The sequence below is a fragment of the Pseudomonas sp. Pseusp49 genome (assembly GCF_059491875.1).
The window spans coordinates 3,163,414-3,624,786 of sequence record NZ_CP168514.1 but is presented as its reverse complement, the minus strand read 5'-3'; the positions used below and the strand labels follow the sequence as shown (position 1 = coordinate 3,624,786).

388 protein-coding genes, 1 tRNA gene and 7 pseudogenes (2 of these 396 cut by a window edge) are annotated in these 461,373 nt (G+C 60.2%); 207 read left to right on the top strand and 189 right to left on the bottom strand.

Going from position 1 to position 461,373, the window contains the following annotated elements; all coding sequences use genetic code 11:
- The 8 genes in view from ACEN83_RS16245 to arnB are tightly spaced (each overlapping or abutting the next) and all read right to left on the bottom strand, a layout consistent with a single transcriptional unit that may run on beyond the window.
- Positions 1-933, bottom strand: the 5' portion of a protein-coding gene (locus ACEN83_RS16245) for a UDP-glucose dehydrogenase family protein (RefSeq protein ID WP_495577714.1). The gene continues 447 nt to the left of window position 1, outside the view; the window shows 933 of its 1,380 coding nt (coding positions 1-933); it begins with the start codon at positions 931-933; its stop codon lies off the left edge, out of view.
- Positions 930-1,331 carry a 4-amino-4-deoxy-L-arabinose-phosphoundecaprenol flippase subunit ArnF gene (arnF, locus tag ACEN83_RS16240; protein WP_495577713.1) on the bottom strand — a complete coding sequence of 134 codons (402 nt, stop codon included), beginning with the start codon at positions 1,329-1,331 and terminating at the stop codon, positions 930-932. Before arnF ends, ACEN83_RS16245 begins: the two co-directional genes overlap by 4 nt.
- Positions 1,328-1,672, bottom strand: a complete 345-nt coding sequence (gene arnE / locus ACEN83_RS16235; RefSeq protein WP_116579336.1) for a 4-amino-4-deoxy-L-arabinose-phosphoundecaprenol flippase subunit ArnE — start codon at positions 1,670-1,672, stop codon at positions 1,328-1,330. The genes arnF and arnE overlap by 4 nt, the downstream gene beginning before the upstream one ends.
- On the bottom strand, positions 1,669-3,318 hold the full coding sequence (gene arnT, locus ACEN83_RS16230) for a lipid IV(A) 4-amino-4-deoxy-L-arabinosyltransferase (RefSeq protein WP_495577712.1): 1,650 nt from the start codon (positions 3,316-3,318) through the stop codon (positions 1,669-1,671). Before arnT (ACEN83_RS16230) ends, arnE begins: the two co-directional genes overlap by 4 nt.
- Positions 3,315-4,199, bottom strand: a complete 885-nt coding sequence (gene arnD, locus ACEN83_RS16225) for a 4-deoxy-4-formamido-L-arabinose-phosphoundecaprenol deformylase (RefSeq protein ID WP_116579338.1) — start codon at positions 4,197-4,199, stop codon at positions 3,315-3,317. Before arnD ends, arnT (ACEN83_RS16230) begins: the two co-directional genes overlap by 4 nt.
- Positions 4,199-6,190, bottom strand: coding sequence for a bifunctional UDP-4-amino-4-deoxy-L-arabinose formyltransferase/UDP-glucuronic acid oxidase ArnA (gene arnA, locus ACEN83_RS16220; protein WP_495577711.1), 1,992 nt, complete (start codon positions 6,188-6,190; stop codon positions 4,199-4,201). Before arnA ends, arnD begins: the two co-directional genes overlap by 1 nt.
- Positions 6,187-7,206, bottom strand: a complete 1,020-nt coding sequence (arnC, locus tag ACEN83_RS16215) for an undecaprenyl-phosphate 4-deoxy-4-formamido-L-arabinose transferase (protein ID WP_007974303.1) — start codon at positions 7,204-7,206, stop codon at positions 6,187-6,189. The genes arnA and arnC overlap by 4 nt, the downstream gene beginning before the upstream one ends.
- Entirely contained in the window at positions 7,203-8,351 is a 1,149-nt protein-coding gene (arnB, locus tag ACEN83_RS16210) for a UDP-4-amino-4-deoxy-L-arabinose aminotransferase (RefSeq protein WP_495577710.1), read from the bottom strand. Before arnB ends, arnC begins: the two co-directional genes overlap by 4 nt.
- Before the next feature lie 392 nt (positions 8,352-8,743).
- On the opposite strand from arnB, the gene ACEN83_RS16205 reads away from it, so the two are divergent.
- Positions 8,744-9,682, top strand: a complete 939-nt coding sequence (locus tag ACEN83_RS16205; RefSeq protein WP_258681035.1) for a site-specific integrase — start codon at positions 8,744-8,746, stop codon at positions 9,680-9,682.
- A 4-nt stretch (positions 9,683-9,686) separates the two neighbouring features.
- Here the strand turns inward: ACEN83_RS16205 and ACEN83_RS16200 are convergent, their stop codons facing one another.
- From ACEN83_RS16200 to ACEN83_RS16145, 12 genes are all read right to left on the bottom strand, one after another.
- Positions 9,687-10,757 carry an ABC transporter ATP-binding protein gene (locus ACEN83_RS16200; RefSeq protein ID WP_495577709.1) on the bottom strand — a complete coding sequence of 357 codons (1,071 nt, stop codon included), beginning with the start codon at positions 10,755-10,757 and terminating at the stop codon, positions 9,687-9,689.
- Positions 10,754-12,352, bottom strand: a complete 1,599-nt coding sequence (locus tag ACEN83_RS16195) for an ABC transporter permease (protein WP_495577708.1) — start codon at positions 12,350-12,352, stop codon at positions 10,754-10,756. Before ACEN83_RS16195 ends, ACEN83_RS16200 begins: the two co-directional genes overlap by 4 nt.
- A 3-nt stretch (positions 12,353-12,355) precedes the next feature.
- Positions 12,356-13,369 (bottom strand): iron ABC transporter substrate-binding protein, encoded by a 1,014-nt coding sequence (locus ACEN83_RS16190; protein WP_116579343.1) that lies wholly within the window; start codon positions 13,367-13,369, stop codon positions 12,356-12,358.
- A gap of 428 nt (positions 13,370-13,797) precedes the next feature.
- Positions 13,798-15,519 carry a lipid IV(A) 4-amino-4-deoxy-L-arabinosyltransferase gene (arnT, locus tag ACEN83_RS16185; protein WP_495577707.1) on the bottom strand — a complete coding sequence of 574 codons (1,722 nt, stop codon included), beginning with the start codon at positions 15,517-15,519 and terminating at the stop codon, positions 13,798-13,800.
- A gap of 174 nt (positions 15,520-15,693) precedes the next feature.
- Positions 15,694-16,350, bottom strand: a complete 657-nt coding sequence (pmrG, locus tag ACEN83_RS16180; RefSeq protein ID WP_495577706.1) for a lipopolysaccharide core heptose(II)-phosphate phosphatase PmrG — start codon at positions 16,348-16,350, stop codon at positions 15,694-15,696.
- A 651-nt stretch (positions 16,351-17,001) separates the two neighbouring features.
- Positions 17,002-17,559, bottom strand: a complete 558-nt coding sequence (locus ACEN83_RS16175; protein WP_495577705.1) for a PqiC family protein — start codon at positions 17,557-17,559, stop codon at positions 17,002-17,004.
- A 17-nt stretch (positions 17,560-17,576) separates the two neighbouring features.
- Complete coding sequence (locus tag ACEN83_RS16170) at positions 17,577-19,253, bottom strand: PqiB family protein (protein WP_495577704.1); 1,677 nt, start codon at positions 19,251-19,253, stop codon at positions 17,577-17,579.
- Positions 19,234-19,890: a paraquat-inducible protein A gene (locus ACEN83_RS16165; RefSeq protein WP_495577703.1), complete on the bottom strand. Its 657-nt coding sequence runs from the start codon at positions 19,888-19,890 to the stop codon at positions 19,234-19,236. Before ACEN83_RS16165 ends, ACEN83_RS16170 begins: the two co-directional genes overlap by 20 nt.
- The gene (locus tag ACEN83_RS16160) at positions 19,887-20,483 is read right to left on the bottom strand and encodes a paraquat-inducible protein A (protein ID WP_218485056.1); all 597 of its coding nucleotides are present in this window, start codon (positions 20,481-20,483) and stop codon (positions 19,887-19,889) included. Before ACEN83_RS16160 ends, ACEN83_RS16165 begins: the two co-directional genes overlap by 4 nt.
- A gap of 283 nt (positions 20,484-20,766) precedes the next feature.
- Positions 20,767-22,068, bottom strand: a complete 1,302-nt coding sequence (locus ACEN83_RS16155) for an NAD(P)/FAD-dependent oxidoreductase (RefSeq protein ID WP_495577702.1) — start codon at positions 22,066-22,068, stop codon at positions 20,767-20,769.
- Positions 22,065-23,153 (bottom strand): polyamine ABC transporter substrate-binding protein, encoded by a 1,089-nt coding sequence (locus ACEN83_RS16150; protein ID WP_495577701.1) that lies wholly within the window; start codon positions 23,151-23,153, stop codon positions 22,065-22,067. The genes ACEN83_RS16155 and ACEN83_RS16150 overlap by 4 nt, the downstream gene beginning before the upstream one ends.
- A 184-nt stretch (positions 23,154-23,337) precedes the next feature.
- Entirely contained in the window at positions 23,338-24,696 is a 1,359-nt protein-coding gene (locus ACEN83_RS16145; RefSeq protein ID WP_495577700.1) for a glutamine synthetase family protein, read from the bottom strand.
- A gap of 161 nt (positions 24,697-24,857) precedes the next feature.
- Between ACEN83_RS16145 and ACEN83_RS16140 the strand changes: the two genes are divergently transcribed.
- Positions 24,858-25,790 carry a helix-turn-helix domain-containing protein gene (locus ACEN83_RS16140; protein WP_495577699.1) on the top strand — a complete coding sequence of 311 codons (933 nt, stop codon included), beginning with the start codon at positions 24,858-24,860 and terminating at the stop codon, positions 25,788-25,790.
- On the opposite strand, the gene ACEN83_RS16135 is transcribed toward ACEN83_RS16140, so the two are convergent.
- Both ACEN83_RS16135 and ACEN83_RS16130 read right to left on the bottom strand, forming a co-directional pair.
- Positions 25,787-26,383, bottom strand: a complete 597-nt coding sequence (locus ACEN83_RS16135) for a cupin domain-containing protein (RefSeq protein WP_116579351.1) — start codon at positions 26,381-26,383, stop codon at positions 25,787-25,789. The genes ACEN83_RS16140 and ACEN83_RS16135 overlap by 4 nt on opposite strands.
- Before the next feature lie 164 nt (positions 26,384-26,547).
- On the bottom strand, positions 26,548-28,509 hold the full coding sequence (locus ACEN83_RS16130) for an oxidoreductase (protein WP_495577698.1): 1,962 nt from the start codon (positions 28,507-28,509) through the stop codon (positions 26,548-26,550).
- 316 nt (positions 28,510-28,825) lie between these two features.
- Here ACEN83_RS16130 and ACEN83_RS16125 point away from each other — a divergent pair, with 316 nt between their 5' ends.
- The 20 genes from ACEN83_RS16125 (at position 28,826) to ACEN83_RS16030 (ending at position 54,747) form a co-directional block, all read left to right on the top strand.
- Positions 28,826-29,875 carry an ABC transporter substrate-binding protein gene (locus ACEN83_RS16125; RefSeq protein ID WP_495577697.1) on the top strand — a complete coding sequence of 350 codons (1,050 nt, stop codon included), beginning with the start codon at positions 28,826-28,828 and terminating at the stop codon, positions 29,873-29,875.
- Positions 29,876-30,035: 160 nt separating this feature from the next.
- On the top strand, positions 30,036-30,824 hold the full coding sequence (locus tag ACEN83_RS16120) for a class II aldolase/adducin family protein (protein ID WP_495577696.1): 789 nt from the start codon (positions 30,036-30,038) through the stop codon (positions 30,822-30,824).
- Positions 30,825-31,041: 217 nt separating this feature from the next.
- Entirely contained in the window at positions 31,042-31,689 is a 648-nt protein-coding gene (locus tag ACEN83_RS16115; RefSeq protein WP_007974341.1) for a TetR family transcriptional regulator C-terminal domain-containing protein, read from the top strand.
- A gap of 92 nt (positions 31,690-31,781) precedes the next feature.
- Positions 31,782-32,498: a response regulator gene (locus ACEN83_RS16110; RefSeq protein ID WP_116579354.1), complete on the top strand. Its 717-nt coding sequence runs from the start codon at positions 31,782-31,784 to the stop codon at positions 32,496-32,498.
- Between the two features lie 5 nt (positions 32,499-32,503).
- The gene (locus tag ACEN83_RS16105; protein WP_495577695.1) at positions 32,504-33,277 is read left to right on the top strand and encodes a substrate-binding periplasmic protein; all 774 of its coding nucleotides are present in this window, start codon (positions 32,504-32,506) and stop codon (positions 33,275-33,277) included.
- The gene (locus ACEN83_RS16100; RefSeq protein ID WP_495577694.1) at positions 33,274-35,529 is read left to right on the top strand and encodes an ATP-binding protein; all 2,256 of its coding nucleotides are present in this window, start codon (positions 33,274-33,276) and stop codon (positions 35,527-35,529) included. Before ACEN83_RS16105 ends, ACEN83_RS16100 begins: the two co-directional genes overlap by 4 nt.
- A 208-nt stretch (positions 35,530-35,737) precedes the next feature.
- Positions 35,738-37,162 carry an amino acid permease gene (locus ACEN83_RS16095; protein WP_495577693.1) on the top strand — a complete coding sequence of 475 codons (1,425 nt, stop codon included), beginning with the start codon at positions 35,738-35,740 and terminating at the stop codon, positions 37,160-37,162.
- A 433-nt stretch (positions 37,163-37,595) separates the two neighbouring features.
- Complete coding sequence (locus tag ACEN83_RS16090; protein WP_495577692.1) at positions 37,596-38,387, top strand: enoyl-CoA hydratase/isomerase family protein; 792 nt, start codon at positions 37,596-37,598, stop codon at positions 38,385-38,387.
- Between the two features lie 40 nt (positions 38,388-38,427).
- The gene (locus tag ACEN83_RS16085) at positions 38,428-39,588 is read left to right on the top strand and encodes an acyl-CoA dehydrogenase family protein (RefSeq protein WP_007974349.1); all 1,161 of its coding nucleotides are present in this window, start codon (positions 38,428-38,430) and stop codon (positions 39,586-39,588) included.
- Positions 39,589-39,606: 18 nt separating this feature from the next.
- The gene (locus ACEN83_RS16080; RefSeq protein WP_495577691.1) at positions 39,607-41,706 is read left to right on the top strand and encodes an acetate--CoA ligase family protein; all 2,100 of its coding nucleotides are present in this window, start codon (positions 39,607-39,609) and stop codon (positions 41,704-41,706) included.
- 10 nt (positions 41,707-41,716) lie between these two features.
- Positions 41,717-43,324 carry a 5-guanidino-2-oxopentanoate decarboxylase gene (locus ACEN83_RS16075; protein ID WP_495580883.1) on the top strand — a complete coding sequence of 536 codons (1,608 nt, stop codon included), beginning with the start codon at positions 41,717-41,719 and terminating at the stop codon, positions 43,322-43,324.
- A gap of 24 nt (positions 43,325-43,348) precedes the next feature.
- Positions 43,349-44,539, top strand: coding sequence for a pyridoxal phosphate-dependent aminotransferase (locus ACEN83_RS16070; protein WP_495577690.1), 1,191 nt, complete (start codon positions 43,349-43,351; stop codon positions 44,537-44,539).
- On the top strand, positions 44,532-45,947 hold the full coding sequence (locus ACEN83_RS16065) for an aldehyde dehydrogenase family protein (RefSeq protein ID WP_495577689.1): 1,416 nt from the start codon (positions 44,532-44,534) through the stop codon (positions 45,945-45,947). The genes ACEN83_RS16070 and ACEN83_RS16065 overlap by 8 nt, the downstream gene beginning before the upstream one ends.
- 99 nt (positions 45,948-46,046) lie before the next feature.
- A complete protein-coding gene (locus ACEN83_RS16060; RefSeq protein WP_495577688.1) occupies positions 46,047-47,648 on the top strand; it encodes an ABC transporter substrate-binding protein in 1,602 nt (533 codons plus the stop codon).
- 170 nt (positions 47,649-47,818) lie between these two features.
- Positions 47,819-48,778: an ABC transporter permease gene (locus ACEN83_RS16055; RefSeq protein WP_104448243.1), complete on the top strand. Its 960-nt coding sequence runs from the start codon at positions 47,819-47,821 to the stop codon at positions 48,776-48,778.
- 3 nt (positions 48,779-48,781) lie between these two features.
- The gene (locus tag ACEN83_RS16050) at positions 48,782-49,609 is read left to right on the top strand and encodes an ABC transporter permease (protein ID WP_495577687.1); all 828 of its coding nucleotides are present in this window, start codon (positions 48,782-48,784) and stop codon (positions 49,607-49,609) included.
- Positions 49,610-49,611: 2 nt separating this feature from the next.
- Complete coding sequence (locus tag ACEN83_RS16045) at positions 49,612-51,258, top strand: ABC transporter ATP-binding protein (RefSeq protein ID WP_495577686.1); 1,647 nt, start codon at positions 49,612-49,614, stop codon at positions 51,256-51,258.
- Positions 51,259-51,267: 9 nt separating this feature from the next.
- Complete coding sequence (locus tag ACEN83_RS16040; protein ID WP_217835282.1) at positions 51,268-51,978, top strand: NAD(P)H-dependent oxidoreductase; 711 nt, start codon at positions 51,268-51,270, stop codon at positions 51,976-51,978.
- A gap of 359 nt (positions 51,979-52,337) precedes the next feature.
- The gene (locus ACEN83_RS16035; RefSeq protein ID WP_495577685.1) at positions 52,338-52,793 is read left to right on the top strand and encodes a hypothetical protein; all 456 of its coding nucleotides are present in this window, start codon (positions 52,338-52,340) and stop codon (positions 52,791-52,793) included.
- Between the two features lie 343 nt (positions 52,794-53,136).
- The gene (locus tag ACEN83_RS16030) at positions 53,137-54,747 is read left to right on the top strand and encodes a mechanosensitive ion channel family protein (protein WP_495577684.1); all 1,611 of its coding nucleotides are present in this window, start codon (positions 53,137-53,139) and stop codon (positions 54,745-54,747) included.
- Between the two features lie 28 nt (positions 54,748-54,775).
- Here ACEN83_RS16030 and ACEN83_RS16025 read toward each other — a convergent pair whose 3' ends face one another.
- The 23 genes from ACEN83_RS16025 to ACEN83_RS15915 all read right to left on the bottom strand — a co-directional run bounded on the left by ACEN83_RS16025 (position 54,776) and on the right by ACEN83_RS15915 (position 80,679).
- Positions 54,776-56,251 carry a family 16 glycosylhydrolase gene (locus ACEN83_RS16025; RefSeq protein WP_495577683.1) on the bottom strand — a complete coding sequence of 492 codons (1,476 nt, stop codon included), beginning with the start codon at positions 56,249-56,251 and terminating at the stop codon, positions 54,776-54,778.
- Between the two features lie 38 nt (positions 56,252-56,289).
- A complete protein-coding gene (galE, locus tag ACEN83_RS16020) occupies positions 56,290-57,342 on the bottom strand; it encodes a UDP-glucose 4-epimerase GalE (RefSeq protein ID WP_116579383.1) in 1,053 nt (350 codons plus the stop codon).
- 30 nt (positions 57,343-57,372) lie between these two features.
- Positions 57,373-58,791: an oligosaccharide flippase family protein gene (locus ACEN83_RS16015; RefSeq protein ID WP_116579384.1), complete on the bottom strand. Its 1,419-nt coding sequence runs from the start codon at positions 58,789-58,791 to the stop codon at positions 57,373-57,375.
- Between the two features lie 13 nt (positions 58,792-58,804).
- On the bottom strand, positions 58,805-59,758 hold the full coding sequence (locus ACEN83_RS16010) for a glycosyltransferase family 2 protein (protein WP_495577682.1): 954 nt from the start codon (positions 59,756-59,758) through the stop codon (positions 58,805-58,807).
- Positions 59,752-61,071 carry an O-antigen ligase family protein gene (locus ACEN83_RS16005; RefSeq protein ID WP_495577681.1) on the bottom strand — a complete coding sequence of 440 codons (1,320 nt, stop codon included), beginning with the start codon at positions 61,069-61,071 and terminating at the stop codon, positions 59,752-59,754. Before ACEN83_RS16005 ends, ACEN83_RS16010 begins: the two co-directional genes overlap by 7 nt.
- Entirely contained in the window at positions 61,068-62,180 is a 1,113-nt protein-coding gene (locus tag ACEN83_RS16000; protein ID WP_495577680.1) for a glycosyltransferase, read from the bottom strand. Before ACEN83_RS16000 ends, ACEN83_RS16005 begins: the two co-directional genes overlap by 4 nt.
- On the bottom strand, positions 62,177-63,247 hold the full coding sequence (locus ACEN83_RS15995) for a glycosyltransferase (RefSeq protein ID WP_495577679.1): 1,071 nt from the start codon (positions 63,245-63,247) through the stop codon (positions 62,177-62,179). The genes ACEN83_RS16000 and ACEN83_RS15995 overlap by 4 nt, the downstream gene beginning before the upstream one ends.
- Before the next feature lie 16 nt (positions 63,248-63,263).
- On the bottom strand, positions 63,264-63,971 hold the full coding sequence (locus ACEN83_RS15990) for a WecB/TagA/CpsF family glycosyltransferase (protein WP_495577678.1): 708 nt from the start codon (positions 63,969-63,971) through the stop codon (positions 63,264-63,266).
- A complete protein-coding gene (locus ACEN83_RS15985; RefSeq protein ID WP_495577677.1) occupies positions 63,968-65,329 on the bottom strand; it encodes a UDP-glucose dehydrogenase family protein in 1,362 nt (453 codons plus the stop codon). Before ACEN83_RS15985 ends, ACEN83_RS15990 begins: the two co-directional genes overlap by 4 nt.
- Positions 65,330-65,376: 47 nt before the next feature.
- Positions 65,377-66,768 (bottom strand): undecaprenyl-phosphate glucose phosphotransferase, encoded by a 1,392-nt coding sequence (locus ACEN83_RS15980; RefSeq protein WP_116579391.1) that lies wholly within the window; start codon positions 66,766-66,768, stop codon positions 65,377-65,379.
- Positions 66,769-66,887: 119 nt separating this feature from the next.
- The gene (locus ACEN83_RS15975; protein WP_116579392.1) at positions 66,888-69,203 is read right to left on the bottom strand and encodes a GumC family protein; all 2,316 of its coding nucleotides are present in this window, start codon (positions 69,201-69,203) and stop codon (positions 66,888-66,890) included.
- A gap of 2 nt (positions 69,204-69,205) precedes the next feature.
- The gene (locus ACEN83_RS15970) at positions 69,206-69,739 is read right to left on the bottom strand and encodes a polysaccharide biosynthesis/export family protein (protein ID WP_116579393.1); all 534 of its coding nucleotides are present in this window, start codon (positions 69,737-69,739) and stop codon (positions 69,206-69,208) included.
- Between the two features lie 12 nt (positions 69,740-69,751).
- Complete coding sequence (locus ACEN83_RS15965; protein WP_495577676.1) at positions 69,752-70,912, bottom strand: outer membrane beta-barrel protein; 1,161 nt, start codon at positions 70,910-70,912, stop codon at positions 69,752-69,754.
- A gap of 52 nt (positions 70,913-70,964) precedes the next feature.
- Positions 70,965-71,483 (bottom strand): transcription/translation regulatory transformer protein RfaH, encoded by a 519-nt coding sequence (gene rfaH / locus ACEN83_RS15960; RefSeq protein ID WP_116579395.1) that lies wholly within the window; start codon positions 71,481-71,483, stop codon positions 70,965-70,967.
- An 868-nt stretch (positions 71,484-72,351) separates the two neighbouring features.
- Positions 72,352-72,852, bottom strand: a complete 501-nt coding sequence (locus tag ACEN83_RS15955) for an outer membrane beta-barrel protein (protein WP_116579396.1) — start codon at positions 72,850-72,852, stop codon at positions 72,352-72,354.
- A 70-nt stretch (positions 72,853-72,922) separates the two neighbouring features.
- Complete coding sequence (locus ACEN83_RS15950; protein WP_495577675.1) at positions 72,923-74,518, bottom strand: EAL domain-containing protein; 1,596 nt, start codon at positions 74,516-74,518, stop codon at positions 72,923-72,925.
- A gap of 240 nt (positions 74,519-74,758) precedes the next feature.
- A complete protein-coding gene (locus ACEN83_RS15945; protein ID WP_495577674.1) occupies positions 74,759-75,775 on the bottom strand; it encodes a helix-turn-helix domain-containing protein in 1,017 nt (338 codons plus the stop codon).
- Positions 75,776-75,880: 105 nt separating this feature from the next.
- Positions 75,881-76,213 (bottom strand): hypothetical protein, encoded by a 333-nt coding sequence (locus ACEN83_RS15940; RefSeq protein ID WP_007977871.1) that lies wholly within the window; start codon positions 76,211-76,213, stop codon positions 75,881-75,883.
- A 649-nt stretch (positions 76,214-76,862) separates the two neighbouring features.
- Positions 76,863-77,345, bottom strand: a complete 483-nt coding sequence (locus ACEN83_RS15935) for a hypothetical protein (RefSeq protein ID WP_007977874.1) — start codon at positions 77,343-77,345, stop codon at positions 76,863-76,865.
- Positions 77,342-78,163, bottom strand: coding sequence for a winged helix-turn-helix domain-containing protein (locus tag ACEN83_RS15930; protein ID WP_495577673.1), 822 nt, complete (start codon positions 78,161-78,163; stop codon positions 77,342-77,344). Before ACEN83_RS15930 ends, ACEN83_RS15935 begins: the two co-directional genes overlap by 4 nt.
- A gap of 856 nt (positions 78,164-79,019) precedes the next feature.
- Positions 79,020-79,361: a hypothetical protein gene (locus ACEN83_RS15925; protein ID WP_495577672.1), complete on the bottom strand. Its 342-nt coding sequence runs from the start codon at positions 79,359-79,361 to the stop codon at positions 79,020-79,022.
- A 72-nt stretch (positions 79,362-79,433) separates the two neighbouring features.
- Positions 79,434-79,895 carry a hypothetical protein gene (locus tag ACEN83_RS15920; RefSeq protein WP_116579402.1) on the bottom strand — a complete coding sequence of 154 codons (462 nt, stop codon included), beginning with the start codon at positions 79,893-79,895 and terminating at the stop codon, positions 79,434-79,436.
- A 103-nt stretch (positions 79,896-79,998) separates the two neighbouring features.
- Positions 79,999-80,679: a DUF3313 domain-containing protein gene (locus ACEN83_RS15915; RefSeq protein ID WP_116579403.1), complete on the bottom strand. Its 681-nt coding sequence runs from the start codon at positions 80,677-80,679 to the stop codon at positions 79,999-80,001.
- Between the two features lie 246 nt (positions 80,680-80,925).
- Here ACEN83_RS15915 and ACEN83_RS15910 point away from each other — a divergent pair, with 246 nt between their 5' ends.
- Together ACEN83_RS15910 and ACEN83_RS15905 are read left to right on the top strand one after the other, a co-directional pair.
- Complete coding sequence (locus tag ACEN83_RS15910) at positions 80,926-81,726, top strand: transporter (RefSeq protein WP_495580882.1); 801 nt, start codon at positions 80,926-80,928, stop codon at positions 81,724-81,726.
- Positions 81,727-81,759: 33 nt separating this feature from the next.
- Complete coding sequence (locus ACEN83_RS15905) at positions 81,760-82,152, top strand: GFA family protein (protein WP_495577671.1); 393 nt, start codon at positions 81,760-81,762, stop codon at positions 82,150-82,152.
- A 113-nt stretch (positions 82,153-82,265) separates the two neighbouring features.
- Here ACEN83_RS15905 and ACEN83_RS15900 read toward each other — a convergent pair whose 3' ends face one another.
- Positions 82,266-82,604 (bottom strand): hypothetical protein, encoded by a 339-nt coding sequence (locus ACEN83_RS15900; protein WP_495577670.1) that lies wholly within the window; start codon positions 82,602-82,604, stop codon positions 82,266-82,268.
- A 316-nt stretch (positions 82,605-82,920) separates the two neighbouring features.
- On the opposite strand from ACEN83_RS15900, the gene ACEN83_RS15895 reads away from it, so the two are divergent.
- Genes ACEN83_RS15895 through ACEN83_RS15875 form a run of 5 tightly spaced genes read left to right on the top strand, consistent with a single transcriptional unit; the run spans position 82,921 to position 87,964 of the window.
- Entirely contained in the window at positions 82,921-84,393 is a 1,473-nt protein-coding gene (locus ACEN83_RS15895) for a c-type cytochrome (RefSeq protein WP_495577669.1), read from the top strand.
- Positions 84,394-84,442: 49 nt separating this feature from the next.
- Entirely contained in the window at positions 84,443-86,218 is a 1,776-nt protein-coding gene (gene ctaD / locus ACEN83_RS15890; RefSeq protein WP_495577668.1) for a cytochrome c oxidase subunit I, read from the top strand.
- Positions 86,215-86,907 (top strand): cytochrome c oxidase subunit 3, encoded by a 693-nt coding sequence (locus tag ACEN83_RS15885; RefSeq protein ID WP_495577667.1) that lies wholly within the window; start codon positions 86,215-86,217, stop codon positions 86,905-86,907. The genes ctaD and ACEN83_RS15885 overlap by 4 nt, the downstream gene beginning before the upstream one ends.
- A gap of 6 nt (positions 86,908-86,913) precedes the next feature.
- Positions 86,914-87,633 (top strand): heme-copper oxidase subunit III family protein, encoded by a 720-nt coding sequence (locus ACEN83_RS15880; RefSeq protein ID WP_495577666.1) that lies wholly within the window; start codon positions 86,914-86,916, stop codon positions 87,631-87,633.
- A 13-nt stretch (positions 87,634-87,646) separates the two neighbouring features.
- Positions 87,647-87,964: a cytochrome C oxidase subunit IV family protein gene (locus ACEN83_RS15875; RefSeq protein WP_007977898.1), complete on the top strand. Its 318-nt coding sequence runs from the start codon at positions 87,647-87,649 to the stop codon at positions 87,962-87,964.
- A gap of 32 nt (positions 87,965-87,996) precedes the next feature.
- Here the strand turns inward: ACEN83_RS15875 and ACEN83_RS15870 are convergent, their stop codons facing one another.
- Together ACEN83_RS15870 and ACEN83_RS15865 are read right to left on the bottom strand one after the other, a co-directional pair.
- Positions 87,997-88,557, bottom strand: a complete 561-nt coding sequence (locus tag ACEN83_RS15870; protein ID WP_007977901.1) for a hypothetical protein — start codon at positions 88,555-88,557, stop codon at positions 87,997-87,999.
- A gap of 151 nt (positions 88,558-88,708) precedes the next feature.
- Complete coding sequence (locus tag ACEN83_RS15865) at positions 88,709-88,999, bottom strand: hypothetical protein (protein WP_495577665.1); 291 nt, start codon at positions 88,997-88,999, stop codon at positions 88,709-88,711.
- A gap of 279 nt (positions 89,000-89,278) precedes the next feature.
- Here ACEN83_RS15865 and ACEN83_RS15860 point away from each other — a divergent pair, with 279 nt between their 5' ends.
- A complete protein-coding gene (locus tag ACEN83_RS15860; RefSeq protein ID WP_495577664.1) occupies positions 89,279-89,827 on the top strand; it encodes a cytochrome b in 549 nt (182 codons plus the stop codon).
- A gap of 14 nt (positions 89,828-89,841) precedes the next feature.
- Here ACEN83_RS15860 and ACEN83_RS15855 read toward each other — a convergent pair whose 3' ends face one another.
- The gene (locus tag ACEN83_RS15855; RefSeq protein WP_495580881.1) at positions 89,842-90,651 is read right to left on the bottom strand and encodes a helix-turn-helix transcriptional regulator; all 810 of its coding nucleotides are present in this window, start codon (positions 90,649-90,651) and stop codon (positions 89,842-89,844) included.
- A 96-nt stretch (positions 90,652-90,747) separates the two neighbouring features.
- Between ACEN83_RS15855 and ACEN83_RS15850 the strand changes: the two genes are divergently transcribed.
- From ACEN83_RS15850 to ACEN83_RS15820, 7 genes are all read left to right on the top strand, one after another.
- Positions 90,748-91,704 (top strand): threonine dehydratase, encoded by a 957-nt coding sequence (locus tag ACEN83_RS15850; protein WP_495577663.1) that lies wholly within the window; start codon positions 90,748-90,750, stop codon positions 91,702-91,704.
- Between the two features lie 112 nt (positions 91,705-91,816).
- Positions 91,817-92,512 (top strand): tRNA (adenine(22)-N(1))-methyltransferase, encoded by a 696-nt coding sequence (locus tag ACEN83_RS15845; RefSeq protein ID WP_495577662.1) that lies wholly within the window; start codon positions 91,817-91,819, stop codon positions 92,510-92,512.
- Between the two features lie 546 nt (positions 92,513-93,058).
- Complete coding sequence (locus tag ACEN83_RS15840; RefSeq protein ID WP_116579417.1) at positions 93,059-93,706, top strand: hypothetical protein; 648 nt, start codon at positions 93,059-93,061, stop codon at positions 93,704-93,706.
- Positions 93,707-94,383: 677 nt separating this feature from the next.
- The gene (locus ACEN83_RS15835; protein ID WP_095966036.1) at positions 94,384-94,824 is read left to right on the top strand and encodes an Ohr family peroxiredoxin; all 441 of its coding nucleotides are present in this window, start codon (positions 94,384-94,386) and stop codon (positions 94,822-94,824) included.
- Positions 94,825-94,902: 78 nt separating this feature from the next.
- Positions 94,903-95,355, top strand: coding sequence for an Ohr family peroxiredoxin (locus ACEN83_RS15830; RefSeq protein WP_495577661.1), 453 nt, complete (start codon positions 94,903-94,905; stop codon positions 95,353-95,355).
- Between the two features lie 127 nt (positions 95,356-95,482).
- A complete protein-coding gene (locus ACEN83_RS15825) occupies positions 95,483-95,941 on the top strand; it encodes a MarR family winged helix-turn-helix transcriptional regulator (protein ID WP_495577660.1) in 459 nt (152 codons plus the stop codon).
- Positions 95,942-96,289: 348 nt separating this feature from the next.
- A complete protein-coding gene (locus ACEN83_RS15820; protein ID WP_495577659.1) occupies positions 96,290-97,936 on the top strand; it encodes a multiheme c-type cytochrome in 1,647 nt (548 codons plus the stop codon).
- Positions 97,937-98,535: 599 nt separating this feature from the next.
- On the opposite strand, the gene ACEN83_RS15815 is transcribed toward ACEN83_RS15820, so the two are convergent.
- Positions 98,536-102,483, bottom strand: a complete 3,948-nt coding sequence (locus tag ACEN83_RS15815; RefSeq protein WP_495577658.1) for a M10 family metallopeptidase C-terminal domain-containing protein — start codon at positions 102,481-102,483, stop codon at positions 98,536-98,538.
- Between the two features lie 488 nt (positions 102,484-102,971).
- On the opposite strand from ACEN83_RS15815, the gene ACEN83_RS15810 reads away from it, so the two are divergent.
- The 8 genes from ACEN83_RS15810 to ACEN83_RS15775 all read left to right on the top strand — a co-directional run bounded on the left by ACEN83_RS15810 (position 102,972) and on the right by ACEN83_RS15775 (position 110,291).
- Entirely contained in the window at positions 102,972-103,649 is a 678-nt protein-coding gene (locus tag ACEN83_RS15810; RefSeq protein WP_495577657.1) for a thermostable hemolysin, read from the top strand.
- Positions 103,639-105,120, top strand: a complete 1,482-nt coding sequence (locus ACEN83_RS15805; RefSeq protein WP_495577656.1) for an AMP-binding protein — start codon at positions 103,639-103,641, stop codon at positions 105,118-105,120. The genes ACEN83_RS15810 and ACEN83_RS15805 overlap by 11 nt, the downstream gene beginning before the upstream one ends.
- Positions 105,117-105,791 carry an iron-containing redox enzyme family protein gene (locus tag ACEN83_RS15800; RefSeq protein ID WP_007979163.1) on the top strand — a complete coding sequence of 225 codons (675 nt, stop codon included), beginning with the start codon at positions 105,117-105,119 and terminating at the stop codon, positions 105,789-105,791. The genes ACEN83_RS15805 and ACEN83_RS15800 overlap by 4 nt, the downstream gene beginning before the upstream one ends.
- Positions 105,778-106,587, top strand: coding sequence for an SDR family oxidoreductase (locus ACEN83_RS15795; RefSeq protein ID WP_495577655.1), 810 nt, complete (start codon positions 105,778-105,780; stop codon positions 106,585-106,587). The genes ACEN83_RS15800 and ACEN83_RS15795 overlap by 14 nt, the downstream gene beginning before the upstream one ends.
- Positions 106,584-107,228 (top strand): tetratricopeptide repeat protein, encoded by a 645-nt coding sequence (locus ACEN83_RS15790; RefSeq protein ID WP_495577654.1) that lies wholly within the window; start codon positions 106,584-106,586, stop codon positions 107,226-107,228. The genes ACEN83_RS15795 and ACEN83_RS15790 overlap by 4 nt, the downstream gene beginning before the upstream one ends.
- A gap of 11 nt (positions 107,229-107,239) precedes the next feature.
- Positions 107,240-107,902 carry a response regulator gene (locus ACEN83_RS15785; RefSeq protein ID WP_104448176.1) on the top strand — a complete coding sequence of 221 codons (663 nt, stop codon included), beginning with the start codon at positions 107,240-107,242 and terminating at the stop codon, positions 107,900-107,902.
- Positions 107,899-109,266 (top strand): sensor histidine kinase, encoded by a 1,368-nt coding sequence (locus ACEN83_RS15780; RefSeq protein ID WP_495577653.1) that lies wholly within the window; start codon positions 107,899-107,901, stop codon positions 109,264-109,266. The genes ACEN83_RS15785 and ACEN83_RS15780 overlap by 4 nt, the downstream gene beginning before the upstream one ends.
- Before the next feature lie 323 nt (positions 109,267-109,589).
- The gene (locus ACEN83_RS15775; protein WP_495577652.1) at positions 109,590-110,291 is read left to right on the top strand and encodes a response regulator; all 702 of its coding nucleotides are present in this window, start codon (positions 109,590-109,592) and stop codon (positions 110,289-110,291) included.
- Here the strand turns inward: ACEN83_RS15775 and ACEN83_RS15770 are convergent.
- From ACEN83_RS15770 to pdxR, 4 genes are all read right to left on the bottom strand, one after another.
- Positions 110,288-111,775, bottom strand: a complete 1,488-nt coding sequence (locus tag ACEN83_RS15770; RefSeq protein ID WP_495577651.1) for a sensor histidine kinase — start codon at positions 111,773-111,775, stop codon at positions 110,288-110,290. The two genes, ACEN83_RS15775 and ACEN83_RS15770, sit on opposite strands and share 4 nt — an antisense overlap.
- A gap of 357 nt (positions 111,776-112,132) precedes the next feature.
- Entirely contained in the window at positions 112,133-113,398 is a 1,266-nt protein-coding gene (locus ACEN83_RS15765; RefSeq protein ID WP_495577650.1) for an MFS transporter, read from the bottom strand.
- 52 nt (positions 113,399-113,450) lie between these two features.
- A complete protein-coding gene (locus ACEN83_RS15760; RefSeq protein ID WP_495577649.1) occupies positions 113,451-114,521 on the bottom strand; it encodes a sugar phosphate isomerase/epimerase family protein in 1,071 nt (356 codons plus the stop codon).
- A gap of 112 nt (positions 114,522-114,633) precedes the next feature.
- The gene (pdxR, locus tag ACEN83_RS15755; protein ID WP_495577648.1) at positions 114,634-116,139 is read right to left on the bottom strand and encodes a MocR-like pyridoxine biosynthesis transcription factor PdxR; all 1,506 of its coding nucleotides are present in this window, start codon (positions 116,137-116,139) and stop codon (positions 114,634-114,636) included.
- A 329-nt stretch (positions 116,140-116,468) separates the two neighbouring features.
- Between pdxR and ACEN83_RS15750 the strand changes: the two genes are divergently transcribed.
- The 3 genes from ACEN83_RS15750 (at position 116,469) to ACEN83_RS15740 (ending at position 120,020) form a co-directional block, all read left to right on the top strand.
- Positions 116,469-117,341, top strand: coding sequence for a DNA/RNA non-specific endonuclease (locus tag ACEN83_RS15750; protein ID WP_116579431.1), 873 nt, complete (start codon positions 116,469-116,471; stop codon positions 117,339-117,341).
- A gap of 384 nt (positions 117,342-117,725) precedes the next feature.
- On the top strand, positions 117,726-119,072 hold the full coding sequence (potE, locus tag ACEN83_RS15745) for a putrescine-ornithine antiporter (protein ID WP_495577647.1): 1,347 nt from the start codon (positions 117,726-117,728) through the stop codon (positions 119,070-119,072).
- A 42-nt stretch (positions 119,073-119,114) separates the two neighbouring features.
- Positions 119,115-120,020 carry an amino acid ABC transporter substrate-binding protein gene (locus tag ACEN83_RS15740; protein WP_495577646.1) on the top strand — a complete coding sequence of 302 codons (906 nt, stop codon included), beginning with the start codon at positions 119,115-119,117 and terminating at the stop codon, positions 120,018-120,020.
- A gap of 195 nt (positions 120,021-120,215) precedes the next feature.
- Here ACEN83_RS15740 and ACEN83_RS15735 read toward each other — a convergent pair whose 3' ends face one another.
- The 4 genes and pseudogenes from ACEN83_RS15735 to ACEN83_RS15720 all read right to left on the bottom strand — a co-directional run bounded on the left by ACEN83_RS15735 (position 120,216) and on the right by ACEN83_RS15720 (position 124,635).
- Positions 120,216-121,247 (bottom strand): methyl-accepting chemotaxis protein, encoded by a 1,032-nt coding sequence (locus ACEN83_RS15735; RefSeq protein WP_495580880.1) that lies wholly within the window; start codon positions 121,245-121,247, stop codon positions 120,216-120,218.
- Positions 121,248-121,502: 255 nt separating this feature from the next.
- Positions 121,503-121,781: pseudogene (locus ACEN83_RS15730) on the bottom strand (PAS domain-containing protein); the annotation flags it as partial.
- 259 nt (positions 121,782-122,040) lie between these two features.
- Positions 122,041-122,577, bottom strand: a complete 537-nt coding sequence (locus ACEN83_RS15725; protein ID WP_495577645.1) for a P-loop NTPase family protein — start codon at positions 122,575-122,577, stop codon at positions 122,041-122,043.
- A 717-nt stretch (positions 122,578-123,294) separates the two neighbouring features.
- Complete coding sequence (locus ACEN83_RS15720; RefSeq protein ID WP_495577644.1) at positions 123,295-124,635, bottom strand: MFS transporter; 1,341 nt, start codon at positions 124,633-124,635, stop codon at positions 123,295-123,297.
- Between the two features lie 203 nt (positions 124,636-124,838).
- On the opposite strand from ACEN83_RS15720, the gene ACEN83_RS15715 reads away from it, so the two are divergent.
- Positions 124,839-125,405, top strand: a complete 567-nt coding sequence (locus ACEN83_RS15715; RefSeq protein ID WP_495577643.1) for a nucleotidyltransferase family protein — start codon at positions 124,839-124,841, stop codon at positions 125,403-125,405.
- A gap of 73 nt (positions 125,406-125,478) precedes the next feature.
- Here ACEN83_RS15715 and ACEN83_RS15710 read toward each other — a convergent pair whose 3' ends face one another.
- The gene (locus ACEN83_RS15710) at positions 125,479-128,862 is read right to left on the bottom strand and encodes an Ig-like domain-containing protein (protein ID WP_495577642.1); all 3,384 of its coding nucleotides are present in this window, start codon (positions 128,860-128,862) and stop codon (positions 125,479-125,481) included.
- Positions 128,863-129,152: 290 nt separating this feature from the next.
- Here ACEN83_RS15710 and ACEN83_RS15705 point away from each other — a divergent pair, with 290 nt between their 5' ends.
- Positions 129,153-129,314, top strand: coding sequence for a DUF2986 domain-containing protein (locus ACEN83_RS15705; protein WP_007974875.1), 162 nt, complete (start codon positions 129,153-129,155; stop codon positions 129,312-129,314).
- Between the two features lie 53 nt (positions 129,315-129,367).
- Here ACEN83_RS15705 and ACEN83_RS15700 read toward each other — a convergent pair whose 3' ends face one another.
- Positions 129,368-130,690, bottom strand: a complete 1,323-nt coding sequence (locus tag ACEN83_RS15700; protein WP_495577641.1) for a DUF1329 domain-containing protein — start codon at positions 130,688-130,690, stop codon at positions 129,368-129,370.
- A 340-nt stretch (positions 130,691-131,030) separates the two neighbouring features.
- Between ACEN83_RS15700 and ACEN83_RS15695 the strand changes: the two genes are divergently transcribed.
- Positions 131,031-131,261 carry a hypothetical protein gene (locus tag ACEN83_RS15695; RefSeq protein WP_258680916.1) on the top strand — a complete coding sequence of 77 codons (231 nt, stop codon included), beginning with the start codon at positions 131,031-131,033 and terminating at the stop codon, positions 131,259-131,261.
- A gap of 24 nt (positions 131,262-131,285) precedes the next feature.
- Here the strand turns inward: ACEN83_RS15695 and ACEN83_RS15690 are convergent, their stop codons facing one another.
- Positions 131,286-132,185: a LysR family transcriptional regulator gene (locus ACEN83_RS15690; protein ID WP_495577640.1), complete on the bottom strand. Its 900-nt coding sequence runs from the start codon at positions 132,183-132,185 to the stop codon at positions 131,286-131,288.
- Positions 132,186-132,533: 348 nt separating this feature from the next.
- On the opposite strand from ACEN83_RS15690, the gene ACEN83_RS15685 reads away from it, so the two are divergent.
- The 5 genes from ACEN83_RS15685 to ACEN83_RS15665 all read left to right on the top strand — a co-directional run bounded on the left by ACEN83_RS15685 (position 132,534) and on the right by ACEN83_RS15665 (position 138,942).
- On the top strand, positions 132,534-133,661 hold the full coding sequence (locus ACEN83_RS15685) for a 3-ketosteroid-9-alpha-monooxygenase, oxygenase component (protein ID WP_495577639.1): 1,128 nt from the start codon (positions 132,534-132,536) through the stop codon (positions 133,659-133,661).
- Positions 133,662-133,701: 40 nt separating this feature from the next.
- A complete protein-coding gene (locus tag ACEN83_RS15680; protein ID WP_495577638.1) occupies positions 133,702-134,667 on the top strand; it encodes a 3-ketosteroid-9-alpha-monooxygenase, oxygenase component in 966 nt (321 codons plus the stop codon).
- 265 nt (positions 134,668-134,932) lie between these two features.
- Positions 134,933-137,833 carry a sensor domain-containing phosphodiesterase gene (locus ACEN83_RS15675; protein ID WP_495577637.1) on the top strand — a complete coding sequence of 967 codons (2,901 nt, stop codon included), beginning with the start codon at positions 134,933-134,935 and terminating at the stop codon, positions 137,831-137,833.
- Positions 137,834-137,890: 57 nt separating this feature from the next.
- Positions 137,891-138,322: a GFA family protein gene (locus tag ACEN83_RS15670; RefSeq protein WP_495577636.1), complete on the top strand. Its 432-nt coding sequence runs from the start codon at positions 137,891-137,893 to the stop codon at positions 138,320-138,322.
- 41 nt (positions 138,323-138,363) lie between these two features.
- Positions 138,364-138,942: an eCIS core domain-containing protein gene (locus ACEN83_RS15665; RefSeq protein ID WP_495577635.1), complete on the top strand. Its 579-nt coding sequence runs from the start codon at positions 138,364-138,366 to the stop codon at positions 138,940-138,942.
- Between the two features lie 12 nt (positions 138,943-138,954).
- Here the strand turns inward: ACEN83_RS15665 and ACEN83_RS15660 are convergent, their stop codons facing one another.
- From ACEN83_RS15660 to ACEN83_RS15650, 3 genes are read right to left on the bottom strand one after another with little or no spacing between them, the layout of a single operon-like run.
- Positions 138,955-139,305: a RidA family protein gene (locus ACEN83_RS15660; RefSeq protein WP_102699557.1), complete on the bottom strand. Its 351-nt coding sequence runs from the start codon at positions 139,303-139,305 to the stop codon at positions 138,955-138,957.
- A gap of 27 nt (positions 139,306-139,332) precedes the next feature.
- Positions 139,333-140,577 (bottom strand): NAD(P)/FAD-dependent oxidoreductase, encoded by a 1,245-nt coding sequence (locus tag ACEN83_RS15655; RefSeq protein WP_495577634.1) that lies wholly within the window; start codon positions 140,575-140,577, stop codon positions 139,333-139,335.
- Positions 140,578-140,581: 4 nt separating this feature from the next.
- The gene (locus ACEN83_RS15650; protein ID WP_495577633.1) at positions 140,582-142,000 is read right to left on the bottom strand and encodes an aminotransferase-like domain-containing protein; all 1,419 of its coding nucleotides are present in this window, start codon (positions 141,998-142,000) and stop codon (positions 140,582-140,584) included.
- Positions 142,001-142,350: 350 nt separating this feature from the next.
- On the opposite strand from ACEN83_RS15650, the gene ACEN83_RS15645 reads away from it, so the two are divergent.
- The 5 genes from ACEN83_RS15645 to ACEN83_RS15625 all read left to right on the top strand — a co-directional run bounded on the left by ACEN83_RS15645 (position 142,351) and on the right by ACEN83_RS15625 (position 146,960).
- Positions 142,351-143,784 (top strand): amino acid permease, encoded by a 1,434-nt coding sequence (locus tag ACEN83_RS15645; protein WP_429396083.1) that lies wholly within the window; start codon positions 142,351-142,353, stop codon positions 143,782-143,784.
- 84 nt (positions 143,785-143,868) lie between these two features.
- Positions 143,869-144,834, top strand: coding sequence for an ABC transporter substrate-binding protein (locus ACEN83_RS15640; RefSeq protein ID WP_495577632.1), 966 nt, complete (start codon positions 143,869-143,871; stop codon positions 144,832-144,834).
- Between the two features lie 16 nt (positions 144,835-144,850).
- Complete coding sequence (locus ACEN83_RS15635) at positions 144,851-145,627, top strand: amino acid ABC transporter ATP-binding protein (RefSeq protein WP_116579449.1); 777 nt, start codon at positions 144,851-144,853, stop codon at positions 145,625-145,627.
- Between the two features lie 3 nt (positions 145,628-145,630).
- Positions 145,631-146,311: an amino acid ABC transporter permease gene (locus tag ACEN83_RS15630; RefSeq protein ID WP_102699563.1), complete on the top strand. Its 681-nt coding sequence runs from the start codon at positions 145,631-145,633 to the stop codon at positions 146,309-146,311.
- A 1-nt stretch (position 146,312) separates the two neighbouring features.
- Positions 146,313-146,960, top strand: a complete 648-nt coding sequence (locus tag ACEN83_RS15625) for an amino acid ABC transporter permease (RefSeq protein ID WP_102699564.1) — start codon at positions 146,313-146,315, stop codon at positions 146,958-146,960.
- A 2-nt stretch (positions 146,961-146,962) separates the two neighbouring features.
- Here the strand turns inward: ACEN83_RS15625 and ACEN83_RS15620 are convergent, their stop codons facing one another.
- On the bottom strand, positions 146,963-148,240 hold the full coding sequence (locus tag ACEN83_RS15620) for an MFS transporter (protein WP_495577631.1): 1,278 nt from the start codon (positions 148,238-148,240) through the stop codon (positions 146,963-146,965).
- A gap of 136 nt (positions 148,241-148,376) precedes the next feature.
- On the opposite strand from ACEN83_RS15620, the gene ACEN83_RS15615 reads away from it, so the two are divergent.
- Positions 148,377-148,835 (top strand): winged helix-turn-helix transcriptional regulator, encoded by a 459-nt coding sequence (locus tag ACEN83_RS15615; protein WP_495577630.1) that lies wholly within the window; start codon positions 148,377-148,379, stop codon positions 148,833-148,835.
- 86 nt (positions 148,836-148,921) lie between these two features.
- On the opposite strand, the gene ACEN83_RS15610 is transcribed toward ACEN83_RS15615, so the two are convergent.
- Positions 148,922-149,347, bottom strand: a complete 426-nt coding sequence (locus ACEN83_RS15610; protein ID WP_495577629.1) for a hypothetical protein — start codon at positions 149,345-149,347, stop codon at positions 148,922-148,924.
- Positions 149,348-149,514: 167 nt separating this feature from the next.
- Between ACEN83_RS15610 and ACEN83_RS15605 the strand changes: the two genes are divergently transcribed.
- From ACEN83_RS15605 to ACEN83_RS15570, 8 genes are all read left to right on the top strand, one after another.
- On the top strand, positions 149,515-150,198 hold the full coding sequence (locus tag ACEN83_RS15605; protein ID WP_495577628.1) for a TetR/AcrR family transcriptional regulator: 684 nt from the start codon (positions 149,515-149,517) through the stop codon (positions 150,196-150,198).
- Positions 150,199-150,402: 204 nt separating this feature from the next.
- Entirely contained in the window at positions 150,403-151,617 is a 1,215-nt protein-coding gene (locus tag ACEN83_RS15600; protein ID WP_495577627.1) for an SfnB family sulfur acquisition oxidoreductase, read from the top strand.
- Between the two features lie 10 nt (positions 151,618-151,627).
- Entirely contained in the window at positions 151,628-153,001 is a 1,374-nt protein-coding gene (locus ACEN83_RS15595) for an LLM class flavin-dependent oxidoreductase (RefSeq protein WP_495577626.1), read from the top strand.
- The gene (locus tag ACEN83_RS15590) at positions 152,998-153,663 is read left to right on the top strand and encodes a methionine ABC transporter permease (RefSeq protein ID WP_007974852.1); all 666 of its coding nucleotides are present in this window, start codon (positions 152,998-153,000) and stop codon (positions 153,661-153,663) included. Before ACEN83_RS15595 ends, ACEN83_RS15590 begins: the two co-directional genes overlap by 4 nt.
- Before the next feature lie 98 nt (positions 153,664-153,761).
- On the top strand, positions 153,762-154,532 hold the full coding sequence (locus tag ACEN83_RS15585) for a MetQ/NlpA family ABC transporter substrate-binding protein (protein ID WP_007974850.1): 771 nt from the start codon (positions 153,762-153,764) through the stop codon (positions 154,530-154,532).
- Between the two features lie 173 nt (positions 154,533-154,705).
- A complete protein-coding gene (locus ACEN83_RS15580) occupies positions 154,706-155,749 on the top strand; it encodes a methionine ABC transporter ATP-binding protein (RefSeq protein ID WP_495577625.1) in 1,044 nt (347 codons plus the stop codon).
- 102 nt (positions 155,750-155,851) lie between these two features.
- Positions 155,852-156,124 (top strand): CopG family ribbon-helix-helix protein, encoded by a 273-nt coding sequence (locus ACEN83_RS15575; RefSeq protein ID WP_495577624.1) that lies wholly within the window; start codon positions 155,852-155,854, stop codon positions 156,122-156,124.
- Complete coding sequence (locus tag ACEN83_RS15570) at positions 156,124-156,399, top strand: type II toxin-antitoxin system RelE/ParE family toxin (RefSeq protein WP_495577623.1); 276 nt, start codon at positions 156,124-156,126, stop codon at positions 156,397-156,399. Before ACEN83_RS15575 ends, ACEN83_RS15570 begins: the two co-directional genes overlap by 1 nt.
- 82 nt (positions 156,400-156,481) lie before the next feature.
- On the opposite strand, the gene ACEN83_RS15565 is transcribed toward ACEN83_RS15570, so the two are convergent.
- From ACEN83_RS15565 to ACEN83_RS15535, 7 genes are all read right to left on the bottom strand, one after another.
- Positions 156,482-157,585 (bottom strand): sigma-54 interaction domain-containing protein, encoded by a 1,104-nt coding sequence (locus ACEN83_RS15565; RefSeq protein ID WP_495577622.1) that lies wholly within the window; start codon positions 157,583-157,585, stop codon positions 156,482-156,484.
- A 13-nt stretch (positions 157,586-157,598) separates the two neighbouring features.
- The gene (locus tag ACEN83_RS15560; RefSeq protein ID WP_495577621.1) at positions 157,599-158,786 is read right to left on the bottom strand and encodes an acyl-CoA dehydrogenase family protein; all 1,188 of its coding nucleotides are present in this window, start codon (positions 158,784-158,786) and stop codon (positions 157,599-157,601) included.
- Positions 158,787-158,841: 55 nt separating this feature from the next.
- Positions 158,842-159,987 carry an FMNH2-dependent alkanesulfonate monooxygenase gene (ssuD, locus tag ACEN83_RS15555; protein ID WP_495577620.1) on the bottom strand — a complete coding sequence of 382 codons (1,146 nt, stop codon included), beginning with the start codon at positions 159,985-159,987 and terminating at the stop codon, positions 158,842-158,844.
- 11 nt (positions 159,988-159,998) lie between these two features.
- On the bottom strand, positions 159,999-160,559 hold the full coding sequence (gene msuE, locus ACEN83_RS15550; RefSeq protein WP_495577619.1) for an FMN reductase: 561 nt from the start codon (positions 160,557-160,559) through the stop codon (positions 159,999-160,001).
- A gap of 290 nt (positions 160,560-160,849) precedes the next feature.
- Positions 160,850-161,308, bottom strand: coding sequence for a metallophosphoesterase family protein (locus ACEN83_RS15545; RefSeq protein ID WP_495580879.1), 459 nt, complete (start codon positions 161,306-161,308; stop codon positions 160,850-160,852).
- A gap of 72 nt (positions 161,309-161,380) precedes the next feature.
- Positions 161,381-161,836 carry a glycine zipper 2TM domain-containing protein gene (locus ACEN83_RS15540; RefSeq protein ID WP_495577618.1) on the bottom strand — a complete coding sequence of 152 codons (456 nt, stop codon included), beginning with the start codon at positions 161,834-161,836 and terminating at the stop codon, positions 161,381-161,383.
- An 83-nt stretch (positions 161,837-161,919) separates the two neighbouring features.
- The gene (locus ACEN83_RS15535; RefSeq protein WP_495577617.1) at positions 161,920-162,618 is read right to left on the bottom strand and encodes a potassium channel family protein; all 699 of its coding nucleotides are present in this window, start codon (positions 162,616-162,618) and stop codon (positions 161,920-161,922) included.
- 237 nt (positions 162,619-162,855) lie between these two features.
- On the opposite strand from ACEN83_RS15535, the gene ACEN83_RS15530 reads away from it, so the two are divergent.
- Complete coding sequence (locus tag ACEN83_RS15530; RefSeq protein WP_495577616.1) at positions 162,856-163,629, top strand: ParA family protein; 774 nt, start codon at positions 162,856-162,858, stop codon at positions 163,627-163,629.
- Between the two features lie 243 nt (positions 163,630-163,872).
- On the opposite strand, the gene ACEN83_RS15525 is transcribed toward ACEN83_RS15530, so the two are convergent.
- A complete protein-coding gene (locus ACEN83_RS15525; RefSeq protein ID WP_495577615.1) occupies positions 163,873-164,685 on the bottom strand; it encodes a substrate-binding periplasmic protein in 813 nt (270 codons plus the stop codon).
- Between the two features lie 148 nt (positions 164,686-164,833).
- Between ACEN83_RS15525 and ACEN83_RS15520 the strand changes: the two genes are divergently transcribed.
- A complete protein-coding gene (locus tag ACEN83_RS15520; RefSeq protein ID WP_495577614.1) occupies positions 164,834-165,712 on the top strand; it encodes an MliC family protein in 879 nt (292 codons plus the stop codon).
- A 56-nt stretch (positions 165,713-165,768) separates the two neighbouring features.
- Here the strand turns inward: ACEN83_RS15520 and ACEN83_RS15515 are convergent, their stop codons facing one another.
- The 5 genes from ACEN83_RS15515 to ACEN83_RS15495 all read right to left on the bottom strand — a co-directional run bounded on the left by ACEN83_RS15515 (position 165,769) and on the right by ACEN83_RS15495 (position 170,587).
- Positions 165,769-166,470, bottom strand: a complete 702-nt coding sequence (locus tag ACEN83_RS15515; RefSeq protein ID WP_495577613.1) for a VIT1/CCC1 transporter family protein — start codon at positions 166,468-166,470, stop codon at positions 165,769-165,771.
- A gap of 69 nt (positions 166,471-166,539) precedes the next feature.
- Positions 166,540-167,511, bottom strand: a complete 972-nt coding sequence (locus ACEN83_RS15510) for an FAD:protein FMN transferase (RefSeq protein WP_495577612.1) — start codon at positions 167,509-167,511, stop codon at positions 166,540-166,542.
- Positions 167,495-169,675, bottom strand: coding sequence for a PepSY domain-containing protein (locus ACEN83_RS15505; protein ID WP_495577611.1), 2,181 nt, complete (start codon positions 169,673-169,675; stop codon positions 167,495-167,497). The genes ACEN83_RS15510 and ACEN83_RS15505 overlap by 17 nt, the downstream gene beginning before the upstream one ends.
- Positions 169,676-169,700: 25 nt before the next feature.
- A complete protein-coding gene (locus tag ACEN83_RS15500) occupies positions 169,701-170,171 on the bottom strand; it encodes a DUF2271 domain-containing protein (RefSeq protein ID WP_495577610.1) in 471 nt (156 codons plus the stop codon).
- 92 nt (positions 170,172-170,263) lie between these two features.
- Positions 170,264-170,587 carry a PepSY domain-containing protein gene (locus ACEN83_RS15495; protein ID WP_495577609.1) on the bottom strand — a complete coding sequence of 108 codons (324 nt, stop codon included), beginning with the start codon at positions 170,585-170,587 and terminating at the stop codon, positions 170,264-170,266.
- A 132-nt stretch (positions 170,588-170,719) separates the two neighbouring features.
- Here ACEN83_RS15495 and ACEN83_RS15490 point away from each other — a divergent pair, with 132 nt between their 5' ends.
- Positions 170,720-171,379, top strand: a complete 660-nt coding sequence (locus ACEN83_RS15490) for a response regulator transcription factor (protein ID WP_495577608.1) — start codon at positions 170,720-170,722, stop codon at positions 171,377-171,379.
- Positions 171,376-172,719 (top strand): sensor histidine kinase, encoded by a 1,344-nt coding sequence (locus ACEN83_RS15485; protein WP_495577607.1) that lies wholly within the window; start codon positions 171,376-171,378, stop codon positions 172,717-172,719. The genes ACEN83_RS15490 and ACEN83_RS15485 overlap by 4 nt, the downstream gene beginning before the upstream one ends.
- An 8-nt stretch (positions 172,720-172,727) precedes the next feature.
- On the opposite strand, the gene ACEN83_RS15480 is transcribed toward ACEN83_RS15485, so the two are convergent.
- The 5 genes from ACEN83_RS15480 to ACEN83_RS15460 all read right to left on the bottom strand — a co-directional run bounded on the left by ACEN83_RS15480 (position 172,728) and on the right by ACEN83_RS15460 (position 176,074).
- Complete coding sequence (locus tag ACEN83_RS15480; protein WP_007974813.1) at positions 172,728-172,910, bottom strand: DUF1289 domain-containing protein; 183 nt, start codon at positions 172,908-172,910, stop codon at positions 172,728-172,730.
- 2 nt (positions 172,911-172,912) lie between these two features.
- Positions 172,913-173,284 carry a hypothetical protein gene (locus tag ACEN83_RS15475; protein WP_495577606.1) on the bottom strand — a complete coding sequence of 124 codons (372 nt, stop codon included), beginning with the start codon at positions 173,282-173,284 and terminating at the stop codon, positions 172,913-172,915.
- A 39-nt stretch (positions 173,285-173,323) separates the two neighbouring features.
- On the bottom strand, positions 173,324-174,259 hold the full coding sequence (dmeF, locus tag ACEN83_RS15470) for a CDF family Co(II)/Ni(II) efflux transporter DmeF (RefSeq protein WP_495577605.1): 936 nt from the start codon (positions 174,257-174,259) through the stop codon (positions 173,324-173,326).
- Between the two features lie 19 nt (positions 174,260-174,278).
- Positions 174,279-174,554, bottom strand: coding sequence for a metal/formaldehyde-sensitive transcriptional repressor (locus tag ACEN83_RS15465; protein ID WP_007974809.1), 276 nt, complete (start codon positions 174,552-174,554; stop codon positions 174,279-174,281).
- Between the two features lie 248 nt (positions 174,555-174,802).
- Entirely contained in the window at positions 174,803-176,074 is a 1,272-nt protein-coding gene (locus ACEN83_RS15460) for an MFS transporter (protein ID WP_116579580.1), read from the bottom strand.
- A gap of 301 nt (positions 176,075-176,375) precedes the next feature.
- On the opposite strand from ACEN83_RS15460, the gene ACEN83_RS15455 reads away from it, so the two are divergent.
- Both ACEN83_RS15455 and ACEN83_RS15450 read left to right on the top strand, forming a co-directional pair.
- The gene (locus ACEN83_RS15455) at positions 176,376-177,503 is read left to right on the top strand and encodes an MFS transporter (protein WP_116579473.1); all 1,128 of its coding nucleotides are present in this window, start codon (positions 176,376-176,378) and stop codon (positions 177,501-177,503) included.
- Between the two features lie 61 nt (positions 177,504-177,564).
- Positions 177,565-178,659: a LacI family DNA-binding transcriptional regulator gene (locus ACEN83_RS15450; protein ID WP_007974806.1), complete on the top strand. Its 1,095-nt coding sequence runs from the start codon at positions 177,565-177,567 to the stop codon at positions 178,657-178,659.
- Between the two features lie 67 nt (positions 178,660-178,726).
- Here ACEN83_RS15450 and ACEN83_RS15445 read toward each other — a convergent pair whose 3' ends face one another.
- Genes ACEN83_RS15445 through ACEN83_RS15435 form a run of 3 tightly spaced genes read right to left on the bottom strand, consistent with a single transcriptional unit; the run spans position 178,727 to position 182,864 of the window.
- Complete coding sequence (locus ACEN83_RS15445; RefSeq protein ID WP_495577604.1) at positions 178,727-180,337, bottom strand: FAD-dependent oxidoreductase; 1,611 nt, start codon at positions 180,335-180,337, stop codon at positions 178,727-178,729.
- 17 nt (positions 180,338-180,354) lie between these two features.
- The gene (locus tag ACEN83_RS15440) at positions 180,355-182,142 is read right to left on the bottom strand and encodes a thiamine pyrophosphate-binding protein (protein ID WP_495577603.1); all 1,788 of its coding nucleotides are present in this window, start codon (positions 182,140-182,142) and stop codon (positions 180,355-180,357) included.
- Positions 182,139-182,864: a ThuA domain-containing protein gene (locus ACEN83_RS15435; RefSeq protein WP_495577602.1), complete on the bottom strand. Its 726-nt coding sequence runs from the start codon at positions 182,862-182,864 to the stop codon at positions 182,139-182,141. The genes ACEN83_RS15440 and ACEN83_RS15435 overlap by 4 nt, the downstream gene beginning before the upstream one ends.
- 396 nt (positions 182,865-183,260) lie before the next feature.
- Here ACEN83_RS15435 and hisD point away from each other — a divergent pair, with 396 nt between their 5' ends.
- From hisD to ACEN83_RS15420, 3 genes and pseudogenes are all read left to right on the top strand, one after another.
- Complete coding sequence (gene hisD / locus ACEN83_RS15430) at positions 183,261-184,544, top strand: histidinol dehydrogenase (RefSeq protein WP_102699585.1); 1,284 nt, start codon at positions 183,261-183,263, stop codon at positions 184,542-184,544.
- 259 nt (positions 184,545-184,803) lie between these two features.
- Positions 184,804-186,060: pseudogene (locus ACEN83_RS15425) on the top strand (methyl-accepting chemotaxis protein); the annotation flags it as partial.
- Positions 186,061-186,102: 42 nt separating this feature from the next.
- Positions 186,103-186,918, top strand: a complete 816-nt coding sequence (locus ACEN83_RS15420) for a methyl-accepting chemotaxis protein (RefSeq protein WP_495580878.1) — start codon at positions 186,103-186,105, stop codon at positions 186,916-186,918.
- Positions 186,919-186,977: 59 nt separating this feature from the next.
- On the opposite strand, the gene ACEN83_RS15415 is transcribed toward ACEN83_RS15420, so the two are convergent.
- The 5 genes from ACEN83_RS15415 to ACEN83_RS15395 all read right to left on the bottom strand — a co-directional run bounded on the left by ACEN83_RS15415 (position 186,978) and on the right by ACEN83_RS15395 (position 192,819).
- Positions 186,978-188,573, bottom strand: coding sequence for a GMC family oxidoreductase (locus tag ACEN83_RS15415; RefSeq protein ID WP_495577601.1), 1,596 nt, complete (start codon positions 188,571-188,573; stop codon positions 186,978-186,980).
- Positions 188,574-188,700: 127 nt separating this feature from the next.
- On the bottom strand, positions 188,701-189,780 hold the full coding sequence (locus tag ACEN83_RS15410) for an ABC transporter ATP-binding protein (RefSeq protein WP_116579478.1): 1,080 nt from the start codon (positions 189,778-189,780) through the stop codon (positions 188,701-188,703).
- Positions 189,781-189,785: 5 nt separating this feature from the next.
- Positions 189,786-190,577 carry an ABC transporter permease gene (locus ACEN83_RS15405; protein ID WP_116579479.1) on the bottom strand — a complete coding sequence of 264 codons (792 nt, stop codon included), beginning with the start codon at positions 190,575-190,577 and terminating at the stop codon, positions 189,786-189,788.
- A 28-nt stretch (positions 190,578-190,605) separates the two neighbouring features.
- Positions 190,606-191,541, bottom strand: coding sequence for an ABC transporter permease (locus ACEN83_RS15400; RefSeq protein ID WP_218473861.1), 936 nt, complete (start codon positions 191,539-191,541; stop codon positions 190,606-190,608).
- Between the two features lie 117 nt (positions 191,542-191,658).
- Positions 191,659-192,819: an ABC transporter substrate-binding protein gene (locus tag ACEN83_RS15395; RefSeq protein ID WP_495577600.1), complete on the bottom strand. Its 1,161-nt coding sequence runs from the start codon at positions 192,817-192,819 to the stop codon at positions 191,659-191,661.
- Positions 192,820-193,348: 529 nt separating this feature from the next.
- Here ACEN83_RS15395 and ACEN83_RS15390 point away from each other — a divergent pair.
- A complete protein-coding gene (locus ACEN83_RS15390) occupies positions 193,349-194,521 on the top strand; it encodes a thiamine pyrophosphate-dependent enzyme (protein WP_495580830.1) in 1,173 nt (390 codons plus the stop codon).
- Positions 194,522-194,617: 96 nt separating this feature from the next.
- Here the strand turns inward: ACEN83_RS15390 and ACEN83_RS15385 are convergent, their stop codons facing one another.
- The gene (locus ACEN83_RS15385) at positions 194,618-195,484 is read right to left on the bottom strand and encodes a helix-turn-helix transcriptional regulator (protein WP_007974782.1); all 867 of its coding nucleotides are present in this window, start codon (positions 195,482-195,484) and stop codon (positions 194,618-194,620) included.
- Positions 195,485-196,027: 543 nt separating this feature from the next.
- Here ACEN83_RS15385 and ACEN83_RS15380 point away from each other — a divergent pair.
- The 6 genes from ACEN83_RS15380 to ACEN83_RS15355 all read left to right on the top strand — a co-directional run bounded on the left by ACEN83_RS15380 (position 196,028) and on the right by ACEN83_RS15355 (position 203,390).
- Complete coding sequence (locus tag ACEN83_RS15380; protein ID WP_495580829.1) at positions 196,028-197,197, top strand: Gfo/Idh/MocA family protein; 1,170 nt, start codon at positions 196,028-196,030, stop codon at positions 197,195-197,197.
- 60 nt (positions 197,198-197,257) lie between these two features.
- Positions 197,258-198,298 carry a glycoside hydrolase family 3 N-terminal domain-containing protein gene (locus ACEN83_RS15375; RefSeq protein WP_007974778.1) on the top strand — a complete coding sequence of 347 codons (1,041 nt, stop codon included), beginning with the start codon at positions 197,258-197,260 and terminating at the stop codon, positions 198,296-198,298.
- Complete coding sequence (locus tag ACEN83_RS15370; RefSeq protein WP_495580828.1) at positions 198,295-199,311, top strand: glycoside hydrolase family 3 N-terminal domain-containing protein; 1,017 nt, start codon at positions 198,295-198,297, stop codon at positions 199,309-199,311. Before ACEN83_RS15375 ends, ACEN83_RS15370 begins: the two co-directional genes overlap by 4 nt.
- A 121-nt stretch (positions 199,312-199,432) precedes the next feature.
- A complete protein-coding gene (locus ACEN83_RS15365) occupies positions 199,433-200,317 on the top strand; it encodes a sugar phosphate isomerase/epimerase family protein (RefSeq protein WP_007974774.1) in 885 nt (294 codons plus the stop codon).
- 153 nt (positions 200,318-200,470) lie between these two features.
- Complete coding sequence (locus ACEN83_RS15360) at positions 200,471-202,057, top strand: GMC family oxidoreductase (RefSeq protein WP_007974772.1); 1,587 nt, start codon at positions 200,471-200,473, stop codon at positions 202,055-202,057.
- Between the two features lie 424 nt (positions 202,058-202,481).
- Positions 202,482-203,390, top strand: a complete 909-nt coding sequence (locus ACEN83_RS15355; RefSeq protein WP_116579487.1) for a LysR substrate-binding domain-containing protein — start codon at positions 202,482-202,484, stop codon at positions 203,388-203,390.
- Between the two features lie 433 nt (positions 203,391-203,823).
- Here ACEN83_RS15355 and ACEN83_RS15350 read toward each other — a convergent pair whose 3' ends face one another.
- On the bottom strand, positions 203,824-205,524 hold the full coding sequence (locus ACEN83_RS15350) for a BCCT family transporter (RefSeq protein WP_495580827.1): 1,701 nt from the start codon (positions 205,522-205,524) through the stop codon (positions 203,824-203,826).
- A gap of 405 nt (positions 205,525-205,929) precedes the next feature.
- Between ACEN83_RS15350 and ACEN83_RS15345 the strand changes: the two genes are divergently transcribed.
- The 7 genes and pseudogenes from ACEN83_RS15345 (at position 205,930) to ACEN83_RS15315 (ending at position 212,854) form a co-directional block, all read left to right on the top strand.
- Positions 205,930-207,120, top strand: coding sequence for an aromatic ring-hydroxylating oxygenase subunit alpha (locus tag ACEN83_RS15345; RefSeq protein WP_495580826.1), 1,191 nt, complete (start codon positions 205,930-205,932; stop codon positions 207,118-207,120).
- Between the two features lie 10 nt (positions 207,121-207,130).
- Positions 207,131-208,576 (top strand): aldehyde dehydrogenase family protein, encoded by a 1,446-nt coding sequence (locus ACEN83_RS15340; protein WP_495580825.1) that lies wholly within the window; start codon positions 207,131-207,133, stop codon positions 208,574-208,576.
- A 12-nt stretch (positions 208,577-208,588) separates the two neighbouring features.
- Positions 208,589-208,750: pseudogene (locus ACEN83_RS15335) on the top strand (rubredoxin); the annotation flags it as partial.
- Positions 208,739-209,974, top strand: coding sequence for an FAD-dependent oxidoreductase (locus tag ACEN83_RS15330; protein WP_495580877.1), 1,236 nt, complete (start codon positions 208,739-208,741; stop codon positions 209,972-209,974). The pseudogene ACEN83_RS15335 and the gene ACEN83_RS15330, both read left to right, overlap by 12 nt.
- 10 nt (positions 209,975-209,984) lie before the next feature.
- Complete coding sequence (locus ACEN83_RS15325) at positions 209,985-211,313, top strand: NAD(P)/FAD-dependent oxidoreductase (RefSeq protein WP_495580824.1); 1,329 nt, start codon at positions 209,985-209,987, stop codon at positions 211,311-211,313.
- A complete protein-coding gene (locus ACEN83_RS15320; protein ID WP_495580823.1) occupies positions 211,310-211,681 on the top strand; it encodes an ethanolamine utilization protein EutQ in 372 nt (123 codons plus the stop codon). Before ACEN83_RS15325 ends, ACEN83_RS15320 begins: the two co-directional genes overlap by 4 nt.
- A 15-nt stretch (positions 211,682-211,696) precedes the next feature.
- Positions 211,697-212,854 (top strand): MFS transporter, encoded by a 1,158-nt coding sequence (locus ACEN83_RS15315; protein WP_495580822.1) that lies wholly within the window; start codon positions 211,697-211,699, stop codon positions 212,852-212,854.
- Positions 212,855-213,049: 195 nt separating this feature from the next.
- On the opposite strand, the gene ACEN83_RS15310 is transcribed toward ACEN83_RS15315, so the two are convergent.
- Positions 213,050-213,526 carry a PA2171 family ribosome-binding persister protein gene (locus ACEN83_RS15310; RefSeq protein ID WP_495580821.1) on the bottom strand — a complete coding sequence of 159 codons (477 nt, stop codon included), beginning with the start codon at positions 213,524-213,526 and terminating at the stop codon, positions 213,050-213,052.
- 529 nt (positions 213,527-214,055) lie between these two features.
- Between ACEN83_RS15310 and ACEN83_RS15305 the strand changes: the two genes are divergently transcribed.
- The 4 genes from ACEN83_RS15305 to ACEN83_RS15290 are packed head-to-tail and all read left to right on the top strand — an operon-like array spanning position 214,056 to position 218,116.
- Positions 214,056-215,399 carry an MFS transporter gene (locus ACEN83_RS15305; RefSeq protein WP_495580820.1) on the top strand — a complete coding sequence of 448 codons (1,344 nt, stop codon included), beginning with the start codon at positions 214,056-214,058 and terminating at the stop codon, positions 215,397-215,399.
- A gap of 19 nt (positions 215,400-215,418) precedes the next feature.
- Positions 215,419-216,630, top strand: coding sequence for a benzoate/H(+) symporter BenE family transporter (locus ACEN83_RS15300; RefSeq protein ID WP_495580819.1), 1,212 nt, complete (start codon positions 215,419-215,421; stop codon positions 216,628-216,630).
- A gap of 50 nt (positions 216,631-216,680) precedes the next feature.
- Entirely contained in the window at positions 216,681-217,949 is a 1,269-nt protein-coding gene (locus ACEN83_RS15295) for an OprD family porin (RefSeq protein ID WP_495580818.1), read from the top strand.
- 11 nt (positions 217,950-217,960) lie between these two features.
- The gene (locus tag ACEN83_RS15290) at positions 217,961-218,116 is read left to right on the top strand and encodes a hypothetical protein (protein WP_495580817.1); all 156 of its coding nucleotides are present in this window, start codon (positions 217,961-217,963) and stop codon (positions 218,114-218,116) included.
- Here the strand turns inward: ACEN83_RS15290 and ACEN83_RS15285 are convergent.
- On the bottom strand, positions 218,083-218,310 hold the full coding sequence (locus ACEN83_RS15285; RefSeq protein ID WP_495580816.1) for a DUF2790 domain-containing protein: 228 nt from the start codon (positions 218,308-218,310) through the stop codon (positions 218,083-218,085). The genes ACEN83_RS15290 and ACEN83_RS15285 overlap by 34 nt on opposite strands.
- A gap of 117 nt (positions 218,311-218,427) precedes the next feature.
- Here ACEN83_RS15285 and ACEN83_RS15280 point away from each other — a divergent pair, with 117 nt between their 5' ends.
- Positions 218,428-219,366 (top strand): LysR family transcriptional regulator, encoded by a 939-nt coding sequence (locus tag ACEN83_RS15280; protein WP_495580815.1) that lies wholly within the window; start codon positions 218,428-218,430, stop codon positions 219,364-219,366.
- A gap of 321 nt (positions 219,367-219,687) precedes the next feature.
- On the opposite strand, the gene ocd is transcribed toward ACEN83_RS15280, so the two are convergent.
- Positions 219,688-220,734: an ornithine cyclodeaminase gene (gene ocd / locus ACEN83_RS15275; protein ID WP_495580814.1), complete on the bottom strand. Its 1,047-nt coding sequence runs from the start codon at positions 220,732-220,734 to the stop codon at positions 219,688-219,690.
- A gap of 576 nt (positions 220,735-221,310) precedes the next feature.
- On the opposite strand from ocd, the gene ACEN83_RS15270 reads away from it, so the two are divergent.
- From ACEN83_RS15270 to ctlX, 6 genes are all read left to right on the top strand, one after another.
- Positions 221,311-222,090, top strand: coding sequence for a transporter substrate-binding domain-containing protein (locus ACEN83_RS15270; protein WP_495580813.1), 780 nt, complete (start codon positions 221,311-221,313; stop codon positions 222,088-222,090).
- Positions 222,091-222,149: 59 nt separating this feature from the next.
- On the top strand, positions 222,150-222,875 hold the full coding sequence (locus ACEN83_RS15265) for an ABC transporter permease (RefSeq protein WP_495580812.1): 726 nt from the start codon (positions 222,150-222,152) through the stop codon (positions 222,873-222,875).
- A complete protein-coding gene (locus ACEN83_RS15260) occupies positions 222,872-223,582 on the top strand; it encodes an ABC transporter permease (RefSeq protein WP_102700408.1) in 711 nt (236 codons plus the stop codon). Before ACEN83_RS15265 ends, ACEN83_RS15260 begins: the two co-directional genes overlap by 4 nt.
- Positions 223,583-223,638: 56 nt before the next feature.
- Positions 223,639-224,400, top strand: coding sequence for an ABC transporter ATP-binding protein (locus tag ACEN83_RS15255; protein ID WP_007986657.1), 762 nt, complete (start codon positions 223,639-223,641; stop codon positions 224,398-224,400).
- Positions 224,401-224,412: 12 nt separating this feature from the next.
- On the top strand, positions 224,413-224,892 hold the full coding sequence (locus ACEN83_RS15250) for an Lrp/AsnC family transcriptional regulator (protein ID WP_007974731.1): 480 nt from the start codon (positions 224,413-224,415) through the stop codon (positions 224,890-224,892).
- Positions 224,893-225,118: 226 nt separating this feature from the next.
- Positions 225,119-226,057, top strand: a complete 939-nt coding sequence (gene ctlX / locus ACEN83_RS15245; RefSeq protein WP_495580811.1) for a citrulline utilization hydrolase CtlX — start codon at positions 225,119-225,121, stop codon at positions 226,055-226,057.
- Between the two features lie 166 nt (positions 226,058-226,223).
- On the opposite strand, the gene ACEN83_RS15240 is transcribed toward ctlX, so the two are convergent.
- The gene (locus ACEN83_RS15240) at positions 226,224-227,882 is read right to left on the bottom strand and encodes an arylsulfatase (RefSeq protein ID WP_495580810.1); all 1,659 of its coding nucleotides are present in this window, start codon (positions 227,880-227,882) and stop codon (positions 226,224-226,226) included.
- Between the two features lie 195 nt (positions 227,883-228,077).
- Positions 228,078-229,157 (bottom strand): HAD family hydrolase, encoded by a 1,080-nt coding sequence (locus ACEN83_RS15235; protein WP_495580809.1) that lies wholly within the window; start codon positions 229,155-229,157, stop codon positions 228,078-228,080.
- A 264-nt stretch (positions 229,158-229,421) separates the two neighbouring features.
- Between ACEN83_RS15235 and ACEN83_RS15230 the strand changes: the two genes are divergently transcribed.
- Positions 229,422-229,868 (top strand): hypothetical protein, encoded by a 447-nt coding sequence (locus ACEN83_RS15230; protein WP_495580808.1) that lies wholly within the window; start codon positions 229,422-229,424, stop codon positions 229,866-229,868.
- An 88-nt stretch (positions 229,869-229,956) separates the two neighbouring features.
- Here ACEN83_RS15230 and menE read toward each other — a convergent pair whose 3' ends face one another.
- Entirely contained in the window at positions 229,957-231,459 is a 1,503-nt protein-coding gene (menE, locus tag ACEN83_RS15225; RefSeq protein WP_495580807.1) for an o-succinylbenzoate--CoA ligase, read from the bottom strand.
- A gap of 31 nt (positions 231,460-231,490) precedes the next feature.
- Complete coding sequence (locus ACEN83_RS15220; protein ID WP_495580806.1) at positions 231,491-233,155, bottom strand: isovaleryl-CoA dehydrogenase; 1,665 nt, start codon at positions 233,153-233,155, stop codon at positions 231,491-231,493.
- A gap of 128 nt (positions 233,156-233,283) precedes the next feature.
- On the opposite strand from ACEN83_RS15220, the gene ACEN83_RS15215 reads away from it, so the two are divergent.
- The 3 genes and pseudogenes from ACEN83_RS15215 to ACEN83_RS15205 form a co-directional block, all read left to right on the top strand.
- Positions 233,284-234,099, top strand: coding sequence for a PaaX family transcriptional regulator C-terminal domain-containing protein (locus ACEN83_RS15215; protein ID WP_495580805.1), 816 nt, complete (start codon positions 233,284-233,286; stop codon positions 234,097-234,099).
- A 241-nt stretch (positions 234,100-234,340) separates the two neighbouring features.
- Complete coding sequence (locus ACEN83_RS15210) at positions 234,341-235,558, top strand: DUF3422 domain-containing protein (RefSeq protein ID WP_495580804.1); 1,218 nt, start codon at positions 234,341-234,343, stop codon at positions 235,556-235,558.
- Positions 235,559-236,145: 587 nt separating this feature from the next.
- Positions 236,146-236,280: pseudogene (locus ACEN83_RS15205) on the top strand (transcriptional regulator); the annotation flags it as partial.
- A 182-nt stretch (positions 236,281-236,462) separates the two neighbouring features.
- Here the strand turns inward: ACEN83_RS15205 and dapF are convergent.
- From dapF to ACEN83_RS15155, 10 genes are all read right to left on the bottom strand, one after another.
- Positions 236,463-237,281 (bottom strand): diaminopimelate epimerase, encoded by an 819-nt coding sequence (dapF, locus tag ACEN83_RS15200; RefSeq protein WP_218473751.1) that lies wholly within the window; start codon positions 237,279-237,281, stop codon positions 236,463-236,465.
- A gap of 470 nt (positions 237,282-237,751) precedes the next feature.
- A complete protein-coding gene (locus ACEN83_RS15195; RefSeq protein WP_218473749.1) occupies positions 237,752-238,897 on the bottom strand; it encodes an XdhC family protein in 1,146 nt (381 codons plus the stop codon).
- Positions 238,898-238,979: 82 nt separating this feature from the next.
- Complete coding sequence (locus ACEN83_RS15190) at positions 238,980-240,368, bottom strand: amidohydrolase family protein (protein WP_495580803.1); 1,389 nt, start codon at positions 240,366-240,368, stop codon at positions 238,980-238,982.
- 12 nt (positions 240,369-240,380) lie between these two features.
- A complete protein-coding gene (locus ACEN83_RS15185) occupies positions 240,381-241,742 on the bottom strand; it encodes a nucleobase:cation symporter-2 family protein (RefSeq protein WP_495580802.1) in 1,362 nt (453 codons plus the stop codon).
- Between the two features lie 162 nt (positions 241,743-241,904).
- Complete coding sequence (locus ACEN83_RS15180; RefSeq protein WP_495580801.1) at positions 241,905-242,951, bottom strand: CobW family GTP-binding protein; 1,047 nt, start codon at positions 242,949-242,951, stop codon at positions 241,905-241,907.
- A 74-nt stretch (positions 242,952-243,025) separates the two neighbouring features.
- Positions 243,026-243,673, bottom strand: coding sequence for a UbiX family flavin prenyltransferase (locus ACEN83_RS15175; RefSeq protein WP_495580800.1), 648 nt, complete (start codon positions 243,671-243,673; stop codon positions 243,026-243,028).
- Complete coding sequence (locus tag ACEN83_RS15170) at positions 243,670-245,055, bottom strand: UbiD family decarboxylase (RefSeq protein WP_495580799.1); 1,386 nt, start codon at positions 245,053-245,055, stop codon at positions 243,670-243,672. The genes ACEN83_RS15175 and ACEN83_RS15170 overlap by 4 nt, the downstream gene beginning before the upstream one ends.
- A gap of 141 nt (positions 245,056-245,196) precedes the next feature.
- Entirely contained in the window at positions 245,197-246,102 is a 906-nt protein-coding gene (locus ACEN83_RS15165; RefSeq protein ID WP_053158646.1) for an amidohydrolase family protein, read from the bottom strand.
- A gap of 4 nt (positions 246,103-246,106) precedes the next feature.
- Positions 246,107-247,036 (bottom strand): amidohydrolase family protein, encoded by a 930-nt coding sequence (locus tag ACEN83_RS15160; RefSeq protein WP_090183042.1) that lies wholly within the window; start codon positions 247,034-247,036, stop codon positions 246,107-246,109.
- A gap of 329 nt (positions 247,037-247,365) precedes the next feature.
- The gene (locus tag ACEN83_RS15155) at positions 247,366-248,256 is read right to left on the bottom strand and encodes a LysR substrate-binding domain-containing protein (RefSeq protein ID WP_495580798.1); all 891 of its coding nucleotides are present in this window, start codon (positions 248,254-248,256) and stop codon (positions 247,366-247,368) included.
- 118 nt (positions 248,257-248,374) lie between these two features.
- On the opposite strand from ACEN83_RS15155, the gene ACEN83_RS15150 reads away from it, so the two are divergent.
- The 4 genes from ACEN83_RS15150 (at position 248,375) to ACEN83_RS15135 (ending at position 253,277) form a co-directional block, all read left to right on the top strand.
- Positions 248,375-248,839: a (2Fe-2S)-binding protein gene (locus ACEN83_RS15150; protein ID WP_495580797.1), complete on the top strand. Its 465-nt coding sequence runs from the start codon at positions 248,375-248,377 to the stop codon at positions 248,837-248,839.
- Complete coding sequence (locus tag ACEN83_RS15145; RefSeq protein WP_495580796.1) at positions 248,839-251,043, top strand: xanthine dehydrogenase family protein molybdopterin-binding subunit; 2,205 nt, start codon at positions 248,839-248,841, stop codon at positions 251,041-251,043. The genes ACEN83_RS15150 and ACEN83_RS15145 overlap by 1 nt, the downstream gene beginning before the upstream one ends.
- Before the next feature lie 5 nt (positions 251,044-251,048).
- Positions 251,049-251,939, top strand: coding sequence for a LysR substrate-binding domain-containing protein (locus tag ACEN83_RS15140; RefSeq protein WP_495580795.1), 891 nt, complete (start codon positions 251,049-251,051; stop codon positions 251,937-251,939).
- Positions 251,940-252,797: 858 nt separating this feature from the next.
- Complete coding sequence (locus tag ACEN83_RS15135) at positions 252,798-253,277, top strand: inositol monophosphatase family protein (RefSeq protein ID WP_495580794.1); 480 nt, start codon at positions 252,798-252,800, stop codon at positions 253,275-253,277.
- A gap of 239 nt (positions 253,278-253,516) precedes the next feature.
- Here the strand turns inward: ACEN83_RS15135 and ACEN83_RS15130 are convergent, their stop codons facing one another.
- The 3 genes from ACEN83_RS15130 to ACEN83_RS15120 all read right to left on the bottom strand — a co-directional run bounded on the left by ACEN83_RS15130 (position 253,517) and on the right by ACEN83_RS15120 (position 257,114).
- Positions 253,517-253,639, bottom strand: coding sequence for a hypothetical protein (locus tag ACEN83_RS15130; RefSeq protein WP_256589849.1), 123 nt, complete (start codon positions 253,637-253,639; stop codon positions 253,517-253,519).
- A gap of 106 nt (positions 253,640-253,745) precedes the next feature.
- Positions 253,746-254,156 carry a phosphate-starvation-inducible PsiE family protein gene (locus ACEN83_RS15125; protein ID WP_165824744.1) on the bottom strand — a complete coding sequence of 137 codons (411 nt, stop codon included), beginning with the start codon at positions 254,154-254,156 and terminating at the stop codon, positions 253,746-253,748.
- Between the two features lie 192 nt (positions 254,157-254,348).
- Positions 254,349-257,114: an ATP-dependent Clp protease ATP-binding subunit gene (locus ACEN83_RS15120; protein WP_409077326.1), complete on the bottom strand. Its 2,766-nt coding sequence runs from the start codon at positions 257,112-257,114 to the stop codon at positions 254,349-254,351.
- Between the two features lie 729 nt (positions 257,115-257,843).
- Here ACEN83_RS15120 and ACEN83_RS15115 point away from each other — a divergent pair.
- The 3 genes from ACEN83_RS15115 (at position 257,844) to ACEN83_RS15105 (ending at position 260,449) form a co-directional block, all read left to right on the top strand.
- Positions 257,844-258,386: a redoxin domain-containing protein gene (locus ACEN83_RS15115; protein WP_095966124.1), complete on the top strand. Its 543-nt coding sequence runs from the start codon at positions 257,844-257,846 to the stop codon at positions 258,384-258,386.
- Between the two features lie 11 nt (positions 258,387-258,397).
- Positions 258,398-258,925: a DsbA family protein gene (locus ACEN83_RS15110; protein ID WP_495580793.1), complete on the top strand. Its 528-nt coding sequence runs from the start codon at positions 258,398-258,400 to the stop codon at positions 258,923-258,925.
- Positions 258,926-259,348: 423 nt separating this feature from the next.
- On the top strand, positions 259,349-260,449 hold the full coding sequence (locus tag ACEN83_RS15105) for a low temperature requirement protein A (protein WP_495580792.1): 1,101 nt from the start codon (positions 259,349-259,351) through the stop codon (positions 260,447-260,449).
- Between the two features lie 141 nt (positions 260,450-260,590).
- On the opposite strand, the gene ACEN83_RS15100 is transcribed toward ACEN83_RS15105, so the two are convergent.
- Both ACEN83_RS15100 and ACEN83_RS15095 read right to left on the bottom strand, forming a co-directional pair.
- Complete coding sequence (locus tag ACEN83_RS15100) at positions 260,591-261,406, bottom strand: CmcJ/NvfI family oxidoreductase (RefSeq protein WP_495580791.1); 816 nt, start codon at positions 261,404-261,406, stop codon at positions 260,591-260,593.
- Positions 261,407-261,670: 264 nt separating this feature from the next.
- Positions 261,671-262,978, bottom strand: coding sequence for an OprD family porin (locus ACEN83_RS15095; RefSeq protein ID WP_495580790.1), 1,308 nt, complete (start codon positions 262,976-262,978; stop codon positions 261,671-261,673).
- Between the two features lie 736 nt (positions 262,979-263,714).
- Between ACEN83_RS15095 and ACEN83_RS15090 the strand changes: the two genes are divergently transcribed.
- Entirely contained in the window at positions 263,715-264,698 is a 984-nt protein-coding gene (locus ACEN83_RS15090) for an LLM class oxidoreductase (protein ID WP_116579513.1), read from the top strand.
- Between the two features lie 54 nt (positions 264,699-264,752).
- Here the strand turns inward: ACEN83_RS15090 and ACEN83_RS15085 are convergent, their stop codons facing one another.
- On the bottom strand, positions 264,753-265,061 hold the full coding sequence (locus ACEN83_RS15085) for a putative quinol monooxygenase (RefSeq protein WP_008155402.1): 309 nt from the start codon (positions 265,059-265,061) through the stop codon (positions 264,753-264,755).
- An 82-nt stretch (positions 265,062-265,143) separates the two neighbouring features.
- Complete coding sequence (locus ACEN83_RS15080; RefSeq protein WP_116579514.1) at positions 265,144-266,151, bottom strand: zinc-binding alcohol dehydrogenase family protein; 1,008 nt, start codon at positions 266,149-266,151, stop codon at positions 265,144-265,146.
- Positions 266,152-266,260: 109 nt separating this feature from the next.
- Between ACEN83_RS15080 and ACEN83_RS15075 the strand changes: the two genes are divergently transcribed.
- The 3 genes from ACEN83_RS15075 to ACEN83_RS15065 all read left to right on the top strand — a co-directional run bounded on the left by ACEN83_RS15075 (position 266,261) and on the right by ACEN83_RS15065 (position 268,810).
- Positions 266,261-267,151 carry a LysR family transcriptional regulator gene (locus tag ACEN83_RS15075; protein WP_495580789.1) on the top strand — a complete coding sequence of 297 codons (891 nt, stop codon included), beginning with the start codon at positions 266,261-266,263 and terminating at the stop codon, positions 267,149-267,151.
- 554 nt (positions 267,152-267,705) lie between these two features.
- A complete protein-coding gene (locus ACEN83_RS15070; RefSeq protein WP_495580788.1) occupies positions 267,706-268,449 on the top strand; it encodes an SPOR domain-containing protein in 744 nt (247 codons plus the stop codon).
- 70 nt (positions 268,450-268,519) lie between these two features.
- The gene (locus ACEN83_RS15065; RefSeq protein WP_493726382.1) at positions 268,520-268,810 is read left to right on the top strand and encodes a DUF6388 family protein; all 291 of its coding nucleotides are present in this window, start codon (positions 268,520-268,522) and stop codon (positions 268,808-268,810) included.
- A 104-nt stretch (positions 268,811-268,914) separates the two neighbouring features.
- On the opposite strand, the gene ACEN83_RS15060 is transcribed toward ACEN83_RS15065, so the two are convergent.
- Together ACEN83_RS15060 and ACEN83_RS15055 are read right to left on the bottom strand one after the other, a co-directional pair.
- Positions 268,915-269,769, bottom strand: a complete 855-nt coding sequence (locus tag ACEN83_RS15060; protein ID WP_008060989.1) for a helix-turn-helix transcriptional regulator — start codon at positions 269,767-269,769, stop codon at positions 268,915-268,917.
- A gap of 178 nt (positions 269,770-269,947) precedes the next feature.
- Positions 269,948-270,919, bottom strand: a complete 972-nt coding sequence (locus ACEN83_RS15055) for an XdhC family protein (RefSeq protein WP_116579518.1) — start codon at positions 270,917-270,919, stop codon at positions 269,948-269,950.
- Between the two features lie 90 nt (positions 270,920-271,009).
- On the opposite strand from ACEN83_RS15055, the gene ACEN83_RS15050 reads away from it, so the two are divergent.
- Entirely contained in the window at positions 271,010-271,795 is a 786-nt protein-coding gene (locus ACEN83_RS15050) for an alpha/beta fold hydrolase (protein WP_116579519.1), read from the top strand.
- Here ACEN83_RS15050 and ACEN83_RS15045 read toward each other — a convergent pair.
- The 11 genes and pseudogenes from ACEN83_RS15045 to ACEN83_RS14995 form a co-directional block, all read right to left on the bottom strand.
- Positions 271,788-273,140: an MFS transporter gene (locus ACEN83_RS15045; RefSeq protein WP_116579520.1), complete on the bottom strand. Its 1,353-nt coding sequence runs from the start codon at positions 273,138-273,140 to the stop codon at positions 271,788-271,790. The two genes, ACEN83_RS15050 and ACEN83_RS15045, sit on opposite strands and share 8 nt — an antisense overlap.
- A gap of 101 nt (positions 273,141-273,241) precedes the next feature.
- A complete protein-coding gene (locus ACEN83_RS15040; RefSeq protein ID WP_116579521.1) occupies positions 273,242-274,045 on the bottom strand; it encodes an enoyl-CoA hydratase/isomerase family protein in 804 nt (267 codons plus the stop codon).
- A gap of 19 nt (positions 274,046-274,064) precedes the next feature.
- On the bottom strand, positions 274,065-275,603 hold the full coding sequence (locus tag ACEN83_RS15035; protein ID WP_495580787.1) for an AMP-binding protein: 1,539 nt from the start codon (positions 275,601-275,603) through the stop codon (positions 274,065-274,067).
- Between the two features lie 5 nt (positions 275,604-275,608).
- A complete protein-coding gene (locus ACEN83_RS15030; protein WP_008060977.1) occupies positions 275,609-276,109 on the bottom strand; it encodes a (2Fe-2S)-binding protein in 501 nt (166 codons plus the stop codon).
- 2 nt (positions 276,110-276,111) lie between these two features.
- Entirely contained in the window at positions 276,112-276,918 is an 807-nt protein-coding gene (locus tag ACEN83_RS15025) for an FAD binding domain-containing protein (protein WP_495580786.1), read from the bottom strand.
- Positions 276,915-279,914, bottom strand: a complete 3,000-nt coding sequence (locus ACEN83_RS15020; protein WP_495580785.1) for a xanthine dehydrogenase family protein molybdopterin-binding subunit — start codon at positions 279,912-279,914, stop codon at positions 276,915-276,917. Before ACEN83_RS15020 ends, ACEN83_RS15025 begins: the two co-directional genes overlap by 4 nt.
- Positions 279,915-280,046: 132 nt before the next feature.
- Positions 280,047-282,287: a putative bifunctional diguanylate cyclase/phosphodiesterase gene (locus ACEN83_RS15015; RefSeq protein WP_495580784.1), complete on the bottom strand. Its 2,241-nt coding sequence runs from the start codon at positions 282,285-282,287 to the stop codon at positions 280,047-280,049.
- A gap of 589 nt (positions 282,288-282,876) precedes the next feature.
- Positions 282,877-285,540, bottom strand: coding sequence for an excinuclease ABC subunit UvrA (locus tag ACEN83_RS15010; RefSeq protein ID WP_102674092.1), 2,664 nt, complete (start codon positions 285,538-285,540; stop codon positions 282,877-282,879).
- A gap of 390 nt (positions 285,541-285,930) precedes the next feature.
- Positions 285,931-286,291: pseudogene (locus tag ACEN83_RS15005) on the bottom strand (avidin-fold protein).
- A 459-nt stretch (positions 286,292-286,750) separates the two neighbouring features.
- Positions 286,751-287,053, bottom strand: coding sequence for a putative quinol monooxygenase (locus ACEN83_RS15000; RefSeq protein WP_095966138.1), 303 nt, complete (start codon positions 287,051-287,053; stop codon positions 286,751-286,753).
- Between the two features lie 232 nt (positions 287,054-287,285).
- Positions 287,286-287,426 (bottom strand): annotated as a pseudogene (locus ACEN83_RS14995) (FAD-binding oxidoreductase); the annotation flags it as partial.
- Positions 287,427-287,537: 111 nt separating this feature from the next.
- Here ACEN83_RS14995 and ACEN83_RS14990 point away from each other — a divergent pair.
- The 4 genes from ACEN83_RS14990 to ACEN83_RS14975 all read left to right on the top strand — a co-directional run bounded on the left by ACEN83_RS14990 (position 287,538) and on the right by ACEN83_RS14975 (position 292,468).
- The gene (locus tag ACEN83_RS14990) at positions 287,538-288,026 is read left to right on the top strand and encodes a class I SAM-dependent DNA methyltransferase (protein ID WP_495580783.1); all 489 of its coding nucleotides are present in this window, start codon (positions 287,538-287,540) and stop codon (positions 288,024-288,026) included.
- 279 nt (positions 288,027-288,305) lie between these two features.
- Positions 288,306-289,214 carry a peptidyl-prolyl cis-trans isomerase gene (locus ACEN83_RS14985; protein WP_495580782.1) on the top strand — a complete coding sequence of 303 codons (909 nt, stop codon included), beginning with the start codon at positions 288,306-288,308 and terminating at the stop codon, positions 289,212-289,214.
- A complete protein-coding gene (locus tag ACEN83_RS14980; protein ID WP_495580781.1) occupies positions 289,214-290,212 on the top strand; it encodes a HupE/UreJ family protein in 999 nt (332 codons plus the stop codon). Before ACEN83_RS14985 ends, ACEN83_RS14980 begins: the two co-directional genes overlap by 1 nt.
- A gap of 39 nt (positions 290,213-290,251) precedes the next feature.
- Positions 290,252-292,468 carry a DUF3604 domain-containing protein gene (locus ACEN83_RS14975; RefSeq protein ID WP_495580780.1) on the top strand — a complete coding sequence of 739 codons (2,217 nt, stop codon included), beginning with the start codon at positions 290,252-290,254 and terminating at the stop codon, positions 292,466-292,468.
- Between the two features lie 53 nt (positions 292,469-292,521).
- On the opposite strand, the gene ACEN83_RS14970 is transcribed toward ACEN83_RS14975, so the two are convergent.
- Positions 292,522-293,397, bottom strand: a complete 876-nt coding sequence (locus ACEN83_RS14970) for a LysR substrate-binding domain-containing protein (RefSeq protein WP_495580779.1) — start codon at positions 293,395-293,397, stop codon at positions 292,522-292,524.
- A 122-nt stretch (positions 293,398-293,519) separates the two neighbouring features.
- Between ACEN83_RS14970 and ACEN83_RS14965 the strand changes: the two genes are divergently transcribed.
- The 9 genes and pseudogenes from ACEN83_RS14965 to acs all read left to right on the top strand — a co-directional run bounded on the left by ACEN83_RS14965 (position 293,520) and on the right by acs (position 304,870).
- Complete coding sequence (locus ACEN83_RS14965) at positions 293,520-293,870, top strand: RidA family protein (RefSeq protein WP_495580778.1); 351 nt, start codon at positions 293,520-293,522, stop codon at positions 293,868-293,870.
- 46 nt (positions 293,871-293,916) lie between these two features.
- Positions 293,917-295,308 (top strand): FAD-dependent oxidoreductase, encoded by a 1,392-nt coding sequence (locus ACEN83_RS14960; RefSeq protein WP_007970215.1) that lies wholly within the window; start codon positions 293,917-293,919, stop codon positions 295,306-295,308.
- Positions 295,309-295,561: 253 nt separating this feature from the next.
- On the top strand, positions 295,562-296,728 hold the full coding sequence (locus ACEN83_RS14955; protein WP_007970214.1) for a 2-aminoethylphosphonate--pyruvate transaminase: 1,167 nt from the start codon (positions 295,562-295,564) through the stop codon (positions 296,726-296,728).
- Between the two features lie 272 nt (positions 296,729-297,000).
- On the top strand, positions 297,001-298,341 hold the full coding sequence (locus tag ACEN83_RS14950; RefSeq protein WP_007970213.1) for an MFS transporter: 1,341 nt from the start codon (positions 297,001-297,003) through the stop codon (positions 298,339-298,341).
- A 40-nt stretch (positions 298,342-298,381) separates the two neighbouring features.
- A complete protein-coding gene (gene phnX, locus ACEN83_RS14945; protein WP_007970212.1) occupies positions 298,382-299,209 on the top strand; it encodes a phosphonoacetaldehyde hydrolase in 828 nt (275 codons plus the stop codon).
- A 75-nt stretch (positions 299,210-299,284) separates the two neighbouring features.
- Positions 299,285-300,805, top strand: coding sequence for an acetaldehyde dehydrogenase ExaC (gene exaC, locus ACEN83_RS14940; protein ID WP_495580777.1), 1,521 nt, complete (start codon positions 299,285-299,287; stop codon positions 300,803-300,805).
- Between the two features lie 150 nt (positions 300,806-300,955).
- Positions 300,956-301,981, top strand: a pseudogene (locus ACEN83_RS14935) (HAMP domain-containing protein); the annotation flags it as partial.
- A gap of 144 nt (positions 301,982-302,125) precedes the next feature.
- Positions 302,126-302,839, top strand: a complete 714-nt coding sequence (locus ACEN83_RS14930) for a methyl-accepting chemotaxis protein (RefSeq protein WP_495580876.1) — start codon at positions 302,126-302,128, stop codon at positions 302,837-302,839.
- A 75-nt stretch (positions 302,840-302,914) separates the two neighbouring features.
- Complete coding sequence (gene acs / locus ACEN83_RS14925; protein WP_015096507.1) at positions 302,915-304,870, top strand: acetate--CoA ligase; 1,956 nt, start codon at positions 302,915-302,917, stop codon at positions 304,868-304,870.
- Between the two features lie 109 nt (positions 304,871-304,979).
- Here acs and ACEN83_RS14920 read toward each other — a convergent pair whose 3' ends face one another.
- The 4 genes from ACEN83_RS14920 to ACEN83_RS14905 all read right to left on the bottom strand — a co-directional run bounded on the left by ACEN83_RS14920 (position 304,980) and on the right by ACEN83_RS14905 (position 311,881).
- Positions 304,980-307,424 carry an efflux RND transporter permease subunit gene (locus tag ACEN83_RS14920; protein ID WP_495580875.1) on the bottom strand — a complete coding sequence of 815 codons (2,445 nt, stop codon included), beginning with the start codon at positions 307,422-307,424 and terminating at the stop codon, positions 304,980-304,982.
- Positions 307,425-307,451: 27 nt separating this feature from the next.
- Positions 307,452-308,528 carry a WD40/YVTN/BNR-like repeat-containing protein gene (locus ACEN83_RS14915; RefSeq protein WP_495580776.1) on the bottom strand — a complete coding sequence of 359 codons (1,077 nt, stop codon included), beginning with the start codon at positions 308,526-308,528 and terminating at the stop codon, positions 307,452-307,454.
- Positions 308,529-308,655: 127 nt separating this feature from the next.
- Positions 308,656-310,020 carry a DUF1329 domain-containing protein gene (locus ACEN83_RS14910; protein WP_495580775.1) on the bottom strand — a complete coding sequence of 455 codons (1,365 nt, stop codon included), beginning with the start codon at positions 310,018-310,020 and terminating at the stop codon, positions 308,656-308,658.
- Positions 310,021-310,051: 31 nt separating this feature from the next.
- Positions 310,052-311,881 carry a DUF1302 domain-containing protein gene (locus tag ACEN83_RS14905; RefSeq protein WP_495580774.1) on the bottom strand — a complete coding sequence of 610 codons (1,830 nt, stop codon included), beginning with the start codon at positions 311,879-311,881 and terminating at the stop codon, positions 310,052-310,054.
- A 389-nt stretch (positions 311,882-312,270) separates the two neighbouring features.
- Here ACEN83_RS14905 and ACEN83_RS14900 point away from each other — a divergent pair, with 389 nt between their 5' ends.
- On the top strand, positions 312,271-312,714 hold the full coding sequence (locus tag ACEN83_RS14900; RefSeq protein WP_495580773.1) for an REP-associated tyrosine transposase: 444 nt from the start codon (positions 312,271-312,273) through the stop codon (positions 312,712-312,714).
- Between the two features lie 70 nt (positions 312,715-312,784).
- On the opposite strand, the gene ACEN83_RS14895 is transcribed toward ACEN83_RS14900, so the two are convergent.
- Positions 312,785-313,834 (bottom strand): AraC family transcriptional regulator, encoded by a 1,050-nt coding sequence (locus tag ACEN83_RS14895; protein WP_116583364.1) that lies wholly within the window; start codon positions 313,832-313,834, stop codon positions 312,785-312,787.
- 211 nt (positions 313,835-314,045) lie between these two features.
- Here ACEN83_RS14895 and ACEN83_RS14890 point away from each other — a divergent pair, with 211 nt between their 5' ends.
- The 3 genes from ACEN83_RS14890 to ACEN83_RS14880 all read left to right on the top strand — a co-directional run bounded on the left by ACEN83_RS14890 (position 314,046) and on the right by ACEN83_RS14880 (position 317,317).
- Complete coding sequence (locus ACEN83_RS14890) at positions 314,046-315,707, top strand: GMC family oxidoreductase (protein WP_495580772.1); 1,662 nt, start codon at positions 314,046-314,048, stop codon at positions 315,705-315,707.
- Positions 315,676-316,035: a hypothetical protein gene (locus tag ACEN83_RS14885; RefSeq protein ID WP_495580771.1), complete on the top strand. Its 360-nt coding sequence runs from the start codon at positions 315,676-315,678 to the stop codon at positions 316,033-316,035. Before ACEN83_RS14890 ends, ACEN83_RS14885 begins: the two co-directional genes overlap by 32 nt.
- 154 nt (positions 316,036-316,189) lie before the next feature.
- On the top strand, positions 316,190-317,317 hold the full coding sequence (locus tag ACEN83_RS14880) for a CaiB/BaiF CoA transferase family protein (RefSeq protein ID WP_495580770.1): 1,128 nt from the start codon (positions 316,190-316,192) through the stop codon (positions 317,315-317,317).
- A 418-nt stretch (positions 317,318-317,735) separates the two neighbouring features.
- On the opposite strand, the gene ACEN83_RS14875 is transcribed toward ACEN83_RS14880, so the two are convergent.
- From ACEN83_RS14875 to ACEN83_RS14860, 4 genes are all read right to left on the bottom strand, one after another.
- Positions 317,736-318,287: a DUF2889 domain-containing protein gene (locus tag ACEN83_RS14875; protein ID WP_495580769.1), complete on the bottom strand. Its 552-nt coding sequence runs from the start codon at positions 318,285-318,287 to the stop codon at positions 317,736-317,738.
- A 3-nt stretch (positions 318,288-318,290) separates the two neighbouring features.
- Positions 318,291-320,063: an arylsulfatase gene (locus tag ACEN83_RS14870; RefSeq protein WP_495580768.1), complete on the bottom strand. Its 1,773-nt coding sequence runs from the start codon at positions 320,061-320,063 to the stop codon at positions 318,291-318,293.
- Between the two features lie 109 nt (positions 320,064-320,172).
- Positions 320,173-321,636, bottom strand: coding sequence for a coniferyl aldehyde dehydrogenase (locus ACEN83_RS14865; RefSeq protein ID WP_495580767.1), 1,464 nt, complete (start codon positions 321,634-321,636; stop codon positions 320,173-320,175).
- Between the two features lie 10 nt (positions 321,637-321,646).
- The gene (locus tag ACEN83_RS14860) at positions 321,647-323,698 is read right to left on the bottom strand and encodes an alkyl/aryl-sulfatase (protein ID WP_495580766.1); all 2,052 of its coding nucleotides are present in this window, start codon (positions 323,696-323,698) and stop codon (positions 321,647-321,649) included.
- Positions 323,699-324,012: 314 nt separating this feature from the next.
- Here ACEN83_RS14860 and ACEN83_RS14855 point away from each other — a divergent pair, with 314 nt between their 5' ends.
- The 5 genes from ACEN83_RS14855 to ACEN83_RS14835 all read left to right on the top strand — a co-directional run bounded on the left by ACEN83_RS14855 (position 324,013) and on the right by ACEN83_RS14835 (position 329,718).
- Positions 324,013-324,798 carry an enoyl-CoA hydratase/isomerase family protein gene (locus ACEN83_RS14855; protein ID WP_495580765.1) on the top strand — a complete coding sequence of 262 codons (786 nt, stop codon included), beginning with the start codon at positions 324,013-324,015 and terminating at the stop codon, positions 324,796-324,798.
- A 30-nt stretch (positions 324,799-324,828) separates the two neighbouring features.
- On the top strand, positions 324,829-326,076 hold the full coding sequence (locus tag ACEN83_RS14850) for a thiolase family protein (RefSeq protein ID WP_495580764.1): 1,248 nt from the start codon (positions 324,829-324,831) through the stop codon (positions 326,074-326,076).
- 11 nt (positions 326,077-326,087) lie between these two features.
- A complete protein-coding gene (locus ACEN83_RS14845; protein WP_116583354.1) occupies positions 326,088-327,245 on the top strand; it encodes an acyl-CoA dehydrogenase family protein in 1,158 nt (385 codons plus the stop codon).
- Positions 327,246-327,317: 72 nt separating this feature from the next.
- On the top strand, positions 327,318-328,094 hold the full coding sequence (locus ACEN83_RS14840) for an SDR family NAD(P)-dependent oxidoreductase (protein ID WP_495580763.1): 777 nt from the start codon (positions 327,318-327,320) through the stop codon (positions 328,092-328,094).
- Between the two features lie 37 nt (positions 328,095-328,131).
- Positions 328,132-329,718, top strand: coding sequence for a class I adenylate-forming enzyme family protein (locus tag ACEN83_RS14835; RefSeq protein ID WP_495580762.1), 1,587 nt, complete (start codon positions 328,132-328,134; stop codon positions 329,716-329,718).
- A gap of 369 nt (positions 329,719-330,087) precedes the next feature.
- On the opposite strand, the gene ACEN83_RS14830 is transcribed toward ACEN83_RS14835, so the two are convergent.
- The 6 genes from ACEN83_RS14830 to ACEN83_RS14805 form a co-directional block, all read right to left on the bottom strand.
- Entirely contained in the window at positions 330,088-330,861 is a 774-nt protein-coding gene (locus tag ACEN83_RS14830) for a hypothetical protein (protein WP_495580761.1), read from the bottom strand.
- 16 nt (positions 330,862-330,877) lie between these two features.
- Positions 330,878-331,696, bottom strand: coding sequence for a DUF2092 domain-containing protein (locus ACEN83_RS14825; RefSeq protein ID WP_495580760.1), 819 nt, complete (start codon positions 331,694-331,696; stop codon positions 330,878-330,880).
- 191 nt (positions 331,697-331,887) lie between these two features.
- Complete coding sequence (locus ACEN83_RS14820; RefSeq protein ID WP_495580759.1) at positions 331,888-332,862, bottom strand: acetyltransferase; 975 nt, start codon at positions 332,860-332,862, stop codon at positions 331,888-331,890.
- Positions 332,863-332,874: 12 nt separating this feature from the next.
- The gene (locus ACEN83_RS14815) at positions 332,875-333,663 is read right to left on the bottom strand and encodes an SDR family oxidoreductase (RefSeq protein WP_428609486.1); all 789 of its coding nucleotides are present in this window, start codon (positions 333,661-333,663) and stop codon (positions 332,875-332,877) included.
- A gap of 37 nt (positions 333,664-333,700) precedes the next feature.
- Positions 333,701-334,870, bottom strand: coding sequence for a sulfotransferase family protein (locus ACEN83_RS14810; protein ID WP_495580758.1), 1,170 nt, complete (start codon positions 334,868-334,870; stop codon positions 333,701-333,703).
- Positions 334,867-335,994, bottom strand: a complete 1,128-nt coding sequence (locus tag ACEN83_RS14805; RefSeq protein ID WP_495580757.1) for a DUF1214 domain-containing protein — start codon at positions 335,992-335,994, stop codon at positions 334,867-334,869. The genes ACEN83_RS14810 and ACEN83_RS14805 overlap by 4 nt, the downstream gene beginning before the upstream one ends.
- Positions 335,995-336,202: 208 nt before the next feature.
- On the opposite strand from ACEN83_RS14805, the gene ACEN83_RS14800 reads away from it, so the two are divergent.
- The 7 genes from ACEN83_RS14800 (at position 336,203) to ACEN83_RS14770 (ending at position 343,594) form a co-directional block, all read left to right on the top strand.
- Positions 336,203-336,673 (top strand): SRPBCC domain-containing protein, encoded by a 471-nt coding sequence (locus ACEN83_RS14800; protein ID WP_495580756.1) that lies wholly within the window; start codon positions 336,203-336,205, stop codon positions 336,671-336,673.
- A gap of 65 nt (positions 336,674-336,738) precedes the next feature.
- Positions 336,739-337,683, top strand: coding sequence for a sulfate adenylyltransferase subunit CysD (gene cysD, locus ACEN83_RS14795; RefSeq protein ID WP_173900840.1), 945 nt, complete (start codon positions 336,739-336,741; stop codon positions 337,681-337,683).
- Complete coding sequence (gene cysN / locus ACEN83_RS14790) at positions 337,683-339,575, top strand: sulfate adenylyltransferase subunit CysN (protein WP_495580755.1); 1,893 nt, start codon at positions 337,683-337,685, stop codon at positions 339,573-339,575. The genes cysD and cysN overlap by 1 nt, the downstream gene beginning before the upstream one ends.
- Before the next feature lie 152 nt (positions 339,576-339,727).
- A complete protein-coding gene (locus tag ACEN83_RS14785; RefSeq protein WP_495580754.1) occupies positions 339,728-340,900 on the top strand; it encodes a helix-turn-helix transcriptional regulator in 1,173 nt (390 codons plus the stop codon).
- A gap of 227 nt (positions 340,901-341,127) precedes the next feature.
- Positions 341,128-342,195: an alpha/beta fold hydrolase gene (locus tag ACEN83_RS14780; protein ID WP_495580753.1), complete on the top strand. Its 1,068-nt coding sequence runs from the start codon at positions 341,128-341,130 to the stop codon at positions 342,193-342,195.
- Between the two features lie 870 nt (positions 342,196-343,065).
- Positions 343,066-343,311: a type II toxin-antitoxin system ParD family antitoxin gene (locus tag ACEN83_RS14775; RefSeq protein ID WP_495580752.1), complete on the top strand. Its 246-nt coding sequence runs from the start codon at positions 343,066-343,068 to the stop codon at positions 343,309-343,311.
- Positions 343,304-343,594 carry a type II toxin-antitoxin system RelE/ParE family toxin gene (locus ACEN83_RS14770; RefSeq protein ID WP_007980938.1) on the top strand — a complete coding sequence of 97 codons (291 nt, stop codon included), beginning with the start codon at positions 343,304-343,306 and terminating at the stop codon, positions 343,592-343,594. Before ACEN83_RS14775 ends, ACEN83_RS14770 begins: the two co-directional genes overlap by 8 nt.
- Positions 343,595-343,699: 105 nt before the next feature.
- Here the strand turns inward: ACEN83_RS14770 and ACEN83_RS14765 are convergent.
- The 7 genes from ACEN83_RS14765 to fdnG all read right to left on the bottom strand — a co-directional run bounded on the left by ACEN83_RS14765 (position 343,700) and on the right by fdnG (position 352,794).
- A tRNA-Sec gene (locus ACEN83_RS14765) sits at positions 343,700-343,795 on the bottom strand.
- A 19-nt stretch (positions 343,796-343,814) separates the two neighbouring features.
- Positions 343,815-345,722 (bottom strand): selenocysteine-specific translation elongation factor, encoded by a 1,908-nt coding sequence (selB, locus tag ACEN83_RS14760; RefSeq protein WP_495580751.1) that lies wholly within the window; start codon positions 345,720-345,722, stop codon positions 343,815-343,817.
- Positions 345,719-347,149 (bottom strand): L-seryl-tRNA(Sec) selenium transferase, encoded by a 1,431-nt coding sequence (selA, locus tag ACEN83_RS14755; protein WP_495580750.1) that lies wholly within the window; start codon positions 347,147-347,149, stop codon positions 345,719-345,721. The genes selB and selA overlap by 4 nt, the downstream gene beginning before the upstream one ends.
- A gap of 51 nt (positions 347,150-347,200) precedes the next feature.
- Complete coding sequence (gene fdhE, locus ACEN83_RS14750; protein WP_495580749.1) at positions 347,201-348,127, bottom strand: formate dehydrogenase accessory protein FdhE; 927 nt, start codon at positions 348,125-348,127, stop codon at positions 347,201-347,203.
- A gap of 3 nt (positions 348,128-348,130) precedes the next feature.
- The gene (locus ACEN83_RS14745) at positions 348,131-348,796 is read right to left on the bottom strand and encodes a formate dehydrogenase subunit gamma (protein ID WP_258687012.1); all 666 of its coding nucleotides are present in this window, start codon (positions 348,794-348,796) and stop codon (positions 348,131-348,133) included.
- Entirely contained in the window at positions 348,793-349,728 is a 936-nt protein-coding gene (gene fdxH / locus ACEN83_RS14740; protein WP_495580748.1) for a formate dehydrogenase subunit beta, read from the bottom strand. Before fdxH ends, ACEN83_RS14745 begins: the two co-directional genes overlap by 4 nt.
- A complete protein-coding gene (fdnG, locus tag ACEN83_RS14735) occupies positions 349,729-352,794 on the bottom strand; it encodes a formate dehydrogenase-N subunit alpha (RefSeq protein WP_495580747.1) in 3,066 nt (1,021 codons plus the stop codon). It abuts the gene before it with no gap.
- A 332-nt stretch (positions 352,795-353,126) separates the two neighbouring features.
- Between fdnG and ACEN83_RS14730 the strand changes: the two genes are divergently transcribed.
- Both ACEN83_RS14730 and ACEN83_RS14725 read left to right on the top strand, forming a co-directional pair.
- Entirely contained in the window at positions 353,127-354,281 is a 1,155-nt protein-coding gene (locus tag ACEN83_RS14730) for a MalY/PatB family protein (protein ID WP_495580746.1), read from the top strand.
- A 683-nt stretch (positions 354,282-354,964) separates the two neighbouring features.
- A complete protein-coding gene (locus ACEN83_RS14725; protein WP_495580745.1) occupies positions 354,965-356,326 on the top strand; it encodes a cation:proton antiporter in 1,362 nt (453 codons plus the stop codon).
- On the opposite strand, the gene ACEN83_RS14720 is transcribed toward ACEN83_RS14725, so the two are convergent.
- Genes ACEN83_RS14720 through ACEN83_RS14710 form a run of 3 tightly spaced genes read right to left on the bottom strand, consistent with a single transcriptional unit; the run spans position 356,304 to position 362,126 of the window.
- Positions 356,304-358,223, bottom strand: coding sequence for a hybrid sensor histidine kinase/response regulator (locus ACEN83_RS14720; RefSeq protein ID WP_495580744.1), 1,920 nt, complete (start codon positions 358,221-358,223; stop codon positions 356,304-356,306). The genes ACEN83_RS14725 and ACEN83_RS14720 overlap by 23 nt on opposite strands.
- A gap of 16 nt (positions 358,224-358,239) precedes the next feature.
- Positions 358,240-360,525: an ATP-dependent DNA helicase gene (locus ACEN83_RS14715; protein ID WP_495580743.1), complete on the bottom strand. Its 2,286-nt coding sequence runs from the start codon at positions 360,523-360,525 to the stop codon at positions 358,240-358,242.
- On the bottom strand, positions 360,522-362,126 hold the full coding sequence (locus tag ACEN83_RS14710; RefSeq protein WP_495580874.1) for a VRR-NUC domain-containing protein: 1,605 nt from the start codon (positions 362,124-362,126) through the stop codon (positions 360,522-360,524). The genes ACEN83_RS14715 and ACEN83_RS14710 overlap by 4 nt, the downstream gene beginning before the upstream one ends.
- Positions 362,127-362,385: 259 nt before the next feature.
- On the opposite strand from ACEN83_RS14710, the gene ACEN83_RS14705 reads away from it, so the two are divergent.
- Together ACEN83_RS14705 and ACEN83_RS14700 are read left to right on the top strand one after the other, a co-directional pair.
- A complete protein-coding gene (locus tag ACEN83_RS14705; protein ID WP_116583197.1) occupies positions 362,386-362,610 on the top strand; it encodes a YgdI/YgdR family lipoprotein in 225 nt (74 codons plus the stop codon).
- A 137-nt stretch (positions 362,611-362,747) separates the two neighbouring features.
- Positions 362,748-363,425, top strand: coding sequence for an MliC family protein (locus tag ACEN83_RS14700; RefSeq protein WP_116583176.1), 678 nt, complete (start codon positions 362,748-362,750; stop codon positions 363,423-363,425).
- Positions 363,426-363,472: 47 nt separating this feature from the next.
- Here ACEN83_RS14700 and ACEN83_RS14695 read toward each other — a convergent pair whose 3' ends face one another.
- Genes ACEN83_RS14695 through ACEN83_RS14680 form a run of 4 tightly spaced genes read right to left on the bottom strand, consistent with a single transcriptional unit; the run spans position 363,473 to position 367,262 of the window.
- Positions 363,473-364,558, bottom strand: a complete 1,086-nt coding sequence (locus ACEN83_RS14695; RefSeq protein WP_007970611.1) for a polyamine ABC transporter substrate-binding protein — start codon at positions 364,556-364,558, stop codon at positions 363,473-363,475.
- A gap of 44 nt (positions 364,559-364,602) precedes the next feature.
- Positions 364,603-364,944, bottom strand: a complete 342-nt coding sequence (locus ACEN83_RS14690; RefSeq protein ID WP_007970609.1) for a cupin domain-containing protein — start codon at positions 364,942-364,944, stop codon at positions 364,603-364,605.
- 43 nt (positions 364,945-364,987) lie between these two features.
- Positions 364,988-366,394: an NAD(P)/FAD-dependent oxidoreductase gene (locus ACEN83_RS14685; protein WP_495580742.1), complete on the bottom strand. Its 1,407-nt coding sequence runs from the start codon at positions 366,392-366,394 to the stop codon at positions 364,988-364,990.
- A 52-nt stretch (positions 366,395-366,446) separates the two neighbouring features.
- Positions 366,447-367,262, bottom strand: coding sequence for a helix-turn-helix transcriptional regulator (locus ACEN83_RS14680; protein ID WP_495580741.1), 816 nt, complete (start codon positions 367,260-367,262; stop codon positions 366,447-366,449).
- Positions 367,263-367,526: 264 nt separating this feature from the next.
- On the opposite strand from ACEN83_RS14680, the gene ACEN83_RS14675 reads away from it, so the two are divergent.
- Positions 367,527-367,799 (top strand): DUF1652 domain-containing protein, encoded by a 273-nt coding sequence (locus ACEN83_RS14675; protein ID WP_007970606.1) that lies wholly within the window; start codon positions 367,527-367,529, stop codon positions 367,797-367,799.
- Between the two features lie 85 nt (positions 367,800-367,884).
- On the opposite strand, the gene ACEN83_RS14670 is transcribed toward ACEN83_RS14675, so the two are convergent.
- A complete protein-coding gene (locus ACEN83_RS14670; RefSeq protein WP_495580740.1) occupies positions 367,885-370,359 on the bottom strand; it encodes a UvrD-helicase domain-containing protein in 2,475 nt (824 codons plus the stop codon).
- A gap of 279 nt (positions 370,360-370,638) precedes the next feature.
- Between ACEN83_RS14670 and ACEN83_RS14665 the strand changes: the two genes are divergently transcribed.
- Positions 370,639-371,334 (top strand): pirin family protein, encoded by a 696-nt coding sequence (locus ACEN83_RS14665; RefSeq protein WP_495580739.1) that lies wholly within the window; start codon positions 370,639-370,641, stop codon positions 371,332-371,334.
- 198 nt (positions 371,335-371,532) lie between these two features.
- On the opposite strand, the gene pgm is transcribed toward ACEN83_RS14665, so the two are convergent.
- The 4 genes from pgm to ACEN83_RS14645 all read right to left on the bottom strand — a co-directional run bounded on the left by pgm (position 371,533) and on the right by ACEN83_RS14645 (position 378,188).
- Positions 371,533-373,179: a phosphoglucomutase (alpha-D-glucose-1,6-bisphosphate-dependent) gene (pgm, locus tag ACEN83_RS14660; protein WP_495580738.1), complete on the bottom strand. Its 1,647-nt coding sequence runs from the start codon at positions 373,177-373,179 to the stop codon at positions 371,533-371,535.
- Positions 373,180-373,290: 111 nt separating this feature from the next.
- On the bottom strand, positions 373,291-374,691 hold the full coding sequence (locus tag ACEN83_RS14655; RefSeq protein WP_495580737.1) for an aminotransferase-like domain-containing protein: 1,401 nt from the start codon (positions 374,689-374,691) through the stop codon (positions 373,291-373,293).
- Positions 374,692-374,731: 40 nt separating this feature from the next.
- Positions 374,732-376,222 carry a hypothetical protein gene (locus ACEN83_RS14650; RefSeq protein ID WP_495580736.1) on the bottom strand — a complete coding sequence of 497 codons (1,491 nt, stop codon included), beginning with the start codon at positions 376,220-376,222 and terminating at the stop codon, positions 374,732-374,734.
- Between the two features lie 943 nt (positions 376,223-377,165).
- Complete coding sequence (locus ACEN83_RS14645) at positions 377,166-378,188, bottom strand: zinc-dependent alcohol dehydrogenase family protein (RefSeq protein WP_007970597.1); 1,023 nt, start codon at positions 378,186-378,188, stop codon at positions 377,166-377,168.
- A gap of 269 nt (positions 378,189-378,457) precedes the next feature.
- On the opposite strand from ACEN83_RS14645, the gene ACEN83_RS14640 reads away from it, so the two are divergent.
- Positions 378,458-379,372, top strand: coding sequence for a LysR family transcriptional regulator (locus ACEN83_RS14640; RefSeq protein WP_495580735.1), 915 nt, complete (start codon positions 378,458-378,460; stop codon positions 379,370-379,372).
- Positions 379,373-379,421: 49 nt separating this feature from the next.
- Here ACEN83_RS14640 and ACEN83_RS14635 read toward each other — a convergent pair whose 3' ends face one another.
- Both ACEN83_RS14635 and ACEN83_RS14630 read right to left on the bottom strand, forming a co-directional pair.
- Positions 379,422-380,681 carry a type II toxin-antitoxin system HipA family toxin gene (locus ACEN83_RS14635; RefSeq protein ID WP_495580734.1) on the bottom strand — a complete coding sequence of 420 codons (1,260 nt, stop codon included), beginning with the start codon at positions 380,679-380,681 and terminating at the stop codon, positions 379,422-379,424.
- Positions 380,674-380,991 carry a helix-turn-helix domain-containing protein gene (locus tag ACEN83_RS14630; RefSeq protein ID WP_116583186.1) on the bottom strand — a complete coding sequence of 106 codons (318 nt, stop codon included), beginning with the start codon at positions 380,989-380,991 and terminating at the stop codon, positions 380,674-380,676. Before ACEN83_RS14630 ends, ACEN83_RS14635 begins: the two co-directional genes overlap by 8 nt.
- Before the next feature lie 247 nt (positions 380,992-381,238).
- On the opposite strand from ACEN83_RS14630, the gene ACEN83_RS14625 reads away from it, so the two are divergent.
- The 15 genes from ACEN83_RS14625 to ACEN83_RS14555 all read left to right on the top strand — a co-directional run bounded on the left by ACEN83_RS14625 (position 381,239) and on the right by ACEN83_RS14555 (position 396,789).
- Positions 381,239-381,910, top strand: a complete 672-nt coding sequence (locus ACEN83_RS14625) for a GntR family transcriptional regulator (RefSeq protein WP_225923675.1) — start codon at positions 381,239-381,241, stop codon at positions 381,908-381,910.
- A gap of 114 nt (positions 381,911-382,024) precedes the next feature.
- Entirely contained in the window at positions 382,025-382,957 is a 933-nt protein-coding gene (locus tag ACEN83_RS14620) for a 4-hydroxyproline epimerase (protein WP_495580733.1), read from the top strand.
- Positions 382,954-384,069 carry an NAD(P)/FAD-dependent oxidoreductase gene (locus ACEN83_RS14615; protein WP_495580732.1) on the top strand — a complete coding sequence of 372 codons (1,116 nt, stop codon included), beginning with the start codon at positions 382,954-382,956 and terminating at the stop codon, positions 384,067-384,069. Before ACEN83_RS14620 ends, ACEN83_RS14615 begins: the two co-directional genes overlap by 4 nt.
- Positions 384,062-384,298 carry a (2Fe-2S)-binding protein gene (locus ACEN83_RS14610; RefSeq protein WP_495580731.1) on the top strand — a complete coding sequence of 79 codons (237 nt, stop codon included), beginning with the start codon at positions 384,062-384,064 and terminating at the stop codon, positions 384,296-384,298. The genes ACEN83_RS14615 and ACEN83_RS14610 overlap by 8 nt, the downstream gene beginning before the upstream one ends.
- A complete protein-coding gene (locus ACEN83_RS14605; protein ID WP_495580730.1) occupies positions 384,295-385,551 on the top strand; it encodes an FAD-dependent oxidoreductase in 1,257 nt (418 codons plus the stop codon). The genes ACEN83_RS14610 and ACEN83_RS14605 overlap by 4 nt, the downstream gene beginning before the upstream one ends.
- Before the next feature lie 74 nt (positions 385,552-385,625).
- On the top strand, positions 385,626-386,375 hold the full coding sequence (locus ACEN83_RS14600) for an AraC family transcriptional regulator (RefSeq protein WP_495580729.1): 750 nt from the start codon (positions 385,626-385,628) through the stop codon (positions 386,373-386,375).
- A 406-nt stretch (positions 386,376-386,781) separates the two neighbouring features.
- On the top strand, positions 386,782-387,600 hold the full coding sequence (locus tag ACEN83_RS14595) for an ABC transporter substrate-binding protein (protein ID WP_116583191.1): 819 nt from the start codon (positions 386,782-386,784) through the stop codon (positions 387,598-387,600).
- 10 nt (positions 387,601-387,610) lie between these two features.
- Positions 387,611-389,389, top strand: a complete 1,779-nt coding sequence (gene lhpI, locus ACEN83_RS14590; protein ID WP_495580728.1) for a cis-3-hydroxy-L-proline dehydratase — start codon at positions 387,611-387,613, stop codon at positions 389,387-389,389.
- Positions 389,382-390,047 (top strand): amino acid ABC transporter permease, encoded by a 666-nt coding sequence (locus tag ACEN83_RS14585; RefSeq protein ID WP_007997725.1) that lies wholly within the window; start codon positions 389,382-389,384, stop codon positions 390,045-390,047. The genes lhpI and ACEN83_RS14585 overlap by 8 nt, the downstream gene beginning before the upstream one ends.
- A gap of 10 nt (positions 390,048-390,057) precedes the next feature.
- Positions 390,058-390,708 (top strand): amino acid ABC transporter permease, encoded by a 651-nt coding sequence (locus ACEN83_RS14580; protein ID WP_007997727.1) that lies wholly within the window; start codon positions 390,058-390,060, stop codon positions 390,706-390,708.
- A complete protein-coding gene (locus tag ACEN83_RS14575; RefSeq protein WP_495580727.1) occupies positions 390,701-391,423 on the top strand; it encodes an amino acid ABC transporter ATP-binding protein in 723 nt (240 codons plus the stop codon). Before ACEN83_RS14580 ends, ACEN83_RS14575 begins: the two co-directional genes overlap by 8 nt.
- Positions 391,424-391,540: 117 nt before the next feature.
- Complete coding sequence (locus ACEN83_RS14570) at positions 391,541-392,569, top strand: trans-3-hydroxy-L-proline dehydratase (RefSeq protein ID WP_495580726.1); 1,029 nt, start codon at positions 391,541-391,543, stop codon at positions 392,567-392,569.
- 125 nt (positions 392,570-392,694) lie between these two features.
- Positions 392,695-393,612, top strand: coding sequence for a dihydrodipicolinate synthase family protein (locus ACEN83_RS14565; protein ID WP_102701650.1), 918 nt, complete (start codon positions 392,695-392,697; stop codon positions 393,610-393,612).
- Between the two features lie 73 nt (positions 393,613-393,685).
- Positions 393,686-395,083 carry a fosfomycin efflux MFS transporter AbaF gene (gene abaF / locus ACEN83_RS14560; RefSeq protein WP_495580725.1) on the top strand — a complete coding sequence of 466 codons (1,398 nt, stop codon included), beginning with the start codon at positions 393,686-393,688 and terminating at the stop codon, positions 395,081-395,083.
- 125 nt (positions 395,084-395,208) lie between these two features.
- Positions 395,209-396,789 carry an aldehyde dehydrogenase (NADP(+)) gene (locus ACEN83_RS14555; protein ID WP_495580724.1) on the top strand — a complete coding sequence of 527 codons (1,581 nt, stop codon included), beginning with the start codon at positions 395,209-395,211 and terminating at the stop codon, positions 396,787-396,789.
- A 139-nt stretch (positions 396,790-396,928) separates the two neighbouring features.
- On the opposite strand, the gene ACEN83_RS14550 is transcribed toward ACEN83_RS14555, so the two are convergent.
- Positions 396,929-397,936: an Ldh family oxidoreductase gene (locus tag ACEN83_RS14550; RefSeq protein WP_495580723.1), complete on the bottom strand. Its 1,008-nt coding sequence runs from the start codon at positions 397,934-397,936 to the stop codon at positions 396,929-396,931.
- A 464-nt stretch (positions 397,937-398,400) separates the two neighbouring features.
- Here ACEN83_RS14550 and mexE point away from each other — a divergent pair, with 464 nt between their 5' ends.
- The 3 genes from mexE to ACEN83_RS14535 are packed head-to-tail and all read left to right on the top strand — an operon-like array spanning position 398,401 to position 404,267.
- The gene (gene mexE, locus ACEN83_RS14545) at positions 398,401-399,654 is read left to right on the top strand and encodes a multidrug efflux RND transporter periplasmic adaptor subunit MexE (protein ID WP_007970593.1); all 1,254 of its coding nucleotides are present in this window, start codon (positions 398,401-398,403) and stop codon (positions 399,652-399,654) included.
- 12 nt (positions 399,655-399,666) lie between these two features.
- Positions 399,667-402,846, top strand: coding sequence for an efflux RND transporter permease subunit (locus tag ACEN83_RS14540; RefSeq protein WP_495580722.1), 3,180 nt, complete (start codon positions 399,667-399,669; stop codon positions 402,844-402,846).
- Entirely contained in the window at positions 402,846-404,267 is a 1,422-nt protein-coding gene (locus ACEN83_RS14535) for an efflux transporter outer membrane subunit (protein ID WP_007970590.1), read from the top strand. The genes ACEN83_RS14540 and ACEN83_RS14535 overlap by 1 nt, the downstream gene beginning before the upstream one ends.
- 524 nt (positions 404,268-404,791) lie before the next feature.
- Here ACEN83_RS14535 and ACEN83_RS14530 read toward each other — a convergent pair.
- From ACEN83_RS14530 to ACEN83_RS14520, 3 genes are read right to left on the bottom strand one after another with little or no spacing between them, the layout of a single operon-like run.
- Complete coding sequence (locus tag ACEN83_RS14530) at positions 404,792-405,742, bottom strand: HlyD family secretion protein (RefSeq protein WP_495580721.1); 951 nt, start codon at positions 405,740-405,742, stop codon at positions 404,792-404,794.
- A gap of 4 nt (positions 405,743-405,746) precedes the next feature.
- Positions 405,747-405,947 carry a DUF1656 domain-containing protein gene (locus ACEN83_RS14525; RefSeq protein ID WP_495580720.1) on the bottom strand — a complete coding sequence of 67 codons (201 nt, stop codon included), beginning with the start codon at positions 405,945-405,947 and terminating at the stop codon, positions 405,747-405,749.
- A complete protein-coding gene (locus tag ACEN83_RS14520) occupies positions 405,937-408,072 on the bottom strand; it encodes an FUSC family protein (protein WP_495580719.1) in 2,136 nt (711 codons plus the stop codon). Before ACEN83_RS14520 ends, ACEN83_RS14525 begins: the two co-directional genes overlap by 11 nt.
- A gap of 215 nt (positions 408,073-408,287) precedes the next feature.
- Between ACEN83_RS14520 and ACEN83_RS14515 the strand changes: the two genes are divergently transcribed.
- The 3 genes from ACEN83_RS14515 (at position 408,288) to ACEN83_RS14505 (ending at position 412,679) form a co-directional block, all read left to right on the top strand.
- Positions 408,288-409,343, top strand: a complete 1,056-nt coding sequence (locus ACEN83_RS14515) for a tetratricopeptide repeat protein (protein WP_495580718.1) — start codon at positions 408,288-408,290, stop codon at positions 409,341-409,343.
- Between the two features lie 166 nt (positions 409,344-409,509).
- Entirely contained in the window at positions 409,510-411,012 is a 1,503-nt protein-coding gene (locus tag ACEN83_RS14510; RefSeq protein WP_495580717.1) for an ATPase domain-containing protein, read from the top strand.
- Positions 411,009-412,679, top strand: coding sequence for a response regulator (locus ACEN83_RS14505; protein WP_495580716.1), 1,671 nt, complete (start codon positions 411,009-411,011; stop codon positions 412,677-412,679). The genes ACEN83_RS14510 and ACEN83_RS14505 overlap by 4 nt, the downstream gene beginning before the upstream one ends.
- 35 nt (positions 412,680-412,714) lie before the next feature.
- Here the strand turns inward: ACEN83_RS14505 and ACEN83_RS14500 are convergent, their stop codons facing one another.
- The 6 genes from ACEN83_RS14500 to ACEN83_RS14475 form a co-directional block, all read right to left on the bottom strand.
- A complete protein-coding gene (locus tag ACEN83_RS14500; RefSeq protein ID WP_495580715.1) occupies positions 412,715-415,591 on the bottom strand; it encodes an RHS repeat-associated core domain-containing protein in 2,877 nt (958 codons plus the stop codon).
- A gap of 117 nt (positions 415,592-415,708) precedes the next feature.
- Positions 415,709-416,086, bottom strand: a complete 378-nt coding sequence (locus ACEN83_RS14495; RefSeq protein ID WP_218478429.1) for a response regulator — start codon at positions 416,084-416,086, stop codon at positions 415,709-415,711.
- Between the two features lie 77 nt (positions 416,087-416,163).
- On the bottom strand, positions 416,164-417,345 hold the full coding sequence (locus ACEN83_RS14490) for a hybrid sensor histidine kinase/response regulator (RefSeq protein ID WP_116580392.1): 1,182 nt from the start codon (positions 417,343-417,345) through the stop codon (positions 416,164-416,166).
- Positions 417,339-417,932, bottom strand: a complete 594-nt coding sequence (locus tag ACEN83_RS14485; protein ID WP_104447197.1) for a chemotaxis protein CheB — start codon at positions 417,930-417,932, stop codon at positions 417,339-417,341. The genes ACEN83_RS14490 and ACEN83_RS14485 overlap by 7 nt, the downstream gene beginning before the upstream one ends.
- Positions 417,929-418,762, bottom strand: a complete 834-nt coding sequence (locus tag ACEN83_RS14480; RefSeq protein WP_495580714.1) for a CheR family methyltransferase — start codon at positions 418,760-418,762, stop codon at positions 417,929-417,931. The genes ACEN83_RS14485 and ACEN83_RS14480 overlap by 4 nt, the downstream gene beginning before the upstream one ends.
- A complete protein-coding gene (locus ACEN83_RS14475) occupies positions 418,762-422,253 on the bottom strand; it encodes a response regulator (RefSeq protein WP_495580713.1) in 3,492 nt (1,163 codons plus the stop codon). The genes ACEN83_RS14480 and ACEN83_RS14475 overlap by 1 nt, the downstream gene beginning before the upstream one ends.
- A 254-nt stretch (positions 422,254-422,507) precedes the next feature.
- Between ACEN83_RS14475 and ACEN83_RS14470 the strand changes: the two genes are divergently transcribed.
- The 13 genes from ACEN83_RS14470 (at position 422,508) to ACEN83_RS14410 (ending at position 436,138) form a co-directional block, all read left to right on the top strand.
- On the top strand, positions 422,508-422,870 hold the full coding sequence (locus ACEN83_RS14470) for a response regulator (protein WP_495580712.1): 363 nt from the start codon (positions 422,508-422,510) through the stop codon (positions 422,868-422,870).
- 74 nt (positions 422,871-422,944) lie between these two features.
- The gene (locus tag ACEN83_RS14465; protein ID WP_495580711.1) at positions 422,945-424,237 is read left to right on the top strand and encodes a glycosyltransferase; all 1,293 of its coding nucleotides are present in this window, start codon (positions 422,945-422,947) and stop codon (positions 424,235-424,237) included.
- 118 nt (positions 424,238-424,355) lie between these two features.
- Positions 424,356-425,222: a phosphatidylinositol-specific phospholipase C domain-containing protein gene (locus tag ACEN83_RS14460; RefSeq protein WP_495580710.1), complete on the top strand. Its 867-nt coding sequence runs from the start codon at positions 424,356-424,358 to the stop codon at positions 425,220-425,222.
- A 73-nt stretch (positions 425,223-425,295) separates the two neighbouring features.
- A complete protein-coding gene (locus ACEN83_RS14455) occupies positions 425,296-426,201 on the top strand; it encodes an AraC family transcriptional regulator (protein ID WP_033047396.1) in 906 nt (301 codons plus the stop codon).
- 340 nt (positions 426,202-426,541) lie between these two features.
- Positions 426,542-427,852 carry an ABC transporter substrate-binding protein gene (locus ACEN83_RS14450; protein ID WP_495580709.1) on the top strand — a complete coding sequence of 437 codons (1,311 nt, stop codon included), beginning with the start codon at positions 426,542-426,544 and terminating at the stop codon, positions 427,850-427,852.
- 178 nt (positions 427,853-428,030) lie between these two features.
- Entirely contained in the window at positions 428,031-428,957 is a 927-nt protein-coding gene (locus tag ACEN83_RS14445) for a carbohydrate ABC transporter permease (protein WP_495580708.1), read from the top strand.
- 8 nt (positions 428,958-428,965) lie between these two features.
- The gene (locus ACEN83_RS14440; protein ID WP_495580707.1) at positions 428,966-429,796 is read left to right on the top strand and encodes a carbohydrate ABC transporter permease; all 831 of its coding nucleotides are present in this window, start codon (positions 428,966-428,968) and stop codon (positions 429,794-429,796) included.
- A gap of 122 nt (positions 429,797-429,918) precedes the next feature.
- Positions 429,919-431,022 (top strand): ABC transporter ATP-binding protein, encoded by a 1,104-nt coding sequence (locus ACEN83_RS14435; RefSeq protein WP_007970566.1) that lies wholly within the window; start codon positions 429,919-429,921, stop codon positions 431,020-431,022.
- A 16-nt stretch (positions 431,023-431,038) separates the two neighbouring features.
- On the top strand, positions 431,039-432,511 hold the full coding sequence (locus ACEN83_RS14430; protein ID WP_495580706.1) for a mannitol dehydrogenase family protein: 1,473 nt from the start codon (positions 431,039-431,041) through the stop codon (positions 432,509-432,511).
- A 137-nt stretch (positions 432,512-432,648) separates the two neighbouring features.
- Entirely contained in the window at positions 432,649-434,145 is a 1,497-nt protein-coding gene (gene xylB / locus ACEN83_RS14425) for a xylulokinase (protein WP_495580705.1), read from the top strand.
- A 13-nt stretch (positions 434,146-434,158) separates the two neighbouring features.
- Complete coding sequence (locus ACEN83_RS14420; RefSeq protein WP_495580704.1) at positions 434,159-435,103, top strand: carbohydrate kinase family protein; 945 nt, start codon at positions 434,159-434,161, stop codon at positions 435,101-435,103.
- A gap of 281 nt (positions 435,104-435,384) precedes the next feature.
- Entirely contained in the window at positions 435,385-435,651 is a 267-nt protein-coding gene (locus ACEN83_RS14415) for a DUF2790 domain-containing protein (protein ID WP_495580703.1), read from the top strand.
- A gap of 91 nt (positions 435,652-435,742) precedes the next feature.
- Positions 435,743-436,138: a hypothetical protein gene (locus ACEN83_RS14410; RefSeq protein WP_495580702.1), complete on the top strand. Its 396-nt coding sequence runs from the start codon at positions 435,743-435,745 to the stop codon at positions 436,136-436,138.
- On the opposite strand, the gene ACEN83_RS14405 is transcribed toward ACEN83_RS14410, so the two are convergent.
- Positions 436,135-436,401 carry a DUF1652 domain-containing protein gene (locus ACEN83_RS14405; protein WP_116580406.1) on the bottom strand — a complete coding sequence of 89 codons (267 nt, stop codon included), beginning with the start codon at positions 436,399-436,401 and terminating at the stop codon, positions 436,135-436,137. The genes ACEN83_RS14410 and ACEN83_RS14405 overlap by 4 nt on opposite strands.
- 282 nt (positions 436,402-436,683) lie before the next feature.
- Between ACEN83_RS14405 and eco the strand changes: the two genes are divergently transcribed.
- Positions 436,684-437,166 carry a serine protease inhibitor ecotin gene (gene eco, locus ACEN83_RS14400; protein ID WP_495580701.1) on the top strand — a complete coding sequence of 161 codons (483 nt, stop codon included), beginning with the start codon at positions 436,684-436,686 and terminating at the stop codon, positions 437,164-437,166.
- A 21-nt stretch (positions 437,167-437,187) separates the two neighbouring features.
- Here the strand turns inward: eco and ilvA are convergent, their stop codons facing one another.
- Positions 437,188-438,201: a threonine ammonia-lyase, biosynthetic gene (gene ilvA, locus ACEN83_RS14395; protein WP_495580700.1), complete on the bottom strand. Its 1,014-nt coding sequence runs from the start codon at positions 438,199-438,201 to the stop codon at positions 437,188-437,190.
- 247 nt (positions 438,202-438,448) lie between these two features.
- On the opposite strand from ilvA, the gene ACEN83_RS14390 reads away from it, so the two are divergent.
- A complete protein-coding gene (locus ACEN83_RS14390) occupies positions 438,449-438,784 on the top strand; it encodes a DUF2834 domain-containing protein (protein ID WP_495580699.1) in 336 nt (111 codons plus the stop codon).
- 133 nt (positions 438,785-438,917) lie between these two features.
- On the opposite strand, the gene ACEN83_RS14385 is transcribed toward ACEN83_RS14390, so the two are convergent.
- Together ACEN83_RS14385 and ACEN83_RS14380 are read right to left on the bottom strand one after the other, a co-directional pair.
- The gene (locus ACEN83_RS14385; protein WP_104447215.1) at positions 438,918-439,841 is read right to left on the bottom strand and encodes a magnesium transporter CorA family protein; all 924 of its coding nucleotides are present in this window, start codon (positions 439,839-439,841) and stop codon (positions 438,918-438,920) included.
- A gap of 7 nt (positions 439,842-439,848) precedes the next feature.
- A complete protein-coding gene (locus tag ACEN83_RS14380) occupies positions 439,849-441,435 on the bottom strand; it encodes a RimK family ATP-grasp domain-containing protein (RefSeq protein WP_495580698.1) in 1,587 nt (528 codons plus the stop codon).
- 93 nt (positions 441,436-441,528) lie between these two features.
- Here ACEN83_RS14380 and ACEN83_RS14375 point away from each other — a divergent pair, with 93 nt between their 5' ends.
- On the top strand, positions 441,529-442,626 hold the full coding sequence (locus ACEN83_RS14375; protein WP_495580697.1) for a GNAT family N-acetyltransferase/peptidase C39 family protein: 1,098 nt from the start codon (positions 441,529-441,531) through the stop codon (positions 442,624-442,626).
- Between the two features lie 90 nt (positions 442,627-442,716).
- Here the strand turns inward: ACEN83_RS14375 and ACEN83_RS14370 are convergent, their stop codons facing one another.
- Positions 442,717-443,868 carry a PQQ-dependent sugar dehydrogenase gene (locus ACEN83_RS14370; RefSeq protein ID WP_495580696.1) on the bottom strand — a complete coding sequence of 384 codons (1,152 nt, stop codon included), beginning with the start codon at positions 443,866-443,868 and terminating at the stop codon, positions 442,717-442,719.
- A 64-nt stretch (positions 443,869-443,932) separates the two neighbouring features.
- Entirely contained in the window at positions 443,933-444,280 is a 348-nt protein-coding gene (locus ACEN83_RS14365; protein WP_007970033.1) for a hypothetical protein, read from the bottom strand.
- Between the two features lie 193 nt (positions 444,281-444,473).
- Between ACEN83_RS14365 and ku the strand changes: the two genes are divergently transcribed.
- Complete coding sequence (ku, locus tag ACEN83_RS14360; RefSeq protein WP_116580412.1) at positions 444,474-445,325, top strand: non-homologous end joining protein Ku; 852 nt, start codon at positions 444,474-444,476, stop codon at positions 445,323-445,325.
- Positions 445,326-445,453: 128 nt separating this feature from the next.
- Here ku and lpxO read toward each other — a convergent pair whose 3' ends face one another.
- Positions 445,454-446,353: a lipid A hydroxylase LpxO gene (gene lpxO / locus ACEN83_RS14355; RefSeq protein WP_495580695.1), complete on the bottom strand. Its 900-nt coding sequence runs from the start codon at positions 446,351-446,353 to the stop codon at positions 445,454-445,456.
- Between the two features lie 488 nt (positions 446,354-446,841).
- Between lpxO and ACEN83_RS14350 the strand changes: the two genes are divergently transcribed.
- The 3 genes from ACEN83_RS14350 (at position 446,842) to ACEN83_RS14340 (ending at position 450,444) form a co-directional block, all read left to right on the top strand.
- Positions 446,842-448,428 (top strand): ABC-F family ATPase, encoded by a 1,587-nt coding sequence (locus tag ACEN83_RS14350; protein ID WP_033044478.1) that lies wholly within the window; start codon positions 446,842-446,844, stop codon positions 448,426-448,428.
- Positions 448,429-448,655: 227 nt separating this feature from the next.
- The gene (locus ACEN83_RS14345) at positions 448,656-449,852 is read left to right on the top strand and encodes an MFS transporter (RefSeq protein ID WP_495580694.1); all 1,197 of its coding nucleotides are present in this window, start codon (positions 448,656-448,658) and stop codon (positions 449,850-449,852) included.
- A 160-nt stretch (positions 449,853-450,012) separates the two neighbouring features.
- Positions 450,013-450,444 carry a tail fiber domain-containing protein gene (locus tag ACEN83_RS14340; protein ID WP_495580693.1) on the top strand — a complete coding sequence of 144 codons (432 nt, stop codon included), beginning with the start codon at positions 450,013-450,015 and terminating at the stop codon, positions 450,442-450,444.
- 28 nt (positions 450,445-450,472) lie between these two features.
- Here the strand turns inward: ACEN83_RS14340 and ACEN83_RS14335 are convergent, their stop codons facing one another.
- The gene (locus ACEN83_RS14335; RefSeq protein WP_218499987.1) at positions 450,473-451,510 is read right to left on the bottom strand and encodes an alpha/beta hydrolase family protein; all 1,038 of its coding nucleotides are present in this window, start codon (positions 451,508-451,510) and stop codon (positions 450,473-450,475) included.
- A gap of 168 nt (positions 451,511-451,678) precedes the next feature.
- Positions 451,679-452,290: an FMN-dependent NADH-azoreductase gene (locus tag ACEN83_RS14330; protein WP_495580692.1), complete on the bottom strand. Its 612-nt coding sequence runs from the start codon at positions 452,288-452,290 to the stop codon at positions 451,679-451,681.
- A gap of 131 nt (positions 452,291-452,421) precedes the next feature.
- Between ACEN83_RS14330 and ACEN83_RS14325 the strand changes: the two genes are divergently transcribed.
- Positions 452,422-453,330 (top strand): LysR substrate-binding domain-containing protein, encoded by a 909-nt coding sequence (locus ACEN83_RS14325; protein WP_495580691.1) that lies wholly within the window; start codon positions 452,422-452,424, stop codon positions 453,328-453,330.
- Entirely contained in the window at positions 453,327-453,686 is a 360-nt protein-coding gene (locus ACEN83_RS14320) for an MmcQ/YjbR family DNA-binding protein (protein WP_495580690.1), read from the top strand. Before ACEN83_RS14325 ends, ACEN83_RS14320 begins: the two co-directional genes overlap by 4 nt.
- An 11-nt stretch (positions 453,687-453,697) precedes the next feature.
- On the opposite strand, the gene ACEN83_RS14315 is transcribed toward ACEN83_RS14320, so the two are convergent.
- Positions 453,698-454,126 carry a DUF1294 domain-containing protein gene (locus ACEN83_RS14315; RefSeq protein WP_495580689.1) on the bottom strand — a complete coding sequence of 143 codons (429 nt, stop codon included), beginning with the start codon at positions 454,124-454,126 and terminating at the stop codon, positions 453,698-453,700.
- Complete coding sequence (locus ACEN83_RS14310; RefSeq protein ID WP_495580688.1) at positions 454,123-454,953, bottom strand: undecaprenyl-diphosphate phosphatase; 831 nt, start codon at positions 454,951-454,953, stop codon at positions 454,123-454,125. The genes ACEN83_RS14315 and ACEN83_RS14310 overlap by 4 nt, the downstream gene beginning before the upstream one ends.
- A 236-nt stretch (positions 454,954-455,189) precedes the next feature.
- Between ACEN83_RS14310 and pnuC the strand changes: the two genes are divergently transcribed.
- From pnuC to fapF, 8 genes are all read left to right on the top strand, one after another.
- Positions 455,190-455,753 (top strand): nicotinamide riboside transporter PnuC, encoded by a 564-nt coding sequence (gene pnuC, locus ACEN83_RS14305; RefSeq protein WP_495580687.1) that lies wholly within the window; start codon positions 455,190-455,192, stop codon positions 455,751-455,753.
- A complete protein-coding gene (locus ACEN83_RS14300) occupies positions 455,750-456,274 on the top strand; it encodes an AAA family ATPase (RefSeq protein ID WP_495580686.1) in 525 nt (174 codons plus the stop codon). The genes pnuC and ACEN83_RS14300 overlap by 4 nt, the downstream gene beginning before the upstream one ends.
- Before the next feature lie 382 nt (positions 456,275-456,656).
- Positions 456,657-457,067 (top strand): functional amyloid chaperone FapA, encoded by a 411-nt coding sequence (fapA, locus tag ACEN83_RS14295; protein WP_495580873.1) that lies wholly within the window; start codon positions 456,657-456,659, stop codon positions 457,065-457,067.
- Between the two features lies 1 nt (position 457,068).
- Positions 457,069-457,683 (top strand): fibril amyloid subunit FapB, encoded by a 615-nt coding sequence (fapB, locus tag ACEN83_RS14290; RefSeq protein WP_495580685.1) that lies wholly within the window; start codon positions 457,069-457,071, stop codon positions 457,681-457,683.
- Positions 457,684-457,747: 64 nt separating this feature from the next.
- On the top strand, positions 457,748-458,575 hold the full coding sequence (gene fapC, locus ACEN83_RS14285) for an amyloid-like fimbrin subunit FapC (RefSeq protein WP_007970056.1): 828 nt from the start codon (positions 457,748-457,750) through the stop codon (positions 458,573-458,575).
- A gap of 61 nt (positions 458,576-458,636) precedes the next feature.
- Positions 458,637-459,317 (top strand): fibril amyloid maturation endopeptidase FapD, encoded by a 681-nt coding sequence (gene fapD / locus ACEN83_RS14280; RefSeq protein ID WP_495580684.1) that lies wholly within the window; start codon positions 458,637-458,639, stop codon positions 459,315-459,317.
- A 26-nt stretch (positions 459,318-459,343) separates the two neighbouring features.
- Positions 459,344-460,153, top strand: a complete 810-nt coding sequence (gene fapE / locus ACEN83_RS14275) for a fibril amyloid subunit FapE (protein ID WP_495580683.1) — start codon at positions 459,344-459,346, stop codon at positions 460,151-460,153.
- Positions 460,154-460,198: 45 nt separating this feature from the next.
- Positions 460,199-461,373: the 5' portion of a fibril amyloid transporter FapF gene (gene fapF / locus ACEN83_RS14270; protein ID WP_116580680.1), read on the top strand. It continues 133 nt past the right edge of the window; 1,175 of the gene's 1,308 nt are visible here — the first part of the coding sequence; its start codon is at positions 460,199-460,201; the stop codon falls past the right edge of the window.

Here is a 461,373-nt window from a genome sequence, read left to right as displayed (position 1 = left end):
CTTGTAGAACGCGTTGATGCGCTCGAACAGCTTGTGCTTTTGCCGCTCGTTGATGGCTTCCACCGCTTGCAGCAGGTCGCTGGAGCAATGGGCCTCTTCGGCGCTGTGGATCAGGGCGCGCATGTCCTTGGGGAAGCACGAGCCACCGTAGCCGCAACCGGGGTAGATGAAGTGGTAGCCGATACGCGAGTCGGCGCCGATGCCCAGGCGTACCGATTCGATGTCTGCACCCAGGTGTTCGGCCAGTTCGGCGATCTGGTTGATGAAGCTGATCTTGGTCGCCAGCATGCAGTTGGCGGCGTATTTGGTCAGCTCGGCGCTGCGCAGGTCCATGAACATGATGCGTTCGTGGTTGCGGTTGAACGGCGAGTACAGGTCACGCATCACCTCACGCACTTCATCGCGTTCGCAGCCGATGACGATACGGTCCGGGCGCCGGCAGTCGGCCACGGCAGAACCTTCTTTCAGGAACTCCGGGTTGGAGACGATATCGAACTGCAATACACGCCCGACGCTGAGCAGGCATTTGTCGATGTGTGCACGCAAGGCGTCGCCGGTGCCGACCGGGACGGTGGATTTCTCCACCAGGATCGCCGGCTGCTCGCGATGACGCGCCACGGCTTCGCCCACCGACATCACGTAGCGCAAGTCCGCCGAGCCGTCGTCCCGGGAGGGAGTACCGACGGCGATGAACAGGACCTGGCCGTGCTGGACGGCGAATTTTTCGTCGCAGGTGAACTGCAACCGCTTGGCGTCAAGGCCTTCGCGTACCAGGCTGGCCAGGCCGGGTTCGAAAATGCTCACGTGGCCCTGTTGGAGCAGTTCGACTTTCTTCTCGTCAACGTCCATGCAGACCACGTCGTGGCCGACTTCCGCCAATACCGCTGCCTGCACCAGGCCAACATAACCGCTACCAAACACACTGATTTTCATGGGGCACTCCTTAATTCGGGCGCACGAGCAGGTCGAGAATTGATGGTAATGACGCCGAGGATGACCAATGCCACGCCTAGGCTTTTTGTAAGGCTGAACGCTTCGCTGAACAGCGGCAGGCTGGCGGCCAGCAGGTACACCAGCGCGTAGCTGATGCTCAGCAACGAGTAGGCACGCCCCAGGGGCAGGTCCCGCAGGGTGGCGAGCCAGCACAGCATCGACAAGGCGTAGGCGAGGATGGCCACGAGCACAACGGCAATGGCTGTGAGGTCGATGTGTGCGCTGAGCCACTGTTCCGGCGATGGCAGGTGACTCATGCTCCAGCGCATGCCCAGTTGGGCGGCACTGACCAGCAACACGCTGCCCAGGGCGAAGGTGATGCCGCGCCTGCGGTTCATGCGTGTTGCCCCAACAGAGCCACGCCACCGATCACCAATGCCACACCGACCCAGTGTCGGCGGTCGATGGTTTCGTGGAACACGAAACGCGCAACAAGGGTGATCAGCACGAAGTTCAGGCTCAGCATCGGATAGGCAACCCCGACTTCCAGGCGTTGCAGCACCAGCAGCCATACCAGCAGGCCCAGGCCCAACGCAGCCAGAGCCAGCCACAGCCAGGGCGAGCGCAGTTTGTCCATCCACCCGGAAGGTTTGCCGCGCCAGCTTTCCACCGCATATTTCTGGGCGATCTGGCCCAGGCAGGTCAGCAGGCAGGCCACCAGTAGTAATAGCAGGCTCATGGTGCCGCCTGCGGGATAATCAAAATCACCAGGTTGCCTTGTTCATAGCGCTTGCCCTCTTTGGGCAACTGTTCGAGTTCACGCAGCTCTTCCTCACCCTTGACCCGCATGACCACACCGACCGAGCCTTGCTGGCGGGCATCCTGCATCCACTGTTGCACCTGGTCCGGGTCGACGCGCTGCTTAAGCGAGTCAGGATAGGCAAGGCCATATTTCAATTCGCCTATCGTGTTGAAAAAAGCCACTTGCGGCCGTTTCATCCGCCAGGACAGCGCCGAAGCGGCGCCCAGGTCGTTGCTCAGCAATTTGACGCTCTGGCCCAGTTCCTGGGCGTGATCGAGGATGAACTGGTCAGGTGTTTTATTGGCGACCACGGAATTGGGCAGACCGGCAGGCAACAGACCGGCGAACAGCAGGCTGCCAAAGGCCGGGGCGGCCCAGCACTGCAATGGGCGGAAGGCTTGCAGCAGGTTGGCCATGATCCAGCCGATCAAGCCGATGAACACCAACACCAGGTTGTGCAGTTCATGATCGTAGATCGGCTTTTTCAGTTGCACGTAAACCAGGGCCAGCAGGGTCACCACGCCCACCACCAGGTTCAGCAGGCCGTTGATGCCCAGCACGCGGCCTTGTTCGAGCTTCAACCGGTCAGCCAGCGCATGGCCGAGCAACAAGGCCAGGGGTAACAGGCACGGCAGGATGTAGGCCGGCAGTTTGCCTTTGCTGAGGCTGAAGAAGATCAACGGCATCCATAACCACAGCAGCAGGAACCCGATGCTGGACTGGCGCCGGGTCTGCCAGGCTTGCTTGAGCGCGGGCGGCAGCAAGGCAACCCACGGCATGCTGAACGCCACCAGCAACGGCAGGTAGTACCACCAGGGCGCGTTATGCTGGGCGTCGTCCCCGGCAAAGCGGCGGATGTGTTCGTGCCAGAAGAAAAACCGCCAGTAATCGGGCTCCTGGGCGTGCACGGCCAGTGCCCATGGCAGGCTGACGGCGATGGCGACCACGACCGCCACCGGGCCATAGACCAGCAGTTCACGCCAGCGCTTTTGCCAGATTACCCAGGGCAGGGCGATCAACACGGGCAGCAACCAGGCCAGGAAACCCTTGGTGAGGAAACCCATGCCACAGGCCAGGCCCAGCACCGCCCACGCCACCAGCCGTTGACGGCGGCCGACGCTGTCCAGCGCAAACCACAAGGCGACCAGGCTGAGGTTGACCCAGAAGGTGAATTGCGGATCGAGGTTGGCGTACCCGGCCTGCCCGGCGATGACCGTAAAGCTCATGTAGAGCAAGGCGCAGGCGAAACTCTTGCGCGGTTCGTTCCACAGGCGGCGGGCGATCAGGTAGCACAGCAGCACGCTCAAGCCGGTGCTCAGGGCAGAAGCGAAGCGCACCCCGAAAAGGTTCTGGCCGAACAACGCCTGCCCGAGGGCAATCATCCAGTAGCCGGCCGCCGGTTTTTCAAAATAGCGTACGTCCATGAAGTGCGGCGATACCCAGTTGCCGCTCAGGAGCATGCCCTGACTGATCTGCGCATAGCGGGTTTCGTCGGGAATCCACAAGCCATGACTGCCCAGTGGCAGCAGGTACGCCAGCGCCACCATGGCCAACAACAACGGCAAAGCCCAGCGTTTGCTCATGCGCCTTGCACTCCCAGCCAGCCTTCGCGACCTTCGAGCGCACCGCGTACCACGCGGCCGACCGGCAGACTGTCAGGGGCCTGGGGCAACAAGTCGCCCAGGGGTTGAAAACGGATGTCCCGCTGACGCGCATCGCTCAGCAGTTGACGGAAATCGTTGGCCATCAGAATCCCTTCTACCTCGGCATGGATCGTGTAGACATTGAGTTTTTCCGGAGTGAACCGGTCCAGGATGAACCTGTTGAAGTCCTTGGCGGCGACGCTCGGTCCGACCACCTCGTCGAAGGTCGGCAGGTCCACCGGAATTTGCGGTGCGCCCAGGCAACCATTGGCCAATCGCGGCTGGAACAGGCTCTGGCCACGGCAATCGCTGTTGTAGCGAAAGCCGAACCCTTGCTTGGCCTCGATCACACGCTCGTCGGCACGCCAGCCGGCGGAGGCCGAGCAGGTGATCTTTGCCCCGAGAATGTCGCTGAGGGTGTCCACGCCACGGCGTATCTGTTCGACCAGTTGTGCATCGCTCCAACGCCCGGCATTGGCTTGCCAGCCGTGGTGGTCCCAGGCGTGCAGGCCGACTTCATGCCCGGCGTCCCGGGCCTGACGCATCAAGTGCCCCAGGTCGCGGCCGATCGGTTTTCCGGGCCATGCGGTGCCCGCCAGCAGAATGTCCCAGCCATACAGGCCGGCTGCATTGGAGCGAAGCATTTTCCAGAGAAACTGTGGACGGATGAGGCGCCACAAATGGCGCCCCATGTTGTCCGGCCCGACACTGAAGAAGAACGTCGCCTTGACCTGTGCTTCATCAAGGATTTCCAGCAACCGGGGCACCCCTTCACGGGTGCCTCGGTAGGTGTCGACATCAATCCGCAGTCCCGCCTGCATCAACGCTTGTCCGCGATTTCGAGCATGGCCTCACGCAGGAAGAAGTCCAGCGTGTTGCCGATGGTTTCGCTCATCTCCACAGTCGGCGTCCAGTCCAGCAGGCGCTTGGCGTTGGCGATGCTCGGTTTGCGATGGGACACGTCCTGGTAACCGGTGCCGTAGAACGCCTTGCTCTCGATATCGCGGAAGCCGGCGAACGGAGGGAAGTTGGCGCGCAGCGGGTGAGCTTCGAACTGGCGCAGCAGCTCTTCGCCCAGCTGACGGATGCTGGCTTCGTTGTCCGGGTTACCGATGTTGATGATCTGGCCGTTGCAGACATCGTTGTCGTTGTCGATGATCCGTGCCAGGGCTTCCACACCGTCGGCGATGTCGGTGAAGCAGCGTTTTTGCTCGCCACCGTCGAACAGGCGAATCGGCGTGCCTTCCACCAGGTTCAGGATCAGCTGGGTAATGGCGCGGGAGCTGCCAATACGGGCCGAATCCAGGCGGTCCAGACGTGGGCCCATCCAGTTGAATGGACGGAACAGGGTGAAGTTCAGGCCCTTCTGGCCGTAGGCCCAGATGACGCGGTCGAGCAATTGCTTGGAGACCGAGTAGATCCAGCGCTGCTTGTTGATCGGTCCGACCACCAGGTTGGAGCTGTCTTCGTCGAAGTTCGGGTCCTGGCACATGCCATAGACTTCCGAGGTCGACGGAAAGATCACGCGTTTGTTGTACTTGACGCAGTAGCGAACCAGTTTCAGGTTCTCTTCGAAGTCCAGTTCGAACACACGAAGCGGGTTGCGGGTGTATTCGATTGGCGTGGCGATGGCCACGAGCGGCAGCACCACGTCGCACTTCTTGATGTGGTATTCGATCCACTCGGAGTGGATGCTGATGTCGCCTTCGACGAAGTGGAAGTTCGGGTGGCTGCGCAGGCGATCGATGGCGTCCGAACCGATGTCCAGGCCGTAGACTTCGTAGCGGTCGTCGCGCAGCAGGCGCTCGGACAAGTGGTTGCCGATGAAGCCGTTGACGCCGAGGATCAGCACGCGGGTGCGACGCGGGGCACGACCGGATTCGGCACCGCGCAGCACGGAACCGTCCACCAGGCCCAGTTCATTGGCCAGTTGCGGACCGCTCAGGTACAGGCCGTTGTCGTTGCGCTGGCCGGCGTTGATGATCAGCGAGTCTTGACCGCAGGCGATGCGCAGCGGATCGACGCTGATCACACGGCCCGGCGCCTGGCCTTCGTTGCCCTTGGCGACTTCGGCGCTCCAGACAATCAGCTTGTGCTCGCCTACCGCGCAGAAGGCGCCCGGGTACGGCTGGGTCACGGCGCGCACCAGGTTGAACAGTTCTTCGGCCGGCTTGGCCCAGACCAGTTTACCGTCAGCCGGCGTGCGACGGCCGAACACCGTAGCCTTGGATTCGTCCTGTGGTGTTTCGCTGACTTTGCCTTGCAGCAGCGCCGGCAACGTATCGCGCAACAGATCGGCAGCCGCCGTGCGCAGTTTTCCGTGCAGGCTCAGCGCCGTGTCGCTGCGCTCGATCGCGACTTTTTGCTGGGCAACGATAGCGCCGGCATCGGCACGCTTGACCATGCGGTGCAGGGTCACGCCGGTTTCGGTTTCGCCGTTGACCAGCACCCAGTTGGCCGGTGCGCGACCACGGTAGCGCGGCAGCAGCGAACCGTGCAGGTTGAACGCGCCTTTGCGCGCCGTGGCCAGCAGCGGCTCGCTCAGCAGGTTGCGGTAGTAGAACGAGAAAATGTAGTCGGGATCGAGCTTGGCGATACGTTCGATCCACAACGGATGGTTGGCGTCCTCCGGTGCATGCACGGCAATGCCGTGGCGGGCGCACAGCTGCGCGACGGAGCCGTAGAAGGCGTTCTCCTTCGGATCGTCGGCGTGGGTGAACACCGCAGCGATCTCGAAACCCGAGGAGAGCAGGGATTCGATGCCGGCACAGCCAATATCGTGATAGGCGAAGACAACAGCTTTTGCACTCATGAAGGAACCTGATCTGAAGAAGTGGAAGTAAGGCCGTCGACGGTGACAACGGAAGCAGGGGAGGCGGGCTGGCTGCGCAGCACCTTTTCAATGAAGAAGCGCGGGCGTGCGCGCACATCGCTGTACATGCGGCCCAGGTATTCACCCAACAGACCCATGCCGATGAATTGCCCACCGGTGAAGACGAACAGTACGGCGAACAGTACGAAGGTACCGCCACCGGCCCAGCCGGCGCCGAACACCAGGCGCAGCAGGACCAGGGCGATGGCGAACAGCATGCCCAGGGCCGCCATGCCGACGCCGACGATGCTCAGCAGTCGCAGGGGCGTGGTGGTCATGCAGGTGACCAGATCGAACATCAGGTTGATCAGGCGCATCGGGCTGTACTTGGAATCGCCGTGTTCACGCTCGGCGTGGGTCACGAGGATTTCCGTGGTGTGGCGGGCAAAGCTGTTGGCCAGGATCGGAATGAAGGTGCTGCGTTCACGGCAGGCGAGCATGGCATCGACGATGGTGCGTCGGTAGGCGCGCAGCATGCAGCCGTAGTCGCTCATGGCCACGCCGGTGGAGCGTTGCACGGCGAGGTTGATCAACTTTGATGGCCAGCGGCGCAACGCCGAGTCCTGGCGGTTGTTGCGCACCGTCGCGACGACGTCATAACCCAGCTCGGCCTGTTCGATCAGCCGCGGGATTTCTTCGGGCGGGTTTTGCAGGTCGGCATCGAGGGTGATGACGACATCGCCCTTGCACTGTTCGAAACCGGCCATGATCGCCGCGTGCTGGCCGTAGTTGCGGTTGAGGATGACGGCCACCACCGGGCTGCCTTCGCGGGACGCGGCGTCTTCCAGGATCTGTGCGGAGTCGTCGCGGCTGCCGTCGTCGACCAGTACGATTTCGTAGGCATGGTGCAACTGTTGGCAGGCTGCTTCGGTGCGACGAAGCAACTCCGGCAGGCTGTCCTGTTCGTTGTAGACCGGAATGACGATCGACACGAAGTTGATTGGGTAAGGTCTCAAAGGCTTCTATCCATGCAGTTTTCAATGGCGCCGACGACGCGCTGGACATCATCGGTGGTCATGTCGGGGAACAACGGGATCGAACACAGCCGTGCCGAATTCCATTCGGTGTTGGGCAGGTACAGGTTGGGGTAGCGCTGGCGGTAGTAGGTGTGCAGGTGAGTGGCAATGAAGTGAATGCCGGTGCCGATATTCTGCTCCTGGAGGGCTTTCATGAACGCTTCGCGATCCAGCCCGCACTGGTCGGCATCAATACGCAGGATGAACAGGTGCCAGGCGTGTTGTTGCGAATAAGCGGGGACGGCCAGCGGTTGCACCGGCAGACCTTCCAGGCGCTGCAAGTAGGCCTGGGCCAGTTGAGTGCGCTTGGCGTTGATCTCGTCCAGGCGTTCGAGTTGCACCAGGGCGATGGCCGCGTTGATGTCGGCCAGGTTGTACTTGAATCCGGGCTCGACCACTTGGGCCTGGGGCTTGCGGCCGTGGGTCAGGCGGTCGTAGGCATCGACCCCCAGCCCGTGAAACTTGAGCATGCGTACCCGCGAGGCCAGGGCTTCATCGTCGCTGACGAACATGGCGCCTTCGGCGCAGGTCATGTTCTTGATTGCGTGGAACGAGAAGATGGCCGTGCCTTTGGCGCCGACGTGACGACCTTTGTAGAGCGTGCCTGCGGCGTGGGCGGCGTCTTCGATCACGGCAATGCCGTGTTTGTCGGCCAGGGCGTAAAGCGGATCGAGATCGAATGCCGCACCGGCGTAATGCACCGGGATGATGGCTTTGGTGCGCGGCGTGATCGCAGCTTCAATCATGGCCACGTCGGTCATCAGCGTGTCGCGGTCGACGTCGACGAATACCGGTGTGGCACCCAGCAGGGTGATCATGTTGGCGGTGGAGACCCAGGTCTGCGACGGTGTAATCACTTCATCGCCGGGCCCGATGCCCAATGCCAGGAGGGTGATATGCATGCCGCCAGTGGCCGAGGACAGTGCCACGGCATGTCGGCAACCAACGTAGTTGGCAAAGTGTTCTTCCAGTGCCTGGTTCTTCGGCCCGGTAGTGATCCACCCGGAACGCAATACTTGCTCGACGGCGGCGATTTCTTCGTCACCGATACTGGGACGGGAAAAAGGGAGAAACGCCTGACTCATGGGCACCTCTGGGGCTGAAAACGTAAATAGCCTTTGAGGCTAAAAGGGATCCAAAAATCAGCTTAGACGCTAAAACAGAATTTGCATCAAATCAACTAGTTACCGGTTGGCGGTAAAAAACTGCATCGGTTGACTTTTTTCGCCGTGGGCGGCAGGTTGGACGTCCATTCGGGTTGCGCCGACTTTATAGAAGGTTATGCCCGATTTTGTGAAAGGAACATGAAAAAACGGTTGGGGAATCATTTTATCTGAAGGCCATTAAGCCGCTGTTCAGACTTCTTCCGTTTATCGTGAATTTTAGGAAAGGTCCTACAGTTGTAGCGTCTTTTACATCATCGTTATTTCTCTTCTTAGTTGCTTCATTGAACTGTTTACATTCAAGGCCGTTTCGTTTGATTGACTTACCTGTAACTGATTCTCGCACGCCCCTGACCAATCCGCTGACCCTGTATCTGGCGCGACTGGCACCCTCCAGCCAGCTGACCATGCGCTATGTGCTGCAGGACGCCGCCGACCGCCTGGGCTTCGAAGACTGCGATATCGAAGAGATACCCTGGCACAACCTGCAGCCCGAAGACGTGATCGCACTGGTGGCTACATTGCGTTCAGATGGCTATGCGCCGAACACGTCTTCACTGTATGTCAACGCGGTGCGCGGGGTGATGAACGAAGCGTGGCGCATGAGCCTGATCTCTCAGGAGCACCTGTTGAAGATGCGCTCGGTGAAGGGCATCGCCGGTACACGGCTGTCCCAGGGACGCAACCTCAGGCGTACGCTGATCCAGGAACTGATGGCGGTCTGCGCCGCCGATCCACGGCCACAAGGCTTGCGGGATGCCGCGATCATCGGGATTTTGTACGGCTCGGGAATGCGCAAGTCCGAATCGGTGAACCTGGAGTTGAATCAGGTCGACTTCACCCAGCGCAGCCTGCAGGTGACCGCCAAGGGCAACAAGCAGTTGATCAAGTACGCGCCGGCCTGGGCCTTCGCCAAACTGCAAGCCTGGCTTGAATTGCGCCGCTCCCTGCTCAAGGAAGGCGAGCCGGACGATCCGTTTCTGTTCAATCGCATCCGCCGTGGCAGCCACATCACCCGTGAGCGCATCACCAAACATGCGATCTACTACATCGCCCGGCAACGGGGCGCGCAGGTCGGGGTGAAAATCATGCCCCACGACTTCCGGCGTTCATTCATTACCCGGGTGATCGAAGAGCATGACTTGTCGATTGCGCAGAAACTGGCGCACCACAGCAACATCCAGACCACGGCCAACTACGACGTGCGCGACGACAACGAGCGGCGTCGGGCAGTGGATCGATTCGACCTGTGAACCCTTACAGCTCGCTCAACACGTGGGCGTGGCCAATGGTCGAGACCTGAACTGCGCTGCCGGCGGGTGGTGCGTACATGCCGGAACTGCGCACCAGCAGTGAGCGCCCCGGTTGCTCGTCGCTGGTCAATGACTGGAGTTCGACCGTCAGCGTGCAAGTGTTGCCGCTGAAATCCCGATCGGTGACCACGGCCCGGCAGCCACCGGCTTCCGGGTCGCCGGGGTGGATGCTGGCCAATTGCAGCTGTTCGGGGCGCAGCATGATCTGCGCCGAGTTGTTGTTGCGGTGGTTGTTGACCGGGATCCGTCCCAGGTCGCAATGAGCCCAACCGGCCTCGATGCGTGCCGGCATCACCACCGCATCCCCCAGGAACAGGGCGGTCTGTTCGTCTTCGGGATAGCGGTAAAGGTCCAGCGGATGCCCTGACTGTACCAGTCGGCCCTGGCGCATCACTGCCAGCTGGTCGGCGAACGACAGGGCTTCACTCTGGTCATGGGTGACCAGAATGGTGGTGACGCCCGCGTCTTCCAGCAGCCGCGCGACCATCTTGCGCATCGCCGCGCGCAATCCGGTATCGAGCGCCGAGAACGGTTCGTCCAGCAGCATCAGCCGTGGCTGTTGTGCCAATGCCCGGGCCAGTGCCACGCGCTGTTGCTGGCCACCGGACAATTCGTGAGGCCAGCGCTCGGCCATCTTCGCGTCCAGCGCCACGCTGTCCATCAGTTCGGCGACGCGCTGTTGTTTTTCAGAACCCTTGGTCGACAAGCCGAAGCCGATGTTCGCCGCCACGGTCATGTGCGGAAACAGCGCGCCGTCCTGCGGCACGTAGCCGATCAGGCGTTGATGGGCCGGCACTTCGTGGGTACCGTCGACCAGGGTCTGGCCATTGAGCGAAAGACGTCCGGAATCGGGGAATTCGAAGCCGGCAATCATTCGCAGCAAGGTGGTCTTGCCGGAGCCGGACGGGCCGACGATGACCGTGCGGCTGCCGCTTGGCACCGACAGGCTGACGTTGTCCAGCGCGCAATGGGCGCCATAGGACTTGTAGAGGGCATTGAGTTCAAGAGTGTTCATCGGCCAGCCGTTTTTTTCGATTGGTGATAAAGAAGTCCGGTCAGCGGCAGCGACAGCACAACCATCAATAAGGCGTAGGGCGCCGCGGCAGCGTAATCGATTTCGCTGGTCATGGCCCAGAATCCGGTGGCCAGGGTGCGCGTGCCGTTCGGGGCCAGCAGCAGGGTAGCGGTCAATTCGTTGGTGATCGCCAGGAACACCAGCGCCGCACCGGCGGCGGCTCCGGGAGCGGCCAGGCGCAAGGTGATCAGCCACAGTGCCCGTGCCGGCGAACGACCGAGGCTGCGGGCAATGTTCTCCAATTCCACCGGGGCCTGGGCAATGCCGGCGCGCAGGCTGACCAGGGCGCGGGGCAAGAACATCAGCAGGTACGCCAGCAACACGGTGAAGGTGGTCTGGTAAATCGGCCGGGCAAAATGGATCGTGACGGTGACCAGGGCCAACGCCACGATAATTCCGGGCAAGGAGCTGGTGATGTAGTTGCAGCTTTCCAGCACGCGTTGCATTCGGCCGGGGTAGCGGATCGACAGCCAGGCAATCGGGATCGCCGCTAACGTTGTCAGCGCTGCACCGGCGACGCCGAGCAGCAGGGTTTGCTCCAAAGCAGGCAACAACTCGCTCGTGTCCCAGACCTCCACGCCGCCGGCGATCAGCCATTTGCCCAAGGTGATCAAGGGCACGCCCAGGGCCAGGGCACAGGTCACGATTTGCAGCGTCAACGAGAGCAGGGTGGATGCCGGTTTCAGGCACACGACCCGTTGCTCCCGGGCGCTCCCCGAGCCGACGCGAGCGTAACGTGCCGAACCCCGGGCGGCGGACTCGGCCGTCAACATGGCCAGGCAACACAACGCCAGCACACTGGCCAGCATGTGCGCCGCTGCGCCGTTGAAGGTCGATTTGAACTGATCGAAGATCGCGGTGGTAAAGGTGTCGAAGCGGATCATGGCGTACAGGCCATATTCTGCCAGCAGGTGCAGGCCGACCAGCAACGCGCCGCCGCAGATCGCCAGGCGCAATTGCGGCAATACCACACGGAAAAACACTTTCCAGGGTTTGAGCCCCATGGACTCGGCGACGTCTTCGATGGCCGGGTCGAGCCGACGCAACGTGGCCGCCACCGGCAAATACAGGAACGGGAAGTAGGCGATGACCGAGACCAGGACGCCGGCAAACAAGCCGTGAATCGGTGGCACCAGGCTGACCCAGGCGTAGCTGTGAACGAACGCAGGCACTGCCAGCGGTGCGGTGGCCAGCAACGACCACCAGCGCCGCCCCGGCAGATTCGTGCGTTCGGTCAGCCATGCCAGCGTCACGCCCAGCGCCACGCACAAGGGAATCGTCAGCAGTACCAGCAATACGGTGTTGACCAGCAGTTCACCGACCCGAGGGCGGAACACCAGGGCTACGGCGGTTGACCAGCCTGTTTGCAGGGACACGCCGATAACATAAGCGATCGGTAGCAGTGCCAGTAACGAAACCAGCACCGACAAACCGATCACCCATACACCGCCACGCCCGGCAAACAGTCCGCGGGATCGTCGACGCAATTGTGCGGGAGTCGCCTCGGCGACTTCCGCAGGCAGGGTTTCAGGCATCAATTAGAGCAGTCCGGCCTGTGTCATCAGCTCTACGGCTTTTTTGCTGTCGAGTTTTGAAGCATCGACAGTTGGCGCATCGAGTTGATTCAGAGGCACAAGTTTAGGGTTGGATTCAGCGCCTTTGCCGACGGCGTATTCAAACGACTTGCCGTTCTTCAGTACAGCCTGGCCGTCCTTGCCGGTAATGTATTTGAGGAACGCCTGGGCTTGTTCCTTGTGTTTGCTGGAAGCGAGGACGCCGCCGCCGGAGATGCTGACAAAAGCGCCCGGGTCCTTGTGCTTGAAGTAGTGCAGGGCGGTGTTCTTGCTGTTTTCCCCGGTCTTGGACTGATCCACCAGGCTGTAGTAGTGGTAGATCACGCCGCTTTCGATCTGCCCGGCATTCACTGCCTTGAGTACCGCGCTGTTGCCACGGTAGCTGGTGTAGTTGGTTTTCATCCCCTTGAGCCATTCCAGCGTGGCGGCTTCGCCCTTTTGTTGCAGGATGGCGGCGACGATGGCCTGGAAGTCAGCACCGCCTGGCGACGCGGCCCAACGGCCTTTCCAGCTTGGGTCGGCCAGGTCCATGATCGATTTCGGCAGGTTGGTTTCCGAGAGTTTGCTCGGGTTGTACACAAACACCGTGGAGCGTGCGGCGATCCCGACCCATTTGCCGTGGGCCGGACGGTAGGCCGGGTCAACCTGCTCCAGCGTGGCTTTATCGACAGGCGCGAACAGCCCGGCGTTGTCGACCAGCACCATGGCCGGGGAGTTTTCGGTCAGGAATACATCGGCCGGAGAGGCCGCGCCTTCCTGCACGATCTGATTGCCCATTTCGGTGTCATCGCCATTGCGCAAGGTGACCGGGATACCGGTTTCCTGGGTAAAGCCCTCGACCCAGGCCTTGGTCAGGCCTTCGTGTTGCGCGTTGTACACCACGAGGCCGACGGAGTCAGCGGCATAGGCCTGGCCAGCGCTCAGCAAAGCGGTGGCCAGCAGGGCTTTTTTCAAGAACGAAGGGATTTTGGGAATCATTCTGCGGGCTGCTCCTGGTGCATTTTTTGAAAGTCATGTGCATTGAAACGCCAGTTAACCAATGCGAATCATTTGCATGTCTGGAATTGCAGGGAATGTAGAGATCCAAATGAGAAAATAACGTCAAAAAAACCGTTAATACATGTAATTTTCATTCAGATTAGCAGCAGTGTGCCCACTGTGGCTCGACTCGTCGATCAAACGATGTCGTCGATCAGAATGTGACGCTGCCCCGACGGCCTTTTTTCACTCCCCTGAAGCCAGTTGCTGCTGGCCCCGCGTGGCGTTTATCGGGGTTGCGAAAGGATAGCTCGGTGATTGCCGGTGTGCCGGGGAACGGGGCCACCCGCTTCAACTCTTCGTCAACGGCCCAACCGGGGGGGGGGGCGTAGGGCGCAGGCCTTGTGGTGCTTTTTCTGGCCTGCCTGTCAGGGCTGGATTGGCGGGAAGATCAGGACCTGCAGGTTGCCACGCTGATAACGCGTGCCGTCGGCAGGTAGCGCCTCGACCTCCTGAACCTCATCGACGCTGTTGACCCGCATCACCACCCCGACCGAGCCTTTCTTGCGCGCCTCGGTCATCCATTGCCCGACATCTTGCAGGGTCACCTTGCGCGAGGCGGCAGCAGGATCCTGCAGGCCGTATTTCATTTCACCGATGACGTTGTAAAGCGCTATCTCCGGTCGGCCGGTCAGCCACGACAGGGCCGAGGCTGCCCCCAGGTCGTTGCTCAGCAGCGTGGTGGTCTGGTTCAGGCTGTCCAGGTGTTCGGAGATAAACTGGTCGGGCATCTTGCTGTCGACGATCTGGCCCGGCATGGCGGCGGGTAGCAGTGCCACCAGCAGCCAGATGCCGAGGGCCGGCATCGCCCATAACGTCAATGGCCGCAGGATTTGCAGGGCATTGGCGATGATCCAGCCCAGCAGCACGATGAACGCCAGGGACAGGCTGAACATCTCGGTGTTTTCGAATATTTCTTTGCTCAGTTGCAGGTACAGCAAGGCCGTCAGGGCCGTCGTGGCAATGACGACGTTGAGCCATCCGTTGAGGCGAATCGTCCGTGCCCATGCCTGTTGCAGCAGGCGGGTCAGGGCATCTCCCATCAGCAGCGCCAGCGGCAACAGGCACGGCATGATGTAAGTCGGCAATTTACCGCTGCTCATGCTGAAAATCGCCAATGGCAACAACAACCAGAGCAGGAGAAAACCGCTGACGGGCTGACGCTTGTTGTTCCAGGCCTGGATGAAGGTTGCTGGTAACAACGCAGCCCAGGGCAGGGTGGAAACGACCAGCATCGGCAGGTAGAACCACCACGGACGGGCGTGTTGCGCGTTGTCGGCGGCGAAGCGGCGTACGTGCTCGTTCCAGAAGAAGAAATTCCAGAAATCCGGTTCTTGATGATGAATGGCCAGTGCCCAGGGCAGGCAGACAGCCGCGGCGACCACAACAGCCAGTGGCCCGTAACGCAACAGCTCGCCAATACGACGCTGCCAGAGCATGTAGGGCAGGGCGATCACCGCCGGCAGCAGCCAGGCCAGGAAGCCCTTGGTCATGAACCCCATGCCGCAGGCGATGCCCAGGACCGTCCAGGCACCCATCCGGGCACGGGTGGTGCGACTGTCGATGGCAAACCACAGGGAGACCAGGCTCAGGTTGACCCACAGGGTGAACTGCGGATCGAGGTTGGCGTACCCGGCCTGGCCGGCAATCAGCCCGAAGCTCATGTAAAGCAGCGCGCAAGCAAAGCTTTTGCGCGGATCGCCCCAGAACCGGCGGGCAATCAGCCAGGTCAGCCACACGCTCGACCCGGTGCTCAGCGCTGACGCTATGCGCACCCCGAACAAGTTGTCGCCAAACACCGCCTGACCGATGGCAATCATCCAGTACCCGGCAATCGGCTTCTCGAAATAACGAAGGCCCATGAAGTGCGGCGAGATCCAGTTTCCGCTCTGCAGCATTTCCTGGCTGATCTGCGCATAACGGGTTTCGTCGGGAATCCACAGGCCGTGGCTCATCAGCGGCAGCAAGTAGAACGCTATGAACGCCAGAACCAGGGCGAACAGCATCCAGCGCCCGTTGGCAGGTGTCGTTGGGACGAGCAGGCGGGAAGATTGGCCGATAAAATCCGGCAGTGGCTGATTTGACGTCATGTCTCGACCTTGGCGCTGAAAAGGCTGATTGAAGATAGAGATGAAAGTTGCAAGAGGGAAAAGCGGGATGATATTGAACAGCGAGAAGTCAAGTCATGTTTCTCGCCGTTTGTTCAGCTGTTATTCAGTCAACTTTGAAGTAACTTGTTTCCAGAGTTTTCGCCGAGTGATGATTCAGTTTTTTTCTTGTTGCAGAGTATTCCAGTCTTCGGCATTCACAATGCCGAGTACTTGCAATTGCCCATTGCCATCGATGTGGACAAACAATGAGCTGCCGTACTCGGCGTCCTTCGCCGCATGCTTGAGGCCGGTCTGCTGTTCAAAATCCGCGATGCAACCGCTGTGGGTCACCAGCACCAGGTTGCGATGGGCCACCTTGTGCGCCACGACATCGTTACGCAGGGTCGTGCCGCAGGTGGCCAGCCATTCCTGGGTCCGAGGGTCGCTGTTGAACATGTAATGCGCAGTCTGCACGGTGCGTGTAACCGGGCTGGTCAGGATGTCGGTCTGCGACAGACCCAGGTGTGCCAGACCTTGCCCGACAACGGCGGCCGCTTCACTGCCGACACGGGTAATGCCGTCAGCCGGGCCCAGGCAAGGATTGCTGGAACGGTCGCACCGCTCGGCATGGCGAACCAGCACCGCGATCTCGCCGGCATTCCATTGTTGCAGCAACCGGGCCCGGACCTGTGCACCTTCCTCGGCCAGATTGGTCGGGGATTTCGGCCACAGGACAAAGCCGGTGACCAGCACGGCGATGGTCAGTGCGCTAATGGCCACGACCGATTTGGACAGGCGCGAAGACGGTTTACGCAAGACGGAGTCGACCAAGTTTGTCCACCATTGAAGCGCCAGGGAAAGTGCTGTTGAACAAAACCTTAAACAGCACAAAAAAATTCCGCCGAAACCAAGTTCAGCGAATTAACGGGAGCCCAAGTTAAATCTGCGCAGGTGTCGGAACGGTGAACGGAATGTGAAAAAATTGCAGAGGAGGTTGCGGCGGGTAATTAGTTAACTACTGGGAATTGTTATCTTTTGCTTTTGCGTGGGATGGCAGCGCTGAAAAGGTTCTTCACGGATTCCCGGGGGAACACAGATAACGAAATATCTGTAGGAGCTGCCGCAGGCTGCGATCTTTTGATTTTGATTTTGATTTTGCTTTTGCGATCTGGAGATTGCTGAAGATCAAGATCAAAAGATCGCAGCCTCCGGCAGCTCCTACAGGGGAACACGTGCACCACCAAGCAACGAGGCCGATCGCGGCGGGCTCTGTAGGTGCTCCCCGGAATTGCGTGAGCAACCATAAAAAAAGGTTCTTCACGCAATCCCAGGAAACACTAACAACGCAATACCTGTAGGAGCCAGCCTGCTGGCGATGGACTCCAATGCGCCGCGTTCATCCAGCTCCCCCGCGTAATCGTTGACGACCATCGCTGGCAAGCCAGCTCCTACGTGAGCCAGCTTGCTGGCGATGGATGGCCTTCAGGACGAAGGACAACTCGCCTGGGGTCGTGTGGCCGCCTGGCTGATCAGCGCGGCCAGGCGTTTGATGTTGTTTTGCTGGGCAAGTACCAGCTCATCGACAGTTGCGCCTGACGGCGTTTGCAAGGTGCTGCGGCAAATCACCTGGGCCTTGTTGCCGGGCTCGGCACTGCGCAGACGCCATATCACGTCCATCAGCGCATATTGACCGGGGACAGAGTCAAAACGCTGCACATCGACCCGTACCGAATACTTGCCCTTTACGGGACTGTTGCTCAGTTGATCGGCCAGCGCACTGCGCAATTCCTCCACCAGGGTTGCACCCCACCAATGGGTTTCGAGGATCGCCAGGGTACTGTTGCCCTCGCGAATGACGATCTGCGCCCGATCGACCTGGGGCGGCAAGCTTATCGTCTCGATCTGAATCACCCCGACGGTGGTCGTGGAATGATTGCCCACCTGGGTCGGCGTCAGGGTATGGAACTGAATCGGGTCACTGCGGCAAGCGGCGAGCAGCAACAACGCGGTGAACACTGTGAATTTCAGCGGAAAAGCCATGGGTGTTGCTCCTGTGCTCAATTGCGCGGTGGCCCTTGCAGATCCATGGGCGGGGCATTGTTCGGGCGGCCGCGAAGCAACGATTCCGGATGCCGTCCCAGGTAATCCGATAGATCACGCAAGGATCTCGACGTGCGTCCCAGTTCATCCAGGGTCTGATTCAGTTTTTCCCGTTGCGGCGAGTCGTCGGCCAAGGTCGAACCGGCGGATTGCAAGGTCGTATTGGCGGTATCCATCGTTTTGCTGAAGTCCGACAGAGTGCTTTGCACGCCAGGCAGGATCTTGCCGTTGAATTGCGCCATGCCCTTGCGCAGTTCGACGAGATTGCCATCGAGATTGCCGGCGATTCGCTCGATCGGCAGTTTGTTGATCTTGTCGACCATGGCTTCGAGTTTTTCCTGCAATTGCTCGAGGCTGCCAGGAATGGTTGGAATCATGACCGGACGCGCCGTGGCATCGAAGGCGACTTTTTCTGCCTTGGGGTAGAAGTCCAGGGCAATGTACAGCTGGCCGGTCAGGAAATTGCCCGTGCGTGCCTGGGCACGCAGGCCATTTTCGATAAAGGTGCCGATCAGGCGTACGCCACCCGCTTCGTCATTGGGGTCATGATTGAGCGCCTTGAGCATCTTGTCGTGGGCCCTGCCCAGGCGTTGCGGGTAAATCACGATGCCGACGTTGACCGGAAAGGAGCGAAGCTTCTCGTCGTAATCCAGATTGACCGACACCACCTTGCCGATTTCCACACCGAGGAATTCCACCGGCGCATCGACCTTGAGCCCGCGCATTGCCTGGTCGAAACGCATGGCCAGGTACTGCGGCTTGCCGTTTGGCGGGGCGAGGGCGGTTTGCTGGTCGTCGAACAGTTCGTAGGCGTACTCCGCAGCGGCCGGTTTATCGCCAGGGCTGTAGTCGGGTGCGCGGAAGGCAATGCCGCCCACCAGCAGGGAGGACAACGACTCGGTCTTGACCGCAAAGCCGTTGGCGCCGACGTTCACGTCAATGCCGCTGGCGTTCCAGAAACGCGTGTTTTCGGTAACGTACTTGTCGTTGGGGGCGTGGATGAACAGCTCGATGTTCACGCCTTTGCCATCCGGGTCCAGCGCGTAGGCGACCACCTGGCCAACCGGGATCTTGCGATAGTAGACCGGGGAGCCGATATCCAGCGAGCCCAGGTCCTGGGTGAACAGGGTGAAGCGCTTGCCCGGCTCGCCATAGGTGATGGGCGGCGGGTTTTCCAGCCCCGTGAAGTGTTTTGCCCGGCCGTTGGCCTGGCCGATATCGGCACCGATGTAATCGCCCGACAGCAGGGTATCGATACCGGACACGCCACCCGCGCCAATGCGCGGGCGCACGACCCAGAACTGCGAATCCTCGCGGGTAAAGCTTTCGGCCTGCTTGGCCAGCTTGATGGTGGCGTTGACACTCTTCTGGTCATCGCTCAGTTCTACATCCGAGACTTGGCCAATCACCACATTACGGTACTTGACCTCGGTTTTATTCGCGGTCAGGCCGCTCCCTGTCTTGAACGTGACAACGATGGTCGGGCCTTGCTGCAGAATGCTGTGAACCACCAGCGAAATACCCACCAGCACCGCGACGATCGGTACGATCCAGACCAGCGAAACGCTGAAACGGCGGGTCTTGATCGGTGCCTGCCCAGGGGCTTGCGGCCCGTCAGTGGCTTGCGACTTCATCCGTGACCTCCTCATTGTGTGGGTTTTCCCGCTCTTTATCCCAGATCAAGCGTGGATCGAAACTCATTGCCGAAAGCATGGTGAACACCACAACCAGACCGAAAAACAGAATGCCCAGGCGCGGCTCGATGTCGGCCAGGGCCTGGAATTTCACCAGCGAGGCCACCAGGGCCACGACTATCACATCGAGCATCGACCAGTAGCCGATGACCTCGACGAAGCGGTACAGCGTCGAACGCTCTTTGCGTGCCCATTCGCTGTCGCGTTGCACGGTGACCAGCAGCAAGGTGATGGCGACGAACTTGATGCCCGGTACCGCGATACTGGCAATGAAAATGATCAGGGCGATGTCCCAGGCCCCGGCCTCCCAAAACTCCAGCACGCCGCTCATGATCGTGCTGTCGGCACCATGGCCGACCATCTCGGTATTCATCACCGGCAACAGGTTGGCCGGGATGTAAAACACCAGGGCCGCGATCATGTAGGCCCAGGTGCGGGTCAGGGAATTGGTTTTGCGCCGGTGCAGCGGCGCACCGCAACGCTCGCATTCGTGAGGTTCACCCGTCATGTCACAAGCCAGTCCGCAGGTGTGACACAGGCACAGGTTGAGCTCGTCGGCGTACGGAGGCGTGCTCATACAATGTCCCATAGTTCGCGGATGTCGCGCCCGGCGATGCGGATCATCATCAGGCTCAACACGGCCAGGGCAAACAACCCGATACCGGGCAGCACATCAAGCAGCCCGGCGAGTTTGATCACGGCGACCATGGCGCCCAGCAGGCAGACTTCGAGCATGCTCCAGGGCCTCAGGCTTTCCAGCCAGCGCATGCAGAGCTTGAAGCCCGGTGAGCGTTGTCCGGCCAGTGCGAAGCCCAGCACCCAGATCAGCAGCAACAACTGGAAGATCGGCGCGATGATCATGGCGATCGCCGCCACCATGGCGATGAAGGTGATAGGCCCCAGGCTCAGGGCTAGCACCGAGTCCCAGAGGGTGGCGCTGTGCTTCGAGCCTTTGAGGCTGATGCTCATCACGGGATAGAAATTGGCGAAAATCCACAGCATCAACGCGGTGAAGGTCAACGCAAGACGCTGCTCCACCGTGAGGCCGTTATAGCGCTGCAGCACGCCGCCGCAGCGCGTACACAAGGTTTTCTGATGTTTGGCGAGCGTGACTTTTTGGTAAACGCTGTCGCAGTGCTCGCAGATGATCAGCTGATCGGTAGTTGCCATGGGTCAAGCTCAACAAGAGGCAGGAAATTCAGAGCACCCCCTCAATATAGAAGTGCCTCGCGATTGAGCAAATCGAAAGTCGAAACAAGGGGATATAAAAGAAGTGGTTGCACTTGCAGGCAGGCATTTTGTGGCGAGGGGGCTTGCCCCCGTTGGGTTGCGAAGCGACCCCTTGCAGTTTTTCAGGAACCTGCAATTGACGAGACGGCGGGTGCTGCGCACCCTAACGGGGCGATGCGGCGATCCGACAAGCCCCCTCGCCACAGGGTTTTGTGTACCCGAACTAACCCAGCATTTCCCGCATCCGATACCAGAACATGCCAAGTGCCAGCAGTGGCGAGCGCAGGGCGCGTCCGCCGGGGAAGGTCATATGCGGCACGGCGCTGAACACGTCGAAGCCTTTGCTGTGCCCGGCATGGATCGCTTCGCCCAACAACTTCGCGCACCAGTGGGTGACGTTCAGGCCATGGCCGGAGTAGCCCTGGGCGTAGAACACGTTCGGGTGCTGGCTCAGGCGCCCGACCTGCGGGAAGCGGTTGGCCGAGATGCCGATCATGCCGCCCCACTGATAGTCGATGCGCGTTTTGGCCAGTTGCGGGAACACCTTGAGCATCTGCGGGCGCATGTAGGCCGCGATGTCCGCCGGGTCGCGCCCGGAGTAATGACAGGCACCGCCGAACAACAGACGCCGGTCGGCGGAGAGCCGGTAGTAATCCAGTCCGACTTTCTGGTCGCACAGCGCGACGTTGTGCGGGATCAGTTGCCTGGCGGCGTCTTCTGACAAGGGTTCGGTGGCGATGATGTAGCTGCCCGCCGGGAGCACCTTGCCGCTGAGCTTCGGTTCCAGCTCTTCCAGGTGGGCATTGCAAGCGAGCACCAGCGTGGCCGCACGCACGGTGCCACCGGCACAGCGCACCTGCACCGTGCTGCCGTGGATCAACTCCAGCACCGGGCTTTGCTCGAAGATCTGCACGGCAAGGGACTCGGCGACTTGCGCTTCGCCCAGTGCCAGGTTCAGCGGATGCAGGTGGCCCGAGCCCATGTCGACCAGGCCACCGGCGTAAACGCCGGAGTCCACCACATGTTCGCGGATCTGGCCAGGTTCGATCAGGCGCGTTTCATGGGCGTAACCGGACTCGAGCAATTGGGCGTGTTCGGCCTTCAGCCCGGCAAAATGCGCCGGGGTGTTGGCCAGTTCACAGAAGCCCCAGCGCAGGTCGCAATCAATGCCGTGTTCGCGGATGCGTTGGGCCACGACTTGCACCGATTCGACCCCGGCCTGTTCCAGGTACTGCACGCCTTCGGCGCCCACATGTCTGGCAAAGCCGCTGACGTCATGGCCGATGCCGCGTATCAACTGGCCGCCGTTGCGCCCGCTGGCGCCCCAGCCAATCCGCCGGGCCTCCAGCAGGACCACCGAGAGTCCGCGCTGGGCCAGCTCGATGGCGGTGTTGATGCCGGTGAAACCCGCGCCGACCACACAGACATCGGCCACCAGGTCCGAGGCCAGCGCGGGACGCTGCCTCATGCCCCGGGCGGACGCCGCGTAATAGGAGTGGGTATGTTCCTGGGTGTACTGATTCATTTGTTGGACTTCACTTTGCTCCACGAACGGGTCATCAGGCGCATGATCGACTGTGGCGGCGTGGTGGAGATGTAGAGTTTGTCGAGGACTTCCTGGGGCGGATACACCTCGGGGTTGCTGACCAGCTCGGGGTCCATGTACTGCTTGGCGGCCGGGTTCGGGTTGGCGTAGCCGACCGACGCGCTGACCTTGGCAATCACTTGCGGGTCCAGCAGGTAGTTGATGAAGGCGTGGGCTTCTTTCGGATTGCTGGCGTCGGCGGGGATGGCCAGCAGGTCGAACCACAGGTTGGCGCCTTCCTTGGGAATGGCGTAGGCGATGTTCACGCCGTTGTTGGCTTCCTTGGCGCGGTTGGCGGCCTGGAACACGTCGCCCGAGTAACCGAACGCCACGCAGATGTCACCGTTGGCCAGGTCCGACACGTACTTGGAAGAGTGGAAGTAGGTGATGTACGGACGGATCTGCAGCAGCTTGGCTTCGGCCTTCTTGAAGTCCTCAGGGTTTTCGCTGCGCGGGTCCATGCCCATGTAGTTGAGGATTGCCGGGAACACCTCATCCGCCGAGTCCATCATCGACACGCCGCAGGCGCTGAGCTTCTTGATGTTTTCCGGTTCGAACAGCACGGCCCAGGAGTCGATCTTGTCGATGCCCAGCACCGCCTTGACCTTGTCGACGTTGTAGCCGATGCCGTTGGTGCCCCACAGGTAGGGCACCGAGTGGGCGTTGCCCGGATCGTTTTTCTCCAGCAGCGCCAGCAGTTTCGGGTCGAGGTTCTTGAAGTTCGGCAACTGCTCGCGATCGAGCTTGAGGAACGCACCGGCCTTTACCTGGCGGGCGAGGAAGTGGTTCGACGGCACGACCACGTCATACCCGGTGCGACCGGCAAGCAGCTTGCCTTCCAGGGTTTCGTTGGAATCGAAAACGTCGTAGATCACCTTGATCCCGGTCTTGGCCTGGAAGTCGGCGAGGGTGGTTTCGCCGATGTAGTCGGTCCAGTTGTAGACACTGACCTGGGGTTGAGCCTGGGCAATGGTGCTGAACATCGCTGCCAGTGCGACCGGGACCATGGATTTCAATAGACGCATATCGATACCTTCTTGGAATTATTGGATTCTTCAGGCGATTTTTTGGTGTTCTGTGTCCTCCTGTGGGAGCGGGCTCGCTCGCGAAGGGGGGGTGTCAGTCACCACCAATGTTTACTGACACGACGCCTTCGCGAGCAAGCCCGCTCCCACAGGGGATGTGTGATCCCATGCGGGAGTGGGGGCCTCAGACGCTCAGCATCAGGAACTCACGCTCCCACGAACTGATCACGCGCTTGAAGTTCTCGTGCTCGGCGCGTTTGACCGCGACGTAGCCCCGTACGAACTTGCTGCCCAGGTAGCGGCTGATGGTGTCGCACTCTTCCATCTGGGTCAGGGCGTCCTCGATGGTGATCGGCAGGCGCAGGTTGCGACGTTCATAGGCGCGGCCCTGTACCGCGGCGCTTGGCTCGATGCGCTCGACCATGCCCAGGTATCCGCACAGCAGGCTGGCGGCGATGGCCAGGTACGGGTTGGCGTCGGCGCCCGGCAGGCGGTTTTCCACGCGCATGGCGTCCGGGCTGGACGTCGGTACGCGCAGGCCGACGGTGCGGTTTTCTTCGCCCCATTCGACGTTCACCGGTGCCGAGGTGTCCGGCAGGAAGCGGCGGAACGAGTTGACGTTCGGCGCGAACATCGGCAGCACTTTCGGGATGTACTTCTGCAAGCCACCGATGTGATGCAGGAACAGCTCGCTCATGTTGCCATCGGCATTGGCGAAGATCGGCTGGCCGGTGGCAATGTCCACCACGCTCTGGTGAATGTGCATGGCGCTGCCAGGCTCGTCGCCGACCGGCTTGGCCATGAAGGTTGCCGCCACGTTGTGCTTGAGCGCCGCTTCACGCATGGTGCGCTTGAACACGGTGATCTGGTCGGCCAGGTCCAGTGCGTTGCCATGACGGAAGTTGATTTCCATCTGCGCCGGGCCGTCTTCGTGGATCAGCGTGTCGAGGTCCAGGCCCTGCAGTTCGCACCAGTCGTAGACGTCTTCGAACAGCGGATCGAATTCGTTGGCCGCGTCGATGGAGAACGACTGGCGACCGCTTTCGGCACGGCCCGAACGGCCCATCGGCGCCTTGAGCGGCAAGTCCGGGTCTTCGCAACGCTGGGTCAGGTAGAACTCCATTTCCGGCGCGACAATCGGCCGCCAGCCTTTGTCGGTGTAAAGCTGCAGGACTTTCTTCAGCACGTTGCGCGGCGACAGTTCGATCGGGTTGCCGAACTTGTCGAAGGTGTCGTGGATCACGATGGCGGTCGGCTCGATGGCCCACGGCACCACGTAGACGGCGTCGGCGTCCGGCTTGCAGACCATGTCGATGTCGGCCGGGTCGAGCAGGTCGTAGTAGATGTCGTCGTCGACAAAGTCCCCGGTTACCGTTTGCAGAAGGACACTTTCCGGCAGGCGCATGCCTCGCTCATGCAGGAACTTGTTGGTCGGTGCAATTTTGCCGCGTGCAATGCCGGTCAGGTCGCTGACAACGCACTCGACTTCGGTAATCTTGTGATCTTTCAGCCAAGTGAACAGCTGATCGAAAGGGACATTCATAAAGACCTCGTTATTGGTTTTATTAACGCCAGGAGAGGCCGGTTTCATCCGCCGGACACTTCCCCTGTAGCGCGTTGAGGTCTATCTTGGGCGAGCCTTGCGGTTCCATCTATCCACTTTAAGCAGCACAAAGCGCACCAAAAGAGTGCGTAAGGTCACCCATGACAGGTTCCAATTCCCTCCAGGTCCAAGCCTTCAACACCGCCGATGTCGCCGAGCAAATCCGCGCCACACCGGGTTGGATTCAGCATTACCAGCAGATGTCGCCGGGGCATTTCGCGGGGTTGGTGCGCTATCTGGATCTGCAGGGCGTGGAGATTTACGAAGAGTCGATGAACACCCGGGTCGAGCAGAATTTCAGTGCGCCCCAGGGCTCGTTGTCGTTCTGTTTCGATCGTGGCGACAACGCGCTGTACGTATTGAATGGCGAAAGTCGCAACATCTGGATCACCCCGGAGAACTACCAGGAAATTGCCGTGGTGTTCGGGCCGGAGTTTGTAAAACGCCACAGCCTCGACATCGCCCGGCTCGAAGGGCTGTTCATGGCGCCGCTCAACTCGCAGCAGAACGCGCTGTTCTGCCGCTGGCTCAGCGGGACCCTGACGCGCCTGTCGCAGACCTTCGATCCACCGAGCCGCGAAGCGCTGACCCAGCAATTGCTGGACGACTGTCTGTTCATTCTCGACAACGCCTGTGTCGGCCTCGACCAGGGCGCCTTGCAGCGTCGTGCCGGAGAGCGGGCGATCATGAAGCGGGTAGGGGAATGGGCGGCGGATACCCCGGAAGAACACCTCAACCTGCTGGAATTGTCCCAGGTGGCCGGGGTTTCACTGCGCCAGTTGCAGCATGCGTTCAAGACCTACACCGGCATGGCGCCGACCCAATGGCTGCGCCTGCGCCGCCTCAACAGCGCCCGCCGCGAACTGCTGAGCCGCACGCCGACGCAAACCACCGTGGCCGAAGTAGCGATGCACTGGTCGTTCTGGCACCTGGGGCGGTTTTCCAGCAGCTATCGCGCGCTGTTCAAGGAGCTGCCGAGCGACACCCTCAAGCGTGCGAGTGTCGCGCAGCCCATCGGGCGCGGCCGGCGTTAAAACGTCGGCGGCGTAATCACCCAGATCACCACTGCGTCCACATCGCCGGGGTTGCCGTAGCGGTGCGGCTCCTGGCTGGAAAAGCTGAAGCTATCGCCTTCATTGAGCTGGAAATGGCGCTCGCCAACCCACAGCTCGAAACTGCCGGACAGCAGAAAGCCGGCTTCTTCGCCGTCGTGGCTGTAGCTTTGCTGGCTGTAGGTGCCGGGCGGGAAGCGTGAGTGGAGCATTTCCAGTTGGCGGTTGGCTTGCGGGGTCAGCAACTGGTCGACGATGCCGTCTTCGTAATGCACGTTCAGGCGGCTGTTCTTGCGCACCACGACGCCATCGTCTTCGGGGGCGGTGACCGCTTCACTGGCGAAGAACCACTGGATGGTGACACCGAGGCTGCGGGCAATGTTGAACAGCGCCGGGATCGACGGGTAGGCGAGGTTGCGCTCCAGCTGGCTGATGTAGCCGGCGGTGAGTTCGCTCTGTTGCGCCAGTTCCGCCAGGGTCATGCCCCGGCGTTTGCGCAGGCCGCGAATGCGCGTGCCGAGGAAATGCGGTTCGGCGCTGCCGGTTTCGGACGGTTTCCTGCTGTTATTGCTCATGCTCAGTTCCAAACCCGGGTCTACGCTACACCCCTTGTAGGAGCTGCCGCAGGCTGCGATCTTTTGATCTTGTTTTTCAAAAACAAGATCAAAAGATCGCAGCCTGCGGCAGCTCCTACACGGAGCGCGTCATGTGTATGTAAAGCCCCGGAGTATAAACAGCCTTAAAGCTCCCACGCGACTTTCAGCCCTTCATAAATCGCTTCTTCCGCGGTGCGCGGCGCCAGGCAGTCGCCGATGCGGCGAAACTCCACCAGCCCTTGCAGCTCGGCACCCAGGGTATCCACCGGTTGGTGACCCTGGCACAGCACCAGCGTATCGATGTTCTCCATCAGCATCGGCTCGCCGCTGGCGGTGTGTTGCAGGTAGACCGTGTTGTCATCGCAACCATACAGCCGCGCGTACGGCGTGATCGGCACGCCCAGTTTATGCAGCTCGCCGGCCAGTTGATCGCGCACGTACAGCGGCAGGTTTTCCCCGCAATGGGTGCCATTGACCGCCAGTTGCACCTGATGCCCGGCACGCACCAGGCGCTCGGCAATGCCGGGGCCGATCCAGTCGCAGCGCCAGTCGACCACCACCACCGAACGGCCGATCTGTACCTCGTCACGCAACACCTGCCAGGCATCCACCACCTGCAATTCACCGCCACGCTCGAAGGTTGGCCAGTAGGGCTCGGCACCGGTGGCGATGATCACCATGTCCGGTTTTTCCTGCTCCACCAGCGCCCGGTCGACCCGTGTGTTGCGCACCACGCGCACGCCGGCCAGCTGCATTTCCCGCTGCAGGTTGGTGCTGGCACCGCCAAACTCGCTGCGCCGTGGCAGCAACTGCGCGAGCAACACCTGGCCGCCCAGTTGCGAGTTGGCTTCGTACAACGTCACCTCATGGCCGCGCTGGGCGGCGACAGCGGCGGCTTTCATCCCGGCCGGGCCGCCGCCGGCGATCATGATGCGTTTGCGATTTATCGCCTGTCGGCGTTCGGCAAAAATCAGCTCGCGACCGGTTTCCGGGTGCTGGATGCAGGAAATCGGCAAGCCCTTGTGGAAGTGCCCGATGCACGCCTGATTACAGGCAATGCACGCGCGCACGTCTTCGACGCGGCCGGTGTCGGTCTTGTTCGGCATCTGCGGATCGCAGATCAGCGCCCGGGTCATGCCGCAGACGTCGGCCTGGCCGCGAGCCAGAATCAGCTCGGCTTCCTGGGGCTGGTTGATGCGCCCGGTGACGAACAGCGGAATGTTCAAACCGGCCTTGAACGTCCCGGCTTCCTTGGCCAGGTACGCCGCTTCGATCGCCATGGGTGGCACGATATGCACCGCACCGCCCAGAGAGGCCGAAGTCCCGGCGACGATGTGCACGTAATCGAGCTGCGCTTGCAGTGACTGTACGGCAGCCAGGGATTCGTCTTCGGTCAGGCCTTCGGGGTCGCGCTCGTCGGCGGAAATGCGCAGGCCGATGATGAACTGCTCGTCGGTCGCCGCCCGCACGGCTTGGATGACTTCGCGCAGGAAACGCAAGCGCTGTTCCAAATCTCCGTTGTAACCATCGGTACGCCGGTTGACCCGCGGATTGATGAATTGCGCCGGCAGGTAACCATGGCTGGCAACCACTTCGACGCCATCGATCCCGGCCTGATGCAGGCGGCGGGCGGCAGCGGCATAACCGGCGACGATCTCGTCGATCATGGCCTGATCGAGGGCGCGGGGCATCACCCGGAAACGTTCGTTGGGCACTGACGAGGCCGAATAGGCCACCGCCAGCAGGCCATCGCTGGACTCCATGATCTCCCGACCCGGATGGAACACCTGGGACAACACCACAGTGCCGTGGGCGTGGCAGGTTTGCGCCAGTTTGCGATAGCCCTCGATGCACGCATCGTCGGTGGCCATCAGCACATGGGAGGTGTAGCGCGCACTGTCGTGCACACCGGCCACTTGCAGCACGATGAGCCCGGCACCGCCTTCGGCACGGGCCCGGTGGTAGGCGATCAATTGCTCATTGACCAGATTGTCGGTGGGCATCGAGGTGTCGTGACCGCTGGACATGATGCGGTTTTTCAGGCGCTTGCCACGGATTTCCAGGGGTTCGAACAGGTGCGCGAAGGCAGGTGTCGAGGTCGGCATGGTGCGGGTACTCCAGGCAGGCTGACCTTTGTAGGAGCGAGCCTGCTCGCGATGGACGCTAACGATAACGCTGGGTACCTGACACCCCGCGGCGTTCTCAGGTCCATCGCGAGCAGGCTCGCTCCTACAGAGGCATCAGGTTTTGAGTGTTGTTATTATTGGTGTATAGAAATTTACCTTCAGTAAAAAATCAACTTGTTTTTTTACTGTGGCGTGGAGTAATTTCATTTCGAGCCCGCTCCCGGGCCGTACCTCACAACAATAAAAAGGGCTGCACCGGCCTCTGTCCGGGCGGCACCTGCAAGAGGAACCCTTGATGAAATCGCACACGCTCAAGCACGGTTTTTATCCCTTTGTGTTGTCCGTGGCCATGGGCCTGGGCAGCGCTCAGGCAGCATCGGACATGGTGGTGGTCGGATACGGCGGAGCCGGACAAAAAGCCCAGGACGTGGCGTTCTTTCAACCCTTCGCCGCCGTGGATCAAAGCAAGGTGATCCAGAGCGAATACAACGGCGAGATGGCCAAGATCAAAGTGATGGTCGACACCGGCAACGTCGACTGGGACGTGGTGCAGATCGAAGGCCCGGACTTGATGCGCGGCTGCGAGGAGGGCATGTACGAGCGCCTGGACTGGACGCGCCTTGGCCACGCCGACCAGTTGATCCCCGAGGCGGCACAGGAATGCGGTTCCGCCGCACTGGTGTGGAGCGTGGCGATTGCCTACGACACCGACAAACTGGCCCAGGCCCCGACCTCCTGGGCAGACTTCTGGGACGTGAAGAAAACCCCCGGCAAGCGCGGGCTGCGCAAACGTGCGGTGTACAACCTGGAATTCGCCTTGCTCGCGGACGGCGTAAAAACCGAAGACGTCTACACAGTACTCGGCACCCCGCAAGGCGTGGACCGGGCATTCGCCAAGCTCACGGAACTCAAGCCGTACATCCAGTGGTGGGAGGCGGGTGCGCAGCCGCCGCAGTGGCTGACCGCCGGCGACGTGGTGATGACCTCGACCTACAGCGGACGCATCGCCGACGCCGCGCAGAAAGGCAGTCACCTCGGCCTGGTCTGGCCCGGCAGCCTGTACGGCATGGACTACTGGGCGATCATCAAAGGCTCCAGGCACGTGGACCAGGCCAAGCGCTTCATCGCCTTCGCCAATCAGCCGGACGCGCAGGTCAACTACGTGCAGCAGATCCCCTATGGGCCGACCAACATCCAGGCCGCTGCACGGCTGGACGACAAGCTGGCGCAATGGGTGCCCACCGCACCGCAGAACCTCAAGGGCGCGTTGTCGATGAACGTCGGCTTCTGGGTCGATCATGGTGAAGAACTGGAAGAGCGCTTCAACGCCTGGGCCAGCAAATAACCTGGCGCGGACTTTGTAGGAGCTGGCTTGCCAGCGATGACGACCTCATGGTCCGCGCAAGTCTCAAAGCCGCCTTCGCTGGCAAGCCAGCTCCTACAGAAAAGCGTTAGTGGGCGGCTGTACACTAGCGCCCAGCCAATCAGCCTGGAGAACCACGACAATGAACAACATAGCCAGCCACCTGGCCCCTGAACGCAGCGCCACCGAGCAGCGCCTGCGTGAGGAACTGGCGGCCTGCTACCGCCTGATTGCGCACTTTCGCATGACCGATTTGATCTTCACCCACATCTCGGTGCGCATTCCGGGGCCGGAGCATCACTTTCTGATCAACCCCTACGGGCTGATGTTCGACGAAATCACCGCGTCCAACCTGGTGAAGATCGACCTCGATGGCCACGCGGTGGAGTCTTCGCCGTACCCGGTGAATCCGGCTGGCTTCGTGATCCACAGCGCCATCCACGGTGCTCGGGAAGATGCGCAATGCGTGCTGCACACCCACACCAAATCCGGGTGCGCGGTGGCGGCGTTGAAGTGCGGGTTGTTGCCGGTCAATCAGATTTCCATGGAGTTCTATGGCCGTGTCGCTTATCACGATTACGAAGGCGTGGCGCTGGACCTGAGCGAGCAGCAACGGCTGGTGGCGGATCTGGGCGACATGTCGGTCCTGATGCTGCGCAACCATGGTCTGCTGACCGTGGGCGAGACGGTGAGCCAGGCGTTCCTGCGCATGTACTACCTGGAAAAAGCCTGTGAAATCCAGTTGGCCGCGCAAGCGGCCGGTGAAATTGTTCTGCCGTCGCACGAGGTCTGCGCACACACCGAGCGGCAGTTCAATGATCCAGGGCGGCCGTTGGAGGAGGGCGAGTTGAACGATCCGGATGCGATGCAACTGGCCTGGGCGGCGTTGTTGCGGATGCTGGATCGGGTGGCTCCGGGTTACCGCGACTGATCCGGATTCTTGGTTGTTTGGGCTGGCCTCTTCGCGAGCAAGCCCGCTCCCACAGGGGATTTGCACCGTACGCAAAACCCTGTGGGAGCGGGCTTGTTCGCGAAGCAGGCGCCGCGGTCCATCTGACTGGAGACAAGTCCCACTCTTGCTGTACAGTCGTTCAGCCCGCAGCCAACCCGCGCGGGCCCAAACGATTGAACCAAGGAGCGTGTCGCCCATGAACCAGGAAGCCCGTTTTTCCCGCATGGAACCGGAGCTGCGCAAAGCCAACCTGATCGAGGCGACGCTGGTGTGCCTCAAGCGTCACGGCTTCCAGGGCGCGTCGATCCGCAAGATTTCCGCCGAGGCCGGGGTCTCGGTGGGGCTGATCAGCCATCACTATTCCGGCAAGGATGAACTGGTGGCCGAGGCCTACATGGCAATCACCGGGCGGGTCATGACCCTGTTGCGCGACGCCATGGAGCAAGCCGCACCGAATGCCCGGGAGCGGTTGTCGGCGTTTTTCCGCGGTTCGTTTTCCGCCGAACTGCTCGATCCGCAACTGATCGATGCCTGGCTGGCGTTCTGGGGCGCGGTGAAAACCGCCGAGGCGATCAACAAGGCCCACGATCATTCCTATGGCGAGTATCGCGCCATCCTGCGCAAGGTGCTGGCGGAGTTGGCCCAGGAGGAGGGTTGGGAGAACTTCGACGCCGACCTCGCCGCCATCAGCCTCAGCGCCTTGCTCGACGGCCTGTGGCTGGAGTCCGGGCTGAACCCCGGCACCTTTACCCCGGAACAGGGCATCCAGATTTGCGAGGCCTGGGTCGATGGTTTGCAGGCCGGTGGACGCCAGCGCTTTTGCGTGCAGACGAGCGACTGTTGATCAGTTGTTCAACACTGGATACTCTCTGGCGCCGATGCGGGAAAACACTCTAATAAGAAACTGGCCTTCGGGCCTGAGCCGGACACCAAGCGATGACTCCTCGGGTACTGATCGTCGATGACGATCCGCTGATTCGCGATCTGCTGCACGCCTACCTGTCCCAGGAAGGCTACGACGTCCATTGCGCCGCCACGGCGGAACTGGCGGAAACCTTCCTGGCCAGCCAGACCGTCGACCTGGTGATGCTCGACATCCGCCTGCCGGGCAAGGACGGCCTGACCCTGACCCGCGAGTTGCGGGTGCGTTCGGAGGTCGGGATCATCCTGATCACCGGGCGCAACGACGAAATCGACCGCATTGTCGGCCTCGAATGCGGCGCCGATGACTATGTGATCAAACCCCTCAACCCAAGGGAACTGGTGTCCCGGGCGAAAAACCTGATTCGCCGGGTACGTCATGCGCAAACGCCACAGCCGGCCGTTGCGCTGGCCAAACCGGTCAAGCAGTTCGCCGATTGGGCGCTGGACACCGACCGCCGTCGCCTGATCGATCCATCGGGCAACGAAACCCTGCTGACCCACGGCGAATACCAGTTGCTCAGCGTGTTCCTGCGCAACAGCGGCCACACCCTCAGCCGCGATCAATTGATGGACCAGATCCGCAACCGCGAATGGGTGCCCAACGACCGCTCCATCGACGTGCTGGTCGGGCGCCTGCGTCGCAAGTTGCACGACGATCCGGCCGAACCGCAGTTGATCATCACCATTCACGGCGCCGGTTACCTGTTCACCGCCGGCGTAGCGGCCTGAACCGGATGGCGCGATGGCTTTGCCTGCTGGCGCTGCTGGTGGCCGGCCATGTCGTCGCGGCGGACAAGGTTCGCTATTGCGATTACCCGGTGTACCCGCCGATCTCCTGGAGCGATGGCAAGCAGGTACGCGGCCTTGCGCCGAGCGTGGTGAAAAACCTGTTCGGTCAGTTGGGGTACGAAGTCGAGATGGTCGTGCTGGGCAACTGGAAACGCTGCCTGCTGGACGCCGCCGAAGGTCGGGTCGATGTGGTGCTGGCCTATAGCACCGCGCAACGGGAGCAGAGCATGCTGTTCTCGACGGTGCCGGTACTGCGTGAAGAAGTGGCGCTGTTCATCAACCGTCAACACCCGGTGAAATTCGAACAGCTGGACGACCTGGCCCATTACCGTGGCGGCCTGTTGTTCGGTGAGAGCTACGGTGTGGAGTTCGATCGCATGGTCGCGCGCAACAACAACATCGAATGGGTGTCCGACAGCCACCAGAACTTCGGCAAGCTGATTCGCGGGCGCATCGACTTCATCACCCAGGAGCGGCGCACCGGCCAGTTGTACGTGGAAAACCTGCCCGGCGGCCAGGACATCGTCGCCTTGCCCAAGGCCTTGAGCGTGGACTATCTGCGGGTTGCCGTGTCACGGCGCTCGCCCTTGGCCAATCGCATGCCCGAGATCAACGCGCAATTGCAGCGCATGGTCGACGCCGGCGACATCGAGCGCTGGCTCAACGAAAGCGAAGTGACCTACCGCGACATGATCAACCTGCCGGCGGATGCGCAATGATTCGTGCGCGTCCCGGTGGACTGTTGCGACGCCTGTTGCTGTTCATTCTGTTGTTCAGCCTGTGCTTCACCGTGCTGGCCAGCAGCGTGCAACTGTACATCGAGTATCGACGGGAAATGCGCGACATCGATTCGCGCATGGAACTGATCCGCGCCGGGTATCTGGCCAGCCTGGAACGCAGCCTCTGGGACTTGAACCAGGAGCAGTTGAACGTGCAGTTGCGCGGGCTGGTGGACTTCTCCGACGTTGCGCGGGTGCATTTGACCAGTGCTGATTTCGACCTGATACAGGGCAACCCCGAGCCGGTCGGGCCGCTGCGTATCGAGCGCTTTGCCCTGGACTATCAGCCGCCGTCCGGCCCGTTGCGCCACCTGGGTGAACTGGAAGTCAGCACCGATCTGGGGGCGGTGTACCAGCGTCTCTACGCCACCGGTTTGACCAGCCTGTTGTGGATGGCGGTGTTTCTCTGCGGGCTGGCCGTGGCGTTGTCGGGCTTGTTCTATCGCCTGGTGACCCGACACCTGAAAGTCATGGCCGAGTTCGCCCGGCGCATCGCTGCCGGTGAATGGCAGGAACCTCTGCAACTGGACAAGCGCCGCGGCAGCGACGAAATCGATACCGTGGCCCACGCACTGGACGATATGCGCCGGGCGATCCTGCACGACATCGAGCGCCGGGAAAGCGATCGCCTGGCCTTGCAGGACAACCGCGACGAGCTGCTGAAAATGGTCGAGCGCCGTACCGCCAGCCTGATGCGCGCCAAGGATGAAGCGGAAGCGGCCAACCTTGCCAAGTCGCGGTTCCTGGCGACCATGAGCCACGAACTGCGCACGCCCCTCAACGGCATCCTCGGCATGGCTGAACTGTTGCGCGGCGCGCGTCTGGATGCCCGGGACGGTAAACGCCTGGATGCCTTGCACAAGGCCGGCGAAGGCTTGCTGACGATCCTCAACGAAGTGCTGTATTTCGCCAAGCTGGAGGAGGGCGTCAGCCATCCCGAGCCGGTGGATTTCTCGCTGCGCCAGTTGCTCGACGAAGTGCTGACGCTGCTGGAACCGCGAGCCTTGAACAACGACACCATCCTCAGTTGCCGGGTCGACCCGCGGATTGCCGAGCATCATCATGGCGCCGAGCAGTTCCTGCGCCAGGTGCTGAGCAACCTGCTGGCCAACGCGATCAAGTTCACCGAGGGCGGCGAAGTCAGCGTCCAGGTGGCGCTTCTCGGCGACACCGGCGAACAGGCGGGGCAGCGGCTGCGGGTCAGTGTCACTGACGACGGCATTGGCATAGCCCCGGCGATGCAGGCGAAGATTTTCGAGCGCTTCACCCAGGCCAGCGAAGAAGTCGCGCAACGTTTTGGTGGCACCGGGTTGGGCTTGGCGATCTGTAAACACCTGGTGGAGCAGATGGGCGGCTGCATCGGCGTGGACAGCGAGGAGGGGTGCGGCAGTTGTTTCTGGTTCGAGCTGTGCTTGCAGTCGGCCAGCGGCGTGGCTGAGACCCCGCCGGTTCGGGCGGCGGGGCCGGCACTGGATATCCTGGTGGTCGAGGACGTGGCGCTCAACCGCGAAGTGGCCAAGGGTTTGCTGCAGCGCGACGGCCACCGGGTGTGGCTCGCCGAAGACGCGGAGGTGGCGCTGCAACACTGCACAACGCAGGTTTTCGATTTGCTGTTGCTGGACGTGCATCTGCCGGGCATCAGCGGTGTCGAATTATGCCGGCAGATCCGCCACAGCGACGGGCCGAACCGCCATACGCGCATTTTCGCCCTGACTGCCAGCGTGCAACCGGCACTGGTGCGCGGTTATCTGGAAGCCGGCATGGACGGCGTCCTGGCCAAGCCCTTGAAGCTGGAAAACCTGCGCCAGGTGCTGGAAGGGCGTACTCACATCGCCGGGGCGCTGATGAGCGATGAAGCGATGGACTGGCCGCTGTTGCAGACCCATCGCACCTTGCTCGGTGAGCAAAAGGTCCAAGGCCTGCTGGCGGTGCTGCGCGATTCGATCCTGCAGCACCGTGATGCGCTGCATGAAGCCATGGCCGCCGCTGACTGCACAGAGGTCGCGCAACTGGCGCACCGTCTGGCCGGCAGCTGCGATTCCCTGGGTTTCAGGGCCTTGGCCAGCACCTTGAGGACGCTGGAAACCCTGGCGTTGGCCAACGATGAATCGGACATCCAGCGCATGAGCACCGCGCTGGATGAGCAATTGCAGCACTCGATCGATACCCTCAAAGGCCTGTTGCAGAGCTGACGTACAAGTTTGTTACGACTTTGTACAACTTCGATCTTTACGGTCAACGCGAACTTACATGGCTTTCCAATAATCGACGCAACCGCCGCAGCGCGGTCTTCGAAGCTTATTGGAGATAATAATAATGAATTGCCGTAAAGCTGATCCCTCCCTGCGTCGTGACGTCCCGTCATGCGCTGCGCTCCTCACTGACTGCTGAGGTGCCGACATGAACGAAAACTCTGATCGCAGCACCCAACAAAAAGGCATACAGCTGACCCGCGCCCTGAAGAGCCGGCACATCTTCATGCTGTCCCTGGGCGGCGTCATCGGCACCGGGCTGTTCATGGGTTCCGGCGTGACCATCAACCAGGGCGGCCCGGTGGGGGCGATCCTGGCTTACCTGGTCGCGGGTTTCCTGATGTACCTGGTGATGGTCTGCCTGGGCGAACTGTCGGTGCAGATGCCGGTGTCCGGTTCGTTCCAGACCCACGCCACCAAATACATCGGCCCGGCCACCGGGTTCATGATCGGCTGGGTGTACTGGATGAGCTGGGCCACCACCGTCGGCCTGGAGTTCACCGCCGCCGGCATGTTGATGACGCGCTGGTTCCCGGCGGTGCCGATCTGGTATTGGTCGGCGCTATTCGTGGTGGTGCTGTTCGGCATCAACGCCATGGCCACCCGCGCTTTCGGTGAAGCGGAATACTGGTTCTCGGGGATCAAGGTCGCGGCCATTCTCGGTTTCATCGTGGTCGGGGTGCTGGTGATCTTCGGCGTGATGCCCCTGAGCAGCGGCGCACCGGCACCTATGGCGACCAACCTGATCGGCGATTCGCTGTTCCCCAACGGTCTGTCCGCCGTGTTCGCGGTGATGATGACCGTGGTCTACGCGTTCCAGGGGTGCGAGATCATGGGCGTGGCCGCCGGTGAAACCGACCAGCCGGAAAAGAGCATTCCCCGCGCCGTGCGCAACGTGGTGTTCCGCGTGCTGATTTTCTACGTGCTGGCGATTGTCGTGCTGTCGGCCATCGTGCCCTGGCAGCAGGCGGGGCTGATGGAAAGCCCGTTCGTGCAGGTGTTCGACATGGTTGGCATTCCCTACGCCGCCGACCTGATGAACTTCGTGATCCTCACCGCGATCCTGTCGGTGGGCAACTCCGGCCTGTATGCCTCGACGCGCATCCTGTGGGCGATGTCGAAAACCGGCATGGCGCCGAAAAGCCTGTCGCCCTTGAGCAAGCGTGGCGTGCCGTTGCGGGCACTGAGCATCACCTTGTGCTTCGCGCTGGTATCGCTGATGACCAGCTTCGTCGCCGCCGACACCTTGTTCATGGTGCTGATGGCGGTCAGCGGAATGTCCGGCACCGTGACCTGGATCGTCATCGCCCTGGCGCAGTACAAGTTCCGCAAGGCGTACCTGCGCGACGGCGGCAAACTCAGCGACCTGAAGTACCGCGCACCCTGGTTCCCGGTATTGCCGCTGATGTGCATCACGCTGTGCTGCTCGCTGTTCGTGTTCCTGGCCCTGGATGAAACCCAGCGTCCGTCGCTGTATTGGGGCTTTGGCTTCATTGCGCTGTGCTATGGCGCGTACTTCCTGATTCATCGCAAGCGTCAGGGTGTGCTGGCACCGAGCTTGCCGACTGCCTGATACCTCGAACTAAACACTTCCCCCCTGTGGGAGCGGGCTTGCTCGCGAAGAGGCCCTGTCAGTCACCATCAATGTTGACTGACAGGGCCTCTTCGCGAGCAAGCCCGCTCCCACAGTTGTTTTGTGTTCCCGACAAAATCAAAAGATCGCAGCCTTCGGCAGCTCCTACAGGGATACAGGTGTACCCGAGCAATGCAGGAGCTGCCGAAGGCTGCGATCCTGGCGTCATCGTGTCCACAGTTGTTCAAAGTTGTAACAAAGCAACCACGCCATCTTCCAGCAAAAGAGTTAAACCCAATAAAAACAATGGGATGTCTCATTTCTAAAGCTGTTACAGCCCATTTCCCCACCGATTGCCGCCTTACTGAACACTCGTTTAGTATGGCCTCAAGTCGCATCACCTCAGACCAATCACAATAATTCGAGGATTCCCATGACCACTCAATCGTCGCTGCTCAGCCAGGTCGAAGCAGGCGTTGCCTGGATCACCCTCAATCGCACTGCCCAGCGCAATGCGCTGGACGTTCCGACGCTGAAAAACCTGCATGCCTTGCTCGACCGGTTCAACGCCGATCCAGCGGTGCGTGTGGTGGTATTGACGGGGAGTGGCCGCAGTTTCTGTGCGGGTGCCGACCTCGATGAATGGGCGGATGCCGAAGCCCGGGGCGCACTGGAGACCTACGGCTGGACCGAGACCGCCCACGCCTTGATGACTTGCCTGCACAGTCTGGAAAAACCGACCATCGCCGCCATCAACGGTACCGCCGTCGGCGCCGGGATGGACCTGACCCTGTGCTGCGACCTGCGCATTGCCGGCCAGTCGGCACGCTTCAAGGCCGGCTACACCAGCATGGCGTACTCGCCGGATGCCGGCGCCAGTTGGCACCTGCCACGCCTGATCGGCAGCGAACAGGCCAAGCGCCTGCTGTTCCTCGATGAACTGTGGGGTGCTGACCGTGCCCTCGACGCCGGCCTGGTCGGCGATGTCTGTGCCGACGATCAGTTGCTGACGGTCACCAGCGAACTGGCCGCACGCCTGGCCGCCGGGCCGACGTTTGCCTTCGCCCAGACCAAAAAACTCATGCGCGAAGGCGCCGACCGCAGCCTGGCGGAACAACTGCAAGCCGAACTCGCCGCGGGCCTGTTGTGCGGGCGCAGTGAAGACGGCAACGAAGCCCTGCGCGCCGCCATGGAAAAACGTCCGGCACGTTTCGTCGGCCGTTGATTCCCACACTTCTTTCAGCACACGAACAACAGGTAGCACCATGAATTTCCAACTGACCCAAGAACAAGAAATGTTGGTGGACTCGGTACGCAGCTTCGTCGAGAAGGAACTGCTGCCCTATGAAGAGCAAGTCGACCGCGCCGACGAGGTGTCCCCGGAGCTGGCGGCGCAGATTCGCGGCAAGGCGATCGCCGCCGGGTTCTACGCCTTCAACATGCCTGAAGAAGTGGGCGGCGGTGGCCTGGACTACCTGTCCCAGGCGCTGATCGAGCGTGAACTGTCCAAGGTGTCCTGGGCGCTGCACGTGTTCGTCGCGCGGCCGTCGAAAATCCTCATGGCCTGCACTGGCGAGCAGATCAACGACTACCTGTTGCCGTGCATCCAGGGCGAGAAAATCGACTGCTTCGCCCTGACCGAGCCGGGCGCCGGTTCCGATGCCAATGCGATCAAGACCCGCGCCGTGCGTGAAGGCGACGACTTCATTCTCAATGGCAGCAAGCATTTCATCAGTCACGCCGGCCATGCCGACTTTGCCATCGTCTTCGCCGTGACCGATACCTACGAGCACAACGGCAAAAAGCGTAACGCCGTGACCTCGTTCCTGGTCGACCGCAACACCCCGGGCATGACCATTCGCCGTGGACCCAAGTGCGTGAGCAACCGGGGTTACCACACCTTCGAAATGTTCTTCGACGACTGCCGCGTACCGGCCAGCAAAGTGCTGGGCGAAGTCGGCAAGGGTTGGGACGTGGCCAACGCCTGGCTGACCGCCGGGCGCGTGATGGTCGCGGCCAACTGCGTCGGTCAGGCCCAGCGTGCACTCGACGTGTCGCTGCAATGGGCGGCGGACCGCAAGCAATTCGGCCAGCCTATCGGCACTTACCAGGGCGTGTCGTTCAAATTGGCCGACATGGCCACGCAGATCCGCGCCGCCGAACTGCTGACCCTGCACACCGCGTGGAAAATGGACCAGGGCACCATGACCGATGGCGAGGCCGGCATGGCCAAGCTGTTCGCCAGTGAAGTGCTCGGTCGTACCGCCGACGAAGCGGTGCAGATTTTCGGCGGCATGGGCCTGATGGACGAAGGTCCGGTGGAGCGCATCTGGCGCAACGCACGGATCGAACGGATCTGGGAAGGCACCTCGGAAATCCAGCGCCACATCATTTCCCGCGAGCTGCTGCGGCCGCTGCTGCGCTGACCGGCCCGGAGAACTCCCATGTCCCAAACCATTCGTGACAACCTCAAACGCATGCTCGCGCCGCAACACGTGGCGTTCGTCGGCGGCCGCAGCATGGCGCGCGCCCTCAAGCGCTGTGCCGAGGGCGGCTACCCAGGGCAGATGTGGCTGGTCAATCCACAACACGACAATCTTGAAGGTGTGCCGTGTGTGCGCAGCGTCGCCGAGCTGCCTTGCGGCCCGGACGCCGTGTTCATCGCCACCAACCGTGAGTTGACCCTGACCTGCGTGGCCGAGCTGGCCGCCATTGGCGCGGGCGGCGCGATCTGCTACGCCTCCGGCTTTGCCGAAACCGGCGCCGAAGGCCAGGCCCTGCAACAGCAATTGCTCGAGGCGGCTGGCGACATGGCCTTGCTCGGTCCTAACTGCTACGGCCTGCTCGACTACCTGCACAGCTCGGCGCTGTGGCCGGTGGCCCATGGCGGCAAAGCGGTGGAGAAGGGTGTGGCGGTGCTGACCCAGAGCGGCAACTTCGCCTACAACCTGTCCATGAGCGACCGCTCGCTGCCGGTGGCCTACATGGCCTCGGTGGGCAACCAGGCGCAACTGGGCGTGGCTGAGTTGATGGACGTGTTGCTCGACGAACCGCGGGTCACCGCCATCGGCCTGCACCTTGAAGGCCTGAAAAACGTCCCGGGTTTCGCCCGCGCCGCACACAAGGCGCTGGAGAAGGGCATTCCGATCATCGCCCTGAAAACCGGCGTGTCGCAGATCGGCGCCGAACTGGCCTTGAGTCATACAAGCTCGCTGTCTGGCTCCGATGCGCTGTACGACGCGTTGTTCGACCGTCTCGGGGTGATCCGCGTCAGCGGCCCGGTGAGTTTTGTCGAAACCCTCAAGGCCGCGGCCTGCGGCAACCTGCCAGCGGGCAACAGCCTGATCGCGCTGGCCTGTTCCGGCGGTGACGCCGGCCTGATTGCCGACTACGCCGAACGCAACGACCTGGGGCTGCCGAAACTCGATCAAGGACAGGTCGGCGAACTCGCGCAGGTGCTGCCAACCTACGCCAACCTGGTCAATCCGCTGGATTTCACCACGGCGATCTGGGGCGACGGCAAAGCCTTGAACCGCATGCTCGACAGCGCCCTGCGCACCGAAGCCGACGCGGCGATGCTGGTGCTCGACTACCCGTCGGAGTTCACCGGCGAGCGCAAGGAGTGCGACCTGCTGCTGGAGCTGTACTGCGCGGCACTGCAGCGCCACGGCAAGACCGGTTTCGTCACCTCGGCCTTCCCCGAATTGCTGCCGGCCCATGCCCGTGAGCGTCTGCACGCACAAGGCGTCGCGGCCTTGCAGGGCGTTGAAGACGGGCTGGCCGCGTGGGGCCGCATCGCCGGTTATCAGCGCAATCGCCAGGCCTTGCTGGCGTTGGGTGAATCGGCGTTGGTGCCGCTGTGCCCGCACGCGCTGGAAGGCGAGGGGCGCTTGCTCAATGAATGGGATTCCAAACAGGCGTTGAAAGCCTTTGGCCTGCCGACGCCAAACGGCGTATTGAGCACCCCGGAACAGGCCCTGAAGGATGCCGAGTCACTGGGCTATCCGCTGGTCTTGAAAGCCGTCAGCGCACAGCTGCCCCACAAGACCGAGGCCGGTGCCGTGGCGCTGAACCTCAAGGATGGCGCGGCGTTGAGTGCGGCACTGGAGCAGATGCGCGCCAGCATTGCCGCTTATGCCCCGGGCGTAGCCTTCGATCAACTGTTGCTGGAGCCGATGGCCAAACCGCCACTGGCTGAGCTGATTGTCGGCATCAAGCGCGAAAACGATTTCGGCCTCGCGTTGGTGATCGGTGCCGGCGGCATTCTGGTGGAGTTGCTCAAGGACAGTCGCAGCCTGTTGCTGCCGACCACCGACGGTGCGATCCGCAATGCCTTGCTCAGCCTGCGCAGCGCCCCGTTGCTGCAAGGCTTCCGTGGCCGCGAGTCTGCTGACCTCGACGCCCTGGTGACGGCGATCCGCGCCGTGGCCGACTACGCCTGCGAAAACGCCGCGCAATTGCTGGAACTCGATGTGAACCCATTGTTGGTCGGTGCCCAGGGCACGACTGCGGTCGATGCGTTGATTCGCCTCGGTCACGAGTGAGGACATGAACATGCAAAGCAAAACCTTGACCGGCGGCCAGGCCCTGGTGCGCCTGTTGGCCAACTACGGCGTCGATACCGTGTTCGGCATCCCCGGCGTACACACCCTGGAGTTGTATCGCGGCTTGCCCGGTAGCGGCATTCGTCACGTGCTGACCCGTCATGAGCAGGGCGCCAGCTTCATGGCCGACGGTTATGCCCGGGTCAGCGGCAAACCCGGCGTGTGCTTCGTCATCACCGGCCCCGGCGTGACCAACGCCGCCACCGGTATCGGCCAGGCCTATGCCGATTCGATTCCGATGCTGGTGATTTCCAGCGTCAACCACAGCGCCAGCCTCGGCAAGGGCTGGGGCAGCCTGCACGAGTGTCAGGATCAACGGGCGATGACCGCGCCGATCACGGCGTTCTCGGCTGTGGCGTTGACCGCCGAAGATTTGCCGGAACTGGTCGCCCGTGCCTACGCGGTGTTCGACAGCGAGCGGCCGCGCCCGGTGCACATCTCGGTGCCGCTGGACGTGTTGACGGCGCCGATCGCCCGTGACTGGAGCAACGAGGTGGTGCGTCGACCGGGCCGTGGTCCGGCATCCGCCACTGCGCTTGACCAGGCCGTGGCCAAGCTCAAAGACGCGAAACGGCCGATGATCATCGCCGGTGGCGGTGCACTCAATGCCGTGCAGGAACTCAGTGAACTCAGCACGCGTCTCGCTGCGCCACTGTTCACCAGCGTCGCCGGCAAGGGCCTGCTGCCACCGGATGCACCGCTCAACGCCGGTTCCTCCCTGTGTGTGGAGCCGGGCTGGAACCTGATCGCGGAGGCCGACGTGGTGCTGGCGGTTGGCACCGAAATGGCCGACACCGACTTCTGGCGCGAACGCCTGTCGCTCAACGCTGAACTGCTGCGTGTCGATATCGACCCGCGCAAATTCAACGATTTCTACCCCTGCGCAGTGGCCTTGCAGGGCGATGCACAACAAACCCTCAGCGGTTTGCTTGAGCGCCTGCCATCCGACGTGCGGGATGCCGCCACGGCGATCGCCTCGGTTGCCGCGTTGCGCGAAGCGGTCAAGGCCAGCCATGGCCCGTTGCAGTCGATCCATCAGGCGATTCTCGACCGCATTGCTGTAGAGCTGCCGGAAAACGCCTTCATCAGCACCGACATGACCCAGCTTGCGTATACGGGTAACTACGCCTTTGACAGCCTGGCCATCCGCAGCTGGCTGCACCCGACAGGCTACGGCACCTTGGGTTATGGCCTGCCGGCGGGGATCGGCGCCAAGTTCGGCGCACCGCAACGGCCCGGTCTGGTGCTGGTCGGCGACGGCGGTTTCCTCTACACCGCGCAGGAACTGGCGACGGCAGTCGAAGAGTTGGACAGCCCGCTGGTGGTGCTGCTGTGGAACAACGACGCCCTGGGGCAGATCCGCGACGACATGCTCGGCCTGGACATCGAACCCATCGGCGTACTGCCGCGCAATCCGGATTTCGCTGCCCTCGCGCGTGCGTTCGGTTGCACGGTGAACCAGCCGCAAAGCCTGGCCGAGTTGCAGACCGACTTGCGCCACGGCTTCAAGCGCAACGGCGTGACCTTGATCGAACTCAAGCATGCCTGCGCGCACTGATCTGTATTTGAAGGGGACGAAGCCATGCGCTTTTCCGATCTGACTCAACGTATCGCCGGTGATGGCGCTGCCGCGTGGGATATTCACTACCGCGCCCTGGCACTGCGCGAGCAGGGCCAGGACATTTTGCTGCTGTCCGTGGGCGACCCGGATTTCGATACACCGCAGCCCATCGTGCAGGGTGCCATCGACAGCCTGCTCAATGGCAACACTCACTATGCCGAGGTGCGCGGCAAGCGTGCCCTGCGTGAGGCCATTGCCAGGCGCCATCAACAACGCAGCGGCCAAAGCGTTTCGGCCGAACAGGTTACCGTGCTGGCCGGGGCGCAATGTGCGCTGTTCAGCGTGGCCCAATGCGTGCTCAATCCCGGTGACGAGGTGATAGTCGCCGAGCCAATGTACGTCACCTACGAAGCGGTGTTCGGTGCCTGCGGCGCCGTGGTGGTGCCGGTGCCGGTGCGCTCGGAAAACGGCTTCCGGGTGTTGCCTGAAGATGTCGCGGCGCGTATCACACCGCGCACCCGGGCCCTGGCGCTGAACAGTCCGCACAACCCGTCCGGCGCCAGTCTGCCGCGCAGCACCTGGGCCGCTCTGGCCGAGTTGTGCATCGCCCACGACCTGTGGCTGATTTCCGACGAGGTCTACAGCGAACTGCTGTTCGAAGGCGAGCACGTCAGCCCGGCGAGCCTGCCAGGCATGGCCGAGCGCACCGCGACCCTCAACAGCCTGTCGAAATCCCACGCCATGACCGGCTGGCGCGTTGGCTGGGTGGTGGCGCCACCGTCCCTTGCAGCGCACCTGGAAAACCTTGCGCTGTGCATGCTCTACGGCTCGCCGGATTTCATTCAGGACGCTGCCGTGGTGGCCCTGGAAAGCAACCTGCCGGAACTGGAGGCCATGCGCGAAGCCTATCGCCAGCGTCGCGACCTGGTGTGCGACAGCCTGGCCGATTGCCCCGGCGTGCGGGCGTTGAAACCTGACGGCGGCATGTTCGTGATGCTCGACATCCGCCAGACCGGGCTCAGTGCCCAGGCGTTTGCCGACCGTCTGCTCGATCGCCACGGTGTGTCGGTATTGGCGGGCGAGGCCTTTGGTCCGAGCGCGGCGGGGCACATTCGACTCGGTCTGGTGGTCGGTGCCGAACCCTTGCGCGATGCCTGCCAGCGCATTGCCCGTTGTGCCCAGGAATTGATGGAGACCCAGGTTCATGCTTAACCACAACGCATTGTTTATTGATGGGCGCTGGCAAAAACCGTCGGGGCAGGGCATCGCCGAGGTGATCAACCCGGCCACCGAGGAAGTGTGCGGCAGTGTGCCGCTCGGTGATGAACTCGATGTCGAAAACGCTGTGGCCGCTGCACGCCGGGCCTTCGATTCATGGTCACGCACACCCTCCAGCGTGCGCGCCGGTTACATTCGCGCCCTGGCCGGGCAATTGCGTGCCCGCGCTGATGAGATGGCCGCGGTCATCACCACTGAGTTGGGCATGCCGGTGCAATGGTGCCGCTCGGTGCAAGTCGACGGGCCGATCGCTGGCCTTGAGCAGTACGTCGAACTGGCTCATCTCATGGACGAGGTGCGCGAAGTCGGCAATTCGCTGGTGATCCGCGAGGCCGTGGGCGTCTGCGCGTTCATCAACCCGTGGAATTACCCGCTGCACCAGTTGATCGGCAAACTGGCCCCGGCCCTGGCCGCCGGTTGTACCGTGGTGGTCAAGCCGAGCCAGGAAACCCCGCTGCATGCCTTCCTGCTGGCGCAGATGATCGAGGACATCGGCTTGCCGGCCGGGGTGTTCAACCTGGTCAGCGGGCCGGGTTCGAAAGTCGGCGAAGCGCTGGCCAAACACCCTGACGTGGACATGGTGTCGTTTACCGGCTCCACCGGCGCCGGCGTTCGCGTTGCGCAAGCGGCGGCGCCTTCGGTGAAGCGGGTGTGCCTGGAACTGGGCGGCAAGTCGCCGCTGCTGATCGCTGAGGATGCGGATCTGGACGCGGCCGTGCGCTACGGCGTGCAGGACGTGATGATTAACTCCGGCCAGACCTGCACCGCGCTGACCCGCATGCTGCTGCCGGCCAGCCGCTATGCCGAAGCCGTGGAAATCGCGCTTCAGGAGACTCTGAGCCTGCGCATGGGCGATCCCCTCGACCCACAAAGCTTCCTCGGACCTATGTGTTCCGCAGGGCAAAAACGCACCGTGCTCGATTACATCAAGGTCGGTCAACAGGAAGGCGCACGGCTGCTGTGCGGCGGTGACGCGCCGTCGGCATTCGAGCGCGGCTTCTATGTCAGCCCGACGCTGTTCGCCGATGTCGACAACCGCATGCGCATCGCCCAGGAAGAAATCTTCGGCCCGGTGCTGTGCCTGATTCCCTACACCGACGAGGCGCAAGCGGTGCAGATCGCCAACGACTCGCCGTTCGGCCTGTCCAGTGGCGTCTGGGCCGGCAGTGCCGAGCGTGCCTTGCACCTGGGCCGGCAGATGCGTGCCGGCCAGTGTTTCCTCAATGGCGCGGCGTTCAATTACCAGGCGCCGTTCGGTGGCTACAAACAATCGGGCAATGGCCGGGAGTGGGGTGAGGAGGGACTCAACGAGTTCGTCGAAGTGAAGGCGATCCAGGTGTGACGGTAGGCGATTCAGATGTTGTATGCACCGGGCCCTGGCCCGGTGTCTTGCGTGGTTTTGAACCGGTAATTCATTAGCTTTTTGATCAGGGGCAATGCAATGAGCGATAACAAAAACAAGATTACTCAAGCGAACCATGAATTCAGCTTCCCGCGCAGGGACTTCCTGAAGTACAGCGCGGCAGCCGCGGCGGTGGCCGGGGCGTTCTCCATGGGGCTGCCGTTTGGCGCCCTTGCCCGGGAGGCCACGCCAAAACCGGGTGGCGTGTTGCGTCTGGGCCTGGCGGGTGGCAGCACCACGGACTCGAAAGATCCGGGTTCCTGGTCCGACACCTTCACCTTCGTCGGCTTCTCTGCGGTCTATAACACCCTGACCGAAATTGCCGTCGACGGCACGGCCATCCCCGAACTGGCCGAAAGCTGGACCTCGACCCCGGACGCGCGTGTCTGGACGTTCAAGATTCGTCAGGGCGTGACCTTCCACAACGGAAAGACCCTGACCGCCGATGACGTGGTGGCGTCGATCCAGCATCACCTCGGCGAAAAATCCACCTCGGCAGCCAAGACCGTGCTGGGCGACGTGGCCAAAGTCAGCGCCAACGGCAGCGACAGCGTGGTGTTCGAACTGCACTCGGGCAACGCTGATTTCTCTTACGTGGTTGCCGATTACCACTTGGCGATCATGCCGAGCAAGGACGGCGCGGCAGACTGGCAGGCCGGCGCTGGCACCGGTGGCTATCGCCTCAAGGACTTCGAGCCGGGCGTGCGCATGACCCTGGAACGCAGCCCCGATTACTGGAAACCGGGCCGCGCGCACTTCGCCAGCGCCGAGTTGATCGCGATTTCCGACGGCGCGGCACGGGTCAATGCGCTGGTCACCGGGCAGGTGGATGTGATCAACAAGGTCGACCTGAAAACCGTCGCGCTGCTCAAGCGCAACCCGAACCTGGTCATCGAAGAAACCAAGGGCGCCCAGCACTACACCTTCCCGATGCTCACCGACAGCCAGGTCTTCCTGAACAACGACGTGCGCCTGGCGATGAAGCACGCGATCAACCGCGAAACCCTGCTGGCTTCGGTGCTGCACGGCTATGGCCTGGTGGGCAACGACCACCCGATCCAGCCCGGCAGCCGTTTCATCAACACCGCGCTGGAGCAACGCACCTACGATCCGGACAAATCGCGCTTCTACCTGAAGAAGGCCGGTCTGGATTCGCTCAAGGTGCGTCTGCAAGCCTCCGACGCAGCCTACACCGGCGCGGTGGACGCCTCGGTGCTGTTCAAGGAGCAGGCGCGAGCCGCCGGGATCGACATCGACGTGGTGCGGGAGCCGGCCGATGGCTTCTTCTCCAACGTGTGGATGAAGCAACCCTTCACCACCTCGTTCTGGTACAGCAGCCTGACCGCCGACCGCATGTTCAGCATCGGCTACGCCAAGGGCGCGGCCTGGAACGAAACCCACTGGGACAACCCGCGCTTCAATCAACTGCTCAACGCCGCTCGCGGCGAGATGAACGACCCGCTGCGCCGCGAGATGTACAACGAAATGCAGGCGCTGTGCCGGGACGAGGGCGGGGCGATCGTGCCGCTGTTCGCCAGTTCCGTGGCGGCGCGTTCCAACCGGGTGGTTCACGGCGGGCAGACGGCGCCCTACGGTGAACTGGATGGCCTGCGGGTGATCGAGCGCTGGTGGCAGGCATGAAACCGGGATCTATCGAACGGTGAAGATCAACTGTGGGAGCGGGCTTGCTCGCGAATAGGCCCTGTCAGCTGACACATTTGCCATCTGACACACCGCTTTCGCGAGCAAGCCCGCTCCCACAGGGGATATGTGCAATCTGCACCAGCGTGCCCAATTCAAGGAACTGCACGATGAGAAGTATTTTCAAGCTGTTGGGACAGCGCCTCGCATTAGGCCTGCTGTCCCTGTTCGCCGTTTCAGTGATCATCTTCCTGGCCGTCGGCATGCTCCCGGGCGACATCGCCCAGGCCATGCTCGGCCAGTCGGCCACCCCGGAAACCGTGGCGGCCTACCGGGCGCAACTGGGGCTGGATTTGCCGCCGCTGACCCGTTTCGGCCACTGGATCTGGCAGCTGTTGCACGGTGATCTCGGTGTATCGCTGGCCAACCAGCGGCCCATCGCCGAACTGGTCGGCTCGCGCCTGGGCAACACCTTCAGCCTCGCCTTGCTGGCGGCCCTGGTGTCGGTGCCGCTGGCATTGTGTCTGGGGATGCTCGCCGCGCTGTACCGCAACAGCTGGTTCGACCGCTTGCTCAACACCTCGGCCCTGAGCGCGGTGTCGTTCCCCGAGTTCTTCGTTGCCTACATCCTGATCCTGGTGTTCGCGGTGAAGCTCAACTGGTTCCCGAGCATTTCCAACCTGGCGCCCGACGCTTCGTTGGGCACGGTACTGGAACGCTCGGTGTTGCCGGTGGCGACCCTGAGCCTGGTGGTGATCGCGCAGATGATGCGCATGACCCGCGCCTCGTTGATCAACCTGCTGGCCAGTCCCTACATCGAAATGGCCCGGCTCAAGGGCATCAGCCAGTCGCGGATCATCTTGCGCCACGCCTTGCCCAATGCCCTGGCGCCCATCGTCAACGTGGTGGCGTTGAACCTGGCGTACCTGGTGGTCGGCGTGGTGGTGGTCGAGGTGGTGTTTGTCTATCCGGGGCTCGGCCAGTTGCTGGTGGACTCGGTGGCCAAGCGCGACATTCCGGTGGTGCAGGCCTGCAGCCTGATCTTCGCCGCGACCTACATCCTGCTCAATACCAGCGCCGATGTGCTGTCGATTGCCAGCAACCCACGCCTGATGCATCCGAAGGGGTAGACCATGAGCCTGTTGAAACACCTGTGGCGGGCGCCCCTGAGCGCCCAGTTCGGTTTGTTGATGATCCTGCTTTACGTGCTGGTGGCGGTGTTCGCGCCGATGTTGGCGCCGTTCGGCGAAACCCAGGTGGTGGGCGGGGGCTTTGAGCCGTGGGGCGGGCAGTTTCTGTTGGGCACCGATAATCTGGGGCGCGACATGTTCAGCCGCCTGGTCTATGGCGCGCGCAACACCCTGGGCATTGCCTTCCTCACCACGGTGTTGGCGTTTTTGCTCGGTGGGTCCTGCGGCTTGATCGCGGCGATCAAGGGCGGCTGGGTCGATCAGGGATTGTCGCGGGTGGTGGACATCCTCATGGCCATTCCGCAACTGATCTTCGCCTTGCTGATCCTCAGCGTGGTCGGTACCACGGCGACGTCGCTGGTGCTGGTGATTGCGCTGCTGGATGCGACCCGGGTGTTTCGCCTGTCGCGCGCGGTGGCCATGAACGTGGTGGTGCAGGACTTCGTCGAAGCTGCGCGCCTGCGTGGTGAGGGCCTGTGCTGGCTGGTCACCCGCGAAGTGTTGCCCAACGCCGCCGCGCCGCTGATTGCCGAGTTCGGCCTGCGCTTCTGCTTTGTATTCCTGTTCATCAGTGCGCTGTCGTTCCTCGGCCTGGGCATTCAACCGCCCACTGCCGACTGGGGCAGCATGGTGCGCGACAACGCCGTGCTCATCACCTTCGGCGACATCAGTCCGTTGCTGCCCGCCCTGGCCGTGGCCTTGATCACGGTGAGCGTCAACTTCGTCGTCGACTGGATGCTGCACAAATCCAGCGGCCTCAAGGAGTGCTGAACATGACGACCGCAAAACCTTTGCTGGAAATCCGCGACCTGCACATCGAAGGCCATTACGAAGACGCCTGGCATCCGCTGATCAAGGGCATCGACCTGACCCTGCAACGGGGCGAAGTGCTGGGGCTGATCGGCGAGTCCGGCGCGGGCAAGTCGACCCTCGGCCTGTCGGCCATGGGCTACACCCGCGACGGCTGCCGGATCACCGGCGGTTCGGTGCACTTCGACGGCATCGACCTGCTCAAGGCCAAGCCTGAAGCCCTGCGCAAACTGCGGGGGCTGCGCATTGCCTATGTGGCACAGAGCGCGGCGGCCTCGTTCAACCCAGCCCATCGACTGATCGACCAGCACGTCGAGACCGCTGTGAAAAACGGCGGCATGAGCCGCGACCAGGCCATGCGTGACGCAGTGGAACTGTATCGGGTGCTGCGCCTGCCCAACCCCGAAACCATCGGCCAGCGCTATCCGCATCAGGTCTCCGGCGGCCAGTTGCAGCGGGTCATGACCGCGATGGCCATGGCTTGTCACCCGGACCTGATCATCTTCGACGAACCGACCACGGCGCTGGACGTCACCACCCAGATCGAAGTCCTCGCCGCCATTCGCGATGCCGTGGCGACCTATGGCAGCGCGGCGATCTACATCAGCCACGACCTGGCGGTGGTCGCGCAAATGGCCGACCGCATCATGGTGCTGCGCCACGGCAAACTGGTGGAAGAGGCCGAGACCCGCAAGATGCTCGGCGACCCGCAAGAGGACTACACCAAGTCGCTGTGGGCGGTGCGCAGTTTCCGCACCGAGCCCAAGGCCAGCCCGCAGCAGGAACAACCGCTGCTGGAACTGCGCAACAGCTGCGCCAGTTATGGCCGGCAACCGGTGCTGCACGACCTATCGTTGAAGCTGTATCGCGGCCAGACCCTGGCGGTGATCGGCGAATCCGGCAGCGGCAAGAGTTCCACGGCGCGGCTGATCACCGGCTTGCTGCCGCCGACTTACGGCCAGGTGCTGTACGACGGTGAACCCTTGCCGGCGGACTTTCGCCAGCGCAGCAAGGAACAACTGCGGCGCATCCAGATGATCTACCAGATCCCCGACACCGCGCTGAACCCGCGCCAGCGCATCGTCGACATCATCGGTCGGCCATTGACGTTTTATCTGGGCCTCAAGGGCAAGGCCATGCGTGCCCGGGTCGCCGAACTGCTGGAGATGATCGAACTCGACCCGGCGACCTTCATGGATCGCCAACCCCGGGAACTGTCAGGCGGGCAGAAACAACGCATCTGCATCGCCAGGGCCCTGGCGGCCGATCCGCAACTGATCATCTGCGACGAAGTGACCTCGGCCCTCGACCAACTGGTCGCCGAAGGCGTACTGAAATTGCTCAACCGCATCCAGCAGCAACTGGGTGTCGCCTATCTGTTCATCACCCATGACGTCGCCACTGTTCGGGCGATTGCCGATGAGGTATTGGTGATGCAAAAGGGCAGGGTGGTGGACCACGGCTCGCGCAGCCAGATCTTCACCCCGCCGCACCAGGACTACACCGGGCTGCTGTTTTCTTCCGAACCGCAAATGGACCCCGACTGGCTCGACCGCTTGCTGGCCACGCGCGCTTGCACACCTTCAACCGATACGCTGGAACAAGTCTAAGGAACCACCATGAAAGTACTGATCGTCCACGCTCACCCGGAGCCGCAATCCTTCACCGCCGCCCTGCGTGACCAGGCCGTCGCCACCCTCCAGGCCCAGGGCCACGAAGTGCAGGTCAGCGACCTGTACAAAATGAACTGGAACCCGGTGGCCAGCGACGCCGACTTCTCGAATCGGGAAAACCCCGAGTACCTGGTCTATGCCCTGGAACAACGCCTGGGCGTGAAGAGCCAGTCGCTGGCGCCGGACATCCAGGCCGAGCTGGACAAACTGCTGTGGGCCGACCTGCTGATCCTCAACTTCCCGATCTTCTGGTTCTCCGCCCCGGCCATGCTCAAGGGCTGGATCGACCGGGTGCTGGTGTCGGGCATCTGCTATGGCGGCAAGCGCTTCTACGATCAGGGTGGATTGGCCGGCAAGAAAGCGCTGGTGACCGTGACCCTGGGGGGCCGCGAGCACATGTTTGGCGAAGGCGCGATCCACGGCCCGCTGGAGGACATGCTGCGGCCGATCCTGCGTGGAACCCTGGCTTATGTCGGCTTCGATGTGCTGGAGCCGTTTGTGGCCTGGCATGTGCCGTACATCAGCGAAGAGGCGCGCCAGCAATTTCTGGTTGATTACGGTCAGCGTTTGCAGCACTTGAGCGACGACCAACCGCTGGTGTTTCCGAAGCTGTCGCAGTTCGATGACAAACTCTATCCGCTGACCACCAAAGCCTGATCAACACTGCAAAACCTGTGGGAGCGGGCTTGCTCGCGAAGGGGCCTTCAAATTCAACATCACTGGTGGCTGATACACCGCCTTCGTCGGATCGCCGCCCGGAGCAAGCCCGCTCCCACAGTTTGATCTTCAGTGCGTTCGAATCACCGCGCCATTGTTCTGAATACACGTCATACCTTGCTTTCGGCCTCATGCCCCTTCGGGGGATTGGCGCCTGATAAAAATGATGATGCCGGCGCGTTGGGTCGACGACCGGCTGGTCATGGAGATCGAGCCCACCGCCGGTCAGTAACCGGGTGGCTGATGGGGGCTGATCTAAACTCCTGTTGGGGGTGAACCAGGTTCATCCGGAGGTCATCATGAAAAAATTCTCACCCATCAGTCTGTGTCTCGCCTTGTCGGTTTTGAGCGCCCCGGGATGGGCGCAAACGGTAGTGCCGATGAAAGGGCAAAGTTCGCAACAAACCCAGGCCGACATCAACGAATGCAACAGCATCGCCGCCAGCCAAAGCGCCTCAACGGCTTCCACGCCTTCCGGCGGACGGGTCAAGGGCGCTGCTGCCGGGGCCGCCGCTGGCGCGGTTGGGGCCCAGGTGCGCGGCAATCAGCATGACGAGGTTTATGATCGTGTCGACGATGACAGGAAACAGGACTATCGCCAGAACCGCGCCAAGGAGACAGCGGCGGCCGGCGCCGTAGTCGGTGCGTCACGTCAGCGCCAGGAACGCCGGGAGCAATCGAAAACCACCCAGGCGAACACCGCGTCGGCTTACACCAGCTGTTTGCAGGGCAAGGGGTATCAGGTGAACCCTTGATCAGATACTGAACACACCGTAACTGTAGGAGCGAGCCCGCTCGCGATGGTCGTCAACGATAACGCGGGCTGGCAGGTGCCCCGTGGTGCTCTCCGGTTTATCGCGAGCAAGCTCGCTCCTACAGAGGGCATTGGCCGCGGGCGAAAACACAAACCCTGTAGGAGCGAGCCCGCTCGCGATGGTCGTCAACGATAACGCGGGCTGGCAGGTGCCCCGCGGTGTTCTGCGGTTTATCGCGAGCAGGCTCGCTCCTACAGAAGCACCCATCTGACAACCGCTCATCGGTGAACTACGCTGCGGTACGTACACTCGACCAGATATTTGTGAAGTAGGGATCTGACAGATGCGGAGCAGGTTGCTCGTTGTATTGTTCACTGTTCTCGGGTTGTTCTGGTCGTTGCAGCTGTGGGCCGAGGATTCACCACAGGTGGCCGATGCGCCTGCCGAACTGAAAGTGGCCAACCGCAGCGTCATGGTGTTTCGCGCGACCTTCCTCGGCGAGGCCCCGGCCTCGCGGGTCAAACGGGCGAAAGCGGTGATCGGTGAGGCGCTGGACGAGGACGACGACCTGAAGGTCACCCTCGATCCGATCATGAAAAGCTACATGGTGCTGCTCGGGACGCGCCGCGCGTTTATCGTATCGCCCCAGGATGTCGACGAAACCGAATTCGACTCGGTGCGGCAAGCCGCCGAAGCCGCCGCTGAACGCCTGCGTCAGGTGGTGGCCGAAACCCAGGAAGCTCGAAGCCTGCACTTGATACTCCGGTCGCTGGGCGCCGCGCTGCTCGCCACCGGTATCTATCTGGGCCTGCTCCTGGCCATGGCTTTGCTACGGCGCAAACTGCTGAAAAAACTGCCCGACCTGATGCATCGGCACACCCAGGCCCTGAAGGTCGGGCGGGTGCCGCTGGTCGATGCCAACTTCCTCTATCCCTTGGTCAGCCGCGTGCTGGAAGTGCTGCGCTGGGTCATCGTGCTGCTGCTCACCTACGAGTGGCTGGGGTTTGTCCTGTCGCGGTTTCCCTACACTCGGCCCTGGGGTGAAAGTCTTAACAACTATCTGCTGGAAGTCGCCGACTATTTGCTGCAAGGGATTCTCGGGGCCATCCCCGGACTCGGTGTGGCGCTGGCGATCTTCTTCATTGCGCGAGGCGTGACCGCCTTCTCTCGCCGGATACTGCGGCGCATGGCCACGCCCGGCACCTTCAACTGGCTGAACCACGAAACCCTGAAGCCGACTCAACGCCTGACGTCACTGGCGATCTGGCTGTTTGCCCTGGCCATGGCTTATCCCTACTTGCCGGGTGCCGGTACCGATGCGTTCAAAGGCTTGTCGGTGCTGGTCGGCCTGATGATCTCGCTGGGTGCTTCCAGCGTCGTCGGGCAGGCGGCGGCCGGGTTGATCCTGACGTACACCCGGACCCTGCGCCCCGGTGAATTCGTACGTATTGGCGAGCACGAAGGGACTGTCACCGAACTGGGCATGTTCACCACCAGCATTCGTACCGGACTGGGCGAAGTGCTGACCCTGCCCAACTCGATGATCACAGGCACCGTCACCAAGAACTATTCACGGGTGGTACAAGGCCCCGGTTATGTGGTCGACACCGTGGTCACCATTGGCTATGACACCCCTTGGCGGCAGGTCGAAGGGATGTTGCTGGAAGCCGCCAGACGCACGCCCGGCGTCCTCGAAACCCCACCGCCGCAGGTATTCCAGACGGCGTTGTCGGACTTCTACCCCGAGTACCGGCTGGTGGCCCAGGCCATCCCCAGCCAACCACGGCCACGGGCGGTGCTGCTGAGCATGCTGCACGCCAACATCCAGGATGTGTTCAACGAATACGGCGTACAGATCATGTCGCCGCACTATCTGGGTGATCCGCAACAGGAGAAATGGGTGCCCAGGGACAAGTGGTATATGGCGCCGGCGCAGGACTCGAAGGAGCCTTGATTTACGCCGGACAGCTAGTCCGCCCCGGTTATTTGCCCCGCTGCCACACCTTCAAGTAGTCCACGCTGAAGGTGGACGGCAGGTCGGCGTCGTCCACGACGCCGAACCAGTTCCAGAAGGCCTCGCTGTCAAACACGATTTGCATCGGGAAGTGCCAGTGGGTGTTTTTCGATTCCCTGACCAGCACGCCGTCGACGTACCAGCGCAGGGTGTCGGGTTGCCAGTCGAAGCCGTAGACATGAAAGGCGCTGGCCAGACGCCAGGGGGCGGTCCAGGTGCTGCCATTGGCCAAATGCTCGGTGCTTTGTGGCGTGGCCCATACATGCGCGTTCATGTTGTATAGCCGGTCGAAAGCACCGTTTGCGGTTTTGCCGCCGATTTCGAAAATGTCGATTTCAGTGGCGTTTTCGGGCAGTCCCGTCCATGCCAGCCAGAACGCGCTGGAGCCGGCCGAATTCATCGGTTTGGCGCGGGTTTCGTAGTAGCCGTACAAGCGTCGGTCATGGGTGTGCACCATCGCCGAGGTGTAATCCTTGAAGCCCAACTTGATGTATTTCTGCGGCAAGGTCTGCTTGCGGAAAACGATGTTGAGGTTGCCGTCTGCGACGCTGGCATTTTCCGGCATGAACAGGGCCGGTCGACGTCCCAGCGAGTCGGTGCCCGTGCCGTTGTTGACGTACCAGCGCTCACGGTCGAGGGCATCGCCGTTGAAGTCGTCGCACAGTGGCGTGTCGAGCACCCAATGCCCGGCATTGGCCTGATCCGACAGTGGCAGGCTGGCATGGGTCGATGCAGGCACGGCGCCCAGCGGACCCACCCGGGTCCAGACATTCGCCTGCTTGGGAATGGCGACCGACCATTTGTTCGCCAGGTACTCGAACACGGCCTGGCGCTCCTGTTGTGTGATCAGCGGCCGGTCATAAACCAGCACTTCAGCAACGTCGCCACGCAAGACTTCGGTGCTGCCGACCACGTTGCGCGCCACGGCGTAGGGGCCGATGGGCACATCATTGAGTTCCAGAAAGTCCAGGGTCGGCTCGAACGCCGTGGTCTTTTCCACGCTGAGCGCGAAGTTGGGCGCCCTGTTGTCGTTATCGGCCAACTGCGGACGCGAGCTGAACTGGCGCTGCCAGGTATCGCCGCCGGCCTGTTCGGGCAGCCGGTGTGACACCAGAAACACCGTGACCGGCCCCTTCGCCTCGCGGATTTGCTTGCCGATGAATGCCGAAACCCCACTGAAACGCACCACGGCGTTGCCATTGATCCCATGGTCGATGCGCTCTGGCAGCGACGAAGCGTTCGGGTTGTCAACGTTCGCATGGTTGGACTTGCCCGACTTGTCGAGCCAGCGCAGGACCCGGTTTTGCCGGTCCAGGGACATCGCTGACCGATCGGCGCCATCGAGCCACAGGACCAGGCCCTCCGTCGCCGGACGCGAAGGCGCAGCCTGGGCACAACAGGCCATCGCGGCCAGTAGCAGGACCAGCCAAAATCCCCTGAGCATGTGAGTTCCCTGAAAGGCATGGAGGAGTGACGCTGCAGTCACCTGGCCAGGGCGGCCGACAACTCGACAGCGTGGCGGTAGCCGAATGGATTGCTCGATTGCCAGCGCCAGCTGTCCTCGATCATCTGTGCCAGGTTGCGCCGGGCGCACCAGCCCAGGTCACGCCGGGCCTTGCTGGCATCGGCCCAGCACTGGGCAATATCGCCCGCCCGGCGCGGGGCGATCTGGAACGGAATGCCGACGCCGGTGACGTCTTCGAAACTGCGGATCATCTGCAGCACGCTGTAGCCGATCCCGGTGCCGAGGTTCCAGATGTGCACGCCGCCGTCACCGTGCAACACCTGCAAGGCCTTGACATGTCCTTCGGCCAGGTCGACCACGTGGATGTAGTCCCGCACGCAGGTGCCGTCGACGGTGGGGTAGTCGTTGCCAAACACCGTCAGTTCGGGGATTCGGCCAATCGCCACTTGGGTCAGGCAGGGCAACAGGTTGTTCGGCCGACCGTTGGGGTCTTCTCCGAGCAGCCCGCTTTCGTGTGCGCCAATCGGGTTGAAGTAGCGCAACAGGGCGATGCTCCAGCGCGGTTCGGAGAGGGCCAGGTCAGTCAGCAACTGTTCGACCATCAGCTTTGAACGCCCATAGGGACTGGCCGGAAAGCCAGTGCCCGAATCCTCGAGGATGGGCGTGTGCGCTGGCTCGCCGTAGACCGTCGCCGAAGAACTGAACACCAGTTTGAACACATTGAAGCGCGCCATGACCGCACACAGGTTGAGGGTGCCCACGACGTTGTTGGCGTAATAGTCCAGCGGATGACTCACGCTGTTGGCCACTGACTTGAGGCCGGCAAAATGCACCACCGCGTCAATGTCGTATTGACTGAAGAGGCTCTCGAGCAAGGCCGTATCGCGGATATCGCCTTCAATGAAGTCGACCCGGGCATGGGCCAGGTGCTCCAGGCGATCGATGGGCTCGTGGCAACTGTTGCTCAGGTTATCCAGCACCAGCACGTGTTGGCCGGCGTCGATGAGGGTCAGCGCGGTGTGGGAACCGATGTAGCCGGCCCCGCCCGTAATCAGCGTGGTTTTATGCATGTTGGGCGCTCCTGTTTGAAGAAATCAGGGTCAGCGGGCAGTGAAAACCAACTTGAATTCCTGCGGCCAGCGCGGGTGCAGGACGCTGTAGGCCAGCGCATAGGTCAGGGCACCGATGGCGATGCTGCAGGCCAGGTGCAAGAAGCCTTGCAAGGCCAGGTGCGGGGAAAGCGAGAACACCGTGACCGCCATGACCAGCGAGGCGATCACGCTACGGTAGCCGGACTCGAAGAACGCGCCCCAGCCGTATCCGATGGCAGTGTTCAGCCCGCGGATCTGCAGCGGCGTGATGAGCAGCATGCGCACCAGCAAGGCCAGGGCTGCGCCCATGCCGCCATAGGTCGGGCCCAACAGATAAACCAGCCCGAGGGCGAGCAGGGTGGTGGTCACCTCGGCCTTGAGGGTGACGCGGGTGTGGTTGACCGCCACCAGTGCCGTGGTGGCGTACATGGCAAGGTTGCCCAGGGCGGCGGTGATCGCCAGCACTTGCAGCATGGGAATGGCGTCGGCCCACTTGGCGCCGAAGATCAACAGGACGATATCCTCGGCCGTCAGCGCAATCCCCAGGAAAAACGGCGTGAGCAGAAAACCGCTGATCGCCGTCGAGTCGCTGATGATCCCGATCAGTCGCGGCGGGTCGCTGCTGCGCCGGGCGAACACCGGCAGGGCATAGCTCATCAGTCCGTTGTAGATCGCCGAACGGGGCAGGTCTATGATGCGCATGGCCAGATTGAACATGCCCACCACATGGGCCCCGGCGGTCATGCCCAGTACCACGGTGACGCCACGTTGCAGGGTTTGTGTGGTCAGCGCGTTGATGGCCACCGGGGTTCCGGTCTTGAGCAGTTCCCGCAGGAAAGGCCCGTCAATGCAAAAAGCGATGCGCCGCCTGTCCCCGTTCATCAGCACCACGATGCAGACAAATTCCATGATCAGCGCCTGCGCGATCACTGCCCACGCACCGAACCCCCAGAGCGCCACGACAATCCCGCCGGCGCCGCCGACGATTTTCCCCAGCAGCGTGCGCGAGGCCAGTCGCTTGAAATTGCTGGTGCGGCGCATTTGCGCGACATACACCCGCGCCATCATGGTGAAGAGGATTTTCACCGAGGCCACCGCCGTCATCCATTGCAGTGCCGGCGAGGGTGTGTACAGCATCGCGGCCAGCGAGATGACGACGATGGAGGCGAGGCTGATCAGCACGGCAAACCAGAACGCAGTGCTGATGTGCCTGTCCTCCAGGCGTTCGGCCCGGACCAGTGGATCTTCCAGCACCGATGAGTAAAGCAGCCCGACCATTTCCACAATCGCGATGATCACCGTGCCCACGCCCAATTCCGTGGGCGTGAGCAACCTCGCGTAGACGACAAAGGTGATCATCGACAGGAAAATCAGGCCGAATTTCTCGGTGAAGATCCAGAGCAGGGTAACCAGGCGATGGTTGGCCATGATAGGCACCGGTTCAATGAGCGGTGGTTGACTCGGCGGTCCGGCCCAGGGCTCTGGCGCAAGCATAGAGGTAGCGCAAGGTCGGTTTGCCCCGGTTGAAAATCAGCGCCTGCCAGGAATGCGCCAGCATGCGCCGGTACACGCTGATCACCTCGGCATGCTCGCCGCAGCGGGAGAAGGCACCGAGGAAATCCGCATGGTTGCCCAGCACGAAATCGATCCGCTGTTGCCGGCTCAATTGCGCGCCGTAGCGGGCGAGGAACAGCTCGATGAACCTGAGCTTGTGCGGGTAGTATTTTTTCGGCTGGGCGGTGACGTTGCCGTCGTTGACCGTCCGCCGCACGAGGACTTGCGGCACCGTGTGGATTTCCCGGTGTTCGGCGATCCTGGCCCACATCATCCGGTCTTCGGAATAACGCAGGCTGGTTTCGAAGCCACCGAGTTGTGTGAGCAGATCGCGGCGGATCAGCACGGCGGAAACGCCATTGACGATGTTGCAATGGATGAAGTCGTAAAAATGCATGCCGTTCTTGTAGCGATCTTCCACAAGCCGGGTGCCGTCGCTGTAATCAATCATCACGTTGCAATCGATCAGCCCCACCGGCCGTCCCTGGCGGAGCAGGTCGTCATACAGCGCCAGTTGCTTTTCGAGCTTGTGCGGATGCCATTGGTCATCGGCATCGAGAAACGCCACCAGGGTTTCTTCCGTGTGTTGCAGGCCATGATTGCGTGCACTGGCCGGGCCTTCATTGGCTTGATGCAGCAGTGTCAGGCGAAACGGCGCCGCAAAATCCCTGACCCGTTGCGGCCCGTCATCGCTGGAACCGTCGTCGATGACGATGACGTGGTCGGGCAACCGGGTCTGGCCGGTCAATGAGGTCAGCGTCTGCTCGATGCTGTCGGCACCGTTGAACATCGGGATCACGACGCACACTGAATGCTCTGAAGCAGGGTTTTGCTCTAGCACGAGGTTTTCTCCTTGGAATACGCCTTCGCCGGCCCGGGCGTGCGGGCCCGGCCTGTTGCCGGTGAGTGTTGCGGGCGAGTGGCGTGAGGGGGCCGAAACGACAGGGCCAGGGTGCAGAACACCAGGAACTCGGCGCTGCGATAGTTGGGAATCACATACGCCACGTAGTTGGTCATGACGAACAGCCCGATGATCACCAGGGCACAGGTGCGCACCTGGGCCGACTGTTCGGATGTGATTGACCGGTATTGCTTGATCAGCGCGTGGGCAAACAGCAGGATCAGCGCCGTCAGTTGAATCACTCCGCCGTTGAGCAGGGTTTCCAGGTAGCCGCTATGGGCGTTGCCGATGTAGCCCCAGCGCTTGATGAAAATCTCGGCATCGTCACTGCCCCAGAATGCTCCGTATCCGTAGCCCTTGAGGAATTTTGCATCGATGAATGGCGAGAGCAGTTCCCAGATCAGCGTGCGGTCGGTGAGTGACGAGTCCCGCCCGAGCAGGTTCAGCAACAAGGTGTAGTTGCCGTACAAAAACACGCAAATCAAGGCATAAACCAGTGTGGCGCCAAAGAACGCCATCATCGAACGGTTGACGCGTAACCGCACCAGGGTCAGGAAGTACCAGTAGCTCGCAGCGCCGGCCACGATCAAGGCGATCGCGGTGGCGGACTGGGCCAGGCCGATGGCTATCAGCGAGAACAGTGCATACAGGATGGCCAGCGGTTTGCGTTGCCTGATCGTCGGCAGCAGCAACAGGATGCCGATGGCATTGATCCGCGCGCCGGCGTTTTTCTCGGCAAAGATCCCTTTGAAGGCCCCGTCACGAATACCGCCGGCGACGAATGCGATATCGGGCCTGATCACGGCGAAAATCAGCCCCATCAAGGCTATGGCACCGATCAGGCAACCGAGCATGAAGGCGATTCTTTCGATGCGGTAGTTGTAGACAATGAACCCGGCGAAGGACACCACACTGAGCATCGCGATATAGCGCTTGAAGCTCAGCATCGGATCGTCGGACCAGAAGATCGACGCCGCCACGCAGATCAGGAACGCCAGCAAAAAGAAGTTGCCGCGGTAAAAGCTTTTGCTCAGGAACACCTTGTGGCGCACGAACAGGAACAACGGCACCAGCAAGGTGATCAGACCGCACACCTGGTTGAGCACGTTGCCTTCGAGGTCTTTTGCGACATCGTCGATGTCGGCCGCATTGCCCAGGCCGAGAAAAAACGACGTCACCTGGAAGTAAAACAGCAGACCAAACAGTGTGAAGGCATCGCGTAGCGTAGAAAACCTGACTTCCAGCTTGTTCATGACAACTGCCTCCCTAGCAGTGCGGTGAGGTAGGTCTGCACGGCGCGGCTGCTCATGAACCGTGCGGCGGCATCAATGCGTGCCTGGCGGTGCCGATCCCGCGGCTGGGCCAGTTCGATGCCGATGGCCTGGGCCAGTGCCTGCGGGTCATCGACGCTCACCAGCGGCGCCACTGCGCCGTCTTCGAGAATGTCCTGCGGGCCATAGGGGCAACGGGTCGAGACCACCGGCGTGCCGGTGGACAGGGCTTCGACCAGGGCGTTGGGGCTGCCCTCGAAACGTGACGACAGGACAAAACAATCGGCGGCGGCCACTTGGGCCATGGGGTCGTCGGCATAACCCGGCAAATCGAAACGGTGCGCCACGCCGAGGCGCGCGGCTTGTGCCAGCAGGTCGTCCCTGAGCGCTCCCTCGCCGAAAATGATCAGCCGGGCGTTGCGCACCGGTAGGCGGGCAAACGCCTCGATCAGGATGTCAAAACCCTTCTGCGGTGCCAGGCGTCCCACGGCGACAATCACCGGGGAGGTCTTTTCCTGAAGCCAGCGATGCGTCGGGCAGCCCGGTGGTTTGTTGCGAAAGTCATTGTCCAGTACCGGATTGTCGGCAATGGTGACGTCCTGCGCGCGGGCAACCGTGGTCTCGACCAGATCCCGGGCCACGCCGCGCGAGACGCAAATCACCGGGTTGGGGATCAGCCGATACAGCAGCGGTGCCAACCAATAGGCCAGGCGTACGGGCAATGCAGGATTGACGTGCTTATCCCGGGAAAACGCATTGCGCTCGCTGACGTGCAAGCGTGCCAGCGTCCCCGACAGTGCAGCGGCGACAATGGCCACTACGTTGACGTGGGTGAGGGCGGCCAGTTGTGCGTCGAAGTGGTTCTGGCGCAGAAAACTGGCCAGCGCGGGTACCGCGCTGGCGCTGCGGGCGCTGCGCAATTCCACCTGTTTGACCCGAGGGTCGACCAGCGCCACGTTGACTCCGCCACCGGTGAGCATCAGCAACGTCACGTCATTGCCGGCGTCGACCAGCGCACCGGCCAGGCGCGCCATCATTTTTTCGGCCCCGCCTGCGCTGAGGTCGTGCAGGATGATCAGCAGGCGTTTCATTGAGCCCACACCGCGTAGTAAGCGTGCGCGGCGTGCGCGCTGGTGTACGGACGCACGGTGCGGGTCATCGATCTTGCGCTGTGCGCCCTGAGATGCACGCTTTGCTGTAGCGCTTGCGCCAGGTCTGGCACATCGTTGACTTTCACCAGTTGGCCAAGTCGCCCGTTATCCAGCAGCTCCCGGGGGCCGGTGGGGCAGTCGCTGGCGAGCACGGGTGTACCGAGTGCCATTGCCTCGATCAACACGGTGGGCTGACCTTCGGAAAGAGAGCTGAGGATCAACAGGCGTGCATGGCGGATCTGCGGGTAGGGGTTTTGCAGGTGGCCGGTAAAGTGCACCCGGTCGGCGATGCCCAGTTGCCGCGCCTGAGCGGTCAGCGCCTCGCGCTGCGGGCCGTCACCGACAATCACCAGGTCGGGAACGTCCGGATTGTGGATCACCAGGGCATAGGCCTGGAGCAACAGATGAAAACCCTTGAGCTCGACCAGGCGGCCCACGGCGATCCAGTAGTCATGGGGCATGTCCTTGGGCAATGGCGCCCGAGAGGCGATGTGCAGTTGCTCGTTGACCACCGCATTGGGGCAGTAGCGGATGCGTTCGCGTCCCCAGGGCATCAGACGGGCAATGGTTTGATGCAGGCCACGGGAGACCGTCACCACTTTTCCGCTGCCACACAGGTACAAGGCGTAGAGCAGGCGCAGGCTGTACACACCGGTTTTCTGTTCCGCGCAATCGAGCGCCGTGTGCCGGGTGTAGATGACCTGGCAACGGCTGCCGAGGGTGGCAACCCAGGTACAGAGGTTGGCTTGCTCCTTGGCGCTGATCAGGTGAGTCACGCCTTCATGACGAATGATCCCGCGCAGCAGCACAATCGACTTGATCAGGCCCAGGAGCCCGGTACCGCCGCCGCCGATGATTTGCGCGCCCTCTACATCCGGTGTTTCGCCGTTCATGACGAAAAAACTCACGCGCTGCCCATCCTTGAGAAACTGCCCGGCCAGGAGTTGCTGGACGCGCTCGACACCGCCACCGAGCTTGAAATCCTTGAGAGTGAACATAATGTGCATGGCCATTCTCCGGCGCTCAGGGCGCAGTGATGTTGATCGCGACTTTGTGGCGCAGAATCATCGCCGCCAGTTGCAAAAAATTTTTCGGGTAGTCGATCGTGTAGCGCCTGATCGTGTGCGGCTCGCGGTACATGCGATAGAAGGCCCGCAAGTGCAGGCGATTGATTGCTTCGGGGTAATAGACACCGTTGGCCATGGCTTCCTGGCGAATGAAAGCGCCACAGGTAAACGCCACACCGGTGAAGCCGGCATTCAGTGCGCTCAGCGCGAAGCGCTCCTGCAAGCCGGCGCCCAGGCCCACGATCAGGACGTTGGCCCGACCCAGGCAAATGTCCGCCTTGATTGCCGACAACTGTTGGGCATCGAAGTAACCGTTGTGGTAACCGGCAATCGGCAGCCGTGGGTAGCGAGCGTGCAATTTGCAGATGAACAGTTCCAGTTCGTTTTGCGTGGCGCCGACGATGTACACCCGCTTGCCCTGTTTTTCGGCATCGCTGAATACGGGACCGGCAATCGACGTGAAGTCGAAACTGACCCGGTCGATGGTTCGTCCGGTGACTTTCGACATGAAACTCGACATCAGCATGCCGTCGCAAAAGTAGGCAATGGCGTCAGGCGGGTGCTGGAAAAAACTGCCGATCGACGCGAAGTTGATAAAGGAAAACACCTTGTTGGTCTCGAGCATGGCCGGCGAATACTGGCCGATCAAATCCAGCCGGATCATGACCTGTCTCCCGGTGGTATCAGCAGTGAAGGAGGCGGGCGGCCCACCGACACATAGGTGAAACCGCGTTTGCTCAAGCGCTGCGGGTCGTACAGGTTGCGCCCGTCGAAGATCAGCGGTTGCTTGAGTTGTGTGGCCAGCAGTTCGAAGTCCGGTGCACGGAAGGCTTGCCATTCGGTTACGATGACCAGGGCATCGGCATTTTTCAGCGCCGCTTCCTTGGTGCCGGCCAGGGTCAGGTCATCGCGGGCGCCGTACAGGCGCTGGGTTTCCTCCATGGCTTTGGGGTCGAACGCCTGAACGCTGGCTCCGGCTCGCCACAAGGCCTCCATCAGCACACGGCTGGGCGCCTCGCGCATGTCGTCGGTGTTGGGCTTGAAGCTCAGGCCCCACAGGGCGAAGGTCTTGCCATGCAGCGCGCCGTTGAAATGCGCATGGATCTTGTGGAACAGCGTGGCTTTTTGTTCGTTGTTGCGTGATTCCACGGCCTTGAGCACGCGTGCATCAAAATCGAGGCTGTTGGCGGTATGGATCAGCGCCTTCACATCCTTGGGGAAGCACGAGCCGCCGTAGCCGACACCGGGGTATATGAATTGGTACCCTATGCGCGGGTCCGAGCCGATGCCGTGGCGGACCATCTCGATGTCGGCGCCCAGTCGCTCGGCGAGATTGGCCATTTCGTTCATGAAGCTGATCTTGGTCGCCAGCATGCAGTTGGCGGCGTACTTGGTCAGCTCGGCGCTGCGGATGTCCATCACGATGATCTTTTCGCGATTGCGATTGAACGGCTCGTACAACTCGCGCATGACCTCTTCAGCGCAGGGGCTGTCGGTGCCGATGATGATGCGGTCCGGGCGCATGCAGTCTTCTACCGCGCAACCTTCCTTGAGAAACTCCGGATTGGAGACCACGTCGAACGTCAGGTCGCTGCGATTGTTGTCGGCCAGCACCTGGGCGATGCACGCCCGCACCAAATCGCCTGTGCCCACCGGTACGGTGGATTTGTCGACGATGGTTTGATGGCGTTGCATGTGTAAACCGATGGTCCGGGCCACGCTCAGGACGTATTGCAAATCGGCCGAGCCGTCTTCGTCGGGTGGCGTACCGACGGCGATCAACTGCACATCACCATGCTGCACGGCACCGGCGAGGTCGGTGCTGAACTGCAGGCGACCGCTTTTATGATTGTCCCGAACCAGGGCTTCCAGTCCCGGCTCATAAATGGGCAGCGTGCCTTCATTCAGCGCCTTGACCTTGTCGGCGTCGACGTCCACGCACATCACGGTGTGACCGACCTCGGCCAGCGCCGCACCTTGCACAAGTCCGACATAGCCAATGCCAAATACACTCACATTCATGGCAAACCCTCAGGTTTCGCGGGACCGATCCAGGACCGGGCACGAGGTCAGTAGATGTTTTTCGAGAACAAAGTGAAGGGCGTCTTGAGCAGAATCTTGATGTCCAGCCACAGCGACCAGTGATTGATGTAGTTGAGGTCCTGGGCTACCCGCAGCTGCATTTTTTCCAGGGTTTCGGTTTCGCCCCGGTGGCCGGTGATTTGCGCCAGCCCCGTGATGCCGGGCTTGAGGCGATGACGGGCCATGTAGGCGCGGACTTTGCCGGTGTAGTAGATGTTGTGCGTCACCGCATGGGGGCGCGGGCCGACCAGGGCCATTTGCCCGAACAGTACGTTGAACAGTTGCGGCAGCTCGTCGATGGAACTGCGACGCAGAAAGCGCCCCAGTGGTGTGACACGGTCGTCGTCGCGGGTGGCCTGGCGGACTTCGGCGTCGTCGTGAACGCGCATCGACCGGAACTTCCACACCATGATCACCTGGCCGTCGCAGCCGTGGCGGTTCTGCTTGAACAACACCGGCCCCGGTGATGTCAGCTTGACCGCGAGCGCCACACACAACAGCAACGGGCCGAGCAATATCAGGGCGATAGCGGCCAGGCTGCGTTCGAGCAGGTCTTTGCAAAACAGGCTGCCGGGGTGGGACGTGATCAGGCTTTCGTTGAGGTAGATGGCGGGCATTCGCTCGATCTCCGAGATCGAGTGGTTGAGCAATACCATGCCGCCGAAATCGGGAATCCAGACCACGTCGACGTTCATGTCCAGCAAGTCGATGTACAGCGCCTCGATGGTCGCGGCTTGCGCCATCGGCAACACGATATAGACCCGGCGCACTTCCAGGCGCGTGATCAGTTCCCGCAACTCATCGACGTGACCCAGCAGCGGCAGAGTGCTGGGGGCAGGGCCATGGTGTTCTTTGGTGGCAATGAACCCCAGCAGCAATGCGCGATTGGGGCTCGACAGCTTTTTGGCCAGCTCATGGGCGGTCGGACAGGTGCCAATGATTACCGAGCGGCGTTCATAGAAAACCATCCGCGCATATAGCCGGGCAAAGTAGTGCAAGGGCAGGAAACTGGCTGCCTGGACCAGGAACCCGACGAAGGCCCAGACAATGATGACCTGTCGCGAGAACAGGGCGCTGGTCTGGGTGACGAAGGCAATGCTGATCAACACCGCCAGCAGGACCAGCCAGCCGGCCAGCAAGCGACTGAGCCCGACCAACAGGCCATGTCGCTTGTGGTAGACCTGCATGAGGCTGTAGATCGGCACCGAACCTAGGACGGTCAGAATGATCAGGACGCGGTACTCGGGGGTCAGGCTGCCGACGCGCATCTGCACCAGCAGAATCAGCAACAGGTTGACCAGCGTGATCGCACTCAACCACTGGCCCCAGAAGGTCACGCCCCGGCGGTGCGCCATTTGAGCGGTATATATCGGAGTCATCGGCTCAATCTCCGGACATGGGGCGTCATTGGAAGCCGTATCGGATGGCCCGGCTTCGATGCGCACATGGGGGATGAGGTTGCGCAGCTACGGCTGCTGCCCGTTGTTATCGGGGGGGCTTACCGGGGGGCGAAGTCATAGTCGTAGAAGGATTTGGAGTGGCTGTGGTCGTACTTGCGCGCCTTGCGCAGGTCGACCTGGTTGAGCACCACGCCAAACACCGGCGCATGGCTCTGTTGCAGCATCGCCAGGCTTTTTTGCACCTGGTCGATCGGCGTGCTCTGGGCTTTCACCACATAGATCACTGCATCGGAATGCTTGGCCAGCAATAGCGCATCACTGACCATCTCGGCGGGTGGAGAATCGATGATGATGTGCCGGTAGCGCGACTTGAGCACGTCGAGCATGCGTGCCACCCGCGGCGAACTGAGCAGATCCTGTGCGGGTGGCTGGCGCAGCGTATCGAGCGGATCGTTCGGCGAAGGCAGGCGAGGGGTGTCGAACAGGTCCAGAGAGGGCGATGAGACACTCCCGGCCGGCAGCATGTCCAGATTGCCCACGGTGCGAATGCAGTCTTCGAGGCGGGCGGTCCCGGCGATCACGTTGGCGAATCCCGGGCTGTCCGGCGGAAAGTCGAAGTTCAGCGACAAGGTTGGCTGGCGCAGATCCGCATCGATCAACAGCACCCGTTCCAGTGGCGTCAGCGAGGAGGCGAGGTTATTGGCGATGGTGCTTTTGCCCTCTCCCGGCACGGTCGAGGTGATCAGCACCACCTGCGAAGGAGCCTCGGTGCTTTGCAGCATCAGCCAGGTTCGCAGATTGCGAATGGTTTCAGAGAACCGCGGGTTGTCGTTGTCTTCGAACAGCCGCGCCAGTTGCCGGCGACTTTTTTTCATGACCAGCGGCACCACGCTGAGCAACGGCACGTTGAGAGTGCTTTCGATGCTGTCGTCGGTCCTGAAGGTATTGCTCAGGGTATCGAACAGGAAGGCCAGCGCGACACCGATGATCGACGCAACCACCGCGACAATGGACACAATCAGGGTTTTATGCGGCTTGCTGGGTTCTACCGGGGTGATCGCCGGGTCGACGACGCGGGCCTTGGCAGAGTCCATGTCGGAGGTGGCGGCGGTTTCCTTCAGGCGAGTCACAAACGTTTCGTACAATGCACGGGTGCTGTCGACTTCCCGTTGATACTCGCGCAGCTGGAACTCTTTACGTGAAATGTTCTGGATCTGCGCCTTGTTGGAGTTGAAGGATTTCTGCAGGGCACCTTCGCTGGCCACCGCCAGTTGATACTGTCGCTCGATGCCGGCCACCACTTGCTGCACTTGCAGGCGCAAGCTGGTTTGCGCCGTCCGCAATTCCGATTGAGCGGAGATCAACGCCGGGTGTTTGGAACCATAGCGTCCGGATAGCTCCTCGACCTTGGCTTGGGCCTTGGCCACCTCCGCCTGAAACTGCTGGATCAACGGGTTGCTCAATACCGCCGGCACACTGGACAACCGGCTCATGTCGCCGTTGCTCAACGACTGGGCCTGGCGGAACTGGCTTTCGGCTTCCGCGCGATTGCGCCGAGCATCGATCATGCGGTTTCCGGTCATTTGCAGTTCGTTGGCGCTGATCGTTGCCACGCCGTCGACGTCCACCAGGCCTTGCTCTTCCCGATAAGCTTGCAGTTTGTCCTCGGCGGCGCGCAAGTTGCTGCGTAACTCGACCAGGCGGGTGTTCATCCAGTTGGTGGTGGTTTGCGAGGACTTCAGGCTGGTATCGAGCTGGCTGTCGATGTAACCCTGGGCCAGCGCGTTGGCGGCCGCCGCCGCGAGATCAGGGTCGGGTAACTCGACGGCAATTTCGATCAGTTGGCTCTTGCCGACAAACTTGACCGTGGTGTGCAGCATCAGGTTCTGGGTGACGTCATTGAATATGTCCTGTTCCGTGGGCGCGGGTTTCTCAGGGGGCAAATAGGCCAGCCAGGGCAGCCATTGACCGGCGTTGAGATCGCTCAACCATTGACGAGGCTTGAACCAGGTTTGCGTTTGCTGGCGCGGATCGGTAACCGGGTGGGTGGTGAGACTGAGTTTCTTTACCACCCGTTCCGCCAGATCCCGCGATTGCAGGAGCGCTTGCTGGGTTTGCAGATAGTCTGCGGTCGTCGATGCGCCGGAGTCGGAGACTTGCTGGAAGGTCAGTACCGGTGGGGTCTTTTCCTTGATCAGCAGTGTGGTGATGCCCAGGTACTGGGGCGTGATGAAGGACAATACCGCCACCGCAAGGGCGCAACAAAGCACCACAAACCAGGCGATGTTCCATTTGGCGTGCCAGATGACTCTCCACAGTTTGAGCAGATCAATGGTGTCCGACTCTTCGCTGTGCTGCGGACGCAGATGCGCCTGGAGCGGACGTTCGACGTAGGTGCTAGGGCTGTTGTCCATGATTAGAAAAAGCCTTGTGCAATGGAAATGGTGTCACCGGGGGATATGGCGGTGGTCTTGGAAATGTTGTCTTCAAGCGGTGGGCCGCCGTCGCCGCGCAGGATGGTCACGCGTTTCATCGAGGCGCGTTCGGTCAGGCCGCCGCCCAGGGCAATGGCTTTTTCCAGGGTCAGGCCGGGCACGAAGGGGTAGCTGCCGGGCTTCTGCACTTCGCCATTGATGTAGAAGGGGCGGTATTCGATCTGGCTGATGCTGACTTTCGGGTCGATCAGGTAGCCTTGTTTGAGCCCGTCGACGATCTTTCTCTCAACCTGGTTCGGGGTCAGGCCCTTGGCGACGATTTCACCCAGGAACGGGTAGGAAAACGTCCCGGCATCATTGAGTCGAACTTTCTTGATGCTCAATTCGGGTTCCCCGAACACGGTGATGCGCAACACATCACCGGCGGCCAGTTTGTAATCGGTGAGGGGGTCTGCTGCATAGGTGCCGGGAGCGAGCAACAGCCATAACAACAAACCAGACAGGCGCGGGTTCATATGCATGTCCTCCTACAGGCTGACGTTGAAACTGAGCTGAAACACATTGCGCAAGAAGCTTTCGTTGTCGGCATCGGAGTTGTTATCGCGCAATCGATAACCCATCTCGATGTCCAGCCAGCGACGCATCTGGTAGATCACCGCAAGGTTGTACTCTTGAAGCTTGTCGGTGCGGTTTTCACCCTCGTAGACTTTGTGCCCGTAACCGGCCTGCGCGACCGTGGTGATCCGTTCGGTCCAGCCGTGGCGCCAGCCGATCTGGGTGAAGGTTGCCTTGACGGCGTCTGAACCATCGTCACCTTCGGCCAGGGCCTGGCGGGCGAGGAAAGTGAAGGTCGAGTAGGTGCGGGGTTTCCACTGCAGATCGATTTGCCAGGTCGGGTTGTCCAGGTCCTTGGACGTGCTTTCATCGAAGTTCTTGCGCTCATAACCGATGCGGACCTTGCCGGTCGTGCGCGCTGTGATGTCCCACTCTGCACCGGTCAGCACTGCGTCGGATTTACTGCTGCGCGGGCTGTTGGACTGTAAGTAGTCGAAGCGGGTGTGGTCGTATTCCAGCAAGCCACGGGTCTTGCTGCCGATGCGGTGATACCAGGTGGTGGTCAAACCGGTGGTGTTGCGTTCTTTGTCGTCGTTGACGCCGTCGGCATTGTCGTAGCGCAGTTGCGCGTAGTTGGCGCCGAAGTCTATCTGGTTGGCGGCGCTTTTGGCGCCGTAGGTATAGACGCCCCCCACGCGTTTGTTATTGATCTTGTCGTTGACGCCTTCGACGGCGGTATCGGTCGTGCGCTCGAACTTGCGGTACTCGGCTTCGAGCTTCAGGCGGTGGCGGTCGGTGAATTCCATGATGCTGTCGGCCCGCAGGCGCTGCGAGGTGCTCGATGCATCGGACTCCGAATGATAAATGTAGCGAGTCGGTTGCCAGATGATGCGGGTGGCGCTGTTGCGGTCTTCAGCCTTGAGTTCGAAGGAGGGCGCAATCCTGGTCACCATCGAGGACTGGGCGTTGTGCTCGACCTCCCGAATGTTGTCGTCGTAACCTTCCGTCAAGCCGAAGGTGGGGATGAACTGGAATCCGTAAATATCGATGGATTGCGGGACAATACTCCAGGCGATGCCGGGATACAGGGAGGCCAGGATCAGAGCAAAAGGTCCATGCGACTTGAGGGGCATGTCGTTATTCCCGAAAAGTGAACAAGCCAGGTTGTTGTTGGTTTTGTCGTTGCTAACGTTGGCGCTCGAGATAACTGAGCGGGACGCAGACGTGCTGCTGCCGGTTCAAGAACTGTAGCAGGAGCATGACCCGTTCCGCGCCGAGCATAGACAGGAACACACCTTCGAGCGGCGCCAGCGGGCCGTGGACGATTTGCAGTCTTTCCCCAGGCTCGATTGTCTTGCAGGTTCGCAATTGATCCAGCGATTGAATGCTGCGCACGCGCAAGTGCTCGATGACCTCGTCGGGCACCTCTGCGGGGACATGGTTGAATTCAACGATACGGCTGACGCCGCGGGTAGAGCGTATGGGCGCCCAGTGGTCACGCGGACTCAGCTGGATGAAGAGGTACCCCGGAAACAGGGACTCCAGCATCCGGTGGCGTTTGCCGCGAACCAGGCGTTCACTCACGTGTAGAGGGCGAAACGTGACGTAGTCTTGTTGCAACAGATTGAGCTGGGCTCTTTCGTCCTGACGGGGTTTGCACTGCAGTAGATACCAATGAGCGCCGTTGGGGCTATTAGTCAGCATTCTGGAGAGCTCCGTACATAGCTTGGTGTTGAGCACGGCAAGGAGGAGACTCTGTCGTGCAGGCTAGTAGGTAGTAGGCCTATCGGGCCTTATAAAAAATCATTCCAAAAGCATCATGTTTTTATGGGTGGATTTATATGTGTTTCAGAAGTGAGCGTATATGTGTTTCAAGTATGAGGCAGTTCCGCGGAGTGCAAGTAGGGCCGTGTGCGGAATAAGAGCCCTGCAACTTTCTCTGGCTCAAAGCTACCGCACGGCGCGCACTTGGCGTCCTGTATACAAAGGTGCTTCACGTGTTGCCCGGACTCTTCGGATATATAGTGCTGCTGCACTCACGAAGTATCCATGTGGGGCGGTATATAGTTATCGACCTCTCTAAGCGGTCTGTCAAAACATAAGAAGTCAAAAAGCATACCTTTTATCTGTTTGTGAGTGTGCTACTCCTAATGTATTGTTTTTATAAGAGAATTGTATTCTGTCGGAAAAATTAAACTTTCGCGGGCGTCCAGGGTCACCGGGAGGTTAGTGCATTGCTTAGTTGGGATGGGTGGTGTATTTGTTAATGGATGCCTGTTGCGAATGATAGCGATTCACACTTTTGGCGCGCTATTGGTGCATGGCTTGTAGGTGGGTTATATAAGAGCCCCATAATGTTTCATTTGTTCAGGGGTGGTTGCTGTTTGATGGCTCTTTGAAATGCGTCAGGACTTGGGTGTGTTGCTATTTCTTTACACACTGGAGTGACAAGTGTCTCGATACTTTATCAGCGGCAAAGTGTGCGAAGTAATAGCAGGGTTAGGCTGGGCGGGGGACGAGCGTTGCGCAGAGTGCGTTGAGCGACCGGCAAGGTCGCTCGGTTGCAGCGGTGTTAAAAAAGCATATAGGCGGATGCAGTCGTCTGATTCAGGTCGATCTCTCCGACCTCCAGGACTTCGTATTCAGCGCGCAGGCCGATGTTGCGAAAGACATCGAATTCCACGCCGAGGCCGTAGGTCAGGTCAACCCCGGTATCGTCGTCGGTGGCATTGCCGTCGGCGTCCCAGGCGTGGGCACCGACACTGCCGAACAACCGCAACCGATCACCCAGCGGAAAGCCGACATGGGCGGCAGCCTGAGCCGACTTGCCGTCGAAATCGATGTTCTTGTCCTTGAATTGACCGAGATCGACATAGGCGCCTTCGAAGGCCAGGTAGCTGTTGACGCGATAGCCTGCATAAACTTTGTAGCTGGTGTCCTCGTCGTCCAGTCGGGATTCGTCGGTCTGGATGTTGCTTACGCCAGCTCCTATATACAAACCTTTGTCATCAGCGAGCGCCTGGAAAGACAGCAGCGATAGCAGTGAAGCGAAGCCAAGGTTTCGAAGTAGCATGTGTAGTGGAGTCCTTGTACAGGTTCGTCAGGTGTTAGGGTTCGGCGAGCATTTGAGGGGCCATGGGGGGTTAATAGAAGTCATTGATTGATATTTTTGGGGCGTGAGGCGGGTTGTTTGCCGGGCATTGAAAGTAGCGCCTTGCCAACGCCTGGACAGGTAGCGCTTTGCAGAACAACCAGCCTTGTGCCAACAGGACGCCCTCCGAGACCAGATGCGGCAGTTGCTCCGCAGTCTCGACACCTTCGGCCACGACCTTGAGTCTTAGCGACCTGGCCAACTGGGCAATGTGTCGCCACAGGGCATCCTCGGCCGTGATCCTGTCACCGGTGATGAACGAGCGATCTATTTTCAGAATGTCGAAAGGCACTGAATCGAGGAGCGAGAGGTTGGAATAACCGATTCCGAAGTCGTCCACGGCAATGCGATGGCCGCACGCACGCAGCCGGCGCAATTGCATGGCGGCAGGCTTCTGGTCGAGCATGGTTCTTTCGGTGATTTCAAAGGCCATGGCTGACACAGGCATGTTGTAGGTTGCCAGCACGCTGGCCACATAGTCTGGAAAGTCCGGATCCTGAATATCCTGGGCGGACAGATTGACCGTAATGTAGAAATCCTTGCACGCCCAAAGGTAAGTGCTGTAATCCTCCGCTACTTGTCGAATTACCGAACGCGTCAGTTTGCGGATCAGGTCAGACTTCTCCGCCTCGGCAATGAACACGTCCGCAGGCACAGGGGTGCCGTTGTCGCTCCAGTGAGACAGTGCTTCGGCGCCAACCAGATAGCCCGTCGTCAAATTGACGATGGGCTGATAGTGAACGCCCAGCGTGTTGGCTTTCAGGGCTTTGCGAAGTCGTACGGCAGTAGAGGTGTAATGCCGCCGGGCATACCTTGCGAGCAACAGCAGCGTTGCGAACACGCACGCAAGGCCAATGAATAATTTGAATTTGAGAGCTGTCAGGTAGCTCGACGGAAGCGAAATGACCGAAATGAGCTCATTTCGGTTGCCGGCAAAGGCGATGAGGGCTTTATCTGCCGAGGTGACCAGTTCTTCAAGGTGGAACGGCTTCAGCATCTGCAGGGGCTTGAGGCCGGTGGAGGCAATGGGGACTGCGCCGCCGGGGCCTATGAGGTCCAGTTGCAAGTCCTCGGGAAACTTCAAGTTGTCGAGCAGGATCTTCTTGTTTGCCCAGACGTAGGTCGACTGTTCCGACACGATGATAAAGTCGGTGTCCGCAGAAACGGCGTGGCCGGAATCGACCCAATAGGTTCGCTTTCCAACGGAGAACTTGCGCTTCTCATTACCGGCCAGTATCGACGGGAGTTCTTGTCCATAGGAGGAGCAGATCTTGCCGTTGGGCAACTGGATTGCCGCTTGATCAACAAAACGCAGGTCTTTGACCAGGTCGGCCAGTTGTGAATACTGCTCGACGGAGCATTCCTGACCTGAGCGATCAAGATCGCCGAGGGCTTCCAGTACCTTGTCGATCTGCGCATTGGGCTCCACTTGAGCCGCACGCAGATCGGCATAAACGTTATTCAACTTCCGTGCAATGACTGACTCCGCCAAACCTGCGGCACAGAACCATGCGGCCCAACCCGCTGCAGCAATCAGACATACAGTGATTGCGTGCCTTCCCAATAACGCTTTATATACGGAAATCATCGAAAACCCCGAGGTATCATTGTTTCACTGTGCACCTTGCAGTCGCGAGTTAAACCTCTTCAGTACCAGTCAATGACCCAGGCCAACAAGATGCCGCTGACATAGGCGGTCATGCACAGCATGATTTTTTGCTTGAGTGGCAGCGTATTTATTCGATGAAGCATGCTTATCTCCTTGAGTGGGAAAACAAGCAATTGTCAGCATCCAGGGTTAATCAACGGAAATTATTAATCCTCATTTTCAGGGAGTTGATGGAAACGTGCCAACGACCTGATTGTATAGGGATGAGGTGATGTTCCTGGGCCTGTCTGAGTTGCGCCTGGCCGTTTCTGATGGCGTCTCTCCGTAGGCAGTCTGATAAGCCTTGGAGAATCGGCCCAGATGATGAAAGTTCCAGAACATCGCGGTTTCCGTCACGGTGGGCCATGTCTTGTTGATCAGGTCGCGGCGGGCACTGGCGAGTCTCAAGTTTCTGATATAGGCGATTGGCGACATCCCGAATGTCTCGATAAAGCCAAAATGCAGGGTGCGGGTGGTCGTCTCGAGTTGCCTTACGAGTGACTTGATAGTGAGCGTTTTCTTGATATTGTCATGAATGTACTCGATGGCTTCTATCGCCACCTTGCGTCTGGTCGGGACTTTACGGCTGAAGCCGCCAGCGGGGGTCAATGATTGCAATACAGACGCAAGTACCGCAGTTTCAATCGTTGAACGCTCTGCTTCAGCGTACTGTGGCGAGGCAGCGTCATTGATGTCGACACAGCAAGCACTGATGGCTTGAATGGCAGACTGTATGAATTGAAAGTTATCAACCTGGTAGCTGTGTTTTGTTCTGTTCGCCAGTATGTCTTTGACAGGGTGAAGTTGGCGGCACCGGGCATAGTGCTCCAGTGTTGTGGTGATGGTGAACAGTGTCTCATTCGGTTCGCAGGTGTAATGCACTGATTCGTCGCTGTGCAGTACGATGATTTCGTCAGGCCGCAGTTTTTGATTGTTCACGACGGGACGGCCAATCGGGGCCTGCGAAATGGCGAATGTGACGAATCCGGCGGGGACAGAACTGACCAGGGTGACGGATGAGTCGAACTCGAGGCGACTGCACTGCAGTTCAGGGCTGTGAAAGAGCCTGTGTTGCCGGATGCGCGCCTCGTGCTCGGTCGGGATAAGGCTCATTTCCCAGTTGCCTATGGTTCTGTTCAGTTGGCTTGGCAGGGCAGAAGACAAATGAAAGATTTCATCGGGAGGTGCGATACTCATGAAATTGAAAGCTCACCTGTTAAATGATTAGGATCAGGCAATGACTGTCCGTGCGGCGATGACGGTCACATGCCGGATGAAGGTATAGGCGCGTCGGGAGGATTGTCAGAGCCCCCGGATTATTTCCAGTTCCGCTGAAAACGCGTAATTGCTGTGCGATGCCGAGTCGTCCAGCTGTTGTACGTTGCGCGAGTCAACCATCGGACTGAAGATTTTCGATTGGGGTTTCATCGGGTCAATGGCTGCCGCTGTAAAGGAATAAAAGTCGTCAACACGGTAACCCGTTTTTACCTGATAGCCAGTTTTCACAGAATCCGCAGCCTTCTTGTTGGTTTCGACACTCGTCAATTTTGTACTGTAGATGCCCTTGTCGTCGGCCATGGCCTTGAGGGAAAGCAATAAACCAAACGACACGGTGACGAAGTTTTTCAGTAGCATCGAGGCGATTTCCTTATTTACAGTTTAATCAGGCAGAACCTAGTGTCAGCTGTATCTCTGCCACGACGTGGTCTGCAAATAATCTCACTCCGACTGCGCCTTCCAAAGTCAATAACTCATATTTTCCAGGTTGCCAGAAGAGGCAATCGCCGCTTGCGACGGAGAATGTCGCGCTGTTCAAAGTAATATGAGCGAGGTGGCGTAACTCATTCCGGTATCGCTTTGTGGCGGAGTAGGGAGGGCGGAATCAGTGTCCTGTTCGTCCGTATGATACTCATTCTCACTATGGATTTTCAGATGCGATAGTGTCTGAGTGTCATCCGGGCTTGTTTGAATTTCATAATATTCAATGGTCGTGCTTTCGACGGCATGCTCGTCGTTCGCTGACGAACAAAAGGGCAGGGCAGACAGAAACATAACCGCCAGGCATCCGAAGATCGTCGATTTATTGCTTCGCAGGAAATGCATTGTTTTCACTTGATTCCCCCTGTGTAGGGCATTGTCCCGGACGAGAATCAAGCAGGCTCGATTCCAGAGATTATTGGCGGGGAATTTTTTTCCGGGACGCCATCTGATTCAAGTCAAAAACTGTTATTTTTATTTGAAGTGATCTTTGATAGGAGCCTGTGCCAGGCGGGTGCTGAGTCAATTAATGGTTCATGCAGCGCAAACGGCCAAGATCATGTATGTAAAAGCACACGGCGTTTTTATTCTGTGTGGGGATCAATTCGTAGTTCAGGATGGCGCCTTCCTGCAAGACGTATTGGCGTCTGAAGAACAGGTCAGGGGTCTTTTCAATGGCAAAGAGTTCATTGTCCTGGCTGAGTTTGACGTTACTGATTTTGATCTGAACCTGCGATTTGCTTTCTCTGATTATATTGGCCGATATGGTTGCATTGCGGATTTTCCCATTCAAGCTTTCCAGCGTGGTCCCGGTAAGTCGACCATGCCCGATAGTGAGGTACTCTTCGGTGTTGAGTTGATTGAGATCTTCCAGCCATTGCCGGGCCTTGGTTTGATAGCTGGTATTTTCCATGTAGTGCGAAGGCGAATAAAAAAAGGAGAAAATGCACAGTGCATTGATCAAGGCGATAACCGGCCAGTGAACCGCTTGCGGAATTTCAAACTTCATAAGGTAACTTCCAAGCATTGACGAATCATCATGGCGAGGTCTCTTTCGCTGCTGTTTAATTGTAGATTTGCAGTGCTTAGATCCGGGCGAATGCACGAAACGGAATAGTTGGTTTTGTACAGGTTGATCCAGACTTGCCCTTTCAGATTGGGTGGAAGCTGTTCTGATTGCTTGGCCGACAGCTCCAGCAACGCTTGTGCCTCGGCAAGATCATTGCCTACGGCATGGATGATCAGTCCATTCTTGTCGACGCTGGAAATTTCAATTTTTGGTGCCTCGAAGTCGAACTGAAAGACAGTCAAGGCCACGACTGCCAGGGTAACGATATAAGCGATCAGTTGGGCCTTGGTAATGCGGGTGGATTTTTCGGTTTTACTCGAGGACGCCAGCGACTCATCGCCATCCGGTGGCGGTCGTTGTCCAGGCGTGGCTGCCGGTGGCTGCACAGCTTCTTCCGAGGGTGCCGGTACGTCGGCTGTTGCATCGACGACAAAGTGCCGGTTGAAGCAATATCCCCGGCGAGGAACAGTCATCAGGATCTCGTGATCGCGACTGTCATTCAAAATGTTTCGTAGTGAGAAAACGGTTTGATTCAAACTGCCGGAAGCAACCACGCGGTCATTCCAGGTGTAGTCGATGATTTCATCTCGGCTTTTAGTGACACCTGGCTCCATCAGCAGCAGGTCCAATAGACGCGATTCGGCTCTGCCTAGCGTGGAATTCTGTACATCTCCATGGGGTGTTGTAAGGGTGAGCATGGCGCTATCCGGGTCGAATATCGCCACGGCGCCATTTTTCAACTTGAAGGTGTAGCTCATAGAAATCTTCCGATCAGGCGTGCTGGCCTGAGTATAGGGGCCGGATTTGGCTCGGTACATTCGGGACTGGGAGATGAAATGGATAAGGACCAGGCGCAAGGCGCGTTGTGGAGCCTTTACGATGCGGGACCGGCTCGGTTCAGGAGCGCGCGGCGCGGTAACCAGCCCTGCCTGTCAGCGGTATCAGTTGAATCAAACGAAGGAAAAGCATTGCTGGATGACCCACGGGTTTTGATTTTGACAGTACGAATGATGCTTTGAATGGATGTTTTGCGCTATCCGAAAACTGCAAGCTCGGGCGGGTGAGTTTGCGCGTAGCCAGGCACGGGGCGGATTGCCTGCGCTGTCCGGACAAGGCATTGGTTGCTCCTGGACGGGCCGAGAGGTTCACAATACAAGTCAATGATTGTTGTTTGTGCACCTGGTCAACGGCAGATTATTTTTGATTCCAATTAGCTTTGAACCAGGCTCGTTAGCGCTTTTAATGGATCTCGAGGAGCGTTGACACGCATCGCGTTCAGGCTTTGCCTGACGCGGCGCAAACGATCCTCACCTCTCGTTCGACGGCTTTTGCCCCGCGCCCTTCATGGAGGACGCGGGGTTTTTTTTGGGTTCGGGAAATTGCAGGAGCTGGCTTTCCAGCGATGATCGTCAACGATAACGCGGGTGAACCGGATGAACGCGGTCCTCTGTAATTGGAGCTGGCCTGCCAGCGATGGTCGCTAACGATGACGCGTGTGACCCGGATGAGCGCGGTCCCCTGTAGGAGCTGGCTTGCCAGCGATGGTCGTTAACGATAACGCGGGTGACCTGGATGAACGCGGCGCATTCGAATCCATTGCCAGCAGGCTGGCACCTACAAGCATTCCTGCGCGGCACGCTCGATGCTCGATGGCCTGAAGGTCGAGGCCAGCAATTGGCGCTCGTACAAATACACCTTGCCTCCATCCTGTGCCCTGTGGGTTTCCAACACGGTGTCTACGGCAATTTTGCTTGAAACGACAACCCGGTAACTGCGCTCGCTCCCGGATACGACCGGGCTCATCGCGTTGTCCTTCAACTTCGGTACAAGGCAGTCGACATACTGCTCGGGCGATTTGTCCGTTTGCAACGATGAGGTCGGGTTGTTAGGGGAGGCCGCGCAACCGGCCAGGAGCCAGGAAGCGAGGATCGCGACAGGAACACCTGCAAGGCGCATCGGTGAAGCCCTCAAATTCGATTCGGTTCGTTGAGAAGGTCGGTCAATGTTTCAGGTCAGTGTCGCCGCCGCTCAAGGCAAGACATCGTAGCCACGCTGCTGCAGGCAACTGCTATAGACGGAGTTATTGGCAGTGACGCTTTGCTCGCTCGCCGCATCATTCTGCCGGCGCGCCTGGCGTTGTCTGGAAGCCCCCACCACGGCGCCGGCCGCCGCGGCACTGCGCGCCTGGTTCTGGCGATAGTCTTGCCGGGTGTCGTCGTCGATCTGGTCATAGACGTTTTCATGCTGGCGGCCGCGGACCTCAGCTGCGGTCGCCCCGGCTACGGCGGCGGTTGCGGCGCCCTTTGCCCGACCACCGGATGGCACGGTGCTTTGTACCGGATGTTGGGCGTTGGCCTGGGATTGGCAGGCACTGGTGTCCTGCGCGATGGTCTGGGAAGCCTGACCTTTGAGGGGGATCACCGTCACTGCCAGGGCGCGGGTGCTCAGCAACAGCATCAGCACCGCCAGGGTATGGGTCAGTATTTTCATGATGGGGTCTCACGTCAGGCGTCGGCACGGCTGACGGTTTGTCAGGGAACAAGCGCGGTTGAAACCCCATGCCAGTCTGCGTGCGATGGGGCTTATCCGGGCATCAGTGCTTGAGGAGCAGGGCCTGCATATCGTCTGTCATGCTCTTGAGCGCGACCTTGAAGTCACTGGCAAGTACCGGCTGCTGGGCATTGTCGAGTGTCGCGCCAAACACCTTGCGAACCATTTTCGCGACCGGCAAACCGGTCTTGGCATCGATCAGGTTGGCTTCGATGTACATCTCGGCAGTCTGATCGCGATGCCCGGTGGCTGCTTGTGTTGCCCCGACAATGGCGCCGATCGGAACGGCCTCATACCAGTGCATGCCTTCGTTGTTGGCGCTGACATGAGTGATCGCCGCTTGCAGGATCAGCGATCGCGAATCGGTCGGTGCCAGTTGCGGATAAGGGACTATCGCATAGCGGCGGGAAAAGGCTTGCTTGACGCTGTTGCTGGCCATCAATTGCAGGTCTTGCAGGGTCTTCAGGCTGACGCGCGCGGTCGGCTTCGGCGACGGATACAGCTCCATCTGCCTGAACACTACAGTGGAGTAGGCGCGAGGATCGAACCCCGGCGATACCCAGCGCAGGACCTTCTGTTCACTCGGTGTCGTTTGCTCCTCAAGGCCCTGGTAATTGCCCAGGAAGCCCGAGTATTGCTCCTGTTGCGCCACTTGCGAGACACAGCCGACCTGAAATACACAGCTCAAAGCAATACCCGCAATCCATTTATTCGACATGCCCATGTGTTCGGTTCTCACGTGATGAAAGTTGTCATTCGGGTACAGGTGTTTGCACGCCGGTCAATGCGGGCCGAATGCTGCCTGCAGCAGTGGGATAATCCGAATCAAAAACTCTCAAAAACCGTTAAACACACGGCCAGCGAGGGGCCGGGCCGGGTTGCACATCGATCAGAGTTGCCTACGCTAACCCTTTGCAACGCCGGTTTTTGACAACGACAGGTGAGTGATATGGATTTGAAAGAAGGGTGGATGGGTAGCGTGTCGACACTCGTCGTTGCATTGGGCTGCATCCCGATGGCTCAGGCTGAGGATGCGGCAGAGTTGGCGAAAAAAGCCCTCAACCCGGTCGCCGCGATGTACAGCCTGCCGGTGCAGTACAACTGGGACCAGAAAATGGGGCCGACCGGGGAGGGCATGCACAGCGTGACCAATATCCAGCCGGTGCTGCCGTTTGCCCTGAACGAGGACTGGAATCTCATTTCTCGCACCATTTTGCCGATCATCGACCAGCACGGCCTGGCCCCCAATGGCGCGGCGGATAAATCCGGCACCGGCGATATCACCCAGAGTTTTTTCTTCTCGCCGACCAAGCCGACGGCAAGTGGCTGGATACTCGGTGCCGGCCCGGCGTTGCTGATACCGACCGGCAGTGACGAGTTGCTCGGCAGCGAGCAATGGGGCCTGGGCCCGACAGGGGTGGCGTTGAAACAGTCCAATGGCTGGACCCGCGGCATTCTGGCCAACCATATCTGGGGCCTGGACGACAGCCCACCGGACAACAAGGAAAAGGTCAACCAGACTTTCCTGCAACCCTTCCTCTCGTACACCACCCATACGCTCACGACCTACGGGGTCAACACCGAGTCAACCTACAACTGGCAATCGCGGGAATGGTCGGTCCCGGTCAACCTCACGGTCACCCAATTGTTGAAGATCGGCGGTCAACCGCTGACGGTGCAGGCCGGCCCGCGCTACTGGCTCGACAGCCCGGAAGACGGCCCGCAAGGCTGGGGCTTTCGCGCCGCCGTGACGTTCCTGTTTCCACGCTGATTCGCCGTTTCGGACGGCTGGAGGAGACACCCCATGGACCGATTCACCGGCGGCTGTTTGTGCGGCAAGGTGCGCCTTGTCGCATCGGGGCGTCCGTTTCGGGTTGGCGTTTGTCACTGTCTCGACTGCCGCAAGCATCATGGGGCGCTGTTTCACGCGTCCGCGATATTTCATCAGGATGCAGTGACGATAGAAGGCGAAACCCGTGACTATGCCGGGCGGCATTTCTGTCCGCACTGCGGTTCCTCCGTGTTCGCGCGCAGTGCAGACGAAATCGAAGTGAACCTCGGATCCCTGGATGCCCCGGACCAGCTGACGCCGACCTACGAGAGCTGGGTCGTGCGGCGTGAGGCCTGGCTGCCGACGTTTGCGCTCACACGACGCTACGAGCGCGATCGGGATTCCACGGGACGCTTTGAGGACTAGCGGGCACGCATTGCGGTACGCCAGGTCTTGAGGCTCCGGGTGTCCGGTTCAACGATCAGTGAGATTTCGGCACCGCACCGCGCAGAACGATCGATGCAGCGAATCTCTTGACGCTACTCAAGCAACTGATCGATCAGCACCGCGTTGGTATAAACCAGGCTGCCATCGCTCGCACGATGCCCGACCAGATGAAACTGACCGCGTTCGTGGTGCAGATAGACACGCATCTGACAGTCGGACAAGGGCGCGAATCCCTCGGGCATTTTCAAATCCATCGAGTCCATATCGACATCGACCATGGCTTCACGCTCGTGGGTCTTCTGCAGGCGCTCTTCGGCCTCTTCCAGACGGAGATGGAGAGGTCCGTCGACGTAGAAATGGACTTCCCCCATCGGGGTGGACTTTTGGTCGCCGCTGGTTTTGCACCAGCCTTCGATCGTCAGGGCACTCATGACGAAACCTCCCATGTGGATTGCTGGACTGTGTGGCTACCGTCCCTGCTCAATGTCACCACATTCGTTTGACGACGCTGCAAGGGCAGGGTTCGAACTTTGCAACCGCTTGCGGTCGAGCGCTGCCATCCGTCATCAGCACTCAAGTATAGCTGGCAACCGGAACTCTCTTGCCGGCCTCACGGTACAAGCCGATCGCTCTATACTTCTTACTGACTTTAGCGCCCGGACGGGTGGTATTTGTCGGCCCTGCTTGGACGTCAGTGGCGATGCTTATTGCATAACCAATGAACAACAGGAATAGGATGAAGAGCAAATGGCAATAGCAATTGTCCTGATACTCATCGTTATTGCCTCCGTGCTATTCCACATACTGGCGCCCTGGCATGCGACAACGGCCGCTTCCAACTGGGGATCCATAGACACCACCCTGTTCATCACCCTCATCATCAGCGGAATATTTTTCATTGCCATCACGGGGTTCATGGCAGTAGCGGTGATTCGTTATCGTCACAAGGTGGGTGCCAGGGCGGCCTACCAACCGGAAAACAAAAAACTGGAAACATGGCTGATCATCGTTACTTCGGCAGGCATCGCCGGGATGTTGGCGCCAGGCCTGGTTGTCTACAACGATTTCATCCGTGTGCCGAAAGATGCCTACGAACTTGAAGTGGTCGGCCAGCAGTGGCAGTGGGCCTATCGTTTTGCCGGGCAAGACGCAAAGCTGGGCAAGTCGGATATCAGGTTTGTCGACGCCACCAATCCCCTCGGCCTTGATCCCAAGGATCCTGCAGGACAGGACGATGTACTTGTCATGAATAATGAAGTTCGCCTTCCGCTCGATCGGCCGGTGAAAGTTTTATTGCGCTCCAAAGATGTCCTGCACGATTTCTATGTACCGCAAATTCGCAGCAAGATGGATATGGTGCCAGGGATGGTGTCGTACTTCTGGTTTACGCCGACTAAAACCGGAAAATACGAAGTCCTTTGCGCTGAATTTTGTGGCGTAGGTCATTACAACATGCGCGGGCATATGGTCGTGGAAGAGCAGGCCGTCTTCGATCAATGGCTAAAAGGCCAACCGACTTTTGCCCAGACATTGACCACAGCTGCCAAACCCGGTCGAGACAGCGTGCTGGAAAAAGGTCGCCAGTTGGTCGAACAGCTAGGCTGCAAGGCCTGCCATAGCCAGGATGGCAGTGCCAGTCTCGGCCCGGGATGGAAGGGGCTGTACGGCCGCACGGAACAGCTTGCCGACGGCACTGGTGTACTGGTCGACGAGGCCTACCTGAAAGAGTCGATTCTCGATCCGAAGGCCCGCCTGGTACAGGGCTACCCGCCGGTCATGGTGGCCTATACTCTCAAGGACGACGAACTGGGTGCTGTCATCGCCCTGATCAAATCACTGGGTGCTGCCGGGCAAGACGATCAACCTTCGAGCGGCGAAGCGTCGAGCCCGGGTGACGACCTGGTGGCGCAAGGGCAGCGACTGGCGGGGTCGCTTGGCTGTCTGGCCTGCCACAGTGTCGATGGCAACAAGGGCGTCGGCCCCAGCTGGCAGGGCCTGTTTGGCAAGACCGAAACCCTTGCCGACGATACGAGCGTAAAGGTCGATGAGGGCTATTTGAAAGAGTCGGTTCTTCATCCCAATGCCAAAATCGTCAAGGGCTATCCAGCCGTAATGCCGACGCTTGCTCCGAGTGACAAGGAACTGAATGCACTGATCGCTTTTATCAAATCCAAAGCGAATGCTGACGCTGATGCGACCAAGGCGGAGCCAGGGAAATAGCCGTAAAGCAGCCAGAAACACACTGAAACTTCGGAACGAGGATGACGTGATGGCCTATGCGGAGCAAGCCGAAACAGAAGCACTGCACGAGCCCAAAAGCTTCCTGACCAAATATGTCTGGAGTCAGGACCACAAGGTCATAGCCATTCAATACTCCTTGACGGCTCTGTTCGTGGGGCTTATCGCCCTCGTGCTGTCCGGCTTGATGCGCATGCAGATAGGCTTCCCCGGCAGTTTGGCGTTCATGGATGCCAATACTTACTATCAGGCCATGACCATGCACGGCATGATCATGGTCATCTACTTGCTGACGGCCTTGTTCCTGGGGGGCTTCGGCAACTATCTGATCCCGCTGATGGTGGGCGCCCGCGACATGGTCTTCCCCTATGTCAACATGCTCAGTTACTGGTTTTACCTGCTGGCGGTAGTGGTGTTGCTCAGCAGTTTTTTCGTCCCGGGCGGCCCCACGGGTGCCGGCTGGACGCTCTATCCGCCCCAGTCCATTGCCCAGGGGACACCGGGCGTGGAGTGGGGCATTGTCCTGATGCTCGTCTCGCTGGCGATCTTTATCGTCGCCGCCACCATGGGCGGGTTGAACTACGTCACCACGGTGTTGCAGGCGCGCACGCACGGCATGACATTGTTCCGCATGCCGCTTTCAGTGTGGGGCATCTTCATGGCCTCGATCATGGCCTTGCTGGCCTTTCCGGCATTGTTCGTCAGCGCGGTCATGATGCTGTTTGACAAGCTGTTGGGCACCAGCTTCTTCATGCCGGCGATGGTCTCGCTGGGGCAGCAGCTCGATCACCAGGGTGGCAGCCCGATATTGTTCCAGCACTTGTTCTGGTTTTTCGGCCACCCGGAAGTCTACATCGTCGCTCTCCCTGCATTTGGCCTGGTCTCCGACCTGATCAGTACCCATGCGCGTAAAAACATCTTCGGCTACCGAATGATGGTGTGGGCCATTGTCGCGATCGGGGTGCTGAGTTTTGTGGTCTGGGCGCACCATATGTATGTCAGCGGAATGAACCCGTACTTTGGCTTTTTTTTCGCCGTCAGCACCTTGATCATCGCGGTGCCGACCGCACTGAAAGTCTATAACTGGGTACTGACCCTGTGGCGCGGCGACATCCATCTGACCGTGCCGATGCTGTTTGCCCTGGCCTTTATTGTCACCTTCCTGGTCGGCGGTCTGACCGGGTTGTTTCTCGGCAATGTGATCGTGGATATACCGCTCTCGGACACCTATTTCGTCGTCGCCCATTTTCATATGGTCATGGGGGTCGCACCGGTACTGGTGGTGTTTGGCGGTATCTATCACTGGTTTCCGAAAGTCACCGGGCGTATGTGGAACGACACCCTGGGCAAACTGCATTTCTGGATTACCTTCCTGGGCACCTACGCCATCTTCTTCCCCATGCACTACCTGGGTTTCCAGGGTATGCCTCGCCGCTACTACGCCTATGAAAACTACGCGTTCATCCCGCAGTCGGCGCAAGAGCTGAATGCCTTCATTACCGTGGTCGCATTGACTGTCGGGGTTTCCCAGTTGCTGTTCCTGTTCAACATGGCCTGGAGTGCATTCAAGGGCAAGCCCGCCGGCAGTAATCCCTGGGGCGGGGCCAGCCTGGAATGGCAAACGCCGAACACCCCGCCGATACACGGTAATTGGGGAGAGAAGTTGCCGGTCGTGCATCGCTGGGCCTATGACTACAGCGTGCCGGGGATAGAACAGGATTTCGTGCCGCAAACAGTCTCCGCCGAGGAACTGGAGCACATGCGCCAACTCAATGCCGGAACCAAAATAGCGGACGTCAAGACATGAACAGACTGCTATTGAGAAACGCCGACGGCGCCGACCCCGGCGGCAGCTGGAATCGCGGCCCTGAGGGTGTTCAGGACTCTGAGGGTGCCAATAGAAGTCAAATCGCAAGAGTGGGCCTGCGCTTGTTTCTGGTGGTGGTCAGTTCGTTGTTCTTCCTCTTCCTGATCGCCTTTGTTGCCCGTTCACAAATGGCCGACTGGCTACCCCTGACAGAGCCTTTGGCGCCGTTAGGCAATTTGCGGCCGCTATGGCTGAACTCGGCTTTTCTGCTATTGAGCTGCATCGCACTGCAATGGTCGCGCATGGCCGCCCGACAGGCCCGACTGGGCGCAACCGTGGTTGGTTTTGCACTGGCGGGCGTCTTTGCAATTGCCTTTCTGGCGGGGCAACTCTGGGTCTGGCAGCAGTTTGTTGCCTGGGGCTACTTTGTCGCGAGCAATCCGGCCAACAGTTTTTTCTACCTGTTGACCGGGCTGCATGGGCTGCACCTGCTGGGCGGACTGATCGCCTGGTGCTGGATCGTCGCCAAATTTCTGCGTCATGTGCCGGTGGCGCAACTGAGCGCCAGCGTAGAGCTCTGTGCCATCTATTGGCATTACTTGCTGGGTCTCTGGTTCGTGCTGTTTGCTCTGCTGGCCAGCACGCCGCAAACCTATGAAGCCATCGCCAGATTCTGCGGCCTGAGGTGAAAAGCCATGGCATCGCATCCGCAAGCCCAAATCCAAGCCCAGACCGATTCATCCGATCCACCAGGCTTGCCACCCGCCCCGGGATGGCAAGGCATCGCCAGCGACTGGTCCACGGACAAAGAGGCCTTCAAGCAGGTGCCCTGGGGCAAGGCGATGATGTGGATCTTCCTGCTCAGCGATACGTTCATATTCACCTGTTTCTTGACCGGCTACATGTCGGTACGCATGACCATCACGACGGCCTGGCCGAACCCGAGTGAAGTGTTTGCCTTGACGATCGGAGGAAGGGAAATCCCGCTTATTCTGATCGCCATCATGACCTTTGTGCTGATCAGTAGCAGCGGCACCATGGCCATGGCCGTCAATTTCGCCTATCGCCGTGATCGTACGAAAACGACGGCCCTGATGCTGGCGACCGCGGCCCTGGGGGTGACTTTCGTCGGCATGCAGGCATTTGAATGGAGCAAGCTCATTGCAGAAGGTGTGCGTCCGTGGGGGAACCCCATGGGCGCGGCGCAATTTGGTGCCAGCTTCTTCATGATTACCGGTTTTCACGGACTGCATGTGTCAATCGGCGCCATCTACCTCAGCATTGTGGCGCTGAAAGTGTTGCGCGGAGATTATGAACGCTCCGGAAACTACCAGAACGTCGAAATAGCCGGGCTTTACTGGCACTTCGTGGATTTGGTGTGGGTGTTTATTTTTGCATTCTTCTATTTATGGTAGAGGAGGGCGGGTGATGGCACATGCTCAGGGTCAGCAACATCCAATCAGTTTGTACCTTAAAATCTGGGGGCTATTATTCGTCCTCAGCACGCTGTCGTACCTCGTCGACTATTTCCACTTCCATGGCTACCTTCGGTGGTCCCTGATTATCACGTTCATGTTGTTGAAGGCAGGTTTAATTGTCTCCATCTTCATGCATATGGCCTGGGAGCGGTTGGCTATGGTCTACGCCATATTGGTGCCACCTCTGTGTTTGCTGGTGCTCGTCGGACTGATGGCCACCGAGGCTGACTATATATTTCTCAGCCGGGTCATTTTCTTTGGCCAGTAAGCCGTTTGCGGATGGCCGTGAGTCTCCAGGCGCTAACCCGATATCACTCGCTTGAACTGATGCCATTTGTGCTGCCAGGCGACTGTCCAATGGGGGGCTGCCGCTCCAGTGCCGGCGATCTCCAGCTGTGGATGTTGTCTGATTACCTGATCCAGTACCGATTCCTGGTTCGGCTCAACATCGACGAAGAAGATATGTTTGCCCTCGTTTACCACCTGTTTGAAGTTGCGGAAGTGAGTGTTGGGCATCTGGAACCCGAAAAAACCGCCTTCCCAGATGCAAAAGCCCAGGATGACAATGGAAAGGAAGATAAACGGCATCCAGCCTGCAGCAGATTCGGTCCAGCCCATCCAATAGGCGCCACCCAGAACCAGTGCCGCCAGTGGCAAACCGATCACCGCGCCAATCTCACCCGAGTGAACAGCATCCTGTTCCAATAACGAGTTAACCTCGTGGAGGTGATGTTGTTCGACATCGGCAACTTTTTCACTGAGCACATGTATCTGTTCAGAATTGATGCCGCTGGCTTCCAGTTCATATTCAACGGTTTCAAGATCGTTGAGATTGTCACTGATGTAATAGTGCCGATTCATGCCACACCTCCCGACTCGAGTTTGCTGTAGACCTCCTTTGTCCGGCAGCGATTAACCTGGATTTGCAGTCGGTGCCTGAACCGTGGGGAACGTTGCACACTTCATGCAATCTGAAAAAAAGTATAGCACTCGCCATCCTGCGGACCGGTCGCTAGTTGATCTGCACAATGACCGGACCTTCCGTCACGATCGGTGGGTTCGCACGGATATGCGAAGTGTTCTTCTGAATCCACTCACGGGCAACTTTCAGGCTCGCATCACTGCCGGCCTTGTCCTTGCACACAGTGATCGAAGTACCACCGTCACCCGTATTCAACAGTGTGTAGCTGACGAGGCCAGGTACTGTGCGCAAGGTCGCTTCGATGTCGACGTTGCGCTCTTCCATAAGCTCGAATAGCTGCTTGGCTCCAGCACCCAGGTAGGTTCTTATCACCGCATACATGGTCGTCTCCTTTGAGCGTACCGTTGTAATGCCAATACAGATCCGTTGCTGCTCCCCCGGGTTTCAGGTCGCCCTGATTCAATAAGCTTAGTCAAACGCCGGGGACAATCGACATGCAACGACCACCGGCCACATGGGGTCGATTCATGTCTGTCAGGTCGAAGGCGAAAACACGAGCTACATCAAACATTTCGATGTGTTTAAGCAACATTTCACGGTTTTTCCGATAACACCCTGTCGCGATAATCCGCCTTCAAATGTGACGGGCAGGACAGTGAGATGGCGAAGGAAGGAAGTTACACCGGTACAGCCAAGTGGCTGCATTGGGGCATGGCCCTGATCTGGTTGGGGGCCTGGGTTATCGGAATTGTGGCAACGCATTGGCGCGACGAGTTCAATGCCCACCATGAACTCACCTACGTGCACAAGGCGATGGCCAGCACGCTGCTGTTTCTCATTGTCGTGCGTATCGCCTGGCGATTGAGTCACCCGGCACCGGCGCTACCCGATTCGATGAGCTCGACGATGAAGCGTGGAGCGCTGGTCGGTCATGTGCTGCTGTACGCCGTGGCCTTGATCGGGCTGCCGTTGTCCGGCTGGTACTGGAGCTCGGTCGCCGACAAACCCGTCATGGTGGCGGCGCTGTTCATGCTCCCGCCAATCGTTGACCCCGATCAGAACCTGTACGATCTGGCAAAGTCGGTTCATACCTACATGTCGTGGTTGTGTGGTGCTCTGGTAGGGGGGCATCTGCTGGTTGCGCTCAAGCATCACTTCGTTGAAAAGGATGATGTGCTCAAGGGCATGCTGCCCGCCCGCGACCGCTGATTTTCCTGGCCGTTTCATTGTCGACGCAATTGCACCGGACTCACACCGAGGCGTTGCCTGAAGGTCGTCGCCATGTGCGCCTGGGAATTGAAACCGCAGGCGTAGGCGATTTCAGCCAGCGTGGCGGTCGAGTCGCGCATCAGGGCGCGGGCCCTGGCCAGGCGTCGGTCGATCAGGTAAGCATGGGGGCTTTTGCCGGTGGCGTTTTTGAAGGCCCGCATGAAGTAGCCTTCGGACAAGCCAAGCAGGCTCGCCATCGCCGGTACGCTCAACGGGCCATCGAGGCCTGCGTCAATGAACTCATCGAGCAAGCGCATCCGGCTGCCGGTTATCGAGCCTTGGGGCTGTGTCGACAAGGCTTCGCTGGCCGTCGCGCGCTCGGACAATGCCAGTGCCCAGGCCTCCCAGTCGTCCTCCACGCCCGCGTGCAACAGCGCGGCGCGCATCCGCCATGCGAGGGCCGTGGCCTGCCGGTCGATGCGATTGTTGAAGGCGCGATCCCCCTCCAGCGCCACACCGTCAGTGCGTATCACCCGCAGATATTCACCCCCCTTGGGCGATTCGGATAACACGTCACACCCGACCGGAACGAACGCCAGGCCGTTGGGCAGGGCATCGAAGGGTTGTACCCGATCGCTGCCGATCGCGTGCAGGCCTCGCTGGCTGTCGAAGGCAAAGCCGATTCCCGCCTGGGTCGCTACGTATCGGGTTGCGTAGGCGCAGCCGGGGAGCAATTCGATCGCCCAGGGGCCGGCCTCGATGCGGCGGACCGGTTCGGACAGCAGGGGGGGATGCAGGCGGTTTCGATGGCTCATGAACACCATAGTAGTGAAGAGGGCACACAAAAGTCAGGTCGGTTTTTTGAAAGCCTGCGTACTGCGCCCCTGTTCAGACTGGGCAAAATCCTGGGGAGACCACTCATGCACACACTGACTCGCGAAGACATCGAACAGGCCGCACGTAACGTGTACCAGGTCATGCCCGCCACCGCCCAGTACCCTTGGCCGTTGCTGGCCGGCCGTTTGGGTTGCACGGTGTGGGTCAAGCACGAAAATCACACGCCTACCGGTGCTTTCAAAGTGCGTGGCGGCATCACGTTCATGCACTGGCTCAAACGCGAGCATCCGGGCGTGAAGGGCATTGTCAGCGCGACCCGCGGCAACCATGGCCAGAGCCTTGCGCTGGCGGCTGGCGCTCTGGGCTTGCGGGCGCTGATCGTCGTACCGCAAGGCAACTCGGTCGAAAAGAACAACGCCATGCGCGGCTTTGGCGCAGAAGTGGTCGAGTATGGCCGCGATTTTGATGAGGCCCGGGAAGAGGCGGCACGGCTCGCACAGGAGCACGACCTGTTCCTGGTGCCGCCGTTTCACACCGAGCTGGTCAAGGGCGTCGCCACCTATGCGCTGGAGTTGTTCAACGCCGCGCCGGATCTGGATACCGTCTATGTACCGATTGGCTGTGGATCGGGGATCTGTGGCGTGATCGCCGCCCGCGATGCACTGGGCCTGGACACCCGGGTGGTGGGCGTGGTTTCCACCGAAGCGGCGGCTGCGCAGTTATCGTTCAACACCGGAGCCCTGTGCGAAACAGCCTCGGCGACCACCTTTGCCGATGGTCTGGCCGTACGCAAGCCAATACCTGAAGCCTTTGCCGTCTATGCCGCAGGTGCGGCGCGGATCGTTGCGGTCAGTGACGCGCAGATAGCCGAGGCCATGCGCGTGTATTACACCGATACCCACAACCTGGCGGAAGGGGCCGGTGCGGCGGCGCTGGCGGCGCTCATGGCCGAGCGTGAAGCCATGTCGGGAAAAAGGGTGGGGGTGATTCTGTCCGGTGGAAACGTCGACAGATCGGTGTATGCGGGCGTGATCGCGTGAAGGGGGGGTTGTAACCTGGTCGCATAAATTTGAAATGCTCGGCATTGCCCGACACAATCGCGCCCCGTTCCGGCCAAAGGCGCCGGACGTTCGTGGTGAGAAGGGGCCGCAGTTGAACGAACAGACATTGTCCATGCGCCTGGAACGCGTGGCGGCGCATGTGCCGGCCGGTGCGCGCCTGGCCGATATCGGCTCGGATCACGGCTACCTGCCGGTGGCATTGATGCGCCGTGGCGCCATCACCGCGGCGGTGGCCGGGGAGGTCGCGTTGACGCCGTTCCGCGCGGCCGAACGCACCGTGCGCGAGAACGATGTGGAACAACGGATCAGCGTGCGCCTGGCCAACGGCCTGGCGGCAATCCTGCCGGGAGACGGGATCACGGCGATCAGCCTCTGCGGCATGGGCGGCGAAACGATCCGCGACATTCTCGACAGCGGCAAGGCGTACCTGAGCGGGCAGGAGCGACTGATCCTGCAACCCAACGGCGGCGAGCAGCCATTGCGCCTGTGGCTGATGGAAAACGGCTATCGCATCCTCTGCGAGGAAGTGCTGCGGGAAAATCGTTTCGACTACGAAATCATCGTCGCCGAGCGCGCCGGGCCGGTGATCTACACCGCAGAAGAGTTGTACTTCGGCCCGCTGCAGTTGCAGGCCCGCAGCCCGGCGTTCCTGGTCAAGTGGCAGCGCAAGCTGCGCCAGAAGCAGAAGACCCTGGGCCAATTTGCCGGGGCGCAGCGAACCGTGCCTGAGGAAAAGGTGCAGGACATCGCGCGCCAGGTCCGGTGGATCAGCCAGTTGCTGGCTTGATCCTGTTCCGCAAGCATCGAATGGCGTGCTTTCGTACGAGGCAAAACTCGCTATTCGCTGGGTCAAAAGGTGTGAGTTCCGCGCGAAAACCGCTTTTTTTTCGGCACGAAACAAGAAACGATTCAGCCGCTTGGCAACGGTGGTTTCAGCCAATGAAACCGGCCTCCCGAGGCATTATGGACAGTACCGTTTGTCGAGGTTTTTGTTCGAAAAATGAACGATCGGGATATGCTGGGCTCTGATCTTCCAGCAGGCGGATCCCTTGAGCTTCGCACTGCAATCCCTAGTAAATTGGACGTATACCTCATCTGCATTGAATGGAATGCACATGGGGATTTTTTTTACCTGAGACCTGGAGTGATAGTATGCCGTCATCACTGACTCGCGGGGCGAGTCGCTCTCTCTTGTAATACCCAAACTAATTTAGTCGCTTCAATCAATGTGAACTTTGATTGTGCAGGCGTGGATAACTCATTCGCGTGCCTGGGGCATGGTCACTTCACACTGCCGCAATAAGTGGAGATGTAAAACGTGGATATTAATACAATGATCGGCCTTCTCGGCCAGAAAGAATCCATGGAGTTCATGCGTTTAGGAGTTGTATACGTACACCTGTTGGCTTGCTGCGTAGCCATTGGCCTGGTGTTTGCCAGCGATGTCGCCATGGTCAAGGATTTACTGAAGGGCCGTGTGTCTTCCGGGCACGATAATGATCATATGGCCAGTCTGCAGAAGTCTGTTTCCAATGCATTGCTGTTCTTGTGGATCAGCGGTGCGGCAATTATAGGCATTGATTACCTTGATAAAGGGATGACCTATTTTGCCAACCCGAAACTTCAAGCCAAAGTTATTATCGTCTTGTTGCTGACATTCAACGGCATGTTGTTGCACCGCTATGTACTGCCCGCCATGCTCAAGGCCGGTTCCTTGCTTGACCTGCCTATCAATGTGCGAATGTTTGCCCTGTTCTCTGGTGCACTGTCGGGCGTTTCCTGGCTGTATGCCGCGATGCTCGGTGTCGGCCGACCGCTGGCCTGGAAATACTCGCTGACCGAGTTGCTGATGGCCTATCCGGTATTGATCGTGCTCGGCTTTGCGACGATGGTGGCGTTGACCCAGTGGGCGCGCAATCGCAGCGCGGCAACACCGGCTGAAGAGACTACCTGGCTGTTCGCTGGAATCCCTGCGCGATGAGCTGACGAAAGTCCAGGTGAAGACGGGCGAAACCGTTAGAACCCTGCAAACACCAGACCCCCTCCCTGTGAGGGGGTTTTTTTTTGTTCACGCAGTTCCGGGGAATACCAATAACCGGTTTGCTGCGCGATGGCGACCAACGATGATGCGGGGAGCCTGACACCCTGCTGTTTGGTGGTGCACGTGTTCCCCTGTAGGAGCTGCCGAAGGCTGCGATCTTTTGATCTTGATCTTCAGCAATCTCCAGATCGCAAAAGCAAGATCAAAAGATCGCAGCCTTCGGCAGCTCCTACAGATATTTCTCTATCTGTGTTCCCCCCCGCTCATCCCTTGGTTCGGCGAGGGGGAGGGCAGCACGGTCGGCCGCGAACCTGCCGCTCGTCTCCAAGACATAAAATAAACTTTGACATCATTGGGGCTTTGGTTGAGTATTAATCCATCGCATGCGATCAAGTCGAATGCGACGACAAATACAGACAACCCTTGCCGTTTGGAGATTCAGCCATGAACACCGGAAGCCGCCGCAACCTGTTGATCGCTACCGCCCAAGCTTCCCATGGCCACAACGGCAACAACTGGATCGTTGCACAGGCCAATTGACGAACGTTGTCTTTTTGAATGCTACATAAATCGTATGCGATAAGATCGTACAAACTTTAAACCCTGAGGAAATCCCCATGAGCAAAATCGAAAAAGTACTGGCTACCGGCAAAACCCACACCACCCGCAGCAATGTCGGCGGTCACAACGGCAACCTCGATATCGTCCTGTCGTCACCGGGTTCGACCCAGCCAGCCCACGTCTTTGCCGCCACACAGCCGCATCCGAAAGCCGAGCAACTGTTCGCCGGGGCCTGGTCGGCCTGCTACACCGCAGCAGTGGGGCTGGTGGCACAGGAACGCAATATCGTTTTGCCGGCGGACATGGCCGTCGACATTGAAGTGGACCTGGGCCAGACTGGTCCGGCCTACTTCCTTCAGGCCCGACTGACCCTGCGCGTGCCAGGGCTGGCACAGGATGTCGCGACCGAACTGGCGCACATCGCCGACTCCATCTGCCCTTACTCCAAAGCGACACGCGGCAATATCGATGTTGCCCTGAACGTGATCACGGCGTGACATGCGGACGCATTAAAAATATCGCGTGCGATGCAAGCGCATGCGAATCTAACTGATTGTAATCCTGAGGGAATCATCATGAGCAAGATCGAAAAAGTTCTGGCCAGCGGCAAAACCCACACCACCCATAACAGCGCGGGCACTACGTCGCGCGGTCATAACGGCAACCTCGACATCGTGCTGTCGTCCCCCGGCAGCGACACACCGGCACACGTGCTGACCGCCGTCCAGCCGCACCCGAAAGCCGAACAACTGTTCGCCGGAGCGTGGTCGGCCTGCTACATCGCAGCGGTGGGGCTGGCCGCCCAACAAATGAAGGTGACACTGCCTGCCGACACGGCTGTCGACATTGAAGTCGATCTGGGCCAGACCGGCGCGGCCTACTTCCTCCAGGCCCGACTGACCTTGCGCGTGCCTGGGCTGGAGCATGGGGTGGCGACCGAACTGGCCCACAACGCCGATGCCATCTGCCCGTACTCCAAGGCCACACGCGGCAACATTGATGTCGACATCAATGTCTTGACGGCCTGACCCGCAGCACGGCCGGCTCAACGGGGATGTTCCCGGTGAGCCGGCCGTCGGTATTTATGCGCACTTCCGATATCATCGCGTACGACGTATAGTTCGGTCTCGCAAGACTGACCCCCTGAGAACGTCCATGAAAAACACCGACAAGACATCCGCCCTGGATCTCAAACTTTCCGACTTCCTGTGTTTTGCCGTCTATTCCACCAACCTGGCCTTCGGCAAGGCCTACAAGCCGATGCTCGAACGGCTCGGCCTGACCTACACGCAATACATCACCCTGGTCGCGCTGTGGGAGGAAGACAATCAGACCGTCGGCAGCCTTGGCGAAAAGCTGTTTCTCGAATCCAACACCCTCACGCCGATCCTGAAAAAGCTCGAGGCAATGGGTTATTTGCTGCGCCAGCGCGATCCGGAAGACGAACGCCAGGTGCGGATCAATCTGACAAAAGAGGGCCGAACACTGCGTGAAGGCCTGCGCGAAGACGGCTTCCCGCAAACCGGCCTCGATCCCGACGACTTCGTGCAAATGCAGAAGGCCATCGTGAAGTTACGGAGCAATCTCATCCGGACGACGAAAGACAGGGATTAATGGTGATCGACTCAAGACGATAAGTGGCCCCCGATTTCGGTGTGAGCGTCCCCACAAACGGGGTGCTATTCCCCAGCGGCATTCACGCCAGCATCAGCACGGCATTTCAACTTTCGACGAATGTTTGCAGGGACCTTCCGCTCTTTGCACATATTTTGTTACAGCGATGGCAGGGTAATTGCTGAGTGGGCTTGTCCCGTTCATGAAAGGTCCGCGTCGGCAAGCTGTGGAGCTGTAAGTACCCCATTGAGTGATTGCATGTAACCATCGGTTTGCATCACGAAATACCCCTGGCGACTCAATAGAAGTACTGCAGTCATCCTCTGCGAACCGTCCAGAGGAAATGCTATGAGCCACTCCAGATCAACGTGTGCACAGTTAGCGCTGCATGGGCTATCGGCCTTGATTGTTCTATGGACGATCAGCGCCGGGTCTTACATGGCAATGTTCAACGTACCGCCAGGCGTCAAGCTGGCTATTGTCGACTTGAACATTTCCCTGGCGACATTGTTCATACCGTTGTTCCTGGCGCTCAAGCCTCTGGCTCGCCGTTTTTTGTTCTTTCTGGCCTGCTTGCTGACGGTGACGCTGGTGGCGGCCGACGAACCCCAGAGCAGTAACAATCCGGGCAATGACAATCAGAGCAATGAGAAGTGGCTGGAGCCGGCACGTTCCAGGCTCATGCATGTGAACGGCGGGATGCCGTTCTTCCCGCACCGGGCCAATACCACCGGTAACCTGGTCTTGAATGTGAAGGACTTCGACAATGCCCAGGTCTGTGGCGCTTGTCATACGGAGATCTACAAGCAGTGGCGCTCGTCGATGATGTCCCAGGCCTGGGATGAACCCATCTATCGGGCCTTGCTCAAGCGTGCGAGTTCGGCCACCGAGGGCAAGGTCGATAACTTCTGCACCGGTTGCCATACACCGATCGGTCTCACGACAGGGCAGATCACTTCGCAAGTCAACCGCTCCTCGGTTGAGGACAGCGCGAAGAACACTCCGATGCCCGGGGTCGATTGCGAAACCTGCCACAACATCAGTGCCCGCACGGGCCTGGACAACGGCGCCTATGTTCTGAGCCCCCGGGCGCACGGCAAGCCGACCAAGTTCGGCCCGCGCAAAGATGCCGTCTCGCCTTATCACGACACGGTGTACTCGGCTTTGCACACCCGCTCGGACTTTTGCGGCACCTGCCACAACGTCACGCACCCGTTCAGCAGCGTGGCGGTGGAGCGCACCTATGACGAATGGCAGGAGAGCACCTACAGCCTTAACGATGTCACCTGCCAGAGCTGCCACATGCCGGGTTTCAAGGGCAAGGCCGCGATCATGGGGCCGGATCGCGAGGAGGTCGCCTCGCATTGGTTCAGCGGGGCCAACGCGATGATGCTCAACCATCTCGGTCAGGATGAGGGCGCACAACGGGCTCGCAACATGCTCGAGCGCGCGGGGGAAATTACCTTCGAGCAATTGCCGGCGGCGATCGTTGCCGGGCAATACACCTCGGTCGCCGTCAAGGTTTCCAATGTCGGCGCAGGGCACAAGCTGCCGACCGGCTTTCCGGAGGGCCGGGAGATGTGGATCGATTTCCGCGTGCAGGATGCCACGGGGCGCGAGATCTACCGGCTGGGCTCGATCAAGGACGGCAAGACCGAAGTCAACACGCGAAACTTCAAGGTGCACATTGGCGACAAGGACGGCAACCCGCTGGACGTCGAGGTCTGGAATGCCACGCAAATTCTCTCGGACAACCGCATTCTGCCCAAGGGCTACGACATCGGGGAGTTCTCCTTCCTGGTGCCGGCCGATGCCGTCGGGCCGCTGACCCTGACGGCCGACCTGAACTACTGGCCGTTTTCGCAGAAGCTGGCCGACTACCTGCTCGGCAAGGACAAGGTGCAGGTGGAAATCACCCGGATGGGCAACGTCACGCAGAGCGTACCCCTGTCGAACAGCCTGCCGGTTGCCGGGGCGGATACGGCGCACTTTTAACCGCTCAGCGTCGGCGGCCCGGGAAACCGTAGGAGCAGCCGGTCGACGCTCGATTGCTGGCGATGGACTCAAGTGCGCTGCGTTCATCCAGGTCACACGCGTTATCGTTAACGACCATCGCAACCTGCGGCAGCTCCTACAAGGTATCGGGTGCGTCTGTAGGAGCTGCCGAAGGCTGCGATCTTTTGATCTCAAGCAATTCCGATTTCGCCAAAAGATCGCAGGCCGCGCCAGCGCCCACAAGGTATCGAATGCACCTGTAGGAGCTGCCGAAGGCTGCGATCCTTTGATCTCAAGCGATTCCGAAACCGCCAAAAGATCGCAGGCTGCGCCAGCGCCCACAAGGTATCGAATGCATCTGTAGGAGCTGCCGCAGGCTGCGATCCTTTGATCTCAAGCGATTCCGAAACCGCCAAAAGATCGCAGGCTGCGCCAGCTCCTACAAGGTATCGGGTGTATCTGTAGATAAAGCCAGCGCCTACGGGAGACTGCGTCCGAGTCCAAACCAGTGCCCCCCCCAAAAAAAAGAAAACCCCGACAAGCACAGGGCTTGTCGGGGTTGCCGGTAACGCAAGACAGATGCAGCCTTCAGCGGTAGATCAGAGAATGATGTCTGTCGCTGCGAGGGTCGTGACGCCTACGAGCTTGATGGCGAACTCGGCCTCGCTGTCCGCATCGGTGTTGCCGTACAACACACTCTCCTGCAACCTCAGTTGCCCGGTTCCGGTGAAGGCAACAGCATTGCCGATGAACGAGAAGGCCTCGTTGCTGAAGCTTGTGCTCGTGATGGCATCCAGTGTCCCGAGGTCGATTTTGTCCTGCCCGCGAACGAAGTCGTTGATGACGTCGGTAATCGCACCGGTCGTCCCCATGTCCGATAGCGACGTGAAGATGAAGGTGTCGTTGCCGGCACCCCCGATCAGCGTATCGTTGCCCGCACCGCCGACAAGAATGTCGTTGCCGGCACCGCCATTGAGCACGTTGGCAACGCTGTTGCCGGTCAGTGTGTTGCCCAGGGCATTGCCGGTGCCGTTGATGGCCGCCGTGCCGGTCAGGATCAGATTCTCGACATTGTCGCTCAGCGCAAAACCGACCGAGCTCTGGATAACATCGGTGCCGGCGCCGGAGTACTCGATCACCTGATCGCCAGCGTTATCGACGATGTAGGTGTCGTTGCCGCGGCCGCCGAGCATCCTGTCGGCACCGGCGCCGCCGGAAATGACGTTGGCGCCGCTGTTGCCGACGAGCTGGTTGTTCAGGGCGTTGCCCGTGGCGTCGATGTTCGCGGTACCGGACAGCGTCAGGTTTTCCACGTTGGCCGACAGCGCGTAGCTCCCTGAGCTGACGACCAGATCGGTGCCGCCCAGGTTCGCTTCAACCACCACGTCGCCACTGTCCTGGACATAATAGGTATCGTTGCCCGCCAGGCCTTCCAGGCGATTGTCCAGTCCGTTACCGATCAGGGTGTCGTTGTAAACGCTGCCAATGGCGTTCTCGATCCGTGCCTCGGTAATCTGGGTCATGCCATCTGTCAGGGCATCCACCAGGTTGGAGCTATCCGCCGCCAGCGTCACGACGGTGCCGAAGCCAAGCTGATCGACAAGGTTGTTGTAATAGCCTTCGTTGCCGGCGGTGACGGCAAAGACCGGCACGATGGCGCTGGCCAGCAGCTTGGCCTTGAGCAGTGCGACCGTCGGGTAGTCTTCGAGCTCCAGCACCGCATCCCCGTCGTTGGCGACATAAGACGTGTCGCCGGCCTTGTGATAGTCGGCATCGGTCATCACCACCGCCACCCGGAAGGAATCGGGGCGGAATCCGAGTTCGGTCTGGCGCACGGCGGCCTGCATCAACGCTTCGATTTGCGACTCCGGCGAGTCGCCGCCACTGCCAATGGTCAGCGTATTGAGTGCATTGACCAGGCTGGTCTGATTGGAGGTCATCGCCAGGTCGGTGCGATAGACGTACTCGCCCTTGTCAATGAAGGAGGCCAGGCCGAAACGGTTGTCAGCCTGAACCGAGGACAGGGTGGACAACACCTGGGGCACCAGCGTCTTCACTTTTGCCACGTCGTCGCCAAACGAGCCGGAGGCGTCCTGGAGGAAGAGCACGTCGAGTGGTACGTCTACCGTGCCGCCGGAAGAGAGCGTCACCATCCGTCCATTGATGTTGCTGGTGCCGCCAGGCGTGAGATCGATGGTCACACCGCCAGTCGTTGCCGAAGCGTCCAGCGTATCGATACCGTTTGAGTCTTCGATCAGGATGGTTCCAGTGGTGCCGGCAACAACGTAGGTATCGTTGCCTGCGCCACCGCTCAGCGTGTCATCGCCGATCGAATCGACCAGACGATCATTGCCCGCATCGCCGTAGAGCTGGTCACTGCCTGCGCCGCCAACGAGGGTGTCATTGCCATCACCGCCGCGCAGGATATTGGCATTGCCGTCACCGGTGAGGGTGTCATCGAATTTGCTGCCTGACAGGTTTTCGATGTTGACCAGCGTGTCGGTACCCGAGCCGCCAGTCACCTGGGCGGCGCCATTGACCGACACCTTCACGCCCGCCGTGGCGCTGGCATAACTGACGGTATCGTTGCCGCTCCCACCATTGATCGTACTGTTGCCCGCGTTGGCGGAGATCAGGTTGTCCAGGGCATTGCCGGTGGCGCTCAAGGCGCCGGTGCCGATCAATGACAGGTTCTCGAGGGTCGTACGGGTGTCGAGGGAAAAGCTGACCGTGCTTTCAACCGTATCCACACCTGAAGTGTCGGTGATGACATCGGTGTTGGTGTCGACGATGTAGAGGTCGTTGCCATCGCCGCCGTTGAGTGTGTCAATCCCGGCGCCGCCATTGAGGGTGTCGTTGCCAGCCAGTCCGTTGAGGATATTGTTGCCGGCAGTGCCCAGCAGCGTATTGTTGCCGGCGTTACCCGTGCCGATCAGCGCGGGCCCGGCCAGTGTCAGGTTTTCCAGCGTGGCGCCGAGGGTGTAATTCAGGTAACTGACCACGGCGTCGGTACCACCGGAACTGGTTTCGGTGATGACATCCGTACTGTCGCGCACCACGTAGGTGTCGTTGCCGGCCCCGCCGATCATCAGGTCTGCACTGGCCCCCCCATCGAGGATATTGGCTGCGGCATTGCCCACGAGGGTGTTGGCGAGGCTGTTACCGGTGCCATTGATGGCGGCGGTCCCGGTCAGCGTCAGGTTCTCGATGGCGGCATAAGTGCCCAGGCTGAAAGTGACCGAAGACTCGATCGAGTCCGTACCGGCCGAATCAACAATGATATCGGTCGTGGTATCGACGACATAGATATCGTTACCGCCGCCGCCATTGAGCGTATCGACGCCGCCTTCACCCCTGAGGGTGTCGTTGCCGTCACCACCGATCAGCACATTGTTGGAAGCATTGCCGATCAACAGGTTGGCGTTGGCATTACCGGTAGCGTTCAGGGCCGTACCGGTCAGCGTGATGTTTTCGACATTCAGCAACGCGGCAATGCTGAAGTTGATACTGCTCTTGACGGTATCGATGCCGCCATTGGCAATCTCGGTGATCTGGTCGCCGGCCGAATCCACGACATAGAGGTCATTGCCGACACCGCCATTGAGCAGGTCGTTACCCGTGCCACCATCGAGGGTGTCATTGCCATTGCCGCCGATCAGGGTGTCGTTGCCGGCCCCGCCCAGGAGGGTGTCATTACCGTCATTGCCAGTGAGGGTGTTCGCCGCACTGTTGCCGGTGATGATGTTGTCGCGCCCGTTGCCCGTGCCATTGATGGCCGATGTTCCGGTCAGGGTGAGGTTGGTCTGATGCGCAGCAAGCGTTGCTGTCACGCTGCTGGAAAGATCCTGGGTGAAATTGACAAGACTGCTCAGTTCGGTCGCACTCATGCCCGTCAGGTAGCCGCTGTTGGTCAGCCCCGCGAGCGAATTGCCGATCACCTGAGCGCCGGCCGTGTTGCTCGCTAGCGCATGGAAATGCATGACCACTTTGGTTTCGCCGGCGGCGAGCGTCAGGTTGTAGCTGCTCTGTGGTTGATCGACAGCGCCGGAGTACTGACTGGTGGCATTGGGTGAACCGGCACCTCCCGACACCACGTGGACGAGATTGGCGTCGGAAAGGTTAGTGCTGCCGACGGCAAACCAGTCATCAGCGGTAGTGCGCAGGGTGTCACCGCTGCTGGTGGCGGTCACCACAGTCCTTGAGTCGTAATAGACGTTGTCCGTCAGTTGAAGATTGACTGACTGCGGGGCACTGCCGGTGTTTTTTACGATTTCCAGCGTGCGGACAAAACCGTCGCCGATATAGGTGGTGCGGGTGAGGGTGATGCCGGTGATGGAATCTGTCGCCGTAACCGTCTGGGTATTGGCAGTGACACTGGCCGATGCCCATGACAGGTATGCCGGCGAACTCGATCCGCCGATGTATAGATTCAGGGAACTGCTGTCCAGGGTATTGGAGTAGAGCGCTGACGTTTTAGCCTGATTCACATTGCCGCGGCTATCGACGGCCCAAGTGTTTCCAGATGCATCCGTGTAGTTCAATGCCATTGCCAATGCTCCTTGCTGTTGAGTCATTCGAGAAGACGGGAATAGGGGACGGATTTATTTTTTTGCCAAGTACTGTGCGCGGTAAAAATCAGTCCGCCGTCCTGATGCATTGCAAGGGGGCTTTGGCGTAGAAGGCTCGAGGCAATGGGCTTGCCGTGAAATCCGGGTTCCTTGGGTTCATCAGGACTTCCATGTTCAAAACGGGGGGGGGGCGGGTTTTCGTCGCCGGGTAAAAGTGGCTGCGAAGAGCGCAGAATATCCCGCCAGATGGCCTTCTGCCATACCCTGACTGGATAACGGTACCTGAATTCGCAAAACGCGGCAGAGGAGAGGGGTTTATGGTTCGGCACTGTGGCGGGTGCGGTCATTGGCGCTTTTTTGCTTTGCTCGCGTAACAGCCCCTGAAGAGAACCGTTTTGTCACCTTCAGACTTCGTTAAGAATTGTCTTTGATACTGCTCCCCAATTGCTCCGGGGAGATGTTTTTCAATGGCCGATTTCAACTGGAACGTTCAGTTGCCCTTGCGCTTTGGCTTGTCCGAAGTACAGCAGATGCATCTTGTCAGGGCCTTGCCGGACGCCCCGCAAAGGTGTGTCTTCGAAGCCTTTATCCAGCAACGGTTTCGCAGGGCCCATGGCGCCGATGTTCGCCACTTCATGCCGGAGCTGTTTGGCATGAGCGATGCGTCCGGCACGCTTTGCGCTGTGGTTGGCGTGCGTCTGGCGAGCAGTGGACCGCTGTTTCTTGAAGGTTATCTGGACGAGGCGATCGATCCACTGATCAGTGTCGCGGCCGACCACACCGTAAGCCGCTCAGCCATCGTCGAGGTCGGCAACCTGGCTGCCAGCGACACCGGCAGCGCGCGGATGAGCATCATCGCCATGACCTACCTGCTGGCCATGGGGGGACTGGAATGGGTCGCCTTCACCGGAAACCTGGGGCTGGTCAATAGCTTTCATCGCCTTGGCTTGAAGCCCGTGACCCTATGTGCTGCCGATCCGGCGCGCCTGGGCGACGACCGCCACGCCTGGGGCAGCTACTACGAAAGCAAACCCTGGGTTCATTTCGGCAATATCCGCTCCGGGTTCATTCATTTGCGCAACATCGGCCTGTTCAGTCGCCTGGGCTTGCCGACCTCCATTGAAGGGGCCTGCCATGTCGCCTGAAATGGAGCATTTCAAACAGACCCTGGGTAATCATGCTGAGCAAAAAGCCAACGCCCTTGCCTTGTGGGACGACCATCGCAAGCTCGACTACGCCACGCTCTATACCGAGGTCATTTATCGTCAGCAGCGCCTGCGCGATGAACGGGTCAGGGTGCTCGCCCTGGCCCTGGACAATGGTAGCGAAGCCCTGCTGTGGGACCTGGCCGCACTGTTCGAGGGTTTGACCTGCGTGGCCTTGCCGCCTTTTTTCAGTCCGGCGCAACGCAAGCATTGCCTGGAGCAAAGCCAGGCCGAGCACGTCATTGCCGAACCGTCATTGCAGGAAGAGCTGCAAGCTGCTGGATATCAGAAGTGCGGCGAGTTCTGGCACCGCACGTTCAGTGGCCCGAACCGGATGCCTGACGGCACCGCGAAGTTGACCTTCACCTCGGGCACCACAGGCACACCCAAGGGCGTGTGCTTGAGTGCCGACAGCATTCTGCGGGTCGCTCGCGAGCTGGACCTGGCCAGCGAACCCACCGACCCGCAACACCACCTGGCGCTGCTGCCGCTGGCCATTTTGCTGGAGAACATCGGTTGTTACGCCGCGCTGTATGCCGGGGCCACCTTGAGCCTGCCCAGCCAGAAAACCCTGGGGATTGCAGGCGCCAGCGGTGTGGAAGTGCCGAAACTGTTGGGGTGCCTGGCCAGCCGGTCCCCCCAGAGCCTGGTCCTGGTGCCGCAGTTGTTGCTGATGCTGGTCGGTGCTGCCGAGCAGAAGGCTTTCGATCCACGGCACTTGCGTTTTGCCGCCGTGGGCGGTGCCCGGGTCAGTGAAGATCTACTGCATCGCGCTGAACGCGTGCGCATACCCGTCTATGAAGGTTACGGGCTGTCCGAGTGCGCATCGGTGGTGTGCCTCAATCGCCCGCAAGCTCGGCGACCCGGCAGTGTCGGACGGCCATTGCCCCATGTGGAGATTCGCCTGGCGGAGGACGGAGAAGTGCTGATCAAGGGGTCAACCTTGCTGGGCTATCTGGGAGAGGCGCCGCACACCGACCAGTGGTGGCCCAGCGGCGATCTCGGCGAGTTCGACGCCGAAGGTTTTCTCTACCTCAAGGGACGCAAGAAGCATCAGTTCGTGACCAGTTTCGGGCGCAACGTGAACCCCGAGTGGGTGGAGGCCGAATTGACCCAGCGCGGGCCTGTCGCCCAGGCCTTCGTCTATGGCGAGGCGATGCCCCACAACCATGCGCTGCTGTGGCCGCATCGCCCGGATTGTACCGACGAACAACTGGCCGCCGCCGTGTCCCAGGCCAACGAGGCCTTGCCCGAGTACGCCCAGGTCCGCCACTGGAGTCGGCTCGACCAACCCTTCACTGCCACCAACGGTTTGCTTACCGCCAATGGCCGGCCCCGCCGTGAAGCCATCATCGAGCGCTACCGGCGGCAATTGACCGAATTTGCATTTTCCGAGGAATCCGCACAATGAGCTTTTTTGACACGTTGCAGCAAGCCACTGAGCAAGAACGCAATGAGCTGTTCAACCTGCCGATCATCCGTGATGCGCTGCAGGGCGACGTCAGCCTGGAAAGTTACCGGGCCTTTCTGGCACAGGCCTATTACCACGTGCGCCATACCGTGCCGTTGATGATGGCCTGCGGTGCGCGCCTGCCTTCGCGCCTGGAATGGCTGCGCAAGGCGGTCTGTGAATACATCGAGGACGAATACGGCCACGAACAATGGGTACTCAATGACATTCAAGCCTGCGGCGGTGACAGGGACGCTGTACGGGACGGGCGCCCGTCATTGCCGATCGAATTGATGGTCAGCTTCCTCTACGACCTGATTGCCCGGGACAACCCGGTGGGACTGTTCGGCATGGTCAACGTGCTTGAAGGCACGAGCATAGCCTTGGCGACCCACGCCGCCGGCAGTATTCGCCAGCGCCTGGACTTGCCCGAAAGCGCGTTCAGCTACCTCAGTTCCCACGGTTCGCTGGATATCGAACACATGCAGACCTACCGTCGATTGATGGACACTCTGGATGACCCGCACGACCAGGCCGCCGTCATTCATGCCTCCAAAGTGGTGTACCGGCTCTACGCCGATATGTTTCGTGGCTTGCCGCGTAACGGGGAGAACCTGCATGCGCCTGTCTGAAGCCCGCGTCGTGTTGACCGGTGCCAGTGGCGGCATCGGCCTGGCCATCGCCACTGCACTGTGCGCCAGTGGTGCCCAGGTGCTGGCCGTGGCTCGTCATCGGGAACCCCTGGTGCCGCTGCTTGAGCGATATCCCGATAATCTGTGTTGGATCCGTGCAGACCTGACATTGCTCTGCGACCGCCGCGAGGTGCTGGCGCGGGCCCAGGGCATCGGCGGCATCAACCTGCTGATCAATGCCGCCGGGGTCAATCATTTCGCCATGCTCGAACAGCTCGACGACAGTGAGATCAATTCGATGCTCGCGGTGAACATCAGTGCGCCGATGTGCCTGACAAAACTGATGCTGCCACTGCTCAAGCAAGCCGACAGTGCCATGGTCGTGAACGTCGGTTCGACCTATGGCTCCATTGGCTACCCCGGCTACGCCAGTTACTGCGCTACCAAGTTTGCCCTGCGCGGGTTCTCCGAAGCCCTGCGCCGAGAGCTGGCGGACACCCGGGTCAGTGTGCTGTACGTCGCCCCGCGAGCGACCCGTACCAGCATGAACAGTCCGGCAGCCCAAGCGCTCAATGATGCGCTCAAGGCCAATGTCGACGATCCGCAAACCGTGGCGGCGGCGGTGACTCACGCCATTGCCGGTGACCGTCGCGACTTGTACCTGGGCTGGCCCGAGCGTTTTTTTGTACGCCTGAACAGCTTCCTGCCCCATCTGGTGGACCGTGGTTTGCGCAAGCAATTGCCACTGATTCGTCGCCTGAGCCAGAAACCCGACCAGGAGAATCTCGAACCATGAAAAAGATCATCGCTTGCCTGCTGCTCGGCGCATTGAGCCAGAGTGCCTGGGCGCTGGATGCTGCCGACCAGCAGCGTCTCAACGGTATCCAGCAAAGCTGGGCGCACATTCAGTACGAGTTGCCGGAGGGACAACGCACTGCGGCTTTTGAAAAGCTGGCCGCCCAGGCTTCGAGCTTCAAGCAGGAACGCCAAACGGTGGCGGAGGCGTGGATCTGGTCTGGCATCGTCACCAGTAGCTGGGCGGGCGCCCAGGGCGGGCTGGGTGCGCTGAGCAAGGTCAAGGATGCCAAGGCCGATCTGGAAAAAGCCCTGGCCCTGGACCCCAAGGCCCTGCAAGGCTCGGCCTATACCAGTCTGGGGGCCCTGTATGACCGCGTACCGGGCTGGCCCATCGGTTTCGGTGATTCGGACAAGGCCGAGCAGTTGCTCAAGCTGGCATTGCAAATAAACCCCAACGGCATCGACAGCCTGTACTTCTGGGGCGATCACCTCTACCGTCAGAAGCGGTATGTCGAAGCCAGGGCAGCGTTGCAAAAAGCCTTGCAGGCTGCGCCCCGACCCGGCCGCGAGAGCGCTGATGCCGGGCGCCGCAAGGAGATCGAAACGCTGTTGGTGGACGTGAACAAGAAACTCGGCTGACAGGAGACCCTGTGCGTTTATTACTCGTAGAGGATGACGTGGCACTCGGCGAGGGCATTCATCAGGCCCTGCGCCGTGAAGGTTACACCGTCGACTGGTTGCAGGACGGCAACAGTGCCTTGCACTCGCTGCTCAGTGAAATCTTTGATCTGGCGGTGCTCGACCTTGGCCTGCCACGCATGGACGGTCTCGAAGTGCTCAGGCGCTTGCGTGACAGCGGCTCCAACCTGCCGGTGTTGATCCTGACGGCGCGCGATGCCACCGAAGACCGCATCGCCGGCCTGGATGCCGGCGCCGATGACTATCTGATCAAGCCTTTCGACCTGGCAGAATTGAAGGCGCGCCTGCGTGCGTTGCTTCGGCGCAGCGCCGGGCGTGGGCAATCGCTGATCGAGCACGCGGGTATCAGCCTGAACCCCGGCACCCAGCAAGTCAGCTACAAAGGCGAACCGGTGGCCCTGACCCCCAAGGAATACCAGTTGCTCCACGAACTGCTCTCGCCACCGGGCCGGGTAATGACTCGCGATCATCTGATGCAGTTGCTGTACGGCTGGAGCGAGGAGGCCGAAAGCAACACGCTGGAAGTGCACATCCATCACCTGCGCAAGAAGCTCTCCACCGACCTGATTCGCACCGTCCGCGGTATCGGTTATCTGGTGGAGGAGCGTCGATGACCTCGATCCGGCGTCGTACCCTGACCCTGATCATCGGCTTGATGCTCGCAGGTCTGGCGGTGATCAGTGTGCTGAACCTGCACGACAGCAACCATGAAATTGCCGAAGTCTATGATGCCCAACTGGCCCAGAATGCTCGCCTGCTGCAAGGCGTCATGCGTATGCCCATGGTGAGCAAGGATCACGCAGACCTGTACAAGGCTTTCAACCAGGCCCTGAACGAGGCGACGCCCAGGGACGATGGGCATCCCTATGAAACGAAGATTGCGTTTCAGGTCTGGAATGCCAGGAATGAAGTGCTGGTGCACACCGCCAGTTCTCCCTCCTTCAGCCAACCCGCGGTCACACCAGGCTTCAGCGATGTAGTCGACCTGAACAACCGGCATTGGCGCGCCTTCCTGCTTGAAGACAAGCAGAACAACCTGCGTATCTGGGTGGGCGAACGGGACGATGTGCGAATGGACCTGGTGGACCGCATCGTACGCCACACCTTGTGGCCCAATATTCTGGGGAGCTTGATACTGGCCGCCATGCTCTGGCTGGCCATCGGTTGGGGATTGAAACCTCTGGTCAACATGGCTGCAACACTGCGGGCGAGGCATCCCGGTTCACTCGAACCCCTGCAATTGACACCGCTGCCTACGGAGCTTGAGCCGATGCAGGCGGCCCTTAACCGAATGCTTGCGCAGATTCAGGAAGTCATGGGACGTGAGCGACGTTTTATCGCCGATGCCGCCCACGAAATGCGCACCCCCCTGGCCGTGCTCAGGGTGCATGCGCAGAACCTGATGGAAGCGGGGAGCGAAGGGGAGCGTCGTGCGTCGCTCGAGCACTTGATTGCCGGAGTGGACCGTACCAGCCGGCTGGTCAATCAATTGCTCACGATGGCCCGTATCGAGCCTAAAGCAGGCGCGCAACCGCCTGTGCCCGTCGATCTGGCAGCCACGGTTCGCGACAGTCTGGTTCAGTTGACGCCCTGGTTGTTGAGCAAGGACCTTGAACTGGTTTTCGATGTCAGCGACAACATCGGCCTTGTGAGGGTCGACCCTGCGGCCATCGACATTGCCTTGAACAACCTGGTCACCAACGCGGCGAACTTCTCCCCCCGGCACGGAGTGATCACGGTAAAACTGGTCGAAAAGAGCAAGGGCTACGAACTGTCTGTCGAAGATGAGGGGCCGGGTATCGATGAGCAGGATCGCGATCGGCTTTTCGAGCGTTTCTATAGTCGCGCAAATGATCAGGGGGCAGGATTGGGGCTGACCATCGTCAAGGCCATTGCGGTTCGCCTGGGTGGACAGATCAAACTGGAGAACCGCATCACTGGCGGGTTACGCGCCACGTTGGAAATTTGTCGCGTTTGACGTCGGGCCTGGTTATGCCGGGTGCTCTGGTCGCCTGTACCAAAGTGTTGCAGGGCGACTGCTGGTCGGATTGAAGACGGATCCGGGTTTTATGAGGTTTTTTGTTTTTTTATCTTCAAAAACACATTTAAAACAATTAGTTAGAATAGAAATATAAAGTGTTTTGTAAGGGTTTCTGCTTGTTCAGGGACTGATTGCATCCGACCTAAGTCGGATATCCGGACGACTGGAGCCCGGTACATACGATTGATGACCGGCGGCTTCACGGGTTCCCTGCTATTAATCAATGTGTATCCGAATGCTTATTCTTGCGGGAGCGTCTCATGAGTCCATTCATTCGCATCGGCATTGCCGACGATCACCCGATGTTGCGTGAGGGCGTTGCCAATACGTTGAGAAAACGGGCGGATCTTCAGGTCGTGGAGCAAGGTTCCAATGCGCAGGAAGCCATGGATATTGCGCAGAAGGAGCGTCCGGACGTGATGTTGATGGACGTCAATATGCCGGGCGACGTGTTCGCCGCGGTGCGGTTCATTTCCACACAGTTGTCGGATGTGAGGGTGCTGATGCTGACGGTTTCGGAGTCCGAGGATGATGCCTTCCTGGCACTGGAGGCCGGCGCGCGCGGGTATGTGTTGAAAGGTGTCAGCGGGCCGGAACTGGTCCTGGCGATCAGGACGGTTGCCAAGGGTGAGTCGTATATCACCCCCGAGTTTGCCAACAAACTGCTGAGCAACATCAACAAGCACGAAGCGGAAACCCGCAAGTTCGATCTGACCCACCGCGAGGAGGAGGTCATTCGTGAAGTGTCCAAGGGGCTGACCAACAGGGAAGTGGCGCAAAAGCTGTTGATCAGCGAAAAAACCGTCAAGCACCACATGGGCTGCGTGATGCAGAAGCTGAACGCGCGAAATCGAGTCGAAGCGGTCACGGCTCTGCGCCACTACCGGGAGCGTGAAGCGATCGGGCACCTTCACATCGGCGCGGCGAAAACGCCAATGGATGCCGAAGCGGCGCCTGACTAGACTTTGAACTGCGCATTGACCGACGTACCCGCTTCGCAGGAGTCGATGCTGAACAACCCGCCCAACGATTCGACGCGATAACGCAAACCGGCGAGACCCAATCGGGTCCTGCCGGATTTCTCGAGCTGCATCGCGTCCGCCGCCATGCCTGGACCACTGTCCCTGACGCTGATGTTCAATACCCCATCGATGTACTTCGCCAGGATGACCTGACCCTCGCCGTTGGCGTGCCGATAAGCGTTGTTGAGAGCTTCTTGCACAAACCGGTACAAACAGAGTTTGAGCGGCAATGGCGCGGCCTTCGGTAGCTGCCCCAGGGTCAATGTGACCTTGGTGCCAGTGCGTTGCTCGTGCCGTTGCGCCACCAGTTGCAACTCTTCCACCAGGCTCACGTCGTTGATTTCCGGAAGTGCCAGGCCGCGTGATAAATCGCGGACCTCACGCAATGCGTCGGTGGCGGCGGCACGGATGGTTTCCAGCGATTCCTGATCGACCTCCGTGCAGTTTTCGGCCAGGTCGTCGAGCCGGATCAGAATCAAGGTCAATAGTTGCGCCGGCCCGTCGTGCAGGTCTGCGCCAATGCGCCTCAAGGTGAGTTCGTTGACTCGGGAAAACTCCTGGGTAGCCGTTGCCATCTTGTGCTGGAGTTCAGCATTGCTGATGTGCAAACGGGTTTGTTCGACCAGCCGCAAGTGCAGTGCCACCTGCTGTTGCTGGATAATCTTGTCGCCGCGTCGCACGATGAAGAAAAGCAGGGTCAGCATGGCCAGTGTCGCGGCGCCGACGACCCCCCATACCTCTTCCCGGACCCGATTGATCTCGCGCCTGAGGCTGTCGGCCTTTTCATAGAATTCGCCCACCGCGATGATTTTCCCGGAGCGCGAATCCCGCAGGGGCGCGTAGATTTCATAGAGCGGGACGTTGAGCTGGCGCTCGAACACGTTCTCATCCTGGGTCAGTTCCTGAAGATCGGTAACCACTTTGCCCTTGAGTGCCTCGGTGATCTCATCCAGCGGGAATTGAACGTTGGTGATGTCTTTGTTCGTGCTGTAGACCACCGTGCCATCCGCTCGCCAGATCTTGATCGAGACAATGTGCTGTTTCAGCGAACGACTTTCCGTGAGGCGGTCCAGGGCCTGGACACTTGCAGCCGATAGGGTGTTGTCCTGGCTCAACTCCTGCACAAAGGGCTCCAGGAACGTATCCATGTACTGAGCGCCTGCTTCTGCTGCGCTATGTACCGCGGCACTTTCAATGCGCACGCTCACCAGATTGCCGACGAAAAACATGGTCAGCCCCAGGATCACAGCAGCGGCAATGACAAACTGGGTCGAGTGACTCAGCTTGCGCGCCCGGCCCCTGATCCATGTACGCCAGAGGCCATTGCGATTCACATCGCCAACAGGCGCTGGTTCGTCCTGCGCCTCGGCTTGCTGCGCGGCGAACGTCTGGTTTTCGGATTCCGCTTTTGCATTTTTTGCCATAGGTCCGGTTCCCTGATCATCGAGACAGGTCGGTTGCAAACCCGGCAGTTCAACGCCCATCTGGAGATTGACGCCAAGCCCATGACTGACAGTAGATCACTGCATGACGATCCGACAGCTTCACGGGTGGATAACCCGGCATATCTGATGCTGGCGCCGGTGCGGCGGTTACCGCCGCACGGCGTTGCGTTGCTTGTGGGAGCTGGCAGGCTGCGATCTTTTGATCCTGCTTTTTAAAAGATCGCAGCCTCGTTGCACTCGACAGCTCCTACAGGGGGGGCGGTCTTCTCTGGAGCTGGCTTGCCAGCGATGGTCGTTAACGATAACGCGTATGAACTGGGTAAACCCGGCCTATGTTCAGGCTTGCGCGGCGCTGACCTCGCCAGTGACCGTGGCGTTCTTGCGCACCGCCTGATACAGCAGGCTCGATACCATGAACCCGACAATGGCCAGCAGGCTCATCAACGAGAAGACGTAGTTGTAGCCTTGTTGACCCGGGAAGTGGTCGAGTATCGCGCCATAGATGACGTAGGCGAACATGCCCGGCGCATAGCCGATCAGGCAACCAATGCCAAAGGCCGAGCCCGTGATGTGCTGGGGAATCCCGACTTCACCCATCGGTGCCCAGAACACACCGCGCATGGAAAACACGATCAGCGCGAAGGACAGGGTGGCCGCCATGCCTGCGTAGATGAAACCCGGGCTTTTCGGGATGAGCATGATGACGCCCATCAGCGGCAACAACGCCAGGAATGCCCACTTCAGATAACGGCTGGAACTCTTGAACTGCTTGTCGGCAATGAAGCCGCCAGCGGGGCCGCCGAGGATCTTGAGGAAGTACTGGTTGATGATCCCGTAAGCACCCACCAGGGCCACGGGCAGTTCGTACATGTCCTTGAGGTAGGGAATGAAATAGGTCAGGCCGCAGTACACGATGTAGACCATGAACACGTTGAGGCTGACCAGCCAGATGCCCGGCACCTTGATGGCCTCGAACAGGTTCGACAGTCCGTTCTTCGGCTTGACGGTCGACTGGGTCTTGCCGCTCTTGAGCAACAGCCAGGTCAGGGTGCCAGCAAGAATGTCGATGACCGAGTAGAACAGGATCGCCGACTTCAAACCGTTTTCACCGGAGCCCATGGCGACGAAGACGCCCAGCGCAGAAAACGCGACCAGGGTATCAATGACGCCACGCCCGCCTTCGAGCAGGCCGAACAGGCGTCCCTGTTCCTTATCGTCACCCAGGTTGCGGATCGCCTTGAGCAGCGATGGCCAGAAGAGGCAGTCGGCACACACGGCCAGCAGGCAGAACACAACCAGCAGGTTGCTGAAGGGCGGAAAGGTCGCCAGGTAAAGACCCAGGCTTCCGGTACCGATCAGGCCGAGGGGGATCAGCTTGCGTGTGTCGTACCGGTCGGCGAGCATGCCGCCGACCACGAACAGCGCGGTGGCGATGATGGCGTTGGCACTCAGCAGCACGCCGATTTCAGTGTGGGACAGCCCCATGAATTCTTGCATGGGGATGTAGAAGGCGTCCTTGAGGTTCGCCAGCTTGTAGACGGTGCCGCCACCGAGGATGAGAATCAGGAATCTGAGCCATTTGGCCTTGTCATGGGATGTCATTATTGTTCTCCAGGCGTATTGGGGGTAGGCAGTGCCGCTCGGCACCTCAGGTTCAGGCGTCAGCGCAATGGGCCAGGGTCAACTCGGCCAGGGTTCGGAACTCGGCCAGCAGACCGCGTACATAGGCGACCTGGTTGTTTGCCCAGCGGTGTTCATCGGCCAGCATTCGCTCCAGCGAGTAGCCTTGCGGCAGGGCTGTTTCACTCATTTCCCGGTACGCAATGAACGGGTCGGCGGCTTCGTCGAACTGGCGGAACGCCGGGGCCACGTAGTGGTTTTCCTGCTCGAGAATGAAGGCGATCACTTGCGGGGTCGATTCGCCGAGCATCAACAGTTCGAACAGCATGCGTGCGTTGGGCAGGTCGTCTTCGTCACTGCCTTGCAGCACACCGTAATGCCCGAAGCCGTTTTGCTCAGGCACGATGCGCACACCCTTGAGGTGGGTCTGGCGTATGTGCGGGGCCAGGGCGCGCAGGGCCGCAAGGGGCTGTTCGCAGGCATTGATCATGTTGCCGAAGTCGAACAGGGCGTGCAGGCGCGGGTGGTTCCGGCGGCTCAGCAGTTGCGCGATCTCGCCGCTCTTGAGTTCCTCGTGCTGCTCGAAGTCGAAGAACAGGTCGTGCTCGTCTGCCTGTTGCGCGAGGTAGTGCAGGTCCGACTCGATCACGTCCATGACCCGGGACAGCGCCCCTTCGTAGCGTGAGTAGACACGGATGTTGCGGGTGCCCAGCGCCTTGGCGATGGCGATCACTTGATCGACATCTTTTTTCAGGGTGCTGCTGATTTCCAGATGCACGTCCAGCCCGAGGGCATTGGCCTTGGTCGCGAACGCCTGGAGCTGCGCGGCCGTCATTTGACTCAGGCTGTTTTCCTCACCGTCGAGCAGGTGCAGGCTCAGGCCCTGGAGTTCGTGGCGATAGGCGAAGTCCAGCAGGTCGCCAGGGGTGACACGGCCGTGGGTCAGGTTGGTCAGCAAGGGGTAGGCATGGGCAAACAGGCGCAGTTGCCCAAGTCGGTCGAGCAACTGGCGGGCCAGTGCCTCGGTCAGTAGCGGGGGGGCCTCGGCCTCGACAGCCTTATGGCTGAGCAAGGCGTTGAATCGTTCCTGGATCTTATTGTTCATTCGAGTCGTTCCTGGTTCAGACACCGGGTCTACCGGCGCAGCCTTTATCGCGCCAGTCAGGAACTCTCGATAGATCCATTATCAGTTAAATCATAAGACCACTTGCCCGGCGTCAGGTGGCCGGCTGCAGGTAGCCCATTGTGTCCAGGGCCTGGGCCAGCGCTTCGACCCGCGCCTGGGCCTGGTCTTCGGGGGTGCTGGCAAAGCCGATCAGCAGCGCTGGCGGCAGGATATGTTGGACGCAGTAGTCGCTCAGGGGATAGGTGTGAATGCCATGCTGGTCGAGCGCCCTGGCCAGGGCATCGTCATCGAGATGCGCGGGTAACCAGGCGATCATGTGCATGCCGGCTTCCACCGGGGTGACCCTGAAGAAAGTCCCCAGTTGTTTCTGCAGCTGTTCGACCAGTGCCTGCTGGCGAGCCTGGTACAGGGCGCGCATGCGCCGGATATGGCCGAGGAAGTGGCCTTCGCGCATGAAGTCCGCCGTGACGGCCTGGAGCAGGGTGGGCGGGCTGCGGTCCATCACCGCACGCAGGGTGCAGAAGGGATCGACCAGGGCGTCGGGCAGTATCACGTACCCCAGTCGCAGCGAGGGGAAGAGCACCTTGCTGAAGGTCCCGGCGTAGATGACCCGGGCCCACTGGTCCATGGCATAGAGTGCCGGCAAGGGACGGCCGTTGTAGCGAAACTCACTGTCGCAATCGTCCTCGATGATCCAGCTTTGATTCTGCGCGGCCCAGTCGATGAGTTCCTGGCGTCGCCCATAACTCATGGTGACGCCCAGGGGATGCTGGCGAGAAGGCGTGGTAAACACCAGGCGGGCGTCAGGACACAACGCCAGGCCTTGGCGGACATCGATTCCCTGTTCGTCGATACGCAACGGCACGACCTGGCCACCCTGGGCCTGGAGCGCAATGCGCGCCGCGATATGCCCCGGATCTTCCATCCAGAAACTGTCCTGCGGATTGAGCAACAGCATGCCCAGCAGGTTGAAGGCTTGCTGGGCGCCAGACACGATGACCACCTGCTCGGCACTGCAATCAATGCCGCGGGCATCGAAGACGTACTCGGCAATCGCCTCGCGCAGGGCCAGCAACCCCTGCAGTTCGCCATAGCCGAGCATGGCCTTGGTCGGCTTGTGCAGGTGGCGGTTCAACAGGCGCTTCCAGACCGATTGCGGGAACGCATCGTAGGCACTGTGACTGGGCAGGAATGACGTCGGGCTGTCCGTAGCCCAGCCAGCATAGGACACGCCACGGAAATGATCGCTGCGCAACGACAGCATCGACTGGCTCAGGTCGGACAGGCGAGGCGGCTGGCGCGGCTGCTCGTCATCAATGCCGCGGCCTTCCCATTCATGGCCGACGTAAGTCCCGGCCCCGGTCCGCGACGTCAGGAAACCTTCGGCAATCAGCTGATCGAACGCATTGAGAATGCTGATTCGCGACAGCTCAAGCTCCTTGCTCAGGGTCCGCGTGGACGGCAGGCGCACGCCGCCCTGAAGCCTGCCACTGAGAATCTGTTTGCGAATCTGCAAGTAGAGTTGGCGGTACAAGGGGATGGAACTGGCACGGTCCAGCTCGATACCCGACAACAGCAAACCTGCGGAGGATTTCATTATTCGTTCGTCTGGATGGAAAGTGGTCTGGCCTGAATCGCGGTCAGGCACCCGGGTGCGAAAGGGTAGCGAGGGGGGCTGGATAAGTCATCCACCCCAGCGTCACAATAACAGGGCCGGCGAGTGCGGCATTGCACTAACCGGTCTGGTCATGGTCCATAACCCCCGCACGACCCTCAGCGGTCGAACCGACCGGCCCCGCATCGGTAATTGATCAAGGACAGTGAAAGCATGCTCGCCGCCACATAATCAGCAACCCCCTCTACCCGGTTCCGTGAATCGGGACTCGCCGTACGTTTACCCCTTAATTCCTTTCGAAGAATCAACCCATGTACCTACGCAAAATTGCAGTTGGGCTGTCGGCCCTTGTTTTGCTCTCGCCCGGGGCGCAAGCCCGCAGTCTGCTGGACCTCCTCAAGCCACCCGCCGCGCAACACGAACAAGCGTCCCGCTCAGGCTCGATCAGCCAGAGCGCGGCCCTGGACCTCTACTCAAGCAAACAGAAACAGGCCTCGTTCGATGGCTGTGCCGATCTGTTCCCGGCAGCGAAACCGATCAACACCGCCACTGTGCCTGCATCCATGAAACCCCTGGCCTTGTGTTCCGACAATTTCGCGGTGCTGTACTCGCAAACCAGCAAGACCCCGCTGGTGGTGGTCGAACGCCTGAATGCGGCCCAGTTGCGGGATGCCAAAGGGGAAGAGCGCACCAACCAGTTCTACCCGGACCCACGCATTCCCAAGGGTGGGCGTGCAGAGTTGAGCGACTACCGCAGCCAGCATCCGGCCGTGGACCGTGGTCATCAATCTCCGGCAGCCGATGCACCGAACCCCAAGGCAATGGCCCAATCCTTTGCGCTGTCGAACATGGTGCCGCAAGACCCGACCAACAACCGCAAGATCTGGAGCAAGGTCGAGTCGGATGTCAGGAAGTTTGCCACGCGAGCCGATGGCAACGTGTTCGTCTTTACCGGTCCGCTCTTCGATCCAGGCCACTCGACCGTCGGCGACAACCAGGTCTGGGTGCCGACGCGCCTGTTCAAGCTGGTGTACGACGCCTCGTCCCAACGGGCCTGGGCCTACGTACTGCCCAACGCTGAAACCCGTGTCCAGAAGCCGATGGACTACGACACTTTCGTGAAGAACACCGGGCTCAAATTGCTCGGGAACCTGCCCGTTACAGGTTCCGCCGGGCGCACCTGACGACTGGATGAGCAGCATCCCACTGGTTGGAGGCAACCTGTGGGGGGCTGCATTCCTGGAAAAGGAGGGCGCCTGATCGTCATGAGCATGCCCAGGCGGTCCAGGAATAAACTCGGCAAGAAGTAACAGATTGTAAAATTGAACTATACCCAATAAGGCAATCGCTCCTGGCCCAGGGACATGATGCCTCCACAGATATTCGTCCCAGTAACTTCAACGTCGGACAGACCGAGAAATTCTGGTGATGAACGCTTTGAAAATCCCTGCCAGCAATGCGGTGCGTTTACAGGCTCAAGGTCTGATTAAGCATTAGCCCCTGTCCGGCCGTGTGCTGCACGTCGCCAGGCCCAGGTTCAAGACTCTGAACAAGGCAAGGAGTTTGCGATGGCTGATTCAAGCAAGAAAATGAGCCTGATGGGGCTCACGACGCTGGTAACGGTCAACATGATGGGCTCGGGCATCATCATGTTGCCCACCAACATGGCTCAACTGGGTGCCGTCTCGCTGCTGTCATGGATCTTCACCGCGATAGGCTCGATGGCCATCGCTTACTGTTTTGCCCAGTGCGGGGTCTTCTGTTCGCGATCCGGCGGCTTGTCCGCCTACACAGAAGAGGCCCATGCGAAGTCGGGCTTTTTCCTCTGCTCGTACCTGTACTTTCTCTCCCTGGCCATCGCCAACGTGGCCGTGGCCATTTCGGCGGTGGGCTACATGACCGCCTTCGTGCCCTGGCTGGGCACGGGGGCCATTCCGCTGTGTGTCGGCACCATCGGGCTGATCTGGCTGACCACCTTCGCCAACTTCGGCGGCCCGGGCATCACCGGCAAGATCGGCGCGTTCACGGTGTGGGGCGTGATCATTCCAGTCGCTGGCCTGAGCATCATTGGCTGGTTCTGGTTCAAGCCCGATGTGCTGGCCGCCGCCTGGAACCCCAACAGCCTGCCAATTTCCGAGGCCATCAGCAAAGCCATCCCCCTGACCCTGTGGGCCTTCCTGGGCATGGAGTCGGCGGCCCAGGCCACCGATGCCGTGGAAAACCCCAAGCGCAATGTGCCGCTGGCCTGCCTGTTCGGTACCCTCGGTGCCGCCGTGGTCTATGTGCTGTCGACCACCGTCATCCAGGGCATCATTCCCAACGCCGAGCTGGCCAAGTCCTCGGCGCCCTTTGCGTTGGTCTACGCCACGATATTCAGCCCGATGGTGGGCAACATCGTCATGGCCCTGGCCGTCATGGCCTGCGTCGGCTCGCTGCTGGGCTGGCAATTCACCCTGGCGCAAACGGCCAAGATGACGGCTGACCAGGACTTGTTCCTCAAGCTGTTCAGCAAGGTCAACTCGATGAATGCGCCCGTCGTCGGCATGATCGTCTGCGGCGTGCTGCAAACCCTGATGGCCTTGTCGACCATCTCCCCCGACGCCGCCGCGCAGTTCAGCAAGCTGGTCAGCCTGGCGGCGGTCACCAACCTGATCCCCTATATCACTGCGCTGACCGGCCTGCTGGTGATCATGCACAAGGCCGGGGTCTCGTCAGCGATTCGCACGCGTAACGTGGTGGTCTTGCTGATTGCCGTCACGTACTCCCTGTACGCCCTGTATGCCTGCGGCAAGGACGCAGTGATGGGTGGCACCCTGGTGCTCGCTGTCGGCTACCTGCTCTACGGATTCCTCGCCAAGCGCTTCACCGAAGTGCCAGTGACCAATCAGGCCAGGGCCGCAAATCCTCAGGCGTAGCCATCAGGACTGCACAGACATCTGCATACGGGGAAACCGGACATGAACGTACCATTTGCCACAACCACCAGACTGCTGCTTGCCTTCGCACTCTTGACGCTGCCATTGGTAGCCGGTGCCAACACCCTTGAACGCGTGCGCAGCAGCCACACCTTTACCCTGGGCTACTTGCCAGACCTGGCGCCCTTCAGCAAACAGGAAGGCGACAAGGCCAGCGGTTATGCCATCGACCTGTGCCTGAAAGTCGCCGACAAGCTCAAGAGCGAGCTGGGCCTGTCCGACCTGCAAGTGCACTACCAGCCGATCACGGTTGCGGACCAGGTCAGTGCCGTCAGCCAGGGCAAGGTGGATATCCTCTGCACGCCGACAGCGCCTACCCTGGAACGGCGCAAGATGATCAGCTACTCCATCCCGATCTACACCGCCGGCCTCTCGGTCGTGGTACGCAAGGATGCGCCTGAACCCTTGCTCAATGTGCTCAATGGCAAGGTCGCCAATGCCGGCCCGACCTGGCGTGCCAGCATCAACAACGGCCTGGCCAACCAGACCTACGCGACCCTCGAGGGCGGGGTGACCGAAGACTGGATTCGCGAACGCATGCGCCTGCTCAACGTGATCGCCTCGCTGGTGACCGTGGCCAACAACGACGAGGGCGTCAAGCTGGTCGCCGAGGGCAAGGCCGATGCCTTCTTCTCCGAACGCATGCTGCTGCGAAATGAAGTCGCCAAGGGCGGTGCGGCGCAGAACCTGATGATCCTGGACCGCATCTTCGAGTACTCGCCGGTGGCGATGATGGTCGATCGCAACGACGAAGACTTCCGCCTGCTGGTCGATACGGCCCTGAGTGAAGCCTATTACTCGGGCTACATAGAAAAGGCCTACGACCAGTATCTGGGCGGGAGCAACCTTACCGTGAAAAGGCTGTTCAGGGTCTATGCATTGCCTTAGCGGCATCTTGCAAACCTGTGGCGAGGGAGCTTGCTCCCGCTGGACTGCGCAGCAGTCCCTCTTTTTGGGGGCGCTGCGCACCCCAGCGGGACGGTGCGGCGATCCGACAAGCTCCCTCGCCACAGGTGATGCCATTGGTTCGGATCAGCATCAATGGGCGAGGATCCTGGCGAAGCAGGAATCGCCCTGTCGCTACTATCGGTTAAAACGCTCGGCCAGGCTGTGCAGATAGTCGGCCATGACCTCAAGATCCTGGCTGATCGAGGCGCCTTGTTTGGCCTGCCCGGCGCTGTGATCACAGAGTTGGGCAATACGCGTGATCTGCTGATTGATGTCTTCAGCCACATGACTTTGCTCTTCAGACGCCGAGGCCATCTGCTGGCTCATCCCGGTAATCCGGGTGACGGCTTGACTGATGCCGACCAGCGCCGATTGCACCGCCTCGACACGCTGCATGCTTTCGCGGGAAATCTGCTCACCACGGCTGGCCGTGGACACTGCGCGATCGGCACCGTCGTACAGAGAGGCAATGATGCCGTGGATCTGTTCGGTGGAAGTGCGAGTGCGTTGTGCCAGGGAGCGCACTTCATCGGCAACCACGGCAAAACCGCGGCCTTGCTCGCCGGCCCGGGCCGCCTCGATCGCCGCATTGAGCGCCAGCAGGTTGGTCTGTTCGGCAATGGACGTAATGACATCCACGACACTGCCGATCGATTGCGTTTCACTGGCCAGTGCGTTGACTGCCTTGCCGATCTCGTTGACCGCCTCATGCATGGTTTCCATGGCGCTCAGGCTTTGCCGGGCCAGCTCACTGCCCTCACGCGTCAACTGGTCGGCCTGCGATGCGGCATGCGCGGTGCTGATGACGTTCTGGGTGACTTCCTGAATGGTGGCGGCCATCTGTGAGATGGCGGCGGCCGACTGATCGGTTTCACTGCGCTGACGATCAAGTGACTGCGCCTGCGAACCGGAAAGTTCGGATGACTGCGCGGCCTTGGCCTTGACATTGACCCCGGCATCGACGAGTCGGCTCAGGGCGGTCTGCAAACGCGCTTCCTCACTGACCATGGCCATGTCCAGGCGACCCTGGGGACCATGGTTGTCGCTGTAGGTGAGCGCGACCAATGGATCGGAAAAGGCTTTCGGATGCTCGGCCAGGGTGCGTTCGATGGCCCTGCGATGCCGGGACTCGATCAGGTACCAGGCCATACACAGGCTCGCCACCATCAGCCCCTGTGCCGCCGAATTGGGCAGCCACTGCTCGGCGAGCAATGAAACTGCGCCAGCGATCAGCAACGGCCAGCCGTGTTGCAGCGGCCGGGAAATCCGCGTTTTCAGGGAAACGATGGGCTTGCCGGCCCGCATCCGTGCATAGAGTGCTGCAGCCCGACGAACCTGGTCGCGGCTGGGCAGCGAACGAACCGACTCGTAGCCACTCAGGCGTCCGTTTTCATGGATGGGCGTGACGTAGGCACTGACCCAATAGAAATCACCATTTTTCGCGCGGTTTTTCACAATGCCCATCCAGGGTTTGCCTTGCTTGATGGTGTGCCACATGTGAATGAATACCCCGGGAGGCATGTCGGGGTGTCGAACCAGGTTATGGGGCTGGCCCACCAATTCGTCGTAGGTGAAACCGCTGATGGCAACAAAGGCCTCGTTGCAGTAGGTGATCCGGCTATCGAGATCGGTCGTGGAGATCAATCGTTGTTCGGCGGGAAATACTCTTTCATGCTCGGTTACGGGCAAATTCACGCGCATACGATGCGACCCCTCGGATTATTATTATGATGTTGAGCCAGTGAACCAGGCGGGGCCCGCCGTCAGATCACGGGATTCAACGCGTGCGGGCCAGAAGAGGAATTTATGGAGGGGGGAGGTCGACGGAGATTCATTCGACGACAATTTCTTTTCATTTCATGACAAGTCCACGATGTCGCTGTGGAATCATGCGTGACGTCCAATCGAGTCGGTTTCGGGGCGCGAGGCATCACCTCGGGTGACGGATATCGCCGCCCCTCTATTCGAGGCAGGTTTGAGGCGTGGCGGGCAAGCCATGGAGAAAGGCGGCAATCTGCCGGCTATTGCGCAAATGCACCACGGGAATACGCGGGCCCATGGCCAGGCGCACCGCTTCGATACCCGGGCGGTAGCCTCGATCGAAATTCCACACGAACCCAAGGAACGTCAGGAACGCCCGGTCGAGCTTCTCTGCGCAGCCGGCTGCAAGGTCAGGGCGAGGACGGTTCATGAGGCTGCGCAGGATCACCCGGGCGAAGCAGGTGAGTCGCGGCGTATCGAGCCAGATGATCAGGTCGGCCCGGGGCAGACGCAGGTCGAAGGTGCGCCGGGCATAGTTGCCTTCACAGATCCAGGTATCCGCTGCGATCGCTGCGCTGACCCGCGCGCGGAACTGCTCAGCGTCGGGTTCGATCCAGCCGGGCTCCCAGAACAAGGTATCGAGGTGCACCACGGGCAGCCCCAGATGCTTGCCGAGGGTGCGGGCGAGGGTGGATTTGCCGCTGCCGGCATTGCCCAGAATAACAATCCGTTGCATGAGTGACGTCCTGTCAAAAAAAGATTCTTTACACATTCCCGGGAAACTGTAGGAGCCAGCCTGCTGGCGATGCACTCAAGCGCGCCGCGTTCATCCAGATCACCCGCGTTATCGTTGACGACCATCGCTGGCAAGCCAGCTCCCACAGGGGACTATGCCCACGCTGAAACCACTGTAGGAGCCAGCTTGCTGGCGATGAACTCCAATGCGCCGCGTTCATCCAGATCACCCGCGTTATCGTTGACGACCATCGCTGGCAAGCCAGCTCCCACAGGGGACTATGCCCACGCTGAAACCACTGTAGGAGCCAGCTTGCTGGCGATGAACTCCAGTGCGCCGCGTTCATCCAGATCACCCGCGTTATCGTTAACGACCATCGCAGGCAAGCCAGCTCCAAGGTATCGGGTGTGTCTGTAGGAGCTGCCGCAGGCTGCGATCTTTTGATCTCAAGCCATTCCGAAACCGCCAAAAGATCGCAGCCTTCGGCAGCTCCTACAGGGGATCGCATTTCAATGTAGGAGCTGGCGATGGACTCCAGCGCGCCGCGTTTATCCAGATCACATGCGTTATCGTTGACGACCATCGCTGGCAAGCCAGAGGCCTCCAAACCAGTGAAAGCCCCAAAAACAGCCGGCGATTGTGCAGGGTTTTGCTGACCAGTCAAAGGCCGCAGTGGGAAACCTCGCTGACATGACGCCTGCCGGCTCGTTTCGTGTGTCAGGCGGCGGAGGCACCCACGCCTTCGGCTTTCTCCTGCGCCGCCACGTCATGCAGGGAAATCCTCGAGGTCTCCGGCAATGCCAGTCCCCCGACCAGCGCGAGCAATGCGATCGCGATCAGGTAGAACGCCGGCGACAGGTTGCTGCCGGTGGTGCTGATCAGCCACGTCGCCACCAGCGGCGCGGTGCCGCCGAACAGGGTGTACGCCATGTTGTAGGTGATGGCCGAGGCGGTGTATCGAGTGCGGGTCGGGAAGGTTTCCGAGAGCAGTGCCGCCGTCACCACGCCACACAACACCGCGCCAATCGCCAGGAGCATGACGCCGACGACGGACGCTGCGAACGAGCCGGAGCTGGCCATCAGGAACGATGGATACACGACAACGATCAACAGCGCGCAGGCCGTCATCACCGTCATGCGACGCCCGACCCGGTCCGAATACAGCCCGGCCAGCGGGCAGATCGCCGCGGCGAACAGCAATGCAATCAGTGACACCAGCAACGCGGTGGCGCGACTCAGGCCGCCGGCGACTTGCAGGTAAGTCGCGAAATAGGTGGTGAACATATAAAACGACAGTGCGGTCAGTGACACGAAGGCACCCAGGCAACAGATCGCCGCCCCATGGTTGCGCAAGGTGTCCTTGAGCGGCGAGTGGGCGACCGCATGTTCCTGGGTCACTGCCCGGAATGCGGGCGTCTCGTCGAGCTTCCAGCGCAAATAAAGCCCCACCAGGCCCAGCGGCGCAGCAATCAGGAACGGCAGGCGCCAACCCCAGCTGCCCATGGCTTCGGCCGACAAAGACGCCTCGAGCGCGTAAGCCACCACGGCTGCCGCGGCGAAGGCGGAAAATGTCGACACCGGGATGAAGCTGCCGTACCAGGCTCGTTTGTCGCGCGGTGCATGCTCCATCAGGTAGGCACAGGCACCTGCGTATTCGCCCCCGGCGGAAAAGCCCTGGGCGCAACGGATCAGCGACAGCAGAATCGGCGCCGTGACCCCGATCGCCGCATAAGTGGGCAGCAGACCGATCAGGGTCGTCGCGCCCGCCATCAGCAGAATGGTCATCGCCAGGGTTCGCTTGCGGCCGATCCGGTCGCCCAGCATGCCGAAGAAAATCCCGCCAAGGGGCCGAAACGCGAAGGCCACGGCGAACACCGCAAAGGTCTTGAGCAGCGCGGCGCTGGCGTCGCCGCTGGGGAAAAATTGCTGGGCGATGGTCGTGGCCAGAAAGCCATAGACGGCGAAGTCGAACCACTCGACGAAATTGCCGATGCCGGCGGCGACAATCACTCTTCTCAGTGTTCCCGGGCTGACTTGTTCCGTATTTGTGCTCGTCATGCTTGACCTCGACAGTTCGTCAGTAAGCTATCGATTATCGGGGCAGGCACGGCGGCGGCTCACTTCAAAAGTGTCATCCACGTAGTCAGTACCGACGAGATAACGCTGAATGACATGGGTAACGGGCCGTGTTTTTCGTGAACTTGTAAAGCGCCGGGGGTATTGTCGGTCGCCAGGATCAGATCGATAGGGAAGGGATGAAGATGACATTGACTGCCGAAAGCCTGGTCAGGATCGCAATGACCAATCCGGTCAACGCACAAATTTACACACGCTTGCCCGAGCTCGGTCTGAACCAATGCATGCTCACGGCCGGTTGCCTGTTCCAAGCCGTCTGGAATCATCAGTCGCAGCGACCGCCAGAATGGGGCGTGAAGGACTACGACGTCTTCTACTTCGATGATGATCTGTCCTGGGAGGCAGAGAATGAGGTCATCCAGTCAGCCCGGCAGCTGTTCAACGACCTCGACGTGAACATTGAGGTCAAGAATCAGGCCCGCGTTCACCTGTGGTACAGCCAGCGGTTCGGCGGGGATTATCCCAGGCTTCAGTCTGCCCGAGACGGGATCGATCGCTACCTGGTGGCCGGTACCTGCATAGGTTGGGATGTCGCCACCGGCGAGGTCTATGCCCCCAACGGCCTGGCCGACACAGAGCAAGGGTTGCTTCGAATCAATCCAGGCAATCCCAGGCCGGACTTGTTCGATCAGAAGGCCAGGAGTTATCAGGCTCGATGGCCGTGGCTCAGGATCATCGCGCCGCACAGTTGAAGGCAAGCAGCTGAACTGACCGATTCGGGCCTCAGATCCTTTGAGGCCCTCGTCGCTAAAGCCAGGTTGAAACTCAGTTCTTCACTATCGGCACCGTCACGGTCTTGCCGAAGGCCGACTTGATGGTCGCTGTCGGGGCCGCCGCCGGACCGCTGCCGACGGTCGTCACCGCTATATTCCAGCGTGCGCCTGTAGGCGTAGTGGTCAGGGTGGCGGTGCCAAGGTTCACCGTGCCGGTCGTGGTCGTGGCCGTCGCGGTGATGGTATTGCCCGTGCCACGCGAGGTGGTGCCGGACAGCACCCAATACCAGCGGCTGTTACTGCGGGCGGTGACGGTAGCGCCGGTGACGATCAGGTTCTCGACAACCCCTGCCGTGACCGCCACGGACACCGTCGCCAATGCCGATTCGGCACCCTTGGTATCGGCGGCCTGATAGGTAAAGGTCGCGGTGAATGGCGCGGCGACCGTGGCCGGTGGCGTGTAGATCACACGCAGGCCATCGGTGCTGACCGAGCCCATGCCGGAGTCCGGTTGTGCCAGACCCACCACTTTAAGTGGCACGTTACCGTCAGGGTCGCTGTCGTTGGCCAGCACGTTGATGGTCACCGGTTGGCCGGTGTTGCTGATGGCGCTGTCGGGGTTGGCGATTGGTTTTTTGTTATCGTCGTTGGTACGGGTGTCGCCAGTGCGGAAGGTTGGCAGCGCGGCAGAGTTGACGTAAGTCACGCCGTCCCAGCCAGGCAGGGGCGTTGGCATCAATTGGAACTGGCCCGGATTCTCGCTATCCCAGCGCATCAGCATTGAGGTGTCCTCGTGCTGGGTATTGTGGCAGTGCTCCATGTAGGTCCCGGCGAATTCACGGAAGCGGATGGCGATGTCCACGTCCACGGTACTGTCGATGCCCTGGCCGATCAGATAGACATCCTTGCGCGCCCATTTTTCCCATTCCGGCGGTGCCTTGCCGTCGCGGCTGAGGACGACGCCTTCTTCGAAATGCACATGCACCGGGTGGCTCCAGCCGTTGCCGCCGTTCTTGATTTTCCACACTTCCAGGGTGCCGTCGCCGGAGAACCCGGCCGGGGTCGGGCCGGTGGCCAATTGCGGCGCGGCGCTGATCCGGCGCAGGTCCGCGCGGTTGCCGAAACCACCGTCGGTCTTGATGGTCCAGGGTTCTCCATCGGTGCCATCGGAGCGGCCGAAGATGAACTCGCGATGCCGCACTGTCTTGAGCTTGGCCTGCATCGTTGGATCGTCACGGTTGACCGTCAGCGGGATCATGACCTTGCCGACCGGTTTACCCGGCTTGGCGGGTTCGTAGTCGGCGGGGTTCATGCTCACGTCCTGGCCGGCATAAGGCTGCACCACCATCTGCATGAACTTGCCCACCGCCGGGTCACCCAAGTCCCACTCCAGCCCCTTGCTGCCCAGTTTGAGCACCGCTTTGTACTTGCCGGACAGGACATCGGCCAGGCTCAGCGGAGTACTCTCCGGACCCTTGCCGTTCTGGTGCTCCATCAGGTTGACGAAGTACAGCTTGTCACCGGTCTTGATCCCGTATTTCGAGAAGTTGACGATGATGTCGAAGCGCTCGGCAATGCCCTGGGTGGGCAGTATCGCGTTGTGGTCCTGCACATCACCGTCACCGTCCAGGTCCATGCTGCCGTCGAACGGCACGGCGTGTTCCATGAGGTTGCCGTCGTTGGCGATCATGTGGAACGGCACACGGGTATAGGACAAGCCGGAACCTGCCGGGCCGGGGAATTCGCCGCCGGTGCCGACGACTTCACGCACCAGCGCGATCCTGAAGAAACGCGACACCGAGCCGTTGAGAATGCGGAAGCGATAACTGCGCGCACGCACGTTCAGGCGTGGCTGGTACTGCCAGTTGACCAGGATCTGATCGCCGAGGAAGCCATCGGTGTTGAACGGGTTGAACCACAGTTGACCGTTGGCATCCCAGGCCTTGTCGGCCACCATCAGGTTGACGTCGTAGTCACGGTTGCCCCAAGGCAACGCCGAGCCGCTGGGCAGACGCAGGTTGACGCCGTCCTCCATGGCTTCGTTACCGCGGTCCATGGCACTGTAATAGTTCATCATCACCGCGTTGCCCTTGTAGACGTTCTGCGCGGTGAAATCGAGCATGTGGTCGTGGAACCAATGGGTGCTCATGGTCTCGCGCCAGTCGCCACGAATCTTGATGCTGCCGTTGTTGCAGGTCTTGAGGCCTGGTGAGGCATCGTTGACGAACAGGGTTTCACCCGGAGCGCAAGGGAAGGCCGCGCGCGGATCCTGCGCAGTGGTGTTGATGCTGTCATAGCCGGCCAGCTGGATCGGCCAACGATAGTCGTAGTACTGGCCAGGAAAGAAAAACGCATTGGCATAGCCGTCGCTTTCGGCCGGGGAGTGGCCGTTGTGTTCGTGGGTGCTGAGGGTGTGCAAGCCAAACCCCATGTTCGCCGCCGGATCGATCGGCAGGGCGTTGTAGTGCCGCATCAGCACCGGTTGGCCGTAGCGCACCATCAACAGTTTTGGCGGAAAGGTGCCGTCGAAGGTCCAGAGTGCCTTGTGGTTCTGAATCGGCATGTTGGGGTGAAAACGCGTGTCGATGCCTTTGGTGGTGCCTGCGATGACCGGGGCGTCCGAAGTCTGGTTGTAGAGCCCGCCCGGCCCGAACTCACCGACGGCGTAGTTGTGCAACTGGCGGCGGTCGCGCATGCCGCCGTTGAGCTTGGCGCCCGCTTGGGCGGTCTTGAAGGCGACCTGTGGGTAGAACTCGTTCCAGCGCTGGTGCGACCAGCCTTTTCCTGGCGGACGACCTTCGGCCGGCGAGCCGACCGGATGGCGGTTGAGGAAGGCTTCTACCTGCGCTTTCCACGGGTTACGGTCCAGCACGTTGGAATACTGTGACGGAAACGGGTACAGCCCGGGCTGGCGCATGAAGGCTTCGAGCGCCGCGGCCGAAGGGCCGCTGCGGGCGATGCTGTTCGGGTCTTGCACGGGCGCCGGGCCGACGGTCGGAGGGGGGAACGTCAGGGGCGGTGCTGGCAGTGTCGGGTCGAGTTTTTCCGTGCCGAATTCTTCGAACAACAGCAGTTGCTGAGTGTACGGCTGCGCCCCGAACAGCGGACTGGGCTTGCCGTTGGTGGGGATCTTGAACGAGGTCTGCAGTGCTGGCGGCAGCACGTTCTCGGCCCGTGGCGTGTACCGGTCGCCATACACACCGTTGGGCAGGGCGATGGCGCCCTCGTTGGTAGGGGGCATGGTCAGAATGGCATCCAGCGCGGCCTGGGGGTCAGCCGGCGGGTTGGTATAGGCTGAGGGGTCGGTCGGCGGTGGCGGGCTGACATCGTCCAGCGGCGCAGCGTCTGCCGTGGCCAGGGAAAGAAGCATCGCGCAAGGCAGGCTTGATCTGCGCAGCCGGTCGAAGGAATTGCATTGTGGTGTCGTGCTTTTCATTTTATGACCCCTCGCCTGATGTCCCGTCGTCTCCATGTCCGGGACGACCGCTGTTGTGGGCACAAGTGGGGGAGTGCAACTACTGAGCCATCATCCTGGCAAAGAAAAAACTCAGATAATTGAACAAGTTGTTGACTGGGTAGCCGGCAGCAGAACCGGGGGATATTCCTCCCATTTGGTGGTAATTACCCGGAAGGGTGGGTGAAGGACCCCAGTTATGGGGGATATGGCAGCCCGGCCTGAATGTTTAAGCTGATATCATTCAAGAACTACCCGTTGAGCAGAACAGCATGAATCGTCGCAAGAAAATAAATCAGTTGTTAAAGGCTAACGCCAAAAAGGCGAGTGCCAAACTGGCACCGAAAAGCAAGGATAAGTACATCAGCAAGGCTGACCGATTGAAGCTGGCTGCCGAGGCGGCTCAAGACCCGGTTGTTGCCAGCGAGAGCTGATCCGCGCAGCTCGCGCCCCCTTTTTCCAATCAGGGGGCTCTGCCACCACGAACTCAGCGAATACCGGCGCCCGCCATGGACTCCGGCACCCACTGCGCCGTCGATAGCGGCTCGATGTAGCGGATACCGCCATGTGGGCCCACCACGCCATTGATGTTGTAGGTGCCTTTGGACAGGTCGTATGTCATGAAGGGCGTGGCATCCGGGACTTGCTGGTCATAGCTCTGGCTGAAGAACGCGAAGGAGCCACGATACAGCTGGCCACCGGTGTCGTACTGATCGGAGGCCACCGCGGCCCAGGTATCTTCATCCAGGTAAAAGCGGCGCTTCTGGTAGATGTGCTTTGCGCCGGGCTTGAGGTTGCCCTCCACGACGTAGACCCGGTGCTTTTCCCAGCGAACGAAATCCGGGGCAATGAAATTCGGCGTGGTCAGGGATTTGGCGTCGCGAGCGTAGGTGAGTTTGTAGGTGTTGTAGGGCACGATCATTTCCTGCTTGCCGACCAGCGTCCAGTCATACAGCTCGAGCGCACGGGCAGTACCGGGGTTGGGGGTGTCGTAGGCCAGGATCGAAATCTGCTTGACCCGGCGCTGGGCCGGCATGTACTGCCAGGCCCGGCCGGGAAACTCCGATGGGTTGGTGGCGTTCTTGAGCATGATCGACTCGCCGGCTCGGCGCGCAGGCCCGGTATAGGACAGTTTCAACTGATAATAAATGTCCGAGCTGTTGAACGGCTTGGACATGTTCTCGTAGATCGGGAAGGACACGAATGCCTCGCCGGTGACCGCCAGGCTCGGTACGCCAGCCGTGTCGACCGTCCAGGAGTCGTACTTGGAATGGATGTTGACGCCCTGGTAGCGCAGCAGGAAGTTCCACATCGCCTCGGCGCCCGATTGCGGGATCGGGAACGGCACGCCGGGCATCACATTGTCGATGGCGATCCCGCCGTTGAGGGACTTGGCATGGGTGGCATTACGGCGGCTGTTGTCCAGTACCGCCTGGGGCAGCGATGCCGTGCGGTGGGTCGGATACACGTCGATGCGAAAGCCGGGGTAGCGCCTGGCCAATGCCACGGTGGTGGCGGTGAGCATGCCTTTGTACGAATCGACGTTCTTGCCGTTGATCACCAGCAGCGGTTTTTCGCCGGCAAAAGGGTCCGGGCGCATGCTGTCGCCGGACTTGAAGCCGGGCGGGGCAGTGGTCAGGCCACCGTTGTAGGGCGGAATGGAGCCGTCGGCATTACCGGCCTTTTCCGCTCCCACCCACGTCAGGCTGCTGCCCAGTCGGGCGGCTTCCTGGCTCGATACATAGGCTTGGGCATCGATGGCCAGCGCCATGAGAGGTACGGCAGCCAGAAGAGTTTTCACGAATTTCATATTGTTGTTCTCCTGCCTGGTGTTCCAGGCAACTCGTGACTCAGGCGCAGCGTCGCTTACGTCGACTCGTCGCCAGAGACCTTTTCAGTACTGCCATTAGATAACCCCCGTGTCAGGGGCGCTTTTCATTCGACGACAGCTCCTTGGCTATTGATGACACACCCGGTAGGTCTCGGCGGGCATTCGATGGCGGGGTCGCTGGGAGTGACCCGTCACTTCTTTGTATTTACCAGCGGAATCATTGGGTTACGCAATGGTCATAAGCCTGTCTGAACACTGCCCGGATAAACGTTTCGAGCAGCCGTGACCCTTCCATAATCCCGACATTCAGGACGTTTTCATGAATCGCGCAGTCATCTTGATCTTGGCCATTTCCAGCGCCGTGTTGTTGGGAGGCTGCGGCCCGCATTGGGATGACGGAGAACGGTACGGGCGATATCACGATCATGATCATCGACGTGGTTACGACTGGAGAGGGGACGATGATCAGGGTTATGACCGTGACTATGATCGTCGTGGCGATGATCGTGACCACCGTCGCTACCGTGATCGCGATGACAATGACGACTGATACGTCACATTGAAATGCAGGGGGCTAGCGGGGAGCTGCTGTGAAACCCGGCCCGCCGCAGAGCTTGTGCCTGAGGCTGGAGAACAGAAAATCGAACATCTCTTTCTTGCAGGCATCCAGCGGAATCGCTTCGAGTGATAGAAGCCAGAGATCCGAGCCTTGCCCTGTCCCCGTCATGAACCCCGGAAGCTGGACAAGCCCGGGGTCGGGCTCGGCAAAGGCCTGCCACATCAGCGCGACATTTTGACCCGCTTGAGTGGCCGCCTTGAGCGCGGCCCAGGAGTCTACCCAGCTACCGGTCCGGGCGTCTTCCTTGAGATGACGGGTCATCCAGCTTGCCAGCATGCAGCCGTTCATGTCTTCAGACCACCCAACCCAGGTTGAGTGCTCCGGGTCCACGCGGGGGCGAGGAGGACTCGCGGCGCCATAAACCGCGAGTGACAATCTACCCAGGCAAAGCCCTGTCAGATACTCAGGCCTTGCCCTCAAAACGCCCAGGGCAATGTCAGCTTTGCGTTGAGTCAGAGCGATTGCCGGGTCGCGTACGCTAGAGACTTCAACGGTCACTTCGGCATGGGTCTGTTGAAAACGCATGATGTCGGGGAGCAGATCGCTGCCCAGTTCTGCTGCGACGGCAACGCGAACATGCCCTTCCAGTGCGCCTTGTTGCTTGACGAGTGTGGTTGACAACTTCGAGACATGTTTTTCGAGTTCCTTAGCACACTTCAAGACTTTGACGCCTACTTCAGTTGGATGATATCCGGACGCCGATTGTTTGAAGAGTGGACTGCCGATGCTTTTTTCCAGTGCTTCGACACGACGGCCTACAGTTGTTCGATTAACCCCCAACGCTTTTGCGCCGCCCAAATAGGAGCCCGCTTCAACGGCGGCAAGGAAATAACGTAGATCGTCCCAGTCCAGCATTCTCGATGCTCCTTTTTGTTGTAATAGTGTTGGATCGTGCAAGCCGATCTTTCCCCTCGGGCATGGCCTTTACTTGTGCTTTATCAGTATCTGCTTGAAGGGGGGGCGAGGCTGTGCATAAAAGCACGTATGGGTGCAGCGATCAACCATTCGGTAAATCCGGAGCTCAAAGTAGCTTCATGGCGCGTGCGGTGTGCACTGGCATTAAAGCAACTTGATTTCAGCGTGCGAGAATGCACTGTTGCGTGCAAATTTGAACCTTTACACAGCGTTCTTGCACTACTAGTTTTCTTCACATTCATCTGTATAGCAGTTGGCCCTGGAAGTTAACTTCATAGAGGAAGGAAGATGGTTGATTTTGCACGGATAATCTCGAAGTTGCCTGATCGCTATGCACGTGGCTGGCATTGCTTTGGACTTGAAAGAAATATCAAGCGGGGCGAAATAACTTCTCTCGAGGCCTTTGGCACAGAACTGGTGGCGTTCCGTGGGGAGGACGGACAGATTCGGGTTTTCGATGCTTACTGCCCGCATATGGGGGCCAACCTGGCAAACGGAACCGTCAAGGGCAATACCCTGGAATGCCCATTTCACTCATGGCAGTGGGGCGATGGTGGTTACTGCGAAAAGATTCCTTATTGCGAGAAAATCCCGCCCAAAGCGCGGATCCGGCAGTGGGAAAGCATGGTCGAAAACGAACTTCTGTTTATCTGGCACGATCACGAAGGTCAGGGGCCGATTGCTGAACAGAAAATACCGGCTCACAGATGTTGTATTGAAGATGGCTGGTCGGATTGGGCCGTTATCAGCAAACCGGCGAACACCAACTGCCGGGAACTGATCGATAACCTTGCCGACGTGTATCACTTTGAGCCGGTCCACGGCTCACCCGTCAGTAGTTACCTTAATGTTTCGCAAGGACATACATATTGCCAGATGCTGACGGGCGGAAATCAGTTGATTGGTACGGGCGATTCGCTACGCAGTATTGCCTATTATTATGGGCCATCCTATGTAATAGCGGACATGGAAGCCGAAATGTGGGGCTATAAACTTGAATGCATCATGATGATTGGCAACGTTCCGATTAATCAAGATCGGTTCATGATGCACTTCGGCATGAAAGTGCGGGCGCTGGAATGCTTGTCTTTTTCCGAGAATCAAAAGCTCATTGCTGAATACATTGCCAACGGGCAGGAAACTTTCTTTCAGGACCTGCGCATCTGGGATAACAAAAAACGCGTGGACAATCCAATTCTCTGTGGCGGGGATGGGCCTGTATATCAATTGCGCGAATGGTATGACCATTTTTATCTGGACCGTGAGCAAGTGCCCCTCAAGTCCATCGAGAAAAGAGTGTTTGTTTCTCGCGAAAGAGAGGATACGGCGCAATGGCTTCTGGATGTTCATGGTGTCGGGCTCGACGGCCAGCCAGTCAGCCAAAGGGAGGGGTTGCTGTCTGGTTCTGAGGTATAGGGTGGCGCGCAAAAAACAATAAAAGCCTGGAGATACAACCGTGAAAAAAGACTTTTTTTCTGAACGATTCCCCAAGGGATGGTTTGGTGTGCTCTTTTCAAGTGAGCTGGCCGCAGGGGAAATAAAATCGTTCAAGTACTTCAATCGGGATTACGTGGCTTTTCGGGGTGAAAACCAGGAAGTGGCGATACTCGATGCGCATTGCCCTCACCTTGGCGCCCACCTTGGCGGCGGCAATTGCGTAGGAAATACCATTCGCTGCCCCTTCCACGGATGGCAGTTCGATCAGGAGGGAAAGTGCACCGCCATACCGTACTCGGAGCGTATTCCACCCAAGGCGAAGGAAGGCGCCCTGAAATGGCACCACGTACGCGAACTCAACCAGATGATTCATCTCTGGTTCGATCCTGAGGGTGGCGAGCCCGAATGGGAGGTTCCGCGGTCAGCCGAAATGAGCGGGGAGGAGGGCTGGACGCGTTGGTATTTCAAGCGCTGGAGGATCAAGACCCAGGGTAAGGAAATCATCGAAAACCTGGTGGATACCCCGCACTTCGCCATCGTTCACCAGTCGCCCATCGACAAGATCACCGTTGAGTACGACAGGCACATCGCGCGGCAGATTTCCTTGATTGGCCAGCACCCCACACTGGGCAGTCAACTGGAGACGGTGGCCACCTACTTCGGACCTGGCGTCATGCATGTCGAAATGCAGGGTACCCACGAAAGCCGTCAGGTCAACTTCCATACGCCGGTCGATCACGAGAGTCTGGACCTTTGCTACGGATTGAAGCTGCGCCATGATCATGCGATTGCGGATATTGACGCCATTGCCGAGGAATACGCCGGGTTTGCCCATAAGGCGTTCTACGAGGATGTCGAAATCTGGGAGAACAAGGTTTATCGCGAGTCGCCGCTGTTGTGTCAGGCGGACGGTCAGCTGTTCGAATTGAGAAAGTGGTATCGACAGTTTTTTGTTGAGGCACCACCTCAAGCCAACATTGCCTGATCAATGGTCCCCTCCAGAGACAGCAATACAAGAACGCCACTCGCTAGAGTGGCGTTTCTTTGTCTGGGCCTGTTGATGGAACACATCACCGTAGTGACGCCGACCCGGGCAATACACAGCGAATAATTTGCAGCCCGTCTCATACCTGATACTAAAGTGAACAAATCCTTGAAAAAAACGCTATAAGCTATAAATAAGATGATAGATGGCATATTGCTAGCAATCAGTCAGTGAGTTTCGGCGGTTTTTGGCTTAGGGAGCCCTGATGAGTTTTCGTACATTGACCGACTCCCGGCGGCATTCGAGCCATAGCGAGGTGGCCGCACTCCAACCCATAGTGAATCCGGATACTGTCGGCATGGCTTACGCTGGCAACGAAGACTCGATCGAACAGGTGCTGGACTCGGCGCGCCACTGGGCCCACAGCACTGCCTGGGTGTTCTACCGCGCCGGCGAACAGATGCATTGGGTCGGGCAAGGCGATCCGCGGGCGCAATGGCCTTCGAGCATTGCCAATGAGGCGTTTGAAGCCTTTTGCCGGACGTCGAACTTGCACCGTTGGCCGACCGGCAGAGGCGAAAGTGAGCTGGGTTGGCTGCTCGCACCCGTCAATCAGGCTGCTGAACCTGCGCTCGCGGACTTTGCCCAGCGCCTGGGCATCGAGCTACAGACCAATACCCTGGCCCGTGCGCAGATCACCCAGCGTGTGCTCTATGAAATTACCTATCTGGCCAGTTCGACCCGTGACCGCTCTGTGTTCCTGGTGGGGGTTCACCGGCTGCTGGCCAGCCTGATCGACGCCGAGAACTTCTATCTCGCGCTGTATAACCCGCACACGGGCAAGATTGATTACCCGTATTACGTCGACATCATCGACGTCGATGCCCTGGAATCGGAAAACTATGAATACCTTGACCCTTCGCGCCTGTCGTTGACCGGGCAGGTGTTGACCAGTGGCCAGCCATTGTTGATCGACGCCGCCGGCATCCTCGCGGCCCAGGCACAAAACCGTTTCCACTGTGTGGGTGATCGTCCCGAGTTCTGGATGGGCGCACCGTTGAAAAACGCCTCGGATGACGTGTTTGGCATGCTGGCGATGCAGGTCTACGACGTTTCGCGAATCTACAGCGCTGAAGACCGTGCGTTGTTTCTGGTGGTCGCCCGTCACGTGGCCATGGCGCTGGACCGGATCCTGCACCGGGAGGACCTGGAAGAAACGGTGATACGCCGCACCCTGGAACTGTCCGCACTCAACGATGCATTGCGCCAGGAAGTGGCAGACCGCGAACGCGCCGAACATCTGCAGAGCGCGCTGTTCCAGATTGCCGAACTGTCCAGCCAGCCCGGTGACATGGCCGAGCTGTTCAAGACCCTGCATGGCATCGTCGGTGACCTGCTGTTCGCACAGAACTTCTATATTGCGCTGTTCGACGACGCCACCGGCGAGGTGACTTTTCCCTATTACGTAGATGAACGACAGACGACCTGCCCGCCGGCACGGCGAGGGCGCAGGGGCCTGACCGAGTATGTGATCCGTCAGCGCCGACCTTGCCTGATCGACGTTGCCGAGGCCGAACGCTTGTCCGCGCAAGGTGAAATCGAACTTGCCCATGAGTCTGTGCGCTCTTACTCCTGGCTGGGCATTCCCTTGTTCGAAGACGACGCGGTGCGTGGCGTGCTGGCGGTGCAAAGCTATACCTCGCAGGTGCGCTATACCCAGCGTGACCAGGAACTGCTGACGTTCGTGTCGCGGCACATCGACACGGCGCTGTCGCGACGCACGGCCGCCGAAGCGATCCATGCCGCCAACCTCAAGCTCGAAGCCCGGGTGCAGAGCCGCACCCGCGAACTCGATCACGCCAATGCCAAGTTGCAGCACGAAAACGCCCACGATGCGCTGACCGGGCTGCCTAACCGCACCTACCTGCAACAGCGCCTCAATCTGGCCTGGTCGCGGTTCGGCCGCGAAGGCGGGCACCTGGCGGTGATGTTCATCGATCTGGACCGATTCAAGATGGTCAACGACAGCCTCGGCCACCACTTTGGCGACCTGCTGTTGATGCAGGCGGCCCAGCGTTTGCGCGGTTGTCTGCGCGAGACTGACATGCTGGCACGCCTGGGAGGCGATGAGTTTTCGGTACTGGCGCCCGAGGCCCCGCTGGACGTATTGATCGAAATCGCCGAACGGATCCTGGTGGCGTTCGACCTGCCGTTTTTCATCAACGGCTATGAGGTTTTTTCGTCTTGCAGCATCGGCATCGTCAGCGCCGACAGTCAGTTTCATCACGAGCCCGCCGACTTGCTGCGCGATGCCGATGCGGCGATGTACCGGGTCAAGAGTGCCGGGCGCGACAGCTACGCGGTGTTCAACCAGGAAGTGCGCCGTGAAGTCTCGGACCAGGTCGAGCGGGAAGGGGCCTTGCGCAACGCGCTCAAGCGTACTGACGAACTGCTGCCGTATTTCCAGCCGATCGTCAGTGTCGAAACCGGCGAGCTGCTGGCCCTGGAAGCGCTGATCCGTTGGCATCAGCCGGGCGGCCGGGTGATCGCGCCGGGCGAGTTCCTGCCGGACGTCGAAGGCTTGCGCCTGATCGGTCGACTGGACCTGTACATGCTGACCAGTATTGCCGCGATCCTCGCGCAGCCCGAGCACGCCAATTGGCCTGCGGTGCACGTCAACTGTTCCAGCTACAGCATGACGCGCCCCGGCTTCGCCAGTGAGGTGCTGGAACTGTTGGCGCAGCACGGGGTATCGCCGTCGCGGATCTGCCTGGAACTGACCGAAGGGGCGCTGGTCGCCGAGCCGGCGATTGCCCGACAGACCATGCAGCAACTGGCCGACAACGGCATGTCGGTGGTGCTCGATGACTTCGGCGCAGGGTTTTCTTCCCTGAGCTATGTGCATCAGTACCGTTTCAGCGGTTTGAAAATCGACAAGTCGTTCATTCTCGAACTGACCACCAGTTCCCGCAGTCGCGCGATCGTCCGGGCCATCGTGCGGATGGCCGAGTCGCTGGACCTGAGTGTGGTGGCCGAAGGCGTCGAGGATGAAGCGACACTGGAGCTGTTGCGTGAAATGGGCGCAGGGCAGGCCCAGGGTTATCACTTTGCCAAGCCGATGGCGTTGAAAGCGCTGTTGGCGAGTGAACTGCTCGGTCACCAGTGATCAAGCGGACTTCATGGCGCAAGCCGATACGGATGAACATTTTTCAAGGAGAGACTCATGGCATCAGGGCAATGTCTTTGCGGGGCTGTACGCTTTTCCCTGGCGGTTGAGCCACGATTTTTCTATCGCTGCCATTGCACGTTGTGCCGCAAGCAAACCGGGGTCGGCCATAATCTCGCCACACTGGTCAATGCTCGCGACTTTCGATGGGAAGAAGGGCAAGAGGCGATCACCGGTTGGCGCAAACCCAGCGGGTACAGAAATGACTTTTGCTCGCGATGTGGCTCTACCGTGCCTAATGTACTTCGCGAAACACCTTATTTCTGGATTCCGCTCGGACTGCTCGACGCCGAGCTGAACATGGAATGCATTGGAGATTTCTGCACCGATGACGCGATGCCATGGGATGAACAACGCTCTGAAAGAAGTCATTGCGCAGCCCCGGAATCATTGGTTTTTCTTCTGCATGAACTCCAGGTCAATGCCTGACCCGGAAACGGTTCACCACTGTCCGCTGCCCGGAGCGCCGAATGCCGCCCATCATCAAGCCCCTGGTGGCGCTGTTTGTTCTTTGCCTGGCGCTTGAAGTGCCGGCCCAGACCAGCGACTGCCCGGCTGGCCAGAGACAGGTGTGCCTGGACGGCTGCATCTGCCTGCCGGACGTGGTGTCCGAGGACGTTTACCAGATCGCGACGCCGGCCCTGGCGCTTTGGCTGACCCAGGCCCGCGATGAAGCGGCCATCGCCGGTACCCAACCCATTCCTGCGCACATCCGTGAGCAACTGGTGCCCTGGTACGATCCCGGCGTCCTCGATGCCGCGCGCTACAAAATCAGCGACAACGGACAATTCAGCGCCGCCACTGCCATGCTGCAGAACCCCGATGTCGGTGCCGTGACGCTGATCGACATCATCCTCTTCCGCGACCCTCAATCCGCAGAAACGGACGTCGCGCTCTGGGCTCACGAGCTCAAGCATGTGCAGCAGTATCAGGAATGGGGTGTGCAGGGATTTGCCCAGCGCTATACCCATGACTTCAATGCCGTGGAGACACCGGCCTATGCCATACAGGCCGAGGTCAGGCGGGCGGTGCGCAAAGGGGCTGACTGAAACCCTCCCGACTCAGCCCCGGTTGGCGCAGACGATGATTTCTACCCGCAGCGCCGGGTCTGCCAGTTTCGCTTCGCCACAGGCACGGGCGGGAGCATGGCCCGCCGGTACCCACGCATCCCACACGGCATTCATGGCGGCGAAATCCGCCATGTCAGCGAGCCAGATAGTCACTTGCAACATCTGCTCCCGTGATGAACCGGCCTGTGCCAGCAAGTCATCCACCCGAGCAAGGGCATCGCGGGTCTGACCGGTGATGTCGTGACGCGCTTCCCCCACTTGCCCGGCCAGGTAAACCGTATTGCCGTGGATGACGATCTGGCTCATGCGCTGGTTGGTTTGCTTGCGTTCGATTGTTTGCATCAATTGCACTCCTTTGGAAGGCATTGCTCAAAAGCGTTGCACGGAAAAGCTGTCGAGCCATTGGGGCGCCTTGCCGGCGATACAGTCAGCCACCAACTGGCCCGTCGCCCCGGCCAGGGTCAGGCCCAGGTGCTGATGGCCGAAGGCGTAGATCAATCGCGGTTCGTTGGGTGAGGGACCAATGACCGGCAACGAGTCAGGCAGGGAGGGGCGGAACCCGAGCCACTTGCGCGCGACCGGCTGGGTCAGGCCCATGACCCGGCGTACGTGGCGCTCCAGGTAGTCGAAGCGCTGCGGATTGGCCGGGTCATTGATCGAGCCAAGTTCCACCGTGCCCGCGACCCTCAGGCGTCCCGCCATGGGCGTCATGTAGAACGCACTTTCCACCGGGCAGCAGGGGCGGTTGAGCAGGGTGTCCTGCAGATCGAACTCGATGTGGTAGCCGCGTTCGGTGTCCAGCGGAATGTGATCACCCACCTGACGCGCCAGTGCCGCGGACCAGGCGCCGCCACACAGCACGACGCGGTCTGCGCGCCAGCTTTTCCCTTCGGCGCTGCCCAGGTACAGGCCGTCACTCTTGCGCTGCACGGTGGTGATCTTCGCCTGATGCACTGCGCCTTCGGCGATCAGTGGCGCGGCCAGCGCTTCGATGAAGGCGCGCGGGTCATCCATGTGCGACGACTCGGGAAACAGAATGCCGCCGACCGCCTTGCCTGCCAGCGCAGGCTCCAGTTGTTCGACATCCGCCGCGTTCAGCACTTGCTGGGCAATGCCCAGGGCGCGGCGCAATTCGATCGCCGGGCGCGCACCGGCCAGACCTTGCTCGGTGCCGTAGGCATAGATGCAACCGTTGTGACGCAAATGCCGGTCGGCCAGCGGAGCGTCGGCCAGCAGTGGCGCATAACCGCTGTAGGTGTGCTGGAGAATGTTGCTCAGGGCCTGGGTGTTGGCCTCGCAGCGCGAAGCGCGACATTCATTGAGAAACCGCAGCAGCCAAGGCATCAACCTTGGCAGGCGTGCCCAGTTGATGACGAAGGGCGACTCCTTCGAAAACAGCAGTGACGGAATCGCCTTCAGCAGCGACGGCTGGGCAATCGGCATCACGCCGTAGGGTGCCAGGGTGCCGGCGTTGCCATAGGACGCGCCGCTGGCAATCGCGTCGCGCTCCAGCAACACGACCTGGTAACCCTGGCGACGCAGCCAGAGTGCGGTGGCAACGCCGACAACGCCGGCACCGATAACGGCAATTTCGCAATGAACGGGCTGTGTCATGTCCTCAGATCCGGTTGTGCATGTGGAGGTGACCCTGACGCGCCAACTGGCTGATGATGGTCAGGGCTTTGATCAACTGCTCCCGTGACAGGGCCGCGGAGATATTGATGCGTACGGCTTGCGGCGAGAGTTCCGGGCGCAAGGTGAAGGCACCGCCGGCCAGCAGCACCACACCGCGGTCCTGACACAGGCGGGCGAAACGCGAGCCGGTCCAGGGCTCCGGCAGTACCAGCCAGGCGTGGGTGCCGGTGGCGCTGTGCTGGAACTCCAGGCCTTCAAGGTGCGTGGCCAGCAGCGCCTGGCGAATGCGCAGTTCTTCGCGCTGTTCCGACACCAATTGCTCGGCATGACCGTCCTCGATCAACCGGGCGGCGATCAGCGCCGTCAGGGGTGACGTACTCCAGCAGTCGATGCGCTGCATGGCGGCGATGTCCTGCACCAGGGGTTGCGGCGCCATGACAAACCCCATGCGCAGCCCCGGCGCGATGCATTTGGACAGGGCCGAGATATAGATCGTGCGCTCCGGCAGCAGCGCGGCGAAAGGCGCCGGCGACTTGTCCAGCAAGGGACGATAGACGTCGTCTTCGATGACCAGCAGGCTGGTTTCCCGAATGACTGTCGCCAGTTCTTTGCGGCGCTCGGCATCGAGGGTGATGGCGGTCGGGTTGTGGATCGACGGCACCAGAAACAACAGGCGTGGCTGATGTTCGACGCAGGCCTGGCGCAGGGCTTGGGGGGACATGCCGCGCTCATCGGCGTCGACCCCGACCAGAATCAGCCCCAGCGAACGGCACAAGGCGTTGATGCCTTGATACGTCACGCTGTCGGCCAGCACGGTATCGCCGCTGTTGGTCAGGCTGCGCAAGGTGCTGGCGATCCCGTGTTGGGCGCCTTCGCAAATCAGCATCTGCGAGGCCTGGGCCTCGACGCCGGTGTGGCGCAACCATTGCGCCGCCGCTTCACGGGCCCACAGCGGGCCTTCGGACGGGTGATAGTCCTTCATGTCGGCAAAACGCGGATCGCTGGCCAGGCGCGGCAACAGCTGCGCCAGCACTCGATTGAAGCCATCGGTGGCGGGGCGATTGACGCTCAGGTCGACGGTGCCCGGGTCATTGCTGGGGGCCGACTGAAACTGCGCCGCCGGATGCCGCAGTTGTGCAACTTGCGTCCCGCGGCCTGGGCGGCTTTCCACCAGTCCCTTTTGTTGCAGCACGGCCATGGCTTTGGTCACCGTGGTGATGTTCACCCCCAGTGCACTGGCGAAATCGCGATGGGGTGGCAGGCGTTCGCCCGGCTTGAGCTTGCCGTTGCCGATCGCTTCGGCCAGCGATTCGGCCAGCTGGGCATAAAGGGTTTCTGCCTTGTCACGTTGCAGCGCCGCGCTGGCTTTGAGTTCGTCCAGCAGTTGTTCGAATTGACTCATGGTGCTTTATCCCTGCTTGTCATGCTCTGAGCCAGACAATAAGCGAATTTGTATTGCTTTTTATCCGATACAAAGCCCATTGACAAGCTAAAAAACCGTGATTAGTGTGTGAGTTGTAATGCTTGTCATGCAACACAATAAGAAAATGGCTGGCGATGACCAGCTCAAACGGGTAAGCACATGACTCATAGAACTTTCCAGCCGGGCTCAGCCCTGGCTACCCGACACCAAAGCTTCTTGTCCCCGAGAGTGGGCGGCACAGAGTATCCGGTGAGTTGTCCCCCTCGCGCAAAGTCTTCGATGAATTTATCCGGTCGATCGACCCTATCCACCGCAGCGGAGGTCCTCCGATGAGCAACGTCCAGCCAAGCAAGACAACATCCGGCCAGCAACGCCTCAGCGGGGCACTGCGTCAACGCCATATCACCATGATTTCCCTGGGCGGCATCATTGGTGCCGGCCTGTTTGTCGGCAGCAGCGCTACGATCCAGGCGATCGGGCCCGCCGCGTTTCTCAGTTATCTCGCTGCCGGCATCGTGGTGATGCTGGTGATGCGCATGCTCGGTGAAATGGCCGTGGCGCTGCCCGGCGTCGGCTCCTTTACCGAATACGCACGTATCGGCCTGGGTAATTGGGTCGGGTTCACCAGTGGCTGGTTGTACTGGTACTTTTGGGTGATCGTGGTGGCGGTGGAAGCGGTGGTCGGCGCCAATATCCTTGAACAGTGGATACCGCTGCCGGCCTGGATGATCGGGCTGAGCCTGCTGGCGATCATGACCGCCATCAACTGCCTGTCGGTGAAGTCCTATGGCGAGTTCGAGTACTGGTTCGCCTCATTGAAGGTTTTCGCGATCATCGTCTTCATCTTTGTGGTGGGCGCCTACCTGTTCGGGTTCGCGCCGAGCACCAGCGCGCTGCTGGGCAACCTGGTGAATGACCGCGGCTTCATGCCTTACGGGGTGAGTGCAATCCTGGCCGGCGTGCCTACGGTGATCTTCGCGGTCGGCGGCGCCGAGATCGCGACGATTGCCGCCGCCGAATCCGACGATCCGTCGAAGAACGTGGCGAACATGACCCGTTCGGTGATCTTCCGTGTCATCACCTTTTATGTCGGCTCGATCTTCCTGATTGTCTGCGTGGTGCCCTGGGGCCAGATCGTCGCCGGTCATTCGCCGTTCGTGGCAGCGCTGGAGGTCATGCGCATTCCAGGGGCGGCGATGATCATGCAGGCAGTGGTGCTGGTTGCTGTGCTGTCGGCGCTGAACTCCGGACTGTACGTGTCTTCGCGGATTCTGTTCGGCCTCAGCCAGCGCGGTGACGCCCCGGCAAAACTGTCGGTGCTGACCGGGCGCAAAGTGCCCAGGGCCGCCGTACTGCTCAGCAGTGTGATCGGCTACATCGCGATCATGGCGGCGATCATTTCTCCGCAGGGCGTGTTCCTGTTCCTGGTCAACGCTTCCGGTGCGGTGATGCTGTTCGTGTACCTGGCCGTGGCGCTGGCGCAGATCAAGGTTCGACGCCAGGTCGAAGCCACCGCACCGGCCCGGCTGACCCTCAGGATGTGGCTGTTCCCATGGCTGTCCTATGCTGTGGTGGCAGTGATCGCGGGTGTTTTGGTGGCGATGGCGTTCCAGGAATCCTTGCGTACACAGTTCCTCGCCAGCCTCGTCAGTCTCGCCGTGGTGTCTGTCGCTTACCTGGTCCTCAGGCGCCAACGGCAAACCGCCGCCACTCCCCACGTCAATGCCATCGACATCCTCGCGGGTCTGCCGACACGGTCATAAATCACGGGAAGCATCGCGCCACGGACGGCGGTTCAGTTGCAAGGCTTGTACCGGTCACAACAATAATTTGCCTATAGGTGATGTATGTCCGACTTCAAGTTCAATACCCAGGGTGTTTCCCGGCGCGCAGTGCTCAAGGCCGCAGGCTACGGTTCGTTGGCAGCAATGGCTGCCAGTGCCACGGGCCCGGTGTCGTTCGCGTTCGCTGCCGACAAACCGATCAAGACCGTACGTCCCGGCTACCTGACCGCAGCCTGTCTGGGCGACATGCCCCTGGGCGCGCTGCGTGAAGGCGTCCCGGTCGGTACCGATCTGGAGTTGCTCAAGCTGATTGCCGACCGCCTCGAGCTCAAGCTCGACGTACTGACCATGGGCTTCCCGGCGGTGGTCGAGGCCGTGCGGTCCGGGCGTGCCGACTGGTTCGGCGGCAACTTCGCCTGGAACCCCATGCGTTCGAAAATCCTGCTGTTGACCGACCCGGTGTTCTACACCGGTGCCTACGTGATCATGCGCGATAGCGAACCGTTCGATACCTCGATCACGGTCAACGATGTGAAGGGCCGTACCATCGGCGCCATCACCGGTTATTTCACCATCCCCGACATGAAGAAAATCGAGGGCGTGAAGGAGGTCAAACTCTACGACAACACCGATTCCTGCCTGCGCGACGTGCGCGCCGGGCGCCTGGATTTTGCTGTGCTGGATGCGCCGACCATCGACTACATGATCCTTCAGGACCCCAGCCTCAAGCTCAAGCAGATCCCCATGGCCTACGACGAGAAATTCCCCAGCCTGACCGCCAAGTTCGAGGCGATCTGGGGCGTTCATCCGCAGAACCAGGACCTGTTCGATGGGGTGAACCAGGGACTGCGCTGGTTGAAAGCCACGGATCAGATCAAACCGGTGCTGGCCAAGTACGGCATCAAGAACCCGGACTACCTCGTGCCGCCCGCCAAGGACCCGCGCATCGGTGTGGACCGCGACGAGAAGGGCAATGTCATCGGACCCTTCGAGCATCCAGCCCGTGATTTCAGTCAGGCCTTTGCCTGAATCGAGGACCTGACCCATGGCTGAATCCACTCCACTGGTGCGTATCGAAGGGCTGCACAAGTCCTTCGGTAGCCTGGACGTTCTCAAAGGCATCGACCTCAACGTGCAGCAGGGCCAGAAAATCTCGCTCATCGGCCCCAGCGGCTCGGGCAAGACCACCTTGCTGCGCTGCGTCAACTACCTGGAAGAGCCGACCAAAGGCGACATCTACATTGACAACGAACTGATCGGCCAGCGCCTGGTGGGCAGCCGAAAAGTGCCCATGAGCGATAAGGAACTGGCGCGGATGCGCGCCGAAATCGGCATGGTGTTCCAGCGCTTCAACCTGTTCCCGCACCTGTCGGTGCTGGAAAACATCATCCTCGGTCCGCTCAAGGTGCAGCAGCGCAATCGCGCCGAAGCGGTGGAGCTGGCCGAGGACCTGCTGAACAAGGTCGGCATGTTCGCCAAGCGCGATGCCTTTCCCGAGCAACTGTCGGGCGGGCAGCAGCAACGGATCGCCATTGCCCGGGCGCTGGCGATGAGACCCAAGTTGATGCTGTTCGACGAGGCGACCTCGGCGCTGGACCCGGAGTTGGTCGGGGAAGTGCTGGGCGTGATGCGCAGGCTGGCGGAGGAGGGCATGACGATGATCATCGTCACCCACGAAATGAGCTTCGCCGAAAGCGTTTCCGACCAGGTGATCTTCATGGCCGACGGCAATATCGTCGAACAGGGGCCGCCGCGGCAGATTTTCCGCGAGAGCCAGGTCGAACGCACCCGCTCCTTCATCCGCGCCGTGCAGGAGCATTGATCGATGTTCGACACCACTGCACTGAACAAAGCCATCGAGATGCTGCCGTACTTCCTGAACGTACTGGGCGTCGGCGCGCTGACCACCATCGGCCTGACGGCTGCTGCGTTTGTAGTGGCGGCGTTGCTGGGTTTTTGCCTGGCGTTGATGCGGCTTTCGCGCAGCCGCCTCCTGAGCCTGATCGCCAGCGTTTACCTGGAGATCTTCCGCAACATACCGATCCTGACCCAGTTGTTCATTCTGTACTTTGGCCTGACCTATATCGGCATTACCTTGCCGGCCATCGGTGCGGCGATCATCGGTTTCGGCCTGAACGGTGCGGCCATTCTGTCGGAGGTTTTCCGGTCGAGCATCCGCACCATTGACCGTGGACAAAGCGAAGCGGCGTTCTCCATCGGCATGACCCGGTCTCTGGCGATGCGCATTATCGTGCTGCCGCAGGCATTCAAGGTGGCGATTCCGGGGATGGCCAACTTCGCCATCGGCCTGCTCAAGGACACCTCCCTGGCGTCTGCGGCGGCAGTGCCGGAGTTGACGTTCAAGGCGAAAATGCTGGTCAGCGAAACCTACCAGACCAACCTGATCTACTTCCTGCTGGCGATGATCTACCTGATCCTGAGCCTGGTGCTTTCCCATTGGGCGGCGCGCACCGAACGCCGCCTCAAAGTCGTCAAGGAGAATTGAGATGGGCTATGGCGAGTTGTGGGACGCGACCCATGTCGAATTGCTGGCGGCCGCCTGGGCCACACTCCAGTTGGCGTTCGGTGCGTTGGTCATCGGCTTGATCGTCGGTTTGCTGGTGGCGCTGGCACGGCTTTCCGGCAACCGCGCATTGCGGCGCGCGGCGCTCTATTACATCGAGCTGTTCCGTGGCACTCCGGCGTTGGTGCAGTTGTTCATCGTCTATTTCAGCCTGACCGAAATCGGCGTTCACTTCAGCTCGTTCCAGGCCGCGATGATTGGCCTGGGACTGAACGCTGCGGCGTATCTGGCAGAGATTTACCGTGCGGGGCTGGAAGCCGTGCCCAAGGGCCAGGTGGAAGCGGCGAAAGCGATTGGCATGGCACGCCACAACGTGCTGCGCTGGGTCGTGTTGCCCCAGGCCATCCGCATCGTGCTGGCGCCCATAGGCAACGTCGCGATCTCGCTGTTGAAGGATACGTCCGTGGCTTCGCTGATCGCGGCACCGGACTTGATGCTGCGGGCACAGGATTTGAGTTCGGTGTATTTCATGCCGCTGGAAATCTACATTCTGGTCGGCGCGATCTACTTTGCCCTGTGTTATCCGCTTTCACTTGGCGTGCGCATGCTCGAGCGCAAAACCAGGCACTGAGGTTATCTGGCGTAGCGCTGCCTGTGCCAACGCCAGGTGATCAACCACAGCACCAGGGCCGTCGCACTGATCGAGGCACCCAGCAGGCTGACGGCTGTCCAGCCCCAGTGCGCATACACCTGGGTCGCGGCCGCGGCCCCCAGTGCGCTGCCCACCGAGTAAAAGCACATGTAGGCGCCCACCATGCGGCTTTGGGCGTCGGGGCGTGCGGCAAAAATGAGGCTCTGGTTGGTGACGTGTACGGCTTGCACCGCGAAGTCGAGCAGGACCACTGCGCACACCAGCGCGATCAGTGACGTCGGCGCAAACGCGATGGGCAACCAGGACAGCGTCAGGATCACCAGCGAAATGCCGGTCACGCGTTGCCCCAGCCCCCGGTCGGCCCAGCGACCGGCTCTTCTGGCAGCAAGGGCACCGGCGACGCCGGCCAGGCCGAACAGGCCGATGGCTGTGTGCGACAGCGACAGCGGAGGCGCGCTCAGTGGCAGCACCATGGATGTCCACAACACCGAAAACGCGGCAAAGATCAGCAAGGCCAGCAGGCCACGGATGCGCAAGACCGGTTCGGTCATGAACAGCCTGAACATCGAACGGATGAGTGCCGGGTAGGTGTTTCGGTTGCGTGGAGACTCGGTGGCAGGAAGCACTTTCCAGAACACCGCCGCGAGGACCAGCATCAATCCTGAAGAAACGAAATACACGGCGCGCCAACCCGCCAGGTCGGCGATCAGCCCAGAGGTAAACCGCGCCAGGAGAATGCCCAGGACAATGCCGCTGGTGACGGTGCCCACGGCCTGGCCGCGTTGTGACGGCGTTGCCAGCACGGCGGCATAGGCCACCAGCACTTGAACCATCACCGCGAGCAAACCGACGATGACCATGGCGCCCAACAGGGCCAGCCATTGCTGCGCTGCGCCGACCCCCGCCAGGGCAACCGCAGACAGCAGCACTTGCGTGAGGATCAACCCCTTGCGGTTGAGCAAGTCGCCCAGCGGGACGATGAACAGCAACCCCAGCGCGTAACCGACCTGGGTAGCCGTCACCACGACCCCGATCATCGATGAGGCAACCCCCAGGCTCTGAGCCATTGAATCGAGCAGGGGTTGAGCGAAATACACGTTGGCCACCGCCAGCGCGCAGGTGACGGAAAACAACAGCGTAAGTGAGGGAGAAAGCCCCGCAGAGCTGTCTGCGCGGGCGCTTTCTTCATTATCCGCATCGGGCAGGCCCGAAGCCTGCGGGTCGAAAGGACAGGTGGCTGAATCGGAATCGGCTGTCACAGGAGCCTCCGTGGCGCTAAACTGGTTTCAATTAAAAACTGGATTGAATTGTTATCGAATCAGGTTTTAAATTGCAACCACTTTGCTCGGGATTGCACGGCAGGCCCGGCAATCCTTAATCCAGAAGGTCAATACGATGGTCGAAGACACTTCATCCCACAGCAGCGAATGCCCGGTAGCCAGAACACTGGAGGCCATTGGGGATCGATGGTCGCTGATGATCATCCGCGACGCATTCGACGGCATTCGCCGATTCAGCGAATTTCAGAAAAGCCTGGGCGTGGCCAAGAACATTCTGGCATCGCGCTTGAAAACCCTGGTTGAGGTCGGTGTGTTCGACGTTCAACCCGCATCAGACGGTAGCGCCTACAAGGAGTACGCCCTTACGGACAAAGGGCGGGAGATCTTTCCGGTGGTGGTCAGCCTGCGGCAGTGGGGTGAACGTTTCATGTTCAAGCGCGAGGAGACGCGTTCCGTGCTGCTGGACAATGAGCGCGGCCAGACCCTGATGCCGATTGAAGTTCGCTCATCCAGCGGTCAGAAGCTTGGGCCGGCCGACTGCCACAGGGTCAGGGTGGTTGCCGACGAGTCGTGAATCGATGGCCCATGACGGTCAGTGGCAGACATCGGTGCGGGGGTTGATCTCGCGCCCCACACCGATAGGCCGCCCAATAGCCGCGACTATGACAGGCGCGATTCAAGTGCCGTATTGCTCAAACTCTTGGCCGTTGCCCCGATGCGCGAGTACACCAGCCACACGAACAACAGCACGCTGCAGCCGATGAGCAGGGAGGCAATGGCAATCAATGGCTCGACTGCCGCAAAGCCCTTGAGGCGCAGCAGCAGTGCACCCAGCATCACCGGCACACTCAGGTTGTACAGCCAGAACTGTGCGGCCGCCGCTCGCCCTCCGGTGATGGACGGGTGCAGCGTGCCGATGACACCGAACAGGGCCATCGACACCCACCCCAACAGATTGATATGGGCATGTACTGCGTAGAGCGAATGGTCGCCGGACGCGCCCATCGCGACACCCAGCGCCACGCCAATGGCAAAGTAGATGGCCGCCAGCCGAAACCAGGTCCGCGAACGGGGATTGTGATTCATCGCATTCACCTCATGCGCCCGGGGGCGCGCTCAGTTGCTGAAATCCTGATATGAAATCGTTGAGCCCGGCGCGCTGGTTGTTCGGCACACGGGGCAGTGGCATATCCCGTGCCACGCCTCTATTATGAGACGCGTGTCTCATGATAAGACGGAGTATCATTTATTCCATGCCGATTCCCAAGTCAAGCCCGTCTGTCCGCGACGGCGATTCCCAGGGCCGATCCAACCAGAAGCTCAGAACGCGGCAAGCGCTGATCGATGCCGCCATCGCCTTGCGCGACGAGGGCCACGACCCGACTGTCGCGCAAGTGGCTGAGCGCGCAATGGTGTCTCGCGCCACCGCCTATCGCTACTTTCCCTCACCTGAAGCGCTGATCAGCGAGACGGCCGCCGAGCGCGACATCAAGCCACTGGAGCAGATCTGGCGACCGGGGGACGATCCGGTGAAGGGCATTGGCCTGGCGGCACAGGCGTTGAACAAAGTCCTGATCGACGACGAGATCGGCCTGCACGTGATGGAGCGATCGTTCATGACGGTGTGGCTGGAAAACCCGTCTCCCCAGACGCCGCTGCGGCCGGGCCGGCGCATGAGCTACATCGAGCCGATCGTCGACTCGCTCAAGGACGTGCTCTCACCCCGCGCGCGCAAACGACTGAAACAGGCGCTGTCGATCGTCATGGGCACCGAGGCCTTGATCGCCGTGCGCGATATCAGTCGCGCGAGCGTCGAAGAATCACTCGACACCGCCAGCTGGGCAGCGCGGGCCCTCGTTCGTCAGGCATTGGCCGAAGAGGAACAGGCACGACACAAGCGCAACCGTTCGCGCTCTGCTCCCGGTGAATCGCAGTAATCGGCACTGTTGAATAATCAACAGTACTTCAACAACAACTGTCCGGCTGGCGATTTCACGCTTCGCTTTATTTTGTAAGGTACTGATATTTAACGTTTAAATATCATGGCATGGATCATGCTCCATCTGGGTAAGGCTCCGTACCGACAGTCATTTGCAGGACTGTGCGGCCGTTGGCGGAGCCATCGCTAGAGTGAGGAATCCATGTCAGTTGCAGCCGCCTACCCGATCAATCCACCTTCGGCCCATGTGATCCGTGATGACGCCGAAGCCATACGCATCGCCCATGAAATCGCCGCGCTGTTGCAGGTCGGCGCCTCCGAGCGCGATCAGACGCGCCAGGTGCCGGCCGAGGTGGTCGATGCTTTTTCCAACAGCGGGCTCTGGGGCATTACGGTGCCTCGGCAGTACGGTGGCGCCGAGGTGTCCTATGCGACCCTGGCCCAAGTCATCGCGATTGTCTCGGCGGCCGATCCATCCCTTGGCCAGATCCCGCAGAACCATTACTGCCTGCTGGAAGACATCCGCCTGCAGGGTAGCCACGACCAGAAGCAGTTCTTCTTCGAGCTGGCCCTGGCGGGCAATCGTTTCGCCAATGCGCTGTCGGAAACCGGCGGCAAGAACGTGCAGGACATCCGTACCCGCCTGGTTGCAGACGGCGAGGGCTATCGCATCGACGGGCGCAAGGGTTATTGCACCGGATCGCTTTATGCCCATTGGCTGGGCGTATTGGCCCTGGACAGCGAAGACCGTGCACAACTGGCCTTCGTGCCGCGCCACACCGAGGGTTTGAATGTGGTGGACGACTGGGACAGCATCGGCCAGCGCACCACGTCCAGCGGCACCGTGCTGGTCGAGGGGCTGTGGGTGCCGGCCTTCAACCTGTTCCCGACTTACCGCTCCTACGAACGCCCGACCCTGGCCGGCCCCTTTGCGCAGATCACCACGGCGGCCATCGATGCGGGCATTGCCCGTGCGGCGCTGTGTGACACCATCAGCTTTGTCCGCGAGCAGGCGCGGCCATGGATCGATGCCGGGGTGGAAAAGGCCAGCGAAGACCCGTTGACCATCATTCAGGTCGGCGCACTGGACATCCGTCTGGAAGCCGCCGAGGCGCTGCTCGAGCGTGCGGGCCTGGTGCTCGACCAGGCCCGCTCGGCACCCGATGAGCAGTCGGTTGCGCAGGCTTCGCTGGCCGTGGCCAGGGCCAAGGTGTTGACCACCGAAATCGCCATCGAGGCCAGCAACAAGCTGTTTGAACTGGGCGGCACCCGCTCGACGCTACGCAAGCACAACCTCGACCGCCATTGGCGTAACGCGCGGGTCCATACCCTGCACGACCCTGTGCGCTGGAAGTACCACGTCGTGGGTAACTGGTTGCTCAACGGCATCAAGCCGCCTCGCCATGACTGGTCCTGAGGACGCGCAGATGCCCAAGCAAATTCGTCTCAACGCCTTCAGCATGAATACCGTCGGGCACTTGTCGCCCGGCCAGTGGCGCCACCCCCGTGATCAGTCCACACGCTACACCGACATTCACTACTGGATCGAACTGGCGAAAACCCTGGAGCGCGGCAAGATCGACGGCCTGTTCATCGCCGATGTGCTCGGCGTCTATGACGTCTACCAGGGCAGTGCCGACGAGGCGCTGCGCAGCGCGGCGCAAGTGCCGGTCAACGATCCGTTGCAACTGGTGCCGGCAATGGCCGCGGCGACTCGTCACCTGGGTTTTGGCGTCACGGCGTCGGTGTCGTTCGAGCATCCGTTTCCGTTCGCCCGACGCATGTCGACCCTCGATCATCTGACATCGGGGCGGGCGGGCTGGAACATCGTCACCTCATACCTGAGCAGCGGCGCGCGAAACCTCGGCCAGGAGCGGCAGTTGTCCCACGATCAGCGTTATGCGCTGGCCGAGGAGTATCTGCAGGTTTGCTACAAGCTCTGGGAAGCCAGCTGGGAGGAGGGCGCGGTGCAGGCCGACCGCGCCAGCGGGGTTTACGCCGATCCGCGCAAGGTGCACGGCATCGCTCATCAGGGCGAATTTTTCAGCGTGCCCGGTTTCCACCTCAGCGAGCCTTCGCCACAGCGCACGCCGGTGATCTACCAGGCCGGCGCTTCCAGCCGTGGTCGGGTCTTCGCAGCAGCGAATGCCGAGTGCGTGTTTGTGGCTGCGCCGAGCAAGGTGGTGCTCAAACAACAGGTCGCGCAGCTGCGTGCGGCGGTTCAGGCGGCCGGTCGCGAGGCCGATCAGGTGCTGGTGTTCGAACAGCTCACGGTGATCGTCGCCGCGACGGACGCCGAAGCCCTGGAGCGCTTGCGCGAGTACCGCGAATACGCCAGTGCCAGCGGCGCCCTGACCTTGATGTCGGGCTGGACCGGCATCGATTTCGGTGAGTACAGGCCCGACCAGATTCTGCGTGAAGTGCCCAGCGATGCCATCCAGTCGGCCGTAGAGGCGTTTACCCGCGCCGACCCGAATCGGACCTGGACCACCGCAGAGATTGCCGATTATTGCGCCATCGGTGGCGATGGCCCGGTGCTGGTGGGTTCGGCGAAAACCGTGGCCGATCAACTTCAGGAGTGGGTCGAGCAAACCGATGTCGACGGCTTCAACCTGGCCAGCGTGGTCGCCCCGGAGACCTTTGAGGCGGTGGTCGATCTGCTCGTGCCGGAGTTGCAGGCACGGGGTCTGTTCAAGCGCGAGTACGAGGACGGCACCCTGCGCCACAAGCTCTTCGGCCAGGGCGATCGCCTGGCGACGCCCCACCCGGCGGCGGCCTTGCGCGTGGGAGAGCGGCGATGAACGAGTGGTTCGCTCACGTCAATTGGGGCGAAGTGGCCGAGGCTTGCCTGGACACCTCGAGCATGCTCGGTGCGGCACTGGCCTGCACGGTGTTGCTCGGGTTGCCGCTCGGCGTGCTGTTGTACCTGACGGGCCAGCGCCAGTTGCTCGAATCGCCGCGGCTGTACCGGCTGTTGTCGGTGGTGGCCAACGTGCTGCGCTCGATGCCGTTCATCATTCTGTTGATCGTGCTGATCCCGGTGACCACCCTGGTCACGGGCACCTCGCTGGGCGTGCGCGGCGCCATCCCACCCTTGGTGGTTGGCTGCACGCCGTTCTTCGCCCGGTTGGTGGAAAGTGCCTTGCGCGAAGTCGACCGCGGACTGGTTGAAGCCGTGCAGTCCATGGGCGCCAGTACCCGGCAAATCATCTTGCATACCTTGCTGCCCGAAGCCCGGACCGGGCTGATCGCTGCGGTCACGGTCACCGCCATTGTGCTGGTGGACTACACCGCCATGGCCGGCGTGGTGGGCGGCGGTGGCCTGGGGGACCTGGCGATCCGTTTCGGTTACCAGCGTTTCCAGACCGATGTGATGGTGGTCACCGTGCTGCTGCTGATCCTGCTGGTGCAGGCCTTGCAGATGAGCGGCGATCGCCTGGTCCGGCATTACACACGGCGCTAAGCGCCTGCCTTACCCGAACGCAGCAGCCGGGTATCGCTGCTGCAGGCCCTACGTCCACCTCACGACGGCCACTTTTTGATCATTCTGGAGTCATGAGCATGAAAAAGACCCTGGCCGCCCTCGCAGCCGTTTTATCCCTGAGCGCCCACGCCAACGAAAAACTGGTGGTGGGCGCCACCCCGGTGCCTCACGCGGAGATACTGGAATTCGTCAAACCGGTGCTGGCCAAGGAGGGGGTTGATCTGGACATCAAGGTCTTCAGCGACTTCATCCAGCCCAACCTGCAACTGTCCGAGAAAAACCTCGACGCCAACTACTACCAGTACCGGCCGTTCCTCGATGACTTCAACAAGACCCGGCACACCGATCTGGTACCGGTAGTGGGCGTGCACATCGAGCCGTTCGGCGCCTATTCGACCAGGATCAAGAAACTTGCCGATCTGCCCGAAGGTGCCAGTGTCGCCATTCCCAACGATCCGGTGAACACCGGACGCGCCCTGGTGTTGTTGCACGAAGCCGGTTTGATCAAGCTCAAGGACCCGAGCAATACCCTGGCGACGCAACACGACATCGTCGAGAACCCGCACAAACTGAAGATTCGTGAACTGGAAGGCGCCTTGCTGGCCCGTGCGGTCAGCCAGGTGGACCTGGCGTTCGTCTTTGCCAACTACGCACTGGAGGCCGGTATCGACACCAACAGCGCGCTGATCGTCGAGAAGGGCAAGGACCTGTACGTCGAGTTCCTGGTCGCCCGTCCGGACAACATCAATGATCCGGGTATCCAGAAGCTGGCCAAGGCCCTGAACTCGCCGCAAGTGCGCGATTTCATCCTGACCCGCTACAAGGGCCAGATCGCTCCCGGCTTCTGACCGGTAGCCAAGACGAACACTCTTACTGTGGCCAGGGAGCTTGTCGGATCGCCGCACCGTCCCGCTGGGCCGCGAAGCGGCCCCAAAAGATGGGACTGCTACGCAGTCCAGCGGGAGCAAGCTCCCTCGCCACAGGGCAGGGTGACTTTTTTGTTTGTGCGGGACTTTCGTTCATGGTCAGTTTCAATCCACAGACCCTGGCTGCCGCCGTGCATATACGGCTGGTGGGCCTGGGCAAGCATTACCGGGTCGGGCAGCAGAGCGTGCAAGCGCTGCACGACATCAACCTGGACATTCGCCGCGGTGAGGTGTTCGGCATCATCGGTCGCAGCGGCGCCGGCAAATCCTCGCTGCTGCGCTCGCTCAACCGCCTGGAACAACCGAGCAGCGGGCAAGTATTGATCGAGGGCGAGGACATCGTCGGCTTCGATCGTGCACGCCTGGCGGGCTTGCGGCAGCGCACCGGGATGATCTTCCAGCACTTCAACCTGATGGCGTCCCGTACCGTCGGCGACAACGTCGGCCTGCCGCTGCGGCTGGCGGGCATCGGACGTGCCGAGCGCGAGCGCCGAGTCGACGAGCTGTTGCAGCTTGTGGGGCTGCAGGACAAGCGTGACGCGTACCCGGCGCAGCTCTCCGGCGGGCAAAAGCAGCGGGTCGGCATTGCCCGGGCGCTGGTGTTGCAGCCGGATCTGTTGCTGTGTGACGAAGCGACCTCGGCACTTGATCCGCAGAGCAGCCAGGCGATTCTCGCATTGCTGCGCGACATCAATCGGCGCCTGGGGCTGACCATCATGCTGATCACCCACGAGATGGAGGTGATCCGCGACCTCTGTGACCGCGTGGTGGTCCTGGAGCAAGGCCGGGTGGTCGAGCAAGGCGACGTCTGGCAAGTGTTCGGTGACCCGCAACACGATGTCACCCGTGCCTTGCTCGGCACACTGCAGTCGGCCGGGCATGACGTGCCGTCAGCACAGGCGGCCGCGATACTGCTCGACCTGCACTACACCGGGGCCAGTGGCCACGAACCGGAGTTGTCGGCCATCGCCGCGCTGTTCGGTGGCCGCACGCACCTGGTGCAAGGGGGTATCGAGCGCATCCAGGGCCGTGCGCTGGGGCGACTGCGGGTGCGGGTGGAAGCCGCCAGTGGCGCAGTGGACGCATTGCTGCAACAGGCACGACAGATCGCCGATCGGGTCGAGCGGGTCGGCGCCTGAGTCGGTTTTGGGCGGCGGCAGTGCCGGGCAATCATATCGATGGTGTAGTATTATTTACTATGATTAACTTTGAATCGAGTAACGATCAGGAGCAACCCCATCATGGCAACCACCACGAAAACCCGATCTGTCACGGCTCACGTCCCTGAGCAATTGGCCCAAAAAGTCGATTTGATGGCAGAGCGTCTGGAGCGCTCCAAAAACTGGATCGTCAAACAGGCTCTATACGCCTGGATAGACCAGGAAGAAGAGCGTAGTCGCCTGACCCGCGAGGCCCTCGCCGATGTTGACGCTGGCCGCGTGATTGACCACCAGGCTGTTCAGGCCTGGGCGGATAGCCTCAGCACCGACACGCCGTTGCCGGTACCGCGCTGATGGAGTTGAAGTGGACAAGCAAGGCGCTTTCCGACATTACCCGACTGTACGAGTTTCTGGCGTCGGTGAATCAGCCTGCCGCAGCACGAACAGTGCAGCAAATCACGGCGATACCGATCACGCTGCAGAGCAATCCACGTATTGGTGAACGCCTGGAAGAGTTCGAGCCAAGGGATGTGCGCCGAATTCAGATCGGCCATTATGAGATGCGTTACGAAATAGTGGATTCCACTCTCTATTTGCTGCGTCTGTGGCACACCCGCGAGGATCGGTAGCCAGGTGAAATCACTCGCGATTGCCGATCGGGTCGAGCGGGTCGACGCCTGAGTCAGTATTGGCGGCGACAGTACCGGGCAATCATATCGATAGCTGGATCACCCGATGGTCTGGCGCGTCATCGACGGCACGACGCTTGTTGACCACCAGCTCGCCGATGGCGATCAGGCGTGCCCGGGTCACGTTGCGCGAGAGTCCGAGCAGGCTGGCGGTATGTACCTGGTTGTGATGACAGAACTGATAGGCGGCGCGCAACAAACTGTCCTCGACCTGCTCGTACAGCGCGCCCTGCTGTTCTTCGAATAACCGTTTGAACGCGCGCTGCAGGAGCGCCTGGGCCGACTCTTCAGAGGGACTGGTTTTTTCCGCCGGGCGCTCGATACGCAAATGCGACAGGCGCAGATCCTCCTGCCGCACGAGTCCGTCCCGGCAGATCAGCAAGGTGTGATGGATGACGTTTTCCAGTTCGCGAATGTTGCCGGGCCAGCCATAGTCGGCCAGCTTGCGTTCGGCGTCGGCACTGAGGGTGATCTGTCCGTATCCCAGGCGTTCGCTATAGGTGCGGATGAAGTGGCGGGCCAGCGGCAGAATGTCGCCGGGGCGGTCACGCAGCGGATGCAAGTGCAGGCTGACCACGTTGAGGCGGTAGTAGAGGTCCTCGCGGAAATGTCCGGCGTTGATCGCTTTTTCCAACTGCACATTGGTGGCGGCCAACACCCGGACGTTGATCGCAATGCTCTTGCGCGAGCCCAGTCGCACCACCTCACGCTCCTGCAGCACACGCAGCAGCTTGACCTGGATGGGCATCGGCAGATCGCCGATTTCGTCGAGGAACAAGGTGCCGCCATTGGCCTCTTCGAACCAGCCCGGCTTGGCGCTGATGGCGCCGGTGAAGGCGCCTTTCTCATGGCCGAACAGTTCGGCCTCGACCAGTGATTCGGAGAAGGCGCCGCAGTTGACCGCCACAAAGGGCCCCTGGCTGCGCCGGCTGAGGTTATGGATATGGCGTGCGACCAACTCCTTGCCGGTGCCGGTTTCACCGATGATCAGGACGCTGGCCTCGCTGGGTGCGACCTGTTGCAAATGGGCGAGCAGGGCCTGCGACTTGGGGTCTTCGAAAACCTGGGCGGTGGCTCGGATCGACGTGGCCAGCGACGGGGATGGGGGCAGAGTCAGCAGTTGCATGGGGCTCCCTCGCTTATGAGTAGAAAGTGGGAACAGGGCGGTTCTGGTTCAGCGCCCAGTCACCCAGCTCGTGAATTTTGTAGTCCACCGGGTCATGCAGCGTCTGGGTGCGCAGGTTGCGCCAGTAACGGTCGAACCGCAGCGAAGCGTGAGTCGCGCGCGCCCCGGTGACTTCAAACAAACGGGTGCACAGGTCCAGGCCGGTACGGGTCGCGGTCACTTTGGCGCAGGCGATCGACAGCGCCAGTTGCGCACGCTCCTCGCTGCCCAGGTTATGTCCCTTGCGCCAGGCTTCGTCGAGCTGTGCCGCGGCGCGTTCAACCAGCACACGTGTGCTTTCCAGGCCGACCCAGAACTCGCCGTAGTGGCGCAGGATGTAGGGGTCCTCGCTGACATGGCGGACCTTGGAGGTGAACCACGGGCGTCCCTCCTTGAGCGTGTAATGACGGGCTTCCTCGAAAGCCCCTTCGGCGATGCCAAGGAAAATATGGGCAAAGTGCAGTTGGGCGATCAGCGGGCGCAGGCAGGCAAAGGGAGTGCTCAAGGGACCTGGATCAAGCAGCAGCTCCGACTCTTCCACCCGCACCCGCTCGAAGGTTGCGCTGCCGCTGTCGGTCTGGCGCTGGCCCATGTTGTCCCAGTCGCCATGCAGGGTAATGCCGGTACGGCCACTGGGAATGGCGGCGATCAGCAGCTTGCCGCCGGCGCTTTCGTCGACCGCTGAAGCAATCAGCATTTCCGAGTCGCTGGCACCGGAGCAGAAACTTTTCTTGCCGGAAAACTCACGCCAGCCATCGAACTTTTTCACTACTGTGCGGGTGTCGAGCGGGTTGAGTGCATTGCCCCAGAACCAGTTGTTGCGGGCAGTCTGTTCAAACCAGGGCTGCCACTGCTCGGGCCGCGAGAACAGTCGCACGGTGGCCAGCATCAGGTGCTGGAAGCCGAAGACGTGGGCGATCGAGCTGTCGACCTTGGCAAACTCGCGGACCACACCGAGTGTCTCGCTCCAGTCGGCCCCCAGGCCTCCGAACTGGGTCGGAATGCTCAGGGCCAGCAAGCCGCTGTGCCGCAGGGAGTCGCGCTCGGCTTTTGGCGTGCCGCCGTGCTCGTCCCGTTCAGCGGCTGTTTCGGCAAAGGTGGCGGCCAGTTTGCGCGCGGTCTGCAAGGGGCTCAGGACGGCAGTCTGTAGTTGGGTGCTCACGCGCAATTCCTCGATTGTTGGGGGGTGCCTGCCAGGCAGGTCGCTAACGTCAGGCTCATGGGGTGTGTGTCCGTGGCAGGACATCGTTGGCGATCATTTCGCCAAAGGGGCCGGTGAGGTTGGTCACGCCCCGACCTGCCAGGCTGGCGTAGGGTTCGGGCAGCAACGGGAAGACCAGCTCGGCAAAGCGATAGGCTTCTTCGAGATGCGGATAACCGGAAAAGATGAAGCTTTCGATGCCCAGGTCGGCGTATTCCTTGATCCGTGCGGCCACCTGTTGTGGATCGCCGACCAGCGCCGTGCCTGCGCCGCCGCGCACCAGACCGACGCCGGCCCACAGGTTGGGGGAGATTTCCAGGTTGTCCCGGCGACCGTCATGCAGCGCGGCCATGCGCCGCTGGCCTTCGGAGTCGAAGCGTGCGAATGAGGTTTGCGCCGCGGCAATGGTCTCGTCGGATATGTGCTCGATCAGTCGGTCGGCGGCCTGCCAGGCTTGGGCTGCGGTCTCGCGCACGATCACATGCAGGCGGATCCCGAATTTCACGGTCCGCCCATGCCGGGCTGCCCGGGCGCGGACATCGGCGATCTTTTGCGCCACCGCCGCCGGTGGCTCGCCCCACGTCAGGTAAACGTCCAGTTGCTCGGCCGCCAGGTCATGGGCCGCATCCGAAGAACCGCCGAAATACAAGGGCGGGTAGGGCTTCTGAACCGGTGGATAGAGGGCCTTGGCGTTTTCCACCTGGAAGTGCTTGCCATGGAAATCCACGGACTCGCCTTGCAGCACTCGGCGCCAGATCTGCAGGAATTCATCGGTGACTTCATAACGCTGGGCATGGCTCAAGTGGATGCCATCGCCACGGTTTTCGTCCGGATCACCCCCGGTCACCACATTGATCAGCAAGCGTCCGCCGGATAATCGGTCGAGGGTAGCGGCCATGCGTGCCGATACCGTCGGCGAGATGATCCCCGGACGAATCGCCACCAGATAACGCAGGCGTTCGGTCAGCGGCGCCAGCGCCGATGCGATGACCCAGGAGTCCTCGCAGGAACGTCCGGTAGGAATCAACACCCCGTAGTAACCCAGGCCGTCCGCCGCCTGGGCGATCTGCTTGAGGTAGTTGAGGGTCACCGGGCGCGCGCCCTGGCTGGTGCCAAGGAAGTGGCCGTCACCGTGGGTCGGCAGGAACCAGAAAACATTCATCGATGGGCTCCTCAGGCGCTCTGGCGCAGGCGTTGGTGGGTGTTGAAAAAGGGCAGGGCGCGTTCTACGGCCAGGCCGATGCGCGCCTGCAGCAGGTCGCAGTCGATGCGGTAATCGCGGAAGTCGGATTCGCTGGCGTACACACCCAGCGGCAGGGTCAGCGACTGGAAGAAACTGAACAGTGGCCGTAGCTGGTGATCGATCACCAGCGCGTGACGAGGGCTGCCACCCGTAGCGGCGAGCAGCACCGGTGTGTCGATCAGGGCGTCCTGGCCGATCAGGTCAAACAGGTGCTTGAGCTGGCCCGGGTAGGAACCGCGATAGACCGGCGAAGCGACAATCAACAGGTCGGCGTTTTCGATGGCTTGCAGTTGCGCCTCGACCTCGGCGGGCAACTCTTTACGGCTGAGGGCACCGCCCACGTCGCGGGCGAGGTCGGCCAGCTCGATGATCCGGCCCACCATATTCAGACGGTTGGCGAACTCGTCGAGAATGGCCTGGCTGAGCACCTGGGTGCGAGAAGGGCGGTAGGCACCGCCGGATACAGCGATTACGTTCAAGGGGGCAGTCATGTTCAATTCCTGTGCTGTCGCTCTACAAACAGAGTCGGTGGCAGTGCTCAGCAAGAACCGAACCAGTTTTTATCTCTATGAAACTAAAGGGATTTATATGATTTTTTTGGTTGGTGTGTTGCTGTCAGGCAATTTTTGTTGAATCGCTGTTTGCCTGGAAACACTTGCGAGCTGTTCCATTTCGGACAGTTATAGGAGATTGCTTATATTCTTCAAAGGAATTAATAATTATTTTAATATTCCTTTAGGGTATTTATGGTGAGGAGGGAGAGCGATGCCTGGAAGATGAATCAGTCGAGCAGTGATACCAGTCGAGGTTCGATGGACTGTGCAGACAGGTCCAGCAGCGCCAGGGTGACCGGCAACTTGAAGCGTCGACGCCCGGCGCTGCCCGGATTCAGGAACAGGCGTTCGCCGCGCCATTCGATGCCGGGTTTATGGGAGTGACCGGTGATCACCAGGTCGATACGCTCATCTGGATGGATTGCAACTTCGGCGATGTCATGCACCAGCAGGACCTTCCAGCCGTTGAGATCCAGGCGCAGAGAGTCGGGCAGCTCGCGCGCCCAGGGCGCGTCCAGGTCGTTGTTGCCACGCACCCCGTGCACCGGTGCAATGGTCGCCAATTGGTCGAGGATGTGCGCGCTGCCGATGTCGCCGGCGTGAATGATGCAATCGCAGCCCAGCAGGGCGGCGATCGCTTCGGGGCGGAGCAGGCCGTGGGTGTCGGAGATGACACCGACTTTCATTGCTGGCGGTTCGAGCGGCATTCTGACGGGCCTGTCTGCTTCGCGATTGTTGCCGCCGCTAACTTTGCGGCACTAACTTTGCGGTACTACCCGCGCATCGTTACCGCTGCCCTCGACATAAACCTTCAAGCCTTTTGTCAGCGCCGGATTGATTGGCTGGGTCACCTGAACCAGTACGCCGCTTTGGGTCCGAACGATGATCTGCTGAGCTTCCACGGGCTGATCATACTTTTTCTTTTCGACGTAATTGCCGCCTACCCCGCCGGCGAGGGCACCGGCAACCATCGCGACATCCCGACCGGTCCCCTGGCCGACCAGGCTTCCCAAGGCTAAACCGCCAAGACCGCCCAATATGGCACCGACGCCGCTATCGTGATTGGTCTGCATCTGGGTGAGGGAAATCTGCTCGATTTTCCCCGAACGAATCTGCGTCTCGCCAGCGCCTCCGCTCCCGGCACCGACCGCGGAACAGCCGCCGAGCACCAGCCCAAGAAACGTAACCGACAGCCAGGAAGCGATAGTTTTCATCGTCGAACTCCATTTTCAGGGGAATAGATCATGCAAACGCATCAATTCACGTTAGACGAAAAAGCCTGGTGCATTCGGTTCTTTCACTTGTTCTGATTCGAGGGATAAAGACCGGCAAACCGCGCAATCACGACACCCACGTAAAAAACGCCTGAAAATTCTTCGACCATCACCAGTGAGCGGGCATGGTTGGTCAACGGGATAAAGTCACCATAACCGGTGGTTGTGAGCGTCGTGAAGCTGAAATAGATCAGTTTGAAGAACGTGCCAGGCTGTGTGAAGTCGAGGTGGCCAGGGCCAAATGAACCCGCGATGGATACTTCGACCAGGGCATAAACGAAGGACCAGACGAAGGCCAGCATGATGTAACCCGCAAGCGCGCCATGCAGCTTGTCGGCAGAAATTGGCCCGCGCTTGAGAATATAGCGAAGCACTCCGCTAAACGAGACGGCAAGAGACGCCGTAAAAGCTATCCCGGCAAGCCCAAGAATCGCGGTACTCCCAGCCAACAACGCCGCCCATTGAAGACCAACCCCAAGCAACGCCAGACCCAGCTTGAGGATGAACCCCCGCCGAGTCTGCCTGGTGGCGAAAGCACCCACGAGCAGCACGATTGAAAACAGAATGCCAAGCAACGTACGAGCAAACAGACCTTCCTCAAGAAAGGGAAACAGCAGGATCAATCCCAGCAAGAGCAGCAATAGATAGGTGCAGGGACCTTTCCCCACAAGCATCTGAGCTAAACCCTCGTCGGATTCGGGTTTGTCTTGCGGATTTGTCATATCGGTTTCCCAAAGGGCCAAGTAGTGCTTCGGACCTGACGTCGCACGGTTGAAATCAGAGTTGGCTTCAGAATAGTCGGCTGTACGATTTCAAGTCGTGAATGGGTGTGGAATGCTCTAGTCCGCGCCTTCAGGCAATCCCTGTCGTGAAACTGTAATATTGCAGTCATAGAATTGACATGACTGCTTACATTTACTACAGATGGCCTTTGGCCTTTTCATGGATGAGCAAGCCTTATGCGTCGTGTCGTATTCAATCAAAAAGGCGGCGTTGGAAAATCCAGCATCGCCTGCAATCTTGCCGCTGTGAGTGCTGCCGAAGGGTACCGAACGCTGCTGGTTGATCTCGATCCCCAGGCAAACTCGACTCACTACCTCACGGGGCTGAGCAACGAGCATATTCCTGCCGGCATAGCCGATTTCTTCAAGCAGACGTTGTCCGGCGGTTTCGAAGGCAGGCGCAATCGGGTGTCCATCACCGAGACCCATTACAACAACCTCCATCTGGTGACGGCGAGTCCGGACCTGGCAGACCTGCAGTCAAGACTCGAGAGCAAGTTCAAGATCAACAAGCTGCGCAAATTGCTGGTTGAACTGTCCGAGGACTATGAGCGCATTTATATCGATACGCCGCCTTCGCTGAACTTCTACACCTTCAGCGCTTTGGTGGCGGCGGACAGGTTGCTGATTCCATTCGATTGCGACAGCTTTTCTCGCCAGGCGATGTACCGGGTCATCGCTCAAGTCGAAGAACTGCGACTCGATCACAATGAGTCACTTGAAGTGGAAGGGGTGGTGGTCAACCAGTTCACCGGGCACACCGGGTTTCACCAGAATGTCGTCAATGAACTGCTGGCCGAAGGTTTGCCCGTGCTGCCGGTTTATCTCAGCAGTTCCGTCAAGATGCGCGAGTCTCACGAAGTGTCTGTCCCCATCGTGCATCTGGCCCCGCGCCACAGGCTCTCGCTGGAGTACGCGGGCTTGCTGGATGCCCTGGAGCGGGCGGCCTGACAGCGCGTCAGTGTCCGCCCGTGACTTGTAGGAGCTGGCTTGCCAGCGATGGTCGTCAGCGATAACGCGTGCGAACCGGATAAACACGGTCCCCTGTAGGAGCTGGCCTGCCAGCGATGGTCGTTAACGATTACGCGGGTGACCTGGATTAACGCGGCGCACTGGAGTCCATCGCCAGCAGGCTGGCTCCTACTGTTTCCCGGGGATGCATGAAGAACCTCATTCCATGAAATACGGGGCGATTCACTGCTCAGGAAACCAGCGCTGGTGAAGCTTCTTGAGCACACCATTGGCCTCGATGCGTCGATAACCCTCGTCATACATTTCCAGTGCTCGCAATCCGTCTGGATGGGACAGGCTAAAACCTATCGTCGAGTTCACCAGACCGCAATTGAAGGCAAAGCGCACGGTATCTTCTGTCCCTGACTGCTGAGCCTTTCGGTTTCTGACCTCGAGGTCGTTGCTCATGATTACGGCTGCCTGAAAGCGCCGAGCAGCGAGTTTCTGGAGGCTCGTCAAGTCTGAGAGGGAATTCTCGAACACGACCCCCGAGGTCTGGAGTGCCATGACCTGGGTTGAGTATTCGTAATCTCTGGTGATGCCGACGACGGTGCCGGGCGGCAAAATACATTGACCGTCCGGGGGCTTCGGCAAGGGGGTCTTGATGGATTCAAAAACATCGTTACTGACGTTGAATATCGGTCGCGCCGCCAGTTTGATCCTGCCCTGGAATTCGGGTTGCCAGCTCATGTTGAAGCACGCGGCGACCTGGCCGTTGAGCACCATGTACTTGCAGCGTGAATAGGGCACTACTTTTAACCTGGCCTCCACGGCCATCTCTTTGAAGGCGGCGAGGACCACGTCGTTGGCGTAACCTGTACCGTCGCTGTTTGACCAGGGGGCGGCGGCATCTTCTACCATGATCGTCAGCGTTTCATGCGTCTGCTGTGCGGCGCTGGCGCTCGCTGCCAGCAGTGGGAGGATGCACGTCAGAAGGGTCGGAGCAAGATATGGCGACATTCCGCGATAAGTCCTTTTTAACCATGGACGCTTCATTGAGTGCTTCATTCCAGCGCTGGCGGTCAGGTATTCAATTGTCGGGGTTCTGTTGGTTCTTGCTGATTATAACAAGCCCGTTGTGGTCGACCCGACGGATGATCTGCGAAACTCGCAAGGATCTGCTCGTTGACGGAGTAACCGGCCTATGCCGTTGTTTGACGACTGCCCGGATCAAAAAGGACTGCACATGACCCAGTATCTTGCCTTGCTTTTTTTCGGCGCCACAGGATTTTCCCAGGCGCAAACCCAATGCACTGACGCCTGGTACCAGGCGATCGACAAGAGACTGCAAACGGCCGATGCGCAAGGGCACGGGCCGGATGTTGGTTCCGACGAATGGAAATCGGTGATCGAATTCAAAGCAGGGGTTCGCGGTGGGGCAAACGTCCCTGAACGCAGCTCCGAAAAGTGGTGCATGTACATTGATCAGCAGACCAAGGCGATGCAGGCGACCGGGAGCGACACCGGAAAACCCCGGACGGTCAATGTGACGTCTGGCCCTTCTTACGAATGCGCCAAGGCGGAGCCCGGCGGTATCGAGGCGATGATCTGTGGGGACAAGGAATTGTCCGCACTCGATCGCAAGCTGTCGCAGGTATATGCCAGTGCAAGTATCAAGGCCGGTAACGAGCATCCTCCCACGCTGAAAGCAGAGCAACGTGGATGGATCAAGGGGCGCGATGACTGCTGGAAGAGCGATGACGCGGGTGCCTGCTTACGCCTGGAATACCAGCGCCGCATCGCCGAGTTGCAGGCACGGTACCGACTGGTAGCGGGCACAGGGCCTGTTTACTACGAGTGCGACGGCAACCCGGCTAACGAGGTTACGGCCATGTTCTTCAACACCGATCCGCCGACATTGATCGCCGAGCGTGGCGATAGCGTATCGCTGATGTACCAGCAGCCAGGCGGCAGTGGCATGAAATACCTTGGGCGCAATGAGACCCTTCGGGAGCATCAGGCCGAGACGACAATCACGTGGGGATACGGTGCGCCCGAGTCGCACTGCAAAAGAAAACCTTGAACCTGTGCGCTTGATCAAAGCGCGCAATCAAACTCTGAGGTCAACGCAGTCGCCCGCTAGACCACTGCGCCAAACACGTGTCCCACCAGTGCCGTAATCCCCATGGCCAGAGCCCCCCAGAATGTTACCCGCCAGGCGCCGGTCATGACGTTGGCCCCGCCAGCCTTGGCGGCAATGGCGCCCAATGTCCCGAGAAACACTAATGACATGGCCGATATCCAGGGCCCGACGCTGTGCGCCGGGGCGAAAAAAGTCACGGCCAGGGGCAACGCGGCGCCCACCACGAAACTGGCGGCGGAGGCCAGGGCGGCCTGCAAGGGTTTGGCGGTGAGGGTGGTGCTGATGCCCAACTCGTCCCGGGCATGAGAGCCCAGTGCGTCATGGGCCATCAATTGATCGGCTACCTGATGCGCCAGTTCAGGTGATACGCCGCGATGCATGTAGATGTTGGCGAGCTCGATGTGCTCGGCTTTCGGGTCGCTCGCCAGTTCTGCCCGTTCCCGGGACAGATCGGCCCGCTCGGTATCGGCCTGGGAGTGCACGGAAATGTATTCGCCAGCGGCCATGGACATGGCACCGGCCATCAGCCCTGCCATACCGGTAACCAGCAACGTGGCGTGGCTGGCGTTGGCGGCCGCGACGCCGATCAGCAGGCTGGCGGTAGAGACAATCCCGTCGTTGGCCCCAAGGACGGCAGCGCGCAGCCAGCCGATACGATCGCTTCGGTGTGCCTCGGTGTGCCTGTGCATGAATTTCATTGATTAACGGGACTCACTGTCATTAGGCGGTTCACAACGGACGGGTTCGGAGCGGGCCGGCACTCGGCGTCAGCGGGTTTCAATCTGCGCCTGCAACCGGCCGCCGACAATGGATATTTCCTTGAACCGTGTACCCTCGCGCAGCACGAACAGCGCGTCCATCCCGCGTTCTTGAGCCAGACGTGGGCCCTCGGTTTCGCCCAGCACCATCAACGCCGTGGCCCAGGCATCGGCGAGCATGCACGAGGCTGCCACTACGGTGACGGCGGCGAGCGGGTTGCACAGCGGCGTGCCGGTGGCCGGGTTCATGGTATGAGCATAGGACTGACCGGCCACATCGATCCAGTGTCGATAGTCCCCGGAGGTGGCGATTGCGGCATCGCCAAGCTCCATCACGCCCATGACTTCTCGCACGCCCCGATTGGGCTTTTCCAGGGCCACGGCCCAGCACTGGCCGTCAGGTTTGACGCCCCGGGCGCGCATCTCGCCATCGATGCCGACCAGATAGCGCTCGATGCCCAAACCGTCCAGGCAGCGGGCCAGTTCATCCACGCCAAAACCTTTGGCGATGCCACTCAAATCAAGGTTCATCGGCGCGCGCTTGCGCGCCTGATTACGTTGGGGCTCAACCACCAACGCGGCGCTGGCTGACAGTCGGGGGCGCGGCGCAATCGAGCCGATCGCTTGCTCCGTGACCCTTTGCTCCCCGGGGCCGAACCCCCAGGCATTAACCAGGTCGCCGACAGCAATGTCGAAAGCGCCGCCGGATTGCTGACTGACGCGCAGTGCTGCCGACAGTACCGTGGCCAGTTCCTTGGGCACGGGCACCCATTCCTGCACGGGGGCGGCGTTGAGGCGGTTGAGGTCCGAGTCGGGTTTCCAGGTGGACATTTGCTGGTCCACCCGGGTTACGGCACGCGCCAGGCGATGGCCAATTTCGTCGTTATCGATCCCGGCTTCGGCATAAAACAGGGCGGTGTAGCGGGTGCCCATGGTTTCGCCGTTCAGGCTGTAGCGTTGCAACTCAGTAGACGTCTTCACGGTAGCGTCCTTGTGCCTTGAGGGTCAGCACACTCAGGTTCAGAGGCGCCAACACTTCATCGAGGGCCTGCATCACGCCCTTGGCCATTTCGCGACTGCCACAAACCAGCACCTGGGCACCTTTTTCAATCAACCGGCGCAAGGCCAGGGCATCGCCGATCAGTCGGTCTTGCACGTAGCAACGGTCCTGAACCTGAGAGAAGGCGGCGCGCAGTGCCGTCAGGCGTTGGTCCGACAAGTATTGGTTGAGCTCCGGTTCATAGAGAAAGTCCGAGGCCGGGTTGCGCCCGCCCCAATACAGGTGCATTGGGTGTCGGGCCTTGTTGTTGCGAATAAACCCGGCCAGAGGACCGATGCCGGTGCCGGCGCCGATCAGGATTACCGGGTGCGTGCCCGATGCCGGCCGAAATTGCGGGTTGGGCTGGATGAAAGCTTCGATGTGCGCGCCGATGGTCAGGCCATGAAGGAATTCCGAGCACATGCCACCGTTGTGTTTACGCACACAGATCTCCAGCACGCCGTCCTGGGAACCGCTGGCCAGCGAGTAGAAACGCGGGACCGGGCTGCCCGGAGGCAGAATCCCGACCAGATCACCGACCAGATAGCCCGGCAGATCGCCGCTGGCTTTGAAGCGCAGTACGTGGGTCGGCGCATTCACCTGTTCGCCATAGGCAATCCGCTCTGTCAGCTGCAATTGATGTTTGCGCGGCGGCTGCGGGGTGTGAACCAGCACCAGATCCTGACCCAACACTTCGCCCAGCGCGTGGCCCCAGCGCGCAAACTCCTGAGGTGACTGGCGGTTGACGGTTTCCAGCCCCAGCAAGGGCGAGCCACCGGCCTGCAACATCGCGTCCTGCACCTGATGGGCATACTGGCAGAACTGCGCGAACTGGCGGTCGCCCATGCCCAGCACTGCATAGGGCAGGCCAGGCTTGAGGCCGCTTTTGGCCAGCCGCGCCAGGAAACGCGAAGCCGAGGCCGGTGCATCGCCGTCACCGTGGGTCGCGGTGAGGATGAATACCCGTTGGGCATTGCGGTAATCGCCGCTCCATTCATTCATAGCCGCGCTGTGCACCTGGTGGCCACTCTGGTGCAAGGCGTCGTGCAGGGTTTTGGCAAAACCCCAGGTGCTGTTGTTTTCGCTGCCCACCAGAATCACGCTGTCGGCGCAGTGGGCCGGGCTGTTATGGCGGATGTTCGGGCCAGCCTTGCGACGTCGCCACCACAATAGAATGCCGGTCACGCTCATCAAGGGTACGCAGAGGGCGCAGAGCCCGAGCGGCAGGCCCAGCCACCAGAGACCTTCGCCGGTGTGCAGTTGATAGATCAATTGGTAGAGGTTGTGCATCGAGTCGTGGGTTTGATAGGACAGCAAGGCGCCGCTGGCCTGATCCACGTAGCCGTCGCCCTGGGCCGTGCGCAGGGAAAACACGTCCCTCGGGTTGCCGGGACTGGGGAAGACCAGTTCGCGCAAGTCATTCAGGTCGGTGGCCTGCAAGGCTTGCAGGGTCGCCACCGGCAAGGCCGGGCCGGCGCTGATATGGGCGGGGAAGGCCGGTTCACTTTGACTGCCGTCGGCGATAAAACCAAAAGTGGTGGCGGACATGTAGAGCCCGCTCAATGCCGACAGCAGCAGCCCGAGCAGTGCCAGTCGCCCGACTTCAGCATGCCAGCGCTGACTGAAGGTGCCCCGCAGTGGCTGCAGCAGGTTGCGCCAGCCGCCCAGGCGCCGGGCCAGCAATAGCGCACCGGACACCGACAGCATCAGCATGAACAGCGCACCGACACCTGACACGCCATGGCCCGGCGTGCCAAGGAACAGCGAGCGGTGCAGGTCTTTCACCCAACGTGAGAACGCGGATGGCTCGTAAGGTACAAGGCCTTCGCCGGTCAGTGGATCGACCTTTTCCGCCCCGGCCTGGCCGTTGTGGTTGTAGTAAACGATCACCGTGCCGGACGCCGTGCGCTGGATCTGCTCCACGCCCGGAAAGTGGTTGGCAATGCGCCCGGCCAGTTGGCCGACGTTGAGTTGTCCGGCAGGCGAGGGCGTGCTGTGCAGGCGTTCCAGGGCCGGGTCGACTGACAGGATCGCGCCGCTGATGGCCAACAGCATGACCAACAGGGCGGCGATCAGGCCAGGCAGGGAATGGAACTGACGAAGCATGTTCAGCCTCCAGTATTGGCGGGTGCTACAGATCGTAAGTAAAGGAGTCGACGTAGGTACTGCCGGTTGCCTGCTTGCCAGCGCCCTTGGACGTCAGAGGCACGTTGACATCGGCGCGGGCGTCACGTTTGTCCTCGACGGCACTGTCGATACGGATCTGATACCCGGCATCAATCAGGGTGTCTGCCAGTTCGACGCTGACTTTGAGCGTGCGCCCACTGCCGACACTGGCGCCGCTGACGCCGTCAAACTCGCTCGGGTTCATCCCACTGCCACGAACCCAATCGCCCAGGTGTTTGTAATATTTGGCCTTCTTGCCGGCCACCCAGAGGGTTTTCTGGTATTGGCCATTGGCGTCGGTGACGTAGATCGCCAGGTAGGCATCATTGCCGCCGTAGTCCTTGAGCTGTGTGGTCAAGGTCACCTCACGGGCCTGGGCCAGTCCCGGCAGGGCAATGGCCCCGACGAGGCAAGTTGCTGTGATGATCTTTTTCATGGCGGTGTCCTTTTGATCGTTAGGTCGAGAGCCTGGACCTGCTTGCTGACAGCAACCTGAAGCGCAGGAAATACTCATCGACAGGCGAGGTGTCATTCGGTGAGCGGGCTACCGAGGTAATCCCTGGCATCGCCGTCGTCGCGGAAATGGATCTCGAGTGTGTGCAGGCGCAGTGATGCCGGTGAATAGCTGGCTTCGATGGCATTGCCTTTGCGGTCCAACCCCTTGAGCTCGTAACAACCGTCGTCGACCTTGATGCGCTGCACGTTCCAGCCATACTGTCGCTCTACCTGCTGACGCAAGGTTTCGCGCGGTTGCCAGTCGCTCACCGGGTCGCTGCAGTCGTCATCGGCCAGGGCGTAACCGCTGAGCAGCAGGCTCAACAGCGTGGCATTGGCAATAAAAACTGATTTCATGATCTGTCTCCCGTCGAGGTCGGCGTCTGAGGCATACCCTAAGGTGCATTCCTGACAACCAGCTGAATCTTCAGATTCACGTCAGGTAAGGCGATTAAGGTGCTGCACGACAACCATCACAGGAGGGGCCAGATGCGGGTTTTATTGGTCGAGGACGCACCGGGATTGGGGGAGGCGGTGCGCGAGCAGATCGCCGATGACGGCCACGCGGTCGATTGGGTGCAGCGCCTGGATCATGCGCGCAACAGCGTACGCACCACGCCTTACGACCTGATCCTGCTGGATCTGATGCTCCCGGACGGTCGCGGGCTGGATTTTTTGCGTCAGCAACGCTCGGCAGGGGACGTGACCCCGGTGATTATCCTGACTGCCCAGGATCAGATTTCCGATCGTATCGCGGGCCTCAACGCCGGTGCCGACGACTACCTGGTCAAACCGTTCGACCTGTTTGAGCTCTCGGCCCGTGTGGCGGCGGTGGCCCGGCGTTACAGCGGCAACCCCAATCCACAGATCAAGCTCGGTGATCTGCAGGTCGACATGAGTGCACGCACAGTGCAGCGGTCTGGCGCGACGGTGGACCTCACGGCGCGCGAGTGGGCGCTGTTCGAGGCATTTGTGCAGCGCCCCAGCGCGCTGCTGTCCAAGTCGCAGCTGGAAGAGCGGCTATATGCCTTCGGCGCCGAAATCGAGAGCAATACCATCGAGGTCTATATCAGCCGTCTGCGTAAAAAGCTCGGGCGCGAGTTGATAGAAACCGTGCGTGGCATGGGCTACCGGTTGGTGTGCGCATGAAGCCGTCGTCAAGCCTGCAAAAACGTCTCGGCCTGGGATTGACCTTGGGCACGACCTTACTGTGGCTGGCGGCAACCGTCGGTGCCTGGCTGGTGGTACAACATGAATTGAACGAGGCGTTCGACAGTGCGCTGGAGGAGACCGCGCAGCGCATCCTGCCCCTGGCCGTGCTGGAAATCAGCAACCGGGAAAATCCCCGTGAGGCACAGCATGTCGCCACCCTGAAAATGCACAAGGAATACCTGACGTATCTGGTGCGCGATGCCAAGGGCCAAATCCTGATGCAGTCCCACGACGCCAACCCGAAGATCTTCAACCAACAACTGGCCGAAGGCTTTTCAACCACTAAAAAATACCGCCTGTACGCCGCCAGCGCGCTGCGACAAACGGTGTTTATCGAAATTGCCGAACCGCTCGAGCATCGCCGTGAAGCGGCACGCGAAGCATTGCTTGCCTTGTTGTTGCCGTTATTGGCGTTGATTCCCATCAGCCTGTTTGGCACCTGGATGTTTGTGCGCATCAGCCTGCGCAGTGTATTGGCCTATCGTCGTGCAGTGGAGGCTCGGGGCGTGGGGGATCTGTCGCCGATCCAGGTGGCCCGCCTGCCGGCCGAAATCAATCCGTTGGCCGAGGCGGTCAACCACCTGCTGGAGCGTTTGCGCAAGGCCTTGGAGACCGAGCGCAGCTTTACTGCCAACAGTGCCCATGAACTGCGCACACCACTGGCCGCGACCCTGGCGCAGATCCAGCGTTTGTGTCACGAAGCGCCCGAAGGCCCGTTGCGGTTACGCGCAGCTAAAATTGAAAACGCGTTGCGCGAACTGACGCGGCTCTCGGAAAAACTCATGCAACTGGCCAAGGCCGAGGGGGGTGGGCTGTTGTCCGAAGCGCCCCAGGACCTCATTCCGTTGTTGGCGCATGTGGTCGATGAATGGAACCACAGCGGCGGGCACCGAATCGAGTTGCACCTGCCAACCCGGACGAGCCTGTACTCGACGATTGATCCGGACGCTTTTGCAATCCTGTTGCGCAACCTGATCGAGAATGCGCTCAAGTATGGCACCGCGGATCAACCGGTCGAAGTCAGCCTCACCGACCAGGCGCTGCTGCGGGTAGTCAATGGTGGCCCGCCGGTGCCTGAGCCGGTATTGCAGAGGCTCACCGAGCGCTTTGTGCGGGGAAACAGTGAAATCAGCGGTTCAGGGCTGGGGTTGGCGATTGCCAAAACCATAGTGCAGGGGGTCAACGCGAGAATGAAATTGATCTCCCCTGCAACAGGTCGACGGGACGGATTCGAAGTGTGCGTCTGGTTGCCGCTTGCATCGACTGTTGAATGCTGAGGAAGTGATTAACCCTGTGCTTTCCTGAGCCCTTTCAAGCGCACATTCGCCCGTTGCACAGCGGCCATTTTTTCAGGCCGCTTCATGCGTTTCCACTTTCTGATGTCTTCCTTGCTTCGCCCGCAACTGACACACAGATCACCACTGAGCTGGCAAACGGCAATGCAGGGGTTTTCGATTTCCTTAGCCATTGTCAGTCACCTTTGGCCACCCGTGATTGAGCCAGGCGACTTTTCCAGTCACCAGCGTGAGTGCGTTGGCACTCCTCCTCAGAGTCGAAACGGACATTGCGGTCTGAAGGGGTCAGGTCGATGTTGGCCTCACGCAGCGCGATGGCCGTCAACTCAAGGATGCGCGCCTTCGCGTCAACCTGGGCGAGCTGCCTGTCCGCCAGGGTTTCGAACACCCAGATAACCTTCAGGGTTTCAGTCAACGCATTCAGGTCAGCGGTGTGGGTGAGCCAGGTAAAGCCTTTGATTTCACCTTTTGCTGTTTCGCACGCTTCGGTGAGCGTGGTGATCAACCGGCGTTCGATCCGCGCCAGTTCACGTTTGCCTGGTGGCATCAGGGGTTCCTTTGGAGGCAAGAGTGGGGAGGTGCGGGATCAGGCCGGTCGAAACTCGACCGTCAGGTGGCTGACCTCGTGCACCGGCTTGAGACGTTCACGAATGCTGTCGGCGCTCGCCGTGGCTTCGCCAAGAACGCTGACGATGGCCGCATGGGCTTGCGGTCCGACTCGCCAGACATGCAAGTCCGTGATGGTGGCATCCCCCGGTTTCTCGACCAGTTCACGGATTTCCCCGGCAACGTGCGCATCGGTCTGATCGAGCAGCACAGCTGCGGTGACCCCCATCAAGGTCCAGGCCCAACGCGCGATAACGATGGCGCCGACGATGCCCATGGCAGGGTCCAGCCAAACCCAGCCCAGATACCGGCCGGCGAGCAATGCAGCAATGGCCAGCACCGAAGTCAGCGCGTCTGCGATGACGTGCACGTAGGCTGATTTCAGGTTGTTGTCGTTGCCGTGATGGGCGTGGGCATGGCCGTGATCCTCATGATCGTGCCCATGATCGTGTCCGTGTCCGTGTCCGTGTCCCAGCAGCAGCGCACTGACGACGTTGACGATCAAGCCGGCAATCGCGATGAGCGTCGCGGTGCCGAACTGAACCTCTGTTGGCTGCAAGAGGCGCATGACAGACTCAACGCCAATGCCCAGGGCGACCATGCCGAGGATCAGCGCCGAGGCGAACCCGCCCAGGTCGCCAACCTTTCCGGTACCGAAACTGTAGCGCTGGCTGTAGGCATGGCGTTTTGCGTATCCGTAAGCGGCCGCCGCGATGCCCAATGCGCCGGCATGGGTTGCCATGTGAAAACCATCGGCCAGTAGCGCCATCGAGCCCGTGAGGTACCCGGCGGTGATCTCGCCAATCATCATCACAACGGTCAATGCCACAACCCAAAGCGTACGCCTGGCATTTTCGTCGTGCGCCGGGCCAAGGAACACGTGGTCGTGCCTGTAGTTGATGTGGGGGCTGCTCATGATGTCTACCTGGATACGTTCACTTGGAGTAACGGCGAATGGCTTCAAGCAACTCTTCGACGCCCTTGTTGCGCTCTGCTTCGCTCAGTGCAGGGTTCGCGACATGTTCACGCGCGTGGTCCTCGATGATTTCTTCCATCAAGCCGTTGATGGCGCCGCGAGTGGCGGCCACAAGGTGCAGTGTCCTGGCGCAATCGAGATCCGATTCCAATGCGCGTTCAACGGCCTGGATCTGTCCGGCGATGCGTTTTACACGCTTGAGAAGATCGTCTTTGTTTGCTGCGATATGGCCCATTGGATGGATACCCCCTCTACCTATGCTTTGCGCATGATAGCCATACCCCCTATACCTATGCACTACATTTTTTTGCGCGAGTTATTGGGCCATGTGCATTAACAGTACCTCCGGTACCCCAGCCACGCATCGACTCGCAAACGCTGACGAGATTGATCCATCAACGAACGGGTCGAGGGCGAATTCACCATCACCCTCGATGCCTATGTAGGCCTGGCACTGCGTATCGCGAGCAGTTCGCCGATGATCTAGGCGCTGGTGTTGTTGACGACGGACTGTTTTACGCGCTTGTCGATTTTTGGCGCTCTCATCAGCAGTGGGCCAAATGTGGCTAGCAGGCCCAGCATGATCAACGGGAAAAACATCAGCGAATCCAGACCGAAATGGCTGACGATCACGGTGATGGCGGCGGGTCCCACGAGCATGCCCGAGAAGCCGATGCAATTGACGATGCCGATGTTGCGGCCTGCATGTTGCGGGTCCCGGCGTCCGGCGGCGGAAATCATCAGTGGCGCGATGCAGGACAGGCCGAGGCCGAACAGTGCGAAGCCGAGGATGCCGGTAACAGCCGTGCCGCCGACGATGGTGAGGGTCATGCCGAGGACACAGACCGTCCCGCATGCGAAAACCACTTGAGCGTTACCAAAGGTCGCCGCCAGACGGTCGCCGAACAGGCGCCCGATGAAAGCCGCACCGACGAATATCGACACCGCCATGCCCGCGGTGGAAGTCGATGTTGAGAACTCGCGGCGAATGTACTCCTGGCCCCAGTCGGCAATCGCGTTTTCACCCATCATGCTGCCAAGTAGCAGAGCGCCGAGTGCAATCATCACCAGTAGCGTTCTGGTCGACGGACCCTTGCCGATTTCATCAGCGGACTGAGTGTCTGCTTGCCAGTCGCCGGACGATGCGTCTGGAACATCATGCTTACCCAGCAGCCACCGGCTGAAAATACAGCCGACAATCAGCATGGCGATGCCCAGCACGGTAAATGGCACTTTTACGCTGTCGGTGTAGAAACCCGTCAGCCAACTGCACGCCATCCCGAGCAGAAAGCCACCCAGCGAATAGAACGCATGGAAGCCGGACATGATCGAGCGCTGGTAAAACCGCTCAACTTGAACGCCATGGGCATTCAACGCGGTATCCAGGGCGCCGCGCAGCAAGCCCAGCACAACGCCAAAACACATCGCAAACCAGAAACCGCTGACGAAACCCAGCGGGATAATGGACAGGGGGTAGGCGAGGGCGCACACGGTGATTACCGGTTTAGCACCGAAGGTGTCCAGCAGGCGGCCTACCAGCAGCGCTCCCGCCGCTGAGCCGACGCCGACCCCGAGTGCGATCAGGCCGAAGTTCGCATCACCCAGTTCACCGGTAAAGCCCAGTTGCGTCCTGAAGACACTCACCCCGGTCGACCAGATGTACATCATGGCGCCGATCATCATGAATCCGAGGAACGTCGCGATACGCGCCTTGCGGATGCGAGTGGGGATCGGTGTTTTTTGAACGTTATTCATCACGCTGCATTGTCCCTGTTGTTTTTGTTGGGTGTTCATGCGAAAGCTGAGCAAGGCAAGAGTTATACGTATAACTCCATTCAAAAATAACATTGGTGGCAAGATCGATGTCAACTTTTTCGTGGCTATTCTCAATTCAGGCGACGTATAGCATGTAGTCATGTGTGACGAGACTGTTGGTTTTGAACGGATCCTGTGGCCGAACGGGTTATTATGAGTTATACGTATAACTCAAATTGATCCGAGCACAGGGGTTTCCGTGTCATCTCAGGAATTGCTACTGCCGTGCGCTACACCTCATATGCTGGCCTATCGATCGACGTTCCTGTTGTCGGGGTTATGCATGGGCGCCTGGGCTCCGTTGGTACCTTATGCCCGCACGAGAGCGGGGATCGACGACGCGGCCCTGGGGCTGTTGTTACTGTGCCTTGGCTTGGGTTCGCTGGTGATGATGCCGCTGGCGGGGATTCTCAATGCGCGCAGGGGTTGTCGTTTTACGATGCACGTGGGTATTGCGCTGGTGTTGCTGACGTTGCCCTTGTTGGCGACGACTCATTCCTTTGCCGGTTTGATGTTCGCCCTGACCGTTTTCGGGGCAGGGTGCGGGTCGGTCGACGTGACGATGAATGTTCAGGGCGTGATGGTGGAACGCGCGACGGGACGCTCACTGATGTCCGGCTTCCATGGGCTGTTCAGCCTCGGCGCAATTGTCAGTGCTGCCGGTATCACCGCCTTGTTGTGGCTGGGCGCCACGCCGTTGATGGCAAGCAGTGCGGTCATGGCGACCCTGGTTGCCTTCGTCCTGACGCATGGCCGACAGTTGCTGGGGCGCAGCGGTGACGAAGGCAGCCCGATATTTGTCAGGCCTACCCGAAAGGTTTTACTGCTGGGTATGCTTTGTCTGTTCGCCTTCCTTGCGGAGGGCGCGATTCTCGACTGGAGCGCGGTGTTCCTGGCTGACGAGCGAGGCGTCCAGCATTCCCTGGCCGGGCTGGGTTACGCAGTGTTTGCGGTGATGATGGCGCTGGGCCGATTGAACGGTGACCGGATACTGCTGAAACTGGGGCCACGGGTGGTGCTCATTGGCGGCGGGCTCGTGGTCATGTTGGGGTTCGCGATGGTGGTGTTGGCGAATGACTGGCTGTTGAACCTGGTGGGGTTTGCGGTGATTGGCACAGGTCTGGCCAACATCGCTCCGGTTTACCTGTCGCTGGCAGGTGCCCAAAAGACGATGCCTGGTGAGCTGGCCATTGCCGCTGCGACCAGTCTGGGCTACCTCGGCATTTTGATGGGGCCGGCAGCCATTGGCTTCGTCGCCCATGCAAGCAGCCTGCCCTTGGCGTTGCTCGCTGTTGCCGCGTTGATGATCGCGATCATTTTCAGTGCCACTCGACTGGTTCCGAAGGTTTCACCTCAACGGTTACACTGAGTGCATGGCGTTTTTTTTCACTGACCTCTCACGAGGTTTCAAAAAGGTTGGGAAGCAAGCGATGGCATCCGTTTCAATGAAAGATGTAGCACTGGCGGCGGGGGTGTCCCAGCCCGCGGTGTCTTACGCTTACAATCGCCCATCCAAACTGTCCGAGGCCCAGCGTGAGCATATCCTTGCCGTAGCGGCGTCACTGGGTTACCCGGGACCCAATGTGCTTGGGCGTAGCCTTCGATCAGGCAAGATCGGGGCGATCGGGTTGATGATGATGGACAAGTTGTCCCTGGCGTTCGCCGACCCTTGCACTGTTGCCCTGCTGCGCGGAATCAGCGAGGTAGGGGAACTGGAGAACGTCGCGCTGACGTTGTTCCCGCTCAACAACAACCGGTTTGTCGGCCGTACACCGGCAGCGAATCACGGCAGCCTTGCGCTGCGCGGGTTGGTCGATGGCTTGATTATCTCGACCCTGCCCGATGACCACCCGGCCGTGCTGGCCGTGGTGAAACAGAACATTCCGTTTGTGGTGATCGATTCGCCGTTGGTGGAAGGTTCTTTTTTTGTCGGGATTGATGACCGGGGTGCCGCACGTGCGCAGATGCGTCACTTGCTGGATCTGGGCCATCGCAAGATAGGGGTCATCATTGACCGTCTTAATCCGGACGGATACCGCGGCCCCATCGACCGGCACCGGTTCAAGAGTGCAAGTGAGCGTATCGTCAGGGAGCGGCTGACCGGCTACGTGGAAGAGGCAAGTGCAGCCGGCCTGGCATTCGAGGATCTGAGCATCATAGAGGCCGGCGGGCTTGACTCGACGTCCGGGCAAACCGCTGCCTTTACCTTGCTGACGTCCAGCGACGTCACGGCGGTGGTGGCTTGTTCGGACGTCATGGCGATCGCTTGCATGAAAACGGCCCACGCGCTCAATCGCGAGGTTCCACAAACCCTTTCGGTGATTGGCTTCGACGATATTCCCGAGGCGGTGCAACTGGGCCTGACCACCATTGGCCAACCCATCGTCGAGAAAGGTGTCTACGCGGCAAGGCTTTTGACCGAGCAGTTGAATGCACCAGCCGATACTCCGCTGGAACCTGAACAGAAGATATTCGCCACCAAATTGATCGTGCGCAGTTCGACGCTCAAGGTGCAGGACGTTTAACGCCAATCGATGAACAAGGCTGCGGTGACCCAGTGCGACCGCAGCCTTTGGCTTCATGTCATGCCATTCATTGCGCCAGTTGCTTGAAGTTCGCCGCGACCCGCAGGGCGTTGGCGGCGATGGTGAGTGCCGGATTGACCGCGGCCGATGACGGGAAGAAAGAACTGTCGACCACCCAGACATTGTCCAGGTCATGCATCTTGCAATTGAGGTCCAGCACGCTCGACACCGGGTCCTTGCCCATGACCGCCGTACCGCATTGATGCGAGTTGGTGGCAATGCCCATGCGTGCTTTCAGGATCAGCGGGTAGCCTGCCGCCCGCATGACCTGGCTGGTCCTGGTCACCAGGCCTTCATGGGCTTTCAGGTTATTGGGTTTCCAATGGACCTTGATCGCACCGCGTTGCGCGTCATACGTGACCCGGTTTTCCCGGGTTGGCAGGTCCTCCGATGTCAGGTACAGGTCGACGCTGTGATCGGTGATGTAGCGCGAGGCGAACTTCGGCAGCCACGGACGCATGGAGGTGATCATGGGTTCACGGATTTTTCCCAGCATCTGCACGTTACCCAAGGGAAACGAGTTGTTCGCACCGGCGCTGTACCAGTCGTTGATGGCCAGGGTCTTCTGGAAGACCACCTTGTTTTTGCGTCGAGGGTCGATCGCCAGCATGAACGTGCTGTTGTGCACCATGTAGTTGCGACCCACTTGCCCTGAACTGTTGCCCAGGCCTTCGGGGTGCTGTTCGTTTGCCGACTTGAGCAACAGCGCGGCGCTGTTTACCGCCCCGCAGGCCAGCACGAAGCGCTTGGCACGCAGCGTCACTGCGCGACCATCGATCAGGCCGTGGGCTTGAGTGACTGTTCGCCCGTCTGCTGCAGTTTTCAGTTGCTGGATCGTGGTGCGTGTCAACAGCCTGACGGTTGCACTGCGCAAGGCCGGCCTTAATGCGCAAACCTCGGCGTCAGCCTTGGCGTCCAGCAGGCAAGGGTAACCGTCGCACGTTGAGCACAGTACGCAGCCACCGCCATTGCCATAGTCCACGGCCGCAGGCATCACGAAAGGCTTGAGCCCGGACCGGCGCATGCTCTGCTCCAGGGAAGCCAGGGCAGGGTCATGTTTGAGCGCAGGTTGTGGGTAGGGGCCTGAGCGCCAGGGCTCGCTGGGATCGACGCCTGCCTGGCCATGTACCCGGTAGAGTTTTTCCGCCTCGGCGTACCAGGGTTCCAGATCCGCATAGCTGATCGGCCAGGCCGGAGAGACGCCTTCGGCGTGCTGGATTTCGGCAAAGTCTTCTTCGCGAAACCGCGGCAGCATCGCGCCATAGAATTTGGTGTTTCCGCCGACGTAATAAAATACGCCGGGCGAAAAGGGTTGGTTTGACTCGTCCAGCCATTGCTCGGCATTGCGATAACGGCCTTGCCCGAAGACCGATTCGGTGCTCCAGTTCTGTATTTCTCGTGGCAGAAAATCACCGCGCTCGACGATCACGACGTCCAGCCCGCTATCTCGCAGCGCATGGGCAAAGGTCGAACCACCCATGCCCGAGCCGATAATCACCACATCACAATTGATATTGCCATCAGCATCAGGTGTCACCACGTCGAGGGCGCGCGGTTCGCGCGACGCCCCCGATTGTGGATTCAGCTCTGCATGATGCGAAATCAATGCATCACTCATTTGAGCCGCTCCAGTTCTTATAGGTGTTGTTCGGAGTTCCGGATTTCCCAGTACTCGTCCTGACGTTCGTCAGTGATGTACTCGGGAATCGGGAAGTCCCACCAACCCGGTACCCAAGGGCCAGCAGCGTCGCGGTCAGTCGGGATTTCGATCAACACCGGCGCGTTCAAGTCCAGGGCTTCCTGCAGGATCGGCTCGAGGTCTTCCGGGCGCTCCACACGATAGGACTTCAGGCCAAAGGCTTCGCCCACCGCTTTGAAGTCCGGGCTATAGGCCGTGCCGTCCGGATGGTTGAACTCGGTGCCGATATGGCGGCTGGTTTGCTTGCGCTGGCCACCGCGAATCGACATGTACCCGGCGTTGTTCTGGATCATGAACACGACCGGAATATTGTTGGTCACGCAGATCGCAATTTCCTGCGACGTCATCAGGAAGTCACCGTCGCCCAGAATGCAGACCACCGGCTGGTTCGGCGCAGCCAGTTTGGCACCGATGGCGGCAGGCACGGCCCAACCCATGGAGGAGAACCCGCCGGAGGTCAGGTGAGTGCGAGGGGTGTAGACCGGGAAGGTCTGCTTGACCGCGCCCTGGGTGTTGCCGGAGCCGACCACCACGATGGTGTCCCGCGGGAAAATCTTGCGCAGCGCGCCCAATGGACGTTGCGAGGTGAACGGGAAGCGGTCGGAGTCACGACGACCGGCGAGCTTGGTTTCCCATTCGTCCTGATAGCCGCGCAGATCGCTGAGGTACGCTTCGCGATCGACTGTCTGGCCTTTCAGACCTTCAACGATATGGGCCAGCGCGTGCTTGGCGTCGGCACAGATTCCGACCGTAACGGGGTAGTTCTTGCCGATTTCGTGCGGGTCGATGTCGATGTGGATCAACTTCGACGGCGGAATGGCGAAGGTCACGCCCTTGGCATAGCTGGACGACGACCAGTCGGTGAAACGGCAACCGACGGCGATGATCACATCGGCCGTCGAGGCTACTTTGTTGCCGCACATCGTGCCGGTCTGGCCGACGCTGCCGGCGAACAAGGGGTGGTCTTCCGGGAAGCCGCTTTTGCCGTTCCAGGTGGTGACCACCGGAATTTGCCAGGCCTCGGCCAAGGCAAGCACTTCAGCGCTGGCTTCGCCCGTGATGACACCGCCACCGATGACCAGCACCGGGCGCTTGCAGGATTGCAATTCTTCAACGGCGCGAGCAGTGGCCGCCGGATCCGGGAAGCATTTGCCGATCGGCGTACGCTCTTCCAGGGCGTGGAGGGTCACTTCGGCGGCCTCGGCCTGGACGTCCATCGGGATTTCCAGATGGACCGGACCTGGGCGACCGGTGACCATCGAGCTCCAGGCCCGATGCATCATGAACGGCAACTCTTCAACGCGCGTCGCGACCCAGTGCCGCTTGGTCACGGCCTCGGCGATTTTAGGGAAGTCATTGTCGGTGTAGCGTTCCAGTTCCTGCAGCAGACCGTGGCCACGCATGTGTGTGGGTGGCCCGCCAGTGATCAGCATCAGGCTGGTGGAGTCGGTGAACGCGGTGGCCATGCCGATCACGGTGTTGGCGGCCCCGGCGCCGATGGAGGTTACCGCAGCCATCGGCTTTCCGGCCACGCGGTAGTAACCATCTGCCAGATGCACGGCGCTCTGTTCGTGGAAGACCTGGATGAACTTGAGTTTCGAGTCTTCTTCGAGGAAGGCGTCGGTAAGTGTCCAGATGCCGTGGCCGGGAATACCGGCGACATACTCGACGCCGTAGTTTTTCAGGGTTTGTGCCACGATCTGGCTGCCGGTCAATTTGCTCATGACAGGACTCCTTGGGTTGATGAAAGCGGGGTGGATGCAGTGTTTTTGCCTTGACTTTCAGCACGCCCGCGCGTTGCCCAGTTCAGGCCCTGCTTGGTCAGGCGGCGGATATTCGGGTCGGCGAGGTTGCTGGTGTCGTGTCCGATCGAGTGATAGAACACGCGTCCCTGACCCCACTGGCGAACCCAGGCGACCGGGCTGCGATGGCCCTTGATCCACGGGAACGGGTTGCCGTCGAAGGTGGTTTCGGCGAGCACGTGGATGTTCGGGTCGACCTGCATGTAGTACTGCTCGGAACGCACCTCGAAATCCTCGACGCCTTGAGTGACTTCGTGGGTGTGGTCGATGACGTTGACCTGGTACGGATGGGGAAAGCCTTCGCCCATCGGATGCTCGAGAAAGGAACCGCCCAATACCCAGTGGTACTTGAGGCTTGCGCGAAAGGCCGCGCCCGCACCGTGCCAACCCACCAGGCCGGTGCCGCTTTCGATCGCTTCGAGCAGGCGATTTTCCTGCGAGGTGGTCAGCGTTTCAGTGGTGACCGCGTTGTTCCAGCCGATCACGATCAGGTCATAACCGGTCAAATCCCTGTCCAATGTGAAGATGTCTGTCGACTCTTCGACGTCGAAATCCAGCTCCTGGAAAACGGTCCGGGCCCACCCGGCGATTTCATAGGGGAAATGGCCGGGCCAGCCACCGTATAGATACAAGACTCGACTCACGGTTGGTCACCTCTTAGGTTGGGTGTGATTATTAGGTTATACGTATAACCGCTTATTTAAGCTATCACTCAAAACCGTGCTGTCAATGCCTTGATCGGATTTTTAATGAAATGACCCAGTAGAATAGGAGTGGCGTCGAGATGGCGTGCATTGCTACAGGCTGCGGATCAGTTTTGTTCACGTCGTTTTTGAGAATAAAAGGTTATACGAATAAGTGTGATTGCCCGTGGCAGAGGGGCGGGGCTGTCAGGAGTGCTTCAACTTTGCGTCTGTGCTGCGTCAGATCGCGTCAGCAATAAGGCGGCTGCGAAATTGCCCGGAGCAGGGGGGTGAGAAAAGATGTTTGCCAATGCTGAGTGCATGTTGCGTGCATCAAGAACCACCTGGAGCATATTGATGATTCGTTATCTGAAAAAAAGTAAGCCCGTCGAAGCCCAAGCCGAAATCGCTTTGCAAGTGCGCGATACGGTCGAGCAGATCATTGCCAATGTCGCCAAGAACGGCGATGCAGCCGTTCGGGAGTATTCGAAGAAATTTGATAAGTGGGAGCCTGCGACCTTTCGCCTGACCGACGAAGAAATTGCCGCGTGCGTTGCCAGTCTTTCGGAACAGGAAATCGGCGACATCAAGTTTGCGCAGGCACAGGTCCGTCGGTTTGCCGAGGTACAGAAAGCCTCGATGCACGATGTCGAAGTCGAAACCCTCCCGGGTGTGATCCTTGGGCATCGCAACATTCCGGTGAACTCGGTGGGCTGCTACATTCCCGGAGGCAAATATCCGTTGCTGGCATCGGCACACATGAGTGTCCTGACGGCTAAAGTCGCTGGCGTGAAGCGTGTGGTTGCAGCCGCGCCGCCATTTGACGGCAAGCCTCATCCGGCCATCGTGACGGCCATGTACCTCGCCGGCGCCGATGAAATCTATTGTGTCGGCGGCGTTCAGGCCATTGCTGCCCTGGCGTTGGGGACCGATGACTTCAAGCCGGTTGATATGATCGTCGGGCCTGGCAACGCATTTGTCGCTGAAGCCAAGCGCCAGCTGTTCGGCAAAATCGGCATCGACTTGATTGCCGGCCCGACCGAAACACTGGTGATAGCCGATGACAGTTCCGACGTAGAAATCATTGCCGCAGACTTGCTGGGCCAGGCCGAACACGGCGTCAACTCGCCAGCGGTGTTTTTGACCAACAGCGCCGAACTGGCAGAAACCCTGCCGGCGGAAATCGAGCGCCAGCTGGCCATTCTGTCGACCGCACCCGTCGCCTCCGTCGCCTGGCGTGACTATGGCGAGATCATCCTGTGCGACACCGTGGATGAACTGGTCCAGGAAGCCGACCGCATTGCCTCCGAACACGTCCAGGTCATGACCCGAGACCCGTTGTACTTCCTGGAGCATATGACCAACTACGGCGCGCTGTTCCTCGGGCAGCGGACCAATGTCTCCTACGGCGACAAGGTGATCGGCACCAACCACACATTGCCGACCACCGGGACTGCGCGTTACACCGGCGGCCTGTGGGTTGGCAAGTTCATCAAGACCTGCACCTATCAGCGTGTCCTGACTGATGAAGCCTCTGTGCTGGTCGGCGAGTACTGCTCCCGCCTGTGCGGCATGGAAGGTTTTGCCGGGCACAAGGAACAGGCGGATATCCGCATTCGCCGTTACAAGCAGGCTGTCTGATTTCTCCCGTTTATAGAGCGCAACGTTTGTCGGCGTGACAGCGCTCTTTTTAGAACATCGAACCGGCGGATCTCACCAGGCCGCCTGGTTAGTTGCAGCACTTGGCAAGCGGGTAGCGGGAGAAAGGGTCGTTTCTCGGTACTGCTGGTCACTCTTACCGCTTTTCCAAGTGTTTTCAGGCTCCCCGATTGGGGGGCTTTTTTTTTAGTTGCCACAAAAAAACTTGTTGTTCCAGGCTGTATTTTAGTGAGGCGATGCGATGGGAACCTTGTCGATCAAAACAAAAATAACGCTGGCCGCCGGGAGTTGCCTGTTTGTCATGGTGCTCTGCCTGGTGGGCTTTTCAATTCAGCAGATGACCGACACGTCGACGGTGGTCAGGGAATCCGGCACGAACTCGTTGTCGCTGGCATCCATGCAGTACCTTGAGGCGACCGGGCACCTGCAGGCCAATGGGATTGAGCAGCGGTTCTTCAGCAGCATGATGTTTGCCCGCTCCCTGGCCACCCAGGTCGTCATGATGCGCCGGCAGGCCCGACAAAATGGATGGGCTGCCGGGCAACTGCGGGGTGATCTGTATCGACTGATTCGGGCACAGGTGGCAACCACACCGGAGATACTCGGCGTAGGCCTCTCATTTGAGCCCAATGCGCTCGATGGCGCCGACTCGATCAGCATCAAGGCAGCCGAGTTCACCGGCAATGCCAAGGGTCGTTTTGCGGTGTATGTCTCCTCCATGCAGAACTTCGTCCTTGAAGAAAAGGAAATGCAGGATGACGGTGATCCGGGAAAGGCCTGGTGGAACTGCCCGAAGAAAACCCGCAAGTCCTGTTTGATCGAGCCCTATTCCTTCCTGTTGAATGGCGCGCCGACACTGACCTCCAGCATTGCGATACCTCTGATGGACGGTGGAAAGTTCATCGGCGTGGTCAGTATCGACCTGGCGTTGAGTAGCCTGCAAAACATCGCGCAGAAAGCCAGTGCTTCACTGTTCGAGGGGCAAGGAAAACTCACCTTCGTCAGTGCCGCCGGCGTCATCATGGGGCGAAGTGGCGACCTCGCATCGTTGGGTAAGTCCATCAAGGACATCTATCCGAGTCAGGCCACCGAGATGCTCGAAGGGGCGAAAACTGGCGAAACCCTCGCCATAGACGAACCTGGCAACCCGAGCATCATGCTCGTTGTTCCGTTTTCCCCTATACCGAATTCCAACCACTGGATGACAGTTATTGAAGTGCCGCGTGCCACGTTGATGGCCTCCGTGGCGACGTTGCAGCAGGTTCTGGATCAATCAAATCAGCAGTCGGTAACCGTGCAGGTGATCGCAGGGATTGGCGTCACTCTGGTCGGTACGTTGCTGATGGGCTTACTGGCGGCGAGTATCACCCGACCTATTCGACGCGTATCCGAAATGCTGGAAAACATCGCCAATGGCGAGGGCGATCTGACCCGGCGACTCAGCGTTGAGCGACGGGATGAAATGGGCGTGCTGGCGGGTTGGTTCAATCGATTCCTCGATAAACTGCAGCCGATTATCGCGCAGGTCAGTCAGAGCGTAATGGACACCCGGTCCACGGCTGACCAGGCGTCTTCGATTGCAATGCGCACCAGCTGCGGCATGCAACAACAGCTGCGAGAGGTCGAGCAAGTGGCGAGCGCCGCTCACGAGATGAGTGCGACCTCGCAGGAAGTGGCCCGACATGCATCCATGGCGGCGACTGCCGCGTGCGATGGCGATGGCGCTGCCCGCTCCTGCAAAGGCACCATCGAGACTGCTGCACAGTCCATCCACTCGCTTGCGACACATATGAGCGGCGCAATGGTGGCGGTCCGCGAACTTGGCGACAGCAGTGAGAAAGTCGGTAGCGTCCTCGATGTAATCCGCACGATTGCCCAGCAAACCAATTTGCTGGCGTTGAATGCGGCGATTGAAGCAGCCAGAGCAGGGGAAACGGGAAGGGGGTTTGCGGTAGTCGCTGATGAGGTTCGTCATCTGGCCCAGCGTACCCAAGACTCCGTGAGTGAGATTCAGGGTGTCATCGAAAGTTTGCAGAGCGGCACACGCGACGTGGTCAACGCCATGCAGAGCCAGCACCGCCAGGCCGACACCAGTGCAGCGCAAGCGCTTGAGGCTGTACACGCACTGACCCATGTCAGTCGCTGCATCGAGACTATCAGCGATATGAGCCTGCAAATCGCCAGTGCTGCCGAAGAGCAAAGTGCGGTATCCGAAGAGGTGACCCGTAACATTTCGGCCATCAGGGATGTAACGGGCACCTTGGTGGAACACGCGGATCGATCGGCGCGTATCAGCCAGTCCCTGAACGATTTTGCCAACCAGCAGCAAGTGTTGATGAACAACTTCCGGGTCTGACCCACGGGCAAGAGGGTGGGCGCGATGGCGTCGAAGGTGCCGCCATCGCGCACAGGCTCCTACAGAGACTGATCAGCACGCTGAATGTGATCGGCCGCTTTTTCGCCGATCATGATTGCCAGTGCATTGGTGTTGCTGGAACACAAGCTCGGCGCGATGGAGTTGTCGGCGATCCGCAGACCATCGATCCCGTGTACACGCAGATCGTTGCTCACCACCGCCATGGCGTCCGTTCCCATCCTGCAGGTGCCTACCGGATGCAGTGCTGCGTGGGCGTGTCGGCGCACGAATCGCCGATAGTCATCACCTGTGCGTAACGGTTCTGCGGGCACATGCTCGCGCTGAATGTGGCCGGCCAATGCGGCCTGGGACATGATGTGCCGACCAAACTCGGTGGCCTGGGCCATGCACTCCACGTCGAGCGGGTCGGTCAGGTAGTTGGGCTCGATGCGGGGCAAGTCCATGGGATCTGCGCTGTGCAGTTGCAGGAATCCGCTTGAACGGGGGCGGGTCTGACACACATTCAAGGTGCAACCGTTGCCACCAGGGACGGAACCTACACCGTCCTCGACCCCGGCCCCGGCCATGAAACAGTACTGGACGTCCGCACGGTTTTCGGCCAGGGAAGTACGCCAGAACGCGCCACCTTCGACCACGTTGGAGGTTACCGGGCCTTGCCGAAACAATGCGTACTGCAAGCCGGCGGCGATCTTCCAGTGCGGTTTTTTGTACTTGTCGTAGCTCAATGGGCGACGCAATTCATTGATCAGCGACACTTCGATGTGGTCCTGCAGATTCTGCCCGACCCCTGGCAGGTCATGGACTACCTTTACGCCTTTGTCGTGCAGGTGACTGGCCGGCCCGATACCCGACAGCATCAACAACTTTGGCGTGTTGATTGCCCCGGCACTGACAATCACTTCACGATCGGCCCTCAAGACATGGCGACGGTTTTTCTCAAGGTACTCAACGCCCGTGGCGCGACCGTTCTCGACCAGGATTCGCAAGACCCGGCAGTGGGTTCTCACCGTCAGATTGGGGCGCCGTCGTGCCGGCTTCAAATAGGCGACCGAGGTGCTCGATCGCAAGCCGTTGCGGGCATTGATTTGATACAACCCGCAACCGTCCTGCACACCGGAGTTGAAATCGGCATTGTAGGCCAACCCTGCCTGCTGGCAGGCCTGTAGCCAGAATTTGGTCAAAGGATGGGTAAATCGTTGATCGCAGACACCGAGCGGGCCATCGGTGCCATGGGCGTCGTTGCTGAAGCGGTCGTTGCTTTCGCATTTCTTGAAAAACGGCAGTACGTCCTTGTAGGCCCAACCCCGGGCACCGCCATCGGCCCAACTGTCGTAGTCGGCAGGTTGTCCGCGCAAGTACACCATGGCGTTGACTGAACTCCCGCCGCCGAGTACCCGGGCCTGCACCATGGTCGGATTCGGCGCGCCGATATAACCGGCCGGGGGCTCCCAGGGGTAGCGTTCAACCAGGTTGCCCTGGCTGGTTTTATAGAATCCCACCGGGAGATGGATAAACGGGTGAGTGTCCCTCGGCCCTTCCTCCAGCAGCACGACTGACGCTTGGGGATCTTCGCTCAGGCGCGCAGCAATGACGCATCCGGCTGATCCACCTCCGACCACGATATATTGGACCATTGTTGTTCACCGTGCAGGTCAAAAAAAACGCCGGATCAAGCTCTTGGTGAAGAGCTGATCCAGCGTTGAGGCTACTGGCAGACCCCGCGCGAAATACCGCAGGGATCGTCGTTCAACCGAAATCAGTTCAGGCAGGTATCACCACGAAACTGTCCGGTTTGCAGGTCAGGGCGACATCCGCCCCGGGCGGCAGCGTGAGACTGCCGGGGGTGGGCAACTGCTGGCATTTGAGGTCAATGGTTCCGTCGGCTACAGCGACGCGGTAAATGACCCGGTTGCCGATGAACGACGTGTCTTTGACTTTCCCGGCAAAAGCCCCATTGGCCAGCGGGTTGCCCAGGGCAGGCTCAAGACCGATGGTTTCTGGACGGATCGAGACATTGACCGGCCCGGCACTCAGGCTGTTCTTGGCCGTGTGTGCGTAGCGTCCGAACGGTAGCTCGACATAACCACTGCTGGTATCACCCAGACCATAGGTGCCGTTGACGATATTGGTGTCGCCGAAAAATTTCGCGGCGAACAACGTGCGCGGCGACCAGTACATCTCTTGTGGTCCACCGATCTGCTCGATGCCACCCTTGTTCAGCAGCACCACCCGGTCGGAGAGGATCATCGCTTCGTCCTGGTCATGGGTGACGTAAACGAAAGTGGTCGAGGTCTCTTCGTGGATCCGTTTGATCTCGTTGAGCATGTGATGGCGAATCTTCAGGTCCAGTGCCGCCAGCGGTTCGTCGAGCAACAGCACGGCGGGGCGGTTGACCAGGGCTCGAGCCAGGGCGACGCGTTGTGCCTGGCCGCCACTGAGCTCGGAGATCCAGCGATTCTTGAAACTTTCCAGTTGCACCAGCTCCAGTGCCTTGGTCACTTCGCGCTTGATTTCGTCCCGCGGCTTCTTTTTCAGGCGCAACCCGAAAGCCACGTTGTCGAAAACATCGAGATGCGGGAACAGGGCGTACTTCTGAAACACCATGTTGACGGGGCGATGTTCCGGCGCCAGAGCCGTGGAGTCCTTGCCGTCGATCACGACTTTGCCGGTGGTCGGCTCTTCGAAGCCCGCGATGATGCGCATCAGTGTGGTTTTGCCACAGCCACTGGGGCCAAGCAAAGTCAGGATTTCGTTGCGCTTTACGGTCAGGTCGACTTTGCCCAGGGCAGTCAGATTGCCGTAGCTCTTGGATATTCCGGTCAGTTCGATACTGTTGGTCATGGCGATTACTCTGCAGTTTCTGCACGTTCAAGTTCGAGGCGACGACGGCGCAGGGTCATGACCAGGCCGGCAATGACAATGATGGCAATGGTCACGACCAGCATGAACACCGAGGCGGCATTGATGGTTGGGCTGACGGCGCGGCGCATCATCGAAAGAATCATGAGTGGCAACGTGGTGTCGCTGCCGGTGACGAACACGGTGATCAGGAATTCGTCCAGGGAGAGGGCGATCGCCAGGATCGCGGCACCTGCAATCGTTGGACCGATGATGGGCAGCGTCACCAGCCAGAACGCCTTGAGCGGCGACGCGCCCAAGTCACGTGCCGCTTCTTCGAACGAGAGATCGAAGTACTCAAGACGTGAACGTACGGACTCGACGAAGAACGGAAAGGTGAACAACGTATGGCCGATGATCACCGTCAACAGTGAGCGTGGCAGGCCAATCAACGAGAAGAAAATCACCAGTGCAATTCCCAGGAATAGCCCGGGCAAGGCGATGGGGGCGAAGTTCATGAAGGCAAAGACGGATTTGAACCGGCCCTTCATGCGCATCAGCGCCAGGGCCGAGAATGTTCCCAGCAAGGTGGTCAGAATGGCCGAGCCCGCGGCGACGATTGCGCTGTTGGTCAAAGCCGTCATGAAGTCTGGACTGCTGAACAGCGCCTCGTACCATTGGGTCGAGAAGCCCTCGAACGGGAATGACAGCGAGGCCGACGAATGAAAGCTGAACAGCGCGATGATCGCGATGGGCGCATAAAGAAACAGCATGTAGACGTAAGTGAAGAGCCTGATCATGGCGAGTTACCTTTTTTATGGGCGGTCATCAGTCGTGGTAACGCTTGCCGGGTGCCAGGTTTGCAGCCCGCAACACTCCCAGCAACAGCGCATAGACCAGCATGAAAACCAGCAGCAGCAAGTACGCCATCGCAGCCCCCAGTGGCCAGTTACCAACCGAGCGAAACTGATTGGCGATCACCAGGCCTGTGGTCATGGCGTCTCGGCCGCCCAAGAGCTGGGGCGTGACGTAGTCGCTGGCGGCAAGGACGAAGGTGAACATGAACGAGCTGACGATGCTCTTGTGGGCCATCGGCACGATCACCCGCCACAGGATGGTGGCGCCGCCGGCACCCAGATCCGCAGCGGCTTCCAGATAGTCCCTCTTGATATCGCGCAAGCCTGACACCAGTAGCAGCAGGGTGAAGGGCAGCATGATGTGCACCAGGGTCAACACCACTGCGAACTTGCTGAAGACCAGCCATTCCAGCGGCTGATCGATCAGCCCCATGTGCATCAGGGTGGAATTGATCACACCGTTGGTGCCCAGGATCGAGCGCCAGGCGTAGACCCGCACCAGGTAGCTGGAGAACCAGGAGACCAGGGCCAGGTACAGCACGGCATTGGAGCGCGTCCGGTAAACAATGTAGTAGGCGACCGGGGCGCTGATGACGGTCGACAGCACAGCGGTCCAGAAGCCATTCTGCAAGGCGATCCATAACGAGTCGTAGAACCCGGTGGCACTCAATGCCTTGGCGTAGTTGGCCAGGGTTGCCGCAGGTTCCATGCTGAAGGTCTTGGCGGTCCAGAAACTCGCAACCAGGAGCAGCAGCGACGGAATGAGGAAGAACACCACCAGGAAGAACAGCGGAGGCGATGCCAGCAAATACCCGCTGAGGGTTTTCTTGTCGATTTTCACGTGTTTGCCAGCCTTTGAATCCCTGTCATCGAGGAGGATGGGCTCGCTGTTGTTGACTACGTTCATGATTATTGTGCCTTTGCTTTTTGTTTCGATAACGAGCAGAGGAGTGAGTGCCCGCAAGCACCCGCTCTCTCGTACACACTCAAGCCGTTCTTTCACCTCACCGGATAGCCGAGGCGGTTAGAACGAGCCTTTGAAGTTCGCCCACTGATCGATCCACTCAGCATAGGTCACGTACTTGTCGGAGCTCAGGGGCGGCTGGCCGTAGAGCTTCGACTTCTCGAAAAAGCTGTCCAGGTTCGCGTAGTCGAAGGTGTTTCTCAGCTCTTCGGGGAGGAGCGGCACTGCCTTGCTGTTGACCACGCCAGAGAACATCGTGGTTGCCATTTTCGCCTGGGTATCGGCCTCGAGCGTCTTGTTGATGAACTCCAGCGCGAGCGGTACGTCCTTGGCGGTCTTGGGTATGAACAGGGCATCACACCAGAGGGCAGCACCTTCCTTGGGCACTGATAGTTCTGTGACTACGCCGCGCTTCTTGGTCTCGCTTGGGGTGTTGGCCGACGCCGAAAATACCGCGTCGACTTCGCCCGAGACCAACAACGAAACCGCATCGCCCGAGGAGGCAGCAAAGACTCGGCATTGATCACGATACGGTTTGAGTTTTTCGAAGGCGTCGTCGAATTCGGCGCGGGTCAGGTTAGGGAACTTGTCCCCGTAACCGGCAATGATCGCGATGAGTGACCAGTTGGAAGTGCCGTCATCGACAAAGGTCAGCCGGCCCTTCAATTTCGGGTCGAGCAGGTCTTTGTACTCGGTGGGTTTCTTCATGTTCTTAGGGTTGTAGACGATGGTGTTCATGCCCCACAACAGCGGGATGCCCCATTGTTTGCCATCCCAGTACCAGCGGCTGCCTTTATAGAAAAGCGGGACGGTATTTTCGGCGGAGTAGTTGGGGACCTTCGAGGTATCGATCGCCTTGAGCAGGCCCATTTCCTGATAGATGGTCTCGTAGCCCAGCGCGTACATGGTCAGGTCAAGCTGGACGGGGTCGGAGCCGGCCAGCCGCGCGGTGATGTCGTCCTGGTTGCTGGCATAGCTGGAACGTACGGTGATGCCACGCTGTTTGCGCCAGTCGGCGAGTTCCGCATCACCGGTTTCACCTTCCCACCCAAGAATCTCCAAATGGCCAGAGGATGCGGCAAATGCACTGGGTACGAACGAACTGATGTACAGCCCCGCGGCAGATGCAGCAGCCCCCAGCATGAAGGTGCGCCGGTTCAGGCTGATCGAATCCAGGTTGATGCCGGTTGATCCATAACCCGTCTCTCTTTCTTTTTTCATTTTGAGTTCCTGCCTAGGGTGGTTGTTTGCTAACAATTGGCGACCTGCATGGGCGTGGGCGCGGCGGGTTTAGCCGGACACATCCCTATGCATGCGGTCATGTAAATCGGCAGAGTTATGGCCAGCATTGTTTCCATGCAGCTGGGGAGGTTTTAGCGCTGTGCCGCCTGTTAAACAGAGCATTGCGCAGTTGGCCTCCACTGGTCCGATCGACTCTTCCTTGACTGGTTGCGCGCCACTTTCCTCGGATTTCAAGGTGAAGCCTTCACGTGGCGCGCCCAGCGCTTGATAGGCTCGGCTTGTTGTTTTCATGGATCGAGTATTGGCCTGGCGGGCAGGGCACTCAATTTCGCAGCCCCTTTAAAAGCGACGCACTCTGACGCATCAAAGTGACCTAATCGGCGCAGCAGGCTCCTGTTAACGATAGTCCCGCCATAGCGGGGGATGGGCGGCATTCACCTGCGTCAATGTGCGTCTCTTTTGCGGGGGGTGCGAAATTGAGCCGTGTTTGTTCCAGGCGAATACTCCGATGAAGGTCTTGAGACGACGCAAGGTGCATCCGCCCTTGCGCCAGCGTCTATTCGATGGGAGTTTTTCTGTGAAGCTCACGGGTGGTCAGATTGTTGCGAAAGCGCTGAAAGCGAACGGTGTCGACTATGTTGCCGGCATGCCAGGTGACGGTTCGTGGGCCCTGGTGGAAACACTGCTGAACACTGGCTCGGCCATCCCGTTCATTCATGTCATACAGGAGCAAAGTGCAGTCCATCTTGCCGACGGCTACTTTCGTGCCTGTGGTCGTCCGATGGCTGTTCTCCTGCCAGCTCCGTTGGGCCTTTCGAAAGCCCTGGGCGGGATCGCGGTCGCTTTGGCGGATTGCTCGGCCATCCTGGTGATCAGTGGGGGGAACCCCGATCGGGGCGATGACCGGCCTGAATTCGCCGCCACTGGCATCACGAAAGAGCATGTGCGGGTTTCGACGATTGAACAATTGCCTCAGACCCTGCGTCAGGCCTTCGACACGATGTTCAGTGGTCGCATCGGCCCTGTAAGCCTGGACATCCCGGCGGCTGTTCAGAGCGCCTCGGTTGACGCCAGTTTGTCACCTGCCACCTTGCGAGCGAACAGCGCCAGCGACATCCCGCCCCTAATGGTTCACCGACCTATGGCGGAGTTGAGATCGGGTCTGGAAGAGGATGCGATTCTGATGGTCGGGACGCAGAGTCTCCAGGACATAGTCGGTGAGATGTTCCCGGATTATCAGCACCGAGGTCATTTTTGCACCGCTGGCGTCGGTGCGGTGGGTTGGGCAGTTCCGGCAGCCATTGGCGCGAAGCTCGCCATGCCGGCACGTCAAGTGGTGTGTGCCGTAAGTGACGGGGATTTTTTGCAGTCAATGCAGGAGATGGCGGTGTGCGTGATGCACAGTCTTCCCGTGGTGTTCCTGGTGTTCAACAACAGCGGGCCTGAGTCGTTGAGCGATGTGCAGGTTTCGCTTGCGGGGCAACATCGGGCCGGGGAATTCAATTTGCCGGATGGCAAGCCTTACTCGCCTGACTTCGCGGGCATCGCCAGAAACTTTGGTCTTGAAGCGTGGAGAGTCGAGCATGCTTCGCAACTCAATCCAGCCTTCATCAAGGCACTGAACAGCAAGGGGCCTTCGTTGGTGGAAATTATTACTGCGCGCAGTTCGCGTGAAACCTGATTAAACCTTCATGGGTGTAGTCACGCCATCCTGCGCCGCTGTCGACGCCCCGCCGAACATCGACGGGCACATCGACGGGCCCGCCCTTCAACCGTCTTAATCCTGACCGCCCCAGACGATAGTGGCGTTATCGCCCGTCATGTATTCGCGCACCTCCAGCGGTAACGACTGATCGCTGGGAAGCACTGCAGTTGCATTGCGCAGGTGATGTTTACGGATCTTGCCTTTGTCCACCAGCCCCAAGGCCATTCGGGTAGAGAAGGGCTGGCGGAAAGAAGACGACGCCACCCCGGTGACCAATCCGTAGAGAAAGCGGATCGGCCGGCGATGCTGCGGCGTGAGAATCGAAAAGGTCATTTCGTTACGTTGCTTGCCCTCGAAGTCGACCATGAACAGGCGATCACCCAGCAGCAGGCAGAAACCGTGATAAGTGAACGAGTAGCCGATCTTTCCGCTGCCATCGAGCAAGGGGAAGCGTTCTACGGTGACGTACTGGACCATCGAGTCGGCCCGGTACAGGCAGGTGACCGAACGCAGGATGCGGCCTTTATAGATGGACGAGTTGTGGTACCGGTAATAGACGCCCAGATAGTCTTCAAGCAGATCCGCCGACTGCTTCGCCAGGGGCAGGAAATGATTGAATTGCGCCGAGGCGCGCAAGTCTGTCGGTAGTTCGTTTTCGTAGCCCTCATAAAATTTCTTGAACTCGGCGGGCGGGCGGAAAAGGTCTTCGGCCTCCATCATGAAATACCGGCCAATCTTCTGCAGGATTTTCTGTGAGGGTACGTGCTGGCCCACCAGGTACTTGTTGAACTGCTGGCGATTGACATCAACTTTGCGGCACATGTCTGCAACCGAACGGCAAGACTCGACCAGCGTACTCAGGTTCTTTTGCACGTTGGCTTGCAAGTCGCTGCGAACCTGTTGTCGCTCAGGGTGCGAGGTGGCAGAACTTAACGACATGGGGGGCGAATCTCCTCGGCTGGGCATTTTTTATCTCGATGTAGGCCTGGGGTTAAGAGCAGCAGGTTATATAGGTTATAAATCAGTTATTGAAATAATCGGCCGTATAACTTCGTGCCAGCTTAAATACTTGAATTATCAGCGATTTAATTAAGCATGTTCCATGCCCGCTCAGGGTATTTAAGTTCAACCCGTCAATATCAGTCAATGCGTCAGATTGTAAGCGCTTGGCGGCGTGTCCCTGTACTGGCCGGCCGGAAAAGCCGGACCTCTGGGTGCCAGGATGATGTCTCAGAACCACCATTGGGTACGCGCAAGCCCGATAAGTAACACTTCACCCGGCCCTCGGTAACAGATATTGGCCGTCGGCTTTGAAAGGGCACTCAAGATGACAAACAAAACCCCGGCTTGCCTGTGCAATGGCGAGTGCTTCAGTCCGCGTCATGTATCGATAGTGTGCGAAATGGTGCAAAGAAAGTTCGCCATCGATACTTCACTCCGCGCATTCGCAAAGTCAGTGTCAATTATTGGAGTCTTTAAGCGATGGCAAGGTTAACCGGCGACATTCCAGGGCAAAGGCGATTCAAGGTGGGCATGGTTGGCGGCGGGCAGGGCGCTTACTTCGCCAGCTATCACCGGGCGGCCATGCGTCTTTGCAATCGCTTCGAGATCGTTGCCGGTGCCTTCTCCTCGGATGCCGACAAATGCCGGGAGGCGGGCGAGGCACTTGGCCTCCAGCCGGAGCGGACGTACCTGTCATTCGAGGACATGGCCGCTGCCGAGTCACGTCGACCCGATCCCATAGAGGCGGTCGTCATCGTCACGCCCAACCACCTGCACTTTGAACCTTGCCGGTTGTTTTTGCGGGCGGGTATCCCGGTCATTTGCGACAAACCGTTGGTCAACAGCATCCAGCAAGCCATTGAATTGGCGAGTATTGCCGATCAGCACGATACGTTTTTCGCGCTGACCTATACCTATCAAGGCTATCCCATGGTCAGGGATGCCCGCAGCCGTATACAGGCCGGGGAGCTCGGCGACATTCGCTTCATGTATGTCGAGTATCTGCTGGAGTGGTTGGCGCCGGGTGTCTCGACGTTGAGCAAAAGCCTTGCCTGGCGCGGTGATCCAGAGAAGGCCGGCCCGACCGGTGTCGTCGGGGATATCGGTACACATGCCTTCAACATGCTTGAGTTTCTGTGCGGGCGTCGCTGCACAAGCCTGAATGCCAAGTTGACCACGGTCGTACCCGGCTGGGGACTGGACGATACCTGTGTGGTGCAGCTGGAGTATGAAGGCGGCGTGGACGGTTTGCTGTGGGCCAGTTTCGCGGCACCCGGCCACCGTAATGGTCTGCGCTTCAAGATCATCGGCAGCAAGGCGTCGATCGAATGGTGCCAGGAGACTCCGGAATCACTCCGGTTTGCGCCAATTGACGGCGCAGAGCGAATCCACCGCCGAGGCCAGAGCGACAATGCCGCCCAGACGCTGAACTTCAGCAGTTTGCCCGCCGGCAATACCGAGGGTTACCTGGAAGCACTTGCCGTTCTCTACGCCGACTTCGCCGAGGCACTCGATGCCGGCGCAGGTTGGCGCACCGCGACCAGCATCCCGCTACCCGACATCCATGAAGGCGTACGCGGCGTCGGCCTGTCACTGGCGTGCGTCGAGTCCAGCCGACGGCGCGCCTGGGTGCCTTTTCCACACAACTGACACCTGCACACTTTCTGAAAACAAGCGCTCCGCTCAACACCACGGAACCGAGGAAAATCGATGTCTGACGAACTCTATAGAGCTGCATATTCGGTACTGCTTCCCGCGTTCGGGGATTTGCACCTGGACGACAACGTCCGTCGTTACCTGAGCCGAGGTGGTGTTTCGCTTTTGTTGGGGGAGACACGGGAGGAGTACGTGGGCAGAGCCATGAGCGAGGTGCGAAAGAGTGCGGAAACCCCCGCAGACTTCGTCAACATCGCGCGGCAAGCGGCGTCATTGGCTGGCGCGCCGGTACTGATTGCGGTGGACCAGGAACTCGGCGGCATCGAACGCCTTCATCAATTGGTTCCTGCCATTGCGTCGAGAGAGCAGCTCAAGACGCTGAGCTCGCAGGATATCGAACAGCGATGCTTCGAGATGGCCCAGGCGGCACGAAGCCTGGGGGTCAACCTGTTTCTGGCACCGATTGTCGACGTGGTGACCGGCGCCAATCCATGGCTGCTCAATCGACACCTGGGCGCCGACCCGGTCGAGGTCAGCCGGGTTTCCTGTGCCTTTATCCGCGGGGTTCAACGGGCCGGCGTGATTGCGACGGCCAAACATTTTCCTGGCCATTACGTCACTGAAGAGGACCCGGCGATTGCCCAAGCCACGGTTCCCGGGCCACTGGAGTTGCTGCATGACAACCTTGAGGTCTTCAAGGAAGTCATTGCCACCGGTGTCAAAGCGGTGATGCCGGGCCCCGCGGTGTTTCCGGCGCTCGACCCGGAACATTCGGCCTCCACCTCGTCAACAGTCATCGGTATTTTGCGTGACACTCTTGGTTTCGATGGCTTGATCATTTCCGATGACCTCGATGCGGTGTCCATCCTCCGGGGACATTCGATTACCGACACAGCTGTTGCGTCACTGTCGGCAGGCGCGCATCTCTTGCTGGTGTCGAGTGAATCCGGCCTTGATGCCATCGCCGACGCGATCGTTGCGGCCGTCCATGAGGGTGTACTCGACCGCCGGGCGCTATTGGCAGCCGCGGTCAAGGTTCGGGCGTTGGCCAATGCAACCACCGACCAGAACGCTTCGAGCCAGGACAAGTCATGAGTGCAAATGAAAGCAAGGCATTGAGCGTGCTGTTTCCAGTGTTGCTTGATCTGGACATGAGTGACGACGTACGCAGGTTTCTTGACGGCGGCGGTCGCAGCCTGCTCTTTGGCGAGACGGCGCAGGAGTACGGCAGCGGGAAAATGAGTGCCAGCCGCCTGCAATCGGAAACCCTGGAACAATGGCAACGCTTCACCGCAGCCGCCAGGCAAATGGGCGGGCCATTGATTCTGGCGGCGGATGCCGACATCTCCGCCGTTCACCGTTTACAAGGCGTGGCGCCGGCACTTCCTGAACCGCATCTGGCCAGGAGCATGGTGCTCGCAGACCTAGAGCAAGCGTGTTTTCAGGTGGCAACGGCCGTGCGAGATGCCGGGGTGAACCTGCTGTTATCGCCGACTGCCGATGTCTTGGGCGGCACCAATGCCTGGTTGCAGGGGCGCACGCTGTCCGATGATGCAGACCAGGCTGCCAACATGGTCGAGGCGTATGTCCGGGGTGTGCGACGGGCCGGGGTAGGGAGTACCTTGAAGCACTTTCCGGGGCATCCGGTCTTGTTGCACCCTCCGGCGACGGAGGTGGCGGTCGTGACTGAGTCCTTGGATCAACTCCGTGCGTACTGGTCACCGTTCCAGGCCGGCGTGGATGCCGGCGCGGACGCGGTCATGATGGGGCCGGCGATTTTTGCTGCCTGCGAGCCTGCGATGGCCGCATCCATTTCCCCCCAACTGATCGGGTTGCTGCGACGTGAGCTGGGGTTCAAGGGACTGGTCATGACTATTGACCTGGACCACCGCTCCATCATCGGCTCGTTATCGCTCGGCGACGTGGCGGTTGCGGCGCTGAATGCAGGGGCCGATCTGCTGCTGATATCGGCAAAGGCGATGCCCGAGGTTGCGCAGATTGCTCGTGCGATTGTCGCAGCCGTCGCGTGTGGGGCCTTGCCTCAGGAGCGACTGGACACCGCTGCCTTGGCGGTATCGGCCTTGGCCAACCGGCTTTCAAACACTTGAGTGGTCGACAATCGGAACCTGACGCATTGACTGCGTCAGTTTGCGCCGCATTTAGCGTGGCTGCGAAATCTCTACCTGAATCCGATCGCTCTACAATGAATGACAACGGTAGGAGCGTCATATGCAAACCCAAAACAATATCCTGGCCCTGCATTCCACAGTTGCAAAGCACTCGACCCTGGCGATGGATATCGACATCGCAAAGACCGTGGGTTTCGATGCGCTGGAGATCAACAGCGCAAAACTGGAAGCCTGGCTGCAGGCCGGTTACACCGAAGCGGAACTGAAAAGCCTGCTCAAGGACGTGCCTGTCACAGGCATTGGTTACCTGAGGGATATCGAGCGCCAGGGAGCCGAACGCGATGACTTGCTGAAAGAGGCTGAGCGACTTTTCCAATTGGCCAACCTGGCAGGTGCAAAAGGTGTGCAGGTGCTCACCGGGCCAATCAATGTTCAGGCCGTGATCGATTTTCAGCATCATGGCAAGAGCACGTATTACTCCGGTTTGCTGGGTTTTGATGAAGCGACTCAGTATGACTTGACCGCCAGGAACCTCGCCTTGCTGGCTGACCTGGCAAAGCAGTATGACGTGCTTCTTTATCTTGAAGCGCTGTCCTGGACCCCCTTGAACAGCCTGGACCATCAACTTCAGCTGATTGATCGCACCGAGCGGGATAACGTCAAGATGGTCATCGACTACTGGCATTGCTTTACCTCCGGCGTGAAGCCGCAAGACATTGCCAGGATGAACAAAGACGTGATCTATGGCGTGCATGTTTGTGATTCGCTGCCGTTCGAAGGTGGCATTGCGAACGAAGCAATCCTCAGGGATGTGCCGACGGGAAGCGGAGTCTTGAACCTTGCCGAGTGGACGGCCGCAGTGAAGGCAACCGGGTACCAGGGCTGGTGGAGTTGCGAATTGTTTTGCAAGAAGCAGCAACAACAGAACAGCTACGAAGTCGCCAAAGAGTTGAAGTCACTATTGACCCGGCTTGTGGGTCGATAAACAACTTTTTCGACAAGATCCAAAAATACTTTTTCAAGTTTGATTTCGGTCTGCTCGTCATTGAGCAGGGGCAAGTCAACGCTTGCCAGTCTCTATTGGTTGCCACCGCTCCCGGCAGCCTTGTTCTCAATACTAAAAAGATCTGAGGTCGTAATGGTGGATTTTATCGTAATCGGAGGCGGATCGACAGGTTGCACCGTGGCTTCGAGGCTGAGCGAAGACGCAACAGCATCCGTCGTCCTTTTCGAAGAGGGGCCTCGCGATCGCAACCCCTATATCCATATTCCCGGCGCCTACTACAAGACGGCGCAAGGCCCGCTGCTCAAACGCTATGCATGGGAGCCTACCGAAGATCAACGCCGGACCGAGACGCCGACGATGGTCCAGGCCAGCGTGCTGGGCGGCGGAAGTTCGGTCAATGCGATGATCTACATCCGCGGTGTTCCGGCCGACTACGATGGTTGGGCGGAGCAGGGCGCCACCGGCTGGTCCTACAATGATGTACTCCCATACTTCAAAAAGGCCGAAGACAACGAGCGCTTCTGCAATGAGGCCCACGGCGTTGGCGGGCCGCTGGGCGTTTCCGATCCGATCAATGTCCATCCATTGACCAAAGTATGGCTTCGCGCTTGCCAGCAGCACGGATTGCCGTACAACGAAGATTTCAATTCGGGCAAGCCCGAGGGGTGCGGGCTGTATCAAATCACCGCCAAAAACGGCTTTCGCAGCAGTGCCGCAGTGGCGTACCTGGCACCCGCCAAATCGCGCAAGAACCTGACGGTGAAGACGGGGTGTCGCGTCATCCGTATCTTGACGCAAGGCAGCAAAGCCATTGGTGTTGAATACATCGAGAAGGGCGTGCGCCATGTGATGCACGCCGACAAGGAAATCATTTTATCGTCCGGCGCCATCAACTCGCCGCGACTGTTGATGTTGTCCGGCATTGGTCCGGCCGCGCAGCTGGATAAACATGGCATCAAAGTCATCAAGGACTTGCCCGGTGTCGGCCAGAATCTTCAGGACCATATTGAAGTGTCGCTGGTGTATGAACTGACGGGCCCGCATAGCTACGACAAGTACAAGAAGCCGCTTTGGAAAATGATGGCCGGTTTGCAATACGCGTTGTTCAGACAAGGTCCGGCGGCGTCAAACCTGATCGAAGGCGGGGCCTTCTGGTGGGGTGACAAGGCGGCAACCCATCCCGATATCCAGTACTTCATGGTCGTGGGTGCAGGCATCGAGGAGGGCGTTGACTCTGTTCCCGGTGGCAATGGATGCACGCTGAACCTGGGGCAGATACGTCCACGCTCCAGAGGCTATGTCGAGCTCTATTCAGCCGACCCGATGTCACCTCCGCGGATCGTGCCTAACTATTTCTCCGACCCTTACGATATTGAAAGCCTGGTGGATGGTTGCCTGGTGGGTGAACAAATCATGTCCCAGGCCGCCTTCAAACCATTCATTGCCAGGCGGCATGTGCCGGACGTGGCGGTCCGGTCCCGTGAAGAGATGAAAAAATTCTGTCACGAACAAGCGCACGCCGCGCTGCACCCATCCGGCACTTGCCGCATGGGAGTGGATGAGCTTTCGGTAGTGGGCCCGGATCTCCGGGTGCATGGTATGGAAGGGTTGCGCGTTGCCGACGCATCGGTCATGCCAACGCTGATCTCGGGGAACCCTAACTCGGTGTGCATCATGATCGGCGAAAAGGCCGCGGACATGATCAAAAACGGGCACTAAACTGGCACTCCGCAAAGCGTGGCAGTCATGGGGCAACCATTGCTTGCTGTGCTTTGCGGGGGCGGGTCTAGCTGCCGAGTAACCACAGCAAGAACGAAACGCCCATCGCGAAAAGCAGAATCCCGCCGCAAATGCCTGCCTGGCGTTCGAGGGGGGATGCCTGTGCAGCACGAGGGGGCTCCAGCCAATCAACAGGGCGTACGCGAACTCTGGTCAACTGGGCTGTTGCATAAAACAAGCTGTGCATGGCATGTGCCCCTTGGGTCGTTTTTGCTCAATCGAAGGTACAAATCCCCCCCGACCTCTATGAAGCAAAAAAACACAGCGTAAATATAGCGGGCTACGCATAAAACCTGCGCCTGACCGCGTGCGAATCACTAGAATGGCGATTCGGTAAAAACAAGAATATGTGGGTGTAAACGCCTTGAAAATTCAGCCTCTTCCGCCCCTCAACAGCTTGATTGCCTTTGAGGCTGCAGCCCGCCACTTGAGTTTTACGTTCGCTGCCAAAGAGCTGAATGTCACGCAGGGCGCGATCAGTCGGCAGGTTCGATTGCTGGAGGATTATCTCGGCAAGACATTGTTCGAGAGAACAACCCGTACCATCAACCTCACGCCGACCGGTGCCCAGTACCACGAGACGGTTCGCGACTGTCTGCAGAGTCTGGCCCGGTCCACGGGGGAAATCCGGCAATGGCGCGGGGATCAGCAGGTGACCGTTGCCACCAGCACGGCCATGGCATCGCTCTGGCTTTTACCCAAGGTTGCCGAGTTTCAACGCCAGCATGAAGAGATCGATCTGCGGATCATTGCGATCGATCATGTGAAGGACTACGCCAAGCTCGATTGCGATCTGGCGATGTATTACTGCAGTGCCTCACCGAAAGGCCTGGACGTTACGCCGCTGTTCTCGGAAGAGATTTTCATGGTGTGCAGTCCGTCGTACCTGGCCAAGCATCCCCAACTGTCTTCGATTGAAGGGCTGGCCTCCTGCACCTGGCTATGGCTTGAGGACTCCCAGCGGGACTGGATCGGCTGGCCGGAATGGTTCAAACGCCTGGAGCGTGCTCCCGTTGCCCCGAAACACCGGATCAACATCAATAGCTACAGCATGCTGATCCAGTCGGCCATCAGCGGGCAGGGTGTGGCTCTGGCCTGGAACAATCTGGTCGACGAGCCGCTGAGCACGGGCGCGCTGGTTCGACCAAACGATCTGGTGCTGCAGACAAACGCCCAGTTTTGTTTGCTGGAACCACTCAGTACCCGTGGCCCACGACACAGCGTGAAGCTGTTTCGCGACTGGCTGATGGGACTCCCTTCCGTCCAGGGATAAGGCACGGTCCTGAAAAAAAAGGTTCATCACGGAATCCCGGGAAACTGTAGGAGCTGCCGGTCGACCTTCGATTGCTGGCGATGACGGCCTCATGGCTGGAGTATTTTGTTGGAGGTGTACATATCCATTGCTGCGGCGGCCTCTCGAGGGGCGTGCACCGCAACAGCACCGCGAGGCGGGCTAACGCTCGACCTCGTTGTTTGGTGGTGCACGCGTTCCCTTGTAGGAGCTGCCGAAGGCTGCGATCTTTTGATCTTGCTTTTGCGATCTGAAGATTACTGAAGATCAAGATCAAAAGATCGCAGCCTTCGGCAGCTCCTACAGTTTCCCGGGATTGCGTGAAGAACCAAAAAAAACGCCGTCAGCGGTTGGCTGGCGGCGTTTTTCATTCAGTAGTCTCTGTGACCTGTCTCCACAGGCCACAGCGCTGGTTTCAGCCGGCTTTTCTGGCGGTCAGCAAGGATTCCCCGGGACCGTCCGGCAAAGGGCCGCCACGTTGCGGGAACGCTTCCCGGGCGTGCTCCGGAATGGGCAGGCGAGCGGGAGGCAAGTGGGGCAGGTCGCCGAAGGGTTCCGCCCGCAGGCTGCGAATCAGTGTGTAGCTCATGACCATCATCAGGATTGCAATGGGCAGGCCTGCGGCGATACTCGCCATCTGAATGGCCTTGAGCCCTCCCGCCAGCAGCAGTCCCGCCGCGACACCACCTTCCAGCACACACCAGAGCAACCTGATCCAGTTGGGTGGATTGGTGCTTCCCATCGCATTCAGCGTACAGAGGACCTGGGTTCCTGCATCGGCCGTGGTCACGAAGTGCACGGCGAGCAGCAGGCAAACGAAGATGGAGAGCGCGCCACCGATCACGGGGCCGTCCAGTTTTCCGAGCAGGGTAAACATGGCCGCCGTGGGTTCCTTCTTGGTCGCCAGCAGAATCGTGCCGCCTTCGAAGGTGGCCTGTTCCTGCACCTGCTCGGTGCTTGTCGCTGCTTTCTGGAACTGCTGGCGTTCGGTTTGCTCGCTCTTGAGCGCGGCGCCACCGAAGACGGACATCCACAGGATGGTGACCAGGGTAGGCACCACCAAAGCACCGACGATGAGCTCGCGAATGGTCCGCCCCTTGGAAATCCGCGCGATGAACAGCCCCACGAATGGCCCCCAGGTCATCCACCATGGCCAATAGAAGGCGGTCCACCAGTTTTGCCATTGGGTGTCTTTCTGCGTGTCCATCCAGAGGCTCAATCCGACCAGGTTCTGCACATAGTCCCCGGTGGATTCGAACATGAGGTTAAGGATGTAACGGGTCGGCCCGATCACCAGGACAATCAGCATCAACAGGATCGACATGTACATGTTGAGTGTCGAAATCCGTTTCATTCCCTTGGACAGGCCTGCCAGGAGTGAGATGGAGGCGATGATCGTGACCACCAGGATGATCGAAAGCTGCAGGCCGATACTGACCGGCACGCCAAACACCTGGTGCAGGCCGGTGTTGATTTGTGCAACGCCCAGGCCGAGGGATTGGGACACGCCGAAGGCGGTAATCGCCACGCCCATGATATCCACGACATGCCCGATCCAGCCGTAGATCCGGTCACCAATCAGTGGGTAGAGCAGGGACCGAAGCGCCAGGGGCAGACCCTTGCGATAGGCGAAGTACGCCAGGCTCAGGCCGATCAAGGTGAAGATCGCCCATGGATGCAGGCCCCAGTGGAACAGGGTGATACGCATGGCCATGCTCGCGGCCTCATCCGTCAGCCCCTTGGAGAACGGGTTGTCGGCGTAGTGCAGCATGGGTTCGGCGACCGACCAGAAAATCAGGCCGATGCCCATGCCCGCACTGAACAGCATGGCGATCCAGGAACCAAAACTGAACTCCGGCTGGTCGTCGTGGGCGCCCAGTTTCAGGGTGCCGAACCGGCTGACGGAAATGTACAGCAGCAGGCACAGCACAGCGCTCAGCAGTGCCAGGTAGTACCACTTGAAGTTGGTCAGGATGAAGGTCGACGCGGTTTCAAACGCTTTGGCTGCCTGCTCGTTCATGAACGCACAGAACAGCACAAACAGGACCACGGTGGTGATCGAAGCCAGGGTTACATTCGGGTTGAGACCTTTGAGAAGGCCCGATTCTGCACGCATTTTTTTCCCCTTTTATTATTGTTCAAGGGTTGAGGGTTTCGCCGGGTGAGGGGAAGGGCGGTCATTGGCGGATGCCAACGGCCGGTCATCGACTCCTCAGGGTGATCTCGAGGCAGGCTCGGGATGTGGCAACAAAATGGTGGAGACAGGGGCCGCCGACAACTCATTTATCCTCATCAATATATGACTTTTGATCATTAATTCCGAGGCGCGTAAAACACTAAAAACCCCATCTTTTACTGAACCGTATCAGCAAAGCATGCCGAGCATATTGATGATCAATAATCATTAATGCGTGCAACAAAAATCGTTTGTCGAGGCTTCCTCTTCTTGCCGAAACTCGCCGTCATGCAGCAGGCCGGACCTGCCGTGCATTTCCTTTCGTGCCAGCAAGAGAAAACAATAATGACTTCCACGACCGCGACCCGCCTCATCCCGACACACACCCTTGAGACTGTCCTGGCTCCGATCCACGAGGCCCATGGCCTGACCAATGAGTTTTATACCGAGCAACGTTATTTCGACCTGGAGCGCGATCACGTGCTCGGTCGCAACTGGGCGTGTGTCGGTTTCGCCAGCGACCTGCCGGGCAACAGCTACGTCAAGCCGGTGGATTTCATGGGGTTGCCCCTGTTGCTGATGCGTAACCGCGAAGGCCTGGTCCAGGTGTTCCACAACGTGTGCAGTCACCGTGGCGTGAAGCTGGTGCAGCAGGCGGGTGAAGTGCAGGGCGTGATTCGCTGCCCCTACCACTCCTGGACCTACGATCTGAACGGTGGCCTCAAAGGCACGCCCCATGTCGGCGGCATCAATCAGCACAAGGACGAGCGCTTCGCCTGCGAGAAGCATGGCCTGAAAGCCTTGCGCAGTGCGATCTGGATGGACATGGTGTTCATCAACCTGTCGGCTGACGCGCCGGACCTGCAAGAGCAGCTCGCGCCGCTCACCGAACGCTGGACCCAATTCCTCGGCACTGACGGCATGGACCTGATGCGCCGCGAGCCCAACAGTGGTGCGGTCAGCATCGAGGTCAACTGCAACTGGAAACTGGCGGTGGAAAACTACTGCGAGGCTTACCACTTGCCATGGGTACACCCGAGCCTGAACAGCTATTCGCGCCTGGAAGATCACTACAACATCATCTTCGATCAGTTCGCCGGCCAGGGCAGCCATGCCTATAACCTGTCCGACGTCGCCGGCACTCACTTGCCCATGTTCCCGTCCTGGCCGCGGGATCGCCTGCGCACCGCAGAATACGTAGCGTTCTTCCCCAACGTCTTGCTGGGCATTCAGGCCGACCATGCTTTCGCCATGATGCTGGAGCCGATTGCCCCCGGAAAAACCGTCGAACACCTGCGTCTTTTCTACGTCGGCGACGAGGCCCTCGATGACCGTTTCGAAGCGGCGCGTGACGCTGTCATGCAGTCCTGGCGCGTGGTGTTTGCCGAGGACATCGCCTCCGTCGAAGGCATGCAGAAGGGCCGTCACTCTCCCGGCTATGGCGGTGGTGCATTCTCCCCGGAAATGGATTTGCCGACGCATTTCTTCCACCAGTGGGCGGCGCGTCAGCTGCTCGACTGCGCCGAGAGCGCGTGAGGAGATGAGCATGTATTCGATCCAACCGCACTGGCTGAACTTCATCGACGGCACCTGGACCGACAGTGAGCAGCACATTACCGTCAACAACCCCGGTACGGCGGAACCTGTCGCCACCATCGCCCAGGCTGGAGTGGCCGACGCAGAGCGCGCGCTGCAAGCGGCGCGACGCTGTGCCGACAGTGGTGAGCTGACCCGCGCGCGCCCTGCGCAACGGGTGACCTGGCTGCTGGAAATCGCCGCGCAAATTCGCGCAGTGACTGAAGAGGGCGCGTGGGTCCTGTGTCAGGAAAATGGAAAGAGCCTGCGCGATGCCCGTGACGAATTCGTCGAGGCGGCCCGCTACTTCGAGTATTACGCCGGCATGGCCGACAAGATCGAAGGCACATCCATTCCCCTGGGTAACGGCTACATGGACTTCACGGTCTACGACCCGATGGGCGTGTCGCTGCAGATCGTGCCGTGGAATTTTCCGGTGTCCATCTGCGCCCGTTCGCTGGCGCCGGCCCTGGCGGCCGGTAACGCTGTGGTGATCAAGTCGCCGGAGATTTCGCCACTGGGGCTGTGTGTGCTGTTGCAGGCCATCGAACGTGCGGGCTTGCCACGGGGGGCGGTCAATCTGATCTGTGGCCGCGGTCGGGAAGTGGGGGCCTACATGGCCGGGCATCGTGAGGTCGACCAGATTGTCTTCACCGGCTCTGTCGCCACGGGGCAGAGCATCCTGCGGGCCGCCGCCGAGCACGCGACTCCCAGCGTCATGGAACTGGGTGGCAAGTCTGCTGCGCTGGTGTTCCCCGATGCCGATCGCGAGCAACTGCTGGCCAGCGTGCGCAACGGCATCTTCTTCAATGCCGGTCAGGTGTGCTCGGCGATGTCGCGCCTGCTGGTGCATCGTTCGCTGTATGACGAGGTGGTCGCTGATGTGGTGGCAATGGCCGAGAGCCTGAGCATCGGCCTAGGCCAGGACAACCCGGACCTGACGCCGGTGATTTGCGCCAGTCAGCTTCAGGGCATCCAGGCCATCTGCCGGCGTGCCGAGGAGGAGGGGGCCGTGGTCGCCACCGGCGGTGAGGCGATCAGCGGGCTGCGGGGGCATTTCATGGCGCCGACGGTGTTCCGCGACGTCACCGCGCACATGGATATTGCCCAGACCGAAGTCTTCGGCCCGGTCCTGGCGGTCATTGCCTTCGATACCGAGGAGGAGGCCATTCGCATTGCCAATGGCACCGAATTCGGCCTGGTCGCCGGCGTGTTCACTCAAGACCTCAATCGCGCCTTGCGTTGCGCGCGGCGACTGTGTGCGGGTCAGGTGTTCATCAACGAGTGGTACGCCGGCGGCATCGAAACGCCCTTTGGCGGCGTAGGTCTCTCCGGTTTCGGTCGGGAGAAAGGCCAGGAAGCGCTCTACAGCTACGTCAGGACCAAGAACCTGGCCGTGCGCATCTCGGGCGAGTGAGGAGGCATCAGCATGAAAAAGTGGCTCTGCATTATCTGTGGCCTGATTTATGACGAAGCCCTGGGTTGGCCCGACGACGGCATCGCTGCCGGGACCCGCTGGGAAGATGTGCCGCAAGACTGGCTGTGCCCCGAGTGCAAGGTCGGCAAGTCCGATTTCGAGATGATCGAAATCAGCGAGCCGGTCAAGGTCGCGACCGTTGCCCCGGTTGTTGTGAAGCAGGCCGTGGCTGACGTTTCACCGGCCCAGCCAGTGGTCATCATCGGCAGCGGATATGCCGGTTACGGCCTGGCTCAGGCGCTGCGCAAAGCCAACCCGCAACTCGATGTCCGGGTACTGACCCAGGACTGTGGGCATCTCTATTCCAAGCCGGCGCTGTCCATCGCGCTGGCCCAGGGTCGCAGTGCCGCGGCGCTGGCGACGGAAAGTCCGATGGCGCTGGAACAGCGATTGGGCATCCGGATTCATAGCCACTGCCGGGTCGAGCGAATCGACGTTGTGGCGCGACGACTTCATACCAATCTGGGCGAGATGCAGTACGGCCAGCTGGTATTGGCCAGCGGGGCTTCGCCGCTGCGCCTGCCCATCCAAGGTTGTGCCGATGCATTGCTGAGCGTCAACAACCTGCAGGATTACCGGGCGTTCCGTGAGCGCCTCGACGGTGTGCGCAGCGTTGCGGTGCTGGGGGACGGATTGATTGGCTGTGAGTTCGCCAACGACCTGGCGAGCAGCGGCTATCAGGTTCGGGTCATCGGCCTGGGCAAATGGCCGATGGAGCGTCTGTTGCCGGAACCGGCGGGCCTGCAACTGCAACACGCGTTGTCCGGTCTGGGCGTGCAATGGCATTTGCGCACGACCTTGCAACGTATCGAGCAGGGCGCGAACGGCTATCGACTGGAACTGGCCGATGGTCAGCACTTCGATGCGGACCTGGTGGTGTCGGCAGTCGGCCTGAGGCCTAACGTGGAGCTGGCGCAAGCCGCGGGCCTTGAGTGCGGGCGAGGGATCAAGGTGGATGCGCACCTGCAGACTTCGCAAAGCGGCATCTATGCCTTGGGCGATTGCATCGAGGTGAATGGGCAACTGCTGCCTTACCTTGCGCCGATCAATGAGGGCATACGCGCCCTGGCCAGGACCTTGTCCGGACAGCCGACGCGAGTGACCTATCCACTCGCGCCGGTGACGGTGAAGACGCCGGCGGCCCCTTTGTGTTTGCTCCCGCCACCTATCGATTGTGCCGGGCAATGGCACTGCGACGCGACCGGGGACGGACTGAGCGCAACCTTCCGAGACAACGATGGCGCCTTGCGCGGCTTCGTCCTGCTCGGGCGGCAGGCCCAACAAAAACGCAATGCCTGGCTGCAGAACTGCCAGGACATCCCACAGCATGTGGCTTGAGAATTGACCCATGAACAGTATCGTTAACCTGCCCCATGATGACCACAGTTGTGGCTGGTACGCCGCACTGCCCGAACCGCGTCCGGCCAAGCGCCTGACCGGTGAACAAAAGGCCGATTACGTGGTGATCGGTGCCGGCTTCGCCGGTCTCGCCGCTGCACGCCGGTTGGCCGAGCACATGCCACAGTCGCGCATTCTCCTGGTCGATGCCCAGCGTGTCGGTTATGGGGCATCGGGGCGTAACTCCGGTTTCGTCATCGATCTGCCGCACAAGTTTGCCCTGGAACATCCGGACCCACAGCACAAGCAACGCCTGCTGGGCCTTAACCGCGCGGCCATCGATCAACTGCAAACCCTGATCGGTCGCCACGCCATCGATTGTCAGTGGTCCCATGCCGGCAAGTACCAAGGGGCGGTGGGTGAGCGTGGTCTTGCCTACCTCGACCATTTCGAGAAACTGCTGGCCGACCTGGGTGAGCCTTATCGCCAGGTGGAACGCCAGGAACTGGCCGGTGTACTCGGGACCGACTACTACAGCCGCGCGATCTTCACCCCCGGTTGCTACCTCATGCAGCCGGCGGCACTGGTGCGCGGCCTGGGCTCGTCACTGCCGCAGAACGTTGAAGTCCTCGAGGAATCGCCCATCCAGCGCCTGGAGAAGGACGCCGGCGGAAACTGGATCCTGGTCGGTAAAGAGGGTTTGATCCGCACGCCGAAGGTGCTGCTGGGTACCAGCATCTTCACCCAGGAGTTTGGTTACTTGCGTAATCGGCTGCTGCCGGTAATGACGTTTGCCAGTTGGACGCGCCCGCTCACCGACGCCGAGATGGCCTCTGTTGGCGTTCAGGCCGACTGGGGGCTGACACCGGCCGACCACGCCGGCACCACGGTGAGGATGACCCAGGATCGTCGTCTCATCATCCGCAATACCTACAAGCACGTGCCACGCTACGGGCGCAGCATCAATGATTCGATCCGCCAGAAAGTCCGCGAGGATCATTGCGCGGCTTTTCACGCCCGTTATCCGCAACTTGCCCATGTTCCCTTCACACACACCTGGGGCGGGGTCTATGCGATTTCGCGCAATTTCACCAACTTCTTCGGCAAGCTCGACGACGGCGTTTTCGCGACGGCTTGTGACAACGGAGTAGGGGCTGCGTGGGGCACCATATCCGGGACATTGCTGGCGGATAAAGTAGTGGGCGCCGACTCTCAGCGTCTGGATGACATCCAGTCCGTGACGGGCATGCCTTCACGCAATCCGCCAGAACCCTTCCTGGGGCTGGGCGTGCGTTCACGTATCCGCTGGGCGGCGTGGAACAGCAGGCGCGAACTATGACCCAGGCGCCTGCTGACAGAAAGCCGGTGATGCTGGTCGACCACCGGGACCTGGACTTTGTGCATCGCGGCGGCCCCCCGGGGGGCGCCAGCGTTGCCCGTGCCCTGAGCAATGAAGTGTCGCCTCATCTGGGGATTGGCTTTGCGCGGTGGGAGGGCGCCGAGGTCGCCTGGACGCTGCTTTATGACGAGGTCATTTTCGTCATTGAAGGCTGTTTCGAACTGAGAGCGAACGGTGAACTGTACCGGGTGGCGCCAGGGCAATTGCTGTGGATACCCGAAGGTACCGAGCTCGTCTATGGCGGACACGCCCTGTTTGGCTATGTCGTGCATCCCGGTGACTGGAAACAACGTCACGGCCTCGTCTGATCCGGAAAACTGAACATGTTGGCGCTCACCAAGGTTTTTGCAACGATATACGCTGCAGCTCTGCTGATGCAGTTGGGGTCCAGCCTGCTGATGACGTATCTGGCCTTGCGCCTGGACGCCGCCGGTGTCGCAGAGTTCTGGGGCGGTGCGCTCATGGCGGCCAATGCGCTGGGAATGGTGCTCGGAGGGCGGATCGGGTACTGGCTGATTGGCCGGATCTCGCATGTGCGGGCCTTCGTGGTCAGTGCGGGGGTGATTGTCACGGCGGTACTGAGCCACCAATTGAGCGACTCGCTGACGCTATGGCTGGCGTTGAGGTTCGTGGTCGGTGTAGCGATGATGTGCCAACTGATGGTCATCGAAAGCTGGCTCAACGACTGTGCGCCGGGTGATCGTCGTGGCGGCGCCATGTCGCTGTACATGGTGGCCAGCTACGTGGGGATGATGCTGGGACAACTGCTGCTGGGCCTGGGCAATGGGCTCGACACCCTGGTGTTGTCCGGTGTGGCCATCGCCTTTGCCATCGGCCTGGTGCCGATGGCCATGCACCGGGGTATGCAGCCCAGCCCGATCAACCAGGATCGGGTCAGCTTCATGCGCTATGTCCGTCGTCTGCCGCAGTCGTTGGGTACTGTCCTGGCGTCGGGATTGCTCAATGGCTGTTTCTATGGATTGACCCCGATCTTCGCGGCGCAATCGGGTTTCACCCCTGCACAGGTTGGCCAGTTCATGGCCCTGAGCATTGCGGCCGGACTGTTTGCGCAATTGCCGCTGGGCAAGCTGTCGGACCGTTTTTCCCGCGTAGGCCTGATTCGCCTGACCGCCGTTCTGCTGTGCGTCGCTTACCTGCCGTTGGCCTTTTTGCAGGCCCCGGGACAGGGCTGGGTCATGCTGGCAGGCGCCGTGATAGGTTTCCTGCAGTTCTGCCTGTACCCATTGGGCGTTGTTCATGCCAATGACAATCTGGAGCCCCAACTGCGTGTATCGGTGGCGGGGGTGTTATTGGTGACGTTCGGTATCGGCGCAACCATCGGGCCATTGGTGGCAGGCGCATTGATGGAGCACTTGGGACGGCAAGTCCTTTATCTGTTTGCCATTGCCGTGGCGGCGCTGGTTGCTTGCCTGGTCAGTGACAGGCAACGCGTTTCAGTGGCTGTCGTGCAAGTTCCGTGAAGGGGGAAGTGAACGGCGATTGTTTATAGAGGATCTCCTCTGTATCTGTGGCGAGGGAGCTTGCTCCCGCTGGGGCGCGAAGCGGCCCTAAAAATGGGACAGCTGCGCAGTCCAGCGGGAGCAAGCTCCCTCGCCACAGGTTGCTTATTGTCCGCTCCATCTTTTTGTAGACCGGACTTTGCGATCGTGCAGGCCTCAGGCTGCCATATGGGTTGCGGCCCATTCCTTCTTGCAACTGGCTTTCATCGCTTCCATTTGCTCTCCGAGGTCGTCGAGCCTGGATTTCCCCAACAGTTTTTTCGCCTGAGGAAACATTTCGGTTTCCTCTTCTTCAATGTGGTGCTCCAGCAGCTCTTTGACGACCTTCACCCGCCCGGCAAATTCCGGTGTGCCCGGATCAGTCTGCTTCAGATCCGGCAATACCAGCGAGTCGACGGTGCGATGCTCTTCCTTCGCTTCGAAGTACATGACGTCCTGCTCCTTGGTCCCTGCCTCCTTGAAGGCTGGATAGAGGATTTCTTCTTCCAGTTTGGTATGGATGGAAATCTCCATCTCCAGCTTATCCAGAAGGTCAGTGCGTTTCTTGATCGCTTTATCAGTCGACTCGCTCAATTGAGCAAGAATGGTTTTCACGGTTTGATGATCGGCTTTCAGAAGGTCAATCGCGTTCATGTTGGCTGCCTCGGCTAGCGTGGAATTGAGCCTCAACGGGGTGTGGCATTGAGGCGTCCCGGTAGCTATCGCATTTCCTGTGCCAAGCGCATCCGCCAGCCAATACGCCGGTAAACAAGGACTTGCGATCCGTGTTCATCATCTGGGGCGTGCAGTCTGCAAGAAAGGGCGATTTGAGCATTGCAGTTTCACATACGGACAGGTTCTTGCGGTGCGACGAATGTTCAATCGCTTGCAAAGTGTCATGCCTGTCACTGCCGCAACATCCGGCCCCGAAGACTGGCGCCAGTACATTGATCAGCAGATCAATGCGATATCACCCCCTGCACAAAACGGATAGCGATCTGCGCAAAGCGGATATTGGCACCCTCGCGCTCTCAATACCCTTGATTTGCATCCTGCGTAACAGTGCATTGCATGGCAGGCAACAATTCGGCCGCCATCGGTGGACCGTTGCCCGCGCCGCTCACAGCCGCACGCTGAAACGCCCAAACGAACAATAAAAAAATAACAACAAGAGACCGATGTCATGCGAAAAATCGATGTACACGAGGTTATCGACAACGCACGTTTCAACCGCTTTCACTGGATGGTTTTGTTCTGGTGCGCCCTGATCATCATCTTCGACGGCTACGACCTGGTGATCTACGGGGTGGTCTTGCCGACGCTGATGAAAGAGTGGGGATTGAGCCCGTTGGAAGCTGGGGCGCTGGGCAGCTATGCGCTGTTTGGCATGATGTTCGGTGCGCTGTTTTTCGGCCCGCTGTCGGACAAGATCGGGCGCAAGAAAACCATCACCCTTTGCGTGATGCTCTTCAGCGGCTTCACCGTGCTCAATGGCTTTGCCACCAGTCCCACTACGTTTGGCATCTGCCGGTTCATTGCCGGCCTGGGCATCGGCGGCGTGATGCCCAACGTGGTGGCGCTGATGAACGAGTACGCGCCAAAGAAAATTCGCAGCACCCTGGTCGCCATCATGTTCAGCGGCTATTCGGTGGGCGGGATGCTCTCGGCGGGCCTGGGGATTGTGCTTATTCCCAGCTTCGGTTGGCAGGCTGTGTTCTACGTGGCAGGGCTGCCGTTATTGCTGCTGCCGTTGATCATGTATTTCCTGCCGGAATCGGTGGGTTTCATGCTGCGTCAGGGCCGCAACGAAGAGGCGCGCAACGTACTGCAGCGGGTCGACGCACGCTACATCGCACAGCCCGGCGACATCCTGCACATGACTGAGGTGAAGGGTATCGGCACTCCTGTGCTGCAGCTGTTTCGCGAAGGCCGCGCCTTGCGCACCCTGATGCTTTGGTTGGCGTTTTTCTGCTGCTTATTGATGGTCTACGCCTTGAGCTCCTGGCTGCCGAAACTCATGGCCAACGCCGGTTATAGCCTCGGCTCAAGCTTGTCCTTCCTGCTGGTGTTGAACTTCGGCGCGATTTTCGGTGCGGTGGGTGGGGGCGTTTTGGGCGATAAGCTCAACCTTCCAAGGGTACTGGCGGTGTTCTTTGCCATTGCCGCGGTGTCGATCACCTTGCTCGGGTTCAAAAGTCCGACCCCTGTGTTGTACCTGCTGATCGCCATCGCTGGCGCCACCACCATCGGTTCGCAAATCCTGCTGTATGCCTGTGCTGCGCAGTTCTATTCCATGGCCATTCGGTCCACGGGGCTCGGCTGGGCGTCGGGGATTGGCCGCAACGGAGCCATTGTTGGCCCTCTGTTAGGCGGTGCGTTGCTGGGAATCAGTTTGCCGCTGCAACTCAACTTCATGGCGTTCGCCCTGCCGGGTGCGGTGGCAGCCCTCGCCATGACTCTGTATGCCATCAGCAGCGAGCGAAACGCCTCCAGCGTTGGCGAACCGCTGTCGGCGGCCAAGGCCTGAGTCCACAAGGAGCTGTTTGATGAACGTCTTGATGCGTGACTTTTCACTGTCCGCTGCAGTTGCAGGCTTTATTGCCACGGTGATCTCGTATGCGGGGCCCCTGGTGATCATTTTCCAGGCGGCGGACACTGCGCATCTGTCTCGCGAACTGCTGTCGTCCTGGGTCTGGGCGATCTCCATTGGCAGTGCGCTGCTGGGGATCGGCCTGAGCCTGCGTTACCGCGTGCCGATCATCATTGCCTGGTCGGCACCCGGCTCGGCCCTGTTGGTGGCGTTGCTGCCGGGCATTTCGATGAACGAGGCCGTCGGCGCTTATCTGCTGAGCAGTCTGATTATCTTTCTGGTCGGCCTCTCGGGCGCCTTCGACCGCATTATCGGCAAGCTGCCCGGCGCCATCGCAGCGGCAATGCTGGCGGGGATTCTGTTGCGTTTTGGCACTGGCCTGTTCGTGTCATTGCAAGGCAAGCCCGGGTTGGTGCTGGCAATGTTCACCACCTACCTGGTGTGCAAACGGCTGCTGCCGCGATACGCGGTGATGGCGGTACTGGTGGTGGGCTGTGCCATCGCCATGCTCACCGGCCAATTGCACCGCGAAGCCCTGGTGATCGGCCTGGCGACGCCGGTGTGGATCACCCCCCAGTTCAGCCTGGGTGCAAGCTTGAACGTTGCCTTGCCACTGGTGATGGTGGCGCTGACCGGTCAGTTCGTGCCGGGCATGGCCGTGTTGCGCGCCTCGGGTTACACCACACCGGCCAGTCCGATCATCGCCTGCAGCGCGCTGGGCACGGCACTGTTGGCGCCGTTTGGCTGCCACGGCCTCAACCTGGCGGCGATCACTGCCGCCATCTGCACGGGCCGCGAGGCCCACGAAGACCCGGGCAAACGCTATGTCGCCGGGGTGGTCGGCGGCCTCTGTTACCTGGTCCTGGGCATTTTCGGTGCGACCCTGGTGTCGTTGTTCGCGGCCTTTCCCAAAGAACTGATCGCCGCTCTCGCGGGGCTGGCCCTGTTCGCTGCAATTGCCGGCGCCCTGGCCAATGCCATGGCCGTGCCGAATGACCGTGAAGCGGCGCTGGTGACGTTCCTCACCACCGCCTCAGGCATGTCGCTGTTCGGATTGTCCGCCGCGTTCTGGGGGCTGATTTTCGGCATGGTCGCGCACTTGCTGTCGAGTACGCGGCGGCCACCCCTTGCAACCGCAACCAGCCGCTCCCGGGAGATGACGCGCTGACCCGTTTTCGCCACGCCTTACCTATTCATAACAACAATAAGAGCACACCGATGAAGTCAACCATTCATGCAACTCGTACGCTATTGTCCACGGCTGTTGCCTTGGGTTGTTCCAGCCAATTGATGGCCGCCGAGGGCGGTTTTATCGAGGATGCCAGCGCCACCTTGCAGGCACGCAATTACTACTTCAGCCGTGACTATTCGGACATTGTCGGCGCTAACCGGCAGTCGAAGGCCGAGGAGTGGGCCCAGGGCTTTATCCTCAACGCCAAGTCCGGTTACACCCCAGGGCCGATCGGTGTCGGCGTCGATGTCATCGGTCTGCTCGGACTCAAGCTCGACAGCAGCCCGGACCGGGTCAACACCGGCCTGTTGCCGGTGCACAGCGATGGCCGCGCTGCCGATGACTACAGCCGCCTGGAAGGCACGCTGAAGCTGCGTTACTCGAAAACCGAACTGCGCGTTGGCGAGCTGCAGCCCAACTTGCCGGTGCTGGTTTTCAGTGACATCCGCCTGCTGCCGCCCAGTTACCAGGGCGCGAGCATCAGCTCCGCTGAGATCAATGGCTTGACGCTGCAAGGCGGCCATCTGAGCTCCACCCACCTGCGTAACGAGGCCGGCGACGAGAAGATGCAAGCGATGCTCAGCTACGTGCCCCAGCGCCAGGCCAGCAGTGACGCGTTCAACTATGGTGGCGGCGATTACGTCTTCAACGACAAACGCACCAGCGTCAGTGCCTGGTACGGGCAACTGGAAGACATCTACCAGCAAGGCTTCCTGGGCCTGAAACACAGCCAGCCCCTTGGCAGTTGGACCCTGGGCGCCAACCTCGGCTATTTCGACGCGAAGGAGGATGGCAAGAAGCTGCTGGGCAATATCGACAACCAGGCGTTCTTCTCCCTGCTGTCGGCCAAGCACGGTGGCCATACCTTCTACGTCGGCTACCAGGGTATCTACGGTGAAAGCGCGTTCCCTCGGGTATTTGCCAACATCTCGCCGCTGGGCAACGAAGTGCCGACCTATGAATTCGCCTCCACCGACGAGCGTTCCTGGCAGGCGCGCTACGACTACGACTTCGCCGCCCTCGGCGTGCCGGGACTGACCAGCACCGTGCGCTACATCACCGGCAACAACGTCGACACCGGCAAGGGCTTCGAAGGCAAGGACCGCGAACGCGACCTGGACCTCGGTTACGTCGTGCAGAGCGGGACCTTCGCAGGGCTGGGTGTCCGGGTGCGCAATGCCATGGCGCGCTCCAATTACCGCAGCGATATCGATGAGAACCGGCTGATCCTGAGCTACACCTGGACGTTGCTGTGAGTGAGGCGAGTATGAGCAATAAAGTCTGGGCGCAGCAGTCTTCGGCTGCCGTGCCTGGGGATCTTGATCAGTCGCTGCAGCGCCTGGATCAAGTGTTCGATGGACTGGGCAGCCAGTCGGTACGCATCGGTACTCAAACGCCCGAGCAAATGCCCATCACCTTGTAGGTCAACGTGTGCGTTTCACCCTGGTGGTCGATGTAGACCATGGTCGCCGGCACGACGTCGCATGCAGTCGAGGTATCGGTTACCGAGATGACCTTGGCGATATCCAGAGCTGGAGTTGGTGTGACCGGGGTGCTTTCGGCGGCCATCACGGCGGTTGTGGTCAGGGCCAACAGTACACTCGACAAGGTCTTCATGTTTTTCTCCGTGGTGTTTTGATGAGTGAATTTTATTCTTTTACAGGTAGGGATAAAGAGGGCTGTACTTGATGCTGCGTTACATCAGATGCAACAGTCATTGCCTTCGGAGGGTTCATGGATTTGCTTAACAGCCTGCGGGTATTTGTGCGTGTAGCCGATGCCGGCAGCTTTACCACCGCCGCACAGGCGCTGGACTTTTCCACGGCGCAAGTGTCTCGGCTGGTGGCTGATCTCGAGCAGCACGTGCAGGCACGTCTGCTGCAGCGCACCACCCGCCGGTTGAGCCTGACCGAAGCCGGCGAACGCTTCCTGTTGCGGGCGCGGCAAATACTCGACGACATGGCCGAGGCCACCGCAGAAGCGCGTGGCGCTCACCTGGAGCCCAATGGCCGGTTGCGTCTGCACTGTTTGACCGGGCTGGGCGTGCTGATGACGCCACTGATTGCCCGCTACTGCGAGCTCTATCCGGACGTAGTGGTTGAGTTGACCTTGTCGCAACGCAACCCCGACCCCCTTGAAGACGGGCACGACGTGGTCATCTCCATTGCCCAGGAACTGGCGGATTCACAATTCGTTGCCCAAGCGGTAGGGCGCATCTTCAGCATCCCTTGCGCATCGCCTGCGTACATCGCGCGTCGGGGCCTGCCCACCCACCCCGAACAACTGAATGAACACTGCTGCCTGCGCATGATCGACCCGTTGTACGGCGATGAGTGGGTTTTCCGTGACGGGCAGGGCGAGCATTCAGTGGTGCCCGGCAAGACCTTCCAGAGCAACGTTCCCGAGGCGATGGTCAATGCATCGGAGGCCGGGATGGGCATCAGCCTGCTGCCGTTCTACACCGCAACCCGGTCGCTGCGCGAGGGCACGTTGCTGCGCCTGCTGGGCGACCATCGGCTCAGGGAGCGAAACGTCTATGCACTCTATCCTTCCAAGCGCTTTCTGGATGCCAAGGTGAGGACCTGGGTGGACTTTCTCAAGGCAGAGTTGCCCGGGCTTTTTTCCGGACATGAGGTCACAGCGGATGATGTTCGACACTGGGGAGCGGGCTAGCGCCAACGATCAAGCAAGCAAAACGCCGCAGTGTTGCCAAATCTCGCGTCGGTGCCTGGAGTGCGATCAGAACCATTTGCCTGGTGCGCGATTCACATCATCATGAGCTGTGACGTCGGTGAGCAGACACGACTTGCCTGAAGCTCCCGCAGAGCAGGCCGTCAGTGTTACTTGACGGCCTGCATTTGCATTTCTCTGACTGCAGGTGCTCCACCAATGGCACCTGGGTCAAAAGCGTTTCATTGCCGCCAGGCATCTTGCTGGCCGATTGCGCATGCAGGTCGGGCCGGCTTTTGCGATAGGCAATTGTGTCGAGTGGTATCAAGCCCTAAGCCTTGCATCGGCAGGTGCCGAAGGCAGCAGCAACGAGAACAGGTCCTTGGGATCCTGCAACTCTGGTACCAGCTGAATATCGCTGCCAATGTTGAGCGTTTTTGCAACATCCAGCACATAACGCAAGGCGGAGTAATCCTCGATGGCGAAGCCGACCGAGTCGAACAAGGTGACTTCCTCGGCATGCTGGCGACCCGGGGTCTGACCAGTGACGACTTTCCAGAACTCGATAACCGGAGAGTCGGCGGGCATCTGCTGAATTTCTCCTTCAATGCGGCTTTGCGGTTCGTACTCAACCATGACTCGCGCACGTTCCACGATGTCCCGGTGCAGTTCAGTCTTGCCGGGGCAATCGCCGCCCACGGCGTTGAGGTGCATCCCGGGCTCGATCATCTCTGGTGTTAAAATGGTTGCGTAGGCCTTGTCGGCTGTGACCGTGGTCACGATGTCGGCACCACGCACCGCTTGCGCGACGGTTTTGGCAACGGTCACCTGTATGGCAGGGTAGGCCCGCAGGTTGGCGACCAGTTTCGCTGTCGCCGCTGGATCGATGTCGTAGAGACTGATTTCAGTAATGCCGAGCAAAGTATGGAATGCCAGGGCCTGGAATTCGCTCTGTGAGCCGTTGCCGATCAGTGCCATTCGGCGACTGTCCGGTCGGGCGAGGTAACGGGCCGCGAGCGCTGAGGTGGCAGCGGTGCGAATGGCGGTCGTCAGCGTCATTTCACTCAGTAACACAGGCTTGCCGGTATCGACGTCTCCCAGTGCCCCGAACGCCATGACCGTCAGCATGCCGTTGTGGGTGTTCTTCGGATGTCCATTGACATACTTGAAGGCATAGAGCGCCGCATCAGACACGGGCATCAGCTCGATGACGCCCTCGGGTGAATGGTTCGCCAGGCGCGCGCATTTTTCGAAATCCGGCCAGCGTACGTAGTCTTGACGGATGTATTCGGCCATTTCGATCAGGCATTTGGGTAAGCCTTTTTCCCGGACGAGGAGGCTCAGATCATTTACGTCAATGTAACGGGTCATATGGGGTTCCTTTGCGCGTCTTTTAGTGTGCCGGTCCGGACGACCTGTCGCGTTCGCGATGAGGTGGTCCGTTTGGTTGCAACGCACTTATTGTCGAGGCAATGGCGAGAAGATTTCGGCCAATACCGACCCTGGATACAGCCAGAGAAGTCGAAAAACAGAGCGTGCACAGCGGAATCGGCCAGGCACCCGCTACTGCTCATCCTTATGCGGATCAGTCAGCCTCAACGGCAATCGCATTGGTTGTAGCGCGCCCATCAAGCGGAGAAACAGCCACTTGCAGCAGACGACAGAATCGGCTGTGAAAACCCTTCGTTCAGCACAGGCACGCTGTTTGAACAGGGGGTTACGACACCAGCACCCTCCCGGCAATTGGCATTCTGGCGGTCCGTTTCAAGCACTTGTCGTTCGCCGCTTGAGATGGCGTGCAACTGCGACGACTGGCTGCTCCCAGTCGATAACAACAACAAAAACGGCTGCGGTGAAGACCGCAAAGACTCTCTGCCCCTGTCAAAAAGTGTGGTCCGACGCAGGCGCCGGATCGCGATAAATCCAAATAATCCGGGACTCAAGAACATGAACATCAAATGGCTGACTTTGCCGGCACTCGCGTTGCTGTGCTGCACCACGGGCGCCAGTGCCAAGGAATGGAAGGAGCTGCGATTTGGCGTCAACCCAAGTTACCCACCCTTTGAATCCACCACGGCCGATGGCGGCGTACAGGGATTCGGCGTGGATCTGGGCAATGCAATATGTACCGAGCTGAAGCTCACCTGCGTGTGGGTCAGCAATGATTTTGACGGGCTGATCCCGGGGCTCAAGGCCGGCAAGTTCGATGCCATCGAATCTTCGATGACCGTGACCGACGCGCGCAGAAAACAGATCGACTTTACCGATCGCCTGTACGCCGGACCGACCGCCATCGTTACCCGCAAGGATTCCGGTCTGCTGCCGACCGCCGAGTCGCTGCGCGGCAAAACCATCGGTTACATGCAGGGCACGATTCAGGAAACCTACGCCAAGACCAAACTGGCGCCGGGCGGGGTGAAACTGCGGGCCTATCAGAATCAGGATCAGGTCTATGCCGACCTGGTATTTGGCCGTCTCGATGCGTCGATCCAGGACAAGCTGCAAGCGCAGATGAGTTTCCTGACCTCGCCACAAGGGGCGGACTTCCAGAACAGTGAAGGCATCAGCGACCCGTTGGTGCCGTCGGAAATCGCCATTGGTGTGCGCAAGGACAACGAAGAGCTCAAGGGCATGCTCAATGCCGCCATCAAGGCCCTGCACGACAAGGGCATCTACGCGCAGATCCAGCAGAAACACTTCGGTGACCTGGACCTCTACAACAACTGATCCTCGCGTCCCGGTCGCGGTGTTGCAGCGACCGCGGCGCATCAAGACAGGTGACTGGCGTGAACTCCTTCCTGAATCTGATCGGGCTCGATCTTTCGGCCCTGCAAGGCTATGGCCCTCTGTTGCTGCACGGCACCTGGGTCACCCTCAAACTGTCGGCGCTCGCGCTTGTCGTGAGCATGGCGCTGGGGCTGCTCGGCGCGGCGGCCAAGCTGTCGCCGCTGAAGCTGTTGAATCTGCCGGCGACCTTTTACACGACACTGATCCGTGGCGTGCCCGACCTGGTGTTGATGCTGCTGATCTTCTACAGCCTGCAAGGCTGGCTCAGCGCCCTGACCGAGGCCATGGGCTGGCCCTACATGGAAATCGATCCATTCGTGGCCGGCATCATCACCCTGGGTTTTATCTATGGTGCGTATTTCACCGAGACCTTTCGCGGGGCGATTCTCAGTGTGCCGCGCGGCCAGCAGGAAGCCGCCGCGTGCTTTGGCCTGAGCCGTTGGCAGCGTTTTCGTTTCGTGGTGTTCCCGCAAATGATGCGTTTCGCCTTGCCGAGCCTTGGCAACAACTGGCTGGTGCTGCTCAAGGCCACGGCGCTGGTGTCGATCATCGGTTTGTCGGACCTGGTCAAAGTCGCGCAGGAGGCCGGCAAAAGCACCTTCAACATGCTTGATTTCCTGCTGTTGGCCGCCGCGCTTTACCTGCTGATCACCAGCGCTTCGAACTATGTCTTGCGCGTGCTGGAACGGCGCTACAACCAGGGTGTACGGGGGATGGCGCGATGATCGAGTTGATTGCCGAATACTGGAAACCCTTTCTGTTCAGCGACGGCGAAACCCTCACCGGGTTGGCCATGACCCTGTGGCTGCTGGTGGCGAGCATTGCCATGGGCTTTTTCCTGTCGTTGCCCCTGGCGATCTTGCGCGTCTCGCGCTGGGGCGTCTTGCGTTGGCCGGTTCAGCTGTTTACCTACATTTTTCGCGGCACGCCGTTGTATATCCAGTTGCTGATTTGCTACAGCGGCATCTACGGCATTGCCGTGGTCCGTTCACAGCCATTGCTGGAAGCGTTTTTTCGCGATGCGATGAATTGCACCTTGCTGGCGTTCACCCTCAACACCTGCGCCTACACCGTGGAAATTTTTGCCGGAGCGATCCGCAGCATTCCCTACGGTGAAATCGAAGCGGCCCATGCCTATGGCCTCAGTGGCTGGCGCCTGTATCTGCAACTGATCCTGCCTTCGGCGCTGCGCCGCGCGCTGCCGTACTACAGCAATGAAGTGATCCTGATGTTGCACGCGACTTCGGTGGCGTTCACCGCAACGATCCCGGACATCCTGAAAATCGCCCGGGACGCCAACGCCGCGACATTCATGACCTTTCAGGCTTTCGGTATCGCCGGCCTGCTGTACCTCGTGCTGTCGTTCGGGCTGGTCGGCGCGTTCCGCCTGGCGGAGAAGCGCTGGCTGAGCTTCCTCGGTCCGGCGCACTGACTTCCATTCTTTATCCAGAGCGGCGCCGTCAGGTGTGCCGCTGCAGGAGAATTCGCATGTACAAACTCACCGTTGAAAATCTGTATAAACGTTTTGGTGACAACGAAGTACTCAAGGGCGTCTCGTTGAACGCAAGGGCAGGGGACGTGGTGAGCATGATCGGCGCCAGCGGCTCGGGTAAAAGCACCATGCTGCGCTGCATCAACTTTCTGGAACGGGCGGACGAAGGCGCCATTGCCCTGGATGGCGAGCGAGTCCTCACCCGCCAGGGTGTCGGTGGCATGCGTGTCGCCAACCCCAAGCAGCTGCAGCGTTTGCGTACGCGACTGGCGATGGTGTTCCAGCATTTCAACCTGTGGAGTCACCTGACCGTGCTGGAGAACATCGTGCTGGCGCCGTGTCGCGTCCTGGGCATGAGTCGCAAGGCCGCGGAGGAGAGCGCTCGGGCGTATCTGGACAAAGTCGGCTTGCCACAACGGGTGGCCGATCAGTACCCGGCGTTTCTGTCGGGCGGGCAGCAACAACGGGTGGCGATCGCCCGGGCCCTGGCGGTGGAACCGGAAATCCTGTTGTTCGACGAGCCCACCTCGGCGCTCGACCCGGAACTGGTGGGTGAAGTGCTGAAGGTGATTCAGGCGCTGGCCGAAGAAGGCCGGACCATGTTGATGGTGACCCACGAAATGGGCTTTGCCCGGCAGGTCTCCAGCCAGGTGTTGTTCTTGCATCAGGGGCGGGTCGAGGAGCAGGGTGATGCTACGATACTCGACCGGCCGAACAGTGAACGTTTGCAGCAATTTCTATCGGGTCGTTTGAAGTGAGGCAAGGCGTACATGGCGGATATCCGCGATCTGTCGATCGTGCTTGATCGTATCGATCAGGCAATCATTGAAGTGTTGCGCCACGAAGGGCGCATCACCTATCAAAAGCTGTCCGAGCGCGTGCACCTGACCCCCAGGCCGTGTCTGGAACGAGTGCGCAAGCTGGAACAGCTTGGGGTCATTCGCGGCTATGGCGCGATTCTCGACGAGAAGAAACTGACGCCGGGCTTGTCATTGCTGGTGCTGGTGGCGTTGTCGAACCAGAGCGGACGCGCGGCGCAAAAGGCCTTCGAAGCCAAAGTCCGCGCCTGCCCGCAGGTGCTGGAATGTCGCCTGATCAGCGGCGCGTTCGACTACAGCCTGCGCATGCGCTGCCGTGACATGGAGCATTACCGGGTGTTGACCGAAGTCTGGTTCGACGACCCGGATTTGCACATCGACAAACTGGTCAGCCACCCGGAGCTGGCGATGGTCAAGACCACCATGGAATAAGATCAAAAGATCGCAGCCTGCGGCAGCTCCTACAGAACGGCGGTGAACACGGTCCCTGTAGGAGCTGCCGAAGGCTGCGATCTTTTGCTTTCTGGTCCTCACCAAATCGGCTGGGCAACCCGGAATCTTCAGCCGTTTCCATCAGCGCAACAGCCGTTATCAACCGGGTTTTTCCCGCTTTGAAACAGACAATGAGCCTCTCTCGTCCCTCATTGAGCCTGTGCCCATGCAAACCACCAATACGGTTTTAATGATTCGTCCGACACGTTTCTCCTTCAATCAGGACACGGCGGCGAACAACCGCTTCCAGCGTCCGGCAACCGTTACCGAAGACGTACAACTCAAGGCCCTTGCCGAGTTCGATGGCTATGTCGACGCGTTGCGTCGGCACGGCGTCGAAGTCCTGGTGCACAACGATCGCGAAGCGCCGCATACCCCGGACTCGATCTTCCCCAACAACTGGTGGAGCAGCCACCCGGACGGCACCCTGGTGCTGTACCCGATGCAGGGCCACAACCGGCGTCTGGAACGGGACAAGGGTGTACTGGACGGGTTGCTGGGCGAATACCGGGTCGAACAGGTGCTGGACCTGTCCAGCCTTGAAGAGCAGGAGGTTTTCCTGGAAGGCACCGGCAGCATGGTCCTGGATCGGCAACAGCGGATCTGCTACGCCGGGTATTCCACGCGCACCCACGCCCGGGCACTGGATCAGTTGGTCACCCAATTGGGCTACGAACTCTGCGCGTTCAACGCGGTGGACCGCCAAGGCGTGGCGATTTATCACACCAATGTGATGATGAGCGTGGGCACGCGCCTGGCCGTGGTGTGCCTGTCATCGGTTGCTGATCCCAACGAACGCCAGGCATTGCGTGCGCGCCTGGAAGACAGCGGCAAGCAGGTGATCGCCCTGGATTGGGCGCAACTGGAATCTTTCGCCGGCAACATGCTGGAGGTACACAACGCAGCGGGCGAGCCGCTGCTGGTGATGTCACGCACCGCCTGGCAATCCCTGGACGCCGATCAGCGTCGCTTGATCGAAACTCACACCACGCCGTTGCCGGTTTACATCGACACCATCGAGCGCATCGGTGGCGGCAGCGCGCGCTGCATGCTGGCCGAGGTGTTCCTGCCCAGGCAAATGTCCGCCCGGCAACAGGTGCGGTGAAGGTCCGCCCGGCAACGACCGCCGGGCGCGATGATATGGGGGAACCGGGGGGCAGTCGGACTCGGTGTAGGCGAGGCCGCCGTGGTCCACGAAAGCTGGAGCGTTGGCCACTGCGGCTCGAACCGTGGCGACCTCTGCCGAGGCCGCCATTTTTCAGGTGAATTGATCAGTTACCGTTTGGCAACGACAAGTTGATGCCTTCCTTCTTCAGGGCATCACGCACATATTGGAATTTCTGGTACTGCGACAACTCCATCGGTCCGTCATAGGTCATGCTTTGCATCTTGCGAGGCGGGTAATCGACGTAGGTCTTCATCAGTTTCATGATCGCTGCCGAGATCGGCACCATGGTCCAGGTGCGCTCGGTAAAGTTGTTCATGAAAAGGTCATAGCGCTCTTGCGGGTCTTGCCACAAGTCAAACACCTGCGGCACGGTGGCCACGTATTTTTGTGCGCCTTTCCAACCCAGGTTCGAGTCCACGGCGAGACCGCCTGTTTGGGCGCCATCGTCGCCGCGCAGGTTGAATACCGCTTTGTAGTTCCCGACACGGGCCGCACCCGGGGACAATTCATTCTCGGTAAAGTAGAACCACTCCTTGCGCGGTGAAGGGGCGCTACCGGTGAGTACTGGCGTCATGTCGTAGCTGTCGAAGATGATCGGCTGACCTTCACGGTCTTTCTCGGGCAGCTTGACGCCTGCCACAGAGGCGAACGTCGCCATCAAGTCCAGGCCACCGAGCATCTCGTGGTTTTTCGTGTTCGGCTTGATCTTGTCAGGCCAGACGGCAATGGCCGGTACTCGGTTACCGCCTTCACGCACGGTGCCCTTGGTGCCGCGGAACGGGGTATAGCCGGCGTCCGGATAAACGTCCTGCCAGGCCCCGTTGTCTGTGGTGTAAACCACCAGGGTGTTCTTATCCAGGCCCAGCGCCTTGAGCTTGTCCATGATGCGGCCGATGTGGGTATCGAGTTCGACGATGGAGTCGGCGTACTTGGACTTGGACATGGACTTATGAACGAACTCCGGAGCCGGCATGTTCGGCTGGTGGACTTTCATGAAGTTGACGTTGATGAAAAACGGCTTGTCCGATTTGGCCGCCGTGTCGAGAAACTCGAGGGCAGCTTTTTCGACATAGTTATCAAAGAACGGAATGCCGACCACGCCGGGTTTGCCATCCACGACGGGTGTGTCCACGTACTGGCCATTGATCTTGAACTCTTCAACCGGTTTTTCGCCGGCCTTGCCGGACAACGCGCCTTTGGTCACCTTCTGGAACATCTCGCGGGTTTCCGGATCCATGTCGGGGAACCACGTTGGGTCCGCGTAGGTATAGGCATTGAGGTGATACAGGCCGACGTACTTCATCACGTCATAACCCTGGGCATTGGGCAGCGCATAGTCGGCTTCGCCCAAATGCCATTTGCCGGTGAAGTAGGTGTCATAGCCGCCGGTCTTCAACACGGATGCCAGCGTCCATTCGGCGGCTGGCAAACCACCGCCCTGGCCTTGAAACGCCACGGTGGTCATGCCGCTGCGATTGGGGATGCGCCCGGTTTGCATGGCCGCCCGGCCAGGCGTACAGCTCGGCTGTGCATAGAAGGAGTAGAAAGTGACACCTTCTGCCGCCAACTCATCGATCTTGGGCGTAGGCATGCCACGCCCGATCCCACCTCCGTACGGCCCCAGATCGCCGTAGCCAGTGTCATCGGAAACGATGAACAGGATATTGGTTTTTTCCGTTTGAGCGGCGTGGGCAAGCCCGTTCAATGACAACAGTGCAGCAAACACGACAGACAACTTGAAACGATCCGATAGCTTTTCCATGCCAGCAACCTCGTTGTTTCATAATGTTGGCCGGTGATGAGTGCACAACTGCAATTAGCCCAAGTACTGCATACAGATCACGACTACTGTTGTTGCATGCCCTTGTAAGGAGTAAGGCGCACGAAGGAGTCTAGTGCGGCTTTTACGGCTCAGCGGGGTATTTGCTCATACGTTGAATTCACCTGCAGCGGTGTTTCACTCGAATGCAAATACCTTCTTCCAATCCTTTTTCATGCTGATGACCGTCCAGCCATCTCGCTTTGCCTGGTCATAGAGGGGTTGCGTAAAAGTGCCTACCTTGGTCTCCGGCAATGCTTGAGCCGGGCCATAGGCATATTCGCGCTCGGCGTCGTCGTGCAGCACCAGCATCACCAGTCGCGCGCCTTGGCCGGCCTTGGTGTATTCCAGCATCTGCTTGTCGCCGGTGGAGTTGCCGAAGGCTGCGTTTGGTTGGCGGCCCGTCATCAGGTAAATATTCTCTGGCTTGCCGGCATCGTTGTCGTTGAGCACTACTTTGGGTTGTTTGATCAACTGCGGTTTACCGTTCTTGTCGTAGACATACTCGGTTGCGCCAGCGCTACCGATGACTTGTTCCGCAGGCACGCCATAGATCTCCTCGGAATAGGTGCGAACGAAGTCCTGCCCACCCCCGGTGACAATGTAGGTCTTGTAGCCATTGTCACGCAGGTATTGCATGACTTCCTTCATCGGCTGATACGTCAGTTCGGTGAAAGGGCGCTTCCAGCGAGGGTCTCGGGCTTCGGCCAGCCAGGCACGAACTTGCTGCTTGAACTCATCCGTAGGCATGCCGCTGAGGGTCACCATGGCGATTTTCAGGTAGTCATCGAGGGTCAGTTTTGCCATGGCGGCGCGGTCGCCCGACAGTACCGTCTTGAAGGGTTCGGCGCTGGCCAACTCCGGCTTTGCCTTGACCACCGCAGGAACGCGACTCAGGCAATAAAACAGTTGGCTATACGCAGGATGCTCGACCCACAGCGTGCCGTCCTGGTCGAAGGTCGCGATGCGTTCGGCTGGCGAAACGAACTGGCTACCCCCTTCCTGGGTGGTCGCCTTGACGAACTCCACGATGGCTTGCTTGGCCGGCCCGTCATTCCAGGATGCCAAAGGGTCAGCCGCGAACACCGCCGTCGAAGCGATCAGGCTCAGCCCGAGTACGGCGAGAGGCGCGCCAAAGCGGCGTTCAATGTGCGAGCAAAGGCGCGTCGTAGTGACTGCGGAGTTCCAGGTACGCTGCACCAGGATCATGAAATTCATGAGGTTCACCTACGGTGGATGGGTTAATCATTGGCGGCTACATGGCTGCTCACTCTGGCAAGGACTACAGCAGTTAGTTGGAAAACCAGTGTAGTGGGTTTGGGAATAATTGCTGTTTCTGCACTCGGATCGAGACATTGCGCAATGCAGGAGCGGCACGGGATGGGGCATGTCCGAGAAGTACATTCCGGGGGAGTGCAACATGAGCTGATCAGCTATACACAATATTCCACCCGGCACTTCTTCAACCGATCGAGGTTGTCAATGAATTACACCCTCCCACTGACAGCGCTACTGGTCACAGTAAGTCTCTCGGGCTGTACCCGTTCATCCACCCAGTCGGTGACGCTTCCCCTGAAAGCCTCCGAGCAGAATGCCGGCCATATCGCCAATACGACGCTGACCGCCGTGGACAACGAAAGTAATTTCAACTTCTACATCTCTGGCGTCCCGACAGGAACCACTTTGCCGTTGCGCATTTACACGTTCGTCAACAGAGGCAACTGCCAGCAGCCAGGCCCGGTTGCTTACGAGATGAACGACAGGATTACCACTCAGCGTACTGCTCAGGCAGGTTGGACGTTTGAGCGTGTTGCCCCGGTCTCTGTGTCGGATCTGTTGTCCGGTCAATATTCCGTTGTCGTGCGCACGACACCTGAGGATGGCAGCGTCGATCTTTTTTGCGGGGATATCGCACAAGCGGCTCGGTGAGCGTTTTAGTTGATCGTTGAGCCAAGCGTCGCCAACGTGATTGCCGCGTACGCAAGTGCCGCTGTTGTTCAGCGGCACTTGCTCGGGCTTATGCAAGCAACTGTCGCTTCAGAACCTTGCCCACCGAACTGCGGGGCAGGGTGTCAATCATCTGCACCGACTTCACGCACTTGAAGCCAGCCAGACGCAGGCGGCAGGCCTCGATGATCGCGGCCTCACTGGTAGCGCCTGGCGACGTGGCAACGACGAAGGCAACCGGCACCTCGCCCCATCGCTCATCAGGCTGGCCGATGACGGCGACCTCGGCGACACCTGGCAACGAGGCAATCACCGCCTCCAATTCTGCCGGGTAGATGTTCTCGCCACCGCTGATGATCATGTCCTTGAGGCGATCCACCACATGGAGAAATCCATGCTCGTCGATACGACCGATGTCACCGGTTCTGTACCAACCTTTTTGAATAGCTACCTGGGTGGCTTGCGGATTACGCCAGTAGCCGGAAAACATCATCGGCCCACGACACCAGACTTCGCCGTCCAGGCCGGGGGCCAGTGGCTCCAGGCTGGACGGATCGACGATTCTGACCTCACCAAACATCAGCACCTTGCCGTGGGAGTGGGCATGGGCGAGACCCATTTCGTGGGTCCAGAAGGTCACCGCGCCACAAAATTCGGTAATGCCGTACACCTGCTGCACTTTCACGCCGATGGCCAGACAGTCTTCGATCAGCCTGAGGGGAACTGCCGAGGCGCCGCAGGTCACGGAAACCAGGCTGCTGCTATCGACTTCCTGTTTTTTCGCCAGGGTCAACAATGCCTGAAGCATCACCGGCACCGTCATCAAGCTGGTGATGCGCTCGCGAGCGATCACCTCCCAGACCTGTGTCGGGTCGAAGTCAGGCAGCAGCACCGTGGTGCAACCTTTGAACACGTTGGTCAGCATGGGTGAAAGTCCGCCGATATGGAACATCGGGGCGATCAGTAGAAAGCGGTGGTCCTGATTCCATTCCAGCGTGGCGCTGTTGCTTTGCGCGGTCCAGATCAATGCAGCGTGGGAGAGCAGAGCGCCCTTGGGTTTTCCGGTAGTGCCCGAGGTGTACATGATCACCGCAGGGGCATCGTCGCCGCGGCCCAGCAACAGCGGCGCGTCCAGGCCGGTATCGGCAGTGATGCGCTCGTAGGCGCCTGGCGCTTGTTCGGTACCTTTGTTGATCAGGATCAGACCTGGTCGGTCAGCTACAAATTGCTGGACGGTGGGTGCGAACGCGTCCTCGAACAGCAGTGCTGCCGGTTCGCTGTCGGCCAGGATGTAGCTCAGTTCGGGCGCCTGAAGACGCCAGTTGAGTACCACCAACGTGGCGCCGGCCTTCGCTACGGCAAACAGCGCGCAGGCGAGAAATTCGCTGTTCTTTGAATAGACCGCCACGCGATCGCCTTCGGCCACGCCCTGCGCAACCAGGTCATTGGCCAGGCGATTACAGCGTGCGTCGAACTGGGCGAAGGTCCATCTTCCCGTGGGTGATACCAGCGCTTCCCGGACCGGAGTCAAGTCGGCGCGCTGTGCCAGCAACCGTCCTAAATGTACGCTCATGGCGTTCTCCTTTTTTATTGTTATGGCTAGCTCAGAGACGGGGCATGGCGCGCTCGATCAAGGTGCTCAGCGGTGCATTGGAATCGAGGCTGCCAAAGGCGAATCCACACTCGCTGCCCAGGCGTGCCCGGCAGAAGATGTCGGCAATCTCGTTGTTGCCTGACTTGAGCAACAGCCCGGCCTGGATCGCCAGCGCGGTACGCTCCACCACCAGACGGCTGCGGGCCTCGAGGTTGCCAATGTCCTGGAATGCGTTGTGCAGCCACTGCAGGTGGCTGTCGTACAGCGGGTGCAGGCCTGCGGCGCTCTGCAGTTCGGCAAACAAGGCTTCACTTATCGCCGGGTCTTTGTGCAACGAGCGCAGCACATCCAGGCATTGCACGTTACCGCTGCCTTCCCAGATGGAATTCAAAGGTGCCTGGCGATACAGACGCGGCAGGATGTTTTCTTCGACAAAGCCAATCCCGCCGAGACATTCCTGGGCCTCGTTGACGAACGCCGGAGTACGCTTGCAAATCCAGTACTTGCCGATGGCCGTGGCGATACGAGCGAAGGCCGCTTCCTGCGGATCGTTCGGCGAAGCATCCACGGCGCGGGCGATGCGCATCGTGAAGGCCACGGCAGCTTCACTTTCCAGCGCCAGATCGGCCAGCACGTTACGCATCAGCGGTTGTTCGATCAGCACATGGCCGAAGGCATGTCGTTGGCTGACGTGGTTCAGCGCCTGCACCAGGGCTTGGCGCATCAGTGCCGAAGAGGCGATCACGCAGTCCAGACGGGTCAGCGCGACCATCTCCAGAATGGTCGCCACCCCGCGACCTTCAGCACCGACCAGATAGGCCGTAGCGCCCTGGAACTCCACTTCGGAGGACGCATTGCTCCAGTCGCCCAGCTTGTCTTTGATGCGCTGGATGCGCACGGCATTGAGCGAGCCATCGGGCAGGATTCGCGGCATCAGAAAACAGCTCACGCGCCCATCGAGCTGGGCAAGTACCAGGTGCGCATCGCACATGGGGGCAGAGAAGAAGAACTTGTGACCGATCAGTTTGAAGCTGCCATCGGCCTGAGGGTGAGCCTGGGTGGTATTGCTGCGTACATCCGAGCCACCCTGTTTTTCGGTCATGCCCATGCCCATGGTGCAGGCGCGTTTTTGCTCGACGGGCAGGGGACGTGGGTCGTAGTCCCGGGCGGTCAGTTTGGGTATCCAGATTTTTGCCAGCTCAGGGGTGTTCAACAGCGCCGGAATGGCGGCGTGGGTCATGGTCAGCGGGCAGCAGGTGCCTGCATCTGCCTGGCCATTGAGATACAACAAGGCCGCGCGCACCACATGGGCTCCGGGTTGCCCCAAGTGGTTCCACGAAAAACTGTGTACCTCGCCGCGCATCGCATTGAGCATCAGCTGGTGATAGGCGGGATGGAACTGCACTTCGTCAATGCGCCGGCCATAGCGATCGAAGGCGTGAAGCACGGGCTTGTTGCGATTGGCCAGCTCGCCCAGCTCCATTTGCTCGCCGCCACTCATGGCGCCATGGGCCGATAACTGTGCCTGTGCCCAGTCGCCGCCGTTCGCTCGCACCGCCTCGCGCAGTGGGACATCACTGTCCCAGGCGTTGTAAGCTGGCAACGGCTGCGGCTGATTGAAAACTTCGTGGGTTGAAAACGGGGTGGCGATCTTTGGCTGGGTTGCGGCAGACATGAGCGGGTTTCTCCGTGATAGGTTCGGAGGAAATTACACTCAATGTATTTTTTATGTCAATCACTGTAATTTACGATCATTCATCAGGTGCGTGCCGAATCGTGCCGGGAAGGGAGGACTGTTTCTTGTTGGAACCCGCTTCAGACGAGCTCGAAAACCCGACGCCAACGCCGCGTCAGTTGATCCTCAAATTGCTCCTGGTTGTCGAAGGTGGTGAGCTGGATGTCACCAGCGCCGTGCGCGCCTGCGCTTTGTTCGGTCTGTCTGCGAACAACACACGCGTTGCCCTTGCCCGGTTGCAGAGCGCCGAACTGATCGAAACTGTCGTGCGCGGCGCCTACCGTCTTGGCCAGGCCGGCAGAGCGCTGGGCGAAGAGATAGGCGCCTGGCGTCAGGCCGAAACGCGTCTGCGTGAGTGGGATGGCAGCTGGGTGGTGGCGCTTACGGCAGCCCTGGGCCGTAGCGATCGCAAAGCATTGCGTGCCCGAGAGCGCGCATTCGGATTGGTGGGCTTGCGCGAACTGGATGACGGATTGTTTATCCGCCCTGATAACCTGGTCGGCGGAGTGGCGCACACACGCGAACGTCTGCTGTCACTGGGCGTGGAAAACTCGACGGCGGTGTTCCAGGCGCAGCAGTTCGATCCGCAGCGAGACGCCCGGGCCCGTTTGCTGTGGGACGCCAGTGAGTTGCAGAAAACCTACAGCGACGGCCAACGCACGCTGCAGGCGTCGATGGCGCGCTTGGCCGGCATGCCGATTGAGGACGCTGCCCGTGAGGCGTATGTGCTGGGGGACCAGGCCATGCGCCAGATCGTGTTCGACCCGATGCTTCCTGAGCCTTTGGTGGACTCCGCGCACCGTCGTTCCTTCCGCGAGCTGGTCAAGCAGTATGACGATGTCGGCCACCAGATCTGGCGCGACTTTCTCGCCCAGGGTAAATGAAACCCAGACGAGAGTTTCGTTTGCCGGCTGCAGTGATGGCAGGTCGACAAACACGCTTTGGACGGTGTCTGTCCCTGGTTCGCTACTGTCGATCCAGGGTTTGTCACCTGGCCGTGACTCATGAGTTCGCCAAACTGTCCCACCATCAACAGCAATCGATAATGCCCCGAAAGCTTCGGCACCTGGCTCGGGTGGGCATTCATCGAAAGCGGCAAAAACAACTCCAACATGGCCATACAACATGCACCCGTTACGACAAAGCCTGCACAACGAACTGCACGCGCGCCCGTCACTGTATTTCGATGAGCCGGCCCATGTGTTTCATCTGGCCTTCCTCGACAGCGATCAGGCGTGCAATGCATTCCTCGAACAATGCTGCCCTGGCACCCTCGACCTGAATGCCGCCCAAGGCATTACCCAACTCGATGGCCATGCACTGAAATGGGAGCGCCATGCCGAGTTTTTCACCCTGACACTGGTGGTCACTTCATCCTCTGATGACTTGTCCTGGACCACGCTGCCCGAGGTGCTGGCGTCAAAGGTCGAAGTGCATTTGCCGGCCCTGATCAACTCGGTGCAGATTGTCGTGCGTGGTGAAACCGGCCTGGACCTGTCCCGGTACGGCTTCAAGGATCCGAGTGGTTCGTGCGTGGGCGGTGGCGATGCCATGGTCTGGAGTGATTTTCGCCTGAGCGAGGAGGGCAACAACCACATGTTGTTCGTCAACCGGCGCCTGAATGCCTACCGCCAGGGCCGGATGATACGCCGCCTGCTGGAAATCGAGACCTACAGGATGATGGCCTCGTTATCCTTGACCATGGCCAAAGACTTGAGCGCGCAGCTCGATGTTTTCGACAAGACCCTGGTCACCCTTTCCGAACGCAACGCCGACCCGCACGGCAGTAATGCGAAAGCCCTGCTGGCGGATATTTCCAACCTGTCTGCGCAAGTGGTGAGCAGCGCGGCGAAAACCCGGCACCGCTTCAGTGCCACGCAAGCCTATGCGCAATTGGTGTTCGAACGTCTGGGTGAGCTGCGGGAAAGTCACGTAGGTGATTGCCAACGCCTGGGCGTATTTATCGAGCGCCGCTTCAAACCTACCGTCAGGTACTGCACCGCCACCGAACAGCGCCTGGAGCACCTGGCCGAAAGCGTGGCCAACCTGGGCGATCTGTTACAGGCACGGGTTCAGGTGGAAATGGAGGAACAGAACTCGGAAATCCTGAAAAGCCTGAATGCCCGCGCCGATGCCCAGATCAAGATCCAGCGCGCAGTGGAGGGCTTGTCGATCATTGCCATTACCTACTACCTGCTCAGTTTGCTCAAGCTGGGTTACTCAGGGGTGCACCTGCTTGGATTTGGGGTGACCCCGCGAGAGGCCATGCTGGTCATGGCGCCGCTCGCGATTGGTATTCTTGCGTTGATCGTGCTGCGTATCAGGAAAGTCAAAGAGCATTGAGGTGATGGCCTGCGATGTCCATGAAGCGTTGGGCTTCTCGTTGCCAGAAAATCTGAGGCGATCGGTGCCTCTGTGCGGCCAATATCTTGAGGGCCTACATTGCCGCGCACTTAGCCAGGTCATTGCGAGGTCGCACAGGGTGAGGAGGGGGGATGAAATCATGAGCGTCTCACGCCCCCCCCAGATCACGACCCAATATTAAAGTGGACTATCCCAACCGCGTATTCCCATCAGTGCCATACATCTCCTTGCGTTCCTGATCGCTTGCGCAGGGGCGGATGGTAGGCATAGGCCGCTGGCCAGGGCTTGAGGATCTATCCCGAAGCGAGCAGAAAAACTGGTGTCGGGATTGACCGCTTCAGGATCGAGAGAAATCTTGGGAGCGGCTAAGGGATTCAAACGCGTTCGCACCGATGGCAGTGGATACGCACATGTGATTTAACAAGTGGGCGATGTCAGATGTTCATAAGTGGCTCGCGGGCCCGAGATTACAGACTCAATGTTCTCGGAATTAACTTGCCTGTTCATCGATCTATGTTCATAGCGCTAGTTTCCACGACATTCCTAGTCTCGCCTCCCCGAACTCTCACGGTTACAGCCTCCGCAATATCGTCGCCATCCTGGATCCTCAGTCCGTTACCCGCCGTATCCCTGCAGCCGCAGAGTCCAAAGGCACCCGGAAGGCTCGCTCCGTTAAGGTGTACAAAAACCCGCATTCCGGTGGTAGGTAGCTCGTTTATCGTGGTATCTCTGGCGAGCAGCTCCATAGAAGTAAGACTTCGCGAGACGTGTGGCAACCGCTTTAGGACGCTTACTGTTCGTCACGACATGCAGAAATCGGCCAAAACCTGCCCGTCACCAACACCTTCAATCGCCCATGAATTGAACTGCTCGATACCTGCAGCTACACAACCTGTAGCTGAGTGTCGGTGATGATTCCCGAGAAAACCGACTCTACCGGCCCAATAAGAACAACCGGCCCCACACCATCCCATTCAACCGTGACGGTTCCGCCATCACATTCCACTTCAACGGAGTGGTCCAGCAGGCCACGGCGTATTCCATTGACCACGGCACCACAGCAGCAGGAACCAGAACCCAGCGGAATACCACCCCAGCGCTCCCAAATACGCAGGCGAATGCGCGTTCGGTCGATGATCTGTACGAAATGCACGTTCGTCCGGAGGGGAAACAGGGGATCGGTTTCTATGGCCGGCCCGATTGTCGCCACATCGACCGCCGCCAGATCTTCCACAAAGTAGGTGCAGTGCGGATTTCCCATGTTGCAAGCGGCCGGGTCACCCGCCAGTGGCAGAGCAGCCGTAGCCAACTCGCGAGTCAGGGGGATGTCCAACCAACCGAAACGTGGTTCTCCCATGCTGACGGAAATGACACCAGTGGACATTCGTTCGCAAGTCAAAAGACCGCGGCTGGTTCGCAGCCCTATCGAAGTCGCGTTCGACTCGCGCATCAATCGGTCTGCGGCACCCCGGGTTGCGCTGCCACAGACATCCAGCGTAGAGCCGTCGGCATTCCAGAATTCCAGTCGCGCATCGGCATCGTCGCAATCAAGCACCACCGCCAGTTGATTAAACCCGATGCCCCGGTTGCGATCACCCATTCGACGAGCGAGCGCACTGGTCACCGGATTGGCCATCTTGCGAGCGTCAACAATGACGAAGTCATCGCCATTGGCGTGCATCTTGTGAAAAGGCAGGGGCATGAATAAGTCCTGGCGATGGGGAATGAGATGGATGATGTGTAATGGGATCGAGTTCTATTGGAAGCACTTTGTCAAGTTGGATGAGTCTAGCCTGATCAGCGCTTTTCCGAACTAGGTGCTCGATATCTTGAAGGGGCGCGAGCAACGATTGCCGGCCCACTGAGCGAGCGGCGGCTGTTGGCCGTTTACTGCCCGTTAACACAGGCAGCTTCTGGCCGATCGGTGCCTCTCGCGAGGGGCAGCAAACCCTTTACGGTCGTTCACTACTGGCAGTTACCAGCCATCGTCCATGACGACTGGCTCCCGTTGCGCGGACCACAGTGTGACCAGGGCGAGCAAGCTCAACAGCGGCCAGATATACGAATGCAATCGCACTGACTACAGCGTTGGAAAGGCGGGTGAGCCGGATCTTCATCATGCGCAAACCGGACAGGTTGGCGGGGCTGGAGGTGTTGTTCAACGTGCAATAGTCAAACGACTACCCGACCGTGCAGATTTTCACTGACCTGCAAATCCGCCTGATGAATCGGCTTGCGCCGATGCCTGAGCATCCCGCCCTGACGTTGATTCATCACCGCCGTCATCTCCGCCAGTATCGACAGCGCCACGTTCTCCGGAGCATCGCCCCCCAGGTCGAGGCCCATAGGGAAATGCAGGGCGCACGTGCCCTGACCGATCTCCGCAAGCAAGCGCTGCGTACGCTCCTTCGGACCGAGCTGGCCGAGGTAGGCGGGAGAGGTCTGCAACAGTTGCCCGAGCCAATGCCGGTCCTGGCGATAGCTGTGGGTCATCACGGTGACGGCGGCGCCATCGGTCAGGGGGCGCAGGTCGAACGGGTTGTCGAGGCTGGCAAAGATTACGGCATCGGCCTGGGGGAAGCGTTCGGGGCGGGCGAAGTGGCTGCGACTGTCGATGACACTGACATGCCAGTTCAGCAGTTTGGCCATGCGTACCAGCGGCTGCGCGTCGTGGCCGGCACCGAAGATTACCAGGCGCGGTGGCGGCGCGATGTATTCGAAGAACACTTCGACTTCGCCACGGGCGTCGGTGTAGAGGCGTATCGATGATTTTTTCTGCGCCAGTGTCTTGCGCAGATCGTGGCGAATCGCAATTTTCAGCGGTAGATTGCGCAGGGTTCCATCGGTGTCGGATAGCAGACGGTCTCCGACCCGCGCCGAGGCATTGCGAGACGTGCCAATCACCGTGGCCATGGCGGCCGGCTGTTGGCTGTCGCGCACTCGGCGCAACAGTTCGATAACGGGTGACGAGGATGTCGCGTGCAGGCGTTCGAGCAAGACGAACACCGTGCCGTTGCATCCCAAACCGAAGGTCAACGAGCTTTGCTCATCGTCTTCGTCCTCAGTGGCGCCCGTGCTGTAGCGGCGCACCACGGGTTCGCCGGAGTCGGTCAGCCACCAGGCTTTTTTCGCCAGGTCCTGCTCCAGGCAACCGCCGCTGACGGTGCCGATGGTGCGACCGTGCAGGGGAATGAGCATGCGCGCGCCGGATCGGCGATAGGCCGAGCCTTCGACCTTGACCACGGTGGCGAGGATGGTTTCTTCGCCGGCCTGGGCGGCGGAGTCGATGGCTTGTAGAAGATCATTGAGGCCAGACATGGCAGTAAATCCTGAGCATCATGGAGATCCCTGTGGAAGCGAGCTTGCTCACTCCCACAGGAGTAAAGGTGTGGCAGGACGGTCAGTCGTTCACACTCATCAACTGCCGGACCCCGTCCCACGCCTCGGCCCGCATCCGCTGCATATCCAGCCCCGGAATCACACCGTTATCGACCACCACCCGGCCACCGACCAGGCTGTACTTCACCCTGATCGGCTCGCCCGCTACCACGGGCGCCACGGCAATATCGTGGAAGCCGAAGTAGCGCGGATGGTCGAGGCCATAGATCACCAGGTCCGCCGCCTGACCGATCTCAAGTGTGCCGACCGCACCCAACCCCAACACCTGTGCGCCACCCGCCGTGCCCCAGTGAATGACATCTTCGGCGGTGGTGGCCGAGGCGCCTTGCTCCGCGCGGTGTATCAGCCACGCCGTGTTTACCTCGCCAACCATGCTCCCGGATTCGTTGGACGCCACACCGTCGACGCCGAGGGATATTGGCACCCCGGCCTCGAACATCTGCGGTACCGGCGCCACGCCGCTGCCGAGGCGCGCATTGCTCACCGGGCAGTGGGAAATACCGGTGCCGGTTTGTGCAAGCATGCGGATTTCACCCGGTTGCAGGTGCACCGCGTGGGCGAACCATACGTCCGGGCCGAGCCATTCGTGTTCGGCAACGAACTCCACCGGCAGGCAGTTGTATTTCTCGCGGCAGAAGTTGACGTAGTTCCGGGTTTCCGACAGGTGCGTGTGCAGGCGCAAGCCGAGGCCCCGGGCGGTGTGGGCCAGTTCCCGCAGCAGCGTCGGCGGCAGGGAAAAAGTCGGTGTGGTCGGCGCGACGACCACCCGGCGCAAGGCGTCCGGGGTGTCCTGGTGATAACGGGATTTCAGTCGTTCGATGTCACCGACCATCTGGTCCAGGGTTTCCGGTTGCAGCGCGGTTTTCGAGAACCCCGGATGCGCGCTGGCCGACTCCAGCGCTCCGCCCCGGCACAGCACGAAACGCAGGCCGAATTCCTCGGCCATGTCGAACAGCAGGTCACCGGTCTCGGTGGTGCCGTTGGCATGGTAGAGGTAATGGTGATCGGCGCAGGTGGTCACCCCCGACAATAGCAACTCGGCCATGCCCAGTTGTGCGGCGATCCGCGCCAGTTGCGGCGTGAAGCGGTTGAGGCGTGGGTAGGGTACGCTGGCCAGCCAGCCTTGCAGGTCCTGGTTCAAGCCTTCGGGGACGGCTTTAAGCAGGTTCTGGAACAGGTGATGATGGGTGTTGATCCAGCCCGGATACACCACCGAGTGGCGCGCATCGATCACCCGCTCGCCGGGTTGCGCTTCAAGGCCGGCGGCCATTTCGGCGATGCGCCCGTTGACGATGCGGATATCCACGGCGCCGGCCCGAGCCCGTGGGCCGCGCAGGCCGGTCATGACCGCCAGCGGGTTCTTGATCAGGATGTTTTGCAGTTGAGTCATGGTCGGCTCCAGTCAGAGGCTGTGGGTGGCGGATTTGCTGGCGGCGGCATCAGGCACGCTGACACCGTTGAGGGTGGCGTTGAGCAACACCGACACCAGGCAAGCGATGACCACGCTGCTGTGCAGGAAAGGCTGCGACCACTCGGGCAATTGCTTGAACAGGGCCGGGGCCAGCACCGGCACCAGGGCGGCGGCGATGGTGAAGCCGACGATCAGCACGTTGTAGCGATTGCGCTCGTAGTCGACCTTGGACAGGGTCTGGATCCCCGCCGCCGCGACCACGCCGAACATGGCGATCCCGGCACCGCCGAGGGCTGCGGTCGGCATCGAGGCGATGATCGCGCCGGCCTTGGGCACCAGCGCTACCGTGCACATCAGCAGGCCGCTGATGGCGACGACCCAGCGACTTCGCACGCCGGTGAGGATCACCAGCCCGACGTTCTCCATGAAGGCAATGAACGGAAATGCCGCAAACATCCCGGCGATGGTGCTGGCCAGGCCGTTGGCGCGCAGGCCGTTGATCACCTGTTTTTCTTCCACCGGTTTGTCGACGATGTCACCGATGGCCACGAACAGCCCCATGGACTCGACCATCTGCACGATCATCACCACCACCATGGTGGCGATAGGGATCAGGCTGAAGGTCGGCAGGCCGAAGTAGAACGGGTAGGGCACGGTGAGCCATGGCGACTCCTGCACGCTGTGAAAACTGCCCATACCCAGCCCGTAGGCCAGCGCCGCACCCACCAGCATGCCCACCAGTACCGCCATATTGCGCAGCATCGGGCTGCCGTAGCGGTTGACCAGCAGGATGCTGAGCAACACCACCGCCGCAACAGCCAGGTACGTCGGCGCGCCGAAGTCGCTGGCATGCCGTCCGCCGCCGACCCACTCATAGGCAATCGGAAACAGCTGCAAGCCGATCACGGTGACGATGCAGCCGGTGACCACCGGTGGAAAAAAGCGCCGCAGTCGCCCCACGAACGGCGCCATCAGCATGGTGAAAATCCCCGCGCCGATCACCGCGCCGCAGACCCCGGCGAAACCGACTTCCGGATTGCTGCCGATGGCGATCACCGGCCCCACGCTGCTAAACGCCACGCCCTGCAGGATCGGCAGGCGCACGCCGAATTTCCAGAAACCGACGGTTTGCAGCAGGGTGGCGATGCCGGAGCAGAACAGCGTGGTGCTGATCAGCACCACTGTGTCGGCCTGGGACATCTTCAAGGCGCTGGCGACAATCAACGGCACCGCGATGGCGCCGATGTACGAGACGGCCATGTGCTGCAGGCCGAGGGTAAGCATTTGCCGTACCGGCAGAATCCGGTCGACGGGGTGGATGGTGGGCGTTGCAGGGGTATTGGCTGACGACATGGGGAATCACCTCTTGCTGTTGTTATTCGGTAGAGAGGGGTATTCGTTCTGATGCCGACCGCAGGAGCACCATTGCTCCCACAGGTTTCCTGGTGTCCTGACTGTCTGGCACCCGTCATTCATGTGCCCGGAACCGCCATCCACCGGCTCCGATGCCTTTTTTCAGCTTGCCAGGCAGGCGGCAAAGCCCTGGTTCAGGGCTGCGCGGTCCAGGTCGCGGCCGATGAACACAATCTTGCTGCAGCGCGGTTCGTTGCCCCAGGACGTCGATGCACGGAATTCCACCAGGCTATGCACCCCTTGCAGGACATAGCGCTGGTCCTGATCGGCCACCGCGAGCACGCCTTTCATGCGGTACAGGTTGTTGGCCTGTTCTGTGCGCAGCTTTGTGATCCAGCGGTGGAAGTCGCCCAGGTTGACCGCGCCATCCACGGCGATGCCTACCGACGACACGCTTGGGTCGTGGTCATGATCCGGGCCGTCATGATCGTGATGATGTTCATCGGCGTGATGGTCGTGCCCGGCACCGATCTCCATGAGTTTTTGAGTGGACTCGAAGGCACCGATGCCGAGGATTTTCGACAAGTCGATCTCGGCGTAGCTGGAGGTCACCAGATCCGCCGTGGCGTTCAGGCCCCGGATCTTGGCGGTCAGGGACGCCACGTCGGCGGCGCTGACCAGATCGATCTTGTTGATGACGATGCGGTCGGCGCAGACGATCTGGTCCACCGCCTGGTTGTCTACACCATCGAGCTGCAGGTCTTCCAGATGCTGAGCGATGTGCTTGGCATCAACCATGGTGACGATGGCATCGAGTTCTACTTCATCGGCAATCGGATCGTTGATGAAAAAACTTTGTGCCACCGGATACGGGTCGGCCAGGCCGCTGGTTTCGATCAGGATATGGTCGAGCCGCACCGGGCGCGCCACCAGTTCGCGGACGATACGCACCAAGTCCTCGCGGACCTCGGCGGTGCAACACACGCAGCCGTTGACCATCTCATAGATTTCTTCGGTTTCGGAACTGAGCACCAGGTCGCCGTCGATGCCGACTTCGCCGAATTCGTTCTCGATCACGGCGATCTTGCGGCCGTGGTTTTCCCTGAGGATGTAGTTGAGCAGGGTGGTTTTACCGGCGCCGAGGAAGCCTGTGAGGATGGTCACCGGGATTTTGGTGTTTGGGGTCGGGGCGTTGAATGGAGTGTTCATGTGATGCTCCTTGATGACTGAATGGTCGGAGTGCTTTCAACTGTGGGAGCGAGCTTGCTCGCGATGGGGCCATATCAGCCGGCATTGATGCCGACTGACCCACCGCTACTGCGAGCAAGCTCGTTCCCAGATGTTTTGTACTTGGCTGGAGGCTTGTCGGGTTCTCCCCAGCGCAACGCGGTCCCGGCGTCGAGGCCGAACAGGTCGAGGATACGGCCGAGGCTGTGATCGACCATTTGCGCAAGGTCTTGCGGGCGGGCGTAAAAGGCCGGGACGGGCGGGGCGATGATCCCGCCCATCTCGGTGACGGCGGTCATGTTGCGCAGGTGGGCGAGGGTCAACGGGGTTTCCCGCGCCATCAGCACCAGGGTGCGACGCTCCTTGAGGGTGACGTCGGCTGCGCGACCGATCAGGCCCGATGAGGTGCCGGTGGCGATTTCCGCCAGGGTGCGCATGGAACAGGGCGCAACCACCATGCCCAGGCAGCGGAACGAACCGCTGGCGATCCCGGCGGCCACGTCATCGGTGCGGTGGTAATGGCTGGCCAGTGCGGTGACGTCGGCCAGTTTGTAGTCGGTTTCGTGGGCCATGGTCAGCAATGCGGCGCGGCTGATGACCAGGTGGCTTTCGATGTCCAGTTGGGCGAGCAATTGCAGCAGGCGCACGCCGTAGATGAAACCCGATGCACCGCTGATGCCGACCACCATGCGCTGGCGTTTCATGATTGCAGGCCTGCGAGCAGTTGGCGGGCACGCTCGACCACGTCCTGGTCCAACTGCGCCTTGATCCCGTCGAAGCCTGAACCGCGAGTGGCGTCCAGGCCCATGCGCGAGGTGGTGCCGTTGATGGAGGACGACGGGTCCAGCGGACTGCCGGGCAAGCCGTCGATGACGAAGATGTCCTGGTGCGGCTGGAAATGCGTGGCCAGCGCCCAGAGCACCTGGCTGTCGTCGCTGATGTCGATGTCGCTGTCCACCGCGATCACGGTTTTCAGGTACGGGTCCCAACCGAGCAGCGCGAGCATGATCTGCCGCGCTTCGCCGTCGCGGCTCTGGTCCAGGGCGACGTAGCAGTGAAAATGGGTGCCGGAATTGGGGTAGTGAACGGCGGTGACGGCCGGGAAGCGTGCCTTGAGTTTCTCGCTCATCTCCGCTTCCCGTGGCAGCCGCGCCAGGGTCAGGTGTTCGGCGTAGCGCCCGCCAACCACGTCCACCAGCCAGGCATCCTTGCGCCGCATCAGGGTGTCGACCCGCAGCACATTGTTGGTCGAGCGATCCGAGGAGTACCCGCTGAACTCACCGAACGGGCCTTCTTCGGCATAGGCTGTCGGATCAATGGCGCTTTCCAGGACAAACTCCGCAAAGGCCGGAACGCCGATGCCGTAGCGCGGGGTTTTCACCAGCTCCAGCGGCGCACCGAACAAACCGCCCGCCACCTCGCGCTCATCGCTGCCGAACGGCAAGCGTGCCGCCGCGGCGAGCATGAACAGCGGGTGTGCGCCGACCACCATGGCCACGCGTAATTCTTCGCCGCGCTCCCGGGCGGTTTGCAGCATGCGCCACAGGTGACCACGTGAGTGCAGGCTGGTGGCGAGGGTCTGTCGGGCATGGCGCATCGAGCGGTGATAGCTCATGTTGGCGATACCGGTGACCGGATCTTCGGCAATGATGATCGCGTTGGTGATATAGGGGCCGCGATCACTGTCGAAATGCTTGAGCATCGGCAGCAGTGCGAGGTCCACGGCTTCGCCCTCGAAGATTTCATCGAGCACCGGACCGGTTTCCACGTAGCGTGGGGCGATGGGGTTGTTGGCGCGTTTTTGGAACGTCTCGTGCAATTGCGCCGGGGCAACGCCGAACATCCGGGCGATGCGGGTGCGGGAGGCGAACAGGTTGGTGGCTACCGGCAAACCGAAGTTGCCGACTTTTTCGCAGATCAGCAGCGGATCGCGGCCCTGGGTGGCCAGGGTATCGACCAGGGCGGTGACGTCCTGGTCGGCTGAAAGGGACTGCCGGACGGTGAGCACATCGTCCGGGTATTGCCGGCGATAGGCGTCTAGAAAGTCGTGAAAATCCTGGGTATCGCCGAGCGTGGAGAGGGTCATGGTTTCACCTCATGAAAAGCAGTGCTGTGCGTACCTGTGGGAGCGGGCTTGCTCGCGAAAGCGGTGGATCAGTCACCATCGTTGTTGAATGACACTGCGCTTTCGCGAGCAAGCCCGCTCCCACAAGGGTTATGCGTGAACCTAGAGGTACGTCGTGGTCAGACGAATGTCCGCCTCGATCAGGTCCTTGGGCGGTGGCGTCGGTTCGATGCCGCACAACCGGGCGATGTTGTTGCCCAGGTAGTCCTCAAGGTGATCCTCATCGATGCCCAGGCCTTGCGGCGCCGGCGAGCACAACACTTCCAGTTCACGCAGCCACATACCCGGTTCGTTCGGTGGCGAATCGGTGCCGAATACGATCTTGTTGCGCGGCAGATCCTTGGCGAACTCGACGATCCGCGACTGGAAGCACCAGCCGGATTCGCAGTACACGTTCGGCGTGTCCATGGCCATCCAGAACGCTTCGAACGAGTAGTTGCCGCCAGTCTGGATACCGAAGTGACCGATGATGAAATTGACCATCGGGAACTCACGGATGATCGGGTAGAACATCGTCGGGATGGTATACGGACCGTCCCCGGTGTGGATCAGCACCACGATGTTGTACTTGGCGCAGACTTTCATCGCCGGACGCAGCCAGTCCAGCGCCCGGTCCGGACGATAGCCATGCATGTTGGCGTGCAGCTTGAGCATCTTGAAACCGTATTCCTTGATGTGGAATTCCAGCTCGGCCGCACCGTTTTCCGGGCCCCAGCGCGGATTGAAGTTGAAGTTGCCGATGAAGCGATCCGGGTACTTCACGCACAGTTCGGCGACATAGGACATGTAGTCGCGCACGCCCTCGCGCCCCCGGCGGTTGCCGTCGCGATAACCGGTGTTGCCCGGTGGCGGCTGGATGAAGCCCATGTCGATGCGGCGCGGCTTGCCGTTGATCATGTACGGGCCGTCCATCAGCTTGAGCATGCGCTCGCCGGTGAAGGGTTCGCCGGTGTGGCGCCAGGCCTCGTCGACCAGATTGGTGGGGTGCAGATGGGTATCGATAATCATCGGTTCAGCTCCTGGCCAGTTGAGTGGTGACGGGGCGCTTGAGCTGCGCCTCTGCTTCGGAAACGGAACGGGGCGGCGGGGTCGGTTCGAGGCCGATCATTCGTGCGGTGTTGTTGCCCAGGTACTCCTCCAGGGTGTCCTCGTCGAGGTTCAAACCCTGTGGCGGCTCGTGGCACAACACTTCGAGCAGACGCAGCCACATGCCCGGCTCATTCGGCGGGGTGTCGGTACCGAAGAGGATTTTGTGGGTCGGCAGGACCTTGGCGAACTCGACGATCCGCGATTGCAGGCACCAGCCCGATTCGCAGTAGACGTTGGGCAACTCCATCGCCCACTGCATCGGTTCGAACACGTAGACGCCACCAGTCTGTACGCCGAAGTGGGCCATGATGAAATCGACGTTGGGGAACTCCTTGATCATCGGCACCCATTCCGACGGGATGCTGTAGGGCCCGTCGCCGGTGTGCAGCTTGACCGGGATGCCCAGCTCGGCGCATTTCTCGAAGGCCGGGCGTACCCAGTCCAGGGCGCGGTCCGGACGGTAGGCGTGCATGTTGGCCTGCATCTGCACCATCTTGAAGCCGTGTTCCTTGACGTAGCGCTCGATCGCCTCGACGCCGTTTTCCACGCCGCAGCGCGGGTTGTAGACGAAGCAGCCGATGAAGCGGTCCGGGTAGGTCTGGACCATTTTCAGGGTGTAGGCCATGTAGGCGTCGATGGACTCGCGACCGGTCAGGTCGCCGTCGGTCCAGGTGTAGATGGTGTTGCCCTGGGGGGGCTGGATGAAGGCTTTGTCGATGCGGCGAGGTTTGCCGTTGACCATGTACGGGCCATCCATCATCTCCAGTAGACGCTCGCCGGTGAACGGGTCACCGTCATGCCTCCAGGCGAGGTCCACGAGATCCGTGGGATAGCAGCTGATATCGATGATCATTGAAGTCGATCTCCTGATAGCGGGGTAGGGAACCTTGCGGTTCACAGCAGCCACGTCCCGGGCAATCGGCCATTTCTATGCGCAAAGTCTCACGCATTCCCTCGCCTGGTCGCATCCGGCTCGGGACGCTGGCTGCTTGGGGGGAAGTATTGGAAGGGGGTGTCGGGTTCGTACAATATTAATTGGGCGAGGGGGTGATATGTGTTCGATATGAGGAGATGGGTGGTGGATGTACCGGCCTCTTCGCGAGCAAGCCCGCTCCCACATTCGATCGCGTTTCTCCACGTGGAATGCAGTCAAATGTGGGAGCGGGCTTGCTCGCGAAAACGTCAGAGCTGTGTACGCAAAGCCAACTGCTTGACCGCCTCAACCACCGGTGCCACCCGCTCGGCCTGCCCCGGTGGCCACACCGCGTACAGATTGTAATGCGCTGCAATCTGCGCATCGTTCAACGCCACCAGCCGACCGCTGCGCAACGCATCTGCCGCCAGCAAGCCACGCACCAGTCCCGCACCGACGCCGGCCTCGGCAGCGGCAATCAGGTTCGCCGCATTATCGAACATCACCCGCGCCGGAGGCTCGACGGGAGGCATGCCGGCCGCATCCAGCCACGGAATCCATGACCTTCGCGTATAGCCCAACAACGGCAACTCAAGGATCTGCGCGGGACTCAGCGGCAACTGCAAACCATGGCGCTCCAGCAGCTCAGGCGAAGCCACCGCCATCACCCGGTCCCCGCAAATCTGCGTCATCTCGCAGTCGTCCCAGTCGCCGTAACCGTAGCGCAGGGCCAGGTCCACCCGTTCGAATGCACTGCGATCCGAGCGCGGCATCGACAGCAGCACCACCTCATGATCGGGCAACAGATCCAGCAACTGCGGCAAGCGCGGGTTGAGCCAGCTCTGGGCCAACTCACTGTCGACATCCAGGGTCAGGCGTTGCGCTACGCTGCGGTTTTTCACCGAAGACAGCGCCCGATCGATCTGCGCCAAACCGTCGGACAACACACTGGCGAACAGTTGCCCGGCGTCGGTAAGGTTACTGCCACCGCCTTCGCGCACGAACAGCGGCTGGCCGATGAAGTCTTCAAGGGCGCGGATTTGCTGACTGATGGCGCTGTGGGTCAGGTCCAGTTTGCGTGCCGCGCTGGAGAAACTGCCGCTGCGCGCCGCCTGGATGAACGCACTCATGGACTGCACCGACGGGTATCGCTTGTACATGCTGTTAGTCCTACTTACACAGGATGGCAGAAATCGTCGCTGGCCCGATTTTCCCAAGGCTTCCAATAATCGGTCACCAGGCCTGCACAAAGACGGGCCGCTCTCTTGGAGCCTGACAATGATCGGATTCACGGTAAACGGCGAACGACGCGAGCTGGCAGAGACATCGCCCTCCATGCCCTTGTTATGGGTGTTGCGTGACCACTTGAAACTCACCGGCACCAAGTTCGGCTGCGGCATGGGCCTGTGCGGTGCCTGCACCGTACACCTGGACGGTGTCGCGGTGCGCTCCTGCCAGCTGCCGGTCGCCGCCGTGGCGGGGCACAGCATCACCACCATCGAAGGCTTGTCACCGACTGAGCAGCATCCGCTGCAACTGGCCTGGGTTGCCGAAGATGTGCCGCAATGCGGTTACTGTCAATCGGGGCAGATCATGTCCGCCGCCGCGTTGCTCAATACAGGTGCCGCGGTGACCGACGACTCGATCCGCAATGCCATGTCCGGCAACCTGTGCCGCTGCGGTACTTACGGGCGGATCACCAAAGCGATCAAGCGCGCGGCCAACGCGCCGAAGGAGGCGTGATGACGATCTCCCCGATGGATGTTTCGCGGCGTGTGTTTCTCAAGCAAAGCGCAACCGTAACCTGCAGTCTGGCCATTGCCTTTTACCTGCCTTCCAGCCTGGCCGCGACTGACCCGCAAGCCCCGGCAACCGCCGGTGAGTTCGAACCCAACGCTTGGGTGCGAATCCTGCCTGACGGCACGGTGAAACTGGTGGTGCACAAGCACGACTCCGGTACCGGGACGCACACGGCCTTGGCCGCCTGCGTGGCCGAGGAACTGGACGTCAACCCGATGACCGTACAGGTGATCTCGCCGGAAGACCCGTTCTTCGAAACCTACATTCATCCGGTCTGGAAAGTCTTCTCCACCGGCGGCAGCACCAGCGTCTCGCTGGAATACGACCGCCTGCGCATGGCCGGTGCCACGGCCCGGGCGTTGCTGATCGCGGCGGCTGCCAAACAGTGGAAAGTCAGCCCCGACAGCTGCAACACTGAAGAAGGCCGTGTGGTTCATGGGGCGAGCAAACGCAGCCTCGGCTACGGCGAACTGGTGGGCGTCGCCGCGCATCTGCCGGCCCCGGCCAAGGTTTCGCTCAAGGATCCGGCGCAGTTCAAGTACATCGGCAAGCTGCGGCACAAGCGCGATGCCCAGGCCAAGGTCTGCGGACGCTTCAAATACAGCATCGATGTAGTGCTGCCGGACATGCTGGTGGCGGTGATTCAGCGCGCTCCCGTACTGGGGGCGAGCGTTGTGTCGGTGGACAGCGCGGCTGCGTTGCAGGTGCCGGGCGTGCACAAGGTGATCAAGGTGCCGGGGCGTCCCGATGTGCTCGGCGGCAACGTCGAAGGCGTGGCGGTATTGGCGCGCAGCTACTGGGCCGCGCACCAGGGGCGCGAATTGCTCAAGGTTCAGTGGAGCGACTCGCCGCTGGCGGGTTTCGACAGTGATGAACTGGCCAAGGCCCAGGCTGCGGCGCTGGACGACAACGGCGCACAACGGGTGTCCGCGATGGCGGTGGGTGATGTGAACGCACAATGGCCGGGTGCCGCGAAGCTGCTCGAAGCCGATTACCGCATGCCCTACAAGGTGCAGAACCCTCTTGAGCCAATCTGCATCACCGCGCAGGTCAAGGACAACGCCATCACCTATTGGGGCGGGGTGCAGGTGCCGTCATCGGCGCTGGAAGCGGCGCAAGTCATATGCAAGTTCACCAAGGACAAAGTCACCATCAACGATCTGGTTTCCGGTGGCAGTTTCGGTGCGCGGGAGGCCAAATACTGGTTGTTCGAAGTGGCCTACCTGGCGCAGCAAGCCAGGGTGCCGGTGAAACTGATGAACAGCCGCGAAGACGAAATGCGCTCCTTGTTCATGCACCCGGCCACGCTGCACCGGGCCAAAGGTGCACTGGATGCGCAGGGCCGCTTGACCGCGATGCAGCTTGACGCGGTGTCGCCGGCCTCGCCGGAGCAGTGGGAGCCGGGCTATTTCGAGCGCCCCGACAAAATGGACTACAGCACCACGGAAGCCATCACCGCATGGGATTTCGCCTATCGTCCGGCCAACCTCGACCTGACCTGGGTCAGGCACGAAAGTCAGGTGCCCAGCGGCTGGTATCGCTCGGTGAGTTTCATTCCCAACGTGTTCGCCGTGGAAAGCTTCATGGATGAACTGGCCCATGCCGCCGGGCAAGACCCGCTGGCCTTCCGTCTGGCCAACATGCAGGACCGGCCACGGCATGTCGCTGTTTTGAAAAGCGCCGCCGAACGCGCCGGTTGGGGCCAGCCGCTGCCAGAGGGCACGGCGCTGGGAATCGCCACCCATCAGGGTTACACCAGCTTCATTGCGGTGGTCGCACGCCTGTCGAAGAAGGACGGCGCGATCAAGGTCGACAAACTTACCTGCGTGGTCGATTGCGGCCGGGCGGTGTCGCCCGGCGGCGTTGAAGAGCAGATCTACGGCGGCTTGATGTGGGGGCTCGGCCACGCGTTGTTCGACCGGATGGACATCAAACAGGGCAGGGTGGTGCAGAGCAACTTCCACGATTACCGGGTGACGCGCATGTCGGATATGCCGGCGGTGGACATCCTGCTGGTCGACGGCGATCCGGCCAAGCCCGGTGGCGTCGGCGAACTGGGCAGCCCGTCGGTGGCCCCGGCCATTGCCAATGCCTTGTTCAGCCTGACTGGGGTGCGCCAGCGCTCTACACCACTGAACCTGGGATAACGGGCATGGACTTGCGCTTGCTGAGGTACTTCATGGCCCTGGCCGAAGAGCTGCATTTCGGCCGGGCCGCCAACCGATTGCATATCTGCCAGCCACCCCTGAGCCAACAGATTCGTCTGTTGGAGGAGGAACTGGGCACGCCGTTGTTCGAACGCAGCCATCACCGGGTCGAATTGACCGCCGCCGGGCAGATGCTCAAGGAACAGGCGCCGCTGGTGTTCGAACAACTCAACCGCGCGCTGGACCTGACGCGCCAGACCGGCCGTGGCCAGTTGGGCGAACTGGAAATCGGCATGATCAGCTCGGTGATGGTCGGGGTGCTGCCACGGGCCTTGCACCTGTTTCGCGAGCGTTATCCGCAAGTGAACTGGCGTCTGCATGAGATGACCCCGGCAGCGCAGGTCAAGGCGCTCAAGGAAAAACGCATCGACGCCTGCGTGTTCCGGGTCGGCTATGACGACCCGCAGTTGCGCAATGAACTGCTGATCTACGAACCGATCCGGGTGGTCATGCCGGTCGATCATCCGTTGGCAAAGCGTGACACCCTGGCACCGTCGGATCTGGCTCAGGAGCCGTTCGTCGCCTTGGAATTGAAGCAATCGCGGTTCGCCGATTTTCTCTTCCAGTGCTGCATCCAGGCCGGGTTCACCCCGCAGATCCGCCAGCAGGTGATCGAGGTGCAAACCTTGCTCAGCCTGGTGCGGGCAGGTTTCGGCGTGGCGTTGCTGCCAGCCTCCATCGAGCAATTGGCGCCGGCGGGCCTGGTATTCCGGCGCCTGACCCCGGCGTTGCCGGAGGTGCCGCTGTACGTCACGTACCGTGCGGATGACGATTCGCCGGTGCTCAAGCTGTTTCTCGATACGTTGCGTGAGCTGGTGTTACAGGACGCTCGGTAACCGTTGTACCCGTAGGAGCTCGTTCACCCGCATTGTGCGGGCATCGACATCGGTAGCAAGAGACGGTTGCGCGCAGCCTGCATGGTAGCTGGCGGCAGGAACATCTTCATGCGCTTGAGCAAGAAGTGCGCTGCGCAACGCAGTAAATTTGCGAAATGGGTAAACACCATTTAGCGATTCGCAAGCACACGATGCTGGGCGCCTATACGGCCGAAAGTGAAGAGCCAACCCAAAAAGTTACAAAAGGGACAGGCTGTGTAGGGATTTCAGATATGTTATTTAACATAATATACATTATGCGTACTCAAAGGTATTCCACACAGAGCCTCTCCCAGGTACATTTCAACCTCTAGCCACATGTGAGGATCATCTAAAAAATATAAAAACGCATTTAAAAACTATAATCCTCAGCAAATCAACAAGATGGGCTACACCATATTCAGGGTTCGTTAATTTTCCCGGCGGTAGCTTAGCGCCCACTGATTCAGAGCTTCCATCGATTTCATTTGTTGTTTACCACTGGACGCGTCTAAATCAACTGTCTTCGATCCAACGGCAGACAATTGAGCGCCAACATTTAAAAATTAGACAGAGTCGCCAGTCGACATTTAAAAATTATAGTGGACTACAGGTCGCATAACGGCTCTAGCACGGCAGTTTCAGCGGTCACCCATCCACGCGGCGGCCTACGTAAATCCTGGACTTTCACCAAGGCTAGGAAGGCGCAGATTTTTACGTAGCACTAGACCTTAGTAGAAGAAAAATTTCAGCGGATAGCCGAGGTTTCACTTGCTGGTGAACTACTAATCGCCGAATGGCAAAGGCCTTCTGGAGTACGTGGTCAGGGCAATAAGGCAGATGTGGATATCGAGATTGAGGAGCGTCTGCGCGATCCCCTACTGCAATTGCTCAAATGTGATTTTTTTGGGGGGGGGGGAGGAAACGGGGCATGTATTAACCGGCCACCCGTGGTGCTGGGTAATCGATCCAAACGACGGCACAAGCGATTTTTTAAAAGGCGTCAAAGGCTCATCAATTTCTGTCGGCCTACTACGACATTCGATCCCAGTTCTAGGTGTGGTTTACGCGCCGATAACAGAAGACCGTGGTAAGGACTGCCTCGCTTGGGCTGAGGGTATGCCTTACCTATTGCGTAATGGCCAGCCGGTGGACGTAGATCTTAGCCAAAGAGATTTAAAGGTTGGAGCTTTGGTCATGGTCAGCGCAGCTGCAGTGACCATGACCAAAGCTAATTATTTTGGAGGGACACCAATCGCCTGTATGAAGTTACTTCATCGAAATTGGTCAGAGCTATCAAATTGTTGGCAAGAACTTTGAGTGTGGTTCTTGGGGGCGATGGTCAGCTAAATGCGGTCTGTTTGTAGAGTTTAGTTAAGATCATGACCATAACTCAACTAAACGTCTATTTAGTTGAGCTAAGTTTGGATAGATTTTAATCGCATTGAAGCATTGTGCAACAGCGAAAACCGCCCTCGCCCTTCTTATTCATTACTGAAATACCAAACGCCCGATGCGGTGCATCAGGCGTTTGGTTGTATCGGTGTAACTCTAAACAATTAGCGCAGTGGCAGGTCCTTGGTTTCTGGCATGCGCAAATAGACCACGGCACTGATGGCGCTGATCACCGTCAGGTAGATCCAGAACAAGTGCCCATAGCCCCATCCGGCCATCGCGGCCATAAGATACGGTGCGGTTCCGCCACACAGTGTCACTGATAATGCGTACGGCACGGCTATACCGGGGTGCTCTCGCTAAAAAATTGTCGGCATTGCGTAACCCTTGTAGCTATTCATCCTGATCACGCTCTCGTAAGAGCCAGCAGACGATGCCGAGCACCAGGGTGGCAAATCCTAGTGCGGCAATGGTGAGCGCAGGAGTAGCGGCAGAATCGAGAATAACGAACTTCCGGCTGAGCGCCAGCAAGGCGATCAACAGCACTGTGCGAACCTGAACGATGCTGTTGCGTCGTAGGGCCGGGCGTACAATCGAATGCTTAAACTCCAGGGCTATCAGCACGGTGAAGATTGAACCAAAGAGGGCCTGGAAAACATCGTGATCTAGAGGGTCAATCGCACCACCGATCACCAACGGCACAACCCTGCGACAGAGCTGCAGTAGCGCCATCAAAATCACAGACGCGATGATGAGACTGAGCGCAAGAACAACCAATTGTTCGAAACGTTCGTAAGCATTCATCAGCGCCCACTGAAGTCTGAAATTTTTCAGCGTCGAGTTGCGCTCACGCCCTTCAGAATCAGGTTTTGGCACGATAATCCTCCACACTTGCGTCTTCAGCCTGCCGGGCTCATCCAGGCATTTGAGGATCCAGTTCATCATTGCACGTCGTGATCAACAGGCCCGCTCCCAGGTTACGTGAGTGTGTTGAGGCTAAGTCCCAGTCTCCGCAACAGGTGCCAGATCATCTGGCTGGTCTGGAGGACTACCCTTTTCGGCGGTCTTTGGCGCATCCACCTCCACCTTATTGAAGACCACTTCGCTACGCTCCTTGTCGTAACCCAACTCAACGCTGTCGCCGGCTTGCAGCTTGTCAGCGAGCATTTCCTTCGCAAGCCGCGTTTCGACGGCCTGGCGAATCTGACGTTTCAACTCACGCGCGCCAAACTCAGGCTGATAACCAACATCCGCCAGGTGATCAATGAGTGAGTCATCAATTTTCACTGTGATGTTCTGTGCAGATGCGGTTCGAATGACCCGATCAAGCTGAATGCTCACAATCGATCGGATGTTGTCACGGGTAAGGGCATGGAACACGATGATGTCATCAATACGGTTCAGGAATTCGGGACGAAAATGCCCTTTCAAGACTCCCATTAATTCATCACGTAACGCTTTATCCGTAAGGCGTTCATCTTCAGGGCGCTCAAGATTCTCCATGATAATGGGAGAGCCCAGGTTGCTGGTGGCGATAATGATCGTATTGCTGAAGTCCACAACACGCCCCTTGCCGTCCGTGAGACGCCCATCGTCGAATACCTGCAGCAATACGTTGTTCACGTCGGGATGCGCCTTCTCGATCTCGTCGAGCAGAATCACACTGTAGGGCTTGCGGCGGACACGCTCTGTCAACTGCCCGCCTTCGTCGTATCCCACGTAACCGGGTGGCGCACCGATCAACCGGGCAACCGCATGACGCTCCATGTACTCCGACATATCAATACGAATGATCGATTGCTCGTCACCAAACACCGTTTCCGCCAACGCTTTGGCTAGTTCGGTTTTGCCGACGCCCGTAGGGCCAAGAAAGAGAAACGTGGCAATCGGTCTGTTGGCTTGGCCAAGGCCGGCTCGAGACAAACGAACGGCATCGCTGACCGCGCGAACAGCATCTTCCTGCCCGACCAGCCGATCACGCAATGTGTCTTCCATATTCAACAGCTTTTGACGCTCCTCCTGCGTAAGCTCGGTCACAGGAATCCCGGTGAGACGGGACAGTACCTCGGCAATCGACTCCAGGGTCACCTCAAGGGTTTCGGAGCCTGTCTTGCGCTCCCAGGCTTCTGTTTCCTCTCCCAGTTGCGCTTGTTTTTGACCAATGCGTTCTTCGAAGCCTTTGGATTCATCAAATCGTTTACGGGAGGATGCATAGTCCTGTTCACGTTTAAGTTGGGTGATTTCGGCTTCCAACTCCTGAATGCCAGCCGGCCTCGAGGAGGAACTGATTCGAACCCGGGCCGCTGCCTGATCGATCAGGTCAATGGCTTTATCCGGTAGATAGCGCGAGGTGATGTAACGATCCGACAGCTCTGCTGCCGCCACAAATGCTTCATCGGCGAATGTGACCTGATGGTGAGCCTCAAGCTTGTCGCGCAGCCCACGCAGGATAATGATGGTCTGTTCTACGGTGGGCTCGGATATCAACACAGGCTGAAAGCGTCGTTCAAGCGCTGCGTCTTTTTCGATGTGCTTTTGATATTCATTGAGTGTCGTCGCACCGATCAAACTAAGCTCCCCGCGCGCCAATGCGGGTTTCAATACGTTGGCAATATCCAGGCCGCCCTCCTCACCACCCTGCCCCGCGCCAACGATCGTGTGTAACTCATCGATGAACAGAATAAGCTCCGAGCTTTTTGCGGCGACTTCATCAAGCAGTTGCTTGGCTCGCTCCTCAAATTCACCACGATATTTGGAGCCCGCAACCATTGAGTTCAGATTGACTTCAACCAGCCGCCTGCCACGCAAGATCTCAGGGACATCGCCCTTTACTATTCGTTGTGCAAGCCCTTCAACGATGGCTGTTTTACCGACGCCAGGTTCGCCGATAAGAACCGGATTGTTCTTTCTGCGCCGCGCCAGCACCTCAATGGTATTTTCGATTTCCTGCGCGCGCCCCAGTACGGGATCGAGTTTGCCCTCACGAGCCAGTGAAGTCAGGTCGCGACCGAACTTGTCGAGTGTCGGTGTTCCCGTCGGGGTGTCGACTCGCCCATCCTCAGCCCCCTTACCCACTACCTTGACCACCTTCTGCCGCAGGGCTTCAGGCGTTACGCCGTATTTTTTGAGCAATGTCCCGGCAATACTGTCTGGTACAGAGGCAAGTCCGATCAACAGATGCTCCGGGCCAACGTACGAATGTCCTAAATCACGAGAGGCCTGGAACGCAGAATTGAACACTTTCTTCAACCGGGGCGAAATGCTCATCCGGTCCACCGGGGACTGGTCCTGCGCCGTGCCTTTCTGAGCATGTTGATCGATGTAGCCTTTGATCTCGTCCGCAGAAAGCTTCAGCTCCTTGAGCAACGCCGTACCCACATCGGTATCCGCCAGCACATACAACAAGTGCTCGGTATCGAGCTCGCTACGGTTGAGCTCATGGGCTTTTTCACCCGCGCGTTGCAGGATTTCCAGCGTCTGGGAACTGAATGCATCGGTTGCATCGACAGATTCTCGAGGCACTTGCGCAGAGAGCCTGAAGTCATCGCCCCCCTGATCCTTTGCTCCGCCCATGCTGTCGAAAAAGCGAGACACTCCCCCGCCCAGCAGAGAATCGAATGGATTCAACATGCTTTGATGGCGTAAGAGTTGACGGTAATCGTGGTCGCAAATGGACATTGTCCTGGCTTGGCCATTTTGCGATACGGTCACTCGCGCGACCGCTGGTCTCGCATTACATATTTCACAGAGAGTAGCCATGATGAGTTGTCTCCAAAGGTGGATAACACGAACTCATTCAGATGGATCTACTTCCCTGTAAACGATGCACAAGAAGCTGGGACATGAGATCCGCATTACGCTGAGCTTGATCAGGAAGACGATTATGTTGCCGGGAATGGCAGTCACGACAGACGATGCCATCCAATCAAGATAGTCGGATCTCATCAAAACACGCTATGGGCGACCCAGGATACCGACGAACGACGTCTGATAAATTCGTGCTCAAAAATACCGCCAGTCGTAAACCACCAACTCATCAGCAATTGAGGCTAGGGAATCACCAGTGATCGAGCAACGCTTTGATGTCGGGATTCGCGGGGGCGAATCGATCAGCAATGAGAGGATCGGGCGATTACGGTGAAGGCGGATGGGCAACAGAATTAGCGCGAGGCCTTGCTGTGGAAACCGAAAATGCGTTCAGCGACTACGGCAAGCGACAACAGCGACTATAGTCATTGGTGAGCCAGAGCGAATCCTGCCGTTGCGCTACCCACATGGCCCTCAATCCAAATACCGCGAAAGCACGGCGAACGTCGTCGTGCTTCTTGACGCGGATCGTGAACGTTTCGCTGCCGAAAACACTCAGGCTCAGGCTGAGATCGAGGCATCGTTGCCTTTATAAATCCCTTGATGGTGGATGGAGTTATCCCGCCGGGAAAGTCGTATCGCCCCTGAGTAGATCCCACCCACCTATCTATCAGGGCTCAAGCAATGAACACTTCAGAATTGGATGTTGCAAAAGAAACGAATGACGACCTGGTTCAGGGGCCGCTGTCAGCCGGCACTGTCGCGCCCGGCTTCTCGCTGTACGCGACCCCTGATCAGCAGTTGTCGCTACGCGAGCTAAAGGGAAATCCCGTGATACTGGCGTTTTATCCCGCAGACTGGACTTCTGTTTGTGGCGACCAACTGACCTTATACAACCAGTTGCTACCCACATTCAGAGAATACGGTGCGACGCTACTGGGTATCTCGGTTGACAGCGCTTGGTGTCATCAGGCCTTTTCCAAAGATCGGAATTTTCACTTCAGCCTGCTCGCCGATTTTGAGCCCAAAGGGGCTGTGGCTCGACAGTATGGAGCGTACGACTCCCACCTGGGAGTTTGTAAGCGGGCGCTGTTCGTGATTGACAAGGAGGGAGTGATCGCCTGGAGCTACATCTCACCGATGGCAATCAACCCTGGGGCGGACGGCATTCTGGATGCGCTGGATGCTCTGGCGAGTTCGCCCCAAAGCGCGCCAACCAAAAATTAGCAGGTGATCACATGGCCACTCTCAAAGTCCCGGTAAGTGCCAACGACCATCGCCAAGGAAGTGGGCATGCCAAAGTCACCTTGGTGGAATTTGGCGACTATGAATGTCCCTACTGCGGTTTAGCGTATTGGGTCGTCAAAAAGCTACAGCAGCATTTTCGCGATGATCTGCAGTTTGTGTTCCGTAACTTTCCACTGACCACCGCTCACCCGCATGCGATGGGTGCAGCCGTCACCGCTGAGTATGCCGGGAGTCGAGGATTCTTCTGGGAGGCTCACGACGAATTGTATGAAAATCAAGATCGATTGGGCCTGCCGCTGTTTGGGGCCATTGTTCTAAAACACGGCCTCTCCAGCGAAGAACTCTATGTTGCTATGCAAGACGGCACTTACCTACCCAGAATAAAATCCGATTTTAATGGCGGCGTACGGAGCGGCGTGAATGGCACCCCAGCGTTTTACATTGACGGGCTTCGCTATGACGGGGCTCCAGAGTTCACCGAGATGAGTCAGATGATTGAGCTTTCGTTAGTGAGTTGACGTAATCGCTAGATAGTGAAATCGCTTGGCATCACTCACACCGTAGCCGAGGGCGAACGTCCCCCATTGCGCAGCGCACCAGGTGTGCATTCGATAATATTTCAATACGGGAGATTGAAGAATCCAGGTGCTGCCAGCGATAAGCATCGCTCATAAAGCAGCGGCACGAAAATATCAGCCCAGCGAACCGAGGACATAAAAAATGGCGATGTTAATTTTTGACAGCTCGGAAGATTCCATAGTCGAGGCCCGTGTCCTGGTCGAGGCGCTGAATGAATGGTTGGCGGAACAGCAGCCCAGTTGCCCGCTAAGGTCCGCCCGTGCGCAATGTTGCTATCGGCCCGATGGCACGCTGGATTCTGTATTGACCGTACTAACAGACGTGGTGGTGGATTAAAGAGGTGCACACGGAGCCAGCAGCGAATGAAATCTTTGAAGTATTATGAAAAAAATCGACACGCCACATGGTTAGAGCTGTTTTTTGACCTGATTTTTGTTGTTGCAATTGGCAAGGTTACGCACACTCTCGGCCATCTTCATCACGGCCATTTTGAACAAGAACAATTATGGACATTTTTACTGCTTTTTGTTCCATTATGGTGGATCTGGTCCAGCCACACGATTTACTCAAATAGGTTTGATACAGACAGTAACCTTCACCGCTTGGCAACATTGTTTTTAATGTTGCTGCTCATTGTGCTGTCTGCCCGGATTGGGGAAGAATTGGAAGTAAACTATGCGCTTGTTATTGCCTGCTATTTTGGTATACGTGCCATCATCAGTATTATGTACATTTCGTCCATAAATAAATTCGATCACCGTAGCGAATTCTCCTCCAGGCTTGGCTTCGCCCTGTTAGTTAGCGCAGTTGTTAGTCTTTCATCCATACTTTTTGACCCACCTACGCGTTACCTTGTCGCTTACATTGGGATTTTTCTTGACATTCTGCTCCCTTTATTTTCTTGGGGTAAGCTAAAGCCATTGCCCGCACATACAGAACACTTGGTTGAACGACTAGGTTTACTCACACTCATCTTATTGGGCGAGTCGGTAATTAGCCTTTCTGGAGGGTTATCTGACATTCAATGGGATCGTTATAATGTGATGGCGGCAATCACCGGATTTATCATGATTTGCAGTATCTGGTGGATCTATTTTGATAGCTTTTACCTACTGAGCAAAAATGAAAGTAGTATGAGTGGACACTCCTTAATCTACTCGCACCTTTTTCTATTTATGGGGCTAGCACTTCTCGCAAATTTGATCAGGCATGCGATCCTGAATGACATTGCGATGCGCGATTTCCAGATTACGTCAATCATCGGCATGGCCTTGTTTTTCTTAGGCAAGCAATATGGCTACTTCATAGCGGTACCTAAAATAAGGAAATACATACTACAAAACACCTTGATCGTGTTTTCTCTAGGTGGTTTGGTTATATTCCTACCCCGCGTCGAGTACATATTGGTCGGCCTGACAGCAACCATGATCTGTTATGTTTTACTAAACTTCAGGTATCGTTGAATCTTTAAAGTTGGGCCATATCACGGGTGGATCAGCTATCCGCGCACATCAATACATCCCTACCAACCAAAGCGGGTGGTCGCCTGGAAAGCACGGGGGCAAACACAGCGCGGCGGGAGGCCCGCGCCAAGCGGCAAAAACCTAATCAAAGAAGGCCAGGGTGCGAACTTCGATACTCTCTCGCGGCGGGGCTCCCGGCGGCGTATTGGGATCTTTGAAGGCGGTATGGGGCGTGAAGCGGGCACGGCCGTCGTGACGTGAGTCATACCCCTTGATCAGCAAGACTTCGTCACGGCGCATGTCCGGAAAATAGTACCAGCGCTGTTGCGGATTGTAGGCCAGGTGGTAGATCTCACCGATACGATCCGGATAGACCAAATCGGTGGCCAGCAGGTCATTGCGGTCGAGCGTCGAGGCATCCAGCACCGCCAGCGGTGAGCGCTTGACGGGGCCGCTCATCGGGCGCCAGAGGTTAATCTGGGCCACCGACACCCGTGCGGCGGCCTGATCCTGGCCCAGCACGTCGCGAATACGCTCAGGTCCCGAGCGGTCTGTGTAGTCATTATGCACACGGCTGGCTGGCCCGCGAATATCCCGCCGCTCGGCGTCGCTGCGCCTGGTGTGGTCGAAGATGACGACCCGGCTCGCGCCCGTCAACTCCTTGATCAAGGCCTTGACCTCGTCATAGTAGACGCTTTCCACTGAGGTATCGTCGTAGAGATCGTCGACCACCGTATCCCGCCGATGGAGTTCAAACCCCTGCTTGTCCAGAGAAAGGCTGTCTGCCAACGGACGACCGTTGTGTATCGTGACCTCGCGCTCCTCCTGCTCAGCAAAGTAGTGCGGTTCACTGTTACCGGTCAGAGCCTCGGTATGCACATAGGGCTTCGCATCGTGCTTGACCAGGTAGGTGAGTTTTGTGATGACGCTAGCGGGCATATCAGTTGTGCACTTCAAGTAACACCTCCCGGTCTGCTGAGCGCATCCGGCGTAGTGTCACCGTGGCGGCGCTGTAACTTGCATGTAGACACCTTCAATCTCGATCGTATGCCTTCGAACGGACACTATCAAATGCAGCCCGAGGTGCACGGCACACGACCGATAGAAAAGGACCTCTCTAACCTCGGCATCGACGACCAGCTTGACCATGACTGGCGTGTCGCACTGCGGGTCTGCGCCGATCATGAACATCCGATACCCCTAAACTTCCCGCACCGCTATCTAGAGAAGCGGAATGCTATAGGTGACAAAAATACGATTCTGATCGACGTTACGAGATGCTTCGCTGTTGGACTTGCCGTTACGCCAGCCGAACCCGACGCCTTTTAGCGCTCCCGACTGAAGGACGTAGTCCAGGCTAATGTCTCTTTCCCATTCCTTTTGGTTGGCGCCTGACGTCGTTTTAATGTTATCGCCAGAGAGGTACATGACCGAGCCTTTTAGGCCAGGGACGCCCAGAGCGGCGAAGTCGTAAGCATACTGGCCGAAAGCTGTTCGCTCGCCTGCGCGGGTGAAAGTTTGGATAAAGCGGTCTGTATACAGATACAGGCTTGCTCCACCGGCGCCCTTGTCTGGCAGGCTACCCTGACTGAGTTGAGTGAAGTTGCTGCCATCCGACACACTTTGGTACCCCGCAGTAATCGCGTGGCCACCCAGTGTGTAAATCAACGCGGCACTCCAGGTACGGTTATCGATTTCTCCATCACCGTTTTTGGTGTAGCCACTCATTCTGTAGCCTGACGTACCGGAGCTATTTGCACCTGACGAGTCAGTTTTGAAGTAGCGCAGGTCGGTTTTGAGGGACTGATTGTCCGAGATGGCAAGGGTGTGAATCAATCCCAAAAAATGCTGCGTATAGTAGTTATCGAGGCCGGCGTAGTAGTACTGAGCTGTCAGATCCTTGGTGACTTTCCAATCGCCCCCGGCGAAGTCAAACTGATTGCTTTCACGCGTACCACCAGTAACGGCCAGCCCCGTCTGATCGCTCGAACCACGTCCTGTTGCATGTTCAATCCGACCTCCAGTCAAGGTCAGGCGATTGAGCTCGCTCGAGGTGATTTGAACGCCCTCGAAGGTTTGCGGAAGCACGCGCCCATCGTTGGCGACCAGAATGGGGAGTTTCGGAATCAAGGTGCCGTAGCGAAGTTCAGTTTTCGACATTTTGACTTTTCCGGTCAGCCCCAGCCTGCTCCACTCGTCGACGGCACGGTTGTCACTGTCAGAAGGCATCATGCTGCTGCCGACATGCCGTCCTTTGCCGCTGTCCAGGTTAACCCCCAGCAACCCCAGGCCATCGACACCAAAGCCAACCATGCCGTCGGTATAGCCCGATTTGAAGTCCAGAATGAAACCCTGCGCCCATTCTTCGGTTTTGGAAGGGGCGGCAACGCCATCGCGGTTGTCGTTATTGAAGTAGAAGTTTCTCATTCCCAAGGTGGCTTTGCTATCACTCAGGAAGTCAGCATGCGCCTGGACACTCAGGGTGATACTAAGAAACACCGAACTTGCAGTTATTGTTTTTCCACTCATTTATATAGCGCTCCATTTGTTATTTTGAAGTAATAGAAGCAACGCAAAATTTTCCAGGTGCGCGTTTTTATTATTCTTAATATCCTGCTAAAGACGAGAAATCGACGATGCCTAGCCCCCCTGCATCAAGTTAATATCGTTAATGCAAGTTCCAAAGTCGCTCATCGCACCTGTTTCTGTTATGCAGCTCGATAGCGTTAGAGCCGATTGTGTGAGAAAGGCGCAGGGAGTGCCTTGCCTGGGGAAATGGAGTTCTGCGTTGGGGTCTGAAAATTTATCTTATCGTCTGAATTTCAGGACTGGGGCCGGACACAATTGTCGGTCGAGTACCCAAAGGCTCAACGGGCTGACCTGACGACTGTCCTCTATAGCAACCCGCTGCGCGCCGATCACGACGCCCAAGGCCCAGACTGCGGTGTATCTGCGACAGGTACCGAGACGGACGACGAACATGGCGGTTCCCTGCAAAGCCGCCTACTCTTGGTGGATGGTCCCCATGCTTTTGCTCAGGCGATGTATCGGGCTGGAACGATCTGATTATTTTGACCGTCCGCTCATCGACAATCCGGACCTGCCCGCGCGTATTGCCAGCAACTGGCCCCTCACTCCGGTCGACCCGACCGCAACGGGCGAAGACTGCACCCACTACCCCACCTGTCGTTCCCAAGCGACCGATGCCGCAGCACCTCTGGAAACAGGGGCGCTGTTCACGTTCTCCCCCTTGAGGAAGATGAGTATGTATCGGCCGAGCACGATTCCTTATCAGGAGCATCGAGGGTTCAGCCGAACCTTCACTCCGGGTCATTTGAGCCTGGGATTGTTCTTTCCTTTGGAGGCCTTCGATGGGGACACTCCGAGCATGCTCAACCAGGTCGCATTGGCCAAACGAGCGGAGGCGCTGGGCTTCTGCGCGCTCTGGTTTCGCGATGTGCCTCTTCGAGACCCTAATTTCGGTGATGTCGGCCAAGTCTTCGACCCCTGGGTTTACCTGGGCTATATGGCCGCCCACACGTCAGAGATAGCGCTTGGCACCGCATCCATTGCCATCCCGTTACACCATCCTCTGCACACGGCCAAGGCATCAGCCAGCGTCGATCAGTTGAGCGCAGGTCGCTTGATTCTGGGTGTAGCTTCCGGCGATCGCCCTGTGGAGTTTTCGGCTTTTGGCGTTGATCCCGAAAGGCGCGCAGAAATCTTTCGGGAGCATTACGAGGTGATTCGCAGAGCCCACAGCACCAGCTTCGAGCCCATTCGCTGGAGCGATGGTGAGATGCAGGGCGCAGACCTCATTCCGAAACCCACGACCCAAGTTATTCCAATGCTCGTGACCGGGAATAGTCGCCAGTCACTGGATTGGATCGCGCGCGAAAGCACCGGATGGATCAACTATCCACGTGCGCCGAACATGCAGCGACTGATCGTGGAAGATTGGCGGCTGGAGGTCATGAAGCAATGTGGTTCAGTCTATAAGCCCTTCACTCAGTCGCTTTACATCGACCTCGATGAGAACCCGTCCACGCCGCCCACTCGCATTCATTTGGGGTTCAAACTTGGACACTACCATCTCCGGTTTTTGCTGGAGTCGCTTGAGGAAATCGGAGTGGACCACGTTATCCTGAATCTCAAATACGGAAAGCGCCCTGCTGCGCAAGTCATTGAGGAGCTGGGGACTCACATCGTTCCGCAATTCGGAGTACAGCCGCGTCCTGAAGCGAATTGATCCGCCGGCCGCCTCCACGCCGGCCGAGGTGGTGCGGTTCAACTGGTTGAATCATCAGGCCGATACCTGCTCAAGGAATATCAGTTGCAACGGCTCTTCGAGCAGGTCATCTGCCGTGGCGGCAAAGCGCTGAAAGTAAGGCATCGAAAAATGCGCATCCAGCGCCGTCTGATCCCTGAAAGCCTCGCGCATGTAGAACGTGTCCTGCTCGTCGCGCAGCTTGAACAACACATAATCGAGATTGCCCGGCTCTGCTCGGGTCGGCTCTACCAACGCCAGCAGTTCTTGTTTCAATGCCAGCTCTTTGCCTGCCTTGGCCTTTAGCACGGCAATCGATACCAACACGTTACTGGACGAATTCATCGTCAACGCTCCAACATTAAAAAATGGCAAGTGATGCCGCAGGCGGTTCAGCGGGCCCGCAAGCGACCCGCCTTAAGTGAAATCAGAAACCTTCGAGAACGATCTTGCCCCGGGCCTTGCCGCTCTCGACTAGCGCATGGGCACGACGCATGTTTGCCGCATTGATCGCACCGAAGTGCTCGCCCACAGTGGTTTGAAGAACACCTTGGTCAATCAGAGCGCTGACCCGATTGAGCAGGTGATGCTGGTTGATCATGTCCGGGGTTTCGTACAGCGAGCGGGTGAACATCAGCTCCCAATGCAACGACAGCGACTTGCGCTTGAGCGGCATCACGTCGAGGCTGTCGGGATCGTCAATCACACCCAGACGCCCTTGCGGCTTGAGAACGTCGATCAGTTGTGCAAAGTGCTGTTCGGTGTGAGTCAGGCTGGCGACATAGTCGATCTCCGGCACGCCGAGCGCTTGCAACTGTGCGAGCAGTGGCTGGCTATGATCAATCACGTGATGCGCGCCCAACTGCCGCACCCAATCAGCGGTTTCCTGGCGTGAGGCAGTTCCGATGACGGTAAGGCGGGTCAGCTGTCGTGCCAGTTGCACCAGCATCGAACCGACGCCCCCAGCCGCTCCGGTGATCAACAGGTACTTGCCCTCCCCCGAACCCTCGACGACACCGAGCCGGTCAAACAACAATTCCCAGGCAGTGATCGAGGTCAACGGCAACGCTGCCGCATCGGCGGCACTCAATGACCGAGGCTTGTGCCCGACGATCCGCTCATCGACCAGATGGAATTCGCTGTAGCTGCCGGTGCGGGCAATCGAGCCGGCATAGAACACTTCATCGCCCGGCTGAAACAACGTCACTTCAGAGCCGATCTCGCGGACAATGCCTGTGGCATCCCAGCCGAGGATTTTCGGTTCTTTTGTGAAAGTTCCGGCGCGCACCTTGGTATCGACCGGATTCACTGACACCGCGCGAACTTCGACCAGCAGATCCCGTGGACCAGGCGTGGGCACCGGGAGGCTGATGTCGATCAATGCGTGTGGATTGTCGATGGGCAAAGCGTGTTCGGTAAAGGTGATGGCTTTCATAAACACTCGCTGTCTGAAGGGTGATGCACTCGTTTGCAGCCATCTTCGACTTCCCAAGTACAAAGAAAAACAAGCAGAATGCGCCAACACTTTCACTGCAGGAGTGAAAATGATCCGCATCGATGATCTTGGTTTATTCATCCGCAGCGCCGCGCTGGGCAGTTTCACCGCAGCGGCGCTGGAGGCTGATCTATTGCCTGGTCAGGTCGCCGCCGCCATCAAACGTCTGGAGCGCGAGCTGGACGTACGCCTGTTCGCCCGCACCACTCGCAGCCTGCGATTGACTGCCGAAGGCGAGCAATATCTGCCCACCGCCCACTCAGTGCTTGAGACCCTGCAGCAAGGCAAGGAAAATTTGCGTGGTAAGAACGCCACGCTGCGGGGCGTGCTGCAGGTGACAGCACCCTCCGATCTGGGGCGCAACATACTGCTGCCGTGGCTGACGCTGTTCCGCCGTCAGCATCCAGAATTGACGTTGCGTTTTTTCCTGTCAGACCAGATGGCCAATCTGTTTCGCGACCCGGTGGACGTGGCGATTCGATATGGCCCGAATGAAGACGCCAACTACGTGGCACTGCCGCTTGCACCGTGGAACCAGCGGGTTCTGGTTGCCTCGCCGGAGTATGTGAAACGCTGCGGTTCTCCCCAAACGCCGGATGACTTGAGCAAGCATCACTGCCTGCTCTATCTGCAAAATGGCCGGGTCTACGACAAGTGGAACCTGGGCGGGCAAACCGTGCAGGTTTCAGGGCCACTGTTCAGCGATGACGCCGATGTCGTGCGACGCTGGTCGTTGGACGGTGACGGTATCGCCTACAAATCCTGGCTGGATGTCAGTGCCGATATCGCCACTGGGCGCCTGCTTGTGCTGCTGCTGGATTTTCCTGGCGAAGCTTCGCCGTTGAGTCTGGTGTGCCCGCATCGCAAGCAGATCAGCCCTGCGGTTTCCCAGCTTTATACGTGGTTAAGTGGTCAGTTTTCTGCGCTGAAGCGCAGTTGAACCGAATGACGACAATTGATGCTTGTTGAGCATCCCTCGCTTCGTGGTTCGGCGGATCAATGCGCTCACCAAGCACAATGTCCGGATCGTTCACCAAGAACGCTCCAAGGTAGGAATGACACCTGAAATGTAGCGCAGGACACCGCCATCGTTTGAAAGGGTGACAAAAAATTCAATAGCTTCTCCCTGTCCGTACCGTAAAGGGCCGGCTAACAGTCCTTTCCTTTATAGCAAGTGCATAGGTATGACCTAAATCTTTGGCCAGTTACTTCGGCCACAAAATTTACCTTAAATACAAGTGTTTTAATAGGCCAGCATAACAACCCATCTGATACTATTTTTTTTCGCTCACCTGAGCCTTTTTCGTCAACCAGCATTCTATAAAGTGCAAGCCCGATGTTCTTTAAAACAACAAAAAAGAAGCCAACTTATTTTGGCGCTTGGGCACACTGACGCGCTCAAGAATCCAGACCATCCCAGGATAAACAATAGAACCATGCTTTATCAGAAAGAAATGGGACAAATAACTATTCATTTGATTTGGAGATGGTGCCGTGCGAAAGCTTGGCTTGGGTTTCCTGGTAACGGGCGTTGTAGGGCAACTATCAGCATTATTATGGACGTACACATCCATAGGACCACTTTGTGAAAACAATGTCGACAATTCATACATCCAGAAAAACGTGACAAAGCTAAAACAGCTCATCGATGACACCGCTAATGAAGTTGTAACAAACCTCACTACGAAATATTCCGACGGGCTCACGCCCCTTGCGGAAAACGAATCCCCCATACCCGACTCAACGGAGGCTCACGCCGTACAGTTTTTGATCGAAAAGCCAGACGAATCGCCAGTATTTTCGCTGCCTTCACTGCCCACACAAGCACGCAATTGGACAATTATCCTTAGCGGCCTGATTACTTCTACCGGCCTGCTCCTGGTGCTCTTCGCCCGCAAAAAAACCTCTGATCCGCAATGGCACGTCTTTCGCTCCGTACCTGGGTCGCTAATCACGCTGGAAAGCCCGTGCTTAACGTGTGGTAGCTATATTTTCCACGCTAAAAAAGAAGCTTCAACCACGCCTTCATCAGGCTTGTGGGTGATCGAAATAGCGTTGAACACACCCAGCCGCCATCGCGCCACAAATGCCATTAAGCAACTGGAATTACCGGTAGCGCGTAAAGAAAACAACTTTGTCGTCATCGGCCCGTATAAACAAAAACAAGACGCGGCTCGAGTCGTGAAAGAGTTGAGTGAAAGTCATGGCGTTCGAGGATGGATGATGGCAGGAAATTGACATAGTCCGATTTAGCGCTGGGCCGACCTCGTACAACCCGCCACATTTTTCATGCCACAAGAGAATATTCATGATCGCAAAAGAATTCAGAGCCGAACTCGCCCTGAAGAAATTCCTGGACGCCAACTTATGGCTCCAGCTTGAACTCAGCGAGTTGAACTACAGCCTCGCTGAAAGTTGCGGGCTGTCGCCCAAAGAATATCGCCATAAATTCCTGCAAGAAGCATTTGAAACAGAAGCAGACGCTCATGACTGTGATTGTTGGGACTTCACTCTCCAATGGGTAGCCAACACTAATGAAGAGCTTGAGTTGATGCGTGAAGAACGCATGAAAGAGATTTATGAGTTTCTGGACGATTAGTCCACCCTATAACTTTCGTAGCCTATACACGCCTCCAATGCTGTAGATAAACGACTAACTTCACCGACGGGAGTATTGCCCAATACCCCCGCCCTTCTCTCGATTCAAACCGTCGGATAACAATCCACTACACGCCGATACTGGCTGGGTGAAGCTCCGATGTGCTGACGGAAAAACCGTGTGAAATGACCTTGCTCGGAGAACCCGAGGTTCTCCGACAACAGGCCCAATGTTCCACTGCGCTCACGCTCAAGCCAGGCAAAAGCCCGGCGCATGCGCGCGTCGTTAAGCAGCAGGGTCGGCGTCATGCCGGTATCTTTCTTGAACAGCGCAAAAAAGTGCGCCCGCGACAGACCACAAGCCCGTGCGGCGTTGTCGATCGGGTTCGGATCATCGAGGTGCTCAAGCAACCAGGCGGTGCCACGGCGCACGCGTGCGTCCCGGAACTCACCTGAGTTCGGCGCACCCAGTAGCGACAAATGCCGCCAGCTGGAAAAGTCCTCGATCAGCTCGATCAGGAAATCAAACAGCATGAATTCCATGCGCTCTTTCGGAACAATCCCGCAGCCATGCGCTTCGGCGACCAAGATGTCAGCCAAGGTGCGATTACGACTCGACAGCTCGATGCACGACTGGGCAAAAAAGTCCGGCCGACCGCTGAGCGCCAGCGACTGCTGGGCAGTGGCCAGCCAGGCGGGCTCGATGTAGAGCGCCAGGATCAGGGTGGCACCGGCATCCGGCTGCGGATCGTAGAAATGCGGCTCCCAGGCGTTGACCAGCACCGCCGTGCGATCGCTGAGCGGTACCCGCCGACCGTTAACGTTGAAGTAAGTGTCTTCGCCAGACACTTTGACCAGCACATGGCATTCGGAATGGGTGTGGGTGACCAGCGAACGATCCATATTCAGCAAGGCGACCCGTCCAAACCTGCCGTGGAAAACCCGTTGGGCAATGGACATCAGATTTCTCCGCTCGCATGAAGCGATATCGTTATCGACCTCAATGCATATCATCGGGGCGTCTATCTATTTCTCAACACCGGCGATCGCTCTATGGTTCAGCAAACCACTATCGCGCGCGAATGACCGAGCGTCTACCTCGACTTTCGCAGCCCCCACACTCGTCGGAAAAACCGTCTTACAAGGCATGACGCTCTTTCCCGTGATACACGCGCAGGATATCGGCCACCACCGCCAGGGCGATTTCCGCCGGGGCTTTGCTGCCCAGGTCGAGGCCGATGGGCATGTGCAAACGGGCAATCTGTTCATCCGTGAGACCACCGATGCGCTTGAGCCGCTCGGCGCGTTTGTCCGAGGTTGCCAGGGACCCCATGGCGCCGATGTAAAACGCCGGCGTGTGCACCGCTTCCATCAGTGCCAGATCGTCGATTCGCGGATCGTGAGTCAGCGCCACTACCGCGGTCGCCGCGTGGCAACCTCCGGCGGCAATGAACATTGAGGGCAGCACACGTTGCATCTCCACGCCTTCAAGATGTACATGCAGCATCTCTTCCCGGGGGTCGCAGGCGATAACTTCGCAGCCGATGGCTCGGGCGAAACTGGCGCAAACTTCAGCGACCGGCGAGAGCCCTGCCAGAATCAGGCGTAATGCCGGGCCAACGCTGATGCGCACCCTTTCGTAGTCGACTTGTACCCGTTCGCTGCCGTGGCCCGCGTCCGGATCCAGGCGCAAGGCACCGTTGCTCAGCTCGATATGGCGCTGCAGACGTCGCTGACCGAGTAACGCCGCTTGCAGACTCTCCAGGTGTGCGATCCATTCAAGGCTGGCAGCGCGGTGTTCGACCAGCACTATCAGCACGCCACCACAGGGCAACCTCAGGCGGTGGCGTTGCTCGACGCTGTCGCCATAACTGACGATCTGTGCCGGTTCGCGTAATTCACCGCGCGCCAGACTTTCGAGAAACTCCTCTTCGACGCAGCCACCCGACAGCGAGCCGACGTGTTCGCCCGAGCCGTTGGTCACCAGCATCGCACCCGGCGCACGCGGCGCCGAGCCATAGGTGGAGAGCACCGTGCACAACCACTGTGCCTGCCCGGCGCGAGCCCATTGCAGTGCCTGGTCGATCACCTGAACATCGAGATGACGCATGTTTTCTGTACCTCAAGCAAAGCGTGGTGCTGCATGCAGGGTTACGTTTACGGTAACCTGCGAGCAACCTTGTTCAATCGTTGATTCAACATGTCGCCACAACAATTTTTGCAACTTGGGTCGCTGCGCCTGGAATATCGCCAAATCCCTGCGGCTGACCCATCGCGACCGACGCTTGTGCTGCTGCACGAAGGCCTCGGAAGCGCCGATCAATGGAAAGACTTTCCCCAGCGCCTGGCCCAGGCCAGCGGTTACGGTGTAGTCACTTACAGCCGTCAGGGTTATGGGCAATCGAGCCCGGTAACCCTGCCGCGTCCGCTGAACTACCTGAGCAGCGACGGGCCTCGTGAACTGCGGCAACTGCTCGATGCCTTGCAACTGCCGCAAGTGGTCTTGCTCGGTCACAGTGACGGCGCATCCATCGTCCTGGCCTATGCCGCCGCCAACGATCCGCGCGTGTTGGGCAGCATTGCATTGGCGCCTCACGTGATTGTCGAGACCGAGAGCCTCGTTGGCATTCGCCATACCACTGAGGCTTGGCATCAGGGCGAACTGCGCGAACGCCTGGCGCGCCACCATGGGAGCAATGTCGACGGTGCTTTTCACGGCTGGAGCGACAGTTGGTTGCACGCGGACTTTTCCCTGGACGATCTCGAAACGCAGTTGGCTTATATCGAAAAACCGCTGCTGGTCATCCAGGGTCGCGAAGACCACTACGCGACGCCCGAGCAACTGGCAGTCATCCAGCGACAGGTGCCTGGACCGTGCCGCTGTGTGTTGCTGGATAACTGTCGGCACTTTCCCCAGACCGAAGCGCCCGAGCAGACCTTGCAGCTGATCTGCGAATTCCTGGAGCACCTCCCCGCGTTTATTTGAAATTGCCTTGGGTTTCTGGAATTACCACACTGCCAATCAGGTAGATCACAGACAGACCGACGGCAAAAAACGCCAGTACCATGGGGATCTGCGCGGGGCTGCTGCTGACCAGAGACACAAAGGTCGGCATGGTTCCGCCGAGGGCGAAACCGATGTTCCAGGATAATCCGGTGCCGCTGGCTCGCAGCTCGGTGGCAAAGCGTTCGTTGAGGAAGATCAGGATAGGCGCGATGATCGCTCCGCCCATGAAGCCTATGCCCATGCAATACAGCGCAGTGCGGGTCAGCGAACCCGGCTCGGCGACCCCATGGAACATCATGGGCAGGCCCACCAGGTTGATCACACCCAGCAGCATGAAGGTCTTCTTGCGACCGATCAGGTCACTCAGGTAACCGAAGGCCAGTGCGCCGACAATGGTTGCCACCGACCCATACATGAGCAGCTGCGAAGTCTGCGTATGAGGCACTTTGGCGACCACGTTGAGCAATGTCGGCAGATAACCGCAGGCCAGGTAATAGGTGGCACCGCCGCCGAAGGTAATCAGCAGATTGACCAGCATCACGGCGCGGTACTCACGACCGAACAGACGCTTGAGTGGCGACACGACCACGACCGTCGGCCCCTTGGTTTTGCGGGCCTGTTGCAGTTGCCGCCAGACCGGGCTTTCATCCAGGTAACGGAACATCACCAGACCGAAAAATGTGCTGAGCAGGCCGCAGAAGAACATGAAGCGCCAGCCCCAGACGTCGAATTCGCCCCCCGGAAAGATCTCCGACAACACCAGATAAGTGAATGACGCCAACAGCGCGCCCATGCCGGCACCGGCGCCACCGATCAACCCGGACATCAAGCCGCGATAGCGCGGCGAGATGGATTCGGTGCCGATGGTGTGAGTGGAAGCGACGATGCCGCCAACGAAAATGCCCTGAATCACCCGCAATACCAAAAACAGTATCGGGGCCAACACCCCGACCTGGTGAATGGTTGGCAACACGCCAAACAGTGCCGTGGAAATACCGACGCCGACCATCGATACCATCAGCGCACGCTTGCGACCGTGTTTGTCGGCATACGCGCCAAAGATCGCCGAGCCCAGCGGACGTACCAGCAAGGCCACGGCGAACGAGGCGTACACGGCGGCCAGCGACAGTGTCGGGGTGTCCGAGGGGAAGAACAGGCGGCCGATGATCGGCGCCACATAGAGCAGAATGAACAGGTCAAACAAATCCAGCGCCCAGCCGAATGTCGAGGCAAATGCCGCGAGCAAAGCCTTGCCCGGTGGAATCTGCGGCGTATCGATAGCGGCGCTGGTGGGTGATGCAGTTATTGTTGTTGTCGTAGTCATGGTTGCCTCACACAAGCGGTGAATCAAAAGGAGCGGCAGGCCCTGCTCCGTAAGGCGTACGCCGTTACCAACATACTCCCGGGCCTGTTCGCCGGTACGATCTACTCGCCGATAAATACGGCCTCACGCTTGCTGTGAAACGCTTCGACGCCTTCCTTGAAGTCCTTGGAACTGCGCAGACGGCTGTAGCAGTGACCTTCCATTTCGATCGCGACGGTCAGCGGCGCGTCTTCGTTGTCGTTGATCAGTTTTTTCGCCGTGCGCTGAGCCAGCGGCGAGAAGCGCCGCAGTTCATCGACCAACGCATCGACGGTGCTTTCCAGTTCGGTATCCGGCACGACCTCGGTCGCGATACCCCAGGCGTAGGCCTGGTCGCCGGTAATGCGTTTGGCGCGCATCACCATGTGCTTGGTGCGGGTGATGCCGATGATTTTCTGCAAGCGCGCGGAGCCACCCGAGCCCGGGATCTGACCCAGGTTCTGCTCAGGCAAGGCGTAGCGAGTGGTTTGCGAAGCAATACGGAAATCGCAGGCCAGGGACAGTTCGAAACCGACGCCGAAGGTGTAACCACGGTTGGCGACGATCACCGGTTTTTCGCAACGTGCCGGTGCCGCGACGTTCCAGGCCAGCTTCGAAACGTGCTCGGGCGAGGCTTCGAGGAAACCCTTGATGTCGCCGCCGCTGGAGAAGTGTTCACCCACCGAGCGCAGCACGATGACGCGCACGTCTTTGTGTGCATCGAGGGCTTCGAAGACCAGGCGCAATTGATCGCGCTGCCCCATGGAAATGACGTTCAATGGCGCCCGGTTGAGGATGATGTCGGCGCGCTCGCGGGACACATCGACTTCAACCTGGAAGCCATCGAACTGAGTGTCGAGAAATTGCTGGATCGCTTGTTGTTGCATGAGAGTGTCCTGTGGATGATTAGCTGATGGCCTTCAAGGCCTGTTCCTGAAATTGGGCCAGCAGCACGCGCCGCAGCACCTTGCCCACTGGAGATTTGGGAATCTGATCGATGAACTGGTAACGCCGTGGCCGCTTGAATTTGGCCAGGCCCGAAGCGATGCAATGGGCATCGAGGTCGCATTCCGAGACCTCGGCGCGCAGCTTGATAAACGCCGCAATGATCTTGCCCCACTGCTCGTCAGGCAGACCGACCACCACCACTTCTTCCACTGCAGGGTGCAGAGAGAGCATGTTTTCGATTTCCGCCGGGCTGACGTTTTCGCCGCCGGTGATGATCAAGTCATCGACACGACCCGTGACGAACAGATCGCCCTCCAGATCGAAGTAGCCGATGTCACCGGTGAAATACCATCCGTCACGTAATGCCTTGGCGGTCGCTTCGGGGCGGTTCAGGTAGCCTTCGAACGCCTCGTCACTCGCCAGGTCGGCGATGATCTGGCCCTCCTCCAATGGGTTGACCTGCACATCCGCCGTTTCAGCATCGATCGGCACCACGCGCACGCGCTGGTTCATTGCACTGCGCCCTGACGAACCGGGTTTGCGGTTGGCTTGCTGGTCGATGGTGAAGGTGTAGATCTCCGAGCTGCCGTAATGATTGACGAACAATTGCGGCTGGAACGCCTGCTCGACACGACGCATCAAGCCGTCGCTCATCGGCGCACCGGCAAAGCCGATTTTCTCCACACTGGCAACTCGCTCGCGAGCAAAGGCCGGGTGTTCGATGAGCATGTGGTAGAGCGTCGGCACCAGGTAAAGGTTGCTGACTTTTTCCCGCTCGATGGCCTGCAGCGTGGCTTCCACGTCGAACTTCGGCACACAGACGAAATGTCCGTCGATCAACGCCATGGACAGCAACGAACGCACGCCCATGGTGTGGTAAAGCGGCATGACACCCAGCGTGCACTCGCTCTGGCGGTAGAGGTTTTGCGCGACGTGGGCAACCGCCGCGGCGCGTTCGCTACGGTGCCGACGGGGCACGCCCTTGGGCTTGCTGGTGGTTCCGGAGGTGTACAACAGCAGTGAAAAATCTTCGGCGTCGGCCTGCAAAATGATGCCCGAGGGGGTCTGCGAACACAGCTCCTCGAAACTCAGGTCGGTGTCGGCGGCACGGAGACCGGCGGCGATCCGAGGCAGCCTTGTGGTGGCGCTGCAACCGGCCACGGCGGTCACGGTAGCGTCGTCGTAAGCCACTGCCCGGATTTGCGCATCTTCGATGCAGTAACCCAGTTCATCGGCCGTCGAACGCCAGTTCAGCGGGGTCATGACGATGCCCGTAAACTGACAGGCCCAATGCAAGGTTGCCATCTGCCAGCGGTTTTGCATTGCTACCAGCAGTCGATCACCGCGTTGCAGCCCAAGGCATTGCAAGCCCCAAGCGGCGCTCTGGATATCGACGAACCAGTCTTCATAGGTTTTCTTCAACGCACCGTCACTGACCGCCACGGCGTGCGGCCGGCGTTCAACAGCAGCGAGGAAACTGCGTCCGAGATCGAACATTATTGTTATACCCCTTTGTTCGTTTGGCGCTGGGCAGCGACTTCGAGCACGGCCTGGACGATGCCGGTGTAGCCGGTGCAGCGACATAGATGCCCCGAAAGCATGTCGCGTACCTGGGTCTCGTCCGGGTTGGGTACCCGTTCCAGGAAATCCACGCAGGACATGAGAATGCCCGCAGTGCAAAAGCCGCACTGCAAGGCGTGATGACGGCGAAAGGCTTGTTGCAGGTCGCTCAGAGTGTCGTCGTCGGCCAGGGACTCGACGGTCTCGATACGCCGCTCGTGCCCCTGTACCGCGAGCATCAGACAGGAACGCATGGCGACTCCGTCCACCAGCACCGTGCAGGCACCGCAGACACCGTGTTCGCATCCGACATGGACACCGGTGGCACCGAGGTCGTGGCGCAGGAAGTCGCAGAGTTGGGTGCGCGGTTCGGCTAGCGCTTCGCGGGAGCGGCCATTGAGTTCCAGGCGAATCGGAAAGGTTTGGTCGGCAGTTACACGCATGTTCAGACTCCTTCGATCAGCTGATGACCCAGCTCGCGAATCAGTTGGCGGCGATAGGCAGCGCTGGCCTGCACGTCGTCTTGAGCGTCGAGCGACCAGGCGGTTTGATTGAGCGCGTCCGGCAGCGCCGCACCACGTGGCAGGCTGCGACGTTGCGGACGGTCGGCGACCCCGCCGATGCCGAGTTCGACCTGGTCCGCGCCGATGGCCGCGGCCAGGGAGACAATTGCAAAGTCGCCGTGGCGCATGGCGATTTCACGGAAGCGATAGGTGATGCCTTCGCGCTTGAGCGGAAAACGCACCTCGACGACCAGTTCATCTGCACGCTTGTCGGTGGTGAGAATGCCTTGGAAGAAGTCGGCAGCCTTGACGATGCGCTTGCCTTTTTTTGACTCGAGAACGATCTCGCCGCCCAGCGTCACCAGGCACAGCGGCAACTCGGCGCTCGGGTCGGCATGAGCCACCGAACCGCAGACGGTGCCGCGATTACGCGTCTGGAAGTGACCGATCCAGGGCATCGCCAGTGCCAATAAAGGCACCTCGTCCATCAGGGTCGAACGCGCCAGCAGTTGCGCCTGTCGTACCCCGGCGCCTACCGCCAGACAATCCTTGCGCAGTTCGATATAGGCCAGCTCAGTCACATGATTGATGTCGATCAGCAACTTGGGTTGAGCCAGGCGCATGTTCAGCACCGCCATCAAAGATTGGCCACCGGCGATGATGCGAGCCTCCTGGCCGTACTCGGCGAGCAGTTCAACCACCTGACGACGGTTCTCAGCCCGAACGTAATCGAAAGCAGCCGGTTTCATTGCGCACCTCCCTTGCCAAACAGCGCGCCAAGCGAGGCACGCAGTCGCGCCCACCAGCCGGTGGAGATGGCTTGGCCGCTGACCCGTTGCGACAGGCGAGTAAAGATTTGTCCGATGATCACTTTCGAGGCCCCTTGCAACATTCGGCCGCCGACCGCGGCGACTTTGCCGCTGACCGCCACCTGGTATTGGTATTCCAGACGCGTGTGGCCATTTTCCAGCTCGACGAAACGCACCTTGGCCTGGCCCTGGGCCGAGCCCATCGAGCTGCTGCCGGAACCGGACAGACGCAATGAATGCGGAGGATCCAGATCACTCAGGGCGACCTTGGCCTCGAAGCGCGCGCGAATCATGCCGACGCCGACGGTGACGTCTGCGCGGTAACGGTTTTCGCCTTCCAGCACGAGGTCGTGACAACCGGGAATGATCGCCGCCAGCGTCTGCGGGTCGAGCAAGGTATCGAAGACCTGTTGCGGCGAGGCAGGAATCACCACCGAGTCGTTGGCCCGCAGTGCCGGTCCACCGGCAGCTGCCGCGTCCAGGCTTTCATCGGGCTCCATACCGGCGGGACGCGGCGGCTCGTCGATCCCGATGAGCGTGCGTACTTTCGATGGCGTCAGTGGCAGACGGATGTCCGAGCGACCGAGGGCGTCGGCCACCGCGTTGGCGATGCACACCGGCGTGCTCATGTTGTTGCCCTCACCCACACCTTTGGCGCCCAGTGGGGTGAATGGCGATGGCGTTTCCATGTGCAGGATCACCGGTTCGATCACTTCCGGTGCGGTCGGCACCAGATAATCGGCGAAGGTCCCGGAGAGGAAACTGCCGTCCTCGCCATAGGCGAATTCTTCCATCATCGCCGCGCCGAGGCCTTGGGTGAAGCCACCACGAATCTGGCCATCGACCAGCGCCGGGTTGAGCAGGCGGCCGGCGTCATGACAGGTGACATAGCGATCGATGTGGATCTCGCCGGTCATGCGGTCGATTTCCAGACCACAGATGTCGAAGACAAAGCCGTAGCACAGCGAGCTATTGACCTGATCCTGGTCGTCCGGTGCCACCAATTGCGGCGGGCTCCAGAAGGCGGTTTCGCGCAGACCGCCGCTTTCACCTTCCGGCAGCAGGCCCGGCGACCAGTGGGTCGCACCAGCAATCCGATGGAATGGCGCCACCGCCCCACCATTGACGACAAAAATTTTGCCGCCCGCGAAGCGAATATCTTCGGGACTGGCCTGCAGCTGCTCGGCGGCAATCGCGGCGAGGCGATCGCGGATCTTCAGCGCGGCCTTATAGACGGCACCGGCTACAGCACCGGCGAAGCGGCTCGAATAGTTGCCCGAGGCAATCGACCAGGCGTCCTTCTGGGTATCGAGCTCGACGTTGACCACGATGGATTCCAGCGCAACCCCAAGCACTTCGGCGACGACCTGGGCCACGGTGGTTTGGTGGCCCTGCCCTTGCGGGGCCGAGGACACGTGCACACTGACGTCCCCCAACGGGCCGACGTTAATGGTTGCCGTTGCGACAGCGCCGTTTTTTGGACCGGCCTTACGCCGCTCTTCGGGTGTCATCGCGGTGGTGATGTAACCCATGTTGGAAATCGAGGGTTCGATGACGGCGGCATACCCAATGCCATAGATTCGGCCTTCGGCACGCGCCCGATCACGACGTTTGAGCAACTCGTCGAGACCGCCATCAGCCACCGCCAAGGCAATGCCTGCCTGGTAATTGCCGGAATCGAGCAACGCACCCGCGGCCGCTTGGTAAGGAAAGGCATCGGCGGGCACCAGGTTGCGGCGGATCACGTCCAACGGATCAAGCTTCAACTGCACGGCGATGTGTTGCAGCAGCCGCTCCAGGGCGAAATACACTTGCGGGCCACCGAAACCACGGTTCAGGCCGGAGGGGGTCTTGTTGGTCAGCACCACCCGGTTGCGCACTTGTACATTGCGGATTGCGTAGGCACCCGTCAGATTCCCGTGCATGCGGTAGAAAGTTGCCGGCTCGGGCGCTCTCAGGTAGGCACCACAATCATCGATCTGGTCATAACGCAACGCGGTGATGCGACCATCGGCTTCTACCGCCGCTTCAATTTCGGTCACCCGATTGGTCGCCGAAGAAGCCCCCTGAAGATGTTCCAGACGGTCCTCGACCCACTTCACCGGTGCACCGACCTTGCGTGACGCCAGGCCCATCATCACCACGTAAGGGAACACGCCTTGCTTGATGCCAAAGCTGCCGCCGGAATCTTTCGGTGTGCGCAAACGCAATCGGTTGCCGGGCACATTCAGTGCACGGGCCATGACCGTGTGTAACGCATAGGGGCCCTGGAAATTGGCAAGCACGTCATAAATGCCAGTGGCGCGCTCGTACTGAGCCAGCACCACATAGCATTCGATGGGTGTGCAGGAACTGCGCGGAAACTTCACTTTGAGCGAGACCTTGTGCGGCGCCTGCTCGAACGCCTGCTCCGGTTTGCCATAACGAAAGTGCCGTTCGTTGACCACGTTGCTGCCGACTGCTTCGTGCAGGATCGGCGCCTGTTCGGCGGTGGCCAGTTCAGGATCGATGATCGGTGGCAGCGGCTCGTATTCAACGCGCACACCTTCGATGGCGTCTTCGGCCAGATAGCGGCTCTCAGCGATCACCACGGCCACCGGCTCTCCGACGTAACGCACCTTGTCGACGGCGACGCACCAGTGCTCCATCGGCTGCCGCACCCCCACCGGGAACGGTAGCGCCCAGCGTTTGACGTCTTCGCCGACCAGTACGCCGTGCACGCCTTTCATCAGCAGCGCTTTGGAAAAGTCCACCGAGGTGATCCGCGCATGAGCGTGGGGTGAACGGATGATCGCCGCGTGTAGCGTACCCGGCGGGATCGCAGCGTCATCGGCATAGCAGCCAAGGCCGCGCAACAATGCGGCGTCCTCGACACGGGTCTGACGGGCGCCGATGTGGCCGGTCTGGCTTTCGGTAGCAGGTTGGAAACTAGTCATTTTTCGCGGCTCTTGTTGTTTTGCAGCGCGATAGCGTTAGAGCCGAGTGTGTGAGAAAGGCGCAGGGAGCGCCTTGCCTGGGGAGAGGGAGTTCTGCGCTGGGGTCTGAAAATTTGCCTTAGCGTCTGATTTTCAGGTCTGGGACCCGACACAATTGCCGGTCAGAGAGGGGGAAGCGGGATGGCTCAGGAACGCTTCGATTTCTGCAAAGGGCATCGGTTTGGCAAAGTAATACCCCTGAAAAATATCGCAGCGACTGCCCTCCAGGAAATCCACCTGAGCAGCCGTTTCCACGCCCTCGGCGACCACCGTCAGGCTGAGGTGATGGGCCATGGAAATGATGCCTTGGGTGATCGCTGCATCGTGATGGTCAGTAGCGATTTCCTGGATGAACGAGCGGTCAATCTTGATCTTGTCGATGGGCAAACGCTTGAGATAGCTGAGGCTGGAAAAACCGGTGCCGAAATCATCGAGAGCAATGCGCACCCCCAACGCCTTGAGCCGGTGCAACGTGTCGATCGCCTGTTCAGCGTTATGCAGCAGAAGCGACTCGGTGATCTCCAGCTCCAGCTGCTCACCCAGCAGACCATGTTTGTCCAGGGTAGCCTGAATACACTGGACGAAATGGCCACGCTGAAAATGCATCGGCGAAATATTCACGGCCATTGAGATGCCGGTGATGCCCTGCTCGCCTAGCTGGCGCAACTGCGCGCAAGCCGTATCAAGAACCCAAAGGCTTAGCGGGATGATCTGACCACTGTCCTCTGCCACTGGCACAAACACCGCCGGAGAGATGAATCCTTTTTCCGGATGCTCCCAGCGCAGCAACGCTTCGATCCCGACCACCCGCCCCGTGCGCGCGTCTATCTGCGGTTGATAATGCAGCTGTAACGATTGAGTTTCGATAGCCTTTTGCAGGTCATTGCGCAGGCTCGCGTGCTCACAAACGCGCTGATTAAGATCGCTGGTGTACCACTGAAAGTTGTTGCGCCCTTGCTGCTTGGCTTTGTACATGGCCATGTCAGCCTGCTGGATCAGCTGCATCGGCTGCTCGATGTGACCATCGCTCAGGGTGATGCCGATACTGGCACTCACGTGCAAGTCAATGCCCTGGACACAGTAGGGTCTGGCAATGCTGGCCATCAAGCGCTCGGCCACCGGTACAACGTCCTCATCACGAAGCAGGTCAGGCAACAGCACGATAAATTCGTCACCGCCCATGCGCACGATGGTATCCCCGGGACGAACCTGCTGGGTCATACGCTGCGCCACCTCGATCAGCACCTGATCGCCGAAGTAGTGCCCGGTCGAATCGTTGATGGATTTGAATCCATCCAGATCTATGCACATCACCGCCAGACGACGCTTACGCCGACGACTGATGTGACAATCCAGAACAAGCCGGTCTTCAAGCGAGACACGGTTGAGCAAACCGGTCAGACGGTCATGGCTGGCGTTGAAGCTCAATTGGCGCTCGAAATGCTTTTGCTCGCTGATGTCCCGGGCAATGCCAAATACCCCGACGATCTCTCCGTTGACCATGATCGGCAGGTTAGAGATGTCCATGGTCAACAGCTTTTCACTCTCGTCGCGAACCCGCGCCTCGAAGCGCTGAGGCTCTCCGGCGCGGGCTGCGGAAAAATGCTGACTGACCCGTTGCAGGTCTTCTTCAAGCACCAGATGGGAAAAGTGATGACCAATGAAATCGGTTGCGGTGTGCGGTTTCAGCTTCAGGCCTGCTGGGTTCACACTCTGGATGTTGCCAGCCAGATCAAGGGCGAACACCGGGTTGGGGTTGTAGGTGAACAACGACCGAAAACGTTGCTCGCTTTCCTCCAGTCGTTGGCCGTCACGCTCATGGCGGATCGCGATGACTGCCAGTTGGGCTGCGCAGGCCAGTCGTTGAATCTGCGCCTCGTCCGGTGCATGGACGCGGTTCTGGTATAGGGCAAATGTACCCAACACGTTTCCTTGATGGGAGAGCAAAGGCACCGACCAGCAGGAACGCAGGTTATGCCCCAGCGCCAGGTCGCGAAAACGCTCCCAGTTGGGGTCCCGGGCGATGTCTTCGGTGACCACCAGTTCGCGCCGGAACGCTGCGGTGCCACAGGTTCCTTCCTCTGGTCCAATGGTCATACCATGAACCGCCTTGCTGTATTCGATCGGCAGGCCGGGCGCCGCGCCGCTCAGCAAGCGTTTACCCTCGGCATCGGTAAGCAGAATCGAGCAGAAGGTTTCGGGGGACTGTGCGTCGAGCATCTCGCAGATGGCGCAGAGTATTTCGCCCAGATGATGGTCGGTCGCGATCATGCCGAGGATGTCACGTTGCGACTCGGGCAATGCCTTGCTGTGGAAGCCAGGACGAGTATTCATGGTGGTTCCTGAAGACTCTCGAGGTCATCCGGTCATCAGAGAGCCCGAAATAGTGGGCGGCCGATCACTGTCCACTAGTGCGTCGGACGCGCACTCTATAGAGCACCGACCAACAAAAAAAAGGTTCAGATCCAACATAAAAAACCGTATCAGATTGCCGCCGTTTAGCTGACTTCGATTTCTCGACTCGCTCGACCTAGGAGCACCCTCTGGTCAAATCGATTATGTCTTTTCCAGCGTACGTCGCCACAGTCCCCCTACTGCCGTCCTCGGTCAGATTCTTCAATACTGAATCACTTAAAGTTTTGTAGCGCTCGCAGAGCGCTTGTTTCAGGTCAACTCCGGCTCGGATTGATCGGCAGCAATCGGCCCAGAGTGTGTAAAAACGCTTCGCCAAAACTGAAGTGCGTGCGTCTACATGAAATTTGAAATTTATCGGCACGTCAGCAGATGTGAGATTGAAATCTTTAACCGACTTTTTCAACAAAATCGGTCGGTAGCGGCCGACTGTGAAGTGCCATTTTCGACTCAGGCGGAGCACGCGTACCAACCTTGCGATCGTGACCAGAACAAGGTCGCCCTTGTGCGATCAGTCGACTGACTGTGGCGCGCGCCTGAGCGCCTCAGCCATGAAAGGAGCTGTCTGGCTTGTTGGCGCGACCGCTACCTGCCGGGGCGTGCCGACCGCTACTATCCGGCCGCCCGCCTCTCCCGCGCCAGGCCCGACGTCGATCACCCAGTCGGCCTGGGCCACCGCGCGCATGTCGTGCTCGATCATCACCACGGTATTGCCAGCATCGATCAGGCGCTGCAGTTGTACCAGCAAGCGGTCGACATCCGACGCGTGCAGGCCGGTAGTCGGCTCGTCGAGCACATACAGGCTGCGACCTCGCTGGCTTCGCTGAAGCTCCGTGGCGAGCTTGATGCGTTGCGCTTCGCCCCCCGACAACTCCGTGGCGGGCTGCCCAAGGCGCAGATAACCCAGCCCGATGTCCCGCAGTAGCTGCAACGGCCGCGCGATGGCGTCCTGGCTCGCAAAGAAGTCCTGGGCTTCTTCCACCGTCATGTTCAGCACATCGGCGATGTTGCTTCCATTCCAGCGCACGGCGAGCGTGGCCTCGTTATAGCGCGCGCCATGGCACGTGGGACAGGGTGCGTAGACGCTGGGCATGAACAGCAGCTCAACGCTGACGAAACCCTCACCTTCGCACGTCTCGCAGCGCCCCTTCGACACGTTGAAGGAAAATCGCCCGGCGTCGAAGCGACGACGGCGCGCGTCCGGCGTAGCGGCAAACAGTTTTCGCACGTGATCGAACAGACCGGTGTAGGTGGCCAGGTTGGAACGTGGCGTACGGCCAATCGGCTTCTGGTCGACCTGGACCAGGCGCTGGACCACCTCCACATCGCCTGCGAGGTGGCCACCGGTGACTTCGATCATCGCCGGCCCTTCGCTGCTGGCGTTTTCAGCCGCATCGTCCTCGGGCTCGTGCCCCAGGTGCAACAGCAACAGTTCCGGCAAGGCCTGAGCGGCCAGGCTGGACTTTCCCGAACCCGAGATGCCGGTCACCGCCGTCAGCACGCCGAGCGGGATGTTGGCATCCACGCCGTGCAGGTTGTGCCGCCGAATACCTCGCAACTCCAGCCAGCCGGCGGGTTCGCGCCCACGGCTAGCCGGCGCAGGGATTTCATCGAACAGATAACGTGCGGTGCGCGACTCGGCAATCTTACGCAGCCCTTGCGGCACACCGCTGTAAAGCACATGGCCGCCCCGCTCTCCCGCATCCGGCCCCACATCCACCAGCCATTGCGCGCGGCGCATCAAGTCGAGGTCGTGTTCCACCACGAACACCGAATTGCCGGCATCGCGCAGCTTGTCCAGCGCGTCGTACAGCGACTGGCTGTCTGAGGGGTGCAGGCCTGCTGAGGGTTCGTCGAGCACATACACCACGCCAAACAGCATGGAGCTCAGTTGCGTGGCCAAGCGCAAGCGTTGCAGCTCGCCAGCCGATAGCGTCGGGGTGGCCCGATCCAGGGTGAGGTAACCCAGGCCCAATCCGCGCAGCTGGCGCAGTCGCGCCATCACACCCCCGACCAGGCGCTGTGCGGCAAGGCGCTTCTCCTCCGAGAGCGCCGAGGTCCGGCGCACGTCAGGCGATGCGGCATGCACCGCACGACCGTGCGCGGCACGTTCGGATCGATCACGACGGGTCGCGGACAGGTCGGAGCCCTCCCCGGCGGCGTGCGCGCGAAAATCGCCCTGGGCTATGGGCTCAAGCAGTGCAGCCAGGTGGTCCAGCGGCATTTGCATGAACTCGCCAATGTCCAACCCGGCAAAGGTGACCGACAGCGCCTCGGCCTTGAGCCGCTTGCCGTGGCAGGTCGGACATGGCTTGCCTTCCATGTAGCGCGACACGCGCTTTCTCATCAATGCGCTCTGGGTATTGGCAAAGGTGTGCAGCACATAGCGTCGCGCGCCGGTGAAGGTCCCCATGTAGCTGGGATCAAGCTTGCGCTTGAGTGCGTCACGGGTTTGGCCAGGTGTGAAGCCCGCATAGACCGGTACCGTGGGCGTCTCCTCGGTGAACAGGATCCAGTCACGGTCTTTTCTGGACAGATCCTTCCAGGGGCGGTCGACGTCGTAGCCCATGGTGACCAGGATGTCGCGCAGATTCTGACCATGCCAGGCCGGTGGCCAGGCGGCGATGGCCCGATCACGTATGCTCAGCGACGGATCGGGTACCATGCTCGCCTCCGTCACCTCGTACACGTGGCCCAGGCCATGACACGCCGGACAGGCCCCTTGCGGCGTGTTTGGCGAAAAGTCCTCCGCATACAACATCGGTTGATGGGCGGGATACGCGCCGGCACGCGAATACATCATGCGTATGAAACTGGACAGCGTGGTCACACTGCCTACGGAAGAGCGCGCATTGCTCGCCCCGCGCTGTTGCTGCAATGCGACCGCTGGCGGCAGGCCGTCGATCGCATCGACATCCGGAACGCCCGCCTGGTCGATCAATCGCCGCGCATAGGGGGCAACCGACTCGAAGTAGCGCCGCTGCGCCTCGGCATAGATCGTGCCGAAGGCAAGCGAGGACTTGCCGGAACCCGACACACCGGAAAACACCACGAGCGCATTGCGTGGAATGGCGACATCGACGTCTTTGAGATTGTTTTCCCGCGCGCCGCGCACTTCCACCAGGCCGCTGGCCGCAGTGGTGCAGGAGGATTCACCGAATGAAGGGTTTGGCATGGGTTCCCGTCCTGCTGTGCGTGATGGCAACGTGCTGATGATCCGGGTGGGTCGAACGCTCATGTTGCCGGAGTTCAGTGTTTAAAGTTCGCCGCCCGCGTTGAATCCCCTGCTCTGCCCCGGGAACCTTTCGCCTGTCGCTGTCAATCCAGCGACCGAACATTTGCTGCAGATCTGCCAGGCGCTGGTGGATTCGTTGCTGGAAGATGTTGAAAGCCGAAGTCAGGCTCGGAGCCCGATAGAGCCGGAACGGTTCCAGTAAAGCGTTTAATGGAGTTTGCGGCCGCAGTTGCGGCCTTTCGAGCTTGTATGGACCTGCCTCAATTGACGACATATCTGCTTTCAACTCTTCGCGGACGTTCGCGAATCGCTGCTTCTGCAATAGGCTAGCTAGTCGACAAGCTCGACGTAACTAGACTCGCCCCCCCCCCGTCGCACCGGATAGCCATCCCCAAACAAAGTGAAGCGTCGTGCGCCCATGATGGTCTTGGCCAATCTCGCCGCGCGACCAGCCAGCAAGGATCTCGTCCTCAGTGGTAAGGCAGTGATAAAGAAGCTCGATAGTGTTGCTGCCCGTCACCCGCCCCACTTGACTGCCCATGCGGATCCGGCCGCCGTGGTAAGTGCCTGTGATGGCCCCGCCGTCGACGAGATGATGAAATACCGTTCCGTTACCCGATAGCCCTTGGGTGTTGTTGGCGACGATGAATCGACGGTTGTTCAACCGTTCGTGAATTTCGGAACTTTCCATAAGCCACTTGCCCTCACCTGGAAATCCATTTCAGAAGCGCACAGCCTATACGTAGATGGTTGGGGCTTCCATCTGAACGGCCGCTAGCCAAAAGCAGTCGTTCAAGACTGTGTACAAAAAAATGTGACGGCTCACTTCATATATATAAAACGCAACTGTTTAACATTTAGGCTGCCGGTGCCCTGCCACAGCCAACTGCTGAACATCTGGCTGTGATCGCCCGGCGATATCGGGGTCAGCGCTTTGATGGGTTTCGGTGCAGCGTTCGGCTCCATATCCAACCAAAGGGCATCGGGCAATTCGGCTTGCACACTGGTGTGGATACAGGCGTCAGCAGGATCGCCAGCCCCCTCCACGGCTTTATCCCAGTTGGCATCGCTAAACGTCCAAACTCAGCCGCGCCCCTGATGCTGCAAAGTGGCGGCAGGGAAATTGGTTGGAGCGCCTTGCTGGACTTGCTTAGCCGGGTAGCTTGGCCGCAAGGACGTCAACCTTCTCAATTGATGGCGGTGTGGCAAACAGCTCGGCAGCCTTGGCCATAAGCGCCGCTGCGACCTTGCCCGAAAGATGAGCCTGCCGGCCTGCTTCATCCGGGAAAGCGTCAAAGATGCCAAAGGTGGACGGCCCCAAGCGGATGGCGAACCAAGCCGTAGTGGCCGGCTCATCCTCCACTATTGGAAGGCCACCCAAGAGAAAGCTCTCTACCTCTTTCTCTTTCCCGGATTTGGCTTCCAGACGAACGAACAACGCTACCTTGACCATTACGTGCCTCCTGTTGTTACGCCTACGCCATCATGCGCCATTCTTTCCAGTAAGCCCAACGCGATATTCACCGATTTGCCGGCCAGCTCCAGCGTGGCGGGATGAGGGGTAGCGTCGAGTCATTTTCGCAGTCGTGAGAAAAAGGCGAAAAGCGGTCAGTGACAATATTTGTAAAGGCTACCGTGACAACCGTTCAGCTTCCCGAAGACCGATCTCGACTATTCGTTAAGTGCAGCACCATCTCTGCACGAGGCGCATCCTTGATTGCAGCTCCGTGCAGTTCTGCATTGGGGTCAGGTTCTCCGTATTGGGTGTTGATCCATGCGAATGAACTTCCAGTCTCTCCCGACGCGATACCTTCAGCCTCAACCAAGGCGTCCCATATCAACCTCCATTCTGTCGAGCTGCCCATGGTACGACGGCGGATCGTGTTCGCTCGCGGCGTCTGGTGGAACAATCCTGGCTGGATCGTTTTCGCCAGGCCATGCCGGTTGCGGCTGGTCATGTTCTCGACATCGGCTGTGGCTGTGCCGAACCCATCGCTGGTTACTTGATCGGCGCGGGACACGCTGTGACTGGCATTGATTCGTCCATGGCGATGATCGCCTTGTGTCGGCAACGTTTTGCCCAGCACGATTGGCATGTTGCCGACATGCGCCAATTGGCGCTTGAACAGCGTTTCGCTGGCATTCTGGCGTGGGACAGTTTCTTTCATCTGACGCCTGAGGATCAGCGTCGAATGTTCCCGATTTTCCAGGCCCATGCCCAACCTGGTGCCGCTCTGATGTTTACCAGCGGAACGGCCCATGGCATTGCGTTGGGCAGCTTCGAGGGTGAAACGCTTTATCATGCCAGCCTGGACCACGATGAATATGTTGCGCTGCTCAATGCCCATGGTTTTAGCGTCGTGGAGCAAATAACGGAAGATCCGGCTTGTGGTGGGCATACGATCTGGTTGGCTGTTTTCGGTTAGAAACGTCCCTTTGCCCTGCTCGGCTATATAAGTAATTCTTATAACTAAACTAAACAGTCATTTAGTTGAGTTATATAATTGCGAGCTCTGATCGTATTCGACCAGCGCGAGTACTCTCCTACCACCCCCCTCACCCTCCATGGCCCGAAAAATGGATTACTCCGATTGCGACTAATGCCTAGTGCTTATCGTGATTAACCTCGGTGGAAAGTTCCGCCCCAGCAGCAATACTCCACTCTGTTTCGAAAACCATTCGAGAATAGCGTGGGGCAATAAGTCATGAACTTGAGCGTCTGCGAAGCGAAAGAATCTCGACTTTCGTTAATCAAGCGATGCCTGCGCCAGCCGTTACTGCACTTTTTAGTTGCCGGTTTTGCACTCTTCGTCCTGTACGGCGGTTTGCACCCTTCAACGGTCAATCAAGATCCGCAACGCATCGAAATTACCCCTGAAGTTGTTCAACGGCTCGCGATTTCCTGGCTGGCACGATGGCAACGCCCCGCCTCGGAGCAACAGTTGCAGGCCCTGATTGATGACTATGTGAAAGAGGAAATCCTCTATCGCGAAGCACTGAAACTTGGCCTGGACAAAGACGACACCATCATTCGCCGCCGACTGGCGCAAAAAATGGATTTCCTCGCCGAAGATGTCGCTTCACTTCGCGAACCGGCCCCCGGTGTACTGGAGGCCTGGTACAACCAGCATCAGGACCAATATGCCCCGCCACCCCTGGCGACCTTTCATCATGTGTTCTTCGCCCTGGACAAACGCGGCGCGGATGCACAGGCCCAGGCTCAGGCCGCGCTGGGAGGGCTGACTGACAGGAACAGCGCTGAAGGCGATGCGTTCATGTTTAAAAGCGCCTACACAGAGCAGTCACAGGATCAAGTGGCGCGGGTCTTCGGTTCAAAGTTCGCCCTTTCGTTGTTCCAGCAAACGCCGGGACGTTGGGTGGGGCCTGTGGAATCAGGTTTTGGCTGGCATCTGGTGTGGATCGATACGCTGGCCAAGCCACCGGCACCGGCTTTCGAAACCGTGGCCCAGCAGGTCAAGTCCGATTGGTTGTCCGAGCAACGCAGCGAATCGAAACGCGCGAATTTCGATGCACTCAAAGCACGCTACGAAGTCGTGGTGACGATGCCGGCTTCCGCCGCTGACGTTGCCACTATCCAGACGGAGCGGCCGTGATGAGGCGCAGGGTCTGGCTGCTGTTGCTGCTCGGGTGCATGGCATTGAGCGCCATGGCCCATGAATCACGTCCCGCGTACCTGGAACTCAACGAAACGGCTGCCGGGCGCTATGACGTACTGTGGCGCACGCCGGTGCTGTCAGGCATGCGCTTGCCGATTGCGCTGCGGTTTGCCGAAGGTGTGCGCACTGTCGTTGACCCGGTGGAAAGCCAACTGAACGACTCGTTGATCGAACGCCGGGTCATTGAAGCCGGTCCCGCCGGCCTGGTCGGGCAGCGCATCGAGTTTGTCGGCCTGCAAGCGAGCATCACCGATGTGCTGGTGCGTGTCTCGCGCCTGGACGGCGGCCTGACCACCACCCTCGTCCACCCTGCGCAACCCTGGATGGAAATCACTGCCACACCGGGAATGTTCTCGGTGGCCGGTGCGTTTCTGGTCCATGGCGTCCAGCACATTCTGGGGGGCTTCGATCACTTGCTGTTCGTCTTCGGTCTCCTGCTGCTGGTGGGTAATGGCTGGATGCTGGTGAAGACCATCACCGCGTTTACCCTCGCCCACTCCATTACCCTGGCGCTCGCCGCATTGGGCGCGGTGCGGCTTCCCGGTCCACCTGTGGAGGCGACGATTGCCCTGAGCATCCTGTTGCTGGCGGTGGAAATCGTCCGCAAGAACCGGGGCGACGTCAGCTTCACCATCCAATGGCCATGGGTGGTGGCGTTCTGTTTTGGCCTGTTGCACGGCTTTGGTTTTGCCGGTGCGCTGGCGCAGATCGGCTTGCCCCAGCGCGACCTGCCGCTGGCGCTGTTCACGTTCAATGTCGGCGTCGAGATCGGCCAGTTGCTGTTCGTCGCCGCCGTGCTGTGCCTGCGAGCGCTGTTGCTGCGTTGTCGGCTGCCACGGTCCGCGCTCCTGTATGCCCGACCGGTTGCGGCCTACGGGTTGGGAACCCTGGCGGCCTTCTGGTTTTTCGAACGAGTCTCGAGTTTCTGGGCCTGAACTTCACCCTGTCACTGCCGTATTCCGGAGACGTGGAATATGAAAATCCCTACACACTTCAGCACGCCGTCACTGCTCGGTTGCGCCGTGCTCACTGTCAGCTCGTTGGCATTGGCAGAGGGCAATCCGGACCGCGAGGTTTACTTTGGCCAGACGCACTCGCACAGCTCCTGGTCGATCGATGCCTACCTGATCGGCAACCATCAGGTCGATCCCGAGCAAGCCTACCAATACTCGCTTGGCATGCCGGTCAAGCACCCGATGGGGTTTGAAGTGCAGCTCAAAGGCCGACCGCTGGATTTCCATGGCGTGACCGATCATTCGGAATACGTGGGCGTGATCGCCCTGGCCAACGATCCGAAGTCTGATTTCAGCAAACTGCCCATCGCGCAAAAGCTGATGGTCAAGACGCCGGCGGATTTCAACCGGGTGTTCAAATGGATTGCCGGCAGCTTGAACGACCCCATCAAGGAACTGATTGATCCGAAGGTGGCCGGCAACATCTGGCAGCAGAACATCGCCATCGCCGACAAGTACTACAAGCCCGGCAAGTTCACCACCTTCGTCGCCTATGAATGGACCTCGGCACCGAACAATCAGAACATGCACCGCAACGTGTTTTTCCGCGACTCGAAGAAGGTGCCGGACCTGCCCTTCACGGCCCTCGACTCGAACAAACCCGAGGACTTGTGGAGCTGGATGGACGATCAACGGAAAAAGGGCAACGAAATACTGGCGATCTCCCACAACGCCAACCTCAGCAACGGCCTGATGTTTCCGGTGGACGTCGATGACCGTGGCCGGCCCATCGATGCCGCCTGGGCAGAAGCACGGATGCGCAATGAATCCCTCACCGAAATCCACCAGGTCAAGGGCACTTCCGAAACCCACCCCGAACTGTCGCCAACCGACGAATTTGCCAATTATGAAATCATGAGTTTCCTGCTTGGCATCGACAACAGTACGTCGAAAATCAATGGCAGCTACATCAGGCAGGCCTGGCAAAATGGCATGGCCATGCAGGAAACCCGTGGGTACAACCCCTATAAAATGGGCGTAGTCGGTGCCAGCGATTCGCACAACGGAGTGATTCCCTATTTGCAGAGCAACAACTTCGGCTCCCACGGATTTACCGACAGCACCCCGGCCGCGCGCCTCTCTGGCAAAGACAACTCGGGCATGGTCGCCTTGCAAACCAGCACCTCCGGCCTGGCCGGCGTCTGGGCGGAAGAAAACACCCGTGAATCGATCTTCGATGCGATGAAGCGTAAAGAGGTCTACGGCACCAGCGGCGTGCGCATCCCCGTGCGCATGTTTGGTGGCTGGGGCTTCGACAGCAGTCTGTGGAACGAAAAAGACTGGGTGCATGCCGCCTACGCCAAGGGCGTTCCCATGGGTGGCGACTTGCCGGCAAAACCGGGTAAACAGGCACCGTCCTTCGTGGTTTGGGCGGTCAAGGATGCCGACGATGGCAACCTCGACCGCATCCAGATCATCAAGGGCTGGACCAAAAACGGCCAGACCTTCGAGAAGATCTACGACGTCGCCTGGGCCGGTGATCGCCAACCGGATCCGGTCACCGGCAAAGTCCCTGCGGTGGGCTCGACGGTCGATGTTTCCAAGGCGACCTACACCAATACCATCGGTGCCACCGAGTTGAAAAAAGTCTGGGTCGATCCGGAATTCGATCCGGCCCAGCACGCGTTCTACTACGCCCGCGCGCTACAGATCCCGACACCGCGCTGGAGCACCTATGACGCAGCCAAGCTGCAAGTACCGCCACCGGCCGACGTCTCGCCCACCGTCCAGGAACGCGCGTGGACCTCACCGATCTGGTACACGCCGACAGCCGAGGACAGCAAGACTGTCGCTGCCGGCAAAACCATCGATCAACTGAAAACCGAAGGCGCCAAAGCGCTCACCAACGAGCAGTTGCAAACCTTCGTGGTGGGCAAGACCATCAAGGTGCGCAATACCGTCACCGGCCAGACATTCGAAATCGTCTATGGCACCGACGGCCAACGCCTGGTCGCCAGCGTCGATGGCAAGGCGCCCGCACAGGGGGAATACCTGAACATGCTGCATGGCGGTCAGTTCGGCGTACCGGCCAAGTATGAAATCAAGGACGGGCATCTGGTGACAACACTCGGCGGCACACCTTTCGAGGCCACGGTGTTCGAGCAGAACGGCAAGTACGTGGCGGCTCGCAGCAACGAGTTCGGTTATGTGAATTATGAGGTTGAAGCGGTCAAGTAGCGTCCTTCGCGCACAGCCATCCCTTGCGCCGGGGATGGCTGGAACGCTGAACCTCACTCGACCGGGCCTTCTCGAACCATGTCGAAAAAGGTCGTCAAGATACGCCGCGTGCTCTGCGCGCGCAGGCACACCAATGTCTCGGTGAAATGCCGCCGGCAGTCAACGATCGGCAAGCCGCGAAGCCGTGAATCCGAGCCCAGTTCGGCGGCCGAGACGACCCCGACGCCCATGCCGATCGCCACCGCCTCGCGCGCGGCTTCACGCCCCTCCACTTCGATGGCCTTGCGGATGTGCAGGCCCGCCGCTGCCATCTCCTCCTCCAGGGACAAGCGCGTGACCGAGCCCTGCTCGCGCAGGACCATGGGCGTGTCGTGCAGGTCGGCCAGGCAGATGGACTCTCGTTGCGCCCATGGATGGTCCTGGGCGACGAAGGCCAGCATGGGATCGCTGCGCAGATGCAGTGTCATCAAGCGGTCGTCTTCGATGTTGCGCCCCAGCAGGGCGATGTCGGCCTGGTGACTGAACAACCGCTGAAGGACCTCATCGGTATTGGCGGTTTCGATCTTCACATCGATACCGGGGTAACGGCTGCAGAAGCGTGAGACATAGGGCAGGACGTGCACCGGCGCATCCACGGCAAGGTTCAGGGTGCCGGTCGACAGGGTGCGGTAGTCCGTGAGCATGTCGTGGGCATCGACACTGATATCGAACAAGCGCTGGGTCAGGCCGAACAGCCGCTCGCCCACTTCCGTCAGGCGCACCAGGCGCTTGTCGCGGTAGAACACCATCACACCGTAATAATCCTCGAGCTTGCGCACCTGGTCGGATACCGCAGGTTGCGACAGGCAGAGTTGCTCGGCCGCGCGGGTGAAGCTGCCATTCATGGCGACGGCGTGAAACGCCTTGAGTTGAGTATGGGAAATCGTCATCGGTGCACCTTGCTATAGGTTCAACTTATTCGTTCATACGATAAATCGATTTTATTTATGAGCAGTGAACTGCAAGCATGATTTTCACAAGTGCTTCCCCTCGTACTCACCAGGATTGCTCTATGGAAATCGAACGTTTCACTGCAACAAAACGCCGTTCGGACATGGTTCGCTACGACAACCATCTGTACATCGGTGGCCAGGTTGCCACCCATCTCAGTGGCGATATCGAGACGCAGACCCGCGAGGTACTGGCCGCTATCGAGCAGCTTTTGCTCAGTGCCGGCAGCTGCCGCGAGCGGGTGCTTTCGGTGCGCATCCTGCTCGCCCATCGCGAAGACTATGAAGGGCTGAACCGGGTCTGGGACGAGTTTTTCCCTGAAGGCCATGCCCCCACGCGCGCTTGCACCCTGGCGCAACTGATCGACCCCGGTTGGCGCGTGGAAATGATCGTGGTCGCCGCATGCGGCTGATTGCGTCCTCAACCCTGCCTCGAACCGATCCAACGGAGATGACCCCATGCGCCCCTACTGGCTGGACCAGGCCCTGAAGAATCAACCCGCTGCGCCCTGCCCTGCGCTGCAACAGAACACCCGCGCCGACGTCTGCATCGTCGGCGGCGGCTATACCGGTCTGTGGACCGCCATCATGCTCAAGGAACAGAATCCCGAGCTGGACGTGGTCATCGTCGAAGCCGACATCTGCGGTGCCGGTGCCAGCGGGCGCAATGGCGGCTGCGCGCTGTCATGGTCGGCCAAGTACTTCACCCTGGAGCGCTTGTTCGGCGTCAAGGAGGCGATACGCCTGGTCAAGGAATCGGAGCAGAGCATCTACGCCATCGGCACCTTCTGCGAAAAGTACGCGGTGGATGCCGATTACCGTCTCGACGGCACGCTCTACACGGCGACCAACCGCGCCCAGGTCGGCTCGACCGACGGGGTGATCGCGGCGCTGGAGCGCCATGGCATCAACTCTTTCGCCAAATGTGCGCTACCTGACGTGCAACGCATGGCCGGCTCGGCCCGGCACATCGAGGGCTGGTTCTCGCCGGCAGCTGCCAGTGTGCAGCCGGGCAAGCTGGTCCGTGGGCTGCGCCGGGTGGCACTGGAACTGGGCGTGCGCATTTACGAGGGCACGCCGATGACAGGCCTGGAAGAAGGCATGCCCGCCAGCGTCAATACGCCGAACGGCAAAGTGACCTGCGACCGGGTCGTGCTGGCGATGAACGCCTGGATGGCCCGCGCCTTTCCACAGTTCTCGCGGTCGGTGGCCATTGTCTCCAGCGACATGATCATCACCGAGCCGCGACCGGACTTGCTCGAGCGGATCGGCCTGACCAGCGGGGTCACCGTGCTCGACTCGCGGATTTTCGTGCACTACTACCACAACACCCCGGACGGCCGGATCATGCTCGGCAAAGGGGGCAACACCTTTGCCTACGGCGGTCGCATCCTGCCCGTGTTCGACCAGCCATCGCCCTACGCAGGGCTGTTGCGCAACACGCTGACGGAGTTCTTTCCGGACTTTGCCGACGTCGGTATCGCCGCCACCTGGAACGGCCCTTCCGATCGCTCGGTCACCGGCCTGCCTTTCTTCGGCCGCATGGGCGCGAGCGGCAACGTCTTCTACGGTTTCGGCTATTCCGGCAGCGGCGTGGGTCCGTGCCATATGGGTGGGCAGATCCTGTCGTCGCTGGTGCTCGGGGTGGACAACCCCTGGACGCGCTCGCCGCTGGTGCAAGGTCCGCTTGGGCATTTTCCGCCGGAGCCGGTCCGCTACCTGGGCTCATTGATGGTGCGTAACGCCATTCGCCGCAAGGAGCATGCTGAAGACCACAACCGACCTCCCCGTCGACTTGACGTGCGCCTGGCGAAATTTGCCGCGGCCGCCGGCAAGGCGGACAAGGGATAAGCGCCCCGCCCCGAAGCGAAATTTCACGCTAACGAACAGAAAACCCCGCCCGGTCATGCACCGCGCGGGGTCTTTCTGCTGCCTTTGAATGCCTGCTGCTGATGAACCCTCCTGGCTCAGGCCACGTGCCACCTCAGTTATAAGCTCAGCTTGTTTGTGACATGTGATAAATCGATTTCAGTTATTTTATGCCAGATGTTTTTATCAAGCCATGCATCACTCCCCCACAAAAACAACACCGCCGGAGAAGATCATGACCAAAGCCGAATTCCCGACTACCCAGCCACTGGCAACCCCAGCCCTGGGTGAACCCTACCTGCTGACCCCGGGCCCGCTGACCACCTCCAAAGCCACCAAGGAAGCCATGCTGCGCGACTGGGGATCATGGGACGGTGCCTTCAATCAGGTCACCGCTGAAGTTCGCCAGAAACTGCTGGGCATGGCCGGCGTAGAGGATGACAGCTTCGCCTGCGTGCCACTGCAAGGCAGCGGCAGCTACTCGGTCGAGGCCGCGTTGGCCACCGCCATCCCCCGTGACGGCAAAGCCCTGGTGCTGATGAACGGCGCCTACGGCCAGCGTGCCACCAAGACCCTGGAATACCTCGGTCGCGCGTTCATTACCCTGGACAAGGGCGATTACCTGCCGCCCCAGCCCGAAGAAGTGGACGCCCTGCTCAAGGCCAACCCTGACGTCACCAACGTCTTCGTGGTCCATTGCGAAACCAGCTCCGGGATCCTCAACCCGCTGCGTGAAATCGCCGATGTCGTGAAGGCCCACGGCAAGAGCCTGATCATCGATGCCATGAGCTCCTTCGGTGCCGTGCCGCTGACGGTGAATGAAATTGCCTTCGACGTGGTGGTGTCCTCCGCCAACAAGTGTATCGAGGGTATCCCGGGCTTCGGTTTCGTGATCATCCGCCGCTCCGTGCTGGAGGCCGCCAAAGGCCGCGCCAACTCGCTGTCCCTCGATCTCTTCGAGCAATGGGCCTACATGGAACGCACCGGCCAATGGCGCTTCACTCCGCCGACCCACAGTGTGGTGGCGTTCCACAAGGCACTGGAGCAGCACAGCGACGAAGGTGGCGTACACGGCCGGTTGGCGCGCTACACCCGCAACCGCGACGTGCTGGTTGCCGGCATGCGCGAACTGGGTTTCAAGACGCTGCTGGAAGACCGTTGGCTGTCGCCGATCATCACCACGTTCTTCAGCCCTGAACATCCCAACTTCGATTTCACGCGCTTCTACGAAGAACTCAAGGCCCGTCAGTTCATCATCTACCCCGGCAAGTTGACCGTTGCCGAGAGTTTCCGCATCGGCTGCATCGGCCAGATCGACGAATACATCGTCCACCAGTTGCTCCGCGCAATCGCGGACAGCCTGGTCGCCATGGACGTGGACATGTTCAAGCCCGCGGCCTGATCGACCCCTTTAAAGGTCTCTGCCAATTCGAGCGAAGGTGCAATGGGTAGCGCCTTTGGGCAGGGATCTTTTTTTAAACCATGGATTCGATGACGTACCGCTCGGCAGCGCCGGGCAGGAGTCAGCGATCGCGTAATTCATGAATCAAAGCCTGATGCCATTCGCATGTTCATCTGTCGATGTCGTGCGAATGGACAGACTTGTGCACCGAAAACAAAAACAAAAACCGACCAATTTGCGCTGTCTGGCACCACATACGGGATCAGTACACCATGAACAACACGACAAGCCCCCTCGCCACCGGCTGGAAATCCCTCCAGCGTTGGCGCGTGCAGATTTTCCTGATTACCTGGGTGGCGTATGCCGCCTTCTACTTCACCCGCAAAGCATTCTCCGTGGCCAAGCTGGGTATCGGCGAAGACCCGAACTTCATGCTCGAAAAGGCCATGATGGCCAACCTCGACGCCCTGTACCTGACGGCCTACGCCGTGGGCCAGTTCCTGTGGGGCAACTTCTCCGACCGGTTCGGCCCAAGGGTGGTCGTTCTCAGCGGCCTGGTCATTTCGGCGGCGGCGGCGCTCCTGATGGGGACCTACGCCACGCTACCGATCTTCGTCTCCTGCATGCTGGTCCAGGGTCTCGCCCAATCCACCGGTTGGTCGGGCCTGTGCAAGAACGTCGGGAGTTTCTTCAGTACCAGTGAGCGTGGCCGCGTACTCGGTTACTGGAGCACCTCGTACGCCTTTGGCGGTCTGGTGGCCACGCCGTTTGCCGGCTGGTGGGCCTATCAGGCCTATCACGACTGGCGCATCGCGTTCATCAGCAGTGCCGTTGTCGTGCTGGTGGTGGCGGTGTTGTTCTATTTACTGCAACGCAACCGTCCGGAAGACGTCGGCCTGCCTGCTGTCGAAATCGAGATCGAACCGGTCAGCAACGTCGTGGTTCCCCGCGAAAGCATGTGGGCCGGCATTCGGACCGTGATGAAAAATCGCACCGTGCTGATTCTCGGCCTGGCCTATTTCATGCTCAAGCCCGCCCGCTACGCCATCCTGCTGTGGGGCCCGGTGATCATCTACGAACGCATGCCCGAGATCGGCAAGGTAGCGTCCGCCATCGTCCCCACCTCGTTTGAACTGGCAGGTCTGGTAGGCCCCATCCTCATCGGTATCGCATCGGACAAATACTTCGGCGCTCGTCGCATACCGGCCTGCGTGCTCAGCCTGGTGGTCCTCACTGTCTGCCTTGGACTGTTCGTTCCCGCCATGCAAAGCGGAAGCCTGTACATGGTGGTCGGCCTGCTGTTCATGATGGGCCTGACGCTTTACGGGCCGGACTCGATGATCAGCGGCTCGGCGGCCATCGACTTCGGCAGCAAGGACGGGGCGGCCTCCGCCGCGGGCTTCGTCAACGGCTGTGGTTCGATCGGTGCGGTCCTTGGCGGCCTGCTGCCGGGTTACTTCGACACCATCACCGTGTTCCTGGTGTTCACCGGCGCCGCACTCCTGGCCAGCCTGATGCTGGTGCCCTTCTGGAACAGCCGGCCGAAAACACTGGAAAACCCGCTGTTGGTATCGACCCCGGTACAACCGGTCATTGTCGGCACCACGCCTTGAATTCGTACTACCCACTCACCTTTCCCCTGGAGCAATCATCATGCAATACAAACAACCTTCCCAACTGCAAGCCGTGGTTCTGGACTGGGCGGGCACCGTCGTTGATTTCGGTTCCTTTGCCCCCACGCAGATTTTTGTCGAAGCCTTCGCCGAGTTTGGCGTAGCGGTCTCCCTGGCAGAAGCCCGGGGTCCGATGGGCATGGGCAAGTGGGACCACATCCGCACGTTGTGCAACGAGCCGCAGATCGCCGCACGTTACCAGGCCGCCTTCGGCCGCCTGCCGACGGATGACGATGTCACCGCCCTCTATGAGCGCTTCATGCCCTTGCAGATCGAAAAGATCGCCCTGCACTCGGCGCTGATTCCAGGTGCGCTGGATACCATCGATGCCTTGCGCGACAAGGGTCTGAAAATCGGCTCGTGCTCGGGTTACCCGGCCGTGGTCATGGAGAAAGTCGTCGAGCTGGCACGCAAGAACGGCTACGTCGCCGACCACGTCGTGGCCACTGACGAAGTACCCAATGGCCGCCCGCACCCGGCCCAGGCCCTGGCCAACGTGATTGCTCTGGGCATCAGCGATGTGGCCGCCTGCGTCAAGGTCGACGACACCTGGCCAGGCATCCTGGAAGGCCGCAGTGCCGGCATGTGGACGGTCGCATTGACCTGCTCCGGCAACGCACTGGGGCTGACCTATGACCAGTTCAGGGACTTGCCTTCGGACAAGCTGGCCGAAGAGCGCGCCCGCATCACCAGGATGTTCGAAGGTTCGCGCCCGCACTACCTGATCGACACCATCGTCGATCTACCGGCCGTCATTGAAGACATCAATGCACGCCTGGCTCGTGGCGAAACCCCTCAGGGTTCCTGACTCTGCACGGCTTGCGCACCTGACAGTGACCGTCCTGTGGGCGGTCACACCCCAAAACAACAGGAGAACCCGATCATGAACTACGCCCACCCAGGCACTGCCGGTGCCATCGTTTCCTTCAAGTCCCGCTACGGTAACTACATCGGCGGCGAGTTCGTCGCACCGGTCAATGGCCAGTACTTCACCACCACCTCGCCGGTGAATGGCCAACCGATTGCCGAATTCCCCCGCTCCACGGCCGAAGACATCGACAAGGCCCTGGACGCTGCCCACGCCGCTGCCGACGCCTGGGGCAAGACCTCGGTGCAGGAGCGCTCCCTGGCGCTGCTGAAGATCGCCGACCGCATCGAGCAGAACCTCGAACTGCTGGCCGTCACCGAAACCTGGGACAACGGCAAGGCCGTGCGTGAAACACTGAACGCCGACATCCCGCTGGCGGTGGACCACTTCCGCTACTACGCCGGTTGCATCCGCGCGCAGGAAGGCAGCTCGGCGGAAATCAACGAAAACACTGCGGCCTATCACTTCCATGAGCCGTTGGGCGTGGTCGGCCAGATCATTCCGTGGAACTTCCCGATCCTGATGGCCGCGTGGAAACTCGCCCCGGCCCTGGCTGCCGGTAACTGCATCGTGCTCAAGCCCGCCGAGCAAACCCCGCTGGGCATCACCGTGCTGGTCGAACTGATCGGCGACCTGCTGCCACCGGGCGTGCTGAACATCGTGCAAGGCTTCGGCAAAGAAGCCGGCGAAGCGCTGGCCACCAGCAAACGCATCGCCAAGATCGCCTTCACCGGCTCGACCCCGGTCGGCTCGCACATCATGAAATGCGCCGCGGAAAACATCATTCCGTCCACCGTGGAGCTGGGTGGCAAGTCGCCGAACATCTTCTTCGAAGACATCATGAAGGCCGAACCGTCCTTCATCGAGAAAGCCGCCGAAGGCCTGGTGCTGGCGTTCTTCAACCAGGGCGAAGTCTGCACCTGCCCGTCCCGCGCCCTGGTGCAGGAGTCGATCTACGACGAATTCATGGCCGTCGTGATGAAGAAGGTCCTGCAAATCAAACGCGGCGACCCGCTGGACACCGACACCATGGTCGGCGCCCAGGCGTCCGAGCAGCAATTCGACAAGATCCTGTCGTACCTGGAAATCGCCAAGGGCGAAGGTGCCGAACTGTTGACCGGCGGCAAGGTGGAAAAACTCGAGGGCAACCTGGCGAGCGGGTATTACATCCAGCCGACGCTGCTCAAGGGCACCAACAAGATGCGCGTGTTCCAGGAAGAAATCTTTGGCCCGGTGGTGAGCATCACCACCTTCAAGGACGAAGCCGAAGCCCTGGCCATCGCCAACGACACCGAGTTCGGCCTCGGCGCCGGCCTCTGGACCCGCGACATCAACCGCGCCTACCGCATGGGCCGGGCGATCAAGGCCGGTCGTGTATGGACCAACTGCTACCACCTGTACCCGGCGCACGCCGCGTTCGGCGGCTACAAGAAGTCCGGCGTCGGCCGTGAAACCCACAAGATGATGCTCGACCACTATCAGCAGACCAAAAACCTGCTGGTGAGCTACGACATCAATCCGTTGGGCTTCTTCTAAAACCCGGAAATGTAGGAGCTGCCGCAGGCTGCGATCTTTTGATCTTTGCTTGTCGGTGGCTCCCATTGCCTGTTCAAAAGATCGCAGCCTGCGGCAGCTCCTACAGGGCTGGATGCTCTGCTCCCCTTGATCGCCCCTTTGGAGCCCTCGATGAAAATCCGTTACAAGGTGAGCCTTGTGGCTGCTTGTGTGCTGTTGGTGACCACCAGTCTTCTATCGCTGGTTCAGGTAGAGCAGATCCGTAGCATTTTGCGTCACCAGGTCGAGGCGAGCATTGCCGAATCGAGCAATGCGGTGGCACGGCAGATCGAGAACTGGCTGAACGGCAAGCTTCATCTGATGGACCTGGCCTCCCAGGCGATCGATCGCCAATACAGTGTGCAAGCGACCCAGCGCATCATCGATTCGCCCATTCTGAAAGACGAATTCAAGCTGGTGTTCGGCGCCCTTGAGTCAGATGGAAAACCCATCAAGAACACGGCAGCGTGGAATCCGAAACCCGACTATGACGGTCGCACCCGTCCCTGGTACGCGACTGGAAAGACCGGCAGCCAAGCCGTCCTGACCGAACCCTACAAGGACTCCACCACGGGTGAAATCCTGATCTCGGCCGTCGCCCGGATCAGCGACGCGGGACAGTTGCTCGGGGTATTTGGCGGCGACATCCGCCTGACCACAGTGGCCGATGCCATCAATACCCTGGATTTCGGCGAGGCCGGTTATGCGTTCCTGCTCAGTAAAAGCGGCAACATCATTTCCCACCCGGATGCCGAACTGAACGGCAAGCCCTACAGTCAGCTTTTTGCCGGGAGCGCCCTGCCCCTCGACGCTCAGCTTCAAGAGGTGCGCAGCGGCGGGAAGTCGCTCCTGGTGTCCTTCATCCCCCTCTCCGATCTCAAGGGCATGGATTGGTACATCGGCGTGGTCCTGGACCAGGACATCGTCATGGCCGCCGCCCATACCCTGAGTTGGCGAGCCGTGATCGGTACCGGCCTGGGCGTGCTGCTCAGCCTGTTGGTGTTGGGCCTGCTGGTCAGGCGACTGCTGCGGCCGCTGGAACAACTGAAGGACTCGCTGGCAGACATCAATCGCGGTGAAGGCGACCTGACCCGCCAACTGCCAGTGGTCGGCAATGATGAAATTGCCCTGGTCGCCGGGGAGTTCAACCAGTTCCTGCACAACCTCAAGGCGCTCATCGGCGACGTGAAAAACAGCTCGCAACAGGTCCGCGAGAGCACCACAGCGACCTCATGGGAAGCGGATCAGGCCGCCAACCGTGTACAGGTGCAATTGCAGGAACTGGATCAACTGGCCACCGCCATGACCGAGATGGCCTCGACCGCCGAGGATGTCGCGCGCAACGCACAAACCGCTGCCGAAGCGGCGATTGCCGCCAACGAAGAAACCGCCGACGGCGTCGCTCTGGTTTCCCGGTCTACCGGGGCCATCAAGCGCTTGGCCGAGGAAATGGACGCCACCGGTCATGCGATCAATGACTTGTCCACCCTCAGTCAACGCATTGAATCGATTGTGGCGGTCATCACCAGCATCGCTGACCAGACCAATCTGCTCGCCCTCAATGCCGCCATCGAGGCGGCCCGTGCCGGCGAATCGGGACGCGGGTTTGCGGTCGTGGCCGATGAGGTGCGCTCCCTGGCCTCGCGCACCCAGCAATCCACCCAGGAAATACGCGAGATGATCGACCAGTTGCAGACCGGGGTAAAACACGCCCAGGCACGCATGCAGCAGAGCCGTGACACGGCCAGCAAAACGGCCGGGGATGCCAACGCCGCCAATGACACCCTCGAACGCATACGCGAGGCCATTTACCGCATCAATGACATGAACCTGCAGATTGCCGCGGCCGCTGAAGAACAAAGCGCCACGACCGAAGAAATCAACCGCAACACCACCAATATCCGCGACATCAGTATTGAAGTATCCGGCAGCGCGGACAAGCAGGCTCGCCAATGCTCAGCCATGGTGGAGCACGTCGGTCAGCAAGACAAACTACTGAGTCGCTTCCGGATTTGAATGCTGTATTTGCCCGAATGCTTGAGCTGCAAACCCGTAACAGATCACAACAACTATTCCACCGAGGTAAGAAAGATGAGTGCGGCTTCCCTGTATCCCGTTCGTCCCGAGGTTCTGGCCAATACCCTGACCGACGAGGCGACCTACAAGGCCATGTACCAGCAGTCGGTCGTCAACCCCGACGGCTTCTGGCGCGAGCAAGCCAAGCGCCTCGACTGGATCAAGCCGTTCACCACGGTGAAGCAGACTTCCTTCGATGACCACCATGTCGACATCAAGTGGTTCGCCGACGGCACCCTGAACGTGTCCTACAACTGCCTCGACCGTCATCTGGCCGAGCGCGGCGACCAGGTCGCGATCATCTGGGAGGGCGATGACCCGGCCGAAAGCCGCAACATCACTTACCGCGAACTGCACGAGCAAGTGTGCAAGTTCGCCAACGCCCTGCGCGGCCAGGACGTGCACCGCGGCGACGTGGTGACCATCTACATGCCGATGATCCCCGAAGCCGTGGTCGCCATGCTGGCCTGTACCCGGATCGGCGCGATCCACTCGGTGGTGTTCGGCGGCTTCTCGCCGGAAGCCCTGGCCGGTCGCATCATCGACTGCAAATCCAAAGTGGTGATCACCGCCGACGAAGGCATTCGTGCCGGCAAGAAGATCCCGCTCAAGGCCAACGTCGACGACGCGCTGACCAATCCGGAAACCAGCAGCATCCAGAAAGTCATCGTGTGCAAGCGCACCGGTGGCCAGATCAAGTGGAACCAGCATCGCGACATCTGGTTCGAGGACCTGATGAAGGTGGCCGGCACCGTGTGCGCGCCGAAGGAAATGGGCGCCGAAGAGGCGCTGTTTATCCTTTACACCTCCGGCTCCACCGGCAAGCCGAAGGGCGTGCAGCACACCACCGGCGGCTACCTGCTGTACGCCGCCATGACCCACGAGCGCGTGTTCGACTACCGTCCGGGCGAAATCTACTGGTGCACCGCCGATGTCGGCTGGGTCACCGGCCACAGCTACATCGTCTACGGCCCGCTGGCCAACGGCGCGACCACCCTGCTGTTCGAAGGCGTGCCGAACTACCCGGACATCACCCGGGTGGCGAAGATCGTCGACAAACACAAGGTCAACATCCTCTACACCGCACCGACCGCGATCCGCGCCATGATGGCCTCGGGCACCGCCGCCGTTGAAGGCGCCGATGGCAGCAGCCTGCGCCTGTTGGGTTCGGTGGGCGAGCCGATCAACCCGGAAGCCTGGGACTGGTACTACAAGAACGTCGGCAAGTCCCGTTGCCCGATCGTCGACACCTGGTGGCAGACCGAAACCGGCGGCAACATGATGAGCCCGCTGCCGGGCGCCCATGCCCTCAAGCCAGGCTCGGCGGCGCGTCCGTTCTTCGGCGTGGTACCGGCCCTGGTGGACAACCTGGGCAACATCATCGAAGGCGAGGCCGAGGGCAACCTGGTGATTCTCGATTCGTGGCCGGGCCAGGCGCGGACGCTGTATGGCGACCACGACCGCTTCGTCGACACCTACTTCAAGACCTTCCGCGGCATGTACTTCACCGGTGACGGCGCCCGTCGCGATGCCGATGGCTACTACTGGATCACCGGTCGCGTGGACGACGTGCTCAACGTGTCCGGCCACCGCATGGGCACCGCCGAGATCGAAAGCGCGATGGTCGCGCACCCGAAAGTCGCCGAGGCGGCGGTGGTCGGTGTACCGCACGACATCAAGGGACAGGGCATTTATGTGTATGTCACGCTGAAAAATGGCGAGGAGCCGAACGAGCAACTGCGCCTGGAGCTGAAGAACTGGGTGCGCAAGGAGATCGGGCCGATTGCTTCGCCGGATGTGATCCAGTGGGCGCCGGGGCTGCCGAAGACCCGTTCGGGCAAGATCATGCGGCGGATTCTGCGCAAGATTGCCACGGCGGAATATGATGGGTTGGGGGATATCTCCACCCTGGCGGACCCGAGTGTGGTGCAGCATTTGATTGATACGCACAAGACGATGAATGTTGCTTAAGTAGCGTTCGGCGTCATCCAAAGCCCCGCCCGGCATTGCGTCTGGCGGGGTTTTTTTGTGGGTAAAAGTCAAAAGATCGCAGCCTTCGGCAGCTCCTGCAGGGACTGCGCTAAGTCCGGTTACTGGTTTTCACGTTTTTCAAGAGAAAATGCGAAAGCGCAGGAATAAGGATCAACGCCCCGACCATGTTCCAGATGAACATGAACGTCAGCAGGATGCCCATGTCGGCCTGAAACTTGATCGGCGACCAGGCCCAGGTGATCACGCCGGCGGCCAGGGTTATGCCGACCAGTGCCACCACTTTACCGGTGAACGCCACGGCATTGCGGTAGGCGTCGGTCAGCGACAACCCGGCACGTTGCTGCGCCAGTTGCACGCTGAGCAGGTACAGCGCGTAGTCCACGCCGATCCCTACGCCGAGTGCGATCACCGGCAGCGTGGCCACTTTCACCCCCATGCCGAGCCAGACCATCAGCGCCTCGCAAAGAATCGACGTGAGCATCAACGGCACCACGGCCACCACCACCGCGCGCCAGCTGCGAAAGGTGATGAAGCACAGCACGATGACCGCGCCATACACGTACAACAGCATGGTCCGGTTGGCCTCGCGCACGACGATGTTGGTCGCCGCTTCGATCCCGGCACTGCCGGCGGCGAGCATGAACTGGCGCTCGCCGTTGCTGTGCTCGCGGGCAAAGGTTTGCGCCACTTGCACCACACGGTCGAGGGTCTCGGCCTTGTGGTCCGACAGATACGCCACGATCGGCATCATTGAGCAATCGTTGTTGAACAGGTCCGGACTGCTGACCGAGGCCTGCTGCGCGCCGTAGTTCAGCACGTTCTGGTTGCGGGCGATGGTCTGCCACTTGGGGTTGCCCTCGTAGGAACCCGCAGTGATCTGCCGTACGGCATTGACCAGCGACACGGTGGTTTGCACCCCGGGTTGCTGCTGCAACAACCAGCCCAGCCGATCGGCCTCCACCAGGCTTTCGTACTTCAGGCAGCCTTCGCCAGGCGTCTTGAGCATGATCGCGAACTGGTCGCTGGACAGCGAATAGTTGGTGGTGATGTAGGCGTTGTCGCGGTTGTAGCGCGAGTCGGCGCGCAGTTCCGGCGCACCGGGATCAAGGTCGCCGATCTTCAAATGATGGCTGACGGCAATCCCGCCCACGGCCAACAGGCCTGCGATGGTCACGGCAACGGTGGCCCAGCGACGCTCTGTGAACCTGTCGAGAAAACTCCACAGTGCGCCCATGCCTTTGCCGCGCTGCTCTTTGTTCTCGGCGCGCAAGCTGCGTTCGGCGGCCTTGCGACTGACGCCCCAGTAAGACAGCAACACCGGCAGCAGCACCAGGTTGGTGAAGATCAGCACCGCGACACCAATGCTGGCGGTGATCGCCAGGTCCTGGATCACAGGAATGTCGATCAGCATCAACACGGCAAAACCCACGGCATCCGCCAGCAAAGCGGTAAGCCCGGCAAGGAACAAGCGGCGGAAGGTATAACGCGCGGCCACCCATTGATGAGTGCCGCGCCCGACATCCTGCATGATCCCGTTCATCTTCTGCGCGCCGTGGGACACGCCGATGGCGAACACCAGGAACGGCACCAGGATCGAAAACGGGTCCAGGGCGAAACCGAACAGTGCGACCAGCCCCAATTGCCAGACGACGGCGATCACCGAGCACAGAATCACCAGTGCCGTGCTGCGCACACAGCGGGTGAAGTAGAAGATGATGGCGGTGGCGATCAGCGCGGCGGCGCCGAAGTACAGCATGACCTGCATGAGGCCATCGAGCAGGTCGCCGACCAGTTTGGCGAAACCGATCACGCGGATCTTCAGCGGGCCTTTGCCCTCCTCGCCCGCCACGCGCACGCTGCCTTCGAACTCGTACTTGTCGCGCAGTTTCTCTTCAAGGGTTTTCGAGAACTGGTGGTAGTCGATGGCCTGCCCGCTGACCGGGTCTTTCTCCAGCAGCGGCACGAAGATCATGCTCGATTTGAAGTTGTTGCCGATCAGGCTGCCGACGATCCCCGAACGGGCGATGTTCTGGCGCAGTTGCTGCACGCTCTGCGCCGAACCGTCGTAGGAGTCGGGCATCACCGGGCCGCCCTGGAAGCCGGCCTCGGTGACTTCGGTCCAGCGCACCGCCGGGGTCCACAGCGACTTCATCCACGCACGGTCGACGCCGGGTGTGACGAACAGTTCGTCGTTGATTTCCTTCAACGCATCCAGATAGTGCGGGTCGAAAATATCTCCGTTGCTGCTCTCCACCACTACCCGTACCGCATTGCCCAGACCGCGCAGGGCCTGGCGGTTTTCCAGGTAGTTTTTGATGAAGGGCTGGCTCTGCGGGATCATCTTTTCGAAGCTGGCATTGAGCGTCAGCCGCGTGGTCGCGAAGAAGCTCAGCGCAACCGTCACCAGCACGCAGGCCAGCACCACCCACAGGCGGTTGTTGAAGATCAGCCGTTCCAGGGCGTTACCGGAGCGGGCATCGAAGCCCTTGAGCTCGCGGACCACCGGCATTGTTTCGAGTTCGTAATGACCCATCATGTTGTTCTCTTTGTAATGCCGGGCTTATTCGAGGGGCAACTGGCGCAGGCCACGGGTGCCGGCGAGCACCAGGGAACCGCCGCTGGCCACTTGGGCGGCGGCGACCGGGGCCAGTGTGGTGTTGGGCTGCAGTTGAAAACTGGCACCGTCGTCGCTGCTGACCAGCACGTGGCCGGCCTGGCTGACCAGCAGGATGCGGCCATCGGCGGTGACGCTGCTGGCGGTGATGCTCAGCGGCAGGCCGAGGTCGATCCTGCTCCAGCTCGCCCCGTCATCGGTGCTGCGAAAGACGTTGCCGCGCAGGCCGAACACCAGCGCGACACCGGGTTTACCGGTGACACCGAAGAAGCTGCCGTTGTACGGCGTCGACAGCGCCTTGAAACGACCGCTCGCGCGATCCAGCTTCATGACCAGGCCTTGTTCGCCGACGATGAACAGCTCGTCACCTACCGGACGCACTGCGTAAAGGTTCAGCGCTCCCGGGTTGTCGGTGTGCTCCAGCAACGGCGTCCAGCGCAGGCCGCCATCGTCGGTACGGAAAATCAGGTTGAACGCGCCGACGATGTAGCCGACTCGCTCGTTTTCAAACCAGACGTCCAGGAAGGGTTTGTCGGCGCCCTCCTCGACCATGCGTTGCGCGTCGCCGACCCGTGCTTGCAGGCCCGCGTCATCCGGATGGCTGTCGAGTTGCCGCTGGTAATACTCGAGCATGATCGGGCCGACCTGGCGCCCGTCCAGCTGCCGGCGCCAGGTTTCCCCGCCATCGCTGCTGTGCAGGACCACGCCATCGTGCCCCACGGCCCAGCCGAGTTGCGGCGTGGGAAAGTGCACGGCCAGCAGATCGCAACTGACCGGCACCTGGGCCTGCTGCCAATGCTGGCCGGCGTCATCGGAATACAGAATGTGCCCGCGCTGGCCCACGGCGACCAGTCGCTCACCGGCGCGGGCCAACCCCGTCACCATGGAACCCGCCGCCAACTCGCTGCGCAGCGCTGGCGTTTCCAGCACATCGGCAAATTCACTGGCGATCACCGGGCGGGTGAACGGCACGGCCATGGCCGCCGACAAGGCAGCGAGAAGGAACCACTTGATCATTGTCATTATTGTTATCTCGTGTGCACACCACAGCCCTGTAGGAGCTGCCGCAGCCTGCGATCTTTTGACTTTGTTCTTCAAAAACAACATCAAAAGATCGCAGCCTTCGGCAGCTCCTACGGGGGTTGTGGGGTTAGCGGATACCGGTGCCGGCCAGCGACTCGGCGGACCACTGGGCCTTGGACAGTGGATCGATGTACTTCAGGCCACCGTAAGGACCGTAGAAACCGTTGACGTTATAGGCGCCGGAAACCAGGTCGTAGAGCATGTGGTTAATGGTGTCCGGTGCCTGCACGTCGTAGCTGTAGGTCAGGTGCGAGAAGCCGCCGCGATAGAGCTGGCCACGGGCGTCGTACTCGTCGGACGCCAAAGCGATCCAGCTGTCTTCGTCGAGGTAGAAGGTGCGTTTGCTGTAGATGTGGCGCTTGCCCGGCTTGAGCGTGGCTTCGACCACCCACACCCGGTGCAGCTCCCAGCGCAGCAAGTCCGGGTTCACATGATTGGCCTTCATCACATCGGCCGCGTCTTTGTGATAGCTCAGCTTGTAGGTGTTGTACGGCACATAGAGTTCTTTCTTGCCCACCAGCTTGAAGTCGTAGCGGTCCATCGCGCCGTTGAACAGGAACGCATCATCGTAGGTCGCCGCGCCGACGGTGCCGGGGTTCGGCGTGTCGTAGGCCAGGTCCGGCGCCAGTTTCACCCGACGTTGCCCCGGCAGGTATTGCCAGGCGCGACGCGGTTGTTGCATCGGGTTGACCGAGTCCATGAGCAACAGCGCTTCCCCGGCACGGCGGGCCGGGCCGGTGTAAGTCAGCTTGATCTTGTAGAAGGTTTCATCGGCACTGACTGGCCCCACGGACCGGTTCGGCGCGTAGAGCGGGTATTCGATGTTGAACACGCCCGTGGAACTCAGGGACGCGGTGCCCGAAGAGTCGACGTTCCACGAGTCGTACTTGTTGGTCATGGCCACGCCTTGATAGCGCAACAAGTGGTTCCACATCGCTTCGTTTCCGTCAGCCGGCATCGGGAACGGCACGCCGGGCAGGACGTTTTCCAGCGACAGGCCACCATTGGTGGTCTTGGCGGTCACGGCGTTTTTTGCGGTGTTCTTCAGCACGGCGTCAGGCAGCGTGACGCTACGGTGAGTCGGGTACACGTCGAGGCGATAGCTCGGGTAGCGCGTGAGCAGAGCCTGGGCCGTTGCGGTGAGTTTGTCTTTTTGCTCGGCGAGGTTCTTGCCGGTAATCACCAGGCGCGGTTTCTCATTGCCGAACGGGTCGGGACGAAACGAATCACCGGTCTTGAAATCGGCCGGAATCGTGGTCAGGCCACCGGTGTATGCCGGAATGCTGCCATCGGCGTTGGCGGTTTTGTCCGCGCCGACCGAGGTCAGGCTGGTGCCGAGCTTCGCGGCCTGATCGGCGCTGACCGCCGCGTGGGCGGAGCCTGCGACGGCCAGCGCGAGGGCGGTGGCCAATACTGATTTGACGAAATTCATGGGTGTCTCCTGTTGACTCACAACTCAAGGATCAGAGGGTGGTTTTGAAAGTGAAAGTGACCATGCCGCGATCCTTGAGCTGGGCCACGGTACCGGCAAACGCAGTGGTCTGGCCGGGAACGCAGTTGTATTGGCCGTTGGCGCCGGGCGCGGCACCATCGCCCTGTGCCCCGGCGCTGCCGGCAGAGCCACAGGTATCGAAATCGCCGAAGTTGTCGACGTACTTGAGGTCAAAGCGGTACTGGCTGCGCACGTCCATGCCGACGCCGACCGAGTAGCTGCCGGTGCCTTTGTTGCCGCCCAGTTGCACCGAGGACTGGCCCGCGAGGCCGACGTTGTAGCTGACCGGCATGGACATATCGATGCCGGGGAATACCTGATACCAGGTAGGGTTGAAGTTCATGCCGAGGATGTAGTTGTCCTTGGAGACCTTGTCGACGCCGTGATACCAGTCCTCGCCTTTGAACAGTTGCTTGTTCTCGGTCACGTCCAGCCAGCGGCTGTAGCCGAGTTCGACCAGCAACGAAGAGGAATCCCACAGCGGGGTATCGCCGAACGTGGTCAGGCCGTTGAGCACCGCGTGCACGGTGTTGCCGCGTGCCACGCCATTTTCGCCGTCGAAGCTGCTGATGAAACCCGGCGCCTGCGCCGCGCCCAAGGTCGGGTTGACGGTGGCCGGAACGCTCGATAGCGGCATGTTGTGGCGATAGTTGAGGTCGAATCCGACGCTCACACCCGCGACGTTTTTCGACAGGCTGAAGCCGTAGACGTCGATGTCGTCGACGTAAAACTGGTTGTAGCTGCCGACGTTGCCCGAAATCAGCTGAGCCGGGCCGACCGCCCCCGGTTGCAGCACCAGGTTGGGCAGGATGTCCGAGGTCTTGCGGTAGTAGACACCCATCGTGCCGTCGAGCCACGCCGGACTCCACTTGGCCATCAGGCCGAAGTCGCCGCTGTGGTCAGGGGTGTGGGTGTGGCCATTGGTCAGGCGCAGGAACTGATTGGCGCCCAAGGGACCCGGTGTCCCGAACAGGGGGTTCTTTGCGGCGATCAGCGACAAGTTGTGGCCGCCGCTCTGGATACCGTCGTTGAAACCCAGATAGGTGCCGGATTCCGGCAGCCGTGCAGCGTCCCAGTCCAGGAAGTATTGGGCCGCCAGGGTCAGCTCCGGGTTGACCGTGAAACTGGTGGACAACTGGTTGCGCGGAATGAACAGCTCTTTGGCTTCGGTGCCCGGCACGGCAAGCGCCTTGGACAAGTCCAGACCCGACTGGCCGTAGCTATTGCCGTGGGCGAAGGCCAGCACGCTCTCGCCCCAATACAGGGTGTGCTTGCCCGCCTTGCCGCTCAGCAGCGATTCGTCGCCGATCTCAGTGCTGCCGAACACGAAGGCGTCGAGGATTTCCGAGGACGGTCCGTTGTAATAGCGGTCGGCGTAACCGCTCAGGTGGCGCGAGTCCGGCCGGCCGTTGTTGAGTTGGTTGGTTGACGCGTTGTCACTGCCGACATTGTCGTAGGCATGGTCGTACCAGCTGTTGGCACTGACCCGAAAGCCCATTTGTTTCTTGTACACCACGTCCAGTTCCGACAGCACATCGAGGCGCTGGGCGACCGGGCTGCCGGAAGAAAAGTTGCGGTTGCCGTCGTTGTTGTTCCAGGCGTTGGCCAGCTTGCTGTTCGCAGCTTCGACCCTCTGGGCGTAGTTGAACTTCACGGTGTTGTCGAAACGAACCGAAACGTCCTCGTTCCCCGTATCAAACTCGAACGCCTGCACAGGCGTCATACCCAACCCGGCGAGAACCGCCGATGCCAGCAGCCCGCGCCGCAGATTTGGGTGGCCGATCTTATTGTTGTTATTCATCTAGCGTGCTCGCCTTCTCTGTGGGTTCAAGAAAAGTCATTCAAGAAAATGCCGAAACGGCGGTGCGCCCTGCTCCAGGGATGGCGAGCCGAATCGGTCGAGTCTGTTGTATCGCGAGGGGTGGGTGGGTCGCCGGTCAATTGGGCCAAATCATCGGTCAACACAACGTGGGGGGCGACAAAGTGCCCCTTTTGCTTTTTTGTAGGAGCTGCCGAAGGCTCGGGCCGCGTTCGGACGATCTTTTGATCTTGATTTTTTAAGATCAAAAGATCGCAGCCTGCGGCAGCTCCTACAGGGGATCTCGAAATAGTTTGAAAATGCTTGGTCGTTCGGATGTGTAAAGCAGCAGCTAACGTTCGTCCGACAACACCTTCATGGAGGGCAATGGAATGCCTGTCGCTGCAATCGGATGTCATCTGCGCAAGGGTCGGGTTTCCGAGTCGGGTCGTATTTATTTGCTGACGGCTGCCACCTGTCAGCGACAACCGGTCTTTGCCGATTGGCGGGTGGGACGGCTTCTGGTCGAACAATTGAGCAGTGCAGAAGCAGCAGCAATGGTCACTTCGATGGCTTGGGTCGTCATGCCCGATCACCTGCATTGGCTGGTGGAGCTGCAACGTGGTTCGTTAGCCGAGCTGATGTGCCGTATCAAATCCCGTAGCAGTCGCTCGATTGAACGAGGCCGGTTATGGCAGCGGGGTTATTACGATCGGGCTCTGCGGCGGGATGAGGATTTGAAGGATGCTGCGCGTTACATCGTCATGAATCCATTGCGTGCGGGGTTGGTGAAGCGTGTGGGCGATTACCCTTTGTGGGATGCCATTTGGGTTTAGAAAAGCAAAGTCAAAAGATCGCAGCCTTCGGCAGCTCCTACAGAAGGCTGCGATCTTTTGATCTTGACCCTCACCCCTGCTGCCGAAAATCCGTCGGTGACAACCCGGTCCAGCGTTTGAACGCGCGGGTGAAGTTGCTGGTATCGCTGAAGCCCAGTAAAAAGGTGATCTCCGTGACCGGCCGCGAAGCCTGGCTCAGGTAGCTGCAAGCCAGCTCCTTGCGGGTGTCATCGAGCAGTTGCTGGAAATGGGTGCCGCGTTGGGACAGTTTCAGTTGCAGCTTGGTCGGGCTCATGCACAAGGCGCTGGCGACTTTGTCCCGCGTGCAGTCGCCGTCAGGGAGGAACTCGATGATCTTCTGGGTCACGCCCGTGATCACGTCACTTTTATCCAGACGTGCCAGATAACTGATGATGATGTTGTCGTTGACCTGCGCCAGTTCCGGGCAGGAGCCGCTGAGTACCTGCATCACGTCAGCCTTGTCGAACACCAGCAGGCCTGAGGCCTGACCAAACAACACCGGTGACCTGAACAAGGTTTCATACGGCGCGGCCCCCTCGTGGGGCATCGGCCGGCACAACTCCACGCGTACCGGTTTGAACTCCTGCTTGTAGAGCAGGCGCATGGTTCGAATCAGAAAACCGAAAAACGCATCTTCTGTCTCGCCGCTGAGTTCCAGCAGGTGATCGAATCGCATCAGGACCTGCGAGTCGTCCTGACTGAGACTGGCCTTGGCGACCTGGGACACCAGGCGGAAGTAGCGCTCCAGCCGTCGACAGAAGTCCATCAGCGTGCCACTGGCCGCCAGCGAATACCCCAAGGCATGCAAGTGCGTCAGATGAATATGCCTGGCCACGGTCAACCCGAAATAAGGGTTGTGGGTCACATCCACGCAGGCTTGATACAGACGCGTCATCGTTGCCGCAGGCAAGCGGGTCATCGGATCGGTAGCGACGCCCAGTGGAATGCCCATGGCGGCAAAAATCCGCTTGCTGTCCACGCCACTGGCCTCCAGTGCCTGCGCGATAGCCACGGTATAACTGCTGATGGTGGTGGGCTGTAACGCCTCTTCGAACAACGAGATTTCGTCGCCTGGCGCCTGCGTTTTCGAACCTGACATGTGCCTGCCTTATGGGTATGCGAACGCCGATACTCGCCCCCGATCATGCATCGGTCAATGATCCATCAGGGACCTGGCCTCGATGTTCCGATGCTTGGCGCGATAGTCACCTGCCCCGCTGACCTGCGAATTCATTCAATTGACCAGTGACGAACCGGCCAGGTGCCCACAATGCGCTCAAGTTATGCCCCGAATAAAGAGAAGAATCAGCATGAACCTGAACACAGAATTCGATTACATCGTAGTCGGCGCGGGTGCGGCAGGCTGTGTAGTCGCCAGTCGGCTATCAGAGGACCCGACTGTTTCGGTGTGCCTGCTCGAGGCCGGCGGCCCTGACACCAACCCACTGGTGCACATGCCGGCCGGTGTCGCGGCGATGGTGCCGACCTCGATCAACAACTGGCAGTATCAGACCGTGCCGCAACCGGGCTTGAACGGCCGTATCGGGTATCAGCCACGGGGCAAGACCCTGGGCGGCAGTTCTTCGATCAACGCCATGGCCTATCACCGCGGCCACCCCGAAGATTTCGATCGCTGGGCGGCGCTGGGCAACCCCGGCTGGAGTTACCAGGAGGTGCTGCCGTTCTTCAAGCGCGCCGAGCATAACGAACACTTCAAGGACGCCCTGCACGGGCAGAACGGCCCGCTCAACGTGCGCTTCCACGCCTCGCCCAACCCGTTCGGCGAAACCTTCGTCGAGGCCGGTGTGCAGGCTGGCTATCCCGCGTGCCCGGACCAGAACGGCGCGAACATGGAAGGTTTCGGCCGCGTTCAAGTGATGCAAAAGGACGGGCAGCGTTGCAGCGCGGCCAAAGCCTACCTGACGCCTAACCGCCACCGGACGAACCTGCGCATCGAAACCCACGCCCACGCCACGGGAATCATTTTCGACGGCAAGCGCGCCGTCGGCATTGAATTCGTGCAAAACGGCGTAAAGCGTTCCCTGCGCGCGCGCCATGAGCTGATCCTGAGTTCCGGCGCGTTCAACTCCCCGCAGCTGTTGCTGCTGTCCGGGGTTGGCCCGACCAACGACTTGCTGAAACTCGACATCCCCGTGGTTCACGAGCTGCCGGGCGTGGGCCAGAACCTGGTGGATCACATCGATTACGTGCACTCCTACCGCGTCAAATCGCGCCACTTGATCGGCCTGTCACTGGCGGGTATCTGGGACGTGACCAAAGCCGCATTCCGCTACTGGCGCAAACGCTCTGGCCCCCTGACGACCAACTTTGCCGAGGCCTGCGCGTTCGTCAAAACCTCTGCGGCGTTGCGTCAGGCCGATATCGAACTGGCCCTGACCGTTGCCATGTTTGCCGATCACGGCCGCACGCTGTATCGCGGTCACGGCCTCAGTGTGCATGCCTGCCTGTTGCACCCAAAAAGCGTCGGGCAACTGAAACTGGCGAGTACCGACCCGATGGTGCCGCCGCTGATCGACCCGGCCTTCCTGACCCATCCAGACGACATCAAAACCCTGATCCAGGGCTATCGGGTGATTGAAAAAGTCATGGGGACAGCAGCCTTCAAGGCCTTCAACCCTCAAGACGTGCTTGGCGCGCCGATGACCACCGACGCTGAAATCGAACACGTCCTGCGCGACCGCTCCGACACCCTCTATCACCCGGTGGGCACGTGCAAAATGGGCAGCGATGGCATGGCGGTGGTCGACGCTCGATTGAAAGTCCACGGTCTGCAGGGCCTGCGGGTGGTCGATGCGTCGATCATGCCGACTATCATTGGCTGTAGCACCACAGCCGCCACCGTGATGATCGGCGAAAAAGCCGCCGACTTCATCCGCGAGGATCGCGCAGCCCGCGCCGCTGTGTCATTGGAGGACGATCATGCATCCGGCACGCTCAATCACCCCGCATAAGTTGCTGACGGTTTGCGCCGTGGTCGAAATCGCCACGGGGCTGGCCTTGCTGCTCACTCCCGGACTGGTCGGCCATCTGTTGTTGGGGGTCAGCGCAACCGAGGACACCAACCTGTTTGCGCGGTTCTTCGGCGTAGCCCTGATTGCGCTCGGTATTGCCTGTTGGCCTCGACCGGTCGGCATTGGCGCGGTTCGCTCGATGCTGTTCTACAACGGGGTTGTTGCGTTGTACCTGGCGTATGTCGGGGTGTTTGTCAGCAGTGGGGTGTTGTTGTGGCCCGCCGTTGCGTTTCACGCTGTGATGAGCGCGTTGTTGCTCCGTCGTTAACGTCAAAAGATCGCAGCCTGCGGCAGCTCCTACATTGATCGAGTAAAGGCACGAATTCGTGACGCGAATCTGATCCCCCTGTAGGAGCTGCCGAAGGCTGCGATCTTTTGATCTTCCCCCCCCCAAATCCAAGTCAATCCAAAGGAGTACTCGCATGGGAGTATTGGACGGCGTTCGTATCGTCGAAATCGCCGGCATCGGCCCGGGACCGTTTTGCGGCATGTTGCTGGCCGACATGGGCGCCGAAGTGATTCTGGTCGAACGCGCCGGTACCAAAGGCGCTGACATGCTGGACCTGGGCAAGCACGCCATCGTCAATCGCGGCAAACAGTCGATCGCCCTGGACCTGAAGGATCCGGCGGCCGTCGAAGCGGTGTTGCGCTTGATCGAAGGCGCCGACGCCTTGATCGAAGGCATGCGCCCCGGCGTAATGGAACGCTTGGGCCTGGGCCCGGACCGGTGCCTGGCACGCAATCCACGTCTGGTCTACGGACGCATGACGGGTTGGGGCCAGCATGGCCCATTGGCCCAGGCCGCCGGGCACGACCTCAACTACATCGCCTTGTCCGGCGCCCTGTGGTTCAGCGGTGAAGCCGGTCAACCGCCGATGGCGCCCCCTACCCTGGTGGGCGATCTGGGCGGCGGCGCGCTGTACCTGGCGATGGGCATCCTCGCCGGCATCATCAATGCCGGTACCAATGGCGTCGGTCAGGTGGTGGACGCGGCGATTGTCGATGGCAGCGCCAACCTGATGAACCTGCTGCTGTCGGCACACTCCGCCGGTCAACAGCCGCTGGAGCGCGGTTGCGGGCTGCTCGATGGTGCGCACTGGGCACGCACTTACGCCTGTGCCGATGGCCTGTTCGTCAGCGTGCAGGCCCTCGAACCGCAGTTCAACGCGCTGCTGTTCAACAAGCTTGGCCTGGGCGATGACGCGGATTTCAAGAACCCCTACGATCCACGATTGTGGGGCGCCTTGCGTGAACGCCTGGCCGCCGTATTTTCCAGTCAGCCACGCCAGCACTGGGTCGATCTGCTCGAAGGCAGCGACGCCTGCTTCGCCCCGGTGCTGACGCCCGCCGAAGCGCTGAGCCATCCGCACATGGCCGAGCGCGGTGTGTACTCGCGTCAGGACGGTGTGTTGCAGGCTGCACCGGCGCCACGCTTTTCGACGACGCCCTCTTCGGCCGGTTCAGTTCCCAAGCGTGGCGAACATACCGCGTTGATCTTGCGAAAAGCAGGCTTGAGCGATGCGCAGGTTGAATACCTGATCACCGCCTGATCACCACGGCCCCTGTGCCTGATCACCTCGGACTCTTTACCTGATGGCCACGGACCCTGTAGAAGCTGCCGAAGGCTGCGATCTTTTGATTTTGCTTTAAAAACAAGATCAAAAGATCGCAGCCTGCGGCAGCTCCTACAGTGGATTTGGTTAGTTTTTCAGGAATATGGCAACGGGGCTGTCCTCGCGCAAGGCGTAACAGGTGTTGATCAGTCGGCCAGTCGCGTTGCGGTAAGCCTCTGCGTCTGCCGCCGTACGCGGCGCAACCATCGCCCGGGCCCTGTACCTGATCATCACGACCCATTTACCTGATCGCCACGGTCCCTGTAGGAGCTGCCGAAGGCTGCGATCTTTTGATTTTGCTTTAAAAACAAGATCAAAAGATCGCAGCCTGCGGCAGCTCCTACAGTGGATTTGGTTAGTTCTTCAGGTATATGGCAACGGGGCTGTCCTCGCGCAAGGCGTGACAGGTGTTGATCAATCGGCCGGTAGCGTTGCGGTAAGCCTCTGCGTCTGCCGCCGTACGCGGTGCAACCATCGCCCGGGCCATGGGAATGGTCTGAAACGCCGTCGTGGCAATCGGCAGCAGCAACTCGGTCAAGTGCACGCAACCGCCGATCCCGCCAAACAGCGCTTTGATCCGTCGCGAAAACCCGGGGCCAATGCGTTCGCCGAGCAGCTTTTCATAGCCCGGCATTGCGCCACGGCATTGGCTGGTGGGCACATCGGGCATGGCCACATGCACCTCGCGCACAACAAAGTCATCGTCCAGGGTCAGGCGCATGAACATGCCGTGATACGTCTGCCCCGCCGCTACCGTCCGGCCCTCAGCGAGGGTCACGGGATGGGTCTTGCTGTCGTTCAATCGACCTTCGATGTCCCACAGCCCATCGGCCCGTAGAAAACCCTGGCACTCGACCTTGCGCCGGTGGATCAACCGGCGCCCCCACTCGTCCACTTCGTCGATCATCACTCAGACACCCCGCTTGCGACGCCGGCGCCAGACCAGCACACCCGCCAGCAACAAGATCCCCCCCACAAGCGGCGGCGCCACGGCCTTGAGCTTGGGAATGACCACATGTTTGAGGGCATACATCTGCCCCTGGTGCATGTAGTCGTAACCGACCGGCATCGGCAGTACGCCGTTGGCGCGGGCGTACTTGGCATAGTCGGCCTGCATGCGCTGGAAGCGCTCCGGCATCTGCGCCTGCAAGTCGATCGTTTCACCGGGATCGGTGACGATGTTGTAGAGATGCCATTGTTCGTTGCCCACCGGCTTCAGGCTCTTGACCAGTTTGTAGTCACCCTTGAACAGGGCCGCGCTGCCGGACAGTTCATAGCCGATGGCCTGATCCTCAGGATGCACGCGTTCGGCCGTGCCTTGCAGCACCGGCACCAGGCTGCTGCCGATCAGCGGTTCCACCGCTCGCCCCTGGTATTCGCCGTGATGCGCCGGTACACCGGCCACTTCCAGCAAGGTCGGAACGATGTCGGTGACGTGGGTGAAGGACTTGGCGATGTGGTTGGCCTGGATACCGGGCACGCCGGCGACGATCATCGGCGTGCGCAAACCGCCTTCGCCGGCAAAGAACTTGTAGCCGCTGAACGGCGAGGCCGCCGCGCTGGCCCAACTCGGGCCGATGCTGGTGAAAGCGCCCTTGCCGCCCAGGCGATCGAGCTCCCGGGTGTAGTTCATTTCCAGCCACAAGCGGATCGCAGGTATGGCGTACGGATCGGTCGGTTCACTGCCGTTATCGGAGAGGAACACGAACACCGTGTTGTCGTACTCGCCGCTGGCTTTCAGGTGCGCAATGAAACGGCCGATTTGCTGGTCCATGGTTTCCGCCATGGCGGCATAGACCTCCATGCGCCGCGCTTCGTAGCGCTTTTCATGGGCGTCCAGGGCATTCCAGTCGGCGGTGCTGGCCATGGTCTGCAGGCCGGCACCGGCGGGAATCAGGCCCAGTTCCACCGCACAGTCACGCCGGGCCTGGCGCAAGGCGGTCCAGCCTTGGTCATAACGGCCCCGGTACTTGTCGATCATGTCCTTGGGGGCCTGGACGGGCACGTGATTGGCCTGAAACCCCAGATAGGCGAAAAACGGTTTGCCGCCCTGTCGATCGGCGGCGATGTAGTCCATGGCCTTGTCAACGATAAAGGTCGAGGAGTAATAGTCCTTCGGCAGGTGCGCCGGCTGGCCGTTTTCGAACCAGGCCGCCTTGTCGTACAACGGTGCGTAAGGCCGCTCTTCCCAGTTGTCCGAACCGCTGTCGGCCTGGATGAACGAGCGCTCGAAACCGCGTTTGTCGGGCAGGGTGTCCGGGGTCTTGCCCAGATGCCATTTGCCGGTGATATAGGTGTTGTAACCGCTGTCCTTGAGCAGGCTGGCGACGGTGATGGCATTGTCGTTGAGCACCCCGCTGTAGCCGGGTTTGCCCAGGTGTTCGTCGGGCATGGTCTCCGGCATGTTGCCGACGCCGTTGCGGTGGTTGTCGACGCCGGTCAGCAGCATCGAGCGCGTCGGCGAACACGAGGCCGTGACATGGAAGTCGGAAAAGCGCACGCCTTCACGGGCCAGGGTGTCGATGTTCGGCGTGGCGATTTCGCTGCCGAAGGCGCCGACATCGCTGTAGCCCCAATCGTCGGCCACCAGTACCACGATGTTCGGGCGTTTGGGGGTGGCGAAAGCGTGGGTGCCGAAGGCGAGACAACCCATCGCCAGGACAAGAGGTTTCAACGGGATCATTCACGGGGTCCTTATGGGCGGTGAAGATCAAAAGATCGCAGCCTGCGGCAGCTCCTACAGGAGATCGCATTTCAATGCAGGAGCTGCCGCAGGCTGCGATCTTTTGATTTCAAGATTTCAACAGAGCGCCGATGACCCGGCGAAACACCTTGCCATAAGGCGGCCGCAGCACCCCCATGACATCCCAACGCGGCGGCGTGAACACCGCACGCTCCAGGCTGAACGCCTTGAAACCATACCCGCCGCGATACCGGCCAAACCCCGAGTGACCGCAGCCACCAAAGGGCAAATCGGTCTGGAACAGGTGCTGCATGACTTCATTGATGCAAGCGCCGCCCGAATGGGTGCGTTCCAGCACATGCCGGGCTTCAGCGCGGTCGTTGCCGAAGTAATACAGCGCCAGGGGGCGCGGATGCCCGTTGATGTAGCAGAGCACCTCATCAATGTGGCGATAGCCGCGAATCGGCAGCAGCGGACCGAAGACTTCTTCTTGCATCGCCAGTGTCGAGTCCGGCGGATCAACCAGCAGGGTCGGTGCGATCTTGCGCGAAGCGCTCAAGTCCTCATCGGCCGGGTTGACCTCGATCATCCGCACGCAATGTTCACGGGCGTCTTGCAGGCAGGCCTGCATCCGCCGGTATTGCCCCGGCGTCGCCATGGCCGTGTAGTCGGGATTGTCCAGCAGCGTCGGGAACATGCGCCGCAGTTCGACCTGCATACAGCTCAACAGGCGCTCACAGTCGTCCTCGTGCACAAACACATAGTCAGGTGCGATACAGGCCTGTCCACTGCTGACCCCCTTCCCGCCCCAGATGCGTCTGGCGGCGTTTTCCAGGTCGGCGCCGCGGCCAATGACGGTCGGCGACTTTCCGCCCAGTTCAAGGGTCAGCGGCGTCAGGTTTTGCGCCGCAGCGCGCATCACCAACCGCCCGACCCGTGGGCTGCCGGTGAACACCAGATGATCCAGCGGCATGGCGGAAAATGCCGCGCCCAGTTCAGCGCCGCCGATGAAGCCTGCCACTTCGCTGTCATCGAACTGCTCGGCCAGCAGCTCGATCAGTAAAGCCGCCGTTGTCGGTGACTGGTCGGAGAACAGGATGATCGCGCGGTTCCCCGCCGCCAGTGCCTCGGCCAGCGGCCCCAGCGCGATGGCAATCGGGAAATTCCACGGCGAAATGATGCCGATGGTCCCCAGTGGCTGATAGTGAATTTCAGCCTTCGCGCCCAGCCAGCCGCCCCCCAGCTCCGCTTTGCGACGCTCTGGTCGCATCCAGCGGCGAACATGGTCACGGGCATACTTGAGGCCGCGGATCGGCAACAGCACATCGGCCATCAGCGACTGATCATGGCTGCGCCAGGTGAAATCCCGGGCCAGCGCCTCGCACAGCCGCTGTCGATGATTGACCAACAGCGTGATGACCCGGTTGATGCGCTCGATCCGCAGTTCGGCCGACGGCGGCCCCTCGACCCGGGACGCCGCCTGTTGTCGGGCCAGAACCGCGCGGACCCCGTCGATCGCAGCGTTGGCGGGCGTGGCGGCACAAGTGTCGATGTCGTCCATCGCAGGGTACATGGTGCGGCTCCTATCGTGCTGGCGCATTGGGCCCGACCAGCTCAAAGTCCGGTGAGAATTTGTCCAGCGAACCGAGCACGTCATAGACCGCCAGTTTGCTGCCATCGATCTTCAGGTCGCCTTTGAACACCGCTTCGATCGGCGACACTTTCTCCGCCAGGATGGCGTTGAGGGTTTCGCGCGTCAGGGTCAAGGTGGCATCGGCCTGCTCGGCGTTGTAATCGGCGATGTAGGTCAACGCCGAGTTCTCCAGATTGAGCATGTAACGCTTGCCCGAGGTGCCGATGTCAGTGAAGTTCCAGTTGAGGACGATGTGTTTGCCCTCGACATCCGGGGCCTTCAGGCGAACGCCCAGGTAATCGAAAATGTTCTCGATGGTCAGCGCCCGAAGCATGTCGGGGCTGGCTGTGCGCAGCGGCGAAGCGAGTTTCTTGCCGCCGCTGCGGTGCTCCATGGCCGCCGCCAGGTAGCTGTTGCGCTCGACCGCCGACTCGGCCTGATAACCCAATTGCTCGAGGGCATCGGCCGCCAGCTCTCGGGCTGCGCTGTTGGTGGGTTCGGCATAGGTCAAATGGCTCATGGCCTGCGCCACCCAGCGGTACTGCCCGTTGGCAAAATCGCTGCGCGCACGGGCCAGCACGGCGTCGGCGCCGCCGCCATACTCGACGAATTTCTTGCCGTAATCACCGTCGGACAACGCGTCCAGATTGGCCGGGTTGGCGTCATACCAGCCCATGTATTGCTGATACACCGCCTTGGCGTTGCGCTGCACTGACCCGTAGAAACCATGGGTGAAGGTTTCACTGGCCAGGCTCGCCGGCACGTGATCGCGCATGTACTCGGCAATCTCCACCGGTTTGTAACCCTTGTTGATCAAGCGCAGGGACTGGTCGTGCAGCCACTTGTACATGTCCCGTTGCTTGGACAAATAGTTGACCACGCGCTCGTGGCCAAACACCGGCCAGCCATGCTGTCCCACCAGGATGTCGGCACCGGGCGCGAACTGGTGCAGGGATTGATTGAGGTATTTCGACCAGGCCAGGCCATCACGGATGGTCGCGCCGCGCAACGTCAGCAACTGATGCTGGGTCGGCAGTGCCAGTTCACCGGTATCGATCACCTTGAACTGCGGGAAATAGTGAATGAATTCGGCGGGCGCTTCGGTGCCGGGGGCGAGCATGTTGACGATCTCGACGCCGTCGATGGTCAGCGTTTGCACCGGCTGGCTGAGTTCCAGGGTCGGCGGGATCATCGTGATGGTGCCGTTGGACAACGCCTTGGCGCCACCGAGGTCGATCTGGCCCTGGGCGCTGCGCGGCAACGTGGTGCCGAACTGGTACTCGGCGCGGCGGCTCATGGCGTTGCCGGCCATCACGTTCTCGGCCACCGAGGTTTCCATGAAGCCTGCCGGGGCAATGATCTGCACCTTGCCCGACTTCACGTCTTCTTCGTCGACGATGCCGCGAATCCCCGCGAAGTGATCGACATGGCTGTGGTTGTAGAACACCGCCACCACCGGTTTTCGCGGCCGATGCTGGTAATACAGCTCCAGTGACGCGTGCGCCACTTCGGTGGCCAGGTTGCAGTCGATGATGATCAGGCCGGTCTTGCCTTCGATGATGGTCATGTTGGTCAGGTCAAGACCGCGCACCTGATAGAAACCGTCGGTGACCTTGAACAGCCCGTTGGCCATGCTTTTGCGGGCTTGCTGCCACAGGCTCGGATTGACCGTCGCCGGCGCATCCGGGCTGTCGAGAAATTCGTAGCCTTTGAGGCTGTACACCACGTGCCCATCGGCCGCGGTGGTTTCGGCGTCCGGCAGGCTGGCAATGAAGCCACGCTGGATGTCGGCCTCCACCTGTGGATCGACGGCGGGCATGGTGTGCGCCGTGGTTGCATTGACGGCGATGGTCGCCGCCGTCGCGGCTTTCTGGCCTCCCTGCCCTGCGCTGTTTTCGACCGCTGGCAAGTGAACGCCGGTTTGCCCCCGCGACCATTGCAGCGCCCCGACAATGCTGGCGGCCAACACTGACACCGTCAGCACTACGCGGATTTTCTTCATCGCACGGTCTCTCTGTAATTGTTGTTCGAATACCGTTTCGATGGTGCAAGCAAGTGCGCCTGACCTGCCGGTCTTCTCGATCAATTCATCTGTCTTCACAGGCGTGCCCTGTAGGAGCTGCCGAAGGCTGCGATCTTTTAAAAGATCAAAAGATCGCAGCCTTCGGCAGCTCCTACACGGGGGTTTGTGGTGTTTGGGGCATTCCCGGGGGACAAGCGCTTTCGTTGCAATGACCTGCGACCGCACCGCGCGCATTCCTACTATCGGCCCATCCACTACGCCAAATGCGCGACCAACAATAAAAGGGTGTTGTCATGAGTGAAGATGTCTTGCTGTATGAAATCGTCGGCCCGGTGGCGCGCCTGACGCTGAATCGGCCACGGGCCATGAACGCGCTGAACCTGGCGACACTGGCCGAACTCGAGCGTTGCCTGAACGTCATCGCGCGCAACGACGAGCTTCGGGTGGTCATCCTCACGGGCAGTGGTCCGGCCTTCTGCGCCGGTGCCGATCTGAAAGAAGTGTTGGCCGGCGCCTGCCTGCCCGCCGGCGAAGCCGACTTCCTCGACCGCGCCAATCAGGTCTTCGGTCAGTTGCGCAACTTCCCCAAACCGGTGATCGCCGCGCTCAACGGCGTGACCATGGCCGGTGGCCTGGAACTGGCCATGTGCGCCGACATCGTGGTCGCCGCGCAAACCGCGACCCTCGCCGATGCCCACGCCAACTTCGGCGTCTACCCCGGTGCCGGCGGCGCGGCGGTGTTGCCACGCCTGATTCCGTTGAACGTGGCGATGTACCTGCTGCTGACCGGAAAATCGCTCTCGGCCACGGAAATGAAAGGCTATGGCCTGGTCTGCGAAGTCCACGCCGATGAACAACTGGCCGACGCCACCCTCAGCCTGGCCAACCAGATCGCCAGGAAGAGCCCGATTGCCCTGCGCCGCATGAAAGAAGTCGCGCGCACGTCGGCTGACAAGTCCCGTGACGACGCCTTGCTGCACGAGCAAGTGATGTTGCGCCAGCACCTGCGCACCGCCGACTTCCAGGAAGGCCTGCAGGCCTTCGGTGAAAAACGCGCACCGAACTTCAAGGGCCGCTAGGCCGTTCACTGCAATTTTCAGGATCAGACAATGAACGATATCTACGTAGTGGGCGTCGGCATGACGCCGTTTGGCCGCTTGCTGGAGCGCAGCGTCTACGACATGGTCGACGAAGCCGTGGGCCTGGCGTTGAAAGATGCCGGCGCCAGCAGCGCCGACGTCGGCTCGGTGTACTACAGCACCATGACCAACGGCCTGTTGCAGGGCCAGACCGGCATTCCCGGCCCGATCGCCATGCGCCGCATCGGCATCGAAGGCGTGCCGGTGTTCTCGGTGGAGAACGCCTGCGCCTCCGGCTCGTCGGCGTTCAACCTGGCCACGCTGGCCTTGCGCGCCGGTCAATGCGACATCGCCCTGGCGGTCGGCGCCGAAAAAATGAACATCCCGGACAAGGCCAAGATGTTCGCCGTGTTCGACGGCGGCTGGGACGTGTCCACGGTCGAGCAGAACAAGCACACCCTGCTGGCCATGGGCGAAGGCATCGTGCCGCCGCCGGGCACCGTGTCCGAACGCCCCTACAGCGTGTTCATGGACGTGTATGCCGCCATCGCGCGCAATCACATGCTGCGTTACGGCACCACCCAACGGCAGATCGCCGCGGTGGCCGCAAAGAACCACCAGCACTCGGTGCACAACCCGCTCTCGCAGTTCCAGCAAGCCTTCAGCATCGACGAAGTGCTGGCTTCACCTGCGATCTGCTATCCGCTGACCACGCTGATGTGCTCGCCGATCAGCGACGGCGCCGCGGCTGTCCTGCTGTGCAACGCCGAGGGCCTTAAGCGCTTGAAGCATGCCGGCGACCGCGCCGTTCGCGTACTCGCCAGCGTGGTGCAGACCGGCAGCAACCGTGGCCTGGATGAACCGGAAAAAATCATTGCCCACCTGGCGGCGAAAAAAGCCTACGACCAGGCCGGCGTCAGCCCTGGCGACGTCAGCGTTGCGGAAGTGCATGACGCCTCGGCCATCGGCGAAATCCTCAACGCCGAATCGCTGATGCTGGTGCCGTTCGGCGAAGGTGGCCCGGCGGCTGAGCGCGGTGATTTCACCGTCGGCGGCCGGATGCCGATCAACCCGTCCGGTGGCCTCGAATCCAAGGGCCACCCGATTGGTGCCACCGGTCTGGGGCAGATCCACGAACTGGTCACGCAACTGCGCGGTGAAGCCGGCAAGCGCCAGGTCGAAGGTGCGCGCATCGCCATCCAGGAAAACGGCGGCGGACTGTTCGGCATCGAAGAAGCCGTGGTCGCCGTCAACATTCTCGCCAATAACAACATTTAAGGAGAGCCCTCATGGGACACGTCATGCGCACCCCGGAACAACTCGAAGCCGTCGAGAGTTTCCGGCGTTTCCTGGCCGACAAGATCGACCCGGTGTTCAACAAGGAATACCGCGACAAATTCATCCCTCGGGAAAAGATGTCCGAGATCATGCGCCAGCTCACCGAGTTCGGCATGATCAGCGGCGCCGTCAGTGAAGAACACGGCGGCCTGGGCCTGGACTGGCCAACCCTGATCATGCTCTTCGAAGAAGTCGCCGCCTGTTCGGTGGACCTGTCGACGCCCGTGGTCATCAACTCCTTCGGCGCGCAGATGCTGGAGAAGCTCGCCCCGGACCACCTGCGCGAGCGTTACCTGCCGGGGCTGATCAGCGGTGAGCTGTTCGTCAGCGTCGGCATTTCGGAGCCGGACGTCGGCTCCAATGTGCTGGAGATCAAGACCCGCGCCCGCCGCGACGGTGACGACTTCATCATCAACGGTGAAAAGACCTGGATCAGCAACGGCTCCTACTCCGACTTCCTGATCTGCACCTGCCGCACCGGCGATGACCCGCGCAAGGGCCTGACCCACTTCCTGCTGGATCGCAAGGAACATCCGTACGAAGTGCAAGACATCCACAAGATCGCCTGGAACAGCCAGTCCACCGCGCAGATTTTCCTCAACGACGTACGGGTTCCGGCCAGCAACATCATCGGCAAGGAAGGCGAAGCGCTGAAAAACACCCTGTCGTTCTTCGAGCGCTCGCGGGTGTTCGTCGCCGCCCAAGGCCTGGGCATCGGTCGTCGCGCGCTGGAAGAAGCCGTGCGTTACGCCAAGGAGCGCAAGCAGCACGGCAAAGTGATCGCTGGCCACCAGTTGATCTCGGCGATGCTTGCGGAAATGGCGACCCACGTCGATGCCGCCCGCCTGCTGACCTACCGCGCCGCCGAGATGATCGGCGCCGGCATCCCGGCGGAAATGGAAGCGGCCATGGCCAAGTACTTCGCCTGCGAAGCCGCCGTGACCATCGCCCGCCAGGCCGTGCAGATCCACGGTGGCGCCGGCGTCACCACCGATTTCCTGGTGGAAAAACTCGCCCGTGAAGCCATCGTCGTGCCGATTCCCGAGGGCACTTCGCAGATCCAGCAACTGATCATTGGTCGCGCCCTGACCGGGGTCAACGCGTTCTGATCAGCCGCCCGTTCCATCTCCAACAATAACAACCCGGCTCCTTCGAGCCGGGCAGCGAACAAGGACACCTTCATGCGCATTCAAGACAAAGTCATCGTGATCACCGGCGGCGCTTCGGGCCTGGGCCTGGCCACCGCGCATTACATGGCCGGTGAAAAAGCCGCCCGCGTGGCGATCTTCGACCTGAACATCGAAGCCGGCCAACAGGCTGTGGCCGAGATTGGCGCCGATCGCGCCATGTTCGTGCAGACCGATGTCAGCGATGAGACCTCGGTGCAGAACGCGGTCAACGCCGTGATCGGCAAATTCGGCGCCATCCATGTGTGCATCAACGGCGCCGCCGTACCGAACGGTTTCAAGGTGCTGGGCAAGGAAGGCAAGGCAGCGCCGCTGGCGAAATTCGCCCTGGCCACGGCGATCAACCTCAATGGCGTGTTCAACGTGATGTCCAAGTGCGCCGAGCACATGGCCAACAACGAAGCCGAAGCCGGCGAAGAGCGCGGTGTGGTGATCAATGTGTCGTCGGGGGCCGCCTATGAAGGCCAGGTCGGCCAGTGCGCGTATGCGGCGACCAAGGCCGGTGTGATCGGCATGAACATGCCCGCCGCTCGTGAACTGGGCGCCATTGGCGTGCGGGTCAACGCCATTGCACCGGGCCTGTTCCTGACCAGCATGGTCGCCGGCCTCGACGAGAAGGTGCTCAACTCGCTTAAAGAACAGATGGAGTCGCCCAAGCGCCTGGGTGACATGCGTGAATTCGCGCATTGCTGCGCCTTCCTGATCGAGAACGCCTACGTCAACGGCGAGACCATCCGTCTCGATGCCGCGTCGCGCATGCGCGCCCGCTAAGCGTTGCGGTCTTCCTGAGCCACTGGAGCAATCCACCATGAAAATGAATTTCAGCCGAATCATGCGCTTGCTCGCGCTGCGTCATCGCGACCGGGAGGCGATCGTCAATGTCGAGCGCAACCGGCGTTTCACCTACGAGCAGTACCACCTGCTGACCAACCGTATCGGCGACGTCCTGCGCTCCAGGCTGCAAGTGCGGGCGGGCGAGCGCTTCATGCTGATCCTGGAAAACGACAACCTCAGCCTGATGATGTTTCCCAGCACCTTCAAGCAGGAAGGCACGGTGGTCATGACCAACCTGCGCGACCCGCTCGACGAGCATGCGCGGCAGATCGACCTGGTCCGGCCGCGGGTGGTGTTTATCGAAACCCGCCTGCTGGACAGCTACTACAGCACGCTGCGCAGCCGCGATTGCGAGATCGTGGTGATGGACCCGCCGACGCCTGAGCAAGCCGCCCTCCCCGGCGTGTTCAGCTTCTGGCCGTTGGTGGAAGCGGCATCGGACCTCGACTACGACCTGAGCCTCGACAGCGACCAGCACATCTGCATGTTGCGTTTCACCGGTGGCACCACCGGCAAAGGCAAGTGCGCGATGTACTCGATCGACAACTGGATGGCCTGCCGTGACGCGGCGTTCATCAACACCGATCTGGGCTTGTCCGACCAAACACGGTTGCTGCACGTTTCACCGTTGTCCCACGGCACCATCATGTTGTTCTTCCCCACGGTTTACGGCGGTGGCACCAACATCACCCTGAATCAGCTGGACATGGAGAACTGGCGGCAGATCGTCGAAAGCGAACGCGTCACCCATTCGTTCCTGGTGCCGACCGTGCTGTATCGCCTGCTGGAAATGCAGCGCGCCAATCCGAGGGATTTCTCTTCGCTGACCACGCTGATCTACGGCGCCGCGCCCATGAGCCCGGACAAGCTTGGCGAACTGGTGGAATGCTTCGGGCAGATTTTTGTCCAGGGCTACGCCGCCACCGAGTCGCCGATGATGATCGCCGCGCTGGACAAGGCTGCGCATCAACCCGGCAATGCCGCCGCCCTGCGACATCTGTCGTCGGCTGGGCGGCCTACCCCCGGTGTCGAGGTGTTCATCACCGATGCGGATGGCCTGCCGTTACCGATTGGCGCAACCGGTGAAATCCGCATCCGCTGCAAAGCCATCATCAAGGGTTACTACGAAAACCCGGAAGCAACGGCCGCGGAATTTGACGACGGTGCCTGGAAGTCCGGCGACCTCGGGTACATCGATGCTGACGGCTACCTGTACATCGTCGACCGGCTCAAGGACATGATCATCAGCGGCGGCTTCAACGTCTACGCGGTAGAAGTCGAGGCCGCGCTGGCGGCGCATCCGTCGGTGCTGATGGCCGCCGTGGTCGGCATCCCGCACCCGGAATGGGGTGAAGCGGTGCATGCCGAAGTGATCCTGCGTCAGGGGCAAACAGTCACGCCTGAAGAGTTGATCGCACAGACGCGCGCTCGATTGGGTGGCTACAAAGCGCCGAAATCCCTGGTGTTCGTGGATGAACTGCCCACTTCCGTGGTGGGCAAGGTATTGCGCCGACAGGTTCGCGAAAAGTACTGGCAGGGAGCTTCACGCAAAATCAGTTAAATGCACACGGCCACTGTAGGAGCTGGCGAAGCCAGCGATCTTTTGCTGTTTCGAAATGGCTCAAGATCAAAAGATCGCAGCCTCCGGCAGCTCCTACAGAAATACCCGACACCTTGTGGGCGCTGGCGCGGCCTGCGATCTTTTGCGGTTTCGGAATCGCTTGAGATCAAAAGATCGCAGCCTGTAGGAGCTGCCGAAGGCTGCGATCTTTTGGCGGTTTCGGGATTGCTAAAAGATCGCAGCCTGCGGCAGCTCCTACAGAAATACCCGACACCTTGTGGGCGCTGGCGCGGCTTGCGATTTTTTGCGGTTTCCGAATCGCTTAAGATCAAAAGATCGCAGCCTTCGGCAGCTCCTACAGATAGGGGATCAAGGCATCGGCACGACGGTGTAATAAACGCCGTTGGCGCCAAAGGACGGTCGCAACCAGGAGTTGCCGCACTGGTAATACGTGGTATTGGAGAAACTTATCAAGCCACAGCCCGGGGGCAGTGAGGCGTACGTCGCGCCCATGGGCATTGTCGGTGGTGCGGAGGCCACCATGCCGGCGTTATAGCTGGCGTTCTGGTCGGCGACCGTCGCGGCTGCTTCACCGACGACCACGCCTGCCGCAGCGGCAGCGGCCGGATTGACGCCCTCGTTATAGCCACAGTTGTAGCAGCCACTGCTGGCAATCACCGCGGTTGGCGGATGGTAATAAGCGGTGCCGTAAGGCACCGCATGGTAGGCGGTTGTGCCATAAACGGGGGGGCGGTAAGCGGTCGTGCCATAGCCATCCGCGTGATAGCCGGCGGCGGTGGCGCCATTTTCACCTTGCGCATGCCAGGCACCTTCGCCACCCGACGCCGTTCCACCTTCCGCGCCCGTGCCGTGCCAGGAGCCTTCGCCACCGGACGCCGTGCCGCCGCGATAGCCTGTGCCGTTCCAGCTCCCATCGCCTCCGGAAGCCGAGCCGCCGCGATTGGTTTCGCCACTCCAACTGCCGCCACCGCCCGAAGCCGAGCCGTATTCACCCGAATGACTCCATGAGCCCCCGCCTCCGTAAGTGCGCCCGAAGCCGGAAGCGTGGGACCAGGCCGCTGCCTGGTCGCAGGTGAGCAGCGCGACAAGCAGGCCGGCGAATTTCAAGGTAGATCTGTTCATGGGTCAGTCTCCTTGTTCAGGGTTTCGCCACGGGTTCTTTTACCCCTTGCGGGGCACGAAGATCGGGCGGTGGGGCAAACTGAATGCGGTGGGCCGTTTCGATGTGGTCAGGCTTGAAAAAGTCGGCAGACATCGTCGACTGGAGCTTCCAGTCACTGAAGTCGACTTGATGCCGGGATCGTGTCGGATCATCGAGAAACACGGCGCGCAATCGGCGTGGCAGCTTGTCCTGCACGCCGATCCACGCCTGCACGAACACGCTGTCGCTGGTGTAGGCGATCACATCGGTGGTGGTATCACCGACCACCGTGCTTTGGCCGACGTAGAACGCCACACGCATGTCCCGGGACAAATCCTTGTAGGGATCGGCGACGATCACGTCGGTAAACGGAAAATAGATCGCGGCACGCTGGTACGCGGCCTCCAGGGTCGCATCAATGGTAGGCGGGGCGTCCGCCTGGGCCAGCAAGTCGCCTTTACGTTCGAAGGCATAGGCTTTTTTGCCGTCGTAGTAAAACTCGGTGGCCGGACCGTCGCCGGACGTCAACACACGAAGGCGATCCGGTCGTTGCACATTGACCAGGTCCACCGTGCCATAGGCCAGGGGCGGCCCTAGCCGGCTGGGCCTCTCGTAGGTCGTGACGGCTTTGAAACTCATGCCCTGAGTGCCCGCGAGCCTGGCACTCATTGCCTTTAGAACCTCCAACGCCTTGGGTTCCAGTTGCACCGCAGGCGGATTGGCAGAGGGAGTTTGTGCGGCGTGCAGCGGGATGGCAAACAGACCTATGGCTAGACCTAGACAGAACAACCGGACAGGCGTTTGGAAGGTAGGCATCGATTGTTCTCCACGGAAACCTGCAGGTCGATCACGCGTCGTCAGAGTCATTAGAAAAGCTCAGTTACCGGGTGATTGCCATGCATTCGGGAAAATAGTTTGAACAAATCCGCTCGGAAACCTGCGCAATGGCTACAGCGCGTCAATCTGCAGGTGAAATCCGGCATCCGTGCCGGACTGTCCCTGCAATCTCAGCAACATCCGGACGAATAAGCTGCAAGCAAGCGCTCTGCAAACGCGGGCAGATCCGACTCGGCCAAACGGTTGATGCCGGCTGCACGCTTGCGTCCACCTCCCGTCGGGAACTGACGGCAGAACGCATCCGCCGTCTGTTCGCTGCCGTCAGGTACACGAAGGCTGAACGCCCATTCACCATTGGCCTTGGCACTGAGCAGACCAATGGCCAGGTGCGGAGCCTGTGCCGCCAATTGATTGGCCAGCACACCGCAGACCCGTCGCGCCCATGGCTGCGGCGGCAAGCGAAAGAGCCGCGCGCCGTTGCCCTTACGCCACGGCACCAGGTCAGCGGCAGCCGCCATGTCGGCGGCATGCCCCTCTTTCAGGGTGATGAAACTCGGGCTTTCGCGGATGAAGTCCATTGGATTGCGGTACGGCAACAATTCGCCAGCCAGCGCCAACGGATCGAAATGCAGGTCCTCCAGGCTGTCGCCGTAGGCGTTGTAGTTCAACAACTGACCCAGTTCTTCCAGCGCCACCACCTCATCCGTATTCAACCCGTGTCGTTCGGCAAGCGCACGCGCCGGACCGGCCAGGCCATCTCCAAAAGCGGCGACCATCGCCCAGCGGTGCTCTCGCCCCGAGAGGTAGTTGTCCACCAGGATGCTGGTACACACATGGGCCGCCGTATCGATGAATGACTCGAATGCCGGGTGTCGCGGCAGGTCACCCGCATAGTGGTGATCGAAATAGCGCACCCGGGCACCGGCGTCGAGCAAACGCCGGGTATCCTCGCGATTCTGCTCGTGGGCCACATCCAGCACGGTGACCCGCTCGCCATGGCCGGCCGTGACCCGGCGCAGCAGTTCGATATCGCGCTTGACCCCGCTGATCAAGCGCACCTCGCGCTCCAGTTCCCCGGCCAGTCGCAATTGCTGCAGTGCACAGAGGCCATCTGCATCGCCGTTAAAGGCACAGTGATCAATCATCTGTCATGTTCCTCAGCACATCATTTCGCCGCCGTTGGCATCCAGTTGCGCGCCATTGATTGCACTGGCGTAATCCGATGCAAGGAACAGCGCCGCGCGTGCGCACTCGTCATCGGTGCGCATGCGCCCCCCCGGGATCCCGGCACTGAGTTCGGCACGCACCTGTTCTTCACTGACGCCCCGGGCGGCAGCGGTCTGGCGGACCAGGGCCTGGACCGGCTCGCCCCACATCCAGCCGCACGCCAGGCCGTTGACCCGCAGGCCATGCACCGCCTGCTCGGTCGCCAGGTAGCGCACTGTTGCGGCCAGTGCGCTTTTCGAGGCGGCATAGGCGGCACCGCCCTGGTAAGGCTTGCGTACCCCCAGGGTATTGATCATGACAATGGCGCCGGCGCCCTGGGTGCGCATGGGCGCCAGCACGGCGCGGCTCATGTTCAAGGAACCCAGCAGATTGACTTCCAGGGCCTCGCGCAATGGGGCGTTGTCGCCCTCCTCCACGGACTGGAAACCACCGTGGGAGAACGCGCTGTTGATCAGCGCATCGATACGCCCGAATTGTTCCAGGGTGTTTGCGGCGAAGCGCTGACAGGCTTCGACATCGGTAATGTCCGTGGGTACACACAACACCTCGCAGGTATGGCTGAGCGCCAAAATACGTTGTTGCGCCTCCAGCAGCCGCGCCTTGTCCCGCGCCCCGATGGCAACGGCGCGCGCACCTTCGCGTGCGGCCTCCATGGCCAACTTGATGCCAAGCCCGGGGCCGACGCCCGAGACCATCACGACCTTGTCTTTCAACAGCATGGGGAGAGTCCTCTTGTTGTTATGAGCTGCACGGGTTTCAGGCTTGAATATGCCGGGTCCGGTACTCGGCATAGTCTCGTTGCAAAATCTCTTCGCTGAGGCCGAACTGGCCGGGGCTGTAGTGATGAACCGCACGTTTTTCACGCCCGTTTACGTGCAGCCATTGCGCCATGGCGGACCGGGTCTGCGGTGTCAACTGGAGGCCGGCAAACTGATAGATCCTTTCGACGACAGCCTGCGGCTCGGCCACCGTGTCTTCGAAGTGCACATCCAGGAAACGCTCCGGGGGCATACGCTCGCGGACGGCCATCGCATGGCGCAACGCACGTGCCATACGGCGGTTCCACTGCTCTCCTACGGCCTCGGCATCGGCCTTGTCGCTGTAGAGCAACCACAGGGTATGGATAAAGCTGGCCAGCGACGGAATGGTCCTGGCGGGTTCGCGATGGGTGAGGACGACCTGTGCTTTTGGAAATACCTCGAACAGCAGCTCCAGGGTATGCAGGTGCTGCGGGCTTTTGAGCAGCCAGCGACGGCCAGGCTCGATGCCGCGACGTGCCTGCTGCCATTGCAGGAACTGCAGGGTTCGCTTGAGGTACCGATAGACCTGCGTCTGGTCCTGAGCGTCAAGCCAGGCGGTATAGCTGGGCACATTGACGTAGGAATCCATGGCGCACAGGAACGAGTGTTCCATCAGCATGAACTCTTCATCGGGCTGCTCGGCGTCCAGCGGGTGGATGGCCAGCAACTGCGGGAGGAACTCGATCATTCCCGCGACTTCGTCCCGTGCCCGGGCGATGCGCTTGAGTGGCTGCTCCAGTGTTTCACCGGGCAAGGGTGCGGGGTAACGGGTTTCCCACCACAACGCCTTGCTGAACTGCGGGTCCACCGCCAGTGTGCGCTGCAGCAGTGTAGTGCCGGTGCGCGGCAGGCCGACGATCACCAAGGGGTCATCGATGGCTTGCTCAAGGATCTCCGGGTGGCGCCGCAGGTGGTCCTCCATGACCAGGCGGTTGACCAGTTGCCCCAGCAGTTTTTCCCGCAACAGGCCCCGCCCGGCGGGCGACAGGCACGCTTCGTTGTTCAGGGCGTCGGCCAATACCCGCAGGCCCTGGCGAAAATCGCCGGGACCGAAGTCGTCGAGTCCCCCGGAACGGGCGCGGGCTTCGGCCAGCAAGGCATCCAGGGTGAAATCATCGGCGCTCATCGCACAATCTCCTTCAACGCATCGAGCTTGACCACGCGCGTGGTCGGGTGCACGGGATGCTGCGCCCCCACCCAGCGCAAGCACAGGGTGCCGTGGGGATGGCTGGCGGTTTCCAGCCAATTATCAAGGCCCGGATCAACGCCGCAGAGCACCATGCGCAAGCGGCCATCGGCGTCCAGGCGCGCTGAATGCTTGTTCAGGCAGATGCGGTGGTAGCGGTAGTCCAGCGACTCCATCCAGTAGTTGTTGATCTGCACATTCCAGAAGTCGCAGTCAGGCACCTGATCGACCTCGATCAGCAAGGCCTCGTCCTCGGCCAGGGCCCAGTAGGAGTGGTAATAGAAAATGTTCGGGTCGCCCCCCACGGACTGGCACAGCGCCTGGTCGGCGGCTGGCAGTTGATTGGGATGGGCCTGGTAACCCTGGGCCCAATCGGCAAACAGTCGGGCGGTGTTCTCGACGAAACTGCCCACCCGCTGCAGGCTTTGCTGCAAGCGTGGCGCCGTCAGCGGCTCGGGTGCCTGCCCGGCATTCAGACGCTCTATTCGCAGTTGGGCCGGTTGCTCACTGCCACGGTCAAGAAACGTCTGGCGCACGATCAGGGCATTGCTCTGCGGTTCCAGCCGCAGCCAGTTGCCTTCAGCCGGCTGACGCTGGCTGAGGATGATGTCGAAGTGGCCCTCGGCATCCAGCGCCAGTGCCCCGGCATCGAGGAAGCCGGTCTGGATCATCTTGCCATCCGTCTCATACCCGCCCTTCTGGGAGCCGAAGCTGAGGTAGGCCACGCTGCCACGGTGACCGCTGACCCGGTACTCATGCTCGCCGTTCAGGCGCGCATAGCTGTACCGGTTATCCGGGTTATCGGCGCCGATTTTCGCGGTTTCATGGGAAGGGGTGATGAAGCCCGGAAAGTCCGGGTCAGCGAATTCCAGGTGCATTTCCAGGGCAATGCGCAGTAACCGGGTGAGATAACGAAAGCCTTCGGCACGGGTCTGCACATCGGCCGGCGCTTCGCGGCGCAGTATCTGCTCGCCACTGCGGCGCAATTGCTCGCAAAAGAGGTTCCAGCTCTCACCGCTGAGCACCTCCTGATCGATCCTGTCTGTAGCCATGTCTGCAACCATGTCGCTCTCCTCTGCCGGCGGACATCCCGCCGCTGCCAGTGACCTTAGGGAGTTCCCGCTTGCCGGTTCTTCGTCCGAGCGGACTAAGCGCCCGCCTAGTCCGCTCGGACGAGGAGCCGGGCATCCCGAGCGGGGAGGATCGCGCCTGAGCCCATGGCTTACTCCCGTCGCGATGCGTGGCGCGGAGTCACTCTCAGAGGAGTCACCCATGACCGCAGAGAAAAATCTGGTTCGTTCCGTCATCGTGGACATCGCCGCGCCCGCCGAACGGGTCTGGTCGATACTGATCGACCTGGCGCGTTATCCGCAGTGGAACCCCTATACCGTCAAGGTCGAGTCGAGCCTGGTACTTGGGGAGCCGGTCAACCTGTTCCTGCCCCATCCGGGACAACCGGGTGAATTGCTGCACGTGATCGAATACCTGGCGGACTTCGAGCCCCACCGACTGCTCGCCTGGGAGATGTATGCCACTGCCGACAATCCGGACGCTGCCCGCCGCGAGCAGCACATCGAGCGCACCGGTCCGGCCAGTTGCCGCTACCACACCACCGACCAGTTCCTCGGCGCGACCGCCGACCAGGTCATGGCCAATCATGGTCCCTGGGTGCAACAGGGCTTCGATGCCGTAGCCCGCGCCCTCAAGGTGCGTGCCGAGACGTTGTACGCGTCCGTCGCGTGACCTTCAGCCGCTGTCGCGTTCTTCGTCCGAGCAGACGAAGAAGCGCCAGCGGCGCTTTACCTACCTTGGAGGTCCGCCGGAGCCAAACCCGGCAGAAATCGAGGAGGTATCCGATGTTGACTCATCTGCAATGGCTGGAAGCGGAAAGCATCCAGATCATCCGCGAAGTGGTCGCCGAGTGTGAAAACCCGGTGATGCTCTATTCCATCGGCAAGGACAGCGCCGTGATGCTGCACCTGGCGATGAAGGCGTTTGCCCCGGGCAAACCGCCCTTCCCCTTGCTGCACGTGGACACCACCTGGAAGTTTCGCGAAATGATCACGTTCCGCGACCAGACGGCATCGCGCCTGGGGCTGGAACTGCTGGTGCACGTCAATCCCGAGGGCGTGGAAAAGGCCATCGATCCTTTTACCCACGGCTCGGCCCTGCATACCGACGTGTGGAAGACCCAAGGACTGAAGCAGGCCCTGGACCACTATGGATTCGACGCCGCTTTCGGCGGTGCCCGTCGTGATGAAGAGAAGTCGCGGGCCAAGGAACGGGTGTTCTCGCTGCGCTCCGAGCAGCATCGCTGGGACCCGAAACAGCAGCGCCCCGAGCTCTGGCGCTTGTACAACACACGCAAACGCAAGGGCGAAAGCCTGCGGGTATTCCCGTTGTCGAACTGGACCGAGCTGGATATCTGGCAATACATCTACCTCGAACAGATCCCCATCGTGCCGCTGTATTTCGCCAAGGAGCGCCCGGTGGTTCAGCGTGACGGCACGCTGATCATGGTCGACGACGAGCGCCTGCCGCTGCGACCGGGAGAAACGCCGCAAATGCGCAAGGTGCGTTTCCGCACGCTTGGCTGCTACCCGCTGACCGGCGCCATCGACAGCGATGCCGACAACCTGCCGGCGATCATCAGCGAAATGCTGGTCAGCCGTACTTCGGAACGCCAGGGTCGACTGATCGACAGCGATTCGGCCGGTTCCATGGAGAAAAAGAAGCAAGAGGGGTATTTCTGATGAGCGCGCTGAACGACACCTTCAATGGCGACCTGACGCCCTATCTGGAACAGCAACAGAACAAGCAACTGCTGCGTTTCATCACCTGTGGCAGCGTCGACGATGGCAAAAGCACCCTGATCGGCCGCCTGCTTTACGAGTCCAAGGTCCTGTTCGAGGACCAGCTTGGCCAACTCGAAGCCGACTCGAAAAAACTCGGCACCCAGGGCGACGAACTGGACTTCGCCCTGTTGGTCGACGGTTTGAGCGCCGAGCGTGAGCAAGGCATCACCATCGATGTCGCCTATCGGTTCTTCGCCACCGACAAACGCAAATTCATCGTCGCCGACACCCCCGGCCACGAGCAATACACCCGCAACATGGTCACTGGCGCCTCGACCGCCGACCTCGCGGTGATCCTCATCGATGCTCGCCAGGGCATCCTCACCCAAACCCGCCGGCACAGTTACCTGGTGTCCCTGCTGGGCATCCGCAAGGTCGTGGTGGCCATCAACAAACTGGACCTGGTGGACTATTCCCAAGCGGTGTTCGAACGCATCGAATCCGATTATCGTGCGTTCGCCTCGCAGATTGGCCTGCCCGACATCCAGTGCATCCCGCTCTCTGCGCTGCGCGGCGACAACATGCTGGAAGCCAGCCCGAACACCCCCTGGTACCAGGGGCCGACCCTGCTCCAGCATCTGGAAAACGTCCCCCTTGAGCAGGCTCGCCAGGTCGAGGCCGCGTTCCGCCTGCCCGTGCAATGGGTGAATCGGCCGAACCTCGATTTTCGTGGCTACTGCGGCAACGTCGCCGCGGGCAGCGTCAGCGTAGGGGATCGTATCCGGGTGCTCCCGTCGGGTCATCAGAGCGAGATCACCGGGATCTTGGGCAGCGCCGGGGAACAGCCACAGGCCCTGTGCGGCCAGGCTGTCACGCTGACACTCAAGGACGAAATCGATATCAGCCGCGGCGACATGATTGTCCTGGCCGATGCACCGGCGGCGGTTGCCGACCAGTTCGAGGCGACGCTGGTGTGGATGGACGAAGAGCCGATGTTGCCCGGGCGTCCCTACCTGATGAAGATCGGCTGCCGGACCGTCAGCATGAGCTGCGCCAGCCTCAAGCACCGGGTCGATGTGAACAGCCTGGAACACCTGGCGGCCAAAACCCTGGAGCTGAACGGTATTGGTGTGTGCAACTTGCACCTGGACCGGCCGATCGCCTTTGATGCTTATGCCGACAACCGCGATACGGGTGGATTCATCATTATCGACCGCTTGAGCAACCGGACGGTCGGCGCCGGCATGCTGCACTTCGCCTTGCGCCGCGCACAGAACGTGCACTGGCAGGCCGTCGACGTGAACCGCGAGGCACATGCGGCGCTCAAGGGGCAGTCGCCGCGAATCCTGTGGTTCACCGGGTTGTCCGGCGCAGGCAAGTCGACCATCGCCAACCTGGTGGAGCGCAAGCTGCATACCCTCGGCCGGCACACTTACCTGCTCGATGGCGACAATGTCCGCCATGGCCTGAATCGCGACCTGGGCTTTACCGAAGCCGACCGGGTGGAGAATATCCGCCGGGTCTCGGAAGTGGCGAAGCTGATGCTCGATGCCGGTCTGATCACCCTGGTGTCGTTCATCTCGCCGTTCCGTGCCGAGCGCGAGATGGCACGCCGCCTGGCAGGAGACGGTAATTTCCTGGAGATTTTCGTCGATGCGCCACTGGCCCTGGCCGAACAGCGCGACCCCAAGGGCCTGTACCAGAAAGCCCGGCGCGGCGAGTTGAAAAACTTCACCGGGATCGACTCACCTTATGAGCCGCCGGTAACGCCGGACATCCACATCGATACCCGCAACGAGTCGGCCGAAACCGCCGCCGAACGTATCGTCGAGGCACTGCTGGCACTGTAAAAGCCCATGAGCTCAGCGCTATGCCGGCATCAACCGGTGTAGCGCTGCCTATCACATGGCCCGACAACCCGCCTAAGCCAAACGGACGATTTTCCCGCCATAGGCGCGATCAATACTCGAACGACAACAACAAGCAGTAGCGAGGCGCATCCATGACCCTCTCTCTTCCGGTCTGTACGGACCTGCAGCCCAATACCGACATCCCGTCTGCAGAACTCAGCCGCTTGCTTGCGCTGGTCTATCAAGGCCCCCTTGAGTCGACACCCTGGTCCGGCCTGCTGGAAACCTTGCGTCAGCGTTTCGACGCCAGCTTCTTCACCCTGGTGCTTCGCAACCCCGACCATGAACGGCCGGGGCTGATCGTCAATGCATCGATTCATGGTCCCCTGCTGCCAGGCGAGCCGTTCTACAGCGAACAGTACTACGCAATCTGCCCCTTCATCGACTGGCCTGTCGAGCAGGTGGCCAGTGCCGATCAGGTACTGGGCACCGATGCCTGGCTGGCCCACGACTTCTACCGCAACTATCTGCAACCTCTGGATCTGCGCCACGTCCTGGTCGCCAACATGCGCACGCCCACGGGTATGCACTGCGCCTTGTTCGCCTGCCGCAACCACGCCGGCCGCGACTTCGATGCAGCGGAGATTGCCCTGATTCGCCTGCTCCTGCCGCACCTGCAACAAGCGGTGGACCTGCACTCGGCGGTAGAGCAACTGGACTCCGAACGCCAACTCTATGCCGCGACCATCGACCGGCTGATGGTGGGCACGGCGATCCTCGACGAAGACGGCAGAATGATGCGTTGCAACCGCGCCGCCCAGCGACTGTTCGACAGCCGTGACGGCCTGGAATGCCGACACGACAAGCTCTGTGCCTTCACCAGCCAGCAGAACCGCAATGTCCAGCAAGCCATCCAGGCCGTATTGAAACAACGCCAGCGTGGTCTCGACGACATCGAAGTGTTGACCCTGACCCGGCCAAGCGGCGAGATGCCACTCAATTTGCTGCTGCGCCCCATCCCACTGAGCTATCAATCGCGCAACGGCGCACGCCGGCCCGCCGTAGCGGTGTTCATCCGCGACCCGGCGGACTCACCGCAGGCATCGCGCAACCTGTTGCGCAGCCTGTTCCAGCTGACGCCGACCGAAACCGAAGTGGCCATGCTCGTCATGGACGGGCAAACCCTCGATGAAACAGCCCTCGCCCTCGGGGTTTCGCGCAACACGGTGCGTGCCCATTTGCGCGGGGTGTTCGCCAAGACCGGCGCCACCCGCCAGGCTCAATTGGTCAAGACATTGCTCAACAGTGTGGCGTCGCTTGGCTAGTTCAAAGGCTGTAGATCCGTATTTACTGCGTACACTCTGCAGAAAGCCATGTGCGCAGATCACGGGCCATGCATGTATCACACTGTGTCAGCGCGACGTCCCGATACACAGACTTTCATCCGGCCGCTGATCGGACACAGGCCGGATACGTTGCCGCGTTTCAATGCAAGCAAGGTTTGCAGGGGCTCAGACCGCCCCCTGCCCATGGCTGGTAATGGAGACATCCCATGAAGATGGCACTGCGCAACAGCAACACCGGCAAGACTCGCCGCCACCTGGTCGGCGCATCGATCCTCGCACTCAGCCTGTTCGGTGTGCTCGGCGCAGCCCATGGGCAAACGGCCGCCAGCGTGCAGCCGGCTGCGACCCCTGCCCAAACCACTCAGGCGGCGCCCTCTCCGTTCGGCCCGCTCAAGCATGTCAACGCCGGGCTGCTGGACGTAGCGTATGCCGAAACCGGCCCGGCCAACGGACCGGTGGTGATCCTGCTGCACGGCTGGCCGTACGACATTCACAGCTATGACGAGGTCGCGCCGCTGCTCGCCGCCAAGGGCTACCGGGTGTTGATGCCCTATGCGCGGGGCTATGGCGATACCCATTTCCTCTCCGACAAGACCCTGCGCAATGGCCAGCCGGCCGCGCTGGCCAGCGATGTCATCGACTTCATGGATGCGCTGAAGATCAAGCAAGCGGTGCTCGGTGGTTATGACTGGGGTGCGCGTTCGGCCGACATTGTCTCGGCGCTGTGGCCGGAGCGGGTCAAGGCGCTGGTCTCGGTCAGCGGTTATCTGATCGGCAACCAGGCGGCCGGCAAGAACCCGCTGCCGCCCAAGGCGGAACTGCAGTGGTGGTATCAGTTCTACTTCGCCACCGACCGCGGTCGCGCCGGTTACGCGAAAAACACCCACGACTTCGCCAAGCTGATCTGGCAACTGGCTTCACCGAAATGGGCGTTCGATGACGCCACCTTCGACCGCAGCGCCAAGGCGCTGGACAACCCGGACCATGTCGACATCACCGTGTTCAACTACCGCTGGCGCCTGGGCCTGGTCCAGGGTGAAAGCCGCTACGAAGCGCTGGAGCAGAAGCTGGCCACGGCGCCGTCCATCAGCGTGCCGACCATCACCCTTGAAGGCGATGCCAACGGCGCACCGCACCCGGCCCCCGAAGACTATGCCAAACGCTTCACCGGCAAATACGAGTTCCGGCTGATCAACGGCGGCATCGGCCACAACCTGCCGCAGGAAGACCCGCAGGCGTTTGCCAAGGCTGTGATCGATGCGGATCATCTTTGAGGGCGATCTGACATGGCACACAAAAACCCTGTGCGAGCCTGCTCGCGAGGGTCTCGAGAGCGCCGCGTTGAGCCAGCAAACAAGCGTCATCGTTAACGACCATCGCTGGCAAGCCAGCTCCTACAGAAGACCGCGTCTGTAGGAGCGAGCCTGCTCGCGATGGCCTCAAGAGCGCCGCGTTGAACCAGCAAACAAGCGTCATCGTTAACGACCATCGCTGGCAAGCCAGCTCCTACAGAAGACCGTGTCTGTAGGAGCGAGCCTGTTCGCGATGATCTCGAGAGCGCCGCGTTTAGCCAGTAAACAAGCGTCATCGTTAACGACCATCGCTGGCAAGCCAGCTCCCACAGAAGACCGCGTCTGTAGGAGCGAGCTTGCTCGCGATGGTCTCGAGAGCGCCGCGTTGAGCCAGTAAACAAGCGTCATCGTTAACGACCATCGCTGGCAAGCCAGCTCCCACAGCAGACCGCGTCTGTAGGAGCGAGCTTGCTCGCGATGGCCTCAAGAGCGCCGCGTTGAACCAGTAAACAAGCGTCATCGTTAACGACCATCGCTGGCAAGCCAGCTCCCACAGAAGACCGCGTCTGTAGGAGCGAGCCTGCTCGCGATGGTCTCGAGAGTGCCGCGTTTAGCCAGTAAACAAGCGTCATCGTTAACGACCATCGTTGGCAAGCCAGCTCCCACAGAAGAGCACAATTGTAGGAACCAGCTTGCTGGCGATGGACTCCAGTACGCCGCGTTTACCCAGTAAGCCAGCGTTATCGTTAACGACCATCGCGAGCAAGCTCGCTCCTACAGTAGACCTACTCGATACCGCACCAATAGTATGATAATTTGCACGAAATCGACCATCTCGTGGAGCGCCCGATCATGGGAACCGTACGAAAAACCATCACCGTGACTGACCAGCAAGACAACTGGATCAAAGCGCAGATAGAAGCGGGCCATTACACCAACGACAGCGAATGTATTCGCGATCTGATCCGTCGTGAACAGGAGCGCAGCGCTGAACTCGAAACGATTCGTGCCGCCCTTCGGGAAGGTGAATCCAGTGGAAAACCCCGCCCATTCGATCCAGCCGCATTCAAACAGAGAATGTTAACCGCGCATGGCTGAGTATCGTCTAACGCCTGCCGCAGAGGGCGACCTCGAGGCAATCTGGAGTTATACCGCTCGCCAGTGGGGCCTGGATCAGGCCAATCGCTACATTGACATCCTTACCTCAGCATTTGCGCAATTGGCCGAGCACCCGAAAAAAGCGCCGGCCTGCGACACTATCCGTCCTGGTTATCGGCGCTGCAGTGTGGAGCGGCACATGATCTATTTTCGAATCACGGCGTACGGAATTGCGATCATCAGGGTCCTTCATGATCGGATGGAAGCGCAGCGCAATCTCTGACGATCCATTTCGCACCCCGTGTAAGAACTGGACGAATGTATTGCTTCGACCAACCGCCATCGCGAGCAAGCTCGCTCCTACAGAGTCAGCAAGCCTGGGGTTGTTTGGCGGAAGGCAGCCGGAGTCGAACCTGCCCGGGAACGGATGCCGTCCCCAACCGGGTTTGAAGCCCGGCCGCGCCACCGGGCGCGATTGCCTTCCTTGAATTCCTGCCCCTGAATCAGGGCTCATTGCGCTGGGCCAACGCATTGTCCGGGCGAACCTGGCGACGATCGCCAAAACGCCGGGTCAGGCCGATGCGGTCGAAGTACTCCAGTATCTGGATACTGCGCTTGCGCCCCAGGCCCACCGCATCACGAAACGCCGCCACCTGGATCACCGGGTTGGCGTCCGCCAGTTGCAACAGCATAGCCGCCAATCGGCGAATCATGCTGTCGGTATAAAACAGGTCGCGCACCACTTGATGCATCAGCCCCAGGCGCGCCATTTTGCGCAGCAACCCGCGCACGGCCGCTTCCTCATGCCCCAGGTCGCGCACCCACGGCGGGTCGAATGCGGCCTGTTCGAACAGCGGTTGCAATTGCAGCCACAGGGCTTCGTCCTCTTCGCTCAAGCGCACCTGGTGCCCGGGCAGATGCAACCACGGGCCACTGCTGGCGATGTCGCCGCTGGCCAGCAACTCGTCAAGCAGGCTGATGAATGTCCCGCGTTCTTGAGTGCTGCCGGCAAATCGGCGCAAGCGATCGCGGTCCGGCCCCATCTGGTCCGGTTCGAGTTGATGAAAGCGTGCGAGCTGTTCCAGCACCGCGGCCTTCAAGGCCTGCCAACGGCTGGCACTGAACAGCAACGCGCCCTGGCGGGTGTCGATCAAGCGCACGTCAGCGGGCAACACCCAATGGCTGCGCGGTCGGTTGAACTGCCGCTCCAGATGCTGCGGATCGAGCCCGGTGTCGCTGTGGGCCAGCAATGCCGGCAAAACATCCTCCAGCCCGGTGCTGCTCGCCAGGGCCGCCAGCTGCGCCAAACGTTCGGGGCTGCGGCGTTGCCGGGTGGGTGCAAATGGATCGAGTACCCGACCGCCCCCCAAGGTACGTTGGGCACTCTGGTCGCGCAGGATCAGCCGATCGCCTTTCACCGCGTGCACCGGCGCATTGAGCAGCAGTTGGGCAAACATCCGCCCACCGGGCGCCAGGCTGGTGCCTTCGAGCAAGGCGACTCTGCCGGTGACGTCCTGGGTGCCGAGGTGCAGGTGCACCGGTTGAAAGTGTTCGAAGGCCCGGGATTCGCCGGCAAGCAACTGCATGTCGATGTCCAGGCGCTGGGTCGGCGCGTACAAGCCGTCGGCCAGCAACCAGTGACCGCGATGGATGTGCTCCAGCGCCAGCCGCTCGGCACTCAGGTTCAACGCCACGCGCTGGCCGGCACAGGCGCTGTCGGCGGCCTGGTTTTGCGCGTGCAGGCCGCGAATGCGCACCGGTTTGCCTTGTGGCCCCAACAGCAAGGTATCGCCCACCGCGACCTGGCCGGACAGCGCCGTACCGGTCACCACGATACCGGCCCCGGCCACGCTGAAGGCCCGATCGATCGCCAGGCGAAAACCACCCTCGGTATTGCGTTGCGACACTTCACCCTGGGCATCGAGCAACGCCTTGCGCAAGCTTTCGATGCCCTCGCCGGTCACGCTCGACAGTGCAATCAGCGGTGCATCGGAATAAGGCCCCGTTGCCAGTAACGCACCCACCTGCTCACGAACGGCCAGGACCCGGTCGCCATCGACCCTGTCGCATTTAGTAATCGCCACCAGCGCCCGCGGGATGCCGAGCAACTCGACGATCGCCAGGTGCTCGCGGGTCTGCGGCATCACCCCGTCATCGGCGGCCACCACCAGCAACACCAGATCGATGCCCTGTGCCCCGGCCAGCATGTTGTGGGTGAAACGTTCATGGCCGGGAACGTCGATGAAACCGGTCAGTGGCGCCTCCGGCTCCAGCGCGGCATACAGGTAGCCGAGGTCGATGGTCATGCCGCGCTCACGCTCCTCCCGGCGCCGGTCGCCCGCCTGCCCCGTCAGCGCCTGGAGCAGCGCCGTCTTGCCATGGTCGATGTGTCCTGCGGTGCCGACAATCACCCTGCCCGGCCCTCCACGTGCAATTGATCGAGCTGCGTCAGCCAGGCCGGTTCGTCGTCCAGTTGCCGCAGGTCCAGCCACAGGGCGTCATCGTCAATGCGCCCGAGCACCGCAATCGGCAAGGCGCGAAAGGCCTCCTCCAGATTCAGCAAGGATCGCCCGCGCAAACGCTTCGAGGTGAGTGGGCGAATGCACAGCGCCGCGCTGGCCAGCCGCGCCACCGGCTGGCTGCCGCTGCCGATCATGCCCAGTGACGGCATGGCGCTGACGCTCCAGCCGTCACCCAGCACGCGGGCCAGCGCCGGCTGCAAGCGCTCGGCCTGGGCGAGGATATCGGCCTGTGGCCGGGTCAACAGGCGCAGGCTTGGCAAACGCTCGGCCAGTCGGTCCGGATTTCGGTAGAGACCCAGCACCGCTTCCAGGGCCGCCAGGGTCATTTTGTCGACCCGCAGCGCCCGCTTGAGCGGGTTTTTCTTGATCCTCGCGATCAGGTCCTTGCGACCGACAATCAGCCCGGCTTGCGGGCCGCCGAGCAGTTTGTCGCCACTGAAGGTCACGATGTCCGCGCCATCCAGCAGCGCCTGGCGCACCGTCGGTTCGGCGGGCAGCCCCCAGCGGGTCAAGTCCAGCAGGCTGCCGCTGCCGAGGTCCTCGAGCAGTGGCAAATCGTACCGGTGGGCCAGTTGCGCCAGTTCCGCGGTCGGCACGCTCGTGGTGAAGCCTTGAATGCTGTAGTTGCTCGCGTGCACCCGCATGATCAAACCGCTGCGCGGGCCGATGGCGGCGTCGTAGTCGCGGGCATGGGTGCGGTTGGTGGTGCCCACCTCCACAAGCTTCACCCCGGCGCGGGCCATGATGTCGGGAATGCGGAAGGCGCCGCCGATTTCAATCAGTTCGCCCCGGGAAATAATCCCTTCCTTGCGCACCCCCAGGCTGTTGAGGGTCAGCAGCACCGCGGCGGCATTGTTGTTGACCACGGTCACCGCTTCGGCGCCGGTCAGCTCGCGGATCAAGCCTTCGATCAGGTCATCGCGATCGCCACGCTTGCCGCTGCGCAGGTCAAACTCCAGGTTGAGCGGATAACGCGCGGCCATTTGCACCGCCTCGATCGCTTCTTCGGGCAACAACGCCCGCCCGAGGTTGGTGTGCAGCACCGTGCCGGTGAGGTTGAACACCCGCCGCACATGGCTGCGATGCAAGATGGCCAATCGCTCGCCGACCCGGCCTGCCAACACCTCGGCGCTGACTTCTACAGGTTCGAGCAAACCCTGCCGTGCCCCTTCGCGCAACTCATCCAGCAACAGCCGCAAGGCACCCAGCAAGGCGTCGCGTCCATGGCGCTCGGCCAGCGGCCGGCACGCCGGGTGACGCAACAGACTGTCGATGGAAGGTAGACGCAGGGATGGGCTGGCACCGCGTGCAGACATCTGGCACTCCTGGAAACGAATGACCCTCGCGCCAGAGTGTAGACGCTGGGTTTATTCGTCTCCCGGCGCCAGCAGCAGATTCGGCGCCAGGCGCTGATAACCGTCCTGGGCCAGGCGCATGTCGAGCATCAGGCTGGACAGGTCGGCCGACAACGCTTCGGCATCCGCATCGTTTTCCAGATAGAGCAACTTCAGATAGCTGTTGCAACCGGGGCAAACCTCGGCGCGCAACGGCGCCTGGTTGGCGGCATGGCGATCATCTTCGAGGCTGAGGTATTCCAGGCCCTTGCTCTGCTCGCAATACACGCACTTGACCCGCACCACGTGCCACTCGCAGGCACACAGCGAACAGACCAGATAACGCAAGCCATTGTGCTTGCCGCGATGGCGGATGACCCCGGCCATGGCCGGCGAGCCGCAGGCCGGGCACTGGCTGAGGCTGTCGCCGGGTGTCAGTGCCAGGTTCGGCGTACTCAACAGCCAGTGGCTCCAGGCCGTCTGCAGCGCCGCACCGAGAAACGGCACCAGCGCGGCCGGTACCAGCGAATACTGGCCGCTGACCAGTGCCACTGCCCAGGCGCGGCGTTGCCCGGCACCGGCCAGGCGCAAGGTGTCCACGGCGTCGGCCACGGCGGATTGTGGCGGTGCGCCGTAGCGTTGCAACAAGGCATCGAGGTAAAGCTGCCAGTCGTCTTCGCGCGCCAGGCTGTCGGCTGCAAAGGGCGGCAAGCCGTGCTGCTGGCACAATTCGATGCGTTGCCGGTCAAGGGGTTCGCTTGACGGTGGGTCGTCCAGCACCTGTTGCTGTACCCGGCACAACCCGGCAATCAGGCGCAGGTAGTCGGCCAGCGGGTGCCCTTCGGCCAGGGTTTCCAGACGCTGGGCGCGCAGGCTGAACAGGTTGGGCGGTGGCAGGTACAGAAACGGCGGCGAACTGGCCGCCGCTTCGATTTCTCCAGGTTCGAGGATGGTTGGCAAATGTCAGCCCTTTTTGGTGATCGGTCGCGTAGGCGCTTCGTCGCGGGTCTCATCTTGAGTCACTTGGCGATACCAGAGTTCATGGTGCTTCCTGGCCCAGGCGCGGCTGACCCGGCCGTGCACCATGGCGCTGACCGAGCCCTTGATCCAGATGCCGGCGTAGATGTGCACGATGATGCTCAGGATCAGCACAAACCCGGCCAGTGCATGCAGCAACATTGCCCAGCGTATCGCGGTGATGCCGAAATACTCGCTGAAGTAGGCACGCCAGATCACCAGCCCGCTGAACAACAGCACCAGCATGCACAGCAGTAAAGTCCAGAACAGCAGCTTCTGCCCGGGGTTGTATTTGCCGATGGGCGGGACGCCCTCCTCTTCATTTTTCATCACCCGGTCGATGCGCCTGAGCCACAGGCGATCGTTGGCGATGAAGTAGTTGGCGCGCCAGAAGCGGAACACCAGGCCAAGGAACAGCAGGAACATCAGCACGCCCATGAACGGGTGCAGGATGCGTGTCCATGGCCCGCCGCCGAACAGGTTGCTCAGCCAGAACAGCGCCGGGTGGAACAGTGCCAATCCGGACAAACCAGCCATGAAGAACAGAATCGCCACCAGCCAGTGATTGGTGCGCTGGTTGCTGGTGTAGCGCAGGATCGTCTTGTTGCTCATGGCCTGCCCTCCCCACGGGGATCGAAGGTATGCACCGACGGATCGACTTCGTGCACGGCGTTGTCCAGCGGTTCGGGATGTTCATCCTCTTCGACGATTTGCGGGCCGACCCGCACGTAGTGGAAGAACCCGGCCAGCACCGCCGCGCCCATGGCCAGCAGCGCCAGGGGTTTGCTGATGCCTTTCCACAGCCCCACCAGCGGGCTGATCGCCGGGTGATCGGGCAAGCCGGCGTACAGCCTTGGCGTATCGGCATGGTGCAGCACGTACATCACGTGGGTGCCGCCGACGCCTTCGGGGTCGTACAGGCCGGCGTTTTCAAAACCACGGCTTTTCAGATCGACGATGCGTTCGGCTGCGTGCTCCTTCATGTCGTCCTTGGAGCCGAACACGATGGCACCGGTCGGGCAGGTTTTCACGCAGGCCGGTTCCAGCCCGACCGCCACCCGGTCCGAGCACAGGGTGCACTTGTAGGCCTTGTGATCCTTTTGCGAGATCCGTGGAATGTTGAACGGACACCCGGTAATGCAGTAACCGCAGCCGATGCAGTGGTCCTGATCGAAATCGACGATGCCGTTGGCGTGCTTGATGATCGCCCCGGGACTGGGGCATGCCGCCAGACAACCGGGCTCGGCGCAGTGCATGCAGCCGTCCTTGCGGATCAGCCACTCCAGGTTGCCGGCGTCGGTCTCGTGCTCGGTGAAGCGCATCAGCGTCCAGGTTTCGGCGCTGAGGTCCTGCGGGTTTTCGTAGGTACCGTGGTTGTGGCCGACCTCATCGCGCAGATCGTTCCATTCCGAGCAGGCAACCTGGCAGGCCTTGCAGCCAATGCATTTGGTGGTGTCGATCAGCTTGGCGACTTCCTCCATGCCGCGAACCGAGGGCGCGGGCGTGGTGGTGGCCGAGCGGGCAATGATGTCTTGGCTGGCCATTTAGACTTTCTCCACGTTGACCAGGAATGACTTGGATTCCGGGGTCTGTGTGTTGCCATCGCCGAGGAACGGCACCAGGGTGTTGGTCAGGTAACCGTGCCGCGTGAGCCCGGTAAAGCCCCAGTGCAGGGGAATGCCGATCTGGTGCACCACCTGATTGTTGACCTGCAGCGGACGAATCCGCTTGGTCACCACCGCCACCGCTTCGATGAAGCCACGCTTGCTGCTGACCCTTACCCGGTCGCCTGCGACTATGCCTTTTTCCTTGGCCAGCACTTCGCCGATTTCCACGAACTGCTCGGGCTGGACGATCGCGTTGAGCTTGCAATGCTTGCTCCAGAAGTGGAAATGCTCGGTCAGCCGGTAACTGGTGGCGGCGTACGGGTAATCCTTGGCCACACCGAGGGTGTCCCACACCGAATCGAAGATCCGTGCTGCCGGGTTGCTGGTGGCTTTCTTGTTTTGCGGGTGCAGCGGATTGATGCCGATCGGGGTTTCGAACGGCTCGTAGTGCTCGGGAAACGGACCTTCGTTCATCTTGTCGACGGCGAAGAATCGCGCCACGCCTTCGGGGTTCATGATGAACGGATTCATCCCGGCTTCCGGTGGCACGTCGGCCTTGTAGTCCGGTACATCGGTACCGGCCCAGGCTTTGCCATTCCACCACACCAGGCGTTTTTTCGGATCCCACGGCTTGCCTTGCAGGTCCGCCGAGGCGCGGTTGTAGAGGATCCGCCGGTTGGCCGGCCAGGCCCAGGCCCAGCCCTGATGCTGGTGCATGCCATACGGGTCGTTGTTGTCGCGGCGGGCCATCTGGTTGCCCAGTTCGGTCCAGCTGCCACAGAAAATCCAGCAACCGGACGCCGTACTGCCGTCATCCTTGAGCTGGCCGAAACCTGCCAGTTGCGTATTGGCCTTGATCGCCGCGCCGGTGGCATCGGTGAAGTCGGCCGTCGCCGAGCCGTTGATTTCCTTGGCCAGTTCCTCCGGCGAAGGCTCGTCGGGGATCTTGTACGGCCACGTCAACTTGAGCAGCGGGTCGGGGTACTTGCCGCCATCGGCCTGATAACGCTGGCGCAGACGCAGGAACAATTCGCTCATGATCCGCACGTCGGTGCGCGCTTCGCCAGGGCCGTCGGCGCCTTTCCAGTGCCATTGCAGCCAGCGACTGCTGTTGACCAGCGAACCGTCTTCCTCGGCAAAACAGGTGGTGGGCAGGCGGATGACTTCGGTCTGGATGTCGGCGCTGTTCACGTCGTTGTACGGCCCGACCTTTTGCCAGAACTCGGAAGTCTCTGTGGCCAGTGGGTCCATCACCACCAGCCATTTCAGCTTGGCCAGTGCCGCCATCACGCGGTTTTTGTCTGGCAACGCGGCGATAGGGTTGAAGCCCTGGCACATGTAGCCGTTCACCTTGCCTTGCCCCATCAGGTCGAACACCTTGAGGATGTCGTACTGGGGAATGTCCAGTTTCGGCAGGTAGTCGTAAGCCCAGTTGTTCTCGGCGGTGGCGTTGGCGCCGTACCAGGACTTCATCAGGCTGACGTGGAACTTGCTGTAGTTCTGCCAGTAGGACAGTTGCCCAGGCCGCAACGGCTTCTGCGTACGCTTGACGATGTAGGCGTTGTAATCCTGTTCGGCATCGCCGGGTAGCGTGAGGTAGCCCGGCAGTGAGTTGGACAGCAGCCCCAGGTCGGTCAGCCCCTGGATATTGGAGTGTCCGCGCAAGGCGTTCACGCCCCCGCCCGGCATGCCGACGTTGCCCAGCAACAGTTGCACCATCGCCGCGCTGCGGATCATCTGCGCGCCAATCGAGTGCTGGGTCCAGCCCAGCGCATAGAGGATGGTCATGGTCTTGCCCGGCGTCGAGCAAGTGGCGATTTCCTCCCAGATTTTCTGCATGGCATCGACCGGCATGCCGCAGATCTGGCTCGCCAGTTCCCGGGTGTAACGGCTGTAATGCTGCTTCATCAATTGATAGACGCAGCGCGGGTCCTGCAGGGTCGGGTCGACCTTGGCAAAACCGTCTTCACCGAGCTCATAGCCCCAGCCGGATTTGTCGGTGTAGAGGCGCTTGGCCGCGTCGTAGCCGCTGAAAATCCCGTCCTCGAAGCCATAGCCGGCTTTGACGATGAACGACACGTCGGTGTAGTTGCGCACGTACTCGTGCTGGATCTTGTCTTCGGTCAGCAGGTAGTTGATCAGCCCGCCCATGAAGGCGATGTCGGTGCCGGTACGGATCGGCGCGTAATAGTCGGCCACCGAGGCGGTGCGGGTAAAACGCGGGTCGACCACGATCAGCCGCGCCTTGTTGTGCGCCTTGGCTTCGGTCACCCATTTGAAGCCGCACGGGTGCGCTTCTGCTGCGTTGCCGCCCATCACCAGAACCAGATTCGCGTTGGCGATATCGGTCCAGGTATTGGTCATGGCACCACGGCCGTACGTCGGGGCAAGACTTGCCACCGTCGGGCCGTGTCAGACACGCGCCTGGTTATCGAACCCCAGCATGCCGAGGCTGCGCACCACCTTGTGGGTGATGTAGCCCGCTTCATTGGACGCCGCCGATGCCGCGAGGAAGCCGGTGGTCAGCCAGCGGTTCACCGTTTGCCCCTGGGCGTTCTTCTCGATGAAGTTGGCGTCGCGGTCGGCCTTCATCAGGTTGGCGACGCGATCGAGGGCTTCATCCCAGGAGATGCGCGTCCACTCAGTGCTGCCGGGTTTGCGCACCTGCGGGTATTGCAGGCGGCCGGGACTGTGAATGAAATCCAGCAGGCCCGCGCCTTTGGGGCACAGGGTGCCGCGGTTGACCGGGTGGTCGGCGTCACCTTCGATGTGGATGATGTTTTGCGCGACATTCTTCGCCGCATCGCCCTGGCTGTACATGATCAAGCCGCAACCGACCGAGCAATACGGGCAGGTGTTGCGGGTTTCATGGGTGTGGGCGAGCTTGAAGTGACGCACCTGTTCGGCAAAGGCAAGCGTCGGGGCCATGCCCAACGCACCCAGGCTAGAGCCTGCAAGGCCGATACCGGCGACCTTGAAGAACTGACGACGGCTGAGATCCATCGTGCACTCCTGATCAGGTGGAACCCGGTACATGGCCGGGCTTTTTTGAACAACCACGGTCGCGGCAGTCTGGCTGCCGACAGTTGAATTTTAGACAGGGCTGTCGAATTCGCCATGAGAACCGACCGTCGGGCAACGGCCATCCGCCGCCCGAAACCGCAACTCGTCACCCTGTAGGAGCTGCCGAAGGCTGCGATCTTTTGATCCTGATCTTAAAAAACAAGATCAAAAGATCGCAGCCTTCGGCAGCTCCTACACAAGCAGGCTCGCTCCTGCGGGGATTGGCGCTTATCATGGCCGGCATGATTAACCGGCCTTTACGAGATTTGCGCATGACTTTCGATTTTGATCAGGTGTTCGACCGCCACAACACCGGCAGTACCAAGTGGAGCCGCTACCCGGCGGACGTGTTGCCGATGTGGGTCGCCGACATGGATTTCGCCGCGCCGCCGGTGATCATCCAGGCCCTGCAAAAACGACTGGAACACCCGATGGTCGGTTACAGCGTGGCCCAGGATGACCTGCGCGAGGCGATCGTTGCCGACCTCTGGAACAAATATGCCTGGCGTGTCGAGCCGCAGGAGCTGATTTTCCTGCCAGGCGTCGAGTCGGGCTTCAACATGGCATTGAAGGCCCTGGTGCAGGCGCCACAAAACGTCGTTGTACAGGTGCCGAACTACCCGCCGCTGCGCCACGCCCCCGGACATTGGGGCCTGAACAAGGTCGAACTGAATTTCGATGCGCAAGCCGATGGCACCTACAGCACGCCGCTGGATACCCTGAGCCAGTCGCTGCAAGGTGGTGGCGCACTGTTGCTGAGCAACCCGCATAACCCGTTGGGCAAGGCTTTCCCCCGCGCAGAGCTGCAAGCCATTGCCGACATTTGCCTCGAGCATGATGCCTGGATCATTTCCGACGAGATCCACGCCGAGTTGTGCTTCGACGGCCGCCAGCACATTCCGATGGCCACGCTGAGCCCGCAAGTCGCCCAGCGCACCATCACGCTGATGTCGGCGAGCAAGGCCTACAACATCGCCGGCCTGAAGACCTCGTTCATGATCATCCAGGACCGCCACCTGCGCGAGAAGGTCAACCACGCCCGTTGCGGCATGGTCGACAGCGTCAACCCGCTGGGCATGGAAGCCACCCGGGTCGCCTACAGCGAAGCTGCGCCATGGCTGGCCGAACTGAAAGTCTACCTGCAAGGCAACCGCGATTTCCTCGCCGACGCGGTACGCACCCGCCTGCCGGGCATCACCATGAACCTGCCGCAAAGTACCTACCTGGCGTGGCTCGACTGCACGGCACTGGGGCTGGACGACCCGCAGCAGTTCTTCCTCGAACAGGCCAGGGTCGGCTTGAGCGCCGGCCTGGACTTCGGCGATGACTGCAAGCAGTTCGTGCGCCTGAATTTCGGCTGCCCACGCTCGCTGCTCGAAGAAGGCATCGCGCGGATGGAGCGCAGCTTGCGCCATCTCAAGGCCTGATCCAGCCCCTCGACAACCACCCGGATCCCTGTGGGAGCGGGCTTGCCCGCGATGAACGCCAGCGCAACGCGTTTATTCAGACAGAACGCGTTATCGTTTACGTCCATCGCGAGCAAGCTCGCTCCTACAAGTAATCTGCATCGCGCGGATGGAGCGCAGTTTGCGCCGTCTCAAGGCCTGATCTCTCTTTCAACAACAACCCGGATCCCTGTGGGAGCGGGCTTGCCCGCGATGAACGCCAGCGCAACGCGTTTATTCGGACAGAACGCGTTATCGTTTACGTCCATCGCGAGCTCGCTCCTACACGTAATCTGCATTGCGCGGATGGAGCGCAGCTTGCGCCGTCTCAAGGTCTGATCAGCCCCTCGACAACCACCGGGATCCCTGTGGGAGCGGGCTTGCCCGCGATGAACGCCAGCGCAACGCGTTTATTCGGACAGAACGCGTTATCGTTTACGTCCATCGCGAGCTCGCTCCTACACGTAATCTGCATTGCGCGGATGGAGCGCAGCTTGCGCCGTCTCAAGGTCTGATCAGCCCCTCGACAACCACCGGGATCCCTGTGGGAGCGGGCTTGCCCGCGATGAACGCCAGCACAACGCGTTTATTCAGACAGAACGCGTTATCGTTTACGTCCATCGCGAGCAAGCTCGCTCCTACAAGGTTGTTGCGAGATCCGGACCATGAGCTTCGTTACCTGGGTGGCGGTGTTGGGGGCTGTGTTGCTGACGCTGGCACTGACTTCGTCCTACCTGCGCTGGATGCCGGTCACTACGTCGGCCGTGTGTCTGGTACTGGGCGTCGCCATCGGTCCGGCGGGCCTGGGTTTGCTCAGGTTGGACATCGAAGACTCGGCATTCTGGATCGAGCACCTGACGGAAGTTGCGGTGCTGTTTTCATTGTTTGTCTGTGGTCTCAAGCTGCGCCCCGCGCTGCGTGATCGCCAATGGCGAGTGGCGTTTGTTCTGGCGGGGCCGGTCATGATGCTGACGATTGTCGGCGTCTGCCTGCTGCTGCATTTCGCCTTGGCGCTGGCATGGGGGCCGTCGCTGCTGATCGGGGCGATACTGGCGCCGACCGACCCGGTCCTGGCCTCGTTGGTTCAGGTCAATGACGCCAAGGACGACGATCCGGTGCGGTTCGGACTCTCGGGCGAGGCTGGATTGAACGACGGCATCGCATTCCCCTTTGTGATTCTGGGGCTTCTGTTCTTGCAGCAAAACGGCAGTGTTGCCAGCGGTCTGGATGACTGGCTCCTCAAGCGGCTGCTCTGGGCCGTACCCGCCGGACTGCTGACCGGTTACTGGATGGGGCGCGGCATTGGCCACCTGACCTTGTTCATGCGCATCAAGAACGCCGACAGCACCTTCTCACCCAATGATTATCTGGCACTGGCCCTGATCGCACTGGCCTATGTCGTGGCCGAAACCATCCAGGGCTACGGGTTTCTCTCGGTGTTTGCCGCAGGCCTGGGCTTGCGCCAGGCCGAGGTCAGGACAAGCGGTGACACCCAGGCACCGGCCGAGCATCTGGTCCAGGCGGTGGTCGGTCATCAGCATGTCGAACCCGAAGCGGCCGTGGCCGGCAATGTGGACCACCTGGAAGATACGCAAGTCGCTGCCGGGATCATGATGGGCGACATGCTGTCGTTCGGCAGCCTGGTGGAACGGGCCATGGAAGTGTTTCTGGTCACCCTGCTCGGGGTCGTGCTGGTTGCGCACTGGGACTGGCGGGCTCTGGTGCTCGGGCTGGTGCTGTTCGGGATGATTCGTCCGCTGGCGGTGTGGCTGATGCCCTGGGGTTCGCTGCTCAATGGCCCGCAACGCTGGTTGATCGGCTGGTTCGGCATTCGAGGCATCGGCAGTTTCTACTACCTGTTCTACGCCCTGAACCACGATCTGCCACCTTCGGTGGCCACCTTGTGTACCGACCTGACGCTCTCGGTGGTGGCCCTGAGCATTCTGGTCCATGGCATCAGCACCCAGCCCATGCTGGCCCGCTATGAACAGCGCAGCCGCCGCGTCACTTCATCGCCAAGGCAATGACTTCCACCAGGTTGAGTTGGGTAAAAGGTTTCGGCAAACGCGGCAGATGGGCGGCAAAGCCTTCCAGCCGTTCGGCATAACCGGTGGCGAGGATGATCGGCACGTCCGGTCGCATGTTCCTGATGGCATTGGCCAGTTGAGCCCCACTCATCTGTGGCATGGCCATGTCGGTGATGACCAGATCGATCTGCGGTTCACTGTTGAACAGTTCCAGCGCCCTGGCACCGCAAGGCGCACTGATGACCCGATGCCCGAGGTCCTCGAGCAGCAGACAGGTGCTGGTCAATACCAGGCTGTCATCGTCCACCACCAATACGCTCAGGCCGGGTCCGGTCACGGCCGGCGCTTCGGCGACCGGTTTGACGGGCGAATCCCCGGTGGCGACCGGCAACCAGAGTTCGGCGGTGGTGCCATGGTCCTTCTGGCTTTTGAGGATGAACCGTCCGCCCAGTTGTTCAATAAAACCGTGAACCATCGACAACCCAAGGCCCGTGCCTTTACCCACGCCCTTGGTGGTGAAAAACGGGTCCATCGCCGAGACCAGCGTGGTTTCATCCATGCCCTCGCCGGTATCGGCAATGCTCAGGCAGACGTAGCCCCCCGGGGCCAGGGATGAGGTGGCTGTGTCGGTCACTTCACGGTTTCTGGCGCTGAAGCTGATGGTTCCGCCATTGGGCATGGCGTCACGGGCGTTGGTGGCCAGGTTCAGTACGGCCAGTTCCAGCTGGTTGAGGTCCGCCAGCACCGGCTCGAGATCTTCGGGAAAGCGCGTTTCGATTTTCACCGACGGCCCCAGGGAACTGCGCAACAGCCCGGAAATGCCTTCCACCAACGCCGGTATCCGCACAGGTTCCGACTTGAGTTCCTGGCGTCGGGCAAACGCCAGCATGCGCTGGGTCAGGGAAACGCCGCGCAAGGCACCCTGGGTAGCGTTGTCGATCAAGCGGGTCAATTTGGGATTGTCCGTCACCCGTTTGCGCACGATTTCCAGATTGCCGAGGATCACCGTCAGCAGGTTATTGAAATCGTGAGCGATGCCACCACTGAGCTGGCCGATGGCCTGCATTTTCTGCGCCTGGAACAAGGCCTCCCGGGTTTGTTCCAGCACCTGCTGCGCTTGCGTGACGTCAGTGATATCACGGGTAATCTTGGCAAAACCGAGCAAGGTGCCAGTGTCGCCCCAGATCGGATCGACGATAACGTGGGCGAGGAACCGCGTACCGTCCTTGCGCATGCGCCAGCCCTTGTTTTCAAAGCGCCCTTCACGCACGGCGATGTCCAGCGTCCTTTGTGGCTCGCGAGCTTCGCGATCCTCCGGGGTATAAAAGATCGAAAAATGCTGGCCAATGACTTCTTCCGGCGAGTAACCCTTGATGCGCTGGGCGCCAAGGTTCCAGTTGCTCACGCGTCCGTCCGGCGAAAGCATGTAGATCGCATAGTCGGTAACGCTCTGCACCAGCAGGCGGAACTGCTGCTCGCTTTGCTTGAGGATTTCCTCGGCCACCCGGCGATCGGTCAGGTCGCGGGTAATCTTGGCGAAACCCAGCAGGGTGCCCGAGCTGTCGAAGATCGGATCGATGACCACATGGGACCAGAAATGGCTGCCGTCCTTGCGCACCTGCCAGCCCTCGCCCTCGAAACGCCCCTCACCAAGCGCCGTGTCCAGTGTCCGCTGGGGCAAGCCGGCACGGCGATCTTCATCGGTGTAGAAACGCGAGAAATGCTCACCGAGGATCTCGGCCTCTTCATACCCCTTGAAACGCCTGGCGCCGGCATTCCAGCTGGTAATGACGCCGTCCGGATCAATCATGTAGATCGCATAGTCGATCACTGCATCGATCAATAGCCGGAAACGACCGTCTTCGATGGCACTGACCTTGGTTCGATCTTCGCTCATGGATCCCACCGCCTCATTATTTCTCTGGAGTATGCGTCATACCGGGAATTTGGAAAGCCCACCAACGCGGCAACAATTGTTTGACCTTGCTCTCGCCAAAACGGTCGTCGATCAACATCACTACCCCTTGATCCTGTTGCGTACGGATGACCCGCCCGGCGGCCTGCACCACTTTCTGTACACCGGGAAACAGATAGGTGTAGTCGTAACCGGCGCCAAAGATGGCAGCCATCCGTCGTTTCAGTTGCTCGTTCACCGGATTGAGCTGGGCCAGGCCCAACGTGGCGATAAACGCGCCGATCAACCGGGCACCGGGCAAATCGATGCCTTCACCAAAGGCCCCGCCCAGCACCGCAAAGCCGACCCCCTGCCCGTCGGCGTGGAATTGGTCGAGAAACTGCTGGCGTTGCGCTTCGCCCATGCCTCGGGACTGCGACCACAGGTTGATGTGCGGATGTTTCTCCGCGAGTAGCTGCGCCACCTGCTGCAAATAATCGAAACTGCTGAAAAACGCCAGGTAATTACCGGGACGCTTGCAGAACTGGCTGGCGATCAGCTCCACGATCGGTTCGAGCGAGGACTGGCGATGCACGAACCGCGTGGAGATCCGGTTGACGATGTGCACCTGCAGTTGATCGGCATGAAACGGTGACTCGACGTCGATGCACACCGTATCGGCCGGCGTTCCCAGTAAATCGGCGTAATAGTGCCGGGGGCTGAGGGTCGCGGAAAACAGCACGGTGCTGCGCGCCGCAGTCAGGCGCGGGCGGATGAACCCTGCGGGTACCACGTTGCGCAGGCACAGTTGCGAGAGATTGCGCTTGCGTTCGAGGTCGCGCTTGCTGATGTCGAACAGGAACTGCTCATCGAACAGTTCGGCCACCCTACAAAACTGCAGCATGTCGAAGTAGAAGCCTTGCAGTGCGCTGTCCAGCCCTTGTGGGTGATCGTTCAGGTAGTCACCGATGCTGGCGCTGCACGATGAGAGTGCCTGAAGCAGCTTTTCCGGCGCCTTGTCATAGGCTTGATAGGCACCGGTTTGCGCGTCATGCAGGGCATTCCACTCGCGGCTGATTCGCTGCATCGGCTTTTTCAGCAGGTCGGGCGCGGTTTTGCGCACACCGTTGAAGGTCGCCTGATCGAGGCTGGCGCTGTACATCTGCCGGCCGCGCTCCACCAGGTTGTGGGCTTCGTCGACCAGCACCGCGACCCTCCAGTGATTGGCCTGGGCCAGACCGAACAGCAAGGCGCTGAAATCGAAGTAATAGTTGTAGTCGGCAACCACCACGTCGGCCCATCGCGCCATTTCCTGGCTCAGATAGTACGGACAGACATCGTGTGCCAGGGCAACCTCGCGCAAGGCGCTCTGGTCCAGCAGGCTCAGTTGACTGGCCGCCTGCCGTGCGGCCGGCAGGCGATCGTAGAACCCCCGGGCCAGTGGGCAGGACTCACCGTGGCAGGCTTTGTCCGGATGTTCGCAGGCCTTGTCCCGGGCAATCATCTCCAACACCCGCAACGGGGGCGCATCGGCGCTGGCCAGCAACACTTGCGCGGCGTCCAGGGCGAGCTTGCGTCCCGGGGTTTTCGCCGTCAGGAAGAACACTTTGTCCAGCTGCTGCGGTGCGAGTGCCTTGAGCATGGGAAACAGGGTGCCCAGGGTCTTGCCGATTCCCGTGGGCGCCTGCGCCATCAGGCAGCGCCCTGTGCTGACGGCCTTGAACACCGACTCGGCCAGATGGCGCTGCCCCGGGCGAAAGTCGGCGTGGGGAAAGGCCAGGCGCTGCGCCGCGAGATTGCGCCCGTCACGGTGGGCGACTTCCTGTTGCGCCCATTGCAGGAAGCGCGAGCATTGAAGCTCGAAGAACTGTTGCAGCTGCGCGGCCTCGAAGGACTCGACCAGGCAGGTTTCCTTTTCGCTGACGATGTCGAAATACACCAGCGCCAGGTTGATCCGGGGCAGATCCCGTTGGCGGCACATCAACCAGCCGTAGATTTTCGCCTGGGCCCAATGCAACTGACGGTGGTTGGCCGGTTGCTTGCTCAGGTCACCGCGGTAGGTCTTGACCTCTTCCAGGCAGTTTTGCCCCGGGTCATAGCCATCCGCCCTGCCCTTGACCGTCAAGGTCTGATACTGGCCCTCGAGGGCGACTTCGCTTTGGTAGCCCTCGCTGCGCCTTGAAGCCACCGTGCGGTGCCCGACAATGCCCTCCAGCGCGGTGGGCGACGGTGTGAAGCGCAGGTCGAGGTCGCCGACCTTGGCGGTGAACTCGCACAACGCCCGCACCGCAATGCTGTAGCTCAAGCGTCCTGCTCCGCCCATTGCACGTAGCACACGGCGACGGGCATCTGGTGTTCATGGCAGAACTCCAGCCAGCGCAACTGGTTGTCCTGCAGGCGATCGCCCGGGCCCTTGACTTCGATCATGCGGTAGGTCTTTTGCCGGGGCCAGAACTGGATCAGGTCCGGCATGCCGGCGCGATTGGCCTTGATGTCCAGCAAGAGGCGGTTGAACCAGTGCCTGAGATGCTCGGCGGGAAGGCAATCGAGGGCTTGCTCCAGCAACTCTTCGCTGAGCACGCTCCAGAACACGAACGGCGACTGCACGCCCCACTTGGCGGCATAACGTTGGCGTATGGTCTGCCGGTAGCGCCCGTCTTCCAGTTCGGCCAGGCACGCCTGGAACAGTTCGGCCCGGCGGGCCTGGAAGTCTTCGCTGAGCAAATCCACCGGCCCGCGCTGGAACGGGTGGAAGAATGCCCCCGGCAAAGGCGCGAAAATCGCCGGCCAGCACAACAGGCCGAACAGCGAGTTGATCAGGCTGTTTTCGACGTAGTGGATCGGTGCCGAATCCTCAGCCAGATGCGCCTGAACGTAAAACTCGACCGACATTGCCGGATCGACTCTTGGTAGTTGCAGGTCCAGACGCTGCATTTCCCGAGGCGCCGCCCGCTTGATGGGCGGCCCGCCGAGCTTGCGCCGCAGGCGCGGCAGCACGCGATGCAACTGCTGGTGTTCGGCGGCACTCTCCGGTGCCTGTTCGGCCTGCTCGGCCAGATCCAGCGCCAACTCGAACTTCCCGCTGCGCTCCAGCACACGAATGAGCCGCGCCCGCGCCCCCGGATAAGCACATTCACGGTACAGGGTCAGGGCCATGGCGAAATCGGCGATGCGTTCGCAATACTGGCCCATCTGGAACAGCAGCTTGCCGCGCCGGCGTTGCAACCAGGGATTGTCCAGCGTCAGGCCCTTGATGCGCCCGGCCACCTCCTCCAGCACTTCACCGGCTTCGAACTGTTGCTGGTACGCGTGCAGGAGGACACAGGCATCCACGTCTTCGCGGCTGCGCAAGCCGCGGGACTCGGCGCTGAATTCGACTTTTTCGTAGGTGTAGATACCCAGGTCGGCGAGCACGAACTCCGACCAGTCCTGGTACAGGTTGCCGAAGAACATCAGGCGCAGGCGATCGCACAATTCCATGATGGTCAGGCTGAGCAGGCGCTCATCGAGCCACGGGCACCAGTCGTTGAAGCTTTGCGCCTGGGGGAATTGCTCGCTCAGCGCTGGCAGCCAATCGGTTTTCCGGCCTTTGGGTTGATCGATGACGGTGCCGAAGGTCTGGAGGATTTCCCCCTTGAGCAGCAGTTCGAACAGTTCCTCGACCGCCAGCGGCATACGCTCGTCGACCCAACCGAGTGTCAACAGCGGGCCGGCGGCGCCGGGGATATCGCCGATTTCCTGGTAATGCAGTTTGCTCACCCTGAAATGAACGCCCTTGCGCATGACCATTCTGACCAGCAGTGCCTGCGATTCACGGGGTAACCGCTTAAACTCATTAATGAAACGCAACTCGTCGACGCTCAGCACATCGGCCAAGCGCTGCTCAAGCCAATCAAGCACTTGCATGAAGTTGTTGAGGTAATAGAACGGATCGTCGAGGGGATTTGCGGTCACAGGAAATGGGCCATGGCGAGCGAGTACTGGTTATGCGTACAGATACCAGTTCCGCCCTGCCCGGTGCAATCGGAAAAGGATAAATGGAGGTGCTGTACGGAATATTTCCCGGGCAGTAGAACTTTCTGCCCCCTGGCGGCACCAACCGCCATAGGCATGCAGTGACAGGCGCGAATGGATGGCACTGCTTCAAAACGAACGGGAGGTGATCATGGACATCAAGACTTTGGGTTTACCCCTGGCCGTCGCGGCACTGCTGGCGCTGGCCGGTTGCTCGACGCCAACGGTGGTGACCCTGCAGAACGGCACTCAGTACCTGACCAAGGACATGCCGAAGACCAAAACCAAGGACGGATTCTTCGAGTTCGAGGACATTTCGGGAGCGATGGTAAAAGTCAGGGCCGACGAAGTGGCAACGATTCGCGCGGAAGACTGACGTTTCTCCTGGCACGATGTGGCAGGTTTCGAGCACTGCCTTACACTCGATAGACCCCGTGCGACCGAATGAATGTGCAACGCTTCGACACAGGCGTTGCAATACGGGCATCACGCAAAGACTCAGGTGACGCCGAAATGAAAATGGTCATGCCACTTCTGGCCTCTGTGCTCGCCGTCAGCGCGTGCGTGACGGCGAGCTTTTGTGACGCCGCTACAAAGGCAAAACCAAAACCAAAGCCCTTGCCGACGTACAAAACCAGTTTCGATTGCACTACGCCCCAGGCATCCACCGAAAAGCTTGTCTGTCACGACGCTCAGTTGGCGCGCATGGACCTGGAACTCGATCGTCTGTATCTCCTGGCGCTCACCGACGAACATTCAGTGCCGCGCCCGAATAAAGTCGAGATAGATCATCGGTTCTGGATGGAGTCCCGTAACCGCTGTGGTGCCGGGCCGCAAGCCAGGACGTGCGTCATCGCCAGTTATGCCGAGCGTGCGTTCCAACTGCGTCAGGGTTCGGCCATTGCCAGAACCAAGGACCCGAGCCGGCTCACCGAAGGCCCCTTGGCTTATCGTTGCGCAGGGTTCAACGCATTGGTGGCCGCGACCTTCTTTACGGTCGAACCGGGCGTGGTGTTCCTCAAATGGGCCAACTCCTCGGTGACGCTGAACCAGGTGCCGAACAATTCCGGAACCCAGTACACGGGCAAGGATTACAAAGGCAGCTACAGCTTCTGGCAAATCGGCGATGACGTTTTTTTCCAGATACCCGGCTCAGGCCAGATGAGTTGCGCAGCCGAGCCGGTTGGCTGACAAGGATGGCAACGGGACATCCTGTCCCGATTGCCTGACCGGGGTCTTCAACTGCCAGTGCGAATCTTGTTCCACACGCGCGTGCGAACCCGGTCGATGTTCAATGGCATGGCTTCCAGGGCAAAGAGTTTTCCCATCATTTCCGGGCTTGGGTAAACCTTGGTGTCGTTCTTGATCGCCGGGTCGATCAGGCTGTCAGCCTGCTCGTTGCCATTGGCGTAGTGCACGTAGTTGCTGACGCTGGCCATGACGTCCGGGCGCAGCAGATAGTTCATGAAGGCGTAACCGGCCTTTTCATCAGGAGCGTCGACCGGCATCGCGACCATGTCGAACCAGATGGCGGCGCCTTCCTTGGGAATCGCATAACCGATGTCGATACCATTGTTGGCTTCCCTGGCGCGGTTTTCCGCCTGCAGGATGTCGCCGGAGAAACCGACCGCGACGCAGATATCACCGTTGGCCAGGTCACTGGTGTACTTGGACGAGTGGAAATAGCTCACATACGGCCGCACTTTCAACAGCAAGGCTTCGGCCTTTTTGTAGTCGTCCGGGTTCTTGCTGTGAGGCGGCAAGCCGAGGTAGTTCAACGCGGCCGGCAGCAGTTCGGGGCCGTTGTCGAGAATGGCCACGCCGCACTTCTGCAACTTCTGCATGTTCTCGGGCTTGAAAATCAAGTCCCAGGAATCCACCGGGGCGTTGTCGCCCAGCACCGCCTTGACCTTGGCAACGTTGTAGCCGATGCCGGTGCTGCCCCACAGGTACGGGAAGCCGTGCTCGTTACCCGGATCATTGGTCTGCAAGGCCTTGAGCAATACCGGGTTGAGGTTTTTCCAGTTCGGCAACTGGCTCTTGTCGAGCTTCTTCAGTGCGCCGCCCTCAATCTGCCGCGCCATGAAGTGGTTGGACGGAAACACCACGTCGTACCCGGATTTGCCGGTCATCAGCTTGCCATCGAGGGTTTCGTTGCTGTCGTAGACGTCGTAGGTGAAGCCGATGCCGGTTTCTTTCTGGAAGTCTTTCGTGGTGTCCGGCGCGATGTAATCCGACCAGTTATAGATTTTGACGGTTTCGGCCGCCTGACTGATCGATGCAACAAGCAGCAGCGGAGCCAGGGTCAGTGTCTTTCGGAGCATGAGTCGATTCCTGTAGGTTGTTTTTGTTGGCAGGCAATCAAGGATCAGAAAATCAGGACGTAGGTCTTGCGCACGGTTTCCTGGATGTCCCAGATACCGAGGCTGTTGGCCGGCAACATCAGTGCATCGCCGGCTTCGATGTGCAGCGTTTCACCGCCGTCCGGGGTGAAGGTGCAGCGCCCCTGGATGAAGTGACAGAACTCCTGGGCGACGATCTGCCGCCGCCAGCGCCCCGGGGTGCATTCCCAGACGCCGGTCTCGACGCCGTCGTCGCGTTCGACGCTGGTGGTCGAGGCTACGGCCACGGGCGTGCCCAGGGGCACGGCGACCGGGTTGGACTCTTCCAGTTTCAGGGTTGCGGTGTGCTTGAATTGCGTGATGCTCATGGGATTACCTGTCGATATGGCCTGTCGATGAAGAGCGCGCCGTCTAGTGCATGAAACCTTCCATGAACCCGGCCACCCCGCTCGCCAGCTTGCGCCGCCAGGGCGCGGTAGCCGGGTTGGCCAGGGTCTGGTCCTCATGGACAAAGCTGCGGATGATTGCGTTGTAGCCAAGCCAGCGGATCGGTTCCGGCTCCCAGGCCCTGAGCGCGTCGAGGCCCCGCTGCGCAAGGACCCACGGCTGGCGCACCAGATCGGTGTCGCGCCCCAGGATCAGGTCGGCGAGCGTGCGTCCACCGAGGTTGCTGGCGCCAACGCCCTCCCCGCCGTAGCCGCCGGACAAGGCGATGCCTTTGGCCCGGTCGCAGAGCATGTGTGGCTTGAAGTGCCGGGACATGCCCAGGTTGCCGCCCCAGGAATGAGTGATCTGCACGTTCTTCAACTGCGGGAACAGCTCGCCGAACAGGTAGCGCCGCAGGTCTTTTTCATCGGTGGTCAGCTCGAAGTCGTGGCGCAGCTTGCCGGCGAACTGATAGCCGCCACGGGCGCCAAAGATCAAACGGTTGTCAGCGGTGCGCTGGCCGTAGGTCACTTGTCGACTGGCCTCGCTGAACGCCTGGCCACGGCTCAGGCCGATTTCATCCCAAGTGGCCGCCGACAGCGGCTCGGTTGCGACGATCAGGCTCTGCACCGGCATCTGATAGCGCCCCAGGGGCGGCAAGGTGACGGAGTAGCCTTCCACTGCCGGAACGACCCAGTGACAGCGCACCGACGCTTTCGTCGTGCGCAGGCTGCCGGATTGCCAATGGGTGACCGGGCTGTTTTCGTAGATCCTCACCCCCAGGCGCTCCACCATCCGGGCCAGCCCGCGAACCAGCTTGGCCGGGTGGATGGTCGCCACGTGCGGCGCATAGATGCCGCCATAGGGTTTGGCGACGCGGATCTGCTGCGCCAGTTGTTCCGGGCTCAGCCAGCGATAGTGGCTATCGTCGAGGCCCTGGCGGTGGAGATCGTCCAGGTAGTGACGCAGGCTGGTCGCCTGCTCCGGATAACGCGCAGCGCAATACAGCACCCCGCCTTTACGGAAATCGCAGTCGATGCCCTCACGTTCGAGGACAATCTCCACTTCATCCGGAATGCCATGCAACAAATCGTAGGAAGCGCGACGCTCTTCGACCGGCAAACCGGCCAGCAGGCGATCTTCACCCAGCAAGTTGCCCATCAACCAGCCGCCATTGCGCCCCGACGCGCCGAAACCGGCGGTCTGCGCTTCGACAATGGCGATGTTCAGCTCCGGTTTCTGCTGCTTGAGGTAGTACGCGGTCCAGAGACCGGTGTAGCCGGCGCCGATGATCGCCACGTCCACATCCAGGTCCCGCTCCAGCGCCGGACGCGCCAACAACGGCTCGTCGAGCTGGTCCATCCACAAACTGATAGTGCGCCACGCCGGCATGCAAGACTCCGCCACTGAAAAACTTCGATGGCGTCGATCCTAGTGCGTGGGCTCAGGCGCTGTCTTGCGCGCGTGCACGCAAAGAAATTTGTTTGACGTAGGCCTTGGGTGACTGGCCGGTGTGCTGGCGGAAACAGCTGTAGAACGCCGACAGCGAATTGAATCCGGCGGCGAACGCCAGTTCATCGATACGCAGCGGTGGCGTGGCGTCATCCAGTGCCGCGAGCAAGTGTTGCAGGCGCGCCTGGTTGACGTAGCGATAGAAACTCTGGCCCAGCACCTGGTTCAACAGATAGGAAATCTGGTTACGGCTGTACCCGCACTCGTTCGCCACCCGTTGCAGGTCGAGCTCCGGGTCAAGATACGGCTGCTGGCGCTGGAAATACTGCTGCAGGTCATCGGCCATGAAGCTCAACTGGCGAGGCGACAGGCCCAGCCGGCTGACCGCCGGGCGCTGGCCGGAGGTGGCTTTGCTGACGGGATGCTCATGCACCAGCGAAGCGTATTCATTGACCCGCCAGATCAGCCCGTCCTTGACGGTGATCGCCTCGCTGGCGCGAAACGACACCAGGCCTTCACCACCGCGCAGGGTGATGCGGTACTGAATGAAGGCGGTGTTGCCGTCCAGTCGAATGCGGTCGGAGTGCTCCAGCGCTTCATCCGGATCCCGGGGCATGCTGCTGCCCACGTAGTGGCGCAGTTCGGCCAGGCCCATGACCCGATTCTGGAAAAAGTCGTTGTACTGGACTTCAGGGTGATAGAGCGCCATGACGCCGTCCAGGTCCCGGTGTTTCCAGCGCAAGTGATAGCGCATGATTGTCTCGCCCGTGGCCTGGGTTTGCAGCGGGCCATCATCCTCAGCGTGCATTGAAAGTCTCGACGGAAAAAACCGAGCTTGCCCAACTTCCGCTTTGTCTTCAACGACTAAACGGATGCGGGTTTCGGGCCGCCAATATCAAGCAAGCGTGACCTGAATCAAAAAAAGGGTGGCAATCGCCAAACGAGCTGAAAAAACCACATTCTTTTCACATTCGGATGCTACTTTTAAAGACTGTCACTGGTTGAGCCATTGAAGGTTCTTCCCTCCTACCATGAGCTAAAGGAAGCGCTCGATACTGAAGGCGGGCAACACATGAATAGAGGGTTCAGTAAGGTCACGTTTCCAAACGCCTGCCAGCTGATGCGCTGGCATTTTCATCCCATGGGTTTCGAGGCGAGCATGGACGCGCCGGGCAGCATGATTGCCCGTCTTTTCGATCGTGCCACTGGCGAGACCATGATCGCCATTGCCGGCATTCCTTGCGCCACCGTCATGAATGCCGCGGATGTAGAACGAATAATCGAAGCGGTGGAGGATGAACTTGAAGCTTTCGTTCCACCGCAGGCTCTCAGGAGTTATGCCTGAGAGAGTAACGCGCGCGAAAAAAATTAAAAGATCGCAGCCTTCGGCAGCTCCTACGGGAGTTGTCGAGGGCTGCGATTTTTGTATTTCAGGCTGACGCTTTGCCCTGTCGATGATCGGCAAAGAACGCCTTGCCCTTGCCGATCCGGTCGGACGCCTTGGGCATGTTCGCGGCCTGGGTGTCTTGTGCGTCGACGTACCAGTAGCAATGGCTGACGGCACGGGTAATGCCCACGTAGGCCAGGCGCAGGATCTCGTCCTTCTGGGCATTGTCGTAGGGTTCGCTGTCACCGGCCTTGCCCAGGCCCGCCATCCGGTAAACCTGATTCTTGTAGGGCGAACTGGTCAGGTGTTGGCAGTCACCCAGCAAAAACACCGCATCGGCCTGCAGGCCCTTGGCGCTGTGATACGTCAGTTGCTTGAGCCTGCGAGCGGCATGGGGCAAGCTCGAATCAACATTAAGTACTGACTGAATATGCTCTTCTATCAATGACTTATCGCTACTTTTTCGATAAAGCATCAAGATTGAATCACCCTTTCGGTAATGCTCCATCAGGCGCTGCGCCATGCCCTGGTCATCACGATCGAGGACGTTCACCGGCAGCAATGCCCTGGGTTCACCGCTGGCCTTGGCTTTCTTCCCGGCAATCGCCGGCGCTGCGCGCACGATGTGCTCGGCGGCATCGATGATGTGCTGGTGGCTGCGGTAGTTGTCGCTGAGCATGACCTTGGTGGTGCTCGGCGACGGGAACTCCTTGTTGAACTCCATGAAGTAGCTCGGCGAACTGCCGCGCCAGCCATAGATGGATTGCCAGTCATCGCCCACACAGAGCAGCGAGGAACGCTGGGCACCCCGCCCGACGTGCATGGCCGGCCCGCGACTGCGGATCTCCGCCAGGCTGGCCCTGATCCAGGAGACGATTTGCGGCGAAACGTCCTGGAATTCGTCGATCATCAGGTGTGACAACGGCCGCAGCAGCTCATCACTCAACAGCTTGAGGTTCTCCGGCGAATGCTCGCTGAACAGGGCGAACATCCGGTTATAGGTCATGATCGGCGGTTTCTGGTCGAGCAAATGATCTTCCAGCGCCCGCCAGTAAAGGCTCAGGGCCTCGAAGAAGAACCGGTCGGGATCGTCCTTGGCGAAACTCATCTGCCCCACGGCACTCGGCACATCCAGCCCGAGGTTTTCGATGAACCCGGCGGCGGCGACAAAGCAATCGAGCAACGGCGCGGAGGCGAGCTCGCCCTTGACCTTGTAATCGAAACCCGGACCGGCGCTGGCATCCCCCGCCAGTGAGGCCAGCACACGCTTTGATGACTCGTAACTATCCAGCCAAATCAATGGCTTACGACAGAAAGCTTGAAACAAGGTGCGTTTTACTGCCCATTCTGCGCGCACCGTCAGTTTGGCATTGGGCCGCGTGACCTGCGGGTTCTCCCGAGGATCGAACCCCAGCAGCACCCAGGCGTCCAGCGTCGGGATGTAGCCGTGACAGTGGAATGTCGAGCCGTTGATATCGAATGACTGGCGCTTCGGTTCGATGCCCTTGATGGGCCAGGCACCGGCGCGAAACCACAGGTCTTCAATGGCGTCGCACAACTCTTCATCACGCTTGGCCGCCAGTTCGGTGACGCCCATGCGCTTTTGCACATCGGGGTGATCCCGCTCCAGCTCCTTGAGTTGCAAGGCATGCCGGGACAATGGCTTGATCAGCTCACGAAAGCGCTCGTCGCTACTGTGCAAACGGTGATAGCAGGCGTTGAGCTGTTGGCGCTGAGCGTCGTTGATACGCAGGTCGAACGGATTGCTGTCGACCTCCTCATCACCCTGTGCAGCCCGCAGGCTGAGATTCTCGAAGGCCTGCAAGCGCTCGAAACCCGGAAGACTGCGCACCATCGGCAGGATCCGCGAGTGAAAGGTGCGCACCAGGTCCCGTGCCTCCTTGAAACTGATCGCGCGGCCCCAGAGGGCAAACAGTTCGATCAGCTTGTTGATGAAGTCCTTGCGCGACTCACGGGTGAAGGTCACCACCGTCATCGAACTCAGCTCGAAACCCAGGTAATGGCTCAACAGCAAGATACGCAACACCAGCGTGGTCGACTTGCCTGCGCCGGCACCGGCGATCACCGAGGTGGACGGCGTATCGCTGAAGATCATTTTCCACTGTGCGGCGCTGGGCTGGGCATGGGCCGGCAACAACCGGGCAACATCAGTCTTCATGCGCTTCTTCAATTCGGCACTCAACGGCAGGCGCCAATCGTCGAACAGCAGGTCATCGACATTCGGTGGCCGGTGTTCAGTTGAGCGCGAGTCGCGGATCAGCAGGACCTGCCGACCCTCCTCCAGCCCCTCGAGCTTGCCTTCCCTGTAGCCGTAATCGACCCCGGCACTGTGACCGCTGCGAAAACCGTCGGCCTGGCCATGCAACCACGACGCACGATGTTGGGCGTGCAGGCGGGTCAGGCTGTAACCGAAGAACCGGGCGAGCAGGCGCTTGATCAGCGGCATCTCGGCCAGGGGGCGAAGTTCAGGCGGAAGATCGGGGGTGTGTTGCGGCACGCGGACTGACTCCAGGGTGTGAGGCTGTTGAGCGCTATGGTGTCTGCATTTGCCATTGAGTTCTAGTGAATTGCTTATGACTCATTGGCTTATGCGATGAAGTGAAGGTTGGATGAGAAAGATTCGAACCTGTTTCATATCAATTTATTCGATGGGAATGCCGCATTTTTTACGCTTTTTATCGATTGTTGCCTGATGGATGATGGCCGTCATCAACCACCGGTCTCGCTTCGTGGCTCTGGCGCTGCGCCCCATGACGAACCTTTTCTGGAGACGATCATGCTTGAACTCAGACCTTTCAAAACCCTTGGCGGTGCTCAACACGGCTGGTTGGATGCGCATCACCATTTTTCGTTCGCCGAATACTACGATCCACAGCGCATGAACTGGGGCAACCTGCGGGTCTGGAATGACGACGTGATCGCTCCCGGCACCGGTTTCCCGCAGCACCCGCACCGGGACATGGAAATCATCACCTATGTCCGTGAAGGCGCCATTACCCACCAGGACAACCTGGGCAACAAGGGTCGGACCGAAGCGGGTGACGTCCAGGTCATGAGCGCCGGTACCGGGATCGCTCACAGCGAGTACAACCTGGAAGCGTCGCCGACCCGGATTTTCCAGATCTGGATCATCCCGAACGAGACCGGTCTGGCACCGTCCTGGGGCGCCAAACCATTCCCGAAAGGCGAGCGCGAAGGTTTTGTAACCCTGGCCAGCGGCAAGGAAGGCGACGAGCAGAGCCTGCGCATCCGCGCCGATGCCCGGCTGGTGGCCGCCAATCTGAAGGCCGGTGAAACGGCCGAATACCTGTTGGACAGCGGTCGTCGTGCCTACCTGGTTCCGGCCACCGGGGTCATTGAAGTCAATGGCTTGCGTGCAGAAGCTCGAGACGGTGTCGCGGTGGCCGATGAGCAGGTGCTGCGTGTGACGGCCATCAAGGACAGTGAGATCGTGTTGGTGGATCTGGCTTGATTCGCTGAGGGCAATCGCAAAAAAAAGGGGCGACCGTGTTGGTCGCCCCTTTTTAGTTACTGCGGCAAACCCTTTGTGGGAGCGAGCTTGCTCGCGATGGCGGCCTGACATCCAGCATTGATATTGACTGACAGACCGCTATCGCGAGCAAGCTCGCTCCCACAGGGTTACATACAACTCCAGTGGGAGTTACGTTGCTTATTTCGCGGAAATGGCACCATCCACCAGCGTCTGCGCCTCGGCCACCAGTTGCTTGAGGTGGTCGTCGCTGACAAAGCTTTCGGCGTAGATCTTGTAGATGTCTTCCGTGCCCGACGGACGTGCCGCGAACCAGCCGTTTTCGGTCATGACCTTGAGACCGCCAATGGCCTGGTCGTTGCCCGGTGCGTGGCTGAGGATGCTCTGGATCGGCTCGCCGGCCAGCTGGGTCGAGGTGACCTGTTGCGGCGACAGCTTGCTCAACAGGGCCTTCTGCTCCGGGTTGGCCTTGGCGTCGACCCGTACCGAGAACGGTTCACCCAGTTCATCGGTCAAGGCACGGTATGCCTGGCTCGGATCGCGACCGGTCCGGGCCGTCATCTCGGCAGCCAGCAGGGCCGGAATCAAACCGTCCTTGTCGGTGCTCCAGACGCCGCCGTCCTTGCGCAGGAACGAGGCACCGGCGCTTTCTTCGCCGCCGAAACCCAGGGAGCCATCGAACAGTCCATCGGCAAACCACTTGAAACCGACCGGCACTTCGTACAGGCGACGGCCCAGGTGTTTGGCCACGCGATCGATCAAGCCGCTGCTGACCACGGTTTTGCCCACGGCAGCATCGGCGCGCCATTGCGGACGATTCTGGAACAGGTAATCGATGGCAACGGCGAGGTAGTTGTTCGGTGCCAGCAAACCGCCGGACGGGGTGACGATGCCATGGCGGTCATGGTCAGGGTCGCAGGCAAACGCCACGTCGAAGCGCTCTTTCAGGCCGATCAGGCCTTGCATGGCGTGGCTGGACGATGGGTCCATGCGGATCTGGCCGTCCCAGTCGACGGTCATGAAGCGGAAGGTCGGGTCGACCTGTTTGTTCACCACATCCAGGTCCAGACGGTAATGCTCGGCAATCGCCGACCAGTAGCGCACCCCTGCTCCACCCAGCGGATCGACGCCCAGGCGCAGCTTGGCATCACGGATGGCGTCGAAGTCGATCACGTTGATCAGGTCGGCGACATAGGTGTTGAGGTAATCGTGACGATGGGTGGTGCTAGCCTTGAGTGCCTGCTCGTAGCTGATGCGCTTGACCCCGGCGAGCTTGTTGGCCAGTAATTCGTTGGCCTTGGCTTCGATCCACTTGGTGATGTGGGTATCGGCCGGACCACCGTTGGTGGGGTTGTACTTGTAGCCTCCGCTTTGTGGCGGGTTGTGCGACGGCGTGATGACGATGCCGTCCGCCAGGCCGCTGGTGCGACCACGGTTGTAGCAGAGAATCGCATGGGAAATGGCCGGCGTCGGGGTGTACTCGTCGCCCGCGGCGATCATCACGGTCACGCCGTTGGCCGCCAGCACTTCAAGGGCGCTGGCACCGGCTGGCGTGGACAGCGCGTGGGTGTCGATACCAACAAACAGCGGGCCATCGATGCCCTGAGCTTCGCGATACAGGCAAATGGCCTGGCTGATCGCCAGCACATGCCATTCGTTGAAACTCAAGTCGAACGAGCTACCGCGGTGCCCCGACGTACCGAAGGCAACGCGCTGGGTCGAAATGGCGGCATCAGGCTGGCCGGTGTAATAGGCCGTTACCAGTCGCGGGATGTCGACCAACAATTCTGCCGGTGCCGGTTTACCCGCAAAAGGACTGAGTGTCATGCAAAACCTCTGGAATAGAGTGGTTCAGGAAGTGAGCAGCAGTTTACTGGCAGTTTGACCGCAACGCGATGGGATCGATCCCACACAGTGGAGGTTGTTATTTTTTGTCACTCACTCGATCGATTCCAGGCGCAGCGCATCTCCCAGCAGTCCCAGCGCGGCCGCCAGGTTGTGATCGCCGCCGAAAGTATGACTCAGGCGCAAATGCTGCCCGTGCAGACCCTGGAGGCTGAACAGTTCCCCCGGCGCGATGACCAGCTGTTGTGCCAGCAGGCGCTGGAACACACGACGGACATTGACCCGACGCAACGAACGCACCCAGATCGTTGCACCGCCTTGCGGCTCGACGAAATGCAAGGCATCACCCAGTCGCTCCTGCAACAACTGGGTCATTTGGCTCTTGCGCTCCTTGAGTAGCCGGCGCAGCACCAGCAGGTGTTGATCGATGCGGCCGCTGCTGTACAAACGGGCGATGGCTTTCTGGCGAATCGGTGACAGTCGAAACGAACGCAACAGGAAGTGTCGTTGCAGCGCGGTGCTCAAGTGCCTGGAAAGCAGGTAGCCGTAGGGCGCTTCCGGTCCGATGATTTTCTCGAACGTGGAAAACACCATCAGCCGTTCAGGGTCCAGCAAGTCGCGAAAGCGCAGGCCGCCCGGGTCGAATCCGAGTTCGCCATAACAGTCGTTTTCCAGCACCCAACTGTCATGCGTGGCCAACAGCCGGGCAATGGCCTGCCTGTTTTCCTCAGGCGCCAGGCTGCCACGGGGCATGTTCAGGGCCGATGACAGCAGCACCAGGCGCACCGGTTCGGTCTCCAGCAAGGTTTTCAGCCGTTGCGGATCGAGGCAACCATCGGCTTGCACAGGCCACTCGATCACCCGCACGCAGGCGCCTTGCAACAACCGCAGGATCGTCCAGTCGCACGGCGACTCAACCACTACCGTGGCGTCCTTCAAGCCCAGCACGGCGATGAGGATTTCCAGGACGCCGCGCAGGTCGGCACCGATGTAGACATCATCGGCGTGCCAGTAACGCATGGGAGACGTGGTGTAGCGTGCGGCCAGGGCAGTGCGCAGCTCGAGCTCGCCGCAGGGTTGCGAGGGCGACTGCGGCTGCCGGGGATACTGGCGCAGCAACTCCCGCTCCAGCAGCAACAAGGGGCTGTCGAGCGGTTGCAGCAACGCCGGTTCATCGGCGCTCAGGACCAGCATCCCCGGACGCCTGGCATTGACATAGACGGCTTCGAGCAGATCGCTGCCGCTGTCCTGCGGGTTGAAAGAGGACACCGGCAACGCGTAATAACCCGACTTGGCCACCGAAAACACACGCCCTTCCTTCTCCAGCAGCGAATAAGCGTACTGAATGGTCGAGATCGACACGTTTAGGCGTTCCGCCAGCTGCCGCAGCGACGGCAGGCGGATGCGTGAATCCCCTTCGGACTCATTGATCAGGCTGCCCAGATATCGATAAACGGCCTGATAGGCGAAATCCGTTTCTCGTGGACCTTTCATGGCTGAAGGCCGACCGCACCGACTGATAGTCCGCCCACCCTCAGTGACCCGCCGACCATTCATCCACCAAGGTGTCGCCGGTGTCAGGATCGCCCGCTGCCTCTTGCAACGCGGCGCACTGGATCTGTGCTTCGGGCGCCACATCACCGCTGCCTGGGGCCCGCTCCATGCGATACAGCCGGCCTATCAGGCTGACGGGCAATCCGCTGACATCAATCATCCATTGCATGATCTGTTCGGCGACCGGCTGCCCCTGCATGGCCCGGTGCAGTTCGGGCATGGCCACCAGCATGCCCGGATGGCACTGACGCAAAAATCGCTCAAGCTCCGCACCTTCTTCGATAAACGGCGAAAAAAGCAGACATACCAGCTGTGCTTCGCTCAGGCCCAGGGTCTTTTGCGCCTCGGCCGCCGCGCGGGCACGCTGGTCGGCCAGTGTCGCCGGGTTGCCGAACACCTCGATGGCCTGCTCGCACAAACGCTCGGGCAAGCGCTTGCGGCGCATCATCACCAGGGCGCGTTGCAGGTATTGCGCAACGCCCGACTGGTAATCGCGGCCCTGCACGAAGCTCGCTTGCAAGCCACGCACGTGCGCCGAGACCGACGCGCTGACGAATTCGTTGTCGCTGATCTGCGCGGACAATTCGTCAGGCTGGAAGCCGAGAAATTCAGTCAGCAATGACCAGCGCTCTTCCAGGTTGCTGACCAGCAGGTCGTGAATGTCGATGCAGGTGGCACGGCGACAGGTCTCAAAGCGCTCTTCAGGACGCCATCGGGCCTGGCCGCCATCGGTATAGAACGCCTGATAACAGTCGCTGCCCAGTTCATCGAGCAATGCAAACAACCCCGCATGGCCGGCCTCGCCCACGTGCGAGGGCTTGAGCCCTGCCTTGGTGGCGGCACGCTTCAGGCCATCGATGAACCGTTTCTGCTGACGCGGCGTGTCACTGACGAGCAAAGCGTCGACGCCACCGTCCCAACGGGCGATTTGCCCATAGAACTCTCCCGTGGCCAGATACCCGTCATCCCACAGGTCGAAACCGCCGCGCCACTCCCGGCGATGGCCGATCAGCAGCAGGTTCAGGCGGCTGGACTCGCGGCCGGCGTCGGAGATCGGCGTCAGGTGATCGAACGGCAGGATTTCCCGATCGTCGACCATCAGCACCTCGACCCGCGGATCGTCATAGACAAACAGTGCGCTGTTGGTCCGGTGCATGTTTTGCTCGGCCGCCCGGCTTGTCCCGTTCAACCGCAACGAGGCGATGCGCAACTGGAATGTCGTCGGGGACCGAGTGGCAATGGTCAATTGCGCCGCGCGTAACAGCGCCAGGCTGTAGCAGTTGTCGCGGGCCCCGGACTGGACCACCAACACCTTGAAATCACCCATACGCTCCATGCCCCCCGCCGCCACTGCCAGACGCTGAATCAACAACTGCATTGCAGTGCGTTCGGCACGGGAGAAGAAACCCAGCAATCGCTGCAGCACTTGTTGATAGACATAGTTCATCGCTTGGTCATGGATGCTGGTCATCTTTATTTACCTGGTACTCGTAAGTTCAATTTCGCGCAAACAGCACATTCCGCTGGACTGTCTGCACGAATGGAGTCATCGACTTTATTGCCAAATGCTAGCAATTGAATTTTATGGAAAACATTTGAAACGATCGTAACAACCCTTCTGAGGCGCGCCGAAGACAAGGCTGTAGCGCCCAGCTGGCAAGGGCTTTCTCGATTGGAGACGAAGTCCTAGGAAACGTCCGACACAGTCCCACAGACACTTAACACAAGAAATAAGGAAAGAAGTTGTTGCTGTCTTTTGGGCAACTACACAACAACTAACTAAATCGAAGGCATGCACCGATAGCGCACATTGAAAAGTTTTAGCCTGACACCCAGCCATGACTCATTCCTTGAGATGAAAGTGATCATTCAATTATCAGGGCTTAGTGGCTGATTAGAAGCTACAGATTACGGGCAAAAACCAGTTCAGTTGCTGGACCGGTCTGCGGATCGACGGTTTTTTTTGCTCTTCTCTCTTCTGTAGGAGCAGCCGGTCGACGCTCGATTGCTCGCGATGGAGGTCAACGATGCTGCGGGTAGCCTGACACCCCGCGGTGCTCTCAGGTTTTTCGTCGGAACGCCGCCCGGAGCAAGCTCGCTCCTGCAGAGCCCGCCGCCATCCATGCCGGGTTGCCCAATGCTCAGAACCTGCGCTCGACCTCGTTGTTTGGTGGCCCACACATTCCCCTGTAGGAGCTGCCGAAGGCTGCGATCTTTTGATCTTGCTTTTGCGATCTGGAGATTGCTGAAGATCAAAAGATCGCAGCCTTCGGCAGCTCCTACAGATATTTTTTATCTGTGTTCCCCCGGGGTTGCGTGATGAACCTTTTTTTTTGGGGGGGCACAAACGAAAGAGTCCGTGTGGGCACGGACTCTTGGGGGGGGGCTTTTGCGTCGGCGCTTGGGGCTAAGTGCTACGCCGGTTCGACCTGCAGGGCGACCCGCTCGCGGCAAGGGCATTCGTCCATGTAGCGGTGTGCCTCGACCACCTCGGCAAACGGGAAGACCCGAGTCTTGAGCGGCAGCAGCACGCGGTCAGCGGTCAACTGGTTGATGTCGCGCAAGGCACGTTGCAGTGCGACCTGGTCCTGGATGATGCCCAGTTCCGGCTTGCCGGTGAAGTTGCCGATGCAGTGCACGAAGAACTGAATGTTCTTCTGGAACGCCGCGCAGGCCGGGAATGGCGTCTGGTTGCCACCTTGCAGGCCGTACAGCACCAGGCTGCCGCGAGGCGCCAGCACATCGCCCAGCAAGGACATCTGAGGACCGCCCAAGCCATCGAAGACCACGTCCACACCGCGGTTATCGGTGATCTTGTTGATCCGTATCAGCAGATCTTCTTCCTCGGTAACGATGACTTTTTCGGCGCCCAGCGACAACAGATACTCACGCTCTTCTGCTGACTTGGTTGCCGCAATCACTCGCACACCCAAGGCCTTGCCCAGTTGTACGAACGAAGGTCCGGCGCAATGGCTGGCGTCGGTCACCAGGGCGAATTGCCCGGGTTTGACCCGTGCCAGGTCGGCATAAGCAAAATAGGCGACCAACAGCGGCGTGTAATGCACGCTGGCCTCGATCGGGCTCAGCACGTCCGGGTAACGGGTCAGCGACGAGCGCGGCAGGACAATCAGTTCTCCGTAGACCGGATAGTCGTTCGGGCTTTGGGCCGGGAAACTGGCGACCTTGTCACCGATCGCCAGGTCATCCACCCCCTCACCCACAGCCGTGACGATACCGGCCATTTCCTGGCCGAGGCCGGAAGGCAGATGGGCGCGGGACGACGCCAGGTTCTGGCGCCAGAGAGTGTCGTACCAGCTGATGCCAATGGCCTCGACGCGCACCTGCACTTCGCCCGGTGCAGGCAGAGCCGCCGCATGCTCTTCGCATTTGAGCACCTCGGCTGGACCAAACTTGTGAAAACGGATCGTGCGGGACATCGCAAACCTCGCCAAATGAACCTCTAATGCCTTGAACTCTAGCTGGGCTTTCAACCCAACACTATCAGTGGGTATTAATAGTCGACATGCCTGTCATTGATTCCGCAGGGGCGGCGACATTGTGAAATGCCGCAAGAAACCGAAGCCACCTTTTCAGGAAATCTGAATTACCCGGTGCAGAGTACCAGCCTTTCCCCGTAATATTCCTGCTGGCCATTGTTCTCATATGGCCGCCCACGTCAAGTTTGCTGACTCTGCCAGGACTCCAGATGAATCGTAATGACCTGCGTCGTGTCGACCTGAACCTGTTGATCGTTTTTGAAACATTGATGCACGAACGCAGCGTGACCCGTGCTGCGGAAAAACTCTTCCTCGGCCAGCCGGCCATCAGTGCGGCACTCTCACGCCTGCGCGGGTTGTTCGATGACCCTCTGTTTGTGCGTACCGGCCGCAGCATGGAGCCGTCCGCCCGGGCGATCGAGATCTTCGCCCTGCTCTCGCCGGCACTGGATTCGATTTCCACCGCGGTCAGCCGTGCGGCCGAGTTCGATCCTGCCACAAGTACCGCCGTGTTCCGCATCGGCCTTTCGGACGACGTCGAGTTCGCCTTGCTGCCCATGCTGCTCAAGCGCCTGCGCGCCGAATCACCAGGGATCGTGCTGGTGGTGCGTCGGGTCAACTACATCCTGATGCCGGGGTTGCTGGCCTCCGGTGAGATCTCCATCGGCGTCAGCTACACCACCGACCTGCCGGCCAACGCCAAGCGCAAGGTACTGCGCCGCAGCCAGCCCAAGCTGTTGCGCGCCGACACCGTGCCGGGGCCATTGAGCCTGGATAATTACTGCGCGCGCCCCCATGCACTGGTGTCGTTCGCCGGCGACCTCAGCGGCTTCATAGATGAAGAACTGGAAAAGCTCGGACGCAAACGTCATGTGGTGCTCGCGGTGCCGCAGTTCAATGGCCTTAGCACCTTGCTGGCCGGCACTGACATCGTCGCAACCGTGCCGGACTACACGGCCGATGCGCTGACGGCCGCAGGCGGTGTGCGCGCGGAAGATCCGCCGTTGCCGGTGCGCAGCTTTGAATTGCACATGGCCTGGCGCGGGTCGCAGGATAATGATCCGGGGGAGCGTTGGTTGCGGTCGCGAATTCAGATGTTTTTTGGGGATCCGGATAGTCTTTAAAGCGCCTGAGCGTCAACCATGAGCCTTGAGTTGCAGGCAAGCAGTGGCGTTAGCGCAGCAGGCCGATGTTCTCGTCGATTCGGCCTTGAATGGTATCCAAGGTGTCCTGGGTGATTGCGCCTGGGTACATGTTCTCGGCGATGGCCGCAAACTGGCTGGCGACGCGGCAAAACCTGTCAATGATGCCGCCAGCAGTCTCCACTGAGACCTCTGCTTCGTCTGCAAGTCTGAGCATTGCATCGCGGTCAATCTCCAAGGCCTCACCCATCACGTCCATCTGGTGATAACCGCCCGGTCCCTCGCAGAACGTCACGTCGTAGGCTGGCGCCAGCTGCCATGCACCGGACGGCGACATGACGTAGGCGAAGTTTTTGGGGTGGTCGTCCCGGTTGTTGAACGCCACATTGAAGACGGCACGCTCGAAGGCGATAGCTTTCTCTCGCACATCGTTGGTGCACATATGTGTCGCACGCAAGAAGTTGACATAGTCCAGGGCCCCCGGTGACTTGTAGTCGGCCCCGGTAAAGGCTGCAAGGCTTTGCATGGGCACGCGCTGACCGTCTATACGATCAAAGCGTTTACTCGCGAAGGCTGCCAGCCCGTTGGGCAGGCTGAAGTGCTGCGTGTCCGGGGTCTGGATGCCGCACATGCGCAAGCACTCGGCATAGACCATTTCGATAGCGCACACCTCAGGATGCTCTTCTTTTGCCGGGAACTTGATCAGCCAGGCTTCAAAGTCCGGCCTGGCGGCAGTGGTAAAGGCTGCAGATTGAGGGTCACGATAGACCAACGCCTTTGGCCTGGCGCCTTGGGGCGAGCCCCCCACCAGCAGCAACGTCTGCAGGAATTCCCCACCTTCACCCTTTAGAACTTCCCGAATCTCAACCGCAAGCAGCTCAAGGGGGATATGCGCTTGCGGCTCCTGCCCCTCGGGCACCACGGGCTCGAACGACATTGCCCCCATGGCATTGTTGCCAATATAGGCCAGCCGCTCCAGAGGTCCTATGCGTGCTGTATTGCGGCCGTGGCGCCTGAACAACCGGTCCATCAGCAGCATGCCCCAACCATCTGGCAACGAGTCATAGACAGGCCCTGGCAGGCCCAGATGGTGGGACGGAAAGCCTCGACGTAACTGGGGCCCCTCCAATGGAAGTGTGTAGGACGACAGCTCCAGGCCTCTACTCTTCGCTTCATTGCTGTACTCAAACACAATCTGTGGGCGGCCGGTGATGGCGGTCGTAGACACAAGCGTGCCCCACAGCCAACGTTCACCCCAACCCTCGTAGTAGACGTCAACCTGCTCAAGCATTGTCGGACTTCCTCTTGGCACGATGACGATTGACACTGTTTTCGTATCGACGAATGTCTTCAAGGCTGTCCAGCTTTGGCAGGAACAGTCCTTCGAGCTCCTTGGTTCGTCCAAGGACCATGGCCACACGGACCACATTCTCGAACCCGACATTGCGCCCGGCTTCGAGGTTGGACACGGTATTGGTCCCGATACCGGCGCGACCGGCTACATCGGCTTGCGTCATCTGCAAAGCCAGCCGTTCCGTGCGCAGGCGATCGCAGAGTCGTTTGACGACCTCACTCGGTTTACTGAAGCTTAAGTCCAACATAACGTGCCTTCCGTCGCGATGCACCGCTTAATACACAAGATTATAGAATTAACTGCAATCCAGTTCAAAACGCATAATTCCCTGTATTTGTGTTTTATTTAGGAATTGTCTGCCGTATCCACAATTTACTGGAATTAAAGCCGGCCTCAGGCCTGAATGAAAACGGGCGCACCGACGTCGAACCGGGGAAGATCAGCAAAAGAATTTCGTATACCCTAGCGCTATCTCACTCCAAATGACCGCCGCCGTGAACCTACCCAAACTCAACGCACCCGACCTTGGTAACACGCCTTCGACTTCGGAAATCATCACCCGCCATCTGCGGGATGCGATTGTCGCCGGGCATTTTGCCGAGGATGAGCCGATCCGCCAGGACGACATCGCCCGCCAGTTCAATGTCAGCAAGATCCCGGTGCGCGAAGCCCTCAAGCGGCTGGAGGCCGAAGGGTTGGTGATGTTCCAGCGCAATCGCGGGGCGATGGTCACGCGGGTTTCCGATGCGGAGCTGGCGCAGATGTTCGAAGTGCGGATGTTGCTGGAGGACAAGATTCTGCGCCTGGCCATTCCGAACATGACCGAAGAGACCTTCGCCCGTGCCGAGCGCATCTGTCAGGAGTTCATCGGCGAGGACGACGTGGGGCGCTGGGCCGAGCTCAACTGGGAGCTGCACTCCTGCCTGTACGAGCCTGCGCAGCGACCGTTCCTGGTGAGTCTGATCCGTTCGGTCAACGACAAGCTGGAGCGTTATCTACGCATGCAGATGAGCTTGTCGGCCGGTAAGGAACGGGCCGATCACGAACACCGCGAGATCCTGGCGGCCTGCCGCGCCGGGGATGTGGACCTGGCGGTGAAGCTTCTGGACGAGCACATTGCCGGCGTCTGCACGACCTTGTTCGAGCACCTGCCCCACAGCCACTGACAGCGACGGATGCTGTGCCGATTTCGTCATCGACACAGACTAAATCCATCAAGCCGACGCCCCGCCGCACGGGCCACTCTTGCGTTCACTCAACCGAATGGACGTGGCCCTCCCATGAAACGCATCTCTGTGATCGACTCCCACACCGGCGGCGAACCGACCCGCCTGGTGACCGCCGGCTTTCCTGACCTGGGCACCGGCAGCATGGCCGAACGGCGCCAGGTATTAGCCGAACAGCATGATCAATGGCGCGCCGCCTGTATGCTGGAACCGCGGGGCAGTGACGTACTGGTGGGCGCCCTGCTCTGCACGCCGGTGGACCCTGGCGCCTGTGCCGGGGTGATTTTCTTCAATAACACCGGTTATCTGGGCATGTGCGGCCACGGCACCATCGGCCTGGTGGCGTCGTTGGCGCACCTGGGCAAGATCGGCCCCGGCGTGCACAGCATCGAAACGCCGGTGGGCACGGTGCAGGCAACCCTGCACGAAGACCATTCGGTGAGTGTGCGCAACGTGCCAGCCTACCGTTATCGCAAGGCGCTGGCGGTGCAGGTGCCGGGCATCGGCCAAGTGGTCGGTGATATCGCTTGGGGCGGCAACTGGTTTTTCCTGGTCGCCGAGCACGGCCTGCGGGTGGCCGGCGACAACCTCGAAGCGCTGACCGCTTACACCTTCGCCGTGCAGCAGGCACTGGAAGCCCAAGGCATTCGCGGTGAAGACGGCAGCTTGATCGATCACGTCGAGTTGTTCGCCGATGACGATCACGCCGACAGTCGCAACTTCGTGCTCTGCCCCGGCAAAGCCTATGACCGTTCGCCCTGCGGCACCGGCACCAGTGCCAAACTGGCATGCCTGGCGGCCGACGACAAATTGCAACCGGGGCAGATCTGGCGCCAGGCCAGCGTCATCGGCAGCGAGTTCGAGGGTTCCTACGAACTGCAGGGTGAGCGCATCGTGCCGACCATTCGTGGGCGCGCGTTCATCAGTGCCGAGGCGAGCCTGATCATCGAACAGGACGACCCGTTCGCCTGGGGCATTCGTCCATGAACGAGGGCCAGGTGGCCGACGTGATCGTGATCGGCGCCGGCATTATCGGTGCCGCCTGTGCCCAGGCGCTGGCCCGTCGCGGCTTGCAGGTGCTGGTGTTGGACGCCGGACTGCACGGGGCCACGGCCGCCGGCATGGGCCACCTGCTGGTACTCGACGACAACCCCGCCGAACTGGCCCTGAGTCAATATTCGTTGCAGCGCTGGCGCGAACTGGGCGCGGACCTGCCCGACAGCTGTGCCTACCGCTGCAACGGCACGCTGTGGCTGGCGGCCAATGCCGAAGAAATGGCGGTGGCCCACAGCAAATTCCTGAACCTGCAAGCCCAGGGCGTGGCTTGCGAACTGATCGGCGCCAATGCCCTGCGCCAGCGCGAACCGGAACTGCGCGAAGGACTGGAAGGCGGCTTGCTGATCAATGGCGACGGCATTCTGTACGCCCCGGCGACGGCCGGATGGATGCTCGAAACACCGAACATCCGCCAGCGCCGGGCGCGGGTCAATGCGGTCGATGGCAACCGCGTCTGCCTCGATGATGGTCACTGGTTGAGTGCCGATGCCGTGGTGCTGGCCAACGGTATTCAAGCCAACGAGCTGTGTCCGGAATTGCCCATCGAGCCGAAAAAAGGCCACTTGCTGATCACTGACCGCTACCCCGGCAGCGTCACCCATACCCTGGTGGAACTGGGTTACGTCACCAGTGCCCACAATGCCACGGGGCCGTCGACCGCCTGCAATATCCAGCCGCGCCCCACCGGCCAACTGTTCATCGGCGCCTCGCGGCAATTCGCAACCACCGACCCGCAGGTCGAAGGCTGGATGCTCGCGAAGATGCTCAAGCGTGCCGCCGAGTACATGCCGGGGCTGGCCCGGCTCAATGGCATCCGTGCCTGGACCGGTTTCCGCGCCGCCAGCCCCGACGGCTTGCCGCTGGTGGGCCAGCATCCACAACATCAAGGCTTGTGGCTGGCAGTCGGTCACGAAGGACTGGGCGTAACCACCGCCCCCGGCACCGCCGATTTACTGGTGGCGCAACTGTTCAACGAAACCCCGCCACTGGCCGCACAACCTTATCTGCCCCAGCGTTTTCTAGGAGAACCGGTCTATGCCTGAATTGTTGCTGGACGGCCACGCCCTGAAAGTCGCCGAAGGCACCAGCGTCGCCGGTGCCCTGGCGCTGGCCAGTGACGGCTGCGCGCGCACCTCGGTCAGCGGTCAGCGCCGTGCGCCGCTGTGCGGCATGGGCATTTGCCAGGAATGCCGGGTGACCATCGATGGCCGGCGTCGCCTGGCTTGCCAGACCCTGTGCCGTGACGGCATGCAGGTGGAGACTCGCCCATGAATGAATACGCTGATCTGTTGATCATTGGCGCCGGCCCTGCCGGAATGAGCGCCGCCCTTGCCGCCGCCCCCAGCGGCGCCCGCATTGTCATGCTCGACGACAACCCGCTGCCGGGCGGGCAAATCTGGCGCGACGGACCTCAAGCCAACGTACCCGGTCAAGCCCGGCGCCTGCGCGAGCGTCTGGCGTCGTGCAACAACATCCGCCATCACGCCGGTACTCGGGTGATCGCCGCCCCCGGCGCGAAACAACTGCTGGTGGAAGATGACGACCATGGCTGGTTGATCAGCTACGACAAACTGATTCTGTGCACCGGCGCCCGTGAATTACTGCTGCCCTTCCCCGGCTGGACCCTGCCGGGTGTCACCGGTGCGGGTGGTTTGCAGGCGCTGATCAAGGCTGGTTTGCCGGTGCAGGACGAGCGCGTGGTGATCGCCGGCAGCGGCCCGCTGTTACTGGCCAGTGCCGCCACCGCCAAACAGCATGGCGCGCAAGTGCAACGCATCGCCGAACAAGCCAGCCGCAGCGCCCTCGCCGGTTTCGCCGCGCAACTGCCGCGCTGGCCCGGTAAATGGCTGCAATCGTTCAGCCTGTTCGACCACCGCTACCGCACCGCCACCCACGTATTGGCGGCGCTTGGCACCGACCGAGTGGAAGGCGTGCGCCTGCAACAACAAGGCAACATCGTCGAACTGGAATGTGATCGGCTGGCCTGTGGATTCGGGTTGATTCCGAACATCCAGTTGGGTCAGGCACTGGGTTGCGCCATCGAAGATCAAGCCATCGCGGTGGATGTCTGGCAGGCCAGCAATCGCGCCGATCATTATGCGGCGGGCGAATGCACAGGGTTCGGCGGCAGTGAGCTGGCCTTGGTGGAAGGTGCGATTGCCGGCCACGCTGCGGTCGGCGATCTGCAAGCCGCCAGGCAATTGTGGCCGCGCCGGGCGCGCTGGCAGGGTTTCGCCAAGGCGCTGAACAGCGCGTTCGCCCTCGACCCGCGACTCAAGTCCCTGGCCCAACCCGACACCCTGGTTTGCCGCTGCGAAGACGTGCCCTACGCGGCATTGACCGGTCACTCTGGCTGGCGCGAAGCCAAACTCGCCAGTCGCTGCGGCATGGGCGCCTGCCAGGGCCGGGTGTGTGGCGGCGCAGTGCAGCATTTGTTTGGTTGGCAGCCCTCGGCACCGCGCCCACCCTTCACCCCGGCGCGGATCGAAACCTTGATGTCCCTGGACGATACCCCGCCAGCGTGATGACCGTGCCGGGGGTTTCGGCCACGCTGCCGAGTCTCTATGATCCCGGGGGTCACCCTCAGACCCCCGGCGCCATGTATCCATCGCTCACCACCTTCAAACCTTGCGATCTGCCGACGCTGCTGAACAGCCTTCAGCCCATCGCGCCGTTGCTCGATACCTTGTCGGACGTGGTGTTTTTCATCAAGGACTGCGAGGCCCGCTACGCCTTCGTCAACCAGACCCTGGCCCGGCGTTGTGGTTTCAGACACAGGGACGAGCTGCTGGGGCGCACCGCCGAAATGGTCTTCCCGGAACGCTTCGGTCCGCTGTACACCGAACAGGATCGCCGCGTGCTGTCCAGTGGTCGCGAACTGGCCGATCAGCTGGAGTTGCATTTGTATTATGGCAATCAGCCGATCTGGTGCCTGACCCACAAACTCGCGTTGAAGGATGAACGGGGTCGGATCGTGGGCCTGGCCGGTATCTCCCGCGACCTGCAATCGCCACAGTCGAACCATCCGGCGTTCCAGAAACTCGCCGCCGTGGATGCCCATATCCGCCGCCACTTCGCCCGCTCCATCAGCCTCGCCGAACTGACCGCCATCGCTGGCTATTCCGTGGCGCAATTGGAGCGGCACTGCAAACGGGTGTTCCAACTCACCCCACGGCAAATGATTCACAAGGCACGCCTGGAGGAAGGTTCGCGGTTGTTACTGCACACCGAGTTGCCGATCACCGAGATTGCCTTGCGCTGTGGTTACACCGACCACAGTGCCTTCAGCCGGCAGTTTCGGGCGCTGACCAGTTTGTCGCCGAGTCAGTATCGCGATAACCAGCGCTGAAGATCAAAAGATCGCAGGCTGCGCCAGCTCCTACGCCAACCGCGTACACCCGAGATCAAAAGGCGTACGCCAATCCCGTAGGAGCTGCCGAAGGCTGCGATCTTTTGACGTTTGAAGATCAGAAGATCGCAGGCTGCGCCAGCTCCTACGCCGGCCGCGTACACCCGTGCCTGCCAGTGTTCCTTAAAGGGGCGCCCGCGCTACCGCTGCTCCCATATGTAACACCTGCCCCCGATACCTTGGCGTCACCGTGCCTCGGGTTGCACTGCTGCAAAACCTCTACGCCAAGGCCTGACAACTAATTCACCCCTCGGACTGGAAATAGGCACGTTGATTGCTATCGTTAATATCGTATACGAAATCCCCAATACGATATTCAACAGCACTTCACATCAACGAGGCCTCTATGAAAAACCCCGCATTTGCCGTAGCCCTCAGCGCTGTTCTCAGTACCTCCTTTATCGCCACTGCCCAGGCCGACAAGCTCGACGACATCATCGGTTCGGGCAAGCTGCGCTGCGCCGTGACCCTGGACTTCCCGCCCATGGGCTTTCGCGATGCCAGCAACTCGCCGGCCGGCTTCGATGTGGACTATTGCCGCGACCTGGCGAAAATCCTCGGGGTCGAGGCCGAAGTGGTGGAAACGCCGTTCCCGGATCGCATTCCGGCACTGGTCTCCGGCCGGGCTGACGTGATCGTCGCGTCCACCTCCGACACCCTCGAACGCGCCAAGACCGTCGGCCTCACCGTGCCCTACTTTGCCTTCCAGATGGTGGTGCTGACCCGCGACGACACCGGCATCAACGGCTTCGACGACCTCAAGGGCAAAGCAGTGGGCAACACCAGCGGCACCTATGAGGCCATCGCCCTGGAGAAAGACGTGAAGAACTGGGGCTCGGGCAGCTTCCGAGCCTACCAGTCGCAAAGCGATACCCTGCTGGCTGTCGCCCAAGGCCACATCGATGCCACCGTCGTCACCAACACCGTGGCCGCCGCCACCCTCAAGTCAGGCAAATACAAAAACCTGAAAGTCGCCGGTAACGCCCCTTACGTCATCGACTACGTGTCCCTGGGCGCCAAGCGCAGCGAGTACGGCCTGCTCAATTACCTCAACCTGTTCGTCAACCAACAGGTGCGCACCGGTCGCTACAAGGAGCTGTTCGTTAAATGGGTCGGCACCGAGATCTCGCCGACCAACCTGACCGTGCCTCAGGTCTACTACTGAGATGTCCGGCATGCCTAGGCCAATTTCTCTGACCGGGCGCAGCCTGGTGGCGGGTGCCGCGCAAGGCGCCCTGCTGTTCGCCGATGTCGGCTTGAGCTTCTGGGGCGGAGTCGATCCCTGTACGGGTGAAGTCATCGACCGCCATCACCCGCTCAGCGGCCAACACCTGGCCGGCCGCGTGCTGGCGATTCCCAGTGGCCGCGGCTCGTGCACCGGCAGCAGTGTGTTGATGGAACTGATCAGCAACGGCCATGCACCGGCGGCATTGGTGCTGGCCGAAGCCGACGAGATCCTGACCTTGGGCGTGCTGGTGGCGCAGACCATTTTTGCCCGTTCCCTGCCGGTGCTGTGCATCGGTCGGGAGGCCTTCGCCGCCTTGCGCGGCCAGGCCTTCGCCCGGGTCGAAAATGCAACGCTGAGCCTGTTCGATCACCTGCCGGGCGACGCCTGGCAGGCGCTCGACAGCCCATTACCAGACGCTGACAGCACCGCCTCGATCAGGCTCACCGAGCACGATCGGGCGCTGCTCGATGGCCGGCATGGCAAGGCCGCGCAAATGGCCATGCAGATCGTCCTGCGTATGGCCGAATTGCAGGGTGCCGAGCACTTGGTGGATGTCACTCAAGCACACATCGACGGCTGCATTTACACGGGACCTGCAAGCCTGCGCTTTGCCCGGCAACTGGTGCAATGGGGAGCAAAAGTGCGAGTGCCCACCACCCTCAATTCAATTTCCGTCGACCAGCGCCGTTGGCGCGAACTGGGTATCGACCCGGCACTGGGGGAACCGGCCAGTGCCTTGGGCGATGCCTATATGGCGATGGGCGCACAGCTCAGTTTCACCTGCGCGCCGTACCTGCTCGACACTGCACCGAAGGCTGGCGAGCAAATCGTCTGGGCGGAATCCAACGCAGTGGTCTACGCCAACAGCGTGCTCGGTGCACGCACCCTGAAATACCCGGATTACCTGGACATCTGCATCGCCCTCACCGGTCGCGCCCCGCTGATCGGCTGCCACCTGGACGCGCCACGCAAGGCCCGGTTGCAGATCGAGTTGCCCGCACTCGGTGAACTGGACGATGCCTTCTACCCGCTGCTGGGTTACCACATTGGTGCCCTGGCTGGCAGTCGCGTGCCGCTGGTGCTGGGACTGGAAAAACGCAAGCCGAGCCTGGACGACCTCAAAGCCTTTGGCGCGGCCTTCGCTACCACCTCTGCGGCGCCACTGTTCCACATCGCCGGGGTCACCCCGGAGGCCATTGACCCGGCGCAGGTGCTGGATGCGGACATTTCCATTGCCGTGGAAAAAATCCGCCTGAAGGACCTGCTGCGCAGTTGGCGCGAACTCAACAGTGCTCGCGATAACCGGGTGGATGTGGTGTCGCTGGGTAACCCGCACTTTTCCCTCAGCGAGTTCGCTCACCTGGCGCGACTGTGCCGGGGACGACAAAGACACCCGGATGTGGTGCTTGCCATCACCTGCGGCCGTGCCGTGTTGGAGCAAGCCCGCGAGGCAGGGCACATCGCCGTGATCGAAGCGTTCGGCGCGACCCTGGTCACCGACACCTGCTGGTGCATGCTCGGCGAACCCGTAATTCCCCTGGCGGCTGAAAACCTGATGACCAACTCGGGCAAATACGCCCACTACGCACCGGGCCTGGTCGGCCGCAAGGTGCACTTCGCCAGCCTTGCCGAATGCGTCGACGCGGCCTGCACCGCAACGGCCAGTGGACGTTTACCGGCCTGGCTACAACCTGCTGCCCTACTGGAGAGCCCTGCGCATGTTTGACTACAGCTTCCAATGGCGCTCCGCCCTGCGCGCCCTGCCGGACATGCTTGCCGGTGCCATCGTCACCTTCGAAACCGCCGCGCTGTCGATGATCTTCGGCGTGCTGATCGCCCTGGCCCTGACGGTGATGCGCGAGGCCAAGCACCCTCTGCTGCGCGGTTTCGGCAACGGCTGGGTGTCGATTGCCCGCAACACCCCGTCGCTGTTTCAGATCTACATCCTCTACTTCGGCCTCGGCTCGCTGAACCTGCACGTCAGTTCCTGGTTCGCCCTGCTGGCCGGGATCACCTTCAACAATGCCGGGTATCTGGCGGAGAACTTTCGCGGCGGCCTCAAGGCCGTGCCTGACACGCAGGTACGTGCGGCGCGTTCCCTCGGCATGAGTGCCTTCCAGGCCTATCGCATGATCATCGTCCCGCAACTGCTGCGGATCGTGTTTTATCCGCTGACCAATCAGATGGTCTGGGCGGTGTTGATGACGTCGCTGGGGGTGATCGTCGGGCTAAACAATGACCTGACCGGTGTGACCCAGGAATACAACGTCAAAACCTTCCGCACCTTCGAGTATTTCGCCATCGCAGCGGTGCTGTATTACTTGATTGCCAAGGCGATCGTCGCGGCAGCCCGGCTGATGGCCTGGCGGTTGTTCCGTTACTGAGGAGCTGTCCATGTTTTCCACCGATTTTTCCTCGAATGACCTGATGTTCCTGCTCAACGGTGCGTGGGTCACGATGCAACTGACGTTCTGGTCGATCATCCTCGGCTCCTTGGCCGGGTTGTTCTTCGGCCTGCTGCGGGCCTTGTTGCCACGGGCCAGCCAGCCACTGGCCTGGGTGCTGGACGTGTTTCGCAGCGTGCCGTTGCTGATCCAGTTCGTACTGTTCAACTCACTCAAAAGCATCATCGGTTTGAACATCAGCGCCTTCAGCGTCGGCTGCATTGTGCTGGGGGTTTACGCAGCGGCGTACTTCACCGAGATCGTGCGTGCCGGCGTACTGGCGGTGCCGTTCACCGTGCGCCGGGCCAGCCGGTCGCTGGGGCTGAGCTTCTTGCAGGATTTGCGCTGGATCGTCCTGCCGATGGCCACCCGGGTAGCGTTCCCCGGCTGGCTGAACCTGGTGCTCGGTGTAATGAAAGACACCGCGCTGGTGATGTGGATCGGCATCGTCGAACTGCTGCGCGCCTCGCAAACCATCGTCACCCGCATCCAGGAACCGTTGCTGGTGCTGTGCATCGCGGGCCTTATCTACTACGTCATGAGCCTGGTGGTCGCACGCCTGGGCGCTCGTCTGGAAAGAAGGTGGCAAGAAAATGATTGAGATCGACAACGTACATAAATCCTTCGGCAACCTCGAGGTGGTCAAGGGCGTCAACCTGACGGTGAACAAGGGCGAAGTGGTGTCGATCATCGGCGGCTCCGGCTCCGGCAAATCGACCTTGCTGATGTGCATCAACGGCCTGGAACCGATCCAGAAAGGCAACATCCGCGTTGACGGCGTCGAGGTCCATCACAGCGCCACCGACCTCAATCGCCTGCGGCAGAAGATTGGCATTGTGTTCCAGCAATGGAATGCCTTCCCGCACTTGACGGTGCTGGAAAACGTCATGCTCGCGCCGCGCAAAGTGCTGGGCAAAAGCAAGGCTGAAGCTGAAGCACTAGCGGTGAAGCAACTGACCCACGTCGGCCTGGGCGACAAGCTCAAGACGTTCCCTGGCAAGCTGTCCGGTGGACAGCAACAACGCATGGCCATCGCCCGCGCCCTGGCCATGTCACCGGACTACATGCTGTTTGACGAAGCCACCTCGGCCCTCGACCCGCAGTTGGTCGGTGAAGTGCTGGACACCATGCGCATGCTCGCCGAAGACGGCATGACCATGGTGTTGGTGACCCACGAAATCCGCTTTGCCCGGGACGTGTCCGACCGTGTGGCGTTCTTCCGCAATGGCCTGGTGCATGAGATTGGTTCGCCGGATCAGGTGATTGGCAATCCGGTGCATGCGGAGACTGCGGCGTTTCTGAAATCGGTGAAATAGCGACTGGCCCCTTCGCGAGCAAGCCCGCTCCCACAGGGTTTGATGGTGTACACAAAATCAGTGTGGGAGCGGGCTTGCTCGCGAAAGGGCCCTAACAGACAAAACAAGGAGCAAACCATGCGCTCATCGAAAGTCATTCATGTAGTCAGCTGCCACGCCGAAGGCGAAGTCGGCGACGTGATCGTCGGCGGTGTCGCCCCGCCGCCCGGCGCCACCGTGTGGGAACAGTCACGCTGGATCGCCCAGGACGACACCCTGCGCAACTTCGTCCTCAACGAACCCCGCGGCGGCGTGTTCCGCCACGTCAACCTGCTGGTCCCGGCCAAGGACCCACGGGCGCAGATGGCCTGGATCATCATGGAGCCGGCGGACACCCCGCCGATGTCCGGCTCCAACTCGTTGTGCGTCGCCACCGTATTGCTCGACAGCGGCATCCTGCCCATGACCGAGCCGCAAACCCGCCTGGTGCTGGAAGCGCCCGGCGGCCTGATCGAAGCCGTGGCCGACTGCCGGGATGGCAAGGTGCAGCGGGTGGAAGTGAAAAACGTACCGTCCTTCGCTGATCGCCTGGATGCCTGGATTGAAGTCGAAGGCATCGGCTCGCTGAAGGTTGACACCGCTTATGGTGGCGACAGTTTTGTGATTGCCGATGCCAAAGGCCTGGGTTTCTCCATCCGCCCGGATGAAGCGGCCGATCTGGTCGCGGTGGGGCTGAAAATCACTCGAGCGGCCAACGAACAACTGGGCTTCGTGCATCCGCTGAATCCCGAGTGGTCGCACATTTCCTTCTGCCAGATCGCCGCGCCCATCGTCCATGAGAACGGCATCGCCACCGGCGCCAATGCGGTGGTGATTCAACCGGGCAAGATCGACCGCTCCCCCACCGGCACGGGTTGCTCGGCGCGCATGGCGGTGTTGCAGGCCAAAGGCTTGATGCAGGTTGGCGAGCGCTTTGTCGGCCGTTCGATTATCGGCTCCGAGTTCCACTGCCGCATTGATTCGCTGACCGAAGTCGCCGGCCGCGCCGCGATTTACCCGTGCATTTCCGGCCGGGCGTGGATCACCGGCACCCATCAATTACTGCTCGACCCAAGCGATCCGTGGCCACAAGGCTATCGCCTGTCCGACACCTGGCCCGGCGCCTGATCACGCCATCCCTGCTCCCCAGACCAACGGCCAGTAAAAACCCCTGAAAACCAAAAAAAGCACTAGCCGAGCATCGTCATTTTTAATATCGTATACGAAATACAATTAACGAACCGGAGGCAACAATGAGCAAGCGCATTAACTGGAGTGGCGTCTTCCCAGCGGTGACCACTCAATTCAACGATGACTTCTCCATCAACCTGGAAAAAACCCATCAGGTGATTTCCAACGTGATCCGCGACGGCGTGTCAGGCCTGGTGGTCTGCGGCTCGGTGGGTGAAAACACCTCGCTGAGTGCCGAAGAGAAAATCGCCGTGACTGAAGTCGCTGTCGATGCCGCCCGTGGTCGCGTACCGGTGATTTGTGGCGTGGCCGAGTTCACCAGCCTACAAGCGGCCAAGGTCGCCAATGCCGTACGCCGGGTCGGCGTTGATGGCGTGATGCTGATGCCGGCGCTGGTCTACGGTTCCAAGCCGTTCGAAACCGCCGAGCATTACCGCTACGTGGCGAAAAACGCTGACGTGCCGCTGATGGTCTACAACAACCCGCCTATCTATAAGAACGACGTCACCCCGGACATCCTGATTTCCCTGGCCGACTGCGACAACGTGGTGTGCTTCAAGGACTCTTCCGGCGACACCCGCCGCTTCATCGACGTGCGCAACGAAGTCGGTGACCGTTTCGTGTTGTTCGCCGGCCTCGACGACGTGGTGCTGGAAAGCATCGCCGTGGGTGCTGAAGGTTGGGTCTCAGGCATGTCCAACGTGTTCCCGAAAGAAGGTGAAACCATCTTCCGCCTGGCCAAGGCCGGTCGTTTCGCCGAAGCCATGCCGATCTACGAATGGCTGATGCCGATCCTGCACCTCGATGCCCGTGCCGACCTGGTGCAGTGCATCAAACTGTGTGAAGCCATTGCCGGTCGCGGCAGCGCCTTGACCCGTCCGCCACGCCTGGCCCTGCCGGAAGCCGACCGCGTATTCGTCGAGCAGATCATGGCCAAGGCGTTGGCCAACCGCCCGGAACTGCCGGACGTCGGTCTCTGAGCGATTGCCGGGCGGGTCTTTACTGGCCCCGCCCGGCTGCCCGTTTTTTTGCGTCTCAACAAGGTACGTCAGCATGTCGAATCCTCAACACACGCAAAGCGCAACCACACCCTCGGGACTCAAACGCGTGGTGGCCGCCGCCATGGCTGGCACCGTCGCCGAATGGTATGAATTCTTTCTCTACGGCACCGCCTCGGCATTGGTTTTTGGCAAGCTGTTCTTCCGCCAGACCGACAGCCCCATCGACGGCATCATTGCCGCCTTCGCCTTGTACGCGGTCGGCTTTCTCGCCCGGCCGTTGGGCGGTTTGGTGTTCGGTCACTACGGTGACAAATTCGGCCGCAAACGCCTGCTGCAACTGAGCCTGGTAGTGGTCGGCATCACCACCTTCCTGATGGGTTGCCTGCCTGGCTTCGACCAGATCGGTTACGCAGCACCCGTGCTACTGGTGCTGTTGCGGTTGATCCAGGGCTTCGCTTTCGGTGGCGAATGGGGCGGCGCGATTCTGCTGGTGTCCGAACACTGCCCGGACAATCGTCGGGGCTTCTGGGCCAGTTGGCCGCAAGCCGGGGTGCCGGCCGGCAACCTGGTGGCCACGCTCGCCCTGCTGCTGTTGTCGTCGAACCTGTCAGAGCAACAGTTCCTTGCCTGGGGCTGGCGCGTGGCGTTCTGGTTCTCGGCGGTAGTCGTGTTGATCGGTTACTGGATTCGCACCAGCGTCGATGACGCGCCGATCTTCAAGGAAGCCCAGGCCCGTCAGACCCAGACCAAACAGCAACAGCTTGGTGTGGTGGAAGTGCTGCGCCATCACTGGCGTTCGGTGCTGGTGGGAATCGGCGCTCGCTTTGCCGAGAACATCCTCTACTACACCGTAGTGACGTTCTCGATTACCTATCTGAAACTGGTGGTGCACAAGGACACTTCGCAAATTCTGCTGCTGATGTTCGGCGCGCACCTGGTGCACTTTTTCCTGATTCCCCTGATGGGCTATCTGTCGGACATCATCGGGCGCAAGCCGGTGTACCTGACCGGCGCGGTGCTCACAGCGTTCTGGGGTTTCATCGGTTTCCCGATGATGGACACCGGCAACAACTGGCTGATCATGGCCGCCATCACCCTGGGCCTGGCCATCGAGTCGATGACCTATGCGCCTTACTCGGCGCTGATGGCTGAATTGTTCCCGACCCACGTACGCTACACCGCTCTGTCCCTGTGCTACCAGGTGGCGCCGATCTTCGCCGGTTCCCTGGCACCGCTGATCGCCATCACCTTGCTCAACAAGTACCAAAGCTCGACTCCGATCGCCTGGTATCTGGTGGGCGCCGCGCTGATTTCCGTGGTGGCTGTCGGCCTGACCCGCGAGACCCGTGGCAAGTCATTGCGCCAGGTGGATGCCGAGTCGGCGGCGCGGGTTGCTGCCGTGGACGCAGCCGTGCCAGCTACCCCGCGCCGGGGTGATTCGTTGGCTTGAGTGCATCAAAAGATCGCAGCCTTCGGCAGCTCCTACAGGAATGGATGTCGGGTGAATACGGTCGGTGTAGGAGCTGCCGAAGGCTGCGATCTTTTGCCCTTATCTTTCCAGACCGGAGATTTTCAATGCTCGAAATCCTTGGCCACAACTATATCGGCGGAGCGCGCAGCGCCGCTGGCGGCATCTTCCTGAACAGCCATGACGCCAGCACCGGTGAAGCACTGCCCTACTCGTTCGTGCAAGCCACCGCGCAAGAAGTCGACGCGGCCGCCCAGGCCGCTGCGGCCGCCTATCCCGCCTTTCGTCATTTGCCGGCGACGCGCCGGGCACAATTTCTTGACGCCATCGCCGCGCAACTGGATGCTCTGGATGACGAGTTCGTTGCCCTGGTGACACGCGAGACCGCCCTGCCCAGCGCCCGGATTCAGGGCGAGTGCGGCCGCACCAGCGGCCAGATGCGTCTGTTCGCTCAGGTCCTGCGTCGGGGCGATTTCTACAGCGCCCGCATCGACCGTGCCCTGCCGGAACGTCAGCCGCTGCCACGGGTTGACCTGCGCCAGTACCGGATCGGCGTCGGCCCGGTGGCGGTGTTCGGCGCCAGCAATTTTCCGCTGGCCTTTTCGACGGCTGGCGGCGATACCGCCGCGGCCCTGGCCGCCGGTTGCCCGGTGGTGTTCAAGGCCCACAGCGGGCACATGGCAACCGCCGAATGCGTGGCCAATGCGATCCTGCGCGCCGCCGAGCAGACCGACATGCCCAAGGGTGTGTTCAACATGATCTACGGCGCTGGTGTCGGTGAAGCGCTGGTCAAGCACCCGGCGATTCAGGCCGTCGGTTTCACCGGCTCGCTCAAAGGTGGCCGTGCCCTTTGCGACATGGCCGCTGCACGGCAACAACCCATCCCGGTGTTCGCCGAGATGAGCAGCATCAATCCAGTGTTGGTATTGCCCGAAGCCTTGCGCGCGCGGGGCGAGAAAATCGCCGGTGAGCTGGTGGCATCGGTGGTCCAGGGTTGCGGGCAGTTCTGCACCAATCCGGGGTTGGTCATCGGTATTCGCACCCCTGAATGGACGGCGTTCACTGCGCGGCTAGGCAACCTGATGGCCGAACAACCGGCGCAAACCATGCTCAATGCTGGCACCCTCGGCAGCTATGAAAAAGGGGTGCGGGCCTTGCTCGAGCATCCGGGCGTGACGCATCTGGCGGGCCACGACCAGCAGGGCAATCAGGCGTGGCCGCAACTGTTCAAGGCCGACGTCAGCCTGCTGCTCAACGGGGATCCGCTGCTACAGGAAGAAGTGTTCGGGCCGACCACCATTGTCGTTGAAGTGGCGGACAGGGTTGAGCTGCGGCAGGCGTTGAACAGCTTGCACGGGCAACTGACCGCGACATTGATTGGCGAAGCATCGGATCTTCAGACCCATGGGGACCTGCTGATATTGCTGGAACAAAAAGTCGGCCGGGTGCTGTTCAACGGTTACCCCACCGGAGTCGAAGTCTGCGATGCCATGGTCCATGGCGGGCCTTACCCTGCAACCTCCGACGCCCGTGGCACATCGGTTGGCAGCCTGGCCATCGAGCGATTCCTGCGGCCGGTGTGCTACCAGAACTGCCCGGACGCCTTGCTACCCGACGCCTTGAAAAACGCCAACCCACTGGGGATTGCACGTCTGGTGGATGGCAGCAGCCAGCACGACCCAATCTAGAAAACCACACAAATAGCTGTAGGAGCTGCCGCAGGCTGCGATCTTTTGCTGTTGATTTTCAAGATCAAAAGATCGCAGCCTTCGGCAGCTCCTACGCAAAATATGTGATCACCACCCATCAAATGTGGGATTGATTCAATCAGGCGAGCAAGGCCTTGAGGTCGTTGTACAGCGCCTCGGGAATTTGCACGCCTTCCACCAGGCTGCGTACCCGCGCCGCGTAACGTCGTTGCGACGGTAAGCGTGCGCCCTGCCCTTCAATGCCCTGGAACAACGTTTCGGCCCGGGCCAAATGTTCTTCAGTGGCGTCCCCCAGAAAGCGCCGAGGGTCCAGGGCGATGATCAATTCGCCATGGTACGGCGACGACTTGCTGCCCCCGTCGTAAGCCAACGACTCGGCACTGGTCAGGTCACCGATCAGCGGCCCGGCAATCAACTCCACCATCGCCGCCAGCGCCGAACCCTTGTGCCCGCCAAACGTCAGCATCGCGCCGCTATCCAGCACCACGTTGGCGTCGGTGCTCGGCTGGCCTTGGGCGTCCACGCCCCAACCTTCGGGAATCGCCTTGCCGGCACGCCGGTGCAGTTCAATATCACCCCGGGCAATCGCGCTGGTGGCGAAGTCGAACACAAACGGATCTTGCCCCGCACGCGGCCAACCGAAGGCAATGGGATTGGTGCCGAACACCGGCAGTCGTCCTCCAGCCGGCGCCACCCAGGCGTGGCTCGGATTACACGCCAGCGCCACCAGACCAGCGGCCGTCAGTTGCTCGATCTCCACCCACAGCGCCGAGAAATGTACACAGCGGTTGATTGCCAACGCCGCAATGCCGTTGGCCCGGGTTTTCTGCGCCAGCAACGGCAACCCCGCCTGAAACGCCAACTGCGAAAACCCACCGCCAGCATCCACCCGCACAATCGCCGGCGCCTGGTCGATCACCTGTGGCTCGGCATCGGCCGACACCTTGCCGGCCCGCAGGGAATTCACACACCCCAGAATCCGGTACAAACCGTGGGAGGCACAGCCATCACGTTCGCCAGCAATCACCGTCGCCGCCACCGCTTGTGCATGGGCCAGATTAAAACCGTTGTGCAGCAAGATCGATTCAGCCAACTCACGGGCTTCGATCAGGGTCAGTCGGATCATGGTCATCTCCTTGGACAGACCGGTCAGGGTGGTCTATCCGAGGCGTCATGGCTTGATGGGTTTGGGCATTGGCGATGACGAAATTGGCACAGCGCGGGCAGGTGGACTCCGTTGAACCAATGGCTGATGACGGGTCCCTGATCCTGATTGTGCAGAAGGCTGCTGGCCTCTTCGTCGGAACGCCGCCCGGAGCAAGCCCGCTCCCACAGGGTTCACACTGTACCTTGTGGGAGCGGGCTTGCTCGCGAAGGGCGCGACTCGGTCCCAAGCCTGATCTTTGCAGGCGAGGCAACACAGAATTGTCATCAATCCAATTGATCGCCGCTTAATCAAAGGCGCAATCTAGAGGGCTGGCTCGGGTCTTATATCATTCCGAATGATAGTTACCTTCGCCCCATTCGATTCGTGAGATACAAACCCGCCGCGCATCATTCGCCAATCTCAACACATTGGCGGATGCATCCATGGAACAGTCATTCAAACATTTGCGCTTCCCGTTGGCTTTGTTGGCCGTAGTGGTGATCAGCGCTTGCGGCAAGGCCCCGGAAACCGCCGCCACGATGCCAGCAGCCAAGGTCAGCGTGGCCAAGGTGCTGGAACAACCGGTCAACGAGTGGGACGAATTCACCGGGCGCCTGGAAGCGCCGGAAACGGTTGAGATTCGTCCTCGGGTCTCCGGCCAGATCGATGAAGTGGCGTTCACTGAAGGCGCCCTGGTCAAGAAAGGCGACCTGCTGTTCCAGATCGACCCGCGTCCGTTCCAGGCTGAGGTCCGCCGCCTCGAAGCCCTGGTTGCACAATCGCGCGCCAATGCCACCCGCAGTGAAAACGAAGCCCAGCGCGGTGAGCGCCTGCGCACCAGCAACGCCATTTCCGCCGAGCTGGCCGATTCGCGCACCAGCGCCGCCCAGGAAGCCCGCGCCGCCGTCGGTGCGCTTCAGGCGCAGCTCGACCTGGCCAAGCTCAACCTGAGTTTCACCCGCGTCACCGCACCGATCAGCGGCCGTGTCAGCCGTGCGGAAATCACCGCCGGCAACCTGGTGACCGCCGACACCACGCCGCTGACCAGCGTGGTCTCCACCGACAAGGTCTACGCCTACTTTGACGCAGACGAGCGTGTGTTCCTCAAGTACACCGAGCTCGCTCGCCAGGGCAAACGCGGCGCTACCACCCCGGTTTACATGGGCCTGTCCAATGAGGACGGCAACCCGCACCAGGGCGTGATGAACTTCGTCGACAACCAGGTCAACCCCAAGACCGGCACCATCCGTGGCCGCGCCGTGTTCGACAACAGCGATGGCAGCTACACCCCGGGCCTGTATGCACGCCTGAAACTGGTGGGCAGCGGCACCTACAGCGCCATGCTGATCAACGATGAAGCGGTGGGTACCGACCTGGGCAAGAAGTTCGTGATCGTGATGGACGGCGACAACAAGACTGCCTACCGCGCGGTGGAACTGGGGCCGAAGATCGAAGGTTTGCGCATCGTGCGCAGTGGCCTGAACAAGGACGACACCATCATCGTCAAGGGCCTGCAACGGGTACGTCCCGGCTCACCGGTCACCCCTGAAGTGATTCCGATGGCCAGCGAACAAACCCTCGCGGCACTCGCACAACAACGCCAAGCGCTGGAAGCCAGCAACCTGCCCCAAGTCGCGCCTGCCAAGGTCGCGCCGGGCACGGTTGTGAAACTGGCTGCCACGACCCCACGCGGTTAAGGGATTTTTACGATGAATTTTTCCCAATTCTTCATTTCGCGGCCGATCTTCGCAGCGGTGCTGTCGCTGCTGATCCTGATCGCCGGTGCGATCTCGCTGTTCCAGTTGCCGATCAGCGAATACCCGGAAGTCGTGCCGCCGACCGTGGTGGTACGCGCCAACTTCCCCGGTGCCAACCCGAAAGTCATCGGTGAAACCGTGGCCGCTCCCCTGGAGCAGGCCATCACCGGCGTCGAGAACATGCTGTACATGTCCTCGCAGTCGACCGCCGACGGCAAGATCACCCTGACCATCACCTTTGCCCTGGGTACCGACCTGGACAACGCGCAGGTGCAGGTACAGAACCGCGTGACCCGGACCGAGCCGAAACTTCCCGAGGAAGTGACGCGTATCGGTATCACCGTGGACAAGGCATCGCCCGACCTCACCATGGTTGTGCACTTGACCTCGCCGGACAAACGCTACGACATGCTGTACCTTTCCAACTACGCGATCCTCAACATCAAGGATGAGCTGGCGCGGCTGGGCGGTGTCGGAGACGTGCAACTGTTCGGCATGGGCGACTACTCGCTGCGTGTCTGGCTCGACCCGAACAAAACCGCTTCGCGCAACCTGACCGCCACTGACGTGGTCACCGCCATTCGTGAGCAGAACCGCCAGGTGGCCGCCGGAGCATTGGGCGCGCCCCCTGCCCCGAATGCCCAAAGCTTCCAGCTGTCGGTCAACACTCAGGGCCGCCTGGTCAGTGAGGAAGAGTTCGAGAACATCATCATTCGCTCTGGCGACAACGGTGAAATCACCCGCCTCAAGGACATCGCTCGTGTCGAGCTGGGTTCCAGCCAGTACGCCCTGCGTTCGCTGCTGAACAATCAGCCGGCGGTGGCGATCCCGATCTTCCAGCGCCCTGGCTCCAATGCCATCGAGATCTCCAACGAAGTCCGGGCGAAAATGGCCGAACTGAAGAAGAACTTCCCCGAAGGCATGGACTTCAGCATCGTCTATGACCCGACGATCTTCGTGCGCGGCTCCATCGAGGCGGTGGTTCACACCCTCTTCGAAGCACTGATCCTCGTGGTGCTGGTGGTGATCCTGTTCCTGCAGACCTGGCGCGCTTCGATCATTCCGTTGGTGGCTGTGCCGGTTTCGTTGATCGGTACCTTTGCCGTGATGCACCTGTTCGGCTTCTCGCTCAACGCCCTGTCGCTGTTCGGCCTGGTACTGGCCATCGGTATCGTGGTGGACGACGCCATCGTGGTGGTGGAGAACGTCGAGCGGAACATCGAGCTCGGATTGACCCCGGTGGAAGCCACCAAACGCGCCATGCGTGAAGTCACCGGCCCGATCATTGCCACGGCGCTGGTGCTGTGTGCGGTGTTCGTTCCGGCGGCGTTCATCTCCGGGCTGACCGGGCAGTTCTACAAGCAGTTCGCCCTGACCATTGCGATTTCCACGGTGATCTCGGCCTTCAACTCCCTGACCCTGTCGCCGGCGCTGGCTGCTGTGTTGCTCAAGGGCCATGACGCACCGAAAGACCGCTTCTCCAGGGTGCTGGACAAGATGTTTGGCGGCTGGCTGTTCCGTCCGTTCAACCGTTTCTTTGAAAAGGCCAGCCATGGTTATGTCGGTACCGTTGCCCGTGTGATCCGTTCAAGCGGCATCGCCCTGCTGCTGTACGCCGGCCTGATGGTCCTGACCTTCTTCGGTTTCTCCAGCACCCCGACCGGCTTCGTACCCGGCCAGGACAAGCAGTACCTGGTGGCCTTCGCGCAATTACCGGATGCCTCGAGCCTGGACCGTACCGAAGACGTGATCAAGCGCATGTCCGACCTGGCGCTGAAGCAGCCTGGAGTGGAAAGCGCGGTGGCCTTCCCTGGCCTGTCGATCAACGGTTTCACCAACAGCCCGAACGCCGGCATCGTGTTCGTCACCCTCAAGCCGTTCGACGAGCGTAAAGACCCGAGCATGTCCGCCGGTGCGATTGCCGGTGCCTTGAACGGCCAGTACGCGAACATCCAGGAAGCCTACATGGCGATCTTCCCGCCGCCGCCGGTGCAAGGCCTGGGCACCATTGGTGGTTTCCGCCTGCAGATCGAAGACCGGGGCAACCTGGGCTATGAAGAGCTGTACAAGGAAACCATGAACATCATCGCCAAGAGCCACAGCGTGCCGGAACTGGCCGGCCTGTTCACCAGCTACACGGTCAACGTGCCGCAGGTCGATGCCGCCATCGACCGGGAAAAAGCCAAGACCCACGGCGTGGCCGTCAGCGACATCTTCGACACCCTGCAGATCTACCTGGGTTCGCTGTATGCCAACGACTTCAACCGCTTCGGGCGCACCTATCAGGTCAACGTTCAGGCTGAGCAACAGTTCCGCCTCGAATCCGACCAGATCGGCCAATTGAAAGTGCGTAACAACAAAGGCGAGATGATCCCGCTGGCGACCTTCATCAAGGTCAGCGACACCTCGGGCCCGGACCGCGTGATGCACTACAACGGCTTCATCACCGCTGAAATCAACGGTGCGGCAGCCCCCGGCTACAGCTCCGGCCAGGCCGAAAAAGCCATCGAAAAACTGCTCAAGGAAGAACTTCCGAACGGCATGACCTACGAATGGACCGACCTGACCTACCAGCAGATCCTGTCCGGCAACACCGCGCTGTTCGTGTTCCCGCTCTGCGTACTGCTGGCGTTCCTGGTACTGGCGGCCCAGTACGAAAGCTGGAGCCTGCCACTGGCGGTGATCCTGATCGTACCGATGACCCTGCTGTCGGCCATCACCGGTGTGATCGCCTCCGGCGGTGACAACAACATCTTTACCCAGATCGGCCTGATCGTACTGGTGGGCCTGGCGTGCAAGAACGCGATCCTGATCGTCGAGTTCGCCAAGGACAAACAGCTGGAGGGTCTCAACCCGCTGGCCGCGGTACTGGAAGCTTGCCGTCTGCGTCTGCGGCCGATCCTGATGACCTCTTTCGCGTTCATCATGGGGGTCGTGCCGCTGGTGTTCTCCAGCGGTGCCGGTGCCGAAATGCGTCACGCCATGGGTGTGGCGGTGTTCTCCGGGATGCTCGGGGTGACCTTCTTCGGTCTGTTGCTGACGCCAGTGTTCTACGTATTGATTCGTAACTTTGTCGAGCGTGGCCAGGCGCGCAAAGCCGCCAAGGTCGCCCTGAAGCTGGAGTCGCACTGATGAGTTTGAAAGCCTTCCTGCCGAGCCTGCTGGTCCTGGCCTTGAGTGCCTGTGCCGTGGGTCCGGATTACCAGACGCCCAACACCGAGGCGGCCAACATCACGGCCGCCACCGATGGCGCCGCCGGCCAGAAGAACTTTGACCGCTCGCGCTTCGAAGGCATCTGGTGGCAGCAGTTCGAAGACCCGACCCTCAACCAGTTGGTAACGCAATCGCTCAAGGGCAACCGTGATTTGCGCGTCGCTTTTGCCCGCTGGAAAGCCGCACGGGCGATCCGCGATGACATCAGTAACGACAACTTGCCGGTCGTCACCAGCCGTGTCAGCAGTGACTTGGGCAAGGGCCAGATTCCTGGCCAGACCACCGACCGGGTCAATAGCGAACGCTACGACCTGGGCCTGGACATGGCCTGGGAGATCGACCTGTTTGGGCGTATCCAGCGCAACCTGGAATCGGCGAATGCCGAGCAACAGTCGCTAGAAGCCGATCTGTACCAGCTGCAGGTGAGCATGATTGCCGAACTGGTGGATGCCTACGGTCAACTGCGTGGTGCGCAACTGCGGGAAAAGATCGCCCTGGCCAACCTGGAGAACCAGCAGGAGTCGCGCAAGATCACCATCAACCTGCGCGATGCCGGCGTCGGCGATCAGCTCGATGTGGAGCGTGCCGATGCCCGCCTGGCGTCAGTCGAAGCCAGCGTGCCGCAATTGCAGGCCGAACAGGTTCGGGAGAAGAACCGTATCGCCACGCTGCTGGGTGAGCGGCCGGACAAGCTGACCGTGGATCTGAGCCCGAAAGACTTGCCGGCGATTGCCAAGGCCTTGCCGATCGGTAATCCGGGTGAACTGCTGCAACGCCGGCCGGACATTCGCAGTGCCGAGCGCAAACTGGCGTCGGCCACGGCGCGGATCGGCGTGGCCAAGGCCGACCTGTTCCCGCAAGTCAGCCTCAGCGGCTTCCTTGGTTTCACCGCCGGGCGTGGTTCGCAAATCGGTTCCTCGGCGGCCAATGCCTGGGCGCTCGGTCCGAGCATCACCTGGGCAGCGTTTGACCTGGGTAGTGTGCGCGCCCGTTTGCGCGCCGCCGACGCCGATGCCGAGGGCGCCTTGGCGACTTACGAGCAGCAAGTGTTGCTGGCCCTGGAAGAATCGGAAAACGCCTTCAGCGACTACGGTAAGCGCCAGCAGCGCCTGATTTCGCTGATTCGCCAGAGCGAGTCCAGCCGTTCCGCAGCCGATCTCGCCGAGATTCGCTACCGCGAAGGCACCGCCGACTTCCTCGTGCTGCTCGACGCCCAGCGCGAACGCCTGGCGGCCGAAGACACCCAGGCCCAGGCTGAAGTCGACCTGTATCGCGGCATCGTCGCCATCTACAAGGCCCTCGGTGGCGGCTGGCAGCCCGAGACGGTCGCCAGCAATTAACCCCAAGCTTTCAAGCGCTCCTTTGGTTGGCCGCAACCAACCAATTCCTTTGCCCTGCGTCTCATTCGGTCGCGGGGCTTTTTTTGCCCAGAACACAAACCCCCGTAGGAGCTGCCGAAGGCTGCGATCTTTTGATCTTTCATGAAGATCAAGATCAAAAGATCGCAGCCTTCGGCAGCTCCTACAGGGGGCTCGACGCTTGGCGCCCCCTCCTGTATCGCGGTTTTCAAGCGCTTTGCCCGGCGTCTCATTCGATCACGGGGCACACATCCTTGTAGGAGCTGCCGAAGGCTGCGATCTTTTGATCTTTCGTGAAGATCAAGATCAAAAGATCGCAGCCTTCGGCAGCTCCTACAGGGGGCTCGACGCTTGGCGCCCCCTCCTGTATCGCGATTTTCAAGCGCTTTGCCCGGCGTCTCATTCGATCACGGGGCACACATCCTTGTAGGAGCTGCCGAAGGCTGCGATCTTTTGATCTTTTGTGAAGATCAAAAGATCGCAGCCTTCGGCAGCTCCTACAGGGGTTAGCGGTGGGTTTCCTGGACGGTCACGGTGGCGGTGGTCCCTGCCCTGAGTTTGTCTTTACCGGCATAGTCGGCATCGATCTCGATCCGCACCGGCACCCGCTGCGCCAGTTTGATCCAGGTGTAACTGGGGTTGATGTTGGCCAACAGGCGACCGCCCGGCAGGTTTTCCCGGTCGGCAATGGCAAAGGCAATGCTCTGCACTTTGCCGCCAAAGGTTTCGCCACTCATCAATTCGATCCTGACCCGGTCGCCCTCGCCGATCCGCGGCAACTTGGTTTCTTCAAAGTAACCGCTGACATAGAACGAATCGCTGTCCACCAACGCCAGCAACGGCCCCCCGGCCGAGGCGTAATCGCCCTCCCGGGTCAGCAGGTTGGTGACATAGCCTGTCACCGGGGAGACGACATGGGTGCGCTGCAAATCGAGCTCCGATTGGGTCAAGGCCGCGATGGCCAGTTGCACGTTGGCCTCGGCCAGCACCAGATTGGCCTGATTTCGCAGCAGATCAGCCTGGGCCACCGACACATCCGTGTTGGCTTTTTCCCACTCTTCGCCGGAAATTGCCGAACGGTCCTTGAGCGTGCGCCGCCGTTGCTCCTCGCTTTGACGCTGCTTGAGCAACGCTTCGCTGGCGGTAATGGACGCCTGGGCCTGCCCGAGCGAGGCTTTCGACACCTCGACGGCACGCTTGGCATGCTCCACCGCCAGTGTGTAACGCGCCGGATCGATCTCCAGCAGCGTCTGGCCCTTGTTCACATGTTGGTTGTCCTGCACGGCCAGGCTGACGATTCGCCCCGAGACATCGGCGGACAGGGTCACCACATCGGCACGCACCCGGGCATCCCGGGTCCAGGGGGCACGGGTGTAATGCTCCCAGGCGAACCAGCCCAGGATCAAGGCCAGCAGTACCACCGCCAGCGTCGTGAGTCGGGGAAGGATGTTCTTCAAGGCATCAGGCTCCCATCACCAGTATCAACGTAGCGCAGACGCAGACGTACAACGCGCCTTCGAACAAGGCCTCATGCCAGACGAACTGCAGCACACCGACGCGCCGCAGCACCCAGTCCAGCAGCAGGAAAATCGGCAAACCCAGCAGCAACGCCTGGGCGATCGGGGGCAGATAGGCGCCACCCACTTCCAGATCAATGGGCAAGGACAGGGTCTCCTTCAATGCCGGTGGGTTGAAAGTAGCCGCGATAACGCTCGACGAACGACACCACGATCAACAGCGCCACGCGCATGCGGAACACCGACCACAAATGCTCATGGACATCGGTATGCAGGGCATCCAGTTCGTCGCCCAGGGCGTGCAGGCTATCGAGCACCCGTGCCACTTCGACCCCGGGCCGGCCGGCGACCAGCCTGCCCGTTTCCCGGACGGTGGAAAACAGGCGACTTTGCAGGTCCGGATTCAGCAAGGCGTTGTTCTGCCCCTGCTGCCTGAGCTGATTCATCGCAATCCCCAGCGCCATGCAGGCCAGGCTGACTTGAAAGCGCTCATGGGATTGTGGCTCCTGCGTTGCCGGCAGCAGCCCCAGCATCATGGTCAGGCGATCAACCATGCGACTCTCGAACGCAAACTGCTGTTCATCGGTCGGCGCGGTTTTCAGCAAGGCGTACACCTGCTCGCAGTTCTCTTTATAGAGCCGCCTCATGCGCAAATCCGGCCTGAAGGGAAAGATCAGCGCATAGACGCTCAACGCCAGCACGGTCGCGCAGGTATAGGCCCCGGCAAATTCGAACCACTGGATGGCGGTGTTTTGACCGATCCCCACGTTCAGCGGACCGAGCAACAGAAAAGTCGTGAGCCCCAGGCCAATGCCGGTGCCTGTCGTGGGTGGACTGGCCAGCCCCACCGCAACGGCATAGAGCAAGGGCGCCAACAGCAAGGCAAGCATCTCGAAATTGCTGATCATCGGCACGAACAAGAACTGCAGGAGCGCCGAGGCCACCAGTGCCAGCCCGAAGCCCCTCGCGTAGCTTTGCACGGCCAGCAGCGGCCTTGGAAAGGTCGACATCAGCGAGCAAAGGATGCCCACCAGCACCATCCCGCCTCGCGCACCGTCCCAGCCGGTTTCGATCCAGATCAGGCCGCAAATCAACAGCGCGGAAAAAGCCCGGATGGCGTTCATGGTCGCCAGGGTGAAGTCCAGATGCAGCGGATTTTCCCGCCCGCGAAACACGCTGCTGGCCGGTCGCCCGCTCTGGATGGCATCACTCAACTCCAGAATCTGCTCCAGCTGCTGCAGCAGGCGAGCCTGCTCCCAGCGCAGCGACCAGGCCAGCGAGCGCAAGGTGGCCGGCAGCGGTTCGGTCAATTGTTCGGCTCTGTAGGCCAGTTCATCGAAGCGTTGTTGCAACGACGTAAAATGATGGCGCTGTTCACTGGACAGCGAACGCCCCTCCCGCGCCAGCTCATCGAGAAACGCCAGTTCTTCGGCGCGTATCCGTTGAATTTCCTCGGGCAACTCGCCCTCCCAGCGCTCGGTCAACAGCAGCCGCTGATGGCGCAGGGCTGTCAGCCGCGCGGTCAACAACACCAATTGGTTGCCCAAGAGTTGCACCAGGCCGTTGGCACTGCGCAACCGTGGCGCATCGAAGTACATGTGCCGGCGCACGCCCTCCAGACCGCTGATCTGGCCCAACAGCTGCATTTGTCGCTGCTGGAAATCGGCTTCGCTCTCTTCGGTGCGAAGGACGGCGCTGGCATGGGTGGCCAGCAACCGGATGATCTGGTCGATCCTGGCGAAGTAGTCACGGGCCACGGTTTCCGGCCTGGCGGTCAGCAGGCTGACCAGACACACACAGGCCACCGCCAGCAAGGTCTCGGTGACGCGCGTCACCGCCAGCAGAAACATGCCGTCCTGATCCGGCACCGCCAGCAAGGCCACCACCACGGCGGTGTAGCCGCTGAGGACAAACGCCTGGGAACTGGTATAGCGCAACAAGGTGCCACCGGCGGTACACAAGGCCAGCCACAATGCCAGGGTGGTGATGAACGGCAGCGGAGCCTGGGGAAAGATCGCCATGATCAACACCGCCACGGCTGCGCCCAGCGTGGTGCCGATCACCTGGCCAAAACTGCGGGCCAGCACCATGCCCCCCAGTGGCTGGCTGATGATGACCACGGCCATGATCGACCACTTGGGCTGGTCCAGATCGAACAAAAACGCCAGGTACAGGGTCAATAACCCGGCCGCGATGGTTCGCAAGGCAAACAGCAACACCCCGGGGCCGGGGTTGAGCATGGCCTTGAAGTACTGCAACAACGCTTGCATGGGAACACCCGTCGACACACTTCCAGCAAGCGTAGTCACTGTGGCGGTGCCTTGAGAGGTTTTGCTGGCGACGCCGTTTGCAGGCCCATTGATCGCTGGCGGGAGGGGTTTTCCACGGTTTGAATCGTCAGTGAACGTCTTCAAGGTTTGACTCAAGGCCTGGCCTGACCGAAGCTGGCGCCTTTGCAAAAGTTCGCCAGCTTCCGGATTCCTGCATGCCCCAGTCCCGCCGCTATCTGTTTATCAGCCTTTTCGCCCTGCTCGTCATCGGCCTTGCATGGTTTTCCCTGCGCGATACTACCCCGGTGGTTCCCGAAGCCATCCAACACGGTTACAGCGAAGCGCTGGCAGCGGCCCGGGGCGGTCAACCCGGTGCCGCGCGGGTGCTCTATCAGCAGTTGAAGCGTCCGGACCTGTCCCCCAAGCGCCGTGTCTGGTTGCATGCCGAACTGCCCAATTATCCAAGCTCGGTGGCCCTGAAACTGGCGGATGCCGACTTGCAGAACGAATCGCCCGAAGTGCGTATCGCGGCGATCAGGAGCATCAGCGCCCTGGTACCGAACGGCCAGCGCAGTCTTTTGCTGGGGCCAATGCTCGACGACAGCGAACAGAACGTGCGGCTGGCGGCAATCAACGCGCTGCTGGGGTTGTCCCCGGATGAACTCGGCTTGTATTTCGGACCGCTGGAGCAAGCGATCGATGCCTGGGAGCAGGTGCTCAAGAGCGAACCGCAAAGCGCCGAAAACCAATACCAGTTGGCCCGGCTGCACCTGCACAACGCCGAACTCAAGGAAGCGCAACAGGCGCTGGACAACACCCTGCGCCTGGCGCCGGACAACCTGCCGGCGCTGGTGCTGCAAATCGAAGTGCTGGACAAGCAAGGGCAGAACGACGCCGCCCGGCAGCTATTGGCCAGGCAACTGCAGGCACAGCCCAACTCGGCCTATCTGCAACACGCCCTGGGCCTCTGGTTGCTGCATCACGACCAAAGCGAATTCGCCCTGCTCGGCCTGTCCAAGGCCGTCGAGCTTGAGCCCGACAACCGGGATTACCGCTACGACCTGGCCACCACGCTGCGCGGCGAGCAGGAACTCGAAGCGGCGCAGATTCAGTTGCAGGAAATCGTTCAGCGCCATCCGAACGATCGCAAGGCACGGGTGCTGCTGATCAACTACTGGAAAGAAAGCGGGCAGCTGCAAAACGTGCAGATCCTCACGGCCCAGCTCGAACAGATGAACCCTGATGATCCTTCGTTACAACAGGGGCTTTAAAAGCAAAAGATCGCAGCCTTCGGCAGCTCCTACAGGGCAGGCTGCGATCCTTTTGCGTTAAAAAAGGTTGAACGCTCGTCCGGGCCAGGGGTCAAGTGAAAAGGCAGCCCGTTGCGGCACTTCGAAGTGGCTGCCTCATTGCTCCTGGCCACGAGAGGACTCTTATTTGTCTCTAACCAACGAATTGAATCGTACCAAGGCGGCCACCGGTATCGAAGGCCTGGACGATATCCTCGATGGAGGATTGTCCCGCAGTCATGTGTTTCTACTGGAAGGCGAACCGGGAACCGGCAAGACTACCGTGGCGCTGCACTTCCTGTTGGCCGGCGCGCAAGCCGGCGAGCGCTCGTTGTACATCACGCTGTCCGAGACCGAACGCGAACTGCGCCAGGGTGCCTTGTCCCATGGTTGGGAGATGGACGACAACGTCCACATCTTCGAGCTGACACCTCCGGAAAACCTGCTCAATGCCGAACAGCAGCAGACGCTGCTGTATTCCTCCGACCTTGAACTGGGCGAGGCCACCCGGCAGATTTTCGAAGTGGTCGAACGGGTCAAACCGACCCGCGTCGTCCTGGACAGTCTTTCCGAAATTCGCCTGCTGGCACAGAGCTCGCTGCGCTATCGCCGGCAGATCCTGGCCATCAAACATTATTTCGTGCGTTACGACGCCACGGTCTTGCTGCTCGACGACCTGACCACCGAGTCACTGGACAAGACCGTGCACAGCGTCGCCCACGGCGTGATTCGCCTGGAAGAGTTGACACCCAATTACGGTGCCGAGCGCCGACGCGTGCGCGTGGTGAAGTACCGCGGCCAGAAATACCGGGGCGGCTTTCATGACTTCACCATCGCCAGCGACGGCGTGCATGTATTTCCGCGTCTGGTGGCCGCCGAACATCGCGGTCAGTACCTGCGCCAGCAATTGACCAGTGGCATCCGGGAAATGGATGCGCTGCTGGGTGGCGGTATCGAAACCGGTTCCAGCACCTTGATTCTCGGTCCGGCCGGGACCGGCAAATCACTGATCTCCATGGTGTTCGCCGCCGCGGCGGTGGCCCGGGGTGAAAAAGCCGCGTTGTTCATCTTCGATGAAGAGCTGGGGTTGCTGTACGAGCGCATGAAGAACATCGGCATCGATTTGCAGGCGCTGCAAGACAGCGGCAATCTGCTGGTCGAACAGGTGGACGCCGCCGAGCTGTCTCCCGGCGAGTTCTCCCACCGGGTCCGGCGCTGTGTCGACGACGGCAATATCAAGACCGTGGTGATCGACAGCATCAATGGCTATCAGGCGGCAATGCCGGAAGAGAACGCCCTGGTGCTGCACATGCACGAGCTGTTGCTGTACCTCAATCGAAAAGGCGCCGCGACCTTCATGACGGTTGCCCAGCATGGCCTGGTCGGCGACATGCAGGCTCCGGTCGACATCACCTACCTGGCCGATACGGTGATCCTGCTGCGTTACTTCGAGGCCCTGGGCAAGGTACGCCGGGCCATTTCGATCATCAAGAAACGCACCGGCAGCCATGAATCGACCATCCGTGAATACCGCATCAGCGCCCAGGGCATGACCATCGGTGAACCGCTGGAAGCCTTCCAGGGCGTGCTGCGTGGAGTGCCCACCTATCTCGGGGCGAGCAACCCCTTGCTTGCGGAAGATATCCGGTGACTGCGTTGCTGGCGACAACCGAGCGCACCATCATCCTTGCGCCGCGAGGGCGTGACAGCCAGATTGCCTTGATGATGCTCAATGAAGCCGGGTTTCACGGGGTGATCAGCCAGGACCTACCCGGGCTATGCGCCGAGCTGGAGCTCGGTGCCGGCCTGCTGCTGATTTCCAGCGAAGCGCTGCTGGGTCGTGATCTCGAACCGCTGATCCGGCTGATTGAACAACAGCCCGCGTGGTCGGACCTGCCGATCGTGTTGATGACGCACCATGGCGGCCCGCAACAGAATCCGGCATCACGTTTCGGCCCGCAATTGGGCAATGTCACCTTCCTCGAACGGCCCTTTCACCCGATCACCCTGATCAGTCTGGTCACCACCGCCTTGCGCGGACGGCGACGACAGTACGAGGCCAGGGATCGGCTGGTCGACCTGAGCCAAAGTGAATTGCGCCTGCAAAACACCCTCGAAACCCTTGAGCAGCAGGTGGAAGAGCGCACCGCGCAACTGCGTCACAACGAAGAGGCGCTGCGCCAGTCGCAGAAAATGGAAGCCGTCGGCCAGCTCACCGGCGGCATCGCCCATGACTTCAACAACATGCTGACCGGCATCATCGGCAGCCTGGAATTGTTGCGTCGACGCCTGGCCCGGGGGCGTACCGAAGATCTGGACAGCCTGATCGACCTGGGGGTGACCTCGGCCAACCGCGCGGCGGCCCTGACTCACCGCCTGCTGGCGTTTTCCCGCCGCCAGTCGCTGGATTCCAAACCCGTGGAGATGAACGCCCTGGTGATCTCCATGGATGAACTGCTGCAACGCAGCATCAACGAAAGCATTCGCCTGGACATGCAACTCGATGAACAACTGTGGGTGGCCGAAGCCGACCCCAATCAACTGGAAAGCGCCCTGCTCAACCTGGTGATCAACGCCCGCGATGCCATGCCCAATGGCGGCAGGCTGGTGGTCTCTACCTCGAACCGGCACCTCGACGAGGACTTTGCCCAGTCCCAGAGCAATCTCGATGCCGGTGATTACGTCGTGCTCAGCGTCACCGACACCGGTTGCGGCATGGCGCAAAGCATCGTCAATCGCGCCTTTGACCCCTTCTTCACCACCAAGCCCATCGGCCAGGGCACCGGGCTGGGCTTGTCCATGATCTATGGCTTCAGCAAGCAGTCAGGCGGTCACGTCGTCATCCACAGCGTAGTGGGCGAAGGCACCACGGTGAGTCTGTTTCTGCCACGCTTCGGGGGTGACCTGCCTCAGGAGCATCCGGTCAATGTCGAACACTCGCCCTTCGCCAACAACGGCGAGACAGTATTGATCGTCGAGGACGACCCGGCGGTGCGGGTGCTGGTCAGCACGGTGTTGAGCGATCTGGGATATGCCTTCGTCGAAGCCTGTGATGGCGATAGCGCCGTGCCGATACTCGATTCGGCCCAGCGCATCGACCTGCTGATCAGCGATGTCGGCCTGCCCGGCATGAACGGCCGGCAACTGGCGGAAATCGGCCGGCAGTTGCGGCCCGACCTCAGGGTGCTGTTCATCACGGGCTACGCCGAGCACGCCGCCGTGCGCGGCGGGTTCCTCGATCCGGGCATGCAGATGATCACCAAGCCGTTCACCTTCGATCTGTTGACGGCGAAGGTGCGGGAGATGATCAGCGCCTGAGTTCGGGCAATGGAAATGTCCATGACACCGCGCCGTCATACCTGCATCGTCATACCGGGTGTTTTTTTATGCGCCGCGACCACTTGCCCGTTTCGCTGCTCTCTGTGCAAGTAGATCCCGATAGCGGCGACCTCATTAACGGGCTTCAACTGGCTGACCCCGACCCTCCATGCCGACTCTGAGGCCTGCGGCCCCAAAACGGCGGTCAGGCCGGTGTCGACTTCGGTATTGCCCAGCTTGTAAACCGACTGCACCGCCGCATTGTGAATCAACGATTTTCCGGCATCGATCAACTCCCCGCCCGTTGGCATTGTCATCAATTCGCGATGCCTGCTTTCATACGATAGAGAGTCCACGCCTCCAACAAAGCGAATGACTGCGCCCACCGTATTTTTTATAACGACTCCGGCCATGGAATTCAGTATTGGATGAACGCCGTCAGGCGCTGTCCCGGACCACATGCCCTTAGCCATATTGCCGCTTAAATTGGCAATCGTATTGACAGCCAAAGCACCTCGTGTGCTGATGTCGGGAACGATGGAAGGCCCTATACGGGAAACGACCCGATCAACCGCCTTCGAGCCTATTGATTTAGCAACCCCTTCTACGATACCGATGGGGTCGGGCACTGTTAAACCAGCGGTGAAACCCACACCAAAGCTGATAATGCCTACACCCGCCACAGTCAGGCTCTTGCCGATACCGCTGTCACCTTCGCGATCCAGAAGATGGGCCACCGTCGAGCCACCGACATAGCCCGCTGCCACACCCGACAGGATTGCAACAGGGTAACGTGCCAGGTGCCCCAGCGATGCGTTCAGTGCCTTTTTTACCAACTGCTTTGCGCCATATCCCGCGGCCCCTTTAACGGTTCCACGGCCAAATGCAGCGAGGGTTGCCGTGACGCGTCTCACCTTGCCAATCCGGGTTTTGGCCAATCCAAGCCAATCGACATAACCGATCGGATTGCTCCCCACCATCCGATACAGGTTCAACCCGTCTATCGCGCCCGCCGGATCGGCACTCAACCAGCGTTGTCGCCACGGTATGTAATACCGAAATCCGTAGTAATACAGCCCCGTGGCGTCGCGCTCCTGCCCCGAATAACGAATGGTCTTGTAGCTGGCCTCAACCTTATCCCTGCCCGCCCACCAGGCTGTGCCACCGTAGGGGTAGTAACTTTCCTGGCTGATGATCCTGGCGTCTTGATCCAGTTCCAGCGTGCTGGATTCCTGATAATCGGCAAGGCAGTAACGCAGCTGGTACCGGGCACCGTCCGGCGATGAACCCCTTTCCCAGTGCAGGATCTGCACGGTGCATCGTCCGCTCTGGACACTGATGACATTCAGGGTCTCATCGGGACTCGTACGAATTTGCACGCCCGGCAAGTAACGGGTTTCATGGGTACGGGTCAATGTTCCGGTGTAAGCCGTACGGATTTTTCGCACACGCTGGTCATCGCCGTCATAGACATAAATCTCCGAGTCCGCAGGTTCGTCCTCGCGCACCACCTGATCGACCTGATGTAGGCGGTTGCGTGCATCCCAGTGCAGTGTCTGTCCTCGTTGCAGCTCGTTGAGGTTGCCGCAGGCGTCATAAGCAGCATCAATTTCACTGTCCGCCGGTGATTCGCTGCCATCGACCCAAGGCAGGCTACGGTTGCTCAAGGAGGCAATGGCCGTTCGTTCGGTTCGACATGCGCTGTCAGCGTGGTGATACAGAACCTCGAGGTTGCCACCGGTGTCGTAGTCGAACGTCTGTAGATAGTTCTCAAGCTGGCCAGGGTCCGGTGGCGAAACGAAGGCCGGTAAATGGGGGCCGCCGGGGGCATTGCAGCGCTGTCGACCACTGGCTTGGATGAGTTGACCGAGGGTGTCGTACTGCCAGGTACTGATCGCGGCAACGCTTTGATTGCGCGAGTAACGGATCGACTGAGTGGCGTCAGTCATGCGAATCGGGTTGCCGACCGGATCATAGGCATACGTCAGACTCTGCAAGGGCGGCTGACTTGGCATTTGCGCGTGCAGCGTTGTCAGCCGCCCATCCTCGGGATCGAAAACAGCGCGAGTAACGACGCCGTTGCCGGCCGTTTGCTGCACTATTTGTCCGAACGCGTTGTACTGAATGTCACCCATCAGGATGACTTCATCATCGGCATCGGCCAGCTTCAGGCGCAATTCGCACAATTGACCGGCAACGTTCTGTCGCTGCTGTTGTGCGTGGCCCAAAGCGTCAACCTGCCGTACAAGCTCACCAACGCTGTTAAAAGCTGTTTGCGTGAGCGCAGATTGGGGCTCGAGCAATCTGTCACGCTCGGTTTCGCTCTCCGGCCAGTCGGTTAACTGAAGGTGCAGCAAAAAACGTCTGCTCTGGTGCAGAGGTGCACCGAATAAACCGAACTCGGTGAGGTGTCGGGTACCCGCGCTGTCATCGTGGCGAATCAGTTGACCGCAGCAATTGTGCCTGGCGGACTCCGGCGAATCGTCACCGTATGCAAAACAAGCCGTCCGCTGCTCTGCTTCGCCCATCGCCGACTCAAAACCCCGAGCAGGACGCAGAGATGAATCGTAGGTCATACGCAGGTGATTACGTTTCTGGTCCCAATTGTCCAAACTTTGCCCGGCAGCACCGTAAAGACTGACTCGCCATCCGGCGTCCAGATTCTCGTTGAGCAAAGGCTGCCCGGTGAGCGTGGTGACAGTGGTTTGATTGGCGGGAGTGGACTGATTGCTCTCAAACAGGGCAAAAAGCCGCGGATCGCGGCTATGACTGGCACGGTTGCGCAGGCTGTAGATGTGTTGGGTAATGCGTGCCTGAGGGGCTTGCTGGTCCGTGCGCCGATGATAGGCAACCTCACGGACCACGGCACGACGCGGATCAATCACTGAAAGTGTTGGTGTTTGTCTGTGCATGGCCCCCGCTCCGGATCGACATGCAGGGATGAGCCACATGACGTCCGAAAGGTTATCTGCTGATACAACACCCCAGTCAACTGTCAGAAATTACAGGTACGAGAATCGCCAGGGTGCTTACGAAAGCATCTCCTGCATCAGCTCCTGCAATTTATCCAGATCGAATGGCTTGTCCAGGATCGGCGCCTTGCGCGTGATCGGGCTGTCGGTCTCACGGATTTCCTGGGCGTAGCCGCTGATGAAGATCACCTTGAGTTCCGGTCGCAGCTTCACGGCGGGTTCGGCGATCTGCACGCCGGAGATTCCACCGGGCAGGCGGAAGTCGGTGATCATCATGTCCAGGTGGGGTTTGCTCGCCAGGATTTCAAACGCCTGTTCGCCGTTTTCGGCCTGCAGTACGCGATACCCCTCGCCCGACAGATAAGCGGACAGCACCATCAGAATCGAGGGATCGTCCTCGACAACGAGTACTACGTCTTGTGCATCTTCGCTCATGGGAAGCCTTTGTTCGGTCAATTGCTGCTGATACGACCGTGAGGTCGATCAGAGGTTGCGTTTATCTGGCTGTTTTCCTACAGCGGCAGACAAACGCGAAACAAGGCGCCTTCGCCAATCCGGCTCTGGACGGTGATTGTACCGCCATGGGCGGTCACGATCTGTTCTGAAATAAATAATCCCAGGCCCAGTCCGGCGACGGCCTGCCTGGCCGATACGCGCTCGAACTGCTGGAATATGCGCTTCTGGTTTTCTTCGTCGATCCCGATCCCCTGGTCGCGCACATCGACCAGCGCCAGCCCTCCTTCACTGTATACCTTCACCGAGACCGGGCTCTTGGCCCCGTAGCGCAAGGCATTGGTCAACAGGTTGGATATGACCTGTTCAATACGAAATTCATCCCAGTTTCCGATCACCGGTTGCTCGGCATCGAGGGTCACCGACGTCTCGGCGGCGTCGATCTGCCGGGAAAAGTTGTGCAGCAAATCGCGAACCAGCGTCGAAAGATCGAACCGTGTCGGCCGGATCGACAGCTTGCCGGTGCGAATGCGCGAGACATCGAGCATATCCTCGATCAAGCGAATGAGGCTTTTGATCTGCCGCTCGTCGCGATCGACCATGGCGTGCATCTTGTCCAGGGTGAAGGCAGCGGCGTTGTCCCGGGCCAGGTGCATCTTGCGCAGCTGGGTTTCAAGGATCAGGCCGTTGAGCGGCGTGCGCACTTCGTGGGCGACGATGGACATGAAGTCGTCGCGCATGCGCACCGCCTGTTGCAGTTCCAGCTGGGTGTTCTGCAGTTGCCTGAGCAGGGCTTCCTGTTCGCGGCGACTTTGCTCAAGGGCCAGCACTTGTTCCTTCATCGCCTTGCTCTGGCGATACAGGTCGACGAACACATTGACCTTGCTCTTGACCGCGTGGATGTCCAGTGGCTTGTGCAGGAAGTCCACGGCACCGCTTTCGTAGCCCTTGAAGGCGTAGTTCATTTCACGCCCGGCGGCACTGACGAAAACGATCGGGATGTTCTTGGTTTTTTCGGTGCCGCGCATCAACTCGGCCAGCTCGAAGCCATTCATGCCCGGCATCTGCACATCGAGGATGGCCATGGCGAATTCGTGCTGCAACAGCAGTGACAGGGCTTCGTCGGCGGACAACGCCTTGTACACAATCCGGTCCTCACGCTTGATCAGCGCTTCAAGCGCCAGCAGATTTTCCGGCAGATCGTCCACGATCAGCAGTTTGGCCTGGATATTACTCAGCATGCGATTCGTTCCATCTCGACAAGCAGACGGCCGATGCCGCGTACTGAAAGTATGTGGTCTGGCCGGTGCATGTCCAGCGCAGCCTGGGGCATGGTGGCGACCTGAGCCTCTTGCGGGTCTTGCACGATGGTGATGCCACCGCGCTGTTTGACCTGGGCCAGCCCGCGCGCGCCGTCGCGGTTGGCGCCTGTGAGCAAGACTGCAGCGAGCCCTGTACCGTAGGCATCGGCAGCCGATTCGAACAGGTAATCGATGGCGGGTCGCGAATGATGCACTCGAGGCTCCAGGCTCAGGGAAAAGCTGCGGTCCCGCTCCACCGACAGGTGATAACCGGGCGCGGCGAAATACAGCGTGCCGGCCTCGACCGCGGTCTTGTCGCACGCCTCCAGCACCGGCATGGCAACCCGGCGGGCAAACACGTCCGCCAACTGGCTGCGGCGTTCGTCCGGCAGGTGCAGCACGACAATGATCGGCAACGCAAAACCTTCGCGCAGCGGCCCGAGGATGTTCAACAGCGCCTCAACGCCACCGGCGGAGGCACCGATCACGATCGCTTCGATAGCTGACAGATTCGTTGCACTGTTCATGTTTTTCGATAGATCCGTTCTTGTTTGACCAGCGGCTCGAATTCATCGCCAAAAGCCGAGAAATCCGGGGTTTCCTTGCTGCCCAACACCAGGAATCCGCGATGGCAGAGGGACTCATGAAACAGTCCGAAAGCTCGATCCTGGAGTTTTTTGTTAAAGTAAATCAATACGTTACGACATGAAATCAATTGAGTTTCGGAGAACACACTGTCCGTCGCCAGGCTGTGGTCGGCGAAAGTCACGTTCTCGCGCAGTGTCTTGTCGAAAATCGCATACCCATAGGCCGCCGTATAGTAGTCGGCAAACGAACACTGGCCACCGGCCTGCTGGTAATTGGCAGTGTAGGCGCGGACGTTCTCCATCGAGAAAATCCCTTGCTTGGCTTTTTCCAGAGAGCGCGGATTGATGTCGGTCGCGTAGATGATCGTACGGTCGAGCAAGCCCTCTTCGCGCAACAGGATGGCCATCGAATACACCTCTTCCCCGGTGCTGCATCCGGCGATCCAGATCTTGATCGAGGGGTAGGTTCGCAGCAGCGGTACCACTTCCTTGCGGATGGCCAGGAAGTGCGAGGGGTCACGAAACATCTCGCTGACCGGGATGGTCAGCAATTGCAGCAATTGCATGAAAGCGGCCGGATCGTGCAGGACCTTTTCCTGCAACGCCGAGATGGTCTGGCACTCGAACTGACTCAACGCATGATTGACCCGACGCTTGATCGACGCGCCGGAGTAATCGCGAAAATCGTAGCTGTACTTGAGGTAAATCGCCTCGATCAACAGGCGCAATTCGATTTCGCTGCTGCGCTCCACGGAAAAATGGCGCTCCACTAGATGCGTTCCATCTTCGGCAACCACACGCGAATCAGCGAAAACAGGCGGTCCAGGTCGATGGGCTTGGCCAGGTAGTCGTTGGCGCCGGCTTGCAGGCAGCGCTCCTGATCGTCCTTCATGGCCTTGGCCGTCACCGCGATGATCGGCAATTTGCGCCAACGCGGGACCTTGCGGATTTCAACGGTGGCTTCAAAGCCATCCATCTCCGGCATCATCACGTCCATCAACACCAGATCGATGTCCTCCACTTCATTGAGTCGTTCAATCGCTTCCCGGCCGTTGCGACCAATGACCACGACTGCACCCTTTTGCTCCAGCGCGCTGGTGAGGGCGAAAATGTTGCGCACATCATCATCCACCAGCAGCACCTTGCGGCCTTCGAAGACCCGGTCGCGACTGCGGGCGACCTTGAGCATCTTCTGCCGGTCATGGGACAACCGCGATTCGACTTTGTGCAGAAAAAGTGTCACTTCATCCAGCAGTCGCTCCGGCGAGCGCGCGCCCTTGATGATGATCGAACGCGAATACTTGCGCAGTTCAGCCTCTTCATCGCGGGTCAGGTTGCGCCCGGTATAGACGATGACGGGCGGAAAGGAGCAGATGTCTTCGGTGGACATGCGCTTGAGCAAGTCGTTGCCGAGCATGTCAGGCAGCTTGAGGTCGATGATCATGCAATCGAAGACCGACGTGCGCAGCAGGTCCAGTGCCTCCTGCGCCAGGCCAACGGCGGTGATCTCTATGTCATCGTCGCCGATCAGGCGGGCAATGCTGTCGCGCTGCAAGTCGTCGTCCTCGACCAGCAGCACACGCTTGACCTTCTGGGTCAGCTTGGCTTCCAGGCGCGCAAACACGTCCTTGAGTTCCTCGCGGGTGGTGGGCTTGACCGCATACCCGATGGCGCCCATGTGCATCGCCGCTTCGACCCGATCTTCGACCGAAATCACATGCACCGGGATGTGCCGAGTTTCGGCGTGCTCCTTCAGGCGTTGCAGCACGGTCAGGCCGGAGTGATCCGGTAGGCGCATGTCCAGCAGGATCGCGTCGGGGATGAACGCCTTGGCCAGGTCGTAGCCTTCGTCGGCGCCATGGGCCACCAGGCACTGATACCCCAGTTCATGGGCAAGATCGTAGAGGATGTGCGCAAAGTTCGACTCGTCCTCAACCACCAGAATGCAGCGGCTGTTGAACGGCCCTTTGTGGCGATCGTCGTCGAAACGTGCAATGTCGACTTCGGCCACCAATGGCGACAGCGTGGGCGGCACTGCATCCGGCACAGTAGCCACCGCAACGGCCCGCATCGGTTCGACAGGCACTTCGCCCGGTTCCACGTACTGCTGCGGCAAGACCAGGGTGAACACACTGCCCTGCCCCGGTTTGCTGGTCACGCTGATGGAGCCGCCGAGCAACGCGGCCAGATCACGGGAGATCGACAAGCCCAGCCCGGTACCGCCGTAACGCCGGTTGGTGGTGCCATCAGCCTGACGGAAGGCTTCGAAAATGCTGTCGTGCTGATCCGCCTCGATGCCGATCCCGGAATCGCGGATGCTGAACGCGATGCCGTCATTCGGCGCCGCGGCGACGGACAGGCTGACGCTGCCGCTTTCAGTGAACTTCACGGCGTTGGACAACAGGTTCTTGAGCACCTGCTCCAGACGCTGGCGGTCGGTGAACAGCATCGGCGGCGCGCCGTCCAGCAAATCCACCTGGAAATCCAGCTGCTTGTCCGTGGCCAATGGCTGGAACAGGCCGCGCAGGCCATCGACCAGGCGCGCCACGCTGGTATTCTCCGGACGGATTTCCAGCTTGCCGGCTTCTACTTTGGAAATGTCCAGAATGTCGTTGATCAGGTTGAGCAAGTCATTACCGGCGGAGTAGATCGACTCGGCGAACTTCACTTGCTCGGCCGTGAGGTTTTCTTCCGGGTTTTCCGCCAGCAGCTTGGCCAGGATCAGCGAACTGTTGAGCGGCGTGCGCAGCTCGTGGGACATGTTGGCGAGGAATTCGGACTTGTACTTGCTCGAACGCTGCAGTTCCAGCGCGCGCTCTTCGAGCTGGATCTGTGCCTGATTGAGTTCGGAGTTCTTCAGGTCCATGGCGTCGCGTTGCTCGGCCAGCACTTCTGCCTGCTCGGCGAGTTGTTCGTTGGTCTGCTCCAACTCCACCTGCTGGGTTTCCAGGTGCGCCTGGGACTCCTTGAGCACCCGCGACTGTTCTTCGAGCTCTTCGTTGGCGGTCTTGAGTTCTTCCTGCTGCACCTGCAACTCTTCATTGAGCTGCTGGGTTTCGGCCAGCACTTCCTGCAGGCGATGGCGATAGCGTGCGGCCTCGATGGACGTGCCGATGTTGCCGGCAATCAATTCCAGCAACGCGACGTCGCGGTCATCCAGTGGACGCAGGAAACCCAACTCGATCACGCCATTGACCCGGTCGTCGTCGCTGGTCGGCACCACCAGCACACTGCGCGGCAATCCGTTTCCGAGGCCGGAGCTGACCTTGAAATAATCCCCCGGCACCTCGTCCAGGCGAATCAACCGCGCCTGCTGCGCCACCTGGCCGACAATACCTTCATCGCTGTAAATCTGCTGCTCGCGCTCTTCCTGTTCGCGGGAAAAACCGTAGCTGGCGATGCGTCTGAGACCGCCGTGGTCTTCCCGAACATAGAGCGCCGCCACGGCGGTACCGAGGTACTGCGCGCAAAACTGCAGGATGTTGCGCCCCAGCAGGTTCAGGCTCAACTGCCCCAGCACCTGCTCGGCGAGCTCGGTCTGACCGTTGCGCAGCCAGGCCTGTTGCTCCAGGCGCTGGGCACTGGCTTGCTGGGCGGCGAGATTGACGCTGTAGCTTTGTGAAAGGCTGAGCAAATCGCGGCGCCCGACATACGCCAGCAAACCACTGACGCCGGCGATGAACAACAGATAGAGGCTGATGCTCCAGACCGTGGTGCGGCGCACCTCATCATTGCGCGTGGTGCGCAACTGTTGTTCGGTGTCGATCACCTCCTCGAACTGCTTGCGAATTTCATCGGTCAGGCGTTTGCCGCGCCCGGCCTTCACCACCGAGCGATAATCACCGCTGCTGCGCTGCAGATCGATCATCGATTGCGCGTAGCTGGCCCACTCCTGTTGCAATGCCTGCAACCGCAGCAAGCGGTCAGTCTGCACCGGGTTGTCGGCCGTCAGCTCGAGCAAGGTGTTGAGGGCCACGGCAACCCGCGGCTTGGCGGTTTCGTAGGGATCGAGGAAATGCTCGTCGCCACTGAGCAGAAAACCGCGCATGCCGGTTTCCAGGTCCACGGTCAGCTTGACCGCTTCATTGGCGTTATTGATCACCCGGTCGGTATGTTCCACCCACTGGATCGTCGACAGCAGATAGCTGATCAGCGAAACGAAGAACACCGCGCTGATAAGGCCCAGCCCCAACGGCAGGCTGATATTGCGGCTCAGGAGTTTACGAAATCGTTGCTCATCAACCGAGGACGCGGAGGTCATGGGGCAGGCCTTGTCGTACTGTCAGAATGCAAGGAGTTTGCCCCAAAACTGGTACATGGATCCATTTTTCTGACATGTTTTCGCGCAAACTCCTACATTCCTATGCGCCCGCGCAAAACGGCAGGTTATCCTTGTCGACCTGCCGCATTCTTTTTTGCGCCACCTCGGGAACTTGTCTGGATCTGCCACTTACTGATGCAAGAGGCCGGTGATTTCCAGCGACCGGCAATGCCAATCTTTTCAGGAAGTTCACTATGTCATCCGTCAACGCCTACACCATCCTCGTCGTCGAAGACGATGCCATCGTGCGCATGCTGATTGTCGACGTACTGGAGGAACTGGAGTTCGAGGTGCTGGAAGCCGACGGCAGCGAACAGGCTCTGGAGACACTCAGGGACTCGAATCAACACATTGACCTGATGATGACGGATGTCGGCCTGCCGATCATGGATGGTCGCGAACTGGCCACCCTCGCCCGCACGATACGCCCCGACCTGCCCATCCTGTTTGCCAGCGGTTATGCCGAAAGCATCGATGTGCCCGCCGACATGCACGTGATCGGCAAACCCTTCTCCATTGATCAGTTGCGCGACAAGGTCAAAGGCATTCTCGAGTGACCTGGCGACCCACTGTGGTTTAATGCGCGCCTTTTTCGTCCCTGCCCTGTCTTCGCTTCAAGGAAATCCCCTACATGATTGAGCCCCGCGCAACCAAAGTCCTGGTCATTGGTTACGTCTGGCCCGAGCCCCGCTCGTCCGCGGCCAGCGGGCATGTCATGCAGATTCTCGAGGTTTTCCTGCAGCAAGGCTGGGATATCACCTTCAGCAGCCCGGCAGGTTTCGGCGAACAGCGCGCCGACCTGACGGCGCTGGGTATTCGTGAAGTACCCATCGAGCTGAACAACAGCAGTTTCGACACCTTCATCAGTGAACTGGCGCCGGACATCGTGTTGTTCGATCAATTCATGATGGAGGAACAGTTCGGGTGGCGGGTCGAGAAGTATTGTCCCGACGCGTTGCGCGTACTGGAAAGTTGCGACTTGCAAAGCCTCAGGCAGGGTCGGCATCAACGCCTCAAGGAGCGCTTGAAGGCCAGTCAGGACAACAATGACTTCAGCGGCCTGTTCGCCCCGGCGTCGCGTGAAGAGTTTGAACACATGGCCGATACCGATCTGGCCAAGCGTGAGATCGCGTCGTTTTATCGTTGTGATTTGACGCTGATGGTTTCCGAAGTGGAAATCGAATTGCTGGTCGAGCAGTTCAGAATTCCGCGCAACTTGCTGCACTGGTGCCCATTGATGGTCGAACTGCCGACCCGTGCGCCGGTGGCGTTCGAAGACCGGGCACACTTTCTTCATATCGGCAATTTTCGCCATGCGCCCAACTGGGATGCGGTGCTCTGGTTGAAAACCGCTATCTGGCCGCTGATTCGCGAGCAGTTGCCCGGCGCCCAATTGCATATCTATGGTGCCTATACCCCCCCCAAGGCGACCGCCCTGCATAACCCGGCCCAGGGTTTTCATGTGATGAACTGGGCGCAGGACGCACTGCAGGTCATGTCGTCGGCACGGGTCTGTATGGCGCCGCTGCGTTTTGGCGCGGGAATCAAAGGCAAGATTGTCGATGCGATGCTCTGTGGCACACCGAATGTGACAACGCCTGTCGGTGCGGAAGCGATGCATGGCGAACAAGCGTGGCCCGGTGCAGTGACCCGTTCGGCACGGGAGTTCGCCGATCAGGCCGTGCAACTGCACAACGACAAGACGCGCTGGCTAGATGCCCAGGCGCACGGGCAAACCCTGCTTGCCAGTCGCTACCGCAAATCCGTTCATGGCCCGGCCTTGATCCAGCGGCTGGTCGATTGTCAACGGGATCTGGCCAACATCCGGCGAGACAACTTTACCGGCAGCATGCTGCGTCATCATCAGCACAAGAGCACTCAATACATGGCGCAATGGATAGAGGCGAAAAACAGCCAGCAATAACAATATCCCGAAACACTGACAACTTGTGCAGTGCCTGACTTGCGACCAAGAATAAATCGCCCGACATCAAACCTGATAGTCGGGCGTTTTTTATTCTTAATTAGCAACGGACTGCACGATGACAAATACTTACCCCTACAAAAACTGGATGTCGGCGACGTCTTCCATTGACAAGTTAACCCTCTTGGAACTGGTCTGGCCCGGCGCCCATAATGCGGGAGTGGATTATGACTTCTCTTACCCGATCCACGTTCAACCCGTCAGTCACTGGTTCGTCTGCCAGGATGGCCCCTTTATCCAGCAGCTCAACGAGGGTGTCCGGGCACTCGACTTGCGATTCCATTCAGACGAGCACTGGCTGGGAGTCAGGAAGTTCCATACGTTTCACGGCTTCAAGCTGCTCAGGGGGCGATCGTTGAGTGAGTTGTTCAAGAGCCTGGACTTTTTCCTCAATGAAAACCCGGATGAGTTCGTCGTGCTGGATATGCGCGAGCTCAAAGGCCTTGATGAAAAGAGTTTCGACTACACAGGCTTTGATGAGGCCATCATGAGTGAACTGGGCAGGCGATTGATTCCGCGAGAAAACCGTTATTTGACACTGGGCGCACTAAAGAAAATAAATCCCCTGCAAAGAGTCGTACTTGCCGCCGATTGGCATCCGGACTTCAACTCTCCCCTGTATTGGCCAAAAATCCCGGTTGAATGGAGTGGCAACGACTTTACTTCTCCCGAAGAGTTAAGGCAGTACATTGAAAGATCACTGAATAATCCGCCCGACGAAAGCGCGCTCTGGTCGTTATCCGCCACCAGTTATGGAGAACTGGCCGGTGTAAAACGAATCACCCGGGAATTGAACGAGTGGTTTGCTCCGGGCACTGGATGGACGCAGAAGTGCAGCATCATCAGTGCCGACTTTATTGGAGCGACACAACTGGTCAGCTATTGCCGGGAAATCAACCTTTCCAGGGGACAGAACAAGAAGTAAGACCGGGGAACTGGAACTGTCCTGGGCGGGGGTGCATGATTGGCGCCTGAATAACAACAAGACCACCCTGGATATGACCCGCACCGCCAGAGTCACCGATCCCTCCTATGAGTTGATGGACGACCACAATGGTTTGTCCATCATCTACCGCCAGCACGGTTTTCCCTGCCCGCTGGTGCGCTGGCATTTCCACAAGGAATACGAGCTGCACCTGATCGTCGCCAGTTCCGGCAAGGTGTTCATTGGCGATTACATCGGCAACTTCTATCCGCAATCCCTGTTCCTGACGGGCCCCAACCTGCCCCACAACTGGATCAGCCAGGTGGCCGAGGACGAAGTGGTGCCCAAGCGCGACATGCTGGTCAACTTCACCGACGAGTTGTTCGACAGCGGCTATCAAGTGTTTGCCGAGCTCAAGACACTGGCACCCTTGCTGGAGCGCGCGCAGTACGGCATCGAGTTTCGCGGCAAGCACACTATCGCCAAGGCGATGGATCTGATGCAACGCATCGCCGATACCAGCGGTGCGACCCGTCTCGGGCACTTTTTCATTCTGCTGGAGTTGCTCGCGGCCACCGACGACTACCAATTGCTCTCCGGCGCCACGACGCCGCAACTGGCCGACGAGAACAACGTCGATCGCACCAACCGCGCGGTGGATTACATCTTCGCCCATTACGCCCGGGAATTGCCGCTGGAAGAAGTCGCCGAACACCTGGGCATGAAGCCCACGTATTTCAGCCGCGTGTTCAAGCAGGCCACCGGGCGCAATTTCATCGAATTCGTCAATCGCCTGCGCATCAGCAAGTCCTGCGAGTTGCTGGCCGATGGCGACAAACCGGTCACGGACGTGTGCTTCGAATCCGGTTTCAACAACATTTCCAACTTCAACCGGCGCTTCCAGCAGCTCAAGGGGATGACGCCTTCGCATTACCGGCGGTTGGTGGTGCAGCGGTTGACCGAGCAAAACCTCGGCTAGATGCGATCAAATGTGGGAGCGGGCTTGCTCGCGAAAGCGCTGTGTCAGGTTGAGAAATGTCGCCTGACACTCCGCTTTCGCGAGCAAGCCCGCTCCCACAAGGGGTCGTAGCCAAGCTCGAAACCTGTACAGATTCAATGCCACCCCATTGCTGAAAAGCCCTTCCTTGCGTCTACGGCCAAAAATAACAGTGCAAAAAAGTATCAGTTGAAGTGCGATGGATGATTTGTCTCGCCCTCCAATGAAGGTTGTAATCCGTGCACATTCTTCCTGCCTTCGGAAGACACAAAAACAATAACTGTCCTTCTGTATCCCGCCGGGTGCAGAAAAGGAGTGCACGATGCAACCTTCGGTAAAAGCCCTGCTTGCCCTCACCTGCATGACCCTCAGCAGCGTCAGCCTTGGCGCCCAGACCCTGACCATCGCCACCGTCAACAACAGCGACATGATCCGCATGCAAAAGCTCTCGAAAACCTTCGAGGCCGAGCACCCGGACATCAAGCTCAATTGGGTGGTGCTCGAGGAAAACGTCCTGCGCCAGCGCCTGACCACCGACATCGCCACCCAGGGCGGGCAATTCGACGTGCTGACCATCGGCATGTACGAAGCGGCACTCTGGGGCGCCAAGGGCTGGCTGGAGCCAATGAAGGATTTGCCGGCCAGCTATGCCCTGGACGACGTATTCCCGTCGGTGCGCGAAGGCCTGTCGGTCAAAGGCTCGCTGTACGCCCTGCCGTTCTACGCCGAAAGCTCGATCACCTATTACCGCACCGATTTGTTCAAGGACGCCGGCCTGAGCATGCCCGAGCGTCCGACCTGGGAGCAGATCGGTGAATTCGCCGCCAAACTCAACAAACCGGACCAGGAACAGTACGGCATCTGCCTGCGGGGCAAGGCCGGCTGGGGCGAGAACATGGCGCTGATCACCACCGTCGCCAACGCCTATGGCGCGCGCTGGTTCGACGAAAAGTGGCAGCCGCAATTCAACGGGCCCGAGTGGAAGCAGGCACTGAACTTCTACGTCGACACCATGAAGAAATCCGGCCCGCCGGGTGCATCGAGCAACGGTTTCAACGAAAACCTGGCGCTGTTCAACAGCGGCAAATGCGCGATCTGGGTCGATGCCAGCGTCGCCGGCTCGTTCGTCACCGACAAGGCCCAGAGCAAGGTCGCCGATCACGTCGGTTTCACCTATGCGCCGCATCAGGTCACTGACAAGGGCTCGACCTGGTTGTATTCCTGGGCGCTGGCCATTCCGACCAGTTCCAAGGCCAAGGACGCGGCGAAAACGTTCAGCGCCTGGGCCACTTCCCGGGAATACAGCGCACTGGTCGCGGAAAAAGACGGCATCGCCAACGTGCCGCCGGGCACGCGGGCCTCGACCTACAGCGAGGCCTACATGAGTGCCGCGCCGTTCGCCAGGGTTACGCTCGAATCGCTCAAGGCCGCGGACCCGGGCAAGCCGACGCTCAAACCGGTGCCTTATATCGGCATCCAGTTGGTGACCATTCCCGAGTTCCAGGGCATTGGTACCCAGGTCGGCAAATCCTTCTCGGCGGCGCTGATCGGCCAGACCACGGTCGACCAGGCGTTGGCGGCTGCCCAGCAAACCACCGAGCGCGAAATGAAGCGCGCCGGGTATCCCAAGTAACCCCGTCACCCATGTGGGAGCGGGCTTGTGTGGCGAGGGGGCTTGCCCCCGTTCGGCTGCGAAGCAGTCGCAAAGCTTGGGGCCGCTTCGCGACCCAACGGGGGCAAGCCCCCTCGCCACACAAGCCCGCTCCCACAGTTGATTTTCATCTGCCCGTACTCGACTGGTTCTGATCACCATGAATACATCAACTGCCAAAGCTCACATGGACATTGCCCTACCCCTGCGCAAAAGCCGCGTGGTCAATCCCGGCTGGTTTCTGGTCAGCCCTTCGGTGGCACTGCTGCTGTTGTGGATGATCGTGCCGCTGGGCATGACCCTCTACTTCTCGACGATTCGCTACAACCTGCTCGACCCCGGCGAGAACGCGTTCGTCGGGCTGGAGAACTTCACCTACTTCCTCACCGATTCAGGCTTCCTGCCCGGCGCCACCAACACCCTGTTGCTGGTGGGTAGCGTGCTGTTGATCAGCGTGGTGTTCGGTGTGCTGATCAGTGCGCTGCTGGAGGCCAGTGAGTTTTTCGGTCGCGGCATCGTGCGGGTCATGCTGATCTCGCCCTTTTTCATCATGCCCACGGTCGGCGCGCTGATCTGGAAGAACCTGATTTTCCACCCGGTGTCGGGGATCCTCGCCTACGTCTGGAAACTGTTCGGCGCACAACCGGTGGACTGGCTGGCGCACTACCCGCTGCTGTCGATCATCATCATTGTCTCGTGGCAATGGCTGCCGTTCGCCATCCTGATCCTGATGACCGCCATGCAGTCCCTCGACCAGGAACAGAAAGAGGCCGCACGCCTGGACGGTGCCGGCCCCATTGCGATCTTCTGGCACCTGACCCTGCCGCACCTGGCGCGGCCGATTGCGGTGGTGGTGATGATCGAAACCATCTTCCTGCTCTCGGTGTTCGCCGAAATCTTCACCACCACCAACGGCGGCCCCGGCTACGCCTCGACCAACCTCGCCTACCTGATCTACAACCAGGCGCTGGTGCAGTTCGACGTCGGCATGGCCTCGGCGGGCGGCTTGATCGCGGTGGTCATTGCCAACATCGCGGCGATCATTCTGGTGCGGATGATCGGCAAAAACCTGACCGACAAAGCCTGAGGCCTGCCATGACTCTTCAACAATCCCGTCGTTTGCAAAGCCTGTTGCTCGGGACGCTGGCCTGGGCCATCGCGATCCTGATCTTCTTCCCGATCTTCTGGATGGTACTGACCAGCTTCAAGACCGAGATCGAGGCCTTCGCCACGCCACCGCAATTCATTTTCATGCCGACGCTGGAGAACTACCTGCACATCAACGAGCGCAGTGATTACTTCAGTTTTGCCTGGAACTCGGTGGTGATTTCCTTCAGCGCCACGGCCCTGTGCCTGCTGATCGCGGTGCCGGCGGCCTACTCCATGGCGTTCTACGAAACCCGGCGCACCAGAGGCACGCTGCTGTGGATGCTCTCGACCAAGATGCTGCCGCCGGTGGGCGTGCTGATGCCGATCTACCTGCTGGCCAAGAGTTTCGGCCTGCTCGACACGCGGATCGCGCTGATCGTCATCTACACGCTGATCAACCTGCCGATCGTGGTCTGGATGATTTACACCTACTTCAAGGACATCCCCCGAGACATCCTCGAAGCCGCGCGGCTGGATGGCGCAACGCTGGTCCAGGAGATGCTCCGGGTATTGCTGCCGATCGCCAAGGGTGGCCTGGCGTCCACGGTGCTGCTGTCGTTGATCCTGTGCTGGAACGAGGCCTTCTGGTCGCTGAACCTGACCTCGTCGAAAGCCGCGCCACTGACCGCCCTGATTGCCTCTTACTCCAGCCCCGAAGGGCTGTTCTGGGCCAAGTTGTCGGCGGTCTCGACCCTGGCCTGTGCGCCGATCCTGATCTTCGGCTGGATCAGCCAGAAACAGTTGGTCCGCGGCCTGTCGTTCGGCGCCGTGAAATGAATCAGAAGCAAAAGATCGCAGCCTTCGGCAGCTCCTACATAAAGCACACCGTTCCCCCTGTAGGAGCTGCCGCAGGCTGCGATCTTTTGATCTTAAAAAAAATCAACCGGAGGCCCACCACCATGGCCAACCTGAAAATCAAGAATCTGCAAAAAGGCTTCGAAGGTTTCTCCATCATCAAGGGCATCGACCTGGAAGTGAACGACAAGGAATTCGTGGTCTTCGTCGGCCCGTCGGGCTGCGGTAAATCCACGCTGCTGCGCCTGATCGCCGGGCTCGAAGAAGTCAGCGGCGGCACCATCGAACTCGATGGCCGCGACATCACCGAAGTGAGCCCGGCCAAGCGCGACCTGGCGATGGTGTTCCAGACCTACGCCCTGTACCCGCACATGAGCGTGCGCAAGAACATGTCATTCGCCCTTGACCTTGCCGGCGTGGCCAAAGCCGAAGTGGAGAAAAAGGTCAGCGAAGCGGCGCGCATCCTCGAACTGGGGCCGATGCTGGAGCGCAAGCCCAAGCAGCTGTCCGGCGGCCAACGCCAGCGCGTGGCGATTGGCCGGGCCATCGTGCGCAACCCGAAAATCTTCCTGTTCGACGAACCGCTGTCCAACCTCGACGCGGCCCTGCGGGTGCAGATGCGCCTGGAATTGCTGCGCCTGCACAAAGACCTGCAAGCGACGATGATCTACGTCACCCACGACCAGGTCGAAGCCATGACCATGGCCGACAAAGTGGTTGTGCTCAACGGCGGCAAGATCGAGCAAGTCGGCTCGCCATTGGACCTCTATCACCAGCCTGCCAACCTGTTCGTCGCCGGTTTCCTCGGCACGCCGAAAATGGGCTTCCTCAAGGGCAAGGTCACCCGCGTCGACAGCCAGGGCTGCGAAGTGCAACTGGACGCTGGCACCCGCATCAGCCTGCCCTTGAGCGGATCCCGTCTGAGCGTCGGCAGCGCAGTGACCCTGGGCATTCGCCCGGAGCACCTGGAACTGGCCAAACCCGGCGATTGCACCTTGCAGGTCACCGCCGATGTCAGCGAACGCCTGGGCAGCGACACGTTCTGCCACGTCCGGACTTCCTCCGGCGAAGCCCTGACCCTGCGCGTTCGCGGCGACCTGGCCAGCCGCTACGGCGAAACCCTGAGCCTGCACCTGGACGCGCAACACTGCCATTTATTCGATGCCGACGGTGTGGCGTTGACCCGCCCATTGCGCGTTGCAGCCTGATCCCAGAGAGACTGTGATGAAACTCAATAAACAGAACCTCAACCGCCTCGCCCCCGGAGTGGCCCTGCCCGCCTACGCGCTGGGCGATACCCGTCAAGGCATTGCGCACATCGGCGTCGGCGGTTTCCATCGCGCCCACCAGGCGTTTTACACCGATGCGCTGATGAACACCGGTGAAGGCCTGGACTGGGCCATTTGTGGCGTCGGCCTGCGTGCCGAGGACCGTCGCGCCCGTGACGATCTCAAGGATCAGGACTACCTGTTCACCCTGTTCGAGCTCGGCGATGGCGACGACACCGAAGTGCGGGTGATCGGGGCCATCCGCGACATGCTGCTGGCCGAAGACGACACCCGGGCGCTGATCGACAAACTGGCCAGTCCCGAGATCCGCATCGTCTCGCTGACCATCACCGAGGGCGGTTACTGCATTGACGACAGCACCGGTGAGTTCATGGCGCACTTGCCGCAGATCCGGCATGACCTCGCGCACCCCGACACGCCAACGACCGTGTTCGGTTTGCTCTGTGCCGCACTGGCCAGGCGCCGCGCCGCCGGCACAGCAGCCTTCACCCTGATGTCCTGCGATAACCTGCCGCACAATGGCGCCGTCACCCGCAAGGCCCTGCTGGCCTTCGCCGCCTTGCACGACATCCCACTGCGTGACTGGATCGACACCAACGTCAGTTTCCCCAACGCCATGGTCGACCGCATCACGCCGATGACCAGCACCTCGCACCGCTTGCAACTGGCGGACCAGCATGGGGTAGACGATGCCTGGCCGGTGGTCTGCGAACCCTTTGTGCAATGGGTGCTGGAAGACAAGTTCGTCAACGGTCGCCCGGCCTGGGAAAAGGTCGGCGTGCAGTTCACCGACGACGTCACGCCCTACGAAGACATGAAGATCAAGCTGCTCAACGGCAGCCATCTGGCGCTGACCTACCTGGGGTTCCTGAAGGGTTACCGTTTCGTCCACGAGACCATGAACGATCCGTTGTTCGTACGCTACATGCGCGCCTACATGGACCTGGACGTGACGCCGCAACTGGCCCCGGTGCCGGGAATCGACCTGACCGAGTACAAAAACACCCTGGTGGTGCGTTTCTCCAATCAGGCGATTGCCGACCAGCTTGAACGGGTGTGTTCGGACGGCTCTTCGAAGTTTCCGAAATTCACCGTGCCGACCATCAACCGCCTGATCGCCGATGGCCGCGAAACCAAACGCGCGGCGTTGGTGGTGGCGGCGTGGGCCTTGTACCTGAAGGGCGTGGACGAACATGGCGACACGTACAGCATTCCCGATCCTCGTGCCGGGTTCTGCCAGGCGCTGGTGGCCGATGATGTGCTGATTACCCAGCGGTTGCTGGCGGTCGAGGAGATCTTTGGTACGGCGATACCCCGCTCGCCGGAGTTTGTCGCGGCGTTCGAGTGGTGCTGCAACAGTTTACGTGAGGTGGGGGTGTCGCGGACGCTGGAGCGGGTGTTGGCGTAAGTCCTGCGGTGGAGCTGCTGCCGTCTTCGCGAGCAAGCCCGCTCCCACCCTTGAAATGCATTCCCCTGTGGGAGCGGGCTTGCTCGCGAAGGCGGCCTGACAGGCGACATCCAAGTTGAATGATCCAAGGATCTACTATGCCAAACCAACAACTCTTCCTCGGCATCGACTGCGGCACCCAGGGCACCAAGGCCATCATCCTCGACGCGGTCAGTGGTGAAGTGCTCGGCCAGGGCGCGGCCAGCCACAGCCTGATCAGCGCGGCCAACGGCCGCCGCGAACAGGACACCCATCAGTGGCTGGAAGCCTTCGCCACGGCCACCCGCCGCGCGTTGCTCGCGGCCAGGGTCGATGGCCAGTCGATCCTCGGCATTGGCGTGTCCGGCCAGCAACATGGCCTGGTGCTGCTCGACGATCAGGGCCAGGTGCTGCGTCCGGCCAAGCTCTGGTGCGACACCGAAACCACGCCGGAGAATGACCGTCTCCTGGCCCACCTCGGCGGCGAACAGGCTTCGCTGGATCGCCTCGGCGTGGTCATCGCGCCGGGCTATACCTTATCCAAGCTGCTCTGGACCAAAGAGCAGCATCCCGAGGTGTTTTCCCGGATCGCCCATATCCTGCTGCCCCACGACTACCTCAACCATTGGCTCACCGGCCGCAGTTGCAGCGAAAACGGTGATGCGTCGGGCACCGGGTACTTCAATGTGCGTACCCGGCAGTGGGATGTGCAGTTGTTGTGCGACATCGACCCCAGCGGACGCCTGCAAGCCGCGCTACCCGAACTGATCGACTCGCACCAGGCGGTCGGAACGATTCTGCCGGGGATTGCCGAGCACCTGGGCATCAATCCGCGGGCACAGGTCTCCAGTGGCGGCGGCGACAACATGATGGGGGCCATCGGCACCGGCAATATCCAGCCCGGCGCAATCACCATGAGCCTCGGCTCGTCAGGCACGGTGTACGCCTATGCCGACCGGCCGAACGTCGCCCCGGATGCCGCAGTCGCCACGTTCTGTTCTTCCAGTGGCGGCTGGCTGCCATTGATCTGCACCATGAACCTGACCAACGCCACCGGCCTGGTTCGCGACCTGCTGGACCTCGACATCGATCACTTCAACGCACTGGTTGCCGAAGCGCCCATCGGTGCCGAAGGCGTGAGCATGTTGCCGTTCTTCAACGGCGAGCGGGTGCCCGCCCTGCCCCATGCCAGCGGCAGCCTGTCGGGCCTGACCATGAGCAACCTGACCCGGGCCAACCTGTGCCGCGCGGTCGTCGAAGGCACGACGTTCGGTTTGCGTTACGGACTGGACCTGCTGCGCCACAATGGCTTACAAAGCCGCAGCATCCGGCTGATCGGTGGTGGATCGAAAAGCGCGGTGTGGCGGCAGATCGTCGCCGATACCATGAATACCCCCGTGATCTGCACTGAACAAAGCGAGGCCGCGGCCCTGGGTGCGGCGATCCAGGCGGCCTGGTGCGTATCCCGGGCGACAGGGAACGAACTCAGCCTGGCGGACCTGTGCGAGCGCTGCGTGAAGCTCGACCCGGCCAGCGAAACCCTGCCGGTCGCCGACAATGTACGAGCCAGTCAGCAGGCTTATGAACGCTATCGACAACATGTCGCAACCCTTTGAAGAGTGAACAACTATGTACCTGGTGTGTGGCGAAGCGCTGTTCGATTTTTTCAGTGAAGACGACGCCGGCGGTCTGGCGTCCAAAGTGAATTTCAAAGCCATTGCCGGTGGCTCGCCGTTCAACGTGGCCGTGGGATTGCGCCGGTTGGGCGTGGATTCGGCGCTGTTGGCCGGGTTGTCCACCGACTACCTGGGCCGGCGCCTGTTGCAGGTGCTGCAGGATGAAGGTGTACGCCAGGACTTCCTGCTGGATTTCGCCGCGCCGACCACCTTGGCGATGGTCGCCGTGGGCGCCAATGGCTCGCCGCAATACAGCTTCCGTGGCGAAGGCTGCGCCGATCGGCAGTTGAAACCGGAGCACCTGCCGGCACTCGGGCCTGAAGTGCGCGGCCTGCATATCGGATCGTTTTCCCTGGTGGTACAGCCGATTGCCGACACCCTGTTGGCATTGGTGCGCCGGGAAAGCGGCAAACGCCTGATCAGCCTCGACCCGAACGTGCGCCTGAACCCGGAACCGGACATCGAACGGTGGCGTAATCGGATCGCGACGCTGGTGGAATTGGCCGACCTGATCAAGGTCAGCGACGAAGACCTGCATCTGTTGTACCCAGGCCAGGACCCGGCGCAAGTGATCGAGGGCTGGATGCAGCATCGCTGCCAGCTGGTGTTCCTGACCCGTGGCGGCGAAGGCGCGACCGTATTCAGCCGGGTTCACGGCTCGTGGTCGGCTCCGGCCTGCGCGGTAAAAATCGCTGACACCGTGGGCGCAGGGGATACCTTTCAAGCGGCATTGATTGCCTGGTTGACCGAACAGCAACTGGATTCGGTGGAGGGTGTAAAGCAGCTTGGCCGCGAACAGATTGACGGCATGCTGAAGTTCGCGGTGCAGGCGGCGGCGTTGACGTGCAGCAAGACCGGGCCGGATCTGCCTTATCGGGAGCAGTTGGATTTGCGCTGAATTCGAGGTCCTCTTCGCGAGCGGGCTCGCACAGGGTTGCGGGGCGTTCATGACATTTGTGTCGACGCTTGGGCAATGTGCGAGCCTGCTCGCGATGGTCTTAACTGATACACAGGATCGCGCCATCGCGACAGGCGGCGTTCAGCCGGGTTAACCCTCGTTTAACCGTGCGATCCAACACTTCACTGGACCGCACGCCCTCAGACTGTTCTGACGCCCGGTGCGGCAGGTTCGACAGGCCACACATCGAACTGACTTCCCGTACGCACTGGAGATCGCTGATGAACACTCGCATCTTGCTGGTTACCGCCACCCTCGCCTGCACCGCGTTTGCCGGTCTGGCCCAGGCCAATGACACCACGACTGCTCAGGCCGTGCCCTACCACTACGGCATGCCATTGCATGTCAGCAAAGTGATTTCACTGACCGAGCCGGACACCCTGGATTGCAAAGTGGTGAAGGCCGACATGAAGTACATCGATGAAACGGGGAAACCCGCAGAAATCACCTACCGTAAACTTTCCGACGCCTGCGAGAACCAAGGCTGACCGAAACGTCTGATTTGATACTTGGCGGTGTTCCTTTGAGGGCGGCGGCGCTATGCTCTAGCGCCTCCCTCACTGCCCGCAAGGATTGGCCATGCAGTTTTCGTTTCGCACGTTGTCGTTGTTTACCGCCGCCTTATGCCTTTTGCTGAGCCTGGTCTGGGGGTTGGCACCGCAATGGCTACTGTCGATCTGGGGTATCGAGTTTTCATTCGTGGCCGGATTGGTCGCGCGCCGCACCGCCGTGCTGTTCGCAGCGTTTAGCGTGATCTCGTACCTGGTTCGCAACGCCCCCCCTTGCGCAACCCGCCATGCGCTGAGCCTCGGCTTCGTCGTCGGCTGCTGGGGATTGGCCGTGCTGGGTTTTGCCGAATGGCTCGCCGGCCATGTCGGGCCGGGCATGTTGCTGGCTGTCGGGCTTGAACTGGCGCTGGGCCTGGCGTTTTTCCAGACCCGGCGCGTGTCGATGGAACTCGAAACAGCAGGTTAAAGCGCTTTGCCCAGCATCGAGGGTGGCTCGACTTCTACATGACGCTGCCTGGAACGCAGTTGGGCAATCAACTCGTTTATTTCCCGACAACCATTGAGTCCGGAGGCATCGATGCCGGTGACCATCAGATCGAGCTGATCGGTTTGCCCGTCGGCATAGATCTTCACGGTCATCGACAGATCCGGTGACAACGTGCATTCGCAGCGCTTGGGCAAAAAGCTGCTTTCGATGATATTGCGGAGTTCCAAGGCAGAAAGAAACATGGCGACCCTCTCCTTTTGTGAGACTGCCAATAACGATCAATGCTCGCTCATATAAAAGCGTGGCAAGCTTCAAGGACAGCTACAGCATAAATCATGCCCTGGATCTCGCTGCGCAGCTCATCGGCAATTCAAGGGTTTAGGCCAGCCACCTGTAAAACCTGCCATGCAGTTTGCATTATACGCCCCTCACATCTCTGCAATTTGCACGTTGGACGCCGCGGGTTTGCATTCGCCGCACATGACAGTGAAAATGCCGCCCTTCACTTCAAGCAAGGAGGCATCATGAGTTCTTTGACCGTTAACGCTTGCGCAGCGCTCTTCGCACTGGGGCTTGCCAATACGGCGCACGCCGCCAAACTCGAAGACACCGCACCCTATCCGAAAGCCGAGAGCGGTTTTACCCGCCAGGTGATTCACCTCGTGCCACAACCCCGGGAAGACGACTTCCAGGTCGAGATCCTGGCCGGTAAAACCATGACCGTGGACTGCAATCACCCACGTCTGGGCGGCATTCTCGAAGAGAAAAACCTCGAGGGTTGGGGCTACCCCTTCTATCGCCTGGAAAAAGTCATTGGCCCGATGAGCACGCTGATGGCCTGCCCGGACGGCACCAGCAAACAGGATTTTGTACCGGTGGTCGGTGACGGCTTCCTGCTGCGTTACAACAGCAAGCTGCCGCTCGTGCTGTACGTGCCCAAGGACATCGAAGTGCGCTACCGAATCTGGTCGGCGTCGAACAAGGTCGAGAAGGCCATTCGGGAATAACCCGGCCGGCTTGCACCAGGGTCATGCCGGCGCGCCGATCAACGCGGCGCGCTCGGCCACATGCCCCAGGCTGTCAAAGTTGATGTTGGCACCGGAGTCGATGGCGACCAGAGTCTGCCCGCGGGCCCCGCTGCGTGCCACGTACTGTTTGATTCCGGCCACGGCCAGCGCACCGGAAGGTTCGGTGATCGAGCGGGTATCGTCGTAGATATTCTTGATGGCGGCGCAAAGCTCGTCATTGCTGACCGTCACCACCTCATCGACGCAAAACCGGCAGACCTCAAAACCGTAAGCGCCGATCTGCGCCACCGCCACCCCATCGGCAAAGGTGCCGACCCTGGGCAGGATGACTCGCTCACCGGCCAGCAACGCCGCTTGCAGGCACGCCGAATGCTCCGACTCGACGCCGACGATGCGTACCTGCGGCCGCAGGTATTTGATGTAAGCGGCGATGCCGGCGATCAGGCCGCCGCCACCCACCGGCACGAAGATCGCATCCAGCGGACCTTGATGCTGACGCAGGATTTCCATGGCCACCGTGCCTTGGCCTGCGATCACATCCGGATCGTCAAAGGGCGAAACAAAGGTGCGCCCGCTTTCCCCGGCCAGCTCCAGTGCATAGGTCAGCGCAAACGGAAAACTTTCGCCATGCAATACCGCATCGGCGCCCCGGCTACGAACTCCGATCACCTTCAATTGCGGCGTCGTGCAAGGCATTACGATAGTGGCGCTGATCCCCAACTCTCGCGCCGCCAGCGCCACACCTTGCGCATGATTGCCGGCAGAAGCCGTGACCACGCCGCACGCCTTCTGCGTGTCACTCAGTTGCACCAGCTTGTTGTAGGCACCGCGGATCTTGAAGGAAAAGGTCGGTTGCAGGTCTTCGCGCTTGAGCAGGACCTGGTTGCCCAGTGCCTCGGACAAGGCCGGTGCCGCTTGCAACGGCGTGCGCACCGCCAGTTCATACACCGGCGCGGCAAGGATTTTTTTGACGTAGCGTTCAAGCAGGGCTTGCTGGTCGGTTGTAAAACTCATGGTCGTCTCCTGACATTGATCGGGGCCCGGGAGACAGAAAGTAAAAACCCGCCTCGAGGGCGGGTTGGGTGCTGCAGTCGTGAGCTAGCCCGCCAAATGAGGAATGGCGGTAATAATGCTTGGCTGGCAGCGCAATACGGTGGAAGTCATGGCTCGAAATTAGCCGGGCGTTGATGGCAAGTCAATGGCAAATTTGTGCAGATCCCTCTAGGCTGCCGATTCCAGTCATTGCCCAAGGAAGGAACACATGAATGCCATTGCCCTGCCCCTTATCGCCCTGATCGCCTTTGCCGGCTATACCCTTTCGGTGATGCTCCAGTCCGAACAATCGCTGATCGACTTCGGCATCGGCCTGATGTCACGTCCCGATACCGCGCAAGTGGTGATCGATCTTTACTTGCTGGCGACGCTGGCGGGTATCTGGATGTACCGGGATGCACGCAAACGCGGGCTGTCGGCGGTTGCGGTGGTGCCTTATCTATTGATCACCGCTGTGTTTGTGTCGGTTGGGCCATTGTTGTATCTGGTGGTTCGCGGGGTTCAGGATCGCCGAAAATTGCCTGCTACGACTCGACAGTTGTAGAAGCCTTGAAATTGCTTTCGCGAGCAAGCTCGCTCCCACACGGGTCTTGCGCCCACTGAAATCCCCTGTGGGAGCGGGCTTGCTCGCGAAGGGGGCGTCAGATTCGACATTTTCATTGTCTGACTCACCACCATCACTTCGCCAACCGCTTGAGCCCCACCACCATCGCCCCCGCCCCGATCATCATCGTCGACAGCAGCAAGGGGTAGGAAACCCACCACGGCGTTCCAGCCGTCATCATGCTGAATTCGGACATACCGCCGATGCTCGCAATCAGGTTCAACGGCAAAAACACCACGTTGATCAAGGTCAGCTTGCGCAGCAGGTTGTTCATGCTGTTGTTCATCAGGTTGCCCCGGGCGTCGATGAGGCCGGAGAACACCGTCGAATAGATTTCCGCCTGCTTGTAACACTGGTTGTTTTCGATGATCAGGTCATCGATCAGGCTGATGGCCTCGGCGTTGAAGCCCTGCTTTTGCGCATGATTGCGCAGTCGGTTCAGCACAGCGCCATTGCTGTGAATCGCATTGATGTAATAGATCAGGCTTTCGCTGAGGTTGAACATCTGGATCAGGTGCTGATTCTGCATCGAGGCATTGAATTTCTGCTGCAATTCCCGGGCGATCAACTTGATCACCTTCAAGTGCCCCAGATAGTGGTGGATGTTGTTGAACAGCAGATCGAGCAGGACATCCAGTGGCGTGTCGAGCGCCTGGCGCTTGCCGAGCCCGTTGAGCGGTGCGTCATCGGTGGCGATCACCAGCAGGCGCCCCGGAGAAAACAGCAGGCCACAGGACGACACCTGGAACCCCAGGTTGTCGGCGCCGGAGTAGCTGTCCGGACGCTTCCAGATCAGGAACAGGTTGTCGGGATGGAATTCGATGCGCGACACCTCGTCAGGGTCCAGCGCCGAGGCCAAGGCGTGTTCGTCGAGTTTGAAATGACTGTGCAGCAGGTCGCGCTCGGCCGCATCGGGGTGACTGAACAGCATCACCTCGGCGTCCAGTCGCTCGACGGCCTGCAGCGTTCCACCGCTCAACTGAAAACTCTTGATCATCGCGGCTTCACCAGGCCTGGCCGCGACGTTTAAGCTCCAGGCGCCGAACGAACTCCTCCAGCACCAGCTTGTACAGATCGTCCTGCAGGTAGGCGTCTTCGATGCCGGCGTCCATGTTCGGGTTGTCGTTGACCTCGATCACCACCACTTTGTCGCCGGACTGTTTGAGGTCGACCCCGTAGAGGCCGTCGCCGATCAGATTGGCGGTTTTGACGGCCAGTTCCACCACCGCCCGCGGCGCTTCGTGAACCGCCAGGGTGCGGCATTCACCATTGATGTCCTGGCCCTTGGCCTTGTGGTTGTAGATTTGCCAGTGCCCCTTGGACATGAAGTACTGGCAGGCAAAGATCGGTTTGCGGTTGAGCACGCCAATGCGCCAGTCGTACTCGGTATAGAAGAACTCCTGGGCCAGCAGCAGCACCGAGTGTTCGAACAGTTCGGCGGTGGCTTCGAGCAACGCCTGCTGGCTCTCGACCTTGATCACACCCCGGGAGAAACAACCGTCGGGGATCTTCAACACCAGCGGGAAGCCCAGTCGTTCGCCAACCCGTTCAAAGTCTTCCGGTCGCTCCTTGTAGAGGATTTCAGTGGCGGGCATGCCCAGTTGATGACTCTTGAGCAGGTCGGTGAGATACACCTTGTTGGTGCAGCGCAGGATCGACGTCGGGTCGTCCAACACCACAAGCCCTTCGCTCTCGGCTTTCTTGGCGAAGCGAAAAGTATGGTTGTCGACGCTGGTGGTCTCGCGGATCAGCAGGCCGTCGTATTCGGCAATCCGTGCATAGTCCTTGCGCTCGATCAGTTCGACGTCGATGCCCAGGGTCCTGCCGACCCGGACGAAATTGTCCAGCGCCCTGGCATTCGACGGTGGCAGGGCTTCCTCGGGATCGTGCAGGATGGCCAGGTCGTAGCGGGCCAGCCGTCGAGAGCGCGGCAGGCGCCAGATCTTGCGACTGAAACTGTCGAGGGAGTGGGCAAATTGATCTTCCTGATCCTCCCGCAACTTGTGCAATGCACCCGACTTGATGCCTTCGATATGCCAGCCGTTAGTTCGACGAAATTCAACTAACAAGATCGGACAGGCAAACACTTCAAATAATTGCCTGGCCAAATCCTGCAAAGGTTCGATATTGGTCTTGCCGAAATACAACGTCAGGGTAAACCCTTCGGTGTCACTGTAGGCATGATGACTGAGGGCTTTTTCCAGGGTTTTATCCAGGTCGTCCAGCGCCAGGCCATAAAGGGATTTTCGGGCCAGTTCGCTGATGGTTCGCACCGACGGAATGACCTTGTGCCCACGGGCTTCAGCCAGCAGCGAGCAGTAGTAACCGTGCCCCAGGTACTTGTAACTGCGGCACAGGTTGATGACCTGCACGCGCTTGCCCTGCTCATTGTCGCGGGTTTGCTCCAGATATTCCTGGGCCGTGACGATGTCCTCGCTGGGAAAGTAGGAGGCCCAGTCGTCCTTGCGTTCGACGATGATAATCAACTGGCTGGAAGTTTTATTGGAATCATTTAAATAAGTTGCCGAAGTGATTGCTGTCGGCAAAGTTTGCTCGGATACTTCGCGCCAATGACCTTGTACCGCTGACATAGTGATTGATCCGTTGGAGAACAAGACCTTTCCTATTAAGCACGAACTTTTTCGAAAGTCCCGTTTCGTTACGCAACTTTTACGGCGGTCATTATGAATACAGTTTTTCGTTTGGCGGTAATAGAGGACTTACCCGCACTGTTGCAACTTGAAGAGCAATGCTTTACCACCGATCGGCTCAACAGCCGCAACTTTCAATGGATGATCAGCCGCGCCAACGGGCAACTGCTCGTGGCCCAGCGCGACGAGCATCTGCTGGGTTACGCCCTGGTGCTTTTCCATCGGGGTACGTCGCTGGCGCGTCTCTATTCGATCGCCATCGCGGCCCAGGCGCGGGGCAATGGCCTGGGCAAGCAACTGCTCGATCGCGCCGAAGCCATTGCCCTGGAACACGATTGCGCCTATTTGCGTCTGGAGGTGCGTATCGACAATCCGGCGGCGATTGCCCTGTATGAACGTAACGGGTACCGACGCTTTGCCCTGGTCCACGACTATTATCAGGATCACGCCGATGCGTTGCGCCTGGAAAAACGCATCCTCCAACACCGCGAATCACGCAACATTCAAGTGCCCTACTACCCGCAGACCACCGATTTCACCTGCGGACCGGCCTGCCTGCTCATGGCCATGGGCGCGTTGCAGCCGGGGCGTGTGCTGGAGCGGCGTGAAGAACTGCAAATCTGGCGCGAAGCAACCACCGTGTTCATGACCTCCGGCCACGGTGGTTGTAGCCCGCAAGGCCTGGCATTGGCGGCCTGGCGCCGCGACTTTCGGGTGCACCTGCAACTGAGCAAGGCCGGGCCATTGTTCCTTGACGGGGTGCGCGATGAGCATAAAAAAGACGTAATGCGCCTGGTGCACGAAGACTTCACCGCGCAGCTGCTTGCCAGTGACGTCCTGTGCGAGATCGGCGGGCCACTGGATCTTGCGCAACTGCTGGAGCATGGCGGGCAACCGTTGGTGCTGATCAGCAGCTATCGCCTGACCCGCTCCAAATCGCCGCACTGGGTGATGGTGACCGATTGCGATGACGAATTTGTCTACCTGCACGATCCCGATGTGGACCACAGCCAGCATCGCCAGGCCATGGACTGCCAGCACCTGCCGGTCAGCCATGGGGAGTTCGAGAAGATGTGCAGCTTTGGCCGGGACAAATTGAGGGCGGCTGTGATTGTGTATGGACAGAAGTAGTCGCTGGTTCTCACACCGCCTTCGCGCTCCCACACTTGAAATGCATTCCCCTGTGGGAGCGGGCTTGCTCGCGAAGGCGGCGTGTGGGCCTCACTTCAATCCGACTTTATACAACTCACCATCCTCTTCATCGGTCAACACATACAAATACCCATCCGGCCCCTGCCGCACATCGCGAATGCGCTTTCTCAACGGACCGAGCAAGCGCTCCTCGTGCACCACCTTGTCGCCATCGAACTCGAGGCGGATCAGCTCCTGGCTGACCAGCGCGCCGATGAACACGTTGCCTTGCCAGGCCTTGAACCGATCGGCATCGTAGAACGCCATGCCGCTCAGCCCCGGGGACTTTTGCCAGACATGGTTCGGGGCAACGGTACCTTCAACGGTTTCCCCCCTGGCTTCGGGAATCGGTTTACCGGAGTAGTTGATGCCATGGGTCGCCAGTGGCCAGCCGTAGTTCCTGCCACGCTCGATGATGTTGATTTCATCGCCGCCCAGCGGGCCATGTTCGTTTTCCCACAGCGTGCCGTTCCACGGGTTGAGTGCCGCGCCTTGCGGGTTGCGCTGGCCGTAGGACCAGATTTCCGGGCGCACGTTGGCCTGGCCGACAAAGGGGTTGTCCTTGGGCACCGTGCCGTCCGGGTAGACTCGCACCACCTTGCCTTGCAACTTGTCGAGATCCTGGGCGGTCGCGCGGTCGTTGTTTTCCCCCAGCGTCACGAACAGATAGCCGTCGCGATCGAACACTATTCGCGAACCAAAATGGTTGCCTTCCGAGAGTTTGGGTTCCTGGCGCAGGATCACCTGGAAGTCCTTGATCGCCGTCAGGTCGTCGGAGAGCCGGCCGCGCCCCACCGCAGTACCGGCCTTGTTATCCTCTCCACCCCCTTCGGCATAGGACAGATAGACCATCCGGTCCTGTTTGAAATCGGGTGACAGCGCCACGTCGAGCAAGCCGCCCTGGGCCTTGGCCCAGACCGTGGGCACGCCATTGAGCGGTGCCGACAGCTTGCCGTCGGCGGTGACCAGCCGCAGGTTGCCGGGACGCTCGGTGACCAGCATGCTTTTACCATCCGGCAGGAATGCCAGTGCCCAGGGGTGCTCCAACCCCGTCACGACGGTGGTCACCTCGAGTGTGCCCTCTTCGCTTTTCATGGTCTGGGTGGGCGCGGCAAGCACAGGGACAGTGGCTGTGATCAATACGCTGGCACAGAGGATCGCCAATGGGTTTTTGCGCAACATGCAGACTCCTCTTCTGATGACCATGAGGTCTGAAAAAATAGTGGCCACCCGTCATGCCGGCCACTCAACGGTTGCCGGTACCGGCGTCCCGTGGCGCAGGATTGGGAATGAATGTCGGCGGGCTGGCGGGAGCGCTCCGCTCGGGATAGCGATTTCCGATGCCGCCGTTGTCCAGTGTCGGCGGGCGCGGGACCGGCACGGTATTGGGCCCGCGAATCGCCGGGGCACTGGGTCGGGTGCCTTGCATGCTGTTGGGGTTGGCCCGGTTGATCGGGCTGCTGTAAGGATTGTTGTTGGTGCTGCCCGGCAGGTTCTGGGCCACGCGCAACGAAGCAGAGGTGTCGGCCTCGACCTGTGGGGCCAGCATGGCACTCAAGGCCAGCGCAACGACGCCAGACAGGTATCGGTTCATGGGAGGGCCTCGCTGCGTCACGTGGATAAGGACTTCGATACCACGCTACGCCCGGGGTTCGTATTTGTTAACAAAAACCTCCCCGGCAAGATGTAACACGACGTTGATCCGGTTAAAGGAACGGCCACGCAGACCATGGAAACTTTTGCTCAAGGCCGCAGGTCACCTGAACATCACTCGCGAGTAGACGACCATGGCACGGGCAATCTGGAAAGGCGCAATCAGCTTCGGACTGGTGCATATCCCCGTGGCGCTGGTCTCGGCAACGTCCTCCCAAGGCGTCGATTTCGACTGGCTCGACAGCCGCAGCATGGACCCGGTGGGCTATAAGCGTGTCAACAAGGTCACGGGCAAGGAAGTCACCAAGGAGCATATCGTCAAGGGCGTGCAATACGAAAAGGGTCGGTACGTGGTGCTCAGTGAGGAGGAGATCCGCAGCGCGCACCCGCTGTCGACCCAGACCATCGACATTTTTTCCTTTGTCGACGGCGAGCAGATTCCCTTGCAGAACATCGACACGCCTTACTACCTGGCGCCCGACAAGCGCGGCGGCAAGGTCTATGCGCTGCTGCGCGAAACCCTGAGCAAAACCGGCAAGGTCGCCCTCGCCCATGTGGTACTGCATACCCGCCAGCACCTGGCCGCGCTGATGCCGCTGGAGTCTGCGCTGGTGCTGGTGATGCTGCGCTGGCCGGCGGAAGTCCGAAGCCTCGATGAGTTGGCGCTGGGCAGCGAAGTGACCCGGCCGGAACTGGCCAAGGGAGAACTGGACATGGCCAGGCGCCTGGTGGAGGACATGAGCGCCCAGTGGACGCCGCAAGACTATCGGGATGGTTTCGAGGACAAGATCATGGCCCTGGTGGACAAGAAGGCCCATGAAGGCAAGATCGAAGACGTCGAGACAGCCTCGGGTGAAGAGCTACGTAAAACGGCGGATGTCATTGACCTGACCGAGCTGCTCAAGCGTAGCCTGGGCAGCAAGGGTACAACGGCAAAGCCGAAAGCGAGCAGCAAACCGGCCGCGAAGAAGAAAGTCAGCAAGTGATGCGCTGGATGTTCCGGCCCCTTCGTCGGAACGCCGCCCGGAGCAAGCCCGCTCCCACAGGATTTTCGCAGTAAGGCAGATCGTGCCTTACACCGTTCGCGAAGGTGTGTTGCGCCTGAACGAAACAATCAGATCAGAATGATGACCACCAGCAACCCGGCGAAGATCGACCACTTCTCGAGGTAGTAAAGCTTGCGGTTGCGCTTTTTCAGTTGTTTGCCGTGCAGGCGAACCTTGTAGATCTTGCCGAACAGGCGGTTGAGGCCGCCGGTCCTGTCGCCCGCCTCGTTGGGCGCACCCGCCGCCGACATGACATGCCGACTGAACCAGCGATTGAATGCCGCTGCCCACCTGTATTTCATCGGCCGCTCGACGTCGCAGAACAAAATGATGCGGTTCTGCTGCGTGGTGTTTTGCGCGTAATGAATGTAGGTCTCATCGAACATCACCGCTTCACCATCGCGCCAATGGTAGTCCTGGCCATCGACATTGATGTAGCAACCCTCGGCGTTGGGGGTTTCCAGCCCCAGGTGATAACGGTACGAACCGGCATACGGGTCGCGGTGGCGCACCAGTCTGGATCCCGGTGGCAACTCGGCGAACATTGCCGCCTTGATCGAACCAATGCCCTGCACCAGCTCGGTGGTGCGCGGACAGAGCTTCATGGCCGATGGATGGCTGTCGCCGTACCACTTGAGATAGAAGCGTTTCCAGCCGGTCTTGAAAAAGGAGTTGAAACCGACGTCATCGAATTGGTTCGAACGCTTGATCTCGCCGGCCCGGAGCAAATTCTGGCCTTCGGCACGAATTTCTTCCCAGTGCGCCTGCAGCGGACGGAGGTCGGGGAAGTCGGCCGGGTCGAGATAGGGTTTGTTGGGGATTTTCGAAAACAGATAAAGAAAGCAATTGATCGGCGCCAGAAACGTCGAGTGATCACTCAACTGGCGGCCCAGCTTATGGCGCACTTGGCCACGCAGGTGAACATACGCTATAGAGACAACGTAGATAACGGCAATGATCAGTTTCACGGAAATCGTCACACGTCAGAAGAAAACAAACTGCGCCCTGTACCGGCGTGCCGGTCCCCGGGTCTTGTGCAGCGGCTGAAAACGAAACAGCGGCCCCGTAGCGCCATCGAGCTGCTCCGACGATCGGCGCTCAGCCGACGGATGGCATTTTAGCCACAGTTTGTAACCAATAGTTAACCTGTAACTGTGAAAATCTGTCCACAAAATCCGCCGAAACGTCACTGCGGCCTCAACGCCCTATCGTTTAAAGAGCCAGACCAGTACAATCGCCGCCAAACTTTACGCGCCCCCAAGTTGAAAGCGGGAAATTCCCCTTTCAGCGCACATCGACTCGGGCCAAGCGCACCACATGCTGCTGTCCACTTAATGCCAGATGGAACTTCCACTGCCGACCGGGATGAATGTCCCGCAGTCCGGACAGTGGAAACGGGTACTGAACCGGTACTGCCGCAACCCTAGCTACTCTGAATGCTTCGCAGGAAAAACCTTTGATTTCTACAGCTAACATCACGATGCAGTTCGGCGCCAAGCCGCTCTTCGAAAACGTTTCGGTCAAGTTCAACGGTGGCAACCGTTATGGCCTGATCGGCGCCAACGGTTGCGGCAAGTCGACCTTCATGAAGATCCTCGGCGGCGACCTCGAGCCGTCCGGCGGCCAGGTCATGCTGGAGCCGAACGTGCGCCTGGGTAAATTGCGCCAGGACCAGTTCGCCTACGAAGAATTCACCGTGATCGACACCGTGATCATGGGTCACGAAGAGCTGTGGAAGGTCAAGGCCGAGCGCGACCGCATCTATTCGCTGCCGGAAATGAGCGAAGAAGACGGCATGGCCGTGGCCGAGCTGGAAACCGAATTCGCCGAAATGGACGGCTACACCGCCGAATCCCGCGCCGGTGAACTGCTGCTGGGCCTGGGTATTCCCCTGGAACAGCATTTTGGTCCGATGTCCGAAGTGGCTCCGGGCTGGAAACTGCGCGTATTGCTGGCCCAGGCGCTGTTCTCCGATCCGGAAGTGCTGTTGCTCGACGAACCGACCAACCACCTGGACATCAACACCATTCGCTGGCTGGAATCGATTCTCACCGTGCGTAACAGCACCATGATCATCATTTCCCACGACCGTCACTTCCTCAACAGCGTCTGCACTCACATGGCCGACCTGGACTATGGCGAGCTGCGCCTGTTCCCGGGCAACTACGACGAGTACATGACCGCGGCGACCCAGTCCCGCGAGCAACTGTTGTCGGACAACGCCAAGAAGAAAGCGCAGATCGCCGAACTGCAAACGTTCGTCAGCCGCTTCTCGGCCAACGCTTCGAAAGCCAAGCAGGCCACTTCCCGGGCCAAGCAGATCGACAAGATCCAGCTGGCCGAAGTCAAGCCATCGAGCCGCGTGAGCCCGTTCATCCGCTTCGAACAGACCAAGAAACTGCACCGCCAGGCCGTGACCATCGAGCAGATGTCCAAGGGCTTCGACGGCAAGACCCTGTTCAAGAACTTCAGCTTCACCGTCGAAGCCGGCGAGCGCGTGGCGATCATCGGCCCGAACGGTATTGGCAAGACCACCCTGCTGCGTACCTTGATGGGCGAGCTGACCCCGGACGCCGGCTCCGTGAAATGGACCGAAAGCGCGGAACTGGGCTACTACGCCCAGGACCACGCCCATGACTTCGAAGACGACGTCAGCCTGTTCGACTGGATGGGCCAGTGGACCCAGGGCGAGCAGATCATTCGCGGCACTCTGGGTCGCATGCTGTTCTCCAACGACGAAATCCTCAAGTCGGTCAAGGTCATTTCCGGTGGTGAGCAAGGCCGCATGCTGTTCGGCAAGCTGATCCTGCAAAAGCCGAACGTTCTGGTGATGGACGAACCGACCAACCACCTGGACATGGAATCCATCGAGGCGCTGAACCTGGCGCTGGAAAACTACCCGGGCACGCTGATCTTCGTCAGCCACGACCGTGAGTTCGTATCGTCCCTGGCCACCCGCATCATCGAGTTGAGCCCGAACGGCGTGACCGACTTCAGCGGCACCTATGATGATTACCTGCGCAGTCAGGGTGTGGTGTTCTAAGGGCAGCGATCAGTTTTAAGCTGCAAGTTAAGAGCCCTGTCCATGTGACGGGGCTTTTTGTTTTTGAAGGTCAAAAGATCGCAGCCTGCGGCAGCTCCTACAGTTGTCGGTGTGCACCCTGTAGGAGCTGCCGAAGGCTGCGATCTTTTAATCGTTAGCCTGCTTCCTTTTATCCCACCGCCGCGCCATGATGCAGTTCTCCCACCGCCGCCCGCGAACGAGCCCTCATGTCTGTGCCGCAAGTGCCCCCGCAAAGCGCCATGGCGATCACCCTGCAGATCGTCTCCATCGTGTTCTACACCTTTATTGCCTTCCTCTGCATCGGTTTGCCGATTGCGGTATTGCCGGGTTATGTCCACGAACAACTGGGGTTCAGCGCCATCGTGGCCGGGCTGACCATCGGCTCGCAATACCTCGCCACCCTGCTCAGCCGCCCCATGGCCGGGCGCATGTCGGACAGCGTCGGCACCAAGCGGGCGATCATCTATGGCTTGTCCGGGATTGTGCTCAGTGGCCTGTTGACGCTGCTGTCGACCCTGTTGCAAGGTTTTCCGCTGCTCAGCCTGCTGGTCCTGATCGCCGGGCGCCTGTTACTGGGCATTGCCCAAGGCTTGATCGGCGTCGGCACCATCAGTTGGTGCATGGGCCAGGTGGGCGCCGAGCACACCGCGCGGTCGATTTCCTGGAATGGCATCGCCTCCTATGGTGCGATTGCCATTGGGGCGCCGCTGGGCGTGGTCATGGTGCAACAACTCGGTTTCGCCAGCCTGGGCATCGCCCTGTCGCTGCTGGCCCTGGCTGCACTGTTGCTGATTCGCAACAAGCCCTCGGTGCCAGTGGTACGCGGTGAACGCCTGCCGTTTTGGGCGGTGTTCGGACGCATTGCGCCGTTTGGCGCGAGCCTGAGCCTGGCTTCCATCGGCTACGGCACCCTGACGACTTTTATCACCTTGTATTACGTCAATCGCGGCTGGACCGGTGCCGCCTATTGCCTGACCGTGTTCGGGGTCTGTTTCATTCTGTCGCGGCTGCTGTTCATTTCCGCCATCAACCGATTCGGCGGGTACACCTCCGCCATTGCCTGCATGTGCATCGAGACAGTGGGCCTGGTGTTGCTGTGGCTGGCCCCGTCGACCGGGTACGCGCTGATCGGCGCCGGCCTGACCGGCTTCGGCCTGTCGCTGGTGTACCCGGCGCTGGGCGTCGAGGCCATCAAACAGGTGCCCAATTCCAGCCGGGGCGCAGGCTTGAGTGCCTATGCGGTGTTTTTCGACCTGGCGCTGGCGATCGCCGGCCCGTTGATGGGCGCAATTGCATTGAACCTGGGGTATTCGTGGATTTTCTTTAGTGCGGCGTTGTTGTCGATAACCGGACTTTGTTTGACACTGATGCTGTTTCGTCAGTACCGACAAAGAGCCGGCTGAATCTTCTAATAACAATAAAGATTAAATTGTTTCAAACTACAATTTAAATGAAACATCCAGAATCGATTAGTTAGAAGTGCCAGCATTGTTTCGGCAGTAATCTTTGACAAAATCCGGCGCGCTACTTTCTCATCAAGTCGAAAATCAGGATGTACCAAAAATGCGCATACTGCCTTTAGCTTTTCTCGCCCCGGCAATGGTTCTTTCACTTTCTTCCACTGCCCATGCGGAAAACTCGACACAGCAAATCTGTCATAACGGTCAATGTTGGGACATCGGCGACCCGCCGCGGCCGGGTGACGAGTGCTGCCCATTCAGCGACGAGCGACTGAAAACCGATGTGAAACGCCTCGAAAACCCAACGGAAAACCTACTGAAACTTCACGGAGTTACATTCAACTGGAAACAAAACAAACAGGCCGATGTTGGCTTGATAGCTCAGGACGTACAAAAGATTTATCCACAGTTAGTGCGCACCGAAGGCGAACACCTGCAAGTGGACTATCAAAAACTGGTAGCGCCGCTTATCGAGTCTGTTCGCGAACTTGATGCCAGAGTTAAAACACTGGAAACAGCGTTGGCCAACAAGTAAGGGTTAATGAAATCCGCCGATCCTGCGTTCATTGATCGGCGGTCTGCATCCCCGCCCGGGTCGCCCGGCCCAAGGTGCGCGAGAAGAAACTTCCGGCTTCAGAGATCAGATTGCGGTGAATGTCCTGCCGATCGACGCCATCGGCATCGGTACACAGCGCAGGCATGATCGCGATCTGCTCGTCATTGCACGGCGCCATGAAGACGAAGTGCCCTGCTCCCGCCAGTAACTTGAAGTCAGGCGCCGTCGGCAACTTGCGCGCCAGTGCCGCGGCGTTCTTGTCGACCGCCACCAGCTTGTCGCCATCGCCGCTGTAAAGCAGCACCGGCACGTGCACATCGGCCAGGGTGTGGCGACCGAACTTCAGGCTCAGCGGCGCCATCAGCATCAAGGCGTGCACGCGTGGGTCCGCCACCGGCTGCAGGTCGTCGCGATCGACAATCAATTCACCCTGAGTGTTGCAGGCATCGCGGTCGTCCGGACGTTCCTGGCAATAACGGCGCAGGCGATCCAGGTCCGGCGTGGCGCCGGACAGAATCAATGCGGTCTCGCCACCGGCCGAATAACCAATGACGCCGACCTGATCGGCGTTGACGAAGGGGGACAGCATGCGGTCGCCCAGGGTGGCCGTGATGGCTTCGGAAATCTGGATCGGCCGCCCGTACAGGTTACTCAAAGTACCGAGGCGGCTGTGGTCCCTGGAGTTGTCACCGGGGTGGATCACCGCCACCACGACGAAACCTTTGCGTGCCAGCGAGGTGGCGAGGTCGTGCAAGGCCAGGGGGGTTCCGGTGTTGCCGTGGGACAGCATCAGCATCGGGAACCGGCCTATCGCGACCTTGGTGTCCTCCCCGGCTTCGACGGTGTAACCCTCGAGTTTGCTGGTGTGCTCCCAATCACTGGATGGATAGAAGGCGATGGCGCGCATCGGCTGCAGGTCCAGTGGGTCGAGAAACGTCATCTCATGGAAGCCGACGCTCCAGTGCGGATGCGGTGCAGGCGCGGCGTGCACTGTATTCAAGCTGCTGAGCAGGCAAATCAGTAAAGTTGCACAAAGACGCACCATGGGATGCCCCACCTTGTTACCGGACTTGAGACGTACACCCTGGACTGCATAAGTCGGGCCACATCCTGAAACGACCAGAAACAAAAAACTCCGTAGCTGGTACTTGCGTAACCAGAATACAGAGTTTTTTGGGCTTTACCTGAACGGTTGCTAACTTTTACGCAAGCCTTACGCAGCGGCGAACAACTGCTCGCTGATTTGCGTGTGAGCAGCGCTCATGGCTTTGCTGCGTACGTCTTCACCGTAAGCCAGGCCTTCGGCGCGAACGATTTCGATGTCGGTGATACCGATGAAACCGAACAGCAGCTTCAGATATTCTTCGTGGGCAACTCCGGTTGCCTGACCGGCGTGCATGCCGCCGGAAGTCGAAACGATCACCACTTTCTTGCCGCCGCACAGGCCTTCAGGGCCGGCTTCGGTGTAGCGGAAGGTCTGGCCGGCGACGGCAATGCGATCGATCCAGGCCTTCAACTGAGTCGGGATGGTGAAGTTGTACATCGGTGCAGCGATCACGACGGCATCGGCAGCCAGGAATTCGGCCAGGGTCGAGGCGCTCAGTTCGGCTTCGTGCTGTTGTGCGGCGTTGCGCAGTTCAGCGGTGGTGCCGGCGGCGACCAGGGTAGTGGAAGAGAAATGGCTGATGGCGTCAGCGGCCAGGTCGCGGTAGGTCACTACGGCGGTCGGCTCGGCGGCTTGCCAGGCCTTGACGACTTCACCGCTCAACTGACGGGAAGCCGAGTTGTCGCCCAGGATGCTCGAATCGATATGCAGCAATTTCATGTGGGATCTCCAAGTGAGGATCGCCCACAAGGGCGATCTGATGGAACTAATCCTACAGACGAAACCAATAGCTGATTAGTCGGCAACAATGCGATAGTTCGTCTCACAGATAGAACAATCGGATTTACATCATGCAAGACCTCAACGACCTGTATTACTTCGCCAAAGTCGTGGAAGCCGGGGGATTCGCCGCAGCCGGACGCTTGCTGGGCATTCCCAAGTCCCGACTGTCGCGGCGCATAGCCGAACTGGAAGAACGCCTGGGTGCACGTTTACTGCAACGCACCACCCGACAGCTGAAACTGACCGCTGTGGGAGAGCGCTACCTCAGGCACTGCCAGGCGATGCTGCTGGAAGCGGAAATGGCCGACGAGGCCGTGGCCAGCATGTCCAGTGAACCCCGCGGGCGTTTGCGGGTGTCCTGCCCGGTCGGGTTGGCCCACGAAATATTACCGGGGGTGATCAGCGACTTTCTCGAACGCTTTCCGCAGGTCCAGCTGGAGGTCATGCTGCTTAACCGCCGGGTTGACCTGGTGAACGAAGGCATTGACGTTGCCCTGCGTGTGCGGGAGCTGGGCGACGAAGACCCGCTGCTGGTCACCCGCCGCCTGCGTCAGGCGCAGATGCTGCTGGTCGCCAGCCCCGGTTTCCTCAAAGGACGTGAGGTCAATCACCCCGAAGACCTGAAAAACCTGCCGGTGCTCGGCGCCCTGGAAGCCGATCGCATGGTGCACATCCGCCTGCTGGATCAAAAGGGCAAGAGTTGTGAACTTGCGCTCGAGGCCCGGCTGGGCATCGATGACTTTATCGTGCGCAAGGCCAGCACCCTTTCCGGCCTGGGCTTTACGATGCTGCCCATGATGTATTGCGAACAGGAGCTGGAAAACGGCTCACTGGTGCAGTTGTTGCCCGAGTGGTCGTTGCCCGGTGGCTGGCTGCAGGCGGTCTATCCTCATCGACGCGGGGTAATGCCGGCGGTACGCGCCTGGATTGACCACCTGGTCGAATCCTTCAATGCCTGTGGGGAACGATTGTTATGAAAGCTGGACGGATGAGCGAAGAGGACGTCGCGAAGTTCTGCCTCGCCCTGCCCGGTGCACGGGAAGATTACAAATGGGGAGGTGTGCGGGTGTTTTCGATTGCCGGGAACAAGATGTTCGCCTTGCAGGGCTTGAGGGGTGATTCCCTGGCATTCAAGGTCGACAAGGATCTGTTTCTCGGTCACTGCGACCGTCCGGGCATTCACCCGGCGCCGTATCTGGCCCGGGCCCAGTGGATCATCATGCAAACGCCCTACCCGCTCGGCAGCGAAGAACTGCAGGGCTTGCTGCAGCGCTCCCACCAATTGGCGGTGAGCAGACTGCCCAAGCGCACTCAAGTCGGACTGTTGCTGTAGGGCATTGGCTATCAGGTCAAGGCGAACAGATGTGCGCCGAGAAACAGGTGATCGATCCAGAACACCTGGTGCAATAGCACGATGATCCAGAACACCAACTGGTACGAGACTTTGCGGGTTTTGTGGCGAAACGCCTGCTGGGCCAGCAACGCACCGGGCCAACCACCGGCGAGCTCCAGCGCATGCAAGACGTTTTCCGGCGTACGCCATTGCTCGGCGCGCGCCTTGCGCTTGTCGCTCCAGTACAGGAAAAACGTCACGACGCTGACGATGCCGTAGGCCGCGAGGGGAATCAGCGACTCCCCGTGCAGCCATGACGACAGCGAACCCGACAGCGGCAAAGCGCACAGGACGGCAAACACCAGCCACTTCAGCCGTGAATGGCGGATCTGTCCCCCGGACTGGCGTCCGGGGTTGTTGCGCGAACCGGAGTCACTCACGGCTTGGCCGCGCTCCAGTCGACCCAGCCGAACTGCCAGGTCGCCAGGATGATCAGGCCGAACACAATGCGATACCAGGCAAACGCCGCATAGCTATGGTTGGCGATGAACTTGAGCAACCCGCGGACCGCAATCATCGCAAAAATGAACGCGGTGACGAAGCCGATGGCGAACACCGGGAAATCCGCCGGGACAAACAACTGACGGTACTTGTAGCCCGAGTACACCGCTGCGCCGACCATGGTCGGCATCGCCAGGAAGAACGAGAACTCGGTAGCGGTCTTGCGCGACAGGCCGAACAGCAGACCACCGATGATGGTCGAGCCCGAACGCGAAGTGCCCGGAATCATCGCCAGGCATTGGGCCAGGCCGACTTTCAAGGCATCTTTCCAGGTGATGTCATCCACGGATTCGGCGTGTACTTCATGCTGGCGGCGCTCGGCCCACAACATGATGATCCCGCCCACGACCAGCGCGGTTGCCACGGTGATCGGATTGAACAGGTAATGGTGGATCAGGTCGGCGAAGATCACGCCCAACACCACGGCCGGCAAGAACGCGATCAACAGGTTCGCGGTAAACCGCCGGGCACCCGGCTGGGTTGGCAGACCGACGACCACGTCAAGGATCTTGCGTCGAAACTCCCACACCACCGCCAGGATGGCACCCAGCTGAATGATGATGTTAAACGCCATCGCCCGCTCGCCCCCGAAACCGAGCAAGTCGGCCACGATGATCTGGTGGCCGGTACTGGAAATGGGCAGGAACTCGGTCAGCCCTTCTACAACCCCAAGAATCAATGCCTGAAAGGCGGTCCAAAGATCCATCAATCCCCCAAAAGGCTATGCGCGCCGGCATGCCCCGTTAATATTTTTTCAAATGCTTTGATTGCACTCAGCGTAGCTGAGGTCCCGCGCATCAAGGATCACCACAGAACCGTTAAAATCCTGTGAAAAAAACCAGCTTGAATCAGCTTTACCCGTGCGGGGGGCGAAATCCTATCAGACAAGTCCGATCGGCGGTTACAATCCGCCCCCCTCTTCGATTACCCCAAGGTATCTCCATGTCCGGGCTTGAACTGTTTGCCGCCGCCCTCGGTGTCATTGCCGTCTGGCTGACGGTCAAACAGAACCCCTGGTGCTGGCCGATCGGCCTGGTCATGGTGCTGCTCTACAGTTGGATCTTTTTTGAAGTGAAGCTGTATTCCGACATGCTGCTGCAAGTCGTCTATGCCGCCTTGCAACTTTACGGCTGGTGGCAGTGGACACGGGGTGGCGACACGACCCATGGCCGCGAAGTCAGTCGCCTCGACGCTCGAACCCTGGTGTTGAGCCTGGCCATCGGCGCAGTCGGCAGTCTGTTGCTGGGAGCGGCCATGGCCTACTGGACCGACGCTGCACAACCCTGGCTTGATGCGGCGCTGACCGGATTCAGCCTGGTAGCGCAGGTCTGGATGGCGCAAAAACGTGTCCAGTGCTGGCCGTTGTGGATCGCCCTGGATGTGATATTCGTCGGGTTGTTCGTCTATAAAGGCCTGTACCTGACCGCCACCCTGTACGGGTTGTTCGCCGTCATCGCCGTACAGGGCTGGCGCGAATGGCGTGCCGATCCGGCATTTCGCGCATGAAAGTCCTGGTCCTCACAGGCCCTGAATCCAGCGGTAAAAGCTGGCTGGCGGCTGAGTTGCAACAGCGTTTCGGCGGTATGCTGGTTGATGAGTACGTGCGTCGGTTCATCGAGCAGAATCCTCGGGACACCACGTTGGCCGACATTACGCCCATCGCCCGCGGTCAACTGGCATGGGAAGACCAGGCGAGGGTGCAACACCCCCCCTTGCTCATCCTCGACACGCACCTGCTGAGCAATATCCTCTGGAGCCAGACCCTGTTCGGCGATTGCCCCGCCTGGATTGAACCAGCGCTACTGGCCCGGCATTACGACTTGCACCTACTGCTGTCACCGGAGCACGTCGAGTGGACGGATGACGGCCAGCGTTGCCAACCCCGATTGAGTCAGCGCCAGGTATTTTTCGAGCAGACCCTGGCCTGGCTTGAACGCCACGCACAACCGGTTCAAGTGCTGCACGGAGATTGGGCAGAACGCCGAATCCAGGCACTCAACGCAGTGACCCGATTGCTCGGCGCCTGACCGGCATTTGGGGCAATCCCCCCATCTTCCGCCTGCTGAGGGGGGGGAAGTGTCCGATCCTGAAACACCCTCCCTGCCTGAAACTACCCATTTCAACGCTCCTCCTCGTTTGCTCACCGCAGGTGTTAAGGCGTTGTTACAACAACGCTAGAACCTTTGTTCCAGAGGGGTTGGCCCGCAATTACGGTCTACCTGCGCAGGGATTTGTCTCACCGTTGATACACTGTCGACACAGGGTTCCCGAACCAGGTCTGTAAACCATTGAATCAACTCGATATTCAAAAGGCGGCACAGCTTTCGCTCTATTCCTAAAACAGCTGACCGGGGCCAGCTTACAAATGAAGGAATGAATGTCGTGGAGATATTCAAAAAAAAAGGCTTGATGTGCCTTCTGCTGATCGCGAGCACTGCCGGCACTGTTCTCAGTTTCACCGTTCAAGCCGAAGGCAACGGTGTCATCGTGCTTGATCGTACCGTTCACCCAACGCTCATCGGTCGCGGCGGCGGCAGGGATCCGAACCCGGCCACCATCAGTGCCAACCCTTCTGCCCGCGTCACCGGCGAACTCAGCGACGCCGATATCGCCGGGGTAACCACCGGAACGACCCCTCATAACAGCTTCGGGCAAAACCCGGGCGGCATGCAAGGCCTGAGTGTCATCACCAACCCCAACGGTTTGCCTGGCATGTCCGTCGGCCACAGTGGTGGCAGTGGCGGCGCCATTTCAGGAACCATCAACCGTGCCATGAGCACCGGCCTCAGCCCACTGGGTAGAATGGCGGGGGGGCAATGAGATGGATCGTTCCTTTCTGATACCTGCGCTTTTACCTGCCCTGTTGACTGCCCTGTTGCTTGCCCTGCTCGGCGGCACCAGCGCGATGGCCGATTCGGGCGTCAGTTCGGTGAACAACGCCACCCTCCTGGACTCCGGTACCCAATACCGCGGCAACTTCAGCGTCAACCAGGCGGCGGGTGATCAACAGCAGCAGGCCAACGTCCGCGCGATCGCCATTGGTACCCAAGCCGGTGCAACTACCAGCGTCAGGCAGAGAATCACCACGCCCGCCAATGCATCGATGGATGCGACGGCCACTATCGGCGGCACCTCTTTCAGTCATGGCAGCGGCGTACTGGGCGTCAACCAGAGTGCCGGTGCGAACAACCAGATGGCCAATGCCCTGCGCATCAGTATCGGCGCTGCACCGCAAGCCATCGACGACAGTGCTCTTTCTCAACAGAACGTGGCGTTGCTACCGAACTCGGGAGCAACTGGCACCCCAATCGGCAGTCGCCAGGTCGTGACAAGCGACCAGGCATTCACTGGCAGCCGGGGCGTGATCCAGGTGAACCAGAGTGCCGGGGTGGGGAACCGAATGGCTAACACCCTGAGTATCCGGGTCTCTGACTGACCCCGATACAGCGCGAATGGGGAAGTACCAACACTTGAACTACCAATGAGCACGGAGAATCACCATGAACCCGACAACTGCTCTCAAACCACTGGCTTTCGCCCTGGCAGCAGTGATGGCATTCGCAGCCCAGGCTGATCCCGTGCAGGGCAATGGACAGGGCAGCAACCAACAGTCCAATGGCCCGTCGCTGGATCAAATTCTGCAAATCACCTCAGGCGCCGGGGCCGCCGTGCTGGACTCGCAGGAAAGCAGTGACAGCGGGGTAGTGAACCGGGGCACACAAAACGACGGCAAAATCGATAACTCCCTGAACAGCTCCAACGGCAACATGGGCGCCAACGTTGCAGCCGGTAACGGCAACCAGCAAGACAACGCCGCCGCCCTTGCCACGGCGGACGAAGCCTTCATCTTCGGCTCCGCCGTCACCGTCTCCAGCGCGACTCAGAAGAGCACCGGCAACACCGCCAGGAACCACTCCAACACCAACAACACAACGCTCAATAACGCGGGCAACAGCGGTTCCGGCAACATCGGCATCAACGTGACCACCGGCGACTTCAACCAACAGAAAAACAACCTGGCGATTGCCGTTTCGGGCGGCCGTGTAGCAGTCGCCGCCGCGGCGGCCAACCAAAGCACATCCGGGCTGAAAGTCACCAACAACGCCAGGCCTGAGTTCGTACCCGTGGGTGTACTGGGCCTGTCCGGCGTAACCACTCAACAAGTGATGACGCCAGAGGGCTGGAGACCTCCTGTAACCAACAATGCTTCGATCACGGGCTCGATGAACAACTTCTCCGGCAACGGCGGAGCCAACGTGTCGTCCGGCGTCGGCAACCAGCAAAGCAACTCGCTGTCGATCGCCGCAGGCTGCAAATCATGCCCATAATCGCGACCGCCATGAAAGCCTCGGCGACGGCGCTTTTCTTCGGTCTGAAGGCGTATCGTCCATGTGCAAGACGGCCCTTTTCGCCCTGCTGTGCCTGTCTGGCCTGACCCAGGCTGCACAGATGCCGGTTGCCGCCCTGCCGGGCGGCGTGCTGGTGTACAAGCACGTACAGAGTTTGCGTGAGCGCAAGTTCAGCGACATCGTCGAACAGAAAACCGATTTCAGCTGCGGCGCCGCCGCGCTGGCAACGATACTGCGCCAGGCCTATTGGCTTGACGTCGATGAAGAGCACATCATCAAAGGCATGCTGGTCTTTGCCGACCAGGACCTGGTCCGTACCCAGGGTTTTTCCATGCTGGACATGAAGCGCTACATAGAAAGCATCGGCATGCGTGCCCGGGGCTACAAGATCCCGCCTGAAAGACTCGATGCCGTGACGATTCCAGTGGTAGTACTGATGGACATTCGCGGCTACAAGCACTTCGTGGTGTTGCAGCGGGCGGACAGAAACTGGGTGTACATCGGCGACCCGGTGCTCGGTCACAAACGCTACTCCCATGATGACTTTGTCAAAGGCTGGAATGGTATTGTCTTCGCTATCATCGGTCCCGGTTACGACAAGGCCAATGCGTTACGCAGTCCGCCGGAACCGCTGACGGCCAAGAACAAGATGGATAATTTCAACCCGGTCAAAGATGCTGAATTGATGGATTTCGGTTTCATACAGAGCGACTTCTTTTAATCGCCAACAAGATGACAGGGGGCAGGATGCTCCGGGAGCAGCAAATGAAAACCTCGTATTGGGTGGTCACTGCCTGTCTGGCAGCGACCACTTCAGGTTTTGCTGATGAGTTCAGACCCATCGAAATCAAGGACCAGGAACTGGCCGAGTTGCGTGGCCGGTATGTGATGCCGGGGCGGATCATCAGCTTCGGCGTTGTCATGAGCAGTACCTGGCGCAACGCCAGTGGTGATCTGATCGGGGCAACCACCTCGATGCGTCTTCAGGCCGAAACGGTCAAGCCCGAGTTCTATGTTTCAACCTTCAATCACAGTGGTAAAGGCAGTTCGCCCAACTCAGGTACCGGTTCGAGCCACGGCTCAGGCACCGTTTCGGGCACCGCCCCGGGCACCGGTAACATAACGGGTGGTGCGGGACTGAGCACCTCTCAGGGCGTCACCCAGGTCACACGGGCCGCTGGCGATGGCAACAGTGCAAACAACAAGATCGCCATCAACGTCAAAGAGGCCAGCACGGCCCCTGCGCCAGTGCCGAGCCGTGGCCAGGCGCTGGTAGCCGGCCAAACCATCACCGGCAGCAATGCTGCAGGCAGTGTCGCCGTGTCCGCGACCGGCGGCGGCGTTCAGGTGGCCATTACCGCCAACAACAACCAGGGCTCAAGCCTGCAACAAGTCGCCCAGGGCGGGTTACTGCAAGACACCCGGTTGCTGGGCAACAGCAATGTGGTCAACAACATGACGCGACTCAACGTCGTGCTCGACAATAAAGAACCGAGTAATGGTGCATTGGGCTACAACCTGAACCAACTCACCGCATTACGGACCTTGGGGTATTGAGCTACGCTGAGACACGAGCACTGGGCACAAATGGACGGTTTTTTCATGTACCGATCGGTATCACTGCGTGCAGTTATTTGCTTGTGCTCTCTACTGCCGGTGGCGATGGTGCAGGCAGCAACTGACCCGGAAATGGAGGCTCTCAAACGAGAGCTTCTGGAGTTGAAGCAGCGATACGAAGTCCAGCAAAAGGCCCTGGCGGTTCTTGAACAACGGGTCCGCCAGGTCGAAGAACAGCCTGCGCCACCCCCGCCCAAACGCCTGGCCAAGTCGCCCGCCGACCTGAAGGGCAATCCAAACGTCGCCACCGGCACCGGTGCCGCGGCGGCTTCAGGGGGTGCAGCGGGGGGCAGCGGCAGTTCGTATGGACAATCGCTGGCCGATGACTCACAGCCGGCGCAAAGCGTTTCAAACCTGTATGACGAGGCCAGCGGGTTCTTCGGCGGTGGCAAGTTCAGTGTCGAAACCGGGATAACCTACTCCCGGTACGATACCCGCCAACTGGTCCTCAACGGTTTTCTCGCACTGGACTCGATCTTTCTCGGTGCCATCAACCTGGACCGGATCAAGGCCGACACCTGGACGCTGGACCTCACCGGCCGCTACAACTTCAACAATCGCTGGCAGTTCGACCTGAACGTGCCGGTGGTTTACCGTCAGTCCACGTACCAGTCCGGTGGCGGCAACAACGGCGCCGCCAACGTCACGACCGAAGACACCGTCAAGGAAGACCCGGCCATTGGTGACGTCAACTTCGGTATTGCCTACAAATTCCTCGACGAGTCGGCCAACACGCCCGATGCCGTGTTGACCTTGCGCGTCAAGGCACCCACCGGCAAAGACCCGTTCGGCATCAAGCTGGTTCGGGTGGACGCCAACTCCAACCTGGCCGTGCCTGAATCCTTGCCTACCGGCAACGGCGTCTGGTCGATCACGCCGGGGATCTCTCTGGTCAAGACCTTCGATCCGGCAGTGCTGTTCGGCAGTCTGTCGTACACGCACAACCTGGAAGAATCCTTCGACGACATCAGCTCCAATCCGGCGCTCAAGACGCCAGGCAAAGTTCGCATTGGCGACAGTTTCCAGATTGGCGCCGGCATTGCGTTCGCCCTGAACGAAAAGATGAGCATGTCGTTCTCGGTCTCTGATCTGGTGCAACGCAAAAGCCAGCTCAAGGAAGATGGCGGGGATTGGCAATCGGTGGTGTCCAGCGATGCCAA

What these genes read in the sequence shown, in the direction of transcription:
- ACEN83_RS14490 (WP_116580392.1), bottom strand. Translation starts at nt 417,345, where the DNA reads ATGCTGAGTAATATCCAGGCCAAACTGCTGATCGTGGACGATCTGCCG.
- ACEN83_RS15060 (WP_008060989.1), bottom strand. Translation starts at nt 269,769, where the DNA reads ATGTCCATTGCCCAACGGGTTTTCCACGGCAGGTTTGGACGGGTCGCC.
- ACEN83_RS14455 (WP_033047396.1), top strand. Translation starts at nt 425,296, where the DNA reads ATGACCCGCACCGCCAGAGTCACCGATCCCTCCTATGAGTTGATGGAC.
- ACEN83_RS15655 (WP_495577634.1), bottom strand. Translation starts at nt 140,577, where the DNA reads ATGACACAGCCCGTTCATTGCGAAATTGCCGTTATCGGTGCCGGCGTT.
- arnT (WP_495577707.1), bottom strand. Translation starts at nt 15,519, where the DNA reads ATGACGTCAAATCAGCCACTGCCGGATTTTATCGGCCAATCTTCCCGC.
- ACEN83_RS14345 (WP_495580694.1), top strand. Translation starts at nt 448,656, where the DNA reads ATGTCTGTGCCGCAAGTGCCCCCGCAAAGCGCCATGGCGATCACCCTG.
- ACEN83_RS14975 (WP_495580780.1), top strand. Translation starts at nt 290,252, where the DNA reads ATGAAAATCCCTACACACTTCAGCACGCCGTCACTGCTCGGTTGCGCC.
- ACEN83_RS16040 (WP_217835282.1), top strand. Translation starts at nt 51,268, where the DNA reads ATGAAAGTACTGATCGTCCACGCTCACCCGGAGCCGCAATCCTTCACC.
- ACEN83_RS14830 (WP_495580761.1), bottom strand. Translation starts at nt 330,861, where the DNA reads ATGAACAGATCTACCTTGAAATTCGCCGGCCTGCTTGTCGCGCTGCTC.
- ACEN83_RS15885 (WP_495577667.1), top strand. Translation starts at nt 86,215, where the DNA reads ATGAACAGACTGCTATTGAGAAACGCCGACGGCGCCGACCCCGGCGGC.
- selA (WP_495580750.1), bottom strand. Translation starts at nt 347,149, where the DNA reads ATGTCTGCACGCGGTGCCAGCCCATCCCTGCGTCTACCTTCCATCGAC.
- ACEN83_RS15605 (WP_495577628.1), top strand. Translation starts at nt 149,515, where the DNA reads ATGCCGATTCCCAAGTCAAGCCCGTCTGTCCGCGACGGCGATTCCCAG.
- ACEN83_RS15465 (WP_007974809.1), bottom strand. Translation starts at nt 174,554, where the DNA reads ATGGGCCATATCGCAGCAAACAAAGACGATCTTCTCAAGCGTGTAAAA.
- fapA (WP_495580873.1), top strand. Translation starts at nt 456,657, where the DNA reads ATGTGCCTTCTGCTGATCGCGAGCACTGCCGGCACTGTTCTCAGTTTC.
- ACEN83_RS15520 (WP_495577614.1), top strand. Translation starts at nt 164,834, where the DNA reads ATGCCGTTGTTTGACGACTGCCCGGATCAAAAAGGACTGCACATGACC.
- ACEN83_RS14410 (WP_495580702.1), top strand. Translation starts at nt 435,743, where the DNA reads ATGCAGTTTTCGTTTCGCACGTTGTCGTTGTTTACCGCCGCCTTATGC.
- ACEN83_RS15610 (WP_495577629.1), bottom strand. Translation starts at nt 149,347, where the DNA reads ATGAATCACAATCCCCGTTCGCGGACCTGGTTTCGGCTGGCGGCCATC.
- ACEN83_RS15165 (WP_053158646.1), bottom strand. Translation starts at nt 246,102, where the DNA reads ATGATTATCGATACCCATCTGCACCCCACCAATCTGGTCGACGAGGCC.
- ACEN83_RS15715 (WP_495577643.1), top strand. Translation starts at nt 124,839, where the DNA reads ATGACATTGACTGCCGAAAGCCTGGTCAGGATCGCAATGACCAATCCG.
- ACEN83_RS14675 (WP_007970606.1), top strand. Translation starts at nt 367,527, where the DNA reads ATGAATAGAGGGTTCAGTAAGGTCACGTTTCCAAACGCCTGCCAGCTG.
- ACEN83_RS15855 (WP_495580881.1), bottom strand. Translation starts at nt 90,651, where the DNA reads ATGGTGTTCATGAGCCATCGAAACCGCCTGCATCCCCCCCTGCTGTCC.
- ACEN83_RS15950 (WP_495577675.1), bottom strand. Translation starts at nt 74,518, where the DNA reads ATGATTTCCGTATATAAAGCGTTATTGGGAAGGCACGCAATCACTGTA.
- ACEN83_RS14910 (WP_495580775.1), bottom strand. Translation starts at nt 310,020, where the DNA reads ATGAATTTCGTCAAATCAGTATTGGCCACCGCCCTCGCGCTGGCCGTC.
- ACEN83_RS15810 (WP_495577657.1), top strand. Translation starts at nt 102,972, where the DNA reads ATGGCCGATTTCAACTGGAACGTTCAGTTGCCCTTGCGCTTTGGCTTG.
- ACEN83_RS15445 (WP_495577604.1), bottom strand. Translation starts at nt 180,337, where the DNA reads ATGAGTGATGCATTGATTTCGCATCATGCAGAGCTGAATCCACAATCG.
- ACEN83_RS16000 (WP_495577680.1), bottom strand. Translation starts at nt 62,180, where the DNA reads ATGAAACGCCTGCTGATCATCCTGCACGACCTCAGCGCAGGCGGGGCC.
- ACEN83_RS14515 (WP_495580718.1), top strand. Translation starts at nt 408,288, where the DNA reads ATGCCCCAGTCCCGCCGCTATCTGTTTATCAGCCTTTTCGCCCTGCTC.
- ACEN83_RS14440 (WP_495580707.1), top strand. Translation starts at nt 428,966, where the DNA reads ATGACTCTTCAACAATCCCGTCGTTTGCAAAGCCTGTTGCTCGGGACG.
- pdxR (WP_495577648.1), bottom strand. Translation starts at nt 116,139, where the DNA reads ATGAAATCCTCCGCAGGTTTGCTGTTGTCGGGTATCGAGCTGGACCGT.
- ACEN83_RS14865 (WP_495580767.1), bottom strand. Translation starts at nt 321,636, where the DNA reads ATGTACCCTGCGATGGACGACATCGACACTTGTGCCGCCACGCCCGCC.
- fapE (WP_495580683.1), top strand. Translation starts at nt 459,344, where the DNA reads ATGCTCCGGGAGCAGCAAATGAAAACCTCGTATTGGGTGGTCACTGCC.
- ACEN83_RS14720 (WP_495580744.1), bottom strand. Translation starts at nt 358,223, where the DNA reads ATGAGCGAAGATCGAACCAAGGTCAGTGCCATCGAAGACGGTCGTTTC.
- ACEN83_RS14310 (WP_495580688.1), bottom strand. Translation starts at nt 454,953, where the DNA reads ATGGATCTTTGGACCGCCTTTCAGGCATTGATTCTTGGGGTTGTAGAA.
- ACEN83_RS14780 (WP_495580753.1), top strand. Translation starts at nt 341,128, where the DNA reads ATGAAGATGGCACTGCGCAACAGCAACACCGGCAAGACTCGCCGCCAC.
- lhpI (WP_495580728.1), top strand. Translation starts at nt 387,611, where the DNA reads ATGCCTAGGCCAATTTCTCTGACCGGGCGCAGCCTGGTGGCGGGTGCC.
- ACEN83_RS15130 (WP_256589849.1), bottom strand. Translation starts at nt 253,639, where the DNA reads ATGGCCGCGATGGCCGGATGGGGCTATGGGCACTTGTTCTGGATCTAC.
- ACEN83_RS14745 (WP_258687012.1), bottom strand. Translation starts at nt 348,796, where the DNA reads ATGAGCAACAAGACGATCCTGCGCTACACCAGCAACCAGCGCACCAAT.
- pgm (WP_495580738.1), bottom strand. Translation starts at nt 373,179, where the DNA reads ATGACACTCAGTCCTTTTGCGGGTAAACCGGCACCGGCAGAATTGTTG.
- ACEN83_RS15915 (WP_116579403.1), bottom strand. Translation starts at nt 80,679, where the DNA reads ATGGGCATGTCGAATAAATGGATTGCGGGTATTGCTTTGAGCTGTGTA.
- ctaD (WP_495577668.1), top strand. Translation starts at nt 84,443, where the DNA reads ATGGCCTATGCGGAGCAAGCCGAAACAGAAGCACTGCACGAGCCCAAA.
- ACEN83_RS16090 (WP_495577692.1), top strand. Translation starts at nt 37,596, where the DNA reads ATGACCACTCAATCGTCGCTGCTCAGCCAGGTCGAAGCAGGCGTTGCC.
- ACEN83_RS14475 (WP_495580713.1), bottom strand. Translation starts at nt 422,253, where the DNA reads ATGACCTCCGCGTCCTCGGTTGATGAGCAACGATTTCGTAAACTCCTG.
- ACEN83_RS15645 (WP_429396083.1), top strand. Translation starts at nt 142,351, where the DNA reads ATGAGCAACGTCCAGCCAAGCAAGACAACATCCGGCCAGCAACGCCTC.
- ACEN83_RS14555 (WP_495580724.1), top strand. Translation starts at nt 395,209, where the DNA reads ATGCTCGAAATCCTTGGCCACAACTATATCGGCGGAGCGCGCAGCGCC.
- ACEN83_RS14855 (WP_495580765.1), top strand. Translation starts at nt 324,013, where the DNA reads ATGAGTGAAGATGTCTTGCTGTATGAAATCGTCGGCCCGGTGGCGCGC.
- ACEN83_RS15440 (WP_495577603.1), bottom strand. Translation starts at nt 182,142, where the DNA reads ATGAGCAAATTGACCGGCAGCCAGATCGTGGCACAAACCCTGAAAAAC.
- ACEN83_RS16200 (WP_495577709.1), bottom strand. Translation starts at nt 10,757, where the DNA reads ATGAACACTCTTGAACTCAATGCCCTCTACAAGTCCTATGGCGCCCAT.
- ACEN83_RS14840 (WP_495580763.1), top strand. Translation starts at nt 327,318, where the DNA reads ATGCGCATTCAAGACAAAGTCATCGTGATCACCGGCGGCGCTTCGGGC.
- fapB (WP_495580685.1), top strand. Translation starts at nt 457,069, where the DNA reads ATGGATCGTTCCTTTCTGATACCTGCGCTTTTACCTGCCCTGTTGACT.
- ACEN83_RS16130 (WP_495577698.1), bottom strand. Translation starts at nt 28,509, where the DNA reads ATGCCGACCTCGACACCTGCCTTCGCGCACCTGTTCGAACCCCTGGAA.
- ACEN83_RS14460 (WP_495580710.1), top strand. Translation starts at nt 424,356, where the DNA reads ATGACAAATACTTACCCCTACAAAAACTGGATGTCGGCGACGTCTTCC.
- ACEN83_RS14875 (WP_495580769.1), bottom strand. Translation starts at nt 318,287, where the DNA reads ATGATCGACGAAGTGGACGAGTGGGGGCGCCGGTTGATCCACCGGCGC.
- ACEN83_RS16045 (WP_495577686.1), top strand. Translation starts at nt 49,612, where the DNA reads ATGACGACCGCAAAACCTTTGCTGGAAATCCGCGACCTGCACATCGAA.
- ACEN83_RS15940 (WP_007977871.1), bottom strand. Translation starts at nt 76,213, where the DNA reads ATGCTACTGAAAAACTTCGTCACCGTGTCGTTTGGTTTATTGCTTTCC.
- ACEN83_RS15340 (WP_495580825.1), top strand. Translation starts at nt 207,131, where the DNA reads ATGTATTCGATCCAACCGCACTGGCTGAACTTCATCGACGGCACCTGG.
- msuE (WP_495577619.1), bottom strand. Translation starts at nt 160,559, where the DNA reads ATGACTGCCCCCTTGAACGTAATCGCTGTATCCGGCGGTGCCTACCGC.
- ACEN83_RS14985 (WP_495580782.1), top strand. Translation starts at nt 288,306, where the DNA reads ATGAACTTGAGCGTCTGCGAAGCGAAAGAATCTCGACTTTCGTTAATC.
- ACEN83_RS15870 (WP_007977901.1), bottom strand. Translation starts at nt 88,557, where the DNA reads ATGAATCGGCACTATTACATCAGTGACAATCTCAACGATCTTGAAACC.
- ACEN83_RS15195 (WP_218473749.1), bottom strand. Translation starts at nt 238,897, where the DNA reads ATGTCTGGCCTCAATGATCTTCTACAAGCCATCGACTCCGCCGCCCAG.
- ACEN83_RS15390 (WP_495580830.1), top strand. Translation starts at nt 193,349, where the DNA reads ATGAAGGTCTTGAGACGACGCAAGGTGCATCCGCCCTTGCGCCAGCGT.
- ACEN83_RS14955 (WP_007970214.1), top strand. Translation starts at nt 295,562, where the DNA reads ATGACCAAAGCCGAATTCCCGACTACCCAGCCACTGGCAACCCCAGCC.
- ACEN83_RS14320 (WP_495580690.1), top strand. Translation starts at nt 453,327, where the DNA reads ATGAAAGCTGGACGGATGAGCGAAGAGGACGTCGCGAAGTTCTGCCTC.
- ACEN83_RS14665 (WP_495580739.1), top strand. Translation starts at nt 370,639, where the DNA reads ATGCTTGAACTCAGACCTTTCAAAACCCTTGGCGGTGCTCAACACGGC.
- ACEN83_RS15025 (WP_495580786.1), bottom strand. Translation starts at nt 276,918, where the DNA reads ATGAAACCGGCTGCTTTCGATTACGTTCGGGCTGAGAACCGTCGTCAG.
- ACEN83_RS16115 (WP_007974341.1), top strand. Translation starts at nt 31,042, where the DNA reads ATGAACCAGGAAGCCCGTTTTTCCCGCATGGAACCGGAGCTGCGCAAA.
- menE (WP_495580807.1), bottom strand. Translation starts at nt 231,459, where the DNA reads ATGAGCGTACATTTAGGACGGTTGCTGGCACAGCGCGCCGACTTGACT.
- ACEN83_RS15090 (WP_116579513.1), top strand. Translation starts at nt 263,715, where the DNA reads ATGTATCGGCCGAGCACGATTCCTTATCAGGAGCATCGAGGGTTCAGC.
- ACEN83_RS15820 (WP_495577659.1), top strand. Translation starts at nt 96,290, where the DNA reads ATGAGCCACTCCAGATCAACGTGTGCACAGTTAGCGCTGCATGGGCTA.
- ACEN83_RS15300 (WP_495580819.1), top strand. Translation starts at nt 215,419, where the DNA reads ATGAACGTCTTGATGCGTGACTTTTCACTGTCCGCTGCAGTTGCAGGC.
- ACEN83_RS15180 (WP_495580801.1), bottom strand. Translation starts at nt 242,951, where the DNA reads ATGAACACTCCATTCAACGCCCCGACCCCAAACACCAAAATCCCGGTG.
- ACEN83_RS15875 (WP_007977898.1), top strand. Translation starts at nt 87,647, where the DNA reads ATGGCACATGCTCAGGGTCAGCAACATCCAATCAGTTTGTACCTTAAA.
- ACEN83_RS15035 (WP_495580787.1), bottom strand. Translation starts at nt 275,603, where the DNA reads ATGTTCGATCTCGGACGCAGTTTCCTCGCTGCTGTTGAACGCCGGCCG.
- ACEN83_RS16155 (WP_495577702.1), bottom strand. Translation starts at nt 22,068, where the DNA reads ATGAATCAGTACACCCAGGAACATACCCACTCCTATTACGCGGCGTCC.
- ACEN83_RS15725 (WP_495577645.1), bottom strand. Translation starts at nt 122,577, where the DNA reads ATGCAACGGATTGTTATTCTGGGCAATGCCGGCAGCGGCAAATCCACC.
- ACEN83_RS14845 (WP_116583354.1), top strand. Translation starts at nt 326,088, where the DNA reads ATGGGACACGTCATGCGCACCCCGGAACAACTCGAAGCCGTCGAGAGT.
- ACEN83_RS15160 (WP_090183042.1), bottom strand. Translation starts at nt 247,036, where the DNA reads ATGATCATCGATATCAGCTGCTATCCCACGGATCTCGTGGACCTCGCC.
- ACEN83_RS16070 (WP_495577690.1), top strand. Translation starts at nt 43,349, where the DNA reads ATGCGCTTTTCCGATCTGACTCAACGTATCGCCGGTGATGGCGCTGCC.
- ACEN83_RS15905 (WP_495577671.1), top strand. Translation starts at nt 81,760, where the DNA reads ATGGACCGATTCACCGGCGGCTGTTTGTGCGGCAAGGTGCGCCTTGTC.
- ACEN83_RS14405 (WP_116580406.1), bottom strand. Translation starts at nt 436,401, where the DNA reads ATGTTTCTTTCTGCCTTGGAACTCCGCAATATCATCGAAAGCAGCTTT.
- ACEN83_RS15040 (WP_116579521.1), bottom strand. Translation starts at nt 274,045, where the DNA reads ATGCAACAACAAGCGATCCAGCAATTTCTCGACACTCAGTTCGATGGC.
- ACEN83_RS15240 (WP_495580810.1), bottom strand. Translation starts at nt 227,882, where the DNA reads ATGGAAAAGCTATCGGATCGTTTCAAGTTGTCTGTCGTGTTTGCTGCA.
- ACEN83_RS15525 (WP_495577615.1), bottom strand. Translation starts at nt 164,685, where the DNA reads ATGAAGCGTCCATGGTTAAAAAGGACTTATCGCGGAATGTCGCCATAT.
- ACEN83_RS15395 (WP_495577600.1), bottom strand. Translation starts at nt 192,819, where the DNA reads ATGAAAAAAGAAAGAGAGACGGGTTATGGATCAACCGGCATCAACCTG.
- ACEN83_RS16120 (WP_495577696.1), top strand. Translation starts at nt 30,036, where the DNA reads ATGAACAACATAGCCAGCCACCTGGCCCCTGAACGCAGCGCCACCGAG.
- ACEN83_RS14680 (WP_495580741.1), bottom strand. Translation starts at nt 367,262, where the DNA reads ATGCACGCTGAGGATGATGGCCCGCTGCAAACCCAGGCCACGGGCGAG.
- ssuD (WP_495577620.1), bottom strand. Translation starts at nt 159,987, where the DNA reads ATGAATGTTTTCTGGTTCCTGCCGACCCACGGTGACGGCCACTTCCTT.
- ACEN83_RS15965 (WP_495577676.1), bottom strand. Translation starts at nt 70,912, where the DNA reads ATGCCCCTCAAGTCGCATGGACCTTTTGCTCTGATCCTGGCCTCCCTG.
- ACEN83_RS14605 (WP_495580730.1), top strand. Translation starts at nt 384,295, where the DNA reads ATGAATGAATACGCTGATCTGTTGATCATTGGCGCCGGCCCTGCCGGA.
- ACEN83_RS15925 (WP_495577672.1), bottom strand. Translation starts at nt 79,361, where the DNA reads ATGCGCCTTGCAGGTGTTCCTGTCGCGATCCTCGCTTCCTGGCTCCTG.
- ACEN83_RS14770 (WP_007980938.1), top strand. Translation starts at nt 343,304, where the DNA reads ATGGCTGAGTATCGTCTAACGCCTGCCGCAGAGGGCGACCTCGAGGCA.
- ACEN83_RS14705 (WP_116583197.1), top strand. Translation starts at nt 362,386, where the DNA reads ATGGACATCAAGACTTTGGGTTTACCCCTGGCCGTCGCGGCACTGCTG.
- ACEN83_RS15705 (WP_007974875.1), top strand. Translation starts at nt 129,153, where the DNA reads ATGAATCGTCGCAAGAAAATAAATCAGTTGTTAAAGGCTAACGCCAAA.
- ACEN83_RS16125 (WP_495577697.1), top strand. Translation starts at nt 28,826, where the DNA reads ATGAAATCGCACACGCTCAAGCACGGTTTTTATCCCTTTGTGTTGTCC.
- ACEN83_RS15140 (WP_495580795.1), top strand. Translation starts at nt 251,049, where the DNA reads ATGGACTTGCGCTTGCTGAGGTACTTCATGGCCCTGGCCGAAGAGCTG.
- ACEN83_RS15105 (WP_495580792.1), top strand. Translation starts at nt 259,349, where the DNA reads ATGAAATCTTTGAAGTATTATGAAAAAAATCGACACGCCACATGGTTA.
- exaC (WP_495580777.1), top strand. Translation starts at nt 299,285, where the DNA reads ATGAACTACGCCCACCCAGGCACTGCCGGTGCCATCGTTTCCTTCAAG.
- ACEN83_RS15695 (WP_258680916.1), top strand. Translation starts at nt 131,031, where the DNA reads ATGAATCGCGCAGTCATCTTGATCTTGGCCATTTCCAGCGCCGTGTTG.
- ACEN83_RS15850 (WP_495577663.1), top strand. Translation starts at nt 90,748, where the DNA reads ATGCACACACTGACTCGCGAAGACATCGAACAGGCCGCACGTAACGTG.
- ACEN83_RS14690 (WP_007970609.1), bottom strand. Translation starts at nt 364,944, where the DNA reads ATGAGCATCACGCAATTCAAGCACACCGCAACCCTGAAACTGGAAGAG.
- ACEN83_RS15255 (WP_007986657.1), top strand. Translation starts at nt 223,639, where the DNA reads ATGTACAAACTCACCGTTGAAAATCTGTATAAACGTTTTGGTGACAAC.
- ACEN83_RS15930 (WP_495577673.1), bottom strand. Translation starts at nt 78,163, where the DNA reads ATGAGCTACACCTTCAAGTTGAAAAATGGCGCCGTGGCGATATTCGAC.
- xylB (WP_495580705.1), top strand. Translation starts at nt 432,649, where the DNA reads ATGCCAAACCAACAACTCTTCCTCGGCATCGACTGCGGCACCCAGGGC.
- ACEN83_RS14685 (WP_495580742.1), bottom strand. Translation starts at nt 366,394, where the DNA reads ATGCCGGCGTGGCGCACTATCAGTTTGTGGATGGACCAGCTCGACGAG.
- ACEN83_RS15115 (WP_095966124.1), top strand. Translation starts at nt 257,844, where the DNA reads ATGAACACTTCAGAATTGGATGTTGCAAAAGAAACGAATGACGACCTG.
- ACEN83_RS15050 (WP_116579519.1), top strand. Translation starts at nt 271,010, where the DNA reads ATGTCGCCACAACAATTTTTGCAACTTGGGTCGCTGCGCCTGGAATAT.
- ACEN83_RS15360 (WP_007974772.1), top strand. Translation starts at nt 200,471, where the DNA reads ATGGTGGATTTTATCGTAATCGGAGGCGGATCGACAGGTTGCACCGTG.
- ACEN83_RS15015 (WP_495580784.1), bottom strand. Translation starts at nt 282,287, where the DNA reads ATGAATACTCGTCCTGGCTTCCACAGCAAGGCATTGCCCGAGTCGCAA.
- ACEN83_RS15775 (WP_495577652.1), top strand. Translation starts at nt 109,590, where the DNA reads ATGAGTCCATTCATTCGCATCGGCATTGCCGACGATCACCCGATGTTG.
- ACEN83_RS15455 (WP_116579473.1), top strand. Translation starts at nt 176,376, where the DNA reads ATGCTGGCCTATCGATCGACGTTCCTGTTGTCGGGGTTATGCATGGGC.
- potE (WP_495577647.1), top strand. Translation starts at nt 117,726, where the DNA reads ATGGCTGATTCAAGCAAGAAAATGAGCCTGATGGGGCTCACGACGCTG.
- ACEN83_RS15640 (WP_495577632.1), top strand. Translation starts at nt 143,869, where the DNA reads ATGTCCGACTTCAAGTTCAATACCCAGGGTGTTTCCCGGCGCGCAGTG.
- ACEN83_RS15155 (WP_495580798.1), bottom strand. Translation starts at nt 248,256, where the DNA reads ATGTACAAGCGATACCCGTCGGTGCAGTCCATGAGTGCGTTCATCCAG.
- ACEN83_RS14980 (WP_495580781.1), top strand. Translation starts at nt 289,214, where the DNA reads ATGAGGCGCAGGGTCTGGCTGCTGTTGCTGCTCGGGTGCATGGCATTG.
- ACEN83_RS15375 (WP_007974778.1), top strand. Translation starts at nt 197,258, where the DNA reads ATGTCTGACGAACTCTATAGAGCTGCATATTCGGTACTGCTTCCCGCG.
- ACEN83_RS14900 (WP_495580773.1), top strand. Translation starts at nt 312,271, where the DNA reads ATGCCTGTCGCTGCAATCGGATGTCATCTGCGCAAGGGTCGGGTTTCC.
- ACEN83_RS15250 (WP_007974731.1), top strand. Translation starts at nt 224,413, where the DNA reads ATGGCGGATATCCGCGATCTGTCGATCGTGCTTGATCGTATCGATCAG.
- ilvA (WP_495580700.1), bottom strand. Translation starts at nt 438,201, where the DNA reads ATGAGTTTTACAACCGACCAGCAAGCCCTGCTTGAACGCTACGTCAAA.
- ACEN83_RS16065 (WP_495577689.1), top strand. Translation starts at nt 44,532, where the DNA reads ATGCTTAACCACAACGCATTGTTTATTGATGGGCGCTGGCAAAAACCG.
- ACEN83_RS14650 (WP_495580736.1), bottom strand. Translation starts at nt 376,222, where the DNA reads ATGACCAGCATCCATGACCAAGCGATGAACTATGTCTATCAACAAGTG.
- cysN (WP_495580755.1), top strand. Translation starts at nt 337,683, where the DNA reads ATGAGCGCGCTGAACGACACCTTCAATGGCGACCTGACGCCCTATCTG.
- ACEN83_RS14635 (WP_495580734.1), bottom strand. Translation starts at nt 380,681, where the DNA reads ATGCTTGAGCAGGTTGACGTCTACTACGAGGGTTGGGGTGAACGTTGG.
- ku (WP_116580412.1), top strand. Translation starts at nt 444,474, where the DNA reads ATGGCACGGGCAATCTGGAAAGGCGCAATCAGCTTCGGACTGGTGCAT.
- ACEN83_RS14960 (WP_007970215.1), top strand. Translation starts at nt 293,917, where the DNA reads ATGCGCCCCTACTGGCTGGACCAGGCCCTGAAGAATCAACCCGCTGCG.
- ACEN83_RS15615 (WP_495577630.1), top strand. Translation starts at nt 148,377, where the DNA reads ATGGTCGAAGACACTTCATCCCACAGCAGCGAATGCCCGGTAGCCAGA.
- ACEN83_RS16055 (WP_104448243.1), top strand. Translation starts at nt 47,819, where the DNA reads ATGAGAAGTATTTTCAAGCTGTTGGGACAGCGCCTCGCATTAGGCCTG.
- ACEN83_RS15220 (WP_495580806.1), bottom strand. Translation starts at nt 233,155, where the DNA reads ATGTCTGCCGCAACCCAGCCAAAGATCGCCACCCCGTTTTCAACCCAC.
- ACEN83_RS14870 (WP_495580768.1), bottom strand. Translation starts at nt 320,063, where the DNA reads ATGATCCCGTTGAAACCTCTTGTCCTGGCGATGGGTTGTCTCGCCTTC.
- ACEN83_RS15065 (WP_493726382.1), top strand. Translation starts at nt 268,520, where the DNA reads ATGATCGCAAAAGAATTCAGAGCCGAACTCGCCCTGAAGAAATTCCTG.
- ACEN83_RS14895 (WP_116583364.1), bottom strand. Translation starts at nt 313,834, where the DNA reads ATGTCAGGTTCGAAAACGCAGGCGCCAGGCGACGAAATCTCGTTGTTC.
- ACEN83_RS14550 (WP_495580723.1), bottom strand. Translation starts at nt 397,936, where the DNA reads ATGATCCGACTGACCCTGATCGAAGCCCGTGAGTTGGCTGAATCGATC.
- ACEN83_RS15460 (WP_116579580.1), bottom strand. Translation starts at nt 176,074, where the DNA reads ATGAATAACGTTCAAAAAACACCGATCCCCACTCGCATCCGCAAGGCG.
- ACEN83_RS14520 (WP_495580719.1), bottom strand. Translation starts at nt 408,072, where the DNA reads ATGCAAGCGTTGTTGCAGTACTTCAAGGCCATGCTCAACCCCGGCCCC.
- ACEN83_RS15350 (WP_495580827.1), bottom strand. Translation starts at nt 205,524, where the DNA reads ATGCGTGCAGAATCGGGCCTTCTCAAAGGTCTCAACCCGAATGTAACC.
- ACEN83_RS16050 (WP_495577687.1), top strand. Translation starts at nt 48,782, where the DNA reads ATGAGCCTGTTGAAACACCTGTGGCGGGCGCCCCTGAGCGCCCAGTTC.
- ACEN83_RS14585 (WP_007997725.1), top strand. Translation starts at nt 389,382, where the DNA reads ATGTTTGACTACAGCTTCCAATGGCGCTCCGCCCTGCGCGCCCTGCCG.
- ACEN83_RS14495 (WP_218478429.1), bottom strand. Translation starts at nt 416,086, where the DNA reads ATGAGCGAAGATGCACAAGACGTAGTACTCGTTGTCGAGGACGATCCC.
- ACEN83_RS15665 (WP_495577635.1), top strand. Translation starts at nt 138,364, where the DNA reads ATGCCGCCCATCATCAAGCCCCTGGTGGCGCTGTTTGTTCTTTGCCTG.
- ACEN83_RS15865 (WP_495577665.1), bottom strand. Translation starts at nt 88,999, where the DNA reads ATGTATGCGGTGATAAGAACCTACCTGGGTGCTGGAGCCAAGCAGCTA.
- ACEN83_RS14325 (WP_495580691.1), top strand. Translation starts at nt 452,422, where the DNA reads ATGCAAGACCTCAACGACCTGTATTACTTCGCCAAAGTCGTGGAAGCC.
- ACEN83_RS14470 (WP_495580712.1), top strand. Translation starts at nt 422,508, where the DNA reads ATGTCATCCGTCAACGCCTACACCATCCTCGTCGTCGAAGACGATGCC.
- ACEN83_RS15500 (WP_495577610.1), bottom strand. Translation starts at nt 170,171, where the DNA reads ATGAAAAAGATCATCACAGCAACTTGCCTCGTCGGGGCCATTGCCCTG.
- ACEN83_RS14500 (WP_495580715.1), bottom strand. Translation starts at nt 415,591, where the DNA reads ATGCACAGACAAACACCAACACTTTCAGTGATTGATCCGCGTCGTGCC.
- ACEN83_RS15075 (WP_495580789.1), top strand. Translation starts at nt 266,261, where the DNA reads ATGATCCGCATCGATGATCTTGGTTTATTCATCCGCAGCGCCGCGCTG.
- ACEN83_RS15145 (WP_495580796.1), top strand. Translation starts at nt 248,839, where the DNA reads ATGACGATCTCCCCGATGGATGTTTCGCGGCGTGTGTTTCTCAAGCAA.
- ACEN83_RS16025 (WP_495577683.1), bottom strand. Translation starts at nt 56,251, where the DNA reads ATGCTCAGGGGATTTTGGCTGGTCCTGCTACTGGCCGCGATGGCCTGT.
- ACEN83_RS16140 (WP_495577699.1), top strand. Translation starts at nt 24,858, where the DNA reads ATGACAGGTTCCAATTCCCTCCAGGTCCAAGCCTTCAACACCGCCGAT.
- ACEN83_RS14700 (WP_116583176.1), top strand. Translation starts at nt 362,748, where the DNA reads ATGAAAATGGTCATGCCACTTCTGGCCTCTGTGCTCGCCGTCAGCGCG.
- ACEN83_RS16030 (WP_495577684.1), top strand. Translation starts at nt 53,137, where the DNA reads ATGCGGAGCAGGTTGCTCGTTGTATTGTTCACTGTTCTCGGGTTGTTC.
- ACEN83_RS15830 (WP_495577661.1), top strand. Translation starts at nt 94,903, where the DNA reads ATGAGCAAGATCGAAAAAGTTCTGGCCAGCGGCAAAACCCACACCACC.
- ACEN83_RS15805 (WP_495577656.1), top strand. Translation starts at nt 103,639, where the DNA reads ATGTCGCCTGAAATGGAGCATTTCAAACAGACCCTGGGTAATCATGCT.
- ACEN83_RS15080 (WP_116579514.1), bottom strand. Translation starts at nt 266,151, where the DNA reads ATGAAAGCCATCACCTTTACCGAACACGCTTTGCCCATCGACAATCCA.
- ACEN83_RS15910 (WP_495580882.1), top strand. Translation starts at nt 80,926, where the DNA reads ATGGGTAGCGTGTCGACACTCGTCGTTGCATTGGGCTGCATCCCGATG.
- ACEN83_RS15030 (WP_008060977.1), bottom strand. Translation starts at nt 276,109, where the DNA reads ATGCGTGTAACTGCCGACCAAACCTTTCCGATTCGCCTGGAACTCAAT.
- ACEN83_RS15825 (WP_495577660.1), top strand. Translation starts at nt 95,483, where the DNA reads ATGAAAAACACCGACAAGACATCCGCCCTGGATCTCAAACTTTCCGAC.
- ACEN83_RS15495 (WP_495577609.1), bottom strand. Translation starts at nt 170,587, where the DNA reads ATGAAATCAGTTTTTATTGCCAATGCCACGCTGTTGAGCCTGCTGCTC.
- ACEN83_RS15545 (WP_495580879.1), bottom strand. Translation starts at nt 161,308, where the DNA reads ATGAAAGTCGGTGTCATCTCCGACACCCACGGCCTGCTCCGCCCCGAA.
- ACEN83_RS15945 (WP_495577674.1), bottom strand. Translation starts at nt 75,775, where the DNA reads ATGAGTATCGCACCTCCCGATGAAATCTTTCATTTGTCTTCTGCCCTG.
- ACEN83_RS14810 (WP_495580758.1), bottom strand. Translation starts at nt 334,870, where the DNA reads ATGAGCGCCGATGATTTCACCCTGGATGCCTTGCTGGCCGAAGCCCGC.
- arnA (WP_495577711.1), bottom strand. Translation starts at nt 6,190, where the DNA reads ATGAGTGCAAAAGCTGTTGTCTTCGCCTATCACGATATTGGCTGTGCC.
- ACEN83_RS14435 (WP_007970566.1), top strand. Translation starts at nt 429,919, where the DNA reads ATGGCCAACCTGAAAATCAAGAATCTGCAAAAAGGCTTCGAAGGTTTC.
- ACEN83_RS15410 (WP_116579478.1), bottom strand. Translation starts at nt 189,780, where the DNA reads ATGACCAACAGTATCGAACTGACCGGAATATCCAAGAGCTACGGCAAT.
- ACEN83_RS14620 (WP_495580733.1), top strand. Translation starts at nt 382,025, where the DNA reads ATGAAACGCATCTCTGTGATCGACTCCCACACCGGCGGCGAACCGACC.
- ACEN83_RS14630 (WP_116583186.1), bottom strand. Translation starts at nt 380,991, where the DNA reads ATGTTGGACTTAAGCTTCAGTAAACCGAGTGAGGTCGTCAAACGACTC.
- ACEN83_RS16165 (WP_495577703.1), bottom strand. Translation starts at nt 19,890, where the DNA reads ATGAGCACGCCTCCGTACGCCGACGAGCTCAACCTGTGCCTGTGTCAC.
- ACEN83_RS15320 (WP_495580823.1), top strand. Translation starts at nt 211,310, where the DNA reads ATGACCCAGGCGCCTGCTGACAGAAAGCCGGTGATGCTGGTCGACCAC.
- ACEN83_RS15800 (WP_007979163.1), top strand. Translation starts at nt 105,117, where the DNA reads ATGAGCTTTTTTGACACGTTGCAGCAAGCCACTGAGCAAGAACGCAAT.
- ACEN83_RS15880 (WP_495577666.1), top strand. Translation starts at nt 86,914, where the DNA reads ATGGCATCGCATCCGCAAGCCCAAATCCAAGCCCAGACCGATTCATCC.
- ACEN83_RS16080 (WP_495577691.1), top strand. Translation starts at nt 39,607, where the DNA reads ATGTCCCAAACCATTCGTGACAACCTCAAACGCATGCTCGCGCCGCAA.
- ACEN83_RS15690 (WP_495577640.1), bottom strand. Translation starts at nt 132,185, where the DNA reads ATGCTGGACTGGGACGATCTACGTTATTTCCTTGCCGCCGTTGAAGCG.
- ACEN83_RS15110 (WP_495580793.1), top strand. Translation starts at nt 258,398, where the DNA reads ATGGCCACTCTCAAAGTCCCGGTAAGTGCCAACGACCATCGCCAAGGA.
- arnF (WP_495577713.1), bottom strand. Translation starts at nt 1,331, where the DNA reads ATGAACCGCAGGCGCGGCATCACCTTCGCCCTGGGCAGCGTGTTGCTG.
- ocd (WP_495580814.1), bottom strand. Translation starts at nt 220,734, where the DNA reads ATGACCCGTTACATTGACGTAAATGATCTGAGCCTCCTCGTCCGGGAA.
- ACEN83_RS15765 (WP_495577650.1), bottom strand. Translation starts at nt 113,398, where the DNA reads ATGACATCCCATGACAAGGCCAAATGGCTCAGATTCCTGATTCTCATC.
- ACEN83_RS14565 (WP_102701650.1), top strand. Translation starts at nt 392,695, where the DNA reads ATGAGCAAGCGCATTAACTGGAGTGGCGTCTTCCCAGCGGTGACCACT.
- ACEN83_RS15935 (WP_007977874.1), bottom strand. Translation starts at nt 77,345, where the DNA reads ATGAAGTTTGAAATTCCGCAAGCGGTTCACTGGCCGGTTATCGCCTTG.
- ACEN83_RS14730 (WP_495580746.1), top strand. Translation starts at nt 353,127, where the DNA reads ATGACTTTCGATTTTGATCAGGTGTTCGACCGCCACAACACCGGCAGT.
- ACEN83_RS15230 (WP_495580808.1), top strand. Translation starts at nt 229,422, where the DNA reads ATGAATTACACCCTCCCACTGACAGCGCTACTGGTCACAGTAAGTCTC.
- ACEN83_RS14805 (WP_495580757.1), bottom strand. Translation starts at nt 335,994, where the DNA reads ATGGTTGCAGACATGGCTACAGACAGGATCGATCAGGAGGTGCTCAGC.
- ACEN83_RS14420 (WP_495580704.1), top strand. Translation starts at nt 434,159, where the DNA reads ATGTACCTGGTGTGTGGCGAAGCGCTGTTCGATTTTTTCAGTGAAGAC.
- ACEN83_RS15505 (WP_495577611.1), bottom strand. Translation starts at nt 169,675, where the DNA reads ATGCTTCGTCAGTTCCATTCCCTGCCTGGCCTGATCGCCGCCCTGTTG.
- ACEN83_RS14950 (WP_007970213.1), top strand. Translation starts at nt 297,001, where the DNA reads ATGAACAACACGACAAGCCCCCTCGCCACCGGCTGGAAATCCCTCCAG.
- galE (WP_116579383.1), bottom strand. Translation starts at nt 57,342, where the DNA reads ATGCATAAAACCACGCTGATTACGGGCGGGGCCGGCTACATCGGTTCC.
- ACEN83_RS14695 (WP_007970611.1), bottom strand. Translation starts at nt 364,558, where the DNA reads ATGCTCCGAAAGACACTGACCCTGGCTCCGCTGCTGCTTGTTGCATCG.
- ACEN83_RS14430 (WP_495580706.1), top strand. Translation starts at nt 431,039, where the DNA reads ATGAAACTCAATAAACAGAACCTCAACCGCCTCGCCCCCGGAGTGGCC.
- ACEN83_RS14835 (WP_495580762.1), top strand. Translation starts at nt 328,132, where the DNA reads ATGAAAATGAATTTCAGCCGAATCATGCGCTTGCTCGCGCTGCGTCAT.
- ACEN83_RS15900 (WP_495577670.1), bottom strand. Translation starts at nt 82,604, where the DNA reads ATGAGTGCCCTGACGATCGAAGGCTGGTGCAAAACCAGCGGCGACCAA.
- ACEN83_RS16015 (WP_116579384.1), bottom strand. Translation starts at nt 58,791, where the DNA reads ATGGCCAACCATCGCCTGGTTACCCTGCTCTGGATCTTCACCGAGAAA.
- ACEN83_RS16135 (WP_116579351.1), bottom strand. Translation starts at nt 26,383, where the DNA reads ATGAGCAATAACAGCAGGAAACCGTCCGAAACCGGCAGCGCCGAACCG.
- ACEN83_RS14580 (WP_007997727.1), top strand. Translation starts at nt 390,058, where the DNA reads ATGTTTTCCACCGATTTTTCCTCGAATGACCTGATGTTCCTGCTCAAC.
- ACEN83_RS16175 (WP_495577705.1), bottom strand. Translation starts at nt 17,559, where the DNA reads ATGGCTTTTCCGCTGAAATTCACAGTGTTCACCGCGTTGTTGCTGCTC.
- ACEN83_RS14390 (WP_495580699.1), top strand. Translation starts at nt 438,449, where the DNA reads ATGAATGCCATTGCCCTGCCCCTTATCGCCCTGATCGCCTTTGCCGGC.
- ACEN83_RS15995 (WP_495577679.1), bottom strand. Translation starts at nt 63,247, where the DNA reads ATGCACATTATGTTCACTCTCAAGGATTTCAAGCTCGGTGGCGGTGTC.
- ACEN83_RS15150 (WP_495580797.1), top strand. Translation starts at nt 248,375, where the DNA reads ATGATCGGATTCACGGTAAACGGCGAACGACGCGAGCTGGCAGAGACA.
- ACEN83_RS15315 (WP_495580822.1), top strand. Translation starts at nt 211,697, where the DNA reads ATGTTGGCGCTCACCAAGGTTTTTGCAACGATATACGCTGCAGCTCTG.
- ACEN83_RS15365 (WP_007974774.1), top strand. Translation starts at nt 199,433, where the DNA reads ATGCAAACCCAAAACAATATCCTGGCCCTGCATTCCACAGTTGCAAAG.
- ACEN83_RS16035 (WP_495577685.1), top strand. Translation starts at nt 52,338, where the DNA reads ATGAAAAAATTCTCACCCATCAGTCTGTGTCTCGCCTTGTCGGTTTTG.
- ACEN83_RS15540 (WP_495577618.1), bottom strand. Translation starts at nt 161,836, where the DNA reads ATGAAAACTATCGCTTCCTGGCTGTCGGTTACGTTTCTTGGGCTGGTG.
- ACEN83_RS14645 (WP_007970597.1), bottom strand. Translation starts at nt 378,188, where the DNA reads ATGTCCCGCACGATCCGTTTTCACAAGTTTGGTCCAGCCGAGGTGCTC.
- ACEN83_RS15720 (WP_495577644.1), bottom strand. Translation starts at nt 124,635, where the DNA reads ATGACGAGCACAAATACGGAACAAGTCAGCCCGGGAACACTGAGAAGA.
- hisD (WP_102699585.1), top strand. Translation starts at nt 183,261, where the DNA reads ATGATTCGTTATCTGAAAAAAAGTAAGCCCGTCGAAGCCCAAGCCGAA.
- ACEN83_RS14450 (WP_495580709.1), top strand. Translation starts at nt 426,542, where the DNA reads ATGCAACCTTCGGTAAAAGCCCTGCTTGCCCTCACCTGCATGACCCTC.
- ACEN83_RS16160 (WP_218485056.1), bottom strand. Translation starts at nt 20,483, where the DNA reads ATGGCAACTACCGATCAGCTGATCATCTGCGAGCACTGCGACAGCGTT.
- ACEN83_RS15595 (WP_495577626.1), top strand. Translation starts at nt 151,628, where the DNA reads ATGCCCAAGCAAATTCGTCTCAACGCCTTCAGCATGAATACCGTCGGG.
- ACEN83_RS16170 (WP_495577704.1), bottom strand. Translation starts at nt 19,253, where the DNA reads ATGAAGTCGCAAGCCACTGACGGGCCGCAAGCCCCTGGGCAGGCACCG.
- ACEN83_RS16085 (WP_007974349.1), top strand. Translation starts at nt 38,428, where the DNA reads ATGAATTTCCAACTGACCCAAGAACAAGAAATGTTGGTGGACTCGGTA.
- ACEN83_RS15175 (WP_495580800.1), bottom strand. Translation starts at nt 243,673, where the DNA reads ATGAAACGCCAGCGCATGGTGGTCGGCATCAGCGGTGCATCGGGTTTC.
- ACEN83_RS14300 (WP_495580686.1), top strand. Translation starts at nt 455,750, where the DNA reads ATGAAAGTCCTGGTCCTCACAGGCCCTGAATCCAGCGGTAAAAGCTGG.
- ACEN83_RS15415 (WP_495577601.1), bottom strand. Translation starts at nt 188,573, where the DNA reads ATGGTCCAATATATCGTGGTCGGAGGTGGATCAGCCGGATGCGTCATT.
- ACEN83_RS15565 (WP_495577622.1), bottom strand. Translation starts at nt 157,585, where the DNA reads ATGCAACTGCTGACTCTGCCCCCATCCCCGTCGCTGGCCACGTCGATC.
- ACEN83_RS15975 (WP_116579392.1), bottom strand. Translation starts at nt 69,203, where the DNA reads ATGGACAACAGCCCTAGCACCTACGTCGAACGTCCGCTCCAGGCGCAT.
- ACEN83_RS14365 (WP_007970033.1), bottom strand. Translation starts at nt 444,280, where the DNA reads ATGAACCGATACCTGTCTGGCGTCGTTGCGCTGGCCTTGAGTGCCATG.
- ACEN83_RS15270 (WP_495580813.1), top strand. Translation starts at nt 221,311, where the DNA reads ATGAACATCAAATGGCTGACTTTGCCGGCACTCGCGTTGCTGTGCTGC.
- ACEN83_RS15675 (WP_495577637.1), top strand. Translation starts at nt 134,933, where the DNA reads ATGAGTTTTCGTACATTGACCGACTCCCGGCGGCATTCGAGCCATAGC.
- ACEN83_RS15045 (WP_116579520.1), bottom strand. Translation starts at nt 273,140, where the DNA reads ATGACTACGACAACAACAATAACTGCATCACCCACCAGCGCCGCTATC.
- ACEN83_RS15210 (WP_495580804.1), top strand. Translation starts at nt 234,341, where the DNA reads ATGCACCCGTTACGACAAAGCCTGCACAACGAACTGCACGCGCGCCCG.
- fdxH (WP_495580748.1), bottom strand. Translation starts at nt 349,728, where the DNA reads ATGGCCAGCCAAGACATCATTGCCCGCTCGGCCACCACCACGCCCGCG.
- ACEN83_RS15860 (WP_495577664.1), top strand. Translation starts at nt 89,279, where the DNA reads ATGGCGAAGGAAGGAAGTTACACCGGTACAGCCAAGTGGCTGCATTGG.
- acs (WP_015096507.1), top strand. Translation starts at nt 302,915, where the DNA reads ATGAGTGCGGCTTCCCTGTATCCCGTTCGTCCCGAGGTTCTGGCCAAT.
- eco (WP_495580701.1), top strand. Translation starts at nt 436,684, where the DNA reads ATGAGTTCTTTGACCGTTAACGCTTGCGCAGCGCTCTTCGCACTGGGG.
- ACEN83_RS15125 (WP_165824744.1), bottom strand. Translation starts at nt 254,156, where the DNA reads ATGAATGCTTACGAACGTTTCGAACAATTGGTTGTTCTTGCGCTCAGT.
- ACEN83_RS15420 (WP_495580878.1), top strand. Translation starts at nt 186,103, where the DNA reads ATGGACACCCGGTCCACGGCTGACCAGGCGTCTTCGATTGCAATGCGC.
- ACEN83_RS15575 (WP_495577624.1), top strand. Translation starts at nt 155,852, where the DNA reads ATGGCAACCACCACGAAAACCCGATCTGTCACGGCTCACGTCCCTGAG.
- ACEN83_RS15585 (WP_007974850.1), top strand. Translation starts at nt 153,762, where the DNA reads ATGAAAAAGACCCTGGCCGCCCTCGCAGCCGTTTTATCCCTGAGCGCC.
- ACEN83_RS15685 (WP_495577639.1), top strand. Translation starts at nt 132,534, where the DNA reads ATGGTTGATTTTGCACGGATAATCTCGAAGTTGCCTGATCGCTATGCA.
- ACEN83_RS16060 (WP_495577688.1), top strand. Translation starts at nt 46,047, where the DNA reads ATGAGCGATAACAAAAACAAGATTACTCAAGCGAACCATGAATTCAGC.
- ACEN83_RS14850 (WP_495580764.1), top strand. Translation starts at nt 324,829, where the DNA reads ATGAACGATATCTACGTAGTGGGCGTCGGCATGACGCCGTTTGGCCGC.
- ACEN83_RS15535 (WP_495577617.1), bottom strand. Translation starts at nt 162,618, where the DNA reads ATGACAAATCCGCAAGACAAACCCGAATCCGACGAGGGTTTAGCTCAG.
- ACEN83_RS15740 (WP_495577646.1), top strand. Translation starts at nt 119,115, where the DNA reads ATGAACGTACCATTTGCCACAACCACCAGACTGCTGCTTGCCTTCGCA.
- arnB (WP_495577710.1), bottom strand. Translation starts at nt 8,351, where the DNA reads ATGAGTCAGGCGTTTCTCCCTTTTTCCCGTCCCAGTATCGGTGACGAA.
- ACEN83_RS16105 (WP_495577695.1), top strand. Translation starts at nt 32,504, where the DNA reads ATGGCGCGATGGCTTTGCCTGCTGGCGCTGCTGGTGGCCGGCCATGTC.
- ACEN83_RS15325 (WP_495580824.1), top strand. Translation starts at nt 209,985, where the DNA reads ATGAACAGTATCGTTAACCTGCCCCATGATGACCACAGTTGTGGCTGG.
- ACEN83_RS15305 (WP_495580820.1), top strand. Translation starts at nt 214,056, where the DNA reads ATGCGAAAAATCGATGTACACGAGGTTATCGACAACGCACGTTTCAAC.
- ACEN83_RS14710 (WP_495580874.1), bottom strand. Translation starts at nt 362,126, where the DNA reads ATGCAAGTGCTTGATTGGCTTGAGCAGCGCTTGGCCGATGTGCTGAGC.
- ACEN83_RS14880 (WP_495580770.1), top strand. Translation starts at nt 316,190, where the DNA reads ATGGGAGTATTGGACGGCGTTCGTATCGTCGAAATCGCCGGCATCGGC.
- ACEN83_RS15670 (WP_495577636.1), top strand. Translation starts at nt 137,891, where the DNA reads ATGGCATCAGGGCAATGTCTTTGCGGGGCTGTACGCTTTTCCCTGGCG.
- ACEN83_RS15990 (WP_495577678.1), bottom strand. Translation starts at nt 63,971, where the DNA reads ATGATCCGGCTGGATTTGATCGGCCAGTATTCGCCGGCCATGCTCGAG.
- ACEN83_RS14890 (WP_495580772.1), top strand. Translation starts at nt 314,046, where the DNA reads ATGAACCTGAACACAGAATTCGATTACATCGTAGTCGGCGCGGGTGCG.
- ACEN83_RS15735 (WP_495580880.1), bottom strand. Translation starts at nt 121,247, where the DNA reads ATGGTGGCGAGCCTGTGTATGGCCTGGTACCTGATCGAGTCCCGGCAT.
- ACEN83_RS15840 (WP_116579417.1), top strand. Translation starts at nt 93,059, where the DNA reads ATGATCGGCCTTCTCGGCCAGAAAGAATCCATGGAGTTCATGCGTTTA.
- ACEN83_RS15385 (WP_007974782.1), bottom strand. Translation starts at nt 195,484, where the DNA reads ATGTCGTTAAGTTCTGCCACCTCGCACCCTGAGCGACAACAGGTTCGC.
- ACEN83_RS16075 (WP_495580883.1), top strand. Translation starts at nt 41,717, where the DNA reads ATGCAAAGCAAAACCTTGACCGGCGGCCAGGCCCTGGTGCGCCTGTTG.
- ACEN83_RS15700 (WP_495577641.1), bottom strand. Translation starts at nt 130,690, where the DNA reads ATGAAATTCGTGAAAACTCTTCTGGCTGCCGTACCTCTCATGGCGCTG.
- ACEN83_RS15235 (WP_495580809.1), bottom strand. Translation starts at nt 229,157, where the DNA reads ATGAATTTCATGATCCTGGTGCAGCGTACCTGGAACTCCGCAGTCACT.
- arnT (WP_495577712.1), bottom strand. Translation starts at nt 3,318, where the DNA reads ATGAGCAAACGCTGGGCTTTGCCGTTGTTGTTGGCCATGGTGGCGCTG.
- ACEN83_RS15370 (WP_495580828.1), top strand. Translation starts at nt 198,295, where the DNA reads ATGAGTGCAAATGAAAGCAAGGCATTGAGCGTGCTGTTTCCAGTGTTG.
- ACEN83_RS14465 (WP_495580711.1), top strand. Translation starts at nt 422,945, where the DNA reads ATGATTGAGCCCCGCGCAACCAAAGTCCTGGTCATTGGTTACGTCTGG.
- ACEN83_RS15635 (WP_116579449.1), top strand. Translation starts at nt 144,851, where the DNA reads ATGGCTGAATCCACTCCACTGGTGCGTATCGAAGGGCTGCACAAGTCC.
- ACEN83_RS15600 (WP_495577627.1), top strand. Translation starts at nt 150,403, where the DNA reads ATGTCAGTTGCAGCCGCCTACCCGATCAATCCACCTTCGGCCCATGTG.
- ACEN83_RS14335 (WP_218499987.1), bottom strand. Translation starts at nt 451,510, where the DNA reads ATGGTGCGTCTTTGTGCAACTTTACTGATTTGCCTGCTCAGCAGCTTG.
- ACEN83_RS14610 (WP_495580731.1), top strand. Translation starts at nt 384,062, where the DNA reads ATGCCTGAATTGTTGCTGGACGGCCACGCCCTGAAAGTCGCCGAAGGC.
- ACEN83_RS14885 (WP_495580771.1), top strand. Translation starts at nt 315,676, where the DNA reads ATGCATCCGGCACGCTCAATCACCCCGCATAAGTTGCTGACGGTTTGC.
- ACEN83_RS14785 (WP_495580754.1), top strand. Translation starts at nt 339,728, where the DNA reads ATGACCCTCTCTCTTCCGGTCTGTACGGACCTGCAGCCCAATACCGAC.
- ACEN83_RS14725 (WP_495580745.1), top strand. Translation starts at nt 354,965, where the DNA reads ATGAGCTTCGTTACCTGGGTGGCGGTGTTGGGGGCTGTGTTGCTGACG.
- ACEN83_RS14445 (WP_495580708.1), top strand. Translation starts at nt 428,031, where the DNA reads ATGAATACATCAACTGCCAAAGCTCACATGGACATTGCCCTACCCCTG.
- ACEN83_RS14570 (WP_495580726.1), top strand. Translation starts at nt 391,541, where the DNA reads ATGCGCTCATCGAAAGTCATTCATGTAGTCAGCTGCCACGCCGAAGGC.
- ACEN83_RS14775 (WP_495580752.1), top strand. Translation starts at nt 343,066, where the DNA reads ATGGGAACCGTACGAAAAACCATCACCGTGACTGACCAGCAAGACAAC.
- ACEN83_RS15760 (WP_495577649.1), bottom strand. Translation starts at nt 114,521, where the DNA reads ATGAACAATAAGATCCAGGAACGATTCAACGCCTTGCTCAGCCATAAG.
- ACEN83_RS14370 (WP_495580696.1), bottom strand. Translation starts at nt 443,868, where the DNA reads ATGTTGCGCAAAAACCCATTGGCGATCCTCTGTGCCAGCGTATTGATC.
- ACEN83_RS16195 (WP_495577708.1), bottom strand. Translation starts at nt 12,352, where the DNA reads ATGCCTGAAACCCTGCCTGCGGAAGTCGCCGAGGCGACTCCCGCACAA.
- ACEN83_RS15795 (WP_495577655.1), top strand. Translation starts at nt 105,778, where the DNA reads ATGCGCCTGTCTGAAGCCCGCGTCGTGTTGACCGGTGCCAGTGGCGGC.
- abaF (WP_495580725.1), top strand. Translation starts at nt 393,686, where the DNA reads ATGTCGAATCCTCAACACACGCAAAGCGCAACCACACCCTCGGGACTC.
- ACEN83_RS14990 (WP_495580783.1), top strand. Translation starts at nt 287,538, where the DNA reads ATGCCGGTTGCGGCTGGTCATGTTCTCGACATCGGCTGTGGCTGTGCC.
- ACEN83_RS15280 (WP_495580815.1), top strand. Translation starts at nt 218,428, where the DNA reads ATGGATTTGCTTAACAGCCTGCGGGTATTTGTGCGTGTAGCCGATGCC.
- pnuC (WP_495580687.1), top strand. Translation starts at nt 455,190, where the DNA reads ATGTCCGGGCTTGAACTGTTTGCCGCCGCCCTCGGTGTCATTGCCGTC.
- rfaH (WP_116579395.1), bottom strand. Translation starts at nt 71,483, where the DNA reads ATGCTGACTAATAGCCCCAACGGCGCTCATTGGTATCTACTGCAGTGC.
- ACEN83_RS15310 (WP_495580821.1), bottom strand. Translation starts at nt 213,526, where the DNA reads ATGAACGCGATTGACCTTCTGAAAGCCGATCATCAAACCGTGAAAACC.
- fapD (WP_495580684.1), top strand. Translation starts at nt 458,637, where the DNA reads ATGTGCAAGACGGCCCTTTTCGCCCTGCTGTGCCTGTCTGGCCTGACC.
- ACEN83_RS14575 (WP_495580727.1), top strand. Translation starts at nt 390,701, where the DNA reads ATGATTGAGATCGACAACGTACATAAATCCTTCGGCAACCTCGAGGTG.
- ACEN83_RS15345 (WP_495580826.1), top strand. Translation starts at nt 205,930, where the DNA reads ATGACTTCCACGACCGCGACCCGCCTCATCCCGACACACACCCTTGAG.
- ACEN83_RS14535 (WP_007970590.1), top strand. Translation starts at nt 402,846, where the DNA reads ATGAGTTTGAAAGCCTTCCTGCCGAGCCTGCTGGTCCTGGCCTTGAGT.
- ACEN83_RS15185 (WP_495580802.1), bottom strand. Translation starts at nt 241,742, where the DNA reads ATGTCGTCAGCCAATACCCCTGCAACGCCCACCATCCACCCCGTCGAC.
- ACEN83_RS15480 (WP_007974813.1), bottom strand. Translation starts at nt 172,910, where the DNA reads ATGGCTAAGGAAATCGAAAACCCCTGCATTGCCGTTTGCCAGCTCAGT.
- ACEN83_RS15780 (WP_495577653.1), top strand. Translation starts at nt 107,899, where the DNA reads ATGACCTCGATCCGGCGTCGTACCCTGACCCTGATCATCGGCTTGATG.
- ACEN83_RS14800 (WP_495580756.1), top strand. Translation starts at nt 336,203, where the DNA reads ATGACCGCAGAGAAAAATCTGGTTCGTTCCGTCATCGTGGACATCGCC.
- ACEN83_RS14815 (WP_428609486.1), bottom strand. Translation starts at nt 333,663, where the DNA reads ATGCTGTTGAAAGACAAGGTCGTGATGGTCTCGGGCGTCGGCCCCGGG.
- ACEN83_RS15010 (WP_102674092.1), bottom strand. Translation starts at nt 285,540, where the DNA reads ATGCCAAACCCTTCATTCGGTGAATCCTCCTGCACCACTGCGGCCAGC.
- ACEN83_RS14380 (WP_495580698.1), bottom strand. Translation starts at nt 441,435, where the DNA reads ATGTCAGCGGTACAAGGTCATTGGCGCGAAGTATCCGAGCAAACTTTG.
- ACEN83_RS15380 (WP_495580829.1), top strand. Translation starts at nt 196,028, where the DNA reads ATGGCAAGGTTAACCGGCGACATTCCAGGGCAAAGGCGATTCAAGGTG.
- ACEN83_RS15290 (WP_495580817.1), top strand. Translation starts at nt 217,961, where the DNA reads ATGAGCAATAAAGTCTGGGCGCAGCAGTCTTCGGCTGCCGTGCCTGGG.
- arnE (WP_116579336.1), bottom strand. Translation starts at nt 1,672, where the DNA reads ATGAGCCTGCTATTACTACTGGTGGCCTGCCTGCTGACCTGCCTGGGC.
- ACEN83_RS14915 (WP_495580776.1), bottom strand. Translation starts at nt 308,528, where the DNA reads ATGACAATGATCAAGTGGTTCCTTCTCGCTGCCTTGTCGGCGGCCATG.
- ACEN83_RS15190 (WP_495580803.1), bottom strand. Translation starts at nt 240,368, where the DNA reads ATGACTCAACTGCAAAACATCCTGATCAAGAACCCGCTGGCGGTCATG.
- ACEN83_RS15970 (WP_116579393.1), bottom strand. Translation starts at nt 69,739, where the DNA reads ATGAACCCGCGCCTGTCTGGTTTGTTGTTATGGCTGTTGCTCGCTCCC.
- ACEN83_RS15095 (WP_495580790.1), bottom strand. Translation starts at nt 262,978, where the DNA reads ATGAGTGGAAAAACAATAACTGCAAGTTCGGTGTTTCTTAGTATCACC.
- ACEN83_RS14385 (WP_104447215.1), bottom strand. Translation starts at nt 439,841, where the DNA reads ATGATCAAGAGTTTTCAGTTGAGCGGTGGAACGCTGCAGGCCGTCGAG.
- ACEN83_RS15295 (WP_495580818.1), top strand. Translation starts at nt 216,681, where the DNA reads ATGAAGTCAACCATTCATGCAACTCGTACGCTATTGTCCACGGCTGTT.
- ACEN83_RS15055 (WP_116579518.1), bottom strand. Translation starts at nt 270,919, where the DNA reads ATGCGTCATCTCGATGTTCAGGTGATCGACCAGGCACTGCAATGGGCT.
- ACEN83_RS14930 (WP_495580876.1), top strand. Translation starts at nt 302,126, where the DNA reads ATGACCGAGATGGCCTCGACCGCCGAGGATGTCGCGCGCAACGCACAA.
- ACEN83_RS14965 (WP_495580778.1), top strand. Translation starts at nt 293,520, where the DNA reads ATGGAAATCGAACGTTTCACTGCAACAAAACGCCGTTCGGACATGGTT.
- ACEN83_RS15660 (WP_102699557.1), bottom strand. Translation starts at nt 139,305, where the DNA reads ATGCAAACAATCGAACGCAAGCAAACCAACCAGCGCATGAGCCAGATC.
- ACEN83_RS16150 (WP_495577701.1), bottom strand. Translation starts at nt 23,153, where the DNA reads ATGCGTCTATTGAAATCCATGGTCCCGGTCGCACTGGCAGCGATGTTC.
- ACEN83_RS14860 (WP_495580766.1), bottom strand. Translation starts at nt 323,698, where the DNA reads ATGAAGAAAATCCGCGTAGTGCTGACGGTGTCAGTGTTGGCCGCCAGC.
- ACEN83_RS15330 (WP_495580877.1), top strand. Translation starts at nt 208,739, where the DNA reads ATGATCGAAATCAGCGAGCCGGTCAAGGTCGCGACCGTTGCCCCGGTT.
- ACEN83_RS15405 (WP_116579479.1), bottom strand. Translation starts at nt 190,577, where the DNA reads ATGATCAGGCTCTTCACTTACGTCTACATGCTGTTTCTTTATGCGCCC.
- ACEN83_RS14415 (WP_495580703.1), top strand. Translation starts at nt 435,385, where the DNA reads ATGAACACTCGCATCTTGCTGGTTACCGCCACCCTCGCCTGCACCGCG.
- mexE (WP_007970593.1), top strand. Translation starts at nt 398,401, where the DNA reads ATGGAACAGTCATTCAAACATTTGCGCTTCCCGTTGGCTTTGTTGGCC.
- ACEN83_RS15650 (WP_495577633.1), bottom strand. Translation starts at nt 142,000, where the DNA reads ATGAGTCAATTCGAACAACTGCTGGACGAACTCAAAGCCAGCGCGGCG.
- ACEN83_RS15955 (WP_116579396.1), bottom strand. Translation starts at nt 72,852, where the DNA reads ATGCTACTTCGAAACCTTGGCTTCGCTTCACTGCTATCGCTGCTGTCT.
- ACEN83_RS16190 (WP_116579343.1), bottom strand. Translation starts at nt 13,369, where the DNA reads ATGATTCCCAAAATCCCTTCGTTCTTGAAAAAAGCCCTGCTGGCCACC.
- ACEN83_RS14920 (WP_495580875.1), bottom strand. Translation starts at nt 307,424, where the DNA reads ATGGGTCATTACGAACTCGAAACAATGCCGGTGGTCCGCGAGCTCAAG.
- phnX (WP_007970212.1), top strand. Translation starts at nt 298,382, where the DNA reads ATGCAATACAAACAACCTTCCCAACTGCAAGCCGTGGTTCTGGACTGG.
- ACEN83_RS15770 (WP_495577651.1), bottom strand. Translation starts at nt 111,775, where the DNA reads ATGGCAAAAAATGCAAAAGCGGAATCCGAAAACCAGACGTTCGCCGCG.
- ACEN83_RS14375 (WP_495580697.1), top strand. Translation starts at nt 441,529, where the DNA reads ATGAATACAGTTTTTCGTTTGGCGGTAATAGAGGACTTACCCGCACTG.
- dapF (WP_218473751.1), bottom strand. Translation starts at nt 237,281, where the DNA reads ATGCCCCTGCCTTTTCACAAGATGCACGCCAATGGCGATGACTTCGTC.
- ACEN83_RS15020 (WP_495580785.1), bottom strand. Translation starts at nt 279,914, where the DNA reads ATGACTAGTTTCCAACCTGCTACCGAAAGCCAGACCGGCCACATCGGC.
- ACEN83_RS15475 (WP_495577606.1), bottom strand. Translation starts at nt 173,284, where the DNA reads ATGCCACCAGGCAAACGTGAACTGGCGCGGATCGAACGCCGGTTGATC.
- arnD (WP_116579338.1), bottom strand. Translation starts at nt 4,199, where the DNA reads ATGCAGGCGGGACTGCGGATTGATGTCGACACCTACCGAGGCACCCGT.
- ACEN83_RS15815 (WP_495577658.1), bottom strand. Translation starts at nt 102,483, where the DNA reads ATGGCATTGAACTACACGGATGCATCTGGAAACACTTGGGCCGTCGAT.
- ACEN83_RS15135 (WP_495580794.1), top strand. Translation starts at nt 252,798, where the DNA reads ATGTGGATATCGAGATTGAGGAGCGTCTGCGCGATCCCCTACTGCAAT.
- fapC (WP_007970056.1), top strand. Translation starts at nt 457,748, where the DNA reads ATGAACCCGACAACTGCTCTCAAACCACTGGCTTTCGCCCTGGCAGCA.
- ACEN83_RS15710 (WP_495577642.1), bottom strand. Translation starts at nt 128,862, where the DNA reads ATGAAAAGCACGACACCACAATGCAATTCCTTCGACCGGCTGCGCAGA.
- ACEN83_RS15285 (WP_495580816.1), bottom strand. Translation starts at nt 218,310, where the DNA reads ATGAAGACCTTGTCGAGTGTACTGTTGGCCCTGACCACAACCGCCGTG.
- ACEN83_RS15085 (WP_008155402.1), bottom strand. Translation starts at nt 265,061, where the DNA reads ATGAATTCGTCCAGTAACGTGTTGGTATCGATTGCCGTGCTAAAGGCC.
- ACEN83_RS15530 (WP_495577616.1), top strand. Translation starts at nt 162,856, where the DNA reads ATGCGTCGTGTCGTATTCAATCAAAAAGGCGGCGTTGGAAAATCCAGC.
- ACEN83_RS15980 (WP_116579391.1), bottom strand. Translation starts at nt 66,768, where the DNA reads ATGACTCCGATATATACCGCTCAAATGGCGCACCGCCGGGGCGTGACC.
- ACEN83_RS14330 (WP_495580692.1), bottom strand. Translation starts at nt 452,290, where the DNA reads ATGAAATTGCTGCATATCGATTCGAGCATCCTGGGCGACAACTCGGCT.
- ACEN83_RS16095 (WP_495577693.1), top strand. Translation starts at nt 35,738, where the DNA reads ATGAACGAAAACTCTGATCGCAGCACCCAACAAAAAGGCATACAGCTG.
- ACEN83_RS14640 (WP_495580735.1), top strand. Translation starts at nt 378,458, where the DNA reads ATGAATCGTAATGACCTGCGTCGTGTCGACCTGAACCTGTTGATCGTT.
- ACEN83_RS15170 (WP_495580799.1), bottom strand. Translation starts at nt 245,055, where the DNA reads ATGACCCTCTCCACGCTCGGCGATACCCAGGATTTTCACGACTTTCTA.
- dmeF (WP_495577605.1), bottom strand. Translation starts at nt 174,259, where the DNA reads ATGAGCAGCCCCCACATCAACTACAGGCACGACCACGTGTTCCTTGGC.
- ACEN83_RS16005 (WP_495577681.1), bottom strand. Translation starts at nt 61,071, where the DNA reads ATGAACAAGCTGGAAGTCAGGTTTTCTACGCTACGCGATGCCTTCACA.
- ACEN83_RS15630 (WP_102699563.1), top strand. Translation starts at nt 145,631, where the DNA reads ATGTTCGACACCACTGCACTGAACAAAGCCATCGAGATGCTGCCGTAC.
- ctlX (WP_495580811.1), top strand. Translation starts at nt 225,119, where the DNA reads ATGCAAACCACCAATACGGTTTTAATGATTCGTCCGACACGTTTCTCC.
- ACEN83_RS14540 (WP_495580722.1), top strand. Translation starts at nt 399,667, where the DNA reads ATGAATTTTTCCCAATTCTTCATTTCGCGGCCGATCTTCGCAGCGGTG.
- ACEN83_RS14340 (WP_495580693.1), top strand. Translation starts at nt 450,013, where the DNA reads ATGCGCATACTGCCTTTAGCTTTTCTCGCCCCGGCAATGGTTCTTTCA.
- ACEN83_RS15590 (WP_007974852.1), top strand. Translation starts at nt 152,998, where the DNA reads ATGAACGAGTGGTTCGCTCACGTCAATTGGGGCGAAGTGGCCGAGGCT.
- ACEN83_RS15790 (WP_495577654.1), top strand. Translation starts at nt 106,584, where the DNA reads ATGAAAAAGATCATCGCTTGCCTGCTGCTCGGCGCATTGAGCCAGAGT.
- ACEN83_RS15490 (WP_495577608.1), top strand. Translation starts at nt 170,720, where the DNA reads ATGCGGGTTTTATTGGTCGAGGACGCACCGGGATTGGGGGAGGCGGTG.
- ACEN83_RS14905 (WP_495580774.1), bottom strand. Translation starts at nt 311,881, where the DNA reads ATGAATAACAACAATAAGATCGGCCACCCAAATCTGCGGCGCGGGCTG.
- ACEN83_RS16100 (WP_495577694.1), top strand. Translation starts at nt 33,274, where the DNA reads ATGATTCGTGCGCGTCCCGGTGGACTGTTGCGACGCCTGTTGCTGTTC.
- ACEN83_RS15515 (WP_495577613.1), bottom strand. Translation starts at nt 166,470, where the DNA reads ATGAAATTCATGCACAGGCACACCGAGGCACACCGAAGCGATCGTATC.
- ACEN83_RS15260 (WP_102700408.1), top strand. Translation starts at nt 222,872, where the DNA reads ATGATCGAGTTGATTGCCGAATACTGGAAACCCTTTCTGTTCAGCGAC.
- ACEN83_RS15625 (WP_102699564.1), top strand. Translation starts at nt 146,313, where the DNA reads ATGGGCTATGGCGAGTTGTGGGACGCGACCCATGTCGAATTGCTGGCG.
- ACEN83_RS15580 (WP_495577625.1), top strand. Translation starts at nt 154,706, where the DNA reads ATGGTCAGTTTCAATCCACAGACCCTGGCTGCCGCCGTGCATATACGG.
- ACEN83_RS15985 (WP_495577677.1), bottom strand. Translation starts at nt 65,329, where the DNA reads ATGAATGTGAGTGTATTTGGCATTGGCTATGTCGGACTTGTGCAAGGT.
- ACEN83_RS14600 (WP_495580729.1), top strand. Translation starts at nt 385,626, where the DNA reads ATGTATCCATCGCTCACCACCTTCAAACCTTGCGATCTGCCGACGCTG.
- ACEN83_RS15450 (WP_007974806.1), top strand. Translation starts at nt 177,565, where the DNA reads ATGGCATCCGTTTCAATGAAAGATGTAGCACTGGCGGCGGGGGTGTCC.
- ACEN83_RS15920 (WP_116579402.1), bottom strand. Translation starts at nt 79,895, where the DNA reads ATGAAAATACTGACCCATACCCTGGCGGTGCTGATGCTGTTGCTGAGC.
- ACEN83_RS14615 (WP_495580732.1), top strand. Translation starts at nt 382,954, where the DNA reads ATGAACGAGGGCCAGGTGGCCGACGTGATCGTGATCGGCGCCGGCATT.
- ACEN83_RS16110 (WP_116579354.1), top strand. Translation starts at nt 31,782, where the DNA reads ATGACTCCTCGGGTACTGATCGTCGATGACGATCCGCTGATTCGCGAT.
- ACEN83_RS15835 (WP_095966036.1), top strand. Translation starts at nt 94,384, where the DNA reads ATGAGCAAAATCGAAAAAGTACTGGCTACCGGCAAAACCCACACCACC.
- ACEN83_RS14655 (WP_495580737.1), bottom strand. Translation starts at nt 374,691, where the DNA reads ATGAAAGGTCCACGAGAAACGGATTTCGCCTATCAGGCCGTTTATCGA.
- ACEN83_RS15000 (WP_095966138.1), bottom strand. Translation starts at nt 287,053, where the DNA reads ATGGTCAAGGTAGCGTTGTTCGTTCGTCTGGAAGCCAAATCCGGGAAA.
- ACEN83_RS15570 (WP_495577623.1), top strand. Translation starts at nt 156,124, where the DNA reads ATGGAGTTGAAGTGGACAAGCAAGGCGCTTTCCGACATTACCCGACTG.
- ACEN83_RS14820 (WP_495580759.1), bottom strand. Translation starts at nt 332,862, where the DNA reads ATGATTGATCACTGTGCCTTTAACGGCGATGCAGATGGCCTCTGTGCA.
- ACEN83_RS15895 (WP_495577669.1), top strand. Translation starts at nt 82,921, where the DNA reads ATGGCAATAGCAATTGTCCTGATACTCATCGTTATTGCCTCCGTGCTA.
- ACEN83_RS16145 (WP_495577700.1), bottom strand. Translation starts at nt 24,696, where the DNA reads ATGAATGTCCCTTTCGATCAGCTGTTCACTTGGCTGAAAGATCACAAG.
- ACEN83_RS15485 (WP_495577607.1), top strand. Translation starts at nt 171,376, where the DNA reads ATGAAGCCGTCGTCAAGCCTGCAAAAACGTCTCGGCCTGGGATTGACC.
- ACEN83_RS14970 (WP_495580779.1), bottom strand. Translation starts at nt 293,397, where the DNA reads ATGACGATTTCCCATACTCAACTCAAGGCGTTTCACGCCGTCGCCATG.
- ACEN83_RS15400 (WP_218473861.1), bottom strand. Translation starts at nt 191,541, where the DNA reads ATGAACGTAGTCAACAACAGCGAGCCCATCCTCCTCGATGACAGGGAT.
- ACEN83_RS15750 (WP_116579431.1), top strand. Translation starts at nt 116,469, where the DNA reads ATGTACCTACGCAAAATTGCAGTTGGGCTGTCGGCCCTTGTTTTGCTC.
- ACEN83_RS14595 (WP_116583191.1), top strand. Translation starts at nt 386,782, where the DNA reads ATGAAAAACCCCGCATTTGCCGTAGCCCTCAGCGCTGTTCTCAGTACC.
- ACEN83_RS14825 (WP_495580760.1), bottom strand. Translation starts at nt 331,696, where the DNA reads ATGCCTACCTTCCAAACGCCTGTCCGGTTGTTCTGTCTAGGTCTAGCC.
- ACEN83_RS14485 (WP_104447197.1), bottom strand. Translation starts at nt 417,932, where the DNA reads ATGAACAGTGCAACGAATCTGTCAGCTATCGAAGCGATCGTGATCGGT.